The sequence below is a fragment of the Sphingomonas sp. HF-S4 genome (genome assembly GCF_032911445.1).
In the GTDB taxonomy this organism is placed as follows: domain Bacteria; phylum Pseudomonadota; class Alphaproteobacteria; order Sphingomonadales; family Sphingomonadaceae; genus Sphingomonas; species Sphingomonas agrestis.
The window spans coordinates 1-442,697 of record NZ_JAWJEJ010000002.1 but is presented as its reverse complement, the minus strand read 5'-3'; the positions used below and the strand labels follow the sequence as shown (position 1 = coordinate 442,697).

Annotated in this window: 462 protein-coding genes, 3 tRNA genes, 1 other RNA gene, 1 pseudogene and 1 riboswitch (1 of these 468 running past the window's edge); of the genes and pseudogenes, 261 read left to right on the top strand and 206 right to left on the bottom strand. The window is 67.6% G+C overall.

Features of this window, described 5'->3' with window-relative positions; translation table 11 throughout:
* The 5 genes from RZN05_RS18125 to RZN05_RS18105 form a co-directional block, all read right to left on the bottom strand.
* A protein-coding gene (locus tag RZN05_RS18125) for a TonB-dependent receptor (protein WP_317228086.1) crosses the window boundary here: on the bottom strand, positions 1–3,004 show its 5' portion. The gene continues 143 nt to the left of window position 1, outside the view; the window shows 3,004 of its 3,147 coding nt (coding positions 1–3,004); it begins with the start codon at positions 3,002–3,004; its stop codon lies beyond the left edge, outside the window.
* 243 nt (positions 3,005–3,247) lie between these two features.
* Positions 3,248–4,483, bottom strand: coding sequence for a cytochrome P450 (locus RZN05_RS18120; protein WP_317228085.1), 1,236 nt, complete (start codon positions 4,481–4,483; stop codon positions 3,248–3,250).
* Entirely contained in the window at positions 4,480–6,081 is a 1,602-nt protein-coding gene (locus RZN05_RS18115) for a Dyp-type peroxidase (protein ID WP_317228084.1), read from the bottom strand. The genes RZN05_RS18120 and RZN05_RS18115 overlap by 4 nt, the downstream gene beginning before the upstream one ends.
* Positions 6,078–7,703 carry a hypothetical protein gene (locus RZN05_RS18110; RefSeq protein ID WP_317228083.1) on the bottom strand — a complete coding sequence of 542 codons (1,626 nt, stop codon included), beginning with the start codon at positions 7,701–7,703 and terminating at the stop codon, positions 6,078–6,080. Before RZN05_RS18110 ends, RZN05_RS18115 begins: the two co-directional genes overlap by 4 nt.
* Before the next feature lie 336 nt (positions 7,704–8,039).
* Positions 8,040–8,828, bottom strand: coding sequence for a ZIP family metal transporter (locus RZN05_RS18105; protein ID WP_317228082.1), 789 nt, complete (start codon positions 8,826–8,828; stop codon positions 8,040–8,042).
* Between the two features lie 442 nt (positions 8,829–9,270).
* On the opposite strand from RZN05_RS18105, the gene RZN05_RS18100 reads away from it, so the two are divergent.
* From RZN05_RS18100 to RZN05_RS18090, 3 genes are all read left to right on the top strand, one after another.
* Complete coding sequence (locus tag RZN05_RS18100) at positions 9,271–10,827, top strand: MFS transporter (protein ID WP_317228081.1); 1,557 nt, start codon at positions 9,271–9,273, stop codon at positions 10,825–10,827.
* Positions 10,824–11,840 (top strand): serine hydrolase domain-containing protein, encoded by a 1,017-nt coding sequence (locus RZN05_RS18095; RefSeq protein ID WP_317228080.1) that lies wholly within the window; start codon positions 10,824–10,826, stop codon positions 11,838–11,840. The genes RZN05_RS18100 and RZN05_RS18095 overlap by 4 nt, the downstream gene beginning before the upstream one ends.
* Before the next feature lie 69 nt (positions 11,841–11,909).
* On the top strand, positions 11,910–12,059 hold the full coding sequence (locus tag RZN05_RS18090) for a hypothetical protein (RefSeq protein ID WP_317228079.1): 150 nt from the start codon (positions 11,910–11,912) through the stop codon (positions 12,057–12,059).
* On the opposite strand, the gene dacB is transcribed toward RZN05_RS18090, so the two are convergent.
* Complete coding sequence (dacB, locus tag RZN05_RS18085; protein ID WP_317228078.1) at positions 12,056–13,489, bottom strand: D-alanyl-D-alanine carboxypeptidase/D-alanyl-D-alanine endopeptidase; 1,434 nt, start codon at positions 13,487–13,489, stop codon at positions 12,056–12,058. The genes RZN05_RS18090 and dacB overlap by 4 nt on opposite strands.
* A 113-nt stretch (positions 13,490–13,602) precedes the next feature.
* Here dacB and RZN05_RS18080 point away from each other — a divergent pair, with 113 nt between their 5' ends.
* Positions 13,603–15,189, top strand: coding sequence for a class I SAM-dependent methyltransferase (locus tag RZN05_RS18080; RefSeq protein ID WP_317228077.1), 1,587 nt, complete (start codon positions 13,603–13,605; stop codon positions 15,187–15,189).
* Positions 15,190–15,320: 131 nt separating this feature from the next.
* Here the strand turns inward: RZN05_RS18080 and RZN05_RS18075 are convergent, their stop codons facing one another.
* From RZN05_RS18075 to RZN05_RS18055, 5 genes are all read right to left on the bottom strand, one after another.
* Entirely contained in the window at positions 15,321–16,574 is a 1,254-nt protein-coding gene (locus tag RZN05_RS18075; RefSeq protein ID WP_317228076.1) for a dicarboxylate/amino acid:cation symporter, read from the bottom strand.
* Between the two features lie 22 nt (positions 16,575–16,596).
* On the bottom strand, positions 16,597–18,156 hold the full coding sequence (locus RZN05_RS18070; RefSeq protein ID WP_317228075.1) for an N-acyl-D-amino-acid deacylase family protein: 1,560 nt from the start codon (positions 18,154–18,156) through the stop codon (positions 16,597–16,599).
* Positions 18,153–19,142, bottom strand: a complete 990-nt coding sequence (gene dgcA, locus RZN05_RS18065; protein WP_317228074.1) for an N-acetyl-D-Glu racemase DgcA — start codon at positions 19,140–19,142, stop codon at positions 18,153–18,155. Before dgcA ends, RZN05_RS18070 begins: the two co-directional genes overlap by 4 nt.
* Positions 19,100–20,134, bottom strand: coding sequence for an N-acetyltransferase DgcN (gene dgcN, locus RZN05_RS18060; protein ID WP_317228564.1), 1,035 nt, complete (start codon positions 20,132–20,134; stop codon positions 19,100–19,102). Before dgcN ends, dgcA begins: the two co-directional genes overlap by 43 nt.
* Positions 20,135–21,119: 985 nt before the next feature.
* Positions 21,120–21,548: a cupin domain-containing protein gene (locus RZN05_RS18055; protein WP_317228073.1), complete on the bottom strand. Its 429-nt coding sequence runs from the start codon at positions 21,546–21,548 to the stop codon at positions 21,120–21,122.
* 117 nt (positions 21,549–21,665) lie between these two features.
* Between RZN05_RS18055 and RZN05_RS18050 the strand changes: the two genes are divergently transcribed.
* From RZN05_RS18050 to RZN05_RS18035, 4 genes are all read left to right on the top strand, one after another.
* Positions 21,666–22,010: a glycine zipper 2TM domain-containing protein gene (locus tag RZN05_RS18050; protein ID WP_317228072.1), complete on the top strand. Its 345-nt coding sequence runs from the start codon at positions 21,666–21,668 to the stop codon at positions 22,008–22,010.
* 50 nt (positions 22,011–22,060) lie between these two features.
* Positions 22,061–23,278 (top strand): glycosyltransferase, encoded by a 1,218-nt coding sequence (locus RZN05_RS18045; RefSeq protein WP_317228071.1) that lies wholly within the window; start codon positions 22,061–22,063, stop codon positions 23,276–23,278.
* A gap of 30 nt (positions 23,279–23,308) precedes the next feature.
* Positions 23,309–23,509: a hypothetical protein gene (locus tag RZN05_RS18040; protein WP_317228070.1), complete on the top strand. Its 201-nt coding sequence runs from the start codon at positions 23,309–23,311 to the stop codon at positions 23,507–23,509.
* A gap of 87 nt (positions 23,510–23,596) precedes the next feature.
* Positions 23,597–24,154, top strand: a complete 558-nt coding sequence (locus tag RZN05_RS18035) for a hypothetical protein (RefSeq protein WP_317228069.1) — start codon at positions 23,597–23,599, stop codon at positions 24,152–24,154.
* A gap of 66 nt (positions 24,155–24,220) precedes the next feature.
* On the opposite strand, the gene RZN05_RS18030 is transcribed toward RZN05_RS18035, so the two are convergent.
* On the bottom strand, positions 24,221–25,000 hold the full coding sequence (locus RZN05_RS18030; protein WP_317228068.1) for a SapC family protein: 780 nt from the start codon (positions 24,998–25,000) through the stop codon (positions 24,221–24,223).
* A gap of 46 nt (positions 25,001–25,046) precedes the next feature.
* A complete protein-coding gene (locus tag RZN05_RS18025; RefSeq protein WP_317228067.1) occupies positions 25,047–26,495 on the bottom strand; it encodes an FAD-binding oxidoreductase in 1,449 nt (482 codons plus the stop codon).
* 74 nt (positions 26,496–26,569) lie between these two features.
* On the opposite strand from RZN05_RS18025, the gene RZN05_RS18020 reads away from it, so the two are divergent.
* Entirely contained in the window at positions 26,570–27,028 is a 459-nt protein-coding gene (locus tag RZN05_RS18020; RefSeq protein WP_317228066.1) for a hypothetical protein, read from the top strand.
* 93 nt (positions 27,029–27,121) lie between these two features.
* Positions 27,122–28,537, top strand: a complete 1,416-nt coding sequence (locus tag RZN05_RS18015; RefSeq protein WP_317228065.1) for a DEAD/DEAH box helicase — start codon at positions 27,122–27,124, stop codon at positions 28,535–28,537.
* A gap of 69 nt (positions 28,538–28,606) precedes the next feature.
* Here RZN05_RS18015 and RZN05_RS18010 read toward each other — a convergent pair whose 3' ends face one another.
* Both RZN05_RS18010 and hrpB read right to left on the bottom strand, forming a co-directional pair.
* Positions 28,607–28,888, bottom strand: a complete 282-nt coding sequence (locus tag RZN05_RS18010; protein WP_317228064.1) for an ETC complex I subunit — start codon at positions 28,886–28,888, stop codon at positions 28,607–28,609.
* Between the two features lie 25 nt (positions 28,889–28,913).
* Complete coding sequence (gene hrpB, locus RZN05_RS18005; RefSeq protein WP_317228063.1) at positions 28,914–31,397, bottom strand: ATP-dependent helicase HrpB; 2,484 nt, start codon at positions 31,395–31,397, stop codon at positions 28,914–28,916.
* 61 nt (positions 31,398–31,458) lie between these two features.
* Between hrpB and RZN05_RS18000 the strand changes: the two genes are divergently transcribed.
* A complete protein-coding gene (locus tag RZN05_RS18000) occupies positions 31,459–31,677 on the top strand; it encodes a hypothetical protein (RefSeq protein WP_317228062.1) in 219 nt (72 codons plus the stop codon).
* A gap of 16 nt (positions 31,678–31,693) precedes the next feature.
* Here the strand turns inward: RZN05_RS18000 and RZN05_RS17995 are convergent, their stop codons facing one another.
* Positions 31,694–32,707, bottom strand: coding sequence for a polyprenyl synthetase family protein (locus tag RZN05_RS17995; protein WP_317228061.1), 1,014 nt, complete (start codon positions 32,705–32,707; stop codon positions 31,694–31,696).
* A 73-nt stretch (positions 32,708–32,780) separates the two neighbouring features.
* Between RZN05_RS17995 and RZN05_RS17990 the strand changes: the two genes are divergently transcribed.
* From RZN05_RS17990 to RZN05_RS17970, 5 genes are all read left to right on the top strand, one after another.
* Positions 32,781–33,065, top strand: coding sequence for a chorismate mutase (locus RZN05_RS17990; protein ID WP_317228060.1), 285 nt, complete (start codon positions 32,781–32,783; stop codon positions 33,063–33,065).
* Entirely contained in the window at positions 33,062–33,775 is a 714-nt protein-coding gene (locus RZN05_RS17985) for a hypothetical protein (protein ID WP_317228059.1), read from the top strand. Before RZN05_RS17990 ends, RZN05_RS17985 begins: the two co-directional genes overlap by 4 nt.
* Before the next feature lie 15 nt (positions 33,776–33,790).
* Positions 33,791–34,912, top strand: a complete 1,122-nt coding sequence (locus tag RZN05_RS17980; protein WP_317228058.1) for a glycoside hydrolase family 130 protein — start codon at positions 33,791–33,793, stop codon at positions 34,910–34,912.
* A gap of 145 nt (positions 34,913–35,057) precedes the next feature.
* A complete protein-coding gene (locus RZN05_RS17975; protein WP_317228057.1) occupies positions 35,058–36,626 on the top strand; it encodes an alpha-amylase family glycosyl hydrolase in 1,569 nt (522 codons plus the stop codon).
* Positions 36,623–37,624, top strand: a complete 1,002-nt coding sequence (locus RZN05_RS17970; protein ID WP_317228056.1) for a glycosyltransferase family 4 protein — start codon at positions 36,623–36,625, stop codon at positions 37,622–37,624. The genes RZN05_RS17975 and RZN05_RS17970 overlap by 4 nt, the downstream gene beginning before the upstream one ends.
* 15 nt (positions 37,625–37,639) lie before the next feature.
* On the opposite strand, the gene RZN05_RS17965 is transcribed toward RZN05_RS17970, so the two are convergent.
* Genes RZN05_RS17965 through RZN05_RS17945 form a run of 5 tightly spaced genes read right to left on the bottom strand, consistent with a single transcriptional unit; the run spans position 37,640 to position 43,635 of the window.
* Positions 37,640–38,191, bottom strand: coding sequence for a YcxB family protein (locus RZN05_RS17965; protein WP_317228055.1), 552 nt, complete (start codon positions 38,189–38,191; stop codon positions 37,640–37,642).
* Positions 38,192–38,193: 2 nt separating this feature from the next.
* The gene (locus RZN05_RS17960; protein WP_317228054.1) at positions 38,194–41,601 is read right to left on the bottom strand and encodes a chromosome segregation SMC family protein; all 3,408 of its coding nucleotides are present in this window, start codon (positions 41,599–41,601) and stop codon (positions 38,194–38,196) included.
* A gap of 23 nt (positions 41,602–41,624) precedes the next feature.
* Positions 41,625–42,359 carry a DsbA family protein gene (locus RZN05_RS17955; protein WP_317228053.1) on the bottom strand — a complete coding sequence of 245 codons (735 nt, stop codon included), beginning with the start codon at positions 42,357–42,359 and terminating at the stop codon, positions 41,625–41,627.
* A 23-nt stretch (positions 42,360–42,382) separates the two neighbouring features.
* The gene (locus RZN05_RS17950) at positions 42,383–43,090 is read right to left on the bottom strand and encodes a thioredoxin domain-containing protein (protein ID WP_317228052.1); all 708 of its coding nucleotides are present in this window, start codon (positions 43,088–43,090) and stop codon (positions 42,383–42,385) included.
* On the bottom strand, positions 43,090–43,635 hold the full coding sequence (locus RZN05_RS17945; protein ID WP_394804835.1) for a DUF721 domain-containing protein: 546 nt from the start codon (positions 43,633–43,635) through the stop codon (positions 43,090–43,092). Before RZN05_RS17945 ends, RZN05_RS17950 begins: the two co-directional genes overlap by 1 nt.
* Before the next feature lie 27 nt (positions 43,636–43,662).
* Between RZN05_RS17945 and RZN05_RS17940 the strand changes: the two genes are divergently transcribed.
* The 3 genes from RZN05_RS17940 to nudC are packed head-to-tail and all read left to right on the top strand — an operon-like array spanning position 43,663 to position 46,877.
* Complete coding sequence (locus RZN05_RS17940) at positions 43,663–44,721, top strand: A/G-specific adenine glycosylase (RefSeq protein ID WP_317228051.1); 1,059 nt, start codon at positions 43,663–43,665, stop codon at positions 44,719–44,721.
* Positions 44,714–45,997, top strand: a complete 1,284-nt coding sequence (locus RZN05_RS17935) for a serine hydrolase domain-containing protein (protein WP_317228050.1) — start codon at positions 44,714–44,716, stop codon at positions 45,995–45,997. Before RZN05_RS17940 ends, RZN05_RS17935 begins: the two co-directional genes overlap by 8 nt.
* A gap of 10 nt (positions 45,998–46,007) precedes the next feature.
* Complete coding sequence (gene nudC, locus RZN05_RS17930) at positions 46,008–46,877, top strand: NAD(+) diphosphatase (RefSeq protein WP_317228049.1); 870 nt, start codon at positions 46,008–46,010, stop codon at positions 46,875–46,877.
* Between the two features lie 28 nt (positions 46,878–46,905).
* On the opposite strand, the gene RZN05_RS17925 is transcribed toward nudC, so the two are convergent.
* Positions 46,906–47,796 (bottom strand): prephenate dehydratase, encoded by an 891-nt coding sequence (locus RZN05_RS17925; RefSeq protein ID WP_317228048.1) that lies wholly within the window; start codon positions 47,794–47,796, stop codon positions 46,906–46,908.
* 100 nt (positions 47,797–47,896) lie between these two features.
* Between RZN05_RS17925 and RZN05_RS17920 the strand changes: the two genes are divergently transcribed.
* Positions 47,897–48,571 carry a c-type cytochrome gene (locus RZN05_RS17920; protein WP_317228047.1) on the top strand — a complete coding sequence of 225 codons (675 nt, stop codon included), beginning with the start codon at positions 47,897–47,899 and terminating at the stop codon, positions 48,569–48,571.
* Between the two features lie 55 nt (positions 48,572–48,626).
* On the opposite strand, the gene RZN05_RS17915 is transcribed toward RZN05_RS17920, so the two are convergent.
* Together RZN05_RS17915 and RZN05_RS17910 are read right to left on the bottom strand one after the other, a co-directional pair.
* The gene (locus RZN05_RS17915; protein ID WP_317228046.1) at positions 48,627–49,502 is read right to left on the bottom strand and encodes an LOG family protein; all 876 of its coding nucleotides are present in this window, start codon (positions 49,500–49,502) and stop codon (positions 48,627–48,629) included.
* 33 nt (positions 49,503–49,535) lie between these two features.
* Positions 49,536–50,201, bottom strand: coding sequence for an extensin family protein (locus RZN05_RS17910; RefSeq protein ID WP_317228045.1), 666 nt, complete (start codon positions 50,199–50,201; stop codon positions 49,536–49,538).
* A 130-nt stretch (positions 50,202–50,331) separates the two neighbouring features.
* Here RZN05_RS17910 and RZN05_RS17905 point away from each other — a divergent pair, with 130 nt between their 5' ends.
* Entirely contained in the window at positions 50,332–51,210 is an 879-nt protein-coding gene (locus RZN05_RS17905) for an alpha/beta hydrolase (RefSeq protein ID WP_317228044.1), read from the top strand.
* Positions 51,211–51,234: 24 nt separating this feature from the next.
* Here RZN05_RS17905 and RZN05_RS17900 read toward each other — a convergent pair whose 3' ends face one another.
* Positions 51,235–51,543: a hypothetical protein gene (locus RZN05_RS17900; RefSeq protein ID WP_317228043.1), complete on the bottom strand. Its 309-nt coding sequence runs from the start codon at positions 51,541–51,543 to the stop codon at positions 51,235–51,237.
* Between RZN05_RS17900 and RZN05_RS17895 the strand changes: the two genes are divergently transcribed.
* A complete protein-coding gene (locus tag RZN05_RS17895) occupies positions 51,542–51,697 on the top strand; it encodes a hypothetical protein (protein WP_317228042.1) in 156 nt (51 codons plus the stop codon). The genes RZN05_RS17900 and RZN05_RS17895 overlap by 2 nt on opposite strands.
* A 7-nt stretch (positions 51,698–51,704) precedes the next feature.
* Here RZN05_RS17895 and RZN05_RS17890 read toward each other — a convergent pair whose 3' ends face one another.
* The gene (locus tag RZN05_RS17890; RefSeq protein ID WP_317228041.1) at positions 51,705–52,529 is read right to left on the bottom strand and encodes a metallophosphoesterase; all 825 of its coding nucleotides are present in this window, start codon (positions 52,527–52,529) and stop codon (positions 51,705–51,707) included.
* A gap of 46 nt (positions 52,530–52,575) precedes the next feature.
* On the opposite strand from RZN05_RS17890, the gene RZN05_RS17885 reads away from it, so the two are divergent.
* The gene (locus RZN05_RS17885; RefSeq protein WP_317228040.1) at positions 52,576–54,159 is read left to right on the top strand and encodes a cisplatin damage response ATP-dependent DNA ligase; all 1,584 of its coding nucleotides are present in this window, start codon (positions 52,576–52,578) and stop codon (positions 54,157–54,159) included.
* A gap of 180 nt (positions 54,160–54,339) precedes the next feature.
* Here the strand turns inward: RZN05_RS17885 and RZN05_RS17880 are convergent, their stop codons facing one another.
* The gene (locus tag RZN05_RS17880; protein ID WP_317228039.1) at positions 54,340–55,644 is read right to left on the bottom strand and encodes a S41 family peptidase; all 1,305 of its coding nucleotides are present in this window, start codon (positions 55,642–55,644) and stop codon (positions 54,340–54,342) included.
* A gap of 123 nt (positions 55,645–55,767) precedes the next feature.
* Here RZN05_RS17880 and RZN05_RS17875 point away from each other — a divergent pair, with 123 nt between their 5' ends.
* Both RZN05_RS17875 and RZN05_RS17870 read left to right on the top strand, forming a co-directional pair.
* Positions 55,768–56,253, top strand: a complete 486-nt coding sequence (locus RZN05_RS17875) for an Lrp/AsnC family transcriptional regulator (RefSeq protein WP_317228038.1) — start codon at positions 55,768–55,770, stop codon at positions 56,251–56,253.
* On the top strand, positions 56,250–57,083 hold the full coding sequence (locus RZN05_RS17870; RefSeq protein ID WP_317228037.1) for a DMT family transporter: 834 nt from the start codon (positions 56,250–56,252) through the stop codon (positions 57,081–57,083). The genes RZN05_RS17875 and RZN05_RS17870 overlap by 4 nt, the downstream gene beginning before the upstream one ends.
* Here RZN05_RS17870 and RZN05_RS17865 read toward each other — a convergent pair.
* Positions 57,004–57,582 (bottom strand): TetR/AcrR family transcriptional regulator, encoded by a 579-nt coding sequence (locus RZN05_RS17865; protein ID WP_317228036.1) that lies wholly within the window; start codon positions 57,580–57,582, stop codon positions 57,004–57,006. The two genes, RZN05_RS17870 and RZN05_RS17865, sit on opposite strands and share 80 nt — an antisense overlap.
* A gap of 142 nt (positions 57,583–57,724) precedes the next feature.
* Here RZN05_RS17865 and RZN05_RS17860 point away from each other — a divergent pair, with 142 nt between their 5' ends.
* Positions 57,725–58,081 carry a VOC family protein gene (locus RZN05_RS17860; RefSeq protein ID WP_317228035.1) on the top strand — a complete coding sequence of 119 codons (357 nt, stop codon included), beginning with the start codon at positions 57,725–57,727 and terminating at the stop codon, positions 58,079–58,081.
* A 150-nt stretch (positions 58,082–58,231) separates the two neighbouring features.
* Here RZN05_RS17860 and RZN05_RS17855 read toward each other — a convergent pair whose 3' ends face one another.
* The gene (locus RZN05_RS17855; protein ID WP_317228034.1) at positions 58,232–59,047 is read right to left on the bottom strand and encodes a cold-shock protein; all 816 of its coding nucleotides are present in this window, start codon (positions 59,045–59,047) and stop codon (positions 58,232–58,234) included.
* A gap of 212 nt (positions 59,048–59,259) precedes the next feature.
* Between RZN05_RS17855 and RZN05_RS17850 the strand changes: the two genes are divergently transcribed.
* The 7 genes from RZN05_RS17850 (at position 59,260) to RZN05_RS17820 (ending at position 64,984) form a co-directional block, all read left to right on the top strand.
* Entirely contained in the window at positions 59,260–60,066 is an 807-nt protein-coding gene (locus tag RZN05_RS17850; RefSeq protein ID WP_317228033.1) for a TerC family protein, read from the top strand.
* Positions 60,067–60,097: 31 nt separating this feature from the next.
* A complete protein-coding gene (locus RZN05_RS17845) occupies positions 60,098–60,718 on the top strand; it encodes a ribonuclease D (protein WP_317228032.1) in 621 nt (206 codons plus the stop codon).
* A 41-nt stretch (positions 60,719–60,759) separates the two neighbouring features.
* A complete protein-coding gene (gene lptC, locus RZN05_RS17840; protein ID WP_317228031.1) occupies positions 60,760–61,404 on the top strand; it encodes an LPS export ABC transporter periplasmic protein LptC in 645 nt (214 codons plus the stop codon).
* 5 nt (positions 61,405–61,409) lie between these two features.
* Positions 61,410–61,958 (top strand): LptA/OstA family protein, encoded by a 549-nt coding sequence (locus RZN05_RS17835; RefSeq protein ID WP_317228562.1) that lies wholly within the window; start codon positions 61,410–61,412, stop codon positions 61,956–61,958.
* Positions 61,959–62,114: 156 nt separating this feature from the next.
* Positions 62,115–62,894: an LPS export ABC transporter ATP-binding protein gene (gene lptB / locus RZN05_RS17830; protein WP_317228030.1), complete on the top strand. Its 780-nt coding sequence runs from the start codon at positions 62,115–62,117 to the stop codon at positions 62,892–62,894.
* 113 nt (positions 62,895–63,007) lie between these two features.
* Positions 63,008–64,516, top strand: coding sequence for an RNA polymerase factor sigma-54 (gene rpoN, locus RZN05_RS17825; protein ID WP_317228029.1), 1,509 nt, complete (start codon positions 63,008–63,010; stop codon positions 64,514–64,516).
* Positions 64,517–64,582: 66 nt separating this feature from the next.
* The gene (locus RZN05_RS17820; RefSeq protein WP_317228028.1) at positions 64,583–64,984 is read left to right on the top strand and encodes a SpoIIAA family protein; all 402 of its coding nucleotides are present in this window, start codon (positions 64,583–64,585) and stop codon (positions 64,982–64,984) included.
* Positions 64,985–65,003: 19 nt separating this feature from the next.
* Here the strand turns inward: RZN05_RS17820 and RZN05_RS17815 are convergent, their stop codons facing one another.
* Both RZN05_RS17815 and RZN05_RS17810 read right to left on the bottom strand, forming a co-directional pair.
* A complete protein-coding gene (locus tag RZN05_RS17815) occupies positions 65,004–65,444 on the bottom strand; it encodes a hypothetical protein (protein ID WP_317228027.1) in 441 nt (146 codons plus the stop codon).
* A 68-nt stretch (positions 65,445–65,512) separates the two neighbouring features.
* Positions 65,513–66,511: a ligase-associated DNA damage response exonuclease gene (locus tag RZN05_RS17810; RefSeq protein ID WP_317228026.1), complete on the bottom strand. Its 999-nt coding sequence runs from the start codon at positions 66,509–66,511 to the stop codon at positions 65,513–65,515.
* Between the two features lie 47 nt (positions 66,512–66,558).
* Here RZN05_RS17810 and RZN05_RS17805 point away from each other — a divergent pair, with 47 nt between their 5' ends.
* Genes RZN05_RS17805 through RZN05_RS17795 form a run of 3 tightly spaced genes read left to right on the top strand, consistent with a single transcriptional unit; the run spans position 66,559 to position 71,487 of the window.
* A complete protein-coding gene (locus tag RZN05_RS17805) occupies positions 66,559–68,967 on the top strand; it encodes a ligase-associated DNA damage response DEXH box helicase (protein ID WP_317228025.1) in 2,409 nt (802 codons plus the stop codon).
* A gap of 41 nt (positions 68,968–69,008) precedes the next feature.
* Positions 69,009–70,010, top strand: a complete 1,002-nt coding sequence (locus RZN05_RS17800) for a retroviral-like aspartic protease family protein (protein ID WP_317228024.1) — start codon at positions 69,009–69,011, stop codon at positions 70,008–70,010.
* A 43-nt stretch (positions 70,011–70,053) separates the two neighbouring features.
* Positions 70,054–71,487, top strand: coding sequence for a mannitol dehydrogenase family protein (locus tag RZN05_RS17795; RefSeq protein WP_317228023.1), 1,434 nt, complete (start codon positions 70,054–70,056; stop codon positions 71,485–71,487).
* 89 nt (positions 71,488–71,576) lie between these two features.
* On the opposite strand, the gene RZN05_RS17790 is transcribed toward RZN05_RS17795, so the two are convergent.
* From RZN05_RS17790 to RZN05_RS17770, 5 genes are all read right to left on the bottom strand, one after another.
* The gene (locus RZN05_RS17790; protein ID WP_317228022.1) at positions 71,577–72,671 is read right to left on the bottom strand and encodes an ATP phosphoribosyltransferase regulatory subunit; all 1,095 of its coding nucleotides are present in this window, start codon (positions 72,669–72,671) and stop codon (positions 71,577–71,579) included.
* Between the two features lie 115 nt (positions 72,672–72,786).
* A complete protein-coding gene (gene serA, locus RZN05_RS17785) occupies positions 72,787–74,364 on the bottom strand; it encodes a phosphoglycerate dehydrogenase (RefSeq protein WP_317228021.1) in 1,578 nt (525 codons plus the stop codon).
* Positions 74,365–74,508: 144 nt separating this feature from the next.
* The gene (locus tag RZN05_RS17780) at positions 74,509–75,666 is read right to left on the bottom strand and encodes a phosphoserine transaminase (RefSeq protein WP_317228020.1); all 1,158 of its coding nucleotides are present in this window, start codon (positions 75,664–75,666) and stop codon (positions 74,509–74,511) included.
* Positions 75,667–75,855: 189 nt separating this feature from the next.
* On the bottom strand, positions 75,856–76,353 hold the full coding sequence (locus RZN05_RS17775) for a Dps family protein (RefSeq protein WP_317228019.1): 498 nt from the start codon (positions 76,351–76,353) through the stop codon (positions 75,856–75,858).
* A gap of 104 nt (positions 76,354–76,457) precedes the next feature.
* On the bottom strand, positions 76,458–77,024 hold the full coding sequence (locus RZN05_RS17770) for a TMEM165/GDT1 family protein (protein ID WP_317228018.1): 567 nt from the start codon (positions 77,022–77,024) through the stop codon (positions 76,458–76,460).
* A 65-nt stretch (positions 77,025–77,089) separates the two neighbouring features.
* Here RZN05_RS17770 and RZN05_RS17765 point away from each other — a divergent pair, with 65 nt between their 5' ends.
* The 5 genes from RZN05_RS17765 to RZN05_RS17745 all read left to right on the top strand — a co-directional run bounded on the left by RZN05_RS17765 (position 77,090) and on the right by RZN05_RS17745 (position 81,186).
* Positions 77,090–77,665, top strand: a complete 576-nt coding sequence (locus tag RZN05_RS17765) for a DUF2059 domain-containing protein (RefSeq protein ID WP_317228017.1) — start codon at positions 77,090–77,092, stop codon at positions 77,663–77,665.
* A 118-nt stretch (positions 77,666–77,783) separates the two neighbouring features.
* On the top strand, positions 77,784–77,951 hold the full coding sequence (rpmG, locus tag RZN05_RS17760) for a 50S ribosomal protein L33 (RefSeq protein WP_025560997.1): 168 nt from the start codon (positions 77,784–77,786) through the stop codon (positions 77,949–77,951).
* A 100-nt stretch (positions 77,952–78,051) separates the two neighbouring features.
* The gene (locus tag RZN05_RS17755) at positions 78,052–78,342 is read left to right on the top strand and encodes a hypothetical protein (RefSeq protein WP_317228016.1); all 291 of its coding nucleotides are present in this window, start codon (positions 78,052–78,054) and stop codon (positions 78,340–78,342) included.
* Between the two features lie 88 nt (positions 78,343–78,430).
* Positions 78,431–78,521: riboswitch (TPP riboswitch) on the top strand.
* A 46-nt stretch (positions 78,522–78,567) separates the two neighbouring features.
* Positions 78,568–80,463: a phosphomethylpyrimidine synthase ThiC gene (gene thiC, locus RZN05_RS17750; RefSeq protein WP_317228015.1), complete on the top strand. Its 1,896-nt coding sequence runs from the start codon at positions 78,568–78,570 to the stop codon at positions 80,461–80,463.
* 261 nt (positions 80,464–80,724) lie between these two features.
* A complete protein-coding gene (locus RZN05_RS17745; RefSeq protein WP_317228014.1) occupies positions 80,725–81,186 on the top strand; it encodes a hypothetical protein in 462 nt (153 codons plus the stop codon).
* A 392-nt stretch (positions 81,187–81,578) separates the two neighbouring features.
* Here the strand turns inward: RZN05_RS17745 and RZN05_RS17740 are convergent, their stop codons facing one another.
* The 9 genes from RZN05_RS17740 to RZN05_RS17700 all read right to left on the bottom strand — a co-directional run bounded on the left by RZN05_RS17740 (position 81,579) and on the right by RZN05_RS17700 (position 86,000).
* Complete coding sequence (locus tag RZN05_RS17740) at positions 81,579–81,746, bottom strand: hypothetical protein (RefSeq protein ID WP_317228013.1); 168 nt, start codon at positions 81,744–81,746, stop codon at positions 81,579–81,581.
* 451 nt (positions 81,747–82,197) lie between these two features.
* The gene (locus tag RZN05_RS17735; protein WP_317228012.1) at positions 82,198–82,488 is read right to left on the bottom strand and encodes a type II toxin-antitoxin system RelE/ParE family toxin; all 291 of its coding nucleotides are present in this window, start codon (positions 82,486–82,488) and stop codon (positions 82,198–82,200) included.
* Positions 82,485–82,841, bottom strand: a complete 357-nt coding sequence (gene relB, locus RZN05_RS17730) for a type II toxin-antitoxin system RelB family antitoxin (protein ID WP_317228011.1) — start codon at positions 82,839–82,841, stop codon at positions 82,485–82,487. Before relB ends, RZN05_RS17735 begins: the two co-directional genes overlap by 4 nt.
* Positions 82,842–83,121: 280 nt before the next feature.
* Positions 83,122–83,250, bottom strand: a complete 129-nt coding sequence (locus RZN05_RS17725) for a hypothetical protein (RefSeq protein ID WP_317228010.1) — start codon at positions 83,248–83,250, stop codon at positions 83,122–83,124.
* Positions 83,251–83,336: 86 nt separating this feature from the next.
* Complete coding sequence (locus RZN05_RS17720) at positions 83,337–83,645, bottom strand: alkylphosphonate utilization protein (RefSeq protein WP_317228009.1); 309 nt, start codon at positions 83,643–83,645, stop codon at positions 83,337–83,339.
* 42 nt (positions 83,646–83,687) lie between these two features.
* Entirely contained in the window at positions 83,688–84,065 is a 378-nt protein-coding gene (locus RZN05_RS17715) for a DUF2141 domain-containing protein (protein WP_317228008.1), read from the bottom strand.
* Positions 84,043–84,819 carry a sterol desaturase family protein gene (locus tag RZN05_RS17710; RefSeq protein ID WP_317228007.1) on the bottom strand — a complete coding sequence of 259 codons (777 nt, stop codon included), beginning with the start codon at positions 84,817–84,819 and terminating at the stop codon, positions 84,043–84,045. Before RZN05_RS17710 ends, RZN05_RS17715 begins: the two co-directional genes overlap by 23 nt.
* Before the next feature lie 15 nt (positions 84,820–84,834).
* Positions 84,835–85,404: a DUF2585 domain-containing protein gene (locus tag RZN05_RS17705; RefSeq protein ID WP_394804847.1), complete on the bottom strand. Its 570-nt coding sequence runs from the start codon at positions 85,402–85,404 to the stop codon at positions 84,835–84,837.
* A 5-nt stretch (positions 85,405–85,409) separates the two neighbouring features.
* Positions 85,410–86,000: a TetR/AcrR family transcriptional regulator gene (locus tag RZN05_RS17700; protein ID WP_317228005.1), complete on the bottom strand. Its 591-nt coding sequence runs from the start codon at positions 85,998–86,000 to the stop codon at positions 85,410–85,412.
* A 77-nt stretch (positions 86,001–86,077) separates the two neighbouring features.
* On the opposite strand from RZN05_RS17700, the gene RZN05_RS17695 reads away from it, so the two are divergent.
* The 5 genes from RZN05_RS17695 to RZN05_RS17675 all read left to right on the top strand — a co-directional run bounded on the left by RZN05_RS17695 (position 86,078) and on the right by RZN05_RS17675 (position 90,962).
* Positions 86,078–86,692, top strand: coding sequence for a glutathione binding-like protein (locus RZN05_RS17695; RefSeq protein WP_317228004.1), 615 nt, complete (start codon positions 86,078–86,080; stop codon positions 86,690–86,692).
* Between the two features lie 106 nt (positions 86,693–86,798).
* The gene (gene crtY, locus RZN05_RS17690; protein ID WP_317228003.1) at positions 86,799–87,959 is read left to right on the top strand and encodes a lycopene beta-cyclase CrtY; all 1,161 of its coding nucleotides are present in this window, start codon (positions 86,799–86,801) and stop codon (positions 87,957–87,959) included.
* Positions 87,956–89,434 (top strand): phytoene desaturase, encoded by a 1,479-nt coding sequence (locus tag RZN05_RS17685; protein WP_317228002.1) that lies wholly within the window; start codon positions 87,956–87,958, stop codon positions 89,432–89,434. The genes crtY and RZN05_RS17685 overlap by 4 nt, the downstream gene beginning before the upstream one ends.
* Entirely contained in the window at positions 89,431–90,012 is a 582-nt protein-coding gene (locus RZN05_RS17680) for an LOG family protein (RefSeq protein ID WP_317228001.1), read from the top strand. Before RZN05_RS17685 ends, RZN05_RS17680 begins: the two co-directional genes overlap by 4 nt.
* Positions 90,009–90,962, top strand: a complete 954-nt coding sequence (locus RZN05_RS17675) for a phytoene/squalene synthase family protein (protein WP_317228561.1) — start codon at positions 90,009–90,011, stop codon at positions 90,960–90,962. Before RZN05_RS17680 ends, RZN05_RS17675 begins: the two co-directional genes overlap by 4 nt.
* 47 nt (positions 90,963–91,009) lie before the next feature.
* On the opposite strand, the gene RZN05_RS17670 is transcribed toward RZN05_RS17675, so the two are convergent.
* Positions 91,010–91,249, bottom strand: coding sequence for a hypothetical protein (locus RZN05_RS17670; protein ID WP_317228000.1), 240 nt, complete (start codon positions 91,247–91,249; stop codon positions 91,010–91,012).
* A gap of 92 nt (positions 91,250–91,341) precedes the next feature.
* Here RZN05_RS17670 and RZN05_RS17665 point away from each other — a divergent pair, with 92 nt between their 5' ends.
* Positions 91,342–93,162 carry an ABCB family ABC transporter ATP-binding protein/permease gene (locus RZN05_RS17665; RefSeq protein WP_317227999.1) on the top strand — a complete coding sequence of 607 codons (1,821 nt, stop codon included), beginning with the start codon at positions 91,342–91,344 and terminating at the stop codon, positions 93,160–93,162.
* A 1-nt stretch (position 93,163) separates the two neighbouring features.
* Here RZN05_RS17665 and RZN05_RS17660 read toward each other — a convergent pair whose 3' ends face one another.
* Positions 93,164–93,436, bottom strand: a complete 273-nt coding sequence (locus RZN05_RS17660) for a GNAT family N-acetyltransferase (RefSeq protein WP_317227998.1) — start codon at positions 93,434–93,436, stop codon at positions 93,164–93,166.
* A gap of 38 nt (positions 93,437–93,474) precedes the next feature.
* On the opposite strand from RZN05_RS17660, the gene RZN05_RS17655 reads away from it, so the two are divergent.
* Positions 93,475–94,404 (top strand): alpha/beta fold hydrolase, encoded by a 930-nt coding sequence (locus RZN05_RS17655; RefSeq protein WP_317227997.1) that lies wholly within the window; start codon positions 93,475–93,477, stop codon positions 94,402–94,404.
* Here RZN05_RS17655 and RZN05_RS17650 read toward each other — a convergent pair.
* Positions 94,401–95,855: an ATP-binding protein gene (locus RZN05_RS17650; RefSeq protein WP_317227996.1), complete on the bottom strand. Its 1,455-nt coding sequence runs from the start codon at positions 95,853–95,855 to the stop codon at positions 94,401–94,403. The two genes, RZN05_RS17655 and RZN05_RS17650, sit on opposite strands and share 4 nt — an antisense overlap.
* 136 nt (positions 95,856–95,991) lie before the next feature.
* Here RZN05_RS17650 and recQ point away from each other — a divergent pair, with 136 nt between their 5' ends.
* The 5 genes from recQ to RZN05_RS17625 are packed head-to-tail and all read left to right on the top strand — an operon-like array spanning position 95,992 to position 101,050.
* Complete coding sequence (gene recQ, locus RZN05_RS17645) at positions 95,992–97,764, top strand: DNA helicase RecQ (RefSeq protein WP_317227995.1); 1,773 nt, start codon at positions 95,992–95,994, stop codon at positions 97,762–97,764.
* Complete coding sequence (locus tag RZN05_RS17640; RefSeq protein ID WP_317227994.1) at positions 97,761–98,189, top strand: TIGR01244 family sulfur transferase; 429 nt, start codon at positions 97,761–97,763, stop codon at positions 98,187–98,189. The genes recQ and RZN05_RS17640 overlap by 4 nt, the downstream gene beginning before the upstream one ends.
* Entirely contained in the window at positions 98,186–98,575 is a 390-nt protein-coding gene (locus RZN05_RS17635; RefSeq protein ID WP_317227993.1) for a hypothetical protein, read from the top strand. The genes RZN05_RS17640 and RZN05_RS17635 overlap by 4 nt, the downstream gene beginning before the upstream one ends.
* Before the next feature lie 10 nt (positions 98,576–98,585).
* The gene (locus tag RZN05_RS17630; protein ID WP_317227992.1) at positions 98,586–99,545 is read left to right on the top strand and encodes a sterol desaturase family protein; all 960 of its coding nucleotides are present in this window, start codon (positions 98,586–98,588) and stop codon (positions 99,543–99,545) included.
* The gene (locus RZN05_RS17625) at positions 99,479–101,050 is read left to right on the top strand and encodes a GMC family oxidoreductase (protein ID WP_317227991.1); all 1,572 of its coding nucleotides are present in this window, start codon (positions 99,479–99,481) and stop codon (positions 101,048–101,050) included. The genes RZN05_RS17630 and RZN05_RS17625 overlap by 67 nt, the downstream gene beginning before the upstream one ends.
* Before the next feature lie 114 nt (positions 101,051–101,164).
* Here RZN05_RS17625 and RZN05_RS17620 read toward each other — a convergent pair whose 3' ends face one another.
* From RZN05_RS17620 to RZN05_RS17600, 5 genes are all read right to left on the bottom strand, one after another.
* Complete coding sequence (locus RZN05_RS17620; protein WP_317227990.1) at positions 101,165–102,586, bottom strand: ammonium transporter; 1,422 nt, start codon at positions 102,584–102,586, stop codon at positions 101,165–101,167.
* A 14-nt stretch (positions 102,587–102,600) separates the two neighbouring features.
* Positions 102,601–102,939 (bottom strand): P-II family nitrogen regulator, encoded by a 339-nt coding sequence (locus RZN05_RS17615; protein WP_100283106.1) that lies wholly within the window; start codon positions 102,937–102,939, stop codon positions 102,601–102,603.
* A gap of 162 nt (positions 102,940–103,101) precedes the next feature.
* Positions 103,102–104,019 (bottom strand): aldo/keto reductase, encoded by a 918-nt coding sequence (locus RZN05_RS17610; protein WP_317227989.1) that lies wholly within the window; start codon positions 104,017–104,019, stop codon positions 103,102–103,104.
* Positions 104,019–104,756: a hypothetical protein gene (locus RZN05_RS17605; RefSeq protein ID WP_317227988.1), complete on the bottom strand. Its 738-nt coding sequence runs from the start codon at positions 104,754–104,756 to the stop codon at positions 104,019–104,021. Before RZN05_RS17605 ends, RZN05_RS17610 begins: the two co-directional genes overlap by 1 nt.
* A 17-nt stretch (positions 104,757–104,773) precedes the next feature.
* The gene (locus RZN05_RS17600) at positions 104,774–108,490 is read right to left on the bottom strand and encodes a TonB-dependent receptor (RefSeq protein WP_317227987.1); all 3,717 of its coding nucleotides are present in this window, start codon (positions 108,488–108,490) and stop codon (positions 104,774–104,776) included.
* 423 nt (positions 108,491–108,913) lie between these two features.
* Between RZN05_RS17600 and RZN05_RS17595 the strand changes: the two genes are divergently transcribed.
* A complete protein-coding gene (locus tag RZN05_RS17595) occupies positions 108,914–111,973 on the top strand; it encodes a glycoside hydrolase family 2 protein (RefSeq protein WP_317227986.1) in 3,060 nt (1,019 codons plus the stop codon).
* Between the two features lie 246 nt (positions 111,974–112,219).
* Here RZN05_RS17595 and RZN05_RS17590 read toward each other — a convergent pair.
* Positions 112,220–112,417: pseudogene (locus tag RZN05_RS17590) on the bottom strand (putative signal transducing protein).
* A 104-nt stretch (positions 112,418–112,521) separates the two neighbouring features.
* On the opposite strand from RZN05_RS17590, the gene RZN05_RS17585 reads away from it, so the two are divergent.
* The 6 genes from RZN05_RS17585 to RZN05_RS17560 all read left to right on the top strand — a co-directional run bounded on the left by RZN05_RS17585 (position 112,522) and on the right by RZN05_RS17560 (position 119,495).
* Positions 112,522–115,515, top strand: coding sequence for a VIT domain-containing protein (locus RZN05_RS17585; protein WP_317227985.1), 2,994 nt, complete (start codon positions 112,522–112,524; stop codon positions 115,513–115,515).
* Between the two features lie 75 nt (positions 115,516–115,590).
* Complete coding sequence (locus RZN05_RS17580; RefSeq protein WP_317227984.1) at positions 115,591–115,989, top strand: group III truncated hemoglobin; 399 nt, start codon at positions 115,591–115,593, stop codon at positions 115,987–115,989.
* 257 nt (positions 115,990–116,246) lie between these two features.
* Positions 116,247–117,011 carry a FadR/GntR family transcriptional regulator gene (locus RZN05_RS17575; RefSeq protein WP_317227983.1) on the top strand — a complete coding sequence of 255 codons (765 nt, stop codon included), beginning with the start codon at positions 116,247–116,249 and terminating at the stop codon, positions 117,009–117,011.
* Positions 117,012–117,101: 90 nt separating this feature from the next.
* Positions 117,102–118,673: an aldehyde dehydrogenase (NADP(+)) gene (locus tag RZN05_RS17570; protein WP_317227982.1), complete on the top strand. Its 1,572-nt coding sequence runs from the start codon at positions 117,102–117,104 to the stop codon at positions 118,671–118,673.
* A 96-nt stretch (positions 118,674–118,769) separates the two neighbouring features.
* Positions 118,770–119,189, top strand: a complete 420-nt coding sequence (locus tag RZN05_RS17565) for a nuclear transport factor 2 family protein (RefSeq protein ID WP_317227981.1) — start codon at positions 118,770–118,772, stop codon at positions 119,187–119,189.
* A gap of 66 nt (positions 119,190–119,255) precedes the next feature.
* On the top strand, positions 119,256–119,495 hold the full coding sequence (locus tag RZN05_RS17560; RefSeq protein ID WP_317227980.1) for a hypothetical protein: 240 nt from the start codon (positions 119,256–119,258) through the stop codon (positions 119,493–119,495).
* A 38-nt stretch (positions 119,496–119,533) separates the two neighbouring features.
* Here the strand turns inward: RZN05_RS17560 and RZN05_RS17555 are convergent, their stop codons facing one another.
* The 4 genes from RZN05_RS17555 to RZN05_RS17540 form a co-directional block, all read right to left on the bottom strand.
* Complete coding sequence (locus tag RZN05_RS17555) at positions 119,534–120,565, bottom strand: aldose epimerase family protein (protein ID WP_317227979.1); 1,032 nt, start codon at positions 120,563–120,565, stop codon at positions 119,534–119,536.
* Positions 120,562–123,036, bottom strand: a complete 2,475-nt coding sequence (locus RZN05_RS17550) for a glycoside hydrolase family 3 protein (protein WP_317227978.1) — start codon at positions 123,034–123,036, stop codon at positions 120,562–120,564. Before RZN05_RS17550 ends, RZN05_RS17555 begins: the two co-directional genes overlap by 4 nt.
* Before the next feature lie 42 nt (positions 123,037–123,078).
* The gene (locus tag RZN05_RS17545; protein WP_317227977.1) at positions 123,079–124,602 is read right to left on the bottom strand and encodes an ABC transporter permease/substrate-binding protein; all 1,524 of its coding nucleotides are present in this window, start codon (positions 124,600–124,602) and stop codon (positions 123,079–123,081) included.
* Between the two features lie 145 nt (positions 124,603–124,747).
* Entirely contained in the window at positions 124,748–125,515 is a 768-nt protein-coding gene (locus RZN05_RS17540) for an ATP-binding cassette domain-containing protein (RefSeq protein WP_317227976.1), read from the bottom strand.
* A 55-nt stretch (positions 125,516–125,570) separates the two neighbouring features.
* Here RZN05_RS17540 and RZN05_RS17535 point away from each other — a divergent pair, with 55 nt between their 5' ends.
* Positions 125,571–126,362, top strand: coding sequence for an SDR family oxidoreductase (locus tag RZN05_RS17535; protein WP_317227975.1), 792 nt, complete (start codon positions 125,571–125,573; stop codon positions 126,360–126,362).
* Here the strand turns inward: RZN05_RS17535 and RZN05_RS17530 are convergent.
* Positions 126,359–126,646: a 4a-hydroxytetrahydrobiopterin dehydratase gene (locus RZN05_RS17530; RefSeq protein ID WP_317227974.1), complete on the bottom strand. Its 288-nt coding sequence runs from the start codon at positions 126,644–126,646 to the stop codon at positions 126,359–126,361. The genes RZN05_RS17535 and RZN05_RS17530 overlap by 4 nt on opposite strands.
* A 49-nt stretch (positions 126,647–126,695) precedes the next feature.
* On the opposite strand from RZN05_RS17530, the gene RZN05_RS17525 reads away from it, so the two are divergent.
* The 3 genes from RZN05_RS17525 to RZN05_RS17515 are packed head-to-tail and all read left to right on the top strand — an operon-like array spanning position 126,696 to position 128,307.
* Positions 126,696–127,100, top strand: a complete 405-nt coding sequence (locus RZN05_RS17525; protein WP_317227973.1) for a metallopeptidase family protein — start codon at positions 126,696–126,698, stop codon at positions 127,098–127,100.
* A complete protein-coding gene (gene ccmA / locus RZN05_RS17520) occupies positions 127,097–127,666 on the top strand; it encodes a heme ABC exporter ATP-binding protein CcmA (RefSeq protein WP_317227972.1) in 570 nt (189 codons plus the stop codon). Before RZN05_RS17525 ends, ccmA begins: the two co-directional genes overlap by 4 nt.
* Positions 127,663–128,307, top strand: a complete 645-nt coding sequence (locus RZN05_RS17515) for a heme exporter protein CcmB (protein WP_317227971.1) — start codon at positions 127,663–127,665, stop codon at positions 128,305–128,307. Before ccmA ends, RZN05_RS17515 begins: the two co-directional genes overlap by 4 nt.
* Here RZN05_RS17515 and RZN05_RS17510 read toward each other — a convergent pair.
* The 9 genes from RZN05_RS17510 to RZN05_RS17470 all read right to left on the bottom strand — a co-directional run bounded on the left by RZN05_RS17510 (position 128,304) and on the right by RZN05_RS17470 (position 134,592).
* Positions 128,304–128,600, bottom strand: a complete 297-nt coding sequence (locus tag RZN05_RS17510) for a hypothetical protein (protein WP_317227970.1) — start codon at positions 128,598–128,600, stop codon at positions 128,304–128,306. The two genes, RZN05_RS17515 and RZN05_RS17510, sit on opposite strands and share 4 nt — an antisense overlap.
* Positions 128,600–129,472 (bottom strand): class I SAM-dependent methyltransferase, encoded by an 873-nt coding sequence (locus RZN05_RS17505; protein ID WP_317227969.1) that lies wholly within the window; start codon positions 129,470–129,472, stop codon positions 128,600–128,602. The genes RZN05_RS17510 and RZN05_RS17505 overlap by 1 nt, the downstream gene beginning before the upstream one ends.
* 96 nt (positions 129,473–129,568) lie before the next feature.
* Positions 129,569–130,960 carry a threonine synthase gene (thrC, locus tag RZN05_RS17500; protein WP_317227968.1) on the bottom strand — a complete coding sequence of 464 codons (1,392 nt, stop codon included), beginning with the start codon at positions 130,958–130,960 and terminating at the stop codon, positions 129,569–129,571.
* 118 nt (positions 130,961–131,078) lie between these two features.
* A complete protein-coding gene (locus tag RZN05_RS17495; protein WP_317227967.1) occupies positions 131,079–131,759 on the bottom strand; it encodes an SURF1 family protein in 681 nt (226 codons plus the stop codon).
* Positions 131,756–132,091: a DUF983 domain-containing protein gene (locus RZN05_RS17490; protein WP_317227966.1), complete on the bottom strand. Its 336-nt coding sequence runs from the start codon at positions 132,089–132,091 to the stop codon at positions 131,756–131,758. Before RZN05_RS17490 ends, RZN05_RS17495 begins: the two co-directional genes overlap by 4 nt.
* A 68-nt stretch (positions 132,092–132,159) precedes the next feature.
* Positions 132,160–132,990 (bottom strand): cytochrome c oxidase subunit 3, encoded by an 831-nt coding sequence (locus RZN05_RS17485; RefSeq protein ID WP_317227965.1) that lies wholly within the window; start codon positions 132,988–132,990, stop codon positions 132,160–132,162.
* A gap of 32 nt (positions 132,991–133,022) precedes the next feature.
* Complete coding sequence (locus tag RZN05_RS17480) at positions 133,023–133,556, bottom strand: cytochrome c oxidase assembly protein (RefSeq protein ID WP_317227964.1); 534 nt, start codon at positions 133,554–133,556, stop codon at positions 133,023–133,025.
* Positions 133,553–133,693 (bottom strand): hypothetical protein, encoded by a 141-nt coding sequence (locus RZN05_RS17475; RefSeq protein ID WP_317227963.1) that lies wholly within the window; start codon positions 133,691–133,693, stop codon positions 133,553–133,555. The genes RZN05_RS17480 and RZN05_RS17475 overlap by 4 nt, the downstream gene beginning before the upstream one ends.
* Complete coding sequence (locus RZN05_RS17470; RefSeq protein WP_317227962.1) at positions 133,690–134,592, bottom strand: heme o synthase; 903 nt, start codon at positions 134,590–134,592, stop codon at positions 133,690–133,692. Before RZN05_RS17470 ends, RZN05_RS17475 begins: the two co-directional genes overlap by 4 nt.
* An 86-nt stretch (positions 134,593–134,678) precedes the next feature.
* Between RZN05_RS17470 and RZN05_RS17465 the strand changes: the two genes are divergently transcribed.
* The gene (locus RZN05_RS17465) at positions 134,679–135,092 is read left to right on the top strand and encodes a response regulator transcription factor (RefSeq protein WP_317227961.1); all 414 of its coding nucleotides are present in this window, start codon (positions 134,679–134,681) and stop codon (positions 135,090–135,092) included.
* A gap of 105 nt (positions 135,093–135,197) precedes the next feature.
* Complete coding sequence (locus tag RZN05_RS17460; protein ID WP_317227960.1) at positions 135,198–135,746, top strand: DUF4199 domain-containing protein; 549 nt, start codon at positions 135,198–135,200, stop codon at positions 135,744–135,746.
* A 25-nt stretch (positions 135,747–135,771) separates the two neighbouring features.
* Here the strand turns inward: RZN05_RS17460 and RZN05_RS17455 are convergent, their stop codons facing one another.
* From RZN05_RS17455 to coxB, 3 genes are all read right to left on the bottom strand, one after another.
* Positions 135,772–136,059, bottom strand: coding sequence for a hypothetical protein (locus RZN05_RS17455; RefSeq protein WP_317227959.1), 288 nt, complete (start codon positions 136,057–136,059; stop codon positions 135,772–135,774).
* 136 nt (positions 136,060–136,195) lie between these two features.
* Positions 136,196–137,875, bottom strand: coding sequence for a cytochrome c oxidase subunit I (ctaD, locus tag RZN05_RS17450; RefSeq protein ID WP_317227958.1), 1,680 nt, complete (start codon positions 137,873–137,875; stop codon positions 136,196–136,198).
* 4 nt (positions 137,876–137,879) lie between these two features.
* The gene (gene coxB, locus RZN05_RS17445; protein WP_394804834.1) at positions 137,880–139,004 is read right to left on the bottom strand and encodes a cytochrome c oxidase subunit II; all 1,125 of its coding nucleotides are present in this window, start codon (positions 139,002–139,004) and stop codon (positions 137,880–137,882) included.
* A 173-nt stretch (positions 139,005–139,177) separates the two neighbouring features.
* Here coxB and pyrE point away from each other — a divergent pair, with 173 nt between their 5' ends.
* The 7 genes from pyrE to RZN05_RS17410 all read left to right on the top strand — a co-directional run bounded on the left by pyrE (position 139,178) and on the right by RZN05_RS17410 (position 146,007).
* Positions 139,178–139,762, top strand: a complete 585-nt coding sequence (gene pyrE / locus RZN05_RS17440) for an orotate phosphoribosyltransferase (RefSeq protein ID WP_317227956.1) — start codon at positions 139,178–139,180, stop codon at positions 139,760–139,762.
* 97 nt (positions 139,763–139,859) lie between these two features.
* Complete coding sequence (locus RZN05_RS17435) at positions 139,860–140,588, top strand: pyridoxine 5'-phosphate synthase (RefSeq protein WP_317227955.1); 729 nt, start codon at positions 139,860–139,862, stop codon at positions 140,586–140,588.
* 148 nt (positions 140,589–140,736) lie between these two features.
* Positions 140,737–141,150, top strand: coding sequence for a holo-ACP synthase (gene acpS, locus RZN05_RS17430; protein WP_317227954.1), 414 nt, complete (start codon positions 140,737–140,739; stop codon positions 141,148–141,150).
* A gap of 5 nt (positions 141,151–141,155) precedes the next feature.
* Positions 141,156–142,031 carry a signal peptidase I gene (gene lepB, locus RZN05_RS17425; protein ID WP_317228560.1) on the top strand — a complete coding sequence of 292 codons (876 nt, stop codon included), beginning with the start codon at positions 141,156–141,158 and terminating at the stop codon, positions 142,029–142,031.
* Entirely contained in the window at positions 142,028–143,185 is a 1,158-nt protein-coding gene (locus RZN05_RS17420; RefSeq protein WP_317227953.1) for an AI-2E family transporter, read from the top strand. The genes lepB and RZN05_RS17420 overlap by 4 nt, the downstream gene beginning before the upstream one ends.
* 3 nt (positions 143,186–143,188) lie before the next feature.
* Complete coding sequence (maiA, locus tag RZN05_RS17415; RefSeq protein WP_317227952.1) at positions 143,189–143,809, top strand: maleylacetoacetate isomerase; 621 nt, start codon at positions 143,189–143,191, stop codon at positions 143,807–143,809.
* Between the two features lie 185 nt (positions 143,810–143,994).
* Positions 143,995–146,007, top strand: a complete 2,013-nt coding sequence (locus tag RZN05_RS17410) for a TonB-dependent receptor (protein ID WP_317227951.1) — start codon at positions 143,995–143,997, stop codon at positions 146,005–146,007.
* Between the two features lie 42 nt (positions 146,008–146,049).
* Here the strand turns inward: RZN05_RS17410 and RZN05_RS17405 are convergent, their stop codons facing one another.
* On the bottom strand, positions 146,050–147,138 hold the full coding sequence (locus RZN05_RS17405; protein WP_317227950.1) for a glycosyltransferase: 1,089 nt from the start codon (positions 147,136–147,138) through the stop codon (positions 146,050–146,052).
* Positions 147,139–147,328: 190 nt separating this feature from the next.
* On the opposite strand from RZN05_RS17405, the gene RZN05_RS17400 reads away from it, so the two are divergent.
* From RZN05_RS17400 to RZN05_RS17390, 3 genes are read left to right on the top strand one after another with little or no spacing between them, the layout of a single operon-like run.
* On the top strand, positions 147,329–148,258 hold the full coding sequence (locus tag RZN05_RS17400; RefSeq protein WP_317227949.1) for a hypothetical protein: 930 nt from the start codon (positions 147,329–147,331) through the stop codon (positions 148,256–148,258).
* Positions 148,255–148,764 carry a DUF2141 domain-containing protein gene (locus RZN05_RS17395; RefSeq protein ID WP_317227948.1) on the top strand — a complete coding sequence of 170 codons (510 nt, stop codon included), beginning with the start codon at positions 148,255–148,257 and terminating at the stop codon, positions 148,762–148,764. The genes RZN05_RS17400 and RZN05_RS17395 overlap by 4 nt, the downstream gene beginning before the upstream one ends.
* Positions 148,765–148,775: 11 nt before the next feature.
* On the top strand, positions 148,776–149,951 hold the full coding sequence (locus RZN05_RS17390) for a glycosyltransferase (RefSeq protein ID WP_317227947.1): 1,176 nt from the start codon (positions 148,776–148,778) through the stop codon (positions 149,949–149,951).
* On the opposite strand, the gene RZN05_RS17385 is transcribed toward RZN05_RS17390, so the two are convergent.
* Both RZN05_RS17385 and pepN read right to left on the bottom strand, forming a co-directional pair.
* On the bottom strand, positions 149,912–151,462 hold the full coding sequence (locus RZN05_RS17385) for a glycosyltransferase family 39 protein (RefSeq protein ID WP_317227946.1): 1,551 nt from the start codon (positions 151,460–151,462) through the stop codon (positions 149,912–149,914). The two genes, RZN05_RS17390 and RZN05_RS17385, sit on opposite strands and share 40 nt — an antisense overlap.
* A 110-nt stretch (positions 151,463–151,572) precedes the next feature.
* Positions 151,573–154,161, bottom strand: coding sequence for an aminopeptidase N (gene pepN, locus RZN05_RS17380; protein ID WP_317227945.1), 2,589 nt, complete (start codon positions 154,159–154,161; stop codon positions 151,573–151,575).
* A 110-nt stretch (positions 154,162–154,271) separates the two neighbouring features.
* On the opposite strand from pepN, the gene RZN05_RS17375 reads away from it, so the two are divergent.
* The 3 genes from RZN05_RS17375 (at position 154,272) to RZN05_RS17365 (ending at position 158,682) form a co-directional block, all read left to right on the top strand.
* Positions 154,272–155,939: a M20/M25/M40 family metallo-hydrolase gene (locus tag RZN05_RS17375; RefSeq protein ID WP_317227944.1), complete on the top strand. Its 1,668-nt coding sequence runs from the start codon at positions 154,272–154,274 to the stop codon at positions 155,937–155,939.
* Positions 155,940–156,102: 163 nt separating this feature from the next.
* The gene (locus tag RZN05_RS17370; protein WP_317227943.1) at positions 156,103–157,707 is read left to right on the top strand and encodes a M20/M25/M40 family metallo-hydrolase; all 1,605 of its coding nucleotides are present in this window, start codon (positions 156,103–156,105) and stop codon (positions 157,705–157,707) included.
* Between the two features lie 135 nt (positions 157,708–157,842).
* A complete protein-coding gene (locus RZN05_RS17365; protein WP_317227942.1) occupies positions 157,843–158,682 on the top strand; it encodes an SDR family oxidoreductase in 840 nt (279 codons plus the stop codon).
* Here RZN05_RS17365 and RZN05_RS17360 read toward each other — a convergent pair.
* From RZN05_RS17360 to RZN05_RS17340, 5 genes are all read right to left on the bottom strand, one after another.
* Entirely contained in the window at positions 158,592–159,551 is a 960-nt protein-coding gene (locus tag RZN05_RS17360) for a DMT family transporter (protein WP_317227941.1), read from the bottom strand. The genes RZN05_RS17365 and RZN05_RS17360 overlap by 91 nt on opposite strands.
* On the bottom strand, positions 159,548–160,549 hold the full coding sequence (locus tag RZN05_RS17355; protein ID WP_317227940.1) for a threonine aldolase family protein: 1,002 nt from the start codon (positions 160,547–160,549) through the stop codon (positions 159,548–159,550). Before RZN05_RS17355 ends, RZN05_RS17360 begins: the two co-directional genes overlap by 4 nt.
* A gap of 32 nt (positions 160,550–160,581) precedes the next feature.
* Positions 160,582–162,771 carry a transglycosylase domain-containing protein gene (locus tag RZN05_RS17350; RefSeq protein ID WP_317227939.1) on the bottom strand — a complete coding sequence of 730 codons (2,190 nt, stop codon included), beginning with the start codon at positions 162,769–162,771 and terminating at the stop codon, positions 160,582–160,584.
* 82 nt (positions 162,772–162,853) lie between these two features.
* A complete protein-coding gene (locus RZN05_RS17345) occupies positions 162,854–163,231 on the bottom strand; it encodes a hypothetical protein (RefSeq protein WP_317227938.1) in 378 nt (125 codons plus the stop codon).
* A gap of 56 nt (positions 163,232–163,287) precedes the next feature.
* Complete coding sequence (locus RZN05_RS17340) at positions 163,288–163,854, bottom strand: HNH endonuclease (RefSeq protein ID WP_317227937.1); 567 nt, start codon at positions 163,852–163,854, stop codon at positions 163,288–163,290.
* Positions 163,855–163,953: 99 nt separating this feature from the next.
* On the opposite strand from RZN05_RS17340, the gene RZN05_RS17335 reads away from it, so the two are divergent.
* Positions 163,954–164,907: a glutamyl-Q tRNA(Asp) synthetase gene (locus tag RZN05_RS17335; RefSeq protein WP_317227936.1), complete on the top strand. Its 954-nt coding sequence runs from the start codon at positions 163,954–163,956 to the stop codon at positions 164,905–164,907.
* A 9-nt stretch (positions 164,908–164,916) separates the two neighbouring features.
* Positions 164,917–165,147 carry a twin transmembrane helix small protein gene (locus tag RZN05_RS17330; protein WP_317227935.1) on the top strand — a complete coding sequence of 77 codons (231 nt, stop codon included), beginning with the start codon at positions 164,917–164,919 and terminating at the stop codon, positions 165,145–165,147.
* Between the two features lie 110 nt (positions 165,148–165,257).
* Here the strand turns inward: RZN05_RS17330 and RZN05_RS17325 are convergent, their stop codons facing one another.
* A complete protein-coding gene (locus RZN05_RS17325) occupies positions 165,258–165,593 on the bottom strand; it encodes a PilZ domain-containing protein (protein ID WP_317227934.1) in 336 nt (111 codons plus the stop codon).
* Positions 165,594–165,724: 131 nt separating this feature from the next.
* On the opposite strand from RZN05_RS17325, the gene RZN05_RS17320 reads away from it, so the two are divergent.
* From RZN05_RS17320 to egtD, 3 genes are read left to right on the top strand one after another with little or no spacing between them, the layout of a single operon-like run.
* Positions 165,725–166,282 (top strand): cob(I)yrinic acid a,c-diamide adenosyltransferase, encoded by a 558-nt coding sequence (locus RZN05_RS17320; protein ID WP_317227933.1) that lies wholly within the window; start codon positions 165,725–165,727, stop codon positions 166,280–166,282.
* 52 nt (positions 166,283–166,334) lie between these two features.
* Positions 166,335–167,639, top strand: a complete 1,305-nt coding sequence (egtB, locus tag RZN05_RS17315) for an ergothioneine biosynthesis protein EgtB (protein WP_317227932.1) — start codon at positions 166,335–166,337, stop codon at positions 167,637–167,639.
* A 1-nt stretch (position 167,640) separates the two neighbouring features.
* Positions 167,641–168,618 carry an L-histidine N(alpha)-methyltransferase gene (gene egtD, locus RZN05_RS17310; protein ID WP_317227931.1) on the top strand — a complete coding sequence of 326 codons (978 nt, stop codon included), beginning with the start codon at positions 167,641–167,643 and terminating at the stop codon, positions 168,616–168,618.
* An 80-nt stretch (positions 168,619–168,698) separates the two neighbouring features.
* Here egtD and RZN05_RS17305 read toward each other — a convergent pair whose 3' ends face one another.
* A complete protein-coding gene (locus tag RZN05_RS17305; protein WP_317227930.1) occupies positions 168,699–169,685 on the bottom strand; it encodes a DUF1176 domain-containing protein in 987 nt (328 codons plus the stop codon).
* Between the two features lie 68 nt (positions 169,686–169,753).
* Here RZN05_RS17305 and RZN05_RS17300 point away from each other — a divergent pair, with 68 nt between their 5' ends.
* Positions 169,754–170,623: a 3-hydroxyacyl-CoA dehydrogenase NAD-binding domain-containing protein gene (locus RZN05_RS17300; protein ID WP_317227929.1), complete on the top strand. Its 870-nt coding sequence runs from the start codon at positions 169,754–169,756 to the stop codon at positions 170,621–170,623.
* On the opposite strand, the gene RZN05_RS17295 is transcribed toward RZN05_RS17300, so the two are convergent.
* Both RZN05_RS17295 and RZN05_RS17290 read right to left on the bottom strand, forming a co-directional pair.
* Positions 170,590–171,321, bottom strand: a complete 732-nt coding sequence (locus RZN05_RS17295; protein ID WP_317227928.1) for a PilZ domain-containing protein — start codon at positions 171,319–171,321, stop codon at positions 170,590–170,592. The two genes, RZN05_RS17300 and RZN05_RS17295, sit on opposite strands and share 34 nt — an antisense overlap.
* Positions 171,322–171,503: 182 nt before the next feature.
* Positions 171,504–172,805 (bottom strand): NupC/NupG family nucleoside CNT transporter, encoded by a 1,302-nt coding sequence (locus tag RZN05_RS17290; protein ID WP_317227927.1) that lies wholly within the window; start codon positions 172,803–172,805, stop codon positions 171,504–171,506.
* 131 nt (positions 172,806–172,936) lie between these two features.
* On the opposite strand from RZN05_RS17290, the gene RZN05_RS17285 reads away from it, so the two are divergent.
* Both RZN05_RS17285 and RZN05_RS17280 read left to right on the top strand, forming a co-directional pair.
* Positions 172,937–173,614 carry a queuosine precursor transporter gene (locus RZN05_RS17285; RefSeq protein ID WP_317227926.1) on the top strand — a complete coding sequence of 226 codons (678 nt, stop codon included), beginning with the start codon at positions 172,937–172,939 and terminating at the stop codon, positions 173,612–173,614.
* A 79-nt stretch (positions 173,615–173,693) separates the two neighbouring features.
* A complete protein-coding gene (locus RZN05_RS17280) occupies positions 173,694–174,719 on the top strand; it encodes a glycosyltransferase family 2 protein (protein WP_317227925.1) in 1,026 nt (341 codons plus the stop codon).
* A gap of 129 nt (positions 174,720–174,848) precedes the next feature.
* Here the strand turns inward: RZN05_RS17280 and RZN05_RS17275 are convergent, their stop codons facing one another.
* Positions 174,849–175,577, bottom strand: coding sequence for a class I SAM-dependent methyltransferase (locus RZN05_RS17275; protein ID WP_317227924.1), 729 nt, complete (start codon positions 175,575–175,577; stop codon positions 174,849–174,851).
* A 1-nt stretch (position 175,578) separates the two neighbouring features.
* Positions 175,579–175,977, bottom strand: a complete 399-nt coding sequence (locus RZN05_RS17270; RefSeq protein WP_317227923.1) for a GtrA family protein — start codon at positions 175,975–175,977, stop codon at positions 175,579–175,581.
* Between the two features lie 154 nt (positions 175,978–176,131).
* Between RZN05_RS17270 and RZN05_RS17265 the strand changes: the two genes are divergently transcribed.
* The gene (locus RZN05_RS17265) at positions 176,132–177,913 is read left to right on the top strand and encodes an AcrB/AcrD/AcrF family protein (protein ID WP_317228559.1); all 1,782 of its coding nucleotides are present in this window, start codon (positions 176,132–176,134) and stop codon (positions 177,911–177,913) included.
* On the opposite strand, the gene RZN05_RS17260 is transcribed toward RZN05_RS17265, so the two are convergent.
* From RZN05_RS17260 to RZN05_RS17220, 9 genes are all read right to left on the bottom strand, one after another.
* Complete coding sequence (locus tag RZN05_RS17260) at positions 177,882–178,523, bottom strand: MarC family protein (protein ID WP_317227922.1); 642 nt, start codon at positions 178,521–178,523, stop codon at positions 177,882–177,884. The two genes, RZN05_RS17265 and RZN05_RS17260, sit on opposite strands and share 32 nt — an antisense overlap.
* The gene (locus RZN05_RS17255) at positions 178,520–179,119 is read right to left on the bottom strand and encodes a hypothetical protein (RefSeq protein WP_317227921.1); all 600 of its coding nucleotides are present in this window, start codon (positions 179,117–179,119) and stop codon (positions 178,520–178,522) included. The genes RZN05_RS17260 and RZN05_RS17255 overlap by 4 nt, the downstream gene beginning before the upstream one ends.
* Positions 179,119–179,994 carry a bifunctional methylenetetrahydrofolate dehydrogenase/methenyltetrahydrofolate cyclohydrolase FolD gene (gene folD / locus RZN05_RS17250; protein WP_317227920.1) on the bottom strand — a complete coding sequence of 292 codons (876 nt, stop codon included), beginning with the start codon at positions 179,992–179,994 and terminating at the stop codon, positions 179,119–179,121. The genes RZN05_RS17255 and folD overlap by 1 nt, the downstream gene beginning before the upstream one ends.
* The gene (locus RZN05_RS17245; RefSeq protein WP_394804846.1) at positions 179,991–180,257 is read right to left on the bottom strand and encodes a DUF167 domain-containing protein; all 267 of its coding nucleotides are present in this window, start codon (positions 180,255–180,257) and stop codon (positions 179,991–179,993) included. The genes folD and RZN05_RS17245 overlap by 4 nt, the downstream gene beginning before the upstream one ends.
* A gap of 44 nt (positions 180,258–180,301) precedes the next feature.
* Positions 180,302–180,604 (bottom strand): YggT family protein, encoded by a 303-nt coding sequence (locus RZN05_RS17240; protein ID WP_317227918.1) that lies wholly within the window; start codon positions 180,602–180,604, stop codon positions 180,302–180,304.
* Positions 180,605–180,650: 46 nt separating this feature from the next.
* Entirely contained in the window at positions 180,651–181,550 is a 900-nt protein-coding gene (argB, locus tag RZN05_RS17235; protein WP_317227917.1) for an acetylglutamate kinase, read from the bottom strand.
* A gap of 149 nt (positions 181,551–181,699) precedes the next feature.
* The gene (locus RZN05_RS17230; RefSeq protein WP_317227916.1) at positions 181,700–182,308 is read right to left on the bottom strand and encodes a DUF4240 domain-containing protein; all 609 of its coding nucleotides are present in this window, start codon (positions 182,306–182,308) and stop codon (positions 181,700–181,702) included.
* Positions 182,308–184,395, bottom strand: coding sequence for a RelA/SpoT family protein (locus tag RZN05_RS17225; RefSeq protein WP_317227915.1), 2,088 nt, complete (start codon positions 184,393–184,395; stop codon positions 182,308–182,310). The genes RZN05_RS17230 and RZN05_RS17225 overlap by 1 nt, the downstream gene beginning before the upstream one ends.
* Before the next feature lie 49 nt (positions 184,396–184,444).
* On the bottom strand, positions 184,445–184,756 hold the full coding sequence (locus tag RZN05_RS17220) for a CC_3452 family protein (RefSeq protein WP_317227914.1): 312 nt from the start codon (positions 184,754–184,756) through the stop codon (positions 184,445–184,447).
* Positions 184,757–184,908: 152 nt separating this feature from the next.
* Here RZN05_RS17220 and RZN05_RS17215 point away from each other — a divergent pair, with 152 nt between their 5' ends.
* The 3 genes from RZN05_RS17215 (at position 184,909) to RZN05_RS17205 (ending at position 186,987) form a co-directional block, all read left to right on the top strand.
* Positions 184,909–185,400: a winged helix-turn-helix transcriptional regulator gene (locus RZN05_RS17215; RefSeq protein WP_317227913.1), complete on the top strand. Its 492-nt coding sequence runs from the start codon at positions 184,909–184,911 to the stop codon at positions 185,398–185,400.
* 189 nt (positions 185,401–185,589) lie between these two features.
* Positions 185,590–186,201 carry an outer membrane protein gene (locus RZN05_RS17210; protein ID WP_317227912.1) on the top strand — a complete coding sequence of 204 codons (612 nt, stop codon included), beginning with the start codon at positions 185,590–185,592 and terminating at the stop codon, positions 186,199–186,201.
* Positions 186,202–186,417: 216 nt separating this feature from the next.
* Positions 186,418–186,987 (top strand): DUF4893 domain-containing protein, encoded by a 570-nt coding sequence (locus RZN05_RS17205; protein WP_317227911.1) that lies wholly within the window; start codon positions 186,418–186,420, stop codon positions 186,985–186,987.
* A gap of 4 nt (positions 186,988–186,991) precedes the next feature.
* Here the strand turns inward: RZN05_RS17205 and RZN05_RS17200 are convergent, their stop codons facing one another.
* From RZN05_RS17200 to RZN05_RS17180, 5 genes are all read right to left on the bottom strand, one after another.
* Positions 186,992–187,534, bottom strand: coding sequence for a thermonuclease family protein (locus RZN05_RS17200; RefSeq protein WP_317227910.1), 543 nt, complete (start codon positions 187,532–187,534; stop codon positions 186,992–186,994).
* A gap of 578 nt (positions 187,535–188,112) precedes the next feature.
* On the bottom strand, positions 188,113–188,778 hold the full coding sequence (locus tag RZN05_RS17195) for a hypothetical protein (RefSeq protein ID WP_317227909.1): 666 nt from the start codon (positions 188,776–188,778) through the stop codon (positions 188,113–188,115).
* Between the two features lie 236 nt (positions 188,779–189,014).
* Complete coding sequence (locus RZN05_RS17190) at positions 189,015–191,114, bottom strand: S9 family peptidase (RefSeq protein WP_317227908.1); 2,100 nt, start codon at positions 191,112–191,114, stop codon at positions 189,015–189,017.
* Between the two features lie 41 nt (positions 191,115–191,155).
* On the bottom strand, positions 191,156–192,034 hold the full coding sequence (locus RZN05_RS17185; RefSeq protein ID WP_317227907.1) for a GGDEF domain-containing protein: 879 nt from the start codon (positions 192,032–192,034) through the stop codon (positions 191,156–191,158).
* Positions 192,035–192,123: 89 nt separating this feature from the next.
* Positions 192,124–193,173: a DSD1 family PLP-dependent enzyme gene (locus tag RZN05_RS17180; RefSeq protein ID WP_317227906.1), complete on the bottom strand. Its 1,050-nt coding sequence runs from the start codon at positions 193,171–193,173 to the stop codon at positions 192,124–192,126.
* A gap of 218 nt (positions 193,174–193,391) precedes the next feature.
* On the opposite strand from RZN05_RS17180, the gene RZN05_RS17175 reads away from it, so the two are divergent.
* From RZN05_RS17175 to RZN05_RS17165, 3 genes are all read left to right on the top strand, one after another.
* Positions 193,392–195,188: an aminopeptidase P family protein gene (locus tag RZN05_RS17175; RefSeq protein WP_317227905.1), complete on the top strand. Its 1,797-nt coding sequence runs from the start codon at positions 193,392–193,394 to the stop codon at positions 195,186–195,188.
* The gene (locus RZN05_RS17170; protein ID WP_317228584.1) at positions 195,155–195,304 is read left to right on the top strand and encodes a hypothetical protein; all 150 of its coding nucleotides are present in this window, start codon (positions 195,155–195,157) and stop codon (positions 195,302–195,304) included. The genes RZN05_RS17175 and RZN05_RS17170 overlap by 34 nt, the downstream gene beginning before the upstream one ends.
* Positions 195,305–195,495: 191 nt before the next feature.
* A tRNA-Thr gene (locus tag RZN05_RS17165) sits at positions 195,496–195,570 on the top strand.
* A gap of 130 nt (positions 195,571–195,700) precedes the next feature.
* Here the strand turns inward: RZN05_RS17165 and RZN05_RS17160 are convergent.
* A complete protein-coding gene (locus RZN05_RS17160; protein ID WP_317227904.1) occupies positions 195,701–196,084 on the bottom strand; it encodes a winged helix-turn-helix transcriptional regulator in 384 nt (127 codons plus the stop codon).
* Positions 196,085–196,133: 49 nt separating this feature from the next.
* On the opposite strand from RZN05_RS17160, the gene RZN05_RS17155 reads away from it, so the two are divergent.
* From RZN05_RS17155 to RZN05_RS17120, 8 genes are all read left to right on the top strand, one after another.
* Positions 196,134–197,072 (top strand): alpha/beta fold hydrolase, encoded by a 939-nt coding sequence (locus RZN05_RS17155; protein ID WP_317227903.1) that lies wholly within the window; start codon positions 196,134–196,136, stop codon positions 197,070–197,072.
* A 288-nt stretch (positions 197,073–197,360) separates the two neighbouring features.
* Positions 197,361–198,473, top strand: a complete 1,113-nt coding sequence (locus tag RZN05_RS17150; RefSeq protein ID WP_317227902.1) for an S-(hydroxymethyl)glutathione dehydrogenase/class III alcohol dehydrogenase — start codon at positions 197,361–197,363, stop codon at positions 198,471–198,473.
* Positions 198,474–198,483: 10 nt separating this feature from the next.
* Positions 198,484–198,882 carry a VOC family protein gene (locus RZN05_RS17145; protein ID WP_317227901.1) on the top strand — a complete coding sequence of 133 codons (399 nt, stop codon included), beginning with the start codon at positions 198,484–198,486 and terminating at the stop codon, positions 198,880–198,882.
* Positions 198,879–199,238: a cupin domain-containing protein gene (locus RZN05_RS17140; protein WP_317227900.1), complete on the top strand. Its 360-nt coding sequence runs from the start codon at positions 198,879–198,881 to the stop codon at positions 199,236–199,238. Before RZN05_RS17145 ends, RZN05_RS17140 begins: the two co-directional genes overlap by 4 nt.
* Positions 199,239–199,318: 80 nt before the next feature.
* Entirely contained in the window at positions 199,319–200,152 is an 834-nt protein-coding gene (gene fghA, locus RZN05_RS17135) for an S-formylglutathione hydrolase (protein ID WP_317227899.1), read from the top strand.
* On the top strand, positions 200,149–201,366 hold the full coding sequence (locus tag RZN05_RS17130) for an NAD(P)/FAD-dependent oxidoreductase (RefSeq protein ID WP_317227898.1): 1,218 nt from the start codon (positions 200,149–200,151) through the stop codon (positions 201,364–201,366). Before fghA ends, RZN05_RS17130 begins: the two co-directional genes overlap by 4 nt.
* A 52-nt stretch (positions 201,367–201,418) precedes the next feature.
* Positions 201,419–202,297 carry a TraB/GumN family protein gene (locus tag RZN05_RS17125; protein WP_317227897.1) on the top strand — a complete coding sequence of 293 codons (879 nt, stop codon included), beginning with the start codon at positions 201,419–201,421 and terminating at the stop codon, positions 202,295–202,297.
* An 18-nt stretch (positions 202,298–202,315) separates the two neighbouring features.
* Positions 202,316–202,792, top strand: coding sequence for a DUF1440 domain-containing protein (locus RZN05_RS17120; RefSeq protein ID WP_317227896.1), 477 nt, complete (start codon positions 202,316–202,318; stop codon positions 202,790–202,792).
* A 25-nt stretch (positions 202,793–202,817) separates the two neighbouring features.
* On the opposite strand, the gene RZN05_RS17115 is transcribed toward RZN05_RS17120, so the two are convergent.
* From RZN05_RS17115 to RZN05_RS17105, 3 genes are read right to left on the bottom strand one after another with little or no spacing between them, the layout of a single operon-like run.
* Complete coding sequence (locus tag RZN05_RS17115) at positions 202,818–202,997, bottom strand: Trm112 family protein (RefSeq protein ID WP_317227895.1); 180 nt, start codon at positions 202,995–202,997, stop codon at positions 202,818–202,820.
* Entirely contained in the window at positions 202,994–203,605 is a 612-nt protein-coding gene (locus RZN05_RS17110; RefSeq protein ID WP_317227894.1) for an LON peptidase substrate-binding domain-containing protein, read from the bottom strand. The genes RZN05_RS17115 and RZN05_RS17110 overlap by 4 nt, the downstream gene beginning before the upstream one ends.
* On the bottom strand, positions 203,602–204,489 hold the full coding sequence (locus RZN05_RS17105; RefSeq protein WP_317228558.1) for a tetratricopeptide repeat protein: 888 nt from the start codon (positions 204,487–204,489) through the stop codon (positions 203,602–203,604). Before RZN05_RS17105 ends, RZN05_RS17110 begins: the two co-directional genes overlap by 4 nt.
* 186 nt (positions 204,490–204,675) lie before the next feature.
* On the opposite strand from RZN05_RS17105, the gene RZN05_RS17100 reads away from it, so the two are divergent.
* The 3 genes from RZN05_RS17100 (at position 204,676) to RZN05_RS17090 (ending at position 206,209) form a co-directional block, all read left to right on the top strand.
* Positions 204,676–204,750, top strand: a tRNA-Gly gene (locus RZN05_RS17100).
* 178 nt (positions 204,751–204,928) lie between these two features.
* On the top strand, positions 204,929–205,342 hold the full coding sequence (locus tag RZN05_RS17095) for a DUF2147 domain-containing protein (protein ID WP_317227893.1): 414 nt from the start codon (positions 204,929–204,931) through the stop codon (positions 205,340–205,342).
* Positions 205,343–205,411: 69 nt separating this feature from the next.
* Complete coding sequence (locus tag RZN05_RS17090) at positions 205,412–206,209, top strand: DUF72 domain-containing protein (protein ID WP_317227892.1); 798 nt, start codon at positions 205,412–205,414, stop codon at positions 206,207–206,209.
* On the opposite strand, the gene RZN05_RS17085 is transcribed toward RZN05_RS17090, so the two are convergent.
* The 7 genes from RZN05_RS17085 to hemC are packed head-to-tail and all read right to left on the bottom strand — an operon-like array spanning position 206,201 to position 212,669.
* Positions 206,201–207,361, bottom strand: a complete 1,161-nt coding sequence (locus RZN05_RS17085; RefSeq protein ID WP_394804845.1) for an FAD-dependent oxidoreductase — start codon at positions 207,359–207,361, stop codon at positions 206,201–206,203. The two genes, RZN05_RS17090 and RZN05_RS17085, sit on opposite strands and share 9 nt — an antisense overlap.
* Positions 207,358–208,470 (bottom strand): CaiB/BaiF CoA transferase family protein, encoded by a 1,113-nt coding sequence (locus tag RZN05_RS17080; RefSeq protein ID WP_317227891.1) that lies wholly within the window; start codon positions 208,468–208,470, stop codon positions 207,358–207,360. Before RZN05_RS17080 ends, RZN05_RS17085 begins: the two co-directional genes overlap by 4 nt.
* Entirely contained in the window at positions 208,467–208,991 is a 525-nt protein-coding gene (locus RZN05_RS17075) for a GNAT family N-acetyltransferase (protein WP_317227890.1), read from the bottom strand. The genes RZN05_RS17080 and RZN05_RS17075 overlap by 4 nt, the downstream gene beginning before the upstream one ends.
* Positions 208,992–209,006: 15 nt before the next feature.
* Positions 209,007–210,191, bottom strand: a complete 1,185-nt coding sequence (locus tag RZN05_RS17070; protein ID WP_317227889.1) for an acyl-CoA dehydrogenase — start codon at positions 210,189–210,191, stop codon at positions 209,007–209,009.
* A 10-nt stretch (positions 210,192–210,201) separates the two neighbouring features.
* A complete protein-coding gene (locus RZN05_RS17065; RefSeq protein WP_317227888.1) occupies positions 210,202–211,059 on the bottom strand; it encodes a hypothetical protein in 858 nt (285 codons plus the stop codon).
* A 30-nt stretch (positions 211,060–211,089) separates the two neighbouring features.
* Positions 211,090–211,758 (bottom strand): uroporphyrinogen-III synthase, encoded by a 669-nt coding sequence (locus tag RZN05_RS17060; protein WP_317227887.1) that lies wholly within the window; start codon positions 211,756–211,758, stop codon positions 211,090–211,092.
* Positions 211,755–212,669, bottom strand: coding sequence for a hydroxymethylbilane synthase (gene hemC / locus RZN05_RS17055; RefSeq protein WP_317227886.1), 915 nt, complete (start codon positions 212,667–212,669; stop codon positions 211,755–211,757). Before hemC ends, RZN05_RS17060 begins: the two co-directional genes overlap by 4 nt.
* Before the next feature lie 37 nt (positions 212,670–212,706).
* On the opposite strand from hemC, the gene tsaD reads away from it, so the two are divergent.
* Genes tsaD through RZN05_RS17040 form a run of 3 tightly spaced genes read left to right on the top strand, consistent with a single transcriptional unit; the run spans position 212,707 to position 215,239 of the window.
* Positions 212,707–213,732: a tRNA (adenosine(37)-N6)-threonylcarbamoyltransferase complex transferase subunit TsaD gene (tsaD, locus tag RZN05_RS17050; RefSeq protein WP_317227885.1), complete on the top strand. Its 1,026-nt coding sequence runs from the start codon at positions 212,707–212,709 to the stop codon at positions 213,730–213,732.
* Entirely contained in the window at positions 213,729–214,706 is a 978-nt protein-coding gene (locus RZN05_RS17045; protein ID WP_317227884.1) for an NAD(P)H-dependent glycerol-3-phosphate dehydrogenase, read from the top strand. Before tsaD ends, RZN05_RS17045 begins: the two co-directional genes overlap by 4 nt.
* On the top strand, positions 214,703–215,239 hold the full coding sequence (locus RZN05_RS17040; protein ID WP_317227883.1) for a DUF1697 domain-containing protein: 537 nt from the start codon (positions 214,703–214,705) through the stop codon (positions 215,237–215,239). The genes RZN05_RS17045 and RZN05_RS17040 overlap by 4 nt, the downstream gene beginning before the upstream one ends.
* Here the strand turns inward: RZN05_RS17040 and RZN05_RS17035 are convergent.
* The gene (locus RZN05_RS17035; RefSeq protein WP_317227882.1) at positions 215,236–215,388 is read right to left on the bottom strand and encodes a DUF1674 domain-containing protein; all 153 of its coding nucleotides are present in this window, start codon (positions 215,386–215,388) and stop codon (positions 215,236–215,238) included. The two genes, RZN05_RS17040 and RZN05_RS17035, sit on opposite strands and share 4 nt — an antisense overlap.
* 13 nt (positions 215,389–215,401) lie before the next feature.
* On the opposite strand from RZN05_RS17035, the gene RZN05_RS17030 reads away from it, so the two are divergent.
* The 11 genes from RZN05_RS17030 to RZN05_RS16980 all read left to right on the top strand — a co-directional run bounded on the left by RZN05_RS17030 (position 215,402) and on the right by RZN05_RS16980 (position 226,172).
* The gene (locus RZN05_RS17030) at positions 215,402–216,691 is read left to right on the top strand and encodes an RsmB/NOP family class I SAM-dependent RNA methyltransferase (RefSeq protein WP_317227881.1); all 1,290 of its coding nucleotides are present in this window, start codon (positions 215,402–215,404) and stop codon (positions 216,689–216,691) included.
* A 44-nt stretch (positions 216,692–216,735) separates the two neighbouring features.
* Positions 216,736–216,960, top strand: a complete 225-nt coding sequence (locus RZN05_RS17025; RefSeq protein WP_317227880.1) for a ribbon-helix-helix domain-containing protein — start codon at positions 216,736–216,738, stop codon at positions 216,958–216,960.
* A gap of 2 nt (positions 216,961–216,962) precedes the next feature.
* Positions 216,963–217,256: a type II toxin-antitoxin system RelE/ParE family toxin gene (locus RZN05_RS17020; RefSeq protein WP_317227879.1), complete on the top strand. Its 294-nt coding sequence runs from the start codon at positions 216,963–216,965 to the stop codon at positions 217,254–217,256.
* Between the two features lie 49 nt (positions 217,257–217,305).
* On the top strand, positions 217,306–217,965 hold the full coding sequence (gene rpe, locus RZN05_RS17015) for a ribulose-phosphate 3-epimerase (protein ID WP_317227878.1): 660 nt from the start codon (positions 217,306–217,308) through the stop codon (positions 217,963–217,965).
* A complete protein-coding gene (locus RZN05_RS17010) occupies positions 217,962–219,695 on the top strand; it encodes a heparinase II/III family protein (RefSeq protein ID WP_317227877.1) in 1,734 nt (577 codons plus the stop codon). The genes rpe and RZN05_RS17010 overlap by 4 nt, the downstream gene beginning before the upstream one ends.
* A gap of 39 nt (positions 219,696–219,734) precedes the next feature.
* Entirely contained in the window at positions 219,735–221,306 is a 1,572-nt protein-coding gene (gene purH, locus RZN05_RS17005) for a bifunctional phosphoribosylaminoimidazolecarboxamide formyltransferase/IMP cyclohydrolase (protein WP_317227876.1), read from the top strand.
* 116 nt (positions 221,307–221,422) lie between these two features.
* Positions 221,423–222,688: a 3-methyl-2-oxobutanoate dehydrogenase (2-methylpropanoyl-transferring) subunit alpha gene (locus tag RZN05_RS17000; RefSeq protein WP_317227875.1), complete on the top strand. Its 1,266-nt coding sequence runs from the start codon at positions 221,423–221,425 to the stop codon at positions 222,686–222,688.
* Complete coding sequence (locus tag RZN05_RS16995; RefSeq protein ID WP_317227874.1) at positions 222,685–223,545, top strand: alpha/beta hydrolase family protein; 861 nt, start codon at positions 222,685–222,687, stop codon at positions 223,543–223,545. Before RZN05_RS17000 ends, RZN05_RS16995 begins: the two co-directional genes overlap by 4 nt.
* A gap of 11 nt (positions 223,546–223,556) precedes the next feature.
* Positions 223,557–224,561: an alpha-ketoacid dehydrogenase subunit beta gene (locus RZN05_RS16990; protein WP_317228556.1), complete on the top strand. Its 1,005-nt coding sequence runs from the start codon at positions 223,557–223,559 to the stop codon at positions 224,559–224,561.
* A gap of 5 nt (positions 224,562–224,566) precedes the next feature.
* A complete protein-coding gene (locus RZN05_RS16985; RefSeq protein ID WP_317227873.1) occupies positions 224,567–225,871 on the top strand; it encodes a dihydrolipoamide acetyltransferase family protein in 1,305 nt (434 codons plus the stop codon).
* 1 nt (position 225,872) lies between these two features.
* Entirely contained in the window at positions 225,873–226,172 is a 300-nt protein-coding gene (locus RZN05_RS16980; protein WP_317227872.1) for a YciI-like protein, read from the top strand.
* On the opposite strand, the gene RZN05_RS16975 is transcribed toward RZN05_RS16980, so the two are convergent.
* Complete coding sequence (locus RZN05_RS16975; RefSeq protein ID WP_317227871.1) at positions 226,169–227,119, bottom strand: hypothetical protein; 951 nt, start codon at positions 227,117–227,119, stop codon at positions 226,169–226,171. The two genes, RZN05_RS16980 and RZN05_RS16975, sit on opposite strands and share 4 nt — an antisense overlap.
* 126 nt (positions 227,120–227,245) lie before the next feature.
* On the opposite strand from RZN05_RS16975, the gene rarD reads away from it, so the two are divergent.
* Genes rarD through RZN05_RS16950 form a run of 5 tightly spaced genes read left to right on the top strand, consistent with a single transcriptional unit; the run spans position 227,246 to position 229,850 of the window.
* Positions 227,246–228,148, top strand: coding sequence for an EamA family transporter RarD (rarD, locus tag RZN05_RS16970; protein ID WP_317227870.1), 903 nt, complete (start codon positions 227,246–227,248; stop codon positions 228,146–228,148).
* Between the two features lie 32 nt (positions 228,149–228,180).
* A complete protein-coding gene (locus RZN05_RS16965) occupies positions 228,181–228,504 on the top strand; it encodes an ArsR/SmtB family transcription factor (protein ID WP_317227869.1) in 324 nt (107 codons plus the stop codon).
* Entirely contained in the window at positions 228,501–228,896 is a 396-nt protein-coding gene (locus RZN05_RS16960; RefSeq protein WP_317227868.1) for a VOC family protein, read from the top strand. The genes RZN05_RS16965 and RZN05_RS16960 overlap by 4 nt, the downstream gene beginning before the upstream one ends.
* A gap of 8 nt (positions 228,897–228,904) precedes the next feature.
* Positions 228,905–229,330, top strand: coding sequence for an SRPBCC family protein (locus RZN05_RS16955; RefSeq protein ID WP_317227867.1), 426 nt, complete (start codon positions 228,905–228,907; stop codon positions 229,328–229,330).
* A 1-nt stretch (position 229,331) separates the two neighbouring features.
* Positions 229,332–229,850: an SRPBCC family protein gene (locus RZN05_RS16950; protein WP_317227866.1), complete on the top strand. Its 519-nt coding sequence runs from the start codon at positions 229,332–229,334 to the stop codon at positions 229,848–229,850.
* Here RZN05_RS16950 and RZN05_RS16945 read toward each other — a convergent pair.
* Genes RZN05_RS16945 through RZN05_RS16920 form a run of 6 tightly spaced genes read right to left on the bottom strand, consistent with a single transcriptional unit; the run spans position 229,847 to position 234,571 of the window.
* Positions 229,847–231,040 carry an acetyl-CoA C-acyltransferase gene (locus tag RZN05_RS16945; protein ID WP_317227865.1) on the bottom strand — a complete coding sequence of 398 codons (1,194 nt, stop codon included), beginning with the start codon at positions 231,038–231,040 and terminating at the stop codon, positions 229,847–229,849. The two genes, RZN05_RS16950 and RZN05_RS16945, sit on opposite strands and share 4 nt — an antisense overlap.
* A 52-nt stretch (positions 231,041–231,092) precedes the next feature.
* Complete coding sequence (locus tag RZN05_RS16940; RefSeq protein WP_317227864.1) at positions 231,093–231,872, bottom strand: crotonase/enoyl-CoA hydratase family protein; 780 nt, start codon at positions 231,870–231,872, stop codon at positions 231,093–231,095.
* Positions 231,873–231,897: 25 nt separating this feature from the next.
* Entirely contained in the window at positions 231,898–232,545 is a 648-nt protein-coding gene (locus tag RZN05_RS16935) for a winged helix-turn-helix domain-containing protein (RefSeq protein ID WP_317227863.1), read from the bottom strand.
* Between the two features lie 49 nt (positions 232,546–232,594).
* Positions 232,595–233,485, bottom strand: coding sequence for a transposase (locus RZN05_RS16930; RefSeq protein WP_317227862.1), 891 nt, complete (start codon positions 233,483–233,485; stop codon positions 232,595–232,597).
* On the bottom strand, positions 233,473–234,405 hold the full coding sequence (locus tag RZN05_RS16925; protein ID WP_317227861.1) for a hypothetical protein: 933 nt from the start codon (positions 234,403–234,405) through the stop codon (positions 233,473–233,475). The genes RZN05_RS16930 and RZN05_RS16925 overlap by 13 nt, the downstream gene beginning before the upstream one ends.
* 4 nt (positions 234,406–234,409) lie before the next feature.
* Positions 234,410–234,571 carry a hypothetical protein gene (locus RZN05_RS16920; RefSeq protein ID WP_317227860.1) on the bottom strand — a complete coding sequence of 54 codons (162 nt, stop codon included), beginning with the start codon at positions 234,569–234,571 and terminating at the stop codon, positions 234,410–234,412.
* 129 nt (positions 234,572–234,700) lie between these two features.
* Here RZN05_RS16920 and RZN05_RS16915 point away from each other — a divergent pair, with 129 nt between their 5' ends.
* Complete coding sequence (locus tag RZN05_RS16915; protein ID WP_317227859.1) at positions 234,701–235,135, top strand: PaaI family thioesterase; 435 nt, start codon at positions 234,701–234,703, stop codon at positions 235,133–235,135.
* Positions 235,132–235,503 (top strand): PaaI family thioesterase, encoded by a 372-nt coding sequence (locus tag RZN05_RS16910; RefSeq protein ID WP_317227858.1) that lies wholly within the window; start codon positions 235,132–235,134, stop codon positions 235,501–235,503. The genes RZN05_RS16915 and RZN05_RS16910 overlap by 4 nt, the downstream gene beginning before the upstream one ends.
* A gap of 97 nt (positions 235,504–235,600) precedes the next feature.
* On the opposite strand, the gene RZN05_RS16905 is transcribed toward RZN05_RS16910, so the two are convergent.
* Together RZN05_RS16905 and RZN05_RS16900 are read right to left on the bottom strand one after the other, a co-directional pair.
* Positions 235,601–236,698, bottom strand: coding sequence for a PQQ-dependent sugar dehydrogenase (locus tag RZN05_RS16905; protein WP_317227857.1), 1,098 nt, complete (start codon positions 236,696–236,698; stop codon positions 235,601–235,603).
* Between the two features lie 119 nt (positions 236,699–236,817).
* Positions 236,818–237,948 (bottom strand): PQQ-dependent sugar dehydrogenase, encoded by a 1,131-nt coding sequence (locus RZN05_RS16900; RefSeq protein ID WP_317227856.1) that lies wholly within the window; start codon positions 237,946–237,948, stop codon positions 236,818–236,820.
* Between the two features lie 187 nt (positions 237,949–238,135).
* Between RZN05_RS16900 and RZN05_RS16895 the strand changes: the two genes are divergently transcribed.
* The 14 genes from RZN05_RS16895 (at position 238,136) to RZN05_RS16830 (ending at position 252,648) form a co-directional block, all read left to right on the top strand.
* The gene (locus tag RZN05_RS16895) at positions 238,136–240,025 is read left to right on the top strand and encodes a S9 family peptidase (protein ID WP_317227855.1); all 1,890 of its coding nucleotides are present in this window, start codon (positions 238,136–238,138) and stop codon (positions 240,023–240,025) included.
* Positions 240,026–240,152: 127 nt separating this feature from the next.
* Positions 240,153–240,701, top strand: coding sequence for a ribosome maturation protein RimP (gene rimP / locus RZN05_RS16890; protein WP_317227854.1), 549 nt, complete (start codon positions 240,153–240,155; stop codon positions 240,699–240,701).
* Positions 240,701–242,332 (top strand): transcription termination factor NusA, encoded by a 1,632-nt coding sequence (gene nusA, locus RZN05_RS16885; protein WP_317227853.1) that lies wholly within the window; start codon positions 240,701–240,703, stop codon positions 242,330–242,332. Before rimP ends, nusA begins: the two co-directional genes overlap by 1 nt.
* Positions 242,313–243,086, top strand: coding sequence for a DUF448 domain-containing protein (locus RZN05_RS16880; RefSeq protein WP_394804833.1), 774 nt, complete (start codon positions 242,313–242,315; stop codon positions 243,084–243,086). Before nusA ends, RZN05_RS16880 begins: the two co-directional genes overlap by 20 nt.
* A gap of 8 nt (positions 243,087–243,094) precedes the next feature.
* Positions 243,095–245,812 carry a translation initiation factor IF-2 gene (gene infB / locus RZN05_RS16875; protein ID WP_317227852.1) on the top strand — a complete coding sequence of 906 codons (2,718 nt, stop codon included), beginning with the start codon at positions 243,095–243,097 and terminating at the stop codon, positions 245,810–245,812.
* A gap of 41 nt (positions 245,813–245,853) precedes the next feature.
* Complete coding sequence (gene rbfA, locus RZN05_RS16870; protein ID WP_317227851.1) at positions 245,854–246,246, top strand: 30S ribosome-binding factor RbfA; 393 nt, start codon at positions 245,854–245,856, stop codon at positions 246,244–246,246.
* Between the two features lie 21 nt (positions 246,247–246,267).
* Positions 246,268–246,531: an AbrB/MazE/SpoVT family DNA-binding domain-containing protein gene (locus tag RZN05_RS16865; RefSeq protein WP_317227850.1), complete on the top strand. Its 264-nt coding sequence runs from the start codon at positions 246,268–246,270 to the stop codon at positions 246,529–246,531.
* A gap of 17 nt (positions 246,532–246,548) precedes the next feature.
* Entirely contained in the window at positions 246,549–246,917 is a 369-nt protein-coding gene (locus tag RZN05_RS16860; RefSeq protein WP_317227849.1) for a PIN domain-containing protein, read from the top strand.
* A complete protein-coding gene (locus RZN05_RS16855) occupies positions 246,917–247,495 on the top strand; it encodes a thymidine kinase (RefSeq protein WP_317227848.1) in 579 nt (192 codons plus the stop codon). Before RZN05_RS16860 ends, RZN05_RS16855 begins: the two co-directional genes overlap by 1 nt.
* Entirely contained in the window at positions 247,495–248,403 is a 909-nt protein-coding gene (gene truB, locus RZN05_RS16850; RefSeq protein ID WP_317227847.1) for a tRNA pseudouridine(55) synthase TruB, read from the top strand. The genes RZN05_RS16855 and truB overlap by 1 nt, the downstream gene beginning before the upstream one ends.
* Positions 248,404–248,424: 21 nt before the next feature.
* Positions 248,425–248,694, top strand: a complete 270-nt coding sequence (gene rpsO, locus RZN05_RS16845; RefSeq protein ID WP_317227846.1) for a 30S ribosomal protein S15 — start codon at positions 248,425–248,427, stop codon at positions 248,692–248,694.
* A gap of 198 nt (positions 248,695–248,892) precedes the next feature.
* Positions 248,893–251,253 carry a polyribonucleotide nucleotidyltransferase gene (gene pnp / locus RZN05_RS16840; RefSeq protein ID WP_317227845.1) on the top strand — a complete coding sequence of 787 codons (2,361 nt, stop codon included), beginning with the start codon at positions 248,893–248,895 and terminating at the stop codon, positions 251,251–251,253.
* Between the two features lie 87 nt (positions 251,254–251,340).
* Positions 251,341–252,138: a DUF2971 domain-containing protein gene (locus RZN05_RS16835; protein ID WP_317227844.1), complete on the top strand. Its 798-nt coding sequence runs from the start codon at positions 251,341–251,343 to the stop codon at positions 252,136–252,138.
* An 84-nt stretch (positions 252,139–252,222) separates the two neighbouring features.
* Positions 252,223–252,648: a hemerythrin domain-containing protein gene (locus RZN05_RS16830; protein WP_317227843.1), complete on the top strand. Its 426-nt coding sequence runs from the start codon at positions 252,223–252,225 to the stop codon at positions 252,646–252,648.
* A gap of 45 nt (positions 252,649–252,693) precedes the next feature.
* Here the strand turns inward: RZN05_RS16830 and ssrA are convergent.
* Positions 252,694–253,056: a transfer-messenger RNA gene (gene ssrA / locus RZN05_RS16825) on the bottom strand.
* A gap of 59 nt (positions 253,057–253,115) precedes the next feature.
* Between ssrA and RZN05_RS16820 the strand changes: the two genes are divergently transcribed.
* A complete protein-coding gene (locus RZN05_RS16820) occupies positions 253,116–253,547 on the top strand; it encodes an RrF2 family transcriptional regulator (RefSeq protein WP_317227842.1) in 432 nt (143 codons plus the stop codon).
* Here RZN05_RS16820 and mscL read toward each other — a convergent pair.
* Positions 253,544–254,002, bottom strand: a complete 459-nt coding sequence (gene mscL / locus RZN05_RS16815; protein WP_317227841.1) for a large conductance mechanosensitive channel protein MscL — start codon at positions 254,000–254,002, stop codon at positions 253,544–253,546. The genes RZN05_RS16820 and mscL overlap by 4 nt on opposite strands.
* 119 nt (positions 254,003–254,121) lie before the next feature.
* On the opposite strand from mscL, the gene RZN05_RS16810 reads away from it, so the two are divergent.
* The 4 genes from RZN05_RS16810 to RZN05_RS16795 all read left to right on the top strand — a co-directional run bounded on the left by RZN05_RS16810 (position 254,122) and on the right by RZN05_RS16795 (position 256,844).
* A complete protein-coding gene (locus RZN05_RS16810) occupies positions 254,122–254,703 on the top strand; it encodes a LemA family protein (protein ID WP_317227840.1) in 582 nt (193 codons plus the stop codon).
* A gap of 70 nt (positions 254,704–254,773) precedes the next feature.
* Complete coding sequence (locus tag RZN05_RS16805) at positions 254,774–255,649, top strand: TPM domain-containing protein (RefSeq protein WP_317227839.1); 876 nt, start codon at positions 254,774–254,776, stop codon at positions 255,647–255,649.
* Entirely contained in the window at positions 255,649–256,317 is a 669-nt protein-coding gene (locus RZN05_RS16800) for a TPM domain-containing protein (protein WP_317227838.1), read from the top strand. The genes RZN05_RS16805 and RZN05_RS16800 overlap by 1 nt, the downstream gene beginning before the upstream one ends.
* On the top strand, positions 256,314–256,844 hold the full coding sequence (locus RZN05_RS16795; RefSeq protein WP_317227837.1) for an NUDIX hydrolase: 531 nt from the start codon (positions 256,314–256,316) through the stop codon (positions 256,842–256,844). The genes RZN05_RS16800 and RZN05_RS16795 overlap by 4 nt, the downstream gene beginning before the upstream one ends.
* 153 nt (positions 256,845–256,997) lie before the next feature.
* Here the strand turns inward: RZN05_RS16795 and folK are convergent, their stop codons facing one another.
* The 3 genes from folK to RZN05_RS16780 all read right to left on the bottom strand — a co-directional run bounded on the left by folK (position 256,998) and on the right by RZN05_RS16780 (position 259,461).
* Positions 256,998–257,462, bottom strand: coding sequence for a 2-amino-4-hydroxy-6-hydroxymethyldihydropteridine diphosphokinase (folK, locus tag RZN05_RS16790; RefSeq protein WP_317227836.1), 465 nt, complete (start codon positions 257,460–257,462; stop codon positions 256,998–257,000).
* A 167-nt stretch (positions 257,463–257,629) separates the two neighbouring features.
* The gene (gene aguB, locus RZN05_RS16785) at positions 257,630–258,478 is read right to left on the bottom strand and encodes an N-carbamoylputrescine amidase (protein WP_317227835.1); all 849 of its coding nucleotides are present in this window, start codon (positions 258,476–258,478) and stop codon (positions 257,630–257,632) included.
* 8 nt (positions 258,479–258,486) lie between these two features.
* Positions 258,487–259,461: an agmatine deiminase family protein gene (locus RZN05_RS16780; RefSeq protein WP_317227834.1), complete on the bottom strand. Its 975-nt coding sequence runs from the start codon at positions 259,459–259,461 to the stop codon at positions 258,487–258,489.
* 361 nt (positions 259,462–259,822) lie between these two features.
* On the opposite strand from RZN05_RS16780, the gene RZN05_RS16775 reads away from it, so the two are divergent.
* Genes RZN05_RS16775 through RZN05_RS16760 form a run of 4 tightly spaced genes read left to right on the top strand, consistent with a single transcriptional unit; the run spans position 259,823 to position 261,887 of the window.
* Entirely contained in the window at positions 259,823–260,332 is a 510-nt protein-coding gene (locus RZN05_RS16775) for a phage tail protein (RefSeq protein WP_317227833.1), read from the top strand.
* A 12-nt stretch (positions 260,333–260,344) separates the two neighbouring features.
* Entirely contained in the window at positions 260,345–260,848 is a 504-nt protein-coding gene (locus RZN05_RS16770) for a phage tail protein (protein WP_317227832.1), read from the top strand.
* A gap of 11 nt (positions 260,849–260,859) precedes the next feature.
* A complete protein-coding gene (locus RZN05_RS16765; RefSeq protein ID WP_317227831.1) occupies positions 260,860–261,381 on the top strand; it encodes a phage tail protein in 522 nt (173 codons plus the stop codon).
* Between the two features lie 8 nt (positions 261,382–261,389).
* Positions 261,390–261,887, top strand: a complete 498-nt coding sequence (locus RZN05_RS16760; RefSeq protein WP_317227830.1) for a GNAT family N-acetyltransferase — start codon at positions 261,390–261,392, stop codon at positions 261,885–261,887.
* Here RZN05_RS16760 and RZN05_RS16755 read toward each other — a convergent pair.
* Entirely contained in the window at positions 261,884–262,159 is a 276-nt protein-coding gene (locus RZN05_RS16755; RefSeq protein WP_317227829.1) for a DUF6916 family protein, read from the bottom strand. The genes RZN05_RS16760 and RZN05_RS16755 overlap by 4 nt on opposite strands.
* A 174-nt stretch (positions 262,160–262,333) precedes the next feature.
* Between RZN05_RS16755 and RZN05_RS16750 the strand changes: the two genes are divergently transcribed.
* The gene (locus tag RZN05_RS16750; RefSeq protein WP_317227828.1) at positions 262,334–264,316 is read left to right on the top strand and encodes an alpha/beta hydrolase family protein; all 1,983 of its coding nucleotides are present in this window, start codon (positions 262,334–262,336) and stop codon (positions 264,314–264,316) included.
* A 55-nt stretch (positions 264,317–264,371) separates the two neighbouring features.
* Here the strand turns inward: RZN05_RS16750 and rpsD are convergent, their stop codons facing one another.
* Complete coding sequence (rpsD, locus tag RZN05_RS16745) at positions 264,372–264,986, bottom strand: 30S ribosomal protein S4 (protein WP_317227827.1); 615 nt, start codon at positions 264,984–264,986, stop codon at positions 264,372–264,374.
* A gap of 209 nt (positions 264,987–265,195) precedes the next feature.
* On the opposite strand from rpsD, the gene RZN05_RS16740 reads away from it, so the two are divergent.
* Positions 265,196–265,498 carry a chorismate mutase gene (locus tag RZN05_RS16740; RefSeq protein WP_317227826.1) on the top strand — a complete coding sequence of 101 codons (303 nt, stop codon included), beginning with the start codon at positions 265,196–265,198 and terminating at the stop codon, positions 265,496–265,498.
* Positions 265,499–265,501: 3 nt separating this feature from the next.
* Here RZN05_RS16740 and RZN05_RS16735 read toward each other — a convergent pair whose 3' ends face one another.
* Positions 265,502–266,269: an RNA methyltransferase gene (locus RZN05_RS16735; protein WP_317228554.1), complete on the bottom strand. Its 768-nt coding sequence runs from the start codon at positions 266,267–266,269 to the stop codon at positions 265,502–265,504.
* 227 nt (positions 266,270–266,496) lie between these two features.
* Between RZN05_RS16735 and RZN05_RS16730 the strand changes: the two genes are divergently transcribed.
* Both RZN05_RS16730 and RZN05_RS16725 read left to right on the top strand, forming a co-directional pair.
* On the top strand, positions 266,497–267,057 hold the full coding sequence (locus RZN05_RS16730) for a hypothetical protein (RefSeq protein ID WP_317227825.1): 561 nt from the start codon (positions 266,497–266,499) through the stop codon (positions 267,055–267,057).
* A complete protein-coding gene (locus RZN05_RS16725; RefSeq protein ID WP_317227824.1) occupies positions 267,054–267,458 on the top strand; it encodes a hypothetical protein in 405 nt (134 codons plus the stop codon). Before RZN05_RS16730 ends, RZN05_RS16725 begins: the two co-directional genes overlap by 4 nt.
* Here RZN05_RS16725 and RZN05_RS16720 read toward each other — a convergent pair.
* The 3 genes from RZN05_RS16720 to RZN05_RS16710 all read right to left on the bottom strand — a co-directional run bounded on the left by RZN05_RS16720 (position 267,455) and on the right by RZN05_RS16710 (position 270,000).
* A complete protein-coding gene (locus RZN05_RS16720; protein WP_317227823.1) occupies positions 267,455–268,108 on the bottom strand; it encodes a class I SAM-dependent methyltransferase in 654 nt (217 codons plus the stop codon). The two genes, RZN05_RS16725 and RZN05_RS16720, sit on opposite strands and share 4 nt — an antisense overlap.
* Positions 268,105–269,349, bottom strand: coding sequence for a DUF3419 family protein (locus RZN05_RS16715; protein WP_317227822.1), 1,245 nt, complete (start codon positions 269,347–269,349; stop codon positions 268,105–268,107). The genes RZN05_RS16720 and RZN05_RS16715 overlap by 4 nt, the downstream gene beginning before the upstream one ends.
* An 87-nt stretch (positions 269,350–269,436) precedes the next feature.
* On the bottom strand, positions 269,437–270,000 hold the full coding sequence (locus tag RZN05_RS16710; RefSeq protein ID WP_317227821.1) for a DUF1579 domain-containing protein: 564 nt from the start codon (positions 269,998–270,000) through the stop codon (positions 269,437–269,439).
* 48 nt (positions 270,001–270,048) lie between these two features.
* Between RZN05_RS16710 and RZN05_RS16705 the strand changes: the two genes are divergently transcribed.
* Complete coding sequence (locus RZN05_RS16705; RefSeq protein WP_317227820.1) at positions 270,049–270,879, top strand: LytTR family DNA-binding domain-containing protein; 831 nt, start codon at positions 270,049–270,051, stop codon at positions 270,877–270,879.
* A 3-nt stretch (positions 270,880–270,882) separates the two neighbouring features.
* Here RZN05_RS16705 and RZN05_RS16700 read toward each other — a convergent pair whose 3' ends face one another.
* Positions 270,883–271,341: a hypothetical protein gene (locus tag RZN05_RS16700; protein ID WP_317227818.1), complete on the bottom strand. Its 459-nt coding sequence runs from the start codon at positions 271,339–271,341 to the stop codon at positions 270,883–270,885.
* 70 nt (positions 271,342–271,411) lie between these two features.
* Positions 271,412–271,663, bottom strand: coding sequence for a hypothetical protein (locus RZN05_RS16695; protein ID WP_317227817.1), 252 nt, complete (start codon positions 271,661–271,663; stop codon positions 271,412–271,414).
* 58 nt (positions 271,664–271,721) lie between these two features.
* Between RZN05_RS16695 and rpiB the strand changes: the two genes are divergently transcribed.
* The 4 genes from rpiB (at position 271,722) to RZN05_RS16675 (ending at position 275,464) form a co-directional block, all read left to right on the top strand.
* Positions 271,722–272,168 (top strand): ribose 5-phosphate isomerase B, encoded by a 447-nt coding sequence (gene rpiB / locus RZN05_RS16690; RefSeq protein ID WP_317227816.1) that lies wholly within the window; start codon positions 271,722–271,724, stop codon positions 272,166–272,168.
* A 1-nt stretch (position 272,169) separates the two neighbouring features.
* Positions 272,170–273,480, top strand: a complete 1,311-nt coding sequence (gene glyA / locus RZN05_RS16685; RefSeq protein WP_317227815.1) for a serine hydroxymethyltransferase — start codon at positions 272,170–272,172, stop codon at positions 273,478–273,480.
* The gene (nrdR, locus tag RZN05_RS16680) at positions 273,481–273,942 is read left to right on the top strand and encodes a transcriptional regulator NrdR (RefSeq protein ID WP_317227814.1); all 462 of its coding nucleotides are present in this window, start codon (positions 273,481–273,483) and stop codon (positions 273,940–273,942) included.
* A gap of 67 nt (positions 273,943–274,009) precedes the next feature.
* Positions 274,010–275,464 (top strand): alpha/beta fold hydrolase, encoded by a 1,455-nt coding sequence (locus RZN05_RS16675; RefSeq protein ID WP_317227813.1) that lies wholly within the window; start codon positions 274,010–274,012, stop codon positions 275,462–275,464.
* An 18-nt stretch (positions 275,465–275,482) separates the two neighbouring features.
* Here the strand turns inward: RZN05_RS16675 and RZN05_RS16670 are convergent, their stop codons facing one another.
* Positions 275,483–275,989, bottom strand: coding sequence for an SF0329 family protein (locus RZN05_RS16670; protein WP_317227812.1), 507 nt, complete (start codon positions 275,987–275,989; stop codon positions 275,483–275,485).
* Positions 275,989–277,233: a 5-aminolevulinate synthase gene (gene hemA / locus RZN05_RS16665; protein ID WP_317227811.1), complete on the bottom strand. Its 1,245-nt coding sequence runs from the start codon at positions 277,231–277,233 to the stop codon at positions 275,989–275,991. The genes RZN05_RS16670 and hemA overlap by 1 nt, the downstream gene beginning before the upstream one ends.
* A 249-nt stretch (positions 277,234–277,482) precedes the next feature.
* On the opposite strand from hemA, the gene RZN05_RS16660 reads away from it, so the two are divergent.
* Positions 277,483–277,641: a hypothetical protein gene (locus RZN05_RS16660; protein WP_317227810.1), complete on the top strand. Its 159-nt coding sequence runs from the start codon at positions 277,483–277,485 to the stop codon at positions 277,639–277,641.
* Here the strand turns inward: RZN05_RS16660 and murI are convergent.
* Positions 277,638–278,435, bottom strand: coding sequence for a glutamate racemase (murI, locus tag RZN05_RS16655; RefSeq protein ID WP_317227809.1), 798 nt, complete (start codon positions 278,433–278,435; stop codon positions 277,638–277,640). The genes RZN05_RS16660 and murI overlap by 4 nt on opposite strands.
* A gap of 125 nt (positions 278,436–278,560) precedes the next feature.
* Between murI and plsY the strand changes: the two genes are divergently transcribed.
* From plsY to RZN05_RS16630, 5 genes are all read left to right on the top strand, one after another.
* On the top strand, positions 278,561–279,145 hold the full coding sequence (gene plsY, locus RZN05_RS16650) for a glycerol-3-phosphate 1-O-acyltransferase PlsY (RefSeq protein WP_317228553.1): 585 nt from the start codon (positions 278,561–278,563) through the stop codon (positions 279,143–279,145).
* On the top strand, positions 279,138–280,223 hold the full coding sequence (gene dprA / locus RZN05_RS16645; protein ID WP_317227808.1) for a DNA-processing protein DprA: 1,086 nt from the start codon (positions 279,138–279,140) through the stop codon (positions 280,221–280,223). Before plsY ends, dprA begins: the two co-directional genes overlap by 8 nt.
* Positions 280,224–280,281: 58 nt before the next feature.
* Complete coding sequence (topA, locus tag RZN05_RS16640; RefSeq protein WP_317227807.1) at positions 280,282–282,816, top strand: type I DNA topoisomerase; 2,535 nt, start codon at positions 280,282–280,284, stop codon at positions 282,814–282,816.
* A 96-nt stretch (positions 282,817–282,912) separates the two neighbouring features.
* Positions 282,913–283,362, top strand: coding sequence for a hypothetical protein (locus RZN05_RS16635; protein ID WP_317227806.1), 450 nt, complete (start codon positions 282,913–282,915; stop codon positions 283,360–283,362).
* Position 283,363: 1 nt separating this feature from the next.
* A complete protein-coding gene (locus RZN05_RS16630) occupies positions 283,364–283,684 on the top strand; it encodes a hypothetical protein (protein ID WP_317227805.1) in 321 nt (106 codons plus the stop codon).
* Here the strand turns inward: RZN05_RS16630 and RZN05_RS16625 are convergent.
* A complete protein-coding gene (locus RZN05_RS16625) occupies positions 283,681–283,977 on the bottom strand; it encodes an SEL1-like repeat protein (RefSeq protein ID WP_317227804.1) in 297 nt (98 codons plus the stop codon). The genes RZN05_RS16630 and RZN05_RS16625 overlap by 4 nt on opposite strands.
* A 157-nt stretch (positions 283,978–284,134) precedes the next feature.
* Here RZN05_RS16625 and RZN05_RS16620 point away from each other — a divergent pair, with 157 nt between their 5' ends.
* The gene (locus RZN05_RS16620) at positions 284,135–285,589 is read left to right on the top strand and encodes an eCIS core domain-containing protein (RefSeq protein WP_317227803.1); all 1,455 of its coding nucleotides are present in this window, start codon (positions 284,135–284,137) and stop codon (positions 285,587–285,589) included.
* 25 nt (positions 285,590–285,614) lie between these two features.
* Here RZN05_RS16620 and panC read toward each other — a convergent pair whose 3' ends face one another.
* Positions 285,615–286,463 (bottom strand): pantoate--beta-alanine ligase, encoded by an 849-nt coding sequence (gene panC, locus RZN05_RS16615; RefSeq protein WP_317227802.1) that lies wholly within the window; start codon positions 286,461–286,463, stop codon positions 285,615–285,617.
* 100 nt (positions 286,464–286,563) lie between these two features.
* Here panC and RZN05_RS16610 point away from each other — a divergent pair, with 100 nt between their 5' ends.
* The 5 genes from RZN05_RS16610 (at position 286,564) to RZN05_RS16590 (ending at position 290,177) form a co-directional block, all read left to right on the top strand.
* Positions 286,564–287,337 (top strand): division plane positioning ATPase MipZ, encoded by a 774-nt coding sequence (locus tag RZN05_RS16610; protein ID WP_394804832.1) that lies wholly within the window; start codon positions 286,564–286,566, stop codon positions 287,335–287,337.
* Entirely contained in the window at positions 287,337–287,612 is a 276-nt protein-coding gene (locus RZN05_RS16605; RefSeq protein WP_317227800.1) for a J domain-containing protein, read from the top strand. The genes RZN05_RS16610 and RZN05_RS16605 overlap by 1 nt, the downstream gene beginning before the upstream one ends.
* Before the next feature lie 97 nt (positions 287,613–287,709).
* Entirely contained in the window at positions 287,710–289,107 is a 1,398-nt protein-coding gene (pgmG, locus tag RZN05_RS16600) for a phosphoglucomutase/phosphomannomutase PgmG (protein WP_317227799.1), read from the top strand.
* A gap of 77 nt (positions 289,108–289,184) precedes the next feature.
* Entirely contained in the window at positions 289,185–289,343 is a 159-nt protein-coding gene (locus RZN05_RS16595) for a hypothetical protein (RefSeq protein WP_317227798.1), read from the top strand.
* Between the two features lie 69 nt (positions 289,344–289,412).
* Positions 289,413–290,177 carry an exonuclease domain-containing protein gene (locus RZN05_RS16590; protein ID WP_317227797.1) on the top strand — a complete coding sequence of 255 codons (765 nt, stop codon included), beginning with the start codon at positions 289,413–289,415 and terminating at the stop codon, positions 290,175–290,177.
* A 90-nt stretch (positions 290,178–290,267) separates the two neighbouring features.
* Here RZN05_RS16590 and RZN05_RS16585 read toward each other — a convergent pair whose 3' ends face one another.
* Positions 290,268–291,485, bottom strand: coding sequence for a UbiH/UbiF/VisC/COQ6 family ubiquinone biosynthesis hydroxylase (locus tag RZN05_RS16585; protein WP_317227796.1), 1,218 nt, complete (start codon positions 291,483–291,485; stop codon positions 290,268–290,270).
* Between the two features lie 134 nt (positions 291,486–291,619).
* Between RZN05_RS16585 and RZN05_RS16580 the strand changes: the two genes are divergently transcribed.
* The 4 genes from RZN05_RS16580 (at position 291,620) to ribA (ending at position 296,700) form a co-directional block, all read left to right on the top strand.
* On the top strand, positions 291,620–293,938 hold the full coding sequence (locus RZN05_RS16580; protein ID WP_317227795.1) for an FtsK/SpoIIIE family DNA translocase: 2,319 nt from the start codon (positions 291,620–291,622) through the stop codon (positions 293,936–293,938).
* A 97-nt stretch (positions 293,939–294,035) separates the two neighbouring features.
* A complete protein-coding gene (locus RZN05_RS16575; protein WP_317227794.1) occupies positions 294,036–294,656 on the top strand; it encodes a LolA family protein in 621 nt (206 codons plus the stop codon).
* Positions 294,657–294,862: 206 nt separating this feature from the next.
* On the top strand, positions 294,863–295,645 hold the full coding sequence (locus RZN05_RS16570) for an exodeoxyribonuclease III (RefSeq protein WP_317227793.1): 783 nt from the start codon (positions 294,863–294,865) through the stop codon (positions 295,643–295,645).
* Complete coding sequence (ribA, locus tag RZN05_RS16565; protein WP_317227792.1) at positions 295,642–296,700, top strand: GTP cyclohydrolase II; 1,059 nt, start codon at positions 295,642–295,644, stop codon at positions 296,698–296,700. The genes RZN05_RS16570 and ribA overlap by 4 nt, the downstream gene beginning before the upstream one ends.
* On the opposite strand, the gene RZN05_RS16560 is transcribed toward ribA, so the two are convergent.
* On the bottom strand, positions 296,697–297,359 hold the full coding sequence (locus RZN05_RS16560) for an HAD family hydrolase (RefSeq protein WP_317227791.1): 663 nt from the start codon (positions 297,357–297,359) through the stop codon (positions 296,697–296,699). The genes ribA and RZN05_RS16560 overlap by 4 nt on opposite strands.
* Positions 297,356–298,024 (bottom strand): YggS family pyridoxal phosphate-dependent enzyme, encoded by a 669-nt coding sequence (locus RZN05_RS16555; RefSeq protein ID WP_317227790.1) that lies wholly within the window; start codon positions 298,022–298,024, stop codon positions 297,356–297,358. Before RZN05_RS16555 ends, RZN05_RS16560 begins: the two co-directional genes overlap by 4 nt.
* Positions 298,025–298,082: 58 nt before the next feature.
* Here RZN05_RS16555 and RZN05_RS16550 point away from each other — a divergent pair, with 58 nt between their 5' ends.
* Positions 298,083–298,565: a thiamine phosphate synthase gene (locus RZN05_RS16550; protein ID WP_317227789.1), complete on the top strand. Its 483-nt coding sequence runs from the start codon at positions 298,083–298,085 to the stop codon at positions 298,563–298,565.
* Positions 298,566–298,671: 106 nt separating this feature from the next.
* Here RZN05_RS16550 and RZN05_RS16545 read toward each other — a convergent pair whose 3' ends face one another.
* Positions 298,672–299,397, bottom strand: a complete 726-nt coding sequence (locus RZN05_RS16545; protein WP_317227788.1) for a hypothetical protein — start codon at positions 299,395–299,397, stop codon at positions 298,672–298,674.
* 235 nt (positions 299,398–299,632) lie between these two features.
* Between RZN05_RS16545 and RZN05_RS16540 the strand changes: the two genes are divergently transcribed.
* The 4 genes from RZN05_RS16540 to holA all read left to right on the top strand — a co-directional run bounded on the left by RZN05_RS16540 (position 299,633) and on the right by holA (position 304,254).
* On the top strand, positions 299,633–300,067 hold the full coding sequence (locus RZN05_RS16540; protein WP_317227786.1) for a DUF3576 domain-containing protein: 435 nt from the start codon (positions 299,633–299,635) through the stop codon (positions 300,065–300,067).
* A 130-nt stretch (positions 300,068–300,197) separates the two neighbouring features.
* Positions 300,198–302,702 (top strand): leucine--tRNA ligase, encoded by a 2,505-nt coding sequence (gene leuS, locus RZN05_RS16535; protein WP_317227785.1) that lies wholly within the window; start codon positions 300,198–300,200, stop codon positions 302,700–302,702.
* Positions 302,699–303,241 (top strand): LPS assembly lipoprotein LptE, encoded by a 543-nt coding sequence (lptE, locus tag RZN05_RS16530; protein ID WP_317227784.1) that lies wholly within the window; start codon positions 302,699–302,701, stop codon positions 303,239–303,241. The genes leuS and lptE overlap by 4 nt, the downstream gene beginning before the upstream one ends.
* Complete coding sequence (holA, locus tag RZN05_RS16525; protein ID WP_317227783.1) at positions 303,238–304,254, top strand: DNA polymerase III subunit delta; 1,017 nt, start codon at positions 303,238–303,240, stop codon at positions 304,252–304,254. The genes lptE and holA overlap by 4 nt, the downstream gene beginning before the upstream one ends.
* A 4-nt stretch (positions 304,255–304,258) precedes the next feature.
* Here holA and RZN05_RS16520 read toward each other — a convergent pair whose 3' ends face one another.
* From RZN05_RS16520 to RZN05_RS16495, 6 genes are read right to left on the bottom strand one after another with little or no spacing between them, the layout of a single operon-like run.
* Positions 304,259–305,152 carry a ParB/RepB/Spo0J family partition protein gene (locus tag RZN05_RS16520; protein WP_317227782.1) on the bottom strand — a complete coding sequence of 298 codons (894 nt, stop codon included), beginning with the start codon at positions 305,150–305,152 and terminating at the stop codon, positions 304,259–304,261.
* Complete coding sequence (locus RZN05_RS16515) at positions 305,149–305,934, bottom strand: ParA family protein (protein ID WP_317227781.1); 786 nt, start codon at positions 305,932–305,934, stop codon at positions 305,149–305,151. The genes RZN05_RS16520 and RZN05_RS16515 overlap by 4 nt, the downstream gene beginning before the upstream one ends.
* Positions 305,931–306,554, bottom strand: coding sequence for a 16S rRNA (guanine(527)-N(7))-methyltransferase RsmG (gene rsmG / locus RZN05_RS16510; RefSeq protein ID WP_317227780.1), 624 nt, complete (start codon positions 306,552–306,554; stop codon positions 305,931–305,933). The genes RZN05_RS16515 and rsmG overlap by 4 nt, the downstream gene beginning before the upstream one ends.
* On the bottom strand, positions 306,551–308,380 hold the full coding sequence (gene mnmG / locus RZN05_RS16505) for a tRNA uridine-5-carboxymethylaminomethyl(34) synthesis enzyme MnmG (protein WP_317227779.1): 1,830 nt from the start codon (positions 308,378–308,380) through the stop codon (positions 306,551–306,553). The genes rsmG and mnmG overlap by 4 nt, the downstream gene beginning before the upstream one ends.
* Positions 308,381–308,437: 57 nt before the next feature.
* Positions 308,438–309,724 (bottom strand): tRNA uridine-5-carboxymethylaminomethyl(34) synthesis GTPase MnmE, encoded by a 1,287-nt coding sequence (gene mnmE, locus RZN05_RS16500; protein ID WP_317227778.1) that lies wholly within the window; start codon positions 309,722–309,724, stop codon positions 308,438–308,440.
* A complete protein-coding gene (locus RZN05_RS16495) occupies positions 309,724–309,954 on the bottom strand; it encodes a DUF6489 family protein (protein ID WP_317227777.1) in 231 nt (76 codons plus the stop codon). Before RZN05_RS16495 ends, mnmE begins: the two co-directional genes overlap by 1 nt.
* 49 nt (positions 309,955–310,003) lie before the next feature.
* Here RZN05_RS16495 and RZN05_RS16490 point away from each other — a divergent pair, with 49 nt between their 5' ends.
* Positions 310,004–310,483: a methylated-DNA--[protein]-cysteine S-methyltransferase gene (locus RZN05_RS16490; RefSeq protein WP_317227776.1), complete on the top strand. Its 480-nt coding sequence runs from the start codon at positions 310,004–310,006 to the stop codon at positions 310,481–310,483.
* Positions 310,480–311,172, top strand: coding sequence for a dienelactone hydrolase family protein (locus RZN05_RS16485; RefSeq protein ID WP_317227775.1), 693 nt, complete (start codon positions 310,480–310,482; stop codon positions 311,170–311,172). The genes RZN05_RS16490 and RZN05_RS16485 overlap by 4 nt, the downstream gene beginning before the upstream one ends.
* A gap of 106 nt (positions 311,173–311,278) precedes the next feature.
* On the opposite strand, the gene RZN05_RS16480 is transcribed toward RZN05_RS16485, so the two are convergent.
* The 4 genes from RZN05_RS16480 to hemE all read right to left on the bottom strand — a co-directional run bounded on the left by RZN05_RS16480 (position 311,279) and on the right by hemE (position 315,162).
* On the bottom strand, positions 311,279–312,001 hold the full coding sequence (locus RZN05_RS16480; protein ID WP_317227774.1) for a TerC family protein: 723 nt from the start codon (positions 311,999–312,001) through the stop codon (positions 311,279–311,281).
* Between the two features lie 213 nt (positions 312,002–312,214).
* Positions 312,215–313,471, bottom strand: coding sequence for a transcription termination factor Rho (rho, locus tag RZN05_RS16475; RefSeq protein ID WP_317227773.1), 1,257 nt, complete (start codon positions 313,469–313,471; stop codon positions 312,215–312,217).
* Positions 313,472–313,672: 201 nt separating this feature from the next.
* Positions 313,673–314,125, bottom strand: a complete 453-nt coding sequence (locus tag RZN05_RS16470) for a CopD family protein (protein WP_317227772.1) — start codon at positions 314,123–314,125, stop codon at positions 313,673–313,675.
* The gene (gene hemE, locus RZN05_RS16465; RefSeq protein WP_317227771.1) at positions 314,122–315,162 is read right to left on the bottom strand and encodes a uroporphyrinogen decarboxylase; all 1,041 of its coding nucleotides are present in this window, start codon (positions 315,160–315,162) and stop codon (positions 314,122–314,124) included. The genes RZN05_RS16470 and hemE overlap by 4 nt, the downstream gene beginning before the upstream one ends.
* Before the next feature lie 363 nt (positions 315,163–315,525).
* On the opposite strand from hemE, the gene RZN05_RS16460 reads away from it, so the two are divergent.
* The 11 genes from RZN05_RS16460 to RZN05_RS16410 all read left to right on the top strand — a co-directional run bounded on the left by RZN05_RS16460 (position 315,526) and on the right by RZN05_RS16410 (position 322,409).
* On the top strand, positions 315,526–316,347 hold the full coding sequence (locus tag RZN05_RS16460) for a pyruvate, water dikinase regulatory protein (protein ID WP_317227770.1): 822 nt from the start codon (positions 315,526–315,528) through the stop codon (positions 316,345–316,347).
* Positions 316,344–316,940, top strand: a complete 597-nt coding sequence (locus tag RZN05_RS16455) for a Maf family protein (protein ID WP_317227769.1) — start codon at positions 316,344–316,346, stop codon at positions 316,938–316,940. The genes RZN05_RS16460 and RZN05_RS16455 overlap by 4 nt, the downstream gene beginning before the upstream one ends.
* Positions 316,937–317,758 carry a shikimate dehydrogenase gene (gene aroE, locus RZN05_RS16450; RefSeq protein WP_317227768.1) on the top strand — a complete coding sequence of 274 codons (822 nt, stop codon included), beginning with the start codon at positions 316,937–316,939 and terminating at the stop codon, positions 317,756–317,758. Before RZN05_RS16455 ends, aroE begins: the two co-directional genes overlap by 4 nt.
* Positions 317,755–318,348, top strand: coding sequence for a dephospho-CoA kinase (gene coaE / locus RZN05_RS16445; protein ID WP_317227767.1), 594 nt, complete (start codon positions 317,755–317,757; stop codon positions 318,346–318,348). Before aroE ends, coaE begins: the two co-directional genes overlap by 4 nt.
* Positions 318,349–318,354: 6 nt before the next feature.
* Positions 318,355–319,047 carry a DNA polymerase III subunit epsilon gene (gene dnaQ, locus RZN05_RS16440; protein WP_317227766.1) on the top strand — a complete coding sequence of 231 codons (693 nt, stop codon included), beginning with the start codon at positions 318,355–318,357 and terminating at the stop codon, positions 319,045–319,047.
* A 59-nt stretch (positions 319,048–319,106) separates the two neighbouring features.
* Entirely contained in the window at positions 319,107–319,685 is a 579-nt protein-coding gene (hpf, locus tag RZN05_RS16435) for a ribosome hibernation-promoting factor, HPF/YfiA family (protein ID WP_317227765.1), read from the top strand.
* Positions 319,686–319,809: 124 nt separating this feature from the next.
* The gene (gene ptsN, locus RZN05_RS16430; RefSeq protein WP_317227764.1) at positions 319,810–320,277 is read left to right on the top strand and encodes a PTS IIA-like nitrogen regulatory protein PtsN; all 468 of its coding nucleotides are present in this window, start codon (positions 319,810–319,812) and stop codon (positions 320,275–320,277) included.
* Entirely contained in the window at positions 320,264–320,737 is a 474-nt protein-coding gene (locus tag RZN05_RS16425) for a PaaI family thioesterase (protein WP_317227763.1), read from the top strand. Before ptsN ends, RZN05_RS16425 begins: the two co-directional genes overlap by 14 nt.
* On the top strand, positions 320,734–321,075 hold the full coding sequence (locus tag RZN05_RS16420; protein WP_317227762.1) for a DUF1491 family protein: 342 nt from the start codon (positions 320,734–320,736) through the stop codon (positions 321,073–321,075). Before RZN05_RS16425 ends, RZN05_RS16420 begins: the two co-directional genes overlap by 4 nt.
* A 190-nt stretch (positions 321,076–321,265) precedes the next feature.
* Positions 321,266–321,877 (top strand): cell wall hydrolase, encoded by a 612-nt coding sequence (locus tag RZN05_RS16415; RefSeq protein WP_317227761.1) that lies wholly within the window; start codon positions 321,266–321,268, stop codon positions 321,875–321,877.
* A 49-nt stretch (positions 321,878–321,926) separates the two neighbouring features.
* Positions 321,927–322,409: an MmcB family DNA repair protein gene (locus RZN05_RS16410; RefSeq protein WP_317227760.1), complete on the top strand. Its 483-nt coding sequence runs from the start codon at positions 321,927–321,929 to the stop codon at positions 322,407–322,409.
* A 158-nt stretch (positions 322,410–322,567) separates the two neighbouring features.
* On the opposite strand, the gene RZN05_RS16405 is transcribed toward RZN05_RS16410, so the two are convergent.
* Positions 322,568–323,170, bottom strand: a complete 603-nt coding sequence (locus tag RZN05_RS16405) for an ankyrin repeat domain-containing protein (protein WP_317227759.1) — start codon at positions 323,168–323,170, stop codon at positions 322,568–322,570.
* A 55-nt stretch (positions 323,171–323,225) separates the two neighbouring features.
* Here RZN05_RS16405 and RZN05_RS16400 point away from each other — a divergent pair, with 55 nt between their 5' ends.
* From RZN05_RS16400 to RZN05_RS16390, 3 genes are read left to right on the top strand one after another with little or no spacing between them, the layout of a single operon-like run.
* Positions 323,226–323,822, top strand: a complete 597-nt coding sequence (locus RZN05_RS16400; protein ID WP_317227758.1) for an SCO family protein — start codon at positions 323,226–323,228, stop codon at positions 323,820–323,822.
* Positions 323,819–324,256 carry a YcgN family cysteine cluster protein gene (locus RZN05_RS16395; protein ID WP_317227757.1) on the top strand — a complete coding sequence of 146 codons (438 nt, stop codon included), beginning with the start codon at positions 323,819–323,821 and terminating at the stop codon, positions 324,254–324,256. The genes RZN05_RS16400 and RZN05_RS16395 overlap by 4 nt, the downstream gene beginning before the upstream one ends.
* 44 nt (positions 324,257–324,300) lie before the next feature.
* Positions 324,301–324,936 carry a M48 family metallopeptidase gene (locus RZN05_RS16390; RefSeq protein WP_317228552.1) on the top strand — a complete coding sequence of 212 codons (636 nt, stop codon included), beginning with the start codon at positions 324,301–324,303 and terminating at the stop codon, positions 324,934–324,936.
* 1 nt (position 324,937) lies between these two features.
* On the opposite strand, the gene RZN05_RS16385 is transcribed toward RZN05_RS16390, so the two are convergent.
* The 3 genes from RZN05_RS16385 to RZN05_RS16375 are packed head-to-tail and all read right to left on the bottom strand — an operon-like array spanning position 324,938 to position 328,081.
* On the bottom strand, positions 324,938–327,073 hold the full coding sequence (locus RZN05_RS16385) for a transglycosylase domain-containing protein (RefSeq protein ID WP_317227756.1): 2,136 nt from the start codon (positions 327,071–327,073) through the stop codon (positions 324,938–324,940).
* Between the two features lie 41 nt (positions 327,074–327,114).
* A complete protein-coding gene (gene msrB / locus RZN05_RS16380; protein WP_317227755.1) occupies positions 327,115–327,549 on the bottom strand; it encodes a peptide-methionine (R)-S-oxide reductase MsrB in 435 nt (144 codons plus the stop codon).
* 31 nt (positions 327,550–327,580) lie between these two features.
* Complete coding sequence (locus RZN05_RS16375) at positions 327,581–328,081, bottom strand: sterol desaturase family protein (RefSeq protein ID WP_317228551.1); 501 nt, start codon at positions 328,079–328,081, stop codon at positions 327,581–327,583.
* Between the two features lie 213 nt (positions 328,082–328,294).
* Between RZN05_RS16375 and sucC the strand changes: the two genes are divergently transcribed.
* The 8 genes from sucC (at position 328,295) to RZN05_RS16335 (ending at position 336,291) form a co-directional block, all read left to right on the top strand.
* Positions 328,295–329,494 carry an ADP-forming succinate--CoA ligase subunit beta gene (gene sucC, locus RZN05_RS16370; protein ID WP_317227754.1) on the top strand — a complete coding sequence of 400 codons (1,200 nt, stop codon included), beginning with the start codon at positions 328,295–328,297 and terminating at the stop codon, positions 329,492–329,494.
* Entirely contained in the window at positions 329,491–329,949 is a 459-nt protein-coding gene (locus RZN05_RS16365) for a GFA family protein (protein ID WP_317227753.1), read from the top strand. The genes sucC and RZN05_RS16365 overlap by 4 nt, the downstream gene beginning before the upstream one ends.
* 78 nt (positions 329,950–330,027) lie before the next feature.
* Positions 330,028–330,780: an electron transfer flavoprotein subunit beta/FixA family protein gene (locus RZN05_RS16360; protein ID WP_317227752.1), complete on the top strand. Its 753-nt coding sequence runs from the start codon at positions 330,028–330,030 to the stop codon at positions 330,778–330,780.
* Positions 330,777–331,706 (top strand): electron transfer flavoprotein subunit alpha/FixB family protein, encoded by a 930-nt coding sequence (locus RZN05_RS16355; RefSeq protein WP_317227751.1) that lies wholly within the window; start codon positions 330,777–330,779, stop codon positions 331,704–331,706. The genes RZN05_RS16360 and RZN05_RS16355 overlap by 4 nt, the downstream gene beginning before the upstream one ends.
* Before the next feature lie 7 nt (positions 331,707–331,713).
* Positions 331,714–332,358 (top strand): phytanoyl-CoA dioxygenase family protein, encoded by a 645-nt coding sequence (locus tag RZN05_RS16350; RefSeq protein WP_317227750.1) that lies wholly within the window; start codon positions 331,714–331,716, stop codon positions 332,356–332,358.
* A gap of 113 nt (positions 332,359–332,471) precedes the next feature.
* Positions 332,472–332,870: a cupin gene (locus RZN05_RS16345; RefSeq protein ID WP_317227749.1), complete on the top strand. Its 399-nt coding sequence runs from the start codon at positions 332,472–332,474 to the stop codon at positions 332,868–332,870.
* A 62-nt stretch (positions 332,871–332,932) separates the two neighbouring features.
* Entirely contained in the window at positions 332,933–335,008 is a 2,076-nt protein-coding gene (locus RZN05_RS16340; protein ID WP_317227748.1) for a TonB-dependent siderophore receptor, read from the top strand.
* An 80-nt stretch (positions 335,009–335,088) separates the two neighbouring features.
* Positions 335,089–336,291, top strand: a complete 1,203-nt coding sequence (locus RZN05_RS16335; RefSeq protein WP_317227747.1) for an MFS transporter — start codon at positions 335,089–335,091, stop codon at positions 336,289–336,291.
* Here RZN05_RS16335 and nhaA read toward each other — a convergent pair.
* A complete protein-coding gene (gene nhaA / locus RZN05_RS16330) occupies positions 336,260–337,501 on the bottom strand; it encodes a Na+/H+ antiporter NhaA (RefSeq protein ID WP_394804831.1) in 1,242 nt (413 codons plus the stop codon). The two genes, RZN05_RS16335 and nhaA, sit on opposite strands and share 32 nt — an antisense overlap.
* A 54-nt stretch (positions 337,502–337,555) precedes the next feature.
* On the opposite strand from nhaA, the gene RZN05_RS16325 reads away from it, so the two are divergent.
* The gene (locus tag RZN05_RS16325) at positions 337,556–339,016 is read left to right on the top strand and encodes a DUF389 domain-containing protein (RefSeq protein WP_317227746.1); all 1,461 of its coding nucleotides are present in this window, start codon (positions 337,556–337,558) and stop codon (positions 339,014–339,016) included.
* Between the two features lie 41 nt (positions 339,017–339,057).
* Here RZN05_RS16325 and RZN05_RS16320 read toward each other — a convergent pair whose 3' ends face one another.
* Positions 339,058–340,635, bottom strand: a complete 1,578-nt coding sequence (locus tag RZN05_RS16320; RefSeq protein WP_317227745.1) for a lysine--tRNA ligase — start codon at positions 340,633–340,635, stop codon at positions 339,058–339,060.
* A 99-nt stretch (positions 340,636–340,734) separates the two neighbouring features.
* On the opposite strand from RZN05_RS16320, the gene RZN05_RS16315 reads away from it, so the two are divergent.
* Positions 340,735–342,375: a hypothetical protein gene (locus tag RZN05_RS16315; RefSeq protein WP_317227744.1), complete on the top strand. Its 1,641-nt coding sequence runs from the start codon at positions 340,735–340,737 to the stop codon at positions 342,373–342,375.
* Between the two features lie 38 nt (positions 342,376–342,413).
* Here RZN05_RS16315 and RZN05_RS16310 read toward each other — a convergent pair whose 3' ends face one another.
* Complete coding sequence (locus RZN05_RS16310) at positions 342,414–343,526, bottom strand: cytochrome-c peroxidase (protein ID WP_317227743.1); 1,113 nt, start codon at positions 343,524–343,526, stop codon at positions 342,414–342,416.
* A gap of 221 nt (positions 343,527–343,747) precedes the next feature.
* Here RZN05_RS16310 and RZN05_RS16305 point away from each other — a divergent pair, with 221 nt between their 5' ends.
* Both RZN05_RS16305 and RZN05_RS16300 read left to right on the top strand, forming a co-directional pair.
* Positions 343,748–346,453 (top strand): ATP-dependent DNA helicase, encoded by a 2,706-nt coding sequence (locus RZN05_RS16305; protein WP_317227742.1) that lies wholly within the window; start codon positions 343,748–343,750, stop codon positions 346,451–346,453.
* Between the two features lie 10 nt (positions 346,454–346,463).
* A complete protein-coding gene (locus RZN05_RS16300) occupies positions 346,464–347,000 on the top strand; it encodes a SixA phosphatase family protein (RefSeq protein ID WP_317227741.1) in 537 nt (178 codons plus the stop codon).
* A gap of 51 nt (positions 347,001–347,051) precedes the next feature.
* Here RZN05_RS16300 and RZN05_RS16295 read toward each other — a convergent pair whose 3' ends face one another.
* The 5 genes from RZN05_RS16295 to rpmF form a co-directional block, all read right to left on the bottom strand.
* Positions 347,052–347,393 carry a MerR family transcriptional regulator gene (locus RZN05_RS16295; protein WP_317227740.1) on the bottom strand — a complete coding sequence of 114 codons (342 nt, stop codon included), beginning with the start codon at positions 347,391–347,393 and terminating at the stop codon, positions 347,052–347,054.
* A gap of 7 nt (positions 347,394–347,400) precedes the next feature.
* Positions 347,401–347,700, bottom strand: coding sequence for an integration host factor subunit alpha (locus RZN05_RS16290; protein ID WP_317227739.1), 300 nt, complete (start codon positions 347,698–347,700; stop codon positions 347,401–347,403).
* Positions 347,701–347,814: 114 nt separating this feature from the next.
* Positions 347,815–348,786 (bottom strand): beta-ketoacyl-ACP synthase III, encoded by a 972-nt coding sequence (locus tag RZN05_RS16285; protein ID WP_317227738.1) that lies wholly within the window; start codon positions 348,784–348,786, stop codon positions 347,815–347,817.
* On the bottom strand, positions 348,783–349,814 hold the full coding sequence (plsX, locus tag RZN05_RS16280; RefSeq protein WP_317227737.1) for a phosphate acyltransferase PlsX: 1,032 nt from the start codon (positions 349,812–349,814) through the stop codon (positions 348,783–348,785). The genes RZN05_RS16285 and plsX overlap by 4 nt, the downstream gene beginning before the upstream one ends.
* Positions 349,815–349,843: 29 nt before the next feature.
* Complete coding sequence (gene rpmF / locus RZN05_RS16275; RefSeq protein ID WP_029936896.1) at positions 349,844–350,023, bottom strand: 50S ribosomal protein L32; 180 nt, start codon at positions 350,021–350,023, stop codon at positions 349,844–349,846.
* Between the two features lie 190 nt (positions 350,024–350,213).
* Here rpmF and RZN05_RS16270 point away from each other — a divergent pair, with 190 nt between their 5' ends.
* A complete protein-coding gene (locus RZN05_RS16270; protein WP_317227736.1) occupies positions 350,214–350,615 on the top strand; it encodes an MAPEG family protein in 402 nt (133 codons plus the stop codon).
* A 36-nt stretch (positions 350,616–350,651) separates the two neighbouring features.
* Here the strand turns inward: RZN05_RS16270 and RZN05_RS16265 are convergent, their stop codons facing one another.
* Positions 350,652–351,311: an MBL fold metallo-hydrolase gene (locus tag RZN05_RS16265; protein ID WP_317227735.1), complete on the bottom strand. Its 660-nt coding sequence runs from the start codon at positions 351,309–351,311 to the stop codon at positions 350,652–350,654.
* 77 nt (positions 351,312–351,388) lie between these two features.
* On the opposite strand from RZN05_RS16265, the gene pabB reads away from it, so the two are divergent.
* Genes pabB through msrA form a run of 3 tightly spaced genes read left to right on the top strand, consistent with a single transcriptional unit; the run spans position 351,389 to position 355,076 of the window.
* Entirely contained in the window at positions 351,389–353,158 is a 1,770-nt protein-coding gene (gene pabB, locus RZN05_RS16260; protein WP_317227734.1) for an aminodeoxychorismate synthase component I, read from the top strand.
* A gap of 35 nt (positions 353,159–353,193) precedes the next feature.
* Positions 353,194–354,393: a pyridoxal phosphate-dependent aminotransferase gene (locus tag RZN05_RS16255; RefSeq protein ID WP_317227733.1), complete on the top strand. Its 1,200-nt coding sequence runs from the start codon at positions 353,194–353,196 to the stop codon at positions 354,391–354,393.
* 26 nt (positions 354,394–354,419) lie between these two features.
* Complete coding sequence (msrA, locus tag RZN05_RS16250) at positions 354,420–355,076, top strand: peptide-methionine (S)-S-oxide reductase MsrA (RefSeq protein ID WP_317227732.1); 657 nt, start codon at positions 354,420–354,422, stop codon at positions 355,074–355,076.
* A 42-nt stretch (positions 355,077–355,118) separates the two neighbouring features.
* Here the strand turns inward: msrA and RZN05_RS16245 are convergent, their stop codons facing one another.
* Both RZN05_RS16245 and mgtE read right to left on the bottom strand, forming a co-directional pair.
* A complete protein-coding gene (locus RZN05_RS16245) occupies positions 355,119–355,529 on the bottom strand; it encodes a DUF1489 family protein (RefSeq protein WP_317227731.1) in 411 nt (136 codons plus the stop codon).
* 186 nt (positions 355,530–355,715) lie between these two features.
* A complete protein-coding gene (gene mgtE / locus RZN05_RS16240) occupies positions 355,716–357,122 on the bottom strand; it encodes a magnesium transporter (RefSeq protein WP_317227730.1) in 1,407 nt (468 codons plus the stop codon).
* A gap of 111 nt (positions 357,123–357,233) precedes the next feature.
* Here mgtE and RZN05_RS16235 point away from each other — a divergent pair, with 111 nt between their 5' ends.
* Positions 357,234–357,680 carry a peptidylprolyl isomerase gene (locus RZN05_RS16235; protein WP_317227729.1) on the top strand — a complete coding sequence of 149 codons (447 nt, stop codon included), beginning with the start codon at positions 357,234–357,236 and terminating at the stop codon, positions 357,678–357,680.
* Positions 357,681–357,726: 46 nt separating this feature from the next.
* Here the strand turns inward: RZN05_RS16235 and RZN05_RS16230 are convergent, their stop codons facing one another.
* A complete protein-coding gene (locus tag RZN05_RS16230; protein WP_317227728.1) occupies positions 357,727–358,617 on the bottom strand; it encodes a LysR substrate-binding domain-containing protein in 891 nt (296 codons plus the stop codon).
* A gap of 299 nt (positions 358,618–358,916) precedes the next feature.
* Here RZN05_RS16230 and RZN05_RS16225 point away from each other — a divergent pair, with 299 nt between their 5' ends.
* Complete coding sequence (locus RZN05_RS16225; protein WP_317227727.1) at positions 358,917–361,205, top strand: CDC48 family AAA ATPase; 2,289 nt, start codon at positions 358,917–358,919, stop codon at positions 361,203–361,205.
* On the opposite strand, the gene RZN05_RS16220 is transcribed toward RZN05_RS16225, so the two are convergent.
* Entirely contained in the window at positions 361,156–362,463 is a 1,308-nt protein-coding gene (locus RZN05_RS16220) for an MFS transporter (protein ID WP_317227726.1), read from the bottom strand. The two genes, RZN05_RS16225 and RZN05_RS16220, sit on opposite strands and share 50 nt — an antisense overlap.
* The gene (locus RZN05_RS16215; protein WP_317227725.1) at positions 362,460–362,780 is read right to left on the bottom strand and encodes an antibiotic biosynthesis monooxygenase family protein; all 321 of its coding nucleotides are present in this window, start codon (positions 362,778–362,780) and stop codon (positions 362,460–362,462) included. Before RZN05_RS16215 ends, RZN05_RS16220 begins: the two co-directional genes overlap by 4 nt.
* Positions 362,781–362,851: 71 nt before the next feature.
* Between RZN05_RS16215 and RZN05_RS16210 the strand changes: the two genes are divergently transcribed.
* Positions 362,852–363,601, top strand: coding sequence for a sulfite exporter TauE/SafE family protein (locus RZN05_RS16210; protein ID WP_317227724.1), 750 nt, complete (start codon positions 362,852–362,854; stop codon positions 363,599–363,601).
* Between the two features lie 4 nt (positions 363,602–363,605).
* On the opposite strand, the gene RZN05_RS16205 is transcribed toward RZN05_RS16210, so the two are convergent.
* Complete coding sequence (locus RZN05_RS16205) at positions 363,606–364,541, bottom strand: ribose-phosphate pyrophosphokinase (protein ID WP_317227723.1); 936 nt, start codon at positions 364,539–364,541, stop codon at positions 363,606–363,608.
* Between the two features lie 320 nt (positions 364,542–364,861).
* On the opposite strand from RZN05_RS16205, the gene gltX reads away from it, so the two are divergent.
* From gltX to RZN05_RS16165, 8 genes are all read left to right on the top strand, one after another.
* On the top strand, positions 364,862–366,196 hold the full coding sequence (gene gltX / locus RZN05_RS16200) for a glutamate--tRNA ligase (RefSeq protein WP_317227722.1): 1,335 nt from the start codon (positions 364,862–364,864) through the stop codon (positions 366,194–366,196).
* 204 nt (positions 366,197–366,400) lie between these two features.
* Positions 366,401–367,069, top strand: a complete 669-nt coding sequence (locus RZN05_RS16195; protein ID WP_317227721.1) for an energy transducer TonB — start codon at positions 366,401–366,403, stop codon at positions 367,067–367,069.
* Between the two features lie 64 nt (positions 367,070–367,133).
* Positions 367,134–367,481, top strand: coding sequence for a hypothetical protein (locus tag RZN05_RS16190; RefSeq protein ID WP_317227720.1), 348 nt, complete (start codon positions 367,134–367,136; stop codon positions 367,479–367,481).
* 14 nt (positions 367,482–367,495) lie between these two features.
* Positions 367,496–368,422, top strand: a complete 927-nt coding sequence (ribD, locus tag RZN05_RS16185) for a bifunctional diaminohydroxyphosphoribosylaminopyrimidine deaminase/5-amino-6-(5-phosphoribosylamino)uracil reductase RibD (protein WP_394804844.1) — start codon at positions 367,496–367,498, stop codon at positions 368,420–368,422.
* Positions 368,422–369,030 (top strand): riboflavin synthase, encoded by a 609-nt coding sequence (locus RZN05_RS16180; protein ID WP_317227718.1) that lies wholly within the window; start codon positions 368,422–368,424, stop codon positions 369,028–369,030. The genes ribD and RZN05_RS16180 overlap by 1 nt, the downstream gene beginning before the upstream one ends.
* Positions 369,017–370,165 carry a 3,4-dihydroxy-2-butanone-4-phosphate synthase gene (gene ribB / locus RZN05_RS16175; RefSeq protein ID WP_317227717.1) on the top strand — a complete coding sequence of 383 codons (1,149 nt, stop codon included), beginning with the start codon at positions 369,017–369,019 and terminating at the stop codon, positions 370,163–370,165. Before RZN05_RS16180 ends, ribB begins: the two co-directional genes overlap by 14 nt.
* Positions 370,165–370,584 (top strand): 6,7-dimethyl-8-ribityllumazine synthase, encoded by a 420-nt coding sequence (gene ribH / locus RZN05_RS16170; protein WP_317227716.1) that lies wholly within the window; start codon positions 370,165–370,167, stop codon positions 370,582–370,584. Before ribB ends, ribH begins: the two co-directional genes overlap by 1 nt.
* Positions 370,584–370,985: a hypothetical protein gene (locus tag RZN05_RS16165; RefSeq protein WP_317227715.1), complete on the top strand. Its 402-nt coding sequence runs from the start codon at positions 370,584–370,586 to the stop codon at positions 370,983–370,985. The genes ribH and RZN05_RS16165 overlap by 1 nt, the downstream gene beginning before the upstream one ends.
* 32 nt (positions 370,986–371,017) lie before the next feature.
* On the opposite strand, the gene RZN05_RS16160 is transcribed toward RZN05_RS16165, so the two are convergent.
* The gene (locus tag RZN05_RS16160; protein ID WP_317227714.1) at positions 371,018–372,124 is read right to left on the bottom strand and encodes an alkene reductase; all 1,107 of its coding nucleotides are present in this window, start codon (positions 372,122–372,124) and stop codon (positions 371,018–371,020) included.
* Positions 372,125–372,179: 55 nt separating this feature from the next.
* On the opposite strand from RZN05_RS16160, the gene RZN05_RS16155 reads away from it, so the two are divergent.
* The 4 genes from RZN05_RS16155 to feoB are packed head-to-tail and all read left to right on the top strand — an operon-like array spanning position 372,180 to position 375,953.
* Positions 372,180–373,112, top strand: coding sequence for a DMT family transporter (locus tag RZN05_RS16155; protein ID WP_317227713.1), 933 nt, complete (start codon positions 372,180–372,182; stop codon positions 373,110–373,112).
* Positions 373,112–373,768, top strand: a complete 657-nt coding sequence (locus tag RZN05_RS16150) for a COQ9 family protein (RefSeq protein WP_317228549.1) — start codon at positions 373,112–373,114, stop codon at positions 373,766–373,768. The genes RZN05_RS16155 and RZN05_RS16150 overlap by 1 nt, the downstream gene beginning before the upstream one ends.
* A gap of 44 nt (positions 373,769–373,812) precedes the next feature.
* Positions 373,813–374,100 (top strand): FeoA family protein, encoded by a 288-nt coding sequence (locus tag RZN05_RS16145; RefSeq protein WP_394804830.1) that lies wholly within the window; start codon positions 373,813–373,815, stop codon positions 374,098–374,100.
* The gene (gene feoB / locus RZN05_RS16140) at positions 374,097–375,953 is read left to right on the top strand and encodes a ferrous iron transporter B (protein WP_317227712.1); all 1,857 of its coding nucleotides are present in this window, start codon (positions 374,097–374,099) and stop codon (positions 375,951–375,953) included. Before RZN05_RS16145 ends, feoB begins: the two co-directional genes overlap by 4 nt.
* Here the strand turns inward: feoB and RZN05_RS16135 are convergent.
* The gene (locus RZN05_RS16135) at positions 375,950–376,123 is read right to left on the bottom strand and encodes a DUF4169 family protein (RefSeq protein ID WP_317227711.1); all 174 of its coding nucleotides are present in this window, start codon (positions 376,121–376,123) and stop codon (positions 375,950–375,952) included. The genes feoB and RZN05_RS16135 overlap by 4 nt on opposite strands.
* A 53-nt stretch (positions 376,124–376,176) precedes the next feature.
* Here RZN05_RS16135 and ssb point away from each other — a divergent pair, with 53 nt between their 5' ends.
* Both ssb and RZN05_RS16125 read left to right on the top strand, forming a co-directional pair.
* Positions 376,177–376,722, top strand: coding sequence for a single-stranded DNA-binding protein (ssb, locus tag RZN05_RS16130; RefSeq protein ID WP_317227710.1), 546 nt, complete (start codon positions 376,177–376,179; stop codon positions 376,720–376,722).
* 47 nt (positions 376,723–376,769) lie between these two features.
* Positions 376,770–377,216: a hypothetical protein gene (locus RZN05_RS16125; RefSeq protein WP_317227709.1), complete on the top strand. Its 447-nt coding sequence runs from the start codon at positions 376,770–376,772 to the stop codon at positions 377,214–377,216.
* An 84-nt stretch (positions 377,217–377,300) separates the two neighbouring features.
* Here the strand turns inward: RZN05_RS16125 and RZN05_RS16120 are convergent, their stop codons facing one another.
* From RZN05_RS16120 to RZN05_RS16095, 6 genes are read right to left on the bottom strand one after another with little or no spacing between them, the layout of a single operon-like run.
* Positions 377,301–378,152 (bottom strand): pirin family protein, encoded by an 852-nt coding sequence (locus RZN05_RS16120; protein ID WP_317227708.1) that lies wholly within the window; start codon positions 378,150–378,152, stop codon positions 377,301–377,303.
* Positions 378,152–378,745, bottom strand: coding sequence for a methionine biosynthesis protein MetW (gene metW, locus RZN05_RS16115; protein ID WP_317227707.1), 594 nt, complete (start codon positions 378,743–378,745; stop codon positions 378,152–378,154). The genes RZN05_RS16120 and metW overlap by 1 nt, the downstream gene beginning before the upstream one ends.
* Positions 378,742–379,164, bottom strand: coding sequence for a GNAT family N-acetyltransferase (locus RZN05_RS16110; protein ID WP_317227706.1), 423 nt, complete (start codon positions 379,162–379,164; stop codon positions 378,742–378,744). The genes metW and RZN05_RS16110 overlap by 4 nt, the downstream gene beginning before the upstream one ends.
* Positions 379,161–380,279: a homoserine O-acetyltransferase MetX gene (gene metX, locus RZN05_RS16105; protein WP_317227705.1), complete on the bottom strand. Its 1,119-nt coding sequence runs from the start codon at positions 380,277–380,279 to the stop codon at positions 379,161–379,163. Before metX ends, RZN05_RS16110 begins: the two co-directional genes overlap by 4 nt.
* Positions 380,280–380,320: 41 nt before the next feature.
* Positions 380,321–381,199, bottom strand: a complete 879-nt coding sequence (locus tag RZN05_RS16100; RefSeq protein WP_317227704.1) for an alpha/beta fold hydrolase — start codon at positions 381,197–381,199, stop codon at positions 380,321–380,323.
* A 31-nt stretch (positions 381,200–381,230) separates the two neighbouring features.
* On the bottom strand, positions 381,231–382,790 hold the full coding sequence (locus RZN05_RS16095) for a flavin monoamine oxidase family protein (protein WP_317227703.1): 1,560 nt from the start codon (positions 382,788–382,790) through the stop codon (positions 381,231–381,233).
* Between the two features lie 63 nt (positions 382,791–382,853).
* Here RZN05_RS16095 and hisC point away from each other — a divergent pair, with 63 nt between their 5' ends.
* Together hisC and RZN05_RS16085 are read left to right on the top strand one after the other, a co-directional pair.
* Positions 382,854–383,948 (top strand): histidinol-phosphate transaminase, encoded by a 1,095-nt coding sequence (gene hisC, locus RZN05_RS16090; protein WP_317227702.1) that lies wholly within the window; start codon positions 382,854–382,856, stop codon positions 383,946–383,948.
* Complete coding sequence (locus tag RZN05_RS16085) at positions 383,948–384,856, top strand: prephenate/arogenate dehydrogenase family protein (protein WP_317227701.1); 909 nt, start codon at positions 383,948–383,950, stop codon at positions 384,854–384,856. Before hisC ends, RZN05_RS16085 begins: the two co-directional genes overlap by 1 nt.
* 169 nt (positions 384,857–385,025) lie before the next feature.
* Here RZN05_RS16085 and RZN05_RS16080 read toward each other — a convergent pair whose 3' ends face one another.
* The 4 genes from RZN05_RS16080 to ftsE are packed head-to-tail and all read right to left on the bottom strand — an operon-like array spanning position 385,026 to position 387,842.
* The gene (locus tag RZN05_RS16080; RefSeq protein ID WP_317227700.1) at positions 385,026–385,721 is read right to left on the bottom strand and encodes a lysophospholipid acyltransferase family protein; all 696 of its coding nucleotides are present in this window, start codon (positions 385,719–385,721) and stop codon (positions 385,026–385,028) included.
* The gene (locus RZN05_RS16075; RefSeq protein WP_317227699.1) at positions 385,721–386,263 is read right to left on the bottom strand and encodes a YdcF family protein; all 543 of its coding nucleotides are present in this window, start codon (positions 386,261–386,263) and stop codon (positions 385,721–385,723) included. The genes RZN05_RS16080 and RZN05_RS16075 overlap by 1 nt, the downstream gene beginning before the upstream one ends.
* Positions 386,260–387,144 carry a cell division protein FtsX gene (locus RZN05_RS16070; protein ID WP_317227698.1) on the bottom strand — a complete coding sequence of 295 codons (885 nt, stop codon included), beginning with the start codon at positions 387,142–387,144 and terminating at the stop codon, positions 386,260–386,262. Before RZN05_RS16070 ends, RZN05_RS16075 begins: the two co-directional genes overlap by 4 nt.
* Positions 387,141–387,842 carry a cell division ATP-binding protein FtsE gene (gene ftsE, locus RZN05_RS16065; protein WP_317227697.1) on the bottom strand — a complete coding sequence of 234 codons (702 nt, stop codon included), beginning with the start codon at positions 387,840–387,842 and terminating at the stop codon, positions 387,141–387,143. Before ftsE ends, RZN05_RS16070 begins: the two co-directional genes overlap by 4 nt.
* A 170-nt stretch (positions 387,843–388,012) precedes the next feature.
* Here ftsE and RZN05_RS16060 point away from each other — a divergent pair, with 170 nt between their 5' ends.
* Entirely contained in the window at positions 388,013–388,867 is an 855-nt protein-coding gene (locus tag RZN05_RS16060; protein ID WP_317227696.1) for an MJ0042-type zinc finger domain-containing protein, read from the top strand.
* Here RZN05_RS16060 and RZN05_RS16055 read toward each other — a convergent pair.
* Positions 388,839–390,167 carry an MATE family efflux transporter gene (locus tag RZN05_RS16055; RefSeq protein ID WP_317227695.1) on the bottom strand — a complete coding sequence of 443 codons (1,329 nt, stop codon included), beginning with the start codon at positions 390,165–390,167 and terminating at the stop codon, positions 388,839–388,841. The two genes, RZN05_RS16060 and RZN05_RS16055, sit on opposite strands and share 29 nt — an antisense overlap.
* A 156-nt stretch (positions 390,168–390,323) precedes the next feature.
* On the opposite strand from RZN05_RS16055, the gene RZN05_RS16050 reads away from it, so the two are divergent.
* Positions 390,324–390,410: transfer RNA gene (locus RZN05_RS16050), tRNA-Leu, on the top strand.
* 132 nt (positions 390,411–390,542) lie between these two features.
* Positions 390,543–393,539, top strand: a complete 2,997-nt coding sequence (locus RZN05_RS16045; protein WP_317227694.1) for a TonB-dependent receptor — start codon at positions 390,543–390,545, stop codon at positions 393,537–393,539.
* Positions 393,540–393,699: 160 nt separating this feature from the next.
* On the opposite strand, the gene RZN05_RS16040 is transcribed toward RZN05_RS16045, so the two are convergent.
* The 13 genes from RZN05_RS16040 to flgB all read right to left on the bottom strand — a co-directional run bounded on the left by RZN05_RS16040 (position 393,700) and on the right by flgB (position 404,363).
* Positions 393,700–394,659, bottom strand: a complete 960-nt coding sequence (locus RZN05_RS16040) for a flagellar motor protein MotB (RefSeq protein ID WP_317227693.1) — start codon at positions 394,657–394,659, stop codon at positions 393,700–393,702.
* A gap of 4 nt (positions 394,660–394,663) precedes the next feature.
* Positions 394,664–395,527, bottom strand: coding sequence for a flagellar motor stator protein MotA (gene motA, locus RZN05_RS16035; protein WP_317227692.1), 864 nt, complete (start codon positions 395,525–395,527; stop codon positions 394,664–394,666).
* Positions 395,528–395,629: 102 nt separating this feature from the next.
* The gene (gene flgL, locus RZN05_RS16030) at positions 395,630–396,526 is read right to left on the bottom strand and encodes a flagellar hook-associated protein FlgL (protein WP_317227691.1); all 897 of its coding nucleotides are present in this window, start codon (positions 396,524–396,526) and stop codon (positions 395,630–395,632) included.
* Positions 396,527–396,533: 7 nt separating this feature from the next.
* Complete coding sequence (flgK, locus tag RZN05_RS16025; protein WP_317227690.1) at positions 396,534–397,874, bottom strand: flagellar hook-associated protein FlgK; 1,341 nt, start codon at positions 397,872–397,874, stop codon at positions 396,534–396,536.
* The gene (locus tag RZN05_RS16020) at positions 397,871–398,206 is read right to left on the bottom strand and encodes a rod-binding protein (protein ID WP_317227689.1); all 336 of its coding nucleotides are present in this window, start codon (positions 398,204–398,206) and stop codon (positions 397,871–397,873) included. Before RZN05_RS16020 ends, flgK begins: the two co-directional genes overlap by 4 nt.
* A complete protein-coding gene (locus RZN05_RS16015; RefSeq protein WP_317227688.1) occupies positions 398,203–399,297 on the bottom strand; it encodes a flagellar basal body P-ring protein FlgI in 1,095 nt (364 codons plus the stop codon). Before RZN05_RS16015 ends, RZN05_RS16020 begins: the two co-directional genes overlap by 4 nt.
* Before the next feature lie 14 nt (positions 399,298–399,311).
* Positions 399,312–400,007: a flagellar basal body L-ring protein FlgH gene (locus RZN05_RS16010; protein WP_317227687.1), complete on the bottom strand. Its 696-nt coding sequence runs from the start codon at positions 400,005–400,007 to the stop codon at positions 399,312–399,314.
* A gap of 10 nt (positions 400,008–400,017) precedes the next feature.
* Entirely contained in the window at positions 400,018–400,806 is a 789-nt protein-coding gene (flgG, locus tag RZN05_RS16005; RefSeq protein WP_317227686.1) for a flagellar basal-body rod protein FlgG, read from the bottom strand.
* 16 nt (positions 400,807–400,822) lie between these two features.
* Positions 400,823–401,566 carry a flagellar basal body rod protein FlgF gene (locus RZN05_RS16000; RefSeq protein ID WP_317227685.1) on the bottom strand — a complete coding sequence of 248 codons (744 nt, stop codon included), beginning with the start codon at positions 401,564–401,566 and terminating at the stop codon, positions 400,823–400,825.
* Positions 401,567–401,574: 8 nt separating this feature from the next.
* Positions 401,575–402,879, bottom strand: a complete 1,305-nt coding sequence (locus tag RZN05_RS15995) for a flagellar hook protein FlgE (RefSeq protein ID WP_317227684.1) — start codon at positions 402,877–402,879, stop codon at positions 401,575–401,577.
* A 19-nt stretch (positions 402,880–402,898) separates the two neighbouring features.
* Entirely contained in the window at positions 402,899–403,594 is a 696-nt protein-coding gene (locus tag RZN05_RS15990) for a flagellar hook assembly protein FlgD (protein WP_317227683.1), read from the bottom strand.
* A 2-nt stretch (positions 403,595–403,596) separates the two neighbouring features.
* A complete protein-coding gene (gene flgC, locus RZN05_RS15985; protein WP_317227682.1) occupies positions 403,597–404,007 on the bottom strand; it encodes a flagellar basal body rod protein FlgC in 411 nt (136 codons plus the stop codon).
* A gap of 2 nt (positions 404,008–404,009) precedes the next feature.
* Positions 404,010–404,363 carry a flagellar basal body rod protein FlgB gene (flgB, locus tag RZN05_RS15980; RefSeq protein WP_317227681.1) on the bottom strand — a complete coding sequence of 118 codons (354 nt, stop codon included), beginning with the start codon at positions 404,361–404,363 and terminating at the stop codon, positions 404,010–404,012.
* 276 nt (positions 404,364–404,639) lie between these two features.
* Between flgB and RZN05_RS15975 the strand changes: the two genes are divergently transcribed.
* The 8 genes from RZN05_RS15975 (at position 404,640) to RZN05_RS15940 (ending at position 410,788) form a co-directional block, all read left to right on the top strand.
* Complete coding sequence (locus RZN05_RS15975; protein ID WP_317227680.1) at positions 404,640–405,287, top strand: motility protein A; 648 nt, start codon at positions 404,640–404,642, stop codon at positions 405,285–405,287.
* Positions 405,284–405,778 (top strand): flagellar motor protein MotB, encoded by a 495-nt coding sequence (locus RZN05_RS15970; RefSeq protein ID WP_317227679.1) that lies wholly within the window; start codon positions 405,284–405,286, stop codon positions 405,776–405,778. The genes RZN05_RS15975 and RZN05_RS15970 overlap by 4 nt, the downstream gene beginning before the upstream one ends.
* A 53-nt stretch (positions 405,779–405,831) precedes the next feature.
* Positions 405,832–406,326, top strand: coding sequence for a flagella basal body P-ring formation protein FlgA (locus RZN05_RS15965; RefSeq protein WP_317227678.1), 495 nt, complete (start codon positions 405,832–405,834; stop codon positions 406,324–406,326).
* Positions 406,327–406,410: 84 nt separating this feature from the next.
* On the top strand, positions 406,411–406,704 hold the full coding sequence (flgM, locus tag RZN05_RS15960; RefSeq protein ID WP_317227677.1) for a flagellar biosynthesis anti-sigma factor FlgM: 294 nt from the start codon (positions 406,411–406,413) through the stop codon (positions 406,702–406,704).
* Entirely contained in the window at positions 406,691–407,002 is a 312-nt protein-coding gene (locus RZN05_RS15955) for a flagellar protein FlgN (RefSeq protein ID WP_317227676.1), read from the top strand. Before flgM ends, RZN05_RS15955 begins: the two co-directional genes overlap by 14 nt.
* A gap of 62 nt (positions 407,003–407,064) precedes the next feature.
* Positions 407,065–407,940 (top strand): lytic transglycosylase domain-containing protein, encoded by an 876-nt coding sequence (locus RZN05_RS15950; protein WP_317227675.1) that lies wholly within the window; start codon positions 407,065–407,067, stop codon positions 407,938–407,940.
* A complete protein-coding gene (gene flhA, locus RZN05_RS15945) occupies positions 407,940–410,024 on the top strand; it encodes a flagellar biosynthesis protein FlhA (protein ID WP_317227674.1) in 2,085 nt (694 codons plus the stop codon). Before RZN05_RS15950 ends, flhA begins: the two co-directional genes overlap by 1 nt.
* 29 nt (positions 410,025–410,053) lie before the next feature.
* Entirely contained in the window at positions 410,054–410,788 is a 735-nt protein-coding gene (locus RZN05_RS15940) for a sigma-70 family RNA polymerase sigma factor (RefSeq protein ID WP_317227673.1), read from the top strand.
* A gap of 100 nt (positions 410,789–410,888) precedes the next feature.
* Here the strand turns inward: RZN05_RS15940 and RZN05_RS15935 are convergent, their stop codons facing one another.
* Positions 410,889–413,879, bottom strand: coding sequence for a TonB-dependent receptor domain-containing protein (locus tag RZN05_RS15935; protein ID WP_317227672.1), 2,991 nt, complete (start codon positions 413,877–413,879; stop codon positions 410,889–410,891).
* Between the two features lie 239 nt (positions 413,880–414,118).
* Here RZN05_RS15935 and RZN05_RS15930 point away from each other — a divergent pair, with 239 nt between their 5' ends.
* Positions 414,119–414,469, top strand: a complete 351-nt coding sequence (locus RZN05_RS15930; protein WP_317227671.1) for a YbaN family protein — start codon at positions 414,119–414,121, stop codon at positions 414,467–414,469.
* 117 nt (positions 414,470–414,586) lie between these two features.
* On the opposite strand, the gene RZN05_RS15925 is transcribed toward RZN05_RS15930, so the two are convergent.
* Positions 414,587–415,417 carry a flagellin N-terminal helical domain-containing protein gene (locus RZN05_RS15925; protein WP_317227670.1) on the bottom strand — a complete coding sequence of 277 codons (831 nt, stop codon included), beginning with the start codon at positions 415,415–415,417 and terminating at the stop codon, positions 414,587–414,589.
* Between the two features lie 218 nt (positions 415,418–415,635).
* Here RZN05_RS15925 and RZN05_RS15920 point away from each other — a divergent pair, with 218 nt between their 5' ends.
* The 19 genes from RZN05_RS15920 (at position 415,636) to RZN05_RS15830 (ending at position 432,524) form a co-directional block, all read left to right on the top strand.
* Positions 415,636–416,883, top strand: a complete 1,248-nt coding sequence (locus tag RZN05_RS15920; protein ID WP_317227669.1) for a sigma-54 interaction domain-containing protein — start codon at positions 415,636–415,638, stop codon at positions 416,881–416,883.
* Positions 416,880–417,230: a flagellar hook-basal body complex protein FliE gene (gene fliE, locus RZN05_RS15915; RefSeq protein WP_317227668.1), complete on the top strand. Its 351-nt coding sequence runs from the start codon at positions 416,880–416,882 to the stop codon at positions 417,228–417,230. The genes RZN05_RS15920 and fliE overlap by 4 nt, the downstream gene beginning before the upstream one ends.
* A 4-nt stretch (positions 417,231–417,234) precedes the next feature.
* Entirely contained in the window at positions 417,235–418,893 is a 1,659-nt protein-coding gene (gene fliF / locus RZN05_RS15910) for a flagellar basal-body MS-ring/collar protein FliF (protein WP_317227667.1), read from the top strand.
* The gene (gene fliG, locus RZN05_RS15905; RefSeq protein WP_317227666.1) at positions 418,890–419,900 is read left to right on the top strand and encodes a flagellar motor switch protein FliG; all 1,011 of its coding nucleotides are present in this window, start codon (positions 418,890–418,892) and stop codon (positions 419,898–419,900) included. The genes fliF and fliG overlap by 4 nt, the downstream gene beginning before the upstream one ends.
* Positions 419,887–420,621: a FliH/SctL family protein gene (locus tag RZN05_RS15900; RefSeq protein WP_317227665.1), complete on the top strand. Its 735-nt coding sequence runs from the start codon at positions 419,887–419,889 to the stop codon at positions 420,619–420,621. Before fliG ends, RZN05_RS15900 begins: the two co-directional genes overlap by 14 nt.
* Complete coding sequence (locus RZN05_RS15895) at positions 420,615–421,946, top strand: FliI/YscN family ATPase (RefSeq protein WP_317227664.1); 1,332 nt, start codon at positions 420,615–420,617, stop codon at positions 421,944–421,946. Before RZN05_RS15900 ends, RZN05_RS15895 begins: the two co-directional genes overlap by 7 nt.
* 26 nt (positions 421,947–421,972) lie before the next feature.
* Positions 421,973–422,401, top strand: coding sequence for a hypothetical protein (locus tag RZN05_RS15890; protein WP_317227663.1), 429 nt, complete (start codon positions 421,973–421,975; stop codon positions 422,399–422,401).
* A 33-nt stretch (positions 422,402–422,434) separates the two neighbouring features.
* On the top strand, positions 422,435–423,796 hold the full coding sequence (locus RZN05_RS15885; protein WP_317227662.1) for a flagellar hook-length control protein FliK: 1,362 nt from the start codon (positions 422,435–422,437) through the stop codon (positions 423,794–423,796).
* Positions 423,797–423,813: 17 nt separating this feature from the next.
* Complete coding sequence (locus RZN05_RS15880; RefSeq protein ID WP_317227661.1) at positions 423,814–424,434, top strand: flagellar basal body-associated FliL family protein; 621 nt, start codon at positions 423,814–423,816, stop codon at positions 424,432–424,434.
* A gap of 33 nt (positions 424,435–424,467) precedes the next feature.
* A complete protein-coding gene (locus RZN05_RS15875) occupies positions 424,468–425,388 on the top strand; it encodes a FliM/FliN family flagellar motor switch protein (protein ID WP_317227660.1) in 921 nt (306 codons plus the stop codon).
* Positions 425,385–425,684, top strand: coding sequence for a flagellar motor switch protein FliN (fliN, locus tag RZN05_RS15870; RefSeq protein WP_317227659.1), 300 nt, complete (start codon positions 425,385–425,387; stop codon positions 425,682–425,684). The genes RZN05_RS15875 and fliN overlap by 4 nt, the downstream gene beginning before the upstream one ends.
* A complete protein-coding gene (locus RZN05_RS15865; protein ID WP_077510526.1) occupies positions 425,681–425,935 on the top strand; it encodes a flagellar biosynthetic protein FliO in 255 nt (84 codons plus the stop codon). Before fliN ends, RZN05_RS15865 begins: the two co-directional genes overlap by 4 nt.
* The gene (gene fliP / locus RZN05_RS15860; RefSeq protein WP_317227658.1) at positions 425,935–426,750 is read left to right on the top strand and encodes a flagellar type III secretion system pore protein FliP; all 816 of its coding nucleotides are present in this window, start codon (positions 425,935–425,937) and stop codon (positions 426,748–426,750) included. The genes RZN05_RS15865 and fliP overlap by 1 nt, the downstream gene beginning before the upstream one ends.
* Before the next feature lie 2 nt (positions 426,751–426,752).
* On the top strand, positions 426,753–427,022 hold the full coding sequence (gene fliQ / locus RZN05_RS15855; RefSeq protein ID WP_317227657.1) for a flagellar biosynthesis protein FliQ: 270 nt from the start codon (positions 426,753–426,755) through the stop codon (positions 427,020–427,022).
* A 3-nt stretch (positions 427,023–427,025) separates the two neighbouring features.
* Positions 427,026–427,796 (top strand): flagellar biosynthetic protein FliR, encoded by a 771-nt coding sequence (gene fliR, locus RZN05_RS15850; protein WP_317227656.1) that lies wholly within the window; start codon positions 427,026–427,028, stop codon positions 427,794–427,796.
* Positions 427,796–428,929: a flagellar type III secretion system protein FlhB gene (gene flhB, locus RZN05_RS15845; protein WP_317227655.1), complete on the top strand. Its 1,134-nt coding sequence runs from the start codon at positions 427,796–427,798 to the stop codon at positions 428,927–428,929. The genes fliR and flhB overlap by 1 nt, the downstream gene beginning before the upstream one ends.
* Before the next feature lie 42 nt (positions 428,930–428,971).
* Positions 428,972–430,378 (top strand): flagellar filament capping protein FliD, encoded by a 1,407-nt coding sequence (gene fliD / locus RZN05_RS15840; RefSeq protein ID WP_317227654.1) that lies wholly within the window; start codon positions 428,972–428,974, stop codon positions 430,376–430,378.
* Positions 430,379–430,382: 4 nt separating this feature from the next.
* Positions 430,383–430,781, top strand: coding sequence for a flagellar export chaperone FliS (locus RZN05_RS15835; RefSeq protein WP_317227653.1), 399 nt, complete (start codon positions 430,383–430,385; stop codon positions 430,779–430,781).
* A 69-nt stretch (positions 430,782–430,850) separates the two neighbouring features.
* Positions 430,851–432,524, top strand: coding sequence for an SDR family oxidoreductase (locus RZN05_RS15830; protein ID WP_317227652.1), 1,674 nt, complete (start codon positions 430,851–430,853; stop codon positions 432,522–432,524).
* Here the strand turns inward: RZN05_RS15830 and RZN05_RS15825 are convergent.
* The 7 genes from RZN05_RS15825 to RZN05_RS15795 all read right to left on the bottom strand — a co-directional run bounded on the left by RZN05_RS15825 (position 432,513) and on the right by RZN05_RS15795 (position 442,224).
* Complete coding sequence (locus tag RZN05_RS15825) at positions 432,513–433,184, bottom strand: glutathione S-transferase family protein (RefSeq protein ID WP_317227651.1); 672 nt, start codon at positions 433,182–433,184, stop codon at positions 432,513–432,515. The two genes, RZN05_RS15830 and RZN05_RS15825, sit on opposite strands and share 12 nt — an antisense overlap.
* Before the next feature lie 45 nt (positions 433,185–433,229).
* Positions 433,230–433,640: a hypothetical protein gene (locus tag RZN05_RS15820; protein WP_317227650.1), complete on the bottom strand. Its 411-nt coding sequence runs from the start codon at positions 433,638–433,640 to the stop codon at positions 433,230–433,232.
* Between the two features lie 67 nt (positions 433,641–433,707).
* Entirely contained in the window at positions 433,708–438,216 is a 4,509-nt protein-coding gene (gltB, locus tag RZN05_RS15815; RefSeq protein WP_317227649.1) for a glutamate synthase large subunit, read from the bottom strand.
* Positions 438,216–438,854, bottom strand: a complete 639-nt coding sequence (locus RZN05_RS15810) for a DUF2059 domain-containing protein (protein WP_317227648.1) — start codon at positions 438,852–438,854, stop codon at positions 438,216–438,218. Before RZN05_RS15810 ends, gltB begins: the two co-directional genes overlap by 1 nt.
* The gene (locus RZN05_RS15805; protein ID WP_317227647.1) at positions 438,851–440,293 is read right to left on the bottom strand and encodes an NAD(P)-dependent oxidoreductase; all 1,443 of its coding nucleotides are present in this window, start codon (positions 440,291–440,293) and stop codon (positions 438,851–438,853) included. The genes RZN05_RS15810 and RZN05_RS15805 overlap by 4 nt, the downstream gene beginning before the upstream one ends.
* Positions 440,294–440,415: 122 nt before the next feature.
* Complete coding sequence (locus RZN05_RS15800; RefSeq protein ID WP_317227646.1) at positions 440,416–441,216, bottom strand: undecaprenyl-diphosphate phosphatase; 801 nt, start codon at positions 441,214–441,216, stop codon at positions 440,416–440,418.
* 69 nt (positions 441,217–441,285) lie between these two features.
* Positions 441,286–442,224: a complex I NDUFA9 subunit family protein gene (locus RZN05_RS15795; RefSeq protein WP_317227645.1), complete on the bottom strand. Its 939-nt coding sequence runs from the start codon at positions 442,222–442,224 to the stop codon at positions 441,286–441,288.
* Positions 442,225–442,697: the final 473 nt, after the last annotated feature.

Sequence of the window (442,697 nt, the reverse complement as noted above, 5' to 3'; positions counted from 1 at the left end):
CGTCGAACAGCTCGGCGAAATCGACGCTCGCCGACATGTCGAACTGCTGGTAATCGTCCGAATAGAGCCGCGCCGCGCTGATGCTGTTCTGGTTGGCATCCGACGACACCGAGCCGCGCTGGAAGGTGGTCGACAGCCGCACGCTCAGCCCGTTCTTCTCGTAATAGCCGGTGAGGTTGTAGGTGACCGGCGCCACGCCCACCGCCACCGCCGGCGCCGCGCCAGAGCCAGTCTGGTCGATCAGCGTGAGATTGGCGTTGAAGCCGAAGCCGTTCAACCCAAGATACCGCCCGAGCAGGAAGTCGAGCGGCTGGACCCAGGTCGCCTCGAGCCCATTGACCTTCAGCGTGCCGCTGGCGTTGACTTGCTGCTGGAGCGTGATGTTCGCCGCCGACGCCCCGCCGCGCGCGACGATCGCCGCCTGCTGCGTCGGCGACAGCGTGTCGAAGGTGATGCCGTACGGCGCCAGGAACCCGAACGGCACCGTGCTCGTGCTGTTCACCGTAAAGCCCGTGATCGCCTTGCGGAACGCGGTGAAGCCGACATAGCCCTCCTGCCCGGTATAATATTCGAAGCCGAGGTCGAAATTGGTCGATAGATACGGATCGAGCGCCGGATTGCCGATCGTCGCCGCGTCGGCCGAGGGCGAGCTGAAGCTCAGCCCCGGCAGCATCGTATTGGGGTTGGGCCGCGTCATCGTCCGCGACGCCGAGGCACGGACCACCGCGACGTCGTTGATGTGGAACGCGCCGCTCGCCGAGGGCAGCCAATTGTCGTAGTCGGTCTCGGTGTAGATGAAGTTGACGATGTTGGGATAGCAGGCGCCGTCGCGCGGGTTGCCGGTGCCCGGGCACGCATTGGGCAGCGGCCCGGCGCCGTCGGGATCGACGCCGTTGCGCGGATCGGGCGCAGTGACCCGCCCGCCGATCGTTTGCTTGGTGCGGACGTAGCGCAGCCCCGCATTATACTGGAGCCTGCTGTCGCCGAACGAGGCATTGCCGTTGACCTCGGCATAGAAGCCGAGGGTCTTCTCGCGGACATAGCCGCCGCTGGCGCCGGTATTGGCGCCGCCCGCCTCGGGCGCGCTGTCGTGGAACGCGTCATAGTTCGACGCCGCCTTGAATTTCTCCCAGTCTACCGTGACGAACCCCGCCGATGTCGGCCGCAGGAAGCTCGGCACCTGCGCATTGGAGATCAGCGAGCCGAGATAGCGCACCGGCCCTGTGGCGCCCGCGGTGTAGCCGGTGCCGTAGAGCGGGTAGCTTGGATACCCCGCCGGCGCGGCGCCGGGCTGGACCAGGCCGTTGCACGGCGGCTGGGTGTTGGGGCTCGGCAGGAACACGGTCGGCTGGTTGCCGCACACCGCGTTCTGCCACGCCTGGCTGTTGTCGAACGCGCGGATCGTCCGCGACACGTCGTCATAGGCGGCGCCCGCCTTGATCGCGAAGTCGCTGTCACCCCAGGTCAGGTTGCCGCGCACGCCCTTGGTCTCGGTGCGTCGCCGCTCGTCCTGGATGTTCACGCGCCCGCCCGGCCAACCGAAACTGGCAGGATTGTTGAGATCGATATTGGTGCCGATCACCGGCATGTCGCCGCCATCGTTGCTGTAGTTCACCGTGACCCCCGAGCTGGCCGGTGTAATCACCAGCACGCTCGGCGATTCGCGATGGAAATCGCTCTTCGTGTAATTGCCCTGCACGTCGAACTTGAGCGTGTCGGTGATGTCGAACTCGAGCCCGGGATTGACGCCCCAGAACTTCACCGTCTCCAGGTGCGGGCGATATTCGAGGAAGAACTGCGCATTGGCATAGGTGCCGCCGGTGACGACGCAGCCCGCGGCGCAATCGGTGCGGTCAAAGGTGGTATTGAGCGGGATCGCAGCGCCGTTACGGCCCACCCAGTTCACGTCGACACGTTCGAGCTGGTTGTCTTTCCAGCCGTACATCGCGTCGACATACGCGTGGAAGCGTTCGCCCTTATATTCCAGGCTGGCGATCGCGTTGATCCGGTCCTTGGTTCCCTCCTCGAACATCGGCCGGCCGAGCCGGGGAATGATGCCGTTGTCGATCTGCTGGATCGTGGCGCCGGGATTGCGCGCGAGCAGGAACGCCTGGTCGATCGCCGCGCCTGCGGTGAGCCCGTTGCCGGCATTGGCGGGGACCGTCGCCGGGATCGTCCAGTTGCCGCCGCCGGTGGGGTTGCATCCCGTCGTCGCGCCGCATTGTGCGGCCGACAGGTTGGGATTGGTCCAGCCGATCGTCTCGAAGCCCGTGGAGCGGACCTGGTTGTGCACCCCCGCCACGCCGACCAGCAGCCCGAATTCGCCCATCGTCGTGCTCGCGAGCAGCGAGCCGCGATAGCCCCATTTGTCCGACTGGGTGTTCTTGGTGAGCTGGCCGCCATAGGTCACGTGCGTGCCTTCGCGGTCGAACGGCCGCGCGCTGCGCATGTTGACCGTCCCCGCCGCGCCGCCCTCGATCATGCTCGCCATCCCGCTCTTGGTGACGGTGAGCGACGTGAACAGTTCGGTCGGGAACAGGTCGAGATCGACTTCGCGGTTGGTGTTCTGCGAATCGGTCCGCCCGGTCGAGGCGACCGCGACCGGCGCGCCGTTGAGCAGCACCTTGGTGAAGTTGGTGCCCAGCCCGCGGATCGCGACGCTGAGCCCCTCGCCGGTAACCTCGCGGCTGATCGTCACGCCGGGGATGCGGTTGAAGCTCTCGGCGATGTTGGTGTCGGGGAACTTGCCGATGTCTTCGGCGAAGATCGTGTCGACGAAGCCGGTCGATTCCTTCTTCGCGCGGGTCGAGCTTTCCAGGCTGGCGCGATAGCCGCTGACGACGATCTCGTCTTCGGGGCTGGTCGGCCCTTCGACCGTCGCGGGCGGATCCTGCGGCTCGGGCGCGGTCTGCGCTAGCACGGGCCAGGCGGTACCGGCGAGCAGGATCGCGACGAGCGCACCGGCGCGCCGCGCGGAGAATCCACGTGCAGTTCGAGTGTCCATATCCCCTCCATCGGCCTCTTGCGGGCCATCGCCGCGTCACCGGTCGGCCGATGTTAGCGGTCACATAGGGCTATGCCTGGAGGGCTGGGCTGTCAACTCATACATTTGAACATGGCTGGCAGCATTGCGCGCCGACGGAACACCATCGTGAAACGCGTAGCCGTGCTTCGGTGAAGGCCGGAGCGCTGGCGACACGCCGATCGTTCGAAACCCTCGCCCAGGCCTCCGCCTGAGCGCCGGATGCTAGCCGTACGCGACCACCAGCCGCTCGGCGAACGGGCCGTTCTTGACGAGCTTCCCTGCCTTCCCCGGCGCGCGCCGAAGGTTGGGCTGCGCAAGCAGCGGCTTGAGCATCAGGTGCAGCGTCGCATGGTTGATGTGCCGCCCGAAGCATTCGTGCAGCCCGAAGCCGAAATGCATATAGTCGCTCGCCGGGCGGTTCGGATCGAACACCCGCGGATTGGCGACGCGGCGCGGATCCATCATCGCCGAGGCGAACGCCGCGAGCACTTGCGCACCCGCCGGGATCGTCGATGCGTGCGACGTCCCCGTGCCGAGCGTCCAGTCGGTCAATGCCACTCGCGGCAGCCCGGGCGCGAGCGGGTCGAAGCGCATCGCCTCCATCACATAGGCGCGCAGCCGATCGTCGTCGTCCGCCCGCGCCGCAGCCTGCGCCGCGGCCAGCGCCGGGGGCCGGCGAAGCAACTGCTCCATCGCCTGCGGCACCACCATCGGTGGCTGCGGGGGCCCGCCGACGATGAACCCCATCAGTGAGGTGCGGATGAAATCGTCGCTATACGCCGGATCGCCCGCTTTCTGCAGCGCGAGGCAGCGCGACAGCACGTCGTCCGGGCCCGGATCGGCGCGCCGCCGCTCGATCTCGCTCTGGATATGCGCGCGCAATGCCGGGGCGATCTCGTCGACTTCGGCGCGCAGCGCCGGATCGTTGCCCTGGTCGGCGAACTGAAACTCGAACAGCCGCGTCGCCCAGACCCGCAGGTCGCCGTCCTTCGGCTCGGGCACGCCGAGATACTCGCCCAGCATCGTGAAGGTCACCCGCCGCACCAGCGTGTCGACCACGTCGATCTTGCCGTTGGCGCCCGCGACGATCTCGGCCGCCTGCGCTTGCGTCCGCGCGGCGAGCACCGGCAGGTCGTCGGGCCGCACCACCTTGCGCATCGCATCGGTGTCGTGGCGATATTGCGGCGTGTCGCCCATGCCGAGGAAGAAGGGCTGGCCGCCCATGATGACGTCGAGATGCGGCTTGTAGACCACGCCGAACGCGGGATCGGTGGCGAACACTTCGCGTACATCGTCGTAGCGCGAAGTGAGATAGTTGTTGCCCAGCTTCATCACCGGCTTCCAGCGCCGCAGGAAGGTGAAGAAGCTCGGCATCAGCGCGAACACCAGCCGCTGCACTACCGCCTTGAACCCCTTGGGCCCCGGCCGCAGCACGTCGCGCGAAGTAAGCGCGCTCATAGCGACGCCAGATAGCGGATTGCCGGCATGCTCGGCAGGAAGAAATATTCGCCGCCCGCCATCTGGACGAAGGTGTCGACTTCGATGATCCGCCGCAGAGGCTTTTCGGGGATGGTCAGCATCCCCTTGGGCCCGAGCAGCGGATCGACTTCGTCATAGAGGAAGGCGAAGTTCGGGTTGAGCATCCAGGTCTGCTGGACGAACTCGAACTGGCGGGTGATGTCGGTGTTGAGGCAGATGAACAGCAGCCCGCGATCCTTGCCGTCGTCGACGCGCTTTTCCAGGATATCGGGCCCGTATTTCCGTCCGCGCCGCAGGATGCGGTGATTGTTCGCCGCGTCGAGCAGCGTCTGCTTGTCGCTCGGCTTGGGCGCGAGCCCGTCGCGCGGATTGCCGCGACGGACATGGCTGCCGAGCGGGCAGCCGTGGCCGAGCCGGTCGCGATCGTAGAACAGGAAATCGTTGTCGGGCTGGTCGTACTTATCGACCGGCAGCACGCCGGTCTTGCTGTTCGGGCACAGCAGATTGCCGTCGAGGTCGCGGCCGATCACGCGATTGGCGATCCATTCGGCCGTGATATGCCCCGAATGCTCGGGATCGCGCTGGTTGATCCGCGCCGCGGCGGCGTCCATCGAATTCCAGAACGCCGCGACGTCCTGCTTCAATTCGCGCACCACCATATAGCTGCCGTCGAGCCCGAGATCGAGGAACCCCTCGCCGCGCGGATGCGCCGGCAACCCCGCCTTGCGCCCTGCTTCGCTGTCGGCGACCACCGGCCCCAGCGCGACTTCGTGATGGCCGTTGACGTGCCCCATCAGCACTTCGCCGAGCGGCACGCCGTTCCAGTAATCGTGCGGATAATCCTCGCCGCTCTTGATGATCACCGTGCCCGGCTCGTACGGCGCGGGCTGCGACACGCCGTCGGCGAAGCCGAAATGCTCGCGCGCGATGCCGCGCGGGTCGGGCCGCAGGTCGAGCGGCAGGCCGTAGACGACTTGGACGTCGTGCGGCTTGAGCGCATCGCTCACCGTCGCGCACCAGGCCTCGGCGGTCTCCTCGTCCTTCTCGTAGAGCATCAGCAGCGCGTGGACGGTGATCGGCGTCTCGACCATCGTCTCTCTCACTTGGTCCAGATCGTCGAAGGCGTGCGCGTCGGCCATGCCGCAGCCCTTGTTGTCGACGGGCGTGTTGCCGCTCCATTTCGGCCCGCCCGGGATGACCGGCGACAGCCACTTGCCCTCGCGGCGGTCGCCCAGCCGGCGCAGCCGGTCCTCCTGGAACATGCCTTCCTGGAACGGCCGATCGAACGACGCGAGCGTACTCTTGTCGAGCCCCATCTTCCGGAGCCCCTCCCAGGTCAGGGCGATCGACGCGGCGCGCTCGTCCTTGCCGTCGGCATCGGTGATCGGCGCCACCGCCTGCACCGCGGCGAGCCAGTCGCCGCCGCCTTTCTGGCGAACCCCGTCCCAGCAGAATTGCAGGAACAGCGCGCGGCCGGTGGGCAGCGAGGCGAAGCCGCTGACCACCATCCCCTGGGTCAGCGTGTCGTGCGGCGGGGCGAGCTTCCAGCTCGGCGGGCCCTTCGGAGCGCCGCTCACAGGTCGTTGATCCACAAAACGGCGTCCTTGTCCGAGAGAGTTCGCTTGCGTAAGCCCACCGCGATGCGGAAATTCCGCTCGATCTGCTCGGCGGTGAGGTCCTTATAGGCCGAGTACCAGAAGCGGCTGACCGTCATCGAATGTCGCGCCCATTCCTTGAACTGGCGACCGTGGCTCGCGCCGTCCTTGACCAGGAAGCGAGTCGGCGGGAAGCCGACCCCGCAGCACCAGGCCAGCGTCAACCCGGCATGCGCCTTCTCGATGAAGTCGTCGAGATAGCTCTCCCAGGTCTGGTCGAAATTCGAGAAGAACATCAGCCGGGATCGGTTGTTGACCATCGCCCAGTGCGCGAAATGGATCGTCCGCATCGATCCGAGATAGCCGCTGCGCGCGACGATCCGCAGCACCAGCCCCAGCCCGCGATGCCCCGCGCGGATAAGGATCGCCCGAAGAATGCCCGGCTTGATCAGCACCACCGAGCCCATATGGTTCTGCGGGATCCAGTCCTCGCGCCGCGCCATCTCGCGCAGCATCATGGGATCGACGGGCGGCGCGTCCTGCGATGAATCGCGCCGCTCGATCACGCGCAGCCACAGCACGATCGCCGCGACCACCACCGGCGCGCCGGCGAGCCCCCAGAGCAGCCACTCGATCATCCCGCGCCACGCCGCGTCGAAATTGCGCGCGGTGGCCAGCATCGACAGCGGTGTCCCGATCGCCACTGCGATCACCAGATAGCCCGCGACGAACAGCAGCAGCGGCGGCAATTGCTTGAAGAAGAACTTCAGGAAGCTGAACTTGGTCGCGATTCCCGTCCCCGGCAGCGCGACGCCGATCTTCTTGAGCAGCAGCGCGATCCCCGCGAAGACGAGGACCAGCAGGATCAGGTAGCGGTCCCACGGCATCGCCAGCCTCAGGAACAGCCCGGGCACCGACAGCACGAACACGGTGGCGACGATGAAGCCGATCAGCCGCACCCAGTCGCCGATATTCTGCGCCAGCGTGATCCGCGCCGGCGCCTTCTGGTTGAGCCAGGCGAAGTCGGGCAGCACCGCGGCGCGTAGCTTGGCGTGGATCTGGCGCGGGGTGAGCACGCGATAGGGATTGGGCCCATCGACATTGGCGCAGGCCAGCTCGACGCGCGTCGCCTCGAACAATTTGTGCTCGGCCAGGATACGGTCGCGCGTCATCCCGCGATTGCCTTGGTGGAACACTGTCGGCGTCAGCGAGCGCCGCTCGAGATAGGGCGCGATCGGCGCGCGCGCGTCGGGCGCGGTGATCGAATCGAACAGCGGCCCGGCATTGTCGAGCGGACGCTTGCAGCAGCGCAGCATCGCCCGCAGCTCGGGCCCGATCGCCGATTCGAGCTGCCCCCAGAACGGCCCCTTCTCGCCGTCGAAATTGGCCTCGATGACGAACAGCGGATCATAGTCGAACCCCGGGAACACGCTCAGCGACATGAAGTGCACCGCCGGCACCCGCGTGAGGAAATCCGCGAACGGCCCTTCGCCCCCCGAAGGATCGGGATTGCGCCTGTTGCGCAGCTTGTCGAGCAACGACGACAAATGATCGTAGCTCTCGGGCTTTACCTCGAGCGCCACGGACAAGGTGGTCTGACGCATGCACATCCCCCCGGCACACGCGGCTGCCGCCCCTGGCAAACCGCGAGTCGGCTATCAATGTCCCACAGCAATTCCAACAAAGATAGGACAGAAACGACTTGGAACGGACGAAGTAAGCCGGCACCGGATCGGCGATCAGCTTGAGAATGCATCGTCACGAGAACCCAATCCGCTACCGATCGAGAGCACCGTATCGCCATCGAGGTCGATGCCGAGCAGCAGGCCGCGAGCCAGGTCTATCGGGACGATCGAATCGTCTTGCGCACCGACCGCACTTTCGCCAAGTAACTGGTTCTGAACGATTGCATCACTGTCGAAGCCGCCGGCTACAGGGCGTCAGCCGAACGTCGTGTCGAGGAACATCATCGCCGCGAGCCCGATCATCAGCCCGGTGGTCGCGCGCCCGCCGCCGTTGATCCGCGCATGCGCGTCCGGAATGATGTCCGACGCGACGACGTAGATCATCGCACCCGCCGCGAGCCCCAGCCCCCAAGGCAGGAAGGCGTGGGCAACCGTGACGATGCTCACGCCGATCAGCCCGGCGACCGGCTCGACCAGCCCCGACGCCGCCGCGATCAGCGCCGCGCGGCCGCGGCTATAGCCGATCGACGACAGCGCCACCGCCACCGCCAGCCCCTCGGGAATATTCTGCAGCCCGATCCCGAACGCCGTCACGCGGCCCGCCTCGAAATCGCCGCCGCCGAAGCTGACGCCGACTGCCATGCCTTCGGGGAAATTGTGCAGCGTCACCGCGGCGACGAACAGCCAGATCCGCCGCACCGATGCCGTCGCCGCCGCGATCCCGGGCGGCCCGAGCCCGAGCTTGTCGAGCGGCGGCACCCAGTCGTTCAGCTTGGCGATGATGAACGCGCCGAGCAGCACCGCGGCGACCACGGTGATCGAGGCACCCGCCTGGCTGGCGCCCTGTTCCTTGGCCACGTCAATCGCCGGCAGGATCAGCGAGAAGAAGCTCGCCGCGAGCATCACACCCGCAGCGAAGCCGAGCAGCAAATTCTGCCGCTGGTCGCTGGGCCTGCGCATCACCAGCACCGGAATCGCGCCGAGCCCGGTCGCCATTCCCGCGCACAGGCTGCCCAGCGCACCCGCGGCCACGATCTCGTTCACGATATCTGCATCCCGCGGCTTCGGCTCCTTATGGACACCGCTATATCAGCAACCCGTCGCCGCACCACCGGTTCCTGATTTGCCCTCCCCTTCTGTACTCCGGCCCAGGCCGGAACGCAGCGATTTCGGATCACACGCGCAAGAAAAAAGGCCGCGGCGACACGCGCCGCGGCCCTGTCCTCCCCCCGGAGACGAAATTTCGTCGCCCCCCCGTGGCGCGACAGGCGTGCCGGCCTGCCGCCCGACTCCGACGGGACCCAGACATTAAGTAGAAATATTCTCCCGTCTCACCATAGTTTTCGTTCGACAAGCCATAGCCTGCACGCATGCGTACGACGCCCGCCATTGACTGGCGCGGGGCCGCGGGCGAGCGTGCGGACCGAGCTCAGCCGGGGACGCAACATGACGCAGTATCTGCCGCAGCATAACTCGGCGCATCTTCTTGGCTGAGGCAGTCGAAACCCCCTCGGCGGGCGTACCGCGCGGCTTCGCGCGGATGGCGCTCTACGTCCTTCTCGGCTTCTCGGCCGGGCTGCCCTTCTACATGTTCTCGACCGTGCTCAGCGTCCGGCTCGCCGAGCATGGCGTGGTGCTCGCGGTCATCGGCTTCTTCGCCTGGGTGCAGCTGCTGCCGACCTTCAAGTTCCTCTGGGCGCCGCTGCTCGATCGCTACGACGTCCCCGGCTTCGCACGCTTCTGCGGCAAGCGCCGCGGCTGGATCATGCTGTCGCAGCTCGGCATCTTCACCTCGATGGTGGCGATGGCCGCATTCTCCGACGACGCCAGCCTGCCGCTCACTGCCTTGTTCGCCGTGCTGCTCGCCTTCTGGACCACCACGCTCGAAGTCGCCGCCGACGCCTGGCGCATCGAGCTTGCGCCAACCCCCGAGGAACAGGGCCCGGTCGCGGCGTCGAACCTGTGGGGCTATCGCACCGCGATGGTCGCGGCGGGCAGCGGCGCGCTGCTCTTCGCCGATGTCGCGGGCAGCCTCTCGGCGACGCTCCGCGGCTTCGGGATCGAGCCGGGCTGGACTGCTTCCTATCTCCTCATCGCCGCCGGTGCCGCGCTGCCGCTGCCGATCCTCGCCTTGCTCCCGCGCGCGCCGGGCTGCGGCGGCGGGCGCGGCGCGGCGCTCGCCACCGGCCTGGTCGCCAGCGCCGGCATCCTGCTCGCGCTCGCGGCGGGCGTCGCCGCGATCGGCTGGCTGATCCTCACCGCCGCGTCGGGGATCGGCATCAGCGCCGATACCAACGTGCTGCCCTGGGTACTCGTGATCGCGATGCTGCCATTCATCGTGATGGCGTTCTTCATCCCGAAGATCCGCACCCTCACCCCCGAGGCCCCCGCCCGCGCCTCGGCGGCGATCGGACCCTATGTCGATTTCTTCTGGCGCTACGGCTTCCTCGCGATCGGCCTGCTCGCCTTCGTCTCGATCTACCGGATGGGCGACGTGCTCGCGCTCAACCTGTCCAAGCCGATGATCCTTGGCCTTGGCTATACCAAGACCCAGATCGGCTGGGCCGACGGCCTCGTCGCGCTCGGATCGAGCATCGTCGGGGTGGGGATCGGCGGCTGGATCGTCACGCGCTGGCGCTGGGGGGTGACGCTCAGCATCGGCGCCTTCTTCGCCGCGCTCGGCAATTTCGGCTTCGTCTGGCTCGCCCACCAGCCGCTCGACCAGAACACGCTCTATCTCGCCACCGCCGCCGACCAGTTCGGCAACGGCATGGCGGGCGCGGTGTTCGTCGTGTACCTCTCGATGCTGTGCAATCCGCGCTATCCCGGCGCGCAATATGCCTTCCTGTCGGGCTTCGCCTTCCTGCTCGCGCGGCTGCTCTCGGGCGCGGGCGGCACTGCCGTGACCTGGCTCGACAAGGCCGGCTATAACGGCTTCGACGTCTTCTTCCTCGCCTCGGGCGTGATCAGCCTCGCCGCCTTGCTCTTCCTGCCGCTGCTTGGCCGGGCCACGCCCCGTCCCGATGATCGGGAACCTGCATGAAAGAGGCCTTCACCCCCGCCGCCGCCGCAGTCGCCGACGGCCGCATCCCCGGCGCGACACTCGGCGTGGTCGCCGCCGACGGCCGCCGCTGGGTGCACGTCGCCGGCCATGCCGCGCTGGTCCCGAAGCCCGAGCCGCTCACCGAGGACCATTGGTTCGACCTCGCCTCGGTCTCCAAGGTCATCGCCACCACGACGATGATCCTGCGCCTAGCGGACGAAGGGAGGCTCGATCTCGATGCCCCGCTCACCACCGCGATCCCGGACCTCCGCCAATACGACGTCGCCAACGCCCCCGAGCGCAAGCTCAGCTTCCGCGACTGCCTGGCCCACCGCTCCTTCTTCCCCGCGGTCGAGCCGATCTACACCTATGGCGACGATCCCGCCCGGCTCCGCGCCTTCCTCCTCCAGCGCGAATGGCGCCACGGGCCTCCGGTCTATTCGGACATCAACTTCCTCCTGCTCGGCATCGCGATCGAGCGCATCACCGGCGCGCCGCTCGGCGCCTGGGACCTTGGCCCCGGCCTCGGCTTCGGCCCGCCCCCCGGTCCCGCCGTCGCCACCGAGCACTGCCAATGGCGCGGCCGCGTGCTCCAGGGGGAAGTGCATGACGAAAACGCCGCCGCGATGGGCGGCCAGACCGGCCATGCCGGGCTGTTCGGCACCGTCGCCGGCGTGCTCGATTTCGCCCAGGGCTTGCTCGACGGCAGCGGCGCCTCGCCCGCGATGCTCGAAGCGATCCGCACGCCGCAATTCGACCACCGCACCTGCGGCTGGGAGCGCAAGTTCGCCGGCTGGTCGGGCGGGCAGGCATGCTCGGACGAGACGATCGGCCATACCGGCTTCACCGGCACCGGCCTGTGGCTCGACTTCGATCGCGGCCTCGCCTGGACGCTGCTTACTAACCGCGTCCACCCGACGCGGCACCGCGAGAGCGGCATCTTCCAGCTTCGCCCCGAAACCGGCGATGCCGTCATCGCCGCATGGCAGCGCGAAGCCGTCTCACGACACTAGGTTGTCATCGAGTTCGAACTGGCGAGTGCCGGGGAGGCGTGCGATACTTCATCTGGAAAGGATGCACCTATGGACTCTCTTGTAATCGGCTGGGCGATCCTTGCCGCCATCCTCACGCTAACGATCTACGTTCCGATCGCGCGGTGGCTGCATCCCAGGCTGGAAGCGATCCTCGAAGGCTGGCGGAGCCCGCCAGACTTTTCGCGCAAGCGCCGCTAGTTCCCCTCCGCCACGGCCACCAGCGCCGCGTCCAGATACTTGGTCGCACTCGCGTCCGCAGGCACATCGTTGGCGAAGGTCGAGAAGGTCAGCGTCCTGCCGCTCTTCGCGACCAGATAGCCCGACAGCGCATTGGTCGCGTTGAGTGTCCCCGTCTTCGCGAAGACCTTCCCTTCGAGCAGCGTCCCCTTGAAGCGCCGCGCCAGCGTCCCGTCGACGCCCCCGACCGGCAGCGACGCGCGCCATGCCGGCCCCCAGGGCTGGGCAGCGATCCAGCGCAGCATCGTCGCGGTGCCGCGCGGCGCCGCGCGGTTGTAGCTCGACATCCCCGATCCGTCCGACAGGTCCCAGGCGGTGCGCGGCACCCCCGCCGCCGCGAGCATCGCCTCGACCTCGGCGACCCCATCGGCGATCGAGCCGCTTCCGCGCCGCGCGCCCACCCGCCGCATCAGCAGCTCGGCATGGAGGTTCTGGCTCTCCTTGTTGATCCGCACCACGTCCTCGGCAAGCGGCGGCGGCGTCAGCCGGGCGAGCGCCGCCTGCACCGGCGGGCGCACCGCGGGCGCCCCCTTGCGCGCCTCGGGATCGTCGCCGGGCGTCAGCGCGCGGTGCCGCGCCGAGACCGCGCCGGTCACCTTCACCCCCCGCGCCGCGAGCAATTCCCGGAACCGCCACGCCGCATACTGCGCGGGATCGTCGATCCCGACGCGCAGCGGATCGGGCTTCGCATCCACGCCGATCGTGCCGGTCAGCCGCAGCACGCGGCTGTTGATATCGCGGTCATAGCCGAGCTTCCGCTCCGCCCCCGCCACCGTCACCGCGTGGTTCTGAATCGTGAAATAGTCGATCGGCAGCAGTACTCGCGGCGCCGCACCGAGCGTGCCCGGCGTCACCTCGATCACCAGCTCGTTATCGTCGAGCGTGAGCGCCGAGACGCCGGTGCCATAGCGCCCGGGGATGTTGTTCCAGCTCATCCCCGGGCTCCAGCGCTGGTCGGGAAACGCGGTGTCGTCACCGATTACGTGCCGCACCCGCCGGGTCTTCGCGGCGACCGCATCGGCCAGCGTCGCCAGGCAATCGACCGCGCAATCCTTCGCGCTCGACAGCCGCGCATCGCCATGCCCTTCGAGGATCACGTCGCCGCCCTCGATCCGCACCGCCGCGCCGCCGGTGCCGTCGGGCCGGTCGAGCCCGGAGAGCGACGCATAGGCCGCGGCGGTGGTGAACATCTTGGTGTTCGACGCCGGCATGAACCGCCCGTCGGGATGGATCGCGACGATCTCCTTGCCCTTCTCGTCGAGCACCACCAGCCCGAAGCGCGTCCCCACGGGGGCTTCGGCATACACCGCCTCGACGCGCCGCTCGAGGCTCTGCGCGAACGCGGGTGCCGTGGTGACGAGGAGGAGCGGGAGCAGCAAGGTTCGTTTCATGCCCGAAGCCTATCGCCAAACCGCGCCGGGGCAACCGCCCAGCACGAAACAAGGCATAACCACCGGGCATTGCCCCTCGTCACCCCAGCTGAACCGACCTAGGATGCTCCTCGATGCGCGCCGCTCCCGAGCCCTTCCTCCACGCCCAGCAGCTCGCCCGCGCCGGCCGCCTCGGCGAAGCGCGCGCGGCCTATGCCCATAGCCTGGAGACGCATCCCGACTTCCTCCCCGGCTATCTCGCGCTCGCCGGCCTCGCCGCGCACCAGGGCGACACCGCCGCCGCGCTGGCGGTGCTGCGCGCCGCGCTTGCCCGCGCGCAGGGCAATGCCGCCGCGCGCCACGCGATCCGCCGCCCGCTCGCCGAGCTGCTCGCCCCGCTCCGCCCCACTAGCTGGGACGCGCGCCTCGCCGCGGATATCGGCGCCTGCCTCGCCGACGACCAGCTCGACCCGCAGCCGCTCGCTCGCGTCGCCGCCGCTTTGCTCCTTCACGCCGACGACCGCGAGCCGCTCTGGCCGCTGTTCCTCACCCGTTGCATCAACACCGATCCGGCAATCGAAACCCGCCTGGTCGCGTTACGCGACGCGCTGACCGCTACGGGCGACACGCCCCCGCTGCTCCCCGCGCTCGCGCTCCAGGCCTTCGCCAGCCAATATGTCTGGCCCGCGCCCGACCAGCCGCCCACCGGCCTCGCCGAAGCGCTGGTCCAACCGCCCACCCGCTTCGGCGAAGGCCCGGCCTGGCAGCTTCTCGCCCAGCGCGTCCGCGAGGCCACCGTCGAGCGCGAACTCGCCGCCGCCCTCCCCGGTTTCGCCGCCCCCCAGGGCCTCTCCGCGCAGGTCCAGCGCCAATATGAGGCGCACCCCTATCCGCGTTGGCAGGCGCCGCCCGCCTCGCGCCGCACCGATTTCCGCCCGCTGCTCGAAGCGCTGCCCGGCGTGGATCGCGCCGGGCTGCCCCCGGCCCCGCTTTCGGTGCTGATCGCAGGCTGCGGCACGGGCTATGAAGCGATCGACCTGGCGCGGATGGACCCCAGCCTGTCGGTCACCGCGATCGACTTGAGCCGCGCCAGCCTCGCCTTCGCGCAGCGCAAGGCGCAGGAATTGGGCGTCACCAACCTCCGCTTCTTCCACGGCGACATCTTGGCGCTCGACCGGCTCGACGAGACCTTCGACGTCGCCACCAGCACCGGCGTCCTTCACCATATGGCAAACCCCCATGCGGGCCTCGCCAGCATCGTCCGGACGCTACGCCCCGGCGGGATCGTCCGCCTCGCGCTCTACAGCCGCCGCGCCCGCGCGCCCGTCCGCGCCGCGCACGCACGGATCGCCGAGCGCGGCTGGCAGGCAGACGACGCCGGCATCCGCGCCTTCCGCGCGCACGTGCTGACGCTGCCCGAAGACGACCCGCTCGCGCTGCTGCGCCAGAGCGACGATTTCTACTCGATCAGCGGCTGCCGCGACCTCGCCTTCCACGTCCACGAACACCACTATACCTTCCCGGAGATCGCCGCGCTGGTCGCCGGCGCCGGGCTCAGGCTGGTCGGCTTCGATGCCTCACCCGAGGCACTTGCCCGCTTCCACGAGGCCCATGGCCCAGGCGCCGATCCGCTCGACCTTTCGCTATGGGATGAGGTCGAGGCACACCACCCGTATCTGTTCGCGGGCATGATCCAGTTCTGGTGCCAGCTTGCAATGTAGGATTTCGTCTGATTGTCTAGGACGCCGGTTGCGCGGCCCGCTCTTTGACATCGTCAAACCGATGAATGCGAGCGCAACAAAATAACCTCTTCCCGCAACTTTCGAAAAGAATAAGTGCGCAAAGTGCGAAGTTAAGCCTCCGCCTTCCCCCGATGCACATTCTCGTCGAGCTCGCTTTCCCACCGCGCTACCGTCGTCGCGACGGTCAGGTTGGCGCAAGCGCTTGGCACCGTCCGGGTCATGTCGAGCAGCCGGTCGAACGGCAGCACGAAGCCGACGACCAGCGCCGTCTGCTCGGGCGCCACGCCGACCGCCGACAGCACCGCCGCCAGCATGAACAGCGATGCCGAGGGCACCGGCGCCGTACCGAACGCCGCAAGCGCGCCGGTCAGCAGCACCGTCGCATACACCTGCGGGCTCAGCGGCGTCCCGAACGCCTGCAGCGCGAACATGCTGAGCAGCCCGACATACATCGCCGTGCCGTCCTTGCCGATGCTCGCGCCGAGCGGCAGCACCGTCGAGAATACCGGCCGGCCGACGCCCAGATTCTTCTCCGCCACCCGCATCGCCACCGGCAGCGTCGCCGAGCTCGAAGCGGTCGAGAACGCCACCACCAGTGCATCGACGATCCCGCGGAAGAACGGCAGCACCGGCAGCTTCGCCAGCAGCCTCAGGATCAGGCTGTGCACCACCACGATCTGGATCAGCGACCCCAGCACCACCGCCAGCGCCAGCCAGCCGACATGGACGAACACCGCCGCGCCGTTCGCCGCCACGGCATTGGCGATCAGCGCGAACACCCCGAAAGGCGTCGCCTCCATCACGATCCCGACGACTTTCAGAAGCACCGCCGACGTCGACTGGAGCAGCGCCGCGAACGGCTTGCCCGGCTCGCCCGCCACCACCGTGCCGACCCCGACCAGGATCGCGACGAAGATCAGCGCCAGCATGTCGCCCTTGGCCAGCGCCTCGAAGATGTTGAGCGGGACGATCCCGATCAGTTGCTGGTACGGCGTCACCGGCTCGCCCAGCGCATGCGGCGCCGCCGTTCCCAGCGCTGCGCCGACGCCGGGCTGGACCAAAGTCGCCACCAGCATCCCGACCGAAACCGCGATCGCCGTGGTCAGCGCGAACAGCCCGATCGTCCGCCCGCCCAGCCCGCCGAGCCGCTTGGGATCGGCGAGCGCGGTGATCCCCGCCGCGATCGTCACCAGCACGATCGGCGCGACCAGCATCCGGATCGCCCGGACGAACAGGTCGCCGAGGAACTGGACGTATGGCGTCCCCTGCGGCCAGACGAGAGCGAACACGAGCCCCAGCGCTAGCGCCCCGAGCACCCGCTTCCACAGCGCGATCCCGAACCAGGCGCTCAGCACGGGCGCCACGATGATTGGCGGGAAGCAACCTTCACCGGCACGTCCCGACCGTCGGGGCATGCGCCAGCGCCCGCCCCGCAGCCTTCCCGGTCATCACCCCGCCGTCCACCGCGACCACGCCATTGACCACTACGCTGCGCACGCCCTGCGCCAGCAAGGTCGGCGCCTCATAGGTCGCCCGCGCCGCATACTGCGCCGGATCGAACACCACCAGATCGGCGAACGCCCCGGCGCGGAGATGCCCGCGGCCCTGCAGCCCGAACGTATCCGCGGTCAGCGAAGAACTCCGCTCGATGAACTGGCGCAGCGTGATCACCTTCTCCGCCTTGGTGTATTTCGCGTATTTCCGCGCGAAGCTGCCATAGACACGCGGGTGCCCGCCCGAGGCGTCCGACCCCGTCATCACCCACGGCATCGCCATGAACTTCGCGATATCGGCCTCGCTCTGGTTGAACGAGACCACGCCCGGATCGGCGATGCGGATCACGGTGATCGCCGCGGTCACCGGATCCTGGCCGAGCGCCTTCGCGACATCCGCCAGCGTCCGATTGCCGTATTTCCCTTCGACGATCAGCAACTTGTCAGCCCCGCCGCGCTTTCGAAGATTCTCGGTGATCCCTGCGCGCAATTTCTGCGCCAGCCCAGCATCGTCGAAGCGCTTGAGCAGCGCCGGCCGCCCGCCGTCCTGCGCCCAGAGCGGCATCAGCGACGCGACCAGGCTCGTGCCGCTCGCGCTCCACGGATACTGGTCCGCAGTCACTTTCTGCCCGCGCCGCCGCGCCGCCTCGACCTTGGCGATGATCGCGGGTGCCTGACCCTGCACATCCACGCCGAGCGCCTTGATATGGCTGATATGCGCCGGCAGCCCGCCCCCCTTGCCGATCGCGATCGCCTCGTCGATCGCCGCCGCGAGCCCGACGGTGTAGCTGGATTCGTCGCGTATATGGCTGTCATAGACACCGCCGCGTGTCCCGGCCTCGCGCGCCAACGCCACCACTTCGCCGGTCTTGGCAAAGCTCTGCGGCGCATAGAACAGCCCCGTCGAGAGCCCCAGCGCGCCCTCGCACATCGCCTTCGCGACCAGCGCCTTCATCTGCCCGAGCTCGGCGTCGGTCGGCACGCGATCGGCCTCGCCGACCACCTTTTCGCGCACCGCGCCGAAGCCGACATAGGCGGCATAGTTGATCCCGACGGGCTTGCTCGCCGCGCTGCCCAGCACCGCCGCGACATCCGGGCTGCCGCCGCCGTCATTGCCGATGAACGCCGTGGTCACGCCCTGCATCAGGAAGGCGGGCACCAGCCGCTTGGCCGGATCGTCCGAAGTCAGCTCGCCGCCCATATGCGTGTGCGGATCGATGAACCCGGGCGCGACGATCATCCCCTTGGCGTCGATCACCCGCGTGGCGGTGATATCGGCATGCCGGCTCACCGATACGATCCTGTCGCCGAGAATCGCGACGTCGCCAACGAACGGCTCGGCGCTGCCGGTATAGATCGTGCCGCCACGGATCAGCAGATCGACCTTCCGCGGCGCCGGAGCAGCAGCCCCCAGCGAGAAGGCCGCGATCCCGAGCAACAACGCGACCTTCATATGCTTCCCCAAAATCCCGTCTGCGGGGGCGACAGCCAGCCGGCCTCGTCGCGAACGCCGCCCGGATAATCCTCCCGGAGCCAGATCGGCCCGTCAAGATCGACGAAGTCCGACATCCGCGCAACGTGCAGCGCCGGCGCGATCGACAGCGACGAGCTGATCATGCACCCGGTCATCAGCCCCAGCCCGCGCGCTCGCGCGGCCTGCGCCAACGCCAGTGCCTCGGTCAGCCCGCCCGACTTGTCGAGCTTGACGTTGACCACCTGATACCGCCGCGCGATCACCTCAAGATCCTCGGCGACATGCACCGATTCATCGGCGCAGATCGGCACCTCTGGCGTGAAGCCCTCGAGCCATTCGTCCGCCTCGGCCGGCACCGGCTGCTCGAGCAGGTCGACCTTCAGGCTCACCAGCACCTTCTGCATCGCGCGCACGAGCGTCTCGTCCCAGCTTTCGTTGGGATCGACGATCAGCTTCGCCTTGGGCGCGGCGGCACGCACCGCACGGATCTGCGCGTCGGGGATCGTCGCATCGACCTTGACCTTGATCAGCGGCGCATGGGCAACCCTGCTCGCGGCGACCGCCATCGCTACCGGGGTATCGATCCCGATCGTGAGCGCGCTGACCAGCCGCTCGGGCTCGGGCGCGCCGATCGCCTTGGCAACGCTGCACCCGCTCAGCCGCGCCTCTAGATCCCATAAGGCACAATCCACTGCGTTGCGCGCCGCTCCTGGAGGCAACAGGCCGAGCAGCTGCGCGCGGTCCGCACCGTTCTCGATCGCATCGCGCACGCCTTGGATCGCCGCAAGCGCAGTCTCGATGCTCTCGCTATAGCGGGCATAGGGCACGCCCTCGCCGCGCCCAGTCTCGCCGCCCTGCTCTAGCGCCACCGTGACCACCTCCGCCTGCGTCTTGACGCCGCGGGAGATCCGGAAAGGCGTGCTTAGCGGGAAGCTGTCGTGCTGCGCGCGGAGGATGCGGGACATAGGAGCTCGTCGAGGATCGCATCGACGCCGAAGGCGATAGGGTCGGTGCAGGGCAGGCCGTATCGATCCTCGGTGCGCGCGCAGGTCGCCCGCGCTTCGGCCGGGTCCATCGCCGACGTGTTTAGGCAGATGCCTACCACGCGCACCTCGGGGCTGGTCAGCCGCGCCGTCAGCAGGTTGATCTCGATGCATTCGCCCAGATCGGGCAGCGCCCGGCCCGGAATGCCGCGCATGTGCAGCCTGTTCGGATCGTGGCACATCACCAGCGCCTCGGCCTGCGCGCCGTGGAGCAGCCCGGTCGATACGCCGGCAAAGCTCGGGTGGAACAGCGAACCCTGGCCTTCGATCAGGTCCCAGCCTTCATCGTCGCGCGCCGGCGCAAGCTGCTCGATCCCGCCCGAGATGAAGTCGGCGACCACCGCGTCGATCGGCACGCCGCCGCCCGCGATCAGGATGCCGGTCTGCCCGGTGGCGCGGAAATCGGCCTGGAGCCCGCGCGCCTGCATCGCCTGGGTCAGCGCCAGCGTAGTGTACATCTTGCCCACCGAGCAATCGGTGCCGACGGTGAGCAGCCGGTGCCCGGCGCGCTTGTATCCGTTACCGACCTTGAGGTCTGCGGGCGGATCGCGCACGTCGAACAGCTGGAGGTTCTTTTCCTTGGCAAGCGCCGCCAGCCGTGGCTGGTCGCGCAGCCGCTGGTGGAGGCCGGAGGCGACGTTCATCCCCGCCTCAAGCGCCGCCGCCGCGTCGTCGACCAGGTCGCGTCCCAGCGTGCCGCCCGAATTGGCGATGCCCAGCACCAACGTCTTCGCGCCCGCCGCCGCGCCTTCGGCGATGCTCATCCGCGGCAGGCCCAGCGTCAGCGGGCAATCGTCATAGCGGAATTCGCCGACGCAATCGCCGGGGCGGAACGCGGCGAGCCCGCGCGAAGTCTTGATGCCGACAGAGTCGGTGCTGTGGCCGAGATAGAGCAGATAGGGAGCAGGTATCATCACGTCCCTTCCGTATCGTGCACCTCGAATAGTCTGCGCATAGCGTGTTACGCCCCCGCCATAGCCCGCTGTTATGGCCGGCTATCCCGCACCGTCCGAACGGCAAGCGGGCAATGTCATGCTGTCCGTTATAGCGTGGGGAACGGCGCGTTCGATTGCCGAGCCTTCCTGTGCAGACCTATTCAAGCGGCGCTGCGCGTTCGGCGCGTGCGTGGAGCACCGGCAGGCCCATCACAGCGCCAAAGAAATGTACGCGGCTGCGGCATGCCTCAAACGCAAAAGGGGACCGGCATCGCTGCCAGTCCCCATGTCACCGGACTTCGGCCTTTGGTCCCGAGGGACATGGGGCCTGGTTTCGGCGGCATGCTCCGCTCGCGCCGGCAAGGGCATGCGAGTTTCGCGTCGGTCACCGGGGCCGGTCAGGTCCGTCGGCTTCCGAAGAAGCCGACATTGCATTCCGGCCGTCGGTGGCCCGCTTCATGATTTCACCCGAGGGCGAAACTATGGAGCCTTGCTGGATCCGATTTCCCGAGCGATCCATCGGCTTCGGCATTCCGCTTGCGCAGTCGGCCAATGCCCTGGGTTTCGACTCTTCGGGCCGATCGCTTCCGCCGATCTGCCGCTTGCGCGGGCCCATCGGCTTGGGTCTCGTCCATCAGGCCGATCCTTCGCTTCTACCAGCGCTTGCGCGCTCGTTTCGGCATCCGGTTCCGCCCGGCTTCGGCGTCCCTCGAAATCGCCGCGACGCTTTCGCATCGCCTTGGTCTCGCAACCACCGTCGCTCTCGTCTCCCCGTCTCGTCCAAGGTGGTTTCCCGAAGGCACCTGCACTCGTAGAGCCGTGTAAGTCGTTGATCTTGCTTTGGTTTCCCGCTGCCGAACCGCCTTCCTTACAAGACAGATGCTGTCATCGATCGCGAGTCGCGCAAAGGGGTAAATGCGGCGCCGTGCCTGTGGATAACGTGAATAACGTTGACAGTTTTGTGTCAGTCGCCGCCGGGAGCCCATCCGACCGGAGCGAGTTCGAATCCGGCAAAGTCGAAGCCCGGAACAACGACGCAGCTCACCAGCGCCCAGCCGGCACGCGTCTCGGTCGATTGCCAGCGATTCGCCGGCACCAGGACTTGGGGCGCATATCCCTGGGTCACCTCCCCGCCAAGCCGGACTGTCTCGATCGTGCCATCGTCCTGCTCGACCAGCACGTCCAGCGGCGATCCCGCATGCCACAGCCACAGCTCGGCGGCATCGACGCGGTGCCAGTGCGAGCGCTGCCCCTCTTCGAGCAGGAAATGGATCGCTGTGCCCCCGGCACGTCCGCCCTCCCCGATTTCGGCACGCCACGTCTCGCGGTACCACCCGCCCTCGGGGTGCGGCGCGAGACCGAGCGCGTCGATGATCGTTCGGGGCGTGTCCATTCGTGAAATCCAACCTCAGCTTAGCGGGACGTAGTTTTAGGTTCATGAAACCCCGCGCCGTCACGGGACGTTTCGCTACCGGTTCCTACTAGTGCAAAACGATCATGGGAGTGATTTATGCGTAAGTTCATCTTCGCGCTCAGCGCGATCGCGGTGGCAGTGCCCACCTCCTTCGCCCTTCCGGCGCCCAAGGCCGAAGCGAAATCGTACAGCTATGAATACAAGGCCGATCAGCGCCGCCGCTATCAGTATAAGGAATGGCGCGGGCGTGACGGCCGCCGCTATTGCCGCAAGCCCAACGGCACGACCGGCCTCGTCGTCGGCGGTGTTGCCGGCGCGCTGGTCGGCCGTTCGATCGACACCCGCGGTGATCGCGCCGCCGGCACCCTGCTCGGCGCTGCCGCCGGTGCGCTTGCCGGACGCGAGATCGAGCGGAGCAGCGGCAACCGCCGCTGCCGTTAACGCCTGATACGCACGCGGAGCATTAACCTTGGCACCCTATAAGTGCCTTCATGCTCCGCGTGCTCGTTCTCTCCACGCTCTTCCCGGACGCGACGCGTCCCAATTTCGGCATCTTCGTCGAGCGGCAGACGCTCGCGCTCGCCGAACGTACCGATGCCGAAGTGCGCGTCGTAGCTCCGCTCGGTCTGCCCCCCTTCCCGCTCGACCGGCTGCCCCGCTACCGCCAGCTCGCAGCGCTGCCTCCGCGTGAGAACTGGAAAGGCCTCGACGTCCACCGCCCCCGCTTTCCGAACTACCCCGCCACCAGCGGTCGCTTCCACGCCAGGGCGCTGGCCGATGCGGTCACCCCGCTGCTCCAGGAAATCCGCCGCGACTTCGCCTTCGACGTGATCGACGCCCAGTTCTTCTTTCCGGACGGAGTCGCCGCAGTCGAACTCGGCCGCCGCCTGGGCGTGCCGGTGTCGATCAAGGCTCGAGGCTCCGATATCCATAGCTGGGGCCGCACCCCGGTGGTCGGCGAGCAGATCCGCAGGGCCGGACACGCCGCCGACGGGCTGCTAGCCGTTTCCGAGGCGATGCGCGACGACATGACCGCGCTTGGCCTGCCCGGCAACCGCACCCAATGCATCGTCACCGGGGTGGACCTGGCGCGCTTCGCGCTCGGCGACCGCGCCGAAGCCAAGGCTGCGCTCGGTGTCGATGGCCCGCTTGTGCTTTCGGTCGGTGCGCTGATTCCTATCAAGGGGCACCAGATCGTCATCGACGCCGTCGCCACGCTCCCCGGTGTCAGGCTGTGGATTGCTGGCGAAGGCCCGCACCGCGCCGCACTCGCCGCCCAGATCGCCCGGCTGGGACTCGGCGACCGCGTGCGGCTGCTCGGATCGGTGCCGCATTCCGAACTGCCACGGCTGCTCGCCGCCGCCGACGCGATGGCGCTCGCCTCCGAACGCGAAGGCCTGGCCAATGCCTGGCTCGAAGCGCTGGCAAGCGGCACGCCGATCGTCATCCCCGATGTCGGCGGCGCGCGGCAAGTCGTCCGCGACGATGCCAGCGGGCAGATCGTGGCGCGCACCCCCGAGGCGTTTGCCACGGCGCTCGGCGCGCTGATCGCCGATCCCCTGCCTCCGACTATGGTCCGTGCCACCGCCGCGCCCTTCACCTGGGCCGCCAACAGCGCGCGGCTGCACGAACATCTCGAGCGGTTGGTGGCCGAGCACGCTCCCCGAACCCGTGGCGCAGGTGGAACGACTGGCCCGGCGCGCCGTTGACTTGGCGCGGCTAGGTCCAGGAGATTTCAGATGGCCGACGCAGACGATTGCGGTCCCCGCATCATCGGCCCTGATGCCGACGCGGCCGAGGACACGGCACGGCCTGCTCCGCAGGGCCAGATGAGGTCGAAGCGCGTTGGCAAAGACGTCACCGGCACCGGCGAGGAGGATTGCGACGACGGCCTCGACATCCTCTTCGTACGCGAAGAGGTTGAAGACACACGACATTGAAACGGACGGGAAACGAAATGGCTTTGCGGCGTTGACTCGTCACTCGATGATCCGTGACACTGGCGTCACGAAACGCGGAGAAGCTTGATGGCGGGCAAGAAGAAGAAGGCCGAAAAGAGTGCGGCAGGCGCTGCGGACAAGAACTCGTTCCTGCCCAAGAGCATCGCCGGGGTAAAGCTGCCCAAGAGCGTGCGCGGCAAGCTCACCGATCTCGCCAAGCATCCGATCGTCGCCGACATCCTTGCCGCAGGGCTGGTCGCGATCGCCGCCAAGCTCAAGAACGAGCCCAAGATCGCCGAGACCGCCACTAAGGCGGCCGAAGACGTGGCCGAGAGCGTGACGGCAACGGCAGCCGACGCGGCAGCCGCAGTCACCAAGCCGGTCGCCAAGCGCACCCGCAAGGCGCCCGCCGCCCCAGCCAAGCCCGCCGACGCCGCCAAGCCGGTGACGCGCCGCACCCACAAGCCCACTGCAGCGAGCCCGGCGCCTGCTTCGGCATCGCCGGCCAAGGCATCGGCCGCCGAGGGTGCTGCGAAGCCGCCCGCGCGGCGGACGCGCAAGACGGCCGAGAGCAGCGCCGCGAAGCCGCGTGCGGCCCGCCGTCCGGCACCCAAGAAGCCGACGCCGCCCAAAAAGCCCGAATAGCCGCCAAACGAACGCGGCGACCGCCCGAGGGCGGCCGCCGCGCGACGTTCAGCAAAGGCCGAGGGTTCAGGCCGGCGTAACCAGCTGCGGCTGGGGCATCTTGCCCATGCGGACCTGCCGGCCGAAGATGTCGCGCATCAGCGCGAGCGAAAAGAGGTGCGCGTAGATCAGCGGCAGCATGCCGTTCTGGACGATTTTCCGGAGCTGGTCCCCGCGCAGCTCGTTGAGCTTCGCCTCGTCGACCATCATGAAGCCGCGATAGATGAACGGCTGCTCATTGCCTTCCTGCTGGATGGTGACTTCACCGTCCATCAGCAGACCCATCTCCTTGAGATCCTTCATGAACATCCCGGTGCGTGCACCGGCCTGCTCGAACTGCTCGTTGAACTGCAGGATGTTCTTGGTGGTCTCGGTCGGCTCGCCATTCTCGAACAGCTTGTCGCCTTCGTCGAACTTGCCGATCGTGTCCGACGACGGATCGAAGCACAGCGACAGCTCGTCGGCTTCGGGACGCAGCCGCGCCAGCAGGTACGGATAGCGGCGAATATAGGCCGGGACGTAGAAGTTCGGCTCAAGCAGCGTGCCTTCTTCGTCGAAGAAGGTGTTCACGCCTTCGTTGAGGCCCATCAGCGCGAGCGGGACGGGGTCCTCGCCCACCGAGAAGACGATCGGCAGATAGCGCTGGACCAACGGAAATTCCTCGACGGTGACCGGCACGGCGTGCTGGTTGCCTAGGAAGGGCGCCTTGTCACGGACGCGGATGCGGAAATCGGCGTGCGCTTGGCTCGAAAGCGGTTCGAGCTGGTTGTAGAACAACGGTAGCGACTGTTGTGGCGCGCTGGCCATCCGAAACTCTCCTGAAAAATGCTGAAACTTGAAGGCGTGCGCAGGTCTATGGACTCGTGAGCGCGGGCGCAAGCACCACCAGCTTGCCGGGATTGAGAATCCCTTTCGGGTCCAGCCCGGCCTTGATCGCACGCAATACTGTCATTCGGGAAGGCGCACTCAGTCGCTCGAGTTCGGCACGTTTCATCTGACCGATGCCATGCTCGGCCGAGATTGATCCGCCCGCCGCGACGACCATGTCGTGGACGAAGCGGCTGATCGCCGGCGCCTGCTCGGCATACCAATGCTCGGGATCGGCACCCTCGGGCGCGCGGACGTGAAAATGGACGTTGCCGTCGCCGAGATGGCCATAAGCGACGGTGCTGCTGCCCGGGAAGCGCGCCTCGGTCGCCGCGCCGCCCTCGACCATGAAGCGCGGCATGTCGTCGACGGGCACCGAGATGTCGTGCTGGACTGCGGGTCCGGCCGCGCGCTCGGCCTCCGAAATGGAGTGGCGGATGCGCCAGAAGCTTTCTGCTTGCGCCTCGCTCGCCGCGATCACCGCGTCGCTCGCCAGTCCCGATTCGAGCGCGGGGGCGAGCAGCCGCTCGAGCAACTCGGCGGGGGGCTCTGCGGCAGGATCGGTCGCGACCGCTTCGATCAGCACGTGCCAGGGCTGGTCGGCGCCGAGCGGCGGACGGATGCCGGGGACATGATCGAGCACCAGTCGTACCGTGCGGCCGGGCATGATCTCGAAGCTCTCGACCGCGCTGGTCGTAGCGTCGAGCGAACGCAGCAAAGCCAGCGCATCAGCAGGGTTCTTCAGCCCGACCCACGCGACCGCCCGCGATACGAGGCCCGGCACCAGCCGCAGGGTCGTGGCCGTGACGATGCCGAGCGTGCCCTCGGCGCCGATCAGCAATTGGTTGAGGTCATAGCCGCGATTGTCCTTCTTGAGCGCGGCGATGCCGTTGTGGATCGACCCGTCGGGGAGCACCGCCTCGACTCCCGCGACCAGGCTCCGCATGTTGCCGAAGCGCAGCACTTGGGTGCCCCCGGCATTGGTCGAGACCAGCCCGCCGATCGTCGCGCTGCCGCGCGCGCCAAGATCGAGCGGAAAGCGGCGACCTTCCGCTTCGGCGGCGTCGCGCAGGTCGGCGAGGATCACCCCGGCCTCGGCGACGGCGAGGTTGCTCGTCGCCGACAGCGACCGGATACGGTTCATCCGCCGCAACGACACCAGCAGCGCCGAGCCGTCGGCGGGAGGCGTCGCGCCGCCAACCATCCCGGTATTGCCCCCTTGCGGCACCAGCGCGACGCCGGCTTCGGCGGCGAGCCCGACGATCGCGGCGACCTCCCCGGTGGATCCCGGCGAGAGCAGTGCCGGCGCCGCCCCCTGGTAACGGCCGCGCCAGTCACGCAGCCATGGCGCGATCGCATCGGCATCGGTGGTCACGGCTTTCGGGCCGAACCTTTGCAAGAGGGTCTCGACAAGCTGGCTTTGGGCTGGTGTCATGGCCGGGCCGGACTAGCACGGCGCCTGCCAGTTCATCCACTGTTCAAGACTTAGCCGTAATAGCCCCGCCAGACATGCTCAATCCGCTGATCGCTGCCTCCGGTCTCCTGTTGTTGCTCGCTGCCCCGGCCTCGCCGCCGGAGCCGATCGACTGGGACACGGCCGCGTCGCTGATTCAGCAGCAGCGAATCACCGTGCATGTGCCGCGCATCACCGTCAGCCGCGCGACTTTAACGGTGCGCACTATGCGCTCGGTCGCGATGGTCGAGAAGAAAGCCGAGGACTGCGTCAAGATGGAGGAGCTCGCCGGCTTCTCGGTCAATCGCTTCGACAGTGTCGACCTGATGCTCAAGAACGGATCGCTGCTCCGCGTCAAGCTGGGCAACGACTGCCCTGCGCTGGGCTTCTACAACGGCTTCTACGTCAAGGCGAACAAGGACAAGAAGATGTGCGCCAATCGCGACTCGATCCGATCGCGATCGGGCCGCCAATGCGCGATCCAGTCGTTCGCAGCGCTGGTCCCGGCGCGCTGAACGCCTCACGCGGCTTGACATCCGCGGCCAAATCCGCAAGCGCGTGAAGCCTTTAGAGGTGCGGACGACCGTGCCCGTTTTCCGGAAAACCGCATGAGCTTTGCCGACCTCGGCCTATCTGACGAACTTCTGCGCGCCGTCACCGATTCGGGCTATACCGAACCGACTCCGATCCAGCGCCAGGCGATCCCGTCCGTCCTCATGGGGAAGGACCTGATCGGCATCGCGCAGACGGGCACCGGCAAGACCGCCGCGTTCGTTCTTCCGATGATCGACATTCTCGGCGAGGGACGCACCCGCGCGCTGATGCCGCGCTCGCTCATCCTCGAGCCGACCCGCGAGCTCGCCGCGCAGGTCGCCGAGAACTTCGAGAAATACGGCACCAACCACAAGCTCTCGATGGCGCTGCTCATCGGCGGCGTGCAGATGGGCGACCAGGTCAAGGCGCTCGAAAAGGGCGTCGACGTGCTGATCGCGACGCCAGGCCGGCTGATGGACCTTTTCGGCCGCGGCAAGATCCTGCTCACCGGCTGCAGCCTGCTGGTGATCGACGAAGCCGATCGGATGCTCGACATGGGGTTCATCCCCGATATCGAGGAAATCTGCACCAAGCTTCCCAAGAACCGCCAGACCCTGCTGTTCTCGGCGACGATGCCGCCGGTGATCAAGAAGCTCGCCGACAAGTTCCTCAACGATCCCAAGCGCGTCGAGGTCGCTCGCCCGGCCTCGGCCAACATCAACATCACCCAGCGCATCGTCGAGGTTCCGGGCAGCGCATTCGCCAAGCGCGAGGTGCTGCGCATGCTGCTGACCCAGGACGACGTCCAGACCGGCATCATCTTCTGCAACCGCAAGACGACGGTGCGCGAGCTCAACAAGAGCCTCAAGAAGCACGGCTATCGCTCGGCCGAGATCCATGGCGACATGGACCAGCCGGCGCGCATCGCCGAGCTCGAGCGATTCAAGAAGGGCGACGTCAACATCCTAGTCGCCTCCGACGTCGCGGCGCGCGGCCTCGACATCAAGGGCGTCAGCCACGTCTATAATTTCGACGCGCCGTGGCATCCCGACGACTATGTCCACCGCATCGGCCGCACCGGCCGCGCCGGCGCGACCGGTATCGCCTATACGCTGGTCGCCCCCGACGATGCCGAGAACATCGCCGAAATCGAGAAGCTCACCGGGCACAAGATCGAGCGCGTGAAGGTCGCGGGCGGCGCCGCGCCGCGCGATACCGAATCACCCAAGCGCGAGAGCGGATCGCGCCGCCGCGGCGGCCGCAAGGTCGAGGCCGAGGCCGAAGCGCCCGCCGAACGCGTGATCGAGGCGCCCAAGCGCGAGCCGGCACCGGTCCGCGACGCCGAGCCACGCCGCGAGCGGGGTGGCCGTGGCCGGGATCGCGACGATCAACACGCGCCGCGCCGCCAGTCACGCGCGCCGCAGGACGAGCCCGATGACGGCTGGAACGGCCCGATCCCCGATTTCCTGAACTACACGCTCGGCGCCTGACCGCGCCGAGTCGCAGCGCTGCCCGGCTGGCACTTCTATGCCCCACCCGGCAGCGTAGCTGACCCCGATTTAGCGGAAGTTGTCGGCGTAGGCCTGCAGCTTGAGCTTCTTCGCCGGCGCCGGGACGATATGAAAGGCATAGCCCTCGCGCTCGGCATACGCCTTGGCGGCGTCGAGCGTCGGAAAGGCCAGGCGGATCTGGCCGGTGGTCTCGCTGCCGCCGTTCCAGCCGGTCAGCGGATCGGCTTGCTGCGTAGTCTGCTGCTCGAACTCGAGGATCCACTGGTCGGTGCGCGCACGCCCCGACTGCATCGCGTTCTTCGGGCGCTGATAGATACGGGCGGATTTCACCTTGGCCTCCATGTGTTGCCCGCCCTTAACGCGCCGCGGCGTTCCTTGCATCAGCCTTTTTGGTCCGCAGCGTCGCCGAAGCGCTCGCCGGGTCGTCAGGCCAGGGATGCCGCGGGTAGCGCCCGCGCATTTCCTTGGCCACCGCGGCCCAGCTCCCCTTCCAGAAACCGGGCAAGTCGCGCGTCGTCTGGATCGGCCGCCCCGCGGGCGACGTTAGGCTGAGCACCAACGGCGTGCCGTCACCGAGCAGGGGGTGGACCGCCAGCCCGAACAGCGCCTGGACGCGCACTTCCACCGTAGGCCCACCCTCGGCGCCATAGTCGATCGCATGGCTCGATCCCGCCGGAGTATCCAGTCGTGCCGGCGCCAGCCGGTCGAGCGCCTTCTGCCCCTCCCAGCCGAGCAGATTCTGTAGCGCCTGGGTCAGCCCCTCGCCCCACACCGCGTCGAGCCGCCTTTTGCCGGCGAGCAGCCCCGGCAGCCACTCGTCGAGGCTGTCCAGCAGCGCCGCGTCGGTCAGCAAATCATGCCCGGCGAAAGCGGCACGCTGGCGCAGCGCCAGCGCCGCCTCGGGCCAAGGCAGCAGGTCCAGTCCGTGCGTGCGCACGCCCTCCAGCAACGACGCCTCGATCTCGGCAGGGCTCGCCGCCGAATCGCTTCCGCTCGACAGCCGGATCGCCCCCAGCCGCCGCTCGCGCAACGCCTCGACGCGCCCAGTGGCGGAATCGAACCGCACGCTGCGCCGGGTCTCGATCCGATCGGCGAAAAGGTCCTCCACTGCCTCGGCATCGATCGCCGCCGCCGACAGGATCCGGGCCCCCGCCGCCATCCCCTGCGTCTCGGCCACCGCCAGCCACTCGGCGCGGGCCAGCGGCGACGTACCATCGAGCCGAAACCCGCGCCCGCCCGCCGACGCCCAGGTTTCGCCCGAGGCATCGCGCCGCCTGGCGATCCGGTCGGGAAACGCCAGCGCGATGCAGGTGGCGATCTCTGCTCCCCTTCCGCTTATGGAAGGGGTCGGGGCAGGGGCTGAAGAACTGGTCGAGGACCCCAGCGGCGCCAGCTTGGCCCACCGCTCGGCCAGCCGCCGGCCATTCTCCGCCCGCTGCCCCCGCTCGCCCCGCCAGCGCCGCAGCCGAAGCTCGATATCGGCGTCTCCGCCGCCGAGCCCGCGCTCACCGAGCAACACCGCAACTTCGGCCGCGGTCTTCGCCAGCCCGATCTCCCCGGCGCGCACCAGCATGTGCCCCAGCCGCGGCGGCAGCGGCAGGCGGGCGATCGCCTTGCCGTGCGCCGTCGGCCGCCCGTCTCCGTCGAGCGCCTCGAGCACCTCTAGCCGCCGCCGCGCCTCGCTGACCGCAGCCTCTGGCGGCGGATCGAGCCAACGGAGCTCGCGCGGATCGGCCACGCCCCAAAGCGCGCAATCGAGCATCAGCGCCGAAAGGTCGGCCTCCAGTATCTCGGGCGGGTCGAAGCGCGGCAGCCCCGCAGTCGCCGCCTCTTCCCACAGCCGATACGCCACCCCCGGCCCCTGCCGCGCCGCGCGCCCGGCACGCTGGGTCACCGACGCCTGGCTCGCCCGCTCGGTGACCAGCCGCGTCATCCCCGCCGCCCGATCGTAGCGCGGCCGCCGCGCCAGCCCCGAATCGACCACCACACGGATCCCGTCGAGCGTCAGCGAGGTCTCGGCGATCGACGTTGCCAGCACCAGTTTCCGCCGCCCCTCCGCATCTGGCGTGATCGCGGCGCGTTGGGCACCCGGATCGAGGCTACCGTGCAACTTGTGCAGCACCACACCCTCCAGCCCCGCCAGCCGCTCCGCAGTCCGCTCGATCTCGGCGACGCCAGGCAGGAAGGCGAGCACCCCGCCCTCGGCTTCGCGCAGCGCGGTCCGGATCGCCGCCGCCATCGAATCCTCGATCCGCGCCTCGGCCGCCCGCCCGAGATGGCGCAGCTCGAGCGGCCAGCTCCGCCCTTCGCTCTCGATCACCGAGGCGTCGCCCATCAATCCTGAGAAGCGCGCTCCGTCGAGCGTCGCCGACATCGCCACCAGCCGCAGGTCCGGGCGCAGCGCTGCCTGGGCGTCGAGCGCCAGCGCCAGCCCGAAATCGCTGTCGAGGCTGCGCTCGTGCACTTCGTCGAACAGTACCGCCGATACCCCGGCCAGCTCGGGATCGGCCTGGATGCGATTGACGAAAATTCCCTCGGTCACCACCGTCACCCGCGTTGCCGCCGAGCGCTTGCTGTCCATCCGGGTGGCATAGCCGAAGGTCTTGCCCACGCTTTCTCCCGCCAGTGCCGCCATCCGCTCGCCCGCCGCGCGCGCAGCCAGCCGCCGCGGCGAGAGCAGCAGGATTTCGCCCTCGCACCAGGGCTCGCCGAGCAAGGCTGATGCCACTGCAGTGGTTTTGCCCGCGCCCGGCGGCGCGACCAGCACGGCGTTGCTGCTGGCGCGCAATGCGTCGAGCAGTTCGGGCAATACGGCGTGGATCGGCAAAGAGTCGCTCATCGCGCGCAACCAATTCCCCAAAGCAGGGTTTGGCGCAATCGAAGCCTAAGGAGCACGAGACATGGCACGGACCCTGGCACAGTTCACGATTACCCCGGACAGCGACGGCGATTACACCCTGCACCTCGAGGACGAGGACGGCGAGACGCTCGAATTCACCGCCGGCTACGAACAGCTCGACCTGATCGTCGAGGCGATCGAGGAACAGCTGGACACCGACGAGGAAGATGCCCTCGGCGTCGATGCCGATGACGACGAAGCGGTAGAAGAGGAAGAGTAAGCCGGCGCTCGGGCGCTCAATACGCCCGGGCGACCGCGAACTCGACCGCCTCGACCATCGCATCCTTCGCCGCACCCGGCGCAAACCCGCCCAGCGCGTCGATCGCGCGCTGGCCGTAATGCCGGGCACGCGCGAGCGTGTCGTCGACCGAGCGGCTCGCCTGAACGCGCTCGATCGCCTCGGCGAAATCGGCGTCGGACACCCGGCGGCCGGAGATCGCTTCCTTCCAGAAGCCCCGCGCCGCTTCGTCGCCTCGCGCGTACGCCAGGATCACCGGCAGCGTCATCTTGCCCTCGCGGAAGTCGTCGCCGGCGTCCTTGCCCATCGTCGACGCGTCCGAGACATAGTCGATCGCGTCGTCGACCAGCTGGAAGGCGATGCCGAGATTGCGGCCATAGGCGTCGAGCGCCGATTCCTCGGCTTCGGACCGCTCGGCGACCACCGCCGAGATCCGGCAGGCGGCGGCGAACAATGCGGCCGTCTTCGCGCCGATGATGTCGAGATAGCGCTCTTCCGAAATGTCGAGCCGGCGCACCGCCGTGAGCTGGTTGACTTCGCCCTCGGCGATCACGGCGCTGGCGTTGCTCAGGATCTTGAGCACCTTGAGGCTGCCGTCCTCGACCATCAGCTCGAAGCTGCGGCTGAACAGGAAGTCGCCGACCAGCACGCTAGCCGGATTGCCCCAGATGATGTTGGCGGTGCGCTTGCCCCGGCGCAGGTCCGACGAATCGACGACGTCGTCGTGGAGCAACGTCGCGGTGTGGATGAACTCGACCGCCGCGGCGAGCCGGTGGTGCCGCGTCCCCGAATAGCCAAGCAGCCGCGCGCTCGCGAGCGTCAGCATCGGCCGCATCCTTTTGCCGCCGCCGGCGATCAGGTGCCCGGCGAGCTCGGGAATCAGCGGAATGTCCGACTGCATCCGGTCTAGGATCACGGCGTTGACCAGGTTGAGGTCGTGCGCCACCAGCTGCAGCATCGGTTCCAGCGAAGGCTCGGGGCGCGAGCCCAGGCGGTGGATGGTGGCGCTCATGGCCGCGGCTCTGGCGCGTGGCGGCGGCAAAGGCAAGGCTTGCGTAGCGTCGCCCCCCGCGCAAAAGGGGTGTATGCCCGACGAGACGCTTCTCCGCTTCCGCCAGAGCATCGACAATATCGATGCCGCGCTGATCCACATGCTCGCCGAGCGCTTCAAGGTGACCCAGGCGGTCGGCGCATATAAGGCCGAGCGCAGCCTGCCCCCCGCCGATCCGACGCGCGAGGAGGCGCAGATCGCCCGGTTGCGCGCGCTCGCCAAGCAGGCCGATCTCGACCCCGAATTCTCGGAGAAATTCCTGCGCTTCATCATCGACGAAGTGATCCGTCACCATGAAAAGCTGCAGGGCGCCAAGTGACCCGCGCCCTTGCCCTGGTCGCATTGGTCCTGCTCGCCGGATGCGATGTCACGCCGGAGAAGCCGGCCAAGCCAGCGCCTACCGCTGCCGCCACGCCGGCCAAGCCCGTCGCCGCACCCCTGTCGCCCGCCGTGCGGCTGGCGGCGGCGGTGCGCGCCGTCCCGATCGACAAGAAGAGCCGCTATACCTTCGACGGCGACGACAAGCTGATCGACGCGCCCTTCGGCCCCGTCCTGCTGCGCCATGGCCGTGTCGCCGATGCCGGTCATGCCGAATCCGGCGTCGTCGCGGTCTATTATCTCCGCGAGGAGGGCGAGGGCTTCGCGCTCGCCAAGGCCTATCCCGAGGCAGCGACCGCCGGCAGCTTCGGCGATCTCAGCGGATGGTCGCTGTCGCCCGCCTTCGCCAAGCTGCCGACCCTAGTGGTCGAAGGCGGCGGCACCTGGCAGGGCTGCACCGTTTCCTTCGCCGAGCTGGTCGAGCTGCGTCCCACCGGCCCAGCCAGCGTCGCCTCGATCCCGACGGCGTTCGACGACAGCGGCATGACCGAGGAAGGTGCCCAGAGCCTCGAAGGCGAAATCGCCGACATCGTCCAGGATCGCAGCTTCACCGTCCGCTACAAGGGAACCGGATCGTTCGCCGAACGATACGTTCGCAAGGGCGACCGCTACGAACGCGAAGGCGGCGAGAGCAAGGTTCCCGGTTGCTGAGCTGAAGGGGCGTATATGATTTCGGGCGACGATTATCTGATCTTCCGCCCCGACGATGTCGACCTGGCGCGCTCCCCGCTGCGCGGTTCGATCGACGAGCCGACCTATGTCCTGGGTGCGTTCAATCCCGGATTCACCCGGCTCCCCAACGGCAATCTCCTGCTGATGGTCCGCGTCGCCGAGGCGCTGCGCGAGCCCATCGACGGCGACTGTGCTCGCGCGATCCGGTGGACGCCTGAGGGCTATGTCCTCGATCGACACCCGCTCTCTGGCATCCACATGGACGATCCGCGCCAGTTCGCATTGAAGGACCGCAACCCGCGGCTGCTCGGCCTGACCTCGCTGTCGTGGCTGCTCCCGGTCGAGCTGAGCCGGGACGCGCGCAGCGTCGTCAAGGTCCATTACGACAAGGCGATCGCTCCCTCGGCCAGCTTCCTCGAATATGGCGTCGAGGATGCCCGGATCAGCCTGGTCGGCGGCAGCTGGTGGATGACCGTGTGCGGCGTCTCGGCCGAGCGCCACTGCACCGCGATGTACCGCTCGCTGAACGGCCTCGACTACGACCTGCTCGGCGTCGTGCTCGATCACCAGAACAAGGACATGATCCTGTTCGAGGGCAAGGTCGGCGGAAAGTTCATGGCGCTCACCCGACCGTTGGGCGAAGTCTATTTCGCCTATCCCGAGGATAGCGAATGGCTTGGCGGCCCGTCGATCAACATCGCGCAATCGCCCGACGGGCTCCACTGGAAGCCCCTCGACACCCCGGGCATCCGCGCCCGCAAAGGCACGACGAGCACCCAGCGGATCGGCGGCGGCAGCCAGCCGGTGCTCACGCGCGACGGCTGGATGCTGATCTATCACGGCGTTGAGAAGCGGGACGCGGTCGGCATCTATCGAAGCTTCTGGGCGCTGCTCGACAAGGACGATCCGTCAAAGATCCTCCGGCTGGAGGACCAGGCGCCCCTGCTCGAGGCCAATCCAGCGCTCACTGCCGACATCGCCCACCAGATGTACCTGCCGACTCCGGTGGTGTTCACCACCGGGCTGGCCGACGCGGGCGACCACTATATCGTCGCCGGCGGCGAGGCGGACCTGGCCTGCCGGATCACCCACCTTCCCAAGGATCGGTTCGAGTGACAAGCAGGACCGCAAAATCCCCCTTCCGCTTGCGGGAGGGGTTAGGGGAGGGGCTATACATCGCATCCGCTCACGGCCTGAGGTCATCCCCTCTCCCGACCCCTCTCGCTCCGCGGAAGGGGAGCGCATACGGAAGGGTGCCAGCATGACCGAGCCCCTGTGGTGGCAATCCGGGGCGATCTACCAGATCTATCCCCGCTCGTTCCAGGACTCGAACGGCGACGGCATCGGCGACTTGCGCGGTATCGAATCGCGCCTCGACGATCTCGTCGCGCTCGGCGTCGATGCGATCTGGATCTCGCCGATCTACCCCAGCCCGATGGCTGATTTCGGCTATGACGTTGCCGATTACACCGGCATCGACCCGCGCTTCGGCACGCTCGACGACTTCGATTCACTGTTGAACGCCGCGCACGATCGCGGCCTCAAGCTGCTCCTCGATTTCGTCCCGAATCACAGCTCGGACCAGCACCCCTGGTTCATCGAAAGCCGGTCCTCGCGCGACAATCCCAAGCGCGACTGGTATCTCTGGCGCGACCCCGCCCCGAATGGCGGCCCGCCCAACAACTGGATCAGCGACTTCGGCGGCCCGGCATGGGAGTATGACGAAGGCACCGGTCAATATTACTACCACGCCTTCCTCAAGGAGCAGCCCGACCTCAACTGGCGCAATCCCGATCTGCGCGCGGCGATGCTCGACGTGCTAAGCTTCTGGTTCGATCGCGGCGTCGATGGTTTCCGGATCGACGTGCTGTGGCACATGATCAAGCACCGCGATTTCCCCGACAATCCGGCCAACCCCGCCTACACCCCGGCGATGGGCGAGATGCACCAGATGCTCCAGCTCCATTCGACCGACCAGCCCGAAGTCCATGGCCTCGCCGCCGAGATGCGCCGCGTCGCCGATGCCTATCCCGAACGCGTGCTGATCGGCGAGATCTACCTGCCGGTTGACAAGCTGATGGCCTATTACGGCACTGGCGGGCCGGGGGTGCACCTCCCTTTCAACTTCCAGCTGATCGAGGCGCCGTGGGACGCGCGGTCGCTCGCTACGCTGATCGCCGAGTACGAAGCCGCGCTGCCGCCCGGCGGCTGGCCGAACTGGGTGCTCGGCAACCACGATCGCCCCCGCGCGGCGACGCGCTTCGGCCCCGAACAGGCGCGCGTGGCGGCGATGCTGCTGCTCACGCTGCGCGGCACCCCGACGATCTATTATGGCGACGAGATCGGCATGACTGACGTCATGATCCCGGCGGAGCAGGTATACGATCCGCGCGAGCTGCGCGAGCCCGGCATCGGCCTGGGCCGCGATCCCGTCCGCACCCCGATGGCCTGGGACGCCACGCCCCATGCCGGCTTTTCCACCGCGACGGCCTGGCTCCCGCTCCACTCGGACTGGGGGGCGCGCAATGTCGAAGCCCAACGCGAAGACCCGCGCTCGATGTGGTGCCTCCATCGCGACCTGCTCGCGCTCCGCCGGTCGCGCGCCGCGCTGTCGATCGGCGACTGGCTTCCCGTAGAGACAGCGGGCAACCTGCTCGCCTATGAACGCCGCCACGGCGATGCGCGCTTGCTGGTCGTCCTCAATCTCGGCGACACGCCCGAGAGCTTCGCGATATCCGAATGGGCCGAGGGGTTGTCGGTTCTGCTCACCACCGGGACCGGCGACGATCCCGCGGTGCTGGGCCCGAACGAAGGCTATATCCTGGGATGAAGATCGCAATGCTGGCGCCGATCGCGTGGCGCACGCCCCCGCGGCACTATGGCCCGTGGGAACTGGTGACGAGCCTGCTCACCGAAGCGCTGGTCGCGCGCGGTGTGGACGTCACCTTGTTCGCCACGCAGGATTCGATCACCGCGGGCACGCTCGCCGGGGTGGTGCCGCGCGGCTACGAGGAAGATCCGACGATCGACGCCAAGGTCTGGGAATATGCCCACCAGTCGCACCTCTTCGCCCGCGCCGCCGAGTTCGACCTGATCCACAACCAGGCCGATTTCCCCGCCCATGCCTATGCCCCGCTGATCGACACGCCGATGGTGACCACGATCCATGGCTTCTCGTCGGATCGGATATTGCCGATGTACAAGCCATTCGAGGATCGCGTGCATTATGTCGCGATCAGCGAGGCGGACCGGCACCCGAGCCTGAAATACGCCGCGACGATCCACCACGGCATCCGCCTCGACGAATTCCCCTTCGACGCGCAGGGCAGCGACGACCTTCTCTTCTTCGGCCGCATGCACCCAGACAAGGGGGCCAGGGAGGCGATCCACGTCGCCCAGGCCAGCGGCCGCCACCTTGATCTCTACGGCATCGTCCAGGACCAGGGCTATTTCGAGCGCGAGGTCCAGCCGCACCTCAGCGACCGCATCGTCTATCACGGGCCGGTGGGCGGCGAAGCGCGCCTGAAGGCGCTCGGCGGTGCCACGGCGCTGCTCCACCTGATCAACTTCGACGAACCCTTTGGCCTCTCGGTGATCGAGGCGATGGCGTGTGGGACGCCGGTTATCGCGATCGATCGCGGCAGCATGCCCGAGCTGATCACGCCGGAGACCGGCATGCTGGTCCATTCGGTGGATGAGGCGATCTCCGCTCTCGACAAGATCGACACGATTGATCGCGCCGCCTGCCGCGCGCGCATCGAAGCCCACTTCTCGGTCGAGGCGATGGCGGACCGCTATATCGCGCTGTACGAGCGTATATTGGGCTGAGCGCGATCTGGAAGACTATGCGCGCGGCCCGACCCGCTTCACACCTGCGCCCTCCAGCGCCGCGACGATCTCGCCGCGCTGCTCGGCGCTCAGCGTCGCTTCGGGGATCAGGTTGAAAAGATTGTCGGTCTGATAGAGCAGGATCATTCCGCGCGCCTCGGCCCATTGGACGAAGCGTCCCCATGCCAGCCGAGTCGATCCCGATTCGCCTTCCAGCGTGAACTGGCTGTCGTCCCACGCGATCCGCATCGGATCGCGCAGCGCATGATGCTGCGCATGAACCCGCGTGATCCGGCGCGGCAGCATCCAGCCGTGAACCAACTGCATCAGTCCGCACACGATCGCGCCGACCACCGGCCCGGCAAACAGCGCGCCCACGATCCACCACGGATCGCCCTGTCGGCTGCCCGACAGCATCGCCACCCCGACGAACAGCACCGAATAGACCGCCGACAGGATCAGATAGCCGCGCAACGCCCGCTTGCTGCGCAACTGGACGTGCTGGTGCAGCCGCTGCGCATTCATATGCGTCGCCAGATCTATTTCGAAACTCGCCTGTCGTTCCATGCTCACTCCGCCGCCAGCAAACTCTCGGCCCCGCCCAGATCCACCGACACCAGCCGGCTCACCCCGCGCTCGACCATCGTCACGCCGAACAGCCGATGCATCCGGCTCATCGTCGCGGCATTGTGGGTAACGATCAGATAGCGCGTCGCGGTCTCACGCGTCATCGCCTCGAGCAGGTCGCAGAAGCGCTCGATATTGGCGTCGTCCAACGGCGCATCGACTTCGTCGAGCACGCAGATCGGCGCCGGATTTGTCAGGAACAGCGCAAAGATCAGCGCCACCGCGGTCAGCGCCTGCTCGCCCCCCGAAAGCAGCGTCAGCGACTGGAGCCGCTTGCCCGGCGGCTGCGCCATGATCTCGAGCCCCGCCTCGAGCGGATCGTCCGAATCGACCAGCTCCAGATGCGCCTGCCCGCCGTTGAACAGCGTCGAGAAGAGCCGCCGGAAATGCAAGTCGACCGCCTCGAACGCCGCGAGCAGCCGCTGCCGCCCCTCGCGATTGAGCGTTCCGATCGACCCGCGCAGCCGATTGACTGCCTGGGCCAGCTCGTCGCGCTCGGCGGCATTGCTGGTGAATGCGGCTTCGAGTTCGGCAAGCTCGGTCTCGGCGACCAAATTGACTGGTCCGATTCGCTCGCGGTCGACACTGAGTTTCTCATGGGCGCCCGATTCGTCCTGCGGGCTGCGGACGCTTTCCGCCTCGAACCCGGCCTTCTGGGGCAGCAGCGGCGGCGGGCATTCGAAGCGCTCGCCCGAAAGGCGCCCCATCTCGACGCGCCGCATCTCCTGGTTCTCGGCGCGCGCACTCGCCCCCGCGCGCATCTCGCGCGCCTCGGCCAACGCCTCGTTGGCGGTGCGGACATCGCCCTCGGTGCCACGCAGCGCCGCTTCGGCCTCGCGCTCGGCCGCCTGCGCGCTCGCCGACTCGGCGCGCGCCGCTTCGGTTGCCGCCTCGGCCTCCGCTACCGCGGCATCGAGCTCGGCAGGGCGGCCGGCGATCCGCTCGCGCTCCCCGGCCAGCTCGCCCGCGCGCTTCTCCATCTCGCTTGCCCGCCGCGCCGCCTCGCCCGCGCGCGACTTCCAGCTCTTGCTCTCGGCGGTCGCCGCAGCGAGCCGCTCGCGCGCCTGGCCGATCTCGCGGTCGAGGCTGCCGCGCTCGCCGCGCGCATTGGCGGCTCCCGTCCGCCGCGTCTCGGCCTCCGCCGACAATGCCGCGACCCTGGCGCGCGTCGCCGATCCGTCGGGCAATGCCGCCTTGGCCGCCTCGGCCCGCGCCAGCTCGCCCGCCCCCTCGTCCTGCTCGCCCGCCACCCGCGCCCGCCGCGCTTCGAGATCGGCGCGCTGCGAGTCGAGCCGTTCGAGCTGTGCAGTCGCACGGTCCTCGGCACGCGCAGCCTCGCGCCCGGCATTCTCGGCATGGTCGAGCACCCGGCGGCAGTCGGCCGCCCTGCGCCGCGCCTCGACAATGCTTTCGTCGATCCGGGCAAGCTCGGCATCGGCGGCATCGACCGCGCGCACCGCCGCCGGTCGCGTCTTCTCCAGCGCGGCGAGCCGATTGACGCGCTCGAGCCGCTCAGCCGCCGCCGCGCCGCCCGACTTGGCGACATAGCCGTCCCACCGCCGCAGCACGCCAGCGAGCGTCACCAGCCGCTGTCCCACCGCAAGCGGCTGTCCCGCATCGCGCTCGGCAACGAGCACCTGCGCCAGCCGCCGTGCCAGCGCAGGCGGTGCCTCGACATGCCGCGCCAGCGGCACGGTATCCACCGGCGCGCCTGGATCGCCCGGCTGCGGCCCGGCGCCGGCCCAATAGCGCTCGGCCCCGGCATCGAGCCCCGCCTCGAGGTCATCTCCCAGCGCCGCGGCGAGCGCGCGCTCATAGCCGGCATCGACCTTGAGCCGGTCTAGCAGCCTATCCTTGCCCGAAGGCCGCGTCGCCTTGGCGAGCACCGCCGACTCGCTGTCGAGCTGCGCCAGCTCGGCGTGCGCCGCCGCACGTGCCGACTGCGCCCGATCACGCGAGTCGATCGCGCTGCGCTCGCTCGCATCGGCGCGCGTCAGCCCGGCGCGCGCAGTCTCGGCCTGCGCTACTGCCTGCGCCCGCACCTTTGCCGCTCGCGCCTTCTCGGCCTTGAGCGGCTCGGCGTCGCCCAGCGCCGCGATCTCGGCATCGACTCGCGCCTGGTCGCGCCCGGCCCGCTCGGCCCGCGTTCGCGCAGCAATCAGCGCCGCTTCCGCCACCCGCGCGTCCGCCGCCTCGCTTGCCTGTGCCGCCAATGCCTGGGCCAGCGCCACCTCGGAATCGCGCGCAGCCCGCTCGGCCTCGGCCAGCGCCGCGTCGAGCATCGGCATCCGCGCGCCGGCATCGGCAATGCGCGCCTCGAGCGCCGTGGCCTCGTCGCCAAGTCGCGCCAGCGCCTCGGCCGCGTCGTGCGCCAGCGCGCCCTCGCGCCCGCGATCCTCGGCCAGCCGCACCTCGGCTTCGCGCAGCTCGACGATCCGGCGTTCGACGGTCCCGCGCTCGCTCCGCAGCGTCGCCAGCCGGTGCATCGCATCGGTCGCCCGGTCGCGCACCGCCAGCGCTTCGGCGCGCAGCGTGGCGAGGGCCTCGGCCGCGGCCTGCTGGCGCGCGGCGGCAGCGTCGTGCGCTAGCGCCCGCTCGGCGACCAGCGCCTCGGCCGCCGCCGCTTCCTTCTTGGCGGCATCGGCCGCACTCGCGGCGTCGCGCCACCGCGCATAGATCATCCGCGCCTCCGCGATGCGGATGCGTTCGGAGAGTTCGCGATAGCGTTCGGCCTGGCGCGCCTGCCTCTTCAGCGCGGCGGCGCGCGTTTCCTGGTCGCCGATCAGCTCGTCGAGCCGCGTCAGGTTCGCCTCGGTCGCGCGGAGTTTCTGCTCGGCATCGCGGCGGCGGACATGGAGCCCGGCGATCCCCGCCGCCTCTTCGAGCATCGCGCGGCGCTCGCCCGGCTTTGCCGCGATGATCGCCCCGATCCGCCCCTGGCTGACCAGTGCCGGCGAATGCGCCCCCGTCGCCGAATCGGCGAACACCAAAGCGACATCCTTGGCGCGGACGTCGCGCCCGTTGATTCGATAGGCCGATCCCGCCCCGCGCTCGATCCGGCGGACGACTTCGAGCTCGTCGTCCTCGCCTTGCCTGTCGGCGAGGATCGAGACCTCGGCGAAGTCGCGCGCCGGCCGCGTCGCGGTCCCGGCGAAGATCACGTCTTCCATGCCGGCCCCGCGCATCGACTTCGCGCTGGTCTCACCCATCACCCAGCGCAACGCTTCGAGCAGGTTCGATTTGCCGCACCCGTTGGGGCCGACCACGCCGGTGAGGCCGGGTTCGATCCGCAGGTCGGCCGGGTCGACGAAGCTCTTGAAGCCCGTCAGCCGCAGCCGCTTGATCTGCATCGCCCCGCCCCCCGGCTCGGCCGTTACCGAGCCCCGGCCGCCTTGAGCGCCTTCTCGACATCCGCCCAGAGCGCGGCGTCGATCTTCTCGTCGTTGATGAAGAAGCTCGGCGTGCCGTTCACGCCCTTGTTGGTGCCTTCGGCAAGGCTGTCGGCGATGCGCTTCACCGCGGCCTGGTCGGCGAGGCACTGGCGCGCCTTGGGCTCGGGAATGCCGCGCTGCTTGGCGAATTCGACCATGCCGGTCTGGTCGGCGATCGCCGCCGCGGCCTGGGGCGGCGCCATCGCCTGGAGCTGCTGCTGGAAGCCCTGGGGCAGCTTCTCCATCTTCTCGAAGAACGCCGGCTGATTGGCGAAGATCTGGTCGAGCATCGGGAAGAATGCCTCGGTGCCGGCGCACTGGTTGAGCAAGGCGAGCGCGAGATCGGGTGCGCCATGTAGCGGGAAGTCGCGGAACTCGTAGCTCACCCGGCCCGTCGAGATGTAGTTCGCGCGGAGCGGCTCGGCGGCCTCGACACCGAAGCGGCCGCAGGTCGGGCAGGTGCGCGAGCCATATTCGATGAGCTTGATCGGCGCGTTGGGATTGCCCTGGACATAGCCGTTCTGCGGCGTCACCGCCACGACGTCGGCCCATTGCTTGCCCGCGGGCGGCGCGACATTGGCCACCGGCGCGCTCGACACGGGGCCGGTGCTGTTGCCGTCACCGCCGCCGTCACAGGCAGCGAGCGCGAGAAGCGGAAGAAGGAGGAAGGAACGCATAGGGATCTCCGGAAGGAAAGGGATCAATTGTCCGCGGCGCGCAGCTCGGGCTGGAGCTGGTCCCAGGTATAGGCGCGCACGCGGCGGCCGTTGACGAGGAAGCTCGGCGTGCCCTGGATGCCCGCCCTGACGCCGCCGGCATAGGTATCGGCGATGCCCTTGATCCGCACGGCATTGGTCAGGCAGGCCCGCGCCTGCCCCTCGGGCAGGCCGCGCGCCTTCATGAAGGACAGCATGCCGAGCGCTTCGGCGAACTTGGTCGCGGCCTGGGGCGGCGGGAGCGCCTGCCATGCCTCGACTTGCTTGGGCTGGCTGTCGATCAGCTTGTGCAGCGGCGCGTCGAACGCCTTCTGGTTCGCGAACATCGCGTCGAGCGTGGAGAAGAAGCGCGCGGCCGGCACGCATTGGTTGAGCAAGGCGAGCGAGAGATCGGGCACGCCGTGGATCAGATAGTCGCGGAACTCGTAGCTCAATTTGCCGCTGGCGATCCACTCGCGGCGCAGGGGCTCGACGCCCTCGGCGGCGAACTTGCCGCAGGTCGGGCAGGTGCGCGAGCCATATTCGACCAGCTTGATCGGCGCGTTGGGATTGCCCTGGCGGAAGCCGCCTTCGGGCGTCTTGGCGACGACGGCGACCCAGTTGGTCGCGGGCGCCGTGCGCGCCTGTTGCGCGGTGCTGGCGCCAGCGCCGAGGATCAGCAGCAGCGCCGCGGCGAAGAAGCGCAATGCCATCAGTCGATCCGTCCGAGCTTGAGGTTCTTGTCGTTCGCCGCGACTCCCGCCGCGAGCGATTCGAGCACCGCCTTGAGCTCGGGATCGGCGATGCCGCGCAGGCTGTCGCCCATCGCCTCGGTGAGCGGGGCGAGGCTGGGCGGCGGCGCGGTCTTGGCGACGCGCTTGATCTCGCCCTGGCGGATCGCGATGCGCGCGACCGCGGCGTAACCGAAGAAGCGATTGACCCGCTCGATGATCTCGGGCGCGATGTGCTGCATCATCGGGGCGTGCGCGCCGCCGACGAGCAGGCTCAGCACCCCCTCGGCGCGCTGCCCCTGCGGAAAGCGGATCGATTCGGGCATCGAGACGCGGGCATAGCGCTCGCCGACGATCTCGGCCCAGCGGCTGACGATCGCGTGCTGGACGAAACCGAATTTCCGAAACGCAGCGCGGCCGACATCGGGCAGCAGCTCCGAAACCGGGCGCGCACGGTTCGAGCGTTGCGGTTCCATCTTGGGCTGGCGCGTCGTCGCACGCTTGGGTTTGTCGGGAGCCTTCGTCATTATGATCAACCCATGCCATAGGGCCCTGTGCCCGACAACGTCCCACGCGCAATCGCCGCCCCGCTTCTCTCCTGGTACGATGCCCATGCCCGCGACCTGCCCTGGCGCGCGCGGCCCGGCGCCAACGCGCCCGATCCGTATCGCGTCTGGCTGAGCGAAGTGATGCTCCAGCAGACCCAGGTCGCGACGGTCATTCCCTATTTCGCCAAGTTCACCGCGCGTTGGCCGAGTTTCGAGGCGCTCGCCGCGGCCGAGGATGCCGACCTGATGGCCGCCTGGGCCGGGCTCGGTTACTACGCTCGCGCGCGGAACCTGCTCGCTTGCGCCCGCGAAGTCGCGCGACGCGGCGCGCTCCCCGAGACCGAAGCCGAATTGCTCGGACTGCCCGGCGTGGGCGGCTATACCGCCGCCGCGATCGCGGCGATCGCCTTCGGGCAGCGCGCGGTGGTGGTCGATGCCAATGTCGAGCGCGTGGTGACGCGGCTGTTCGCGGTACCCGACCCCCTGCCCGGCGCCCGCCCGAAGATCCGCGCACTCACCGACACCATTACACCCGACGCCCGCGCCGGCGACTTCGCCCAGGCGATGATGGACCTAGGCTCGGGCATCTGCACCGCGCGCGCGCCGCGCTGCCTGCTCTGCCCGTTGCGCGACCAGTGCGACGGCTTCGCCACCGGCGCGGCCGAGACCTTCCCGGTCAAGGCCGCCAAGCTGCCCAAGCCGCAGCGCTACGGCACGATGTTCTGGCTAACGCGCGGCGGCGAGGTGCTGCTCGTCCGCCGCCCGGACAAGGGACTGCTGGGGGGCATGCGTGCGCTGCCGACCGGGCCGTGGAGCGATACCCCGCCCGGACTCGCCGATGCGCCGATCGCTGCCGACTGGCGCTTGCTCGACGACCAGGTCCGCCACGGCTTCACCCATTTCAACCTCGACGTCGCGCTTGCGGCTGCAACAATCGCGGCGCAAACAGGCGCGGACTTTGGCACGCTTAAGGGCGAATGGTGGCCGATCGCCGAGATCGAATCGGCAGGCCTGCCGACGGTGTTCGCCAAGGCGGCAAGGGTTTTGGGGAGGAAGCATGCGTAGCTTGCGGTTGTTCGGATCGGTTGCACTGCTGGCGCTGGCCAGCCCCGCCTGGCCCCAGGCCAGCGTCCCACTCCCCTCGGCCAACACGCGCAGCCAAACCGCCGCTGCCGATCTGGCGAAGCGCATCGTCGCCGAAGGCAAGGTGCCCGGCGTTGTGATGGTCACCGGCGTGGGCAATGCGCCGATCCAGACGATCGCCGAGGGCCGTATCGCCTATGAGCCCGTAGCCGCGCGCGCCGATGCCGACAGCCTGTGGCGGGTCTATTCGATGACGAAGCCGATCACCGGCATCGCCGCGATGATTCTGGTCGAGGAGGGCAAGCTCAAGCTCGACCAGCCGATCAGCGACTTCATCCCCGCGTTCAAGGACATGAAGGTGCTGGTCGATCCCGCCAAGGACCTGACCAGCCGGCCCGCCGTCCGCCCGATCACGGTCCGCAACCTGCTCACCCACACCGCAGGGCTGGGCTACACCATCATCACCAAGGGGCCTTTGCTCGACGAATATAACCGGCTCGGCATCAACCCGGCGCAGGTCAATGCGCTGATGGAGCCGGGGATGCGCTCGGCGCGCGCTCCGAGCCTCGAGGAATTCGCCAATCGCGTCGCGGGCTTGCCGCTGATCGCCGATCCGGGCGCGAAGTGGAGCTATTCGATTGGGCTCGACGTGCTCGGCCGCGTCATCGAAGTCGCCGGCGGCATGCCGTTCGACCAGTTCGTCAACACCCGCATCTTCACCCCGCTCAAGATGCAGGCGAGCTATTGGACCGTCCCGCAGGACAAAGCAGGCATCTTCGCGACCAACTATATGGCGCCCAAGCTCGCCGCCGACCCCGGCGCGACCTCGGTGTGGCTCCAGCCGCCGAGCTTCCCCTATGGCGGCGCGGGGCTGGTGATGTCGGCGCGCGACTATGACCGCTTCCTCCACATGCTGCTCAACGGCGGCGAGCTCGACGGCGCGCGCATCCTCAAGCCCGAGACGGTCAGACTGGCGATGTCCGACCTGCTGCCCGCCAGCGTGGACCGTTCGACGCTGGCTCAGATGACCGCCGATAGCGGCGCGCCGATGGGCTTCGGCGCCGGCGGATCGGTCTATCTTGCCGACAAGCCCGGCGGCCCGGGCAAGGGCACGTTCGGCTGGGCCGGCGCGGCGGGCTCGATCGGCTGGGTCGATCCGGTGCAGAAGCTTCGCGCGACGGTGATGATCAATTCGTTCGCCGAGCAGGGCTTCAAGCGCGAGGCATCGCAGGCGATCTATACCGATCTCGCCAAGTGAGCCGAATCGCGTGACGGCGCCGGGTTTCACCGGCGGCACGCTCGACCGTGCCGACCGGGTCCGCCACGAACCCGAATTGCTTGCCGCGGCGCGAGCCGATCCGCGCGCGCAACTGCTGGTGCTGCACGGGCTCGATCCCGAACTCGATGCGGACGATCGGCTGGTCTGGACCCCGCTCGACGCCGCGCCGGGCGAGTTGCTGTTCCTCGGCTATGACGAGGGCGTACCGTGCTTCGCGCCCGCGCCGCCGCACGGCCAGCCGCTGCCCAATGTCCGCACACCCGCGCTGTTCGCGATGCTCGATCGCTTTCGCGCCGGCGACGCCGCGCTCTATGCCGCCGCTCGCGCGCTGGTCGACTGGCATGGTCGCCACGGCTATTGCGCGGTCTGCGCCACGCCAACCGCGGTGTTCCGCGCCGGCTGGGGGCGGCAATGCCCCAATTGCAACGCCGAGCATTTCCCCCGCGTCGACCCCGTCGTCATCATGCTCGCGGAACGCGGTGACAAGGTGTTGCTCGGCCGCCAGCCGGCCTGGCCGCCGGGACGCTATTCGGCGCTCGCCGGGTTCCTCGAAATCGGCGAATCGATCGAGGAAGCGGTGCGCCGCGAGACGCTGGAGGAGTCGGGCATCCGCGTCGGCGCGGTGCGCTACGTCGCCAGCCAGCCCTGGCCGTTCCCGTCGTCGCTGATGATCGCGTGCATCGGCGCCGCCGAGAATGACGACATCGCGATCGACGTGCACGAGCTGGAGGACGCCCGCTGGTTCACCCGCGACGACGTCCGCCGCGCGCTGGCCCGCGATCCCGACGCTCCGTTCGGCGCACCGCCTTCCTATGCGATCGCGCACACGCTGCTGAGCGCTTGGGTGGAGGGCTTCTGACTCCCTTCCCTTTCAGGGATGGGAAATTCTAAGGCCGTTCGCGCGCCTGGGGATACGTCCCGAGCACGCGCATCCACTTCGAGTGGAACTTCAGTTCCTCGAGCGCGCGGTCGACTGCCGGGTCGCCCGGCCCACCGACGATGTCGGTGTAGAATTCGGTCGCCGCGAAGCTGCCACCGCGCTGGTAGCTTTCCAGCTTGGTCATGTTGACGCCGTTGGTCGCGAACCCGCCGAGCGCCTTGTAGAGCGCCGCCGACACATTCTTCACTTCGAAAATGAAGGTGGTCATCACCGGGCCTTCCACCGGCAGCGGCAATTCGTCCCGTGCGAGGATGACGAAGCGAGTCATATTGTGCTCGGCATCGGCGAAGTCGCTCTCGAACAATTCGAGCCCGTACAGCGCGGCCGCCCCTGGCGGGGCGAGCGCCGCGACCGACGGATCGGCCATATCGGCGACAACCGCCGCCGCCCCCGCGGTATCGGGATAGGCGACCGGCGAAATCCCGCGCGCCTTGAGCCAGTGCCGGCACTGGCCGAGCGCCTGGGGATGGCTCATCGCCTGGCGGACCTGCTCGACCTGGCCCATACCCATCAGCCCGTAGCGGATCGGCAGGAAATGCTCGCCGGTGATCGCCAGGCCCGATTCGGGCAGCAGGAAGTGGATGTCGGCGACGCGGCCGTGGAGCGAATTCTCGATCGGGATCATCGCGCGGTCGGCGCGGCCTTCCTTCACCGCGTCGATCGCGTCCTCGAACGAGAAGCACGGCAGCGCCAGCCCGTCTGGAAACGCCTCAGCTACCGCGATGTGCGAATTGGCGCCCGGCGCGCCCTGGAACGCGATCGTGCGACCCGGCTCGGCAGAGGCCTTGGCGATCATCTCGGCGACGATCGGACGCGCGGGTGCGGCGAAATTTTCCATGATCGCGCGCGCTAGCCGCCCGCTCCTCGCACGGCAACCCCGGCTTGCGGTCGCCTTAACCCCGTCCTAAAGGGCGAACGACTTGTTTTAGGGGCATGTGATGGACGACCGGTTCAATACGATTGCGGGTTGGGCTCTGGCGGGCGGTATTGCGGCGCTCGGCCTGTCGATCGTGAGCGGCATGGTCTTCCACTCCGAGCGCCCCGAAAAGATGGGCTATGTGATCGAGGGCGTCGAGGCGAGCAGCGAGGGCGGCGCGGCCGCAGTCGCGCCGATCGCGACCCGCCTCGCCGCCGCCGATGTCGCCAAGGGCGAGCAGGTCTTCAAGCAGTGCACCGCCTGCCACACGATCAACGCGGGCGGCGCATCGGGCATCGGCCCGAACCTCTATGCCTCGGTCGGCAAGGCGCATGGCCATGTCCCGGGCTTCGCCTATTCTGACGCGCTCAAGGGCGTGCCCGGCACCTGGACGTTCGATGCGCTCGATGCGTGGCTGACCAGCCCGCGCAAGTACGCGCCGGGCACCAAGATGACCTTCGCCGGCATCGCCAACCCGCAGGACCGCGCGAACGTGATCGCCTATCTGAATTCGCAGGGCTCGAACCTGCCGCTTCCAGCCGCACCCGCCGCGGGCGAGGAGCCGGCTGCCGACAACGCCGCCGCGGAGGCGAATGTCGCCGATCCGGCGAACCTCTCGAACGAGGCGACGCCCGCCGAGGGCAGCCCGGCCAAGGATCCGCAGGCCGCAGTCCAGGCGGAGAAGAAGGGCCACTGAGCCACTTCGCCCGACAGAAAAAAGGCCGCCTCTCGGGGCGGCCTTTTTGTTTGGGTCAGCCCTTGGCCTGCTTGTCGCGCCAGAAGTCCTGGACGATCTGCCAGCCTTCCTCGGCGGTCTCGACGAAGTGGAAGAGATTGAGGTCGCGCGGGCCGATCACGCCTTCCTCGCACAAAGCCTCGAAATTGACGACGCGCTGCCAGAATTCCTTGCCATAGAACAGCACCGGGATCGGATCGATCTTGCCGGTCTGGATCAGCGTCAGCAGCTCGAAGCTTTCGTCAAACGTGCCGAACCCGCCGGGGAACACCGCCACCGCGCGCGCATGCAGCAGGAAGTGCATTTTCCGGAGCGCGAAATAGTGGAACTGCATCGATAGAGACGGGGTAACATAGGGGTTGGGCGCCTGTTCGTGCGGCAGCACGATGTTGAGCGCGACCGTGTCGGCGCCGACGTCGCGCGCGCCGCGATTGGCCGCTTCCATGATCGACGGGCCGCCGCCCGAGCACACCACGAAATGGCGCTTGCCCGCCTCGTCGAGCGGGAAGTTGCTCACCGTGCGCGCCAGTTCGCGGGCGACATCGTAATAGCGCGACTTCTCGATCAGCCGCTCGGCGACTTTCTTCTGCTCGGGCGTATCGGCCAGTTCGAGCAGCGCCTGGGCCTTCTCCGGCTCGGGGATGCGCGCCGAGCCATAGACGACGAAGGTCGACGCGATATTGGCGGCGTCGAGGATCAGCTGGGGCTTGAGCAGCTCGAGCTGGAAGCGCACCGGCCGGAGATCCTCGCGCAGCAGGAAGTCCATGTCCTGGAAGGCGAGGCGATAGGCCGGATGCTCGGTCTGGGGGGTGCCGCTATTGGTGTTGGCGGTTTCGGCTTCTTCCTGCGCGGGGCGGAAGACGCGGCTCGGGACGCGTGTATCGTTGCTCATTCGGGCCGGCTTACGCCCGTCATGCGCGCTTGCCTAGGCGCAGAAAGGTCCGCGGCCCATGTCGAGGTGCAGGTGGTTATAGTGCGCAGCATTGTAATCGGGGCCGAGCGTGGTGCGGAAGCGCCGGCACGCCGATTTGTGGATCGTCCGGAAGAAGTCGCGCACCGCCGGGTCGCTCGAGTTCCAGCCACCCTCGACACGGATCTTGCGGCCGTCGGCGAGCACGAACCCGCCGATATCGACGGCATTGCCCAGGCCGTGCTGCGAGATCTTGTTCCCCGCGCTCGGGCTGCCGACGATCGCGCGGCACGCATAGGTGCCGAAGCTCTCGACGCGGACGACTTCGCTGCCCAGCATCTGCTTCGCCGCGGGCGCCACCGCGAAGCGTATCCAGCCGATGAAGGTCCGCGCCAGCGGACAGCGCATCGACTTGAGGTTGGTCACCGGCACGCCGATGTCGAGCAATTGCACTGCGCCGGTGACGACGCAGCCGCTGCCGAAATCGCGATCGGGCAGCGGCGAGAAGCGCACCGATTCGCGCGACAGATCGCCGAAGCATTGCTGCGTCTCGCGCGGGGTGGGGTTTGCGATCGTCACCGGGCCCGAGCGGCGCTCGCGGATCGGTCCCGGGCGCTCGTTGCGATCCCCGCCGACACAGCTGGCGAGAAGCAGGACGACGGACAAGGCAGCCAAACGCATCCTGGCTCCATAGCATGGCCAGACGAAACAATCCGCTCCGCCCAACGCACGACAGCCCCGGTTTGACTCTCGACCTGTTACCGCTACCATCATCCGGCGCCGCACAAGACGGCATTGATCGGAGAGGTGCATGCCCAAGCTGCTCGCATTGTTCGCGTGGGCGCTCGCCCTGATCGCCGCGCCGGCTTGGGCGCAGGATCCGCCCGCCAAGCCGCAGCGTATCGCATTGTGGCGCGATGGTGCGCCGGGGTTCGAGAGTCGCAAGAACATCCCCGAACAGGCCGAAAGCTATTGGCTCAAGCCGGTCAACGACCCGAGCATCACCTATTTCCCCGCGCGGCCGGGCCGTGAGACCGGTGCCGCGGTGCTGCTGATGCCCGGCGGCGCGCACGAATTCCTGGTCATCAACAGCGAAGGCAACGATGCCGCCCGCTGGTTCAACGAGCGCGGGATCGCGGCATTCGTGCTGCGCTACCGGCTCTTCCGGGGCAAGGATTCGCCCTACAAGTTCGAACATGCCCGGCAGGATGCCGAGCGCGCGATCCGGACGATCCGGAGCCGTGCGAGCGAATGGAAGCTCGATTCGCACAAAATCGGCGTGGTCGGCTTTTCGGCGGGCGGCGAGCTGGCGCGGGTGACCCTGCTCAGCCCGCCCGTCGCCGCGCCGGGCAAGCGCGACGCGATCGACGCGCTCTCCGCCCGGCCCGATTTCGGCGTGCTCGTCTTTCCCGGCCCGCTCCACGCCGAGGAGAAGATTACGCCGGTTTCGCCGCCGTTGCTGATGGTCGCGACCAACGACGACCAATGCTGCTCGCAGCCGATCCTCGACCTGCTGGCTGCCTATCGCGCCGCCGGGGCCTCGTCCGAGCTGCACATGTACGCGGCGGGCGGCCACGCCTTCAACATGGGCGAGACCACGCCGATGGTGAGCCTCCGCAACTGGCCCGCGCGGATCACCGACTGGATGACCGATCGCGGGCTGCTGGCGAAATGGCCGGTCTCGCCCTGAAGGGATTCGAAGCCCAGGCAGCCTTTATTTGATCGCGGCGAGGTCGGCTTCGACCTTCTTGAGCATGTCCTCGGTGATCTTGCCGTTCGACATCGGCTGGATCGCGCGCAGGCTCATCGCCTTGAACATCTCGTAATGCTCGTGGGTGCTGAGCCCGGGAATGTCGGCGTCGAGCACCGCCTTGGACTTGGGATTGGCGACCAGCGCCTCGATCGGCGTGTCGAGTGTGGGTGCAACGGCAGCGGCGGCTGGAGCGGACGCAGGCGCCGCCTGGGCAAGCGCGGCAACGGGAAGGCAGGCGAGCGCAGCGGCGCAGATCGCGACGAGCTTCATGAAGCGTATCCTCAAAACCGGCGCGGACGCTGCGCCGTCACCCGCTTTACCCGCAGGATACGACAGCCGCGAGAGGGGATGCGACCCTTGGAAGATCGCGTGGAACCCGGTCTGGACGATCGACGCGCAGGGGCATGTCACGTTCGGGGTCTGATGCGCGCTCAAGAACGCGGGCCGAGCGTGACCAGCCACCAGTCGGGCAGCGCGCCATAGCGCAACGGCAGCACGCTGGTGCCGAGTCCCGCGCCGATCACGGTGATCCGGCCGGGCTCGCGGACCACGCCGCAGCGATAGCGATCGCCATAATTGGAGGCGCTGGTGATCGCGCCGATCAGCGGCAGCACGATCTGGCCGCAATGGGTATGGCCGGCAAGGACGAGGCCGAAGCGCGGCGGCAGGCGCGGGATGATGTCGGGGCTGTGCGCGAAGAGCAGGGTCGGGCCCGGCAGTCTCGCCACCGAGCGCACCAGCGCAGGGATGTTTTCGTTCTCGGTATGCGTGTCGCCCGCCCCTGCTAGCGTGAGCGGGCCGATGCGGACTGCGCGATTGTCGAGCACCGGGATGCCGACCGCCTTTAGCGCGCGCCGCATCGCCGGGCCGTCGCGCCAGTGATCGTGATTGCCGAGCACGGCCCAGGTGCCGAGCGGGGCGCGGAAATGGCGCAGCGCGGCGGCGATCTCGGCATCGGAATAGTCGCACGTGCGCAGCGACCGATCGCCGACGAAATCGCCGGCGAGGAGGATCAGGTCGGGCTTCTGCGCGGCGACTTGCGCGGCGATGCGGGCAATCCGCGCAGGCGGCATGTCGGGGCCCTGGAGGTGCGGATCGCTGATCAGCGCGACGCGGATCGGCGGCGCTTGCGCAGGCCAGTCGGCGAAGGCGAAGCTTGCGCGGCGAACGATCGGATCGCGCACGCTGTTGGCATAGCCCCAGGCGAGGAACGCCAGCGCGCCAAGCACGATCACTCCGAATGCGCGCAGCCCCATGCGTGGGGCTGTGGCACAAATCGGCACGCGAAACCATTTAGGGCGGATGCGCGCCTTTGCCGACCTGCTCGATGCCCTGATCTACACGCGGTCGCGCAACGCCAAATTGCGGCTGATCGGCGACTATCTCGCCGCCACCCCCGATCCCGATCGCGGCTGGGCGATGGCGGCGCTGACCGGGAGCCTCGACCTCCCCGCGGTGAAGCCCGCCTTGGTGCGCGCGTTGATCGAGGCGCGCGTCGATCCGGTGCTCTATGCGCTCAGCCGCGATTTCGTCGGCGATTCGGCGGAGACGATCGCGCTGCTCTGGCCCGAGCCTGCGACCCCGCCGGTCGAGAGCGAACCGCTGACGCTGTCGCAGGTGGTGCATGTGCTCGGCACGATCTCCAAGTCCGATGCGCCCGCGGCGCTGGCAGGGATGCTCGACCGGCTCGAGGCGGATGAACGGTTTGCGCTGCTCAAGCTGGCGATGGGGGCGCTGCGGGTGGGCGTGTCGGCGCGGCTGGCCAAGACCGCGCTGGCCAACGCATTCGGGCTCGACGTCGATGCGGTCGAGGAGGTGTGGCACGGGCTGGTGCCGCCCTATGCGCCGCTGTTCGACTGGGCCGAAGGACGGGGGACACAGCCGACGCCCGAGAATGTGCCGGTGTTCCGCCCGTTCATGCTCGCACATCCGCTCGAGGAGGCGCAGGTCAGCCTCGACGACTATGCCGCCGAATGGAAGTGGGACGGGATTCGTGTCCAGATGGTCCATGTCGCGGGCGAGACTCGGCTCTACAGCCGTGCGGGCGACGACATCACGCACAGCTTTCCCGAAGTGGCCAAGGCGTTCGCGACGCCGGGGGTGCTCGACGGCGAACTGCTCGTGAAGGGGACGGCACAGGGCGGTGAGGGCGGCGCGGGGAGCTTCAATGCGCTCCAGCAGCGGCTCGGGCGCAAGGTCGTGCCGGCGAAGATGCTGGCAGACTATCCTGCGTTCGTGCGGCTCTACGACATATTGTTCGATGGCCTGGAGGATCTGCGCGCGCTGCCCTGGATCGAGCGGCGGGCGCGGTTGGAGGCTTTCTCGCCACAACTTGAACCGGATCGGTTCGATGTCTCAGTGGTGATAGAGGCGGCGGATTTTGCGGCGCTGGAGGATATCCGTGCGGGGGCGCGCGACGCGGCGATCGAGGGGGTGATGCTCAAGCGCCGCGATTCGCCGTACGTGGCCGGGCGCCGCGCCGGGCTCTGGTACAAATGGAAGCGCGACCCCCTCACCGCCGACTGCGTGCTGATGTATGCCCAGCGCGGCAGCGGCAAGCGCTCGTCCTTCTATTCGGACTTCACATTCGGCGCATGGACCGAGAGCGGCGAGCTGCTCCCGGTCGGCAAGGCCTATTTCGGCTTCACCGACGAGGAGCTCAAATGGCTCGACCATTATGTGCGCAACCACACGGTCAACCGGTTCGGGCCGGTGCGCGAGGTCGAGAAGGCACTGGTGCTCGAAGTGGCGTTCGATTCGATCCACGAATCGAAGCGGCACAAGTCCGGGCTGGCGATGCGCTTCCCGCGCATCAGCCGAATCCGCACCGACAAGCCCGCGAGCGAGGCGGATACGATCGAGGGTCTTCGGAAGTTGGCGACGTAGCGTTTCAAGGCTCCCCTCCTTGAAAGGGAGGGGCTGGGGGTGGGTGCGCGCGTCTGCGCGCCAAGAGACTCTATCGCCAAGCACCGAAGCGACGGTCGCGGCATCGAGCCTCGCCCGTCGCTGAACCCACCCCTAACCCCTCCCTGCAAGCAGGGAGGGGAAAGGGTTCTGGCAAATGCCCTACCCCCTCTTCGCCTCGACCTTGCTGCCGTCGGCGCGCTCCAGCACGAAGCCGGTGACCGCGCCGTTCGCGGAGACGAAGCGGAGCCGCGCGCGCGGATCGTGTTCGAGCGCGAACAGGTCGCCGCCGAGCGAGATCAGCGCCGTGCGCAGCCCGCCGTCGCGTTGATAGACCAGGCCGGCGCCGTCGGCAGTGACTGTGCGCTCGCCATAGCGCCCGGCATAGGCGCTCGCCGGGAGCGCGGGCCGGGCCTGTGCGGCGCGCGCGGCGTAGCGGGCCGCCGCCCATTCGAGCTCGGTGCGCGCAGGGCCGCTGGCCTTGGGGGCTAAAGTGGCGAGCGCATCCTGCATCGCGCGGTCGAGCGCCAGATCGGGCGCAACCGCGAGCCGGGGGGCGACGCCCTTGGCTTCCCAGTCGCCGCCCGAAGGCAGCTCTGGGCGGCCGACCGAGGCGCTGAGCACGAACCCGCCGGGGATCGCGAAGAAATCGTTGCGATAGGCCGCACCCGCGGTGGTCTCGCCGACCAGGGTGGCGAAGCCGAAGCCGGCGACATGCGACGCGAATTCCTCCGCGGCCGAGGCGGTGCCGCCACTGGTGAGGACATAGACGGGCACCCCGGTGATCCGCCCGCCCGGGATCGACGCCTCGGCATGCGAGACAGCGGGTGCCTCGTCGCGCATGTGGAAAGTGACGAGCTTGGCGCCGGCGGGGACGAAATAGCTGGCGAGGCGGCGCACCGCGTCCGGGCTGCCGCCGCCATTGGTGCGCAGGTCGATGACGATCGCATCGCCGCCGCGCAGGAACGCCATGCCGGCGTCGATCGCCGCCTGGCTCGCCTCGCCGTTCCAGAAGAAGCCGTCATATCGCATCAGCCGGACATTGCCGTCGAGCACGCGAAGCTCGCGCACGCCTTCGTTCTGGCGGCGCGCGAGGTCGCGCCAATAGGCCGATTCGGTGGCGTCGTCGCGCTGGCCGCCGGTGCCGATCTGCGCGGACAGCTCGGGATTGTGGCGCAGGTTGAGATGCTTGTCGTGCGCGACGGCCTCGAGGTCGGCGTTCACGCGCATGGCGAATTCCTGCGGGTCGGCCACGGTATAGCGGCCGCCGGCAAGGCCCTTGGCGAGCGCGGCGTCGAGTGCAGGCCGGCGCTCCTTGACGACGTAGTTCTCGCGCAGCGCCTTGCGGATGCTCTCGATCGCGGCGCGCGAATCGAACTTTGCCGCGCTCTGCGCCGCTACGGGCGTCGCGGCGAGGGCCAGCGGAGCCGCGACGGCGAGTGCCGCGGCCAGAATAACGATACGCATTTCGAACCTCCCATTTGCGCGCCGGCGCCGCCCCGCCCGACGTTCGTGCAGTCTGCGCTGGCGCGGGTGGCGTTGCGGAGGCAATGTTGCGTGCAGGCGTGCACAATTCTGGCACGGAAAGGGATGTTTCTGCACATTATGGGCGCGACGCGCGACACGATGGATTTCCGGATCCTCGACCTGCTCCAGCATAATGCGCTGCTGACCGCGGACCAGCTCGCCGCGCAGCTGCCGCTTTCGGCTTCGGCCATCGCGCGGCGGATCCGGCGGCTGCGCGAGAGCGGCGCGATCGCGGCCGACGTCTCGATCCTGTCCGACGAGGTCGGGCCGTTCCTGTCGGCGGTGGTGCAGGTGCAGATGGACCGGCACGCACTCGCCGCAGTCGAAGCGCTGCTTCGCCGGCTGACCGCGAGCCCGCAGGTCCAGCTGTTCCTCGACGTCTCGGGGACGTTCGACCTGATGCTGCTGGTGACGGTGCGGGACATGGACGCGTTCAATGCGTTCGCCGACGAGATGCTCGCGTCCGACCCGGTGGTGCGGCGCTACGAGACCAGCTTCGTCAAGCGACGGCGCAAGTTCAGCCCGGCATTGCCGCTGGATCTCGCATGACCGCCGTGTGGCTCGCCCCGACGATGATGATCGCGTCGGGATCGATCCATGCGGTGGTCAACGCGATCCTCAAGGGCGGCCGCGACAAGATGGCCGGGCGCGCGGTGATCGATGGATCGAGCGCGGTGCTGCTGCTGCCGGCGACCTTGCTGGTGCCGCTGCCGGAAGGTGCGTGGGGATGGCTCGCGGCGACGGCGTTGCTTCACTGCGCCTATCTCTATGCGCTGGTCCGCGCGTTCGAGGCGAGTGACTTCTCCGCCGCCTATCCGATCCTGCGCGGCACGGCGCCGCTGGTCACCGCGGCGCTGGCGATCGGGCTTTTCGGTGAGCCGGCAAGCGGGCGCGAGCTGGCGGGGATCGGGCTGATCGGCGCGGCGATGTTCGTACTGGTCGGCGGGCGGCATATCAGCCGCGAGGGGCTGGCCTGGGCGCTGTTCACCGGGGTGACGATCGCCGCCTATACCGTTGTCGATGCGAACGGCGTACGCGCCGCGCCAACGCCAATCAGCTTCATCGTATGGATGTTCGTGCTGATGGGCAGCCTGACCGTGGCGATGTTCGCGCTGGTCTCGCGCGGGCGGATCTTCGCCTCGGCGCGGAGCCAGTGGCGGATGGGCGTGGTGGCGGGGGCGCTGTCGATCCTGACCTACGGGCTGGCGCTGAGCGCCTTCGCGCTGGGGCCGACCGCGCCGCTCGCCGCGCTGCGAGAGACGGGGATGGTCACTGCGCTGCTGATCGCCACCTTCGTGCTCAAGGAGCAGGTGACGTGGGGGCGGGCGATCGGGGTGGCAGGGATCCTGAGCGGGGCGATGCTGATCCTGACGCGCTGACCAGCGCCGCGCAGGCGAGCATCCGCAGCGCCAGCTCGGCGGGGGTGCACGGCACGGCGCCGCCGATCCAGAGCCGAAGCATGGCGAGTTGCGCCGCGGCGGCGGCCGTCGCCACCATCGTCGCGTCGGTCCCCGTGTCGAGTCGCTCGGCGATCAGCGCCGCGAGCTGGCGTTGCAGATTCGCACCCGTCCGGCCGTCGAGGAGCATCCTGGCAAAGCCGCGCTGCTCCCACACATGTTCGAGCATCGCGCGGACCTGAGCCTTGCTTGCGCGACCGAGCGCGGCGCTGGCGAGGGTGCGCAGGATCGGCTCGACTGCGGCGAGCAGCACGGCCTCCTTGCTGGGGAAATGCTCGTAGAAGGTCGACCGGCCGATGTCGGCGGCGGCGATGAGATCGGCGGTGCGGAGCGCATCGTAGCGCCGGGTCAGGACGAGCGCCGTGAAGGCGCCGAGGATCGCGTCGCGGGTGCGCCGGGGACGGGGATCGGGGTGGCCCATGCGATTCGCGTGTAGCGCATCCGGGCGGCGACGCGGCGGACATTCGCAGCGCTTCGTCCGGAAGCACGGCGCGAGGCCGGTTTCAAACTCGCGCGCCGCGCGCCGCCGGGGCAGGGTGCCGTACGAATCAACGGAGACACTTATGAGCGAAACGCACCGCGTGGTGGCGATCCTGCCGAGCGACGATCTTGATGCGAGCGAGAGCTTCTATGCGAAGCTGGGGTTCGAAGTGGTCAGCGATCATGGCCATTATCGTATCCTCGCCGATGGGCGCGGCTGGCACCTGCATCTCAACCGGGTGCCGGGATGGCCGGGGGACGTCGAAGCCAACCCGTTCGGGCTGTATCTCTATGTCGAGGATGTCGATGCCGCGGCCGATCGCGTGCGCGCGCTGATCCTCGCGCCGGGCGCGCCGGAGCGCAAGCCGTGGGGCACCTATGAGTTCGCAGTGAGCGATCCGAGCGGGACGCTGGTGCGCGTGGGGCGAGTGCTGGCGTAGCACTACAAGTCGTCATCCCGGCGAAAGCCGGGATCTCGTGCCTCGTGCCGTTCGCCTGCCGCCTGAGACCCCGGCCGTCGCCGGGTGACGGAGGAAACGAAAAAGGCCGGGCGTTGCCGCCCGGCCCCTTCGTGATTGGCGTTGCTGCGATCAGCTGCCCGGGGTGAGGTTCACCGCTGCATACTTGCCGCGGCGATCAACCTCGAGTTCGAACTCGAGCCGGTCGCCTTCGTTGAGCGTCGGCATGCCGGCGCGCTCGACGGCGCTGATGTGAACGAACGCATCGGGCTGTCCGTCGTCGCGCTGGATGAAGCCAAAGCCCTTCATCGCGTTGAAGAACTTGACCGTGCCGGTCGCCTTCTCGCCGGTGAGCTGGCGCTGCGGGCCACCTGCACCGCCGGCGCGCGGGCCGTCGCGATCGCGCGGCGGACCCGAATCGGTCACCGGCATCGGCTCGCCGTCGATCTTGAGATCGGTCGCCGAGATGCGGCCGCCGCGATCGACGAGCGTGAAGCCCATCGGCTGGCCTTCCGCCAAGCCGGTGAGGCCGGCCTGCTCGACTGCCGAGATGTGCACGAACACGTCCTCGCCGCCGTCATCGCGAACGACGAAGCCGAAGCCCTTTTGTGCGTTGAAGAACTTTACGACGCCAGTCGCTTCGCCGACGACCTGGGGAGGCATGCCGCCACCGCCGCCGCCGCGGAAACCACCGCCGCCGCCGCCGAAGCCGCCGCCACCACCGCCGCGATAGCCACCGCCACCGCCACCGCCGCCGCCATAGCCGCCACCACCGCCGCCGCCGAAGCCGCCGCGATCACCGCCGAAACCGCCGCCGCCGAAGCCGCCGCGATCGCCGCCGAAGCTGCTACCGCCGCCGAAACCGCCGCCACCTTCGTCGCCAAAACCGTCGCGCTTGTCTCTGCCGCGCCCGCCGCGATCCCCACGGCGCCCTCGATCAAAACTCATGCCCTGTTCGTCTTCCCGGTTCGCCCATACTGCAATCAAAACCCAAGCGCCGGACGAAAAACGCAGGTGTTCGGGCACAAAAAATAGTGCCACGGAATCGGACATAGCCCAAAAACGTACGGGGCGCGAACGAAAATCGTCCTGATTGCGGCAAATTCATGGAGATGGCGGCGCTTGCACCACAGTTCATCGCAGGGCAGAGGACGTGATTGATGGAATCGATCGCTGAATTGCTCGCCAGCCCCGCCGCCTGGGCCGCGCTCGTCACGCTGATCGTGATGGAGGTGGTCCTCGGCATCGACAACCTCATCTTCATCTCGATCCTGTCGAACAAGCTGCCCGAGGAACAGCGCAAGAAGGCGCGCACGATCGGTATCAGCCTGGCGCTGGTGATGCGGCTGGGGCTGCTGACGATGATCGCGTGGATCGTCGGCCTGGTAACGCCGGTGTTCGATCTCGGCATCGTCGGACCGCTTGGGGCGCATGGCGAGCCCGCGTTCGAGACCGCCTTCTCGTGGCGCGACCTCATCCTGATCGCCGGCGGGCTGTTCCTGGTGTGGAAGGCGACCAAGGAGATCCACCATTCGGTCGACACCAGCGAGAGCGAGGACCTGCTCGACAAGAAGAAGGTCGTGTCGATCAACTTCACCTCGGCGATCGTCCAGATCCTGTTGCTCGACATCGTCTTCTCGATCGATTCGATCCTGACCGCGGTGGGCATGACCGAGCATGTCGAGATCATGTACGTCGCGGTCGTGGTCGCGGTGGCGGTGATGCTGCTCGCGGCGAATCCGCTCGCCAATTTCATCAACGGCAACCCGACGGTGGTGATGCTCGCGCTGGGCTTCCTGCTGATGATCGGCACCGTGCTGATCGCCGAGGGCTTCGGCGCGCATATTCCCAAGGGCTATATCTATACCGCGATGGCCTTCTCCGCGGGCGTCGAGATGCTCAACATCTGGTCGCGGCGAGCGCGGGAGAAGAAGGCGGGTATTGCGAAGCCTCCTGCAAAGCATTGAGGTAAACTGCCAACCCGCCTATGCGCGCGGGATGACCGTGCATTTCCATGAAGAAGACTTGCCCGAAGGCGTGTTCGCTCCGGGCGCGTCGATCGCCGTTGACACCGAAACGATGGGGCTGATCACGCCGCGCGACCGGCTGTGCGTCGTCCAGCTTTCCGACGGCAGCGGCGACGAGCATCTCGTCCGGTTCGGCCCGCATTCATCCTATGACGCGCCCAATCTGCGCGCCGTGCTTGCCGATCCCGAACGCCTCAAGCTCTACCATTTCGCGCGCTTCGATCTCGCGGCGATCCGCTTCTATCTCGGTGTCACCGCCGCGCCGGTCTATTGCACCAAGATCGCGTCGCGGCTGGTGCGGACCTACACCGACCGGCACGGGCTCAAGGACCTCGTTCGCGAGCTGGTCGGCCAGGAAATCTCGAAGCAGCAGCAGTCGTCGGACTGGGGCGGGCCCGAGCTTTCGGACGCGCAGCGCGAATATGCCGCGTCCGACGTTCGCTTTCTTCATGCGATGAAAGTGGAACTAGACAAGCGTCTCGAGCGTGAAGGACGCATGCCGCTCGCCCAAGCCGCCTTCGACTTCCTGCCCTGGCGGGCGGAGCTGGATCTCGCCGGCTGGCCCGAGGTCGATATCTTTGCGCATATCTAGCGCCCGGCCGCTTCCGCACTATCTGCCGGACATGGCCTTCCATGTCTGACGTCGCCGCGCGACTCCGCTCGCAGAAGCGCGGCTGGGCCCATCCGGGCAGCAGCCACGATCGCATCGTGCGCACCGGGCTGGTCGTACTGCCGCTGGGCATCGCGGTGCTCGGCGCGTTTCTCGTCGTCGCGCCGCTGCTGATGGGGGGCGACGTGAGCTTCGTGCTCGACAAGAACAAGGTCGATATCTCGCCCGAACGGCTGCGCATCGACACCGCTGAATATCGCGGCTCGGACGGCAAGGGCCGGCCATTCCATCTCCACGCCGGTTCGGCGATCCAGCGCAGCTCGGCCGAGCCGATCGTCCGGCTGAACGATCTCGCCGCCGAGATCCGGCTCGACGACGGGCCCGCCTCGATTCGCGCCGACACCGGCCATTACAACATGACCTCCGAGCGCGTTGCGATCGACGGGCCGCTCAAGTTCCAGACTTCCGACGGCTATGTTCTCAACACGCAGAACGCGACGGTCGATCTCAAGACGCGGAAGCTCGAAAGCGGCGGCGCGGTCACCGGCAATGCGCCCTCGGGGGTATTCAGTGCCGACAAGCTGACCGCCGACCTCGAACGTCGCACCGTCTCACTCGAAGGAAGAGCCCGCTTGCGCATCCAGCCGCGGCGGGCAAATAGGCAATGATGATGATGCGCTATGTCCCGACCGGCCTCGGGCTGATGCTGATGCTGGCTTCCGCGCCGGCGGTCGCACAGACGCGCCACAATACCGACGCGCCGATCGATGTCGCCTCCGACCGGATCGAGCTGCAGGACCGCGCCAACCGCGCGATCCTGAGCGGCAACGTCAGGATCACCCAGGCCGAGATGACGCTCACCGCGGCGCGGGTGACGGTGAGCTATACCGGCCAGGTCAGCGAAGGCTCGCCGCAGGTCTCGCGGCTCGACGCTGCCGGCGGCGTCACGGTCAACCGGCCCCAGCAGAGCGCGCGCGCGCAATATGCAGTGTACGACCTCAATCGCCGCGTCATCACGATGGTCGGCGGGGTGAGCCTGCGCCAGGCGGGCAACACCGTCTCGGGCGGGCGGCTGTCGATCGATCTGGATACCGGCCGCGCGACGATCGACGGCTCAGGGGTCCGCGGCGGGACCAGTGCAACGCCGGGCCAGCCGGGGACGCAGAGCCAGGGCGGTCGCGTCACCGGTCGCTTCTCGGTGCCCAAGCGTAGCGGGCAATGATGCGCTGAGCGCTCGCGCCGGCCCGCTATGAAGGTGCCAATAAGCGCCCTTTTCCGCCGCACTGCCGCAGTTTCGCTTTTCATTGCGGGCTTTCTCCTGCACGAATCCTGCCAACCGCCTATATGCGGTGCGAGTTAGTCCGCGCAGGAAGCACGAATGAACGACATCGCCGAGATTCTCGAGCAGCCGGTCGCCGATCCGGCACCGCTCCCCGACAAGGGGCTGGCGGTCGTCTCGATCGCCAAATCCTATGACAAGCGCGTGGTGCTCACCGACGTGTCGGTCTCGGTCGGCCGCGGCGAGGTGATCGGGCTGCTCGGGCCCAACGGTGCGGGCAAGACGACCTGCTTCTATTCGGTGATGGGGCTGGTGAAGCCCGATTCGGGCCGCATCATGCTCGACGGCGAGGACATTACCCGGCTGCCGATGTACCGCCGCGCGATCCTGGGGCTCGGCTATCTGCCGCAGGAGACTTCGATCTTCCGCGGGATGACCGTCGAACAGAACATCCTCGCAGTGCTCGAGCTCGCCGAGCCCGACAAGGCGGCGCGCCAGGCACGGCTCGACCAGCTGCTCGACGAGTTCGGGCTGACCCGGCTGCGCACCTCGCCGGCGATGGCGCTGTCGGGCGGCGAGCGGCGCCGCGCCGAGATCGCCCGCGCGCTCGCGGCCGATCCGACGATCATCCTGCTCGACGAGCCGTTCGCGGGGATCGACCCGATCTCGATCTCGGACATTCGCGATCTGGTGATCCAGCTCAAGTCGCGCGGGATCGGCGTGCTGATCACCGACCACAATGTCCGCGAGACGCTCGACATCGTCGATCGCGGCTACATTATCTATGATGGCCGCGTGCTGTTCGCCGGCTCGCCCGAGGATCTCGTCCGCGACGAGAATGTCCGGCGGCTGTACCTGGGCGAGAGCTTCGAGCTCTGAGCGATGCGCACGTTCCTCTCTCCGTTCGTTTCGAGCGAAGTCGAGAAACGGGGCTTGCCGCTCCGTAGCCGTTTCTCGACTTCGCTCGAAACGAACGGTGGGGAGCGCTAGCCATGTCGCTCGCCCCGCGCCTCGACCTGCGCCAGTCGCAATCGCTGGTGATGACGCCGCAGCTCCAGCAGGCGATCAAGCTGCTGGCGCTGTCGAACCTCGAGATCGAGACCTTCATCGCCGAGGAACTCGACAAGAACCCGCTGCTCGAATCGCAGGGCGGCGGCGATGACGCGCCCGAACCCTCCGCGCCCGAACCCGATTTCGAGCCCGTGCGTGACGGCCCCGCCGATGCCGGCGAGCTGATCGCCGGCGGCGGCGAGGCCGCGGGCGAGGCCGCGCTCGACGTCGATTTCACCGCCGAGACCTTCCACCACGACAGCCCGTCGGATTCGATCGGCGGGCTCGACGGTAGCCTGGGTCTGGGCGGCACCGGCGGCGGCGGTTCGGAAGACGGGCCCGATTTCGACAATTTCGGATCGTCCGCGCTGAGCCTCGCCGACCATCTGATGGCGCAGGCCGGGGCAAGCGTCGATGGCGCCGACCTGTTCATCGCCGCGCATTTGATCGACCAGATCGACGAGACCGGATACCTGACCGCTACGCTGCTCGACGTCGCCAGCCGACTCAATGTGCCGCTCGCGCGGGTCGAGGCGGTGCTGGGCACGATCCACACCTTCGATCCCACCGGGGTCGGCGCGCGCAACCTCGCCGAGTGCCTCGCGCTGCAGGCGAAGGAAGCCGATCGCTACGATCCGTGCATGGCGCGGCTGATCGACAATCTCGAGCTGGTCGCGCGCGGCGATCTCGCGCGGTTGAAGCGCATCTGCAACGTCGACGACGAGGATCTCGCGGACATGATCCGCGAGCTGCGCAATTACGATCCCAAGCCGGGCTGCCGCTACGGCGGCGAGCCGACCCTGGCCGTGACCCCCGACATCTTCGTCGCGCGGCGCGGGAGTGGCTGGGCGGTCGAGATCAATTCGGCGACCTTGCCCAAGCTGCTGGTCAACCGCGCTTATTATGCCGAGGTCTCGGCGGGCCCGCAGGACAAAGCGAGCAAGGCATGGATGTCCGACATGCTCGCCAGCGCGAACTGGCTGGTCAAGGCGCTCGACCAGCGCCAGCGCACGATCATCAAGGTCGCGACCGAGATCGTGAAGCAGCAGGAGGCGTTCTTCCTGAAGGGGGTCGCGCACTTGAAGCCGATGACGCTGCGCCAGGTCGCCGACGTGATCGAGATGCACGAATCGACGGTGAGCCGGGTCACCAGCAATAAATATCTGAGCTGCGCGCGCGGGCTGTTCGAGCTGAAATACTTCTTCACTTCGGCGATCCAGTCGTCCGAGGGCGGCGACGCGGTCTCGGCCGAAGCGGTCAAGAGCGCGATCCGCGGCCTGATCCAGGCCGAGGATCCCAAGAAGATCCTGTCCGACGACACGCTGGTCGAGCTGCTCAACGCCAAGGGCTTCGACATCGCCCGGCGCACGGTCGCCAAATATCGCGAGGCGATGGGGATCGGCAGCTCGGTCCAGCGCCGCCGGCAAAAGGCACTCGAAGGCGTGGGCTGAGCAGTCGTTGCCGCAAAGAAACGAGCGACTCAGAATTCGGCAACTCATTTTCTCTATAAAGAGACTATGAGCGCGACTTTCTCCATCCACGCCGAACCCGATCGCGACCTCGTTCGGATCACCATGAGTGGGCTGTTCACCCCGCAGGACATCGCTGATTTCTATAAGGCGCGCGAGACCGCGCATGCCCGGCTCACCTGCGGGCCGAACCAGCATCTGACGATCACCGACCTGCGCGAGATGAAAATCCAGCCGCAGGAAAGCGTCGCGGGATTCCAGCAATTGCTCGGCGCGCCGCAATATCACTCGCGCCGGCTGGCCTTCGTCATCGGCCGCACCCTGGCACGCAGCCAGCTGCAGCGTGCGCTCACCGGCCGCCCCGACACGCGCTGCTTCGATTCCGTCGAAGAGGCGGAGGCCTGGCTGTTCGAAAGCGCCGCAACCGGGACGTTACGCGCTACGGGCTGACCGGCAAGCCGATCGCGAGTCAGTTCTTCGGCTTGGTGCTGCCGGCCACGATCGCATCGAACTTGGCCTTGGGCATGTTGATCAGCAGCCCCTTGTTGTTCTTGGCCAGCGAGGCGAATTCCACTTCGATCTTGCCGCCCGGGCTGGCGATCACTGCGAACGCCATGCCGACGCGCTCGATGGTGCCAATCACGACACCCCTGGAATCCCGCACTTCGCGACCCTGGGTGACATCCTCCGGCGTTACGGGGACCGGACGTGCCGAGCGAGTCGGGCCTGCGACCGGCTTGGAGATATCGTGGCTGAGCCGGTTGAAGTCGGTGACTCGCTCGTCGGGCCCCCGAAACTCGGGCGCAGCGGGTTGGGGTGAGGGGGCAGACGGCGGCGGAGCGGTTTGCGCCAGCGCCGCGCCGGCCAATGTCAGCGCGGCAGCCACTGCCGCAACCTTAAGTATTTGCATCCAACCTCTCCCCTTTTCCGCGATGGTATCGCTAACAAGGGCGTTCGGCAACAATGCTCGGCAACAATTCAGTCGTCCTCGTCTTCGAACCCGGCAAGTTCCAATGCGCGGGCCTTGATCTGGTGCAGTCGGCACCAATGGACCAACGCATCCTCGCGGCCGTGCGTCACCCACACTTCACGCGGGGCGATCTCGCGGATCGTGGCAGTCAGCTCGTCCCAATCGGCATGGTCGGAGAGGATCAGCGGCAGCTCGACATTGCGTTGGCGCGCGCGCTGGCGGACGCGCATCCAGCCCGATGCCATCGCGGTGATCGGATCGGGCAGCCGGCGCGACCAGCGATCGTTGAGCGCGCCGGGCGGAGCGAGGATGATCCGGCCCTGAAGCTCGGCCTTTGCCACGCCGGTGGCGGGGCGCAGCTCGCCCAGATCCACGCCTTGCTCGGCATAGAGGTCGCATAGCCGCTGGAGCGCGCCATGAATGTAGATCGGATCGTCGAACCCCATCACGCGCAATTCCTTGATCACGCGTTGCGCCTTGCCGAGCGCATAGGCGCCGACCAGCACGCAGCGCGTCGGGTTGGCGCGCTGCGCGGCGAGCAGCTTGTCGATCTCGTCATGCGTTTCGGGGTGGCGGAACACCGGTAGCCCGAACGTCGCTTCGGTGACGAAGATGTCGCACGGCACCGGCTCGAAGCGTGCGCAGGTCGGGTCTTCGCGGCGCTTGTAGTCGCCCGAGACGACGATGCGCTCGCCGGCATGATCGAGCACGATCTGCGCTGAGCCGAGAACATGCCCGGCGGGAACGAAGCCCACCTCCACGTCGCCCATCCGCAGCGATTCGCCATAAGCGACGGGATTGCCGTTCTGCGGCCCGTAGCGCGCGGCCATGATCGCCAGCGTCTCGGGTGTCGCCCAGACCTGGGCATGCCCACCGCGGGCGTGGTCGGCATGCCCATGCGTGATGAGCGCGCGCGGCACCGGCTGCGAGGGATCGACCCACGCATCGGCGGCGGGGATGTAGATGCCAGTGGGGTGCGGTTCGATCCAGTCGCCGAGCTTGGCCATCGTGACTATATGGTTTGGATGCCCACCGGTTCCCATACGCGCAAGAAGTGACGGATCTTCCCCACCCCCTCACCGACTGGTTCGCGTCGCGCGGCTGGGCGCCGCGGCGGCACCAGCTCGATATGCTCGCGGCCGGGCGCCGGGGCGAACATGCGCTGCTGGTTGCCTCGACCGGCGCGGGCAAGACGCTCGCCGGGTTCCTGCCGACGCTCGCCGAGCTGATCGAAGCGCCGGGCCAGGGGCTGCACACGCTCTATATCTCGCCCTTGAAGGCGCTCGCGGTCGACGTGCAGCGCAACCTGCTCACCCCGATCGAAGAGATGGGGGTATCGATCCGCGTCGAGACCCGCACCGGCGACACCCCGCACGAGAAGAAGGTCCGCCAGCGCGCGCGGCCGCCCGAGATCCTGCTCACCACCCCCGAATCGCTGAGCCTGCTCCTTTCCTATGAGGACAGCCTGACGATGTTCGCGGGGCTGAAGACCGTGATCATCGACGAAGTCCACGCCTTCGCCACCGGCAAGCGCGGCGACCTGCTCGCGCTGGCGATGGCGCGGCTCCAGCGGCTGGCCCCGGAAATGCGTCGCGTCGCGCTGTCGGCGACGGTCGCCGATGCCGACGGCTATCGCGCCTGGCTCGCGCCCGATGGCGATATCGACGCAGTGACTTTAGTGCAGGGCGAGAAGGGCGCCGACCCCGACATCGCGATCCTGCTGCCCGAGGGCCGGGTGCCCTGGGCGGGGCATTCGGGGGTGTACGCGATCCCCCAGGTGATGGCCGAGATCGAGACGCACCGCACGACGATCGTGTTCTGCAACACCCGCGGGCTGGCCGAGCTCGTCTTCCAGAATTTGTGGAAGGTAAACGAGCTCAAGCTGCCGATCGCGGTGCATCATGGCAGCCTGAGCCTGGAGGCGCGGCGCAAGGCCGAGCTGGCGATGGCGGATGGCAAGCTGCGTGCGCTGGTCGCGACCGCGAGCCTCGATCTCGGGGTCGATTGGGGCGATGTCGATTGCGTGATCCAGATGGGCGCGCCCAAGGGCTCGTCGCGGCTGCTCCAGCGGATCGGGCGCGCCAACCACCGGCTCGATGAGTCCAGCGAGGCGGTGCTCGTGCCGGGCAACCGCTTCGAATATCTCGAAGCCCGCGCGGCGCTCGACGCGGTCGAGCAAGGCGAGCTTGACCCCGATGTCTTCCGCCCCGGCGCGCTCGACGTGCTCGCGCAGCATGTCATGGCCTGTGCCTGCGCCGCGCCGTTTGATGCCACGGAAATGCTGCAGGAAGTGCGTGCAGCATTGCCATATTCGGCGCTCGAGCAGGACGTGTTCGATCGCGTCCTGCACTTCATCGCCGATGGCGGCTATTCGCTCCGCGCCTACGACAAGTTCAAGCGGCTGACCAAAAGCGCGGACGGGCTGTGGCGGGTGACCAAGCCCGCCTTCGTCGCCCAGCACCGCCTCAATGCCGGGATCATCGTAGAGGCGCCGATGCTCGACGTGCGCTTCAAAAACGGCCGGCGCCTCGGCAAGGTCGAGGAATATTTCGGCTCGACCTTGGCGCCGGGCGACACCTTCTTCTTCGCCGGGCTCAGCCTCGAGGTCGAACGGATCGAGCAGACCGACCTGATCGTCCGCGCGAGCAGCAAGCAGGCGCGCTACGTCTCCTACATGGGCGCGCGGCTGGCGATCACCTCGACGCTGGCCGATCGGGTGCGCGCGTTCCTCGCCGATCGCGGCCAATGGGCGCGCTTTCCCGACGATGTCCGCGAATGGCTCGAAGTGCAGGCGCGGCGCTCGGCGCTGCCTTCGCCAACGCAGTTGCTCGTCGAGACCTTCCCGCACGAGGGCAAGCACCACATGGTCGCCTACAGCTTCGAAGGCTGGAACGCGCACCAGTCGCTCGGCATGCTGATCACGCGGCGGATGGAGGCGATGGGATTGAAGCCGCTCGGCTTCGTCGCAAACGATTACGCGCTGGCGGTATATGGGCTCGAGAAGATCACCGATCCGGCCGCGCTGTTTTCGCCCGATATCCTCGAGCACGAGTTCGTCGATTGGGTACAGCAATCGGCGCTGCTCAAGCGGGCGTTCCGCGAAGTCGCGATCATCGGCGGGCTGGTCGAGCGCCAGCATCCGGGCAAGAAGAAGAGCGGGCGGCAAGTCACCTTCTCGACCGACCTGATCTACGACGTGCTGCGCAAATACGAGCCCGATCACCTGCTGCTCAAGGCGGCCTGGGCCGATGCGCGCGCGCGGATGACCGATGTCGGGCGGCTCGCCCACCTGCTCGATACCGCGGCGGACACGATGCTGCACATCGACCTCGATCGCGTGAGCCCGATGGCGGTGCCGGTGCTGATCATGATCGGCCGCGAGCGCGTGCCCGAAGGCACTGCCGAGGACGCGCTGTTGATCGAGGCCGAAGGTATCGCGGCGGAGGCGATGCGGCTCGATTGAATTCGTTTGCTGCGCAATATGTGCAGGTATATCGTCACGCCATGTCTGGAGTCGTCTATCCGCTCCTGCTTCTGACCTTGCCGATCGAGGCCCCCGCCGGCGCGCCCGCAAATACCCCTCAGGATCCCGAGCTGATCAGCCCCGAGTCGGTCATGGAAACGACTTTGCTGATGCTCGGCGAAGTCGACCAGCGCCTGACGGTCCCCGTCGCGGTCAATGCCAAGGGACCGTACAACTTCATCATCGATACCGGCGCCGAGCGTACCGTGGTGTCGCGCGAGCTTGCGAACACGCTGCGGCTCAGTTCGGGCGCACCGGTGACGCTGCTGTCGATGACGGGCCGCAGCCAGGTCGATACCGTGCTGGTGCCAGACCTGATGATCAAGTCGATCGGCGTGCAGCATAGCGTGATCGCCCCCAAGCTCGAGGCGCGCAACCTCGGCGCGATCGGCCTGCTGGGGATCGACACGCTGCGCGACCACCAGGTTACGATCGATTTCGACAATGGCACGATGGAAGTCCGCCCCAGCCAGAAAAGTACCAAGCGCCGGCGCAACGCGCCGGACGAGATCGTCGTGACGGCCAAGAGCCAGTTCGGCCAGCTGATCGTCACCGACGCCTATTACGGCTCCACGCGCATCCAGGTCGTGCTCGACACGGGTAGTCAGGTGAGCATGGGCAACAGCGCGCTGCGCAAGCGCGTCGGCCGCAGTCGCAGGGCCCAGGCGATCGAATTGACCGACGTTACCGGCGAAAAGGCGACGGCCGGCTATACGACGGTGCCGAACATCAAGGTGGGCGATGTGATGTTCGGATCGATGCCGGTGGCGTTCGCCGACGTTGCGCCGTTCGAGCGGTTCGGGCTGACCAAGCGTCCGGCATTGCTGCTCGGCATGGATGCGCTGCGCAGCTTCCGCCGTGTCGATATCGACTTTCCCAACCGGCAGGTCCGCTTCCGCATGCCCAAGGGGAGCGAGCGGCGGCTGGGCTTTGGTACCGGATCGCTGCTCGGTGGCGGGTCTTCGCCCGGCAAATCCTACTAACCCGGATTGACTTGCTGCAGTAGTCGCTGCTTGGAAGATTGGCATGACCAATCTGTCCCGCACGTCGCTCGCCGCTTTGCCTGACACGATCGCGCGTCCGCGCCATGCTTCTGACGCCATCCGCACCGGCATCGTCCATTTCGGCCCCGGCGCGTTCCACCGCGCGCACCAGGCGGCCATTGTCGATCGCCTGCTCGATCATGATCCGCGCTGGGGGATCGCCGCAGTGTCGCTGCGCAGCGGCGGCACCACCGACGCGCTCAAGGCGCAGGACGGGCTCTACACGTTGGCGGTGATCGACCGCGAGCCTTCGATGCGCGTGATCGCGGCGCATTCGGACGCGATCGGGCCGGGCGAAGGCGTGCGGCTGCGGGCGCTGCTCGCCTCGCCCGACGTGCGGATCGCGACGAGTACGGTGACCGAGAAGGGCTATTGCCTCGCCGGCGACGGGAGCCTCGATTTCGCGCATCCCGATATCGCCCACGACCTGAAGCGCCCTGCCGAGCCGGCGAGCGTGATCGGGTGGATCGTCGCCGGACTGGGGGATCGCCGCGCCGCCGGGCTGCCCCCCTTCGCGATGCTGTGCTGCGACAACATGACCGGCAACGGCGCCAAGCTCCGCGCGGCATGCGTCGCGCTCGCCCGCGCGCAGGATGCCGGGCTCGCCGACTGGATCGCGGGCGAAGTGGCGTTCCCCGATTCGATGGTCGATTCGATCACCCCCGCGAGCGACGCGGCGTTCCTCGCCAAGGTCGCGACCGAACTCGGCGTCGAGGACAAGGCGGCGGTCCAGCGCGAGCGCTTTACTCAATGGGTGCTCCAGCGCTTCGACATGGCCGACGGGCCCGACCTCGCTTCGGCGGGGGTGACGCTGACCAGCGACGTCCGCGGCTATGAGCAGGCCAAGCTGCGCATCCTCAACGGCGCGCATTCGAGCCTTGCCTATATCGGCCTCGCACGCGGCCACGAGACGGTGTTCGACGCGATGTCCGACGCGGCGCTCGAAGGCTTCGTCACGCGGCTGGTCCATCAGGACATCGCCGCGTCGCTGGGCGCAGTCGAGGGGCTCGATATCGCGGCCTATGCCGATGCGGTGCTCGACCGTTTCCGCAATCCCGAGATCCGGCATCTGCTGGCACAGATCGCTTGGGACGGCTCGCAAAAGCTACCCTATCGCCTGCTCGATACGACGCGCGAGGCGCTCGATGCCGGGCGCAGCGTCGATCGGCTGGCGGTGCCGGTCGCGGCGTGGATCGCCTTCCTGCGGCGGAAAGCTGAGGCGGGCGAGAAGATCACCGATCCGCTGGCGGAGACGCTGGCGGCCGCAGCTACCAGCGGCGATCCGGTCACGGCCTTGCTGGCGGTGGAGCCGGTGTTCGGCGCGCGGCTTGCCGGCGACGAGCGCTTCCGTGGCGCCGTGCGCGAGGCGTTCCAGCATTTCGCTCATGGCGATGTCGCGCCGCTGCTCGGGCGCTAGCCATCCCTGAGCTCCGGCGAAGGCCGGAGCGTTGGCGGCATACGATATGCGCCGTCTCCAGGGCTCCGGCGTTCGCCGGAGCACGGGTGTCAGATTGCCTGCGGCCCCGCCTCGCCCAGCACATGCGTGCACAGCTGCGCCTCGGGCGTATCGTCCGCCTCGAGCGCGGCGACGGTGACCCAGCCCTCGCTCCGCAGGTTCGCGCCGACCTCCGCAGACGTGCCAAGCGGGAGGAACAGCCTTCGCCGCTCGCTCGTGCCGAGCCCGGCATTGAGGATCGGATCGGCGAACAGCGAGAAACCGACCGCGGGCTCCTCGCGACCGTCGCCGTGGAGGATCGTGTAGGTGCCGCCGCGGCCGATCTCGCCGCGAACGCCGCGCGCGAAGATCGAGAAGCCGAGCCAGCTCTGATATTCGAAGCCATGGCGCTCGGTCGGATCGAGCGTCAGCGTTGCCTGGCCGTTGACGCTCGCGGCGATCCGCGCAAGCCCATCGAGCCGGCTCGCCAGCGCATTGCCGGCGTCGATCGCGCGCAGCCGTTGCATCGCGCCGTCGAACGGCCCCGCCGCCTCGATCAGCGGCAGCCAGCGCGCGTCGATCGCCGCGACACCGCCGGCATCCTTGGCGTCGAGCCGGTCGCGCAGCGTGCCCAGAACCGCAGGATCGAGATCCGCGGCGAGCGTATCGACAAGGTCGGGCAAGGTGAAATCGATGCCGATCCCGGTAACGCCCGCGGCCTGGAGCGCCTCGATCGCGACGCGAACGATCTCGATCGCCGCCGCGACGGTATCGAGCCCGATCAGCTCGGCACCGATCTGGCGCATCGCGCGGTGCGGGTTGAGCTCGGACGCGCTGAGCTTGACCACCGCGCCGGCATAGGAAAGCCGCACCGGGCGCGGGTGATGCCCCATCCGGGTCGCGGCGATACGCCCGACCTGCGCGGTCAGGTCGGGCCGGATCGCCAGCGTGCGCTGCGACACGGGATCGACGAAGCGCACCGCGTCGCGCACCCCGCCGGCCTTGAGCCGCGAGGCGAGCTCGTCGGCGAATTCGGCAAGCGGCGGATCGACCTGCTCATAGCCATACGCCCGGGCCACCCCGAGCACGCGCGTCTCCAGCCCGGTCGCCGCATCGGCGGCGGGGGGGAGGCGATCGTGGAATCCTTCTGGGAGCAGGCCGGTCATAAGCGTGGAAGTCCTTTCGCCTGCCCCATATCCGTTCGGGCTGAGCCTGTCGAAGCCCCGTTCTTTTCTTCCGAAAGAAGGACGGCCCTTCGACAAGCTCAGGGCGAACGGTGGTTCAGAACTTGAGCGCCATCGCCGTCTTCACGCCGGGAAGTGCGCGGACGGTTGCGATAAGCTCAGGCGTGACTTCGTCATCGATCGAGAGCAGCAGCACCGCTTCGCCGCCGGTGTCGCGGCGGCCGAGGTGGAAGGTGCCGATGTTGACGCCCGCCTCACCCAAGGTGGTGCCGAGCCGGCCGATGAAGCCCGGGGCGTCCTCGTTGACGACATAAAGCATGTTGCCGACCAGATCGGCCTCGACCTTGATCCCGAACAGCTCGACCAGTCGCGGCTGCGTATTTGAGAACAAGGTGCCCGCGACCGAACGCTCGCCGTCCGCGGTCTTGACCGAGACGCGGAGCAAGGTGTGGTAGTCGCCTTCCTTCTCGTTGCGGACTTCGCGGACTTCCATGCCGCGCTCCTTGGCGAGGAACGGTGCGTTGACCATGTTGACCGTGTCCGAATGGACGCGGAGGAACCCGGCGAGCACCGCGCTGACGATCGGCTTCTGGTTGAGTTCGGCGGCGGCACCCTCGCTGTGGATCGAGACGCGGGCGATCTCGCCATGTGCGAGCTGGCCGATCAGGCTGCCGAGCTTTTCGGCAAGCGCCATGTACGGCTTGAGCCGGGGCGCTTCCTCGGCCGAGAGCGACGGCACGTTGAGCGCGTTGGTGACGCCGCCCGAGACGAGGAAGTCGGCCATCTGCTCGGCGACCTGGATCGCGACGTTGACCTGCGCCTCGTTGGTCGACGCGCCGAGATGCGGGGTCGAGATGAAGTTGGGCGTGTTGAACAATGGCGATTCCTTCGCCGGCTCCTGCACGAACACGTCGAGCGCCGCGCCGCCGATATGCCCCGAATCGAGCCCGGCCTTGAGCGCCGCCTCGTCGATCAGCCCACCGCGCGCGCAGTTGATGATGCGGACGCCCTTCTTGGTCTTGGCCAGGTTCTCGGCCGACAGGATGTTGCGCGTCTGGTCGGTCAGCGGCGTGTGCAGCGTGATGAAGTCGGCACGCAGCAGCAGGTCGTCGAGCGTCATCTTCTCGACGCCCATTTCGAGCGCGCGCTCGGGCGTGAGGAAGGGATCGTAGGCGATCACCTTCATCTTGAGGCCCAGCGCGCGATCGGCGACGATCGAGCCGATATTGCCCGCGCCGATCAGCCCGAGCGTCTTGCCGGTGACTTCGACGCCCATGAAGCGGTTCTTCTCCCACTTGCCGGCCTGGGTCGACTTGTCCGCCTCGGGCAGGTCGCGGGCGAGCGCGAACATCAGCGCGATCGCGTGCTCGGCGGTGGTGATCGAATTGCCGAACGGAGTGTTCATCACGACGACGCCCTTGGCCGAGGCCGAGGGGATGTCGACATTGTCGACGCCGATGCCTGCGCGGCCGACGACCTTGAGGTTGGTCGCCGCGTCGAGGATTTCCTTGGTCACCTTGGTCGAGCTGCGGATCGCGAGGCCGTCATACTGGCCGATCATCGCCTTCAATTCGTCGGGGGTCTTGCCGGTGATCTCATCGACCTCGACGCCGCGCTCGCGGAAGATCTGCGCGGCCTTGGGATCCATTTTGTCGCTGATAAGGACTTTGGGCATTGGGATTTCCTTCTTCGCTCCCTCTCCCCTCCGGGGAGAGGGCTGGGGAGAGGGGCAATGTGTCTTGATGCGGAAGCGGAAGGGAGCGACGCAGGCGTCCTGCCCCTCTCCCAACCCTCTTCCCGAAGGGGAGAGGGCCTTAGGTCAGCCGGCCTTGGCTTCGGAATAGGCCCAGTCGAGCCACGGCCCGAGCGCCTCGATATCGGCGGTCTCGACCGTTGCGCCGCACCAGATGCGCAAGCCCGCAGGGGCGTCGCGATAGCCGGCGACATCATACGCCGCGCCTTCCTTCTCGAGGAGCGAGGCGAACTTTTTGATGAACGCCTCGTCGGCGCCCTCGACGGTCAGGCACACGCTGGTGGTCGAGCGGATCGCTTCGTCCGCAGCAAGGTTGCCCAGCCAGTCGCGCTCGGCGACCAGCTTCTGGAGCGCCGCGGCATTGGCGTCCGAACGTGCGATCAGCCCCTTGGCGCCGCCGACCGACTTGCCCCATTCCAGCGCAAAGATCGCGTCCTCGACCGCAAGCATGCTCGGCGTGTTGATCGTCTCGCCCTTGAACACGCCCTCGGCGAGCTTGCCCTTGGCGATCAGGCGGAAGACCTTCGGCAGCGGCCAGGCCGGGGTGTAGTTTTCGAGCCGCTCAACCGCGCGCGGCCCGAGGATCAACACGCCGTGGCCGCCTTCGCCGCCCAGCACCTTCTGCCACGAGAAGGTCGCGACATCGATCTTGTCCCAGGGCAGGTCATACGCGAACACCGCGCTGGTCGCGTCGGCGAAGCTCAGGCCCTCGCGATCGTCGGCGATCCAGTCGCCATTGGGAACGCGCACGCCCGAAGTCGTCCCGTTCCAGGTGAAGAGAACGTCGTTCGACCAATCGACCTGGCCGAGATCGGGGAGCTGGCCGTAATCGGCGCGGATCACCGTCGGATCGAGCTTCAGCTGCTTGACCGCATCGGTGACCCAACCTTCACCGAAGCTCTCCCAGGCGAGCGTCGTCACGGGCTTGGCGCCCAGCATCGTCCACATCGCCATCTCGAACGCGCCGGTGTCGGAACCGGGGACGATGCCGATGCGGTGCGTATCGGGGAGGTTGAGCAGTTCGCGCATCAGGTCGATGGCATATTGCAGGCGGGTCTTGCCGATCTTCGAGCGATGCGAGCGGCCGAGCGATTCGCTGGCGAGCTTCGACGCATCCCAGCCCGGAGGCTTGGCGCAGGGACCGGAGGAAAAATAGGGGCGAGCCGGCAGGAAAGCGGGCTTGGCGGACGCACGGGTGGCGTCGGTAACGGCAGAATCACTCATGTCAGTCTCTCCTTACAGAGAGCACGCGCGGCGTTGGGACCGCGTGGCCCGCCGACGGCCCTAGCGGCGGCGGACGCAAAGTCAATCCAGAGCGGACCGCCGCCCCGGGGAGGCGCGCCATCGCCGCGATCGAATGAAAAAGGGCCGGGGGATCGCCCCGGCCCTTTGCTTTTCCTTACCCGAAACTGCTCAGCCCTTGCGGCTGGCCTCGAACAGGAACCAGGCGCGCTCCTCGGCCTGGTCGGTCCATTCGTCGACGATTCCCGAGGTGGCGTTGTCACCGGCATCCTCGGCCGCCTGCTTCACGGCGCGGAAGCTCTCGACCAGCTTGAGATTGTCGTCGCGCAGCTCGGCGAGCATGTCGCCCGGCGCGACGAAATCCTGGTCGTTGTCCTTGAGCGTCTGACGCCGCGCGATGTCGCCGATCGAGCGGAGCGTCACGTTGCCGGTTTTGCGGACGCGCTCGGCGATCGCGTCGGTGATGCCATAGATCTGCGCCGCCTGGTCGTCGAGCAGCAGGTGATAGTCGCGGAAATGCGGGCCCGAGACGTGCCAGTGGAAATTCTTGGTCTTGAAGTAGAGCGCGAAACAATCGGCGAGCGCACTGTTGAGCGCCTCGGCGACGCTCTTGGTGTCGTTGCGATTGAGGTCGGTGGGGGTCGCCAGCGCCGCCTTGGTGTCTGCCATTCTCTGCCTCCGAAAAACGATACGTGAGCCCAACGAAGCCGATATAGGGTTGGTGCCGCGCGCTGCCACCGGCTAATTTCGATGACGGCGATCAGCCCGCTCGATCAGCCGGTCAGCCGCAACGCGCCGAGCCCGATGACGATCCCCGCGACCAGGAAGATCGCGGCGGCGCCGAGCCGCAGCGCGCGCAACGGCACGCGCGCCCACCCCGCCTCGCCGAGCATCGCCGCCGCGACCGCCACCGCGAGCGCGCCCAGCGTCGCCCCCGCCGCGGCGAACCAGGCCTCGCCCGATGCCGCCAGCGCAAACGCGAAGAACTGCGTCTGCTCGCCCAGCGCGAGCACGAACACCGCCAGCAAGGGTGTGCCGAACGATCCGAAGCGCCAGCGTTCGTATCGGTTCGCCGGCGCCGGCCGCCACAATCCGGTCACTCCACCCGCGACCAGCGCGACCGCGAGCAGCAGCGATTGCGCCTCGGGCGTCAGCAACGGCGCGACCGCGGCCCCGCCCAAAGCCGCGAGCACGCTGCCCATACCGTGCGCCAGCCCTGCCGCGAGCGCCACCGTCAGCCGTCGCTCGAACCGGTCGGCCAGCACCGCGGTCAGCAGCGCCGGCCGGTCGCCGAGCTGGGCGAGCGCCGCGAGCAGAAAGGCGGGGACGAGTACCTCCATGCCTGTCATATCGTCACATTCCGCCGGCACGGGCAATGCGCGCGCCACCGCCAAAGAGGATCCAGATGCTTCGATTCGCCGCCGCCGCCCTTCTCGCCGCCCTGCCGGTCGCGCCGGCCTGCGCCCAGGCCGTGGCCCCCGCGGTCGCCGCGCCCGATCCGGCCCGCCTCGCCGCGGCGCAGGCGCTGCTTGCCCGCTTCCTCCCGCCCGAGCGCCGCGACGCGATGGTCGATCAGATGATCCGCCCGATGATCGAAAATATGCGCGGCGCCATGACCAGCGACGCAAGCTTCGCGGCGCTGCGCTCCGAGGATGCCGCATTCGGCGAGGCATTCGACCAGTTCATCCATGGCGAGCTCGAGCATTCGCTCGCCGCGACCAAGGCGGCGATGCCCGCGCTGATCGACGCGATGGCGCGTGCCTACGCGCGGCGCTTCACGCTCGAGCAGCTCGCCGCAATCACGGCCTTCTTCGAGACCCCGGCCGGACGCGCCTTTGCCGAGCAGTCGCCGACCATCCTCTCCGATCCCGACATCCTCGCGGTCCAGCGCAAGATGATGACCGAAGCCATGGCCGGCATGCAGAAGCGCATCGAGGCCTTTGCCGCCAAGGCGGCCGCGCAGTCCAAGAAGCCCGACTAGCTCCACGCCGCCCAAGCTTCTTGACTTTTGCGCGGGACTCGCGCATCCGCCGCGGCCTGACAGCGGTGCGCCCGTGCGCGCCGCTATTTCTTTTCGAACGATTCAAGGGTTTCGGGTCATGGCCAAGCCGACCACTGTCAAGATCAAGCTCGTCAGCACGGCGGATACCGGTTTCTTCTACGTCACCAAGAAGAACCCCCGCACCCAGACCGAGAAGTTCTCCTTCCGCAAGTACGATCCCGTCGTGCGCAAGCATGTCGAGTTCAAGGAAGCCAAGATCAAGTAAGCCGAGGGCCACCCCGGCCCTCCCTCCGGAACCTCGCGGGGTTTCGGCGATTGGTGCGCGAGTCCGGCGCCTGCCGGCCGCGAACCACAAGGGGAACTCCATGAAGATTCTGCTCAAGGCGACCGTCGCTGCCGCCGGCCTGCTCGCGCTCGCCGCATGCGGCAAGAATGCCGACGACCAGGCCGCTTCGAACATCGAGGCGATGGCCGAGAATCAGGCCGACGCGCTCGAGAACCAGGCCGATGCCGCCCAGGCCGCCGGCAACGACCAGCTCCACGACGCGCTCGAAGCCGAGGCCGACAATGTCGAGGACCGCGGCGAGGCGATGGCCGACAAGGCCGATGACGATGACGACGCCCGAGTCGAGCAGCAGGCCAAGAACACGCTCTGATCCCGCCGGCAAGGCAGAGGGCGCCCGCCGAAAGGCCGGCGCCCTTTTTCGTTTCCCCTCGCGCCCGCATCGGCCTAAGACCCCTCCATCCCCGGGGGAGCGCTGTTCCGCGCTTGAGAGGAGGGCCGCAGCCCTCGACCCGCTGAACCTGATCCGGTTGACACCGGCGTAGGGAGGGAGGCGGTCACCCCCAATCCGTCTCTCCCCGCTTGAGGAGAAGACACGATGGCCGACATCCCCGCCCGCACCGAAATCGGCGTCACCACCGGACCGATTCGCGGCTCGAAGAAGATCCATGTCGGCCCGCTCGGCGTCGCGATGCGCGAGATCCACCTCGAGCCCGGCAGCGGCGAGGCCCCGGTCCGCGTCTACGACACTTCGGGCCCCTATACCGATCCCAACGCCCGCATCGACATCAAGGCCGGCCTCCCCGCGCTCCGCCGCGACTGGATCCTCGGCCGCGGCGATGTAGAACCCGTCGCCGCCCGCGAAGTCCGCCCCGAGGATAACGGCCAGCTCGGTCCCGATCGCAGCGGCGGCGTCGAGCCCTTCCCCAACGTGGTCAAGCGCCCGCTCCGCGCCAGGCCCGGCGCGAACGTCAGCCAGATGCACTATGCCCGCCGCGGCATCATCACCCCGGAGATGGAATATGTCGCCACCCGCGAGAATCTAGGCCGCGAGCGCCTCGCGCACTACCTCCGCGACGGCGAGAGCTTCGGCGCCGCGATCCCCGACTACGTAACCCCCGAATTCGTCCGCGACGAGATCGCGCGCGGCCGCGCGATCATCCCCAACAACATCAACCACCCCGAAAGCGAGCCGATGGCGATCGGCCGCAACTTCCTGGTCAAGATCAACGCCAATATCGGCAACAGCGCCGTCGCCTCGAACGTCGCCGCCGAAGTCGACAAGATGGTCTGGTCGATCCGCTGGGGCGCGGACACGGTGATGGACCTCTCCACCGGCCGCAACATCCACGACACCCGCGAGTGGATCCTCCGCAACTCGCCCGTCCCGATCGGCACCGTGCCCATCTACCAGGCGCTCGAAAAGGTCGGCGGCGTCGCCGAGGACCTCACCTGGGAGATCTTCCGCGACACGCTGATCGAGCAGGCCGAGCAGGGCGTCGACTATTTCACCATCCACGCCGGCGTCCGCCTTGGCTACATCCCGATGGCCGCCAAGCGCGTCACCGGCATCGTCAGCCGCGGCGGCAGCATCATGGCCAAATGGTGCCTCGCGCATCATCGCGAATCGTTCCTCTACGAGCGCTTCGACGAGATCACCGAGATCATGAAGGCCTATGACATCGCCTACAGCCTCGGCGACGGCCTGCGCCCCGGCAGCATCGCCGATGCAAACGACGAAGCCCAGTTCAGCGAGCTCTACACGCTCGGCGAGCTCACCCACCGCGCCTGGAAGCAGGACGTCCAGGTGATGATCGAAGGCCCCGGCCATGTGCCGATGCACAAGATCAAGGAGAATATGGACAAGCAGCTCGAGGTCTGCGGCGAGGCCCCCTTCTACACGCTCGGGCCGCTCACCACCGACATCGCCCCGGGCTATGACCATATCACCAGCGGCATCGGCGCCGCGATGATCGGCTGGTACGGCACCGCGATGCTCTGCTACGTCACCCCCAAGGAGCATCTCGGCCTCCCCGATCGCGACGACGTCAAGGTCGGCGTGGTGACCTACAAGCTCGCCGCCCACGCCGCCGATCTCGCCAAGGGCCACCCCGCCGCGCAGGTCCGCGACAATGCGCTGTCCAAGGCGCGCTTCGAGTTCCGCTGGCGCGACCAGTTCAACCTGTCGCTCGATCCCGACACCGCCGAGGACTATCACGACCAGACCCTACCGGCCGAAGGCGCCAAGACCGCGCATTTCTGCTCGATGTGCGGCCCGAAATTCTGCTCGATGCAGATCAGCCAGGAAGTTCGGGAATTTGCCACCAAGCAGAACCAGAGCGTCGAGGGCTTCATCGCCACCGGCCCGACGGGCGCGGAGACCGCGGCGGCAAGCAAGGCCGCGGCGCTCAAGGGGATGGAAGAGATGAGCCGGGTGTTCAAGGAAACCGGCAGCGAGCTCTACATGGGCGCCGGTGGACGCGAGCACGACTGAGCCCTGAATCCTCCCCGAGCTTGCCTCGGGGAGGGGGACCATTCGCACATGCGTATGGTGGAGGGGCCGCGCCGCCAGGCGCGGAAGGCCCCACAGAATCACCTCCGAAACGGAGCAACTTCCCGCCATTTTCGATGCGAACGCCGATAGTCTCGGGCGCGGCGTTCGCATCGGAGGGCGGCGGTGGCAATTCGAGGCTATAGGGCAGGAGTGCTCCGCCGGCTCCGCCGGATCGGGGCATCGCTGTACGCGGCGATGGCAATGTTGCTTCCGCCCTCGCCGGCGACCGACGCCCGCACGGCGCAGCAAGTCGTCCTCCCCGCGCCGCCGCTCGCGCCCGATTTCTCCACCGTCACCACCCGCGCAGCAGCGGCCAGGCTGGCGCGCAAACACGTGCTGGTGCGGATCCATTTCTTCCCCACCGAACTGGGCGGCCCGAAGACCAAGATCAACACCGGCTATGTCACGCTCGACGCGGCCGCGTCGCACGCGCGGCTGGTCGAGATGCTGGCCGCCTATGCCGAACGCGACCGCATCGACCGGCTTGAGATCGTGCCCGAATATAAGGGCGCCAGCGTCATCCCGAACCGCATCCGGATGACCGCCACGCACAGCCGCACCGGCGAGCGCTACGAACGCTCGATCGAGATATGGGCCTGCGGCTTCTGCCCCCCGCTTGACCCGTTGCCGGACCCCGATGGCAAGCGCGATGTGATGGCTTGAGGGGGGGAAGTGGGCAAAAGAAGGCGGCTTATTAGTGGTAGCTGGTCAGATCGACAGCAAGTATGGCACAAGCGGAGGAGGCTCTTCATTTTGCGGTAAAGAACCTCTTTGCTTCCGATAATGTGATTTCTACAGATGCCCGACTAGTTCATATACAGCTCATTGATTTGCGAGGAAGTACGACGGATCCTGTTGTGCTATCGGCTGAGCAGAGTGGATTTTGGGAAGCGCGCCGACGCGACGCGCGCTTTTTCCGGGCTGATGATGATGGGCCACTGCCCCCCGACGCTTAGCGGGCTGACGCAATCACTGAACATTATCCGCGAGCACCAGAACGAAAACGGGCAGCGTTTCCGCTGCCCGCCATCGATCCGTCGCTTCGGGATTACTACCTACAGGCCGATCACGGCCATGCGAGCAGCGTCAAGGTTCTGAACTGCATCTTCGCGACGGAAGAAGCACCTCTTCGACATGGCTAACGGCTGTCCGCGGCCGCTGGTCAAAAACCAACGCCACATCCAGCGGTCGTCCATATGAAGGAACCACTGAGGCTGATCCATCTGCCTTCTCCTTGAAGAGAGAGATGGTCCAATGCGCGTTAGGCGACCATTTGCGCGTAGTACGATCTTCGATGAAGCGGCGATCCGTTTCGAGTATCAAGCATGTTTGCCTTACGTGCCCGTACGCGGTGCCATCTTAAACCCGACCGATTAGTCATCCGGTTGCCCATTGCGCTGCGAATTGAGAAGTTGATCAGCGCGCTTGTATAGGCACCTCCATTGGTTTTATCGTTCCCGAAGCGATTCGGATCGACGTGCAACTGTATCGCTTACGTTCACGTAGAACAGAGCCGGGACGATCAACCGTGGCGAAATGCGGTGAATTGAGCGATTAAGCTGGATTACTGATTCAATCGGATACCAAGGCGCCCTGCCCCTCCTCCAACGCCCAACCGCCGCATCCAGCGCCGCATCCAGCGCCGCCGCCATGCGCTCGACCCACCGCAAACCGCTAGCCATCCAGCAACCCCGCAATCGCGCGTGCGCCGTGGATCACGCGGACGATATCGACGCTGTCGCGTCCGATCCGGTAGAGCACGAGGTAATTGCCGATCGTCACACTGTGTGCGCCTGCGCCGATTTCGGGTCGCGCCGGGCCGCTTTCAGGGAAGTCGGCAAGCCGCGCAACGCCTTCCGCGATCCGCTTGATCAGGCGTGTCGCGGCGGCGGGATTGTCAGTGGCGATAGGGAGCCAGATGTCGTCCAGGTCGCGGATCGCCCCGGGGAGGCGGCGGATCCTCAATCGCGGCGGCGCGCGGCGGCCATGCGCTCGCTGCCGCGTCTGGCGATGTCTCCGGCATCGAAATTACCGTCGATCGCCGCGCCGCTCGCCTCGCCCTGCGCCCACAATTTTCGCAGCGAATCGAGCATATCCGCGCGCTCGACCTCGATCCGGGACGGCTGCCCATCGACAAGCGGGAGATCCTCCCGATTGCGAAAGGAGCGCAACCGCTCCTCGGCGAGGTAGAAATCCTCCAGATCGTCGAGATGCGCCACAATCGCCTCGCGCGCATAGAAGGTCTTGGTCCGCCCGGTCCGCGCCGCCAGTGAATCCAGCCGGGCTTCGGTCTCGGCATCCAGACGCACTGCCAACATGATCGCCTCCAATTGCTATACATGTATAGCAACGCACCGTGACTTTCAACGAAAGCGCCATTGGCACCGCCCCGAGGCCGTGGGCTATGCAGCGGAGGCGCAGGAGGAACCCGTCCCATTCGTCCTCGCGATCGATCGGGCTCTCGCACGCGCGGCCGGGCGCGACATGCACGCGGCAGGCGACCGCGCCGCGAAATGACGCGTTCGCCTGACCTTTACTAACCTTTCGCGCCGCCCGGGCGCGCCGGATCCTGCCGGGGGGGCACGATCCGGGGCCGGCTCATCCCTTGATCGTCACCATCGCGACGGGCTTGTCCTTGGTCGATGCGTTGGCGGCGATCGTCTTGACCTTCTCCGCCTTGGGCTTGCGCACTTCGCGGTTCGATTTCTTCTGGCTCTTGGCCATCATCAGGTCCTTCGGGGCGAAAAGCCCCGCGCGACCCTTAGGCCCCTGCGCGCCGCAACCGCGCATCAATTCGTGCGGCCGCGTCCGGCTCAGCGTTTCCGGACGAACTCCGCGCGCAGCACCAGGCCCTTGATGCCTTCGTACTTGCAGTCGATCTCCTGCGCGTCGCCGGTCAGCCGGATCGACTTGATCAGCGTGCCGCGCTTGAGCGTCTGCCCCGCGCCCTTGACGGTCAGGTCCTTGATCAGCGTCACCTGGTCGCCATCGACGAGCAGATTGCCCACCGAATCGCGCACTTCGACCTGGTCGCCCGCCGCCGCCTTGGCGTTCGCCTCGGCCGCGCTGATCCACTCGCCGCTCGCCTCGTCATAGACGAAGCTGTCTTCTTGTTCTGCCATGCCGCCGCCCTTAGCTGCCGTGGTCGCGCACGGCCAGCCCGCTCACAGCATGTAGCGCATGCGGATCTGCTGGACCGTGCCGCTCCCGCCCACGCTGAATTCGGCGGCGGCGAAGCGCGGCGGGCCGAAGCGGATCGCCGGGTTGCGCGAAAAGCCGAAGCCCTCCTTGGGGATGCCCAGCATCGTGTCGAGCTTGGCGTTGCCATTGGCGTCGTGGATCACCGCCACGGCGTAGCTGCCCTGGGGCAGCCCCTCGAAGCGGATGCTGGGTGCGGCGGCGGAGATGGTGCGCTGGATGCCGCTGGCGCCCTTGCGGCAATCGGGGAAATCGCCGGCGTGTCGCGCCACGCAGAACTGGAGCACCCCCTTGGCCGATCGAAGACCGGTGACCTGGATCTCAAGGCTGCCGACCGGGGTCATCCCCGGCAGCCCCACCAGGCACAGAGCGGCGCCGGCGATCCGCGAAGTCGCCCAGTCCCTTGTCGGTGCCGCAGAGCCGGTCCCAGAAGCGGAAATAAAGGCCATAATTACATCCGTAGAGCTGGTGGTGGCGCTGGTGGTGGCTCGCCGTGATCAGCCATCCGCCCAACGGCCCGCTGTGGAGGAAGCGGGGAAAGATCTCCCAGCCCATGTGGTTGGTCACTCCCATAACCGTCATGGTCGCCAGCACCACCCCCAGCGCGCCGACATGGATCGGAACGACGAAGACGAGCAGCGGAATGACGAAGGCCCCGGTCAGCGCTTCGACGGGATGGAAGCTCATCGCCGCCCAGGCGGTCGGCGGGCGGCTGGCGTGATGCACGGCATGCGCGATGCGGAACCAGCGCGGCCGGTGCATCAGCCGGTGGCTCCAATAGAACCAGGCATCGTGCGCGACGAGATAGAGCAGCACCGAGACGGGCAGATACCAGAGCGGCCAGTCGGCGAGGTCGGTGTAGATTCGCGTCCAGCCGCGTTCCTGCCAGCCCCAGGCGACCACCCCCGCAGGCACGCCATAGATCGCCGCCGAGGCGAGGCTCCAGCCGATCTCCTTGCGGATCTGCTTGTCGAGCCCGGCATAAAGCGCCGGATGCCGCAGCCGCGTCGCCAGCGCGAACGCCCCCGAGGTGAGCAGATAGCGCACCCCGACGATCAGCGTCATCGCCAGCGCGGACAGGAGGATCGCGACGATCATGCGCGCCGCTCTACACTAGCCGCCTTGCCATGTCCTGACTGCATCGATCGGCCAGGCCAGCATCAGCACATTGAGCGTCAGATTGTCGCGGATCAGCGCCAGCGTGCCCAGTTCGAACGCCAGTGCGAGCGCGATCGTCGCCCAGGCGGGCAGCCGCGAGGCAAGCACGAAGCCCAGCGCCATCCAGCCGATATCGGCCATGGAATTGACGATGCTGTCGCCCGAATAGCCGAGCGCGATCGTCGCCTCGCGATAGCGGTTGATGATGATCGGCGAGTTTTCGAGGATCTCCCAGAACCCCTCGACCGCCACCGCAAGCGGAAGCGCCCAGCCCCGCGCCCGCGCGCGCAACGCGAAATGTGCCGCGGCGTAGAACAGGAAGCCGTGGATCACATGGCTGAACGTGTACCAGTCGGAAAGATGCTGGCTGTTCTCGCTCGAATGAACGTCGCCATGCCACAGCTTGATCGTGCCGCATTGGCAGATCGGCGGCCGGTCCATCGCCACCAGGATCGCGGCAACGGCCAGCGCGACGAGCAGCGCGGCGATCGCGGCGGCGCGCGGGATCCGCAACGACGGACGCAGCGCGCTCAATTTCCGGCTCCGAAGATCAGGTCGATGCAATCGTGCGCGACGCGTTCCAGTTCCTCACGCGACGCCCCGCCCCGCGCCCGCACGCTGAGCGAGTGGAGCACCGAAGCGACCAGCCGCCCCTGCGCCTCTGGCGCGGCGCTGCCCGCCGCGGCGAGCAGTTCGGCGATGCGGCCGTCCTCGACGGCGAGGAAAGTGCCAACCTTCGCGCGTACCTGCGGGTCGGACGCTGCCTGGGTCGCCGCGGTATTGATGATCAGGCAGCCTTCGGGGCCCTCGCTGCCGGTCAGGTACAGCGCGATCCCGCCGAGCAGGATACGCTCGACCAGCTCGCGCGGCGCGAGTGCCATCTCGCCGAGCCGCTGCAGCTGGCGATCGATCCGCATGGTCAGTCGATCGATCGCGGCAAGGTACATTGCGCGCTTGTCGCCGAACGCCGCGGCGAGGCTCGGCCGCTTGAGCCCGGTCGCTTCGGACAGGTCGTCGAGCGACGTGCCCGCATAGCCCTGCGTCCGGAACCGCTCGGTGGCGCGGCCCAGCGCCTCGTCGGGATCGAAGCTGCGCGGACGGCCGCGCCCCTTGCTCGGCATTTTTATGCAATCCCGCAAATAATTCTTGACCTCTCAATTTCTATGCGAGATCGTATAGAAATCAAGGGAGGCCCGCCATGAAGCTCTATTTCCGCCCCTTCGCCTGCTCGCTCGCCGCGCGGATCGCGTTGATCGAGGCGGAACTCGATGCCGAACTCGTCGCCGTCCCCGCCGATGGCCGGCTCCCCGACGGGCGCGATTTCCGTGAGATCAGCCCGATGGGCTATGTCCCGGCGCTGGAGACCGGCAATGGCTTCGTGCTTACCGAAGGCCCCGCGGTGCTCACCTATATCGCCGAGCTGGCGCCAGAAGGCGCGCTGAGCTTCACCGGATTCTCCAACGCGCATTACCGGATGCTCGCTTGGCTCAACTTCACCGGCACCGAGCTGCACAAGAGCGTGTTCACCCCGCTGCTCGGCAAGACGGCAGGCCCCGAGGAGCGCGCCGCCGCGCGCGCCCGGGTGGCCAAGCCGTTCGGCGTGCTCGCAGCGCATCTGGAGGGTCGCGACTTCCTCGAAGATCGCTTCACCGTCGCCGACGCCTATCTGCTGACGGTGCTCAACTGGTGCGAGACCGCCGGGGTGGCGATCGCCGACTGGCCGGTGCTGCTCGCCTATCGCACCCGGCTGCGCGCTCGTCCCACAGTGGCGCGCGCGATGGCCGAGGAGTGGCCGCTGCTCAAGGCCGCCTGATCTCTCGGGAGCGCATTGCTCTGCTCCCACCACCCCTGCCCTCCCCGGCATCGCCCCGGGGAGGGTTTTTGTTGGAACGCCTGCCCCGCTGGGCTAGGCGGGATCGATGTCGGCCACGATCAGCTGTGACCTCGCCATTATCGGCGGCGGTCTTGCCGGAGGGCTGATCGCACGTGCCGTCCACGCCCGGCATCCCGAGGCCAGGCTGAAGCTGATCGAAGCCGGCGCGCATCTCGGCGGAAACCATCTCTGGTCTTTCTTCTCCAGCGACATCGCCCCAACGAACCGCTGGCTGGTGACGCCGATGATCGGCCATCGCTGGACTCGCTACGACGTCGCCTTCCCCGGGCACGCGCGGACGCTCAAATCGCCCTACCATTCGATCGAGTCGCGCGATTTCGAACGCGTGCTGCTCGCCGGCTTGCCCGAAGGTACTGCGATGCTCGGGCGCAAGGTGCAGGCGCTGAGCAGCACCGCTGTCGAGCTTGTCGGCGGCGACCGGATCGAGGCGAAAGGCGTGATCGACTGCCGCGGCGCGGGCGACCTCTCGGCGCTCGAATTGGGCTGGCAGAAATTCCTCGGCCGCGAGCTGATGCTGGCAGCGCCGCACGCGCTTGAACGCCCGGTGGTAATGGACGCAGCGGTCGAGCAGCTCGATGGCTATCGCTTCGTCTATTGCCTGCCCTTCGCGTCCGATCGGGTCTTCGTCGAGGACACCTACTACAGCGACACGTCCGACCTCGACGCTGCGGCGCTGGGCGAGCGGATCCAGGCCTATGCGGACCAGAAAGGCTGGCAGGTACGCGATGTCGCGCGCGAGGAAAGCGGCGTGCTTCCGGTGGCGATCGGTGGTGATTTCGAGGCCTATTGGCGGTCGAGCGGCGAGGGTGTCGGCAAGGCCGGAGTGCGTGCCGGCCTGTTCCACCCGCTGACCAGCTATTCGCTGCCGGATGCGGTGCGCACCGCCGCGCTCGTTGCCGAGGCTGGCCTATTCGACGGCAAGGCGCTGCACGACCTGCTGCAGGGCCATGCCCGCCGCCTATGGAAAGGCCGCAAATTCTATCGGCTGCTCGCCGCGATGCTGTTCCGCGCCGCCGAGCCTGGGGAACGTTACCGCGTCCTCGAACGCTTCTACCGGCTGGACGAGGGGCTGATCGGGCGCTTCTATGCAGCCAATTCAAGCCTGGGCGACAAGATCCGGGTGATGACGGGCAAGCCGCCGGTGCCGATCGGCCGGGCGGTACGCGCGATAACGGGGGTCAAATGAAGAAAGCGGTAGTGATCGGTGCGGGATTTGGCGGGCTCGCGCTCGCCATCCGCCTGCAATCGGCCGGAGTCGATACGACGATCGTCGAGGCGCGCGACAAGCCGGGCGGGCGCGCCTATTATTGGGAGCGCGACGGCTTCACCTTCGATGCCGGGCCCACCGTGATCACCGCCCCCGACGCCCTGCGCGAGCTTTGGCGACTCTCCGGGCGCGACATCGCCGAGGACGTCCAGCTACGTCCGGTATCGCCCTTCTACCGGCTGTCCTGGCCCGACGGCACTGCGTTCGACTATTCGAACGACGATCCCCAACTCCGCGCCGAGATCGCCCGGCTCAATCCCGAGGACGTCGCAGGCTATCGCCGCTTCCTCAAATATTCGGCGGGAGTGTATCGCGAGGGCTATGAGAAGCTCGGCCATGTCGCGTTCCTCGATTTCGGCTCGATGGTCCGCGCGGCGCCGGCGCTGATGAAATACCAGGCGTGGCGATCGGTCTATTCGATCGTGTCGCGGTTCGTGAAGAACGAGAAGCTCCGCCAGGCGCTGAGCTTCCACACGCTGCTGGTCGGCGGCAACCCGATGACGACGAGCGCGATCTACGCGCTGATCCACAAGCTCGAGCGCGACGGCGGCGTCTGGTATGCCGAGGGCGGCACCAACCGGCTCGTCGCCGGGATGGTCCGCCATTTCGAGCGGCTGGGCGGCGTGGTGCGGCTCGGCGACGCCGTCGCCAAGATCCATACGCTAGGCGACCGGGTCACCGGACTGCGTACCGAGAGCGGGTTCGAGCTGGAGGCCGACGCGATCGCCAGCAATGCCGACATCGTCCATAGCTATCGCGATCTGCTCGGCGACTCGCGCAGCGCCCAGCGCACGGCGGCGAGCCTGGAGAAAAAGCGCTTCTCGCCCTCGCTGTTCCTCGTCCATTTCGGCGTGCGCGGAAGCTTCCCGGAGATTCCGCACCATTCGATCCTGTTCGGCCCGCGCTATCAGGGCCTCCTTGCCGACATCTATGATCATGGCGTGTTGAGCGAGGATTTCTCGCTCTATCTCCATCATCCCAGCGCGAGCGACCCAAGCGTCGCCCCGGAAGGACATTCGACCTTCTACGCGCTTGCGCCGGTGCCGCATCTGGGCAAGTTCCCCGCCGATTGGCGCGACATCGGTCCCGTGCTCGAAGAGCGCATCCTCGCCGAAGTCTCACGCCGGCTGATCCCAGACCTCAAGGACCGTCTCGTGACCAAATTCTCTTATGCGCCGCCCGATTTCGCCACCGATCTCAAGGCGCATCTCGGCTCGGCGTTCAGCCTCGAGCCGATCCTCACCCAGAGCGCGTTTTTCCGGGCGCACAACCGCGACGATTCGATCTCGAACCTTTATTTCGTCGGCGCGGGCACGCATCCGGGCGCGGGCATCCCCGGCGTGGTCGGCAGCGCCAAGGCCACCGCCGCGCTGATGCTGGGGGACGGCCGGTGAAGCGGCTCGCAGTCTATTGCGGCTCGGCCACCCCCGCCGATCCGGTCTATATCGAGGCGGCGCGTGCGGTCGGCCGCGGGCTCGCCGAGCGCGGCATCGGCGTGGTCTATGGCGGTGGCCGGCTGGGGCTGATGGGCGCGGTCGCCGATTCGTGCCTCGAAGCTGGGGGCGAAGTGATCGGGGTGATCCCGACTGCGCTGGTCAATGCCGAAGTCGCGCATCGCGGGCTGACCGAACTCCACGTCGTCGACACGATGCACGAGCGCAAGGCGCGCTTCACCGAACTCGCCGACGGCTTCGTCAACCTGCCCGGCGGCACCGGGACGATGGACGAATTGTGGGAAGCGCTGAGCTGGGCGCAGCTCGGCTATCACGCCGATCCGATCGGGCTGCTCAACATCGCGGGCTATTACGACAAGCTGATCGACTTCTGGCAGCATATGGGCACGGTCGGCTTCCTGCGGCCGCAGCACCAGGGGCTGCTGCTGATCGACGACACGCTCGACGGGCTGCTCGACAGGATGACTGCGTTCATCCCGACGATCCCGATCATCAACATGAAGCGCGAAGACCTCTGAGCGGCGCGCTGCCAACGCGTGACGCGATCGTTGCAACGGCTGGCGAGTCGATCGGTCGCGGCTCGAAGAGCTTCGCCGCGGCGAGCCGGCTGTTCGACAGGCGTACCCGCGAGCGCGCCTGGCTGCTCTACGCCTGGTGCCGCGCGTGCGACGATCTTGCCGACGGGCAGGATGCCGGCCATCACCATCATGTCGTCAGCGATGCCGAGGCCGAGGCGCGGCTCGAGGTGATCCGCGTGCGCACCGCGGCGGCGCTCGAGGGCCGCTGGATCGGCGATCCGGCGTTCGACGCGCTGCGCATCGTCGTCGCAGAGACCGGCATGCCGCACCGGCTGGTGTGGGATGTGGTCGAAGGCTTCGCGCTAGACGCGGCGGGCTGGCGCCCCCGCACCGAAGCCGATTTGTTCAAATACAGCTATCACGTCGCCGGCGCCGTCGGCTGCATGATGGCGGTGGTGATGGGGGTGCCGCCCAACGACAACGCGGTGCTCGACCGTGCCTGCGACCTCGGCCTCGCCTTCCAGCTCGCCAACATCGCCCGCGACATCGAGGCCGACGACCGGATCGGGCGCTGCTACCTGCCCGAGGAATGGCTGGTCGAGATGGACATGCCCCCGGGCCAGCACATGAAGCCGCCGTTCCGCCCGCGGCTCAGCGTGCTCGCCAAGCGGCTGGCGAAATGCGCGGCCTGCTATGAGGAGAGCGCGCGGGGCGGCACCCCGGCACTTTCGTTCCGATCGGCCTGGGCGGTGCTGGCCGCGGCGGGCATCTACGGCGCGATCGCCCGGAAAGTCGCGGCGATCGGCGATCATGCCTGGGACCACCGCGTCAAGGTCGGCAAGCTCGAGAAACTGGGCTGGATCGCGCGCGCCTGGTGGCAAGCGCGCAACCGCAAACGGCGCTATTCGGGCACGCCGCGTCCCGACACGCTGTGGCAAAGGCCCCGCTAGCAACAGTCCTACTGTGTTCCGGCGAAGGCCGGAGCACAGTTGGGGTTCTAGCTGCCCGAGCGTTCGCTGCGCGCCGGACGGGAATCAACCATCTGCGGCGTCAGGCGCTGGCAGGCGGCGCTGATCACCGGAAAATCCAAATCGGTGTTGCGCTGGAGCGCGCCGGCCGCCGCCGCCTGGCATGCCTGAACCGAGGTGTAGCGCGCGGGCTCCAGCCGGGCCTGCTGGCACTGCATCGAATCGTCGCCGCAGCCCATGATCGCAAGCACATAGAGGACCTGATCCATCGTCCTTCCCTTCGCCGATAAAACGAAGCGGAGCCGCGCCCGTTCCGGCAAGACGTTGCATCGCGGCGCCCGGCGCACCAGATCGGGGCTTGATGCCTCCCCTGAATTCTGAATCCGCACCCGAGCGGCCGTTGCTTGCAACGATGCGGCGCTTCCTGCCCTATCTGTGGCCAAAGGATTCGCCGGGGCTGCGCGCGCGCATCGTGATCGCGCTGGCGCTGGTGGTGATCTCCAAGCTGATCCAGGTCTACGGCGCGCCGTTCGCGCTGCAGGGCGCGATCGATCGGATGGCGAGCGGCTCGCGCGACGCGGTCTGGCTGGTGACCGCGCTGGTGGTGGGCTACGCCGCCGCGCGGCTGGGCGGCGTGCTGTTCGACAATCTGCGCAACGCGGTGTTCGAGAAGGTCGGGCAGGACGCGACGCGCCGGCTGGCGTCGGACGTGTTCGCGCACCTCCACCGGCTGAGTCTGCGCTTCCATCTGGAGCGGCGCACCGGCGCGATCACCAAGGTGGTCGAGCGCGGCACCAAGAGCATCGACACGATGCTCTATTTCCTGCTGTTCAACATCGCCCCGACGATCCTCGAACTCGGGCTCGTGCTCGGCATCTTCTGGACGCGCTTCGGCGGCTGGCTGGTGACCGGCACGCTGGTGATGGTCGTCGTCTATATCTCCTTCACACGCTGGGTGACCGACTGGCGTTCCAAGCTGCGCGAGCAGATGAACGACTTGGACACCGGCGCGGTGGCGCATGCCGTCGATTCGCTGCTCAACTTCGAAACGGTGAAGTATTTCAACGCCGAGGCGCGCGAGGCGGCGCGCTACGACAAGGCGATGAGCTCGTACATGAAGGCCGCGGTCACCAGCGAGAATTCGCTCGCCTGGCTCAACATCGGCCAGGCGCTGATCACCAATACCATGCTCGGCGCCGGCATGGCGCTGATCGTGTGGGGGTGGAGCTCGGGGCGGTTCACGGCGGGCGACGTCGTGCTGGTCTCGACGCTGCTCAGCCAGCTGTTCCGCCCGCTCGACATGCTCGGCTGGGTTTATCGGACGATCCGGCAGGGGGTGATCGACATGGGCAGCATGTTCGATCTGATCGACACCCAGGAAGAAATCGCCGACTCGCCGGGTGCCAGGCCGCTCGACGTTGCGCACGGGCACGTCCGCTTCGAGAATGTGGAGTTCAGCTATGATCCCGACCGGCAGATATTGAAGGGCATCGATCTCGACATCCCCGCGGGTGCGACCGTGGCGGTGGTCGGCCCCTCGGGCGCCGGCAAATCGACTCTCGCGCGGCTGATGTATCGCTTCTACGATATCACCGGCGGCCGGATCACGATCGACGGGCAGGATATCCGCACCGTCACCCAGGCGAGCCTGCGCGCGGCGATCGGGATCGTCCCGCAGGATACGGTGCTGTTCAACGACACGATCGGCTACAACATCGCTTATGGCCGCGAAGGTGCGGGCCCCGAAGAGATCGCCGATGCCGCGCGCGGCGCCGCGATCGCCGGGTTCATCCAGTCGCTCCCCGACGGCTTCGACACGCGCGTCGGCGAGCGCGGATTGAAGCTTTCGGGCGGCGAGAAACAGCGCGTCGCGATCGCGCGTACCCTGGTCAAGAACCCGCCGATCCTGATCCTCGACGAGGCGACCAGCGCGCTCGACAGCCGCACCGAGGCCGATATCCAGGCCACGCTGGAGGCGATCGAGCGCGGCCGCACCACGATCGTCATCGCGCACCGGCTTTCCACGGTGGTCCATGCCGATCGAATCGTGGTGCTCGAGGCCGGCCGCGTCGCCGAGCAGGGGACGCACGCCGAATTGCTGCGGCTGGGCGGCGTCTATGCCGAGATGTGGACGCGCCAGGCGCAGGAACGCGAAGCCGGCGAAGAACTCGCAGCGGAATAGATCAGACCCGCAGATCCTGCCATTCGGGATGCTTGGCGATATAGGCGGCGACGAAGGTGCAATCGGGCCGCACCTTGAGCCCGCGGCTCCGCGCCTCGCCGAGCGCACCGGCGATCAGCTTGCTGCCGACCCCCATGCCCTGGAGTGCGGGCGGCACCACCGTATGGGTGAATGTGATGACATCGCCGTCGATCGCGTAGGCGGCGAAGGCCGTGTGGCCCTCTGCTTCCAATTCGAAGCGGCTGCGTTCTTCGTTGTTGCGGACGTCGGACATGCGTAGCTTCTAGCCGCGCGGGCGGAGAGAGGGAAGCGATGCTGATACCATTGGGGCTGGCGGGCGTGTTCTTCCTCGGGCTCGCCGGCTGGTCGGCCTATGTCGGGCGCAAGGCCGAGGAGATGGTGCCCGCCGAGGGCCAGTTCGCCGAGGTCGAGGGCGCGTGCCTCCATTATGTCGACATCAACCCCGAGGCGCAGGGCCCGGCGATCGTGATGATCCATGGGCTGATGGGGCAGCTTCGCAACTTCTCGCACTCGCTCGCCGCCCGGATCGCTGCCGATCACCGCGTGATCCTGGTCGATCGCCCGGGCTGGGGGCATTCGTCGCTCAGCGGCCCGCGGCCGGGGATCGCGGCGCAGGCGCGGATGATCGCGGCGCTGATCGAGCGGCTCGAGCTCGATAAACCCTTGCTCGTCGGCCATTCGCTGGGCGGCGCGGTGAGCCTCTCGCTCGGGCTCGATCGGCCCGAGCTGGTGCTCGGGCTCGCGCTGATCGCGCCGCTGACCCAGGCGATCGATACCGTGCCGCCGGTGTTCAAGGGACTGCTTGCACCGGCAGCGCTGCGCCCGGTGCTGGCCTGGACGCTGGTGGTGCCGATGGGGCTGCGCAACGGCCCCGCGACCGCCGCGGCGATCTTCGCGCCCGATCCGGTGCCAGGCGACTTCGCGCTGGCGGGCGGCGGCGCGCTGGCGGTGCGGCCCAAAAGCTACCTGGCCGGATCGTTCGAGGTCCGCGCCGCGCCGGGCGAGATGGCGGCGCTGGTCGCGCGCTACGGCGAGATGCGCGTGCCGGTCGCCATCCTCTATGGCCGCGGCGACGCCGTGCTCGATCCGGGGGTCAACGGGGAGAAGACCGCGGCGGAAATCCCCGGCGCGACGATCGAACTGATCGAGGGCGGCCATATGCTGCCGGTGACCAAGCCCGCCGAGACCGAGGCGTGGCTGCGGCGCGTGCTGGCGGGCTAGCCGATCTCGGCCGGCTGGGTGGTCCAGCCCAGCCGCGGGATGGTGATCGAGCGCTTGCCGGCAAGATCGACGCGCGTGACGAACAGCTCCTTGCTCTCGATATAGGTGAGCAGCCGGCGGACGCGGCCGAGCGAGCTGGTGCCATAGGTCGCGGCGAGCTCGGTGTCGCTCGGGCACGGCAGTCCCTCGCGCGCGGCGCGGGCGACGAGCAGGAAAGGGCCGAGCATGTCGTCGGGAAGCGCGCGCGCTGCGTCGAGCGCCTGCGCCCAATCGGCATCGGGATCGCCGTGAATGCCGGCGCGCGCCGCCGAGAGCCGGCGGACGAATCCCGACAGGTCGAGCGGCGGCCGTGCGAGCCCGACCATCCGGCAGCGCACCAGGAAATCCTGATAGAGCACCGACGGCGAGCGATAGGTCGATTCGGGATCGGCGACGATGTCGCGCAGCACTTCGGCGATGCGTTCGGCGGCTTCCTCGGGATCGACGTCGGGCACCGACTCCATCGGCGCGGGGGTCGAGCGGGCGAGCGCCTCGATCAGCCGCTCCGAGGGCATTTGGGTCGGCACCGGCGTCGGCACGGGCGGCGTCCATTCGGGCTCGACCGGGGCAAGCAGCAGGTCCTTCATGTCCTCGGCGGGCGCCTGCGGCAGCGGCGTGAGCTTGGGGGACGAGCTGCGCGCGCTGGTCTCGACTGCGCCGATCTCGATCGACACCGGCCGCCGCGCCACTGCCGGGCCAAGCGCGAGGAAATGGCCGCGCGCCAGGTCGCGGATCGCTTCGGCCTGGCGACGCTCCATGCCGAGCAGGTCGGCGGCGCGCGCCATGTCGATGTCGAGGAAGGTGCGGCCCATCAGGAAGTTCGACGCTTCGGCGGCGACGTTCTTGGCGAGCTTGGCGAGGCGCTGGGTGGCAATCACCCCGGCGAGCCCGCGCTTGCGCCCGCGGCACATCAGGTTGGTCATCGCGCTCAGCGACGCGCGGCGCACGTCCTCGGCAACTTCGCCCCCCCCCGAGGGCGCAAACAGCTGCGCCTCGTCGACCACCACCAACGCGGGATACCAATGGTCGCGCGGGGCATCGAACATCCCGTTGAGGAAGGCGGCGGCGCACTTCATCTGCCCTTCGGCTTCGAGCCCCTCGAGGCTGAGCACCACCGAGGCGCGATGCTCGCGGATCCGCGCGGCGAAGCGGGCGACGTCGCGCTCGCTATGCTCCGACGCCTCGATCGCGATATGGCCGTAGCGGTCCCCGAGGGTGACGAAATCGCCCTCGGGATCGATCACCACCTGCTGGACCTGGCCTGCCGACTGTTCGAGCAGGCGGCGCAGCAAATGCGACTTGCCCGACCCCGAATTGCCCTGGACGAGCAAACGCGTGGCGAGGAGCTCCTCGAGATCCATCGATACCGGCGCGCCGCCGATATCCTTGCCCATTTCCACGCGAACCGTCATTCGCCTCCTGCTTTGGCCGATCGGGGCCGCGGCGCAAGTAGCGCGTGTCCGTGTGCGCCGAAAGCCTGTGGATGGAACGCCTCCGTTCCCCGCCTGCCCCTCGACACCGCACCCGCACCCGCCCTAACGAAGCGCGGTGACCGATCCGCTCGACATTCTCCGGAAAACCTTCGGCTTTCCCGACTTCCGCGGCGTGCAGCGGCAGGTGGTCGATCGGGTTCTCGGCGGGCAGAACACGCTGGCAGTGATGCCCACCGGCGCGGGCAAGTCGCTGTGCTACCAGGTGCCGAGCCTGGCGCTCGATGGCACCTGCGTCGTGGTGTCGCCGCTGATCGCGCTGATGCACGACCAGCTTCGCGCGGCCGAAGCCGTCGGCATCCGCGCGGCGACGCTGACCTCGGTCGACGAGAATCGCGCCGAGACGATCGATCGGTTCCGCGCCGGCGACCTCGACCTGCTCTATATCGCCCCCGAGCGCGCCTCGGGCGAGGGCTTCCGCAACCTGCTGAGCCAGGCGAAGATCGGGCTGTTCGCGATCGACGAGGCGCATTGCGTCTCGGAATGGGGGCATGACTTCCGCCCCGATTACCGCCTGCTGCGCCCTTTGCTCGATCGCTTCCCAGGCGTGCCGCGGCTGGCACTTACCGCCACGGCTGACGCGCATACCCGCGACGACATCCTCGAACAGCTCGGCATCCCGCACGAGGGATTGATCGTCGCCGGATTCGACCGGCCCAATATCCGCTACATGATCGCGCCGCGCGAAAACACGACGCGCCAGATCGTCGACCTGATCGCCGAGCAGCCGGGCCCCGGCATCGTCTATGCCCAGACGCGCGCGGGGGTGGAGAAGCTCGCGCAGAAGCTGGCGGAGACCGGACGCAGCGTCCTCCCTTATCATGCCGGGCTCGATCCGCAGGTGCGGCGGCGCAACCAGTCGGCGTTCGTCGCGAGCGAGGACATGGTCGTCGTCGCCACCGTCGCGTTCGGGATGGGGATCGACAAGCCCGACGTCCGCTTCGTCGCGCATGCCGGGCTGCCCAAGTCGATCGAGGCCTATTACCAGGAAACCGGCCGCGCCGGGCGCGACGGCGATCCGGCGGTGGCGCACTTGTTCTGGGGTGCCGACGATTTCGCCCGCGCGCGACAGCGGATCGGCGAAGTCGAGCCGGGGCGGCAGGCAGGCGAGCGGACGCGGCTCAACGCACTCGGCGCGCTGGTCGAGACCGCGGGGTGCCGCCGCCGCATCCTGCTCCGTCATTTCGGTGAGGACGCGCCCGAGCGCTGCGGAAATTGCGACAATTGCCTGAGTCCGCCGGCGGCGATCGACGCCAGCGTCACTGCGCAGAAATTCCTCTCGGCGGTGTTCCGCACCGGCATGATGTTCGGCGTCGGCTATATCGAATCGATCCTGCTCGGCCAGTCGAGCGAGCGCAGCATGACGAACGGGCATGAGCAGCTCTCGGTGTTCGGCATCGTCCACGGCGACGAGGCGGCGCTGCTCAAGCCGGTGGCGCGCGCGCTGCTGCTGCGCGACGCGCTGCGCGCCAACGCGCATGGCGGGCTCGAATTCGGCCCTGCCGCCAAGCCGATCCTAAAGGGCGAGGCCGATTTGAAGCTGGTGCTGCCGCCCAAGCGCGAGCGCCGCTCGAAGCGCGGGCGGACCGGCGATGGCGGGGTCAATCCGATCGGCAACCCGCTGTTCGAAGCGCTGCGCGCCAAGCGCCGCGAGATCGCGATGGAGGCCGGACTGCCGCCCTATGTGATCTTCCACGATTCAGTGCTGCGCGACATGGCGCTGCTCCGCCCCGGGACATTGGACGCGCTCGGCCAGCTCTCGGGCGTTGGCGCACGCAAGCTCGAAGCCTATGGTTCGACATTCTTGGCAGTTATTCGCGAGGCGGCATGATCCGGAAGATCGACGAGCAGATATCGGTGGCGCCGCAGATCGCGCCCGAGAACATCCCGCTGCTCGCCGAGCAGGGCTTCGGTCTGGTGATCAACAACCGCCCGGACGACGAGGAGGCCGGCCAGCCCTCGAGCGCCGAAATCCGCGCCGCGGCCGAGGCGGCCGGGCTCGGCTATATCGCGATCCCGACAGTGATGGGCGGCATGTCTTCGCAACAGGTCGAGGCGATGGCCAAGGCGCTCGAAGGCGCGCAGGGGCCGGTGCTGGCCTATTGTCGCTCGGGCACGCGCTCGTGCAACCTCTGGGCGCTTGCCGAGGCGAGCCGCGGCGGCGATCCCGACGCGCTCACTGCCAAAGCGGCGGGCGCGGGCTATGACATTTCGGGCATCCGCCCGCTGCTCGACGCCCTTTCCGACCGGGCATGAACTGGACCCAGCTCGCCGGATCGGCGGCCGCCGTCGCGGTGCTGGTGTGGATCGCGTGGCTGCTCAAGCTGGGCGAGAGCCGTATCGCCGACGAAGCCACCGCCAAGCGAATGGCCGAGGATGCGCTGAGCGGCTTTACGGCGCGCGAGGCGCTGGTCGGCACCAATGGCGCGGCGGCTTTGGTGCTCGGCACCGACGGCATCGCGGTGGTCAAGCGCCACGGCGCCAGGGTCGCAGTGCGGCGGCTGGGGCGGCCGCTGTGGAAGCGCGCGTCGCCCGAAGGCGTGACGATCGAGACCGGCGAGCGGATGTTCGGTCCGGTGCTGCTGTTCGGCGTGCTGCCTGAGGATGTTACCGGACTGGAAGCGCAACTGACATTGATGTAAGTTCGCCGGCATGTTGCCCGATCCGATCACTCTGGCCGTTCCCGCCTTCGTGGTGCTGGTGCTGGCCGAGATGATCGTCGCGCGGATCAAGGATCGCACGCGCTACGAGCCGCGCGACACGCTGACCTCGCTGGCGCTGGGCACCGGCAGCACGATCGCCGGTTTGCTTTCAGGCGGCCTCATCTTCGCGCTGGCCATGTGGGTGTGGCAGTTCCGGCTCTTCGACATCTCCTATGCCTGGTACTGGTTCGTCCTCGCCTTCGTGCTCGACGACCTCGCCTATTATGCCTTTCACCGCTCGGCGCACCGCGTCCGCTGGTTCTGGGCTAGCCACGTCATCCACCATTCGAGCCAGCATTATAATCTGTCGACCGCGCTGCGGCAGACCTGGACGGGCTTCTTCAGCCTGAACTTCCTGTTCCGGCTGCCGCTGTTCCTGGTTGGATTCCCCCCGGCGATGGTCTTCTTCGTCGCGGGATTGAACCTGGTCTACCAGTTCTGGATCCATACCGAAGTGATCGGGCGAATGCCGCGCTGGTTCGAGGCGGTGATGAACACGCCGTCACACCACCGCGTCCACCATGCGACCAACCCGCGGTATCTCGACACCAATTATGCCGGCGTCTTCATCGTCTGGGATCGCATGTTCGGCACTTTCGAGCCCGAGCGCGACGACGACCGCCCACGCTACGGCATCGTCAAGGATCTGGGCAGCTTCAACATCCTCTGGGCGGCGACGCACGAGTGGATCGGGATCGCCAAGGACGTGTGGGCCGCGCCCACCTGGCGCGCGCGGCTGAACTATATGATCCGCCCGCCCGGCTGGAGCCATGACGGCAGCCGCGACACGTCGGAAACGATAAGGGCGCGTTGGGAAGCGACGCGCCGGGAACGGGGGGACGCATGGAAGAAGCCGACATCGTCGTCATCGGATGCGGATCGGGCGGGAGCGCCGTCGCAGGCCGCCTGAGCGAAGGCGGCAAGTACAAGGTCGCAGTGCTGGAAGCGGGAGGGCGTAATACGGGGCTCGAAACGCTGATGCCCGGCATGATGCCGTTCCAGGGCCGCCAGACCAACTGGCGCTTCGAGACGGTGCCGCAGCCCGGGCTGAACGGGCGGCGGGGATACCAGCCGCGCGGCAGGGGCATGGGCGGATCGAGCGCGATCAACGCGATGCTCTATGTCCGCGGCCACCAGCGCGACTATGACGAATGGCGCGATCTCGGCGCCACCGGCTGGGGCTGGGACGATGTCCTCCCCTGGTTCCGGCGCAGCGAGCGCAACATGCGCGGTGCCGACGCCTTTCACGGCGATGACGGCCCGCTCTGGGTGAGCGACCAGGCCTATGCGCATCCGGGCAGCCGCGCCTTCGTCGAAGCGGCAGCGCGGTTGCAGATCCCGGTCAATCCCGACTTCAACGGCGCGCGGCAGGAAGGCGCCGGGCTCTACCAGGTGACGCAGCGGAACGGCGAGCGCTGGAGCGCATCGCGCGCCTATCTGCCGGGCGGCGGCGTGGAGGTGCTCTGTGAGGCGATGGTCGAGCGCATTCTCTTCGAAGGTGGCCGCGCCTGCGGCGTCGCCTATCGCCGCGGCGGGGAAGCGCGCACGATCCGGGCGCGACGCGTCGTGCTGGCGGCGGGGGCGTTCCAGACGTCGCAGTTGTTGATGCTCTCCGGGATCGGGCCGGGTGCGCACCTTGCCGAGATGGGCGTGCCGGTGCGCGTCGATCGCCCTGCGGTCGGGTCGAACCTCCAGGACCATGTCGATTACGTCGCGGCGTTCGAGACTCCCGGCAGCCTGTTCCTCGGGCGCTCGGCGATGGGGACGCTCAAGTCGCTGGGCGGGCTGATGCGCTGGCTGATGACGCGGAGCGGCGGGATGACGACGCCCTATGCCGAGGCGGGGGCATTCCTGCGCACCGAACGCGCCGGCGAGCGGCCCGACGTCCAGCTCCATTTCCTGATCGCGATCGTCGAGGATCATGGCCGTGCCAAGGTAGCCGGGCATGGTTTCAGCTGCCACGCCTGCGTGCTGCGGCCCGAGAGCCGCGGCAGCGTGCGGCTCCAGTCGCCCCACGCCGATGCCCCACCCCTGATCGACCCCAACTTCCTGAGCGATCCGCGCGATATGGCGGTGCTCAAGGCGGGCACGCGCGCGATGTACCGCATCCTCGAGACCGCGCCGCTCGCCGACTATAAGGGCCGCGACCGGTATCCGGTCGACTTGGCCGACGATGCCGCGCTCGAGGCGCTGATCCGCACGCGCGCCGACACGATCTACCATCCGGTCGGCTCTGCGCGGATGGGATCGGACGACGATGCCGTGGTCGATCCGCGGCTGCGGGTCCGCGGGGTGGAAGGGCTGTACGTCGCCGACGCCTCGGTGATGCCGCGGCTGATCGGCGGCAACACCAATGCGCCGACGATCATGATCGGCGAGCGCGGCGCGGCGTTCATCGCCGAGGATCTGGGGTAGGCGCTCGCCGCGCAAAAAAGAGGGCCGGTGGCTTGCACCACCGGCCCAGTCGTCCGCAGGAGGAACGTCGTTTGGGCGCCGCGCTTTGGCAGGAGTGCGCGGCGCCCGATCTCGTCAGTAGTTGTAGGCGCGCTCGCCATGCTCGTTGATGTCCAGCCCTTCGAGCTCGACCTCGACGCTGGGACGCAGCCCGATCGTGTGCTTGATCGCCAGGAACAGGATCGCCGTGACCCCGCCCGAGAGCACCAGCGTGATGCCCACGGCCTTGGCCTGGGTGAGCAGCTGCGCCCCCATGTCGTAGGTGCCGGCGACCGCGGGGATCACGTTGAAGTCCATGAAGCCCTGGCCGCCCAGCGCCGGATCGGCGACGATCGCGGTGCCGATCGCGCCGACGATGCCGCCGACGCAGTGGACGCCGAACACGTCGAGCGTGTCGTCATACTTCAGCTTGTTCTTCACCGTGGTGACGAAGAAGAAGCACACGCCCGAAGCGACGGCACCCAGGACGATCGCCGTCATCGGATGCGCGAAGCCGGCAGCCGGGGTGATCGCCACCAGGCCGGCGACGACGCCCGAGGCCGCGCCGAGCAGCGACGGCTTCTTGTGGATGATCTGCTCGATGATCGCCCAGACCGCACCCGCGGCGGCGGTTGCCGTCATCGTGTTGACGAAGGCGAGCGCGGCGAACTTGTTGGCTTCGAGGTTCGAGCCGGCATTGAAGCCGAACCAGCCCACCCACAGTAGCGCCGCGCCGATCATGGTCATGGTCAGCGAGTGCGGCGGCATCGGATCGGTTTTGTAGCCAGTGCGCTTGCCGATCACGAGGCAGCCGACCAGGCCGGCGATGCCTGCATTGATGTGGACGACGGTGCCGCCGGCGAAATCGAGCGCGCCGAGACCCCAGAGATAGCCGTGATCGTCGGGCAGGCCGGGCTGGAAGTCAGGACCCGGCCAGTACCAGACCATGTGCGCCATCGGGAAATAGACGAGCGTCAGCCATAGCACGGTGAAGAGGATCAGCGGGGTGAACTTGATGCGCTCGGCGAACGCCCCGACGATCAGCGCCGGGGTGATCATCGCGAAGGTCATCTGGAAGACGACGAACACGGTCTCGGGCAGGTATACCCCGTTCGAGAAGGTCGCCGCGAAGGTGTTCGCGTCGACGCCCTTGAGCAGCACCTTCGAGAAGCCGCCGACGAAGCTGTTGAGCGACCCGCCATTGGTGAACGCCATCGAATAGCCCCAGGCGCACCAGACCAGGCCCGCGACGCAGACGATGGTGAGCACCTGCATCAGCACCGAGAGCATGTTCTTGGTGCGCACCAGGCCGCCATAGAACAGCGCGAGGCCGGGGACCGACATCATCAGCACGAATGCCGCCGAGACGAGCATCCAGGCGACGTCGCCCTTGCTGACCATCGAATCGTCGGGGACGACCGTTGCCGCCACGGCGGGCGCGGCGTCCTGTGCCCAGGCGGGCAAAGCTGCGAACAGGGCGAGACCCGCCCCGGCAGCCAATTTGGTTGCTAGCTTCATCTGATCCCCCTTCATCACAGCGCCGTCTCGTCGGTCTCGCCCGTGCGGATGCGCACCGCCTGGCCGAGATCGAGGACGAAAATCTTGCCGTCGCCGATCGCGCCGGTGCTGGCCGCGGCCTGGATCGCCTCGACGGCGCGGTCGACGATGTCGGTGCCGCAGGCGATCTCGAGCTTGATCTTGGGCACCATGTTGGTGCTGTACTCGGCGCCGCGATAGATCTCGGTCTGGCCCTTCTGGCGACCGAAACCCTTGACCTCGGTTACCGTCATGCCGGCGATCCCCACTTGCGTGAGTGCCTCGCGCACTTCGTCCAGCTTGAACGGTTTTATGATGGCGATGATCAGCTTCATGTCGCCCCCTCTTGGCGTTATCCCCGGGGGCTATTCAGCAAGCACCGTGCCAGCCGCAATTTCACGCATTTCCGCACGATTTGCGCGCAATCAAATGTCACCGGAACGTAAATTTTTGTGCAGATGCGAAAGATTGCTCGAAAAATAGGCAGCTAGCTTCGCTCAGATCAGCCATTTGTGCCGCGACAGCGCAGCGAGATGCTCGGTATCGAGCGGACCCGCCGCGATCGCCTGCAGATTGGCCTCCACCTGCGCGCGGGTCCGCATCCCCACTGCGATCGTGGATAGAGCGGGCACGCCGAGGCAGAAACGCAGCGCCGTGCCTGCCACGGACTGATCGGGAGGAAGGTCGGCTTCGAGCCGGCGGACGCGATCGGCGGTCTCGCGGCGGTGCGCATCGTAGAAATAGGCGTTGCGCCAATCGCCCTTGGCAAAGCCCCCGGCGCCGCCCGTGGCCAGCGCGCCATAATAAAGCGGCGCGCGCACCACCACGCCGATCCCCTGCGCCTGACAGCGCGGAAACAGCGCCGCGCCCGCGGGATCGAAGATATTGTACATCAGCTTGACCGCGTCGATCGCGCCGTCGGCGACGACCTCCACCCCAGCCTCGATATCGTGATCGAACAGCGACACCCCGAAGCCGGCGATCTTGCCCTCGTCGCGCAGGCGCTGGAGCGTTTCGAGCCAGTCGCCTTCCTCGCGCCATTCGGGGCACCAGGCGTGGAGCTGGAGCAGCGCCAGCCGCTCGATGCCCAGCGCGGCGAGCAACCGCTCGGTCTCCGTCCGGAGATGCGCGCCGGGATAGGCATGGTGCACCGGGACATGTGGCGAAGGCAGATCGAAGCGCACCAGCGAGGTCGGGCGGGCGATGACGTGGATATCGCCGCGTCCGGAGAGCGCCGCGCCGAGCAGGTCCAGGCCCGGCGCGTCGGCCGTGTCGATCGTCACGGTATTGATTCCGCGATCGAAGGCGTGTGCGAGCGTGGTCGCGGCTTCGACCGGATCGTCCCCGGCGCCGCACAGCGCGACGGCGAGTTCCGACACACTGATCCCGGTGCGGCCGAGAGCGCGGTAGCGCATCAGCCGGCCGCACCGGTGACGACGATCTGGAGCCCCGGCGCGTGGCGGTTGGCCCAGGCGGAGCGGTGGTAGGTGCCGGGCTGCGATGGGGTTTCGACGCAGTGGATGCTCGCCGCGCCGGGGGTGATCTCGTGGACCTGGCCGGGATCGATCAGGAAGGGAAAGCTGCCCGATCGCATCGCCTCGAGCTGGGCGGGACGGTGCGCCCAGAGCGTCTCGACATCGGCGCCGGTGCGGGCGACACGCGTGTCGAGGCGACCCAGCAGCGGGTGCTCACGGTGCATATAGGCACGGAACATCGTCCGGTCGATATTGTCGCGCGATGTGACGCGCATTCCAGCCGGGCGCCCCAGCGGCCACACCAGTCGGAACGCGCGTGCCTCATGGACGCGGTCGACATGCCACACCAGGTCTCCGGGCGCGAAATAGGTGCGCAGCGCCACCGCCGCGCGGGCGCCGACCAATTCGCCCATCAGCGCCGCGAGCGCCGCGATATCCTGCGCCAGAAGCGCGCGCTCGGAGACGAAGGTGCCCGGGCCCAATAGCTGATCACAGACTAGGCCGAGCGCCTCGCCGGGTTCGAGCCGGTTGAAATCGAGCCTGAACCCCTGCCGCGCAACGAGCGCGCGGACCAGATCGCGATAGGGCAAGTCGTCGAGCGGCGGGCGCGGCAACTCGACCGCGCCGAGCTCGGAGCGATCGAGCGCCTGCCCCGCCGCGCGCGCATCCGGGGACACGCGCGCGAGCATTGGGATCAGTTGCCGAACTGGATGCGGACGCCACCCATGACGCGGCGGCCACCATAACGAAGACGCATGACGCGCTTGGTGCCATCCGCAAACGGGATATAGTCGCCAGTCGACTCGCTCTGCGTCTCACGCGTGATATTGCGGCCTTCGAGATAAACCTGAAAGTTGCGGGTGATGTTGTAGGATGCCTTGGCATCGATAAACGCGCTCTCGTCGACGAACCGCGCAACCCCTGGGTTCCACCCAGGCGCAACCAATCGGACATTGGTCCACTGCTCGCCGGGATAATTGACGTCGATATTGTTGCCGCCGCATGGCGTGATGCACGTGAAGTTCTCGCTGCGCTTTTGATACGCAAGGCGCATGTTGAGCTTGCCGTCGTCATACCAGAGCGAGACGTTAGTCGTATATTTGGACTCATTGGGGGGTAGCATCACATCGCCGCTCAGCGGATCCTGCTGACCACTGGTGACGGCAGAGGCGAGGATCGAGAAATTGGCATCAACGCCGGTATGTTTCAGGAACCAAGGCAAAAAGGTGAACGCAGTTTTGGCCTGAAATTCCCAGATGTCGCGCTTGTATCCTGGGCCGTTGTCCCATGTCGGATAACTGAACTGGTAACTAGCCAGCGGCTGGCCGGTAACCGGATCAACTTCAGAGCTGCCGGCGAAAAGATTTTCCGTGCGAGTGACGGCGATCGGATTTCCGATCTTAACGTCAAGCTTGCCGTAAGCCACCGAGAACAATGTGTCGGCGTTTGCATACCATTCGAGGCTGGCATTGTAGCTCCATGCCGTAAATGGCTTGAGCCCGGGATTGCCGATACGGCCGCTGCAACCGAAGATGTCGTCACCCACCTGTTCGAGCGCGATCTCGTTGATCGTACAGGTTCCGCCGACAATCAGGTTGCCCATGCTGGGACGTGCAACCGTCTTGCCGCCGTAGAGCCGCAACGCCAGGGTCTCGTTGAAGCCCCACAAATTGAGGTTGAAGCTGGGCAACCAATCGGTGGTGCTCTTGTTCAGCGTCGAATTAGTGGCGAAGGTTTGCGAAAGCTGACCTGCAGCGGCGTTAGGATCGAGTGGATTGAAGTTCGGGCCAGGCCGAATCGTAACAAGCGTAAGCAGCGACGAACCCGTTACATTGGCGAAAACACCACGCACGCCGACATTGCCGTTGAATAACAGCCCAAGCGGCAAACGCTGCTCAAAATCCGCCATTGCGTAGACGTTTTTGATCGTTTCACGGACCCGCGTGACCGGTTGGGCGTATTCGTTACCATCACTGCCGGTGCAGACCTTTAGGCAGTCGAAATTCATGAATTGGGACGCGCCAAGTGCGCCGAAAAGTTCGTCAGTTTTGATACCCTGCCACGAATCGGGGAGGCTGCCGCGATTAGGCACCCCGCCGAAATATTGTGAGTCCGGTGCCTCGAGCGTCTTTTCGAACAAGGCCCGCAGTTCGTCCGGCGTCAGGGTGTCAACGCCCGAACGAACGTTCGAAGGATTGACGCTGGGAGCGAAGCCGTAATTGCACGAAAGGCCGCCGGCAGCCGCCGAGCCGGCGGTAGGCTGGCACGCGCGCACCGTGCCTCGGACATTGGCGGTCGGCACGAAGACGCCGGGAACATAGCCCGGCTGGCCAAATGTGCCCGTGGCTGTCGACACAGTGTAGCCGCCGCCGCCCCAGCGATCGAGCATGTTCTTACGATACATGCCGCCCACCTTCACACGAGTGATGAACGGAATGATTTCGTCTGTTTTGTACGCGATGTCGAATTTGGCGATCCGCTCTGAGGATTCACCCAGCGAGGGCGAATAGGACACGCCGAAGCTGGGTGTGGTGAGCGGCATCCGCGAAACGAGATATTGCGGCGACGCAACCGTGGTGGCGCTGGCAGCAACCGCGTTCTGACCAACGCAGGTCGCAGGATTGGTGCCGCCGCTTATGCAAGGGGGGGCTGTGAGCTGAACGAAATTAGCTGCGTTGGTCTCGTCGTAGCTGGCTGGCAGGTCGATATCCCAAAGACCATTAGGCTGAAGCGTCAGTGTCGCGTCCCCGTAGGCGTAAGCGCGCGAAGTGCGCATGTCTCCGCGCTTGGACTCGGCTTCGGTAATGGCGGCAAATGCATCGATCTCAAGGCGGTCGCCGCGATATTCGGCACCGACCTGAGCGTATTTGGACTGGCTGTTGATCCGGTTCTCGATTTGATCGATGCTTACTGAATTGTTTGTGGTCGTCATTTTGGTGACGTTGTGCGCGCTATCAACGACGACACTGCCCGGCACCACGTTGAGCACATTGCCAGTCACGGCGTTGGTGACGAGGCTGCTGCCGGAGCCAGTGCTGATCGCGTTATAGCCGTAGAGTGGATCGTACAGATAATAGCCCGCCGGCGCGTTGGGCGAGACGGTCCGCCGACGCGGATAGCCTGCCGTCGTGTCAACGAAGGTGCCCGCCAGATTCTGATTGAACAGCGTAACCGGAGTGCGCGTGCGGAATTGATCATCGACGTCTCGGCCGGTGAGCGTGCCCTTGGCGAAGATCGTGAGGTTGTCGCTTAGGCGATAGTCGAATCGCGCATCGAACGAATAGCGCTCCTCGGTTTGCGTCGCCATCAGGTTGCGGATCAGCGACGGCGTATAGTCGTTCCACTGATTGAGGCAGGTCTGCTGTTCTAGGATGCGTTGCGTATGCTGGGCCGCCAATGTCGCGCCGGTGACCGTGCCACCATTTCCAGTTGGGTTGTCCGGAAAAATCTGAAGGCATTGGGCCTTGCTGGAAGCCCCCGCTGCGAGACTGACCAACTCACGCGGAGTAAGCGTCGTGCCATCCGGCGCAATGCTATTGGCGAAGGCGATATCGGCGGCGTCCGTACCGACCGTCGCCGGATTATAGCTGAAGGTCTTCTCCGGCGAATTGTCGAAATCGAAGAGACGCGCGTAGTTGCGGTTGTTGCTGGTAGTCGTTTCGTAGCTATGCCCGTTGTTCTGAATTTTAGCATAGGTGCCACTGACGATGACGCCGACGCGATCACCGAACAGTTTGGTGGCAGCCACGCCGTTGAAGTCTGGCGTCCAATCCTTGCCCAGCGAATTCTGACCGGCGCCTGCACGCAGCGAGAAATAGGGCTTCTTAAAGTCCAGGCCGGTGCGCGTCTTGATCTGGATAGTGCCACCAAGACCACCCTCGGTCATCTCGGCAGTCGACCCCTTGATCACGTCGATGCTTTTGACCAACTCTGCAGGCAGTTCACGAAGATCCGGGGCGCGGCTCGGGCCTAGCGCGAGGGCAGTGGTGCTCTGGACACCTACGCCGTCGAGTTCGACGCGGGTGAGATCGGGGCCATTGCCGCGCACCGAGACATCGGTGCCTTCGCCAAATTCATTTCGGCTCAGCGCAACGCCTGGAATGCGCGAGATTGCTTCGCCAACGTTGCGATCCGGAAAGGAGCCAATGTCGTCGGCGACGATAGAGTCGGTGGCGGTCCGCGCAGCCTTCTTGCGATTATTGGCCGACTGCTGGCTGGCGCGCGAGCCAACGACGATGATCGCCTCTTGCGAGTCTTCGGGAACGACGTCGTCGGCGGAGGGAGCGGCCTGCTCGGTCGTAGCGGGCGCAGTCTGCGTCATTGCCGGACCGCCCCATGCTAGCGCCAGCCCCAGCGCTGCCCAGGAAGCAGTTGCGCCCATGCGGGCACGCGACGTCGTACGATCAGCCATTTTTCCCCTCTCCCCAACCGGTGTTGTGCACGCACTCATCCGGGGGCGGGCTTCAGGCCTTCCTGATTACCCCTGCGACCGGACACTCAGACCGAGAGACTGCTTGTGCAGTTCTCTCACAATATGAGACACAGATTCAGCTTTTAGAATTATCAGCTTTTCCGTCGGGCGCAACCCATTTGTCATACCAACGAAAAACCGGATGTTTCAGGATAGTTGCGCGAACTTGCGCTGCACTGCAGCGTAACTAAAGCAGGATTGCGCTGGCAGGATCAGGCCGCGAGTCGCGCCAGGGGAGCGAAGACGCCGCCTCACCACCTTATTGGTAAGGCCAATCTTACGTTCGGCCATCTCATGGCTTGACCATTTTAGCCCATATATCGTACTGTCGTGTCAAATCGTGGAACGAATGGGGAGGCCTGGATGCGTGGCTATGTGATCGGATTGGCATCGATGCTGGCCATCGCGCACGCGGCGCCGGCAGCGGCGCACGATGCATCGACCAAGGTCGCGTCGCCCCGCGCCACGTACAACCTCAATCCGGGGTGGAAGACGGCGACCGGCGAGCAGCGCGGCGCCGAGCAGCCCGGTTTCGACGATCGCACCTGGGCCAATACGACGCTGCCCCACGCCTTCAACGAGAAGCAGGCGTTCGCGCGCGACATCAAGCAGCTGTCGACCGGGATCATCTGGTACCGGAAACGCATCACGCTCGCGCGGCAGGATGGCCGGGCGTTCCTCGAATTCGAGGGCGTGCGCCAGGCGGCGGAGATTTGGGTCAACGGCAAGTCGGTTGCGCTGTCCGAGAACGGCGTGTCGGCGTTCGGCGCGGACATCACCGATGCGCTGCGGCCGGGCGAGAACCTGATCGCCGTCCGCGTCGACAATGACTGGAAGTACAAGGAGCGCGCGACCGGCAGCGGCTTCCAGTGGAACAACGACAATTTCAACGTCAATTATGGCGGGATCACGCGGAACGTCCGGCTGCATCTGGCCGGCGCGGTGCACCAGACGCTGCCGCTCTGGGGCTCGCTCGGCACCACCGGGCAATATGTCTGGGCCGATCGCTTCGACCTGGCGCGGCGCAGCGCGACGGTGCATGCCGAGACGCAGGTTCGCAATGCCGCGAGCACGGCGCGGACGATCGGCTATCGGGTCGAAATCCGTGATCGTGCGGGCAAGATCGTTGCGCGGCTGAACGGCGGCAGCGCGACGCTGGCGCCGGGCGAGACGCGCACGCTCGCCGCGGCGGGCAAGGTCGGCGGGCTCCACTGGTGGAGCTGGGGCTATGGCTATCTCTACACGGTGACCACCAGCCTGACCGAGCGGGGCAAGGTGATCGACAGCGTCGATACGCGCTCCGGCTTTCGCCAGACCCGGTTCGGCGAGGGGATGGTCCACCTCAACGGCCGCGCGATCCAGATGCACGGCTATGCCCAGCGCACCTCGAACGAATGGCCCGCGGTCGGCGTGTCGATCCCGCCCTGGCTCAGCGATTTCTCCAACGCGCTGATGGTCGAGAGCGGCGGCAATCTGGTGCGCTGGATGCACATCGCGCCGTCGAAGCAGGACGTGGAGTCCGCCGATCGCGTCGGGCTGATCCAGGCGATGCCCGCGGGCGATGCCGAAAGCGACGTCACCGGGCGGCGCTGGGAGCAGCGCAAGGAGGCGATGGCCGACGCGATCGTCTACAACCGCAACAACCCCTCGATCCTGTTCTACGAGGGCGGCAACGAGAATATCAGCGAAGCCCATATGGCCGAATTGAAGGCGATCCGCGACCGCTTCGATCCGCAGGGCGGCCGCGCGATCGGATCGCGCGAGATGCTCGACAGCAAGACCGCCGAATATGGCGGCGAGATGCTCTATGTGAACAAGAGCGCGAAGCACCCGATGTGGGCGATGGAATATTCGCGCGACGAGGGGGCGCGGGCCTATCAGGACGACCTCACCCCGCCGTTCCACAAGGACTCGCCCGACTATAACCGCAACCAGGACAGCCACGCGATCGAGGACGTCAAGCGCTGGTGGGACTTTTATCGCGTGCGGCCCGGCACGGGGAAGCGCGTGAGCTCGGGCGGGGTGAACATCATCTGGTCGGACTCGAACACCCATTATCGCGGCGACAACAATTATCGGCGCTCGGGCGAAGTCGATGCGATGCGGCTGCCCAAGCAGGGCTTTTATGCCCATCAGGTGATGTGGAGCGACTGGGTCGACAGCGTCACCCCGCGCAGCCACATCATCGGGCATTGGAACTACGCGCCGGGCACGCGGAAGGACGTGACCGTGGTGTCGAACGGGACGCAGGTCGAGCTGTTCCTGGGCGGCCGGTCGCTGGGCAAGGGGACGAAGAGCAGCGGCTTCCTCTTCACCTGGAAGGATGTGCCCTGGGCACCGGGAACGCTGCGCGCGGTGGCGACGCATGCGGGCGGGCACAGGTCCGAGCATGTGCTCGAGACCGTCGGCGCGCCGGTGGCGCTGCGGCTGACTCCGCATGTCTCGCCGCGCGGCTTCGTGATGGACGGAGCGGACGTGGCGCTGGTCGATGTCGAGGTGGTCGATGCGCAGGGGCGGCGGGTGCCGACCGCGAACGACCAGGTCGCCTTCACGCTCGACGGGCCGGCCGAATGGCGCGGCGGGATCGCGCAGGGCGACAGCTCGGGCGCGCCGCGCTCGGCGGTTGCCGAAGGTCCGGCAGCGCCGACCAAGCCTGCGGGCGCCGACCAGACCACGCATTATGCCGGGACCGCGCGCGGCGAGGACAATTACATCCTCTCGCAGAAGCTCCCGGTCGAGGCGGGGGTCAATCGCGTGCTGCTGCGCGCCGGGACGCAGCGCGGGACAGTGCGGGTGACCGCGACGGCGGCGGGCCTCAAGTCCGCGACGCTGACCCTGCCGACGGTGGCGGCGGGCCCGGCAAATAATGGCCTCTCCGGCGACTTTCCCGAAGATCACCAGCCCGGGCTGCTGACCCGCGGGCCGACGCCGAAGGGCCCCGCGTTCGTGCCAAGCCGTATCACGCGCACGCCGGCGAGCGTAGTCGCGGGATCGAACCAGGCCGAAGCCGGCAACAGCACCGACGACAACGAGCTGTCGCGCTGGACCAGCGACGGCCGGCGCGAGACCGCGTGGATCGAATATCGCTTTGCCGGGCCGGTGACGCTCAGTGAGATCGACTTGAAGCTCGTCGGCTGGCGCTCGCGCAGCTATCCGCTGCGGATCACGCTCGATGGGCGGACGATCTGGGAAGGCGAGACCGAACGCCAGCTCGGCTATGCCCATCTCGCCTTCGCACCCGCCAACGGCCAGGTGCTGCGGATCGTCCAGACCGGCCCGGTCGCCGACCGCGACGGCTTCGGCAAGATCGTCGAGCTCGATACCGCGCGCAAGGCGGGCGATACCGGCGCCGACGCCGTGCCCCCGGGCTGGCGGCTAGGCGTGGTCGAGGCCGATTTCCACGGCCCGGTGGGACGCCGCTAGGCTGGTATCGACATTCAGCCTATCTTCCCTCGCCCCCTGCAAGGGGGAGAGGGTTGCGCAGACTTAGTCTCTGCGAAGCAGAGGCTTAGTCGGAGCTGGGTGAGGGGGTGCGGCTTCGAAGAAGCCGCGCGGCGCTTCGCGCCGCTCTACCCCTCTCCAAGCTACGCTAGGCAGCAAGCTGCCAAGCTTCGCTATCCTCTCCCCTATCAAGGGGAGAGGATAGGTGGGGCTGAATGTCGATACAGCCTAGGGTTCGAGCATTCCCTTCGCGGCGGCCAGGTCCTCGTCGTCGACCATGACGCGCACCGGGATCAGCAGGTAGCTGCCGTCAGCGATGCTGGTCCCGGCATCGAACACGAAGCTCATAATGCCTTCGCTCTCTAGCCGGCCCTAGACGATATAGGCTTCCTGCCGATCGAAGCGCCCCAGTTCCACCAATGCCATGCCTGCGCTCCCGATCGTGCCGCACCAAAATGGGCGCGCCGCGCCGCGCGCGCCAGCGGTTTGTCGTTGCGCCGCGGACCGTGCTGGGTCAGTCTCTCCGCCGAATGAGGGGGGAAGCAATGGGGTGGCGCGCGACGATCTCGCTGGCGATCGGGCTTTGGCTGCTGCCCGCCCCGGCAATGGCGCAGACCAACCCGAGCTTGTCCGAGGCGGAGCGCGGCATCCGCACCGATGACGGTGAGGATGTCGCGAAGCACCTGCGGATCGACGAGGTGCTGGTCAGCGCGCACGTCACCGGGCGAACCGCCGATGTCACGCTCGAGCTGCTGCTCAGCGCCGATCCGCAAGAGGACGAGAATTTCGAGGCCAGGCTGGCGCTGGCGTTGCCCGCCGATGCGGTGGTCACCGGCTATGCGCTGAGCGTCGGCGACGCGATGATCCCGGGGCAGCTGCTCGAACAGCCCAAGGCGCGCAACCTCTACGAGGATGAAGTGCGCGCCGGGATCGATCCCGGGCTCGCCGAGGTTTCGGGGAACCGCTTCACCACGCGCATCTATCCGATCGATCGCGCGCATCCACGGCGCTTCCGCGTGACCTTCGCGGCGCCGTTCGATCCGATGCGCGGGATCGTGCTGCCGCTGTCGCGCGAGGGGACGATCGGCAAGGTGTCGCTGACCGTGACGGTCGACGGCTTTGCCGCCGCGCCGAGCGTGCGGTTCGCGGGCGAGACGGTGACGCTCGCGAAGCAAGGCGCGCAGTGGCGCGGCAATGCGGGCGGCGACCGGAAACGGCTGCAGGGCGGGCTCGAGATCGCCGGCGGCACGCTCGCCGCGCCGATGCTCGTCACGCGGCATGCGAGCGGCGAAAGCTTCTTCGCGATCAGCGACACCGCCCCCGCAGGCGCGGCGCGCCCGACCGGCGGACGGCTGCGCATCTATTGGGATCGCTCGCTCTCGCACCGCGACGATCGGCGCGACCTCGAGGCGGAAGTGCTCGCGCGGCTGGCCGATACGACCACGCCCGATGCGATCGACCTGATCACCTTCGCGAGCGACCGGCCGCAGTGGACGATGCATCCCGATGCAGCGGCGCTACGTAAAATGCTCGACGGCGTGACCTATCGCGGCGCGACGTCCTTCGCCGGGCTCGACGCGCTCTCGCTCCCCCCGGCGCGCCGCTGCGTGCTGGTCTCCGACGGGCTCGTGACGATCGACCGTGGCGCCGAATTCGCCGCCGATTGCCCGCTGGCGCTGCTGACCGCCTCGCCCAAGGCCGATGGCGCGCGGCTCGGCCGCATCGCGCGGGGACCGCTGGTACGCGTCTCCGACGGCAAGGTGGCGGAGGCGGTCGCCGCGCTCGCGCAGCCGACAGCGGGCGTGACCGCAATACGCGATTCGGCCGGGCGCCGCATCGCGTTTCGCACGCTTCCCGCCGGCGCGGGCGCATGGCAGATCGTCGGCCCGATGCCCGATCGCGGCGGGGTGCGCGTGCGGCTGAGCGACGGCAGCGAGCGCAGTTATGCGGCGGGCGCGACGGTGTCCGCGGACGCGCCGGGCGCGCTCTGGGCGGCGCAGCAGGTCCAGATCCTCGGCGATGATCCCGCGCGGCACCAGGCGATGGTCGCGTTCGCGCGGCGCTACCAGGTCGCCGGGCCGGCGATGTCGCTGCTCGTGCTCGAACGACCCGACCAGTATCTCCGCGCCGGCATCGCGCCGCCGCCGGGCTTCGACGCCGAGTGGATGGGCCAGTACCGCGAATCGAAGCAGGATGCCGACGAAGCGGCGCTCGACGACAAGCGCGAGCGCTTCGAGCAAGTGCTCGAGCGCTGGGCCGAGCGCAAGGACTGGTGGAAGCGGCGCTTCGTTGCGTCGGCTCGCCCCAAGCCCCGGCCGGAGCCGATGGCGGTGCCCGCGCCAATGGCCATGGCCCCCTCCCCGCCCCCGGTATCCGAGCCCGCGCCGGCGCACAGCCCGAGCGACGAAGACCGCGCGGTCATGGTCACCGGGACGCGCGCCCAAGTGGCGAGCGAGTCGGCAGGGCTCGCGGCCGATGACGTGAGCGAAGCGATCGTGACGGCGGCCCGGCTCCGCGACGTTCCGGTCGCGCGGGCCGAGCGCGCGACCGTCGACACCGCAGTCAAGGTCGATCTTGCCGACCTGATCGCCAAGCGCCCCTATATCCTCGCGCTCAACGCAGCGGCGCCGGCGCAGCGGCTGACGGTGCTCGCCGAGCAGGAACGCGCCTTTGGATCGGTGCCGAGCTTCTATTTCGACGTCGCCGAATGGTTCCGGCGCAAGGGCGACACCGCAACCGGGGAGTCGCTGCTGCTCTCGGCACTCGAACTGCCGCAGGCCGATGACGAGACGCGGCAGATCGTCGCCTTCCGGCTCGAGCGCGACAAGGCGCACGACCGCGCGATCGAGCTCGCCGAGCATATCGCGGCGGCCAATGCCGAGTTCCGCCCGCAGCCCGCGCGCGATCTGGCGCTCGCGCTCGCGGCGCGCGGGCGCAGCCGCGGCGCGGCGGGACGCGCCGATCTGGAGCGCGCCTTCGCCTTGCTCACCGATGCGGCGCTGAACCCGGCATCGGACGATTTCGACGGGTTCGAAGTGATCGCGCTGATGAACGCCAACGCGCTGGTCCCCGATATCGAGGCAGTGGGCGGGCGCTGGACGCTCGACCCGCGGCTCGTCGCGCTGCTCGATACCGATGTGCGGATCGTCATCGAATGGGTCGCCGACGACGCCGATATCGACCTGTGGGTCAACGAGCCGAATGGCGAGCGCGTCTTCTACGGCGATCAGCTGAGCAGCGCAGGCGGACAGATCTCGAACGACATGACCGACGGCTACGGCCCCGAGGAATATGCCATCCGCCGCGCACCGCAGGGTGCATACGAGGTGCGGATCAACGGGTATGACGCCGACCGGATCAACCCCAACGGCGCCGGCCATGTCCTCATCCGGCTGACCCGGAACTTCGGACGGCGCAGCGAGGAAGAGACGTTGGTCGATGTCGACCTCGCCTTCCAGCAGGGGCGAGACCGCGACGAAGAGGCGCGGACCAAGCCGATCGCGACGTTGCGGGTGGGGCGGTAGGGCTGTCCCCGCCCGCCGGGTGCGACAATTTGTCCTCTCGCCCGCCGGCGCACCGCGCCCTAGCTGCAGCGTGCCATGACCCCGCCGCTCAGCGAAGACGATCTCACGCGCCTGGTCGATACCTTCTATGCGCGCGTCCGCGACGACGCGATGCTGGGGCCGATCTTCAACGGTGCGATCCAGGACTGGCCCGTGCACCTCGCCCGGCTCCAGGCCTTCTGGTCGTCGGTGATGCGGACCAGCGGGCGCTACAAGGGCCGGCCGATGCCCGCGCATATCCGCCACGCCGAGACGATCACGCCCGAGACCTTCGTGCGCTGGCTCGCGCTGTGGAAGGAGACGACAGAGGCGTTGTTTCCTCCTGAAACGGCGGCAGCGCTGCAGACCAAGGCCCGCCATATCGGCGAGAGCCTGTCGCTGGGGATCGAATTCTACCGCGACCGGCTGCGCGAAATGGAGGCGGCGGGGGAGTAACCGTCAAACCTCCTTCTCCCCTTGTGGGAGAAGGAAGGGGCCCGCTCGATGAAATCGAGTGGGAAGGATGAGGGGGACGTAGAGGAGACACACTCCCCCTCACCCTTCCGCCGATTTCATCGGCTCCCTCCCTCTCCCACAAGGGGAGAGGGGTTTAAACTTGCTCAACGCCTAAGAAGCGGCATCGGGTTTCCCGACGCCGCAAATCCCGGTAGAGGGGCAGCCCCCAATCCTCCTACTTATCCACCACGGAGCCGATGGCCACCGCCCCACCTGCCGAAGCCAAGCCCAAGCGCGTGCGGCGACGCCCGCCGCGGCCGCGCTCGCTGCGGCTGCACGGAACGGTGGCGCGCGAGCTCGGCACGCGGATCGTCTCGGGTGTGCTCGAGCCCGGCGAGATCCTCGAGGGCGAGATCGCCGCGAGCGTCCAGTTCAACGTCTCGCGCACCGCCTATCGCGAGGCGATCCGCATCCTTGCCGCCAAGGGCCTGGTCCATTCGCGGCCCAAGATCGGCACCCAGGTGTCGCCACGGAAAGAATGGCATCTGCTCGATCCCGACGTACTTGGCTGGATCTTCGCGGGCGAGCCCGACGCGGGGCTGATCGCCAGCCTGTTCGAGCTGCGCCGGATCGTCGAGCCCGATGCCGCGCGCCTCGCCGCCAGCCGCCGTACGCCCGAGCAGCTCGCGCGGATGAAGGCCGGGCTCGACGGCGTCGCGCAGCACGGCTTCGCCACCGAGGCGGGGCGGCGCTGCGACGAGGCGTTCCATTCGGCATTGCTCGAAGCCTCGGCCAACGACTTCATCGTCTCGCTGACCAGCGGAGTCGCCGCGGCGATCGCGATCACCACTGCGTTCAAGCAGCACCGCCTGCCCGCCCCCCACGACGCGCTGCCCATCCATCTCGAGGTGTTCGAGGCGATCGAGGCGCAGGATGCCGAGCGCGCGCACGACGCGATGGCGCGGCTCGTCGAGCGCGGGCTGAGCGACACGATGGAAGCGCGCGGCGGGGCCTGCTGCTGATGCGCAGGATTGAACCGGGGGCCGGGCATGCCTAAGTCGCCCCTGACGCATTGTTACCGCTAACTTCATTATGACATCGGGAGAGTTCGCATGGCGCTGACTGGAGAATTGTTCGTGGCTTCGAAGCGCGTGTCGCGCGACGGCCCGGGCTTCAAGGCCGTTGCCGCGGCGACCGGCACGGAGATCGAGCCGAGCTTCAGCATCGCGACCACCGAGGACGTCGAAACCGCCGCAGCCGCTGCCGAAGCCGCCTTCCCGATCTATTCGGGGCTGCCGCGTGAGGACCGCGCCAAGTTCCTCGAAGCGATCGCCGACGAGATCGAAGCGCTGGGCGACGAACTGGTCGAGCGCGCGATGCAGGAAAGCGGGCTGCCCCAGGCGCGGCTGACCGGCGAGCGTGGCCGCACCGCCGGCCAGCTCCGCCTGTTCGCCAAGGAGCTGCGGCTCGGCGAGTATCTGCGCGCGCGCATCGATCATGCCATTCCCGATCGTGCACCGGCGCCCAAGCCCGATCTGCGGCTCCGCCATGTGCCGCTGGGCCCGGTCACGGTGTTCGGCGCGAGCAACTTCCCGCTCGCATTCTCGGTCGCGGGCGGCGACACCGCCTCGGCGCTCGCCGCAGGCTGCCCGGTGATCGTCAAGGGCCACTCGGCGCATCCGGGCACGTCGGAGCTGGTGGCCGGCGCGATCACCCGCGCCGCCGAGAAGACCGGCATGCCGGCCGGCGTATTCTCGCTGATCAACGGCGCGGGCAACACGGTGGGCCAGGCGCTGGTCACCGATCCGCGGATCAAGGCGGTCGGCTTCACCGGATCGCGCGGCGGCGGCACCGCATTGATGAAATTGGCGCAAAACCGGCCGATTCCGATCCCGGTCTATGCCGAAATGAGCAGCATCAACCCCGTTTTCCTGCTCCCCGGCGCGCTGGCGGCGCGCGCGGAGGCGCTCGGCAAGGGCTATATCGCCTCGCTGACGATGGGCGCGGGGCAGTTCTGCACCAACCCGGGGCTCGTCCTGGCGCTCGAGGGCCCCGATCTCGACACCTTCGTGACGTCGGCCTCCGACGCCATGTGCGGCGCGCCGTCGCAGGTGATGCTCACCCCGGGCATCCACAAGGCCTATGAGAGCGGCGTCGCGCGCTGGGCTTCGGCCCCCGCGCTCAAGCTGGTCGCTAAGGGCCAGGAAGCGTCGGGCCCGACTTCGGGCCGCGGCGCGCTGTTCACGATGACCGGCGCCGACTTCATCGCGGACCCCAGCCATGCCGAGGAAGTGTTCGGCGCCGCCTCGCTGCTGGTGCGCTGCGCCGACATTGCCGAGCTCCAGAAAGTCGTTACGCTCCTGGAAGGACAGCTCACCGCGACGCTGCATCTGGCCGAATCGGATACCGAACTCGCCCGCCAGTTGCTCCCTTCGCTCGAACGCCTCGCCGGCCGCATCCTCGCAAACGGCTGGCCGACCGGCGTCGAGGTGACCGACGCGCAGGTCCATGGCGGCCCCTTCCCCTCGACCTCGGACGGGCGCAGCACCTCGGTCGGCACGCTGGCGATCGATCGCTTCCTGCGTCCGGTGGCGTATCAGGACCTGCCCGAAGCGCTGCTGCCCGCCGAGCTTCGCGAGGATTCGAGCGTCCCCCGCCGCATCGACGGCAAGCCGACGCTCTGACCGTTCGTCCCGCCGGCGCGACATTGGCCCCTGGCCGATGTTGCGCCGGCTACCGGCCACGCTAGGCTGGGCGCCTCAATCGCGAGGAACCAGCCGATGCGCATGTTGCTGCTTGCCGCCCTGATCGTAGCCGCCCCCGCTTATGCCCAGGAGAAGGACGAGGTCGGGGCGCGCGCCGCCGTGAACCATTATCTCGCCGGCCACGCCACCGGCAGCGCCGACGAATTCCGCGCCGCCTTCCATCCCAAGGCGATGCTCTACTGGAACCGCGACGGCGCTTTCACCGAGCGGACCGGCACCGACTATATCGCCGGCGCGCCGGGCAAGCCCGCCGCCGACGAGGCGCAGCGCCGCCGCGCGATCGAGAGCCTCGACATCACCGGCAACGCGGCGATGGCCAAGGTCGTGCTCGATTATCCAGGCGTGAAGTTCACCGATTATTTGTCGCTGGTGAAGGCCGATGGCGAGTGGCGGATCGTCAACAAAATCTTCAACGTCGAGCGCAAGGCGCCATAGCTTCAAATCGGTTCCCGTCGGCAGCGTTTGCTGCGATGCGCAGGGCGTGCATCCAAGGGAAGTTGAATGAAGAAAATAGTCCAGGTTCTGTGCGTCGTTTTGATCAGTGTCGCCGTGATGACGGGGCTGCGCTGGTATCGCTATGTCGCGAGCTCCGATACGCCCTATGATGAAGTCGGCATCACGCTGAACGGCTATATGCCCGGACCGATCCGGAGCTGGGGCTGCCACAAACTGCAGGAACGCTTCCCCCGCGCGCTGCCGCCTTATGGCTGCGCCGGTCCCGATGGGCGGAGCTGGGCCTGAGTCTACAACGGCCGGACAGCGCGATGCGCGTCCGGCCGCTAACCGAAGGCGCCGGCCACGTCCTTCGCCGTCCGGATGCGGAACGCCATGTCGTGGCGGTATTCCTGCCCCGGATCGAGCCGCGCCGAGGGAAAGCCCTGCTTGTTGGGGCTGTCGGGGAATTTCTGGGGCTCGAGGCACAGCCCGCCGCGCGCCGGATAGATGCCGCCACCGGTGCCGGGGGCGCCGCCCGCGAGATGGTTGCCAGTGTAGAATTGCAGGCCCGGCTCGGTCGAATGTAGGTCCATCACCCGACCCGAAGCCGGATCGAACAGCGTCGCGACGCGGCGGATCGCCCCCGTGGGGCCGTCGAGCACATAATTATGGTCGAAGCCCTTGCCCTGGCGGAGCTGGACGTCGTCGGCGGCAATATCGCGGCCAACCGGCTTGGGCGTGCGGAAGTCGAACGGGCCGCCCGCCACGTCGGCCAGCGCCCCGGTGGGAATCAGCGCCGCGTCGGTCGGCGTCGTCCGGCTCGCGGGGATCTGGAGGACATGATCGAGGATCGTCGCGCCGCTGCGCTCGCCGGCCAGGTTGAAATAGGCGTGGTGGGTGAGGTTGAGCACCGTTGCGTGGTCGGTGGTCGCGCGGAAGCCGATCGAGAGCCCGTCCTCCTCGATCGCGTAGCGCGCACGGACATGAAGGTTGCCCGGGAAGCCATTGTGGAGATGCGGGCTCCGCAGCGCGAAGGTCACCGAGTGATCGTCGCGCGCCTCGATCTCCCAATCCTGCAAGTCGAAGCCGTTCGGGCCCGAATGCAGGCTGTTGGCGCCGTCGTTCGCAGCGACCCGATATTCGGTGCCGTCGAGGCTGAAGCGCGCGCCGCCGATGCGGTTGGCATAGCGCCCCGCGACGACACCATAGAAGCGTGGATGCGCGCGATAGTCGCCAAGGTCGCGATATCCGAGCAGGACGTTGGCGAGCCTGCCGTTGCGGTCTGGCACTTCGAGACGACGCAACGCCGCGCCGAGCGGAAGAAGCTCGGCGCGGATGCCGTCACGGGCAATCTCGATCGTCTCGATATCGCTCAAGGCTGGGCGCCAGGGCAGATCGAGGCGTTGGGATCGGAGACGATGCGAACGTCGGCGATGCTCAGCCCGAACGGACCCGTGGCCTGGAGCACGAAGGGCGCGGCGACCTTGCTCAAATCAACGCCGTTCGACTGATAGCATTTGAGAAAGACCTTGGCAGTCCGCCAGGTGCCGGTCGCGCCGGTGAACAGGCTGGTCGCATCGATCGTCCCCTTGTTGGCGCCGCCTTCCATCGACAGCCGGACTTTGCCCGCGGGCGCGCGATCGACGCGGTAGCTGATCTGGAGCGAGAGGTCACCATTGGCCTCGCGGGTCAGGTCGAGCGGGTCGCCGCCGCCGATCCGGAGAGTCGCCGGGCCGCTCGGCCAGGTGAGTTGCTGCGCGCCTTCCTGGGTCTGCGGGCCGTCGACGGTTTTCCGCGCGACCTTGCTGTCGGTGGCAAAGGAGAAGGGCGCGGGAGTCACGCCCTTGGCGAAGAAGGTGCCCGTGTTGCCGAGCGACGGATCGATCCCCGCTTCCTCGCTCAGCACCGGCACCGTGCCGCCCTTGGCATAGGTCAGGCCGTGGCCGAGCGCGAACAGCGGGTCGTAGCCGGGCTTCCCCTTGTTGTTGGCGAACTGGCCCGCGGTCTTGGGCCAGCTGAACGACAGGCGGCCCTTGAAGTCGGCGCGCGGCTTGCCGGCCGCATCGCCGACCAGCACGTCGGCTACGCCGCCGCCCTCGCTGCCCGGCAGCCAGGCTGCGACGAACGCGTCGGAGGCATTGATCTCCGGGTTGGTCCACAAGGGTCGGCCCGAGAGGAACACCGACACTACCGGTACCCCGGCATTCTTGAGCTTCCTGAGCAGCCCGAGCGCCTGCTTGTCGCCCGGCTGGAATTCGAGCGTGCGGATGTCGCCGCGCATCTCGGCATAGGGCTGCTCGCCGAACACGACGATCGCGACGTCGGGTTGGGCAGTGAAGGTGCCGTCCGCCGAGAGCGTCGCGGTGCCGCCCGCGGCTTCGACGGCCTTGCGGATCCCGGCGTAGATCGTCTCGCCATTGGGGAACAGCTCGTTGCCGTTGCCGTCGCCCTGCCAGCTGAGCGTCCAGCCGCCGGTCTGCATCCCCATCGAGTCGGCGCCGGGGCCGGCGACGAGCACTTTGGCGCCCGCCTTTACCGGCAGCACGCCCTCGTTCTTGAGCAGCACGAGCGACTTGGCGACTGCTTCGCGCGCGACGGCGCGATGCGCGGAACTGCCGAGCACGCCGGCTTTGCCTTCGATCGGCCGGGCGGGGTCGAACAGCCCGAGCTTGGCCTTGACCCGAAGAATGCGGCGCACCGCATCGTCGAGCCGCGACATCGGGATCGTGCCGTCCTTGACGTGCTTCAGCGTCGACTCGAACAGCCCCTTCCAGCTGTCCGGCGCCATCGCCATGTCGAGCCCGGCGTTGAAGGTCGCGGCGCAATCGGTGGGGGTGCAGCCCGGAATTTGGCCATGGCCGTTCCAGTCGCCGACGACGAAGCCCTGGAAGCCCATCCGCCCCTTGAGCACATCGGTGAGCAACGACTTGTTGCCATGCATCTTGACCCCGTTCCAGCTATTGTACGACGCCATCACGGTGAGCGTGCCCGCGTCGATCGCGGGCGGATATCCGGCGCCGTGGATCGCGATCAGCTCGGCCTCGCTCACCCGCGTATCGCCCTGGTCGATGCCGTTGAAGGTGCCGCCGTCGCCGAGGAAGTGCTTGGCCGACGCCGCGACCTTGCCCTTCTGGATGCGGCCGGTGGTGGTGGGATCGCCCTGGAGCCCGCGGACCATCGCACCTGCAAAGCTGCGGACGATCGCGGGATCCTCCGAATAGCCCTCGTAGCTGCGGCCCCAGCGATCGTCCTGCGGCACGGCGAGCGTGGGACCGAACGCCCAGTCGGGGCCGGCGGCGGCGGTCTCGACGGCAGTGACTTCGCCGATGCGGCGGATCAGCGCGGGATCGTTGGCGGCGCCGAGCCCGATATTGTGCGGGAAGATCACTGCGCCGATGACGTTGTTGTTGCCGTGGACCGCGTCGACGCCGAAGATCAGCGGGATCGCGACATTGCCGGGGCGCGGCTCCATCGCGACCGCGCGGAAGGCGCGCGCCGTGGCGACCCAATCGGCCTGAGGCGAGCGGTCATTGCCCGAAAGCGGGGGCGAATTGCCCCCGGCGAGAATCGAGCCGAGCGGGTATTTCCGGAGATCCTCGGGCTTCACGCTGGCGATATCGCCCTGGATGAGCTGTCCCACCTTCTGCTCGAGCGACATCTTCGCCATCAGATCGGCGACCATCTTCTCGGTGGCGCGATCGACCAGGGCGGGGCTGGCAGCGCGCGGCCATTTGGCGGGATCGGCGACGGTCGGCCCGCCAGACAACGCTGTCGGCGATTGCTGTGCAAAAGCCGGCGTGGCGTATAAAATCGTGCTCGCAAGCAGCAGCTTGGTCCCCAGGCGCATAACCTCTCCTCCGTTCTTGTTTGTGGTAGCGATATCGCAATTTCAGCGCCCGAGTCCATCGGCCAGCCAGCGCGCCGCCTGGTCGGGGCTCTGCTTGTCGGAATCGCGATCGACGCGGTAATTGGCCTCGCGCATCCTCTCGACCGGAATCGCGCCGATCAGCGGTCGCAATGCCGCCTGGAAGCGGGCATCGTCGGCGCGGCGCGGGGCGAGCAGCAGGATCGCATCATATCCGGGGATCGCGCCCCTGGGATCGCTCAGGATCGCGAGCCTGTCGGCGGCGATGCGGCCGTCGGAAGAGAAGGCGGGGATTACGTCGGCCTCGCCGCTCGCCAGCGCGCGGTACATGAAGGTCGGCTGATAGGGGCGCGCAGACCGGAAGCGCAGGCCATAAGCGCGGCGCACCGCGGCCCATTCGGGGCGTTCGAGGAATTCGATATCGGTGGCGAAATCTAGGCCGCCGGCCTGAAGGGCGAGGTCGCTGAGACTGGCGATGCCGCGGCGCCGGGCGTCGTCGCCGCGCATCGCGAAGGCATAGGCATTCTCGAAACCGAGCGACCCGAGCAAAGTGACGCCGTGCCTGGCCTTGGCCCATTCCCTTACGCCGGCGACGATCGCCTGGCGCGGCGGCACGTCGCTGCGCTGCATCTGGTTGGTCCAGAGCGTCCCCGAATAATCGACATAAACGTCGATATCGCCCGCCGCGAGCGCGCCGAACGCCACCGCCGATCCCAGGCCCTCCTTGTATCGCACGGCGTAGCCCGCATCCTCGAGCCGATGGCCGATCAGCCGCGCGAGGATATATTGCTCGGAGAACCCCTTGGCGCCAATCGTCACGGTCCCGCGCGGCGCGGGCCAAGCGGGCGCTAGCGCGACGGCAGCGGCGACCAGCAAGGCGCCAAGGCTTCCCCAGACCAGCCCGCGCCGGCGCCGGGCGATGCCGAATTCGGCGAGCCCGAGCAGCGCATCGACGCCGAGGGCCAGCGCGGCGGCGGCGATGCAGCCGGCGAGCACCAGCGTCCAATTCTGCGTCTGGAGCCCGGCAAAGATCAGGTCGCCCAGGCTCGGCTGGCCGACGGTGGTCGAGAGCGTCGCCGCGCCGATCGTCCAGACCGCGGCGGTGCGGATGCCGGCCATCAGCACCGGTGCGACCAGCGGCGCATCGACCAGCCGGAGCCTCTGGCTGCGCGTCATCCCCATGCCTTCGGCCGCCTCGATCACCGCGGGATCGAGGTTTGCGAGCCCGGTGACGCCGTTGCGGAGGATCGGCAGCAGCGCATAGAGCGACAAAGCGAGCAGCGAGGGCAGGAAGCCCAGCGCCGGAATGCCGCCGCCGAAGAGCGCCGAGAGCCACAGCAGGATCGGGTAGAAGAGCGCGAGCAGCGCGAGGCCGGGGATCGTCTGGACGAGGCTCGCGAAGCCGAGCGCGATGCGGGCGACGGTGCGGTTGCGCGACGAGAGGACGACGAGCGGCAAGCTGACGACAACGCCCAGCAGCAGCGCGGCGAAGGCGAGCAGCAGATGCTGCGCGAGCAGTTCGGGGACGCGTGCGAAGGCTTGCGTCACCTTGATCCTCCCCCGGAGGGGGAGGTGGCGCCGAAGGCGACGGAGGGGTAGCGAGCCAAAGGCGTCCAAGCTTGTGGAGAGCTACCCCTCCACCGCGTCGCGGTCCCCCTCCCCCTCCGGGGGAGGATTATGGCCACCCCGCCCCTCACCTCGCCAGCTCCGCCAACCGCGCCGCCTGCTCGCGCGGGACCGCGACAAGCGCATCCGCTGCCGCGCCCGCCTGCCCCGCCAGCAATGCGCGCGGCGTCGCATCGGCGACGATCCGACCCTCCTCCATCACCAGCACGCGATCGGCGAGCAGCAGCGCCTCGGCCATGTCGTGGGTGACGAGGATCGTGGTCAGCCCCATCCGCTCGTGGAGCGCACGGATCGCCTTGCCGAGCCCGTCGCGGGTCACCGGGTCGAGCGCGCCGAACGGCTCGTCCATCAGCAGCAGCCCCGGATTGCATGCGAGCGCACGCGCCACCCCCACGCGCTGGCGCTGGCCGCCCGACAGTGCATCGGGCATCCGCGCAGCGAGCTTGGGCGGCAGCTCGACCAGTGCGAGCAATTCCGCGACTCGTGCCGCGGTGTCGCGTTCGCCCGCCAGCCGCAGCCCGATCGCGACATTCTCGCCGACGGTCATATGCGGGAACAGCCCGATATTCTGGAAGACATAGCCGATCCGGCGGCGCAGCAGGTGCGGCGGCTCGGCGGTGACTGGCACGCCGCCGAGCAGCACGTCGCCCATACTCGGCTCGATCAGCCGGTTGACCGTCTTGAGCAAGGTCGACTTGCCCGATCCCGACGCGCCGACCAAGGCGACGAAGCTGCCCGCGGCGATCTCGAGCGACACTCCATCGACCGCGTTCACGCGGCTCGCGTAAACCTTACTGACATTTTTGAAGGTAACGCTGCGCGATTGCTCTGGCATCGCCGCCGGTTGTGCGGGATGACATCGCAAACGTCAAAAGACAAAGGGGAGCAGGATGGCGGGCGAGAAGGCGATCTTCATCACCGGCGGCGGATCGGGGATCGGGCAGGCGGTCGCGAAGCTCTTCGCCGCGCGCGGCTGGCGCGTCGGGCTCGCCGATATCAACGCGGCCGGGCTCGAGGCAACCGCGGCGATGCTGCCCGCGGGGATGGCGACGACGCATGTGATGGACGTGCGGGACCGCGACCAGTGGCGCGAGGCGCTCACTGCCTTCACCCAAGCCAGCGGCGGGCGGCTGGACGTCCTGTTCAACAATGCCGGCATCGCGATCGGCGGAGCGCTTGCCGGCGCCACCGACGACGAGATCGACCGGATCGTCGGGATCAACCTGGTCGGCGTGATCAACGGCGCGCGCGCGGGCCACCCCTTCCTCAAGGCGACGCCGGGATCGAGCCTGGTCAACACCGCGTCGGCGGCAGCGATCTACGGGTCGGGCGGGCTGGCGCTCTATGCCGCGGTCAAGTTCGGGGTGCGCGGGCTTTCCGAGGCACTCGATGCCGAATGGGCGAGCGACGGGATCGCGGTGCGCGTGGTGATGCCGAGCTTCATCGACACGCCGCTGCTCGATTCGACCGTGTCGGGGACCAACCACAGCGCCCGCCAGTCGGTCCAGGCCGCGGGGCTCGAGTTCACCCCCGTGGAGCAGGTCGCGCAGGAGATCTGGGACGGCATCGCGCGCGACAAGGTACATATCGTCATCGGCAAGACCGCGCGCCGCCTCGCCTTCGCCGCGCGCTGGATGCCGGGCGCGCTGCGCAAGCAGATGCGCCGCGGCGGGATGCGCTAGAGCAGCGCGTCGATCGCCTGCGCCATCGCGATGTCGCGCTGCGAGAGGCCGCCGGCATCATGGGTGGTTAGGAGAATGTCGACGCGGTTCCACACGTTCGACCACTCGGGATGATGGTCGGCCTTTTCGGCGAGCAGCGCGACCTGGGTCATGAACCCGAACGCCTCGACGAAGTTCGCGAAGACGACGCGCCGGGTGATCGCATCGCGACCCTCGTCGTAGCCCCAATCGGGTATCGCGGCGAGCGACTCGCGCCGATGCCCCTCGGTCAACCGTGCCACCATCGATCCGCCTCCTTGCTCTGCCTTTGCCCCACCGCCTATGGGTTCGGCGATGCGCGGACAAGCACCTTCCCACGCGCCCGACGCGGCGATGATCGAGACCCTTGCGCGCGAGGCGCTCGCGCGGATCCCCCACCCCTTCGCCGAGCATCTGGCCGACGTCGTGCTGCTCGTCGAGGAATTCGCCGACGACGAGACGCTCGACGCAATGGGGATCGAGGATCCGTTCGAGCTGACCGGACTCTATCATGGGCGACCGGTGGGAGAAAAATCCCTGTTCGATTCGGGCGGCCTGCCCGATCGCATCCACCTCTATCGCCGCGCGATCCTCGACGAATGGTGCGATACCGGCGTGTCGCTGCAGGCGCTGGTCTCGCACATCGTGGTGCATGAGGTCGGCCACCATTTCGGGCTGTCCGACGACGACATGCACGCGCTGGAGGAAGCCGCCGGGTGACCACCGGCCTGTCTTTCGCCGATGTCGCGTGCGTGCGCGGCGGACGATTGCTGTTCGAAGGTGTCAGCTTCGCGCTCGCACCGGGCGAGGCGGCTTTGGTCAGCGGGCCCAACGGCACCGGCAAGTCGAGCCTGATCCGTATCGCCGCCGGCCTGCTGCCGGCTGCCGCGGGACACGTCGAAGGCGAAGGTGCACGCACGCTGCTCGCCGAGACCGCAGCGCTCGATCCCGAACTCGGCGTCGCCGCGGCACTGCGCTTCTGGGCGCGGATCGACGGCCAGGCGGAGGCGGTGGAAGCCGCATTGACCGCAGTCGGGCTCGCCGATCTGAAGCAGGTGCCGGTGCGGCTGCTGTCGACCGGGCAAAGGCGGCGCGCGGCGCTGGCGCGGGTAGTGGCGAGCGGTGCGCCGGTGTGGCTGCTCGACGAACCGGCCAATGGGCTCGATACGGCCTCGGTGCGGGTGCTCGAGGCGCTGATCGCCCGGCACCGCGCCGACGGCGGGATCGCGCTGGTCGCGACCCATTTGCCGATCGCGCTGCCGGATGCCCGTGAGATCGCGCTGTGAGCATCTTCCTCGCCATCGTGTGGCGCGAGCTGCGGCGGGCGTGGAGCAGCGGTGGGCTGGTGATGCCGATCGCCTTCTTCCTGCTCGTCGCGATCCTGTTCCCCTTCGCAGTCGGGCCCGACGGCAAGCTGCTCGCGCGGATTGGCGGCGGGGTGATCTGGGCGGCGGCGTTGCTCGCGGCGCTGCTGCCGGTCGAGCGGCTGGTGACCCCCGATGCCGAGAGCGGGATGCTCGACCAGTTCGCCGCGCGCGGGATTTCCGACAGCTTGGTCGCGGCGGCCAAGATGGTCGGCCACTGGCTCGGCTTCGCACCGGCCTTGCTCGCCGCGACGGTGGTCGCGTCGGCGCTGCTGCATCTGCCGGGCAGCGCGCTGCTACCCCTGCTCGCGGGGCTGGCGATCGGGACGCCCGGCCTCGCCGCGCTCGGCATCGCCACCGCCGCGCTGGTCGCCGGACTGCGCGGCGCGGGGGCACTGGCCGGGCTGGTGATGCTGCCCTTCGCCGTGCCGCTGCTGATCTTCGGCGCCGGCGCGACCGGCGACCAGCCGGGGGCGTTCAAGCTGCTCGGCGCGGTGAGCCTGTTGCTGGTGGCCGGCTGCCCGTTCGTCGCGGGCGCCGCGATCCGGATGGGGCGGAGCTAGGCGTCGGGCGGAAGCTCATCGCCATAGACCACCATCGCCGATCCTTCCTCGATCGCAGTCTTGGCAGCGGCGGCGAGTACCGAATCGACCTGCGGCTGATCCGCATCGATCGGCTTGCCCTTTTCGAGCCGCACCAGCATCCAGCCCGCGCCGATCGCGACACCGGCGGCCTTGGGCTGCGCCGCTTCGAAATCGGCGGCGGTGACATAGATAAGCATCGCATGCCGTGCGCCCGGGCGGCGGCCTTCAACTTCGTCGGCGACGGCGGTCGCGAGGAAGGCGAACAGCGCCATCAGCCGCGGCTCCAGCGCGCGAAGATCGCGGTGGGCAGCTTAAGCCCGCGCGCCTCTTCGCGCACGCTCAGTTCGCCACACTCGACCCTGCCGCCGAGATCGCCGAACGACTGGCGGACCAGTTCGCCGATCGCCAGCGCCGACATCCGCACGGCGTAGACCGTCAGGAACAGGAAGCGCGAGTCGGCGTCGAGCAGTTTCCGGGTGTCGGCGATCAGCCCGGGCAGGCCTTCCTCGAGCTTCCACACTTCGCCGTTCGGGCCCCTGCCCCATTTGGGCGGATCGAGGATTATCCCGTCATAGCGCCGGCCGCGACGCACTTCGCGCGCGACGAACTTGCCGGCATCGTCGATCATCCAACGGACGGGCTTGTCTTCCATTCCCGACAGCGCGGCATTGGCCTTGCCCTCGGCGACCGATTTCTTCGACGCATCGACATGCGTCATTCGCGCGCCCTTCGCCGCCAGCGCGAGCGTGCCGACGCCGGTATAGCCGAACAGGTTCATGCACTCCGCCTCGGGCTTGTCGGCGATCTGGGTGCGCATCCAATGCCAGACCGGCGCCATGTCAGGGAAGAAGCCGAGATGGCGGAACGGCGTGGTCTGCGCAGTGAAGCGGACCTCCTCCCAGGCGAGCGGCCAGCCCTCGGGCGGCGTCGGCTTGTGGAAATGCCAGCGCCCGCCGCCTTCGTCGTCGGGGGCGGGGAGGAACTCGCCATGCGCGTGCCAGTCCTCAGAGGCAGGTGCCCACATCGCCTGGGGCTCGGGGCGGATGAAGCGGTATTTGCCGTAGCGCTCGAGCTTGCGGCCATGGCCGGAGTCGAGCAGGCCGTAATCGGCCCAGGGTTCGCCGGTGAGCGTGATGAGGTCCATCCGCCTCCCTTATGCAACCCGACATCCCGGCGAAAGCCGGGATCTCAGGCAGCAGCACGACACGGCGGGAGATCCCGGCCTTCGCCGGAATGACGATTATTGGCGGGGAGTCGCGCGTTCGGCGATGTAGGCGGTGATGGCCTCGAACGTCGCCGGTAGCACGTCGTAGCGCTCCTGCCGCTCGTGGAGGTCGCCGACACGCGCCGGGACCGGTGGACGCAGCCCGGTGGCACGCTCGACCGCCTCGGCGAACTTGGCCGAGTGCGCAGTGGCGAGCGTCACTACGGGCACGTCCGCCGGCAGATCCGCGCGACGCGCGGCGGCGAGGCCGATCGCGCTATGCGGGTCGAGCACTTCGCCGGCCTGGGTGAAGCCCCAGCGCATCGCCTCGTTCATCGCATCGGCGTCGATCCGGTCGCTGGCGAACAGGGCGGCGGCCCCGTCGCGCTGGGCGTTGGTGAGCTGCATCGCGCGCGCCGCCTCGAACCCGCGCATCTGATCGGCGACGGGTGCGCCCGCCAGATCGGCGAGCAGCCGCTCGAAATTCGAGCTGACCTGGATGTCCATCGAAGGCGCGGCGGTGGGCGTCACCGTGCCGGTCGAATAGTCGCCGGTCGATAGCGCGCGGTGGAGGATGTCGTTGACGTTGGTCGCGACGATCAGCCTGGCGATCGGCAGTCCCATCTTCGCCGCGACATAGCCGGCGAACACGTCGCCGAAATTGCCCGTCGGCACGGCGAAGGCGACCGGCTTGTCCGGCGCGCCCAAGCGGACCGCGGCGTAGAAATAATAGACCACCTGCGCCATCAGCCGCGCCCAGTTGATCGAATTGACCGCGGTGACCTGGAAACGCCCGGCAAAGTCCGCGTCGTTGAACATCGCCTTCACCAGCGCCTGGGCATCGTCGAAGCTGCCCTCGATCGCGATGTTGTGGACGTTGGGCGCGAGCACCGTCGTCATCTGGCGGCGCTGGACCTCGGAGACGCGGCCCTTGGGGTGGAGCATGAAGATGTCGATGCCTGCGCGCCCGGCGACCGCGTCGATCGCGGCGCTGCCCGTATCGCCCGAGGTGGCGCCGACGATCGTCAGGTGATCGCCGCTGCCCGCCAGGAACTTCTCGAACAACAACCCGAGCAGCTGGAGCGCGACGTCCTTGAACGCAAGCGTGGGACCATGGAACAGCTCGAGCAGCCAATGCTGGTGATCGAGCTGGACCAGCGGGGTCACCGCGGCGTGGCTGAACCGGCCATAGGCCTGGGTGCACAGGTCGCGCAGCTCGTCTTCGCTGAGGTCCGGCCCGACGAAGGGCAGCATCACGCGCACCGCGGTCTCGACATAAGACAGGCCAGCGAGATCGGCGATCTGCTCGCGGGTCAGGCTCGGCCAGGATTCGGGGACGTAGAGCCCGCCGTCGCTGGCAAGGCCGGCAAGCGTGACGTCGCGAAAGCCGAGCAGGGGCGCGGCGCCTCGGGTGCTTTGGTAGCGCATGGCGGCGGGGTTAGCTGCAGGAGTCGGCAGCGGCAAGCCAAGCAAAACTCCCCTCCCTAAAAGGGAGGGGCTGGGGGGTGGGTGTGCGGCGCTCGGTGCTCGATGCCCCGTGCGTCGCTTATCCCGCGGCCGACGGAGGCTCGCTGCGCTCGCTACTCTTTCCCGGCCTCTCCCTTTCCGGGAGGGGAGAAGAGGGCTTCTGCAAGCGCCGCAGCGCGAGGACGTAGATCACCGCCGCCACGATCGCGAACAGGAACCATTGCACGCCGTACGCCAGGTGGTTGTTGGGCACCGAGGACAGATCGGGCGTGCCGTTGGGCGCCAGCCCCGGTGCCGGGGTGTCAGCCACCAGCAGCAACCGCTTGGGAGTGCGATCGAACAGCGATCCCAGCATCGAGCGGCTGTCGGGGGCATGGCTGAGGATGCCGCGGACTTCCCCCCCCTTCCAGACCGGCTTGGCGAGCGGATCGCGCGTCGTGCCGAGCTGGACCATCATCCCCGGCCCTTCGGCGCCGCCGGTGCGGCATTCGACGATGAAGCGGAAGCCGGCATTTCCCGCGCCGGTGAGCATGCTCGACACCGGCTCGACGCAGACGCCATGCGCGCGTCGGAAGAGGAGGCGGTCGTCGGGCAGCCGGGGGAAGGCGATCTCGGGCTTGGATGGATTGGCGGCGAGCTGTGCGAGCGCGGCTTCCTTTTGCGGCTTGCGGATCACCAATTGCCACAGCCCCAGGCCGATCATCGTCGCGACGGCGAGGACGACGATCGCCGTCGGAAGGATGGGAATGCGCCTGGTCATTTGTCCTGCACGATCCTGCCTTCGGCGGCCTTGTTCCGATATTCGAGCGCGAGCAGCCAGCCCTTGCCCACGCGCAGCAGCACGACGGTGAGGAAGAGCGTGAGCGGGATCCACAGCAATGCGTGGATCAGCAGCCCGGGCTCGAAGGTGAATTCGACCCACAGCGCCAGCGCGGTGACCAGCGCGCCGATGCCGAGCGTCAGGAAGACGACGGGGCCGTCGCCGACGTTGAACTTGCCGTAATCGAGCCCGCAGTCCGGGCAGCGATCGGCAAAGGCGACGAAGCTCTTGAACAGCGTCCGCGCCCCGCAGCGCGGGCAGCAGCCGTACACCCCGGAATGAATGGGGGGAGGCAGCCCTGGGCCGCCTCCCCCCGAAAGATCAGGTTCTCCGGGCACGCTCAGTGCACCGGTGCGCCCCAGCCGCCCCAAACGTAGATCGAGGCGAAGAGGAACAACCACACCACGTCGACGAAGTGCCAGTACCAAGCGGCAGCTTCGAAGCCGAAATGCTGCCGCGGGGTGAAGTGGCCCTTATAGACGCGCACAAGATTGACGATCAGGAAGATCGTGCCGACCAGCACGTGGAAGCCGTGGAAACCGGTCGCCATGAAGAACGCGCCGCCATAGCTCGAGCCGCCGTCGCTCGCCGCCTTGAACGGGAACGGAGCCTCCATATACTCGATCGCCTGGAGCGACGTGAACAGCAGGCCCAGGATGATCGTCAGCCACAGCCCGGTCTTGAGCGCCTTGCGATCATTGTGGAGCAGCGCGTGGTGGGCCCAAGTGACCGTGGTGCCCGAGCAGAGCAGGATCAGCGTGTTGAGCAGCGGCAGCTTCCACGCATCGAGGACGTGCATGCCCTTGGGTGGCCAGGTGCCGCCGACTGCGTCGACCGTCGAGGGGAAGAGCGAGAAATCGAACCACGCCCAGAACCAGCCGACGAAGAACATCACTTCGGAAGCGATGAACAGGATCATGCCGTAGCGCAGGTGGAGCTGGACGATCGGGGTATGATCGCCGGCATGCGCCTCGCGGATCACGTCGGACCACCAGCCGAAGAAGGTGATCAGGATGCCCGCGACGCCGGCGAAGAACACCAGGTTCGCGCTCGGCATGCTGTGCATCCACATGATGCCGCCCGAGGCGAGCACCAGCGCCGCCATCGAGCCGAACAGCGGCCAGATGCTCGGCGGAAGGATATGGAATTGATGGTTCTTGGCACCCGCCATCGGCTCATCCCTGTTTATGCTTTGCAGCGTCTCTAGCTTGCCGTCTTGCCGGAATCCACCGGGTAAAATGTGTAGGAGAGCGTGATTTCCTGGATGTCCTTCGCATCGGGATCATTCAGGATCGCCGGATCGACGTAGAACAGCACCGGCATGCGCACCGTTTCGCCCGCCTCGAGCGTCTGCTGGGTGAAGCAGAAGCACTGGATCTTGGTGAAATACTTGCCCGCCACCGCGGGGGTGACGTTGAAGGTCGCCGATCCGGTGATCGGTTTGTCCGACAGGTTGGTGGCGGTGTAGAACGCCATGTCGCGCCCGCCGATGTCGATCGTATCGCTGCGCCTTTCCGGCGCAAACTTCCAGGGGAGCTTCGCGGCGACGTTGCTGTCGAAGGCGACGGTGACCTTCTTGCCGGTGGCGCCGGGGGCGAGGTCGCCGCGCTGGGTGGTACCGTTGAGGCCGGTGACCTCGCAGAAGATGCGGTAGAGCGGCACGCTGGCGAACCCCATGCCGGTCATCGTGCAGACGCCGAGCCCGGCGAGCAGCGCGGTGCGCAGGTTGCGGGTCATCCGCCGTGCGCGATCTTCATCTTCACGATCGAGATCGCGAAGACGAGGATGACGAACGCGCCGAGCAGCAGCGCCATCACGCGCGCGCGGCTGCGCTGGCGGGCGCGGATCACTTCGGTCTGGTCGATGTCGTTCATGCAAGCCACCTATCGGCGACCAACGCGCCGAACATCAGGAACAGATAGAGGATCGAATATTTGAACAGCCGCTTCTCGGGGGCCATCGTATCGTCGGGAGCCGAGCTGCGGAAAGTCACCTGCAGCACCAAGGCGGCGAAGATGCCGGTGAGCACCAGCGCCGACACGCCGTAGAGCGCGCCGGTGAGCTGCAGCGGCCAGGGCGCGAGCGCTGCGGCAGCCATCGGGATCGTGTAGAGCCCGATCTGGGTGCGCGTGTTGCGCTCGCCCGCCACCACGGGAAGCATCGGCACCCCGGCATTGGCGTAATCGGTCTTCACGAACAGGGCCAATGCCCAGAAATGCGGCGGGGTCCACAGGAAGATCAGCGCGAAGAGCAAGGCGGGCAGCAGCGCGACGTCGCCCGTCGCCGCGGCCCAGCCGATCAGCGGCGGGAAGGCGCCGGCCGCACCGCCGATGACGATGTTCTGCGGGGTGCGGCGCTTGAGCCAGATCGTATAGACGAACACGTAGAACAGGATCGAGACGGCGAGGATCACCGTCGCCGCGAGGTTTATCGCGAAATACATCAGCGCGAGGCTGAAACAGGCGAGCCCGACGCCGAAGTGCAGCGCCGACTGGCGGTCCATCCGCCCGGCGGGCAGCGGCCGGCCCTGGGTCCGGCGCATCTTCGAATCGAGATCGGCCTCGTACCATTGGTTGAGCGCGCCCGCCGCACCCGCGCCGAGCGCGATGCACAGGATCGCCGTAAAGCCGAGCACCGGATGGATCGGCACCGGCGCAGCGAGCATCCCGCACAATCCGGTGAACACGACGAGCGTCATCACCCGCGGCTTGGTCAGCGCAAGGAAGTCGCGCCATTCGGCGGGAAGCAGGACAGTGGCAGCGGAAGTGCTCATGGCTGGGGCCGCTATAGGCGCCGCGCCGGCAAGGCGAAAGGGCCGGATTGTCTCGCCCGGCACGCGCGGCTACGCCTGTGCCCTGCATGATGCGGCATATTCTCCCTTATGGCGCCTTGCTCGCGGCGGGAATGCTCGCGCTGCAATGGCTCGACTATCAGCGGCTTGCGCGCACCCATTTCGCCGACATGGCGATCTTCCTGGTTGCTGCGGGGTTCCTCGTCCTCGGCGTCGTGCTCGGCGTGCGCGTGTTCGCCCGTCCCGCCGCGCTGCCGTTCGACGGCAATCCGCAGGCGCAGGCGACGCTGGGGATAAGTCCGCGCGAGATGGCGGTGCTCCAAGAGCTTGCCGCCGGCCGATCGAACAAGGAGATCGCCGCGCGGCTCCACGTCTCGCCCAACACGGTCAAGACGCATGTCGCGCGGCTGTTCGAGAAGCTCGACGCCAGCCGCCGCACCGACGCGATCGCTCGGGCGCGCGACCTGGGGCTGCTGCCGTGACGGCGTGGTTTTTCGGGTGAAGCCGCGCAAATCATCCTTTCAGGCGATTGCCGGCGGCGGCCGGAACGCCTCCACTCGGCCGGCAACTTCCGGGAGAGGATTCGCATGCTCCGCTTTATTCTGAACTACGGCACGATCGCCGGGCTGATGATCGGCGCCCCCACCTTCACGCTCTTCGTGATCCTGCGCGAGAACCATCCCGGCGGCGCGGCGGGGATGGCGATCGGCTATTCGATCATGCTGTTCGGGCTGAGCATGGTGTTCCTCGCGATCAAGCGGCGACGCGACGCGCAAGGCGGCGTGATCCGCTTCTGGCCTGCCTTCGGCATGGGGCTGGCGATCAGCCTGGTCGCCAGCGTCTTCTATATCCTTGCCTGGGAGGCGGCGCTGGCAATCACCCAGGTCGACTATATCGGCGCCTATATCAACGCGGCGATCGCCGAGAAGCGCGCCCAGGGTGCCAGCGCCGCCGAACTCGCGCAGTTCGCGGCCGAGATGGCGGCGTTCAAAGCGCAATATGCCGACCCGCTGTTCCGCGTGCCGATGACGCTGACCGAGATCCTGCCGGTCGGGCTGCTCGTCTCTTTGGTCTCGGCTGGGCTGCTGAGCAACGCGCGCTTCCTGCCCGCGCGCCGGGTACCGGAGTTGGCCTAACTCGCCCGATGCAGGCGGTTGGGCCTCAGCCCAGCCGCTTGCGGTTGGCCTTCACTTTCCGGCGATAGTGCTTGAGCACCTTCCGGGTGCCCGCCAGCGGGTCGCTGCCCAGCCCGCCGGTGACCAACGCGGTCTGGAGTTCGAGCGCCGACTGCATCTTCTCCGAGACCATCAGCTGCGCTTCCTCGGCCGCGTCATACCCGCCCGCCGCCATCTTCATCGTGCGCAGGCCGATCACTGCCGACGCCTCCATGCCGAGCGCCCAGGCGTCGAAGCCCGCGCTTGCCCAGCCCTGATATGGCCATTTGTACATTGCCCGACCCTTCACGCACCGGCTGAACCCGACACCGGGCTCAACGAACCCTCTTCGCGCACCTTAGCACCGATCGCCTAACGAAAACGCCCCGGAGTTTCCCCCGGGGCGCTTGTTTCCGCCTTTCGGCAGCGGCTTAGTGGTGGTCGCCGCCGTCGATGACCGGCAGCGTCTCGAACTGGTGGAAGGGCGGCGGGCTCGACAGCGTCCATTCGAGCGTGGTCGCGCCCTCGCCCCACGGATTGGCTTCGGCCTTCTTGCCCGCGATCAGCGACCAGATCACGTTGACGAAGAAGATCATCACGCCGACGAACATGATCATGTAACCCACGCTCGCCACGTAATTCCAATGCGCATATTGCTCGGTATAGTCGGGGATACGGCGCGGCATGCCCTGCAGGCCCAGGAAGTGCATCGGGAAGAACAGCACGTTCACGCCGACGAAGAACACCCAGAAGTGCAGCTGGCCGAGCAGCTCGCTGTACATCTTCCCGAACATCTTCGGGAACCAGTAATAGAAGCCGGCGAACAGCCCGAACACCGCGCCCAGCGAGAGCACGTAGTGGAAGTGTGCCACCACGTAATAGGTATCGTGCATGTAATCGTCGACGCCGCCATTGGCGAGCACGACGCCGGTCACGCCGCCCACGGTGAACATGAAGATGAAGCCCAGCGACCAGACCATCGGGGTCTTGAAGGTCATCGAGCCGCCCCACATCGTCGCGATCCACGAGAAGATCTTCACGCCGGTGGGCACCGCGATCACCATCGTCGCCGCGGTGAAGTACATCTTCACCGTCACCGACAGGCCGGTGGTGAACATGTGGTGCGCCCAGACGACGAAGCCGACCAGGCCGATCGCGACCATCGCATAGGCCATGCCGAGATAGCCGAACACCGGCTTGCGGCTGAACGTCGCGACGATCTGGCTGACGATGCCGAAGCCCGGCAGGATCATGATGTAGACTTCGGGGTGACCGAAGAACCAGAACAGATGCTGGTAGAGCACCGGATCGCCGCCATAGGCAGGATCGTAGAATGCCGTGCCGAAGTTGCGGTCGGTCAGCAGCATGGTGATCGCAGCCGCGAGCACCGGCAGTGCCAGCAGCAGCAGGAAGGCAGTGATCAGCACCGACCACACGAACAGCGGCATTTTATGCAGGGTCATGCCCGGCGCGCGCATGTTGAAGATCGTGGTGATGAAGTTGATCGCGCCGAGGATCGAGCTGGCGCCGGCGATGTGGAGCGACAGGATCGCCATGTCGACCGAAGGCCCGGGCTCGCCATAGGTGGAGAGGGGGGCGTAGACCGTCCAGCCGGTGCCCGCGCCGTTGCCGACGAAGGGCGAGGCGAGAAGCAGCGTGAATGCCGGAATCAGCAGCCAGAAGCTGATGTTGTTCATCCGCGGGAACGCCATGTCGGGCGCGCCGATCATGATCGGCACGAACCAGTTGCCGAAACCGCCGATCATCGCCGGCATGACCATGAAGAACACCATGATCAGGCCGTGTGCGGTAATCAGCACGTTCCAGAAGTGCAGCGCGTCGTCGAGGCTATGCCCGCCGCCGTGCAGCATGCCCAGCCAGGTCGGCAGATACTGGATGCCCGGATGCATCAGCTCGGCGCGCATCAGCCCCGAGATCCCGCCGCCGATGATCCCCGCGACGATCGCGAAGATCAGATAGAGCGTGCCGATGTCCTTGTGGTTGGTGGACATGAACCAGCGCTGGAAGAAGCCGGGCTTGTGATCGCCGTCATGGTGATCATGCGCATGGGCGTGACCGTGGTCATGCGCCTGGAGAGCGGTGTCGGTCATGGTCTCAGTTGCCCGTCTGTCCGAGGCCCGCCGGATTCTGCGTCGCGGGCTGATTGGTAACCGTGGGAGCGGCGGTCGCGTTGACGACCGGGCCGGCTTCCGAGGCATTGCTGACTTCGGCGGAGGCGTCGTTGCCCGCCGCGGTCGCCGATTGCGGCGCAGCGCCTGCGCCCGGCATCGTGCCGCCCTTCGACGCGACCCACTGCGCGAACACTTCGGGGCTCACTGCCTCTACTGCGATCGGCATGTATCCGTGGCGCGCACCGCAGAGCTCCGAGCATTGGCCGAAATAGAGGCCCGGCTTCTCGATGATGAAGCTGGTCTCGTTGAGGCGGCCGGGGACCGCGTCGATCTTGATCCAGAAAGCAGGCATCGCCCAGCTGTGGATCACGTCCTGCGCGGTGGCGACGAGGCGAATCGGCACGCCGACCGGCAGCACCACGCGGGTGTCGGTCGCAAGCAGGCGGGGACCATCGGCATCGGTGCGGTAGCGCTGGCCGGCAGGAACCTCGCTCTGCTCCTTGAGCATGTTCGCGGTCAGCTTGATATCACCGTGATCGGGATATTCGTAGCTCCAGAACCACTGGTTGCCGATCGCCTTCAAGGTCACGGCATTCTCGGGCGCGGGCTTGAACTGCGCGGCGAGCAGCCGGATCGAGGGAACTGCGATCGCGATCAGGATCAGCACCGGCGCGAGCGTCCAGACGATCTCGATCGCCGTATTGTGGCTGGTCCGCGACGGCACCGGATTGGCGGCGCGGCGATAGCGGACGACCACGTAGATCATCAGGATCAGAACGAACACGCATATGATGATGATCAAAGGCAGCAGCACCCAGTTGTGGAACCAGTGTGCATCGCGGCCGTTCGGCGTGACCTGCTCCTGCAGGCCGAAAAGCCGGTCCTGCGGCTGACCGATGGTCGGCGCGGGCTTGAGCAGCGGCTTGCCCTGCGCGTCAAGCGTCGGATCGGCGACGGCCGGAGCCGCGGCAGGCGCCGAAGCGGCTGCAGGGGCTGGCACAGCCGCGGCCTGTGTCGGCGGCGCGGCGGGCGCTGCCTCATTCTGGGCCAGTGCGGGCGCTCCCCACGCCAGCCCTGCAGCCAGGACAATCGAAATCAAACCAGGCATGCGCATCGTTTTTATCACCCTGTTGTGGCTGCGCCGTCGGCAAGAAAGCTACGTAACCGAGTCAGCGGCCTATACGGGAAGGAGGCCCATTCTCAACCCTTTTTGATGAGCCGTTGCGGCGGCGGGGTGCCGACCCTAAGAGAGCACGCACGTGCAGCAGGGAGGTGGATGCGTTGACCCGAGACGAGGTTCTGGCGGAGTTCCGCGCCGCGGACGCGCTGCTCGAAGGCCATTTCATCCTGTCGTCGGGACTGCGCAGCTCGCGCTATCTGCAATGTGCGCGGGTGCTGATGGACCCGCGGCGCGGGAGCCGGCTGGCCGAGGCGCTGGCGGCGCAGATTCCGGATACGATTCGGGGCCGGATCAGCGCGGTGGTGTCGCCGGCGATGGGCGGCGTGATCGCGGGGCACGAGATGGCGCGTGCGCTCGGTGTCGAGGCGATGTTCGTCGAGCGGCCGACCGGAACCTTCGAACTGCGCCGCGGCTTCCGGCTCACGCCGGGCCAGCAGGTGCTGATGATGGAAGACGTCGTCACCACCGGGCTCTCGTCGCGCGAGGCGATCAAGGCGATCGAGGCGGCCGGCGGCGAAGTGATCGCGATGGCGTCGTTGGTCGATCGTTCGGGCGGAGCTGCCGCGTTCGACGTGCCCTTCTTCTCGCTGCTCCAGCTCGACGTGCCGACCTACCAGCCCGACGCGCTGCCGCCCGAACTGGCGGCGCTCCCCGCGATCAAGCCGGGGAGCCGGGCGGAGGCATGAGCCGTACCCGCCCCTTCCCCGTTCGTTTCGAGCGAAGTCGAGAAACGGGGCTCCGGGATGCGTTTCTCGACTTCGCTCGAAACGAACGGAGGGGTCGTTGACGGGTAAATTGCGCCTGGGCGTCAACATCGACCACGTCGCCACGGTGCGCAACGCGCGCGGATCGGGCTATCCCGATCCGGTACGCGCGGCGCTGCTCGCGGTCGGGGCGGGTGCCGACGGGATCACCGCGCACCTCCGCGAGGACCGGCGCCATATCACCGACGACGATATCGCTCGGCTGGTCGACGAGCTGACCGTGCCGCTCAACCTCGAAATGGCGGCGACCGAGGAGATGCTGGCGATCGCGCTGCGCCACAGGCCCCACGCGGTGTGCATCGTGCCGGAGAAGCGCGAGGAGCGGACGACCGAAGGCGGGCTCGACGCGGCGGGGCAGCACAACCATCTCGCGCCGATGGTGGGCAAGCTGCTCGACGCGGGATGCCGCGTGTCGCTGTTCATCGAGCCCGATTCGCGCCAGATCGACGCGGCGCTGCGACTGCGCGCGCCGGTGGTCGAGCTCCATACCGGCCGCTATTGCGAACTGGCCGAATGCGCGCGTGAGGGGGAACTCAAGCGCATCGCCGACGCGGCCGCGCTCGCCGTCAAGGCGGGGCTCGAGCCGCATGCCGGGCACGGCCTCACCTTCGACAATGTCGTGCCGATCGCCGCGATCCCGCAGGTGATGGAGCTCAACATCGGCCATTTCCTGATCGGCGAGGCGATCTTCGACGGATTGGCGCCGGTGGTGCAGCGGATGCGCGCGCTGATGGACGCGGCGCGGTGATGCGGTCCTTCAGATCCTCCCCGGGAGGGGGAGGGGGACCAGCCGCAGGCTGGTGGAGGGGGCTCTCCACCAGCGAATCCATTTGTGGCACACCCCCTCCACCACTCGCTGCGAGAGCGGTCCCCCTCCCCGTTCCGGGGAGGATCAGGTGATCCTCGGCCTCGGCTCGGACCTCTGCAACATCGAGCGCATCCAGAACTCACTCGACCGCTTCGGTGCGCGCTTCGAACAGCGCGCATTCACCGAAACCGAGCTGAAAAAGGCCGCCCGCCGCCCGCACAACTACGCCGCCACGCTCGCCAAGCGCTTCGCCGCCAAGGAAGCCTTTTCCAAGGCGGTCGGAACCGGGTTCAAGCAGGGGGTGTTCCTCAAGGATATCGGTGTCGTCAACGCGCCTTCGGGAGCGCCGACGCTGGCGTTGACCGGGGGCGCCAAGGCAAGGCTTGACGCCATGACCCCGCCCGGCCACGTCGCGAAGGTGCATCTCACCCTGACCGACGATCATCCCTGGGCCTTTGCTTGTGTGATGATCGAGGCGATCGCGGTCGGGAAGGACGATTGATGGCCATGGCCGCGGATGAGTTGGCGTTGACGCACGAACAGGGTTTCCAAGAACCGGTGACACAGACGCGGCGCGGCACCGATTGGTGGGCCGAGCTGCGCGGCGTGGTGTGGCTCGTGCTCGCGGTGCTCGGCTTCCACAGCCTGATCGCCAAGCCCTTCTACATCCCGTCCGAATCGATGATGCCCGGGCTGCTGGTCGGCGACCGGCTGGTCGTCACCAAATATCCCTATGGCTATTCGTTCGTCACGCCGACCTTCCACTTGCTGCCGTTCATGCCCGGCCGGCTGTTCGGCAGCCTGCCCGAGCGCGGCGACGTGGTGATCGTCACGCCGCCGGGGACGAAGACCGACTATATCAAGCGCGTCATCGGCCTGCCGGGCGACCGCATCGCGGTGCGCGACGGGATCGTATGGCTCAACGGCAAGCCGGTGCCGCGGCGCGCGACCGGCACGCGCGACGTGGCCGTCGACGCCAATACCCGCTGCGACGCCGATCATTATCCGGGACTCCTGGTGAGCGGCGCGGGCGGGCAGCATTTCTGCCGGCTGCCAATCTTCCGCGAGACGCTCCCCAATGGCCGCTCCTACGACACGGTCGACAAGGGCTGGAGCCCGGGCGACAATTATCCCGAGATCCGTGTGCCGCAGGGCCGCGTGTTCCTGATGGGCGACAATCGCGACAACAGCGCCGACAGCCGCTTCACCGTCGCGCAGAACGGGCTGGGCGGACCGGTGCCGTGGGAGAATATCGGCGGGCGCGCCGAATTCATCACTTTCTCGCTCGACGGCAGCGCCAGCTGGAACCCGTTGAGCTGGCCCGCGTCTTTCCGTTCGGGCCGCGCGGGCACTTCGCTCCATCCGACACAGGACGCTAAATGACCGATACAGCAGCGAGCGAAGGCGTTCGGGTGGTCCATGAGCCGGGGCCCAATGAGCTGCGCGATCCGGTTGTCCGCGCCGAACTCAAGCGCGCCTCGGTGTGGTTCGGGCTGGCGATCGGCGTGGCGCTGGTCGTGCTACTGATCCAGCCGCTGCTGATCATCTTCGCCGGGCTCGTCTTCGCCTCTTTGCTCGACGGCGGCGCGCGGCTGCTCGGCCGCGTCGCGCCGATCCCGCGGGGGCTGCGCATCCTGATCGTGGTGCTGCTCGCCATCGCGTTCATCGGTGGCGTCTTCTACCTCACCGGCGTGCAGATCGCGATCCAGGCCGAGCAGCTTCGCGCGACGCTCGAAGTGCAGGGCAATCGCGTCGTCCAGTGGATCTCGAGCCTAGGACTGATGCCCGGCCGCGCCGATCTGGCCGGGATGGCGCAGCAGGCGCTCGGATCGGTCGGCCGGCTGACCTCGGCAGTGGGATCGGTGCTCGGTGCGGGTGCCAGCCTGTTGATGATCGTCTCGATCGGGCTGTTCGTGGCGCTCGACCCGCGCGTCTACGAGCGCGGGCTGCAATGGATGGTGCCGACCTCGGCGCGCGATGACTTCGCGATCACGATCGCGCGGATGGCGCGCACGCTCCGCGTGCTGCTCGCCGGCCGCCTGCTCGGCATGGCCGCCGAGGGTGTGTTCACCTGGTTCTTCCTGATGCTCGCCGGCGTGCCGATGGCGCTGCTGCTCGGCATCCTGACGGGCATGCTCGCCTTCATCCCTAATATCGGCGCGTTCGTCAGCGGCGTGCTGATGGTGTCGGTGGGGTTCAGCGCCGGGTTCGACACCGGCGTCTGGGCGATCATCATCTATTTCGGCGTCCAGACCTTCGACGGCTATGTGCTGATCCCGATCGTCGCCAAGCGCACCGTCGACTTGCCCCCGGCGCTGACCCTGGGCGCGCAGATCCTGGCAAGTACCTTGTTCGGCGTGATGGGGCTTGCGCTGGCCGACCCGATCGTCGCGATGATCAAGGTCGCGCTGGAGAGCGAGGCCGAGCGCGCCGCGCGGGTGCGCGACACTGCGCCGCGCGGCTTCCACTGGCGGGTGCGGCACAATGATTCGGTGCCCGGCGGCGCGACGATCGCCGAGCCGCCGGCCCAGCCCTGAGCCATGCTGCTCCACGATTATTTCCGCTCGTCCGCCGCCTATCGCGTCCGCATTGCGCTCAATCTGAAGGGGCTGGCCTACGATCGGCACGACGTGATGCTGCTCGAGAACCAGCAGCGTTCGCCTGAGCATCTCGCGCTGAACCCCCAGGGCTTCGTCCCGGCGCTCGAAGTCGACGGCAAGGTGCTGACCCAGAGCCTGGCGATCATCGACTGGCTCGACGCGCGCTATCCCGAGCCCCGGCTGGTCCCTGCAGATTCCGACGCCCGCGCCGAAGCGCTGGCACAGGCGCTGGTGATTGGCGCCGACGTGCATCCGCTCAACAACCTCCGCGTATTGCGCAAGCTCAAGGCGCTGGGCGTGGACGATGCCGCGCGGGACGACTGGACGCGGCACTGGATCGCCGAAGGGTTCGAGGCGCTGGAGGCAATGGCAGGGAACGGGCCGTTCCTCGGCGGCGAGGCGCCGGGGATCGCCGATGTCTTCCTGGTGCCGCAGATGTTCAATGCACGGCGGTTCGATACGCCGCTGGACGCTTACCCAAAGTTGGTCCGCGCCGATGCCGCAGCGCAGGAAATCGAGGCGTTTGCCGCGGCGCATCCGGACCGTGTGGCGCCGAAGTGACGATCCGAAGACAAAGCCCCTCCCCTTCAGGGGAGGGGTTGGGGGTGGGGCCTGGCCGTCTCACCGAGACCATTCGCCCGTGGATAGGCCCCACCCCAACCCAGCATCGGGTGAAGAGCGCCCCGCGCTCTTCAGATCATGCCGGGGGCATGATCGACCCGATGCTCCTGAAGGGGAGGGGCTTATTGTGTCTTGCCCTTCTCCTGCCCGTCCCCGCCCTCGCCCAGGCCGATCCCGACGAGATCGTCGTCACCGGGCGCGGGCTCGATGCGCCGCCGGGCGAGGCGGCGTACGCAGTGGTGACGATCGACCGCGAGCGGCTGGCCGGCACCGCCAGTGGCCGGCTGGAAGACGCGCTGCGCGACGCCGCCGGGCTCGCCCAGTTCCGCCGTTCCGATTCGCGCTCGGCGCATCCGACCAGCCAGGGCATCACCTTGCGCGGGCTCGGCGGCAACGCGTCGAGCCGCGCGCTGCTGCTGCTCGACGGGGTGCCGCAGGCCGATCCGTTCGGCGGCTGGGTGGCGTTTTCCGCCTACCTGCCCGATCGCCTTGCCGCGGCGCGGATCACCCGCGGCGGCGGCAGCGGCTATGCCGGGCCGGGCGCGCTTGCGGGAACGATCGAGCTGTCGAGCGCCAGCCCCGCCGATCTCGGCCCGCTCCAGCTGCGCGCCAGCTATGGCAGCCGGGATAGTATCGACGCCGTCGCGCTCGCTTCGGCGCAGGCGGGTGGCGGCTTCGTCACGCTGGCAAGCCAAGTTGGCCGCGGCGACGGTTTCACCCCGGTGATCGCGCGGCAGCGCGGGCCGATCGACCGCCCCGCCGCCTATCGCCAGGGCAGCCTGGCGCTGCGCAGCGTGTTCGATGTCGGCGCCGGCACCGAGCTCCAGGCCAATGTCTCGGGCTTCACCGACCGGCGCGACCGCGGCGTCGACTTCACGCCGGTGCGCAGCGACGGGGCCGATGCCAGCCTGCGCCTGGTCCATCGCGGCGACTGGGGCTGGTCGGCGCTCGGCTATGTCCAGATGCGGCAATTCGCGAGCGGCTTTTCGGGCGGGATCGACGCCGGTCGCACCGTGGTCGGCCCCTCGCTCGACCAGTTCAACGTGCCCGCCACTGGAATCGGCGCACGCGTCGAGGTCCAGCCGCCGGTGGGCGGCGGGGTGACGCTCCGCCTCGGCGCCGACGCCCGCCATGTTTCCGGGCGCACCCGCGAGCGCTATTTCTTCACCGGGCTCGTGCCGGGCAACCTGCGCGAGGCCGGCGGCACCAATCTTACCGCCGGCGGCTTCGCCGATGCCAGCTACGAGGCGGGCGCGCTGACGCTGAGCCTGAGCGGACGAGTCGATCGCTGGACGATCCGCGACGGCTTCCTGCGCCAGCAGTCGATCGCCAGCGGCGCGCTGCTCGCCGGCAGCGAAGCCTATGGCGACCGCAGCGGCTGGGAAGCGACCGGGCGGGGCGGGCTCGCGCTGCGCGCCACCGAGGCGGTCAGCCTGCGCGCCGCAGCCTATCGCGGCTGGCGGCTGCCGACGCTCAACGAGCTGTACCGCCCCTTCCGAGTCGGCAACGACACCACCAACGCCAATGCCGCGCTCGCGCCCGAGCGGCTGACCGGCGTCGAGGCGGGGATCGACCTCACCCCCACAACCGCGGTGACCGTGCGTACCACCCTGTTCTGGAACCGGCTGGAGGACGCGATCGGCAACGTCACGCTGTCGAGCACGCCGAGTGCGGCGACGCGCCAGCGCCGCAACCTCGACGCGGTCGAGGCACGGGGAGTCGAGGTCGATGCGCGCTACGCCGCCGGGGCGTTCAGCCTCGCCGCCTCTTATGCCTATACCGACGCGCGGGTCGAGGACGATGCGGGCACCTTCTCGCTCGACTCGCTGCATCCCGCGCAGACCGCGCGGCACCAGGCCTCCGCCACCGCGGCGTGGCGCCGCGGCGATGCCGGCGTCTCGCTCACCGCGCGCTACACCGGCCCACAATATGAGGACGACCAGAACAGCCGCGAACTCGCCGAGGCGCTGACCGTCGACGCAACCGCCGCGCTGCCGCTCGGGCGGAGCCTGGCGGTCGAGGCGCGCGCCGAGAACCTCGCCGATGCGCGGGTGGAAGCGGGGATCAGCGGCCCCGGCGTGATCGAGCGCGCGACGCCGCGGACGCTGTGGCTCGGGCTGCGCTATCGGATTCGGTGATCTCGCTAAACGGTGCTCCGGCCTCCACCGGAGCGCAGTATCCTAGCCGCGGGCGGCAACCAGCCGATCGAACAGCGTGAGATAGTCGGCGATCGGATCGCCGCCCACGATCACCGGCGCCGGCCGTGCCACACCAGGCGCCAGCCAGTGGTTCAGCGCCGCAACCAGGCCCTCGGCATCCTCGCGCGCCACCACCGTTCCCAGCTCCGCCCCGGTGACGATCTCGCGCACCGCGACGCTCGATTCGGTCGACACCACCGGCGTCCCCACCGACAGCGCCTCGCGCAGCACGCCGGGCACGCCCTCATAGTCCGAGGTCAGCACCGCCACCGCAGCGCCGGCGAGCGCGGGTAACGGGTCGCCGGTATGTCCCGGCATCGACACGCGCGCACCCAGGCCCAACGCGGCAACCTGCGCTTCCAGTTCGGCACGCCGGCTGCCTTCGCCGAGAATCAGCAGCTTCACATCCTCGGCGATGCGCGGGAGCGCGGCGATCAGCCGGTCCCAGCGCTTCTGCGGCTCGAGCCGGCCCACGCCGACGATATAGCGCCCGTCGGGTAGCGACACCGGTGCCGCGTCGGGCCGCACCGTCGCGGGCGGATTGGCGATCACGCTGACGCGACCGGCCGGCATCCGCATCTCCGCGATCGCCTCGGCCGCCATCGCCGGCGTCATCGCCACGACATGATCGAGGAAGCGGGGATGGAGCCGCAGCCAGCGCCGATACGCCCAGGCGGCGAACGCGCCTTGCTCGGGCCGGACCAGTGCGTTCGACACCTTCGCGACGATCGGCGGACAGGCGCGGCCGAGCCGCCAGCGCGTATGGGCGGCGACGGCGCTGTAATGATTGCCGGGGCAAAAGATCAGGTCGGGCCCGAGTGCGCGGACATGCTCCTCGAGATCGAACAGCGCGGCATAGCGCGCGTCCTCCAGCCGGATCAGATCGATGCCCTCGGGGATCTCGGCCGCCAGGGGCCCGGCGTCGCTGCCGAGCACCAGGGTCACCCGCCGCCCCGCGCGCAACCAGCCCTGTGCCATGCGCAGCATCGCGCGCTCGACGCCGCCGCCGCGCATCGTCTGGGCGACGGTCAGGAGGTGCCGGGCGGGTTCGGGAGGGGCTGTGTTCGACATATACCTTGCGGATTGCCATGCTTAGGCCCAAATCGCCCCCGCAATAAACCGCATTCTGCTGTCACTCGGCCCGTTCCGCAAAGGCGCGCATCATGGGGCGGCGATGCAAGGCGCGGAAACAAAGCGTAATTTGTTCGGCGTGTCTGCAGCGGAAACCAACCCAGTGAACGAACGAGCAGTGGAGGCTTCGGTGAACACCAGCGCTGTCGAAGCTCCCTTGGCGAGCGCGCCGGACCTGGCGGGGCTCGAACCCGTCGAAAAGATCAAGCGGCGCTGGCCGATGCTGCTCGGCGGCGCGCTGACGCTGCTGATGATCTGCGCGCTCGGCTACGAGCTGTTCGATTCGGGGCTCGGCGCGCTGTCGAACCGCGTGCCGACCAACCCGCTCTTCTACCTTGCCTTCGCGCTATATTATCTCGGGCCGCCGACCTTCGATTATGTGATCTTCAAGCGGCTGTGGGACATTCCGATCGCCGGCATGGCGGCGCTGCACAAGAAGCGCATCTCGAACGAAGTGCTGTTCGGCTATACCGGCGAAGCCTATTTCTACGCCTGGGCACGCCAGCGCACCAAGATGGTCGCCGCCCCGTTCGGCGCGGTCAAGGACGTTACGATCCTTTCCGCGATCGCGGGTAACGGCGTCACCTTCCTGGGCATCACGCTCGCTTTGCCCTTCGGAATCAACCTGCTGACCGCGGTCCAGCAGAAGCTGGTGCTCGGCTCGCTGGGGCTGATCATCGCGACGTCGCTGCCGTTCCTGATCTTCTCGCGGCGGGTATTCTCCTTGCCGCGTCCTACCTTGTGGTGGGTGTTCGGCATCCACTGCACCCGGCTGTTGCTCGGCTCGTTCTTCATCGCGCTCGCCTGGGCCGCGGCGATGCCCGAAGTGCCGCTGACCGTCTGGCTGTTTCTGGCGGCGGCACGGCTGCTCGCCTGGCGCCTGCCGCTGGTGCCCAACAAGGAACTCGTCTTCGCCACCTTCGCGATCATGCTGATCGGCCGGGGCGAGGCGCTGTCGGAGCTGATGGCGCTCATCGCCGCATTGAGCCTGCTGGTTCATGTGGCGCTGATCGCCGCGTTCAGCCTCCATTCGTTGCTTACGAGGAATAAGACCCCATGACCCGCTCGCTCGCATCGGCGGCCGCCGCCGCGCTCGCCTTCACGGCCGTCCCGGCCGCCGCGGACACGACCGACGGCTCGTGCGCGATCGCCGGAGGCCCGCGCGTCATCGTCAACGTGACCGGGCTCAAGGATCGTACCGGGCGGCTCAAGGTGGAACTCTATCCCGCCAACGAAGCCGATTTCCTCAAGGACGATCGCGAGCTGGTGCGCGAGGGCAAGCCGTTCCGCCGCGTCTGGGCGCCGATGCCCGCATCGGGCGCAGTCTCGGTGTGCATCCGCGCGCCTTCCGCCGGCCAATGGGCGCTGCTGTTCACCCATGACCGCGACGGGAAGAACAAGTTCAACTTCTGGCAGGACGGCGCGGGCTTCCCGAGCAACGCGCGGCTGGGCCGCAGCCGGCCCAAGGTCCGCCAGGCGCTGGTCAACGTCGCGCCGGGCGGCGGGCAGATCACCGTGCGCGCGCAGTATCTGAAGGGTCTGGGCGGATTCGGCCCGCTCGACTAAGGTCGCTTTCCATGCGCATCGTCGACGTCAACGAATTCTATTCGCCGACCGGCGGCGGGGTGCGCACCTATATCGACCGCAAGATGGGGATCATGGCCGATATGGGCCATGAGCTGACCATCATCGCGCCCGCGCTCGAAGACGGCGTCGAGGACCGCCCCGGCGGTGGGCGCATCCTGTGGGTGAAGTCGCCGGCGTTGCTGCTCGACCGCAATTACTGCATCTTCGTCAAGGACGAGCCGGTGTGGAAGCTGCTCGACGAACTCCAGCCCGACATCCTCGAATGCAGCTCACCCTGGCTGCCGGCCTGGACGGTGGCCAATTGGAAGGGGCCGTCGCTCAAAGTGTTCTTCGCGCATGGCGACCAGATGGGCGCCTATCCGCAGCGCTGGCTCGATAATATCGCCACGCCGATCCAGGTCGAGCACGCCTTCGCCTGGTACACGCGCTACATGAACCGCTTCCTGAGCCATTACGATGCGCTGGTGACCAACGGCCCGGCGCTCGCCAAGCGCTTCCGCCGGCGCGGTATGACCGTCGATGCGTCGATGCCGCTGGGAATCGAGCGGAGCTGGTTCTCGCCCGACCTCCGCGACGAGAAGCTGCGCGTGGCCCTGCTCGAACAATGCGGCCTGCCGCCCGAGGGGCATCTGCTGCTCGGGCTGGGACGACATCACAAGGAAAAGCGCTGGCCGTTGGTTATCGACGCCGTCGAGTCCGCCGCGACCGATATCCCCGTGGGCCTGATCCTGATCGGCGACGGCCCGCAGCGCCGCCAGCTCGAGGACCGCATCGCCGGCAGCCCGCACATCCGCATTTTCCGCCCGGTCTACGACCGGGTCCGCCTCTCCCGCATCATGGCGAGCTGCGATGCTTTGGTCCACGGATCGGATGCCGAGCCGTTCGGGCTGGTCGCCTCCGAAGCGCTCGCCTCCGGACTGCCGCTGATCGGGCCCGACGAGGGCGGGTTCGCCGAGATCGCCGATCCGCTGTTCGCCGAAACCTATCGCGCGCGCGATGCGCTGTCGGCCGCCGACGCGATCCGCCGGATGGCTGCGCGCGAGCCGGCGATCGTGCGCGCCGCCGCGCGGGTGGCGGCGGCCAAGGTACGCAGCGACCGCGACCATACGGTCGAGCTGATGGCCTATTATGAGGGCTTGCTCGAACGCCGAGCCCGCGCCGCCTGAGGCGGGCCGAGCAGAAGCACCCGCAGCCGCGTGCCGCTCAAGCTGAGCACGCGTACGGGCCGAGCCGAAGCGACGCGCGCCACCAAGGCCTCCAGCGCGCTGTCGCCGCCCGCCCATTGCGACTCGCCGCCGAGCAGCACGACTCGGGGCAGGTCGCCAGCGGCGAGCCGTGCGCCCGACACCAAATGGAAGCGGCCCTCCTCGGCGTGCGACAAAAGCCCATGGCTCCGGAAATAGAAGGGCCCGGTGGCGAAGCGCCGGTCGGGCAGGCGGCCGGTCGCGGGGAGCAGGTGCGGGGCGAGCGTGGCGACGGGGCCGTGCGCGGCCTCGGCATCGAGCAGCGCCTCGACTGCGTCGCCCTCGCGCAGTGCACGTGTCATCGGCAGCCCGTCGGTCACCGCCGCGCCGAAGGCGAGCAAGGTCGGCACCAGTCCGGCGACCGCGAACAATGCGAAGACGGCACGCTGGCGCCGCGCCGGCGCAGATAGCCGCCAGATCCGCGCGAGGCGGAGGAATAGCGGCGGCAGGACCGGCAGCAGATATTGCCGCCAGGTCGGCTCGGGGAGAACGGCTGAAAGCAGCGAGGCGAGGATCAGCAGCTCGAGCAACGTATCGACGCGTTCGCGCGCGTCCCGCAGCCGCCAGACAATCACGACCAGCGCAGGCAGAGTCGCGCCCAGTGCCGAGAATTTGAGCAGGTCGAGCAGGCGGAAGCCGAGCGTCAGCTTATAGGCGCGCGCGCCGCCGGCATAATATTGCTCGGGCGCGTCGGCAGGGAAGACGAACGCGCCGAACCAGAAGGCCTCGGGCGCCTGGTCGGCGAGCGCCAGCACCAGCGCGACGGGCACCGCTGCGCCGAGCGCGACCCAGAACGGACGGTGGCTGCGGTCCCATAAGGTCCACAGCCCATAGGCGGCGGCGGGCAGCGCATAGCTCGCCTTGGCGGCGGCCGCGGCGGCGAGCAGCAGCCCGATCGCAACGGCGGCGGCCGGCGTGCGCCGCTCGCCCCCTGCGACGATCAGCCACAGCGCCCCGGCGAACAGCGCGAGCGGCAGCGCGTCGTTGCGGGCGAGCCCGGTGCCGAACAGCAAGATGTCGGTGCCCGCGAACAGCGCGCTCGCCGCGAACGCCACGCGCACCGGCACCCCGCCCGCCCGCGCGGCGCGATAGACGAAGACGATCGCCAGCGCGCCGAGCAATGCGTTGACCAGCCGCAGCCCGGGATAGGCGAACTCGCTCAGCAGCCGCGCGAGCGGACCGAACAGCAGCGGCTGGAGCGGCGTCTGAAGATAGGCATAGTCGCGATAGGGCAGCAGCCCCTCGCCCGAGAGCACCGCCGCCGCGACATATTGGCTCTCGTCGTGATCGATCGGCCGCATCATCGACAGCGCCGCCAGCACAATGGTCAGCAGCACCGCCCAGGCCCAAAGCGGGCAACGGCGCAGCGCGTCGCCCAGGGTCGATCCGAACTGCCAGCGCATATCCGGCTGGATCGTTGCGACGGTCATCATGTCTTCCTGCGGTCCCGGCACCGCCAAAGCAGAAGATGCGCGCAGGGTCTACCGGTGTTTGCGGGGCGACACCTTTAGCCCCTCCCCTTCAGGGGAGGAGCTTTATGTCCTCAATCCAGCGACTTGCTCGCCTGCTCGAACATGTCCTTGCTCAGCTCCGGCGTCGCGACGATGCGCTCGAGCTCGGCGCGCATCTTGGCGGCGCGGCCTTCGTCGAAGCGCTTCCAGCGGCCGAGCGGCGGGAGCAGCTTGGCGGCGGTCTGCGGATTGAGCTTGTCGAGCGCAATCAACTGGTCGGCAACGAAGCGGTAGCCGCGCCCCGACACATCGTGGAACGCGCGCTGGTTGACGCTGAACGCGCCGATCAGCGAGCGCGCGCGATTGGGATTGGACAAGGTGAAGTCGGGATGCGCCGCGAGCCGCTCGACTCTATCGAGCGTATCCTCACGCGACGACAGCGCCTGGGTCTGGAACCACTTGTCGAGCACCAGACCGTTGCCCTGATAGCGCGTGTAGAACGCCTCGAGCGCCTCCTCGCGCAGCGGCGACGCGCCGTTGACCAGCGTGGTCATCGCGCCCTGGCGGTCTGTCATGTTGTCGGCGCCGCGGAACTGGTCGAACGCGAGGCCGTCGGCATCGGCCGCGCCGCTTGCCGCGATATAGCCGAGCGCCACGGTCTTGAGCCGCCGCGCGCCCTTGGCCGCGGGCGAATATTCGAAGCGGTTGGCAAGGCTGCCTTCATACGCCGCGCGCCATTCGGTCGCGAGCGCCTTGCCGAGATCCTGGCGCAGCGCCTCGCGCGCCCGGAAGATCGCCTCGGGCTCGACCACCGTCATCTGGTCGCCGATGAAGCTGTCCGAGGGCAGCAGCACCGCTTCGGCGATGAAGGCGCGATCGAGATTGGCGTCGGTCAGCGTGTTGCGCACCGCGTCGATCACCGCCTGGTGGTCGCCGGTGCCGTTGGCGACCGAGGTTACCAGGGTGTCGAGCATCAATTGCTGCATCGCCTCGTAGCGCGCGAACGGATCGTCGTCGTGCGCCGAGAGGAAGGCGAGGTCCTTGGCGGTGCGGTTGGTTTCGACCACCACCGGCGCCGAGAAGCCGCGGTTGATCGACAGCACCGGCGTCTCGGGCAAATTCTCGAACAGGATCTCGTGGCTCTCGTCCTTGAGCAGCACGAGCTGCTCGTCGCACAGCGCCCGGCCGGTGACCGCGCCGAACAGCTTGACCTTCAAGGGAAGGACCATCGGCTCCTTGACCGGCTGGCCCGGAGTCGGCGGGACGACCTGGCGCAAGGTAAGCCGTGCGCGACCGCCCTCCTGCGTCAGCGTCGCCGAGACGCGCGGCGTGCCCGCCTGGCTGTACCAGCGGCGGAACTGGGTGAGGTCGACCCCGCCGCCCTGCTCCATCGACTGGACGAAATCCTCGCAGGTCGCGGCAGTGCCGTCGAAGCGATCGAAATAGAGGTCGGTCGCGGCGCGGAACTTCTCGGGGCCGAGGATCGTCGCCATCATCCGGATGACTTCGGCGCCCTTGTTGTAGATCGTCGCGGTGTAGAAGTTGCTGATCTCGATATATTCGTCGGGGCGCACCGGGTGCGCGAGCGGGCCGGCATCCTCGGGGAACTGGCTCGCGCGCAAGCCGCGGACGTCCTCGATCCGCTTGACCGCGGCGCTGCCCTGATCGGCCGAGAAGCTCTGGTCGCGGAAGACGGTGAAGCCTTCCTTCAGCGAGAGCTGGAACCAGTCGCGGCAGGTGATGCGGTTGCCCGACCAGTTGTGGAAATATTCGTGCGCGACCACCGCGGCGATCGCGTCGTAATCGTAATCGGTCGCGGTGTCGGGGTCGGCCAGGATGTAGCGGCTGTTGAAGACGTTGAGCCCCTTATTCTCCATCGCCCCGAAGTTGAAATCATCGACCGCGACGATGTTGAACACGTCGAGATCGTATTCGCGGCCATAGACCTTCTCGTCCCACGCCATCGACAGCTTGAGCGCGTGGAGCGCGTGGTCGGTCTTGGGCAGATCGGGCAAACGCACCCAGATGCCGAGCTGCACCTCGCGCCCCGACATCGTCATGAAGCTGCCGCGATTGGCGACGAGATCGCCCGCGACGATCGCGAACAGATAGCTCGGCTTGGGGAACGGATCGTGCCACTCGGCCCAATGCTTGCCGCCGTCGAGGTCGCCCTGCGCGATCGGATCGCCATTCGCCAGCAACACCGGGAAGCGCGCCTTGTCGGCGGTCATCTTCACCTTGTACTTCGACAGCACGTCGGGGCGATCGGGGAAGAAGGTGATCCGGCGGAAGCCCTCGGCCTCGCATTGCGTGCACAGGATCCCGCCCGAGGCATAGAGCCCCATCAGCTGGGTGTTGCGCTCGGGCGCGATCTCGACTTCGGTCTCGATCGTGTGCGCGGCGCCGCTGAGCGGGACGACCAGGTCGTCGCCGTCCATCGTCCAGTCCTCGGCGACGACGCCGTCGACGCGGACGACCAAGGCAAGCAGCCCGTCCCCGGCAAGCCGCAGCGGCGCGTCATGGCTGCCGTTGCGCTCGACCTGGAGCGTCGCGTGGACGCGGGTGGCGGCGGGATCGAGATCGAAGTCGAGCGCGATCTCCGGCACGCGCCAATCGGGTTCACGGTAATCCTCGCGGCGCGTCACCACGGGCGCCTGGGTTGCGGTCTGAGCGTCTGCCATAGTCTCGCGATATAGGAGGCCGCCCCCTGCCCGCTACTAGAAACTGCCCGCTTGCCTATCGGTTGCACGCTGCTACCGAGTAAGCCATTCCAGACTTTCAGGGATTTCTCATGCTTCGACTGACCGTGCCGCTCGGCCTGATCGCATTTGCCGCCGCCCCGGCGCTCGCGCAGGAAGCCGCGGCCCCGACCGCCGCCCAGACCAATGCGATCCTCAACGCCGAACTGCCTGCAGACCAGGCGGCGCTCAAGGGGCATATTCAGTTTCTCGCTTCGGATGCGCTGCGCGGGCGCGAGGCGGGGAGCGCCGAGTACGACATCGCCGCGCAATATGTCGCGTCGCAATTCTATGCCGCCGGGCTCCGTCCGGCGGGCGACGAGGGATCCTACCTCCAGAAGGTGCCGCTGATCGGCTACAAGCCCGATGGCCATGGCAGCATGACCCTGACGCCCAAGCGCGGCGCGCCGGTCGCGCTCGTCTTCGGCGAGGACTATCTCCCCGCCGCCAGTGCCGCGCTGACCAGCCTGACGCTAGACGCGCCGGTGGTGTTCGTCGGCCAGGGCGTGGTCGGGCTCGGTCGCGACGATTACAAGGGCGTCGACGTGAAGGGCAAGATCGTCGCCTTCTTCGGCGGCGCGCCGAGCGCCTTCCCCGCCGAGGAGCGCGCCCATTTCGGCAGCGCCGCGACCAAGGCAGAGATCGCGCGCAAGAAGGGTGCGGTCGGCTACATCACGCTCGAAACCCCCAAGGGCGGCCGCGGCGCCTATCCGTTCGCGACGATCAAGGCAGCCTGGGACCGCGAGCGCACCACCTGGGGCAAGCCCGATGGCACCGGCTACATCCCGGGTGCCCCCGCGCTCGGCATGCTGAGCCAGGCCGGCGCCGCCAAGCTGTTCGCAGGCGCCAAGCTCTCATGGGAAAAGGTCTCGAAGACCGCCGAGACCGACAACGCGACCTTCAAGGCCATGCCGCTGGCAGCCACGCTCGGCGTCGCGCTGAAGACCGCCAACCGGGCCTACACCAGCTATAACGTCGCCGGCACGCTCCCCGGCAGCGATCCCGCGCTCGCGAAGGAAGTCGTCGTCCTCACCGCGCATCTCGACCATGTCGGCGTCGGCAAGCCCAATGCGAAGGGCGACACGATCTACAACGGCGCGATGGACAATGCCGTCGGCATCGCCTCGCTGATCGAAGAGGCCAAGCGCTTCAAGGCGTTGGGCAAGCCGCCGCGCCGCTCGGTGATGTTCCTCGCGGTCACCGCCGAGGAGAAGGGGCTGGTCGGCTCGGACTATTTCGCCCAGAACCCGACCGTGGCCAAGGCCGACATCGTCGCCAACGTCAATCTCGACATGCCGATCATCACCTACAAGTTCGAGGACGTGACGCCGTTCGGCGCGGCGCACTCGACGCTCGGCGAGACGGTGGCGCGCGCCGCTGCGCAGATCGGCGTCGGCATGGCCGGCGATCCGCGCCCCGACGAGGCGTTCTTCGTCCGCTCGGACCATTACCGCTTCGTCCAGCAGGGCGTGCCCTCGGTGTTCCTGTGGCCGGGCGAAAAGGGTCCGGGCAAGGCCGCGACCGACCATTTCCTCAGCACGCATTATCACCAGCCCTCGGACGATCTCGTCCAGCAGCCGGCGATCGACTGGGAATCGGGCGCGCGCTTCGTCGACGTCAATTATCGCATCGCGCGCGAGATCGCCGATGCGGACGCCAAGCCGATGTGGAAGAAGGGGGACTTCTTCGGCACTGCCTTCGGCGGACCGATGCAGAAGTGACGACACTCCCCTCCCTGCTCGCAGGGAGGGGCCGGGGGTGGGTGCGCGGCGCCAGCCGCGCCCTCCGCTCCCGAAAGCGACCGGCGGGGCATCGAGCCCCGCCCGCCGCAACCCACCCCTAACCCCTCCCTGCAAGCAGGGAGGGGGATGAAGGAGCCGCTTGGTGCGTACGTTCCTGTTCCTACTGCTCCTCCTCGCCGCCCCAGCGTCGGCGCAGCAGCTTCCGTCGGACCAGGCGGCCCTCAAGGCGCATGTCGCCTTCCTCGCTTCGGACGAGCTGCGCGGGCGCGAGGCGGGGACGCGCGACTACGACGTCGCCGCCGAATATGTCGCGGCGCAGATGCAGAGCCTGGGGCTGCGACCGGGCGGCGAGAAGGGCTGGTTCCAGCCGGTGGGGCTCGTCACCTATCGCCCGGCGGAAAAGGCCAAGTGGACGCTGACGCGCGGCGCCACGCCGATCCCGCTCCAGTTCGGCATCGACTTCCTCAACCAGGGCATCCCGACCACCCCCGACTTCACTGCCGAGGGGCAGATCGTCTTCGCCGGCTACGGCCTCGTCTACCCCGAGACCAAGCGCGACGATTATCGCGGGCTCGACGTGCGCGGAAAGATCGTGGCGATCTACGCCGGGGTTCCCGAAGGGCTGCCCGACGATGTCGCCGCGCATCTCGGCGACGACGACCAGAAGGCGCGGATCGCCCAGGCGCGCGGCGCCAAGGCGGTGATCATCGTCGAATCGATCGCGCGCCGCGCCGAATTCCCGCTCGAGGCGATGGCGCCCTTCTACGATTATGCGCGGACGAGCTGGATCGGCCCCGACGGCAAGGCCAACATGATCGCCCCGCGCGCACCGGTGGTCGGCATCGTCGGCCAGACCGGCGCCGAGAAGCTGTTCGCCGGATCGCGGATCAAGTGGCGCGACGTCCTCGCCGCCGAGCGCCGCGGCACCCGGCTCCCCACCGGCGCGCTGGCGGGCACGCTCAAGGTTGCCGCGAGCACGCGCGTCACCACTGCGCAGAGCAGCAACGTGATCGGGCTTATCGAGGGCAGCGATCCAGCGCTTCGGCAAGAATATGTCGTCCTCTCGGCGCATCTCGACCATGTCGGCGTCGGTGAGCCCGAGAAGGGCGACACGATCTACAACGGCGCGATGGACAATGCCGCAGGGATCGCAACCATGCTCGAAGTCGCGCGCGCCTTCCAGGCATCGGGCCAGCGCCCGCGCCGCTCGCTAGTGTTCGTCGCCCTGACCGCCGAGGAGAAGGGGTTGGTCGGATCGGGCTATTTCGCTGCGCATCCCGGGCTGCCTGCGGGCGGCAGGCTGGTCGCCGACATCAATATCGACATGCCGATCCTGACCTATAAGCTGGAAGACCTCGTCATCCTCGGCGGCGAGCGCTCGACCTTGGGCGCGACATTCGCGGCGGCGGCGGCGGCCGAAGGGCTCAAGACCGTCCCCGACCCTTCGCCCGAGGAGCAATTCTTCATCCGATCGGACCATTACAGCTTCGTCCAGGCGGGCATTCCCGCGGTCTCGGTCGATACCGGCCCGGGCGGCCCCGGCCAGGCGGCGCAGGACGATTTCCTTGCCAATCATTACCACAAGCCATCGGACGACCTGTCGCTGCCGGTGAACTGGGCCTCGGCGGCGAAGTTCATGCGCGTCAACTACGCCGCCGCGCGGGCGATCGCCGACGCCGACGCGCGGCCGAGCTGGCACAAGGGCGATTTCTTCGGCGTCGCGTTTGGTGGTCATGGCGCGCGCTAACCAAATCCTCCCCCGGAGGGGGAGGGGGACCAAGCGTAGCTTGGTGGAGGGGTATTCTCCACGAGCCACGTCGCCTGCGGAGAATACCCCTCCGTCGCGCTACGCGCGCCACCTCCCCCTCCGGGGGAGGATCTGATGCGCCTGCTGATCTTTGGCCTGGGCTATACCGGCAGCGCGCTCGCCCGGCATCTTGCTCCCGGCGGCTGGCGGATCGCGGCAGTCACCCGCGACGGGCGCGACGACAGCATCGCCTTCGCCGACACCGACCGCGTCACCTTCGAGATCGCGAACGCCAGCCACATCGTCTCGACCGTCGCGCCGGGCGAGACCGATCCCATCCTCGCTGCCTTCGCACCGCAACTCGGCGAAGCCCGCGCCTGGCTCGGCTACCTCTCCTCGACCGGCGTCTATGGCGACACAAACGGCGCCTGGGTCGACGAGACTGCCCCCATCGGTACGGGCCGCCGAATGGAACGCGCGCAAGCCGACGCGGCATGGCTCGCGCTCGGTGCCCGCGTGTTCCGCCTCCCAGGAATCTACGGCCCTGGCCGCTCGCCGCTCGAACGTGCCGCGCGGGGTGACGCCGCTCGCATCCACATTCCCGGCCAGGTGTTCAGCCGCGTCCATCTCGACGACATCGTCGCCGGGATCACCGCCGGGTTCGATGCGCCGCGTGGCGCCTACAACCTCGCCGACGATCTGCCCGCGCCGCAGAGCGATGTCGTCGCTTATGCCTGTAGCCTGCTCGGCATCGCGCCGCCGCCGCTGGTGCCGCTGGACCAGGCGGACCTCAGCCCGCAGGCGCGTGCCTTCTATTCCGAGAACCGCCGCGTCGCGAACCACAAGGCCAAGCGCGTGCTGCGCTGGCGCCCGCTTTACCCCGATTACCGGTTGGGCCTGCGCGCCTTGAGCGCCAGCACCAGCCCGACCAGCACTAGCACTGCCCCCGCCGCGGCGAGCGCCGACCAGCGATAGCCTTCGTAGAGCGTCGAAAGCAGCATCGCGATCACCGGGATCAGCACGCTGGTATAGGCCGCCTTGGCCGGGCCGATCGTGCGGATGAGCTGGAAATAGATCGTGAAGGCGAGCGCCGAGCCGAGCACGCCGAGATAGAGCGTCCCCGCGATATAGCTCCAGCGCATCTCGATCACCGGCGGGCCGACCGTTGCCCAGGCGAATGCGGCGTCGATCGCCGCGCCGCTGAGCATCGCCCAGCCGAGCGTCGCCGCCATCGGATAGGCCTTGGCTCGGTTGGTCGCCTGCATGACGTTGGCGACCGAGGCCGAGAGCACGCCCAACAGCGCGATGCCGATCCCCAGCATTGCCGCCTCGGGGCCCGCGTCGCTCAGTCGCGCCTCGTGGACGAAGAGCAGCGCCACCCCGGCCATCGCTACCGCGGAGCCGATCAGCAATTGGCGCCCCATCAGCTGACCGAGAAACACGCGGGCGAGCACGGCATTGGGCACGAGCAGCAGCGCATAGACGATCGCCACCACGCCCGAAGTGATGTGCTGCTCGGCGCGATAGACGAAGTTGAAGTTGAGCACGAACTGCGCGAGCCCGAGCAGGACCGCGAACATCCAGCCCCGCACATCGAGCCGCAGCGAATCGCCGCGCATCGCCCCCCAGGCAAGGATCACCACCCCGGCCACGATGAAGCGATAGCTCACCGACCAGCTCGGCGGGACGACCGAGAGCTGGTCGCGGATGACGATCCAGGTCGATCCCCAGATCAGCGTCACCACCAGGAAGGGCAGGATCACGTCGAGCCGCGCCGACCGCGGCGAGACCTTCTCGACCGGCGGCTCGATGATCGGCTTCTTGTAGGAAACGAACCGCCTCACAGCTTCGCGATCGCCTCCGCCAGCGGCGCGATATCCTCCGCGCGCTGGTCCCACGAGGTCACCAGCCGCACTTCGCCCGCGGCCCAGTCGTAGAAGTCGAAGCCCAGGCCGCGCAGCGACGCGGCCTCGTCGGCGCTGACCTTGAGGAATACTTCGTTCGCTTCGACCGGGTGGACCAGCCGCTCGCCCGCCGCCTCGGCGAGCAGCCGCGCGCCTTCATTGGCGGCGCGGGCATTGGCGAGCCACAGATCGCCCTCGAGCATCGCGAGCAGCTGCGCAGCGAGGTAGCGCCCCTTGGAGAGCAGCAACCCGGCGCGCTTGCGGCGATAGAGCGTCGCGTCGGCCAGCTCGGGCTTGAAGAAGACCAAAGCCTCGGCGCTCATCCCGCCATTCTTGACGAAGCCGAAGCTCAGCACGTCGACCCCGGCGCGCCACGTCACGTCGCCCGGCGCACAATCGAGGTGCGCAACGGCATTTGCAAAGCGAGCGCCATCCATATGCAGACCCAGGCCGCGCGGCTTGGCGACCTCGGAAATAGCCGCGACCTGATCGGGCGTGTAGACCAGGCCGTATTCGCTGGCGTTGGTGATCGAGATCGCGTGCGGCTGGACCCAATGCACGCCGTTGGGGATGCGATCGAGCGCCGCCGCGGCGGTCTCGGGGGTCAGCTTGGCGCCCGGCCCGTCGGCCAGCAGCAGCTTGGCGCCATGGGTGTAGAATTCGGGCGCGCCGCATTCGTCGTTCTGGATATGCGCGTCGCGGTGGCAGACCACGCTGCCGTGCGGCGGGCACAAAGCGGCGAGTGCCAAAGCATTGGCCGACGTCCCCGAAGGCACCCACAAAGCGCGGACCTGCGTATCGAACAGGTCGGAGAAGGCCCCGTCGAGCTGCTGCGACCAGCGATCGCCGTCATAGGCAGTGTCGAGGACGTTTACCCGAGCCAGGGCATCGAGCACCTGGCTGCACACGGGAGCGGCATTGTCCGAGAAGAAGCGCATGGCACCCGCAATCGCGGCCTATGCCGCTCAGGTCAATTCCCCTGCTCGCCCCGGCGACCGCCGCCCAGACGCGGCGGCGGCGGGCCTTCCTCGTCTTCCGGCAGCTCCTCGTCGGGCGGGAACGGCCGGTCGCGCGGGCCGAGCACGTCGGTCTCGACGCCCGTCCCCTCGATAAAGTCGCCGACGCTGTTGAGCACGTCGTCGAGCGTGGTCTCGTTGACGATATCCTCTTCCTCGACCGGTGCCGGCGGCAGCGACACGCCGAGCGCGCGCATCATGAAATCGCGCCACACCCGCGCCGGGATGCCCCCGCCGGATGCGCCCGGAATCGGGGTGTTGTCGTCATTGCCGATCCACACCGCCGCGACCAGATCGCCGGCATAGCCGATGAACCAGGCGTCGCGCGCGTCCTGCGTCGTCCCGGTCTTGCCGAAGGCGGGGATCGACAGCGCCGCGCTGCGCCCGGTGCCCGCGCTCACCACGGTGCCGAGCATCGAGCGCAGGTCCTCGAGCTGGCCGCCCGGCAGCCGCGTCGCCGAACCGAGCCGCGCGGCGAGCCAGTCGTCGGCGCTTTCGGTATCGTCAAGCCCGCGCGGGCGCACCGGGTAGCTCCCGTTCGCCACCGCGGCATAGGCCGCGGTCAGCTCGAGCAGCGACACCGTCGAGGTGCCGAGTGCGATCGACGCCTCGTTGGCGATCGGCGTCGAGATGCCCAGGTCGCGCGCCGCGCGGATCACCCGGCCGACGCCGATCTCGTTGGTCAGCCGCGCCGCGACGACGTTGCTCGATTTGGCAAAGGCCTGGCGCAGCGTGATCTTGCCGGCATAGCGGCCGTCGCTGTTGGTCGGCGACCAGTCGCCGATCGTCACCGGCGAATCGTCGACCAGGCTGTCGGGCGTCATCCCCGAGCGCAGTGCGGCGAGATAGACGAACAGCTTGAAGGTCGATCCGGGCTGGCGCCGCGCCTGGGTGGCGCGGTTGAACGGGCTCTCGCGATAGTTCTTGCCGCCGACCATCGCGACGACGCGCCCGTCGGGCCGCATCGCCACCAGCGCGATCTGCGTCTTCCGCAACCCCGCGCTGCGCACCGCGCGCTCGGCATGCTGCTGGAGCTTGGTCTCGAGCGTGGTGCGCACGGTCTGTTCGGTCGCGACCCCGCCGGCGCGGTCGCGCGCCTCGGGCAGGATCCAGTCGGCGAAATAGGTGCCGCTCGGCAGCTCCTTGTCCTTGCTGACCCGGAGCACCGCCGGGCGCACCCGCGCCGCCTCGGCCTCGGTCAGCGCGCCGCTCGCGACCATCGCGCCGATCACCAGCTTCTGCCGCTCGCGCGCGCCCTTGAGGTTGCCCGTAGGCGCGAGCCGGCTCGGCGCCTTGACCAGGCCGGCCAGCAAGGTCGCCTGGCTCAGCGTCAGCCGCTCGGGCTCGACGCTGAAATAATGGTTCGCGGCCGCGCGCAGCCCGTACACATTGTCGCCGAAATAGACGTTGGAAAGATAGCGCGAGAGGATCTCGTCCTTGGTCAGCCACGCCTCGAGCCAGAAGGCGATCGTCACTTCGCGCAGCTTCCGCGTCATCGTCCGGTCGGCGGTGAGGAACGCATTCTTGGCGAGCTGCTGGGTGATCGTGCTGCCGCCCTGCGAGCTGCCGTCGCTGGTGGTGTTGTGGAGGAAGGCGCGCAGGATGCCGCGCGGATCGACGCCGAGATGCGAATAGAAGCGCCGGTCCTCAATCGCAGTGAACGCCTGCGCGACGTGATCGGGCAGCTTGGTGACGTCGACCGGCGCAGCGATATCGGCACCGCGCCGCGCGATCGGCGTGCCCTCGGCAGAGAGCAACGTGATCGAAGGCGGCGCCGGCGGCTGGAGCGACTTGGACAGCGGCGCGGTGAAGGCCAGCCACGCGACCAGCAGCACGAACAACAGGATCAGCCCGGCAAGCGCCCAGCTCACCCAGCGCCAGCGGAACCTGAAGCGGAAGCGCTTGCCGGCCGGAACCTCGTCCGCATCCCCGCCCGGCTCCTCGGGAGGGGGCGGAGGCGGCGGCGGCGGGGCCGCGCGCCAGAAGGGGTCTGGCGCGGGCCTAGGCTGCGGCACTTCGGGCGGGAGCGACAGCGGCGGCGGCGGATCGGTCCGCGCCGGACGCCACGCCCGCACCTCGGGCGACTCTCCCGTCTCGCTCGGGCGCCGAAGCGGAAAGCGCATGTCGCTCGGTTCACGGGCCATCAGCGCCTCTTACCGGCCCGACGGAAAAGGGGAAAGCACAACACCACGGTGTGTTGTTATTATAAGACAGTCCGTCGTGCAATCACTTGCAGCGCGACAGGTCCGTCGGCCGTTCTTCGGGACCATCCAACGGGCCCGCCCCGAGCAGCGACTTGCCGTCGGGCGAGAGGCGCAGCGTGCCGCTGACCTTCTCCTCGCCGTCGTAATTGGAGAGCACCCCCTCATAGCGCACGCTGTTGCCGTCGAGCACGGTCACGCGCTGGATCGCGGTGCTTTCCTCATAATAGCCGATGCTGCGCGCCTTGATCGTCATGCCCTGGGTATTGTCGCCGCCGTGCAACGCGAAATCGGCCTGCCGCACGGCCCATTCGCCCTGGAAGCGCGCAGGCATCGTGCCGTCCGCGGCAATCGCGGGCGAAATGCTGCCGAGCAGCACAACAGCAGAAACCAGGATACGCATGACATCTCCTCAACAAGTCGCGCCGCTATAGCCACGGCGGCGCGCTTGCATAGCGCTCAGGCTTCGAGCTCGATGTCCCAATAGAGCCAGTCGCGCCAGGTCTGGTGGAGATAATTGGGCGGGAAGCGCCGGCCATGTTCCTGGAGCTGCCAGCTCGTCGGGCGGATCGGCTCGATATGGAGCGGCATCGCGGCCTGCTTCGGCGTCCGCCCGCCTTTCCGGAGGTTGCACGGCGCGCACGCCGTCGCGACATTCTCCCAGGTGGTGCGCCCGCCCTGGGCGCGGGGGATGACATGGTCGAAGGTGAGGTCGCGCTGGGTCCCGCAATATTGGCAGGAGAACTTGTCGCGGAGAAACAAGTTGAAGCGCGTGAAGGCGGGAAATTGCGAAGGCTTTACATATTGCTTGAGCGCGATGACCGAAGGAAGCTTCAGCCTCGCGCTGGGACTTCGCACCTCGCGTTCGTAGAAGGACACGACGTCCACCCGGTCGAGGAACAGCGCCTTGATCGCAGTCTGCCACGGCCACACGCTGAGTGGATAATAGCTCAGCGGCGTATAGTCGGCGTTGAGGACAAGCGCCGGGCAACTGTCCGGATGGCGGATCAGATCGGGATGGTACATGCGTTCCCTCACCCGTTTTTGCTCGCCGCATTCCCTGGCGGGGAATGGTGACGGGCGCATGACAGCATATGCCGCGACTCGCGGTCAAGGGCCGGTTTGATGGTTGTCCACACGCGATTCGCACCGAGCCCGACCGGGCGCCTGCACCTTGGCCACGCATATTCGGCGCTCCCGGCGCACGACTTCGCCCGTTCCGCCGGGGGCAACTTCTCCCTGCGCATCGAGGATATCGATGGCACGCGCAGCCGCCCCGAGCATGTCGATGCGATCCTCCGCGATCTCGAATGGCTCGGGCTCGAATGGGACGGCGAAGTCACCTTCCAGTCCCAGCGGCTGCACCTTTATGAGGCCGCGCTCGACCGCCTGCGCGGCATGGGGCTGCTCTACCCCTGCTTCTGCACCCGCGCCGATATCGCCGCGAGCCTGAGCGCGCCGCATGGGGCGGACGGCGCGCTGTATCCGGGGACATGCCGAGGGCTGGCGGCGCCGGACCTGCGCCGTCCGCACAGCTGGCGCCTCGATGTGGCGAAGGCATTGAAGATCCTCCCCGGAACGGGGAGGGGGACCGCGCCCGAAGGGGGTGGTGGAGGGGGCGTGCCGCAAGGGACTCCGCTGGTGGAGAGCGCCCTACACCAGCCTCCCGCTGGTCCCCCCCGTTCCGGGGAGGATTTATACTGGCACGACTTCTCCGCCGGCTGGGTTCGCGCCGATCCGCGCTCGCACGGCGACGTCATCCTCGCCCGAAAGGACGCCCCCGCCTCCTACCACCTCGCGGTCACGGTCGACGACGCCGCACAGGGCATCACCCACGTCGTCCGCGGCAAGGACCTGTTCGAGGCGACTCACGTCCACCGCCTGCTCCAGGCGCTGCTCGGCCTGCCCACGCCCGAATATCGCCACCACGCGCTGCTGACCGGCCCCGACGGCCAGCGGCTCGCCAAGCGTCACGGCGCGCCGACGCTCGAAGCCCTGCGCCTTGCCGGCGAGGACGGCCGCGCGCTTGCCGACCAGCTGCGGCAGGGCACCGTTGGCTTCGGCGCAGCAAAGGCGTAGGAAGCACCCATGACCTTCTTCCTTGCCGCCTTGCTCATTGCCGCGATGCTCGCGGTGGTCTTCGTGCTCATCAAGGGGCTGGTCAACATGGCGCAGACCACCAGCCAGGATCTCGAAGGCGAAGGCCCGAGCGAGCGCTCGCTGCGCTCGCAGAAGCTGATGCAGCAGCGCATCCTGCTCCAGGGCGTGGCGATCGCGATCATCGCGATCCTGCTGATGATGGTCTCGGCGGGAAGCTAGCGGATCAGCATCGCCAGGCACCAGACCAAGGCGAGCAGCAACAGTCCGATCAGCACCACCAGTTCGAGATCGAGCAGCGGCGGGCGGCGCATCGCGACGCCCCTATGCGGTCACAGGAAACCGAGATGCGTCACCAGCGATTGGTGCAGCCGGCCCTTGAACTGGAGCCCGGCAACGCCCTCGCCGGTCCAGGCGACGCGCGCGGGCATGGGCGCCAGATGCGCGATCGCCACCCACACGTCCTCGCCTTCGCGCAGCCCCCAGGTGAAGACCTTGCATCCCTCCACCGAAACATCGGCGACTTCGCCCTTGATCCGCCGCACGTCACCGCTCGCGCGGATCGTCGCGGTGAGCGCAGTCGAGGTACGCGGGTTGGTGCGGCGGTCGGCCACCTCCGCCAATCGCGCGATGAGCGCGTCGTTGCTGTGTCGATCGCCTGGATTCATGCGGGCTCTCCCCTGCATGCTCTATAGAACTCAAGCGTTTACACCCGGTCGAAGGACAGGCTTAGCCGTTCACTAACCACGCCCGGCCGAGCCGGTGGCCAAGCGCGCCTGCCGGGCGTAGGACGGCGGCCATGGTAAAGCTCAACAAGATCTACACGCGCACCGGCGACCAGGGCACTACCGGGCTGGTCGACGGATCGCGCGTTTCCAAAGCCGATCCGCGCATGGCGGCGATCGGCGATGTCGACGAGGCCAACAGCGCGATCGGCGTCGCGCGCGCCGCGCTCGGCCCCGGCAGCTTCAGCGAGATGCTCGCACGGATCCAGAATGACCTGTTCGATCTCGGCGCCGATCTCGCCACCCCGCCGACGATCGAAGGCGCGCTGCGCATCGTCGCGTCGCAGGTCGAATGGCTCGAAGATCGGATCGACCATCTCAACGCCGCGCTCGACCCGTTGACCAGCTTCATCCTCCCCGCCGGCGACCCTGGCGCCGCCGCACTGCACCTCGGCCGCGCGATCGTCCGCCGCGCCGAACGCACCGCCGTCGCCGCGGGGGACGCAACCGAGCTGAACCCGCACGCGCTCGCCTATCTCAATCGCCTGTCCGATCTGCTGTTCGTCGCGGCACGCGCAGTGAACCAAATGGCGGGCGGAGACGTTCTGTGGGTTCCGGGGGCATCGCGCTAATCGCTTGTCATCGCGCTTGACCGTTGCCCCGCGCTTCGAGTATAAGAACAAAATGCGAACAGAAACTGGTCCGGCCCCAGCTTCCTGTCCGCTCGCGACGCGCTTCGGGCGCGTTCGGGCTCTCAGTGTTGCGCTTGTCGCCGACCTCTCCGATGCCGATACGACGATCCAGTCGATGGACGACGCATCGCCGGCCAAATGGCACCTCGCCCATACCACCTGGTTCTTCGAGACTTTCGTGCTGCGCGATCATGTCGCCGGCTATCGGCTGCACGACGAACGCTGGCCGTTCCTGTTCAACAGCTATTACGAGGCCGAAGGCGCGCGTCACGCCCGCCCCAGCCGCGGGATGCTGTCGCGGCCGAGCCTGGCCGAGATTCTGGACTATCGCGCGCATGTCGATGCCGCGTTGAACGACGCGCTACCAGAGCTGGGCGAAGAAGCGCACGATCTGGTTCTCCTCGGCTGCAATCATGAGGAGCAGCACCAGGAGCTGCTGCTCACCGACATCCTTCATCATTTCTCGGTCAATCCGCTCGAGCCGGCGCTGTGGCAAGGGACACCGAAAGTGCCCGTGGCGATGCCCCAACCGATTGGTTGGCTCGACCATCCCGGCGGGATCGTCGCGATCGGGCAAGACGTCGAGTCAACTGGCGCCGAAAAACCGCGATTCGAGTCAACTTCGTCAACCGACTTCGCCTTCGATTGCGAGGGGCCGCGGCACCAGGCGCTGCTGGCGCCGCATGCGATCGCCGACCGAACGGTCACCAATGGCGAATGGGCCGCATTCATCGCCGATGGCGGCTATCGCGACTCGCGGCACTGGCTGGCAGACGGCTGGACCTGGGTGCAGGCCGAGGGCGTAGAGGCGCCGCTCTATTGGCGGCAGGAGGGCGGCGCGTGGACACGCTTCGGGCTAGACGGCCGCCGTCCGATCGATCCCGCCGCGCCGGTCACCCATGTCAGCCTGTTCGAGGCTGACGCCTATGCGAGCTGGGCCGGCGCACGGCTGCCCACCGAATTCGAATGGGAGGCGGCAGCACGCGGCCACGATCCGAAGGGCGGCAACCAGCTGGACGTCGCCGGCCCGGTCGAGCCGCGCCCCTCGCCCGGCGGTCCGGCCTTCTTCGGCGACGTCTGGGAATGGACCGGCAGCGCCTATCGCCCCTATCCCGGCTTCCGCACCGCGCCAGGCGCGGTCGGCGAATATAACGGCAAGTTCATGAGCGGGCAGTTCGTGCTGCGCGGCGGCAGCTGCGCCACCCCGCGCGGGCATGTCCGCGCGAGCTACCGCAACTTCTTCTATCCACACCAGCGCTGGCAGTTCACCGGCGTGCGCCTGGCCAAGGACATCTGACATGCTCAAGCAGGAGCTCGAAGACGGCGAGCACGGGCTCGCCGATCCCAATTTCCGCGCCGATGTGCTGAACGGCCTCGCCGCCAGCCCGCGCGCGATTCCCGCCCGCTGGTTCTACGATCGCCGCGGCTCGGAGCTATTCGAGGCGATCACCGACCTGCCCGAATATTATCCCACCCGCACCGAAACCGCGTTGCTGATGCAGGTCGGCCCGCAGCTCGGCGCACTCGCCGCGCCCAATGCCGCGGTGGTCGAGTTCGGATCGGGCTCCTCGACCAAGACCCCGATCCTCCTCCGCGCGATCCATCCTTCCGCCTATGTGCCGATCGACATCTCCGGCGAATTCCTCCGCCACTCGGCGCGCGAACTTTCGAAAGATTTCCCGGGACTGCCGGTACTCCCGGTCGAGGCCGATTTCCTCCGCCCGGTGCCGCTGCCCGAGGAAGTGTCCGGCCTGCCCAAGCTCGGCTTCTTCCCCGGCTCGACGATCGGCAACATGCAGGCCTTCCACGCGGTCAATTTGCTGCGCGCGATGCGCGACTGGCTCGGCGAAGGCGCGCGGCTGCTGATCGGGATGGACCGGGTCAAGTCACCCGACATCCTCATCCCTGCGTATGACGACGCGCAGGGGGTCACTGCGGCGTTCAACCTCAACCTGCTCGAACGGATCAACCGCGAGCTGGCGGGCACGATCCCCGTCGATGCCTTCCGCCATCGCGCGATCTGGAACCCGGACGCGGCAAGGATCGAAATGCACCTCGAGGCCCAGCGCGACCTAGACTTCACCGTCGAGGGCCGCCCCTTCGCAATGCGGGCGGGCGAGAGCATCCACACCGAGAACAGCCACAAATACGGCCCCAATGGCGCCCGCATGCTGCTGCGCGCGGGCGGCTGGACGCCGATCGCCGAATGGACCGACCCGCAGGACTGGTTCGCGCTGATGCTGTGCGAAGCCCAGCCCCTGCGCATGGCGCCTTAGGCGCGAATATTGTGGGCATATCGTGCTGCGGCGAAGGCGGGAGTACGGTGTGGCTTGAAACGAAGCGGCCTTGCGCGGGTCTAGCGATAGACCGGCTCGGCCGTCCAGGTGCGCAGCCAGTTGATCGAGCCGCGGCACTCGTCCATCCGACGCAGCTCGATCAGGTGAAACGCCTTGCCATCCCAGACATAGCTCGCGCTCTCGCCGCAATCGCCGATCCCGCGGCCCTTGGCGTGGGTGCCGAGCACGCTCGCCTTGGCGTCCCACCAGGCGTTGGTGAGCATCGGCGCCTCGCCGGACCCGTCGCTCGAATAGTCGATATCGGCGACTTCGGCCTTGCCGCCCCGCAGTACGAACGGGACGGTGTTGACGTTGTACGCGCCGCTGCCGCACGGCACGAGCGCCAGCGACGCGCCGCCGCCGAGCGCGAAGGTCTCGATCGCGCCCTCGGCCTTTTCGCCGTCGTCGGTATAGTCCTCGCAGCTCGACAGCTTCTCCAGCTGCTTGCGCATCGCCGCATTTACCGTCGCGGGGGTGCCGCTGGCGCGCAGCGCGGCGACGCGAGGAGTCGCGGGCGGCGCAGGCACCGCGGTCGCGGGCTTGGTCCCTTGGGCCACTGCCGCCGTCACCGTGCCCGCGCGGCCCTGCCCCGCATCGATGAAGCGCAGCGCCGCCGACGACCCTTTGAGCGAGATCTTGACGTTGCCCAGGCTGAGCGCAGTGCCGTTGGCGACCGCCGCGACGATCCGCGCGGCGTCGGCGTCGCGGAAGCGCACAACCTCGTCCTTGGCGATGCCCTGCGCCACCGCCTTGCCGTCGACGGCGAGGGTGAGGCTGCCGGGCGCCTTGCCCGCATCGACGGCGATCTCGAAGCCGCCTTGCGGGCCGGGATCGCGGCTGATCGATGCAGTCAAGGGGCCGTCGTCGGGCAAGTCGCCCTCGTCGCTGACCAGCGACGTCATCTCGCAGACCTTGAGATTGTCGCAGGCCACGGCCCAGTCGCCATAGGTCTGGAAGGCGCCGGTGGCGGGATCGGCGGCGGCGAGCAGGAGCGCGAAGGTCAGCATGGACCGCGGTCTAGCCGAGCCCCGCGCCGGACGGTAGGGGACATGCGAAGCGGAATTGGAGACGGGCGATGCAGACGGTAGGCGTGATCGGCGCGGGACAGATGGGCGCGGGGATCGCGCAGGTTTCGGCGCAGGCGGGCTATGTCGTGCTGCTCTCCGATGTCGACTTGGGCCGCGCCGAAGCGGGCAAGGCCGGAATCGCCAGGCAGCTCGCACGCGCCGTGGAGAAGGAGAAGATCAGCGCCGCCGACGCCGAAGGCGCGCTCGGGCGGATCACCCCGATCAGCGACCTCGCCGCAATGGCGCCGTGCAACCTAGTCATCGAGGCGGCGACCGAGCGCGAGGCGATCAAGCGCCAGATCTTCGACACCGTTGGCAAGGCGCTGGGCGGCCAAACGATCCTCGCCAGCAACACTTCGTCGATCCCGATCACGCGGCTCGCCCAAGCGGCGCCCGATCCGGCGCGGTTCATGGGCGTTCACTTCTTCAACCCGGTGCCCGTCATGGGGCTGATCGAGCTGATCCGCGGCCTCGCCACCAGCGACGCCACCGTCGCCGCGGTCGAGACATTCGGCCAGTCGCTCGGCAAGCGCATCGTCCACGCCAACGACGCGCCGGGGTTCATCGTCAACCGCGTGCTGATGCCGATGCTCAACGAAGCGTGCTTCGCGTTGGGCGAAGGGGTGGCGACGATTCCCGACATCGACGCCGCCTGCCAGCTTGGGCTCAACCATCCGATGGGCCCGTTCACCCTCGCCGACTTCATCGGGCTCGATACGTGCCTGGAGATCACCCGGGTCCTGTTCGAAGGCACCGGGGATCCCAAGTTCCGTCCCGCGCCGCTGCTGGTCAAATATGTCGAGGCCGGCTGGTACGGCCGCAAGACCAAGCGCGGCTTCTACGATTATTCGGGCGCCGAGCCGGTCCCGACGCGCTGATCGGCGGGGCGTTCGACCGCCCAATTGGCGAGCCGGTCGAAAGGAATCGGGCTGAGAAAGGCGATTCCGGCGCGGCCGGCCTGGACCCAGCGCACCGTGCCGCTGCGCGGCTCAAGCCCGACGACGCCCAGGGTCACGTGCTCGCCCTCGCGCAGGCATCCTGCCTCGATCTTGGCGCCCCCTTGCGACAGATCGAGCAGAGTCACGCTCTGGCGGCCGCTCTCGGCGATCAGCGTCGCGGTGCAGCCCGCGCGCAGCCGCGGCATGCGCTGGACCGACGCCTGCGGGGTACGCACCCGGGCGTTGAGCACGGTCGAGACGTCGATCTGCGCATCGAAGCGGATGCCGATCTGCGCGTCGCGCGTCCACACCACGATGCCCGGCACGCATTCGCCCGAGCGCATCTCGACTTCGACGCGGTCACCCTGGCCGGGCCGCGCGACCGAACGGCACATCATCCCGGTGGCCGAGAGATTGCGGATCAGGCAGAGGACCTCGCGGCCGCCCCAGCGCAACGTCGCCGAGCGATAGACCGACATCTTGCTGCGCGCATCGGCGCGGCGCTCGACCCGCGCGGCCGGCTGCGCCACGGCCTTGACCCGCGGGCGAAACCCCGGAAGCGGCGCCTGCCCCACCTGGCGCGCACGCTCCCATTCGAACGCCGAGCGCGGATCCTCGGTCGGATACGCGACCTCCAAGCATTCGTTGAGCCACTCAAACGGTTCCCCCTGGGGGGACGGCAACATCCTCAATTGGTGATCCATCGGCATACGTTCCCATCGCACGCTCGAACCTGGAAGGCCCGAAATCACCCCACCCGCAGATCGCCGCTACCGCCGATTTAGTTGCACAAGCGTAAACATTCGCAGATATGCATGCGCTACGGCATCACCAGCCCGGCGAGCGCTGCCGACATCAGGTTCGCCAGGCTGCCCGCGACCAGCGCGCGGATGCCGAGCCGCGCGATCATCGGCCGCTGGTTGGGCGCGAGGCTGCCGGTCGCCGCCATCTGGATCGCGATCGAGCTGAAATTGGCGAAGCCGCACAATGCGAAGGTGATGATCGCCACGGTGCGCGGGGCGAGATCCTTCATCTGGCCGAGATCGATGAACGCGACGAACTCGTTGAGCACCACTTTGGTGCCGAACAGCCCGCCCGCCGCTACGGCGTCGTGCCACGAGATGCCGAGCAGGTACATCACCGGCGCGAACACCGATCCGATGATCCGCTGGAAGCTCAGATCGGCGAACCAGGCCTGCGCCCAGGACGCGTTTCCGCTGGCATAGACCACCCAATTGCCCGCGCCGGCGAGCAACCCGTTGGCGAGCGCGACCAACGCGACGAACGCGAGCACCATCGCACCCACCGCCACTGCGATCTTGACGCCGGTCGAGGCGCCGGTCGCAGCGGCCATGATCAGATTGGCGGCGCGTTCCTCCTCGATATCGTGCTCGGCGATCTTGATGGCCTCTTCTTCGGGATCGTCGCCGAGCGGCAGCTCGCCGTTCGCGGGGGCGGGATCGTCGGGCATGATGATCTTGGCCATCAGCAGCCCGCCGGGGGCCGCCATGAAGGAAGCGGCGAGCAGATAGGGCAGCGCCTGCGGGCCCAGCAGGCTGGCATAGGCGGCGAGGATCGTCCCCGCGACTCCGGCCATGCCGACGGTCATCACCGCGAAGAGCTGCGAGGGCGTGAGCCGCGCCAGATAGGGACGGATCACCAGCGGCGATTCGCTCTGGCCGACGAAGATGTTCGCCGCCGCGCACAGCGATTCGACCTTGGTGGTGCCCACCACCTTCTCGATGCCGCCCCCGATCCAGCGGATGACGAACTGCATGATCCCGAGATGGTAGAGGATCGAGACGAGCGCGGCGAAGAAGATGATCACCGGGAGCGCGGCGATCGCGAAGCTCTGCCCGCCGAGTTCGGGCCGGGCGAGCGGGCCGAACAGGAAGGTCGTGCCCTCGCCGGCATAGCCGAGCAGCGCCGAGACGCCGTTCGACATTCCGTGCAGCGCTGCGCGGCCCCAATCGGTGCGCAGCACGAGCAACGCGATTCCCGCCTGCAGCGCGAACGCCGCCCCGACGGTGCGCAGGCGGATCCCCCGCCGGTTGCTCGACAGCAGCCACGCGATCGCAAGGATCGCCAGGATGCCGAAAATGCCGATGGGAAACTGAGTCATTCGCCGGTGCGCCCCCGAGGCCGGCCGCGTGCTTTGGCCAGCAAAACCGCGACCATACACGCTGCGCGGCCCGAGGCCAGAGGGCACGCGCCCACCTTTCGCAGCGCCATCTTTCCCGCTAGCGTCGGGCGATGGACATCCGGCCCAACATCACGCGCTCGCTCTTCTTCCTGTCGATCTTCTATGGCGGCATGGTCTGCATCGCCGGGGTGCTCGGCAACAAGCAGGTGTCGCTGGGACCGATCTCCGCGATCGGCACCTGGGTGGGCGTCGGCCCGCTCGCGGTCGAGGCGGGTATCTTCGCCTTCCTGTTGCTCGTCGCGGTGTCGAGCGCGGTCGCCGAGCTCAACGGCCCGGATGTCGCGCGGCGCCTGGTCCTCTGGGGCTTCGTGCCGCTCGTCACGTCGGTGCTGCTCTCGCTCGTCGTCCTCGCGCTGCCGGCCTCGCCGAGCATGGAGCCCGAACGCCTCCACGCCTTCGAGCTGATGATGTCGGGAACGCCGCGGATCTGGCTTGGCGGCATCATCGCCTATGGCATCTCGCAAATCCTCAACGTGACAATCTTCAGCGCATTGAAGCGCGGCGGCGGCAAGATGCTGTGGCTGCGCGCGGCGATCGCGAGCATGCTCAGCCAGATTGCCGACACGCTGATCTTCGTCACCGTCGCCTTCTACGGCGTCTTCCCGATCCGCGAGCTGCTCGTCGGCCAGATGCTCACCAAGGTCGTGCTCAGCCTCGTGCTCGTCCCGCCGCTGATCTATTTCTTCGTCGGCCTCGGCCGTTTTCTCGACCGCCGCCGCTCGCTCTGAGCGGCCCGGCAGGCGCACCCCACGGCGATCATCGACGAGCGCTAGCGCACCGCCCCACACGCCGCTACAGCGGCCGGTCATGAAGAGGCCCAAGCTTTCCGTCGTCATCCCCTGCTACAATGAAGAGGCGTGCCTCGAGGCGCTGCACGGCCGCGTCTCGGCCGCGGCGCAGGCGAGCGTCGGCAACGATTATGAGATCGTGCTGATCAACGACGGCTCGCGCGACCAGAGCTGGAAGGTGATGCAGCGGCTGTGCGAGACCGATCCGCGGCTCGTCGCGATCAACCTCTCGCGCAATCACGGCCACCAGCTCGCGCTCACAGCCGGGCTCGATCTGTGCGCGGGCGAGGAAATACTGATCATCGACGCCGATCTCCAGGATCCCCCCGAGCTGATGACCGACATGCGCGCGGCGATGAAGAGCCAGGGTGCCGACGTCGTCTATGCGGTGCGGCGCAAGCGCGACGGCGAGACGATCTTCAAGAAGATCACTGCCGCCCTCTTCTATCGCATGCTCGATCGGATCACCGACACGCCGATCCCGCTCGATACCGGCGACTTCCGGCTGATGACGCGGCGCGCGCTAGACGCGTTCCTGTCACTCCCCGAACAGGCGCGCTTCATCCGCGGGATGGTCGCCTGGGTCGGGTTCAAGCAGGTTCCCTTCCCCTATGACCGGCACGAGCGGCTGGCCGGCGAGAGCAAATATCCGCTCGCCAAGATGATCCGCTTCGCGCTGGACGCGATCACCGGCTTCTCGACCGCGCCTTTGCGCTTCGCCAGCCATATCGGGTTGCTGCTCACCGGCGCGTCGCTGCTGCTCATCCTCTACATCATCGTCGCCTGGCTGATGGGCAATGCGATCCAGGGCTGGACCTCGACGATGCTCGTCGTCGTGGTGATCGGCGCGGTGCAGATGTTCGTGCTGGGGATGATCGGCGAGTATCTCGGGCGGCTCTACGTCGAGTCCAAGCGGCGGCCGCTCTACCTGGTCGCCGACGTCGCCGGGCCGGTGCGCGGCCATGCCTCGCTCGGCTATCGCTTCGAGGATTCGGGCGAAGTCAGCGTCTCGCCGCAGACCGCGCGGAGCGAAGCGGCGGAGTAAGTTCCCCTTCCGCTTGCGGGAGGGGTTAGGGGAGGGACTGACGGGGAGGTTCCTTTCGACACACGCACGTCGGGCCCTCCCCCGACCCCTCCCGCAAGCGGGAGGGGAGCGCAGTCGGCGTGTCCCAGGTTATTTCTTCGAAGCCAGCGTGATTAGCGACAAGCCCGGCGGCAGCGGAATCCGGCCGACCAGGTGCCGCTCCACCCGGAAGATCCCCTCGAACAGCGTGTTGAGCGGCTTGGGCGGGGGCGAATCGTCGCTGTCGTCCTTGCCCATCAGCTTGCCGGCGAAGCGCGCCGCCACCGCCACCGGGAACAGCAGCGAATTGAAATAGCCGAGCTTGGCGCCACGCAGCCCGGCCTTGTCGAGCAGCGCCGCGAACCCGGCCTTCGAGTAGCGCCGCTTGTGGTGGTTGACCACGTCGTGCGCGCTCCACATCCATTGGTGCGCCGGCACGGTGATCAGGATCTTGCCGCCGGGCTTGAGCGCGGTCGCGATCGCCTTTAGCGCCGCGACATCGTCCTCGACATGCTCGATCACGTCGAGCACCGCGACGAGATCGTAGCTGCCGGGTTCAATGCCGACCAGATCGGGAAGCGGCGAGGTGCCGACGGGCTTGCCCAGGCGTTCGCTGGCCTTGGCGCCGGCGGTCTCGTCGATCTCGATCGCGTCGATCTCGCCGAACTGCGCGAGCATCGGGAGGTTGTGCCCGGTGCCGCAGCCGATCTCGAGGATGCGTGCGTCCTCGGGCAGCCCGCCCCAGCGCGTCAGATACTCGGCGAGGATGTCGCGGCGGGCGCGATACCACCAATGCGTGGTGTCGTGCGCGGCCATGCGCTCGTAAACGATGCGGTCCATTCTATCCGAATACCCATTGGCGGTTGAGCGCGAAAGTCGCGAGTGGCGTGATCAGCACGATCGGCACCAAGGGCAGCCATTGCGGCCCGTGGAACAGCGGCCCGGTGATCACCCAGGTGAACAACGCGTTGAGCAGCAGCCCGAAGCCCTGGACGATCAGGAACTTGAGGTGCTGACGCCCGCTCTGGTCGCGCGTGCCGTGCCCCTTGAAGCTCCAGAAGCTGTGGAGGAAGAAGCCGCAGGTCACCGCGACGAGGAACGCCGGCGGCACCGCGAGCACCGCCAGGTTCTTGGGCAGCACGAAATAGGCGAGCGGCAGGTACACCGCCGAATAGATCACCGTGGAGATCCCCCCGGCGATGCCGAAGCGGATCAGCTGGCCGAGCATGCCGCTCGCCATCAGAGATTCCAGTCGATTCAGGAGTGCCGTCACTAGTCTAGCTTGCCCTCGCGCAGGGCGCCGCCCTAATGCGGAGCGCAGAGCGAGGGAAGACATTTTGAAGCTGAGCGATTTGCGGATCGAACGCGAACTGGACCGGCGCTGGCTGGCGGGCATGCTGGTGTTCTGGCTGGGCGTGGTCGCCTGGTATGTCTGGCAGCGCCAGGGCAACATCTATTGGCTGACGCTCGGCGACACCGACGACAATCTGCGGCTGGCGCAGGTACGCGCCCTGCTCGCCGGGCAGGGCTGGTACGATCTGCGCCAATACCGCCTCGATCCGGCCTTAGGCGGGTTGGACATCCACTGGTCGCGCATCGTCGACTTGCCGATCGCCGGGCTGATCCTGCTGCTCAAGCCCTTGCTCGGCACGGCGCTGGCGGAGAAATGGGCGTGCGGGCTTGCCCCGCTGCTCCCGCTCGGGCTGACGATGACTGGGTTGTGCCTCACCGTCCGCCGGCTGGTCGCGCCCCAGGCCTGGCTGCTCGCGCTGGTCATCCTGATGGGGTGCACCTCGACGATGCTGATGTATGCGCCGTTGCGCATCGATCATCACGGCTGGCAGCTCGCCTGCCTGGCGCTCACCGTCGCTGGGCTCGCCGATCGCGCGCGGGCGCGGGGCGGTGTCACCGTCGGCCTGTCGAGCGCGTTGTCGCTGAGCATAGGGCTCGAGCTGTTGCCCTATTGCGCGATGGCCGGTGCGATCATCGCGCTGCGCTGGGTGTGGGACGCCGGTGATGCGCGGCGGATGCAGGTCTATGGGCTGAGCCTTGCCGGCGGCACCGCGCTCGGCTTCGCGCTGTTCGCGTCGAACGCCAACCAGGCGCTGCGCTGCGACGCGCTGACCCCGGTATGGTTGAGCGTGATGGTCGCGGCGGGGACGCTGCTGTTCGCGCTGTCGCTGCTGCGCCTGGAGAATCGCTGGGTCCGCCTCGCGCTTGCGGCAGTGGCGGGCGGCGCGATCGTCGCCGGCTTCGTCCTGCTCTTCCCGCAATGCCTCGGCCGCCCCGAGCAGGTGTCGGACGAACTCGCGCGGACCTGGCTCAGCCGGGTGCGCGAGGCCAAGCCGATCTACGAGCACAGCTTCAAGACCGGCTTCCCGATCGCGGTGCTGCCGATCATCGGGGTGCTGGGCGCGCTGCTCGCCACCTGGCGCGCGCGGCGCAGCGAGGCGGCGGTGGCCTGGGCCGCGATCGCATTGTTCACGGCATTCGCCGGTGCGATGCTGCTCTGGCAGATCCGCGCAGGCCCCGCGGCGCAGCTGCTCGGCGTGCCAGGCGCGACGGTTCTCGCCTGGCTGGTCGTGCCCTGGTTCCTTGCCCGATCGTCGATGCTGGTCCGGGTGTTCGGGTCGGTGCTGGCGTTCCTGCTCGTCACCGGACTGTTCGCCGGGTTGGTGCTGCCGTTCCTTCCCAGCGACAAGGCGAAAGGCAAACCCGGCCCCGACCGCGTCGGCCAGGCCAATGCCGCCTGCGCGCGGATGACCTCGCTGCGCCCGCTCGACGCGATCCCCAAGGCGGTGATGTTCACCCATGTCGACATGGGCCCGCGGCTGATCGTTGTCACGCATCACGATGCGATCGCCGGGCCCTATCACCGCAACGGCCAGGCGATCCTCGACGTCCACCATGCATTCACCGGCCCGGCGAGCGGCTTCCGCGCGATCGCGGCGCGGCACAAGGCGCAGTATCTGCTGGTCTGCCCCAACCTGTCCGAAACCACGGTCTATCGCGCGCGCAACCCCAACGGCTTCTACGGCCAGCTCCACCGCGGCCAGGTACCCAGTTGGCTCGAGCCGGTGGCGTTGCCTGCGAAGTCGCCGTTCAGGCTGTGGCGGATCCGTTACGACCTTCCGGACGTGCCGGTCAGTGCCCCGAAAGCGCCGCCCCGGCGCTGAAGCTGGCGCGAATCCCGTCGATCACGAACTGCGCGGCGAGCGCGGCGAGCAGCACGCCGAGCAGCCGCGACACCACCGCCTCGATCTTCGCGCCGACGACGCGCATGATCGGCCCTGCGATCAGCAGCGCGCCGAGCGTCAACGCGAGGATCGATGCCATCGCCGCGAGCACCACGGCCGAACGCGCCAGCCCCTGGCTCTGCGACATCAGCAGCATTACCGAGGCGATCGATCCCGGCCCGGCGATCATCGGCATCGCCATCGGGAAGATCGAGATGTCGGCGGGCTCCTCGGCCTTGATCTTCTCGGCGCGGTCCTCGCGGCGCTCGGTGCGCTTTTCGAACACCATTTCGAGCGCGATCAGGAACAGCATGATCCCGCCGGCGATGCGGAACGCATTGAGGCTGATGCCGAGCGCCTTGAGCAGCGCCTCGCCGAACAGCGCGAAGCCGAACAGGATCGCCGAGGCGACGAGAACCGCGCGCACCGCCATCGCCCGGCGATGCACCGCGCTCGCACCGCTGGTCAGCCCCGCGAAGATCGGCGCGCAGCCTGGTGGATCGATCACCACGAAGAAGGTGATGAAGGCGGAGATGTACAGCTCGATCATGTTGGCGCGGCTACCTTGTCCGAGACGACCGATACGAACGTGATGCCGTCCCAGATCCACGCATCGAAGCTGCGCGCACCTTCGGCGGAGACTTCCCAATGCCAGAGCAGCGTCCCGTCGGGCGATTGCCCGTCGCCGCTCTTGCTGCCCAGCATCGCCACGGGCGTGGCGACCGGCTCGGTGATCGGCTCGCACGAGGCTTTCCGCATGGCAACCTTCGCGGGGCGCGCCCGCGGCGTGGCGAGGTCGTCGCCATGGTCGAGCGACCATTTCCAGCCGGCCTCGCGCCTGTGCCAGACCGTGGTGAAATAGCCCTTGGCCTTGGAGCGTACCCAGGGACCGGTGTTCACCGCCGTCGTGCCGTCGCAGGCGACGAAGCTTTCGGCCGCCCACCATTGCACCGCGACCGGCGGGTCCAGCGTCGGCAGCGCCTGTTGGGCTTTCTCGGGCTGCGGCAGGAAGACGATCGCTTCCTGCGTCGCGAATTTCCGGAAGGCGGTCCACTGCCCCTCGGCCTGCGCTGCGCGGCGGAACGCGTTCTCGGCATCGACCGCGCTCGTCTCGGGACCGGCGGCGAGCAGCAGCAGTGCGAGCATCAGACCTCCGCTTCGTCGAGCGCGACTCCCTCGCGGCGATGCGCCGCGACCAGCGTATTGCGCAGCAGCACCGCGATCGTCATCGGCCCGACCCCGCCCGGCACCGGGGTGATTGCCCCCGCCACCGCCGCCGCGCTTTCGAAGTCGACATCGCCGGTCAGCCCGGTCTCGGTGCGGTTGATCCCCACGTCGATCACGGTTGCGCCCGGCTTGAGCCATTCACCCTTGACGAAGTGCGCGATGCCCACCGCCGCGACGACGATATCGGCATGCTTGAGATAATGCGGCAGGTTGCGGGTTCGCGAATGCGTCACCGTCACCGTGCAGCTCTTGGCGGTCAGCAGCGCCGCCATCGGCTTGCCGACGATGTTCGAGCGCCCGATCACCACCGCGTCGAGCCCGGACAGATCGCCGAGCCGATCCTCGAGCAGCATCAGGCAGCCGAGCGGCGTGCACGGCACGAACCCCGGCAGCCCGGTGGCGAGCCGCCCGGCATTGACCGGATGGAAGCCGTCGACATCCTTGTCCGGGCTGATCCGCAACAGCACTTCCTGCTCGTCGAGATGCGTGGGAAGGGGAAGTTGAACCAGAATCCCGTCGACCGCGGGATCGGCGTTGAGCTGGTCGACCAGCGCGAGCAGGGTTGCCTGGTCGGTATCGGCGGGCAGCTTGTGCTCGAAGCTCTCCATCCCCGCCTCGCGCGTCTGCTTGCCCTTCGATCGGACATAGACGGCGGAGGCGGGATCCTCGCCGACCAGCACGACGGCCAGCCCCGGCGCGCGGCCGGTCGCCTCGCGGAATGCCGGAACCTTGTCGGCGATCCGGGCCCGGAGACCCGCCGCGAATGCCTTGCCGTCGATCAGTGCTGCGCTCATGGCTCGGTTCCATAGAGACCGGCGGCGATTTTCGCCAGCGCATCCGGATCGCCCGCGATCGCGAGCCGCTTAAACCGCGCGCTATCCCCCGAAAGCAGCGTCACGGCGCGCTTGGGCACGCCGAACGCCTTGGCGACAAGCGGGATCAGCGCGTCGTTTGCAGCACCATCGACGGGCGGCGCGGCAAGGCGCGCGGCGAAATGCTCAGGCGCCCCCGCCGCGAACGCATCGCGCGACGCCCGCGGCGTCACGCGCACCGCGATCTCGAGTCCTTGGGGGCGCAGCGTCCAGGCCGCGCCGGCGCGGCTCAGAGCGGCGCGCCGACCGCGGCGCGATAGAGCGCGGGCATCACCGCCTGCTGAAGGATCAGCAGGATCACCAGCACCACCATCGGCGACAAATCGAGCCCGCCGAAATCGGGGAGCACGCGCCGGATCGGGCGGTAGATCGGATCGGTCATCGTCTTGAGCGCGCGCCAGATCGCGCCGACATATTCGTTGTGCGTGTTGATCACGTTGAACGCGATCAGCCACGACAGGATCGCCTGGACGATGATGATCCACCAGATGACGGTCAGGATGATCTGGAGGATGTCGAGGATCAGGATCAAGCCCGGTGCTCCGAAAGAGGTGTGTTGCGGTTAGATAGCGCGTCGGTCAGGCGTGTACCAGCGTGCCCGCGCCGCGCCGCGTGAAGATCTCGAGCAGCATCGCGTGCGGCACCCGCCCGTCGAGGATGACTGCGGCATCGACACCGGCGTTCACCGCGGCGACGCAGGTCTCGACCTTGGGGATCATCCCGCCCGAGATCGTACCGTCGGCCTTGAGCGCGGCGATGCCCTCGGGATCGAGATCGGTCATCAGCTCGCCCGACTTGTCGAGCACGCCCGCGACGTCGGTGAGCAGGAAGAAGCGCTTGGCCCCGCATGCCCCGGCGATCGCCCCCGCCATCGTGTCCGCATTGATGTTGTACGTCGCCCCATCGGCCCCGAGCGCGACCGGCGCGACCACCGGGATGAAGCCCTGCGCGGCGAGCGAGCGCAGGATCGCGACATCGACCGCGACCGGCTCGCCGACGAACCCAAGGTCGACATGCCGCTCGATCCCGCTGTCCGGATTAGGGCCGCGCCCCTGGACCTTTTCGGCGGTGACGAGCCCGGCATCCTTGCCCGAGATGCCGACGGCCTTGCCGCCCGCTTGGCCGATCCAGCCGACGATTTCCTTGTTGATCGATCCGGCGAGGACCATCTCGGCGATCCGCGCGGTCTCGGCATCGGTGACGCGCAGCCCGCCGACGAATTGCGATTCGACGCCCAGCCGCTTGAGCATCGCGCCGATCTGCGGCCCGCCGCCATGGACGACGATCGGATTGATCCCGACCGCCTGGAGCAGCACCATGTCTTCGGCGAAGTCACGCTGGAGCTCGGGATCGCCCATCGCGTGGCCGCCATATTTCACGACGAAGGTCGCGCCGGCATAGCGCTGCAGATAGGGCAGCGCCTCGGTGAGGGTCTCGGCCTTGGCGAGCAGCGCGGGATCGGGTGCGTGATCGGTCATCGCGCGCCCTTAGGGCAAAGTTGGCGCTATCCCAAGCCCGCGCAATCGAACGAGCGGAACGCAGGTTGCCCCCACACCCCGCAAATCTAAACGGAAGCGACACCGCCAAGCCCTGATGGACCACGCGACCAGGGCGGCGGGGGGCTGACCTATTCCAGCGGCGCGCTACCGAAGCGCTTCCACAGTTTCGGATAGCGCGCCGCCAATATCTTCGGATCCTCGCTGAGGGGTTTGCCGATCGGTTCGGGGGGCTGCGCGCGGCTGGCCGGCATCGTGGCGGGATCGCGGTCCGTGCGCGCGGCCCAGACCTCGATCACGACGTCGCCGAAGCCTTCGAATGCGACCGCTTCGTTTGCACCCGCAGGAATCGCCGTGACGAGGCTATCCGGATCCGCGAGTGCCGCTTCGAAAACGCGCTGGCCGCGCGAAATCAGCCAGTCGCGGAAATGGTCGAAGCCATCGTCCGAGGCGCCGCCATGGATGGCATGGGCTGCTCCCCAAAGCTCCCAGCTATATGCAGCCGCGCGCTTGGCATCATACGCGGCTCGCCATGTGACGAGATCGGCCAACGACAACGCGGCGAGGATATTTCGTAGACCCGCTTCCTGCTGCGCCTGGTCCCGCGCATTCCGCGCCGATCGTTCGATGATGTCCCAGAAGCGCCGGTCGTCCATCGGCACGACCTCCTGGACGGCCCCATTTGCCTTCACCGGCAAGGAGGCAAGCGGTGCCGCGAGCAGGAGCAACGCGAAGAGCATCACACCCGCTCGGTCGCGTTCACCACATCGGCCGCACGCAGCGCCGCGAGCAACTTCATCAGGTGCCCGGCGTTGCGGACCTCCAAGTCGATCGTGTTGGTGTGGAACGTGGTATCGCGGTTATCCATGCGCAGGCCCAGGATGTTGGCCTTTTGGGCGCCGATCAGCGTCGCAACCGCGCCGAGCGCGCCGGGCTCGTTCTTGAGCGTCACCGCGATCCGCGCGACTCCGCCCTCGGCCTTGTCGCCCCAGGTGAGGTCAACCCAATCCTCCTCGTCGGTGTCGATCAGGCCGGCGCAGTCGATGCGATGGACTTCGATCGGCGCGTCGGGGCGGCGGACCCCGACGATGCGGTCGCCGGGCACCGGGCGGCAATCGTCGGCGAAGGTGAAGGCAACGCCTGGGGTGAGCCCCTTGATGTCGATCGCGCGCGCCTGGCTCGGCATCTCGTGCTCGGCGCCTTCGGTCGATCCGGGCATCACCGCTTCGAGCACCTGGACGTCGGTGAGCTTGCGCCGCGCGATCGCCTCCATCAGCGTCTCGGCATCGGCGAACTTGAGGCGCTTGAGCGCGTCCTTGAGCGCGCCCTCGCCCGGCGGCGTCGGCAGCCGCTGGACGATCTCGTCATAGAGCTTGTGGCCGAGCGCGATCGTTTCGTCGCGCTCCTTGTGGCGGATGTGGCGGCGGATCGCAGCGCGCGCCTTGCCGGTGATCGCGAAGTTGAGCCAGTTCGCCTGCGGCTCCTGCGCCTTGGAGCGCAGGATCGACACCTGGTCGCCCTGCGCGATCTCGGTGCGCAGCGGCACCACCTTGCCGTTGACCTTGGCGCCCACCGCCTGGTCGCCGAGATCGGTGTGGACGGCATAGGCGAAGTCGATCGGCGTCGCGCCCTTGGGCAGCTGGATCAGCTCGCCCTTGGGCGTGAAGGCGAAGATCCGGTCCTGGTACATCGCCATCCGGGTATGTTCGAGCAGCTCCTCGGGGCTCTCGGCATGCTCAAGGATCTCGATCAGGTCGCGGATCCAGCTCACCTGCGTGTCGGGACGCACCGAATCCTGCTTGTACGCCCAATGCGCCGCAAGGCCGAACTCGGCCTGGGCATGCATGTCGTGCGTGCGGATCTGGATCTCCACGCGCGTGTCGCCGGCATGCATGATCGTGGTGTGGAGCGAACGATAACCGTTGCGCTTGGGCGTCGAGATATAATCCTTGAACCGCCCCGGCACCATCGGCCAGCGGCGGTGGATCACGCCCAGGGCGCGGTAACATTCTTCTTCGGTATCGACGATCGCTCGGAACGCCATGATGTCGCTGAGCTGGTCGAGCGACACGTGCCGCTCGGACATCTTTTTCCAAATCGAATAGGGGTGCTTCTCGCGCCCCGAAATCTCGGCCTCGACCCCGCCGCGCGCGAGCAGCAGCTTCAGGCCAGAACCGATCTTCGCGATGCGGTCCTCGCCTTCGATCGACAGGCTGTCGAGCCGCTTGGTGATGCTCTCATACGCCTCGGGCTCGAGCTCGCGGAAGGCGAGCGTCTGCATCTCCTTCATGAACTCGTACATGCCGATCCGCTCGGCGAGCGGGGCATAGATCTCCATCGTCTCGCGGGCGATGCGCTTGCGCTTGTCCGGGTTCTTGATGTGGTGGAGCGTACGCATGTTGTGGAGCCGGTCGGCCAGCTTGACCAGCAGCACGCGGATGTCGTCCGACATCGCCAGCAGGAATTTGCGAAGATTCTCCGCGGCGCGCTCGCTCTCGGTCTGCGCCTCGATCTTGGAGAGCTTGGTCACCCCGTCGACCATCCGCGCGACATTGTCGCCGAACAGTCGCCGGATCTCCTCGGGGGTGGCGACGGTGTCCTCGATCGTATCGTGGAGAATTGCCGTCGCAATCGTCTCGTCGTCGAGGTGCAAGTCGGTCAGGATGCCGGCGACTTCGATCGGGTGGCTGAAATAGGGATCGCCGCTGGCGCGCTTCTGGCTGCCATGCGCGTTGACCGAGAACACATAGGCGCGGTTGAGCAGCGCCTCATCGGCTTCGGGGTCGTAGGAAAGGACCCGGTCTACAAGTTCATACTGACGCAGCACGGGGCCTAGATGGGGCCCCGTGCTGCTGCAATGCAATGACTTTCGCTGTTCAGCGTGCCTTGGCGTTGCACTTGGCGAGTGCGGCCTCGTCGAACGTCGTGCCGTTGGCACGGAACGCCGAGAGCTGGCCGACTTCGCGCGCGACCAGCTCGCAGACGATCGTATCGCGGGCGTTGGCCTTGGCGGCGAGGCAGACGCCTTCGCCGCACTTCCAGATCGTCGAACGCGTAACCAGGCTGGCCTTTTCGGGCGAAGTCACCGGAGTCGCCGAATAATAGCCGCGCGCCTGCGCGAAGCCGGTCGCGGGGACGAGCGCCAGCGTTGCCGCGGCTGCTGCCGCGACGGCATGGAAACGGGTCATATCTTCCTCCTGGGGAGCGTTCCAAAGCAGCTTGCGCTGCCCGTAAAGACCTAATTGACACCAAAGTAAGTTGCAAGCAGAAACTATTGCTGCGCCGCAAGGTGTTAAGCCGTTCTTTCTTGGCCCGGCGATTTCAAGTAGGGTGTGCGCTTATGGGTGGTGCGATCAGAGAGTCCCTGCGGGCACTGGCCAGCGAATGCAGCCTGCCGGCGGCGCTGGAGGCGATGGGCGAACGCTGGGCGTTCCTGATCCTGCGCGGGTCCTTCAACGGGCTGCATCATTTCGAGGAGTTCCAGTCCGAGCTCGGCATTGCCCGCAACATCCTCGCCAACCGGCTCGCCCGGCTGGTCGACAAGGGCATCCTCGAGCGGCGCCCCTGCCCCGAGGATCGCCGCAAGATCGAGTACCGCCTTACGGACAAGGGCTATGCGCTGCTGCCGACGATGATCGCGTTGCGCCAATGGGGCGAACGCTGGGAGACGGGTGTCCCCGCCTATCCGGTGCTGGTCGACGCGCGCGATCGCAAGCCGATCGCATCGATCACCGTGCAGTCGCACGACGGCCGCGTGCTTCAGAAAGGCGATCTCGTCTGGGCGTTGCCCGAGGACGTCGAGGACGCGCCCGAGGCGCGCGCAGCGGAATAGGTTGGTTTATCTGAGGTTCAGGAAGTGTGGCTTTTGAGTCACGGTTTCTGCGCAACTGCGGCATTTTGGCGATTGCGGTGCAACAAACGAGTCGCTCGTTGCTTGTGCCTTTACCGATGCCGCGTGTGCCCAGCGTATCCGGGTTTGCGGCATCGGGAGTTTTCCAGCGTAACGAGGTTCCTCCCCAACATGCGTATCCTTATCGCCGCTGCGGCCATTGCCGCGGCGCTTCCGACCGTTGCCTTCGCACAGGACACCGCCAGCGACGCCAATATCGAAGCTGGCCGCGCGCCGGACGGCTCGTCGGGCTTCGGCATCGAGCCCTATTTCGGCATCATGGGCGGCTATGAGCAGTTCGATGACAATCCCTACAAGCGCACGGCGGGTATTCCCGCTGCACCCGGCCGCCGCGATTTCGACGGCGGGATCGTCCAGGGCGTTGTCGGCGTCAACGTGCCGCTCGGCCCGGTGTTCGTCGGCGTCGAAGGCAACGCCACCAAGGGTTTCAAGGGCGATATCGATTGGGAATATGGCGTCGCCGGCCGCGCGGGCTTCCGCCTGGGCGATAGCGGGCTGATCTACGGCAAGGCCGGCTATCAGTGGGTCAATTTCGACGCGCTGGGCAATGACAGCCGCGACTTCCACGACATCACCGCGGGTCTCGGCATCGAAGTCGGTCCCAAGGATATCGGTCTTGGCGGGATCACCAGCCGCTCGGGGCTGCGCTTCCGCCTCGAGCTCAACAGCTTCGGCGACTTCAACAGCTTCCAGCCGCTCGCGGGCGTGATCGCCCACTTCTGAGCACAGGCGCGGCCGGGATGGAGCCTCGGCCGCGCCCTTGCTGCAATGCAGGAACTTCCGCGCCGTTTACGCTTCGTTAACGCCTGTCGTTCATCTTCCGGTAACGATTCTCGACAATCCCGGACGTTGATCGGAGGGTGGCCAATGTATCGGCGCATCATCACGCTTTCCCTATGTGCCTTGCTCGCTGCTTGCGCGGCGCAAAAGCCGCATATCGTGTCGGTCAGTCCCGTGACCGTAGAGGAACCACCCGCCTGGCGCATGGCGATCCTGCCGGAGGATGTAGCCCGGCTCGATACGCTGCGCAGCCAGTGGGACGGGCTCCACGCCCGGCTGACTCCGCGCGTCCGCACCGCGCAGGGTAAATTGGTCGATCCCGCCGCCGGGCTCGAGCTTCCCGCGGTCACCCCCGGCTCGTATCGCTGCCGCATTCTCCGGCTGCGCACCCCGCAGCGCGGCCCCGCCACCGTCCGAAGCTCGACCAACGACTTCTGCTTCGTCTCCAGCGCGCCCGACGGCCTCGCCTTCGTCAAGCAGACCGGCAGCGATCCTGCCGCGGGCTATTTCTATCCCGATGGGGATCGCTACGTCTTCCTCGGCGCGCGCCAGCGCCGGGCCGGCGACAATTCGCTGGGCTATGGCAACGAGCCCGCGCGCGACATGGTCGGCGTGGTCGAGCGTGTCGGCGGCTTCCGCTGGCGGCTCGCCGTGGCCGGCGCCGATGCGCGCCAACTCGACATCTACGAACTGACCCCAGTCCCCGCCGAGCAGCAGCCCAAGGGCTGAGGCCTCAACACCAAGGCTGGCGGCGCCCGGTCCAGGGCCGCGCCAATCCTTCCGACACGAGCTGGTCGCCGAGCGAGCGTCCGCCGCGGGTGACCATGCGCAGCTTTCGCCCGTAGCGATCGGTGTCGCGGCCCTCGATCTCGAGCACCACCGGCCCCTGGTTGAGCAGTGCGTGCAGCCGCTGCGTCGCCGCCTTGCCCAGCCGAGCCTCCTCGGCGCAGCGCGGCGGATGCGTCTCGGGCGCGTCGATATCGGCGATACGGATGCGCTCGCCGGCAAACCAGAAGGTGTCGCCGTCGACGACGCAATTGGTACCGCCGCCACTAGGGCACAACCCGAAGCGCGCCGAGACGCCAGCGGGAGCGTCGCCGTCGAGGCTGATCCGCCGGGCCGGCGCCTCCCCCGAGGCGCGCATCTCGTCGGGAAGCGGCAGCCGCGCGGGCCATTCGCTGCCCCAGGTTGCGCCGAGCACGCCGCCTAGGCCGATCACGGCGATCAGCACGATCTGGAAGCCCGGGGGACGGCGCCTGCGGCTTGCGCGCCGCACCTGTCGATGGAATTCGGGAGAATGCCGCATCGCGTCAGGCTAGCGCCGCCAGGGTAACCAAAGCGTGTCGAGGCCGCTCCGCCGCGGAGCGATCACGCGGCAATCGCAGCCGCTTCGGAGCAAAGCCAGTCGCATCCATTATGGAGTCACTTGCCTCCGAAGCGGAGCCGAAGCGTGGCACGATGCGCGCGTGGCAGAAGGCAAAACTCCTCGGGTAGAATATGCGTGCGAACGCTGCGGCAGCGTGGCCGTGACGCGCGACGCCTGGGCTGAATGGAACCTGGAACGCCAGGCCTGGGTCTTGAGCGAGATATTCGACTTCGCCTTCTGCCACACCTGCGCCCGCGAAAGCCGGATCGCCGAGCGGGTGGCGGTCGGAGGCGGAGCGGTTGGGCGTCGCTAGGCCGGGGCCACGGCCGGCTGCAGATTTCAAGCAAGGGCCGCTTCAAGCCCTCTCCCCTCCGGGGAGAGGGTTGGGAGAGGGGCATGACTTGGCGCCTTCGCGTAGCGCCCACAGCTGAGGTCACACTGCCCCTCTTCCTTTCTCCCTCCCCCGAAGGGAAGAGGGAAGGCGAACATCACTTGCCCGGGACGTGCATCTCCTCGGCCTTCTGCGCCCAATGCTCGACCGCGCCGTCCATCATCTTGCCGACATTGTGCACGTTATCGAGCGTCTGCTTGTCGGCTCCAAGCGCGTAGGCGGCGCTATAGGCCGGGCCCGAGACCGGGCCGCCGGTAACCTTCTGGGCATGTTCGTCATATTCGGCGAGCGACTTCTCCAGCGCCGCCTGATGCGGGTCGGGCGCCTGCGCGGTCGCCACCGGGGTGCCGCACGCGTCGATCAGCTGGCCCTGTAGATTGAAGCTGTAGGTCGGGTTGACGCTGGTTACGGTGGGCGTGGCAGGCACGTCGACCGGGGTGGCGACCTGATGCGCCAGGCTGGTCTGCGCAGCCGCCACATCGAGCGCGCCTTCGAACCGGGCGGCATCGACTGCCGAGAGCTGCGCCTCGACCGCGGCCGCGACTTCGGCGCCGAACGCCGGATCGGCGGCCTGGATACCGGCGACCGCCGCGCCCAATGCCTCGGTATCGACCCCGGCAGGGCTGGTCGCGGCATCGGTCAGCGAGTCGGCCACGCCCTGTGCGCTGGGGCCCGTCGACGCGTCCGAGGCATTGGCGCCACTCGCGCCGCTGCTGCTGCCCGCGCCGCCGACACCGCCGACGCCGCCGCTCGAATCACTCATGTCGATCTCCTTCGTAACCGGTTACGGACCTCTTTTATGGGGATCGCGGCGGCCGGTTTCGCTAGTCGTTGCGATTAGATCCGCTCCTCTCCCTGCAAGGGAGGGGCTGGGGGTGGGTGCGAGCGAAGCGAGCCCAACGCGCTGCGTCGTTGAAAAGGAAAGGCCGGGCATCGAGCCCGACCTTTCCTAAACCCACCCCTGACCCCCTCCCTTGCAGGGAGGGGAATCATGTGAGCCTACTCCGTCACCCCGAGCTGCCACAGCACGAACGCCATTTCGTCGGCCGACTCCTTGAGGCTCTCCCAGCGGCCCGACTTGCCGCCATGCCCGGCGCCCATATTGGTCTTGAGCACCAGCACATTGTCGTCGGTCTTGGTCGCGCGCAGCTTGGCGGCCCATTTGGCGGGCTCCCAATAGGTCACGCGCGGATCGTTGAGCCCGCCCGATATGAACAGCGGCGGATAGGCCTGCGCCACGACATTGTCGTAGGGGCTGTACGAACGGATCAGCTCGAACGCGGCCTTGTCCTCAATCGGATTGCCCCATTCGGGCCATTCGCCGGGGGTGAGCGGCAGGCTTTCGTCGAGCATCGTGTTGAGCACGTCGACGAACGGCACGTCGGCGACCACCGCGCCCCACAGATCGGGATCCGAATTGACCACCGCGCCCATCAGTTCGCCGCCCGCCGAGCGCCCCGCGATGGCGATCCCGCCCTTATGGGTGAAGCCGTGGTCTATCAGGCCCTTCGCGACATCGACGAAGTCGGTGAAGGTGTTGGTGCGCTTGGCGAGCTTGCCGTCGTGATACCATTGCTGGCCGAGATCGTCACCGCCGCGGATATGTGCGATCGCGAAGGCCATGCCGCGATCGAGGAACGACATCCGGCTGGTCGAGAAGCCCGGCGGGATCGCATAGCCGTACGCGCCATAGGCATAGAGATAGAGCTTGCCGCTGCCGTCGCGCGGGAAGCCCTTTGGATAGACGATCGAGACGGGCACTTGCGTGCCGTCGCGCGCGGCGATCTTCAAGCGCTCGGTGGCGTATTTCGACGCGTCATAGCCGCTCGGGATTTCCTGGACCTTTAGCGTCTCGATCGCCCCGGTGGCGACGTCGTAATCCTGCACCGTCCCCGGCGTGACCATCGATTCATAGCTCAGCCGCAGCCTGTCGACGGCATATTCGGGATTGTCGGCCAGGCCCGCGACATAGCTCGCCTCGGGAAAGTTCAGCCGCACCGGGGCGATGGTCGGGTCGTAGCGGTGGAGCTCGACCTGATCGAGCCCATCCTCGCGCCCCTCGACGATGAAGAAGTCGGCGAAGCAGGCGACGCCGGTCATGTAGAAATGCGGCGAGGGCGCGATCCGCTCGGCCCATTCGCCCGGGTTCGTCAGGCTGGCGGTAGCGAGGCGGAACTGCGGGTCGGTGTCGTTGGTGTGGATGAACAAGGTGTCGCCGTGGAGATCGACATCATATTCGCGGCCGGTCTTGCGCGGGCTGACGATGATCGGCTCGGCAAGCGGATCGTTGGCGGGATAGAGCCGGATCTCGCTGGTCTCGTGGTCGCTGGTGGTGAGCAGGATCCACTTGCGGTCGCTGCTCAGCTCGACGCCGACCGAGAAGCCGAGTTCCTCCTCGAAATATACGACGATGTCGTCAGCGGGCGCGGTCCCCAAGCGGTGCAGCTTGATCGTGCGCGTGCGCCAATTCTCGTCGGTGATGCCATAGAGGATCGCGTCGCCGCTGCTGGTGAAGACGATGTTCCCGATCGTGCCTTCGATCGAGACCTCGCCCCATTTGCCCGCGGCGCCCTCGATCCGCTCGCCGATCGCTGCGCCGTGTTCCAAGTCCTTGAAGCGGATCGTGTAGCGCTCCGACCCGTCGTCGTCGGTCGAATAGGCCATCAGCGACCCATCCTCGCTGATCGTGATCGCGCCGACGCGGAAATAGTCCTTGCCCGCGGCGAGCGCCGGCTCGTCGAGGATCAGTTCGTCGGCGCCGCCCGCAACCGGCTTGCGCCACCAGCGCGGATATTCGCCGCCGGTCTCGTAGTCGGTCCAGTAGAGCCAATCGCCGTCCTTTTGCGGCACGGTCGATTCGTCTTCCTTGATCCGCCCCCGCATCTCCTGGAACAGCGTCTCGCTGAGCGGCTTCAACGGCGCGATCACCGCCTCGAAATAGGCGTTCTCCTCCGCGAGGTAGGCGAGCACGTCCTTGTCGGTGACTTCAGGGTAGCCGGGATCGCGCAGCCAGGACCAGGGATCCTCGATCGTGACGCCATGCGTCGTGAAGCTGTGCGGGCGCGTGGCGGCGACGGGGGGCTTGGTAAGATCGGTCATATGCAGCCCTTATCGCAGCCGCGCGCCGTGTCGAAGCCCGATCAGTCGAGCGGAAGCGCCCGCTGGCCGCCGCGATTCGCGCGGACGATCCGGTTTCGCCCGGTTTCCTTTGCCTCATAGAGCGCTTCGTCGGCGCAATTGATCGCTTCCTCGAGCGACTCGTCGGTGGCGAAGCGGCAGACGCCTGCGGAAAAGGTCATCGCCTGGCCATCGACGACGATCAGCGGCTTGGCGATCAGCCGCTCGCTGACGCGCGCGAGCACGCGGCCAGCCTCCTCCTCGGTGGCGCCGCGAAATAGCGCGGCGAACTCCTCACCGCCCCAGCGCGCGACCAGGTCCCCGCGGCGCAGCTCGGACGAAAGCCGCGCGGCGAAATCGCGCAGCACGCGGTCGCCTTCGTCGTGGCCGAAGCGATCGTTGACGGCCTTGAACTGGTCGAGGTCTAGCAATGCGATCGTCCCACGGCGCTCGGCGGGGAGCATCTCCGCGACATCGGCAAGGAAGCCGCGCCGGTTGCGGACCCCGGTGAGCATATCCTCCTTCGCAGCGAGGTCCAGCGCGCGCATCCGCGAATCCGCGGCGTCGGCCGCGCGGTTGACGCTGCCCAGCAGGCTGCCGATCACGTCGTCGCTGCCCTGCGGCAGCGGTTCGACGTTCCCACCTTCTTCCAGCGTTGCCAATGCTTCCTGCGCGACATGGATCGGTGCCAGCAGCGCGCCGATCCCGAACAGCGCAATGCCCATGCCGACCACCGTCGCAAGCAGGAGAGTGAGAAACTCGGGCAGCGCTAGCCGCCCGGTCGCCGCGCCCCAACCCACATAGCCTAGCAGCGGCACATGCGTCGCGACGAAGCAGATCGCGAACACCCGCAGCCGGAAGCTGCGCGGAAATAGGAAAGAACTGGCGAGATAGAAACGCATTGTGTCTCATATGGATGGGGGCGATTGTTAAGCGTCGCTACGTCTCAGCGAATCCGCGTCGGTAAAGCTAAATGCGACGGACCCACCGGTCAGGTCGATCGCCCGCGCGCAGTGACCGGCCATGTACCGGTGACGCTATCGCCTTCGAGGACGTAGTAGCGATCGTAGAGATTGACCGTCGGGTCGCAGTGCGGCGGCATCAGCGTCACCCGCGCGCCGAGCCCGGGCAGCCCCGCGCCGTTCAGCGCGCCATGCTCGTCGCCGGTAAAGGCGTAGCGACTGTCCAGCGGCGCACCGTCGAGCACCGCCGGCACGCCGGCATCAGTGGCGAAGGCCTTCAATCCCGCATCGATCGTGACCATGCCCGGCGTGTTGGCGCTGACCACGGTCGCATCGACGAACAGCGCGGGCTCGAAACGCGGTCCGGCGAGCTCGCAATCGCGATATTCGCGGTCGAGGAAGATGTAGGAGCCGACCTGCAGCTCGGTGAACACGCCGAGCGCGGCGTCGATCGCAAAGGTGCCGGTGCCGCCGCCGGTGACGATCGGGATAAGGAACCCAGCGCTGCGAAGCGCGTCGAGCACGGTGCGCAGATAGTCGGTGCGCTCCTCGATCGCCGCGCGGCGCTCGGCGAGGCCCGCGATATGCTGGTGCGAGCCGCAATAATATTGGACGCCGCCGAGCCGTAGCGAGCCGGTCGCCGCGATCGCCTCCGCCAGGTCGACCGCGGCCTCGGGCGAAGTCACGCCGGTGCGGTGGCTGCCCGGATCGACGTCGATGAACACGGTGAGGCCATCGATCGCGCCCAGCGCGCGCGCATTGCCCGGATGATCGACGACGACCGACAGCGCGATCCGCGCATGGAGCGCCGCGAGCCGGGCGATCGCCCCCGGCGCCACCACCGGCGAGGTCAGGTGGATATCGGCCACGCCACCTTCGGCTAGCGCCTCGGCCTCGCCCAGCTTGGCGCAGCAAATCCCCACCGCACCCGCGTCGATCTGGCGCCGGGCGATTTCAGCGGACTTGTGCGTCTTGGCGTGCGGGCGCAGCTCGACGCCCTGCGCCTCGGCGAACGCGGCCATCGCGGCGATGTTGCGGTCCAGCGCGGCGCGATCGAGCAACAGGGCGGGCGTCGGCACCGCGTGGCGAGGCAAAGGAAAAGCGTCCATGCGCCCCCAATAGCGCGACTTAGTGCTTCCAATGTAGGTTTTCGTCTGCAATCCCGAACCCATGTTGGCTCGTGCCTTCCGCACCCGCATGACGCTGGCGGCGAGCCGCCTCTCCTTGCGCGATGGCACTGGTAAACTGAGTCAACTTCGTCAACTTCGTCGCCCGGATCGGGCAGGGATTTTCTGATATGTCCAGCTATGCCGATCGCCTCTCCGCCCTTCGCGAACAATTGAAGCGCGACCGCCTCGACGGGTTCGTCGTGCCGCTCACCGACGAGCACATGTCCGAATATGTCGGCGCCTATGCCCAGCGGCTCGGCTGGCTGACCGGGTTCCAGGGCAGCGCCGGCAGCGCGGTGGTGCTGTCGAGCGAAGCGGCGATCTTCACCGACGGGCGCTACACGCTCCAGGTCCGCCAGCAGGTCTCGGCCGATCACTGGCAATATGTTCCGGTGCCGCAGGTGAGCATCGCCAGCTGGCTCGGCGAGCACGCCCCCGAGGGCGGCCGCATCGGCTACGATCCCTGGCTGCACACCCGCGCCTGGGTCGAGGACGCGCGGAAGGCGCTCGCCGAGAAGGGCGCCGAGCTCGTTGCGGTCGACACCAACCCGGTCGACGCGGTGTGGCCAGACCGACCGGCGCCCTCGGACGCCACGCTGAGCGTGCAGGACGATGCCGCCGCGGGACGCACCTCCGCCGCCAAGCGCGCCGAGATTGCCGAGTGGCTCCAGGCCCGGAAAGCCGACGCAGTCGTGCTGTCGGCGCTGGATTCGATTGCCTGGGCCTTCAACATCCGTGGCAACGACGTCAGCCACACGCCCGTAGCGCTCGCTTATGCGATCGCCCATGCCGACGGCACCGCCGACCTGTTCGTCGCGCCGGAGAAGCTCACCGATGCGGTGCGCCAGCATCTCGGCAACGCGATCCGGCTCCACGACCGCACCGCCTTCGCCCCCGCGCTCAAAGCCCTGGCCGGCAAGCGCGTCGCCGCCGATCCCGAGCGCGCAGTCGCCGCGATCTTCGATTCGCTCGATGCCGGCGGCGCGAAAATCCTCGGCCTGCGCGATCCCGTCGTGCTCGCCAAGGCGCTCAAGAACCCCGCCGAGATCGCAGGGCACAAGGCCGCCCAGGCGCGCGATGGCGCCGCGCTGGTCCGCTTCCTCAAATGGTTCGAGGAGACCGCTCCCCAAGGCGGGCTCACCGAAATGTCGGCCGCGGACAAGCTCCAGGCGTTCCGCGCGGAGACCGGACTGCTCAAGGACCTGAGCTTCGACACGATCTCCGCCACCGGCCCCAACGGCGCGATCCCGCACTACAAGGTCACCGAGCAATCGAGCCTGCCGATCGAGCCGGGCCAGCTCTACCTCGTCGATTCGGGCGGCCAATATGCCGACGGCACCACCGACGTGACCCGCGTCATCCCCGTCGGCAAGCCCAGCGCGGAGATGAAGGACCGCTTCACCCGCGTGCTCAAGGGCCATATCGGCATCGCCACCGCGGTATTCCCCGATGGCACTACCGGTGCCCAGCTCGACAGCTTCGCGCGCGCGCCGCTCTGGGAAGTAGGACTCGATTTCGGCCACGGCACCGGCCACGGCGTCGGCGCCTATCTCTCGGTCCACGAGGGGCCGCAGCGAATCGCCCAGCCCTTCTATCCCGGCGGCCAGAGCCTCGAGCCCCTGCGCGCCGGCATGTTCCTCTCGAACGAGCCGGGCTACTACAAGGCCGGCGAATTCGGCATCCGCATCGAGAACCTGGTGCTGATCGTCGAGGCGGCGATCCCCGGCGCCGAGCAGGCAATGCTCGGCTTCGAGACGCTCACCTTCGCGCCGATCGAGCGCGACCTGATCGAGCCCGCACTGTTAACCCCAAAGGAACTTCAGTGGCTTAATGCGTATCACGCGCGGGTTCTCGAGGTGGTGGGCCCGCAACTGGCTGAGGAAGAACGACAATGGTTGGAAGCGAAGATCGCCCCAATCGCATGATGTGGTTCATGGCGGGGGCCGTGACGATGGCGATGTACATGATGGGGCCGCACGCCATCCTCGCCAAAGGCTATGACTTGGCCGAATCAGCCGCGCTCTGGGTGCATCCGCGCTGAGGCGCGTCCTCGGCGCGTTGCGCGCGCGCCTGTGCCTTGCGCTTGCGCAGATTCTCGCGGAGCGCCTCGGCGAGCCGGGCCTTCTTTTCATCGTCGTGCATCGATAGTCTCGATAAACCGTCCTGCTTCGGGTTGACAATCACTCGCCCCCAAGCACATAGGCCCCTCCCGCCCGGTCCCGACCGGCGAGTGCTGCCGTAGCTCAGTGGTAGAGCGCATCCTTGGTAAGGCTGAGGTCGTGAGTTCAATCCTCACCGGCAGCACCATTTTCAACACCTTGACCGTTGCGACGGCGCAAGGCCCCTCATGCTCCGCATAGGGCATGCGCAGCGGACATTTCACCGCTGCACCGTTCCTGAGAAACGGCCGGCGGACCTCATGTGAGGCGCTTCCGACTCACATCTCCCCCGCAGTCGATGCGGCCGCCCCTGGCAACATGTCTAAGGCATTCTCTTCCACCCATCGGTCGAGCGTGGACACGATGGGGCTGAGCGACGCACCTCGCTTGGTGAGCGCGTATTCGACCTTGGGCGGTACTTCACGGTAGTCCCGACGCTCGATCAGCCCGAGTGCTTCGAGCCTGCGTAACGTCTGGATCAGCATCTTCTCCGAGATCCCGCCAATCCGGCGTCGAAGCTCGCTCGTACGCCTGGGGCCTTCGCCCAGTGCATCGATGATGAGCAAAGCCCACCTCTCCGCCAGGACGGTGAGCACCGATCGCGCACGGCAATCCGCGCGCATCACATCCAGCCTGGGGGACCCGCCGGGCAAAAAATCCATACTTACTCCTGGGTGTGTACTTGAGCTACAGTTCGTATGCGATCAAGTCTTGGCACGCAACCGATCCCGGGCCAGCGTCGCACGCTCGCTGGCGGACGGCTCTCTGATCATGCGAGGAATCATCATGACTACCGTTCACTTCCGCACCCAGCAGGTCGGCGACGTCGAGATGTTCTATCGGGAGGCGGGTCCGGCGGACGGGCCGGTGCTGCTGCTTCTCCATGGCTTTCCGTCGGCCAGCCACATGTTCCGGGATCTTATCCCACTGTTGGCCGATCGCTATCGCCTGATCGCGCCCGACCTTCCCGGCTTCGGACAGACCAAGGCGCCCCCACGCGGCGCCTTCGCCTACAGCTTCGACTCGCTGGCTCACGTGGTCGAGGGCTTCGTCGACGCGATCGGACTGGACCGCTTCGCACTCTACATCTTCGACTATGGCGCCCCGACGGGCTTGCGGCTCGCGATGAAAAACCCCGAGCGTATCACCGCGATCATTTCGCAGAATGGCAACGCGTACGAGGACGGCTTTAGCGACGCGTGGGAGCCGTGGCAGGCGTATTGGCGTGATCCCAGCCCTGAGAACCGCGAAGCGTGCCGGGCGTCGCTAGCGCCTGAAACGATCCGCAACTGGCAATACGGGACCGGCACCGACCCGGACCTGCTGTCGCCGGACGGATACGAACTCGACATCGCCTATATGGCGCGGCCTGGCGCCGAGGATATCCAGCTCGACCTGATCCTCGACTATCGCAGCAACGTTGCGCTCTATCCCGCCTTCCAGGCGTATCTGCGCGAACGCCGCCCGCCGTTCCTGGCGCCCTGGGGGCGCAATGACCCCGCGTTCCTGCCGGCGGGCGCGCTGGCCTATATCCGCGACCTTCCGAATGCCGAGGTCCACTTGCTGGACACCGGACATTTCGCGCTGGAAACCCATCATCGCGAGATCGCTGCGCTGGTCCGCACGTTCATGGGCAGGCACGTCGGCTAGCCGGGGTATGCGGGGATCGGTCGATCAAAAGAATCTCGTTCCGGGAGGCGGCGCTTGCGCGGAGAGGCCTCGGCGCGCGCCTCCGTCGCGTCTGCCGCCCGCTTGATATCTTTGCCGGCGACCACCCCCCATTCGATTGATACTTCGGGAACCCCGGGGCGATAACAAGACCGGTATCAGGAACAGGTTGAGCGGAGGCCGTCCTACCCCTTCCCCGGAAACGCCGATTTTCCTTTCTTGCAACCGCAGGTCGGTTCCCCGATCAGACGCGTAAGCAAGGAGATACCCATGAAGACCAGAGCCGCCGTCGCATTCGAGGCGAAGAAGCCGCTCGAGATCGTCGAGCTCGACCTCGAAGGGCCCAAGGCGGGCGAGGTGCTCGTCGAGATCATGGCGACCGGCATCTGCCATACCGACGCCTATACGCTCGACGGATTCGATTCGGAGGGGATCTTCCCGTCGGTCCTCGGCCATGAGGGCGCCGGCATCGTCCGCGAAGTCGGCCCGGGAGTCACCAGCGTGAAGCCGGGCGACCATGTCATCCCGCTCTACACCCCCGAATGCCGCCAGTGTAAGTCGTGCCTCTCGGGCAAGACCAATTTGTGCACCGCGATCCGCGCCACCCAGGGCAAGGGGCTGATGCCCGACGGCACCACGCGGTTCAGCCATAAGGGCCAGCCGATCTACCATTATATGGGCTGCTCGACCTTCTCGAACTTTACCGTGCTGCCCGAGATCGCCGTCGCGAAGATCCGCGAGGACGCGCCGTTCCAGACGAGCTGCTATATCGGCTGCGGCGTCACCACCGGGGTCGGCGCAGTGGTCAACACCGCCAAGGTCCAGGTGGGCGACAATATCGTCGTATTCGGGCTGGGCGGGATCGGGCTCAACGTGCTCCAGGGTGCCAGGATGGCCGGGGCGAGCAAGATCATCGGCGTCGACATCAATCCCGATCGCGAGGAATGGGGCCGCCGCTTCGGCATGACCGACTATGTCGACGGCCGCGGCAAGTCGCGCGACGAGACGATCGCCGCGATTCTGGCACTCACCGACGGCGGCGCCGACTTCACCTTCGATTGCACCGGCAACACCGAAGTGATGCGCACGGCATTGGAGGCATGCCATCGCGGCTGGGGCACCAGCATCGTCATCGGCGTGGCCGAGGCGGGCAAGGAGATCGCCACGCGCCCGTTCCAGCTCGTCACCGGACGCAACTGGCGCGGCACCGCGTTCGGCGGCGCCAAGGGACGCACCGACGTGCCCAAGATCGTCGACTGGTACATGAACGGCAAGATCGAGATCGACCCGATGATCACCCATGTGCTGAGCCTCGAGGAGATCAACAAGGGCTTCGACCTGATGCACGCCGGCGAGAGCATCCGCAGCGTCGTGGTCTATTGAGGGAACACCCATGTTCAATCACATCGTGATCGGTTCGAACGACATCGAACGTTCGAGGCAATTCTACACCGCCGTGCTCGGCACGCTCGGCTTTGCCGGCGAACCGCTGCGCAACACGGCCGGCAGTGGGCATATCCGGCTGTTCTACCGCCACGCCGGCGGCACCCTGTGCATCTCCCAGCCGATCAACGACGAGCCCGCGACCTGCGCCAACGGAGGCACGATCGGGTTCAAGTGCAGCTCGCCGGAGCAGGTGCAGCAGTTTCACGACGTTGCGGTCGCGCATGGCGGACGCTCGATCGAGGATCCGCCCGGCGAACGCGACGGCGGTGCGCTGGGCACGATGCACTTGAGCTATGTCCGCGATCCCGACGGCAACAAGCTCTGCGCGATATACCGCCAGGCATGAACGAGGCGGTCAACCTCGCGGAGAAATTCGCCGCCTTCAGCGATTATTGGGCGCCGCGCCTGGTCGCCAGCTATAACGGCAACGACATCCGCATCGTGAAAGTGCAAGGCGAGTTCGTCTGGCACACGCATGACGACACCGACGACTTCTTCCTGGTGATCGACGGCATTCTCGACATCGAGTTGCGCGACCGCACGATCAGGCTGCGCCCAGGCGAGCTCTACGTCGTGCCGCGCGGGGTCGAGCATCGCCCCGTCGCGCGGCACGGCGAAGTGCGGCTGATCAATATCGAGCCGGGCGGCACCCACAATCTCGGCGAGGGATCGCCGCAGCAACCGGTCATCGAGGCCCGATGAATCCCGCGCCACCTCCCGGAGGCGGCATTTCGATACGCGCGACAGCCCAGCCGATTTGGCCAGCCGATTTGGAGAGTTCGATGGAAACGCTGAGCCAGAACCAGGCGCATAATGGCGTGCAGGGCGTCTACCGCCACGCCTCGCTCGCCACGGGCACCGACATGACTTTCTCGGTTTATGTCCCCGAGCATGTGCGGGGCACGCGATTGCCGGTGCTCTGGTATCTCTCCGGGCTGACCTGCACCCACGCCAACGTCACCGACAAGGGCGAGTATCGCCGCGCCTGCGCCGAGCATGGCGTCATCCTGGTGGCGCCCGACACCAGCCCGCGCGGCGAGGGCGTGCCCGATGACGAGGCCTATGATTTCGGCCAGGGCGCGGGCTTCTATGTCGACGCGACACAGGCGCCGTGGGCCTCGCACTTCCACATGCGGGCCTATGTCGAGGACGAGCTGCCCGCGCTGATCGCCGCCGAATTCCCCGCCGACATGGCGCGGCAGGGCATCACCGGCCACTCGATGGGCGGGCACGGTGCGCTGACCGTCGCGCTGCGCAACCCGACGCGCTTCCGCAGCGTCTCGGCGTTCGCGCCGATCGTCGCGCCCAGCGTGGTACCGTGGGGCGAGAAGGCGCTGGGCGGCTATCTGGGCGAGGATCGCGACGGCTGGCGGCCCTATGATGCCTGCGCGCTGATCCTCGACGGTGCGCGCGTGCCCGAGCTGCTCGTCGATGTCGGCGATGCCGACCAGTTCCTCCACGAACAGCTTCGTCCCGAGCTGCTGCGCGCCGCGTGCGACGCCGCGGGGATCGACCTGACGCTGCGGATTCAACCAGGCTACGACCACAGCTATTATTTCATCTCGACCTTCCTTGCCGAGCATGTCGCCTGGCACGCGCAGCGGCTCGAGGCATGACGCGCTTCGACATCCTGATCGTCGGGGCGGGGCATGCCGGAGCGCAGGCGGCGATCGCGCTGCGACAGGGCAAGTTCGAGGGGACAATCGGCCTGCTCGGCGACGAGCCCGAGCTTCCGTATGAGCGCCCGCCGCTCTCCAAGGAGTATCTGGCGGGCGACAAGCCGTTCGAGCGGCTGCTGATCCGCAACGCCGCCTTTTGGGAGGAGCGCGACGTGACGCTGCTGCCGGGGCGTAGCGTCGTGCAAGTCGATCCGGTCGCGCATCGTGTCGCCACCGAAAGTGAGATGATCGGCTATGGCGCACTGGTCTGGGCGACCGGGGGCAAGCCGCGGCGGCTGGCATGCGCAGGCGGCGACCTGGCCGGAGTCCATAGCGTCCGCACCCGCGCCGATGTCGACGCGATGATCGCCGAGCTGCCCGGGGTCCGGCGCGTCGCGGTGATCGGCGGGGGCTATATCGGGCTCGAAGCGGCGGCGGTGCTGACCAAGCTCGGCCGCGAGGTGGTGGTGCTCGAGGCGCAGGGTCGCGTGCTTGCGCGCGTCGCCGGCGAACCGCTGTCGCGCTTCTTCGAGGACGAACATCGATCGCACGGCGTCGAAATCCGGCTCGGCGTTTCGGTCGAGGCGATCGAGGGCGACACGCGCGTAACCGGCGTGCGGCTGGCGAGCGGCGAGGTCGTGCAGGCCGAAATGGCGATCGTCGGGATCGGCATCGCGCCCGCGGTGGCACCGTTGCTCGATGCCGGCGCGGCCGGGGGCAACGGCGTGCTGGTCGATGCGCAATGCCGTACGTCGCTGCCCGACATCTTCGCGGTCGGGGACTGCGCGCTCCACGCCAATCGCTTCGCCGACGACCGCTGCATCCGGCTCGAATCGGTCCAGAACGCCAACGACCAGGCGACCGTCGCGGCCAAGACGATCCTCGGAGCCGACGCGGCGTATGATGCCGTCCCCTGGTTCTGGTCGAACCAGTACGACCTCAAGCTCCAGACCGTAGGGATCTCGGACGGACACGATGCCAGCGTGCTGCGCGGCGACCCGGCGAGCCGGAGCTTCTCGCTGGTCTATCTGCGCGCGGGCCGGGTGATCGCGCTCGACTGCGTCAACGCGACGCGCGACTATGTCCAGGGTCGGAAACTGGTGATCGAGGGCGCGGCAGTCGATCCGGCACGGCTCGCCGACGCCGCCGTCCCGCTCAAGGAACTCGCCTGAACCCCGCCGAGCCGCTAGGTCTCGATCCGATCTGCCAAGAATGAGGTGCCCGATGCGTTTCCGTTCCCTGCTGGCCGGCCTTGCGCTGGCGTTCGCGCTGCCCGCGCACGCCCAGGCGACCAAGGACGCAGATCCGGCTTTGTGGGTGGTCAAGGACGACGACACCACCATCTATCTGTTCGGTACCGTCCATGTGCTCAAGCCCGGGCTGAGCTGGTTCGACGAGGCGGTGGCGAAGGCATTCGAGGGCAGCGACGAGCTGGTGCTCGAGATGGTCGAGCCCGACCAGGCGGCGATGGGCACGCTGGTGATGAACCTCGCGGTCAATCCGACCGGCCCGTCGCTGACCGACAAGCTGCCCGAGGACAAGCGCGCGGCCTATGCCAAGGCACTTGCCGATCTCGGCATGCCCGCGGCGGCACTCGATCGCTTCGATCCCTGGTTCGCCGCAGTGACGCTGAGCGTCGCCGGGCTGCCCAAGCTCGGCTATGACCCTGCACAGGGCGCCGAGGCCGTGCTCACCGCCGCGGCCAAGGCGGCGAACAAGAAGATCGCCGGTCTCGAGACCCCCGAGCAGCAGCTCGGCTTCTTCGATTCGCTGGCAGAGCCGCTCCAGGTGAAGTTCCTCGTCTCGACGATCGACGACTTCCCCAAGATGGGCAGCGAGCTCGACGCGATGGTGACGAGCTGGGCTGCGGGCGATCCCGAGACGCTCGCCGCCAAGATCAACGAAGGCATGCGCGAAACCCCCGAGATCGCCAAGGTGCTGCTATCGGATCGCAACGCGCGCTGGGCCGAGTGGATCGAAAAGCGCATGGCGCAGCCGGGAAATGTGTTCGTCGCGGTCGGCGCGGGGCACCTTGCGGGCAAGGACAGCGTTCAGGCGTGGCTGGCGAAGCGGAAGCTGACCGCCAAGCGCATCCACTACTGACCGCGCAGGGAGAATCGCATGTCCAAGGGTCCGCGTCCGTTCGTCGGGCTGTTCGTCGGAATCGCCGCGGGGCTGGTCGCCTCGGCGGCGATGGCGGCGTTCCAGGTGCAGGCGCAGAAGCTGCTGCCCGAGGACGATGGCGATCCCGCGACGCTCAAGGCCGCCGACGCGGCGAGCGAAGCCGTGATCGGCGATCCGGTACCCGAGCCCTATCGCGAGCCCGCGGGGCAGGCGGTCCATTATATCGCCGGCGCGGTGATCGGCGGAATCTATGGCGTGCTGACCGAGTATAAGCCCGAGGCGAGCGCCGGGTTCGGCAGCGCCTATGGCGTCGCGACGGCGGCGTTGTTCGACGAGGCGGCGGTGCCCGCGCTGGGGCTGGGCTCCGCGCCGAGCGAGACGCCGCTCGCTACCCACGCTTATGGGGCAGCTTCGCACCTGGTGTATGGCTGGGTGCTCGAAGGCGTTCGAGCGCTGGTCGCCGGGCGGCGATAGACCGCGCTCCCGATCGATAGCGCGACTAGGCCCCGATCCGCCGCGCTTCCTCGATCAGCAGCACCGCCACGCCGTCGCGGATCGGATAGGCAATGCCCGCCGCATCGGACACCAGCGCCTGCGCCTCCTCGTCATACCGCAACGGCGTGCGCGTCGCCGGGCACACCAGCCTTTCGAGCAGCCACGGATCGATCGAATCGCTCATTGCAGCGTCACTCCGCCTTCCTCGCCATGCCGGCCGAAGAACTGCATCAGCTGGACGATCAGCTCGGCCCGCGCCGATAGCCCATCGGCTTCGAGCAAAGCCTGCTTCGACGCGGTGTCGAACGGTGCGATCTGGGCGATGCCGTTGACCAGCGACTCATCGTCGAGCCGCGTCACCGCCTCCCAATCGACCGCATAGCCGAGCCCGTCGGCGAATCGCCGCGACTCCATCTCCAGCGACGCGCGCTCGGCGAGTGCCAGCGCTTCCTCTTCGCTTGCCGCTTCCAGTTCGGCTTCGACCTGGCGGAACGGCGTCGTGACGTCGAGCTCGCGCAGCACCGTGAAGCGTGCCAGCCCTTCGAGGACGATGTCGTAGCGCCCGTCGGGCAGCGCCTCGACATCGGCGATCCGGCCGACGCAGCCGATATCGAACAGCGTCGGCGGGTCGCTCGCGTCCCGTGGCTGGATCATCCCGATCCGCCGGTCGCGGGCGAGCGCGTCGGAGACCATCGCGCGATAGCGCGGCTCGAAGATGTGCAGCGGCAGGTGCATCCGCGGAAACAGCAGCGCGCCGGCAAGCGGAAACACCGAGAGCCGCGTCGCGGTCATCCGAACAGGATCGCCGAGAGCTTCCGCCGCTGCGCCGACACCCAGGGATCCTCGAGCCCCACCGCTTCGAACAGCGTGAGCAGCCGCGCGCGGGCGGCGCCTTCGTTCCAGTCGCGATCCTCGGCGATCATCGCGAGCAAGGTCGCGGCGGCGGCATCGCGATCGCTCGCCATCCGGGCGCCGGCGAGTTCGTAGCGCGCTTCCATGTCGCCGGTCGCGGCCTTGGCTTCGAGCTCGGACAGATCCTCGACCGGCGTCGCTTCGCGCGCCAGCGCCAGCGCGGCACGCGCGCGTTCGATCTCCGGACCCTTGGCCGCTTCTTCGGGGAGCGCCGCAAGCACCGCCTCGGCCTCGTCGGCACGGCCCAGCCCGATCAGCGCGCGGGCGCGGCCCGCGGCAACCTGGGGATGCTCGGGCGCCATCTCGGCGATCTGCTCGAACACCGAGAGCGCGCGTTCATGATCGCCCTCGGCCAGGATCTGCTCGCCCATCGCGATCAGCGGCTCGAGCTCGGCCTCGGCAGCGGAGTCTTCGCTCTGCACCGGGAGCTGCCGGAGAATCTGGTCGAGCATCGTGCGCAGCTGCGATTCGGTCCGCGCGCTGGTCAGGTCGGCGACGAGCTGGCCCTGGAACATCGCATAGACGGTCGGGATCGATCGCACCTGGAACTGCGCGGCGATGAACTGATTCGCATCGACGTCGACCTTGGCGAGCATGACGCCCTTCGACGTATAATCGGCGGTCACCTTTTCGAGCACCGGGGTCAGCGCCTTGCAGGGCCCGCACCATTCGGCCCAGAAATCGATGACGACGAGGCTGGTCATCGACGGCTCGACGACGTCACGGCGGAAGGCGTCGACGGCTTCCTTCTCTTGCGGGGACAGTCCTAGCGTGGCCAAAGCTATGCTCCTGGGCGAGTGAACGCGGTTGCGGGCTATGTGGGCGTTCGCGCTTCTCGCGCCAAGCCTTTTCCAAAATCGGTCGAAGGGGGTTGCGCTGCCAGAAACCCGCTGCTAGTGGCCGCGCCTCACCCGCCCCGAAGCGCTTGCAGCACGGGGCAGAACGCCAGAGCGGGCGTAGCTCAGGGGTAGAGCACGACCTTGCCAAGGTCGGGGTCGAGGGTTCGAATCCCTTCGCCCGCTCCAGCGCTGCCGCGCGGGATTTAGGAACTAAATCCCGCTTTTGATCGGCAGCGCGGCCGGCACGGCGCTTGCCGTGTCCGACGACGCGGCTTTGCCGCGGCGCGCATCGCTAAAAGCCCGTTGCACCCGCCGCCCTGGCCGTTCAGCATAGGGCCATCGCCGGTGTTCGAGAAAGGCCGCAATGACCGCCAACCTGCTTGCCCTCGCGCTCGCCGCGCTGCCCCTCACTGCGATCCCCGCTTCTGCCGACGAAATGGCCCCGCCGATCGGCACGCAATGGCACAACCCGTCGAACAGCGTGCACGTCCAGATCGACGAATGCGGCGCCAAGCTGTGCGCGACGGTGACCTGGGCGAGCGACAAGGCCAAGGGAGATGCGCGCCGCGGCGGCACCGAGAACCTCGTCGGCACCAAGTTGTTCCGCGATCTCGCTCCCGCCGGCAGCGGCCGCTGGCGCGGCAAGGTGTTCGTGCCGGATATGCGCAAGACCTTCTCCGGCACGATCAGCTTCGCGGGCACGGACAAGATGATCGGCAAGGGCTGCGTGCTGTTCGGCGTAATCTGCAAGTCGCAGACCTGGACGCGGATCCGCTGATTCGCAGTGGTCGATTTAGGGCGCAGCTTCCGGACTGACCGCCCGGCAAAACTCGGCTAGACCGGCGTCATGGCAAGCGCACCCATTCGAATCGGCATCGGCGGCTGGACCTTCGAACCCTGGCGCGGGACCTTTTATCCCGAGGGGCTCGCCCAGAAGAAGGAACTCGAATACGCGTCGCGCCAGCTGACCGCGATCGAAGTCAACGGCACCTATTATTCCACCTTCAAGCCGGCGACGTTCGAGGGCTGGGCGAGGACCGCGCCCGACGGCTTCGTGTTCACGCTCAAGGGCTCGCGCTTCTGCACCAACCGGAAAGTGCTCGCCGAGGCGGGCGATTCGGTGCGGCGCTTCGTCGGCCAGGGGCTGGTCGAGCTCGGCGACAAGCTCGGCCCGATCTTCTGGCAGTTCATGGCGACCAAGAAGTTCGAGCCCGAGGATTTCCGTGCCTTCCTGGCGCTGCTGCCCCTTGAAGAGGCCGGCGTGCCGCTGCGCCACGCGATCCAGGTTCGGCACGATAGCTTCGCAGTGCCCGAATTCGTCGCGATGTGCCGCGAAGCCGGCGTGGCGATCGTCTATGCCGATTCGCCGACCTATCCGGCGATCGCCGACATCACCGGCGACTTCGTCTATGCGCGGCTGGAAGCGGGCGAAGACGATAACCCGCTCTGCTATCCCGAGGGCGACTTCCCGCGCTGGATCGAGGCGGCAACGACCTGGGCGTCGGGCGGACGGCCCGACGGCCTGCCCTATGTCGAGGACAAGGCGCCGCCCCGGCAACCGCGCGAAACCTTCATTTTCTTTATCCACGGCGGCAAGGTCCGCGCGCCCGCCGCGGCGCAGGAGCTGATCCGGCGGCTAGCCTAGCCCGAGCGGACGCAGCGGATTGCCCACCAACCCGCTGACCATCGCCGCCTGGAGCGTCATCACCGGCCGCAGCCGCGAGATCGGCCCGACCAGCCGGTCGCGCACCAGTGGCACCAGCCGTCCGTCGGACTGGTAGACCGGCGTCAGCACCCGGCTCATCGCCTGGTACAGCCGCACATGCCGCCGCCGCAGCGCCACCGCGTGCGCCAGCGCCTCGGACAGCGACTCCCCCTCGCGCAGCGCCTTGGCGAGCGCGAACGCATCGAGCAGCGCCATGTTGGCGCCCTGGCCGAGCTGCGGGCTGGTCGAATGCCAGGCATCGCCGATATGGATCAGCCTGGGCGCAGCCGGCGCGGCGAGCGTGCGGTGGGCATAACGCGCGAAGGTGAGCTGGTCGGGATCGACGATCGCGTCGAGCAGAGGCTGGGTCGCAGGCCACAACGCCGCCACTTCGGCCTTCCACGCATCGAGACCCGCCGCGCGCCATGCCTCCAGCCGGTCGGCGCGCAGCGACCAGAAGAACGCGGCCTGCCCCTGCCCCGTCGGGAGCACCCCGGCCATCACGCTCGCCCGCCGATAGCGCTGCTGGAGCGCCGCCGGGTCGAACCCCGCCTGCCAGGGCAAGGTTGCCCATAAGGCGCCATATGCCAGCCCGCGCCCTCCCGCCGCCAGCGGACTGCGCGCGCCGAGCGCGTCGATCACCAGGTCGCCTGCCGACGAATCGCCGCCCGCGGTCCGCAGCCGAATCGCGTCGTCACCCCGAATCACATCGCGAACCTCGCACCCTGTGCGGATCGGGATTCCCGCCGCGATCACGGCTTCGTGGAGCATTTCGAACAGCGAGGCGCGGTGGATACCCAGCCCGAAGCGTTCGCCCCTCAGCGCGGCATAGTGGACGTCGAGCACGGTACGGCCATCGGCCTCGCCGGTCAGCCGCGCAATCCGCGCGCCCCGTGCTACCAGCGCATCCTCCAGCCCGAGGTGGCGCAGCACCGCGAGCCCGGTCGGCTGGAGCATCAGCCCCGATCCGATCGGCCGCGGCGCCTCGAAGCGCTCGAACAACGTGACGCGGTGCCCGTCGCGGTGGAGCAGCAGCGCCGCGGCGAGACCCGCCGGCCCGCAGCCGGCGATCGCGATGTCGAGCGGCCTCAGCCCGGCCGCCGCGGGCTCGACCGGTCCGAGACCATCCGCTCGCCGTCGATCACGATCGGGCTCGCCAGCCCTGGCACGCCGTCGCGTTCGATCGCCATCCCCCGCGCGCGCACCTGCGGATCGGCGAAAACCTCGTCCACCGCATTGATCGGCCCCGCCGGCACGCCCGCCGCGTCGAGCGCCTCGTAGAGATCGGCCTTGGCCCAGCCGCGGATCGCCACGTCGATCTGCGGAAGCAGCGTCGCCCGGTTGGTCACTCGCGCCGGATTGGTCGCGAAGCGTTCGTCGTCGGCGAGATCGAGCCCGAGCACGCCGCAGAGTTTCGCAAACTGCGAATCGTTGCCCACCGCGACGATCAGCGCGCCGTCCCTTGTCTCGAACCCCTGATAGGGGACGAGGTTGGCGTGGCCATTGCCCATCCGGTGCGGCACCTTTGCGGGGTTGGCCATCCAGTTGAGCGCCTGGTTGGCGAGCACGCCGACCTGGGTGTCGAGCAGCGCCATGTCGATATGCGCGCCCTCGCCGGTGACGTCACGACGTCGCAGCGCCGCGAGGATCGCTGTCGACGAATAGATCCCGGTAAAAAGGTCGGCATAGGCGACCCCGGCCTTTTGCGGGGCGCCACCGGGCTCGCCGGTCAGCGACATGATCCCGCCCATCCCCTGGATGATGAAGTCGTAGCCGGCGCGGTGCGCATATGGCCCGTCCTGCCCGAACCCCGTGATCGAGCATATCACCAGCCGCGGGTGCGCCGTGCGAAGGCTGGCGGCATCGAGCCCGTATTTGACCAGCCCGCCGACCTTGTAGTTCTCGATCACCACATCGGCCTCGGCGATCAGCGCGCGGACCTCGGCCTGGCCCTCGGGCGTCGCGATGTCGATCGCGCGGCTTTCCTTGCCGCGATTGGTCGCGTGGAAATAGGCGGCGTCGAGGTCGGCGCCGTCCGGGCCGTGCATGAAGGGCGGCCCCCAATGCCGCGTGTCGTCGCCTTCGCCCGGCCGCTCGACCTTGATCACTTCGGCACCGAGATCGGCGAGCAACTGGCCGCACCACGGCCCGGCGAGGATCCGCGCCAACTCGACGACCTTGATGCCCTCCAGCGGCTTCACGGTCTGCTGATCTCGTAGATCACATGCGACTTCATCTCGCCCGCCATGAATCGCATCTCGGGCGGCCCGCTGCGCAGCACCCCGCCGATCTTCTCCATCGCCTTTCGCGAGCGGATATTGCCCTCGCCGACGGTGAACACCGCTGTCGCTACGAAGCGGTGGATATGATCGAGCATCAGGCGCTTGATCTCGCGATTATAGCTGCCGCCCCAATAGTCGCGCTTGAGATAGGTCCAGCCGATCTCGATCTGGTCGGTCTCGGGCTTCCAATTATCGAAGCGCGAGGAGCCGATGACGGCGCCGGTGGCCTTGTCGAATATGGTCAGCGCGCCGCCGCTGGCGATCCCGGCGTCGAAATAGGCGCGGAACACGCTTTCCTGCCAGCGATCGTGCGCGGGATGGACTTCCCAGATCAGCGGATCGGACGCGACGGCGAAGAGCGCGTCCCAATCGTCCGGCGTGCTGGGTCTCAGGATCACACGCTCGCCGGTGAGGGTCGGTTGCCGATCGGGTTCGGTCACATTTCCTCCTGGCAGTTAAAACGCCGCAATCCCCGTGATCGCGCGGCCGAGGATCAGCCCGTGGACGTCGTGCGTCCCCTCATAGGTGTTGACCGTCTCGAGGTTGATCGCGTGGCGCATCACGTGAAACTCGGCCGAGATGCCGTTGCCGCCGTGCATGTCGCGGGCGACGCGCGCGATATCGAGCGCCTTGCCGCAATTGTTGCGCTTGATGATGCTGATCGCCTCGGGGCTGAGCGTCCCCTCGTCGAACATCCGTCCCGCGCGCAGTGCCGCCTGGAGGCCGAGCGCAATCTCGGTCTCCATATTGGCGAGCTTCAACTGCACGAGCTGGTTCGCCGCGAGCGGCTTGCCGAACTGGGCACGGTCGAGCGTGTATTGCCGCGCGGCGTGCATGCACGCCTCGGCGGCGCCCATCGTGCCCCAGGCGATGCCGTAGCGCGCACGGTTGAGGCAGCCGAACGGACCCCGAAGCCCCTGGACCTCGGGCAGCAGCGCGTCCTCGCTTACTTCGACGCCGTCCATCACGATCTCGCCGGTCACCGAGGCACGGAGCGAGAGCTTGCCTTCGATCTTGGGCGCCGAAAGCCCCTTCATCCCGCGCTCGAGCACGAAGCCCTTGATCCCGCCGCCATGCGCGTCGCTCTTCGCCCACACGACGAACACATCGGCGATCGGCGAATTGGTGATCCACATCTTGGTGCCGGTGAGGCGGTATCCCCCGTCGATCTGCTCGGCGCGGGTGCGCATGCCGCCGGGATCGGAGCCGGCATCGGGTTCGGTAAGCCCGAAACAGCCGATCCACTCGCCGGTCGCGAGCTTGGGCAGGTATTTCCGCTTCTGCGCCTCGGTCCCGTAGGCGAAGATCGGGTGCATCACGAGGCTGCTCTGCACCGACATCGCCGAACGATAGCCCGAATCGACACGCTCGACTTCGCGCGCGACCAGGCCATAGGCGACATAGCCGAGCCCGGCGCCGCCATAGCTTTCGGGGATCGTCGGGCCGAGCAACCCGAGCGCGCCCATTTCGGACATGATCGCGCGGTCGAACCGCTCCTCGAGGAACGCGCTGGTGACGCGCGGCAGCAGCTCGCCCTGCGCGTAGTCGCGCGCGGCACCCTGCACCATCCGTTCCTCGTCGGTGAGCTGAGCATCAAGCGCGAACGGATCCTGCCAGTCGAACCGGCCCATCTCTGCCATTGGTCTTCTCTCAGTTGGCTGCCGGGCGCGCAGGTGCTGCGGCCGGCGGCGTGGCGGGCGGCGCGGCAAGCGCGGCCCGTTCGATCTCTAGCAATCCCTGGCGCGCGGCGATGTAGCGGCGCGCGGCGGCGATCCAGCTTTCGGCGCTGGCGACCCCGGGCATATGGACGACTTCGGCTAGCGCCGCCTCGACATCGCCCGATTCGAGCGCGAGCCGGGCGCGGCGCAGCCGGTCCGACGTGCGCGGGCTCGGCGATTCGGCCTGGCGGACGACCACCAGGTCGCCGAGCAGCCGGCGGACGCCCATCCACATGCTGTCGTCGGCACCGCTCGCGAGCCGCGGTGCGATCGTCTCGAGCGCGAGGCGGAGATCGCCCAGCGTCACCGGCTCGGCGGAGGCGCGTAGAATCATCGCGACTGCCTCGCCATGCACTTCGGCGAAGCGCTGGCGCAGTTGCGCGTCGAGCGGTCCGAGCGGCTGGCCGCGGTCGAGCGCGCGGCGAACCCCAGCGGCGATCAGCAACTGCTCGGCGCGGCTGGCATGGTTCGCGGCGTTGCGCGCGCTGCCGTCCACATCGCGCAGTCGCAGCGAGAGCTGGTCGAGCCGCCCGGCGAGCTCCTGCTCACGCGCATTGAGCGTCGCGAGATCGGTGCCCGTGGGGAGCGGCGGCGCCGGAGTCGGCGCGGGCGTCGAAGCCTCGGTCGGTGCCGGTGTGGGGGCAGTGCGCGGCGATCCGATTCCGCCCGCAAGCTGGAATGCCGCCGCAGTCACGGCGATCCCGCCGACAAAGGCAAGGCCGCCAATGAGATAGTGGGTCCGCGTTTCGGGGCCGCGGGGCGGCTCCAGCGCGAGGGGCTCGTCGCTCATGCCCCCTTATTCGCGCTGGCGCCCGCGCGGTCAATCGGCGAGCGCGATTGCCGCTTCGATCAGTGCCTCGCTGGTGGCCGCGGCGGGCACCCGCACACGCTCCCAGCCGGGACCGGCAGCCGTCGCAGCCGCGGCGCTGATTGCAACCAGCGCGATCGCGGATCGATCGAGCCCCGCCTCGCCGACGAGCTTGGCAAGCGCGCCACCGGCACGCGCTGACTGGACCAACGCGATGCAGCCTGCCAGCCGCTCGACCTGTTCGGGATCGCGCGTTTCGCTGGCATAGACGGTACGCACATCGGCTACGATTCCGCCGGCCTCCAGCGTGCGTTCGCGCCCCGCCAGGTGCAGTGCATGGCGCACCCCGGCCGCTTCCGCGTGCGCCACCAGCATCGCGGCGCCTTCCGTGCCGATGCCTGCGACATCGAATCCGGCGCGCGCTGCCGCATCGGCGGTCGCCTTGCCAACCGCGTAGACCGGCAGGCGTCGAAGCGCCGAAAGACCCGCCCCGCCATGCCGCACGGCATTGGCGCTGGTCAGTATCAACGCGTCGAAGCGCTCGACCTCGGGAACGCCCCACATTACCGGCCGCACCTCGAACAGCGGCATGCGAATCGCGCTGCGGCCGTGCGCCTCGATCGCCGCCGCGGTGACGCGGTTGCCCGGCTCGGGCCGCAACACCGCGATCGCGCGGCTCATCCGCCGAACAGCCGGCGAATTTCCGGCGGCGCCCCGACCAGGAGGTCGCGCGCGACGGCGATCGATAGCACCGGGTCGGTCGGCGCCCCCGCCTCCTGGGCATAGACATGGACGCTGCCGTCTTCCGACAGCAGCTCGGCGCGCAGCGTCATGATCGCGCCTTCGATCGTCGCCAGTGCCGCGACCGGGGAGTGGCAATCGGCCTTGAGCGCGGCGAGCAGCGCGCGCTCGGCGAGCACGCAGGCATGCGTCTGCGGGTCGTCGATCTTGGCGAGCATTCCGCGAGCGCGGTCGTCATCGGTGCGGCATTCGATCCCCACGGCCCCCTGCGCCGGCGCGGGCAGCATCACGTTGATCGGGATCGCGGTGCCGACGTCATGACGTCCCAGTCGCTCTAGCCCCGCCGCGGCCAGCAGGGTGGCATCGACTTCGCCCGCTGCGAGCTTCGCCAGTCGGGTATCGACATTGCCGCGGAAGACGATCGTCTCCAAATCGGGGCGAAGGTGGCGCATCTGCGCCGCGCGCCGCGGCGAGCTGGTCCCGATCACCGCTCCCTGGCGCAGTGCGTCGATCGACTCGGCCCCGACCAGCCGGTCGCGAACGTCCGCCCGCGGCAACATCGCAACGATCGAGATCGCCTCGGGCCGCACCGTCTCGACATCCTTCATAGAATGCACCGCGGCGTCGATCTCGCCGGCAAGCAGCGCGCGATCGAGCTCCTTGGTCCACAGCGCCTTGCCGCCGATCTCGGCGAGCGCGCGATCCTGCACCTTGTCGCCGGTGGTGCGGATCGGGACGATCTCGATGGCGTCGGCGGCAAGCGCGTGCGCGGCGACCAGCGCGTCGCGGACCATATGGGCCTGGGTGAGGGCGAGCGGCGAGCCGCGGGTGCCGAGGCGGAAGATAGGCATGGCTTGTGCTAATGCCCTCAGCGCTTAGATGGATGCAATGGCACTCATTCTGGGTCTCGAATCGAGCTGCGACGAAACCGCCGCCGCGCTGGTGACCAGCGACCGCCGTATCCTCGCGCATACGCTAGCCGGGCAGGAGGCCGCGCACCGTCCCTATGGCGGCGTCGTGCCCGAGATTGCGGCGCGCGCGCATGTCGAAGTGATGGCACCGCTGGTCGAGGCGGCGCTGGCCGAGGCTGGGGTGACGCTGGCCGAGGTCGATGCCATTGCCGCAACGGCCGGGCCCGGGCTGATCGGCGGGGTCATGGTCGGCCTCGTCACCGGCAAGGCGCTGGCGCTGGCGAGCGGCAAGCCCCTGGTCGCGGTCAACCATCTCGAAGGGCATGGCCTGTCGCCGCGGCTGAGCGATCCCGACCTTGCCTTCCCCTATCTGCTGCTGCTCGTCTCGGGCGGGCATTGCCAGCTGCTGCTGGTCGAAGGAGTCGGACGCTATCGCCGGCTTGCCACCACGATCGACGATGCCGCGGGCGAAGCGTTCGACAAGACCGCCAAGCTGCTCGGGCTCGGCTTCCCCGGCGGCCCCGCGGTCGAAAAGGCGGCGATGGCCGGCGACCCGCATGCAGTGCCGCTGCCGCGTCCGCTGGTCGGATCGGGCGAGCCGCATTTCTCGTTCGCGGGTCTAAAAAGCGACGTCGCGCGCAAGGCGGGCAAGTTCCCCGTCGCCGATCTCGCCGCATCGTTCCAGCAGGCGGTGGTCGATTGCCTGGTCGACCGCACTCGCATTGCCCTGCGCAGCGTCCGGCCGACCGCCTTGGTCGTCGCCGGCGGCGTCGCGGCGAACAAGGCGGTGCGCGGCGCGCTCGAATCGCTCGCCGCAGAGCATGGACTGCGCTTCGTCGCGCCGCCGCTCTGGCTGTGCACCGACAATGCCGCGATGATCGCCTGGGCCGGTGCCGAACGCTTCGCTGCGGGGCTGACCGATCCGCTCGACGTTCCCGCGCGACCGCGCTGGCCACTCGATCCGGATGCCGAGAAGGTGCGTGGCGCAGGGGTGAAGGCATGAGAATTGGCGTCATCGGCGGCGGCGCCTGGGGCACTGCGTTGGCGCAGGTCGCTGCGCGCGGTGGCCAGCCCGTCACGCTTTGGGCGCGCGAGCCCGACGTAGTCGAGAGCGTCAATGCGGCCCATGAGAACCGCCAGTTTCTCGCCGGGGTGCCGCTGTCCGAATCGATCCGCGCCACCGGCGACCTTGCCGAACTGGCGAATCACGATGCCTTGCTCGTCGTCGCGCCCGCCCAGCATGTGCGGGCGGTGCTAGCCGCGGCGCCCGTCGGCAGTACGCCCCTCGTTCTCTGCGCGAAGGGCATCGAGGCCGGCACGCGGCTGCTCGTCGGCGAAGTCGCGCACCAGGCCGCGCCCGATGCGCCGATCGCAGTCCTGTCCGGTCCGACTTTCGCGCACGAAGTCGCCAGGGGGCTGCCGACCGCGGTCACGCTGGCCTGCGAGGACGAGGCGCTGCGCACCGCGCTCGCCGAGCGGCTCGCCGGCCCCGCCTTCCGCACCTATGCCTCGGCCGACGTGATCGGCGCCGAGATCGGCGGCGCGGTCAAGAACGTCCTCGCGATCGCGTGCGGCGTGGTCGAGGGCGCCGGGCTCGGGCTCAACGCGCGCGCCGCGCTGATCGCGCGCGGCTTTGCCGAGATGACGCGCTTCGGCCTCGCGCGTGGCGGGCAGGCCGAGACGCTCACCGGGCTGTCGGGGCTTGGCGATCTCGTCCTCACCTGCAGCTCGACCAATTCGCGCAACTTCTCGCTCGGCGTCGGGCTCGGCCAGGGCCGCAGCGCCGCCGCGCTGCTGGCCGACCGCAAGACCGTTGCCGAAGGCGCGCATACCGCCCCCGTCCTCCGTGAGGCCGCAGCCGAGGCAGGCGTCGACATGCCCGTGACCGCGGCGGTCAACGCGCTGCTCGAAGGCGCGGCGGTGCGCGAGGTGATCGAGGCCTTGCTCAGCCGCCCGCTGCGCGAGGAACTGGCGTGAAGCGCTGGGCTGGGCTCCTGAAAGGCGTCAATGTCGGGGGCAACCGCAAGTTGCCGATGGCCGAGTTGCGAGTGCTCGTCGAAGGCCTTGGCTATGATAACGTCAAAACGCTGCTCGCTTCGGGCAATGTCGTGTTCGACGCGCCGGGCGCCGCCGCAGACATCGTCGCGAAACTTGAGGCTGCGCTGGCCGAGCACGGCTGCAAGACCGACGTGCTGCTCCGCGACCTGGCCGAGATTGACGCCGTGATCGACGCCAACCCCTTTGCCTACGCCGCCGAGGACCATCCCAGCCACTTGCTCGTGGTGTTCCACCGCGATCCCTTCCCCGGCGGGCTGATCGACAAGGTGGCGGAAATCTACACCGGCCCCGAGCATCTCCATGCGGAGGGTCGCGAGCTGTTCGTCGATTATCCTGAAAATATCGGCGAATCGAAGCTCGACCGCGCGATGGCCAAGCTCAAATTTCCGGCGCTCGCCACTGCGCGCAACTGGAATACGGTGCAGAAGCTCCGCGCGTTGCTCGACGCCTAGAAGTCGATCGCGACGCCCTTGCGCTCCCAATCGCCGTAGCGCGTCGGGTCGAGCGGGTCCTTCGCCGGCGCTGCGGCCTCGGGCTTGGGCACCGGCGGGCTCTTCGAAAGATAGCTGGGGGGCTTCACATGGCTCGGGCGCTGGCCCATTGCGCTGGCTCCAATGAACAAGCCTCCCCATCGTCGCCGTCGCCCGGACGGTCAAGAGCCCGATGCCCCCGGCGTCCCCGCGCGCCGCGCCGCGCTCAAGCTGCTCGACGCGGTACTCCGCCGCGGCCTCGCGCTCGAACAGGCGCTCGATTCGGCGGCCCACGGCCTCGCGCCCAACGACCGCGGGCTCGCCCACGCGATCGCCGCCGAGGCGCTGCGCCGACTCCCTGATCTCGACGCGCTGATCGATTCGGCGACCCAGCGCCCGCTCCCCGACGACGCCAAGCCCCGATTCGCGCTGCGCATCGCGCTGGTCCAGGCGCTGGCGCTGGGCACGCCGGGGCATGCCGCGATCTCCACCGTGCTGCCGCTGGTAGATGGCGGCCCGCGAAAGCTCGTCCACGGCGTGTTCGGCACGCTGGTCCGCCAGGGCGCGACGCTGCCCGAGCCGCCGACGCTCCCCGATCCCGTCGCGCTGCGCTGGCATGCCGCCTGGGGCGACCAGATGATCGAGGATGCCGAAAAGGCGATCGCGGTCCCGCCGCCGCTCGACCTGACGTTGCGCGACTCGGCCCGTGTGCCCGACCTTGCCGGCGCCAGCCTGCTCCCCGGCCATCTCCGGCTCGACGAAAAGGCGGCGATCCCTACGCTCGAAGGCTATGCCGAGGGCGACTGGTGGGTGCAGGATCTCGCTGCCTCGCTCCCTGCCCGGCTGATCGGCAAGGGGGCTGGCACCGCGCTCGACCTGTGCGCCGCGCCGGGCGGCAAGACGCTCCAGCTAGCCGCGGCGGGATGGGACGTGACTGCGGTCGACGTCTCCGAAAGTCGTCTGGCGCGACTTCACGAGAATCTTGAGCGCACCGGGCTTTCGGCAAAGGTGATCGCCGCCGATCTGCTGCAATGGCAACCCGAAGCGCCCGCCGATGCGGTGCTGCTCGACGCGCCGTGCAGCGCCACCGGCATCTTCCGCCGCCACCCCGACGTGCTCCACCGCGTCCGCCCCTCGCTGATTGCCGAGATGGCGGCGCTCCAGGCCAAGCTGCTCGCTCGGGCGGTGCAATGGGTGAAGCCGGGCGGCACGCTGGTCTTTTCGACCTGTTCGCTCGAGCCCCAGGAAGGCGAGGCGCAGCTCGAACGTTTCCTGGCTGAACATTCCGACTTCGCGATCCAGCCGGTCACCCCGGACGAGCTTCCCGCCGGGATAGCCCCGCGCGACAACGGCAGCCTCCGCCTCCTCCCCGGCGCGCTCGCCGAGGCGGGCGGTCTCGACGGCTTCTTCATCGTCCGGCTGCGGCGCAGCTAGTTGGCAGGCTTGGCGCGAAACTCTATATTCGTGACATGGCAGAGATGAACCCGCGCCTTCCCGAGGATCTCGAAGCCTGGGCCGAGACGCGCGTTTCGGAAGGTGCATATGCCAGCACCCATGAGTATATCGGCGATCTGGTTCGCCGCGATCGCGAAGCTGAGGAAGCCCGCCGCCGCCTGAAGGCTGCGATCGAGATCGGCAGGGCATCGGGTATCAGCAACCGTACGATCGACGACATCATTCAGGCGTCTCGCGAGCAAGACTGAACGTGCGGGTAACGCTCAGCGAGGCCGCCGACGCCGACATCGCTGAGATACTTTCCTATAGCATCGCCAGCCACGGCCGAGCCGCCGCCGAAATCTACGTGGGCGGAATCAAGCGAGCGTCCGAGCTGTTGATTGATCACCCGGCCGCCGGCGTGGCCCATCCGGATATCGATCCGTTGGTCCGGTCACTCCCCTATCGCGCGCATCGGCTGTACTACCAGATCGAGCCCGAGCGAATTCTCGTCCTCCGCGTGCTCCACCGCTCGATGGACGCGGCAAGATGGCTCAACGAATAGCCCGCAACCGCTGTTGCGCCCGAGTCGCGCCATGCCTAAGGATTCGTGCATGTCCGCCGTCCGCATCGCGCCTTCGATCCTTTCCGCCGATTTCGCCCGCCTGGGCGAGGAGATCCGTGCGATCGACGCGGCGGGGGCCGACTGGATCCATGTCGATGTGATGGACGGCCACTTCGTGCCCAACATCACGATCGGGCCCGCCGTCATCAAGGCGCTGCGCCCGCACACCGCCAAGCCGTTCGACGTCCATCTGATGATCGCGCCGGTCGATCCGCTGCTCGCGGCCTTCGCCGATGCCGGTGCGGACACGATTTCGGTCCATCCCGAGGCGAGCCCGCACCTCCATCGCACGCTCCAGACGATCAAGGCGCTCGGCAAGCGCGCCGGGGTGGTGCTGAACCCGGCGACCCCGGTGGACGTTGTCGACCACGTCATGGACATGGTCGATCTGATCCTGGTGATGAGCGTCAATCCCGGCTTTGGCGGGCAGAAGTTCATCGAGAGCCAGCTGCCCAAGATCACCGAGCTGCGCCGGCGGATCGACGCGTCGGGCCGCGCGATCGACCTCGAAGTGGATGGCGGGGTCGATCGCGACACCGCACCGCGCGTGATCGCCGCGGGCGCCGATGCGCTTGTCGCGGGCACCGCCACCTTTACCGGCGGCCCCGATCGCTACGCCGCCAATATCGCCGCGTTAAGGGGCGGATGAAGGACGCCCCGCCCGAGTCCGGTGCCGACGGAGTCGAGGAAGGCAAGCGGCTGATCCGCACCGGCGGCGATCGCGGCCTGAGCCTCGCCGAACGTATCTCCGAGCGTTTCCAGCGGCTGACCTGGGGCACCCCGCTCCATGCGATGCGCCTGAAGGGGCGGCACCCGCTCAAGCTGATCGCGATCCCCGACGATCCGTTCTTCGGCGATGTCCAGCGCGGCAGTGCGCTGCTCGACGGCAAGGTCCGCTTCCGCGGTGAAGAGCGTGCGATCCAGGCGCTCGATTTCGCTGCTCCCGATTGGTCGCCCGATTTCGGCGACTATCTCCAGAGCTTCGCCTGGCTGCGCGACCTTTCCAGCGTCACGACGCGCGCCCAGGGCGTGCCGATCGCCGAGGAGATCATGCGGCGCTGGCTCGCGGTGCATGGCGAGAAGGTGTCCGAGCCCGCCTGGCGCGCCGATCTCTGGGGCCGCCGCATCCTGTTCTGGACCGCGCATGCGCCGCTGATCCTCTCGTCGACCGACCTGATCTATCGCTCGAGCGTGCTCCACGCGCTCGCCCGCGGCGCGCGCCACCTCGATCGCGGCGCCGATCGCCTCCAGCCCGGCGCGGGGCGGCTCGCGGCCTGGGCGGGGGTGCTGGTCGCCGGCCTGTCGATGCCCGGCGGCGATCCGCGCCGCGCGTTCGGCGAAAGCGGGATGCGTCGCGCGCTCGACCAGTCGGTGTTCGAGGATGGCGGCAGCGTCACGCGCTCGCCCGCCGCGCAGGTCGAATCGATCCAGATCCTGACCATCCTAGGCGAGGCCTATGCCGCGCGCCGGATCGGCGTGCCCGACTTCATTGACGCCGCACGCGCCCGCATGGTCACCGCGCTGCTCGGACTCAGCCACGGCGACAAGGGGCTGTCGAGCTGGCAGGGTTCAGGCCCGATCGCCGGCGACACGATCGAGCAGTTGGCCGAGGCAACGGGCGTGCGCACCCGTCCGCTCAAACAGGCCAAGGAATGGGGCTATCAGCGGCTGTCGCAGGGGCAGAGCGTGCTTATCCTCGATGCCGCGCCGCCGCCGCTTGCGCGGCTGGTCGAGGGCGGCTGCGCCTCGACGCTGGCGTTCGAGCTTTCGGACGGCGCCGACCGGCTCGTCGTCAATTGCGGCGGCGCGCGGGCTGCCGGCGCCCAGCTCCCGGCAGCGCTTGCTGAGGGCCTGCGTACCACCGCGGCGCATTCGACCCTGGTGCTGAGCAACAGCAATTCGACGGCGATCCATGCCGACGGCACGCTCGGCCGCGGCGTGGTCGAAGTCGAGCTCGCGCGGCACGAGACCGATACCGCCAGCCGGATCGAGGCGAGCCATGATGGCTATGTCCGCCGGTTCGGCTTCCTCCATCGCCGCGTCGTCGCGATGTCGCCCGACGGCAAGGATGTCCGCGGCGAGGACATGCTGCTTCCGGCCGATCGGCGGAAGCACAAGGCGCCGGCGGTGTTCGCGATCCGCTTTCATTTGCATCCGCGGATCCAGGTCACGCCCACTGCCGACGGGCTTGCCGCGATCCTGCGCACAGCCTCGGGGCATCTCTGGCAGTTCCGCTGCAAGGGCGGCAGCCTGGAGGTCGAGGACAGCCTGTGGGTCGACGGGCGCGGCCGGGCGCTCTCCAGCCAGCAACTCGTCGTCACCGGGGCGAGCCCGGCAGGCGGCGCCAATGTCAGCTGGCTGTTCCACCGCGCCAAATAGGGGTTGCGGGGCGAGGCGCGATCCTTAGGAGGGCGGGCCATGGATCAGGTCAGCATCAAGCGCGCGCTTCTCTCGGTCTCGGACAAGACCGGCATCGTCGAACTCGGCCAGGCGCTCGCCGCGCAGGGCGTCGATCTCGTCTCGACCGGCGGCACCGCCAAGGCGCTGCGCGACGCGGGCCTTCCGGTCCGCGACATCTCGGACCTCACCGGTTTTCCCGAGATGATGGACGGCCGCGTCAAGACGCTGCACCCCAAGGTGCATGGCGGGCTGCTCGCGGTGCGCGACAATCCCGAGCATGTCGCTTCGATGGACGAACACGAAATCGGCGCGATCGATCTCGTGGTGGTGAACCTCTATCCCTTCGCGCAGACCGTGGCGCGCGGCGCGGCGCGCGACGAGATCATCGAGAATATCGATATCGGCGGCCCGTCGATGGTCCGCTCCGCCGCGAAGAACCACGACTCGGTCGCGATCCTCACCGATCCGGCCGACTATCCGCTGGTCTATGGCGGCAGCACCAATTTCGAGCAGCGCAAGAAGTTCGCCGCGAAAGCCTATGCCGCGACCGCTGCCTATGATTCGGCAATCGCCGGCTGGTTCGCGCATGTCGATCAGGGAGAACGCTTCCCTGAAAGCGTCGCGGTGCCGATGATCAAGCAGGCCGAGCTCCGCTATGGCGAGAACCCGCACCAGATCGCCGCGCTCTACACCCAGTCCGCCGGCGGCGTGAACGGGGTCGCCCAGGCGCGGCAGATCCAGGGCAAGGAGCTTTCGTACAACAACTATAACGACGCCGACGCCGCGCTCGAACTGGTCAGCGAATTCCGCGACGGCCCGCCGACCGTGGTGATCGTCAAGCACGCCAATCCTTGCGGCGTCGCCACCGGCGAGACGCTGGTCGAGGCCTATGAAGCGGCGTTCGCCTGCGACACCGTCTCGGCATTCGGCGGGATCATCGCCGTCAATCGCCCGCTCGACGGCCCGACTGCCGAGGCGATCTCCGGCATCTTCACCGAAGTCGTCGCTGCGCCCGATGCCGACGAAGCGGCGCGCGCGGTGTTCGCCCGGAAAAAGAATCTCCGCCTCCTGCTGACCGGCGACCTGCCCGATCCGGCGCGCCGCGGCCGCGTGATGAAGTCGATCGCCGGGGGATTCCTCATCCAGTCGCGCGACAGCGGCATCGTCACCGATGCCGACTTGAAGGTCGTCACCAAGCGCGCGCCGAGCGAGCAGGAACTCGCCGACTGCCGTTTCGCCTGGACCGTCGCCAAGCACGTCAAGTCGAACGCGATCGTCTATGCCAAGGGTGGCAGCACTGCCGGCGTCGGCGCCGGGCAGATGAACCGCCTCGAATCGGCGCGCATCGCCGCGTGGAAGGCCAAGGATGCGGCGGAGAAAGCGGGCTGGGCGCAGCCGCGCACGATCGGCAGCGCCGTAGCCTCGGACGCCTTCTTCCCCTTCGCCGATGGCCTGCTCGCCGCAGTCGAGGCGGGCGCCACTGCGGTAATCCAGCCGGGCGGTTCGATCCGCGACGACGAAGTCATCGCCGCCGCCGACGAAGCCGGGCTCGCGATGGTGTTCACCGGGATGCGCCATTTCCGGCACTGACTTTAAGGTCAGGCTTGCTGACCTACTCGACAAGGCTTTTGAAATTTTATAACAAGCGTCCGGAAACCGGGCCCGTGCGTTGCTAGCAGCGACACGGTCCGCAATTCGGAGAGATCATGGACGCTCCGCGCGCCAATTTGCCGCCGCTCTCGCTGCACGTGCCGGAACCCCGGTTCCGCCCCGGCGACGAGGCCGATTTCAGCGCCGTCGAGGTGCCCCCGGCGGGCTCGGCGCGACGGCCCGATACCGCCGCCCCGGCCGACAGCTTCCACGAACTCGCCTACACGCTGGTGCGCGTGCTCGACGATTCGGGCCAGGCGGTCGGCCCGTGGAACCCGCGGCTCGATCCGGAGGCGCTGCGCAAGATGCTCCGCGCGATGGCGTTGGTCCGCGCGTTCGACGAGCGCATGTTCCGCGCCCAGCGCCAGGGCAAGACCAGCTTCTACATGAAGTCGACCGGCGAAGAGGCCGTCTCGGTCGCCGCCGCGATGGCGCTCGCCAGCGACGACATGTGCTTCCCCTCCTATCGCCAGCAGGGCATCCTGATCACGCGCGGCTATCCGCTGGTCACGATGATGAACCAGATCTATTCCAACGCCGCCGATCCGCTCCAGGGCCGCCAGCTGCCGATCATGTATTCGTCGAAGGAATACGGCTTCTTCTCGATCTCGGGCAATTTGACGACGCAATATCCCCAGGCGGTCGGCTGGGCGATGGCCAGCGCGGCCAAGGGCGATACGCGCATCGCCGCGACCTGGTGCGGCGAGGGCTCGACCGCGGAGGGCGACTTCCACTCGGCAATGATCTTCGCGACGGTCTACCGGGCACCGGTGATCATGAACGTGGTCAACAACCAATGGGCGATCAGCTCGTTCTCGGGCTTCGCCGGCGCCGAGGCGACGACCTTTGCGGCGCGCGCGATCGGCTATGGCATCGCCGGGCTGCGCGTCGACGGCAACGATGCGCTCGCGGTGTACGCCGCCACGCAGTGGGCGGCCGAGCGCGCGCGGACCAACCAGGGCCCGACGCTGATCGAGCACTTCACCTATCGCGCCGAGGGCCATTCGACCTCCGACGACCCCACCGCCTATCGCAGCGCCGGCGAGCCCAATGCCTGGCCGCTCGGCGATCCGATCCGCCGGCTCAAGGATCACTTGATCGCGCTCGGCGAATGGGACGAGGAGCGCCAGACCGCGCAGGATCGCGAGCTCGCCGAGATCGTCAAGGCCGCGCAGAAGGAAGCCGAGAAGAACGGCATCCTCGGCCACGGCATGCACCAGCCCTTCGATTCGATGTTCGAGGGGGTGTTCGAGACGATCCCCTGGCACCTCAAGGAACAGCAGCAGCAGATGCTCGACGAACAAAAGGCGGCCGGACTGTGAACCTGCTCCTCGACCGCCGCGCGCTGCTCAAGGGTGCCGCCGCACTGGGTGGCCTCGCGCTGCTCCCCTCCGGGCTGCTCGCCGCCCCCGCCGCGCCCGAGACGATCGACCTCACCGTCGGCGCGCGCACCACCAAGCTGACGATCTGGCGCCCCGCCGCCGCGCCGCGGGGCGTAGTGCTGTTCTCGACGGGGTTCGGCGGCTGGCCCGAGCGCTATGAGGCGATCGTCGGCGCGGTCGTCGCCGACGGCTATGCCGTACTTGCCCCGCTGCATGTCGATTCGGTCCGCTATCCAGGCAACGAAAAGTTCGACGGCCGCGCCCGCTTCTTCGAGCGCGTCGCCGATATGAGGGCGACCAGCGCGCACGCCGCCAAGACTTTCCCCGGCATCCCCGTCGCGGTGATGGGGCACAGCTTCGGCACGCTGATCGGCCTCGGCATGGGTGGCGCCTATGCGAACCTCATGCCGATGCGCGATCCCAGCGTCACGGCGGTGCTCGGCTTCTCGTCGCCCGGTGCGGTCCCCGGGCTGGTCCGTCCCGGCGCCTATGCGTCGCTTGGCGTCCCGACGATACTGGTCACCGGCACCAAGGATCTGGTCCAGGGCTTCGTCACCGATCCCGCCGATCACCTCCAGCCGATCGAGCAGAGCCCGGCGGGCGACAAATATGCGCTGGTCATCCAGGACGGCAGTCACGGGCTGATCGGCGATGCGGGCACCGGGCCCTTCACCCGCGCCCAGCTTGCCGCGCGCCGCTTCCTCGCCGCCTATCTTCCGCCCAACGCCGCCGCCAAGACCGCATTGGCCCAGATGACCGTCGCCCCCGGCGACCGCTACATCGTGCGGGAGGGCTGACCGTGGCGCAGATGAACATGATCCAGGCGATCAATTCGGCCATGGACGTGATGATGGAGCGCGATCCCAACGTCGTCGTGATGGGCGAGGATGTCGGCTATTTCGGCGGCGTGTTCCGCGCCACGGCCGGGCTCCAGGCGAAATACGGCAAGACCCGCGCCTTCGACACCCCGATCACCGAGATCGGCATCATCGGCGTCGCGATCGGCATGGGCGCGTACGGCCTTCGCCCGGTCCCCGAGATCCAGTTCGCCGATTACATCTATCCCGCGCTCGACCAGCTCGTCTCCGAAGCCGCGCGGCTGCGCTATCGCTCGGCGGCGGACTTCACTGCGCCGATCACCGTGCGCTCGCCTTATGGCGGCGGTATCTTCGGGGGCCAGACGCACAGCCAGTCGCCCGAGGGCATCTTCACCCACGTCTCGGGGATCAAGACGGTGATCCCGTCCACCCCCTATGATGCCAAGGGGCTGCTGATCGCCGCGATCGAGGACAACGATCCCGTCCTCTTCCTCGAGCCCAAGCGCATCTATAACGGCCCGTTCCACGGCCATTACGACCGCCCGGCCAAGACCTGGGCGGGGCATCCGGCATCCGAAGTTCCCGAAGGGCATTACCGCGTCGAGCTCGGCAAGGCCGCGACCGTCCGCGAGGGCGAGGCGGTGACGATCCTCGCCTACGGCACGATGGTCCATGTCGTCGCCAACACGGTGGAGGAACTCGGCGTCGATGCCGAGATCATCGACCTGCGCACCCTCGTCCCGCTCGACATCGAGGCGATCGAGGCGTCGGTCAAGAAGACCGGCCGGTGCATGATCGTCCACGAAGCCACCCGCACCGGCGGCTTCGGTGCCGAACTCTCCGCGCTCGTCCAGGAGCGCTGCTTCTACCATCTCGAAGCCCCGATCGAGCGCGTCACCGGCTTCGACACGCCGTACCCCCACAGCCTCGAATGGGCGTATTTCCCCGGCCCGGTGCGCATCGGAACGGCGCTCCAGAAACTCCTGAAGGACTGATCCGCATGGCCCGCTTCACTTTCCGCCTGCCGGACATCGGCGAAGGCATCGCCGAGGCCGAGATCGTCGCCTGGCACGTCAAGGTTGGCGAGCGCGTCGAGGAAGACCAGCAGGTCGCCGACATGATGACCGACAAGGCCACCGTCGAGATGGAATCGCCGGTGTCGGGCGTGGTTCTCGAACTCGCCGGCGACGTCGGCGACCAGGTTGCGATCGGCTCGGCGCTGATGGTGGTCGAGACCGACGACGCAGGCGAAGCGCCGGTTTCGGAGGAAGTCGAGGAACAGGTCGAAGCCGAGAATCCAGGGGTGGAGGAGGTGGTTGAACCCTCCCCAATCGCTCCCCTTCCGCTTGCGGGAGGGGCTGGGGGAGGGCCTGTTACGACCGCTACCTCCGAAGAGACATCCCCTCCCCCGACCCCTCCCGCAAGCGGAAGGGGAGAAGAGAAGCACGTCCTCGCCTCGCCCGCAGTCCGCGCCCGCGCCAAGGATCTCGGCATCGACCTCGCCAGCGTGAAGCCCGCCGAGGGCGACCGCCTCCGCCACGCCGACCTCGACGCGTATCTCCGCTACGGCCAGGGGCAGGGCTATCACGCGCCGCACGCCAGCCGCGCCCGCGTGGACGAGCCGGTGAAAGTGATCGGCATGCGCCGCCGCATCGCCGAGAACATGGCTGCGTCGAAGCGCGCGATCCCGCATTTCACCTATGTCGACGAGATCGACGTCACCGCGCTCGAAGCGATGCGGGCCGACTTGAACACCAATCGCGGCAACCGCCCCAAGCTGACGATGCTGCCCTTCCTGATCGTCGCGATCTGCCGGGCGATCCCCGACTTCCCGATGCTCAACGCGCGCTACGATGACGAGGCCGGCGTGGTCACCCGCCACGGCAGCGTGCATCTCGGCATGGCAGCGCAGACCGACGCGGGGCTGATGGTCCCGGTGATCCGCGACGCGCAGGATCGCAACGTCTGGCAGCTCGCCACCGAGATCACGCGCCTCGCCGAGGCGGCGCGCACCGGCAAGGCGAAGAGCGAGGAGCTCAGTGGCTCGACCCTTACCGTCACCTCGCTCGGGCCACTCGGCGGGATCGCGACGACGCCGGTGATCAACCGCCCCGAAGTCGCGATCATCGGCCCAAACAAGATCGTCGAGCGCCCGGTGTTCCACGGCGACGATATCGTCCGCGCCAAGCTGATGAACCTGTCGATCAGCTGCGACCACCGCGTCGTCGATGGCCATGACGCGGCGAGCTTCGTCCAGGCGGTGCGCAAGCTGCTCGAGACCCCGGTGCTGCTGTTCGCCGATTGAGGTGGCGCATCACCTGCTCTTCTATGAACTCGCCTCCGACTATCTCGAGCGCCGCCCCGGCTTTCGCGACGCGCATCTCGCGCTAGCCTGGGCGGCCTCCGAGCGCGGCGAATTGCTGCTCGGCGGCGCGGTCGGCGATCCGGTCGAATCGGCGCTGCTGCTGTTCACCCATGCCGATGCCGCACGCGCTTTCGCCGAGGCCGATCCCTATGTGATTGAAGGGCTGGTCGCGCATTGGCACGTCCAGCCCTGGAACACTGTTGTCGGCGCGGAAGCGGCGAACCCGGTGCGGCCGGGCTAGCTCCCCGCGAAGATCGATTTGCTCAACACGTCGCGGACCATGTCGCGGCCCTGCGCCATGCGCTCCTGGGAGCCGCGCTCGATCGCCTCGACCTGCCCGGTCAGCTCCATCCGCGCCTTGGAGAGCGCCCGGAAGCGCGTCTCGTCGGCACCGCTGCGAAAGCCGAAATAGCCGCCATTGTTGAACCAGCCGCGCCCGGCGAGCAGCCCGCACAGGTCGGCGGTCGCGCGCACCATCGCGAGCTGGTTGTCGAGCCGCGGGTCGGGCGCGCCGGCTGGCGGCCCCGCCATGATCGTGATTCCTTCCTTGGCCTTTGCCGGCAGGTTCGCCTTGGCAAGCGCTTCGGTCATCGCCCGGGTCCGCTGCGCCCGCGCCGCCGCCTGCGACTGTGCGAGCGTCGCCAACGCCTTGACCGCATCGCATTGCGCCAGGGCCTTGGGATCCTGTTCGAGCAGATAGGGGCTGGTCAGGTTGGCGACGCCGAGACGGCCGAACGCGGTGCCGAAATCGCGCTGCGCCTGCGCGTCGGCGGTCACGGCCTCGGCGAAGCGCTTCGACAGCGGTCCGCGCCCCGCGGCGCCCGCGGGCAGTTTGACCCCGCCGCCGGGGCCGAACTCGACCTCGGCAAAGGTGCTCGCATCGGCGCGCGATAGGGTCTCGAACTGGCCGTGTGCGATCAGTGCGGCGCCAGCGCCCGTCGCCAGCAGCACCGCGAGCGAACCCAGCTTCCACGGCAATGTCGAGTAGCGCGTCGTCACGACGAAGCCGATCACCCACAGCACCAGTCCCCCGCCGACGCCGATGCCGATCAGCGTCCCCAGCGGCTGCTGCGGCACGAAGCGCGGCGCGAGCAGCGCGGCGATCACCAGGATCGCTGCGCCCGCCAAGGTCGCAATCACCGGATGGTCGTACGGAGTCTGCCGACCCCCTTCTTCGATTTCGTCCATGCTATCCCCCCCTGTTCGCCGCGGAAGCTAGCGGGCGCGGCGTGGCTGGCAAGGGGCGTAGTGCGGCTATCGCGCGACAAAGCAGCCGCGGCTTGCCGATCGCGGCGCGCCGGGCAAAGGGGGCATATGCGCAGTTCGTCCCAGCCCGGTGCCGCGGGTCTCGTCTTCGGCATCGGTTCCTACACGATCTGGGGCCTGCTGCCGCTCTACATCCATCTGCTCAAGGGCGTGCCGGCGCTCCAGGTGCTCGCGCACCGCGTGCTGTGGTCGCTGCTGCTGGTCGCGGTGCTCATCCTAGTCCTCCGGCGCGCGAAGGGGATCGTCGCCGCCGCGCGGGGCCGCACGCTGCTGCTCCTCATGGCGAGCGCACTGACGATCGGCGTCAACTGGATCGTCTATATCTGGGCGGTCCAGAACGGCCATGTGCTCGAGGCGAGCCTGGGCTATTTCATCACCCCGCTGGTGAATGTCGCGTTGGGCTTCGGCTTTCTCGGCGAGCGTCTGCGGCGGCTGCAGAGCGTAGCGATCGCGATTGCGGCGGCGGGCGTGGTGGTGCTCGCCGTGAGCGGCGGCGGCGCGCTGTGGATCTCGTTGCTGCTCGCGCTGAGCTTCGGGCTGTACGGCCTGATCCGCAAGGTCGCGGCGATCGACGCGCTTGGCGGGTTGAGCGTCGAGACGCTGCTGCTTGCGCCGTTCAGCATCGCCCTGCTGCTCTATGCCAGCCAGACGGGCACCAACGCGTTCGGCCAGTCGGCGCGTCTGGATTGGCTGCTCGTCTTCGCCGGCGTGGTGACCGCGCTGCCGCTGCTGCTGTTCGCCGCGGCCGCGCGCCGCCTGCCCCTCGCGACCCTGGGGCTGCTCCAATATATCGCCCCTACGCTCCAGTTCGCCGAGGCCGTTTTGGTGTTCGGCGAACCGGTCCGTGCCGTTCACATCATTACCTTCACGCTGATCTGGACCGGCTGCGCGCTCTACGCTTTCGACAGCATCCGCACGGCGCGGGCGCCGAAAGTTCAACCAACTGGTTGACTAAGGGTCGAGCATCTGCCAAGTTCAACCATATGGTTGAACAACGACTCGACACGACCTTCCACGCTCTCGCCGATCCCACGCGGCGCGGCATGCTCGCCACGCTCGCGCTCGGCGAGAAGTCGATCGGCGAGCTGGCCGAGCCCTTTGCGATGAGCTTCGCCGGCGCCGCCAAACATGTGAAGGTGCTCGAAGGCGCCGGCCTCGTCGCGCGGCGGAAAGTCGGGCGCAACCAGCTCTGCCGGCTCAACGCCGGCCCGCTCGCCGAAGCGGACAAGTGGCTGCGCCAATGGGAGCAGTTCTGGAATTTCCGGCTCGATCGGCTCGCGTCGCTCATCGAGGAGCAGAAACCGTGACAAAAGCGACTCCTTTCCTGATGTTCCAGCACGGCAAGGCGCAGGCGGCGCTCGATTTCTACGTCGCCACCGTCCCCGGCAGCCGCATCGTCTCGATCGAGCGCTTCGGCCCCGAAGGCCCGGGCCCCGAAGGCAGTGTGCTGCGTGCCACTGTCGAGATCGCCGGCCAATCGGTCATGGCGCATGACAGCTTCCTCGACCACAGCTTCGATTTCACACCTTCCTGGTCCTTATTTCTCGAATGCGATGGGGAATCGGAAGCCGAACAACTGTTCGCCGCGCTCGGCGAAGGTGGCCAGATTTTGATGCCGCTCGACAATTACGGCTGGAGCCGACGCTTCGGCTGGGTTTCGGACAAGTTCGGCGTCTCGTGGCAGATCAACCTGCAATGAGCGGCCCGGTGACCCTCAAGGTGAAACGCGATTTCGCCGCCCCGGCAGCCCGCGTGTTCGACGCCTGGTTCGATCCCGCCGATGCCGCGCGCTTCCTGTTCGCCACGCCCGACGGCGAAATGATCCGCTGCGAGATCGATCCGCGTGTCGGCGGCGGCTTCACGCTCACCGAGCGGCGCCCCGCCGGTGATGCCGAGCATCGCGGGCGCTATCTCGAGATCGATCGACCGCACCGCCTCGTCTTTCTGTTCGCCGCCGGTCCTGCGGAGGAAGAGGAATGGACGCGCGTGACGATCGAGATCGTCGATACGGCCGAGGGCTGCATGCTCACCCTCACGCACGAAATGGACCCGCAATGGGCGGCGTACGAGGCGCGGACCCGCAAGGGCTGGACGACGATCCTCGAGAGCCTCGCGCGCATCCTGGAGAACTGACATGGCCGATACGATCACTGCCGACACGCTGCGCTTCGAACGCGAGCTCGCCGCCCCGATCGAGACCGTCTGGCAATATCTCGTCGATCCCGAACTGCGCGCGCGCTGGTTCATGGGCGGCCCGACCGAGGCGCGCGCGGGCGGCGCGATCGGCATGACGATGCGCCACGGCAATCTCGCCGACGGTCCCGATCCAATGCCCGAGCGCTACGCGCCCTTTGACGGCAAGGCGTGGTCGGAGACGATCACCCGGATCGAGCCGCCGCATCTGCTCGCCTTCACCTGGGATGGCGGGGCCGCCGGCGAAGTGACGATCGAGCTCGCACAGGCGGGCGAGGGTCGCACCCGGCTGATGCTCACGCATGCCGGGATCCGCGGGATTCCGGACGCGAAGAATTTCGGCGGCGGCTGGGGCGCGCACCTCGCGGTGCTCGAGAAGCGGCTGGCTGGCGAGCATGTCGCCAGCTTCTGGGCGCTCCATGCCGAAGCCGAGCAACGCGCCACAACTGCGCTGGGCTAGGGAATCTCGAACAGTCCGGCGGCGCCCATGCCGCCGGCGGTGCACATCGAGACGACCACGAAGCGCACCCCGCGCTTGCGCCCCTCGATCAGCGCATGGCCGACGAGCCGCGATCCGGTCATCCCGAACGGATGGCCGATCGCGATCGCGCCGCCATTGACGTTGAGCTTGTCGGGATCGATGCCAAGCGTGTCGCGGCAATAGAGGCACTGGCTGGCGAACGCCTCGTTGATCTCCCACAGCCCGATATCGTCGACCGTCAGTCCGGCCCGTGCGAGCAGCTTGGGGACGGCGAAGACCGGGCCGATTCCCATCTCGTCGGGTTCGCATCCAGCGACCTGGAAGCCGCGATAGATGCCGAGCACGTCCCTGCCCTCGGCCTCGGCGGTGCTGCGGTCCATCAGGATCTGCGCGGCGGCGCCATCGGAGAGCTGGCTGGCGTTGCCGGCGGTAACGTTGCGCCCCTCCTGCACGAACGCGCCGTCCTTCCACACGGTCTTGAGGTCGGCGAGCGCTTCGACGGTGGTGCCCGGGCGGATGCCCTCGTCCTGCGCCACCGTCACGGTCTCGTTGCCAATGCGATTGCCCTGCTTGTCGAACAGCGCCTTCTGAACCGTGATCGGCGCGATTTCCTCCGCGAACGCGCCGTTCTCGAGCCCCGCCGCGGCACGCTGCTGGCTGGTCGCGGCGAATGCGTCCTGCGCCGCGCGGCTGATCCCGTAACGCTCGGCGACGATCTCGGCGGTCTCGATCATCGGGATGTACGCCGCGGGCACGCGCTCGACCACCGACCGGTTCACCACGCGCGGCGCATTCTGCATCGTCAGGCTGATCGACTCCATGCCCCCCGCGAGCGCGACGTCGATCTCGTCGGTCATGATCGACCGGGCTGCGAGCGCAATCGCGGTCAGCCCCGAGCCGCATTTCCGGTCGAGACTGAACGCCGGGACGCTGTGCGGAACCCCCGCGGCGAACAGTGCGAGCCGCGCCATGTTGCCGCCCTGCGTGCCCCATTGATTGCCCATGCCGTAGAAGACGTCGTCGATCCGCGCAGGGTCAACCCCTGCACGCTCGACGGCCGCGTTGATCACGTGTGCGGCGAGAACCGGCGCTTCGGTATCGTTGAAATAGCCGCGCCCGGCCTTGCCCACGCCGGTTCGTGCAGTCGAAACAATGGCAGCCTCTCGCATCCTGGGACTCGCTTTTCGAGTTTCGGGTATGCTCAGGTCTAGCGGCGCCAACTCAGTCGGTAAAGCTGGGCGCGCGCTTCTGCATATTGGCCATCACCGCCTCGATCTGGTTGGGCGAGCGCAGCAGCGCCGCCTGCTCCTCGCTCTCGGCGACGAGAATTGCGGCAGCATCACCTTCGAAATTGGCGAGCCGCTTGGCCGCGCGCACTGCATTCGGATTGCGCCCCGCAATCGCCCGGGCGAGGGCCAGCGCCTCGGCATGCGGATCGGCGGCAATGCGTGTGACGAAGCCCAGGGACTGCGCCTCGGCGGCGCCGAACTCGCGCGCGGTATAGGCGACCTCGCGCAACACATCGTCACGGACAGTGCCGCGCCATAGCGCGAAGCCCGCCATGTCGGGGACGATACCCCATTTCATCTCCATCGCCGACAGTCGCGTTTCGGGGGCCGCGATCCGCACATCGGCGCCGCTGGCGATCTGCAGCCCACCGCCGAACGCGACGCCGTGGATCGCTGCGATCACCGGCACGCGGAGCGTGCGCCAACCCCAGGCGACTTGCTGGAAATCGTTGGCGAGGCCATGCGTCCGCACCGCGAGGTCGATTCCCGAGCCGGCGCTGGCCATGCTCGCCATGTCGAGCCCCGCGCAGAATCCGCGCCCCTCCCCCGACAACACCACTGCGCGCAGCCCAAGCGTCGTCTCGAGCTGCGCGATCGCGTCTATCAGCGCAGCGAACATCGCGGGGTCGAGCGCGTTGAGCTTGTCGGGCCTGGCCAGCCGGACATCGGCAACATGCTGGTCGAAATCGATCGTGACGCGCTGCTCGGACATGGAATTCCCTCCTGACCCGCGCATGCTAGCCGAGCGCCTGGCCGGGGTCGATCAATCGGTATCCGCGTCCGCGCTCTGTCACCAGCATCGGCGCTGCGAAACCGCGGTCGAGCTTGGCGCGCAGCCGCGAGACATGGACCTCGACGACATTGGTGCCCGGATCGAAGCGCAGCCCCCATATCGCGGCGAGCAGTTCGGCCCGCCCGACGCAGCGGCCTTGAGCGCTAGCGAGGTAGTGCAGCAGCGCATATTCGCGCGGCAGCAGCGCCATCGCGCGACCGTCGCGCTCGACGTGCCGCGCTACGGGGTAGATACGCAACGGTCCCAGCAGTATCGCCGACCCCTGGCCACGAAGCCGTGCAGCCAGGCGGGCGGCGATCTCGCCGGGGCAGGCAGGCAGCGCCACCGCATCGTCGGCGCCGGCGTCGAGCGCGCCCGCAACGCTGGCACCATCGCCCTGCGGGAGCGCGAGCATCAGCGTGCCATACCACCCTTGCGCGCGGACCATCGCCACGCACGCGGCAGGATCACGGCCTTCGAGCCCGACGATCGCGGCCTGCGCCCCGCTTTGCGCCAGCGCGGCAATAGCGACGGGGACGAGCTTGAGCCCTCGCGCGCCAGCCGCCTCGCGCAGTCTCGGGATATGGAGCGCGCAAGCGACAATTCCGGCCACTGGCCCAGCCTAGCGCGGCACCGATCCACTTCGGATTAAAACCTGTCCATTATGGAGTGGTCCGCGCCGTTAGCCGCAACCGTGCATGTTCCGCGACATAGCGACTCGTGGCGTCCGCTGCGCGTTCGAGGGTCGCCATCCGTCCAGGCACCCGCGCCGAAGCGAGCGCATCGATCGCGGTCACGCGCATCCGCTCGCACGGATGCGCCAGCGCAAAGTGCGTCGCTAGATCCGCGCCGTTGGCGATATGCACGGCAAGCGCGAGCAAGGCCTCGGCACCGGTACAGGTCAGGCCCTCGGCGATCACGCCGCGGCGGATGTCGAAGCGATACTGGTCGAGCCAAGGCTGGGCCGGATCGGCGCCGAGGATGTTGAGCGAGACCGAAAAGGCGTCCGGCGGGAGCTGGACGTGGATGTCGCGCCGCATCCGATAGAGCATCAGCCGCCCAGGCTCGAGCCGCGAACGTTCGACGAAGCGCAGCACGGCATCCTCGCCCGGTACCCCGGCCAGCGCGTCGACGTCATAGTCGAAATAGTCGCTCCAATAGCCCGGCCCCAGATAGCCATAGGTGAGGAACGGGAAATTATGGTCGTGCGGCAGGCCGTAATAGAAGGCTTGCGCGCCGCTCGCGCGCACCACCGGATCGTCCGCAGCCGGCCAGAAATTGGCGCGAAGTACATAGCGGCCGTTGGGTGGGCGTAGCAGGAGGACCTGCGCGCCATAGCCGTTGCCGCGATGCTGGGTTTCGCAGCGCCCCTTCAATTCGTCGATCGCAAGCTCGGCGAGGAAATCCGGGTTGCGCCCCAGCCGCGCGAGCATCGGGCCCAGCGCGGCGAAGCTGTCCTCGTCGCGGGCATCGAAGGCGGTCGTGTCGAGCGCCTCGACCAGGTCGTCGAGCCCGATCGCCCCGCCCTCGCCCGGCGCGATCAGCCGGGGCATCGCTGCTCCAGCCGATTCGTCACCACTGAAAGCATGCAGGCGGCGGCGGCGCGGACTTCGCGGTTCGAATCGCGCAACGCCATTTCGGTCAGCCGCGGCAGCGCGCCTGCCGCGTCGAGCGCGAGCCATTCGCGCATCGCCGCCCAACGCAGATGGAAACCCTCCGCGCGGGTCGCTTCTGCAAAGCATGCGCCTGCATCGGCGCGTCCGGCGACCCGCAGGAAGCGCAGCAGCATCGCAGTGCGCGACGGCCGGTCGTCGGCGTCGGCGACGCGCAGCAGCGCGCCGGTCGCGATGTCGTACTCGCGCATTAGCGACGCCGCACCGGTGCGGATCGTCGCGGTCAGCGTCACCACGTCGCTTGCGGCGTCGCAGACCAGTTGCGCCTCGGTTCGTCCATCGGTGCGATGCACTACGCCGTCGCATAGTGGCACAGCGCCCGCCGGCCTGCAGCGCCCCGCGTCCGCCGCCACGAAATCGGGGCCCATCGGCTCGGCCAGCCAGCGCCGCAAGCTTGCGCCGCCGGTGCGGATCGTGCGCGTCACGGCGATCCTTCCGGTAAAGACGATGGTCGCCGGGGGCGGCGCCGGGCGCGTCACGCTCGCCGCGATCGACGCCGCCGGGCAGTCGAACACCACGGCACCGATGCGCATCGAATCGCGATGGAATTTGAGCGCCGGCTCGAACAGCGGATCCGCCGCCAGCGCGACCAGCAGCGGCGCGAGCAACGCCGCGGCCCAGTCGCCATCCTCGAGCAGCCTCTCGGCGCAGTCGGCCGCGCGCCCGGGCGAATCGCCGCAACCGGCGAAGGCTGCGACGCCCGCCGCGAACGCCGCCCCCTCGCGCCAGGCCTGCATCGTCGCCCGGGCGCGCGATCCCGCCGCTATCAGCGCATCGCGCGTCGCCCCGTCGATCTGCACCGGCTCAGCCGCCCGGGGCCAGCTCGTAGATCAGCACCGCGATGCCGACGAGAAGCTCGAAGAGGTCGTCTGCTGCGGCGACCTCGGTGGCGCGGACCGCGCCATGCATCGCCACTTGCGTATCGAGTTCGACGATTTCCGAGGGATCTATCTGTACCAGCTTCATTTGCCGCTCCTCCAGTTCGACCCGGCTTCGAGGCTAGCGTGGGCAGGCACCGACGCACGTTACAATTTCTGTAATGTTGCGCCCCGCGCCGGTTTGCGCGCCACCGGCCGCCGCGCTAGGGCCTCGCCGATGACCGACAGCCCGCGCTTCGATCCCCGGAAATGGTTCGGCGGCCGCTTCGGCGGGCATGGCGGGCGGCTCGGGATGGCCTTCCAGGATTGCGGCGCCGACTGGTCCGAGCTCGCGCTGCCCTATGCCGAGGCGCTGGTCGGCGATCCGGCTTCGGGGGTGATCGCCTCGGGCCCGATCCTCGCGCTGATGGACGTGGCCGCCAGCATCGCGGTGTGGAGCAAGCTCGAGGCGTTCAAGGCGCATGCCACGCTCGACCTGCGGATCGACTATCTCCGCCCGGCGCGTCCCGGCCAGACCGTGATCGGCCGCGCCGAATGCTATCGGATCACGCGCTCGATCGCATTCGTCCGCGGCCAGGCGCATGATGGCGATCCCGACGATCCGATCGCGCATGTCGCGGGCACCTTCATGGCCGTGGAGGGCTATCGATGATCCCCTATGGCGAATTGCTCGGGCTCGAGATCGAGCCGGGTGAGACCGCGCCGACCCTGGTCATGCCGTTCGCTACGGACGTGATCGGGCGACCCGGCTTCCTCCATGGCGGCGCCATCGGCGGGCTGCTCGAAGTCGCGGCGATCGGTGCGCTCAAACAGGCGCTGGAGGCCGAGGGCGGCGGGCGGATCAAGCCGATCAACCTGACCGTCGATTACATGCGCGGCGGCCGCGACAAGGTGACGCGCGCGCGCGGCACCGTCACCCGGCTCGGCAGCCGCGTCGCCAATGTCGAAGCGATCGCCTGGCAGGACGAACCCGACCGCCCGATTGCCGCGGCGCGGATGAACTATCTGATCGTGCGCTGACGACGCAGGCCGCTCCTATTCCGTTCGCGTCGAGGGAAATCGAGACACCGTCCCCAGACCCCGTTTCTCGACTACGTTCGAAACGAACGGGTGCGGGTCAACCCGGCGTCAGCTTGAGCAGCCGGCCGTTCGCCGTGTCCTCGAGCGCCCAGATCGCGCCGTCCGGACCCTGCTCGACTTCGCGGATGCGCTGGCCGAGTGCGATGCGCTGGACCTCGGCGGCGCTGGTCGCGGTGAAGCGCACGCGCACCAGTCCCTGGCTGACCAGCCCGGCGATGATCGCGTCGCCCTGCCAGTCGCGGAACAGCGTGCCCGAATAGAGGATCATGCCGCCCGGGGCGATCACCGGAGTCCACCAGGCCAGCGGCGCGACATAGCCGTCGCCAGGGGTGTGATTGGGGATGTTGCCGCCGCCATAATCCTGGCCGTTCGAGGCGTTGGGCCAGCCATAATTGCCGCCACGCGCGACTAGGTTGAACTCGTCGCCGCCCTCTGGCCCCATCTCGTTCTCCCACAGCCGCCCGGCAGGATCGAAGAACAGCCCATAGGGATTGCGATGGCCGTACGACCAGATCTCGGTCCGCGCGCCGGCGGTGCCGACGAACGGATTGTCGGCGGGGATCGTCCCGTCGGCGTTCAATCGGACGATCTTGCCGAGCGTCTTGCTCAGGTCCTGCGCGGGCGAGCCCTGCTGGCGCTCGCCCGCGGTGACGAACAAATGCCCGGTCGGGCCGAACGCCATGCGCCCGCCGAAATGCCCCGAGCCGCCGACCTTGGGCGCCTGCTGCCAGATCACCACAGTGCCGGTAAGCCGCGCGCCGCCGGTATCCTCGGTGAGCGTCCCACGCGCCACCGCGAGTCCCGCGCCGCCGGTGCCGGGCTCGGCATAGCTCAGATAGACGAGGCGGTTGGTCGCGAAATCGGGGTGCAGCGCGACGTCGAGCAGGCCGCCCTGGCCGCTGGCCGCCACCGCCGGCACTCCGCCCAACGCCGCCGACTTGGCGCCGGCCTGGGTGACGATGCGTAGCGTCCCGCCTTTCTCGGTGACGAGCAGCCTACCGTCGGGAAGGAATACCATCGCCCACGGCGACGCCATCGTCGCCACCGGAGTCGCGGTCACCGAGGCGATCGGCGTCGCGGTGGGCGTCGGCGAAGGGGATAGGCTCGGGCTCGGACTGGGCGTGGGTGTCACCACTGCTCCACCGTCTCCGCCACCGCCGCATCCTGCAAGCGCAAGCAGCGCCGCGCCCGTCAGCCAAGCCACTCCACGCATACGCCTACTCCGTGTTGGAGCAGATCAAGCGCGCCCGCGCTTCATTCGTTCCGAGTCAGCTTGAGCAGCCGGCCCTGCGAGGGGGCGTCGCCATCCTCGAGCAGCCACAATGCGCCGTCCGGGCCCTGCTCGACGTCGCGGATGCGCGCGCCCATCGGCCATTGGTCGCCCTTCGTGGCACTGGTGCCGTTGACGTCGACGCGGACCAGCGACTGGCTCGAGAGCCCGCCGATGAACAGATCGCCCTGCCATTGCGGGAACATCGCCCCCGAATACGCGAGCAGCCCGCCCGGGCTGATCACCGGGTTCCACCAGACCTTGGGCGCCTCGAAGCCGTCGCCCGGCGCATGATCGGGAATGTCGCGGCCGTCATAATGGCTGCCGTTCGAGACCTTGGGATAGCCATAGTTGCGCCCGGGCAGGACGAGATTGACTTCGTCGCCGCCCTTGGGACCCATTTCCTGCTCCCAGAGATTGCCCTTCGCGTCGAATGCGATGCCGAGCAGGTTACGGTGGCCATAGGACCAGACCGCGGGATGGAAGCCCTTCGCGGTCAGCCCGGGATCGCCCGCGGGCTTGCCGTCGGGGGTCAGGCGCAGCACCTTGCCCAGGGTCGCCTTGGGATCCTGCGCAGGATCGAACTTCTGGCGCTCGCCATTGGTGAAGAACAGATACTTGCCGTCTGGCGAGAAGGCGATGCGGCCCGAATAATGACCGTTGCCCGAGACGAACGGCGTCGCGCGGAAGAGCTCGGTGATGCCGGTCAGCGCCCGGGTGCCGAGCACGCCGCGCACCAGCACGACGCCCTTGCCGCCATCGCCGGCCGCCGAATAGCTCAGATAGACATGCTTGCTCGTGGCGAAATCGGGCGCGAGCACGACGTCCATCAGCCCACCTTGTCCGGCCGAATCGACCGGGAAGCTTGCCAAATTCTGCTTCTGCTTGCCGTCGGCCGAGAGGTGAACCAGCGCTCCTGCCTTCTCGGTGACCAGCATCGATCCGTCCGGCAGGAATGCGATCGCCCAGGGCGCGTCGAAATCGGCGACTGGGGTAACCTTGAACGGCAACGCGCCGGCGGGCGCGGCGGCCTGCTCCTGTGCGACGGCGTCGGTCTGGGGATTGCACGCGGCGAGCAGCGCGGCGGCGGGGAGCATCAGGCGGACGAGGCGCATTGGGTCACCTTGTTTCAAGGATTGTTTCGGATGCAACGCTCATCGCGCATTTGCGCTCCACCGTCCATTTATCTCCTTTCGCCGTCGTTGCGGGAGCGCATCGATTTATTGCGTGATTTCACGGTATTGCGCAATTTTCTTGCCGCAATATGCTGGGCGTCGGACAAAAGGCTTGGGGGCAAGTCGAATGATCGGACGATTTCTGCGTGGCGCCGCGCTGGCGTGCGCGCTCATTCAGGGCGGACCGGCGATGGCCGGGACCGACGCGCCGGGTAGCGCCGCGGATTATTTCGCGCCGCCGGCGATCGAGGATGCGGCGCTGTCACCCGACGGGCGCCATGTCGCGGCGCGCGCGCTCGTCAATGGGCGCCCCCGGCTTGCGCTGTTCGATATCGGCGGAAGCGTCTCTGCTCCGCGCGCCGTCGCGCTTCCCGAGGCCGAGCGACTCGAATGGCATCGCTGGCTGGGTGCCGACCGGCTGCTCGTCAGCCTGCTGCGCCAGGGCAAGGCGCCGACCACGCACCTCGTCACGATCGACCTTGCCTCGGGCGCGCTCAGCCAGATCGGCAAGCCGCGCTCGGCCGAATCGAGCGGCGACGTCATCCATGTCGCCCCAGACGGTTCGTTTCTGCTGCTCAGCGCCGACGTACCGGGCAGCACTACCCCGGGGGTCTATCGAATCGACCTCACCACGGGCCGCACCACGCTCGCAGTGACGCCGCAGGACCATGTCTGGGACTGGTACGCCGATTCGGCGGGGGTGATCCGCGCCGGTATGGCGCAGGACGGCAAGCGCTCATGGCTGCTCTATCGCAAGGACGAGCATGCCCGCTTTGCCCGCTCGGCGCGCGGCGCGGGCGACATGCGCTCGGGCATCGAGCGATTCGTCCCCGTGCGAGGCACCGATCGCGGCTATGCGCTCGCCCAGACGCCCGAGGGTCGCCTGGGGCTCTACGCCTATGATTTCGCTGCGGGCAAGCTCGGCACGCTGCTCCACGAAAACCCCCAGGTCGATCTCGAAGGCTTCCAGACCGATGCCGATGGCCGGCTGACCGGAGTCGAATATTCCGCCGAGCGCCCGGTCTCGCGTTGGTTCGATGCAAAGATGGCCGAGCGCCAGGCCGCGATCGATGCTGCGCTGCCGGGCCGCGCCAATCGCATCCTCTCGTCGAGCATAGACGGATCGCGCACCCTGGTGTTCAGCGAATCGGCGGGCGATCCCGGGGCTTTCCACGTCTATGCCGATGGTCGTGCCGCGTTGGTCGCGGCGGTCAGCCCGGCGCGCCTCGGCAAGCCGGAGACCGAGATGAAGGCGGTACGCTACCGCGCCCGTGACGGGCTCGAGATCGGCGGCTTCCTCACGCTCCCTGCCGGACGCGATCCGCGCGGGCTACCGCTGATCGTCATGCCGCATGGCGGCCCCTTCGCGCGCGACAGCTGGGGCTATGATCCCTGGGTCCAGTATCTCGCCGATCGCGGCTATGCCGTGCTCCAGCCCAATTATCGTGGCTCGACCGGATTCGGCCGCGCGTTTCGCGAAAAGGGCGACGGCCAATGGGGCCGCGGCATGCAGGACGATGTCGATGACGGCGTCGACTGGCTCGCCGCGCAGGGGATCGCCGATTCGAAGCGCGTCTGCATCATGGGCGCGTCTTATGGGGGATACGCCGCGATGTGGGCGGCGGCGCAGGCCTCGCCCCGCTATCGCTGCGCCGTGAGCTTTGCCGGCATCTCGGATGTCGATGCGCAGCTTGCCTTCGATCGGAAGACCTTCGAGGAGCACGACTTCCGTGCATGGAAGGCGCGAATCCAGGGCTCGGCCCCATCGCTCGCCGCGCTCTCGCCGATCACGCGGGTAGCCAGGCTGACCATGCCGATCCTGATCGCGCATGGCGCCGCCGACACTACCGTTCCCGCCGATCAGTCCGAGCGGCTCCATTTGGCGCTAAAACGGCTTGGCCGTGCGCACGACTATGTCGTGTACGCGGGGCAGGGGCACACGCTCGAAGGCCCGGCGGACAATGCCGATTTCCTCGATCGTGTGGGTGCGTTTCTAGCGGCGCACAATCCCGCCTAGCACCCCTTGCTTGGCGCGTAGTGAGCGCGTATATCGCACTTGCTTTCTCGACATCGTTACACATGCCGAGGTCGGGGCCCAGCAGGGCTCCGGCGCCGAAGCTGCTTATCTGATTGCCGGAGATCCAATGGCGGACATCGCCGCACTGACCAGCCTGATCGAACCCGAAGCCAAGGCTTTGGGGTTGGCGCTCGTGCGCGTGAAAATGTTCGGCGGCCAGTCGGATCCGACGCTCCAGGTGATGGCCGAGCGACCCGACACGCGCCAGCTGACGATCGAGGATTGCGCCGATCTGTCGCGCCGCATCTCGGACCGGCTCGACGCGCTCGAGGCCGAGGGTCGCGACCCGATCGACCATGCCTATCGGCTCGAAGTCAGCTCGCCCGGCATCGATCGCCCGCTCACGCGTCTCCAGGACTTCGAGGACTGGAAGAGCCACGAGGCACGGCTCAACCTCGTCGAGCCGACCGCGGACGGGCGGAAACAGTTCACCGGGGTACTGCTCGGCATCGAGGGCGAACAGGTCAGCATCGACGTCCAAAAGTACAAGCAGGTCATCGTGCCGTTCGCGCAGATCGCCGACGCCAAGTTGCTGATGACCGACGCACTCATTGCCGCAACCGCCCCGCTTTCCGCCGAGGGCGCCGACGAATTCGAAGCAGAGGAACAAGACTGATGGCCACTGCCATTACCGCCAACCGGGCCGAGCTGATCGCGATCGCCGATTCGGTTGCGAAGGAAAAGCTGATCGACAAGGCCATCGTCATCGAGGCGATGGAGGATGCGATCCAGCGCGCCGCGAAGAACCGCTATGGCAGTGAGAACGACATCCGCGCCAAGCTCGATCCCAACACCGGCGATCTCCGCCTGTGGCGCGTCGTCGAAGTGGTCGAGGCGGTCGACGATTATTTCAAGCAGGTCGACCTCAAGGGCGCGCAGAAGCTCCAGAAGGATGCCAGCATCGGCGACTTCATCGTCGATCCGCTGCCCCCGATCGAGTTCGGCCGCATCCAGGCCCAGGCATCGAAGCAGATCATCTTCCAGAAGGTCCGCGACGCCGAGCGCGAGCGCCAGCACGAGGAATTCAAGGACCGCATGGGTGAGATCATCACCGGCGTGGTCAAGCGCGTCGAGTTCGGCCACGTCGTCGTCGATCTGGGCCGCGCCGAGGGCGTGATCCGCCGCGACCAGCAGATCCCGCGCGAAGTCGTCCGTGTCGGCGATCGCGTCCGCTCGATCATCCTCAACGTCCGCCGCGAGAATCGCGGGCCGCAGATCTTCCTCAGCCGCGCGCATCCGGACTTCATGAAGAAGCTGTTCGCGCAGGAAGTCCCCGAAATCTACGATGGCATCATCGAGATCAAGGCGGCCGCCCGCGACCCGGGATCGCGCGCCAAGATCGGCGTCATCTCGCACGACAGCTCGATCGATCCGGTCGGCGCCTGCGTCGGCATGAAGGGCAGCCGCGTCCAGGCCGTCGTGCAGGAAATGCAGGGCGAGAAGATCGACATCATCCCCTGGTCGCCCGACACCGCGACGTTCGTCGTCAATGCGCTTCAGCCGGCCAATGTCAGCCGCGTGGTGATCGACGAAGAGGATGACCGCATCGAAGTCGTCGTCCCCGACGATCAGCTCAGCCTCGCGATCGGCCGCCGCGGCCAGAACGTTCGCCTCGCCTCGCAGCTCACCGCCAAGGCGATCGACATCCTCACCGAGCAGGATGCCAGCGAGAAGCGCCAGAAGGAGTTCGTCCAGAATTCCGAGATGTTCCAGAACGAGCTCGATGTCGACGAGACGCTCGCCCAGCTGCTCGTCGCCGAGGGCTTCGGGTCGCTCGAAGAGGTCGCTTATGTCGAGCTCTCCGAAATCGCGGACATTGAAGGATTCGACGAAGATCTCGGCGCCGAGCTGCAGAGCCGCGCGCAGGAAGCGCTCGAGCGCCGCGAGGAAGCCAATCGCCAGTTGCGCCGCGAGCTCGGCGTCGAGGACGATCTGGCGACGATGCCGTACATGACGGAAGCGATGCTGGTCACGCTCGGCCGCGCGGGGATCAAGACCCTCGACGACCTCGCCGACCTGGCGACCGACGAACTGGTCCAGAAGAAGCGCCAGGAGCCGCGCCGCCGCGCCGAGAACGCCAAGACGTCCGAGCGCGCCGAGGACAAGGGCGGGATCCTCGCCGAATACGGCCTCAGCGACGAGCAGGGCAACGAGATCATCATGGCCGCCCGCGCACACTGGTTCGCGGACGAAGAAGAGCCGGCGGCTGCCGGTGCGGAGGACGCTGTTGCGGACTCCGAGCAATGATACCGCTGGCGTAACTGCCAAGGCTGACTCCTCTCCTGCCTCAGGGCAGGGGAGCGAGCCGCTGCGTACCTGCATCCTGTCGCGCGAGGAATCCCCGCGCGAGGGGCTGGTCCGACTCGCGCTCTCGCCCGATGGCGAGGTGCTGCCCGATGTGCGCGCCAAGGCGCCGGGCCGCGGCGCCTGGATCGGCGTCGACCGCGCCGCGCTCGACGCCGCACAGGCCAAGGGCAAGCTGCGCGGCGCGTTGTCGCGTGCGTTCAAGACCCAGGATCTGCGTATCCCCGACGATCTCGGCGCGCGGATCGCTGCCCAGCTCGAGCGCAACCTGCTCGATCGCATGGGACTCGAATCCAAGGCGGGTCATGTCACGATCGGCGGCGAGAAGCTCGACAAGGCGGCGCGCTCGGGGAAGCTGCACCTGCTGCTCCACGCCTCGGACGCAGGCCAGGATGGGGCGGGCAAGCTCGCCCAGGCCTGGCGCGTCGGCTCGGATATGGAAGGAAGCGGACGCAAGGGGGTTACATTGCCCTTGCCGCGTACCATATTGTCCTTGGCGCTCGGCCGCGAAAATGTGGTACACGCCGGCATTACCGACGCCAAAGCGGCCAAGCGGGTGAGCGAAGCGCTCGACCGGTGGCTGCACTTTATCGGACCCGACCCCGCTCCCCGCCCTTGCGAAACAGGCCCGCAAGGCGCATCGGCGTTCCCGCCGGACGGGTCGCCGAATATGACGAACTCGACTGAAGGACTTTGAGCACGCGCATGAGCGATACTGAGAACGAAAAGCCGAAACTGGGCATGCGCGCGCCGCTGGGGCTCAAGCGCACGGTCGAGACGGGCAAGGTGAAGCAGAGCTTCAGCCATGGCCGTTCGAACACCGTGGTGGTCGAGGTCAAGCGTCGCCGCGTGCTCGGCCCGCAGGGCGCGCCGCAGGAAGATGCCACGCCGCAGGCCGCGCCCGAGCCCGTCGCCGCTCCCCCCGTGCAGCAGGCGCCCGCGCCGGCGCCGCGGGTCTCGAACGAGACCGCGCAGGAGCGCCAGTCGCGCCTGCTCCGCGAGGCCGACGAGCAGCGCATGCAGGCGCTCGAAGACGCCCGCCGCCGCGAGGAGCGCGCGCGTGCCGAGGCTGCCGAGGCCGAGGTCCGCCGCGTCGAAGAGCGTGCCCGCGCCGAGGCCGAAGCCGCTGCCGCGCCCAAGGTCGAGGAACCCGCACCTGCGCCGGCGCCCGAGAAGGCACCCGAGCCCAAACCTGCGCCAGCACCGGCCGCAGCGCCGGCTCCCACGCCTGCACCTGCACCCGCACCCGCGCCCGTGGCGCGGCCGCAGCCGGTCGCGCTCCAGCTCGACACCAGCCGCCCCGCGCCGCGCCTGTTCACGCCGGTGCAGCGTCCGGAGATCCCCAAGCCGCAGCCCAAGCCCGAGCCGGCGCCCCAGGCGCGTCCAGCAGCGGCTGCGCCCGCGCCGTCCGCGGGCTCGCCCGCGCCGCGTCCCGCGCCCTCGGGTGGCACCGGCCTCGCGCCGCGCCGTCCCGCCGAGCCGCCGCGTCCGCAGCAGCGGGATCGCAAGGCCGACGATCGTCGCCAGTCGGGCAAGCTCACCGTCAACCGTGCGCTCGGCGACAATGACGGCGCCCGTGCTCGCTCGCTCGCCGCGCTCAAGCGCGCCCGCGAAAAGGAGCATCGCCGCTCCTATGGCGGCGGCTCGCGCGAGCCGCAGGCCAAGCAGGTCCGCGACGTCGTGGTGCCGGAGGCGATCACCGTCCAGGAACTCGCCAACCGCATGGCCGAGAAGGGGGCCGATCTCGTCAAGACGCTGTTCAAGATGGGCTCGCCCGTCACGATGACACAGACGATCGACCAGGACACCGCCGAGCTGCTGGTCACCGAATTCGGCCACAACATCGTCCGCGTCTCCGACGCCGATATCGACCTCGCGACCGACACCGTCGAGGATGCCGAGGATACGCTCCAGCCGCGTGCCCCCGTCGTCACGATCATGGGTCACGTCGATCACGGCAAGACCTCGCTGCTCGACGCGCTGCGCGGTACCGACGTGGTCAAGGGCGAGGCTGGCGGCATCACCCAGCATATCGGCGCCTATCAGGTTACGCTGAAGGACAAGTCGAAGGTCACCTTCCTCGACACGCCGGGCCACGAAGCGTTCAGCGAAATGCGCGCGCGCGGCGCCAACGTCACCGACATCGTCGTGCTGGTGGTGGCCGCGAACGACGGGCTGATGCCGCAGACGATCGAGGCGATCAATCACACCAAGGCGGCCGGCGTGCCGATGATCGTGGCGATCAACAAGGTCGACCTCGACAGCGCCAACCCGCAGCGCGTGCGCGAGCGTCTGCTCGAGCACGAAGTGATGGTCGAGGAAATGGGCGGCGAGGTCCAGGACGTCGAAGTCTCGGCGCTCAAGAAGACCGGGCTCGACCAGCTCATCGAGAAGATCCAGCTCCAGGCCGAGTTGCTCGAGCTGCGCGCCAACCCGAACCGCGAGGCCGAAGGCACCGTGATCGAGGCCAAGCTCGACAAGGGCCGTGGTCCGGTCGCGACGATCCTCGTCAATCGCGGCACGCTCAAGGTCGGCGACGTTTTCGTCGTCGGCGCCGAGAGCGGCAAGATCCGCGCCTTGGTCGACGACAAGGGCCGCCAGCTCAAGGAAGCTGGGCCGGCGATGCCGGTCGAGATCCTCGGTCTGTCGGGCGTGCCGATGGCGGGCGATCCGCTCCAGGTCGTCGAGAACGAAGCGCGCGCCCGCGAAGTCGCGGAATATCGCGCCGGCGTGATCCAGACCAAGCGGACCACCAACGCGCCTGCCAGCCTCGAGAGCATGTTCTCGGCACTCAAGGATAAGCAGGCGCAGGAATATCCGCTGGTCGTCAAGGCGGATACTCAGGGCACCGTCGAGGCGATCGTCGCGGCGATCAACAAGATCTCGACCGATCTGATCCGCGCGCGCGTGCTGCATTCGGGCGTCGGTGGCATCACCGAGAGCGATGTGACGCTCGCGGGGGCCTCGGGCGCGCCGATCATCGGCTTCAACGTCCGCCCGAACGCCAAGGCGCGCGAGATCGCCGATCGCAATAAGGTCGCGTTCAAATATTACGACGTGATCTACGAGCTCACCGACGAGATCCGCGCCGGCATGGCGGGGCAGCTCGGTCCGGAAGCGTTCGAAACGGTCGTCGGCCGCGCCGAGATCAAGGAAGTGTTCAGCGCGGGCAAGCACGGCAAGGCGGCGGGTCTGCTCGTCACCGAAGGGGTCATCCGCAAGGCGCTCAAGGCACGCATCACCCGGGACGATGTCATCATCTACCAGGGCGAGATCGCGTCGCTGCGGCGCTTCAAGGACGACGTGGCGGAAGTCCGCGCGGGCCTGGAGTGCGGTGTCACGTTCAGCCAGAACTTCACCGACATCAAGTCCGGCGACTATCTCGAAACCTTCGAAGTCGAGATGCGCGAACGCACGCTGTAAGGAACTAGCCCTCTCCTCTCCGGGGGAGAGGGCACATCGCTATGAAGCACGCCGAAACCACCGAGAACCGCTCCGTCCGCCTGCTCAAGGTGGGCGAGCAGGTGCGCCATGTGCTGAGCGAGATCCTCCAGCGCGGCGACGTGCATGACGAGGTGCTGGCCAGCCACATGGTGTCGATCACCGAAGTCCGCATGTCGCCCGATCTGCGACACGCCACGGTGTTCGTGAAGCCGCTGCTTGGCAAGGACGAGGAAGCGGTGCTCAAGGCGCTGCGCACCAACACCGCCTATCTCCAGCGTGAAGTGGCTCATCGCGTGAAGATGAAATACGCCGCCAAGCTCAAGTTCCTCGCCGACGAGAGCTTCGACGAGGGCAGCCATATCGACCAGCTGCTCCGCGATCCCAAAGTGGCGCAGGATCTTGACGGGGAGTAGAGTAAGACGCATCTTACTCCGATGAACGCGCACACCAGAATGTCGGACAAGGGGCAGGTCGTCGTTCCCAAATCCGTCCGGGATCGGCTTGGCTGGACGGCGGGCGCCGACCTGGAAGTGATCGAAACTACGAGCGGCATTTACCTTACGCGCCGGCAGACCCGGCAGGCGATGTTGACGGTTGATCAGGCTGTCGAGAAGCTTAGGACCATATATCGGCACTCTGGGCCGCCGATCGCCGTTCAGGACCTCAACTGGTCGCCTGACGTGCCGGACGAGCTGTGAGGTCAGTCGATACGAATGTGCTGGCACGGTTCGTCCTCGCCGATGATCTCGCGCAACATGATGTCGCGCGATCGATCCTCTTGGAGCCGGTTTGGGTAACCCCGACCGTGTGGCTCGAACTTGGCTGGCTGCTCGGCAAGAAGCTGAAGCTGCGTCGCGATGCCGTTGCCGATGCGATTACCATCCTGCTGTCGATCGAAACCGTGCAGACGCTGGTTCCCGACCGCCTGCGCTGGGCAGTGGAGCAATACCGGTCGGGCGCCGACTGGGGAGACACGATGCATTTGGTCATGTCCGAAGATGCGGCTGACCGGTTTGCCACCTTCGACAAAGGGGTGGCCAAGATTGGCAATGTGACGCGTTTATCGATCGAGACTCTCGCCTGATGGCTAAGCTCTATTTCTACTACGCCTCGATGAATGCCGGCAAATCGACCACGCTGCTGCAGGCCGATTTCAACTATCGCGAGCGCGGGATGCGGACGCTGCTGTTCACAGCAGGGGTGCATGATCGCGGCGGCAAGGGCGTGATCGATTCGCGGCTCGGGATCAGCGCCACGGCGATACCGTTCGATGCCGATACCGATCTCCAGCAGATCGCGCAGGACGCGCATTTCGAAGCGCCGCTCGCCTGTGTGCTGGTCGACGAGGCGCAGTTCCTCTCGGCCAAGCAGGTCCGCCAACTCGCCGCTTTGTGCGACGAGGACGACATCCCCGTGCTCGCCTACGGGCTGCGCACCGATTTCCAGGGCAAGCTGTTCCCCGGCTCGTCCGAACTGCTCGCGCTCGCCGACTCGCTCGTCGAGATCAAGTCGGTCTGCGAATGCGGGCGCAAGGCGACGATGAACCTCCGGGTCGACGAATCGGGCGCGGCGATCCGCGAGGGGGCGCAAAAGGAGATCGGCGGAAACGAACGCTATGTCGCGCTGTGCCGCCGCCATTTCATGCAGCGCGTATGCGGTTGATGCACGGCTGGATCATCCTCGACAAGCCGCTCGGGCTCGGCTCGACCCAGGGCGTGAGCGCGGTCAAGCGCGCGCTGCGCGACGGCGGGTACGGCCCAAAGAAAAAGGACATGCCCAAGGTCGGGCATGGTGGCACGCTGGATCCGCTTGCGACCGGGGTGCTGCCGATCGCGCTCGGCGAAGCGACCAAGCTTGCGGGGCGGATGCTCGACAGCGACAAGGTCTATGACTTCACGTGTCGGTTCGGGGTGCAGACCGACACGCTCGACCTCGAGGGCAAGCCGATCGCCGAATCCGATGTTCGCCCGGCGCTGGACGCAGTCGAGGCGGTGCTGCCACGCTTCACCGGGCCGATTGCGCAGGTGCCCCCGGCTTATTCTGCGCTCAAGGTCGACGGAGAACGCGCCTATGATCTGGCGCGGGCGGGGGAAGAGGTCGTCCTGCCGAGCCGCGACGTGACGATCCACGCGCTGACTCTGACTTCGCCTGCGGCCGGGGACGCACTGGAGGAGGTCACGCTTACTGCCCACGTCTCCAAGGGCACCTATATCCGCAGCCTCGCACGCGATATCGCGCTGGCGCTCGGCACCGTCGGCCACGTCACCATGCTCCGCCGCACCAAGGCCGGCCCGTTCACGCTCGATTCCGCGATTTCGCTGGACAAACTGGCCGATGCCGCTAAGCACCGCGCCCTTGAACAATGCCTCCTGCCATTGAGGGCGGGGCTGGACGACATCCCGGCTCTACTCCTCACCCCCGACCAGGCAGGGCTGCTCCGACAGGGGCAGGTTCTGGCCGGGATCGCCGCCGATGATGGCCAATATTTCGCGCTGCTGGGGGAAATTCCGGTCGCGCTGGTGGAGGCTCAATCCGGACTCGTCCGGGTCGTCCGCGGCTTCAACCTGTAAGCAGATGTCGTAGGAAAACGCATGTCGATCACGCAGGAGCGCAAGGACGCGCTCGTCAAGGAACATGGCCGCGAGAGCGGCGACACCGGCAGCCCCGAAGTCCAGGTTGCGATCCTCACCGAGCGGATCACCAACCTGACCGAGCACTTCAAGACCCACGCGAAGGACAATCACTCGCGCCGCGGTCTGCTGCTGATGGTCAACAAGCGCCGCAGCCTTCTCGACTATCTTCGCAAGAAGGACGAGGGCCGCTACACCAGCCTCATCGCGAAGCTCGGGCTTCGCAAGTAACCGGAAGGGCGCCCTCGCGGCGCCCTTTTGTCATCCCGGCGTAACCGCCGGGCTCCAGCATCACCGAAGCGCAAGGCGCTTCCCCAGCCGCTGGACTGGACAGGATCGGAGACCGGCAATCCGGCCGATCTCCGCGGACCAACCCGGTCCGACTCATAGGCCCCCGCCGCATCGGGCAGCGGGAGTGAAGGAAAACCAATGTTCGACAAGAAGACTGTATCGATCGAGTGGGGCGGCAAGACGCTGACTCTCGAAACGGGCAAGGTTGCCCGCCAGGCCGACGGCGCGGTGATCGCGACGCTCGGCGAGACCGTGGTGCTCTGCGCAGTGACCGCGGCCAAGAGCGTGAAGGAAGGCCAGGACTTCTTCCCGCTGACGGTTCACTATCAGGAGAAGTTCTCGGCCGCGGGCCGCATCCCCGGCGGCTTCTTCAAGCGCGAGCGCGGCGCGACCGAGAAGGAGACCCTGGTCTCGCGTCTCATCGACCGCCCGATCCGCCCGCTGTTCCCGGAAGGGTTCTACAACGAGATCAACGCGATCGCCCAGGTTCTCAGCTATGACGGCGAGAACGAGCCCGACATCCTCGCGATGGTCGCGGCATCGGCTGCGCTGACCATCTCGGGCGTGCCGTTCATGGGCCCGATCGGCGCCGCGCGCGTCGGCTATGTCGATGGCGAGTACATCCTCAACCCGACCGACGAGCAGGTTGCGCAGGGCGAGCTCGACCTCGTCGTCGCCGCCACCTACGACGCGGTGATGATGGTCGAGTCCGAAGCCAAGGAGCTTTCGGAAGAGATCATGCTCGGCGCCGTGCTGTTCGCGCACGACGCATGCCGTGAGATCGTCAAGGCGATCGTCAAGCTCGCCGAGCAGGCCGCCAAGGATCCGTGGGAGCTCGCCCCGGTCGACGACAAGGCCGCGACGCTCAAGAAGCTCGACAAGGCGATCGGCAAGGACATCGCCGCCGCCTACAAGCTCACCGACAAGCAGCAGCGCCAGAACGCGCTCAACGAGGCTCGCACCAAGGCGCGCGACGCGTTCGCCGACCTCAAGGAAAGCGATCCGGCGCAGTATCTCGGCACGCTCAAGCTGGTGAAGAAGCTCGAGGCGAACATCGTCCGCCAGGCCATCCTCAAGGACGGCAAGCGCATCGACGGCCGCACCACCACCCAGATCCGTCCGATCGAAGCGGAAACCCACTTCCTGCCGCGCGCGCACGGCTCGGCGCTGTTCACGCGTGGCGAGACCCAGACGATCGCCACCGCGACGCTGGGCACCCGCGACGCGGAGCAGATGATCGACGGTCTCGGCGGTCTCTCGTACCAGCACTTCATGCTGCACTATAACTTCCCGCCGTACTCGGTCGGTGAAGTCGGCCGCTTCGGCGCGCCTGGCCGTCGCGAAGTCGGTCACGGCAAGCTGGCATGGCGCGCGCTGCACCCGGTGCTGCCGACCAAGGAAGAGTTCCCCTACACGATCCGCCTGACCAGCGACATTACCGAGTCGAACGGCTCGTCGTCGATGGCGTCGGTGTGCGGCGGGTCGCTCGCGATGATGGACGCCGGCGTGCCGATCAAGCGCCCGGTCTCGGGCATCGCGATGGGCCTGATCCTCGAGGGCAAGGATTTCGCGATCCTGTCGGACATCCTGGGTGACGAAGATCACCTCGGCGACATGGACTTCAAGGTGGCGGGCACGTCCGAAGGCATCACGACGATGCAGATGGACATCAAGATCGCCGGCATCACCAAGGAGATCTTCGAAGCCGCGCTCCATCAGGCCAAGGAAGGCCGCGCGCACATCCTGGGCGAGATGAACAAGGCGCTGGGCGAAGCCCGCACTGAGCTCTCGGCACATGCGCCGCGCATCGAGACCTTCACGATCGACAAGTCGAAGATCCGCGAAGTGATCGGCACCGGCGGCAAGGTGATCCGCGAGATCGTCGCCACCACCGGCGCCAAGGTCGACATCGACGACGAGGGCGTGATCAAGGTGTCGTCGTCCGACACGTCGCAGATCGAAGCCGCGATCAAGTGGATCAAGGGCCTGGTCGAAGAGGCCGAGGTCGGCAAGATCTACAACGGCAAGGTCGTCAACCTCGTCGATTTCGGTGCGTTCGTGAACTTCATGGGCGGCAAGGACGGCCTCGTCCACGTCTCGGAGATCAAGAACGAGCGCGTCGAGAAGGTCTCGGACGCCCTGAGCGAAGGCCAGGAAGTCAAGGTCAAGGTCCTCGAGATCGACCAGCGCGGCAAGGTCCGCCTGTCGATGCGCGTCGTCGACCAGGAGACCGGCGAAGAGCTGGAGGACACGCGTCCGGCACGCGAGCCCCGCGAAGGCGGCGATCGTGGCCCGCGCGGTGACCGCGGCGATCGCGGTGACCGTCAGCGCGGCGGTGGCCGTGGTGGTGACCGCGACCGCGGTCCGCGTCGCGAAGGCGGCGGCGACCGTGGTCCTCGCGGCGACCGTGGTGACCGCGGCCCGCGTCGCGAAGGCGGCGAGGACAAGGGCGGTGACGATATCGGCCTTCCCGCCTTCCTCACCGGCGACAAGGATTGATCCAGCGATAGCTCGGATCGAATGCGGAGGGGCTCGCGGCGACGCGGGCCCCTTCTTTCGTTGAGGCTTCGCGCACAAGCTCCCGCAATGTCCGAGACGACTCCTCCGAAGCTTCCCGGGTGGCTCAGCCATTACACCGACCTGCCCGGGCTGATCGGGATCGTCGACCAGGGCGTGATCCGCGCGTCGAACGTCGCCTATCTCAACGATCGCGAGGAACTGCTCCACGGGGTCCGCTGCGCCCGAAAGGCGCTCGATCGTATCGTCGGTAGTTCCCGGCTCGCCGGCTGGGCCGAGCCTATCGAGACCGTCGTCGCACAGATCGAATCGGGGCGGATGCCTGACACCTATGCCGCCTGCTTCTGCGAGAAGGCGGATTTGCTAAGCCAGTGGCGCGGCTATGGAGGCGGCGAGCAGGGGGTCGCGATCCAGTTCAGCCGCGCTGGGCTCGAAGAACTAGCCGGCGCGAAGGGGCGTTATCTCGCGCCGGTCGAATATGGCGTGGTCACTGCCCGGAGCCGGATCAACGCCGAACTCAAGGTGCGGCTCGCCGAGCTCTCGGACGAGGCGCCGGAAGGCGAGGTCTATCACTTGCTCAGCGCGCTCATCCCGCGATTCAAACATATCGGGTTCAAGGGTGAACTCGAATGGCGACTCGTCGCGCAGCACGAGACGCTGCACGAGGCCGTGAAATTCCGCGCTCGGCGCAACGTCATCCTGCCGTATCTCGAGATCGGGGGGCAGGACGGGCGGCTGCCGATCAGGGCAGTCAAGATCGGACCCGGACCCGATGTCGAACTCACCCGCAAGAGCGTGAAGCAATATCTCGAACGCAAGGGCTACGAGGTGCGGATCGATATCTCCAATGTGCCCTTCCGGACCTGACACCGTTTCGCCGCAAGCCACTGCAATTGTACGGAGAAGGCGCGCCCTTCGCGGAACGTTATGCGCCGGGCCGGGGGTTTCATCATGTCCAAGCCGAATGCCGCCGATCTGTTGCGCGATCACGCCGCGATCGAATCCTTATCGGCGCGCCTTGCCGCGCTGATCGACCGCGATGCCGGCGCAAGCGAACTGGCGATGACGCTCGATCATCTCGTCGAGACGGTCGCTGATCACCTGTCGATCGAAGATTCGATGATCTATACGCTGGCGCTGCAGGCGCGTTCGGGCAGCGATGCCGCTGGCATCGAGCGGATGCGCACCACGTTCGAGCAGCTCAAGGCCGATTGGGGCGCCTATCTCACGCTGTGGAGCCCCGAGGCGATCGCCGCGAACCACGCCGAGTTCGTCTGCGCAACGCGCGCGATGCTGCCGCGGCTGCGCGCCCGGGTCGGCCTGGAAAACGAGCTGCTTTTCCACGCCACGCTGGGCGAGAGCCGGAAGGCGGGTTGAGGGGAAAGTGGGGAGCTTCTGTTGCCCGGTGCTCCCCGTACCGCTGGAATCCCCTTCTGTTGCCCGGTGGGGTCCGACCGCGCATTTTAGTCTAACCTTGGGCCGTTAAGCCGTTGGGTTAGGCCGCAATAGCGAGTGCTTCGTTATCGTTGGCACTTGTGTTTCAGACCGTCACAGTGGCCCACGCTGAGAGATGGATGGCGCTTTTCAACACACGTCGATCCTGGTTCGGCCCCGTCAGAAACGGTGTCCAGATACACCACCGGTTATGGTGGAGCCGCCGGGTACTGCCCCCGGGTCCGCTGCGCCTATTGCACGCCTTCGTTTATCCCCATAGCCGGCCGAAGCCGGCAGCCGGGCAAGCCCGACAGCACCCATATAGGCGCGCGATCGCTTAATGAAAAGGTCAGGTTGGGGCCGTTAAGGGCCTTTCCACCGATCCAATCACTTGGCATGGAGAGTGCATCATGTTGACGCAGCGGTCTCGCTACGCGCTTCGCGCGATGCTCTTCCTTACCCAGCAACAGGCTGCGACCGGCCCGGTGCCGATGAACCGCATCGCCGCCGAGGCCAATGTGCCCCGGAAATTCCTCGAGCTGATTCTCGCCGATCTGCGCGAGGCGCAGTTCCTGGTTTCCACGCGCGGCAAGATGGGCGGCTATCGCCTCGCCCGTGCGCCGCACCTGATCTCGCTGGGCGAGATCATCCGCGTGATCGAGGGGCCGCTCGCTTTAGTCCCCTGCGTCAGCCGCACCGCGTATCGCCCCTGCAACGACTGCAAGGACGAAGCGAGCTGCGCGATCCGCCACGCAATGGCGCGCGTACGCGACGAAACTGCGCGCATCCTCGACGGCACCAGCCTCGCCGATGCCGTCGCGGAGGAACTTGCCGCAGCCTAGCTCGCGGCGTTCTTGCGCTTCAGTTCGTCGCGGATCTCGCGCAGCAGCACGACATCGGCCGGATCGGCTGCCGGCGGCGCGTCGCCTTCGGCCTTTTCGCGCTCGGCCGCGGCGATGATCTTGTTCACGCTGCGCACCAGCAGGAAGACGATGAAGGCGAGGATCAGGAAGTTGATCACCACCGTCACGAACTCGCCATAGCCGAACAGCGGGACGCCAGCGGCCTTGAGCGCGGCGTAATTGTCGGGCGATCCGGTATAGGTCGCCGGGATCGGCGCCAGCCGGATGAAATAGCTCGAGAAATCGAACCCGCCGAACAGCCAGCCGATCACCGGCATGATGATGTCGTCGGTGAGCGACTTGGTGATCGTGCCGAACGACGCGCCGATGATCACGCCGACGGCGAGATCCAGCACGTTTCCGCGCGCGATGAAGGTACGGAATTCCTTCAGCATGTGGCCCTTGCTCCTCTTCAAACCCGTTGCGCGCATAACCATGTCCGATTTCGCTATCGGGCTCCAGTGTTGCCGCCGTATAAGACACTCCTCGACAGATCCGGAGGATCAACCACGTGATGAAGTTTCGTGCCGTTCTCGCGCTCGCCGGCGCCGCCCTGCTCTCCGCTTGCGGAATCAACAGCGTCCCCACTGCCGAGGAGACCGCCAAGGCGCGCTGGGCCGACGTCCAGACCAACTACCAGCGCCGCGCCGATCTGGTGCCCAACCTGGTCAACACGGTGAAGGGTGCCGCTGCGTCCGAGGGCAAGATCCTCAATGACGTGACCAGCGCCCGCGCCCGCGCGACGCAGATCCAGCTGAGCGGCGACGACTTGACCGATCCGAGCAAGGTCTCGGCGTTCAACCAGGCCCAGAACGGCTTGTCGCTTTCGCTCCAGCGCCTCCAGGAAGCCTATCCCCAGCTCCAGAGCCAGGGCAATTTCAAGACGCTGATGGACCAGCTCGAAGGCACCGAGAACCGCATTGCCATCTCGATCCGCGACTACAACACCGCGGTGCAGGACTATAACACCCGCATCCGCACCTTCCCCGACGCGGTCGGCGCCAAGATCTTCTACGGTTCGAAGCCGATGACCCCGTTCCAGGCCCAGGCCGGCGCGGACAAGGCCCCGACGGTCGATTTCGGGAACACCAACTGATCCCGCACCCGTTCCTTGCTGGCGGGGCTGGCGGCATCGCCGCGGACCCCGCAGCCAATCGCGAGATCCTGTGATGCGTATCCTGCGGCTTCTGCTCGCTTTGCTGCTGTTCGCGCCGCTTGCGGTGCATGCGCAGACCTTTCCCAAGCGCGACCGCGAGCCCGTGGTCGATGCCGCCAATCTGCTCGATGCGGCGCAGAAAGCGCAGATCACGGCGCTTGCCGAGGAGATCAACACGGCGACGACGCGCCAGTTCGTCGTCGCGACGATACCCGATCTGCAGGGCTATGATATCGCCGACTATGGTTATCGGCTCGGCCGGGCTTGGGGGATCGGGCAGAAAGACGCCAATAACGGCATCCTGCTGATCGTCGCGCCCAACGAACGCAAGGTCCGGATCGAAGTAGGCTATGGGCTCGAGCCGATCATGACCGATGCGATGTCGAGCAGCATCATCCAGGATACGATCCTGCCGCGCTTCCGCGCCAACGACATGCCCGGCGGCATCGTCGCCGGGGCGCAGGCGATCGGCGAGCAGATGAAGCTACCGCTCGAAGCCGCGGAGGCGCGCGCCAAGGCGCAGGCCGACAAGGCGACCACTGCGACCCGGCAGAACCGCCGGTCGAGTGGCGGCGGCTTCCCCTGGGGGCTCGTCTTCTGGGGAATTATCCTCGTCTTCGTGATCATCCCGATGTTCGCGCGCGGGCGCGGGCGGAAATATCGCCGCGGGCCGTGGGGCGACCGGCGCTATAGCCGCGGCGGCGATGGCGGCGCACTGCCGATCATCCTGTGGTCGATCGCCAACGAGATCAGCCGCGGCTCGCATGGCGGCGGTTCGTCCGGATGGGGCGGAGGCGGCGGCGGTTGGGGAGGCGGCGGCGGTGGCGGCGGCTTCTCGGGCGGCGGCGGATCGTTCGGGGGCGGCGGCGCCTCGGGGAGTTGGTGATGCATCTTAGCGAAGCCGATCATGCGCGGGTCACTGCCGCGGTCTCGCAAGCCGAGCGCACGACCGATGGCGAGATCGTCACGGTCGTCGCCGGGCGTTCGGACGCCTATCACGACGTCGCGCTGCACTGGACGGTGTTGGCGATGCTCTTTGTCCTCGCGCTGCTCGCCTGGATACCCACGCCGGTCGAATGGCTCCATGCGGCGCTGATCGACGCCTGGTCGGATACGCCGCCACGCTGGTATCTCACCTTTGCGCTGGTGCTGATGGCGGTCACGTTCCTCGTCGCGCGCGTGCTGCTCGCGCTCGATGCGCTGCGCCTTGCGCTGACCCCGGGCAGGACCAAGACGCGGCGCACCCATGCCCGCGCGCTGGCGCTGTTCCGCACCGCCGTCGAGCTGCGGACCCATGGCGCGACCGGCGTCCTCCTCTATCTCAGCCTCGCCGAGCATCGCGCCGAGATTATCGCCGACGAGGCGATCCATTCGAGGGTCTCGGCGGATGTCTGGGGCGAAGCGATGGCGGTGCTGATCGCAGAGGTGAAGCAAGGGCGGCCCGGCGAAGGCATGGCACAGGCCGTCGCGCAGATCGGCAAGGTGCTTGCCGAGCATTTCCCGCGCAGCCAGGGCGACACCAACGAATTGCCGGACCGCCTGATCGAACTATGAGCATTCCCAAAGAGCCCGTCGAAACCGTCTGGCAGGGCAAATGGATCACCGCCAAGCGGCAGGGCAAATGGGAGTTCGTCGCGCGCGCCCGCTGCATCGGGGCGGCGGTGATCGTCGCGATCGATGACGACGACCATGTCCTGCTCGTCGAGCAATATCGCGTGCCGCTCGGCCGGCGCTGCCTCGAACTCCCGGCCGGGCTGATCGGCGACACGCAGGACGGCGACACCCCGCTCGACGCCGCGCGGCGCGAGCTGGTCGAGGAAACCGGCTATGATTGCGCCGCGGTGGAGGATCTGGGCTATTTCCATTCCTCGCCGGGCATGGTCAGCGAGGGCTTCACCCTGGTCCGCGCCACCGGGCTGACCAGGGTCGGCGAAGGCGGCGGCGTCGATGGCGAAGACATCCTCGTCCACCGCGTCGCGCGCGCCGACATCGCGCGCTTCGTCGCGGCGAAGCGCGCCGAAGGACTGGCGATCGACGTCAAGCTGCTGTTGTTGCTCGCGGATACGATCCTGGCAAACTAACTCCCCTCCCTGCTTGCCGGGAGGGGCTGGGGTAGGTGCGCGCGCCTGCGCGCTCAAAAGACTCTCTCGGCATCTCGCAGAACAGCGACGGACAAGGCATCGAGCCTCGCCTGCCGCTAAACCTACCCCAGACCCTCCCTTTCAGGGAGGGGATTACCGCCGCGCCAGCCGCGCCGCGAGGTGGCGCACGGTCAGCCCACTCACCGGATCACGCCAGCCGGGCGCCACCGACAGCAACGGCCGCAGCACGAAATCGCGCGTCCGGAACGCCGCATGCGGCACGGTCAGCCCGCGCTCGCCCCACGCGCCTTGTGACCACAGGATGATGTCGAGATCCATCACCCGCGCATCCCATCGCCGCCCGCGACGCCGGCCGAAATCGCGCTCGATCGCCTTCAGTCGCGCGAGCAGCGCCGGAGGGGTCTCGTCGCTCGCAACGAGCGCGACGGCATTGGCGAAGCGCCGCTTCGACGGCCCCAGCGGGGACGTGCGCAGCACCGGGGACACCGCGACGAGCCCGCCCAGCGCAGCAAGCGCAGCGGCGATCTCGGCCTCGGGACGGCCATGGCGTCCGGGGCGGTTGGAGCCCAGCGCGATCGCGTACACAGGAGTGATCACGCCCGCCGCCTACCATTCGGAGGCGGCCTTTCAATGTAGGAAATACTGTGCTGCACTTCGTCCGGCTCTTTGAACCGTCCACATGCATGCCGGCGCTGACGCAACAAGATTTCCTACTCGCGCAACTTCTGGAATGAAACAGTGCGAAAAGTGCGAAGTTAAGCGGATCAGATGTCCTGGACGAGTCGCCCGTACAGCTCGGGCCGGCGATCGCGGAAGAAGCCGAACGCCGCGCGGTGGCGCTTGACGCGGTCGAGATCGAGCTTGGCGGTAATCACCCCGGTCTCCTCCCGATCGAGCTCGGCGAGGATGTCGCCGCGCTCGTCGGTGATGAAGCTGGTGCCGTAGAAGGTCTGCCCATGCTCGACGCCGACGCGGTTGGCAGCGACGACGGGGACGACGTTCGACACGGCATGCCCCACCATCGCCCGGCGCCACAGCCGCGCGGTGTCGAGGCTGTCGTCATGCGGCTCGCTGCCGATCGCGGTCGGATAGAACAGCACTTCGGCGCCCATCAGCATCAGCGCGCGTGCGGTCTCGGGATACCATTGGTCCCAGCACACCCCTACGCCGATCCGCGCGCCGGGGCCGTTCCACACCTTGAACCCGGTATTGCCCGGCCGGAAATAGAATTTCTCCTCATAGCCCGGGCCGTCGGGGATGTGGCTCTTGCGATAGACGCCCTCGACGCGTCCGTCGGGGCCGATCATCGCCAGGCTGTTGTAATGATGCGGGCCATCGGCTTCGAAGAAGCTGGTCGGGATGTGGATGCCCAGATCCGCAGCAAGGTGCTGCATCGCCAGCACCGCCTTGTGCTCGTTGACCGGCTTGGCGTTCGAGAACAGCCCCTCGTCCTCGACGCGGCAGAAATACTCGCCCTCGAACAGTTCGGGCGGCAGCACGACCTGTGCGCCCTTGCCCGCCGCCTCGCGGACGAGCTCGGACACCGCCTTGATGTTGGCGTCGATATCGTTGGTGAAGGCGAGCTGGAGCGCGCCGACGGTGATCTCGGTCATGGGGTTCCTCAGAGCCGGGGGAGCTGCTGGCTGATGCAGTGGAAGCTGCCGCCGCCGGTCAAGATATGGTCGGCACGCTGGCCGACAACCTCTCGCCCGGGGAAAAGCGCCGCAAGCGCGTCGATCGCCGCCTGGTCGTTCTCCTGGCCATAGACGGGAACGATCACCGCGGCATTGCCGATATAGAAGTTCATGTAGCTCGCCGGGATGATCTCTTCCTCGGGGCTCAGCACGCGGCCGGGCGAGGGGAAGCGGACGACTTCGACGCCGAAGCGCTCGGCGCGTTGCGCGGCATCCTGGTAGATGCGCCAGTTGGGATCGTTGTCGGTCGCTTGCGGGATCAGCAGCCGGTTCTGAGCCACGAATCGCGCGAGATTGTCGACATGGCCGTCGGTATGGTCGTTGAGCAGTCCGTCGCCGAGCCACAGCACCCGGGTATAGCCGAGGTCGCCGGCGAGCAGCGCCTCGACATCGGCCTTGGTGAAATTGGGGTTGCGGTTGGGATTGAGCAGGCATTGCTCTGTGGTGACGACGAGCCCGGTGCCGTCGCCGTCGATCGCGCCGCCTTCGAGGATCCAGCGGCGCTCGTCGACGGTGAGCCCCTCGCGACGCGCGAGCCGGAGGCCGACATCCGAATCGCCTTCAAGGTCATACTTTCCGCCCCAGCCATTGAAGCGGAAATCGTGCGCGCGGCCGGCACCGTCGACGATCGGGCCGGTATCGCGCAGCCAGATGTCGCCGAACGGCTCGATCACCACGCGCGCGCTGTCGCCGACATGCCCGCGCGCCGCCGCCGCCGCTTCCTCGTCGGCGGCGACCAGGATCACGGTCTCGCCGCGCCCGCCGGCATGGACCGCGCGGGCGAAGGCGGCGACTTCGCCGCGCGCGGGCTCGAGATCCTCGAGCCACAATTCGGGATGGCTGGGAAAGCCGATCCAGACGGCTTCGTGCGGGGCCCATTCGGGAGGCGGGGGGAGAATCATTCCCGCGCTATTACTGTCCCGCGCGGCGCTTGTCTCGGATCGCGGGGAATTGAGGGTCATTGCCTGGCGATCCCTTATCCGCGCCGTTCGGGAGAATGCTCAACCTAAGGCCCGGTATTGGCGCCGATTTTCACAAATCTCGACGCAGTCGGCTACAAGTCGGACCGACCTCCCGAAAATATCATGCCGAATCCCAAGACGTAGGCGATGGGCCGTAGTAGATCACGCGCATGCGGGCATATTCCCGCCATTACCATTCACTTAGGTCAGGAGATTCCGAGCAAGATCAGCACGGTTACGAATAGGGCTTGCCGAAGTTCGTTTCGCCGGTACATTGCAAATCATCGGGGGGGATTCAGGCATGGCTGAGCCGTTTTTGTCGGAGCTTAGGCTTTTTTCCTTTGTCTTCGCGCCGAAAGGCTGGGCGTTGTGCAACGGTCAGCTTTTGCCGATCAACCAGAACCAGGCGCTGTTCTCGCTGCTGGGCACTGCCTATGGCGGCAACGGCCAAACGAACTTCGCGCTGCCGGACCTGCGGGGGCGCGTGCCGATGCATGTCGGCAACGGCCATCTCGCCGGCGAACGCGGCGGCGAGCAGGCGCACACGCTCACGATCCCCGAGATGCCGGGGCATATGCATTCGATGATCGCGTCGAGCGCGACCACGGGAAACACCAACGTCCCAGCCAACACCCTGCTGCTCGGAAGCTCGGCCCCGAACGATTTCTATGCCGGGCTGGCGGCACCGAGTACGCCGATCGGCGGCACGATCACCAATGCCGGCGGGAGCCAGGCGCACCCGAACATGCAGCCCTATCTGACCCTGTCCTGGTGCATCGCGCTCCAGGGCATCTTCCCCTCGCAGAACTGAGGAGGCCGACCGATGGCGCAACCCTATATCGGCGAGATCCGGATGTTCGCGGGGAATTTCCCGCCTGCGGGCTGGAGCTTCTGCGAAGGCCAGCTGCTGCCGATCTCGGAGAACGAGACGCTCTTCCAGCTGATCGGAACGACCTATGGCGGCGACGGGCAGGACACCTTCGCGCTGCCCGACCTGCGCGGTCGCGTGCCGCTCCACCAGGGCAACGGCTTCAATCTCGCGCAGCCCGGCGGAGTCGAGACGGTGACGCTGACGGGCCAGCAGATTCCCGTCCATACCCACCCGATGGTCACCTCGACCAACACCGCCGCCTCGCCGACGCCGACCAATGCGGTGATCGGCAAGTCGACCCAGGTCGACGCCTTCATCAATTCGCAGCCCGGCGACCAGTTGAGCAGCTCGGCGATCAGCTTCGCGGGCGGCAATCAGCCCCACGAAAACATGCAGCCGTATCTCTGCGTCGACTTCATCATCTCGCTGTTCGGGATCTTCCCGAGCCCAACCTGAGGAGCCGTCCCTTGGCCGATCCGTTCGTCGCCGAAATCCGGGTCTTCCCGTTTACCTTTGCGCCCAAGGGATGGGCGTGGTGCGATGGCCAGTTGCTGCCGCTTTCGCAGAACACCGCGTTGTTCTCGCTGCTGGGCACCACCTATGGCGGCAACGGCAAGAGCAATTTCGCGCTGCCCAACATCCAGGGCTCGGTCCCGATGCATCCGGGACAGGGGCCGGGGCTCGGCGTGTACGATCTGGGTCAGACCGGCGGCTCCGAGACGGTGACGTTGCTCGAATCCGAGATGCCGGCGCACAACCACCTGCTGATGGTCGCGAGCGGTGATGAGGCCGAGACCAACATATCGACCAACAACGCGCTGACGCGGTCCAAGGGCGGCAACATCTATGCGCCGGCCACGCCGACCACCCAGATGTCGAGCGGGCTGCTGCCGGTGATCGGTGGCAGCCTGCCGCACAACAACATGATGCCGTATCTTACGCTCTATTTCTGCATCGCGTTGCAGGGCGTGTTCCCGCCGCGGGGCTGACGAACGCCATGCCCTTGCCCCTTGTCGAGGCGGCAGCGCTGGGAGTTGCACTGCGCCCGATGTGCGACGCCGACCTGGCGTTCACCACTGCGCTCTATGCCTCGACGCGCGCGCAGGAACTTGCGCCGGTGCCCTGGCCGGAGGAAGCCAAGCAGGCGTTCCTCGCCCAGCAGCATGCCGCGCAGCACGCGCATTACCAGCAGCACTATAAGGGCATGGACGCGGCGATCGTCGAGCGCGGCGGAACGGCGATCGGCCGGCTCTATCTCTACGACATGCCCGGCGAGGTCCGCATCGTCGATATCTCACTGATGCCCGAGGCGCGGGGCCTGGGCCTGGGCGGCGCGATGCTGCGCGACGTTCTCGCGGCCGCGGCGGGTCGCAGCGTCACGATCCATGTCGAGAAGAACAATCCGGCGCGCACGCTCTATGCCCGGCTCGGCTTCACGATCCTCGACGACGATCGCGGCGCCTACCACCTGTGGGAATGGCGGGCGGCACCCTAATAGAATATCGCTTCGTAGCGGATGCCACGCGTGTCCCGCGCGGTCGGCACTATGAAGATCTCATGCCCCACGTCGCCGCTGCCGAATCGATACATGGCCTGCGGCAGAACCGGTTCGCTCGGGCCGAGGAACTCCAGCCGAAACGATCCACCCTCGCGTCCCGAATCCGGAAGCGCCTGCGCGCTGGCGAGCGTCAGGGGAAGCGTCGTATCCGCCGCGACGACGTCATACACCGTCCCTGTCGCGAAATCGGAGAGCCGTATCGGAGTCATGATGCGTGAACTTGGACGAAACGAAGCGTGACGGCGGCGGCAAAGCGCATGATCGATCCCAGTACGAACCAAGAATTAGGTGTACCAAGCTTGGCAGGGCCATTCCCGGTTCGCAAGCACGCTTGAACCTCGATCATTCGAAGGTACCATGTCTAAACAGACAAGGGGGAAATCGTGATCAGAAGTCTTGCGGCACTGGGCCTGCCCCTGTGCCTCGGTACGCCCGTGGCGGCGCAGAGCATCCAGGCAAAGCAGTTCGGCGCGCGCGAGATGATCCGCGACGTCAGCGTCTCGCCGGACGGGCAGCGCGTAGCGCTGGTCGTCGCCACGGGAACGCGGGGGACGGGGCTTGTGGTGTCCACGCCCGACGGGCAGCTCAAGTCGATCCTCAATTATACGGGCGACGCGCAAATCCGCTTGAGCGATTGCGCATGGTCGACATCGACGCGTCTGGTCTGCACGCAGTTCGGCATCGTCGCGAGCGGTGACGGCCCCGCGGGCATGAGCCGAATGATCGCAATCGACGCCGATGGTTCCAACGCCAAGGAACTTAGCGCCCGGCAGCGCTGGGGCCAACTCTACCGAGGCTATTATGGCGGGGACATCCTCGATTGGTTGCCCGACGGGGCGGGGAGCAACGTGCTGATGCTGCGCCATTTCGTCCCCGAGCAGAACACGGGCACGCTGGTGGGGCAATCCCGCGAAGGGCTGGGCGTGGAACGCGTCGATACCGTCTCGCTCAAACGCACGACGGTCGAATCGCCGCGCGCGAGCGCCGCCGACTACATCACCGATGGCCATGGGATGACGCGCGTCCTGGCAACCCGGGCACGGCTTGCGAGTGGATATTCCGGCGACGAGCTGGTTTACAAATATCGTCGCCCCGCCAGCAAGGAATGGGAAGCGCTCAGTACGGTCAAGTTGACCGGTTATCTGAGCGAAGGGTTCTGGCCCTATGCGGTCGATCGCGATCTCAACCTGGCCTATGGTTTCGACAATGCCGATGGACGCAAAGCGCTCTACAAGGTCGCGCTCGACGGCAGCCTCAAGCGTGAACTGGTCTTTGCGCGGCCCGATGTCGATGTGGACGGGTTGGTTCGGATCGGCCGCCAGCAACGCGTCGTGGGGGCGAGTTATGCCACGGACCGGCGCCATGTGAGCTATTTCGATCCCAAGATCAGCGCACTGGTTGCGTCGCTCAGCAAGGCGGTTTCGGGATCGCCCAGCATCGCGGTTACCGATGCGAGCCTCGATGAGAAGAAGCTCGTCGTGTTCGCCGGCAGCGACATCAATCCGGGCAACTATTACCTGTTCGACCAGGCGACGCGGAAAATGGCCGAGATCGCACCGGTCCGGCCGGACCTTGCTGGGGTCAAGCTCGCGACCGTCAAGCCGATCACCTACCGGGCCTCGGACGGCACGATGGTGCCTGCCTATCTGACGCTCCCGCCCGGCAGCGACGGCAAGAACCTCCCTGCGATCGTGATGCCGCATGGCGGTCCGTCGGCGCGTGACGAATGGGGCTTCGACTGGCTCTCGCAATATTTCGCGAGCCGCGGCTATGCAGTGCTTCAGCCCAATTATCGCGGATCCAGCGGCTATGGTACGCGCTGGCTCAGCGATAACGGCTTTCGTTCGTGGAAGCTGGCGATGGGCGACATACGCGATGCGGGGCGCTGGCTGACGGCGCAAGGCATCACTTCCGCAGAAAAGCTCGCGATCGTAGGCTGGTCCTATGGCGGCTATGCGGCATTGCAGACCAGCATGCTCGACGCCGGCCTGTTCAAGGCGATCGCCGCAATCGCCCCGGTTACCGATCTCGAGCGCCTGCAAGGCGAGCTCAAGGATTATTCGAGCGACGAGCAAGTAAAGAACATCCTCGGCGACCGCGCGCTTTGGAGCGAAGCCTCACCGGCGCAGAATGCCGCGCAAATCAAGGCGCCGGTCCTGCTCTTCCATGGCGATCAGGATCTCAACGTCGCGATCGGACAGTCGCGGCTGATGGCGTCGAAGCTGCGCGCCGCCGGGGCCAAGGTGGAGCTGGTCGAATATAAGGGTCTCGACCACCAGCTCGACGACAGTGCGGTTCGCGAATCGATGCTCGATCGGATCGACCTCTTCCTGCGTGAGACGCTGCGGCTTCCCCCAGTCTCCTAACGAAAAGGGGCGGCCCGCAAGGACCGCCCCTTCCGTTTTCTGGCTGGGATGCCGATCAGCGCGAGTAGAACTCGACGACCAGGTTCGGCTCCATGCGAACCGGATAAGGCACTTCGTCGAGCGTGGGCACGCGCGTGAAGGTGATCTTCGAGGCGCCTTCAGGCACGACATAGTCGGGGATGTCACGCTCGGAGAGGCTCTGCGCCTCCATCACCAGGGCCATTTCCTGCGCCTTGGTCGAGAGCGAGACGGTCTGGCCCGGCTTGATGCGGCGCGAGCCGATGTTGCACTTGTCGCCATCGACGCGGACATGGCCGTGGTTGACCAGCTGGCGCGCGGCGAAGATCGTCGGCGCGAACTTGGCGCGATAGACGATCATGTCGAGGCGCATCTCGAGCAGGCCGATCAGGTTCTGACCGGTGTCGCCCTTCATCTTCGAAGCGTCCTCGTACGAGCGCTTGAACTGCTTCTCGGTGATGTCGCCGTAATAGCCCTTGAGCTTCTGCTTGGCGCGCAGCTGGATGCCGAAGTCCGACATCTTGCCCTTGCGGCGCTGGCCGTGCTGGCCGGGACCGTACTCGCGCTTGTTGACCGGGCTCTTCGGGCGACCCCAGATGTTCTCGCCCATCCGGCGGTCGAGCTTGTGCTTGGCGCTGGAGCGCTTCGACATATTGAATCCTTTGCAATTACAGAACGACGTAGTCCGCTCTCCCGTTCGGGAACGCGGGGTTGTTCCCGGTATCCGCCTGCTGGTTCCTTGTGGGAGGGCAGGGCCACCGCTTCACCGGGGTGCGGGGCCATTGCGAAGGCGCGCGGTTAGCCGCCGGGGACGCCCAAGTCAAGCTGGACAGCGGCGCAGGCACTCGCCACAGGCGGGCCATGCAAGACATTCTCGATCCCGAAGCCTGCACGACGATGGCCGAGGTCCGCGCCGGCGTCGACGCGGTGGACCGCGCGCTGGTCGCGCTGCTCGCGCGCCGCTTCGGCTATATGGACGCGGCCGCGCGCATCAAGCCCGAGCGCGGCCAGGTGCGCGACGAGGCGCGCAAGGCGGAGGTCATCGCCAACGCACGCATCCACGCCCGCGCGGCCGGCCTCCCCGAGGCGCCGATCGGCGCGCTGTGGGAACAGCTGGTCGAGGCCTCGATCGCCTATGAGCTCGAGACGTTCGATCGGCGCTGAAGGTCAGTCGGCGCGGTGGCGCTTCCTGCCGTCGAGCGCCGAAAGCACTCCGCGCAGCGTACGCAGTTCCTGCGACGACCAGCCTGGCTTGGTGAGCAAGGTACGCAGCGTCCGCCGCGTTGCGGGGACGCGGTTCGGCGGGAAATAATAGCCCGAATCGGCGAGCATCCTATCGAGCTGGCCGATCATCCCGTCGAGTTCGTCCTGCGGCGCCGGAGGATCCAGCTCGGTCGTCGGCGGGCTGGCAAGGCCTGCCCCCTTCGACCATTCATAGGCGACGAGGATCACTGCCTGGGCAAGGTTCAACGAGCCGAATTCGGGGTTGATCGGCACGGTGAGGATCGTCCGGGCCAGGGTGACGTCCTCGGTCTCGAGCCCCGAGCGCTCGGGGCCGAACAGGATCGCCGAGCGCTCCGCGCCGGCCGCGCGGATCTCGCGCGCGGCCTGCTCGGGCGTGACTACCGGCTTGGTGACGCCGCGCTTGCGCACCGTGGTGGCATAGATATGGGTACAATCGGCGACGGCCTCGGCGACGCTTTCAAAGAGCTGCGCCCTTTCGAGCACCACGTCTGCGCCGCTTGCCGCGGGACCAGCCGAGGGATTGGGCCAGCCGTCGCGCGGGCTGACGAGGCGCATCTCGGTCAGCCCGAAATTGAGCATCGCACGCGCCGCCTTGCCGATATTCTCGCCGAGCTGCGGACGAACGAGGACGATGACCGGCCGGGGCGACTTCGGGGTTTCCTGGGCTAGCGGGGCGTCTTTCGGGGCGATGTCTGCCACTTTCGTTCACTTGACCTTTCATGATAGCGATACGGCATTCTCGCGGAATGGGGGCCGCCGTGATACGCTATCTTCGCTGCTTTACGCTTGTGTCGGCGCTGGTGGTGGCTGCGTGCGCCCCGCTGGGACGCTACGCGGCGCCACCGCCCCTGCCCATCGGAACACCCACGCCAGCCTTTCCGCGGTTTGCCTTACCGGCACCCCGGCCGTCGGCAAAGATGGTTTTGGCATTCACGCGGCTGGGCCCGTCGATCGCCACGGCCGGGCAAGCCGAAGCGGCGTTGCGCGTCCAATTGTCCCGCGCCGGCTATGACCGGCGCAGCTATTTCGCGGTGCCTGGCGGGTTCGCCCTGGTCACCCAGCCTGAGCGGTTCGATGCGGACGGGCGCTCTGCGGCCGAGCCCAAGCGCTGGGTGCTCGAACCCTCCGCGCTGATCGACTGGAGCCAGTTGGCAAACCCCCGATCCTGGCTGAGCGCGTTCCGCAATGCCGATCCCGGCCGGTATCGCGTAATCGTCTTCCTGGTGAGCACCGCGTCCTCGACCTCGGGATCGGAGCAGGTATCCCTGCCCGAGGCGCAGCAATGGCTCGATCGGGGTGCAGACGTGCTTCCGCCTTCGATCGCCGGCGTGCCGATCGGCCCCGCGCACCATTTCAGCGTGCTGGTCTATGAGTTCGCGCGGCCCTCGGTGCGCAGCGAACCCGCCTTCGTGACCACCAGCGCGCTCGGCGCACGCAAGCATCTGCGCGGCGCGCGGCTGGCGGGGGAAGGACAATGAAGTCCACATCGATCCTCACGCTGGTCTGGTGGATATGGGGCGTGCTGCTGATCCTGCTCCTCGTGCTGATGTCGAACCTGCCGCTGTTCGGTGCCGACGTCCGCGCCGCCTGGGAATGGTTCACGCCGAACCTGTTCCCGATCATGGCACTGGTCGGCGGGATCCAATACCAGACCAAGAAGAAGGAAGGCGCTGAGGGCGGCGGCGCGGCGCCGCGCAAGCCGAGCTGGCCGGTCGCGCTGGTCCTCAGCGTGCTGTACCTGCTGCTGCTCACGATCGCGCTGCTGAGCGCGCTCACTTCCGCCCATCCGCTCGATACGCTGCGGACTTCGAACCTGTGGCTGGGCCCCTTGCTGGCGCTCAACACCGCCGCGCTCGGCGTTCTGTTTGCACAGGATTAGCGCCGGAGAACCGCGCTCCAGGCATAGCCGCGATAGAGGGGGGTGAATTCGAGGCCCAGCCCGTGCGCCTGCGCAACGCGCCGGAGCACGGCGGGAAGCTCGCGCCGCGGCGTGACGTGAAAGTCGTTGAGCGACTTGAAGTGGAGCCGCTTCACCAGCCCGGGCAGCCGCTCATACTGGCCGAAATCCACGATGTGCAGTCCACCGGCCGGCGCCAGGCTCTCCGCGCTGCGTTCGATCGCTTCCTGCCAAGGCGGGATCATCGAGAGCGTGTAGCTCATGAAGATGCGATCGACCTTCTCCAGGCCGAACAGCGACGTGGCGTCGAACGTGCCGGCATCGCCCTGGGCGAGGATGATCCGGTCCGACAGGCCATGCTTCGCCACCGATTTCCGCGCGGTCTCGAGCATCGCCGCGCTGATGTCGAAGCCGTGGAAGCGCGCGTCGGGCCACGCCTTGGCTGCGACGATGAGGTTGCGCGCGGTGCCGCAGCCGACTTCGACCACGCTTCCGCCCGGCGGCGGCGCGAGGTTGCGGATCAGCCGGTCGCGGCCGAGCAGATAGAGCTTCCGCGTGAGGTCGTAGAAATGGCGATGGAGCGAGTAGACGTCGTCCATCAGCGCCTGCTGGCCCGCCGCGATCGTGCTCATGCGTGCGGCTTCAACGTCCAGAGGTGCGTCGCGCCATAGACCGAGGAGCGGTCGCGGCGGGTCCAGTCGTCGCGCTGTTCCTGCGACGCATAGTCCCATTGGCCGAGGATCGCGGCGGGCACATGCCCCTGCACCACGTCGGGCGCTGCGGCGGTGCGGTAGAGAACGCGCGCGCCGGGCCTGGCCGTCCGGGTGATCTCGCTCCAGATCCGAGTGAGTTGGGCGTCGGTCATCCAGTCCTGCGCGTCGAGCAGGATATAGCGGTCGAGCGACTGCGCCGGCATGCCCTCGAGATAATCGGCATAGTTGGTGTGGCGGATCTCGACACGGTCGGCGCGGTCGCGAATCTCCGCATAATTGCTCGCCTGGAGATAGGGCGGCAGCGGCGCGTCGTCGTGCTTGCCGTATCCGCGGCCGAACGCCTGCCAGGCGTAGAAATTGTCCTTGATGTCGAAGTCGCAGGCGAGCTTCCGCAGCCGGCTCTCGAGCGCACCAGTGATGCCGCGCGTGTCGTCGACCTTGAGCAGATCGTATTGCGCCGGCGGGATGCCAAAGCCGAACAAGGCAGCGGGCTGGTCGACCAGCCAGCGCAGGAACTTCTTCTCGAAGAAAGGCGCGAGCCGTGCCTCGTAGATCGCGCGCTGCTCCTCGATCGACTGCGCCGCGAGGATCTCGCGCGGATCGATGCGATAGAAGCGCCCAAGGAAGTGGACGAAGCCGATCAGCCGGCCGAGCAGCCCCTGGCGGTAGAATCCGGTAGCGAAGCCCGAGATGCGGCGACGGCCGTTATACGCGCGGCCTTCCCAATAGCCGCGGGTCGCCGAGTCGAGATGCGGGCAGAGATGACGCTCGTACAGCGCGACATTCTCGGGCCGGTCGGCGTCGCCGAAAAAGCCGCGGAAGCTGGCATGATCGGGCAGATGCAGCGCCGCGGCCTGCTTGAGTTTGTTGAGCGCGATGTGCGCGGGGTTTAGATCGACCGCGGTGATCGCGCGCGGGTTCGCGGTCAGATAGGAGAAGGCGTTGCACCCGCCCGAGGCGATCGTCACGACATGGCTATCGGGCGTGATCTCCAGCGCCTCCATGTCGACCACCGGATCTTCCCAGATCTGGGGATAGACAAGGCCGCGGAACGCGAAGGTGAAGGCGCGCTCGAGCAGGCCTTCCTTGCTGAGATGGTCATGGCGATGCACCGCACCGCGAACCGCGCCGTTCTTCGGCGCCTTGGCAAGAGTTCCCATGGCCGGACTCCAGATGCGCGCCGCCCAGCCCGCGGGCGGCGTCGCATCCTGCTAGCCGGGGCTTGTGACACCCGGCTGTCAGTCAGGTCACGGTTTCGTGACGTTCCCGCCGGCGGGCCAGTCGGTGTCGCCGGTGCGAGTCAGCGTCATCGTGAAGAAGCGGACGGGCGCCTGCCCCGCCGTGATATAGTCGCCCACTTCGGTCCAGACGCCGCTGGCCAAGGTGGCCGTGTAGCGGATCGTCTGGGGTCCGGCCGGGATTTCCCAGACATAGCCGGTGTCGGTAAGCCGAAACGGGAACTTGCCGCCGTGCCCCAGCGCCCAGCTGGTCAGCCAATAGGATTTGGCCTGGGCATCATAGGATACCACGCCCAGCGCGTTGAAGCCGACGCTGCCATCGGGGTTGAAGCCCTTGCCCTCCATCATGGTGAGCGTGCCGTCGAGAAAGCCGCCGATCCGCTCGGTCTGCGTCACGCGGTGCTCGCCCTGCGGCGACTGGCTGACCGCCGGGCCACGCCAGGTGCCGTGCATCCAGTTGAGCTTGGCCATCGCCTCGCGCTGCGCGGCGATCGCGGCGGTATCGGTCGGCTGCGCCTGTACCGCCACCGGAAACGCCAGCGCCAGCAAGCCTGCTACTATTATCGTCTTCATGACCGTCCCCGATTGCCCTGCCGGGTGCGCGATGGCAGCCTCTCCGCCATGCCTGCCGCCCGGACCGCCCGCCAAAGCCGCGCCGACCCCGCGCCGGGCAAGCCGCGTTTCGCGAACCGCGTCCTTGGCTTCGCGAAACGCACATGGCGCGATCCGCCGCCGGGATTTCCCCTGCTGTGGATCGGCTCGCTGGGTGCGGCCGGACTGATGGTGGTGACTGGGGGGTTCGGCACCGGCCGACTAATGCTGGGGCATCGCATCGGCTTCTGGTTGCTGCTGATGGGGGTGAACGCGCTCAAATGGCAACTCTGGTTTGCCTGGCGCGTGCGCAAGCCCGGCGATTGGCCGCGCGCCTCGCTGCTCGGCACGCCGCTGCTCAACCTGACGCTGCCGGTCGAGATCGCGCTGTGCGGCGCCGCGGTCGGCCAGCCCTTCGCGCTCAACCTGTTCGAGACATGGGGGCATGCGCTGGCGATTTCGGCGATGATCATCGCCGTCGCCGCGATGGCCGCGTGGGTGGTGCTTCATCGTCCCCAGCCGGCAGCCGCGCCGATCCCGGACGGCGGACTGCTCGGCCGCGCCCGCGTGACGCCCGACGCGCTTGCCGCCGTAGAGGCCGAGGACCATTATTGCCGCGTCCACAGCCGCGACGGGCGGAGCACGCTGATCCACTATCGCTTCGGCGATGCCCTCGTCGAGCTGGCCGGAATAGACGGCGCGCAGGTGCATCGCGGCGCCTGGGTCGCGGGCGAGGCGGTTCAGGGTGTCGAACGCGACGGACGGCGTTGGCTGTTGCAACTTGCAGGCGGCGCGGCAGTGCCGGTCAGCGCGACCTACGCGGCCGAAGCGCGGCGGCGCGGTTGGTTGCGCCGCCGCTGAGCCTCAGTCGCGGCAATAGCCTTCGCCGGTCTTGACGGTGAGGCAGTCCTTCTTGCCCGCCAGATATTTGAGCCCGGTCGCGTCGCCATCGGTGGCGCGCAGCACCTGCGATCCATCGGGACGGCGGAAGGCGATGCCGGTATCGGTGCCGGTGCCTTCGAAGCTGCCCTTGTCGTCGAGCGTGTATTGCATGTCTAGCTTGTAGCGGCCCGGGCCGTCGCCCTTGGCGATCGTGAGCATCGTGCCCTCGACGCCGGTCCATTTGCCGACCCAGGCGTCGCGATCGGTGGGTGCGGCGACGTTGGTCACCGCTTCGCTGACCGAATTGGCACCCTCTTCGACGGCGTTGGCGACTGCCGATCCCGTGCTTTCGACGGCGTTACCCGTGTCCTGGGCGGCCTGATCGGCGGTGTTGCAGGCCGCGAGGCCGAAGACGAGCGGGGCGAGGATCACGAAACGCATGGCATTCTCTCCTGAATCGAACCGCCCGCGCGTCGGGGCGCGGGCGGGCATGTGGTCTTTACGGACGGGATCAGCGCGTCGCGTTATCGATCGCGTTGCCGACGCCCTCGGCACGCTGGCCGACATCGTCGGCGAAATTGTCGAGCTCGCGACCGGTATCGTCGGCGGCATTGGCGATCGTGTCGCCCGCGTCGTTGGCGGCATTCTCGAGCGAGGCGCCGGTGCGGTCGAGCGTTGCGCTCAGATTGTCCTGCGCGCTTTCGGAGCAGGCGGCCAGGCCGAGCGCAAGCGCTGGAACCAGGGCCAATAGTGTCTTTCGCATGTCGGTCTCCGAATAGTCGGTCTAGCCAGCGCGGCCCGTGCGGCGTAGGGGAGCGCGCATGTCGCACCGCATCGCCATCGCCTCGGACCACGCCGCCTTCGCCATGAAGTCCGAAGTCGCCGAATGGTTGCGTGAGCGAGGTCACGACGTGCTCGATTTGGGCACCAACGGGCCCGAAAGCGTCGACTATCCCGATTACGGATTCCGCCTGGGCCGCGCGATCGAAGCGGGCGAGGCGGCGTTCGGCGTCGCGATCTGCGGATCGGGGATCGGCATCTCGATCGCAGTCAACCGCATCGCCGCCGCGCGCTGTGCGCTGGTTTCAGAGCCGCTTTCCGCCAGCCTTGCCCGCCAGCACAACGACGCCAATGTCATCGCGCTCGGCGCCCGCCTGATCGGCATCGAGATGGCCAAGGCGTGCATCACCGCTTTCCTAGAGACCGAGTTCCTCGGCGACCGGCACCAGCGCCGCGTCGAGAAGCTCAGCAACCCGCAAGGAGCCTGAGATGAGCACCAACCCGCAAAATGCAGGGCTCCAGCCCGACGGTTTCTTCACCCAGGACCTCGCCGCCGCCGATCCGGCGGTGTTCGCCGGCGTTCGCCACGAACTCGAGCGCGAGCAGCACCAGATCGAGCTGATCGCCAGCGAGAACATCGTCTCCAAGGCAGTGCTCGAAGCGCAGGGCAGCGTGTTCACCAACAAATATGCCGAGGGCTATCCCGGCAAGCGCTATTACCAGGGCTGCCATCCTTCCGACGAGGTCGAGCAGCTCGCGATCGATCGGGCGAAGCAATTGTTCGGCTGCGACTTCGCCAACGTCCAGCCGCATTCTGGCGCGCAGGCCAATGGCGCGGTGATGCTGGCGCTGACCAAGCCCGGCGACACGATCATGGGCCTCAGCCTCGATTCGGGCGGGCATCTGACGCACGGCGCGCGCGCGGCGATGAGCGGCAAGTGGTTCAACGCGATCCAGTACGGCGTCGACCCGACGACGCACCTCATCGACTTCGACGAAGTGCTGGCAAAGGCCAAGGAGCATCAGCCCAAGCTGATCATCGCCGGCGGTTCGGCCTATCCGCGGATCATCGACTTCGCCAAGTTCCGCGCCATCGCCGATGAAGTCGGCGCGATCTTCATGGTCGACATGGCGCATTTCGCCGGTCTCGTCGCCGGCGGCGTCCACCCGACCCCGTTCGGCCACGCGCATGTCGTGACGACCACCACGCACAAGACGCTGCGCGGGCCACGCGGCGGCGCAGTGTTCACCAATGACGAAGCGATCGCCAAGAAGATCAATTCGGCGGTGTTCCCAGGGCTCCAGGGCGGCCCGCTAATGCACGTCATCGCCGCCAAGGCGGTGGCGTTCGGCGAGGCGCTGCGCCCCGACTTCAAGAGCTATGCCGCGGCGATCGTCGAGAACGCCAAGGTGCTTGCCGCGACACTCAACGAGCGCGGCGCCAACCTCGTCTCGGGCGGCACCGATACGCACCTCGCGCTGGTCGACCTCACCCCGCTCGGCGTGACCGGCAAGGACGCCGACGAGGCGCTCGAGCGCGCCGCGATCACCTGCAACAAGAACGGCATCCCCAACGATCCGCTGCCTCCGGTCAAGACCAGCGGCATCCGCGTCGGCTCGCCCGCCGGCACCACCCGCGGCTTCGGCCCTGCCGAGTTCCGCGAGATCGGCAACATGGTCGCCGACGTGCTCGACGGGCTGCGCAAGAATGGCGAGCAAGGCGACGCCCAGATCGAAGCCAATGTCCGGACACGCGTCCGTGCGCTATGCGAGCGCTTCCCTATCTATCCGGAGCTGTAATTGCGCTGCCCCTTCTGTGGAAATGAAGACAGTCAGGTAAAGGACAGCCGCCCCACCGAAGACGGGGCGGCGATCCGGCGGCGGCGCCAGTGTGAGGCGTGCGCCGCGCGCTTCACGACGTTCGAACGCATCCAGCTGCGCGACCTGACCGTGGTGAAGAGCGGCGAGCGCCGCGAACCGTTCGAGCGCGACAAGCTGGTCCGCTCGGTCTCGACCGCAGCGCGCAAGCGGCCGATCACCCCGGCGCAGATCGAGCGCCTCGTCTCGGGCATCCAGCGTCAGCTCGAGACGCTGGGCGACACCGAGATCCCCTCGCAGCGGATCGGCCAGCTGGTGATGGAAGGGCTCAAGGGCCTCGATTCGGTGGCCTATATCCGGTTCGCCAGCGTCTATAAGGACTTCCGAGAGGCGAAGGACTTCGAGGAATTCGCCGGCAATGTCAGCGAGGCCGGCAAAGGCTAAGGTTGGTCAGTCACATTCCATTCATTGCGAAAGCGTGATGATATCTGCTTCGCGGGGGAGGATGTGCATGCAATCGATAGGTTTGGCGCTTTTCGTTGCGATCGCGCTGGTGCCGGTGGCGCGTGCGCAGGCGCCGCGCGAAACGATCCGGCTCGAACCCGGCAGCGTCGCGGCTTCGGACGGCAGTATCGTTCGCTACGAGGTCGGCACGCTGCGGGTACCCGAGAACCGCGCCAATGCCGCGAGCCGAACTATCGGCGTCGGGGTGATCCGGATCGCCGCGCAGAAGCCGAGCGGCGCGCCGCCGGTGTTCCTGCTCGTCGGCGGGCCCGGGATCACGATGATCGAGACGCTCGACGACCCCAGTCCCGCCGCCAAGCGGCGGCTGCGGATGTGGCTCGATTATGCCGCAGCCAACGATCTCGTCATCGTCGAGCAGCGCGGCTATTCGCTTCGCGGCGACATGCTCGAACTCGCCAACCCGGCGATGCCGCTCGACAAGCCCTTCACCGTCGAGACCGATCTGGCGATCACGCTCGCCCAGGCCAAGGCGGTTGCCGGCGAGCATCCGGGCAAGGATCTGTCGGGCTACACGATCGCCGAATGCGCCGACGACGTCGATTCGGTGCGCCGCCTGCTCGGCTATCCGAAGCTCATCCTGTTTGGCGCCAGCTTCGGCTCGCAATGGAGCTTCGCGGTGATGCAGCGGCATCCCGAGACCGTTGCCCGCGCGCTGCTCGCCTCGGTCGAGCCGCTCGACAATGGCTATGACATGCCGAGCCACGTCTTCGCGGCCATGCAGCGGATCGCCTACGAGGCCGAATGCGATACCGAACTCAAGCCGCATATACCCCAGGGCGGGTTGATCGCCGCCATCCGTACGATCCACGACCGGCTCGCCGCTGCGCCGGTGGTTGTCGACACGCCGGGTGGCAGGATCACGCTCGGCGTCGGCGATTTCGAGCTGGCGTTGCGCGCGCGCTCGACAGACGCGGCGACCTGGCCGGCCTTCGTGATCGATCTCTACAATGGGCGCTATCATGCCTGGGCAGAAGGGGTGGCCGAACAGCGAAAGGCCGCCAGCATCCCGTTGATCAGTCCGCTGATCGACACTGCCACCGGAGTCACCTCCGCGCGCAAGCATCAGCTGTTCACCGATCCCGCGACCGCGCTGCTCGGCACCTGGAATTTCGCCGGCTATATCGGCTCGACCGGCGCCTGGCCGACCCTAGACATGGGCGATGTCCTGCGCCTGCCGGTACCGAACCCGGTCCCCGTGCTGTTCGTCCAGGGGGACTGGGACACCAACACGCCCATGGAGAACCTAACCGGCATCCTGCCCTGGTTCCCCAATGCGCACGCGCTGCTGATCCATCGCGGCCAGCACACCGGCCCGCTGCCACTGCTGCGCGACCGGCCCGATCTCGCTGCCAAGGTGCTGCGCTTCCTGGTAGATGGCTCGCTGGAGGAATTGCCGGTCGAAGCCGAGCTGGCGACGATACGATTCGCGCTCCCGAAATAACATCGCACGCCGCGACGGCTAGGCGGCGATGTCCGTCGCCCGCGCTCTCAGCTTCGCATAGCCCGACGGAGAAAGGCCGCCCCCTTGGCTGGTGCGCAGCATCAACAGGTACGCGCTCAAGGGGTAAAGCAAGTCGGAATCCAGCGTGGCGAGCCGCCGCTTGCCGACACGCGCATCCGCGACGGCCAGCGCCTGGGTCAGCATATCGTCGCTCGCGAGCGCCTGTTCGATCGAAAGCGCATGGATAAAATCCCAGAGCGTGCGGTAAACATCCTGCCGGCTAAGCGCACCGAACTCCGCCAGCTGCCCTTTATACATCGGATTGGGTGCGGAGCCCGAGGTTTCCCAGCCCTGCGCGATAGAATGGGCGCGCGTGCAGAAATTGGCGATGACCTCGCCGTCGAGCGTCAGCCAGGCATGGCCACACCTGCAATTGCCGTACGCCGCGCTATGGATGTCGAGCCGCGCTTGCAACGGCGGCGCCAAGCGCTCGATCACCAAGGATCGGAGCTTGCTCCAGCGCATCAGGCTGCCTTGCGCAGCTCCAGCCGGCCCCAGATCTCACTCAATGCATCGACGAGCTCGCGCATCATGCCCTCGTCATGCGCGGGGCCAGGGGTGAAGCGCAGGCGCTCGGTGCCGCGCGGCACCGTGGGGTAATTGATCGGCTGGACGTACACGCCATATTCGGCGAGCAGGATGTCGCTGATCTTCTTGGCCTTGACCGGATCGCCGACCATCAGCGGGACGATGTGCGTCGTCGAATTCATCACCGGCAGCCCGGCCTCGGCCATGATCGCCTTCAGCTTGGTGGCGGCGGCCTGCTGGCCTTCGCGTTCGGCAGTCGAGCCCTTGAGGTGGCGGACGCTCGCCAGCGCGCCCGCGACGAGCACGGGCGAGAGCGAGGTCGTGAAGATGAATCCTGGCGCGTAGCTGCGGATAACGTCGATGATCGTCTGGTCGGCAGTGATGTAGCCGCCCATCACCCCGAACGCCTTGCCCAGCGTGCCCTCGATGATCGTCAGCCGCTCGGCAATGCCGTCACGCTCGGAAATCCCGCCGCCGCGCGCGCCGTACATGCCTACGGCATGGACTTCGTCGAGATAGGTGAGCGCGTTATACTTGTCGGCCAGGTCGCAGATCTCCGCGATCGGCGCGATATCGGCGTCCATCGAATAGACGCTCTCGAACGCGATCAGCTTGGGGCTCGCCGGGTCGTCGGCCGCCAGCAGTTCCTCGAGATGCGCGAGGTCGTTGTGCCGGAACACGCGCTTGTCGCAGCCCGAATTGCGAATCCCCGCGATCATCGAGGCGTGGTTGAGTTCGTCCGAGTAGATGATGCAGCCCGGCAGGATCTTACCCAGCGTCGCCAAGGTCGCCTCGTTCGAGACATAGCCCGACGTGAATATCAGCGCGCCCTGCTTGCCGTGCAAGTCGGCGAGCTCGAGCTCGAGCTCGATATGATAGTGCGTGTTGCCGCCGATGTTGCGCGTGCCGCCCGAGCCTGCCCCCACGTCGTGGAGCGCCTCCTCCATCGCCGCGATCACCTTCGGATGCTGGCCCATCGCGAGATAGTCGTTCGAGCACCACACCGTGATCGGCTTGGGGCCGTTATGCCCGGCGAAACAGCGCGCATTGGGATAGGCGCCCTTGTTGCGCAGGATGTCGATGAACACACGATAGCGGCCCTCGGCGTGGAGCCGGTCGATCGCCTGATTGAAGACCCGCGAATAATCGACTGCGGGCGAAGGGCTGTCCTCGATGCGCATATCGCACCCACTATCCTCAAAAACCAAGAATTGCCACCCGCGCTTACATGCCTTCGTCCCGCGCGGCGCGCATTGTTCTAGCGCAAACAGTTGGCGGCCACGCTGTGGCATTTTGTCCAAGCTGATACGGATCAGCCCATCGGCGCGGTAAAGATGATATGGAGTGAATCATCGCGGGCGACTCGGTGGTCAAGCGAGCCCGCGGCTGAGAGACATCGGGCTCCCGCTTGTGCTGACGGAGCGTGACGGATGAGCGACAATCTCGATTACTATCGAATGCGCGAGCGGCAAGAGCGCGAACGGGCCGAGCGGGCCGAAGACACCACGGCGAAGTGCGTCCATCTCGAACTGGCCGAGCGCTATTCGGCGCTGGTGCAGGATCTCGGCGCGGGGGCGGTCGCCGCCTAGAGCGATTCGACCGCTTCCAGGCCCAGGCGCGCCAGCGCGGGCGCCAAGCGTGCGGTGCGCGCATTCGCCGCGGTGAACACCGCGCGACCCGGCAGCGGCACTTCGGGCCATTGCTGCCCCTCCGTCAAATGCGCGACGCGACGCGCGATCCCCGGTCCGCCATCGACGAAGCGCACCAGCGCGCCGGTCGCGGCAGCAAGCTCCTCTTCCAGCAGCGGAAAATGGGTGCAGGCATTGACGATCACGTCGATCGCGTCGCCGCCCGGCTGCGTGGTCAATCCCGCCAGCGCTTCGCGGACAGCCGCCACCGAAGGCCGTTCGCCCGCCAGCGCCGCCTCCGCCATATCGACCAGCTTGGCCGAGCCGTGGCGCAGCACCGTGCAATCCGCGGCGAAGCGCGCGGCGAGATCATCGACATAGGGCTGGCGGACCGTCGCCTGCGTGCCGAGCACGCCGATGACGCGCGTCCGGCTGATCTCCGCGGCGGGCTTGATCGCAGGCACGGTGCCGACGATCGGCACGTCGAGCGCGGCGCGGACATGCTGGAGCGCGATCGTCGAGGCGGTATTGCACGCGATCACGATCAGCCGCGGATCGTAGCGCTCGGCGAGCCGCCCGAGCAGCGCGGGTACGCGCGCGGCGATCTCCGTCTCGCTGCGCGTCCCATAGGGAAAGCCCGCCGAATCGGCGACATAGACCAAAGGTGCCCGGGGCAGCAGCGCCGCGGTGGGCGCGAGGACGGACAGGCCGCCCATGCCGGAATCGAAGAATAGGATCGGGCGGCGATCGGCCATCCGGCGCGCATGGCTTCGTGCCCGCGCTGCGTCAACATCGGGAGACGGGGTGGTTGCGCCGCGCGGGGGGCAACGCCTATGTTCGGCCGTATCAGGGGGAAGCATTGCCGACCGAAATCATCTGGATGCCTGCCGCCGCCGCGATCCTGCTCGGCTATCTGCTGGGCTCGATCCCGTTCGGGGTGCTGCTCACGCGGATGGGCGGTGCGGGCGACCTGCGCCAGATCGGCTCGGGCAATATCGGCGCCACCAACGTGCTGCGCACCGGGCGCAAGGGCCTCGCAGCGGCAACGCTGCTGCTCGATCTCGCCAAGGGAGCCGCCGCAGTGCTGCTCGCCGGTTGGCTGCTGCCCGGCACCGCGATCCTTGCCGGCGTCGCGGCGTTCTTCGGCCATTGCTACCCGGTCTGGCTGCGGTTCCGCGGCGGAAAGGGGGTGGCTACGCTGATGGGCATCGTTGTCGCGCTGCACTGGCCCTCAGGCCTCGTCTATGCGGCCGTGTGGCTTGGGCTGCTAGGGGCGTTGCGTATCTCTTCGCTCGCCGGAATGACGGCGGCGATCAGCGCGCCGGTCGCCACTGCCTTTTGGGGACGAATCGATCTCGTCCTCCCGCTGCTCGCGCTCGCGCTGATCGTGTTGTGGAAACACCGCGACAATATCGATCGCCTGCTCAGTGGCACCGAGCCGCGCATCGGCAAGAAGAATGGCTGACGCTCGCGAGCCGCAGCTCCGGCTGCTGCGCTCGGCGAAGATCGGCCCGATCACCTGGCGCCAGTTGGTCGCGCGCTTCGGCACTGCCGAAGCGGCGCTCGACGCGCTGCCGATGCTCGCTGCGCGCGGTGGCGGGCGAGCGCCGGCGATCGCCGATATCGGCATGGTCCGCCGCGAGATCGCGCGCGTCGAGAAGCTCGGCGCGCGCTACCTGTTCCTGGGGGATGCCGACTATCCGCCGCTGCTTGCCGAGCTGGAAAGCGCGCCACCCGCGCTGATCGTCCGCGGCAGCATCGCGCTCGCGCATCGCAACTGCATCGCGATGGTCGGTGCGCGCAACGCTTCGGCCGCGGCCTGCCGCTTCGCCCGGCACCTCGCGCTGGGGCTGGCCGACCGCGGCATCACGATTGTGTCGGGCCTCGCACGCGGCATCGACACCGCCGCACATGGCGGATCGCTCGCCGGCGGGACGATCGGCGTGATCGCCAGCGGCATCGACGTCGCCTTCCCACCGGAGAATGCCGAGCTCCAGGAGCGCGTCGCGCGCGAGGGCCTGCTCGTCGCCGAGCAGCCGCCGGGCACCGAGCCGCTCGCGCGCTTCTTCCCGTCGCGCAACCGGATCATCGCCGGGCTCGCGCTCGGCACGGTGGTGGTGGAGGCGGCGCCGCGCTCGGGCAGCCTGATCACTGCGCGAATCGCCGCCGAGGCGGGGCGTGAGGTGATGGCAGTCCCCGGCTCGCCGCTCGATCCCCGCGCGCAGGGGTGCAATCTGCTGATCCGCGAGGGCGCCACGCTGGTCCAGTCGGTCGACGACATCCTCGAAGCGGTACGCCCGATCGATGCCCGTGCCGTCCGCGCGCCCGCCGGCGGCTTCGCAGGCCCGCCGCCGCAGGACGCCAGCGATGCCGAGCGCCGCACGCTGGTCGAGCTGCTCGGTCCGGTGCCCGTCGCGATCGACGAACTGATCCGCCAGAGCTGCTTTGCGCCCGCCGTGGTGCAGACCGTTCTGCTCGAACTCGAACTCGCCGGCCGCCTCGAACGCCATGCCGGCGGCCGGGTGAGTCTCGGCATGGCTTGACGCCTGCCATCGAGCCTCCCCACCTTACACGCGTACACGTGAGGACCGACTAACTCCCATGCAGCTTGTCATCGTCGAATCGCCCGCCAAGGCGAAGACCATCGAAAAATATCTCGGCAAGGATTACCGCGTCCTCGCTTCCTACGGCCATGTCCGCGACCTGCCGGCGAAGGACGGCTCGGTGAACCCGGACGACGGGTTCGCGATGGATTGGGAAACTTACGCCGACAAATCGAAGCAGCTTAAGGCGATCACCGACGAGGCCAAGAAGGCCGATCGACTGATCCTCGCGACCGACCCCGATCGCGAAGGCGAGGCGATCAGCTGGCACGTACAGGAAGTGCTGCGGCTCAAGAAGGCGCTCCCCAAGGAGGTCGAGCGCGTCACCTTCAATGCGATCACCAAGCCGGCGATCCTCGAGGCGATGAAGGCTCCGCGCGAGCTCGATACCGATCTGATCGACGCCTATCGCGCCCGCCGCGCGCTCGACTATCTGGTCGGCTTCACGCTCTCGCCGGTGCTGTGGCGCAAGCTGCCCGGTGCCAAGTCGGCGGGCCGCGTCCAGTCGGTCGCGCTGCGCATCATCGTCGATCGCGAGCGCGAGATCGAAGGCTTCAAGCCGCAGGAATATTGGTCGGTCACTGCCGACATGGAGCAGGACGGCACGCCGTTCGTCACCCGGCTGGTCAAGTATAAGGGCGACAAGCTCGATCGCCTGTCGATCGGTGATGAGGGCACCGCACTCGCCGCCAAGAAGGCGGTCGAGGAAGGCCGCTTCTCGGTCTCCAGCGTCGAGACCAAGCCGGCAATGCGCAACCCGCCGCCGCCCTTCACCACCTCGACCCTCCAGCAGGAGGCGGCGCGGAAACTCGGCTTCTCGGCCAGCCACACGATGCGCATCGCCCAGGGCCTCTACGAGGACGGCGCGATCACCTACATGCGTACCGACGGCGTCCAGATGGACGGTGGTGCGATCCAGGAGGCCCGGAAAGCGGTGGCGACGCGCTATGACGGCTCGTACGTGCCGGACAAACCGCGCCAGTACCAGACCAAGGCCAAGAACGCCCAGGAAGCCCACGAGGCGATCCGCCCGACCGACTTCTCCAAGGACAAGGCCGGCAGCGGCGACCACGGCCGGTTGTACGAGCTGATCTGGAAGCGCGCGCTCGCCAGCCAGATGGCCAGCGCCCGGATGGAGCGCACCACGATCGACCTTGAGGACGGCAGCGGCCAGCACGGGCTGCGCGCCACCGGCCAGGTCGTGCTCTTCCCCGGCTATCTCGCGCTCTACGAAGAGGGACGTGATGACGAGGGCGACGAGGATTCGCGGCGCCTGCCGCGCATGTCCGCCGGCGACGCCCCCGCCAAAAAGGCAGTGAATGCCGAGCAGCACTTCACCCAGCCGCCGCCGCGCTTTTCGGAGGCCTCGTTGGTCAAGCGGCTCGAAGAACTCGGCATCGGCCGCCCGTCGACCTATGCCTCGATCATCCAGACGCTCAAGGACCGCTCCTACGTCCGCGTCGAAAAGAACCGCTTCTTCGCCGAGGAATCGGGCCGGCTGGTGACGGCGTTCCTCGAACGCTTCTTCCAGAAATATGTCGGCTATGATTTCACCGCCGAGCTCGAGGAAGAGCTCGACGACGTTTCGGGCGGCCGTGCCGAATGGCAGGCAGTACTCGCCGAGTTCTGGAAGGACTTCAAGCCACGCACCACCGAGGTGATGGAGCAGAAGCCGAGCGAGGTCACCGCCGCGCTCGATCTGTTCCTCGAACCCTATCTCTTCCCGGCCAAGGCCGACGGCAGCGATCCGCGGCTATGCCCCAATTGCGGCACCGGCCAGCTCGCGCTGCGCGGCGGCAAGTTCGGCGCGTTCGTGGCGTGCTCGAACTATCCCGAGTGCAAGTTCACCCGGCGCTTCGGCCAGCCCGGCGGCGACGGCGCCGAGGATACCGGCCCCGAAGTGCTCGGCCAGGATCCCGAGTCAGGGCTCAATGTCGAGCGCAAGTCGGGCCGCTTCGGTCCGTACATCCAGCTCGGCGAGGGCAAGGAGGCGGCGCGCGCGTCGATCCCCAAGGATATCGATCTCGATCTCGAATGGGCCTTGAAGCTGCTCAAGCTGCCGCGCACCGTCGGCACCCATCCCGAGAGCGGCGAGCCGATCACCGCCTCGATCGGGCGCTACGGGCCGTATCTGGCGCATGCCGGCAAATACGCCCGGCTCCAGTCGACCGCCGAAGTGTTCGAGACCGGGATGAACGCCGCGGTGGTCAAGCTCGCCGAGGCTGCCGCCAACGGGGGCAGGCCGGCGCGCGGCGCTGCGCGCGAGCCGCTCAAGGTGCTGGGGAAACATCCGCGCACCGAGGCCGATATCAAGCTGATGGAGGGCCGCTACGGCGCCTATGTCACCGATGGCGAGACCAACGCGACGCTGCCCAAGTCGATCGACAAGGATGCGCTCACCCTTGAGGAAGCCGCCCAGCTGATCGACGCCCGCGCCGCGGCGGGTCCGACCAAGGGCAAGAAGAAGCCGGCCGCCAAAAAGGCCCCGGCCAAGAAAGCGGCGCCGAAGAAAGCGGCGGCGAAGAAGGCGTAATCCGTCCTCTCGGCAAAAGCCGGGATGACGGCGGATGGCGCCGTGGGAACCGACTCCGGTCTGGCGCGCTTGTCGCGCGAAACCGGAGAATCGCGCATGATCCGATCCGTGCTCGCCGCCGCCGCGCTTGCGACTGCGCTCCCCGCCGCCGCCCAGCAATCGGGCAGCCTGTGGAGTCGCGGTTTCAACCAGGGCATCACCGAATATCGTACCGGTCAATGGGACGCCCCCACCGGCGGCGCGCTCGCCCTCTCCTGCCTGCCCAGCGGGCAAGCGTCGATCGCGGCGCAGATCAAGGGCCGGGCGCCGCCCGCCGGGTCCGCGCTGCGGCTGCGCGTCTCGTCGCGCGCCGGATCGCGCGAATGGCGCTTCGCGACCGATGGGCAAGGAAGCGTGAAGCTCGCGGCGAGCAGCGCCGATTTTCGCGGGCTCTGGGCCGCGCTGCGCAGCCGCGACACGGTGACGATCCGCTATTCCGACGGACGCTTCAGCGTCCAGTCGCTGGCCGGCGCGGGCAAGACGCTTCCCGCCACGCCCTGCGGCTGAGATGGGGTTCCTGATCGGTTCGGCGCTGGCCGCTATGCTGGTGACGCTGGCGGCGGCGCGCTGGGTAGTCGGGCATTGGCCCACGGCTTCGTTTGGAAGCCAGGTGTTTCGCGCCGCGGCGGCCTTTCCGCTGCTCGCGGTGGCGCTGTTCGCCGTGGCGACCGCCGTAACTCTAGCGGGTGCTGCAAGATCGGGGCGGCCGGATCTCGATCCGGGCATGCCGATCTTCGCGGCGGTTTTCTTCCTGTTCTATGCGCTGTTCGTAGGCGGCGTGGTCGGCTTGCCGACCGCATTCGTCGCCGTGCGCCTGTTCCGCGGTTAGGCGGCGCGCACCTCGAGGCCGCGCAGCCAGGCGCGGGCGGCCTTCTGCGCGTCGATGATCTCGCGCGCGGTCATGTCCTCGGAAATCTCGGCGCGGCACTCGGCGGCGCGTTCGCTGCCCGAAACGGCCGCGATGTTGAACCATTTGTGCGCCTCGACCAGATCGACATCGACGCCCTCGGCGCCGCTCGAATAGACGATGCCCAGATCGAAGCATGCCTTGGCGTCGCCGCGTGCTGCGTCGCGCAGACGGCTCTCGACGAGGAAACGCGCACTCTTGAGACTGTTGCCCATTGTCGCTCAACCCACTTGCTGATCCAATGTGCATGGATTGGCAGGTTAGCGGCAAACAAAAGGTTAATGAGGTTAACTGTATTTATTCAGGGGGGCCTCCGGGATTATACTGCGCGAATCTCGCGCTATGCTTGGCGGGCGGAAAGGATTGCCACGCATGGCAAGGGCAGCGTTTGAGAAGGGCCACGACACGGCCGGGACGCCGGCGCGGCGGTCGGCGCGCGCTAACGTCGGACGTGCCTATCCGGCGCAATGCAAGGCGGGCGCGGATCCCGGCCGCCTCTCTTATCCCGCGCGTCCCAACCGCACCGGGCTTCCCGACTCGCTCAAGGCGGGGGTCGAGACACTGTCGGGGATCCGTCTCGACGACGTTGCCGTCCATTACGGCTCGGGCCGCCCGGCGCAGTTGGGCGCACATGCGTTCGCAATGGGCTGCGACATCCATGTCGCCCCGGGCCAGGAGCGCCACCTCGCGCACGAGGCCTGGCACATCGTCCAGCAGAAGCAGGGCCGCGTTCCGGCGACTGCACAAGCCGCGGGACAGGCGATCAACGACGACGGTGCACTCGAGCGCGAGGCCGATGTCATGGGCAGTCGTGCGCTCGCCATGGGCCATCGGGGCGATGCCGATGCATCCGAGGCCCAGGCCCCATCGCAGCGGGCCACACCGGCGGCTCCCGTGATCCAGCGAGAACCCACCGACGCCGAGAAGCAAAAGCTCGCGGCAAAGGTCGGCCTGGCCTATCCCAATTTCCAGTTCCGTACGGTCGATGGCGTCGAATATGCCGCCAGCCCGAAAGAGGAATACCGACTGATCCGGTTCCAGAACGGTACGATCCATTGGCGCACGGTTCCGCGAAAACATATCGGCGGCAAATCTTTCTACGGCAGGCTGGGCGACAACCCGCTCACCATGTCCGACGTCGGCGCGCGCACCGTCGAGAGACAGATGTGGGAGGATGCCCCCTATACGGGCGCGCCTGCCAAGACGTTCGTCCCGCAATCCTCGATTGGGGATCGCGACAACAACAATAAGGTGATGGGCGACTATTTCCTCGACGGCCTCGCGCCCATGCCGGCTTCGATCTATGCGCGGACCCCCAATTACGAATGGCTGCACATGCAGGGTCATGGCCTTGGGGGCGGGGAGACCGAGGACAATCTCTATGCCGGCAGCCACGCCGCAAATTCGCACATGGCGGCGATAGAGACTGCGGCGCAGAAGCTGGCGGTCTCGGTCCGGCCGTCGGTACGCTTGACGTGCACGCCGATCGTCGACGAGCACTACCACAGTGACGAGCTGTGCACCCAGATCGCCAACGACCTCGGCAAATCCCCCGATCAGGTCATCGCGCTAATGCAGGGGGCCACCAGCCGCAAGCTTCGACATTTGTTCTTCGCCATCTCGCTGGATGGAAAGGAAGTATGGAAAGAGAGCATCGACGCGACACAGAGCGGCGCGTTCGATGCGAAATGGTTCGAACAGCTTCAGAAAAGCACGAGCCTAGTGATGAGCGGCCAGCCGCGCATCATGTCCTTCGTTCCGGCGAGCGACGCCGTCGCCACGACCCAGGGAGGGAGCAGCGGCGACAAGATGGAGGAGGAGGACTGAGCGGCGACCTGCTGCTCCGCCCGTATCAGTCCAAAGCCGCCGGGTTGACTGCCAGATTGTCGATCAGCCGCGTGCCGCCGATCCGCGCCGCGGCGAGCAGCCGCATCGGCCGGCCTTCGATCGGATCGCCCAGCGTCTCGGCATCAGCAAGCGCGACATAATCGATTGCGAACCCGGCTGCGGTCAACGTCTCGCGCGCCTGGGCCAGCGCCGCTTCGGGATCGGTGCCCTTGGCGATCGCGCGCTCGGCAAGCCCCAGCGCGCGCGGCAGCGCGACGGCCTGGGCGCGTTCCTCGGGGATCAGGTACGCGTTGCGCGAGGAGAGCGCGAGGCCGTCGTCTTCGCGCTGGGTCGGCACGCCCTGGATCTCGATATCCAGGTCGAGATCGGCGACCAGCCGGCGGATCACCGCAAGCTGCTGCCAGTCCTTCTCGCCGAACAGGGCGACATCCGGCTTCACCTGGTTGAACAGCTTGGCCACCACCGTCGCGACGCCGTCGAAATGCCCCGGCCGGTGCGCGCCGTCGAGCACTTCGCTCACGCCGCTGACCGACACGTTGGTCGCGAAACCCTCGGGATACATCACCTCGACCGGGGGCAGCCACAGCAGGTCGACGCCGGCGTTCGACAGCATCCGCGAATCCGCCAGCTCTTTGCGGGGATATTTGGCGAGATCCTCACCCGGGCCGAACTGCTTGGGATTGACGAAGATGGACACCACCACGCGCTGCGCGGCGCGCTTCGCTGCCTCGACCAGCGCCATATGCCCGTCGTGGAGCGCGCCCATCGTCGGCACCAGCGCGACGCGCTCGCCCGCGGCGCGCCAGGCGGCGACCGCGGCGCGGAGGGCATCGGGCTGACGGACGGTTTGCACGCTTGGACACTTTCGATACAACAGAAGCGCGGCCTTCTATGGGCCGCGGGGCGCGGGATCAACAAAGGAAGTTATAGGCTTGACCGACGGAGCTAAGCGCTTGCACGTGCTTGTTTTTGCCAATGAGAAGGGCGGCACCGGCAAGTCGACCACCGCGGTCCACGCGGCGATCGCGCTTGCGTCCAAGGGCGCGCGCGTCGCCTGTTTCGACCTCGATCACCGCCAGCGTACGATGGGGCGGTATCTCGACAACCGCCTCGCCACGGTGAAGCGGATGGGCCGCGAACTGCCCACGCCGGTTTATGAGACGCATGACGGCGAGAGCATGGATTTCTTCGGCGAGACGCTCGAGCGCCTCGGCGCCGATGCTGATTTCCTGGTCATCGACACGCCGGGCCGCGACGACAAGTTCGCGCGCATCGCGGTCACCAACGCCGACACGCTGGTCACGCCGATGAACGACAGCTTTGTCGATTTCGACCTGATCGGCCATGTCGATCCCGATACCTACAAGGTCACTCGCCCCAGCTTCTATTCCGAGCTGATCTGGGAATCCCGAAAACGCCGCGCCAAGGCCGATGGCGAGACGATCGACTGGGTCGTGCTGCGCAACCGAATGCAGCATATCGAGGCGCGCAACATGCGCCGCGTCTCCGAGGCGATCGACCAGCTTTCCAAACGTGTCGGCTTTCGGGTGATTTCGGGTCTCAGCGAGCGGGTGATCTATCGCGAGCTGTTCCCGCAGGGACTGACCATGCTCGACAGCCGCGAATTCGGCGAAATGGGCCTCAGCCACGTCGCGGCGCGCCAGGAATTGCGTGAGATGATGGCGGGCCTGGCGTTGCCCGAAGTCGCCATGCCGCTGTTCGCCTGATGACCAAGGCGATCCTCGCGGCGCTGATCCTAAGCGCGATCTATTATCTGTTCTTCAAGCCGCGGCCCAAGCCGCAGGTCAGGCATCGCGCGCCGCGCATGCCGGAGGACGAGGCGCGCGCGATCCTCGGCATCGGCACCGATGCCGACGAGGAAGCGATCCGCAGCGCGCACCGCCGGCTGGTCACCGCAGTCCATCCCGACAAGGGCGGATCCGAAGAACTGACGCGGCGGATCAATGCCGCGCGCGACACGTTGCTTCGCCGTAGCGCATAGGCGCCACGGACCGCCGCTTCGGTCTTGTTGCACCTGCGTAATTGAACTTTCGCGGCGCTGACGATTTAGGCCGGCAACACCCTTTCCCGGAGGCATCATGACGCACCGTTTCGACCCCACTTCGCTGCGCGAATACGACATTCGCGGAATCGTGGGGGAAGCGCTTGGACCCGACGACGCGCGCGCCATCGGCCGCGGCTTCGCCACGCTGCTCCGCCGCGCCGGCGGCACCCGCATCGCGGTCGGCCGCGACGGCCGTATCTCTTCGCCCGAGCTCGAGGCGGCGCTGATCGAGGGGCTTACCACCTCGGGCTGCGACGTCGTCCGCGTCGGCATGGGGCCGACGCCAATGCTATATTATGCCGAGGCAACGCTGGAGGTGGATGGCGGCATCCAGATAACCGGCAGCCATAATCCCGGCAATTACAACGGCTTCAAGATGGTGTTCCAACATCGCCCGTTCTTCGGCGAGGACATCCAGACGCTCGGCAAGATGGCGGCCGAGGGCGATTGGGAAGAGGCCGAGACGGCGGGAACGATCACCGACTACGACATCGTCGATGACTATGTCGGTCGCCTGGTCGCGGGCTATGCCGGCGGCGCCTATCGCGTCGGATGGGATACGGGCAACGGCGCCGCCGGTCCGGTGATCGAGAAGCTGGTTCAGCAACTGCCGGGTGAGCATTTTACGCTCTTCACCGAAGTGGACGGCAATTTCCCCAACCATCATCCCGATCCTACCGAGGAAAAGAACCTCGCTGACCTGAAGGCGCTTGTCGCCGAGAAGCAGCTCGATTTCGGACTGGCCTTTGACGGCGACGGCGACCGGATCGGCGCAGTCGACGGGCAGGGCCGCGTGGTCTGGGGCGATCAGATTCTATCCATATTGGCTGAGCCTCTGCTCAAGGCCGAACCCGGCGCGACGGTGATCGCCGACGTCAAGGCGAGCCAGGCGCTCTACGACCGAGTCGCCGAGCTGGGCGGCAAGCCGGTGATGTGGAAGACCGGCCACAGCCTGATCAAGACCAAAATGAAGGAAACCGGCGCGCCGCTCGCGGGCGAGATGAGCGGCCATATCTTTTTCGCCGACACCTTCTATGGCTATTACGGCTATGACGACGCGCAGTTCGCCGCGGTCCAGCTGATCCGCGCAGTGCATTCGACCGGCAAGTCGCTGACCGAGCTCAAGGACGCGATGCCGCCGATGATCAACACCCCCGAGATGCGCTTCCAGGTTTCCGATACGCGGAAATTCGCTGTGATCGACGAAGTGCTCGCGCGGCTCGAGGCCGAGGGCGCCGATGTCGATCGCACCGACGGCGCGCGCGTCAACACGCCCGATGGCTGGTGGCTGCTCCGCGCTTCGAACACCCAGGACGTGCTCGTCGCGCGCGCCGAGGCGAAGAGCCGGGACGGGCTGGACCGGCTGATGGCGATGATCGATGCGCAGCTTGCCGCAAGCGGTCTGGAGCGCGGTCCGCAAGCCGGGCATTAACCACGACCAGCCGCTCGGGCGGGTGGAACCCTGATCTGGATCAAGGGTTTATCCGTCCGAGTGGGGACCGGGCCGTGATGGAAAAGGGCTATACCGATATTTCGGAAATCGAGGACTCGCAGGCGGCGCTGCGGAGGAGCATCGAAGCGACCAAGCAACTCGCCGAGCGGACCGACGATCTGCTCCAGCAACACAAGGCGCGCGTCGAACAAGATGGGGCCGATCGCGAGTCCTAGGGGGCGGCCCGGGCCGCCCGGCGCAAGTTTCGGCTGGCATTTCATGGCGTCACGCCCCACCTAGCCCGAATGGCCTCCCGCGCCCCTTCAATCATCCGCGTCATCGATCTCGAGACCACCGGCCAGGCGCCGCCGACCCATGGCGTATGCGAGATCGGTTGGCAGGACGTCGCGCTTCAGTCCAACGGCCGCTGGGAAATCCATGGCGAGGGGGGGAATCGGATGGTCAATCCGGGCCGCCCGATCCCGCCGCTGACGATGGCGGTCCATCATATCCGCGACGAGGATGTCGCCGACGCGCCGTGGTGGCATGACGTCGCCCGCCCCGTGCTGGATCCCTGGCCGCGCCGCGTCGCGCTCGCCGCGCATCGCGCCGATTTCGAGCAGCAATATTGCACCGCGTCGCTCACTCGCGGCGCCAACTGGATCTGCACCTGGAAGTGCGCGATGCGGCTTTGGCCGGGCTCGCCAGGCTTTTCGAACCAGATGCTGCGCTATTGGCGCAAGCCCGAAGGGCTTGAGCACGAGCGCGGTCTCCCCGCGCACCGTGCGTTCCCCGACGCCTATGTCACGGCCTTCCACCTGCGCGACATGCTCAACGAGGCTAGCGTCGCGCAGTTGATCGCCTGGTCGAACGAGCCCGGCTTGCTGCCGCGCGTCCGCTACGGCCCTGATCGCGGCAAGGAATGGAGCGAGATCGACGACGAATCGCTCGCCGGCTTCCTCGAGGACCGCGACGTCGACGTTCGCCACACCGCCGAGCAGGAGTATCTCCGGCGCAGCGGCGGCGGATCGGTCGGGCGAAAATCGGCGACGCAGGATTTGCTGCTCTAGGCTCGGCCCGCACCTGTATCGGGTGCGGGAGATAGCGACGGTCGTCGGTGCGCCCAGGGATCCCGCCGCAATCCTCGATGTCGATCCGCCTTAAACTGTCAGCCCCTGCAGCAGCTTCGGCACGTCGCCGCTTTCGCCGCGCGCCTCGGCCATGAACCAGTCCTTGAGCGGGGGGAGCTTGTCGACCGCCGAAAGCCCGAAGCGGCGGACCGCGCTCGCGGTCTTGCCGGGGATGCCGAATAGCCGAGTGAGGCCATCGGTGGCGGCGGCGACCATGAAGGTGTCGAGTCCGCGCCAGCGCTGATAGCGCGCAAGGAGCTGCGGGTCGCCGAGGTCCATCCCCAGCCGCTTCCCCTCGACCAGCACCTCGACCAGCGTCGCAACATCACGAAAGCCGACATTGACGCCTTGGCCCGCGATCGGATGGATGCCGTGCGCGGCGTCGCCGACCAAGGCGAGGCGATCCGACGTGATCCAGGCGGCGTGGTGGAAGCCGAGCGGGTGGCTGAAGCGCCCCGACAGCGGCCCCAGCTTGCCGAGGAACCCGCCCATGCGCTTCTCGGCCTCCGCGAGATAGGCGCGATCGGAAATCTTGCTCATCCCCGCCGCGTCGGCCGCATCGACCGTCCAGACGATCGCCGAGCGATGGCCGTTCGCATCGTCGAGCAGCGGCAGGATCGCGAAGGGCCCCTCGGGATAGAAGATCTCGAAGGCGATGTTCTCATGGCTGTGCTCATGGCCGAACGTGGCGACCATCGCGGCGTGATCGTAGCTCCAGCGCGCGGTCTTGAGCCCGGCTGCGTCGCGCGTGGGCGAGTTGCGGCCCTCGGCGGCGATCAGCAGCGGGGCGCGGACGACGGCACCCGAATCGAGCGTGGCGGTGACGCCGAACTCGCCGCGATCGACCGAGACCGCACGAGTCCGCATCCGCAGATCGACGCCGGGCGCGGCCTGCGCGGCCTCGAACAGCGCGGTGCGAAGGATGCGGTTCTCGAACATGTGGCCGAGTGCGCCGCCATCGGCGTCCGGAGCGAAATCGAGCTTGCCCGGCGCGAGGCCGTCGGTGACGCGGATGCCTTCGATCGGGCACCCCTTGCCCGTCAGCCGCGGTGCGACGCCGATCGCCTCGAACATCCGCATCGGCGCGCTGGCGATCGCCGAGGCACGACCGTCGAACCCGGCGGCGAGAATCGTCGCGGGATCGGCCGGATCGACGACGATCGCAGTGAGGCCATGCGCATCGAGCGCGGTGGCGAGCGCGCTGCCGACCAGCCCGCCGCCGAGGATGAGTACGTCTGCGCTATCCATGCTTCTTGCCCTAAGAGGTTTTGAAGGATGGGACCAGCCCGTGTCGGCGGGTACAAAACAAGTCCATCTTGACGTCAGAGTCGCGGTGCGCGATGATTCCGCTCGCACCCCCTGACATTTGCGGAGACTGGGCAATGGCGTCCCGGGCACAACCGTCGCTGCTGCGCGACACGATGAAGGCCGGCGTGCGCCGCAGCGGCGCATTGATCGGCGGGACCTTGCTGTTCCTCGCGACGATCGGCGTCGTGCTGGCGCTGCTGACCTATCATTCGCAGGATCCGTCGATGAACACCGCCTCGGGCGGGCCGGCGCGCAACCTGCTGGGTTTGCCGGGGGCGTGGATCGCCGACGCTCTGCTCGCGACGCTCGGCCTGCCGGTGGCGCTGATCGCGCCCGCCGGGCTGATCCTGACCAACCGGCTGTGGCTCGATCGCCCGCTGGGCGATTGGAAGACGATGCTCCGCGGGGTGGTGATCGGAGTGGTGCTGATCGCGACGGCGCTGACCTTCTTCTCGAGCGATTCGGTGCTGTCGCTGGTCGGCGGTTGGGGCGGCGTGGTCGGGCTGACGATCGCCGGGCTGTTCAACTGGATGATCGGCTTCATTGGCGATCCGGTGATCATCTTCTGGATGGCGCGCGGCCTGGGCCTCGTGTTCGGGCTCGCCGGGCTGTGGATATGGTGGCGCAGCCTCGACTTCACCTTGCCCGAGCGAGTCCATATCGGGATGCCGCGGCTATTCGGTCCCACACGGACGCCGCTGCTGCGTGGTCCCGAGCCGCAGCAGGACTATCGCGAGCCGCCCGAGCCACGCGAAGTCCGCGAGCCGCGAAAGCTGGTGGTGCCCGACAACCGCCCCGGCCCGGTGATCGTCGAGCCGAGCCTGGCACCCTCCCCTGCCAAGCCCAAGCCGCCGGTGCAGAGCAGCCTCGACTTCAAGGACAGCTATTCGCTGCCGCCGCTCGACCTGCTCAAGGCAGCGCCGCCCAGCCAGAATGTCGGGGTCGACAAGCTCGCGCTCGAACGCAACGCGCGGCTGCTCGAGAGCGTTCTCGACGATTTCAACGTCAAGGGGCAGATCGTCGAAGTGAAGCCGGGCCCGGTGGTGACGATGTACGAGCTTGAGCCGGCGCCGGGGATCAAGGCGAGCCGGGTGATCCAGCTCGCCGACGATATCGCGCGCAATATGTCGGCGATCTCGGCGCGTGTCGCGACGATCCCGGGGCGCACCGTGATCGGGATCGAGCTGCCCAACGCCAAGCGCGAGGCGGTCAACCTGCACGAGCTGATCGGCAGCGAGGCGTTCGAGGCGCAGGGTGCGACGCTGCCGCTGGTGCTTGGCAAGAACATCGCCGGCGATCCCGTGATCGGCGATCTCGCACCGATGCCGCATCTGCTCGTCGCGGGCACCACCGGGTCAGGCAAGTCGGTCGGCTTGAACTCGATGATCCTATCGCTGCTCTACCGGCTGACCCCGGACCAGTGCCGGATGATCATGATCGATCCCAAGATGCTCGAGCTGAGCATCTACAAGGATATCCCGCATCTGCTCGCCGACGTGGTGACCGATCCCCCCAAGGCGGTGCGCGCGCTCAAATGGGCAGTCGAGCAGATGGAGGACCGCTATCGGATGATGGCGAGCGTCAACGTCCGCAGCCTTGCCAGCTTCAACGACAAGGTCCGCGCCGCCAAGGCCAAGGGGCAGAAGCTCGGGCGGAAGGTCCAGGTCGGCTACGATCCCGATACCGGGCGGCCGATCTACGAGGAGGAGACGCTCGATCTGGTGGCGCTACCGCAGATCGTGGTGATAGTCGACGAGCTCGCCGACCTGATGATGACAGCCGGCAAGGAAGTCGAATTCCTGATCCAGCGGCTCGCGCAGAAGGCGCGTGCGGCGGGCATCCACCTGATCATGGCGACGCAGCGCCCCTCGGTCGACGTCATCACCGGCGTCATCAAGGCCAATCTGCCGACGCGGATCAGCTTCCACGTCACCAGCAAGATCGATTCGCGCACCATCCTGGGCGAGCAGGGCGCCGAGCAGCTGCTCGGCAAGGGCGACATGCTATACATGCCCGGCGGTAAGCAATTGGTGCGCGTCCACGGGCCGTTCGTCAGCGACGACGAAGTCCAGGCGGTCGCCGATTTCTGGCGCGCACAGGGGGCGCCCGATTACATCACCGCAGTGACCGAGGAGCCCGAGGATGGCGGGTTCGCACTCGAGGGTAGCCCGGATGGCGACGACAGCCCAGAGGACCAGCTCTATCGCCGCGCCACGCAGCTGGTGGCCGAGAGCCAGAAAGCATCGACGTCATGGCTGCAACGCCAGCTCCGCGTCGGCTACAACAGTGCGGCGCGGCTGGTCGAGCGGATGGAAAAGGACGGGCTGGTCTCGCGCCCCGACCATGTCGGCCGCCGCGAAGTGCTGATGGACACCGACGGGCGGCCGCTCTGAGGCCCAGTGCGAGGATCGTTTCGGCGGCATAGGGGTTCAGGGGGCATTCAAGCCGGCCCCCCTAGCCGCTCAGCCCAAGCTTTCGGAGAATCCAGACGTGTCTGCACGCACCTTCGCCTTCCTGTTCGCCGCGCCCGCGCTGGTCGCGGCAGCGCCCGTCCAAGCGCCGGTCGGCGATCTCGCGCAGGTCCAGCAGCATCTCCAGTCGGTGAGCAGCATGACCGCCGGCTTCAGCCAGACCGACCGCAACAATCGTGTGCTCACCGGCACGATGACGCTGAAGCGCCCGGGCAAGATACGCTTCCAGTATCAGAAGGGGGTGCCGCAGCTAATCGTCGCCGACGGCTCGAGCCTTTATTTTATCGATTATCAGGTGCGTCAGGTCGATCGCTGGCCGATTGGCAATTCGCCGCTCGCCGTGCTGCTCAACCCCAAGCGCGACATCGCCAAATACGCCAAGCTCAATCCAACCAGCGATCCGCGCGTCGTCTCGATCGAGGTGCACGATCCTGCCCATCCCGAATATGGCCGGATCACGATGATCTTCCAGAAGAATGCCAGCGCGCCGGCAGGGCTAATGCTCCAGGGCTGGGTCGCGCTCGATTCGCAGAACAACCGCACGACGATCAAGCTGTCGAACCAGCAACTCAACGGCAACGTGTCCGACGGAGTGTTCCGCTGGAACGATCCACGGAGGCAAGGCCCTCGGAATCGCTGAGTTTTTAGTCGATCGTTCATGTTGCCGACAGGTTACGGTCCCTAGAAACGATCTTGCGGATGTGGGGCGGTACTCGGGATTTTCCCCCTGTTGCTCGAGGTCGAACCACTTCCCGCCTGCGTGACGAACGCTAGGTCGGCCCTCGCTCCATTGCCCCCGGAGCGGGGGCCTTTCCGTTTCCAAGGGTTCCGCTTACATCGCACCCGATGAAGATCGCCTCCTGGAATATCAATTCCGTCCGCTTCCGCATCGAGATCGTCGAGCAGTTCCTCCGCGAGGAATCGCCCGATATTCTCTGCCTGCAGGAAACCAAGGTGGTCGACGGCGACTTCCCCGAGGCGCCGTTCCAGGCGCTCGGCTATGACCATGTCACCAAGCACGGCCAGCGGATGCACCACGGCGTGGCGATCATCAGCCGTGTGCCCGTGATCGAGGACGACCGGTTCGACTGGCAAGCGAACATGGAAGCGCGACACCTCGGCGTGCGGCTGCCCAACGGCGTACGACTCGAGAATGTCTATGTCCCGGCAGGCGGCGATATTCCCGATCGAACGGTCAATCCCAAGTTCGGCCAGAAGCTCGATTTCGTCGAGCGGATGACCGCCTGGTCCGCAGCGCTCGACAAGCCGACGATCCTCACCGGCGACTTCAACATCGCGCCGCTCGAATGCGACGTGTGGAGCCACAAGCAATTGCTCGGCGTGGTCAGCCATACGCCGATCGAAGTCGAGGCGCTGGGCCGGCTCCAGGCGGCGCACGACTGGGTCGATCTCGGCCGAAAGTTCATCCCGGCGCCGGGACGCTGCTTCACTTGGTGGAGCTATCGCTCGAAGGACTGGACCGCCAACGATCGCGGGCGGCGGCTCGACCATATGTGGGCGAGCCGCGAAGTCGCCGACAAGGCGACCAGCCACAAGGTCTGCGAGCCGTGTCGTTCGTGGCTCAAGCCATCGGACCATGTGCCAATCATCACCGAGTTCGACTTTTGAGCGACCCGCGCGCCGTAGCCCGTACCGTCGACGCGCTGCGCCGCGGCTGGCCGGTGGCGATTTGCGGGAAGGACGGCACGCTCAAGCTGCTCGCGATCGAAACCGCCGATGCCGAGCGCCTCAAGACATTCGATCCTGACGGCGCGGCGCCGGTGCTGCTCTCGGCGGGACGCGCGGCGACGCTCAAGCTGGCCAATCAGCGCGATGCGGCGACGCCCGACGGGCCGGTGCTGGTCGAGCGGGTGCCGTGGCTCGACTTCGACATCGCGACGGCGCTCGCCGATCCGCAGCTCGATTTGGCGACCCCGCTCAAGGGTCCGTTCCGCGCAATCGAGATCGATGCCGGCGACGCCGCCAGCGCGGCGCTGCGGCTGGCGCGCGTGGCCGGGCTGCTCCCCGCCTTCTTCGCGATTGCCGGCAACGCCGACGAGGCGATCACCCCCGCCGATATCGACGCGCACGAGGATGCCGACCGGCTGCGCATCGTCGGCCGTGCGCGGCTTCCCGTCGCGGGCGCCGAGGACAGCGAGATCGTCGCCTTCCGCACCGACGAGATGCCTGGCGAGCATGTCGCGCTGCTGATCGGCCAGCCCGACGGCAATCCGCCACTCGTCCGGCTGCACAGCGAATGCCTGACCGGCGACGTGCTCGGCAGCCTCAAATGCGATTGCGGGCCGCAGCTCCAGGCGGCGATCAAGGCTATCGAGGCCAGCGGCTGGGGCGTGTTGCTCTATCTGCGTCAGGAAGGCCGCGGGATCGGGCTAATCAACAAGCTGCGCGCCTACGCACTGCAGGATCAGGGCTTCGACACGGTCGACGCCAATACCCGGTTGGGTTTCGCGGTAGACGCGCGCAACTTTGCGGTGGCAGGCCGGATGCTGGCGCTATTAGGGCAAAAGACGGTACGGCTGCTGACCAACAATCCCGACAAGGTGGCCGCGCTCGAAGCCTCGGGTATCGCGGTTGTCGAGCGCGTGGCCCACAAGCTGCCGCCCAACCCGCACAATGCGCGCTACCTCGACACCAAGCGCGACCGCACCGGACACCAGCTCTAGGCGATCAGCCGGGCGACCTCGTCGAAATCATGCGCGATCGACTGGACGCCGAGCGCGCGGAGGCGATCGGCATGATCGGGCGCGCAATGGGTACCGGCGCATAGCCCGATGACGTACGCGCCCGACGCGACCGCGCCAGTGACGCCGACGGGCGAATCCTCGAGGATCACAGTGCGGCCGATATCGACGCCGAGCGCGCGCGCGGCGTGGAGATAGATGTCGGGCGCGGGCTTGCCGCGGGTGACGTGCTCGCGGCCGCTGAAGATCTTGTCGCCGAACGCATCGCGGACGCCGAGATGCTCGAGATGGCGGGTGATCCAGTCGCTGCGGCTCGACGAGGCGATCGCGCGGGGAAGTGTGGGCGGCAGGCCCGAGAGGAAGCGGATCGCCCCGGCGACCGCAGGCAAGCCCTCTTCGAGCGCGCGGCGATCCTCTTGCGCGCGAGCGGTATGGAAATCCTCGGGAATTGCTCGGCCGATCCAGCCTTCGATCGCGCCGAGGAAGTCGGCGCCTGCGAGCCCCATGAAATTGGCCATCGAATCTTCCGGCGTCGTCGGATGGCCGACGCTGGTCAGATAGTCGGCGATCTGACGGTTGCCGGCATACTCGCTTTCGAGCAGCACCCCATCGAAATCGAAGATCATCGCATCGAACTTCACGCACGCTCTCCGAACAATGCAGTGCCGACACGGACATGGGTGGCGCCGATCGTGACCGCGGTCTCGTAATCCCCAGACATGCCCATGCTCAGTTCAGACAGGCCCGACTCGCGCGCGTGCTTGGCGAGCAGCGCGAAAAAGGGCGCCGCCTCGGCATCGAAGGGGGGGACGCACATGAGGCCAGCGACCGGCAGATCGGCGGAGCGCGCCGCGGCGAGCAAAGCGGGCAGCTCGGCGACCCGGCAGCCGCCCTTCTGGGCCTCGTCGCCGATATTGACCTGGACGAAGCAAAGCGGGCGCTTGCCGAGCTTTTCCATCGCCTTGGCCAGCGCTTCGACCAGCGAGGGGCGATCGACCGAGTGGATCGCGTCGAACAGGGCGACGGCTTCCTCGGCCTTGTTCGATTGGAGCTGGCCGACGAGGTGGAGCTCGAGACCCGAGGTCTCGGCGCGCAGCTCGGGCCATTTGGCCTGGGCTTCCTGGACGCGGTTCTCGCCGAACACGCGCTGACCGGCGGCGATCAGCGGGCGGATCGCGTCGGCGTCGTAAGTCTTGGAGATGGCGATGAGCGTGACGTCATCGGGTTCGCGGCCGGCAATGCGCGCCGCGCGGGCGATCTTCTCGCGCACGTCCGCGAGCCGGGTCTGGGCGTCGTCTAAGGGCATGGCGCGCGCTATAGGCGGGGCGATGCGACCCCGCCACCCTCTCCCGCAGCTCTGGCTGATGACAGACGAACGCATGGGGGACGCGCTATGGACAGCGCTCGAGCGGCTGCCGCGGGGGAGCGGCGTGGTGTTCCGGCATTATGGGCTGGACTTGGCGGAGCGGCGGGCGCTGTTTGCGAAGGTGGCGAAAGTTGCACGGCGGCGGGGGTTGCGGCTGGTCCGCGCGGGAGCCGAGCGACTGGGCCGCGAGGATGGCGTGCATGCGCGGCGCGGCCCTGGGCTGCGGACCTGGCCGGTGCATTCGCGGCGCGAGGCGGTCGCGGGGGTGCGGGCGGGGGCGGACCTGTTGTTCGTGTCCCCCATGTTCGCGACGCGATCGCATATTGGGACGCGAGGGCTGGGGCGGGTGCGGCTCGGACTGATGATCCGGGGTTTGAAGGTGCCGGTGATCGCGCTGGGCGGGATGGATGCGAAGCGCGCGGCGGGGGGGCATGCGCTGGGGGTGTATGGCTGGGCGGCGATCGATGCGTGGACCACCTAGGCTCTAAATCTTCCATGCTCCGGCGAAAGCCGGAGCGGTGGAGAGGTTGTGCGCTGGTAGCCGGCGCTCCGGCCTCCGCCGGAGCACAGGACATTAATTCAAGTGCTTAGAAGCGGAAGGCGGTGCCCACATAGACCGCCTGGCTGTCGCGGCGGTTGTCGGTCAGTTTCGGCAGGCGCTCCTGCTCGTTGCGGTAGCGCACGCCTGCGGTGACATCGAGGTTGCGGGTCAGCGAATAGCTGCCGCCGACGTCGATTGAGTAGCTCGGCTTGTCGCCGATCAGCACCGGCGTGTTGGCCAGTGGCCGCTCGGCAGTCGCCTGAACGCGGCCGGTGACCTTGTCGTCCGAATAGCTGACGCCGAGATTGGCGCGCTCGGTGCTGCCCGGCTGGGTGGGAAGCTCGATCCGGGTCACGTCGCCGGCGACGGCGAAGCGCTTCCAGCCGACCGAGACACCGAGATTGTACGCGATCGGCGCGAGGCTGACCGGCGCGGCGGCGATCACGTCGTTGCGGTTGGCGACCGCGGTGCGTGTCGAGCGTGCGCGGACCGCGACGGTGACTGCACGGCTGGCGCCGCGACGCGATTCGGACGGGGTGAAGCGAAAGCCGCTCTCGGGCATGCCACTGCGCGCCAGGATCGCGGCGAGCTTGGGATCGGCGGCCGCCGGCGTGAAGGTGCCGAGGCCGCTGCGCACAGGCGGCGCGAGCCGCTTGGCATAGCTGCGCTCGACCGCGCGGCCTTCCTGCGCCTGGAGGGCCGGCGCGACGAAAGCAGCGGCGGCGCAGATCGCCCCCAGCCCCGTCATCGTCGTCCAACGTCCCAAACGCATTTTCATCCCCTTTATATGGAGGTCCGTACCATGATTCGAAAGCAAGGTTCCACCACCAGTACGTTTCCTGCTCAAATTTCGCGCCACTGTTGCCCGATGCCCACAGATTCGGCAGCGAATCGATTCGTTTGCGGGCGATTCCTGCCGGATCGCCCTCCACGCTGCCGCCTTGCTCCCGCCACACGAGCCCCTATAGATGCTGTGGTTTGCTCCTTTCGACTTTAGGAATGTGTCGATGAACCGCCTGTTGCGCACTGCGATCCTCGGGTCGCTCGCTCTCTCGATCACTGCGTGCGGCGGCGGCAAGCGCCCCGAGGCGGACCTTGCCGCGTCGAAGGTGACCACGATCGGCGTGAATTCCTATCTGTGGCGCGCAACGCTCGACACGCTGAGCTTCATGCCGCTGCTCCAGACCGATTCGAACGGCGGTGTCATCGTCACCGACTGGTATGTGAACCCCAATACGCCGACCGAGCGGATGAAGGTCACCGTGACCGTGCTTGACCAGGACCTCCGGGCCGATGCGCTGCGCGTCGCCGCGCTGCGCGAAGTCAATCGCACCGGCCAGTGGGTCGCCGCGCCGGTCCAGGCGGCGACCGTACAGAAACTCGAGGACATCATCCTTACCCGCGCCCGCGACCTTCGCCGCGCGGCGATCGCCAACGACTGAAGACCCTCGTCCCGGCCTTCGCTGGGATGACGGATTGGCCGATCTGGATCACTGCGGTCATCCCCGCCAGGGTTGATCGCCTGCACGCGGCTGCCTAGTGCCCAAGGCTGCAGAAATTGAAGGAATTCCGGTGTCCCGCTTCGATGCGCTGAAGTCCGATTCGCACTGGCAGAAGGTCTGGGACGAGCGCCGCACCTTCGCCGCGCGCGACGACAGCCCCAAGCCCAAGAGCTTCGTCCTAGAGATGTTCCCCTATCCTTCGGGGCGCATCCATATGGGCCATGTCCGCAACTATACGATGGGCGACGTGCTCGCGCGCTTCCGGCGGATGAAGGGCATGGAAGTGCTCCACCCGATGGGCTGGGACGCATTCGGCATGCCTGCCGAGAATGCCGCGATGGAAAAGAAAGTCCATCCGGGCAACTGGACCCGCCAGAACATCGCGACGATGAAGGCGCAGCTCAAGCGGCTCGGCTTCGCGCTCGACTGGACGCGCGAACTGGCGACCTGCGAACCCGATTATTACGGTCACGAGCAGGCGATCTTCCTCGACTTCTTCGAGAATGGCCTCGTTTACCGCAAGGAGAGCGCGGTGAACTGGGATCCGGTCGACATGACCGTGCTCGCCAACGAGCAGGTGATCGACGGGCGCGGCTGGCGCTCGGGCGCACTGGTCGAGCGCAAGAAGCTCAGTCAGTGGTTCCTGAAAATCACCCAGTTCGCCGACGAGCTGCTGCGCGGTGTTCAGGGGCTCGAGCATTGGCCCGACAAGGTCAAGCTGATGCAGGAGAACTGGATCGGCAAGAGCGAGGGGCTGCAGTTCAAGTTTGCGCTGTCCGCTGGCGGCGAGGTCGAGGTGTTCACCACCCGCCCCGACACGATTTTCGGGTCGAGCTTCGTCGCGATCGCGGCCGATCATCCGATCGCGCAGGCGCTGGCGAAGGACTCGCCCGAGATCGCCGCGTTCATCGAGCGCTGCAAGCAAGGCGGGACGACCGCAGCCGAGCTCGAGACGCAGGAGAAGCTGGGCTTCGACACCGGCATCCGTGCGACCCATCCCTTTGACCTGGCTTGGGAATTGCCGGTTTACATCGCCAATTTCGTGCTGATGGATTATGGCACCGGCGCGGTGTTCGGCGTGCCCGCGCATGACCAGCGCGATTTCGACTTCGCGACCAAATACGCGCTGTCGATCCGCCGCGTTGTCTCCGAGGGCGACAAGACGGCATCCGAATTCGACGACGGCGAAGCCTATACCGGGCCGGGCACGCTGGTAAACTCGCACTTCCTCGACGGGATGGACGTGGCCGATGCCAAGCGCGCGGTGATCCAGCGCGCCGAAGATGGCGGCTGGGGCAAGGGCCAAACCGTATGGCGGCTGCGCGACTGGGGCGTCAGCCGCCAGCGCTATTGGGGCACCCCGATCCCGATCATCCATTGCGAGAGCTGCGGCCCGGTCGGCGTACCGCGCGACCAACTGCCGGTGGTGCTGCCCGAGGATGTGAGCTTCGACGTTCCCGGCAACCCGCTCGACCGCCATTCGACCTGGAAGCATGTCGATTGTCCCAAATGCGGCAGCGCGGCGCGGCGCGAGACCGACACGCTCGACACCTTCGTGGACTCATCCTGGTACTTCATCCGCTTCGCCAGCCAGCCGGGCGATAAGCCGTTCGACAAAGCCGTGGCGGAGCAGTGGCTGCCGGTCGGCCAGTATATCGGCGGAGTCGAGCATGCGATCCTGCATTTGCTCTACGCGCGCTTCTTCACTCGGGCGCTCCAGCATATCGGCAAGCTGGATGTCGCCGAACCGTTCGCGGGGCTGTTTACCCAGGGGATGGTGACACACGAGACCTACAAGGCGCTGGATGGGCGCTGGCTCTCGCCCGACGAAGTCCGCAAGGACAGCGCCGGGGCGGTCGAGATCGCCTCGGGTGACGTCGCCGAAGTCGGCCGCATTGAGAAGATGTCGAAGTCGAAGAAGAACACGGTCGATCCCGAGCCGATCGTCGATAAATACGGCGCCGACGCAGTCCGCTGGTTCATGCTGTCGGACTCGCCGCCCGAACGCGACCTCGAATGGAGCGAGAACGGCATCGAGGGCGCGTGGCGCTTCGTGCAGCGGCTGTGGAAGCTGTTCGATGGCCTAGAAGAGGCGACTGGCGAGGACAAGGATCTCGACAAGCGCCTGCACCGTACGATAGCGGGCGTCGCCGAGGATATCGAGGCACTGACCTTTAACAAGTCGGTCGCCAAGCTCTACGAATTGGTCGGCGCGATCGAGAAGGCCAAGCTCTCGGCCTCGCGCACTAACGCGATCCGCACCCTCGTCCGCATCGTCGCGCCGATGGTGCCGCATATCGCAGAGCAAGCCTGGGCCGAAATGGGCCGGGACGGACTGATCGCCGACGCCGAATGGCCCAAAGTCGATCCCGCGCTGCTCGTCGATGACGAAGTGACGATCGCCGTGCAGGTCAATGGCAAGCTGCGCGATACGCTGGTATTGCCCAAGGGCGCACCGAAGGAGCAGGTCGAGGCCGCGGCACTTGCAGCGGAGAAGATCGTTCGTGCACTCGAAGGCAAGCCGCCAAGGAAGGTGATCGTCGTGCCCGACCGTCTGGTGAACATCGTCGCATGAGGTTGGCCCTGCTCCTCGCCGCCGGCGCGCTGGCGCTTTCAGGCTGCGGTCTGCGGCCGCTGTACGGCGGCGGCGCGGCCGGGCCGGTGCAGGCGACGCTCGCCGCGATCCAGGTCGCCCCGATCGAGGGGCAATCGGGCTGGCTGGTGAGCAACGCGCTGCGCGACCGGCTCGACGCCGGGGCCGACGCGGCGCCGCGCTACCGGCTTGAGGTCAAGCTCGACGATACGATCGCCGGGCTCGGCGTACGCAGCGACGACAGTGTCGCGCGCGAGCGGCGGACGCTTCGCGCGCGCTACCAGCTCGTCGACCTGGCGAGCGGCCAGGTGGTGCTCGACGCGACTGCGGGATCCGACGCGGGCATCGACGTGGTCGGCTCCGAATATGCCACGATCGCGGCGGAGAAGAGCGCGCTCGAGCGGCTTTCGGGGATCGTCGCCGACCAGATCGTCGCGCGCGTCGCCCGCTTCGCCCAGTCAGGCAGCGCCGCGGTGCCCGCCAATGTGCCGGCGCTACCCGCCCCCACCGGCGGCCAATGAAGGCGAGCGCGACGCAAATCCGCGGCGCCGTCGACAAGCCCAATCCGGCGACGCGGCTCTATCTTTTCCACGGCCCCGACGAGGCCGGTGCCGCCGAGCTCGCCGAACGCCTCGCGCGCGCGCTGGGCCCCGATGTCGAGCGCATCGACCTCGACATGAAGGCGCTTCGCGAGCAGCCTGGACGGCTCGCCGACGAGGCGGCGTCGATGTCTCTGTTCGGCGGCGTGCGCTTCGTACGGATCCTGGGGATTGAAGAAGGCGCCGGCGAATCGGTGTCGCTGCTGCTCGCGGCCGAGCGCGCGGGTAATCCCGTGGTCGCAATCGGGCCGGGGCTCAAGGCGAGCGGCAAGCTGGTTAAGGCAGCGATCGCCTCTCCCGCCGCGCTGACCTTTGCCTGCTACGTCCCCGAGGGGATCGACGCGGCGCGGCTGGCGACGACCGTGGGGCGCGAGCACGGCTTGCGGCTTACCGGTGACGTGCCGCAGCGGCTCGCCTCGGCGACCGGCGGCGACCGCGCGATTCTAGCGCGCGAGGTCGAAAAGCTGGCGCTTTTCCTCGACGCGGCGCCCGACCGCCCCAAGGACGCCGATGGCGCGGCGCTCGACGCGATCGGCGCCGATCTGGGCGACACTGAGCTGTTCGAGGCGATCGACGCGGTGCTAGACGGGCGGGTGGCCGAGGTCGGCACCGAGCTTGCCCGATTGGGCGACGGCACGGCGATCCCGCTGCTTCGCCAGCTTGCGCGCCGACTGATGACGCTAGCCGAGCTGCGCGGTGACATGGATCGGGGCGCGAGTGTAGACGAAGTACTTGAAAAGCATCGTGTTTTCTTCCGGGAGAAAGCCGCGACTGGCCGGGCGCTGCGTCGCTGGAACGCCGCCCAGATCGCCCGCGCGATCGATCGCGTCCGCCAAACCGAACGTGCCATGATGCACTCGGGAAGCGCCGGCGAGGTCCTCGCCGAAGCCGAATGCGCCGCGATCGCGAGGGCTGCAGCTAGGGCGCGGGGATAGACCCTTAGATCCGCTCGCCGGTCAGGCGCTGACACACCATGTCGAGCTGGTCGAGCGTCGAATAGTTCAGGGTGAGCGTGCCGCCCTTCGTTCCGTGGACGATCTTGACGTTCAGGCCGAGCACGTCGCCGAGTTGGCGCTCGAGTGCCTGGATGTCGGCGTTGCGATCCCCCGCCCCACCGCTCCCCTCGCGGCGCTGGCTGCCGGGCTTGGCCTCGCGCGCGAGCTTCTCTGTCTCGCGAACCGACAGGCCCTTCTCGGCGACGGTGCGCGCGAGCCGCTCGGCGTCGGGGGCGCCGATCAGCGCGCGGGCATGCCCCATCTCGATCGCGCCCTCGACCACCATCTGGCGAACCGGCTGGGGAAGATCGAGCAATCGCAACAGGTTGGCGACATGGCTGCGCGACTTGTGGACGAGCCGGGCGAGCGCCTCCTGGGTGTGGCCAAACTCGCCGATCAACCGCGCATAGGCCTCGGCTTCTTCGATCGCGTTGAGATCCTGGCGCTGGATGTTCTCTACCAGCGCGATTTCCATCGTCTCGGCGTCACTGAGTTCGCGAACGATTACCGGGACTTCGTGAAGCCGCGCACGCTGCGCGGCGCGCCAGCGACGCTCGCCGGCGACGATCTGGTAGCTGTGGCCATGCGGGCGGACGACGATCGGCTGGATTAGCCCGCGCGACGCGATCGATTCGGCTAGGTCGTCGAGCGCGGCGTCGTCGAAATGGCGGCGCGGCTGACCGGGATGCGGCGCCATCGCGCTGACCGGCAAGGTGCGCAGACCGGCATTGCCACCGCCCTCCGCGCCGCTCGAGATTGGTGCCTCGGCCACACTGTCGCCGAGCAGCGCGCTAAGGCCGCGGCCAAGGCCGTGCTTGCGGGGAGCGGGTTCGTTCATGCGGCCTTCTTCAGTTTGGGCAGGCGTTCGATCACTTCGCGAGCGAGCGCGATATATGCTTCCGACCCGGCGCAGCGATAATCATAGATCAGCGCCGGCATGCCGTGGCTCGGGGCCTCGGACAAGCGAACGTTACGCGGGATCACCGTGTCGAACACGACTTTGCCGAGCACCGCGCGAACGTCGTCGGCCACCTGATCGGTCAGTCGATTGCGCCGATCGTACATCGTCAGCGCGACTCCGAGGATCGATAGCCCAGGGTTGAACCGACTGCGGATGCGATCAATCGTACTGAGTAGCTGACTGAGCCCTTCCAATGCGAAAAATTCGCACTGCAGCGGGACCAAGAGCGCATGTGCCGCGACCATTGCGTTGATCGTCAACAGCCCGAGCGAGGGCGGACAATCGATCAACACGACATCCCAGCGTGCTGCCGCTTGGGTGGCGAGCGCAGAGTCGAGGCGATGGGTGCGCGCCTCGAACTCGATCAGCTCGATTTCCGCACCCGACAGATCTTGCGTCGCGGGAACGATATCCAACCGCGGCACCTTGGTAGAAATCGCGACCTGATCAAGCTGAGCATTGCCGACGAGCAGGTCATAGGTCGAATGGCCGTCGCGTTCGGCTCTGCCGACACCGAGCCCGGTCGACGCGTTGCCCTGCGGATCAAGATCGAGCAGCAGCACGCGCTTGCCGGTCGCCGCCAGCGCGGTGCCGACATTGATAGCGGTGGTGGTCTTGCCCACACCACCCTTCTGGTTGGCGATCGCGATACAGATCATGTACGCCGTACCCCTTGGGCTACCACGACACCTGAGTCGTCTTGCGTCAGGCTGGGTTCCACGTGAAACACACCCTGCCACGTGCGCTGCGCCGCGGCCACCTCCAATTGCGCATTGCGGCCCTTTGGTAGCACCCAGATTGTGGAGGAATCGGTGGAGTGAATCGCGGATGCGATAAGTTGGGATAGCTCCGCCACCGCGCGGGCGGAGACAATAGCAACGGGTTGTTCGGGCAGAAAGCTCTCAACCTTGCCATGATGTACGGTCACGCGATCCGCGAGCTGCAACGCCTCGGTGACTGCGCGCAGAAATGCAACGCGACGCGCACGCGGCTCCGCAAGAACGACTGGCCGGTGGGTTAGAATCGCCGCCACGATTCCCGGGAGGCCCGCGCCGCTGCCAACATCTAGCCACGTTCCAAGTGGAGCGTTCTCAGCTAGCGGAACGAGTTGAGCCGAGTCGACGACATGGCGCGCCCAGACCTCATCAAATGTAGAACGGGCAATAAGGTTCTGGTTAGCAGATTCGGCTACCAGCATCTCGGCGTAGCGCGCGAGCAGAGTTTCACGTGAAACACCGAAGCGTTCCCGAACCCAGAGTCGCGCCTGGTCCTGGTTCATGCCGCCCTGCGCGCATGCAGGAGGATCGCCGACAGCGCTGCAGGTGTAATACCCCGAATGCGCGACGCGGCACCCAACGTTTCTGGTCGGCTCGCGGTGAGCTTCTCGACCATCTCGTTAGACAAGCCCGGAACCGCGGCGAAATCGAGCTCTAGGCTGAGCCGAACCGCGTCATTCGCGTGCAATGCAGCGACCTCAGCGTCTTGGCGCTCGATATAAGGCGCGTAGCGCGCGTCCTCGATAAACTCCGCGAGCAGATGCGGGTCTGAATCAATTCCCTTCGAAACGTGGGCTAGTTCGACGCCGGGAAACCTCAGCCATTCCTTTCCAGAACGTCGCGCGCCATCCAGACCGATGGGGGCGCCCCGCACGTGGACCGCCGTGGCAGTTAGTGGTGTGGCGAAGTGCGCCTCGAGCTCGGCGCGAGCAACGGCGCGCTGACGATAGCGGGCGGCACGCGCTGCGCCGAGAAGGCCCAGTTGCCCTGCCGCCTCGGCCAATCGCGTTTCGGCGTTGTCGGCGCGGAGACGCAAGCGAAACTCCGCACGGGCAGTGAGCATTCGATAAGGTTCGGTGACACCCTGAAGGATCAGGTCATCGACCATAACGCCCAGATAGGAGGTGGCGCGTTCGAGCAGCAGTGGCTCGATGCCGCGCGCAAAGGCCGCAGCATTGGCGCCGGCAACCAGCCCCTGCCCCGCCGCTTCTTCATAGCCGGTAGTGCCGTTGATCTGGCCGGCGCAATAGAGGCCCGGAATCTGCGGAAGTCCCAGCGTCGCGTCGAGCGCGCGGGGATCGACATAGTCATATTCGACCGCATAGCCCGGCGTAACGATCGCGCAGCGCTCAAGCCCCGGCACAGACGAGATCATGGCCTGTTGGACGTCGACCGGCAATGACGTCGACATGCCGTTTGGGTAGATCAGCGGCGTGCCCAGCCCCTCGGGCTCGAGGAAAATCTGGTGACCATCGCGGTCGCCGAAGCGGTGGATCTTATCCTCAATCGAAGGACAATAGCGCGGTCCCTGCGCGTCGATCGCACCACTGAACAAAGGCGAGCGATCGAGCGCGGCACGGATCGCGTCGTGCGTAGCAGGGGTCGTGCGCGTCACTCCGCAATGAAGCTGTGGCAGGGTTCGGTGCGGCGTCATCGGCGACATCGTCCACCGGTCCGCGTCCGACGGCTGTTCGGCGATACGCGACCAGTCGATCGTACGCCCGTCTAGACGTGGCGGCGTACCCGTCTTGAGCCGCGCCATCGGCAATGTGAGCGCGCGGAGTTGCGCGGCCAGTCGTGTTGCCGCTGCCTCGCCCACCCGGCCCCCGAGCTCCCGCTCTTCGCCGCGGAAAATACGACCACCTAGAAACGTGCCCGTAGCAAGTATGATCGCTTTGGCTTCGAGAACGGTGCCATCAGCCAGCTGAACGCCGGCAATCCGACCGCCGGCCTGCACCAGGGCGCTCGCCTCACCTTCGACCAACGTCAAATCCGGTTGCGCGCGCAGCATCGTCTGGATCGCGGCGGCGTAGCGCGTACGATCCGCCTGGACACGCGGTCCCTGGACTGCGGTGCCCTTGCTCCGGTTGAGCATCCGATAATGAATGCCGGCCACATCGGCAGCGCGGCCGATGAGACCGTCGAACGCATCGACCTCGCGGACAAGGTGGCCCTTTCCGAGACCGCCGATTGCCGGGTTGCACGACATCGCGCCCAGTTTGGTCAGGTCGTAGCTCAGCAGTGCCGTCCGCGCACCGCGACGCGCGGCCGCAGCAGCGGCCTCGGTGCCGGCATGGCCCCCGCCGATCACGATTACGTCGAACTGCATGCACCCGCGCTACCGGTTCAAGCGCTCCACGTCAAAACCGTTCCACGTGGAACATCGCTATTTGCCGATACAAAAGCGCGAGAAGAGCGCGTCGAGCATTGACTCGACACCGACCCGGCCCGTGATCGCGTCGAAGCTGCGGCGGGCGCTCCGCAGTTCCTCGGCGTAGAGCAACAAGTCATGTTGCATCGCAGCACGCCCCAGCGCGTCTCCCGCTGCCTCAGCTAAATCACGCTGGCGGCGGTTCAGCGCAAGCATGTCTGACTGTGGGAGAAGCGCGGAGGCGAGCCGGTCCAGCGCAGCCCAGAGCGCATCGATCCCCGCGCCCGTCGCCCCCGACACCACCAGCCGCTCGCCGCTCGCCGACTCGCGGCCGACCATATCGGCACGCGGGAGAAGCCAGAGCAGCGCCGGATGGGGCGGCGGTGCATCGTCGCCGAGCCACAGCACGATATCGGCCTCGTCGAGTGCGGCGCGGGCGCGCGTGATACCGATCGCCTCGATCGGATCGGCGGTCGTCTCGGCGAGCCCCGCAGTGTCGATCAGCAGCCAAGCAGTGCCACCACGCGTGACCGGCGCCTCGATCCGGTCGCGCGTCGTCCCCGCGATCGGCGAGACGATCGCCGCCTCGCGCTCAACCATCGCATTGAGCAGCGTCGACTTGCCGGCATTGGGTGGCCCGGCAAGCACGACGCGAAGCCCGTCACGCAGCCGCTCGACCGGCGGGCGGGAAGCGACATCGGCGATGTCGCGCGCCAACGCCGCTGCGGCGGCATGGAGCGCGGCAAGCGAGTCGGCGCCGTCGGCAACATCGTCCTCGTCGCTGTGATCGAGCTGGGCCTCGACCTGCGCGGCGAGCCCAAGCAGCCGCTGCGCCCAGGCTTCGACCTGGCGCCGCACCCCGCCCTCCGCGGCACGCACCGCGATGCGGCGCTGCGCCTCGGTTTCGGCAATCAACAGGTCGCCGAGCCCCTCCGCCTCGCTGAGATCCATCCGACCGTTGAGCAGCGCCCGCCGCGTGAACTCTCCCGCTTCGGCCGGGCGCAACCCCTCTATCGCTCCGAGTGCGGCCTGCACTGCCCGCACGACCGCGCGACCGCCATGCAAATGCAGCTCGACCAGGTCTTCCCCACTCGCACTATCGGGCCCCGGAAAGGTCAGGACCAGCGCGCGATCGAGCAGTTCTCCGCTCGAATCGCGAAGCGCCCGTAGCCCGGCGCGGCGCGGCTGGGGCAGCGTCCCGGCAAGCGCCTCGGCAGCCTCGAACGCCTGGGGCCCGCTCAGTCGCAGCACCGCGATCGCGGCGGGCGGAGCGCCGCTCGAAACTGCAAAGATCGTGTCCATCAGCCGCTCTTGTTGCCGCTTTCGAACATCGTCCGCCAGAAGCTCATCGCGCCCTCGCCCATCGGTCCCCAGTTTCGGACCATGTCGGCGAACCCTTCGGGCGTACCCTGCTTCTCGATCGCGTCGACCATCATCTGGACATAGCGATCGTGCACCGGCGAGAGATCGGGCAGCCCCATCGCGCGACGCGCTTCCTCGGGCGTGCACTCGACTTCGACATTGATCTTCATGGCCGGTCTCCGTTGCGCGGGCCGCGGAGCGGCTGCTAGTTCTTGGTCCATGTATGCGCGCGACCATGCCGGAATCGCAACGCCCATCGGTCCTATCCGAATCGAGGGCGACGAGACCGCCCTGACGTCGATCCGCATCGGCAATGCCGGCACCATGTCCAAAGGCAGCGCCGCGGCGGTTCGCGCCGCCGCCGAGCAGCTTGAACAATGGTTCGCCAAGGAGCGCGAGGATTTCGACCTGCCGCTCGTACCCACAGGCACGCCGCGCGGCGACGCCCTGCGCGCCGGGCTGATCGCCGTCGGCTATGGCGAGACGCTGAGCTATGGCGCGCTGGCGCAGTTGCTCGGATCCAGCCCGCGCGCGATCGGCCAGCTCTGCGCGCGCAACCCCTACCCGATCGTCGTCCCCTGCCATCGCGTGCTCGGCAGCGGCGGCGCGCTTGGGCAGTATTCGGGCGGCGACGGGCCCAAGACCAAATCCTGGCTGCTCGAGCACGAGCGGCGACTTCCGGAAGGGACTTTATTATGACGATCCATATCGATGCGAGCGATGGCAGCGGCAGCTTCAACGCCTATGTCGCCGAACCCCAGGGCACGCCGCGCGGCGCGATTGTGGTGATCCAGGAAATCTTCGGCGTGAACACGGGGATCCGCAAGAAGTGCGACGATTGGGCAGCAGCCGGCTATCTCGCGTTCGCGCCCGACTTGTTTTGGCGGCTCGAGCCGGGAATCGAGCTCGATCCCGACGTGCCCGACGAGTTGCAGCAGGCATTCGGCTGGATGAACAAGTTCGACCAGCAACTGGGCGTCGCCGACATCGAAGCGACGATCAAGGCGGCACGCGCCAGGCTCGGCGGCGGCAAGGTCGGTGTGGTCGGCTACTGTCTCGGCGGCCGCCTCGCCTTCATGGCCGCCACGCGCACCGATTCGGACGCGAGCGTCGGCTATTACGGCGTCGGCATCGACAATCTGCTCGGCGAGAAGAACGCGATTGCACGACCGGTGCTGCTCCATATTCCGCAGGCCGATCATTTCGTCTCGCCGGAAGCCCAGGCGAAGATGCACGAGGGACTCGACGATCATCCCAAGGTGACGCTGTTCGACTATCCCGGCGAGGACCACGGCTTCGCGGCCGAAATGGGCAAGCGGCGGTCGGAAACGGCGGCACAGCTAGCAGATGAGCGGACAGCGGCGTTCTTCGCCGAGCATATCGGCTAGCAGACCGGTCGCCCTGAGCCTGTCGAAGGGCCGTTCTTCCTGAACCTCGGTCTAAGAAGAACAGTGCTTCGACAAGCTCAGCACAAACGGATTAGTTGGTCCCGACCTACCCGAAGAAGCTGATGATCCCGGGGGTGCCGTGGCTGCCGACCCAGCCTTCGTAGATCATCTTGCCGGCGACGAAGACGATCACGGCCAGGCCGATATAGGCTATCCAGCGATAGCGATCGATCAGCTGGGCGATGAAGTTGGCGGCGAGACCCATCAGCGCGACCGAAAGCAGCAGCCCGACAACGAGGATGCCGGGATGCTCGCGCGCCGCGCCGGCGACGGCGAGGACATTGTCGAGGCTCATCGAAACGTCGGCCACTGCCACCGCCCAGGCGGCACCGGCGAAGCTCTTGGCCGATTTGACGCCGGAACGCTCGTCGCCATGAATTTCTTCGGAGCCCGGGCTGTGGCTGCCCTCGCGTATCTCGCGCCAGAATTTCCAGCTCACCCAGAGCAGCAGCAGACCGCCCGCAAAGATCAGGCCGACGATTCCCATCAGCCAGCTGACGATCAGCGCGAACAGGATGCGCAGCACCAGCGCCGCGCCGATGCCGATCAGGATGACTTTCTTGCGCTGGTCCGCGGGGAGCCCCGCGGCAAGCGCGCCGACGACGATCGCATTGTCGCCCGCCAGCACCAGATCGATCATCAGCACCGATCCGAACGCGGCAAGCGCCGCAGGCTCGGTGATGTTGGAGAAGTCGGCGACGATGTGGTGCCAGATGTCGGCGGGGGAGCCGAGGCCAGCCGTCGCGGCGCTGAGGATCAGGTCGAGCATGCAATAGCCCTAGCGCAGGTATTGGCGCGCGCAAGATCGCGCGAGATAAGGCTGGGAGAAAATGGGCGTGGGCTTAGCCCACACCATCGGCCGGGAGTGTCGGGTGGGTCAGGCCCTGGCATGACCAAAACGGCGTGGGTGCCGCTTTCCCGGCACTGTCCGCCGACTGTCCTTGCGCGAGGCCTGCGGCATGCCGCAGGCAGCCCCTGCGGACTACTGGTTCATCGAGTCGAAGAAGTCTTCGTTGGTCTTCGAGTCCTTCATCTTGTCGAGCAGGAACTCCATCGCGTCGATCGTGCCCATCTGCATGAGGATGCGGCGCAGCACCCACATCTTGGAGAGCTTGTTCTTGTCGACGAGCAGCTCTTCCTTGCGCGTGCCCGACTTGCCGACGTCGAGCGCCGGGAAGATGCGCTTGTCGGCCACCTTGCGGTCGAGGACGATTTCGGAATTTCCGGTGCCCTTGAACTCTTCGAAGATGACTTCGTCCATGCGGCTGCCAGTGTCGATCAGGGCCGTGGCGATGATCGAGAGCGACCCGCCCTCCTCGATATTGCGCGCGGCACCGAAGAAGCGCTTCGGCCGCTGGAGCGCGTTGGCGTCGACACCGCCGGTGAGCACCTTGCCGGAGCTCGGCACCACGGTGTTGTAGGCTCGGCCCAGACGCGTGATCGAGTCGAGTAGGATCACCACGTCCTTCTTGTGCTCGACCAGGCGCTTGGCCTTTTCGATCACCATTTCAGAAACTTGCACGTGACGCTGCGCCGGCTCGTCGAAGGTCGAGGAGATGACCTCGCCTTTCACGCTGCGCTGCATGTCAGTGACTTCCTCGGGGCGCTCGTCGATGAGCAGCACGATCAGGAACACCTCGGGGTGGTTCTCGGTGATCGCGCGCGCGATGTTCTGGAGAAGGACGGTCTTACCCACGCGCGGCGGCGCGACGATCAGCGCGCGCTGGCCCTTGCCCTGTGGCGCGACGATGTCGATCACGCGCGCCGACTTGTCCTTGATCGTCGGATCGAGCGTGTCGAGCGTCAGCTTCTGCTCGGGATAGAGCGGGGTGAGGTTGTCGAAATTGACGCGATGGCGAACCGCGTCGGGATCGTCGAAATTGACCGAAACGAGTCGCGTCAGCGCGAAGTAGCGCTCGCCGTCCTTGGGCCCGCGAATCTCGCCTTCGACGGTGTCGCCGGTGCGCAGGCCGAACTTCCGGACCTGGTTGGGGCTGACATAGATGTCGTCGGGGCCGGCAAGATAATTGGCCTGCGGGCTGCGCAGGAAGCCGAAGCCATCGGGAAGCACTTCGATCGTGCCCTCGCCCATGATCTGCTCGCCATTCTCGGCCTGGGCCTTGAGGATCGCGAACAGCAGGTCCTGTTTCCGAAGCGTCGAGGCGCTTTCGACGCCCAGTTCCTCGGCCATGCTGACCAGTTCGGCGGGCGGGGTCTTCTTGAGTTCCTTGAGGTGCATGGGGAGTCCGGGTGCTGGAAAGCTATGGGGAGAGCGTCGGTCGGCGGATACGCGCGAGGTGCGATGCTGAAAGGAAGGAACCGCCGCCCGGATGAGCGTTCGGTCTGTTTTGCGAATTAGGTGCCGCCCTCTCCCAAGTCAACGGGGTTCACAGCGATTCGCGCGCAGGAAAATTGCGGCAAAGCCGGCTCCGCCGCAAAATTAGAACGGCTTGACCACGGCGAGGATGACGATGAGCACCACTGCAAACGCCGGCACTTCGCCGATCAGCCGCAAGCGCCGCGGCGCGATGCTGCCCTGCCCCTTCGCGAGCTTCTTCGAATAGCCGACCGCCCAGCCGTGATAGCCGCTGAGCAGAAGGACGAGCAGCAGCTTGGCATGAAGCCAGCCGAGCCCCGGCTGGCCGTCAGTCAGCCCGACGTTCAGCGCCAGCGCGATCCCGAGCAGCCAGACGACGATCATCGAGGGACTGAGGATCATCCGGCGGAGCAGTGCCTCGCGCTTCTCCCAGGCCAGCGCCTCGGGCGTGCCGAGCGCTTCCTGGTGGTGGACCAGATAGCGCGGGAACAGGAAAAGGCCCGCCATCCAGAAGATCACGAAGATGATGTGGAACGCCTTGACCCACAGATAGGCCATTCCGAGCCAACCGGTCATTGTCCGCCTCCCCGTACCCGTGCGAGGAGCCGCTCGACATGCGCGATCGGCGTGTCGGGCAGGATGCCGTGGCCGAGATTAAACACGTGTGGCCGCGCTGAAAAGGCCGAAAGGATCCGATCGACGGCGCTATCTAGGATCGTGCCACCGGCGATCAGCGCGAGCGGATCGAGATTGCCCTGCACCGGCAGGTCGGCGGGCAGCGACGCATGCGCCCAGGCCGGATCCACGGTCTCGTCGACGCCGATCACATCAACACCGGTCTCGCGGGCATAGGCAGGCAATTTACCGCCGGCGCCCTTGGGGAATCCGATCACTGGCGTGCCCGGCGCCCGCGCATGCAGCGCCGCGACGATCCGCGCGGTCGGCGCGATCACCCATTGCTCGAACTGGGCCGGGCTCAAGCTGCCCGACCAGCTGTCGAACAGCTGCACTGCCTCGACGCCCGCGTCGATCTGGCCGAGCAGATAGTCGATCGTGCACTCGGCAATGCGATCGACCAGCGCCTGCATCAGGTCGGGGTCGCGATAGGCCAGCCGGCGCGCCTCGGCCTGTTCGCGGCTGCCCTGCCCGGCGATCATATAGGTCGCGACGGTCCAGGGACTGCCCGCAAAGCCCAGGAAAGTGGTTTCCAGGGGCAATCGCGCCGCGACGCGACGCACGGTGCCATAGACCGGTTCGAGCTTCCCAGGCGCCGCCTGAAGGGCTTCCAGCAGGTCGCGTGCCTGGACTTTCGGGGCGAGCCGAGGACCTTCGCCGGTCTCGAACCACAGATCCTGGCCCAGTGCCATCGGCACGATCAGGATGTCGGAGAACAGGATCGCGCCGTCCATCCCGAAGCGGCGAATCGGCTGGAGCGTGATCTCGGCCGCGGCATCGCTGTCCATCGCCAGCGCGAGGAAGCCGCCCTTTTCTTCCCGCAGCGCGCGATATTCGGGGAGATAGCGCCCGGCCTGGCGCATCAGCCAGATCGGCGGGATCGGCTGGCGCGCTCCCTTGAGGGTCGCGAGCAGGGGCTTGGGGCTGGCGGAATGCATGGGACCCCTCTGCACGCTCGCCGCGGACTCCGTCCAGCGGCTTCTCGCCTGCCCGATTCAGCCGAACCCAATATCTATAAGACTTAGAATCTAAGGGTTGTTGGAGTCAGTAGGGGCGTGGAAGCCGGGAACTGTGAAATCGCCCGCATGCTTTCCACAGTTTGACTCTACGCGTCGCGCCAAAGCCCTTCGATTCGGAAACAATCTCCCCGCTTTCCACAGGTTGTGGATCGGAACCGGGGCCTGGGGACGGGGTTGTGGAAAGGTCACGAGCCGAACCCCGTTTTCGGCGCGCTTGGCCGCTGCGCGTGGTTGCGCTAGCGGCTGTCAGCCATGTTTTCCACAGAGTCCCCCACGGCCTGAATGCGGCTCCATCTCCACCTCCTCTCGGACTCCACCGGCGAGACGCTGGAGAACATCGCCAAGGCTGCGCTTGCGCAGTTCGACGATGTCGAGACGCTGCGCCATTTCTGGCCGATGGTGCGCAGCGAGGCCCACCTCGAGCGCATCCTCCAGGAGATCGCGCAGAATCCGGGTCTGGTGATCTTCACTCTGGTCAACAACGATGTCCGCCGCACGCTCGAAAGCCGTTGCCGCGCGCTCGGCCTTCCGGCGATCGCGCCGCTGGATTCGGTGAGCCATGCGCTGTCGAACCTGCTCGGACAGGAGGCAAAGGCTCGTCCTGGCCGCCAGCACACGCTCGACGCCGCCTATTTTGCACGCGTCGATGCGATCCAGTTCACCATGGCGCATGACGACGGGATCGGCGCCGAGGATTGGGAAGAGTGCGATATCGTCCTCGCCGGCGTCTCGCGCTCGTCCAAGACGCCGACGTCGATCTACCTCGCGAATCGCGGCTTCAAGACCGCGAACATCCCGATCGTCGTCGAATCGCCGCCGCCGCCTGAGCTCTACACGCTCAAGCATCCACTCGTGGTCGGGCTCACCACCAGCGCCGATCGACTGGTGGCGATCCGTCGCAACCGGCTGCTGTCGCTCAACCAGGCGACCGAGACGAGCTATGTCGACCAGGATTCGGTCCAGCGCGAGATCGCCTTTGCCCGGCGCATGTTCGCCGACAATGGCTGGCCGGTGATCGACGTCACCCGCCGCTCGATCGAAGAGACCGCCGCCGCGATCATCCAGCTCTGCAACGAGCGCGCACTCCAGGCGAGAAACGCATGAATCTCATATTGGCATCCCAAAGCGCCTCGCGCCGGGTGATGCTCGACGCCGCGCAGGTGCCCTATGAGGCCGTCACCGCGCAGGTCGACGAAGCCTCGGCCAAGGAATCGCTGATCGCTGGCGGGATTTCCGCACGCGACCTTTCCGATGCGCTCGCCGAGCTCAAGGCGCTCAAGGTTTCCCGAATGGTGCCCGGCGCGCTGGTGCTCGGCGGCGATTCGATCGTCGCGCTCGACGACGGCACGCTGCTCGACAAGCCGGTGAGCCGCGACGATGCCGCCGAGCATCTGCGGGCGATGTCGGGCCGGCAACACGACATCTATTCGGCCGCAGTGGTCGCCGAGGGCGGCCGTGCGGTGTGGCGACACGTCGATCGCGCGCGGTTGTTCGTCCGGCCGCTCTCGGAGGAGTTCATCGCGCGCTACCTCGACTGGGAATGGCCGGCGATCGCAGGCTGCGTCGGCTGCTTTCGCATCGAGGGGCCCGGGGTCCAGCTGTTCAGCCGGATCGAGGGAAGCCAGTTTACCATCCTTGGCATGCCGCTGCTACCGATCCTCGACTACCTTCGCGTACGAGGCGTTCTGACGTCATGAGACCTGATGCACGCGCCTATGCCGAAGTCATCGGCGATCCGATCGCCCACTCCAAGTCGCCGCTGATCCACGGCTTTTGGTTGAACGCGCTCGGCATCGATGCCGAGTATCGCGCGACCCATGTCACGCCCGACCAGCTTGCGCGCTATTTCGAGGCCAAGCGCGGCGATGCGGCGTGGCGCGGCACCAACATCACCATCCCGCACAAGCAGGCGGCGCTCGATCTGGTCGAGGATCGCGGCGACGTCCGCGGCTCGATCGGCGCGATCAACACCGTCATCCGGGCCGAGGACGGCGCGCTTATCGGCACCAACACCGATGTCGGCGGCTTCTACGCCCCGATCGCGGGGGTCGACCTCGACGGCCGCCACGCCGTGGTGGTCGGCGCCGGCGGGGCCGCCCGCGCGATCCTGTTCGCGTTGTCCAAGGTCGGGATCGGACGAGTGACGATCCTCAATCGCAATGTGCTCAAGGCCGCGGCGCTGCTGGCAAGCTTGGGAATCAAGGGCGACGCCATCCCGCTCGGCAGCCCGCTGCCGCCCGCCGACCTGCTGGTCAATGCCAGCGCGCTCGGCATGGCCGGCCAGCCACCCCTCGACCTCGATCTGGCGCCGCTCCCCGAGGACGCATTGGTCTACGACATCGTCTATGCCCCGCTCGAGACGCCGCTGCTCGCCCAGGCGCGCGCGCGCGAACTGGATACGGTGGACGGGCTCGACATGCTGATGGGCCAAGCCGCGCTCGCCTTCGAACTCTTCTTCGGCGCCGAGCCCCCGCGCGATCGCGACGACGAACTCCGCGACTTGCTGGCAAAATGATTACGGTCGGCCTCACCGGGTCGATCGGAATGGGCAAGTCGACCGTCGCCCAGATGTTCGTTGACGAAGGCGTGCCGGTGTTCGACGCGGATGAGACCGTTCATCAGCTCCAGGGCCCAGGCGGTGCCTTGGTCGAGGCGATCGAGGCGGCTTTTCCCGATACGACCGGCGCGCAGGGCGTGAACCGCACCGCGCTGCGCGAAGCGGTGTTCGGCGACGATGCCGCCTTCTGCCGGCTCGAAGCGATTGTCCACCCCGCCGTTGCCGCCGAGCGCGATGCGTTTCTCGCCGCCCATGCGCGTGCGCCGGTGGTGGTGCTCGACGTGCCCTTGCTGTTCGAAGCCGGCGGCTGGGCGGGCGTCGACAAGGTCGTCGTCGTCTCGGCCCCACCTGATGTCCAGCGCGCGCGCGTGCTCGGGCGTCCGGGAATGAGCGTCGAGCGATTTGAGGCGATCCTCGTGCGCCAGCTCCCCGATGCCGAAAAGCGCGCCCGCGCCGATTTCGTGATCGCCACCGATACCCTGCTCGAGGAGACGCGGCGACAGGTGCGCGCGGTCCTCACTTGCCTAGTCGATCCGGCAGGAGGATAAGGCGGCATGCGCGAAATCGTGTTCGATACCGAAACGACGGGGCTCAGCTTCGCGGGCGGAGACCGGCTGGTCGAGATCGGCTGTATCGAGCTGGTCAATCGCGTGCCTACGGGCCGCAACCTTCACCATTATATCAACCCGCAGCGCGACATGCCGGCCGAGGCCGAACGCGTCCACGGGCTGAGCGCGCGCTTCCTTTCCGACAAGCCGCTTTTCCACGACGTGGTCGAGGATATCATCGAGTTTCTCGGCGATTGCCCGCTCGTCGCGCACAATGCCGGGTTCGATTTCTCGTTCCTCAACGGCGAGCTCGGCCGCTGCGGCCGGCCGGCGATCTGCACCACGCGGATGGTCGACACGCTCGCCATCGCACGCGTGAAGCATCCCGGCGCCAAGCACACGCTCGACGCGCTGTGCAGCCGCTACGGTATCGATCTCAGCGCGCGCACGCTCCATGGCGCGTTGCTCGACGCGCAGCTGCTGGCCCAGGTCTATGTCGAGCTGACCGGCGGACGCCAGATCACGCTCGGGCTCGCGGTCGATGCGCCGGTGATGCGCGAGACCCCGGCCGAGGCGCCGACTCGGGTCCATGTGCGGCCCGCGCGGCATTTTGCGGCATCGGCCGTGGAACTTGAGCGCCACGCAGCCTTTGTCCAAGGGTTGGAGGATCCGCTCTGGACCCTGGCCGCATCCGGATGAAGGGATGCGACCCTAGGGCCCGCGACGGAGCGACCTCATTTTGAAGCGGAGGTAAAGTCATGGATATCCGAGTCTCTGGCCATCAGGTCGAAACCGGCGACGCGCTGAAGATGCTCGTCACCGAACGGCTCCAGGGTATCGCCGACAAATATTTCTCGCGCTCGATCTCGGCGCAGACCACCTTCGGCAAGGGGCCGCACGATAACGGCTTCACCTGCGACATCGTGATGCACGTGATGCAGGGGCTGGTGCTCAAGGCATCCAACACCGGCATGGAGGCGAACGGTGCGTTCGACGGTGCCGCCGATCGTATCGACAAGCAGCTTCGCCGCTACACCAGCCGGCTGAAGGACCGCCAGAACGGCGCCGTGATCGCGCTTGCCGAGAACGGTGCGTACGATGCCGGCTACACGCTGTTCCAGGAGAGCGCAGAAGAGGAAGAGCCTGCCGAGGCGCCGCTGATCATTGCAGAGACGCGCGTCGATGTGCCCGAGGCGACGGTGTCCGACGCGGTGATGATGCTCGACTTGCGGCACACCAATGCGCTGCTGTTCCGCAACACTGCCACCGGCACGCACAACATGGTCTATCGCCGCGGTGACGGCACGATCGGCTGGGTCGAGCCCAACCGCACCTGACGCGGCCATTCGTACGAACCGAGGCGGCGCGCGGGCCTGGCCGGCGCGCCGCTTCGTCGTTGCGGACGGGAAGCGCGAAGCCTAAAGGGAGCGCGTCGGCGGGGGCTGACTATTTGGACGATCGATGACCGAACTCAGCGATTTGCTGACGCCCGAGGCGGTGCTCGCCGGGATGGCTGCGGCAAACAAGAAGACCCTGTTCCAGCAGCTCGGTGCCGCAGCGGCGAACGCCTATGACCTCGATGCAAAGCTGGTCACCGAATGCCTGGCCGCACGCGAGAAGCTCGGCTCTACCGGGTTCGGCTCGGGGATCGCGATCCCGCACGCCAAGCTCGATGGGCTGCGCCATGTCGTCGGCGTGTTCGTCCGGCTCGCCCAGCCGGTCGATTTCGCCGCGGTCGATGATCTGCCGGTCGATCTGGTGTTCATGCTGCTCTCGCCCACCGGCGCAGGGGCCGAGCATCTCAAGGCGCTCGCCTGCGTGTCGCGGAAACTGCGCGACCGCAATTTCGCCGCCAAGCTGCGCGGCGCGGGTTCGACCGACGCATTGTTCGCGCTGCTCGCCGGCGTGGAGACGCGTGACGCCGCCTGAGGCTCCCGGCGCGCCGCGCGGTGCCGAGGCGCATTTCCGCGCGCTCGAATCGCTCTATGCCGCCGCGCCGATCAACCGGCTGTTCGAATCCACGCTCGAGATCGCCGAGGGCGGCGTCGCGCGGATCCGCTTCCATGTCGACTCGCGCTACTTCCACGCCGCCGGCGCGGTCCACGGGACGAGCTATTTCAAGATGCTCGACGATGCCGCCTTCTACGCCGCCAACAGCCTGGTCACCGATCGATTCCTGCTGACGACGGCGTTCAACCTGCTGTTCACCAAGCCCTTGGGCGAGGGCCCGGTGATCGCCGAGGGACGCTGGGTGAACGGCCAGCGCCGGGTGTTTGTCGCCGAGGCGCGGCTGATCGACGCGAGCGGCGAGGAAGCAGCGCGCGGCACTGGCACGTTCATGCGCTCGCGCATCCCGCTCGCCTCGCTTCCGGGCTATGCCCCCGAATGACGCCGCGGCTGACCAGCGCGGTGCTGGTGAGTGCCTTGGTGCGCCGGGTGAACCAGGCCGGCGGATCGGCGATGGTGCTCGCCAAGGGCGACGCAACGGCGGGCGGAATCCTGGTCCTGACGTATCACAAAGGCACCAACCCCCGCTTCTTCGAGCGCGGCCTGGGGCCCGAAGGCGTCCCGGCGCTGATCGCTTCGGGTCCGCAAGATATGGGGGATGAGGCGGCGGTCAGCGCCTATTGGCAGCGTCGCCGCGGGTTTGACGCGGATCTGTGGGTCGTCGAGCTGGATATCGCAGACGCCGAACGCTTCACCGCTGAAACATTCAACCTTTGTTGACTTTACCCGCGCGTAAGGGGCATGGGCGGCACACGTTCAATAGCGTTGTGCCGGTCGGGGTGTGAAGCCGTCGGTTACGCAGTCGGGGGGACGTCCGGCAGCTCCACAGGTATCCCGGGGCTGGCTGCACACCACCGCATAGTATCGAAGTTTGATGAAGTTCATGCCACGCGCCGCGACTTTCGCGGCTGTGACTTTTTGCGCTGGCGCACTAGCGAATGCTGCCACGCTCGATATCGACCTGACCGCGCAGGACGCGCCGGTTCAGGCAATCAACACCCAGGAACACCATGTGGTTCCCGCGCCTGCGATTACGGCGCAGCCGGTCCTCAAGCAGGATGGCGAGATCGTTCAGCCGCTGCCCCAGGCGGCGCTCCAGGAAGACCAGGATTTCGCGACGCTCTCTGCTGCGGTAGCCGCGCATGAGGGTGGCGCCGATACCGATGCCGAGCTCAACTGCCTCGCGGTCGGCGTCTATTACGAGTCGAAGAGCGAGCCGCTTGCCGGCCAGCTCGCCGTCGCCGACGTCATCATCAATCGCACCCAGTCGGGCCGCTTCCCCAAGTCGATCTGCTCGGTGATCACCCAGCGCGGCCAGTTCTCGTTCGTCCGCGGCGGCAAGCTCCCCAGTCCGCCGGCCAACGCGCAATGGCGCAAGGCGCTCGCCGTGGCCAAGGTCGCGCAGAAGGACCTGTGGGAAAGTCCGGCCGACGACGCGCTCTATTTCCATGCGCGCTACGTGAAGCCCAGCTGGAACCGTCCGCGCGTCGCCACGGTCGGCAACCACGTCTTCTATCGCTGATACGCAACGGGGGCTTTCCCCTGTTCGTCAAATGTTCTAACAGCCGGGGATGACTTCCCCGGCCGTTTTGCCATCCGACGCACCGATCGTGGCGAGCGAAGTCGCGCGCGGCGTGACGCGGATGCTGCTCCGCCACGATATCGCGGCGATCGCCGAAGTGCCGCTCGAGGGCGGCCGCCGCGCCGACCTGATGGGGCTTGATGCGCGCGGCAACATCGTCATCGTCGAGATCAAGGTGTCGCGTGCGGATCTGCTCGGCGACGGCAAATGGACCGACTATCTCGCGCATTGCGACCGCTTCTTCTGGGCAGTCCCCCAGGGATTCGATTGCCGGCCGTTCGAGCAGGAGGGCTTCCTGCCTGTCCGTGCCGGACTGATCGTTGCCGATCGCTATGACGCCGCTGTGATCCGCGAAGCGGCGACGGTACCGCTCGCGAGCGCGACGCGGAAGAAATGCACTTTGGCCTTTGCCAGGCGCGCGGCGCGGCGCGTGACCCACCTGCTCGATCCCGAGGCCGAGCAGATGTTTTGATGCTCTATTCCCCTCCCTGAAAGGGAGGGGTTAGGGGTGGGTTTAGCGGCGAGCAGGGCTCGATGCCCTGCGAGGCGCTCTGGTGCTTGCGATGATTCCTTTGGAGCGCGCAGACGCGCGCACCCACCCCCGCCCCCTCCCTTTCAGGGAGGGGAGACTTACGGCCCGACAGCGCCGGCCTTCTTGCCGCCCTTGGGGGTGTCCGCGATCAGCTTGGCGATCGCCGGCCAGCGGCGGCCTTCCTCGGCATAGTCGCGCGCCGACTTGCCGCTGCCATAATCGGCGCGGTCCGGATCGGCCTTGGCGTCGAGCAACTGGCGGACGATGTCGACATTGTGCATCTGCACCGCGCGGATCAGCGGAGTCTCGCCGCCGTTATTGGCGAGGTTCACATTGGCGCGATACTTGATCAGGATCTTGACGCCCTCGCTCCAATTCTGCTCGATCGCGACGATCAGCGCGGTGTTGCCGCGATTGTCCTGCAGATTGGGATTGATGTCATCGGCCTGGAGCAGCGCGCGCAGATACAGCGCGTCGGAACGCTGCGTGACGATGTGCAGCGCGCCCTCACCGGTGCCGCGATCCTTCGAATTGACGATGCGCAGCGACCGGTCGAGCAGGAACTTGTTGAGCTTGGCGCCGTCCGACCCGCGCACGGCTTTGAGAAACTCATAACTGTCCGAGAATTGCTGCGCGGCGGCGGGCGTGGTGGTGAGCGCCATTGCGGCGATGGTGGCGACGCGGAAAACACGAAAACCCATGATGCGGCAAACCTTTGGACTGAACCCGTTCTTGCAACGCTTCGCCTAACAGATCATGGCTGAGCGCGCCATGTACAGGTTGTTTCCAGCCCTCGCTTTGCTCCTCCCGCTCGCGGCCTGCGGTACCGGTACGACCGGCGAGCCGCCGCTTGCCGGCGCGCGGATCGGCGGGACGTTCGCGCTCACCGACCAGAACGGCAAGACCGTGCGCGACACCGATTTCGCTGGCAAGTACCGGATCGTCTATTTCGGTTACACCTATTGTCCCGATGTCTGCCCCACCGACATGGCGAAGATCGCCCAGGCGATGCGTCAGCTCGACAAGGAGGCGCCGCGCACCGCGGCCAAGGTCGTGCCGATCTTCATCACCGTCGATCCCGAGCGCGACACGCCGGCGGCGATCCGACAGTTCGTCGCGAACTTTTATCCGCGCACGGTCGGGCTCACCGGCAGCCCCAAGGCGATTGCCGACGTCGCCAAGAGCTATGCGGTCTATTACAAGAAGCAGCCGCCCGGTCCCGGAGGCGGCTATATGGTCGATCACCTCGCCGTCGCCTTTCTGATGGGCCCCAAGGGCGAGCCGATCGCGTCGCTGCCGATCGACCAGGAAGGCGCGGCGATCGCCGAGCAAGTACGGCATTGGGTGCGATGAGCAGCGGCCGCTTCTGGGAGGATACCCCGCTCGCCAAGCTCGACCGCGCGCAATGGGAGGCGCTGTGCGACGGCTGCGGCAAATGCTGCGTGCATAAACTCGAGGACGAGGAGACAGGCGAGCTCCACGCGACCAACGTCGCGTGCCGGCTGCTCGATCGGCGGATGGGCCGGTGCAGCGACTATCGCCATCGCCACGCCTATGTCAGCGAATGCGTCCGGCTGAATGCCAACAATGTCGCCGGAATCGAATGGTTGCCCTCGACCTGCGCCTATCGGCTGCGCGCCGAGGACAAGCCGCTGCCCGACTGGCATTATCTGGTGAGCGGCGATCCCGAATCGGTCCACGCGGCGGGGCAATCGACGCGGGGTTGGACGATCTCGGAGGACGATGCCGGCGATTTCGAGAACCATATGGTGGACCGCGAGCTTTGAGCGGCGCGGCGATCGAAGTCGTCCGCAACCCCCGTGCACGCCGGATGCGCCTCGCCGTCGATCCTCGTAACGGCCAAGTGCGGCTGACCCTGCCGCCTCGAGCCTCGCTCAAGAAAGGTCTCGCCTGGGCGCAGGAGCACCAGGGCTGGATCGCCAACCAGCAGGCGCGCCTTCCCGAGACCCAGCCGCTCGCGCCCGGCGCGCACATTCCTTTTGCCGGGCGGGAGATCGAGATCGTCAGCGTGCCGGGTGCCCCCCGCACCCCGCGGCTGGACGGCGACCAGCTCCTATGCGGCGGCCCGGACGAGGGGCTCGAACGCCGGGTCGAGCGCTGGCTGCGCGGCGAGGCGCTGCGCGTGCTGAGCGCTGAGACTGCCGAATATGCGGGCCGGGCCGGGGTGAGCGTCACGCGCGTGTCGATCGGCGATCCCAAGGGCCGCTGGGGAAGCTGCGCCGCGTCGGGCGCGATCCGCTATAGCTGGCGATTGATCCTCGCCCCGGATTTCGTCCGTCGCGCCACCGTCGCGCACGAAGTCGCGCACCGCATCCACATGAACCACTCACCCGCGTTCCACCGGCTGGTCGAGACGCTGTTCGAAGCCGATCCCACCCCCGCACGCGCATGGCTGCGCCGCAACGGCGCGGCGCTGCATTGGGTGGGTCGGGGGGCAACCGTCTAGTCTAGAAACCTTCTGGAGCTTCTCGCCCCCGCTCCTGCTGGGGCTGCGGACGGGGCGTCTGCGGCTGGCGCGGACCCTCGCGAAGCGGCGGGGTGCGCCCCGTTTCGGGCTGCGGCGCCGGCGGCCGGTTGCCGGTCATCCGCTCGATCCAGTCCTCGTCGAGCTGCTCCTCCTGCCCCTGGGCGCCATCGCTGCGCGGCTGGCGCTCCTCGGGCAGCGGATTGCCGTCGGCATCGACGAACATCCCGTTGTCGGGCTCGGCATAATAAGCGTTGTCCTCGGGCTCGAGCTGCCATTCGGGCAGCGTCACCTGCGTCTCGAACTGCTCGACCGGGCGATTGGCCACCGCCTTGCCCATGAACGCGGCGAACGCACGCGCCGGCGCGGTGCCGCCCTGCAGCCCGGGCACCACCTTGGCGTCGTCGCGGCCCATCCACACGCCGGTGGTGAGCCCGCTCGAGAAGCCGACGAACCAGCCATCCTTGTTCGCCGTGGTCGTCCCCGTCTTGCCCGCCACCGGGCGGCCGATCTGCGCCGCCTTGCCGCTGCCGGTGGCGACCGCGGTCTGGAGCAGGTCGGTCATCTGCGCCGCGACATAGGGCGCGACCAGCACATGGCTGGTATCGACTTCGTGCTGGTAGATGACGTTGCCGTTCGCGGTGACGCGGGTGATGCCATAGGGCGTGACCGCCACGCCCTTCTGCCCCACCGAAGCGAAGGCGCGGGTCATGTCGATCAGCCGCACGTTCGAGGTGCCGAGCACCATCGCCGGCTGGGTGTTGATCGGCGTGGTGATGCCGAAGCGCCGCGCCATGCTCGCCACCGTGCCGAACCCGACTTCCTGGCCCAGCTTCGCCGCGATCGTGTTGAGCGAATAGGCAAAGGCGGTGCGCAGCGAGACATTGCCCGAATTGCGCCCCGAATTGTTGCGCGGCGTCCAGCCGTTGATCGTCACCGGCTCGTCGACCACGGTGTCGTCGAGCTTATGCCCGGCCTCGAGCGCGGCGAGATAGACGAACAGCTTGAACGCCGATCCCGGCTGGCGCGTCGCCTGGGTGGCGCGGTTGTAGATGGAAGCGACATAATCCTTGCCGCCGACCATTGCGCGCACCGCGCCGTCGCGGTCGAGGCTGATCAGCGCGCCCTGCGCGTTGCCCGGCGCATTCTTGCGTATCGCTTCGTCGGCGGCACGCTGCATGCCCAGGTCGAGCGTGGTCCACACTTCCAGCGGCGCCTCGCTCTCGTCGATCAGCATCTCGAGCTGGGGCAGCGCCCAGTCGGTGAAATAGCGAACGCTGTTCTGCTTGGGCTCGGGGGCGAGCTTGACGCTGCGCGGATCGGTCGCCGCCGCGGTGGCGCGGCTGATCTTGCCGGTCTCGGCCATCAGGTCGATCACCACGCTGGCGCGGCTCACCGCGGCCTCGGCGTCGGCCGTGGGCGAATAATGCGACGGCGCCTTGACCAGCCCGGCGATGACCGCCGACTCGGCAAGGGTCAGGCTGGTCGCCGGATGGCCGAAGAACTTCCGGCTCGCCGCGTCGATCCCATACGCGCCGCCGCCGAAATAGACCTTGTTGAGATAGAGCTCGAGGATCTGCTCCTTCGAGAATTTGCGCTCGAGCGCGAGCGCAAGCACGCCCTCGCGGACTTTGCGCCCGACATCGTATTTGTTCGACAGGAAGATCGTCCGCGCGACCTGCTGGGTGATCGTCGACGCGCCCTGGAGGCGGCGCCCCTGGTCGTGGAGCTCCTTCGCGCGCCACAGCATGCGCGCGATGCCCACCGGATCGACGCCCCAATGCGATTCGAACCGCCGATCCTCGACAGCGATGATCGCGTCCTTCATCGCCTGCGGGATCTGGTCGTACTTGATCCACTCGCCATAGCTCGGCCCGAGCGAGACCAGCACGGTGCCGTCGGCGGCATGGACGCGGATCATCTGCCCGTTGGGCGAGGATTTGAGTTCGTCGTAACTCGGCAGCGATGACCGCGTCGAATACACCGCGATGAGCAGCGCGATCACCGCGAGCAATCCCACCGTGACGCCGCTGATCAGCGTCCACAGCGCGATCTTCTTCCACGCCCGGCCGGTGCGCCACCAGGATTTGCGAGCGGATTGCGGTTTCTTCGAAGCCATCGGAAGCGGTGGTTAAGCCCTAAAGCCGCGGCTCACAAGAATCAGCCGCCGGAAGGAGCGGCGCTAGCGCCATTTGCGTTGCCGGTGCGTGAACGGAAGTCGAGGCTCACCGAGTTCATGCAGTATCGCTGCCCATTGGGGGGCGGCCCGTCGGGAAAGACATGGCCGAGATGCCCGTCGCAGCGCGCGCAGCGCACTTCGACGCGGCGCATGCCGTGGCTGACATCGGCATGCTCGACGACATGATCGGGCGCGATCGGCCGGGTGAAGCTCGGCCAGCCCGATCCCGAATCATATTTGTCGGCGCTGTCGAACAGCTCGAGCTTGCACGCCGCGCAGGCATAGACGCCGTCGGCCTTGTTGTCGTTGTATCGCCCCGAAAAGGCGCGCTCTGTACCCGCTTCGCGCAGCACATGATATTGTTCGGGGGACAGGCGCCTGCGCCACTCGGACTCGGACAGGTTGAGCTGCTCCATGACGTAAATGTGTGCCTGGGGCGCGAGCGCGTCAATCCGGGTCGGTACTAACCCGGATCAGTCCGCCGCGCGATTTGAGCTGGCGCTTGAGCGTGTCGGCGGGCGGCGCCCAGAGGAAGCCGAAGCTCACCGTGCCGTGCTTCGATACGACTGCGTGGTGCAGCCGGTGCGCCTGGACGATCCGCTTCATATAGCGCGAGCGGGCGACATAGCGATGCGGCAGCCGCTTGTGCACGATGACGTCGTGAAACCCGAAATAGATCGCGCCATAGGCGGCGATCCCTGCGCCGATCCAGGCAAATCCCGGCCACCAGCCGAGCTGGACCCCGCCGAGCAGCAGCACGAAGGAAGGGACCGCGAAGATCACGGCATAGAGGTCGTTGAGCTCGAACGCCCCGCTGCGCGCCCGATGATGGCTCTCGTGGAGGAACCAGCCTGGGCCATGCATCACCCAGCGATGCGCGGCATAGGCGAACAGCTCCATTCCGGCGACGGTGACGAGAAACAGCAGGGTGCCGAACCAGGGACTCATAGCGTGCATATAGCCCGCCATACCGGCCTAGATAAGTTGCGCGCGATCAATTGCTCCGCGGTTTGGGAAGAAATGCACCAACATACCCCAGCCTCTACAAATTATTGCAATTACCTCGCAATCGCATTTGAACCGAAAAGATTTGGATTCCCCGCCGCACCGTGCTTAAGGCCTCCGCAAACTCGATCCCGCCAGCCAGATGAGGGCGCGTCCATGAACATCCACGAATATCAGGCCAAGGAATTGCTCGCCAAGTTCGGCGCGCCGATCGCCGCGGGCCACGCCGCCTTCACCGTCGAAGAGGCCGTCGCCGCCGCGAAGCAGCTCCCCGGGCCGCTCTATGTCGTCAAGTCGCAGATCCATGCCGGCGGCCGCGGCAAGGGCAAGTTCAAGGAGCTCGGCCCCGATGCCAAGGGCGGCGTTCGCCTCGCCTTCAGCCTCGACGAAGTCGAAGCGCACGCCAAGGACATGCTCGGCAACACGCTGGTGACGATCCAGACCGGCGACGCCGGCAAGCAGGTCAACCGCCTGTACATCACCGACGGCGCCGACATCGCCAAGGAATTTTACCTCGCGCTGCTCGTCGATCGCGCCACCGGCCGCGTCGCCTTCGTCGTCTCGACCGAGGGCGGCATGGACATCGAGGAAGTCGCGCATTCGACGCCCGAGAAGATCCACACCTTCGCCGTCGATCCCGCGACCGGTTTCCAGCCGCACCACGGCCGCGCCGTCGCCAATGCGCTCGGGCTCAAGGGCGATCAGGCTAAGCAGGCCGCCAAGGTCGCGTCGTCGCTCTACGCCGCCTTCCTCGGCACCGATGCCGAGCAGATCGAAGTCAATCCGCTGGCGCTGACCGAGCAGGGCAACCTCCTCGTCCTCGACGCCAAGGTCGGCTTCGACGGCAATGCGATGTTCCGCCACAAGGATCTCGCCGAGCTGCGCGACGAGTCGGAGGAAGATCCCGCCGAGCTCGAAGCGTCGAAGTACGACCTCGCCTATATCAAGCTCGACGGCGACATCGGCTGCATGGTCAATGGCGCCGGCCTCGCCATGGCGACGATGGACATCATCAAGCTCAATGGCATGTTCCCCGCGAACTTCCTCGACGTCGGCGGCGGCGCCAACAAGGAGAAGGTCACCGCGGCGTTCAAGATCATCCTCAAGGATCCGAACGTTAAGGGCATCCTCGTCAACATCTTCGGCGGCATCATGCGCTGCGACATCATCGCCGAGGGCATTGTCGCCGCGGCGAAGGAAGTGAACCTCCAGGTGCCGCTCGTCGTCCGCCTCGAAGGCACCAATGTCGAGCAGGGCAAGGAAATCCTCGCCAATTCGGGTCTCGCCATCGTTCCGGCGAACGATCTGGGCGACGCGGCGAAGAAGATCGTCGCGGAGGTCCAGAAGGCGGCGTGACCCTTTCGACCGACAGCGCGGAAGGGGGCTGCCGTTGCGGGCAGGTCCGCTTCCGCGTGATCGGTGCGCCGATCTTCACCAGCGCGTGCCATTGCCGCGGCTGCCAGCGGATGACCGCGAGCGCCTATTCGGTGAGCGGCGCCTGGCCCACCGAGCAGTTTGAAGTGATCAAGGGCGAGCCGGTAATCGGCGGCCTCCACGGCGCGACGCGGCACGCTTTCTGCGGCCATTGCCTGAGCTGGATGTTCACTCGGCCTGAAGGCGTGGACTTCTTCGTAAACGTCCGCACCACGCTGCTCGACGAGCCGCCGGCCGAGCCGCCTTTCCTCGAGACGTTTGCGTCCGAGGCGCTGCCCTGGGCCCGGACCGGCGCGCCGCACCGCTTCGAGACTTTTCCGCCCTCCGAAGCATTCCAGCCATTGATAAAGGAATTCGCCCGTTTGCGCGTCGGTTGACGTTCGCGTAAACGTAAGTCAGTTAGTTCTTTAGCCAGGTTCCTTCCTCCCCGGGAAAGGAGCCAAGGGAGAGAAGCAATGAAGGTGCTGGTGCCGGTCAAGCGGGTGCTTGACTATAACGTGAAGCCCCGCGTGAAGGCGGACGGGACGGGGGTCGACCTCGCCAACGTCAAGATGAGCATGAACCCGTTCGACGAGATCGCGATCGAGGAAGCGGTCCGCTTGAAGGAAAAGGGCACCGCCACCGAAGTCGTCGTCGTGACGATCGGCGTGCCCAAGGCCGAGACCGATGTGCTGCTCACCGCGCGCGCGATGGGCGCCGATCGCGGCATCCTGATCACCACCGAGGATGAAGTCGAGCCGCTCGGCGTCGCCAAGCTGCTCGCCAAGGTCGTCGAAGAAGAGAGCCCCTCGCTCGTCATCCTCGGCAAGCAGGCGATCGACGACGATTCGAACCAGACCGGCCAGATGCTCGCGGCATTGCTCGGCTGGGCGCAGGGCACCTTCGCGTCGAAGGTCGAGCTCGATGGCGAGCGCGTCAAGGTCACCCGCGAAGTCGATGGCGGGCTCGAGACGGTCGATCTCAAGCTTCCCGCGATCGTCACCACCGATCTGCGCCTCAACGAGCCGCGCTACGCCACCTTGCCCAACATCATGAAGGCCAAGACCAAGCCGATCGCGAAGAAGACGATCGCCGATTATGGCGTCGATGCCGCGCCGCGGCTCAAGACCCTCAAGGTCGTCGAGCCCGGCAAGCGCCAGGCGGGGATCAAGGTCGGCTCGGTCGACGAACTGGTCGAAAAGCTCAAGGGTATGGGAGTCGCGAAATGAAGACTCTGGTTTGGGTCGAACACGACAACAGCGCCGTCAAGGATGCGACGCTCGCCGCCGTCACCGCCGCGTCGAAGCTCGGCGAGGTCCATCTCCTCGTCGCGGGCAAGGGCGCCCAGGGCGTGGCCGACGAAGCCGCCAAGATCGCCGGCGTCGGCAAGGTCCATCTCGCCGATGACGCAGCATACGAACATGCGCTCGCCGAAAATGTCGCGCCGCTGATCGTCTCGCTGATGGAATCGCACGATGCCGTGCTCTTCCCGGCGACCACGACCGGCAAGAACATTGCGCCCCGCGTCGCGGCGCTGATCGACGTGATGCAGATCTCGGACATCCTCTCGGTCGAGGGGCCCGACACCTTCACGCGCCCGATCTATGCCGGCAATGCGATCGCCACGGTGCAGACCAGCGACAAGAAGCTGGTGATCACCGTGCGCGGCACCGCCTTCGAAAAGGCCGCGACCAGCGGCGGCACCGGCACGGTCGAAGCGGTGTCGGGTGCGGGCGACACGGGTCTCTCGACCTTCGTGGGCGCCGAGATCGCCGAATCGACGCGTCCCGAGTTGACCAGCGCCAAGGTGATCGTCTCGGGCGGTCGCGCGCTCGGCTCGGAAGAGCAGTTCCACGCGCTGATCGATCCGCTCGCCGACAAGCTCGGTGCCGCGGTCGGCGCGTCGCGCGCCGCCGTCGACGCCGGCTACGCCCCCAACGACTATCAGGTCGGCCAGACCGGCAAGATCGTCGCCCCCGAAGTCTATGTCGCGGTCGGCATCTCGGGCGCGATCCAGCATCTGGCGGGCATGAAGGATTCGAAGACGATCATCGCGATCAACAAGGATGAGGACGCCCCGATCTTCCAGGTCGCCGACATCGGCCTGGTCGGCGACCTGTTCAAGCTCGTCCCGGAGCTGACCGAAAAGCTCTGAGGCTCGCTTGAACCTCGACGAACATGGGGCGGCGCACCTTCCCGGTGCGGCCGCCCCTTTTCTTGATGCGCTGGAGCGGGTCGCCGCAGCCGTCCCGGCGGATCGCGCGGGGGTGCGGCTGCACGGCGTGCCCGGGCTGGCCCAGTTGCTCGCGGCCGACGCGCTGGGTACGCTCGCCGGACCGGCAATGCGCCCGGTCCGCACGATCCTGTTCGACAAGAGCGCCGCGGCGAACTGGGCGCTGGGCTGGCACCAGGACCGCACGATCGCCGTGCAGGCACGCGCCGAAGCGCGGGGCTTCGGCGCCTGGTCGATCAAGCAGGGCATGCCGCATGTCGAGCCGCCCTTCAGCCTCATCGAACGCATGCGGACGCTGCGCATCCATCTCGATCCCGTCCCCGAAGACAATGCCCCGCTGCTGATCGCGCCCGGCTCGCATCGGCTGGGCCGCATCGCCGAGCCCGACCTGGCCGGCGTGGTCGAGCGCTGCGGCGTGGCTATATGCCTGGCCGAAGCGGGCGACGTCTGGCTCTACGCGACGCCGATCGTCCACGCCTCCGCCGCCGCCTCGGGCGCGCGGCACCGCCGCGTGCTCCAGGTCGATTATTCGGCCGATGCCTTGCCCCCGCCGCTCGCGTGGCTGGGTATCTAGGCGGCGACCGGCGCGGCGAGGTTGACCCGCCTCGCGATGCACGGCAGCTATCCTGCGGGCAGATCGTATTTCCCCGGGAGATACCCATCGCCCGATCGAATGCCTGGAGCGCCATGATGCCCCAACTCGCCACTCACCCGATCCATCTCGGCCGCGGCGCCACCGCGCTGGTCGAGCCGCCGCTCACCGGCCCGGACTGGTTCGAGGACTATGCCGCGCGCCACGCCGCCGACGGCACCGAGGGCCGGCTGGTCACGCGCTATGCCTTCGACGCCAGCTGGACGAGCTGGGAGATGCACCCCGCCGGCGCCGAAGTGGTGCTCTGCGTCGTCGGTCGCACCACGCTGATCCAGCAATTCCCGGACGGTCGCATCGAACATGTCGAGATCGGCCCCGGCGACTACGCGATCAACCCGCCCGGCGTCTGGCACACCGCCGATGTCGCGCCCGGCGACCAAGCCGACTGCATCTTCATCACGACTGGCGAGGGCACCGAGCACCGCCCACGCTGACATCGCCACAGGGTTGACAGCGAATACCGCACCGCACAAGAGGAAATGATACATCATCACATATGAGCACCCTCTTGTTCGATCGACTGACCGCGGCGGCACTGTTTCCTCTCCTGATCGGCGCGCTCCCGGCCATCGCCGATCCAAGCGATCACCCCGAATCCGATACCGAACAGGAGATCGTAGTCCTCGGTACGCGCGAGACTGCCGGCGATCCCACTTTGTCCTCGGGGCCGGTTACCGAGCGGATGTCGCAATCGAGCCGCTCAATCGAGCGCGACCTGCTCATTGCGGCGGGCGCCTATCGACTCGGCGATGCGCTCGAACTGGTCAGCGGGGTGAGCAGCCAGAACAATCGCGGCGGCATGCTCGACAATTTCGCGATCCGCGGCTTTCTCGGCACCCCCGACGGCGGCGCCGAATATTATGTCGACGGCTTCCTCGCCAATCGCGGCATGGCGCCGCCGCGCGATCCCGCCACGGTCGAGCGGATCGAGCTGCTCAAGGGGCCCGCCGGCGCGCTGTTCGGCGATGTCGATCCGGGCGGACGCGTCAACATCGTCTCGAAGACGCCCAAGTTCGACCCCGCCGCCAGCGCCACCTTCACCTACGGCTCGTTCGATACCAGGCGCGTCGAACTCGACGCCACTGCCCCGCTATCCTCCACCCTTGCCGCACGCCTGGTGGTCGCCGCCGAAGACAGCGACGGCTGGCGCGACACCGTCTCACTCAAGCGCCGCACCGTCGCGCCCTCGCTCACCTGGGAGCCGCACGCCGGGCTGCGCTTCACCTATATCGGCGAGATCACCCGCTTCGATGCACCCTTCGATCGCGGCGTCCCCGCGCTGAACGGCGATGCCAATGCCGTGCCGCGCAGCAATTTCTATGGCGAACCCGGCGACGGGATCACCCGCTTCCGCAACCAGCGCCACCAGCTCACCGCGCTCGCCGACGTCGGCGGCGACTGGTCGCTGAACGGCGGCGTCGCCTGGCGTACCGGCTCGCTTAGGGGCTTTTCCTCGGATCAGTCGCGCCTCGTCGGCAATGCGCTGTGGCGCCAGCGCCGCTCGCGCGATTTCGTCGTCGACGATCTTTCCGCGCGAATCGAACTGGCCGGCCGGATCGGCGCGCATCGCGTCAGCATCGGCGCCAAGGGCTATCTGCTCGATTATGCCGAGCGCTGGATGCGCGTGAATCCCAGCGCCGCGAACTCCTATGCGATCGACGTACTCAATCCCGTCTACGGCGCGGTCCCGCCGGTACTCCGCCCCTTCACCGACAATCACGAGAAGCGCTGGTCGGGCACGCTCTACGCGCAGGACATGTGGGAGGCGACCGACCGGCTGACGCTCACCGGCGGCGTTCGCTACGACGCCTATCGCCAGCAGATCCGCAACAACCGAACCGGCGCGATCGGGCGGACGATCGACGATCCGGTCCAGTTCCGCCTCGCCGGCCGCTACAAGGTCGCAGACGCCATTGCGCTCCACGCGGCCTGGGGCGAGAGCTTCGTGCTCAATTCGGGCACCGATCGCTTCGGCACCGGCTTCGCGCCCGAGACTGCCAAGGGCTATGAGCTCGGCGCCAGCGGCGCGTGGCGCGGAATCGATGTCGCCGTCACCTGGTTCGACATCCGCAAGCGGGGCATCCTCACCAACGACCCAACCGATTCGAACTTCCTTGCTCCGATCGGCAGCCTGCGCGCACACGGCATCGAATTCGATGGCTCGCTCAAGCTCGATTCGCGCTGGCAGCTCGTCGCCAACTATGCCTGGACGCATGCCCGCGCCGACGACGACGCCTTCGCCACCGATCGCGTACTCAACGTGCCGCACCATTCGGGCTCGATCTTCGCGCTCGGCCGCTTCCTCGATGCCGATGCCCGCGGTTTCTCGCTCAGCGCCGGGCTGGCCTATATGGGCGACCGCGCCGGGGCGATCGACGGCAGCGGGCTGGTGCTGCCTGCCTATGTGAAGGCCAAGGCGGCGGTCGAATATGCCCTGTCGCGCCAGGTCAGCCTGCGCGCCGAGGCCGACAATCTGTTCGACGCGCACTATGCGCAAAGCTCGTACAGCCCGATGTGGATCTTCCCCGGAGCGCCCCGCACGCTGCGCTTCAGCCTGCGCATCACGTCCTGACGACCAACTTGCACCGGCTGCATTCGTATGTGCAGCCGCGCATGGTTGACGCTGCGGTGCAGCATAGCCACTTGGCGGGAATGCAAGCCGCCGCCCCTCGCACCACGCCCGTCGCGCTCGTCCATTTCGCGTTGGCGATGGGCGGCTTCGCGATCGGCACCACCGAATTCGCGACGATGAGCCTGGTGCCCTATTTCGCCAAGGGCCTTGGCATCGACGAGCCGACGGCGGGCCACGTCATCAGTGCCTATGCGCTCGGCGTGGTGGTCGGCGCGCCGTTGCTCGCGGTGCTCGGGGCAAAGATCGCGCGGCGGACGCTGCTGATCGTGCTGATGGCGGCATTCGGGCTGTTCAACGGCCTGAGCGCGCTCGCGCCGACCTACGAATGGATGCTCGCCTTCCGCTTCCTCTCCGGCCTGCCGCATGGCGCCTATTTCGGCGTCGCCGCGCTCGTCGCTGCGTCGCTGGTGCCCGACAACAAGCGCTCGCAGGCCGTAGGCCGCGTGCTGCTCGGGCTGACCATCGCCACCGTGATCGGCGTGCCGCTCGCCAACTGGATGGGGCAGGCGATCGGCTGGCGCTGGGGGTTCGGCGTGGTCGCGGCGCTTGCGGCGCTGACGATGGCGCTGGTCTGGTGGTTTGCCCCGCGCGATCGTCCCGCGCACGACGCGAGCCCGCTGCGCGAACTCGGCGCGCTCGCCAACGGCCAGGTCTGGCTGACGCTCGGGATCAGCGCTATCGGCTTTGGCGGGCTGTTCTGCGTCTATACCTATGTCGCCTCGACTCTGCTCGAAGTGACGCGCGTGCCCGATACGATGATCCCGGTCGCGCTCGCGATCTTCGGCGCGGGGATGACCGCGGGCAACCTCATCGTCCCGAAGTTCGCCGATCGCGCACTGATGCCGAGCGCCGCGGTGCTACTGCTGTTCAGCGCCGCGTCGCTCGCGATCTACCCGTTCGCCGCCGGGCAGTTCTGGTCGATCTGCCTTGCGATCTTCGCGATCGGATTTTCGGGCGCGCTGGGTGCGATCCTCCAGACCCGGCTGATGGACGTCGCCGGTGACGCGCAGATGCTCGCGGCTGCGCTCAACCATTCGGCGTTCAACACCGCCAATGCGCTCGGCCCGTGGCTCGGCGGGATGGCGATCGCGGCTGGCTGGGGCTGGACCTCCACCGGCACTGTCGGCGCGGGGCTCGCGCTGGGCGGCTTCCTCGTCTGGTGTGTCGCGATGCTCGTCGAGCGCCGCGGCCTCAGCGCGCCTGCCGCTCTGCGATCAGCCTGACCGCCAGCACCCGGCGCGGCGGGGCGAAGCGCAGCACCAGATAGCCCGCCACCGCCGACAGCACCGATCCGGCGAGCACTCCGACCTTGACTTCGTCGGCGAGCAGCGCGTCGCCGGGAAAGGCGAGCCCGCCGATGAACAGGCTCATCGTGAAGCCGATCCCGGCGAGCAGCGCCACGCCATAGACCTGCAGCCAGCTAGCCCAGCCCGGCCGCTTGGCGAAGCCGGTCCGGTCGGCGATCCACACGCAGGCGAAGATACCGATCTGCTTGCCGAGGAAGAGGCCGAGCGCGATCCCGAGCGGCAGCGGCTTGAGCAGGATCGCGGGGGTCATCCCGGCCAGCGACACGCCCGCATTGGCGAAGCCGAACAGCGGCACGATCACGAAGGCCGACCAAGGATGCAGCCCATGCTCGAGCCGGTGCAGCGGCGATTGCGCGTCGTCCGGAGCGGCGGGCGAGCGCGTGATCGGGATGGTCAGCGCGGTCAGCACGCCGGCAACGGTGGCGTGGACCCCCGATCGGAACACGAATATCCACAGCAGGCAGGCGAGCAGCAGGAACGGCGTGAGCTTCTTGACCCCCGCCCGGTTGAGCGCGACCATCGCCGCCAGCACCGCTGCGGCACCGGCGAGCGCAGTGAGGTCGAGCTTGGCTGTGTAGAACAAGGCGATGATCACCACCGCGCCGAGATCGTCGACGATCGCCACGGTAGTGAGGAAGAGCTTCAACGAGGTCGGCGCACGCTTGCCTAGGATCGCTAGCACGCCGATCGCAAAGGCGATGTCGGTCGCCGCGGGGATCGCCCAGCCATTGGCGATTCCCGGCTGCCCGCCCGCTGCCAGCAGGAAGATCGCGGCGGGCACTGCCATCCCCGCTGCCGCCGCCACTACCGGCAGCCGACGCCGATCCCAGCTCGCCAGCCGCCCGTCGACGAACTCGCGCTTGATCTCGAGCCCGACGAGCAGGAAGAACAGCGCCATCGCCGCATCGTTGATCCACAGATGCAGCGTCATCGGCCCGTATTTGCGGCTGATCACCGGCCCAGTCACGGCATGGAGCGCGTGGAAATAGCTCTCCGCGACGCCCGGCAGGTTGGCGACCAGCATCGCCGCCGCCGCCGCGATCATCAGGATGATTCCGCCCGCCGCCTCGCTGTGCAGGAATTGGCGTAGCGTCGATCGGGCGCGCCGCTGGAGCATCTGGACCATCGCGCCGTCCTACCGGCTGGCGCCCCGCAGTCAAACTGCCTAGAGGCCTCGGCAATGGAAGCCACGCCGCGCCGCTGGGCCGCCCGCAATCCCGTCATCGCCTGGTGGCTCCGGGCGATCAGCGATGTCGATCACGAAGCCGTCCACCGCCGCGTCGTCGCCGAGGCGGGCTGGAGCCTGCGCTATGCGCTGATGATCGTCCTGTCGGTGTTCATCTCGATCCTGGGGCTGCTGATGCCATCCTCGGCGGTGCTGATCGGCGCGATGCTGATCTCGCCGCTGATGATGCCGATCATCGGGCTGGGCTTCGGCATCGCCACCTTCGATTCGGACGAGATCCGCCGTGCCGCCCTTGCGCTTGCCGCGGGCGCGGTGATCGCGGTGCTGCTGTCGGCGGCGTTCGTCGCGGTCTCCCCGGTCCAGACGATCACCAGCGAGATCGCCGGCCGCACCAAGCCAAACCTGTTCGACCTGCTGGTCGCTTTGCTCTCGGCAGTCGCCGGCGGCTATGCGCTGATCCGCGGGCGCGGCGAGACCGTGGTCGGCGTCGCGATCGCGATCGCGCTGATGCCGCCGCTCGCAGTGGTCGGCTTCGGCATCGCCACGGCCAACAGCACCGTGGCGGGCGGCGCACTGCTGCTGTTCTTCACCAATTTGATCACCATCGCGCTCACCGCCGCGCTGGTCGCACGGCTCTATGGCTTCGGTTCACACCTCTCGCCCAGCCAGACGCGGCTGCAGGGCTTCCTGATCCTGGTCGGGCTCGCCGCGCTGGCGGTGCCGCTTGGCCTCGCGCTCAAGAAGATCGCCTGGGAGACCGTGGCGCAGCGCCAGGTTCGTGACGCGGTACGCGCGCCCTTCCCGCATGGCGCGCGGATCAGCCAGCTCGATGTGGATTTCGCCCGGCATCCCGCGATTGTCCGGGCGGTGGTGTTCACCCCGGGGCTCCAGGCCGGCGCCGACGCCCAAGTGCGCAGTGCGGTCGAGACCGCGCTCGGCGTGCCGGTCGACCTCCATATCGATCAGGTTCGCGTCAGCGAGGAGCTCGGCGCCGGCGAGGCCGCGCAGATCGCCGCCGCGCAGACCGACGAGCCGCGCCGCCGCGCCGATGCGAGCGTCAAGGAACGCCTCGCATTGCTCGCCGGCATTGCGCCCGAGGCGGTGATGGCCGACACGCAGTCGCGCCGTGCCCAGGTCGTCGCCGCGCCGCTGCCGGGCGCGAGCCTCGCCACCTATCGCGCGCTCGAAGCCCGCGCCGCCGCGACGATCCAGGGCTGGCAGATCGTGCTCCAGCCGCCGCTGCTGGCGCTCCCCGCGATCACATTCGACGGCGACACCCCCGATGCTGACGCGCTGGCGACCGCGATCTGGGCGGCGCAGCGGCTCAACCAGCCGATCACCGCCTCGGGCCGGCGCGCCGACGAAGTCGTCGACCTGCTCGCCAAGGCTGGAGTCAGCGCCGAGCGGGAGCCGGGCAGTGGCGCTGAGGTTACGCTACGCTGGGCCCAGCCTTAGGGTATTGACGTTGCGGCGGGATCCCGCCCCGTCGATACCGTTTACGCCTTGCCCAGCGCCTCGGCGATCAGCTTGCGCGAATTTTCCACCCCATACAGCGCGATGAAGCTCCCCATCCGCGGCCCTTGCTCCGATCCGAGCAGCGTCTCGTACAGCGCCTTGAACCAGTCGCGCAGGTTCTCGAACCCGCCGGTCTTGCCGATTTCGTAGACGATGTTCTGGATATCCTCGGCCGATGCATCGGGAGCTAGCCCCGCCAGCTCGGCGTCGAGCCGCTCCAGCGCAGCCACCTCGATACCCTCCGGCGCGCGCCGCACCGGCTTCTCGGCGACGTCGCGGACGAAAGCGATGGCGTACGGCACCAGTGCGTCGAGCGCGGGAAAGTCGCCGCCGCCCTCGGGCAGATACCGCGCCAGATAGCCGCGCACCTGCTCGGCGGTCGCACCGCTACCCAGCACCCCCACCAGGTTGAGCAGCAGCGAGAAGCTCACCGGCGGCGTCTGGTCGGGCACCTTGCCGTTGTGGATGTGGTGCGCCGGATTGCCGAGCTGCTGTGCGATCGGCTGGCCCGGATAGTCGGCCACCGCCTTCCAATAGTCGTCGATCGCGCGCGGGATCACGCCATAATGCAGCGCCTTGGCCTTTTTGGGCTCGCGATAGGCATAGAAGGCCAGGCTCTCGTCGGGGCCATAGGTCAGCCACTGCTCGAGGCTCAGCCCGTTGCCCTTCGACTTGGAGATCTTCTCGCCCTTCTCGTCGAGGAACATTTCGTAGTTGAACCCCTCGGGCGGCCTTCCGCCCAGCACGCGTGCGATCTTGGACGACTGGATCGTCGAATCGATCAGGTCCTTGCCCGACATCTCGTAATCGACGCCCAGCGCCATCCAGCGCATCGCCCAGTCGACCTTCCACTGGAGCTTGGCCTGGCCGCCCAGGATCGACTGCTCGATGCGTTCGCCTTCATCCTCGAACGCGATCAGTCCCGCTTCGGCGTCGATCACTTCGATCGGCACCTGGAGGACTATGCCGCTCTTGGGGCTGACGGGCAGCACCGGCGAATAGGTTGCCTGGCGCTCCTTCCGAAGCGTCGGCAGCATCACGTCCATGATGCCCTGATAGTGCCGCAGCACGCCCTTCAGCGCCTCGTCGAACGTGCCGTCGGCATAATAATCGGTCGACGAGACGAATTCGTAGTCGAACCCGAAGCGATCGAGGAATTCGCGCAGCATCGCGTTGTTGTGGTGCGCGAAGCTCTCATACTTGCCGAACGGGTCGGGAATCCGGGTCAGCGGCTTGCCGAGATGCGCTGCCAGCATCTCCTTGTTCGGAACGTTGTCCGGCACTTTCCGAAGCCCGTCCATATCGTCGCTGAATGCGATCAGCCGGGTCGGCGTGTCCGACAGCGCCTCGTACGCGCGCCGCACCATCGTCGTGCGGAGCACTTCGTTGAATGTCCCGATATGCGGCAACCCCGAGGGGCCGTATCCCGTCTCGAACAGCACATGCCCCTTGGCCGGCGCGCCATCGGGGTAGCGCTTGAGCAGTTTCCGCGCCTCTTCATAGGGCCAGGCCTTGGAGTCGAGCGCGGCGGCGCGCAGGTCGGGAACGATGTCGGTCATGCCGAGCCTCTGCCCCGTGCCGCGCCGAATCGCAAATATCGCGTCGACCATGCGTGCGCCCGGCGTGCGGCAATGGGTGCATTCCATTGCAGAAAGAGTATGTTGGCCACCATGAGCCACGCCAACGTTCCCGTCGTTCTCTCCGCGTTTTCGCGCCGAACCGCGCTCGCAATCCTGTCCACCTCGGTGGTCGCCGCGTGCAGCAGCGGCGGCGGATCGCCCACCCCACCGCCGGCTACACCGACTCCGACACCAGGTCCGTCCCCGACGACGACCCCCACCCCGGTCTCGGGGCCTGCCTGGTTCGGCTATGGCCGCGACCCGCAACATACCGGCGTGAGCGTGATCGCATCGCAGGATCTCGGGCGTGTTGCCTGGACGTCGCCGGTCGATCTCGCCCCGCAATATACGCCATCGGGCGCGCTGCTCACCCATTACGGCTCGCCGGTCGTGACGACGACCAACACCGTGGTGATCCCGGTCAAGACCATTTCGACCGGCGGCTACCGAGTCGAAGCCCGGATCGGCGAGACAGGCGCTTTATTGTGGTCGTCCGCCACCGACTATCTCATGCCGCCGCGCAACTGGCTGCCGCCGTACAATTTGCTGCTCACCCCGCAGGGTCGCCTCTATGCGCCCGGCGCCGGCGGCAAGCTGCTGGTGCGCGCCGATCCGAACGCCGCGGCCGGCAGCTTCGCGGCGCAATGGTTCTACGGCGCGGCCGCGTACAACGCCAATCCCGCCGCTTTCGATTCGACCGTGTTCATCAACACCCCGCTTACCGCGGACGCCAACGGCAACATCTTCTTCGGCTTCCACGTCACCGGCACGAACCCTGCGGGCCTGGTCAGCGGCATCGCGCGGGTCTCGCCCGACGGCACCGGCATCTGGGTCGGCGTCGCTGCGGCGTCGAGCGACGGCTCGGTGCAGAAGCCCGCGATGAACTGCGCGCCGGCGCTCTCGATCGATGGCGGCACGGTCTATATCGCGGTCAATCGCGGCGCGACCACCGCCACCCAGACCGGATATCTGCTCGCGCTCGACAGCACCACGCTCGCCACTCGCGCGCGCGTCGCGCTGACCGACCCCAATACGCTGACCCCCGCGCGGATCAGCGACGACGGTACCGCCTCGCCGGTGGTCGGCCCCGACGGCCGGGTGTTCTACGGCGTGCTCGAAACCACCTTCCCCAGCCACAATGCGCGCGGCTGGCTGCTCCAGTTCGATGCGCTGCTCAATCCGGCAGGCGTGCCGGGGAGCTTCGGCTGGGACGTATCGCCCAGCGTGATCCCGGCCTCGATGGTGCCGTCCTACACCGGCACCTCGACCTATCTGCTCGCGCAGAAGTACAATAATTACGTCGGGGTGGGCACCGGCGACGGCCTCAACCGGATGGCGGTGCTCGATCCCAAGTCGAGCCAAGCCGATTCGATCGTCCCCGGTGTCCAGGTGATGCGCGAGGTGCTTACGATCCTCGGGCCCACGCTCGACGGCAGTTCGCCGACCTCGCGGCGCGAATGGTGTATCAACACCATGGCGGCCGATCCGGCGCGCCGCTCGATCCTCGCCAATAACGAGGATGGCATCCTCTATCGCTGGGATCTCTCGACCAACACGCTGTCGCAGAGCGTTCGGCTCAATACCGGGCTGGGCCAGGCCTATACCCCGACCTTGATAGGCGCCGACGGCGGTGTCTACGCGATCAGCAACGCCACGCTCTACGCGATCCGCGGTGTCTAGGGACGGATATCCGGTGCGATATCGATCCGTCGGGCTGCTTATCGGCGAAACGGATCGCTGAACCGCGGATCAGTGATGAGGACGCTGTCGTTCAACGTCATCACGAACGCCACGAGCGCCGCCCGGTCCGCGTCGCCAAGCCGTAGCCGCTGCGGCCTGCCGCCCTGCCGCAGCCGTGCGTCGAGCGCCGGGCCCTCCTGGATGCCATGGTCGTAGAAATCGACGACTTCGGCCAGCGTCGCGAAGCGGCCGTCGTGCATGTACGGCCCGGTCAGGCCCGCATTGCGCAGCGACGGGGCCTTGAACAGCCGCGTCTCGCCAGCGTCCAGACCGTTGCTGCGCGCGTCCGCCGCCAGCGCGAAGGTCGGCGGCAAATGGCAGGCCGAGCAGCCGGCGCCGCCCTTGCCGGTCGAAGTCATGAACAGCTGGCGCCCGCGATTCTCCTGCGGCGTGAAGTTGGCTAGATCCCTGTCCAACGCGCGATCCGGGGCGGTGCTCGAAAAGACCCGCGCATAGCCTGCGTCCCACCGGCTTGAATGCGCGACCATTGCGCGGACGAACACGGCAAGTGCCTGCTGGATGCGTGGCTCTGTGATCGTGGCACTGCCGAACGCCCAGGCGAACAGCTCGGGATAATAGGCCGTGGCGCGCATCTTGGCGATCAGCGCGTCGAAACCGCCTGCGGCGCCGCCCCACCCCAGTTCGACCAGGCTGTGGAACGGGTGGCTCGCCTGCGCCTCGACGCTCGCGGCGCGCCGATCCCAAAAGGTCGTGCCGGGCTTCCAATAGCGCAAATTGCCGAGCCGCATCGCGTGGAAGTCGGTGGTCGCGGCGGTGCTGATCCCGTTGCTGAAGCGCATCGAGTCGGTGAAGCCCAGCGCCTGCTGGTGGCACGCCGCGCAAGACGCGCGATCGTTGGTGCTCAGCCGCAGGTCGTAGAACAGCACCCGGCCCAGCGTCGCGACGCGGTTGTCGATGGCGGAGGCGGCCGGGCTGTGGTCGAGCGACGTGACCGTATCATCGAAATAAGGCGGCAGGTCCTTGGCGGAATAGTCGGCGACGTGCTCGAAATCGATCGTGGTGAACTTGGTGACACCGGGAGGCGTAGCAGAGCGCGAACCGTCGCATGCCGTCAGTGCCAGGAGGCTCACGGCCAACCAGAAGATCGTCGTCGCACGCATTGCGAGGCACCGTAGCGCCGTTTCGAGCGGACAAAAGCGGCGCGAGCAAATCCGCTGGAAACCAGCCTCTCGTTCTGCTTATGTTCGAGCATGCCGGCGCAGATGACCCTTCGGTGCCATGGAGATGTTTCCTGGCGGAGGCAGTTGGCACTGGCCATGCCGCGTCGCGCGCGTACAGGGTGGTTGGCCCGATGACTCCGAACCTTCCCTATCCCGCGCTCTACGCTAGCCATGGCGGCATCTGGGTTGCCACGGCCGAAGAAACGCGCGCGGTCAGCCGCGGCGAGGCGATCCGGCTTGCTGCCGACACGCCGGTGATCCTGCTCAATGCCTCATTGATCGGGCAGAGGCTCGGCCATCCCGAGCTCAATGGGCTCGACCTGCTCGAATTGTTCGCGTTCCTGCGCCCCGCGCGCTTCATGGTGCCGACGCCCAAGGGCCTCGCGCGTGCCACCGGACTCCCCATTCCGGAGAGCGATGCCGATGTCGCGGGCTTCCTGCGCGATGCCGCCGCGGCGCTGCTTGCGATTCCCGGCGGCGACTGGCCCGAGCGCGAAGGCGCGTGGAATGCGCTCCAGTCGTTGTTCCGGCTGCGCTGGCCCTGGGCGCCGGCGCTGAGCCCGCAGGTTGCCAAGCCGGGCCAGGCCGAGCGCTGGCTGTTCGCGAAGCTGCCCGAATGGGAGGAGCGCCCCCCGCGCCCCGCGCCGCGCACGATCACCCTGCCCGATACTGACGTCGCCGAGCGGCTCTCCCGGCTCACCGGCAGCGGCGCCGAGCGCCGCCAGGGCCAGCGCGACTATGCCGCCGCAGCGGCGGGCGCCTTCGCCCCGCGTGCGGTGCGCGATTCGCCCAATCTCATCCTCGCCGAAGCCGGCACCGGGATCGGCAAGACGCTCGGCTATCTCGCCCCCGCCTCGCTCTGGGCCGAGCGCGCCGAAGGTCCGGTCTGGGTGTCGACCTTCACCAAGGCATTGCAGCGTCAGCTCGCCGCTGAGGGCGAACGGCTGTTCCCCGACCCCGCACAACGCAAGGCGAAGATCGTCACGCGGAAGGGCCGCGAGAATTATCTCTGCCTGCTCAATCTCGAGGATGCGCTCCAGGGCGGGTTCGCCGGCCGTGCCGCAATCCTCGCCCAGCTGGTGGCGCGCTGGGCCGCCTATAGCGCCGATGGCGACATGATCGGCGGCGACTTGCCCGGCTGGCTGCCCACCTTGTTCCGCCGCAACGGCTCGACCGCGCTGACCGACCGGCGTGGCGAGTGCATCTATGCCGGCTGCCCGCACTACCGGAAGTGTTTCATCGAGCGCGCCGCGCGCGCCTCGGCCGAGGCCGACATCGTCATCGCCAATCACGCCCTGGTGATGGTCAACGCGGCGCGCGGCCGCGAATCGGCGACGCGCCCCACCCGCTACGTGTTCGACGAAGGGCATCACCTGTTCGATGCCGCCGATGCGATGTTCTCGGCGGCGCTCACGGGCCAGGAGGCGATCGAAATCCGCCGCTGGGTCACCGGACCCGAATCGGGATCGCGCGGACGGCGGCGCGGCCTCGCCGCGCGGCTCTCCGACGTCGCCAGCTACGACGAAGAAGGCGGGCTGGCGATCGCCGAGGCCGTCGATGCCGCGCGCGCATTGCCGAGCGACGGCTGGCTCCAGCGATTGAACGAAGGCGAGCCGTTCGGCCCGGTCGAGGCGCTGCTCGCCGCGGTCCGCGGGCTGGTCTATGCCCGCGACACCAATGGCAGCGCGGACGCGGGCTATGGCCTCGAGACCGAGCTCGCCGAGCCCGACGGCGCGCTGGTCGAGGCTGCCGGACCTGCGGGTGCCGCGCTCGACGCATTGGTGCGGCCGCTGGTAAAGCTCGGCCGCCGCCTCGAAGCGGTGCTAGCGGACGCGCCCGACTGGATGGATGGGCCGGCCCGCGCGCGGATCGAAGGCGCGATCGCCTCGCTCGGCTGGCGCACCGAGACCGTCGGCGCGTGGCTCGCGCTGATCGCGCGGATCGGCGGGCCGGCGGATCCCGAATATGTCGATTGGCTCGCGGTCGATCGGGTCGAGGGGCGCGAGTACGATGTCGGGCTCCACCGCCACTGGCTCGATCCCTCCAAACCCTTCGCCAGGACCGTGCTCGAACCCGCGCACGGCGCGGTAATCACGTCGGCGACGCTGCGTGCCGGCGGCGACTGGGATGTGGCGCAGGCGCGTTCGGGCGCGGTCCACCTGCTCCGCCCCGCACAGCTTTTCTCGGCGGCGAGCCCGTTCGATTATCCGGGGCAAGCCGAGGTACTGATCGTCACCGACGTCAAGCGCGGCGACTTGCCTGCGCTCGCCAATGCCTATGCCCGGCTGGTGGTCGCGGCGGAGGGGGGCACCCTCGGGCTCTTCACTGCGATTCGCCGCCTCCGCGCGGTCCATGCCCGTATTGCCGACCGCCTCGCGCGAGAAGGACTTCCCTTGCTCGCCCAGCATGTCGATCCGATAGACACCGGGACGCTGGTCGACATATTCCGCGACGACCCGCGCACCTCGCTGCTCGGCACCGACGCGCTCCGCGACGGCGTCGACGTCCCCGGCCATTCGCTGCGGCTGGTGGTGATGGAGGGGGTGCCCTGGCCCAAGCCGAGCGTGCTCCACGCGGCGCGACGGCTTGCGGGCGGCGGCACCGCTTATGACGACCGCATCGTCCGCGCGCGGCTGGCGCAGGCGTTTGGCCGACTGATCCGCCGGGCCGACGATCGCGGCGCCTTCGTGCTGCTTTCCTCGGCGACACCGTCGCGGCTGCTCGACGCCTTCCCGCCGGGCACGCCGGTGCGGCGCGTCGCGCTCGACGAGGCAGTCGATCGCGTCCGGCTTTCCCTGGCCGGCCGATTGCGGCATGAGGCGCCCGCGAACGCCTGACGGGGACCCGATGAAGACGCTCACGCTGCTGCGCCACGCCAAGTCCGGCTGGGACGATCCGGTCGCCCGCGACTTCGATCGGCCGCTAAATCCGAAAGGCCAGCGCGCCGCGGCGATGGTCGGCCGCCATATCAAGTCGCTCGGCCTCGCCTTCGATCACGTCGTCGCCTCGCCGGCGGTGCGCGTGGTCGAGACGCTCGATCATGTCGGCCAGGGCTATGGCAGCGATCTCGCTCCCGCCTGGGACCAGCGCATCTATCTCGCTTCGACGGCGACGCTGCTCGATGTCGTCCACGAACTCCCCGCCGGCGCCGACGCGGTGCTGCTCGCGGGGCACAATCCCGGGCTCGAGGAACTGGTCCTGCTGCTGGTGCCCGAGGGCGAATCGCTACGCGATCAGGTCGAGATCAAATTCCCCACCGCGACGCTCGCGCAGATCGATTTCCAGGTCACCGGCTGGAGCGACATCCGCACTGGCGGCGGCACGCTCACGCGCTTCGTCCGGCCCCGCGATCTCGATCCCTCGCTAGGGCCCGACGCCCCCTGAGCCGCGAGCGAGCTACCTCCGGATAATGGCCTTTTCTGGCTGGCGGAATGATTACCGCCCCTCATCCTCCTCGAGCGCCTGCACCAGCGCATCGCGGATCGCGCGGAATTCTTCGGCGCTGGTCTTGGGTTTGGCCTTGCTCGCCTTCTCCTCGGCGAGCAGCTTCTGCACCCCGCGGATGGTATAGCCTTCGTCGCTGAGGAGCGCGTGGATGCGCTTGACCAGCGCGACATCGTCGGGCCGGTAGTAGCGACGATTGCCCGCGCGCGTCAGCGGCCGCAGCTGCGGGAAGCGCGTCTCCCAGTATCTTAATATATGTTGGGGTCTGCCGATTTCCTGCGCAAGTTCCCCTATGGTGCGGAGGGCGCCAGCCGCCTTCTCCGCCGGGGGCATCGCGCGCTCAGCTGCCTGCCACGATGCGATCGCGCATCATCTGGCTGGCTCTGAAGGTTAGCACGCGGCGCGGTGCGATCGGCACTTCGACGCCGGTCTTGGGGTTGCGGCCCACGCGCTCGCCCTTGTCGCGCAGGATGAAGCTGCCGAAGCCCGAAATCTTGACGTTCTCGCCCTTCGAAAGCGCCTCGCACATGTGCGAAAGCACCTGCTCGACCAGCCGCGACGCGTCCGCGCGCGACAGCCCGACTTCGCGATGCAGCGATTCTGCCAAATCCGCCCTGGTCAGCGTGCCCGCAGCCGACATCTCCGCAAGTCCCCCGGTTGATCCATGTTGAAACCGCAGCGTATCAGATTGTCTTCGCGCCGCAAACCTCAACATTCCGTAACTGAAACGATTCGGAACTCATTCTGACACATATCAGAAACGTACGACCGCTGCACCCCATGTAAATCCGCCGCCCATCGCTTCGAGCACGATCAGGTCGCCTTGTTTGATTCGCCCGTCGCGCACCGCGGTGTCGAGCGCCAGCGGCACCGAGGCGGCGGAGGTATTGGCATGCTGGTCGACGGTGACGACCACCTTCTCCGGGGCCAGCCCCAGTTTCCGGGCGGTCGCGTCGAGGATGCGGGCATTGGCCTGGTGCGGCACCACCCAGTCGACGTCCGAAGACGCGAGCCCGGCCGCGCCGAGCGATTCCTCCATCACCGCGGCGAGATTGACCACCGCGTGGCGGAACACCTCGCGCCCCTTCATCCGCAGCTTGCCGACGGTGCCCGTGGTCGAGGGGCCGCCATCGACATAGAGCAGGTCGTTGTGCCGCCCGTCGGCGTGGAGCCGCGTGGCGAGGATGCCGCGGCCGCTCGTCTCGTCGCTTTCCTGGCCCTCGAGCACGATCGCGCCGGCGCCGTCGCCGAACAGCACGCAGGTCGCGCGGTCTTCCCAGTCGAGGATCCGGCTGAACGTCTCGGCGCCGATCACCAGCGCCCGCCGCGCCGCCCCGGCGCGGATCATCGAATCGGCGACCTGCAGCGCGTAGAGGAAGCCCGAGCACACCGCAGCGACGTCGAACGCGACGCAATCGTTGATGCCCAGCGCAGTCTGCACGCGCGTGGCGCTGGCGGGAAAGGTCTGGTCGGGGGTGGCGGTGGCCAGCACGATCAGGTCGATCTCGGTCGCCGCGATCCCCGCCGATTCGAGTGCGCGGCGCGCGGCGCCTGTCGCCAGCGTGCTCGTGGTCTCGTCATCCCCGGCGATGTGGCGGAAGCGGATGCCGGTGCGCTCGACGATCCATTCGTCGGACGTTTCGACGCGCTCTGCCAGCTCGGCATTGGAAACGCGCTTCTCCGGCAGGAACGCGCCGGTACCCAGAATCACCGAACGAATGGTCACGCAGCCTTTGCCTCGAAATTCCCGAGATCCTCGGCGATCCGCCGATTGAGGTCGTCGCGCAGCATCTTCGCTGCGAAGCCGATGGCGGTGTCTACGCCCACTTCGTTCGCGCTGCCATGGCTCTTCACGACAATCCCGTTCAACCCCAGGAAAACCGCGCCATTGTGATTGTTGGGGTCGAGATGCGTGCGCAGCAACTCGGTTGCGGGGCGCGAGATCAGGAAGCCGATCTTCGAGCGCGTCGAGCTGGAGAAGGCGCGCTTGAGCAGGTCGGCGACGAAGCGCGCGGTGCCCTCGATCGTCTTCAACGCGATATTGCCGGCGAATCCGTCGCAGACGATCACGTCGACTTCGCCGCGCGACAGCTTGTTGCCTTCGATGAAACCCTGGAAGTCGAGCCGCAGATGCTTGGCCGCGCGCAACTCGGCGGCCGCCGCGCGGATATTGTCGGTCCCCTTCATCTCCTCGGTGCCGATGTTGAGCAGGGCGACGCGGGGTTTTTCGAGGTCGAGCGCGATTCGCGCATAGGCGGCGCCCATCACGGCGAACTGGACGAGGTTGCGCGAATCGACTTCGGTATTGGCACCGAGATCGAGCATCACCGTGTCGTTCTCGCCAAGCGTCGGCAGCAGCGCGGCGAGCGCGGGGCGGTCGATACCCTGCATCGTGCGCAGCGACAGCTTGGCCATCGCCATCAGCGCGCCGGTATTGCCCGAAGACACCGCGGCGCCGGCGCGACCCTGCTTGACCAGGTCGATGGCGATTCCCATCGACGTGGTCTTGGCGCGCCGGATCGCCGCGCTCGGCTTGGCGTCCGACGCGACGACATCGGCCGCGTGGACGATCTCCGACGCAGCCGTGAGGTTCGGGTGGCTTTCCAGGCCGGCGCGAATCTGCGCCTCGTCACCGACGAGGATGAATTCCATCCCCTCGAAACGACGGCGCGCACGCGCAACGCCCGCGAGCATGACCGCGATCCCCTCGTCGCCGCCCATGGCGTCGACGGCGATTCGCATTGGGGAGGTCATGCCGGCCGGCCCTGGATTGCGTGCGTGGCTCAGCCCTCGACGGAGACGACTTCGCGGCCGTTATAATGGCCGCACGCCGTGCACAGATTGTGCGGGCGCTTGAGTTCGCCGCAGTTCGAGCATTCCTGGAACGCATCGACCGTAAGCGCGTCGTGCGCCCGGCGCATGCCACGCCGCGACGGCGAGGTCTTTCTCTTGGGAACGGCCATTTAGGCACCTTTATTCGAAAACATTTGAACGAGTCGCGATACGCCCGCGTCAATGTCCGGGCAAGCGACCGTTGTAGCCGGTGGCCCGCAGGACCAACAGGGCAGGTCACGAAGCGAGGTCGCGCCTATACCGATTCTTGCCCGAGTTGCAAGGGCGTGGCACGGAGATGCGATTCAATCGGGGGTGTTTATGTTTTTCCTGCCAGTCGCGCTCGTCACCGCGGGGGCCGCCGCATTGCTCAACTTCTGGCTCGGGCTGCGGATCAGCCAGATGCGCATCGCCGAGAAAATCCTGGTCGGCGATGGCGGCAATCTCCGCCTGATCGCGCGGATGCGTGCACATTTGAACTTCGCCGAATATGCGCCGCTGGTGCTGATCCTAATCGCGTTGGTCGAGCTCGCGCGCGGCACTCAGGCCTGGCTGTGGGGCGTCGCCTTCGTCTTCATCGTCGGTCGCGTGCTCCACGCTTTCGGCATGGACGGCTGGCGGCTCGGCCGGATGCTCGGCATTGCTGCCACGATGCTGACGATGCTCGGCCTCGCCGGCTATGCGGTGTATCTCGGCTATACCGGCCTCAATCCGCTGCGCTGACGTACACCCCCCTCCCTGAAAGGGAGGGGAATATGTTCACCGCCCCAACGCCGCATCGCTCACGAACGCATTGGTCCGCCGCTCGTGCGCGAAATTGCTCGGCTGGCCGTGGCCGGGGACGAACACGGTGTCGCCGCCCAGCGGCCACAGCTTGGTGACGATCGAATCGATCAGGTCCTGGTGGTTGCCGCGCGGAAAGTCGGTGCGGCCGATCGATCCCTGGAACAGCACGTCGCCGACCAGTGCGAGCTTCGATTCGGGATGGTGGAAGACGACATGCCCCGGCGTGTGCCCCGGGCAATGATAGACGTCGAGCACCAGTTCGCCGACAGTGACCCGGTCGCCCTCGACCAGCCAGCGGTCGGGCTCGAACGGCACGCCGCGCACGCCGTATTTGCGGCCATCCTCCTCCAGCCGCTCGATCCAGAAGCGGTCGGCCTGCTCGGGTCCCTCGATCGGCACGCCCAGCTCGGCGGCAAACTCGCCGGCCAGCCCGCAATGGTCGATATGGCCGTGGGTCACGAGGATTTTCTCGATCGTTACATTGTGCTGCGCCATCGCCGCGCGCAGCCGGTCGAGGTCGCCGCCGGGATCGACGAACGCGCCACGCATGGTCGTGGTGCACCAGATCAGGCTGCAATTCTGCTGGAGCGGCGTGACCGGCACGATCGCCACGCGCATCGGGGGATTCGTCATGCCCGGCAGATAGAAGCGGAGGCCCCCGGCGGCAACACGGGCTTGCCGTGGCGCGGCGGGGACGGCATCGGCGGGCGATGGCGCTGCCCGACACTCCTTTCGTCCTGCTCGACGACGCCCGGCCCGGCGGCGGTGCCCGGCTGTTCCACGCGCCGCAGGGCGTGGTGCGGGCAGACACGCCGGAAGACGTGCAGCGCGCCTTTGCGCAGATGCGATTATGGTTCGACCATGGCTTCCACCTCGCCGGCTTCTGTTCCTATGAGGCCGCGCCCGGGATCGAGCCCCACGCCGCCGCCCGGCGCGGCGAAGGCCCCTGCATGTGGTTCGGGATCTTCCCGCGGGTCGAGCGCGTCGATGTCGAGTCGCTGCTCCCCGATCCGGCGGGCGCCTGGGCCGGGACGCCGGCGCCGCGCATCACTGCAGCAGCCTATCGCAGCCAATTCGAGCGCGTCGCCGAGTATATCGCTGCTGGCGACATCTATCAGGCCAACCTGACCTTCCGCGCCGATGTGCCCTTCGCCGGCCATCCCGCGGCGCTCTATGCGCTGATCCGCCGCCGCGCCGCCGCCGGGCACAGCGCCTTGGTCTTCACCGGCAGCCAATGGGTGCTGTCCTTCTCACCCGAGCTGTTCTTCGACTACAACGAGGATAAGGACGGGATTACCGTGCGCCCGATGAAGGGCACGGCACCGCGTGGCGCGACGCCGGGCGAGGACGATGCGATCGCCGCCGCGCTGGCCGCCGATCCCAAGCAGCGCGCCGAAAACCTGATGATCGTCGATCTGATGCGCAACGATCTCGCGCGCCTCGCCCGCCCCGGAACCGTGAAGGTGCCGGCGCTGTTCGAGGTCGAGCGCTATCCGACCGTCCACCAGATGGTCTCCACCGTCACGGCCTATCCGGGCGGCGAGTCGGGGCCGATCGACGTGCTGGAAGGGCTGTTCACCTGCGGCTCGGTCACCGGCGCGCCGAAGCTGCGCGCGATGCAGGTGATCGCCGAGATCGAGCACGGCCCACGCGGCGTCTATACCGGGGCGATCGGTGCGATCGGTGCGGACGGCGACGCGCATTTCAACGTCGCGATCCGCACCCTGACGATCGATCAGGGGGCGACAAGCGCGGTGCTGGGGTTAGGATCGGGCGTGGTTGCCGATTCGGACCCCGAGCAGGAATGGCAGGAGTGCCTGGCCAAGGGCGCCTTCGTGGCCGCGGGCGAGCGCCCGTTCGACCTGATCGAGACGATGCGTTTCGATTCCGTAGAGGGCATGCCGCTGCTCGAGCGCCACTTGTCGCGAATGAAGGACAGCGCCAGTGCGCTGGGCTTCGCCTTCGATCGCCATTCGGTGCGCAACGAGCTCCAGGCCGCCACCTTCCGGCTGCGCGCCGCCTCGAAGGTGCGGCTATTGCTCGGGCCGTCCGGGGCGATCGCGATCGGGATCAGCCCGCTGCCCGCTGCGCCCGAGGCGCCGGTGCACGTCGCAATCCGCCCGCTCGAAGTCGCGCCGGACGACTTTCGCCTCGCGCACAAGACCAGCCGCCGGAGCTTCTATGATCGTCCGCGCGCCGCCTCGGGCGCGTGGGAAGTCGTGTTCACCGATTCGGGCGGCTTCCTCACCGAGGGCAGTTTCACGTCGATCTTCGTCGAACGCGGCGGCAAGTTGCTCACCCCGCCGCGCGCCCGCGGACTCCTTCCCGGCGTGCTCCGCGCAGAGCTGATCGACAGCGGCCAGGCCGTCGAGCACGACTTGCGTCCCGACGACCTTGCCGGCGGCTTCCTGCTCGGCAATGCGCTGCGCGGACTGGTTGCAGCCGTTACAGTTGCGGAACGCGCCGACGCCGCCCTATAGGCGCCGCCATTCCCTCTCCGGAAAGGCGTCGTTCCATGCAGACTTCCGCCGCGCTCCAGCGCATCCAGCCCTCCGCGACGCTCGCGATGACGAGCCGCGTGTTCGAGCTGAAGCGGCAGGGAATCGACGTGATCGGTCTCGGCGCCGGCGAACCCGATTTCGACACGCCGGACTTCGTCAAGGAAGCCGCGATCGAAGCGATCCGCGCGGGCAAGACCAAGTACACCAATGTCGACGGCACTCCGGAGCTCAAGCAGGCGATCGTCGCCAAGTTCGCCCGCGACAACGGCCTGACCTATGCCGAGAATCAGATCAGCGTGAACTCGGGCGGCAAGCACACCCTCTTCAACGCCTTCTGCGCGACGATCGACGCGGGCGACGAAGTCATCATCCCGGCGCCCTATTGGGTCAGCTATCCCGACGTGGTCGAATTCGCCGGCGGCAAGCCGGTATTCGTCTCGGCCGGCGCCGACCAGAACTATAAGATCAAGCCCGAGCAGCTCGAAGCCGCGATCACCGCCAAGACCAAGTGGGTCGTACTCAACTCGCCGTCGAACCCGACCGGCGCCGCCTATACCGCGGCCGAATTGAAGGCGCTTGGCGAGGTGCTGGTGCGCCATCCGCACGTCCTGATCTACGCCGACGACATGTACGAGCACATCCTCTACGACGGCTTCGAATTCGCGACGATCGCGCAGGTCGTGCCGCAGCTCTACGATCGCACGCTTACGGCCAATGGGGTGTCCAAGGCGTATGCGATGACCGGCTGGCGCATCGGCTATGCCGGCGGCCCGGCCTGGCTGATCAAGGCGATCGGCAAGCTCCAGTCGCAGTCGACTTCGAACCCGTGCAGCATCTCCCAGGCTGCCTCGGTCGCCGCGCTGAACGGCGACCAGAGCTTCCTCAAGGAGCGCGTCGCTGCCTTCCAGGGCCGCCGCGATCTCGTCGTTTCGATGCTCAACCAGATCGACGGCATGACCTGCCCCAAGCCCGAGGGCGCGTTCTACGTCTATCCCGAATTTTCGGGGCTGATCGGCAAGACCACGCCCAAGGGCCTCAGGATCGAGACCGACGAGCAGATGGTCGGCTATCTGCTCGACGAGGCCAAGGTGGCGGCGGTGCACGGCGCGGCGTTCGGCTTCTCGCCCGCGCTTCGCATCAGCTACGCCACGTCGGACGCATTGCTGACCGAGGCATGCACCCGCATCCAGACCGCCTGCGCGGCCTTGCGCTGAACCGTTCGGCGCACGATCTTGTGCCCATGCTGAAATGGGCTCTCCCCGCTGGCCTCGCCGGAGCGGCACTGCTGCTTCCGGCGATCGCCGCGCCCGCCGCCGAGCGCGCGGTACCGATCCCGGTGCCCGCGCAGGACGTCACCGGCGGCAAGGGCCAGCATGTCGCGGTGCTCGCCGGCGGCTGCTTCTGGGGCATGGAGGCGGTGTTCCAGTCGGTGAAGGGTGTCCATTCGGTGACCAGCGGCTATGCCGGCGGCACCAGGGCGACGGCGAATTACGGCAACGTCTCCAGCGAGCGCACCGGCCATGCCGAGGCGGTCCGGATCGTCTATGATCCGCGGAAGGTCAGCTACGGCACCTTGCTGCGCATCTATTTCTCGGTCGCGCACGATCCGACTCAATTGAACCGCCAGGGCCCCGATGTTGGCCCGAGTTACCGCTCGGCGATCTTCCCGCAGGACGATGCCCAGCGCCGCGTCGCGACGGCGTATATCGCCCAGCTCGGCGCGGCGAAGGCATGGAAGAAGCCGATCGTCACGCGGATCGAGAGCGGCGCCTTCTATCCTGCCGAGTCGCAGCACCAGGACTTCTTCTGGCGCAACCCGACCCACCCCTACATTGTCCGCTGGGACAAGCCCAAGGTGGCGGCGTTCCGCAACGCCTACCCGCTGCTGGCGAACTAACACCAGAAAACGCCCCTCTCTGAAAGGGAGGGGATGTTTCGACTATATCAACCCCATCGCCGCCAGCTCGCCGACCATCCCCGGCGGCATCTCGGCCACCCCCGATCCCGCCTCGCCCAGATCCACCGGCGCATCGCCGCCCTCCAGATACCGCCAGCCCTGGTGCGCGCGCTTGGGCCGCGCCTGCACCAGCACGAGCTTGGGTTCGAGATAGATCGCCACGCGCCCGCCCTCGGCCTCGCCGAACCCCAGGATCGGCGAGCGCCCGATCAACTGGTGCTTGATGATCCAGAACAGCGATCCGCCCGCAATCTCCTCGTGCCTTTTGGGCAGGTATCGCGTCGTCAGGAACGCAGGCGCGTGCGCTGCCTTCAACGCCAGCCGTTCCTGGAGAAATTCGATGCTGTCGCAGCCATAGGCGACCTTGGTCAGATGTAGCGGCACACCGCCCATCTGGGGTGCAGCTCCGGGCGGAGCAAGATGGCTTCCAATGTTGGATTTGCCGTGCGAGCCTCTCTCCGGCTCTTTGCACGCGTGGACGAGACGATTTTCAGTAGCTGGAATATTGTTGCTCGGCCGCGCAACAATCGGAACGATTCAATGCGCAAAGTGCGAAGTTAGGCCCGCCAAATCCTACAATCAGTTGCCGACCAGCCCCGCCGCGGTGGCCAGACCCAGGAATGCCAGGAAGCCCATCGAGTCGGTCACCATCGTCACGAACACCGACGACGCCACTGCCGGATCCTGTTCGAACCGCTCGAGCGTCACCGGCACCAGCACCCCCGCCAGCCCCGCGATCACGATATTGGCCAGCATCGCGCAGGCGATGACGATGCCCAGCTCGTGGTCCCAGAATACCGTCCCGATCGCCAGCCCGATCACTGCGGCGATGGTCAGCCCGTTGAGCACCGCGATCGCGATTTCGCGCCGGATCGCGCGCAGGGTGTTGGATTGGGTCAGCTGGTTGGTCGCCAGCGCGCGCACCGTCACCGCCAGCGTCTGCGTCCCCGCATTGCCGCCGACACCCGCGACGATCGGCATCAGCGCGGCAAGCACCGCCATCTGCGCGATCGTCGCCTCGAAGAAGAACACGATCGTCGCCGGGATCAGCGCGGTGGCGAGGTTGGTGACCAGCCAGCGCACCCGCACCTTGTAGCTGTCGAGCACCGGCTCGTTGATGTCGCCCTCGCCCGCGCCGGACAGATGCAGAATGTCCTCGCCGGCTTCCTCGGAGATGATGTGGACCACGTCGTCCACCGTGATCATCCCGACCAGCCGGCCATTGGCGTCGACCACCGCGGCGGAGATCAGCGCATATTTCTGGAAGCGCAGCGCGACTTCCTCCTGGTCCATGTCGGCCGGGATCAGCGTCTGCTCGCGCGCCATGACGTCGCTCACCGAGACGTTGCGCGGGGTGCGCAGGATCCAGGAGAGCGCGCAGGTGCCCACCGGATGGTGCGCCGGATCGACGACGAAGATTTCCCAGAAGTCGGTCGCCAGCTCGTCGTGCCCGCGCAGGTAATCGAGCACGTCGCCGACGGTCCAATGCTCGGGCACCGCGATCAGCTCGCGCTGCATCAGGCGCCCGGCGGTCTCCTCGGGATAGCTGAGCGCTTCCTCGATCGCGGCGCGATCGTCGGGATCGAGCGCGCGGAGCACCTCGCGCTGGTCCTCGGGCTCCATGTCCTCGATGATCGCGACGGCGTCGTCGGTATCGAGCTCGGCGGCGATGTCCGCCACCTGGTGCGGCTCGAGCGCGTCGACCAGTGCCTCGCGCACCCAGTCGTTCATCTCGGCGAGCACGTCGCCGTCGATCAGGTCGCTGATCGCCGCGGCCAGCGCCGGACGCAGCTCGGCCGGAGTCAGCTCGACCAAGTCGGCGATGTCGGCGGGATGGAGCGGTGCGACGCGGGCATGCGCGGTCTCGGAATCGCCCGCCGCGACCGCTTCGAGCACCGCGCTGACGAATTCGGGCTTGAGCCGGTCGTCCTCGTCCAGCTCGCTCTCGGGCTGGGCCTGCGGCTCGTGAAGTTCGGTCTCGCTCATCGTCCGACCTCCCTGTCGCGCTCGGGCCCCACCTGCCAGCGCCGCGCGCCGGTTGCAAGCCGCTGCCAACCTGCTTAGTGCCGCAGGAAATCAGCCTTACGGAGTGACTCCATGTCCACGCTCGTCCTCACCCTCGATACCGGCGATGTCCGCATCAAGCTGCGCCCCGATCTCGCGCCCAACCATGTCGAGCGCATCACCAAGCTCGCCAGCGAAGGCTTCTACGACGGCGTCGTCTTCCACCGCGTGATCGACGGCTTCATGGCGCAGGGCGGCGATCCCTCGGGCACCGGCATGGGCGGCTCGAAGGAGCCCAACCTCAAGCAGGAATTCAACGCCGAGCCGCACGTCCGCGGCGTGTGCTCGATGGCGCGGACCAACGATCCGAACACCGCCAATTCGCAGTTCTTCATCTGCCTCGACGACGCACGCTTCCTCGACAAGCAGTACACCGTCTGGGGCGAAGTCGTCGAAGGCATGGAGAATGTCGACGCCCTCCCCAAGGGCGAGCCGCCCCGCGAGCCCGGCAAGATCGTCAAGGCGACCGTCGAGGAATAAGTCCTTCAAAGCCCCTCCCGTCAAACGGAGGGGCTTTTGCTATCCGCTAGACCCCGTCGGCCCCCAGCGACTCGATCAGCCAGTCGTGGAAAATCCGCACCGGCCGTTGCCCCAGCGCACGCGGCCGGCAGACGAACCAATAGCTGTATTGGCTCTCCACCGTCAGGTCGAAGAGCCGCACGAGGCGATCGTCGCGCGCCGCCTCGAAATGGGCTTCGAGCATGAACGCGACGCCCAGGCCCTGCGCCGCCGCCTCGAGCATCAAATTGCCCGAGTCGAAATGGTCGATCGCCAGCGGCTCGAGATCGGGGAAGCCCGCTGCCGCACGCCACGCCGTAAAGGTCTCGGGCATGTCGCGATGGACCAAGGCGGTCAGCTTCGAGAGCTGTTCGGGTCGCGTGACGGGATCGGGGCCTTCGACCAGCGCCTTCGCGCCGATGACGTGCACCCGGTTGCGGTCGAGTCGCTTCGAATAGAAACCCGGATCGATATCGCGCGCGATGACGATCGCCGCGTCGAGCCCGTCGCCCAGCCGAGTCATGCCATAGCCGGCGGTATCGACGTCGAGGTGCAGCTCGGGGTGGCGGCGCTTGAGCTCGGGCAGGCGTGGCAGCAGCTGCTGCGTCGCATAGAGCGGCAGCACGCCGAGCCGCAGGCGCAGCAGTTCGCCGCCGCTGGTCATCGCCTCGACGGCGTCGGTCATCGCGTCGAGCGCGGGCGCGATCAGCCCCAACAGCCGGTCGCCATCGTCGTTGAGCTTGAGCGCCTGGTGGCGGCGCTCGAACAGCGGCTTGCCGATGAAGCGCTCGAGCGACTGCACGCGCCGGCTCAGCGCGGGCGAGGACAGCGCGAGCTCCTCGGCGGCGGCCTTGATCGAGCCGAGACGTGCGACCTGGACGAACGCCTCGATGGCGGTGAGGGGCGGTAGCCTACGCATGGTCTTTCTTTTGTGCACTGCACCACAAGCTACGCTCAGGGCTTACACGCTTGCAAGCCCTCACCGCGCCTGAGCCGCTAGTATGAGTATATGCAATTACGATTGCAACCTTTGCAATTCGGCTAGGTATATTTCGCACTTGCACAATAAGTCGCCGCACTGCACATAGGGGGTGCCTTTCAGGCATCCTCTCCTAAAACTTTCCAAGGCGGGCCTCACGGTCCGCCATTTTTTTTGCCCCCTCGCGGCACGGAAGCCGCGTTCCTATGTTCCCGCTTCATGCCGGAAGAGGAGCAATCGTGGCGGACGACGAAAGCAGGGGAAGCAAGCTCCAGGTAGCCAATGCCCGCCCCGAAGACAGCGGCCGGGGTCTTGCGCATATCCCGCGCGCGATGATGGCGGTGCTTGGAATCACCGAAGGCGATGTCATCGAGATCGTCGGCAAGCGCGCCACGCCGGCACGCGCCGTTCTACCCTACGCGGAAGACGAGGGACTCGAACTTCTTCGCATCGATGGCCTCCAGCGCGCCAATGCCGGCGTCGGCTCGGGCGATTTCGTCGAGGTGCGCAAAGCGGTGTCGAAGCCGGCGACTCGCGTCGTGTTCGCTCCCGCCCAGGCCAATCTGCGGCTCCAGGGCTCGGCGACGGCGCTCCAGCGCACCTTCTTCGGCCGCCCGCTTGCGCAGGGCGATACCGTGGCCACCGCGGGGCATCACCGCGTCGTTGATCCCAACGTCCAGCGCTGGGTCAACGCGCCGGCCTATGCGCTTCAGGAGATCCGCCTCGCGGTGGTCTCGGCGACGCCCAAGGGCATCGTCCATATCGACGAGAATACCGAGGTCGAGCTACGCCCCGAATATGAGGAGGCGTCCGAAGCCCGCCGCGCCGACGTCACCTATGACGATATCGGCGGGATGGCCGCGACGATCGACCAGCTCCGCGAGATGGTCGAGCTGCCCTTGCGTTATCCCGAGCTGTTCCAGCGCCTCGGCGTCGATCCGCCCAAGGGCGTGCTGCTCCACGGCCCGCCCGGCACCGGCAAGACCCGGCTCGCGCGCGCGGTGGCGAACGAGAGCGACGCGACCTTCCATCTGATCAACGGGCCCGAGATCATGGGCTCGGCCTATGGCGAGTCCGAGTCGCGGCTGCGCCAGGTGTTCGAGGAGGCGGCCAAGTCGGCACCCTCGATCGTGTTCATCGACGAGATCGACTCGATCGCGCCCAAGCGGGGGCAAGTCTCGGGCGAGGCCGAGAAGCGCCTCGTCGCGCAATTGCTCACCCTGATGGACGGGCTTGAGGCGCGCGCCAACATCGTCGTCATCGCCGCGACCAACCGTCCCGAGGCGATCGACGAGGCGCTGCGGCGTCCCGGCCGGTTCGATCGCGAGATCGTCGTCGGCGTCCCCGACGAGCGCGGCCGCCGCGAGATCCTCGGCATCCATACCCGCGGCATGCCCTTGGGCGACCGAGTCGATCTCGGCGAGCTGGCGCGCACCACCTACGGGTTTGTCGGCGCCGATCTTGCCGCGCTCACCCGCGAGGCGGCGATCGAGGCGATTCGCCGGCTGATGCCCAAGCTCAACCTCGAGGACCACACCATCCCGCCCGAAGTGCTCGATGCGCTCTCGGTCACTCGCGAGGATTTCCTCGAAGCCTTGAAGCGCGTCCAGCCGAGCGCGATGCGCGAGGTGATGGTCGAGGCGCCGCGCGTCCGCTGGGACGATGTCGGCGGGCTCGACGATGCGCAGATGCGCCTCAAGGAAGGTGTCGAACTGCCCTTGAAGGATCCCGACGCGTTCCGCCGGCTCGGCATCCGCCCGGCCAAAGGCTTCCTGCTCTATGGCCCGCCGGGCACCGGCAAGACGCTGCTCGCCAAGGCCGTCGCGCGCGAGGCTGAGGCCAACTTCATCGCCACCAAGTCGAGCGACCTGCTCAGCAAATGGTATGGTGAATCGGAGCAGCAGATCGCGCGCCTCTTCGCCCGCGCACGCCAGGTCGCGCCGTGCGTGATCTTCATCGATGAGCTCGATTCGCTGGTTCCCGCCCGCGGCGGTGGGCTCGGCGAGCCGCAGGCGACCGAGCGCGTGGTCAACACCATCCTCTCGGAGATGGACGGGCTCGAGGAACTCCAGTCGGTGGTGGTGATCGGCGCGACCAACCGGCCGAACCTGATCGACCCGGCGCTGCTGCGTCCGGGCAGGTTCGACGAGCTCGTCTATGTCGGCGTCCCCGACAAGGCCGGGCGCGAGCGCATCCTCCGCATCCAGACCGAGAAGATGCCGCTGGCCAGCGACGTCGATCTCGGATCGGTCGCCGAGCAGACCCAGCGCTACACCGGCGCCGATCTCGATGACGTGGTGCGTCGCGCCGGCCTCTTCGCGCTGCGCGAATCGCTCCAGACGAAGCAGGTGACGATGGCGCATTTCGAAGCGGCGCTCGCCGATTCGCGCGCGACGGTAACGCCCGAGATGGAAGACGAGTACGCTCGGATGCAGGGCCAGCTCAAGCAGCAGGCCTCCGCAATCCAGCCGCTCGGCTTCATTGCGCCGGGGACGCTCCGTGGCCGGGGACCGAAGGGCGCAGACTGACCCAGGCATAGGCGACCAGAACTGCCAACGCGGCGGCCGCTGTCAGATAAGGCAGCGGCCGCCACACTTCGTACAGCCCCACCCCGATCGACGGTCCGAGCACGAACGCCGCGCCGTTGACCGACGTCACCTTGCCCGCCACCGATCCCTGCGACTCGGTGCCTACCGCGAGCGACGATCCCGCAGTGAATCCCGGCCGCGCGAGCCCCATGCCGAGCGAGGTCAGCGCATAGCCGAGCGCGATTCCGTAGAGCGAGGTCGCGCTGCCCACCGCGACGCAGCCGACCGTGCCGAGCATCGCGCCGGCGAGCACCAGCGCGCGCGGCTTGAGGTCGAGCAGCGGGATCAGTCCCCATTGCGCGAGCAAAGCCGATCCCGCGCCCATCATCAGCACCAGCCCCGTCGGCTGGAGCGCCTCGATCGGCGCCACCGCCAGCCGGTCGATGATCAGGAAGCCGATCGCCTGGCCGGTCATCGCCTGGGCATGGCCGATCACCAGTCCGCTGATCATCCAGCCGCGCACCCGCTTGTCGAAAGTGCCGATCTTCTCGCTTGCGGGTGCCGTCGCCGCGGTCACCGTCGCGCCGGTGCCCTGCCCGCCGATCGAGGGATAGCTCGACGCGGTGCCGTGCTCGAAGCCCTCGTCGTGCGGGAGCAGCCGCGCCACCGCGATCCATAGTACCGCGCCGATCGCCGCCGCGACGAACGCCGGGCCCGCCAGCCCGATCTCGGGCCCGCTCTGCCATAACGCTCCCATCACCAGATACGGCGAGATCGCCGGTCCCAGGATCGTCCCCAGTCCGAAGGCCGAAGCGAGCAGGGTCAGCGCCTTGGTCCGCTCCTCGCGCGTCGTCCGTCCCGCGACGATCGCCTGCACCGCTGGCGGCGCCGCCGATCCGAACAGGCCGTAGATTACGCGCCCGATGATGAACGCGACGAAGGTCGCCACCGGCCCGAGCACGCCGTTGATCCCCAGCATCAGGAACACGCCGCACAGCAGCAGCGAGACAGTGAACCCGGCCACGCCGAGCAGCACCATCGCGCGCCGCCCGTGGCGGTCCGATCGATTGGCCCAGAACGGCGCGGCGATCACCCAGAGCAACGCCGAGACCGAGAACACCGCCGCCACGGCGCTGTCCGCCGCGCCGAGCGAGCGGCCGAGCGCGGGAAGCACCGATTGCAGCGCGGTGTTCCCCGCCGCGATCACCAGCATCACCCCGAACAGGAGTCCGAACGTCCGGTCGCCGCGCACCTTCATCCGCGGTCCCAACCATAGCTGCGGCCGATCTCGGCGACATGGAGCCGATACCATTTGTACCAGCGCCCGCGCCCCGCCTCGCGCGTCTCGGCATGCTCGGGATGGTTGCGCCACGCGACGGCAGCGGCCTCGTCGGCCCAATAGCTAAGCGTGATGCCGACCCCGCCCGAAGAGACGCTGTCGATCCCTCGATAGCCGGGCTGACGTGCGGCGAGCGCGTCCATCGCCTGCGCCGCGATGGCATAGCCCTCGGCATCTTCGCCGGTCCGCTCGGAAATGAACGCCACCACGATTTGTCCCGTCCGATCCGCAGCCATGCGCGCCCTCCCTAGCTCGTCCATCCGATAGGCACTTTGGCCTCCTGGGCAAACCCGCTACCGCCGCGCGAATGATCCTCGACTGGCAATTCTATGCGCTCGCCATTCCCGCCGTCATCCTGCTCGGGCTCGCCAAGGGCGGGTTTGCGGGGATGGGCGCGCTGTCGCTGCCGATGCTGACCTTCGCGGTCGATCCGGTGCGCGCCGCGGCGATCCTGTTGCCGATCCTGATCGCGCAGGACCTGGTCGGGGTCTGGGCGTTCCGCCGCACCGTGGATTGGCGCGTGCTCGGCTGGATGATGCCCGGTGCGATCCTCGGCATCTGGCTCGGCTATGCCTTTGCCGCAAGCGTGTCGCCGCTTGGCGTCATGGCGGCGGTCGGCGCCACGTCGATGCTGTTTGGCGCCTACCGCCTCTGGGCAGCGCGCCGCGCCGTGCCGCGCGAGACGGCGCGCTGGCCCGAATGGGTCGGGTCGCTGTTCGGCGTGGCCTCGGGCTTCACCAGCCAGATAGCGCATGCCGGCCAGCCACCGTTCCAGCTCTGGGTGCTGCCGCGCAACCTGGGCCGCGACATGCTGATCGGCACGACGGCGATCTTCTTCGCCGCGATCAACTGGATCAAGGTGCCGGCCTATGCCGCGCTCGGCCAGTTCACGCGCGCCAACCTGCTCACCGCCGCGGCGTTGCTCCCGTTGGCGCTGGCCTCGACGGTCGCGGGTGTCTGGCTGGTCCGCCGCATCGCGCCCGAGCGCTTCTACACGGCGATCTACGTGCTGATGATCGCCGTGGGGGCGGGGCTGATTTGGGAAGCGCTGGCCTAACCGTTCAATCGAACAGCGACGAGACTGAGCTTTCGTCGGCGATCCGCTTGATCGCCTCGGCGAGCAGCGGCGCGATCGTCAGGTGGCGGACCTTCTCGCTTTCCGAGATCACCGAATGGTTGCCGATCGAATCGGTGATCACCAGCTCGCGCAGGGCCGATCCGTCGACTCGCGCCACCGCGCCGCCCGAGAGCACGCCGTGGGTACAATAGGCCACCACATCCTCGGCTCCTGCCGCGCGCAGCGCCGCCGCGGCGTTGCACAGCGTGCCGGCCGAATCGACGATGTCGTCGATCAGGATGCAGAAGCGCCCCTCGACCTGGCCGATGATGTTCATCACTTCGGATTCGCCGGCCCGTTCGCGGCGCTTGTCGACGATCGCCAGCGGCGCGTTGTCGAGCCTTTTGGCCAGTGCCCGCGCACGCACCACGCCGCCGACGTCGGGCGAGACGACCATCCATTGCTTGTCGGGGAAGCGCGTATGGATATCGGCCGACATCACCGGGGCGGCGAAGAGGTTGTCGGTCGGGATGTCGAAAAAGCCCTGGATCTGCCCGGCGTGCAGATCGACCGAGAGCACCCGGTTGGCGCCCGCCGTGGTGATGAGGTTGGCGACGAGCTTGGCCGAGATCGGCGTGCGCGGCCCCGGCTTCCGGTCCTGGCGGGCATAGCCGAAATAGGGAAGGACGGCGGTGATGCGCTTGGCCGATGCGCGGCGCAGCGCATCGATCATGATCAGCAATTCCATGAGGTTGTCGTTGGCCGGATAGCTGGTCGACTGGAGCACGAACACGTCTTCGCCGCGGACATTCTCGAGAATCTCGACGAAGATTTCTTCGTCGGCGAAGCGGCGCACATTGGCCTGGGTCAGCGGAATCTCGAGATAATCCGCGATCGCGCTGGCAAGCGGCATGTTCGAATTGCCGGCCATCAGTTTCATTTTTTGTCTCCGCTACCCCGTTGCGGCCTCCTTAGTCAGCCGATGCGCCGGGGGGAAGACCGGAAGGGGAGGGAGGCCTGGCGTGGGTTGCCGCAGCGGAGACCGGGCGACGCGCGGAAGCCCGCCACCCGGTCAGAGCACCGCAAAGCGTCCCCTCGGAACCCCGGATTAATGTACCCCAAGGCCGGTCGGTCAACAATATCGGGCGACTGGAACGGATTTCCCACGGATTTGAAGATTTGACCCAGCGACCATCGCCTCGGCGGTGCTGCTTCAGCGTGCAGGTGGCGTCGAAGCTGCGGCGGGGGTAAGGGCGGCGCATGACGGTAACCACCCGCTTCGCGCCCAGCCCCACCGGCACGCTTCACGTCGGCAATATCCGGACCGCACTTCACAACTGGATGTTCGCCAAGGCCAATGGCGGGCGCTTCCTGCTGCGTATCGACGATACCGATCGCGCGCGTTCGGAGGAGCGCCATGTCGAATCGATCCGTGCCGATCTCGCCTGGCTCGGCCTGGCGCCCGAGGGCGAGGAACGCCAGTCGGCGCGCTTCGATCGCTACGACGCGGTGTTCGCCGATCTGGTCGCGCGGCAGTGGATCTACCCCGCGTACGATACCCCCGAAGAACTCGAGCTGCGCCGGAAAGTGCTGCTCGGCCGCGGGCTGCCGCCGATCTACGAGCGCACCGCGCTGGCGCTGAGCGATGCCGACCGTGCGGCGCTGGAGGCCGAGGGGCGTCGCCCGCACTGGCGCTTTCATCTCGATCACGTACCGATCGCGTGGGATGACATGATCCGTGGGCCCCAGCGCTTCGACGCCGCGACGATGAGCGATCCGGTGGTGCGCCGCGCGGACGGGTCGTGGCTGTACCTGCTGCCGAGCGTGATCGATGATGTCGACATGGGCGTGACGCATGTCGTGCGCGGCGAGGACCATGTCTCGAACACCGCGCTCCAGCTCCAGATGTTCCAGGCGATGGGGGCCGCGCCGCCCGCCTTTGCGCACGAGGCGCTGCTCACCGGCGCCGAGGGCAAGCTCTCCAAGCGGCTCGGCTCGCTCGGCGTCGAGCATTTCCGCGGGGCGGGGATCGAGCCCCAGGCGCTGGTGGCGCTGCTCGCGCGGATCGGCACCAGCGATCCCGTTGAGCCGTTCGCCGACTCCGCGCCGCTGATCGCCAGCTTCGACTTCGCCCGCTTCGGCCGCGCACCCGCGCGGTTCGACGAGGCCGAGCTCGCCCAGCTCAACGCGCGCATCGTCCACCAGCTTGCCCATGAAGCGGTGGCGGGCCGGCTGCCCGAAGGCATGACGTCAGCGGCCTGGGATGCGATCCGGCCCAACCTCTCGACCGTCGCCGAGGCGGCCGACTGGTGGCGCGTGGTCAAGGGGCCGATCGCCCCGGCCGATCTGTTGCCGGAGGACCGCGCCTATTGCGCCCAGGCGGCCGAAGCGGCGGCAGCGATCGACTGGTCCGCCGATCCTTGGCCCGCGCTCACCGGTGCGCTCAAGGAAGCCACCGGCCGCAAGGGCAAGCCGCTGTTCCTGCCGCTCCGCCTCGCGCTGACCGGTCGCGAGCACGGCCCCGACATGGCGGCGTTGCTCCCGCTGATCGGCCGCGAGCGTGCACTTGATCGGTTGGATGCCGCGGCCGCCTAGGCGACAGTGCTCTCTCCCGTTCGCGCTGAGCTTGTCGAAGCATCGTCTTCCTTCTCGACCGGCGAACGAAGAACGGCCTTTCGACAGGCTCAGGGCGAACGGAGTGCGAATCAAACGTGTGGGAAACCCATTTACGGCGCGTCTGATACGTTGTATCATCACTAAAGCCGGCACCAGACCGGCATCTCGGATGGAGAGCAACGCATGTATGCCGAACATCGCTATGCACCGCAGCAGTCCCGCGCCGTCAGCTTCGGGGCTGCCTTCGCCATCAACGGCGCGCTAATCGCCGGGCTGATCTTCGCCGCGCCGGAGATCATGCCCAAGGATCCGCCGACTATCCTTACGACCAAGAACATTCCGATCACGCCGCCTCCCGAACCGCTCGACGAGCCCAAGCCGCGGCCCCTCGACAAGCGCGTGACCCCGACAACGCCGCTGCCCACCGTCCCTGATCCGATCATTCCGACGCGCAGCGACAATGTCATCGCGACGACCAATGTCGAATATCCGCCGCTCCCACCGCTGCCGCCGGCCCCGACTGGCGAGACTCGGATAGCCGAGCCCCCGGCCTCGCTGCCGCCGCTGATCGGTGCCGAGCAGGACGGGCGCTACGCCCGCGATTTCCAGCCGGGCTATCCCTCGATCGAGCTCCGCGCCCAGCGCGACGGCGTGGTCAAGATCCGCGTGCTAATCGGCACCGACGGCCGCGTAAAGGCGGCCGAATCGGTCAGCGCGACCAGCGATGCATTCTTCGACGCGACGCGGCGCCAGGCGCTGTCCAAATGGCGGTTCAAGCCGGCGACGCGCGGCGGGGTTCCGCAAGAGAGCTGGAAGACGCTGACCGTCCGTTTCGAGCTCGAGAACCAATAGCCGCATGGCGGCTGGCGCGCGGGGGTTTGCCCTGGAGCCCCCGCGCCCTTATCTTTGCGGTCAGATGACGTTTCTCAAGAGATTCTCGCCCGTCGTGGCCTATCGCGACCTGCGTTTCTTCCTCGCGACGCGAAAGCGCCACGAGCTCGGCTTCCTCGCGCTGTCGCTCGCGCTGACCTTGCTCGTGCTCTGGGCATTCGTGAAGGATTCGAGCTTCGAGAAGCCGTACGAACGCACCGTCATCTATGTCGAGCAATGGCCGATCACGCGCACCGACGAGCAGATCAAGGCGCAGCAGGTGATCGACCAGGCCAAGCGCAATATCGAGAAGGCTGAGCTTGAAAAGCGGCGCAAGGCCAAGCAGGCCGAGTTCAAGCGGCTCGACGACAAGCTCGAAGCATGGGGCTTCTGAACGACGCGCGCTGGATGGGCGCCGCGCTTGCCCTGTCCGAGCGTAGCCGTGGCCGCACTGCCCCCAATCCCAATGTCGGTTGCGTGGCCGTGCGTGACGGCGTGGTAGTGGGGCGCGGCTGGACCCAGCCGGGCGGCCGCCCGCATGCCGAGGCGATGGCGCTGGCACAGGCCGGCGCAAAGTCGCGCGGCGCGACTATTTACGCCACGCTCGAACCCTGCGCGCATGTTTCTCCGCGCGGCCCGGCCTGCGCCGATCTTCTGGTAGAGGCCGGCGTCGCGCGCGTGGTGATGGCGCTCGGCGATCCCGATCCGCGCACCAATGGCAAGGGCGCCGCCAGGCTGCGCGATGCGGGGGTCGACGTCGTCGAAGGCGTTGCCGAGGTTCCGGCGCGAGCGGCGATGGCAGGATTCCTCACGCGGCAGGCCAGGGGCCGCCCCTTCGTCACACTCAAGCTCGCCACCTCGCTCGACGGCCGTATCGCGCTCCCCTCGGGCGAGAGCCGCTGGATCACCGGCCCCGAGTCGCGCGCGCACGCCCATCTCGAACGCGCCCGGCACGAAGCGATCCTCGTCGGCCGCCGCACTGCCGAGATCGACCAGCCCAGGCTCGACGTGCGCCTTCCCGGCCTCGAAGCGCGCTCGCCGCGACGCCTCGTCCTTTCCACCAGTGGCGATCTTAGGCGGCCGGGCGACATCGCTGCCCTCGAAGGCGTCGATCACCTCCTCGTCGAAGGTGGCGCCGAAACTGCCGCCGCGTTTCTCCGCGAGAAGCTGGTCGATCGCCTGCTGCTCTACCGCGCCCCCATCCTGATCGGCGCCGGCAAGGCTGCGCTCGGCGATCTCGGCCTCGCCGAACTTGGCGCCGCGCATGGCCGCTGGCGGCTCACCGACACGCGGATGCTTGGCAGCGACCGGCTCGAAGTCTACGCGGCTAGCTAATGTTCACTGGAATCGTCACCGACATCGGCACCATCGCCGCCGCGACCCAGCAGGGCGACCTGCGCGTCGACGTCACCACCGCCTACGATGTCGATACGATCGACCTCGGCGCCTCGATTGCGTGCTCGGGCGTATGCCTGACCGTGGTCGACAAGGCCCCCGGCCGCGTCGGGTTCGACGTCTCGGCCGAGACCGTGTCGCGCACCGCTGCCGACATGTGGCGCGAAGGCCGCCGGCTCAACCTCGAACGCGCGCTTCGGCTGGGCGACGAACTCGGCGGGCACATCGTCACCGGCCATGTCGACGGCATCGGCACGGTCGCGGAATGGCGCGAGGAAGGCGGCTCGCACCGGCTGGTCATCGCCGCCGGCAAGGAGCTTGCGCCGTACGTAGCCGCCAAGGGCTCGATCACCGTCGACGGCGTCTCGCTTACCGTCAATTCGCTCGAGGACACGCCCGATGGTGTGAATCTTCACCTCAACATCATTCCCCACACCGCCGCCGTCACTACATTCGGGGACATCCAGTCCGGGCAGGCGGTCAACCTCGAGATTGACGTGCTTGCCCGTTATCTCCAGCGCATGGAGGCGCTCCGTGGCAAAGCCTGAACTCGTCAATGAACTTGGGCGCCTGAAGCACGGCTTCCTCTCCACCCCCGAGGAACTGATCGACGAGGCCCGCAACGGCCGGATGTTCATCCTGGTCGACGACGAGGACCGCGAGAACGAAGGCGACCTCGTCATCCCCGCCCAGATGGCGACGCCCGACGCGATCAACTTCATGGCCAAGTTCGGCCGCGGGCTGATCTGCCTCGCGCTCACCAAGGATCGCGTCGACCAGCTCGGGCTCGACCTGATGAGCCGCAACAACGGCACGCGCCACGAGACCGCCTTCACCATCTCGATCGAGGCCAGGGAAGGCGTCACCACCGGTATCTCGGCGGCAGATCGCGCGCGCACCATCTCGGTCGCGATCGATGCGTCGAAGGACCGGCACGCGATCGTCTCGCCCGGCCATGTCTTTCCGCTCGTCGCGCGCGACGGCGGCGTGCTCGTCCGCACCGGCCATACCGAGGCCGCGGTCGACGTCGCGCGCCTCGCCGGGCTCAATCCCTCGGGCGTGATCTGCGAGATCATGAAGGACGACGGGACGATGGCGCGCCTCGACGACCTCGTCTCGTTCGCGCAGTTCCACAATCTGAAGCTCGGCACGATCCGCGACCTGATCGCCTATCGCCGCCGCCACGACCACCTCGTCGAGAAGCGCGCCGAAACGCGCTTCACCAGCGAATGGGGCGGCGACTGGACCGCGCTCACTTTCTGGAACAAGGCGACCGAGAGCGAACAGGTCGCGCTGGTCAAGGGCAAGATCGATCCGGCCAAGCCCACGCTCGTCCGCATGCACGCGCTGTCGCCGTTCAGCGACATGTTCGGCGAGGGCGGCGCGCGCGGCGGGCTGCTCCGTCGTTCGATGGAGATCATCGGCGAAGAGGGCGCCGGCGTCGTCGTCGTGATCAACAAGCCGCGGCCCGATCAGTTCAGCGTCGCGCTCCAGGCGCGCGCCGGCACGCTCGAGCCCAAGGACATGGACGAGCTGCGCGATTACGGCGTCGGCGCGACGATCCTCACCGAACTCGGCGTGCAGGACATGATCCTGCTCACCAATACTCACCACACCCTGGTCGGGCTCGACGGCTATGGCCTGTCGATCGTCGGCGAGCGTGCAATCGACATGGAAATCTGATGGCCCGCGTTTTGATCGTCGAAGCCCGCTTCTACGCCCATTTGAACGACATGCTCCTCGATGGCGCGCGCACCGCGCTTCAGGAGGCCGGGCATGATTATGAGATCGTCACCGTCCCCGGCGCGCTTGAAATCCCGGGCGCGGTCGCGCTCGCGGTCGAGAGCGGCGAGTATGACGCGTTCGTCGCCTTGGGCGTGGTGATCCGCGGCGAGACCTATCATTTCGAGATCGTCGCGGGCGAAAGCGCGCGCGGGCTGATGGCGCTGGCGCTCGACGGTATCCCCATCGGCAACGGCATCCTGACGGTCGAGAACGAGGATCAGGCGCTGGTCCGCGCCGATCGCGAGCAGAAGAACAAGGGCGGCGAGGCGGCCCAGGCCGCGCTGGCGATGCTGGCGCTCAAGGCCAAGTTCGGCTGATGGCGATGCAGCCGCCGCCCTCCCGCTACAAGGTAGTGGAGCGCGGCCGGCGGCTGGAAGTGATAGACACCAGGACGGGCAAGCCGGCGTCGTCCGCAGTGCGCGTGCCCGAGCGCGAACGCAGCGGAAAGGCGGGCGCCGGCATCGACACCGATGTCTTCGTCACCAAGCGCTGGTACGACGACAAGGCGCCGCGGCGTATCCGGCTGAACTTCGTCAATCGCCAGCGCCTGCTCAGCCTGCGCTGGGGGATCGCGATCGGGGTGGCGATCCTGGTCGTGCTGAGCTTCCTGTTCTGGCCGCTCGCGGTGTTGCTGGTCTTCGCGCTCGCCGCGGGCCCGAAGCTGCGCGCGCAGCTCCGGACCGCCAGCACCCGCTGGCTCGACGCGCTGGACCAATAACCTTCATCCCAACCTCCGCCGGGATGAGGAGGTTACGCCGCCCGCTCGTCCCAGCGCGGATAGTCGGTATAGCCTTCCGCTCCACCCACGTAGAACAGTTCCTCGCGCTGCTCGTTGAGCGGCAGCTTCTCGGCGATCCGGCGCGGCAGGTCGGGGTTCGCGAGGAAGGTCCGGCCGAACGCGATCGCATCGGCTTCGCCGGCGTCGAGCGCCGCCTGGGCATCCTCGCCATGATAGTCCGAATTTAGGATCAGCGGGCCCTTATACGCCTTCCGGATCACCGGGTGGACCGGCGGATGGTCGGGCGTGCCGCGCGTGCCGGTCGGCCGCGGCTCGCGCAACGCGAGGAACGCTACGCCGATCTCGTCGAGCCGCGCCGCAGCCGCTTCGAACAGCGGCGCCGGGTTGCTGTCGTTGACCCCCTGGACCTCGCCATTGGGAGACAGATGCACGCCCACCCGATCACCGCCGACCGTGTCGACCACGCGCCGAGTCACCTGGTCGAGCAGCCGGATGCGGTTCTCGATTCGTCCGCCATAGTCGTCGTCGCGGAAGTTCGCATTGTCGCGGAGAAAGCTGTCGATCAGATAGCCGTTGGCGGCATGGATATGCACCCCGTCGAAGCCGGCGCGGATCGCGTTGTTCGACGCGCGCGCATAATCGTCGAGCAGTCCCGGAATCTCGTCGGTACGCAGCGGCCGCGCCGGCTGGTACGGGCGCTTGATCTCGCCGCTGTCCTCGGCCGGATAGGTGCGCACGCTGCCCGGCGCGGTGTTCGCCGACGCCGCCACCGGCGCCTCGCCCCCCAGGAAATCGGGATGGACCAGCCGGCCCATATGCCAGAGCTGCGCGACGATCTTGCCGCCGGCTTCATGGACCTGTTCGAGGATCGGCTTCCAGGCGTCGACCTGCTCGTCGGTCCACAGCCCGGGCGCATAGGCCCAGCCCAGCCCCTGCTGGCTGATCCCGGTCGCCTCGGAGATGATCAGCCCCGCGCTCGCGCGCTGGGCGTAATAGTCTCCCATGATCGGCTGGGGCACATGGCCGCGCGTCGAGCGGCCGCGGGTCAGCGGCGACATCAGGATGCGGTTCTTGGCGGAGATCGCGCCGAGCTGGATGGGATCGAACAGGCTGGGCATTGGAACGGGAAGACCTTTGTTGTGGTCGTAGCCAGATAGGGCGCTAGAGGGCGCTATGCAGGACGCCCAGGCCCCAAGGAAAACTATTCCGCCGCGAAGCCATGCCGCGACGGCGCTCGCCGCGTTGGTGATCGCCAATATCGCGCTCGCCTTCGGGCCGTTGTTCGTCCGCATCTCCGATGTCGGGCCCGTCGCCGCCGGGTTCTGGCGCATCGCACTGGCGACGCCGGTGCTGCTCGCTGCTTCGACGATGATGGGCGACCGTCCGTTCACTGCCTCGCGCGGACTCTGGGGCCTGCTCGCGCTCGCCGGGCTCGCCTTCGCCGCGGATCTGGCGAGCTGGCATATCGGCATCGGCTACACCACGCTCGCCAACTCCACTTTGTTCGGCAATTCGGCGACGCTGATCTTTCCGATCTACGGGTTCGTCGTCGCGCGGATGTGGCCGACGCGCACCCAGGGGCTCGCTTTGCTGTTCGCGGCGGTGGGCGCGGGCCTGCTGATGGGGCGTTCGGCCAGCCTGTCGCGCGAGCATCTGATCGGCGACCTGTTCTGCCTGCTCGCCGGGGCGCTCTACGCCGTCTATTTCGTGCTGATGGCGCGCGCGCGCGAACGGCTCGCGCCGATCCCCGCGCTGGCGCTGTCGTCGCTCGCCTCGGTCCCGCCGCTGCTGCTGCTCGCACTGGCGATGGGCGAGCAGATCCTCCCGACCAACTGGTGGCCGCTGCTCGCATTGGCGGTGGTCAGCCAGCTGATCGGGCAGGGCTGCATGATCTACGCGCTGGGTCACCTTACCCCGCTGGTCGTCGGGATCGGGCTGTTGATCCAGCCGGTCGTCGCCGCGGCGCTCGGCTGGGTGGTGTTCGACGAACGGCTCGCCGCCGCCGATGGCATTGGCGCAGTGCTCGTCGCCCTCGCGCTGGTGCTGGTGCGCCAAGGCAGCAAGCCTGCGCTTGCACCCGACGCGCAGGCGCCTAAATCGGCATGATGGACCTGGCAGACGCAACGCTCGACGAACTCCGCGAGGCGCTCGCCCCCGCGGTCGCCACCAATGCCGCGTTCGACGGCTGGAATGCCGCGGCGCTCGATGCCGCCGCCGGCGCGCACGGCGTCGATCGCGACGTCGCCCGGCTCGCCTTCAAGGGCGGCGCGGTGGCGATGATCGACGCCTGGTTCGCCAGCATCGACCAGGCGATGACCGCGCGCTTCACGCCGGAAGCGCTTGCCGCGATGAAGATCCGCGCCCGGATCACCGCGTTGGTCGAGGCTCGGCTCGACATCGTCGCCCCCAATCGCGAGGCGCTGCGCCGCGCCGCCGCGATCCTGGCGATGCCGCAGAATGTGACGCGCGCCGCGAGGCTCGGCTGGCGCTCGGCCGACGTCATGTGGCGTCTCGCGGGCGACACCGCGACCGATTACAACCATTATACCAAGCGCACCCTGCTCGGCGGGATCTATGCCGCGACGATCGCCGTGTTCCTCCAGGACGACAGCGAAGGCCATGCCGACACCCGCGCCTTCCTCGGCCGGCGGATCGAGGACATCATGAAGTTCGAAAAGGCCAAGGCCGGCTTCCTCGCCCGCACCACGCACCGCCCCAGCCTGTCTCGGTTCATCGGTCGCCTGCGCTACCCGGTCGTCTGAGTTTTCCGGAACAACCTACTAGCGCATTCAACAGGTTATTGATAATGACTCGCAGCATGAATGTCGCCGCTGCGATGCAGCCTATCCCGCTCGCCCAATTGCCCCGCCTCGAACCCGGAACCGTCGCCCAGGTCGAATGGGGTTCGATGTCCGAGCCCGAAGGACGCCGGCTCCGCGAGCTCGGCCTCGATGAAGGCGTCGAAGTCGAATTGCTCCATCGCTCGGGCCTGCTCGGCCGCGGCCCCGTGGCCTGCCGCATCGGCCGGATGACGGTGGCGCTGCGCCGCCACATCGCCGCTGCAATCCACGTCTCGCCGAAACCCGCATCATGAACCAGGCACCGCTGGTCGCGCTGGTCGGCAATCCCAATGCCGGCAAGAGCGCGCTGTTCAATGCGCTGACCGGCGCGCGGCAGAAGGTCGGCAATTACCCCGGCGTCACCGTCGAGCGGCATGCCGGCCGCATGGCGCTGCCCGATGGCCGCCCCGTCGAGCTGCTCGATCTTCCTGGCGCCTACAGCCTCGATCCCTCCTCGCCCGACGAGCAGGTGACCCGCGACGTGCTGGTCGGCCGACAGAGCGGCGAGCGGCTGCCCGACGCGATCGTCACCGTGATCGACGCGTCAAATCTCGACAACCATCTCCGCTTCACGCTCCAGCTGATCGCGCTGGGCCTGCCGATCGTCGTCGCGCTCAACATGGTCGATCTGGCCGAGCGCGACGGCCTGACGCTCGACGCCGAGGCCCTCGAGCGCGAGCTCGGCGTGCCGGTGGTGCCCACCGTCGCGGTGCGCAAGCGCGGACTCGAAGCGTTGAAGGCGCGGCTCGGCGAAGTCGTCCGCACGGTGCATGCCGTGCGTCCCGGCGCGGGCGTCCAGCACGATATCGTCGTCCTCCAGCGCCGCGCCCGCCAGATCGCCACCGCGGTCACCGTCTCTGAAACCGCCGCACGCCGCTGGACCCACCGGGCCGACGCCGTCGCGCTCCACCCCGTTGCGGGGCCGATCCTGCTGCTCGGCCTGATGTTCGTCATGTTCCAGGCGGTGTTCGCCTGGTCCGAGGCGCCGATCGGCTGGATCGAGGGCGGCATGGCATGGCTTGCCGAGCAAGCGAGCGCGGTGCTTCCGGCCGGCTTCCTCGAATCGCTGATCGTCGACGGCGTGATCGCCGGCGTCGGCGCGGTCGTCGTGTTCCTGCCGCAGATCCTGATCCTCTTCGCCTTCATCCTCGTGCTCGAAGCCTCGGGCTATATGGTCCGCGCCGCCTTCCTGATGGATCGGGTGATGGCCAGTGTCGGGCTGTCGGGTCGCGCCTTCATTCCCTTGCTGTCCAGCTTCGCCTGCGCGGTGCCCGGCATCATGGCGACGCGCACCATCTCGGACGAGAAGGACCGCCTCACCACGATCCTGATCGCCCCGCTGATGACGTGCTCCGCGCGCCTGCCGGTCTATGCGATCATCATCGGCGCGCTGATTCCGGATCGCACGGTGCTGCCCGGCATCGGGCTGCAGGGGCTGGTGCTGTTCTCGCTCTACCTATTCGGGATCCTCGGCGCGTTCGTCGTTGCGCTGGTGCTCCGCCGCACCGTCACCAAGGGCGCGACCTCGGGCTTCATGATGGAGATGCCCAAATACCAGCTACCCCGGCTGCGCGATCTCGGTCTCGGGCTGTGGCAGCGCGCGGAGATTTTCCTCAAGCGCGCCGGGACGATCATCCTGTTTACCACGGTCGTGCTGTGGGCGCTGCTCAGCTTCCCCAAGCCGCCCGAGGGTTCGAACGTCTCGCAGGTCGATTATTCGATCGCCGGGCGCATCGGTCACGGGCTCGAGACCGTCGTCGCGCCGATCGGTTTCAACCGCGATATCGCGCTCGCGCTGATCCCGGCAATGGCCGCCCGCGAAGTCGCCGTCGCCGCGATCGGCACGGTCTACGCGGTCGACAATCCCGAGGATGCCGCAGGCGAGGCGACGATCCGCGAGAACCTCCGGAAGAACTGGACGCTGCCCACCGCGCTCGCCTTCCTGATGTGGTTCGTGTTCGCGCCGCAGTGCATCTCGACGATCGCGGTGACCCGGCGCGAGACCAATGGCTGGAAATGGCCGGCGTTCATGGTCGGCTACCTTTTCGTGCTCGCCTACATCGCGGCCGGCATCACCTATTGGAGCGCGGTGGCGCTGGGGCTCTAGTCGCGCTTCGACTCGTCGAGCAGCCGCGTCACTTTCGCGCTCTCGGCGGCGTCGGCCTGCTTCTGCGCCTTGGTCCGGCCGAAGCGCGCACGGTTCTCCCCGGCGCGGGCGGACTTATCCACGCGTGCTTTCGCCTTGCGCGCCTTGTTCAGGTTGATGATCTCGGCCATCGATAGTACCCTGTTCGTTCACCTACACGTACAGATCACATAGCGGAGTTTCCATGGCCGGCAGCGTCAACAAGGTCATCCTGGTCGGCAATCTCGGGCGCGACCCCGAATCGCGTTCGTTTCAGAACGGCGGCAAGGTTGTCGAGCTCCGCATCGCCACGTCGGAGAGCTGGAAGGACCGCAATTCGGGCGAGCGCAAGGAAAAGACCGAGTGGCACACGGTCAAGATTTTCAACGAAGGCCTCGCCAACGTCGCCGAGAAATATCTCCGCAAGGGCAGCAAGGTCTATGTCGAAGGCGCGCTGACCACGCGGAAGTGGCAGGACCAGCAGGGCAATGATCGCTATTCGACCGAAGTGACGCTCCAGGGCTTCAACTCGGTGCTGACCATGCTCGACGGCGCGCCCGGCCAGGGCGGCGGCGCGGGCCGCAGCAGCGGGCCGAGCGACGATTGGGGCGGCGGCGACGAATTCTCGGGCCAGTCGTCGAGCCGCGGCGGCAGCAGCGGGGGCGGCAATTTCAACGGCGGCGGCCAGAAGAGCGGCGGCAGTTTCGGCGGCGGCTTCCCCGACGATCTCGACGACGACGTGCCGTTCTGAGCAACTTGCGCAGGGGCGCATCGTCGGAGTGCCGAAGGGGAGCGACGATGCGACATCTGATTCTGGGAACGACGCTGTTGCTCGCCGCGTGCGGCAACAAGGTCTCCACCGAAACTACCGACGATCCGACCGGTCAGAATGTCGCCGCGGCTGCGGCTGCGGGCAAGCCCGCGGCGGTGACCGCGGCGATCGATTGCTCGAACAAGCCCGATTTCGTGCCGCTCTATGCCGATGCGCAGGTCACCACCTGCGTCTCGGGGCCGGACGGCACGCCGCGCCATGTCAGCGGCACGATCGTCTATCTGGTCCAGGCCCAGCCCGCCGAAGTGCTCGGCTGGTCGCGCGCGCAGGCCAATGCCTCTGGGCTCGCCCAGCGGCTGTCGACCGCCGACAAATATTCCGCGGGCGAGGATACCAAGCGCAGCCTGCTGATCGTCGTCGAGCCGATGAACGGGGGAACGCGCGCCACGGTCAACTGGGGCAGCGAGATCTAGTCGCCCCCCCCGTGCTCCGGCGAAGGCCGGAGCGCTGGAAGCTAGCCTCACGACGCCAACGCTCCGGCCTTCGCCGGAGCACGCTCAGCCCTCGACGATCTCCGCCACGCCGAACGTGCCCGCCTGGTAATCGGCGAACGCCTGGCGAATCTCCTCGACGGTGTTCATCACGAACGGGCCGTGCGCGACGATTGGCTCGTCGATCGGCTCGGCATGGCCAAACAGAAACAGGGCCGGTTCCGATGCGCTGACCGTCACGCTGTCGCCCGCGCTCAGCTGGGCGAGGTGGAATTGCGGCACCTGCCTTCCGCCGACCTCGATCGTGCCGCGCGCCGCGTAGAGAAACACATCACGCCCCTCCAACCCATCGAACGTAACCTCGCCTTCGCGCAGTTCGACCCAGCCGAGCATCGTCCCGGTCAGCGACTCGACCGGCCCGGTCTCGCCCTGAAACGCGCCCGCGATCAGATGCACGATCGCGCCCTCGGCTTCGATCGCCGGGATCCCTTCGGCCTGCAGCCCGATATAGCGCGGCGCCGTCATCTTGAGCCGCGCCGGCAAATTGAGCCAGAGCTGGAGGATTTCCATAGCCCCGCCGTCGCGCTTGAACCCCGCGGGCGAGACCTCGGCATGGACGATCCCGCGCCCCGCGGTCATCCACTGCATGCCGCCGGCGCGGATCACGCTCTCGTGCCCGGCCGAATCGGTATGCGCCAATTCGCCTTCGAGGATGAAGGTCACCGTCTCGAACCCGCGGTGCGGATGCGGCCCGAAGGGCAGCCCGCGATTGTTCGGCGGATAGGCCTGCGGCCCGTGATGGTTGAGGAACAGGAACGCCCCGACATTCTCCACGCCCGGCCCCGGCAGCGGCCGCCGCGTCACCAGGTCGCCGATATCGTTGCGATACGCCGGATGCACCGATACGACCGTGCGCATCACCGGTCCTTCCGCAGCAGGAACACGGCGTGCTCGGCGAACAGATTGGCGAAGCCCGATCCGGTGCGCTGGTCGCCCGAGAGGAACCAGCATTCCTCGACGATGATCCCGCGCTTCTTCACCAGCGCGCGGAAATCGTCGACCGTGACATGGTGGATGTTGGGCGTCGCATACCAGGCGATCGGCAGCAGCCGGGTCACCGGCATCCGCCCGCCGAACAGCAGCGACGCGCGCACGCGCCAATGCGCGAAATTGGGGAAGGAAACGAACGCCCGCCGCCCGATCCGCAGCAACTCGTCGAGCACCCGGTCGGGCCGCCGCGTCGTCTGGAGCGTCTGGCTGAGGATCGCGTAATCGAAGCTGTCGTCGGGATAGTCGGCTAGGTCGCTGTCGGCATCGCCCTGCACCACCGAGAGCCCGCGCGCCATCGCCGCGGCGACGTCGGCCGGATCGAGCTCGAGCCCGCGCGCGTCCACCCCGCTTTGGTCGCGCAGCGCCGCCATCAGCGCGCCGTCGCCACAGCCGACATCGAGCACGCGCGTCACCGGCTGGACGTTGGCGGCGATGATCGCGAGATCCGGACGCAAACTCATCGCGTGTAGATATCCGGGGTGTCGCGCACCATCAGCCGGTCGGGATGCGGATAGGCTTCCCAGCCGAGCTTGGCATAAAGCGGCTGCATGTCGCGAGTGAACAATACCCAGCGCCGCAGCCCCTGCAACGCGGGATGGTCTTCCAGCGCCTCGAGCATCTGCTGGGCCAGCCCGCGTCCACGATGCCCCTCCAGCACGAACACGTCGGCGAGATAGGCAAAGGTGGCGCGGTCGGTGACGACGCGGGCAAAGCCGACCTGCGCCTCGTCGTCATAGGCGCCGACGCAGAGCGAGTTCGCCACCGCGCGCGCCACGGTCTCGCGCGGAATTCCCTCGGCCCAGTATGAGCGCGTCAGATACCCATGGATCACATCGAGCTGCTGGTCCTCCGGATCGAACGAAATCCGATAGTGCATCATGCCTCTCCCGCGCGCAGGAAGCCGGTCATCACCCGGTCGAGTTCGGGGCTTTCGAGCAGGAACGCGTCGTGCCCGAACGGCGACGACAGCTCGACGAAGCTCACCGGCGCGCCCGCGGCGTTGAGCGCGTGGACGATCGTCCGCGATTCGCTGGTCGGGTACAGCCAGTCGGTGTCGAAGCTAACCAAGCAGAAGCGCGTATCGCCGGTGAACGCATTGGCAAGCGTGCCATTATGCTCTTCGGCCAGGTCGAAATAGTCGAGCGCCCGGGTGATATAGAGGTACGAATTGGCATCGAACCGGTCGACGAAGCTCAGCCCCTGGTGGCGCAGATAGCTCTCGACCTGGAAATCGGCGTCGAACCCGAACGTCTTGGCGTCACGACTCTGCAGCTTCCGCCCGAACTTGGCGGTGAGCCCCGCCTCGGACAGATAGGTGATGTGCGCCGCCATCCGCGCCACCGCCAGTCCCGATGCGGGGGGATCGTTGTCGGCATAATAATCGCCGCCGCGCCAGCGATGGTCGGCCATGATCGCCTGCCGCCCGACTTCGTGGAAGGCGATGTTCTGCGCCGAATGCCGCGCCGCGCTGGCGATCACCACCGCCGCGGCAACCCGCTCGGGGAAGGTTGCCGCCCAGCTCAGCGCCTGCATTCCCCCCATCGATCCGCCGACGACGGCGAACAGTTTCTCCACGCCGAGATGGTCGAGCAGCATCGCCTGCGCGCGCACCATGTCGCGGATCGTGATGACCGGGAACGCCATCGCCCAGGGCTTGCCGGTCGCCGGATTGACGCTCGCCGGCCCCGACGAGCCGAGGCACGAGCCGAGCACGTTGGCGCAGACGACGAAATAGCGGTCGGTATCGATCGGCTTCCCCGGCCCCACCATCCGCGTCCACCAGCCCGGCTTGCCGGTGACCGGGTGGTTCGAGGCGAGGTGATGGTCGCCGGTCAGCGCGTGGCAGACGAGGATCGCGTTGCCCGCATCGGGCGCCAGCGTGCCATAGGTCTCATAGGCGATGTCGACCGGCGACAGCAGCACGCCCCCGTCGAGCCGCAACGGCCCGGGCAGCGTCGCGGTGCGGCTCAGGCCAAAGCGCGGATCGTCGGACATGGGGGACCGGTTAGGGGGTGATCGCCCTAGAGGCAATCCGCCTAGGGCCTCGCGCTCCGGGCGAGCGCGACGGCTTCCAGGATGTTGTCGACCACGAAACCGGGCGCCTCGTGGGGCAGGCCGTGCCCAGCGGTCGGCGCGATATTCTGCCGCGCGTTAGAGGACAGCGACAGGAACTGCTTCTGCATCTTCTGGGTCGCGGTCTCGAGCTTGATTGCCATCGGTTCGGAGAGGCCGGGGACCATGCGAAAGCGCGGGCTGTGCGTTGCGACGATCACAGGCTTGCTGCCGAGTGTTTTCAGCCCCCGCGCCTGGGCCGCACTCGCCGGGAAGTCGAGCTTCTCCTCGTTCTTCGTGGGATCGGAGAGCATCGTCGTCAGGAAGGCGCGGCCTTCGGTAATCGCCTTCTCCTCGTCCGGCGCGGCGGGCGGCAGCAGCGACAGCCATGTCGTCATCTGGTCGGCATGCGTCGACGAGATCAGCACCAGCCCGGCGATGTCGGTCGGATAGCGGGCGGCGAACACCTGCGCATGCAACCCGCCGATCGAATGGCCGGCGAGCAGATAGGGGCCTGGGACGCCCGCTTTCTTCAGCACGGCATGCAGGTCGGCGGCGGCATCCGCGCTCGTCCGCGGCGTGCCGGGCGCCGGATCGCTGCTGCCGAGCCCTGCCCGGTCGTGGAGGCAGACGCGCGTTACCCGCGCGATCTTCGCGGCGATGCCCTGCCAAGCCGGATCCTCGACTGGCGCGGTGCCCATGCCGGCATCCACGACGACCGTCGGGCTGCCTGCGCCGGTGCAGACCAACCGGATCGATCGCCCGCCAATGTCGAAGCGCCCGTCGATCGGGGCCGCATCACCCTTCGAAGGCGTATCGGACGCATTGCCCACCGACAGGAGTGCCAGGGCAGGAAGCAGCACGCTGTACATCCTATCTCCACATGGTCGCCGCTCAGGCGGCCTTTCGCACGGCCCGTCGCCCGCTGATTGCCTCCGCCGCCACGCGCCCGGTCTGCGCGCCGCCGTTCATATATCCCGGATAGGCTTCCGACAGATGCTCGCCGGCGAAGTGGATCCGCCCCGCCGCCGGCACATGCCGCTCGGCCGGATCGTCCGACTCGACGCAGAGCAGCCGCGCAAACCGGGTGATCTGGCCGGGCCGGAAATTGACGTACGCGCCCAGCGTCATCGCCTGGGCATGCCAGTTGGTCCGCGCGAACGGGCCGGTTGCCGCCGCGCCGAGCCCGGGGATCGCGGTCTCCGCGCTGGCTGCGAACCCCGCCGAGAGCGCCGAGGGCGCTTCCTCGGTGCGCGCCTCGTCGCCGCCGAGGAACCAGGTCCACACCGGCGCGACGCCGTCGGCGCGGTGGACGCTGCCGTCCCAGCCGAGCGCCCAGCCGGCCTGGGCACTGGTCTGCCACAGCTCGCCGCCCACGCCCATCGGCGCGCGCCACGGCGTCGCGCCGGTCGCGGCCTGGACCTTCTCGTTATACCCCAATTCCATCTCGGCGATGAAGTCGCGCCACACCGGCGGCAACGGCACGCGCCAGTCGATCTGGCGGAGCAGCGGCGCCGGCACCGCGACGATCACCGTCTCGGCCTCGGCACTCGATCCGTCGAGAAAGCCGAGCCGCACCCCGCCGCGCGCCGATTCCACGCGCAGCAGCCGCTTTCCCATCGTGATCCGATCGGCATAATGCGCCGACATCGCCTCGATCAGGCTCGAGCTGCCCCCCTGCATCACATAGCGCTCGTCCGAACCGCCGAGCACCTCGACGCGCGTGCCGTCGACCGTCGGCAGGGCGAACACCAGCTCGACTGCCGAGGCATGGCTGGGCTCGACGCCATATTCGGTGCGGCTGGTCGCTTCGAGCAGTTCGCGCACCCAGGGCTTGCCGATCAGCGCGCGATGCTTGTCGAGATAGCCCGCGATCGACATCCGATCGAGCTCGGCCGCGACGCGTGCGAAATCCTTGTCGAGCCGCGCCGAGTCCTTGTCGATCTGCGCCGCGATCGGCCGCAGCGCCTCGGCAAGCTCGGCCTCGCCGAGTAGCCGCCCGTCGCCGAGGATCAGTGTCCGGTGCGGCTCGGCCTTGCGATCGACCAGCTTGATTCCGAAGCGTTCGCACAGCTTCTGCATGTCGTCGTGGTCGGTGTTGACCAGCTGGCCGCCGACTTCGAACCACGGTCCGCTCGCCGGGCGATGCGTGAACATCCGCCCGCCGGTGCGCGCGCGGCCCTCATAGACCTGCGCGTCCACGCCCGCCTCGCGCAGGTGATGCAGCGCGCTCAGCCCGGCGATTCCGCCACCGATGATCGCCACGCGCCCGCCGGCAAAGGCGCGGGCAGGGCGGGGCAGCGCCGCGGCCAGACCCGCCGCCGCGATGCCCTGGATCAGCGTGCGCCGCGTCACGCCCGGCGCCCGCGGCACTGGCGGCGCGTCCCCCGCCTCGGCCACATTCCGCGCCCGCGCCGTCGCCAGCGCCTGCCATACAAAGCTGCTTCCCCGCATCGCCCCCTCCTCTGCCCAAGCCGAGCTTGCCATTGCCGGGCCATTCCGCCAAGCCGCGCGACCATGACAGCACCCGTTCCCAACCGCTGGGTCATGGAGATCGCCCCCTATGTGCCGGGGCGCTCGACTACCGATTCCGGCACCAAGGCCGTAAAGCTCTCGTCGAACGAAAACCCGTTCGGCACGCCCCAGGCCGCGCGCGCGGCCTTTGCCGCCGCCGCGTCGCAGCTCGAGCGCTATCCCGATGCCAGCGCCGCCGAGCTGCGCGAGGCGATCGGCGCGCATTACGATCTCGAGTCCGAACGGATCATCTACGGCACCGGATCGGACGAGGTTCTGCACCTGGCGGCGGGTGCCTATGCCGGGGTCGGCGACGAGGTGATCTACGTCCGCTACGGCTTCGCCGTGTACGACATCGCCGCGCGCCGCGTCGGCGCGACGCCGGTGATCGCCCCCGACAAGGACTATGCCACTGATGTCGACGCGATCCTGGCGTGCGTCACCGATCGCACCAAGGTGATCTTCGTCGCCAATCCGAACAACCCGACCGGCACGTATACGTCGCGCGCCGAAATCGCCCGGCTCCATGCCGCGCTGCCGCCGTCCGTGCTGCTGGTGATCGACCAGGCCTATACCGAATATCTCGATCCCGAGGATGATGATGGCGCGCTCGATCTGGCGCGTACCACCGACAACGTGCTCGTCACGCGGACCTTCTCGAAGATCTTCGGCCTGGCCTCGGAGCGGGTCGGCTGGGGCTATGGCGCGCCCGCGATGATCGATGCGATGCACCGCATCCGCGCGCCGTTCAACTTCAGCACCGCCGCGCAAAAGGCCGCGATCGCCGCGCTCGGCGACCATGCCTTTGTCGAGCGCAGCTACAGCCACAACCGGCAGTGGCGCACCTGGTTCGCCGACCAGATCGACTCGATGGGCAACAAGGGGCTGCGCGCGGTTCCTTCCAAGGCGAACTTCCAGCTCGTGCTGTTCGAGGGCGAAGTGAATGCCGAACACGCGTATAAAGCCCTGATGGAGCGCGGCTATATCGTCCGCTGGCTGCCGGGGCAGGGGCTGCCGCATGGCCTTCGCATCACGATCGGCACCGAGGAGGACATCCAGGGCCTCGCCGCGGCGATCCGCGAGATCGTCGGCGCCTGATGCTCCCCTTCGCGCGCGTCACCGTCATCGGCCTGGGCCTGATCGGCTCGTCGATCGCGCGCGCCGTGCGCCAGCACATGCCGAGCGTCCGCGTCACCGGCTATGACGCCGACCCCGCGGTGCGCGAGACCGCGCTGCGGATCGACTTGTGCGACGACGTGGCGGACACTGCCGGCACCGCGGTGATCGATGCCGATCTGGTCGTGCTCTGCGTCCCCGTCGGCGCGATGGGGACCGCCGCAGCCGAGTTTGCCGCCGATCTCCCCGCCGACGCGATCGTCAGCGATGTCGGCTCGTGCAAGGAAAGCGTGATCGAGGCGGTCCGCGCCGCGCTGCCCGACGCCGTCTTCGTCCCCGCGCATCCGGTGGCGGGCACCGAGAATAGCGGGCCCGAGGCCGGGTTCGCCTCGCTGTTCCAGCATCGCTGGTGCATCGTCACCCCGCCCGAAGGGACGCCCGGGATCGCGATCGAGCGCGTGCTCGAATTCTGGCGGCGTCTCGGTGCCGAGGTCGAGACGATGGAGCCTGCGCACCACGATCGTGTGCTCGCGGTGACCAGCCACCTGCCGCACTTGATCGCCTATACGATCGTCGGCACCGCGTCGGACATGGAGGAAGTCACCAGCTCCGAAGTGATCAAATATTCGGCCGGCGGCTTCCGCGACTTTACCCGCATCGCCGCCTCGGACCCGACGATGTGGCGCGACGTGTTCCTCGCCAATCGCGAGGCGGTGCTCGACATGCTCCAGCGCTTTTCGGAGGACCTGTCGGCGCTCCAGCGCGCGATCCGCTGGGGCAAGGGCGACGAATTGTTCGATCTGTTCAGCCGCACCCGCGCCGTCCGCCGCTCGATCATCGACCAGGGCCAGGACGATGCCCGCCCCGATTTCGGCCGCTCGCACGACTAGGTTGCAATGTAGGATTTCGCCTGCTGCACTGGCGCCTTGGCGCCTCAGCAAGGCCAGTCGCTCTTTGAACCGTCAGTAAGATCATCGGGCCAAACGCAAGACCGTTTCAACCCCTCGCAATTTTCGGAAAGAATAAATGCGCAAAGTGCGAAGTTAAGCCGCCGATTTCCTACGCGCCACGCGCTGGATTCAGCGCATTGATCTCGCGGTGCACCTGCGACTCGATCTCCTCGCGCTTCAATCCTGCCGGAATCGTTTCGCCGAAGCGTAAGGTCACCACGCCCGGCCGCATCGGCCCGTGCTTGGGCCAGACGCGGGCGCTGTCGAGCGCCACCGGTACCACCGGCAGCCCCACTGCGCGGTACAGCCCGGTGAGCCCCGCCAGCACCGGCGGCGCCTCGCCCATTGCCGAGCGTGTGCCTTCGGGGAACAGGATCACCGATCGCCCTTCGGCGCCCGCGGCCTTGGCCTCGCGCATCATCTGGCGCAGCGTCGATGCCGATCCGCTGCGATCGATGATGATGATGCCATAGCGCCGCGCCGCCCAGCCCCATACCGGGATGCGCGCATATTCCTGGCGCATCACCACCGCCGGTGCATCGAGCAGCCGTACCAGTTCGAAGGTCTCGAAGAACGACTGGTGCTTGGAGACATAGAGCGCCGGCTCCGTGCGCGGCGTGCCTTCGATCCGCAATCGGATCCCGGCGATGTGGCGCGAGCACCAGCTATGATATTGCGTCCAGAAGATCACCCAGCGCCGAAACGCCCGCTGGCCGAACAGCGCGGTCAGCGGGGCGAGCAGCACGATCACCACCGAGCCGCCAAAGAAAGCGAGCTTGAACAACGCACTGCGTAGGCGGTCCATCAGCCCGCTCCCGTCCACAAGGCGATCCGCCGGACCAGGAACTTGTGATATTCGCGCAGTAGGATGCGCCAGCCCGGGCTGTTCGGTCCGCTGCGCACCCCGTCGCCGATCACGTCGACATCGCCGCCGATCGCGCTCGCCAACTCCATCCGCGCGCGCGGCATGTGCCAGTCGGTGGTCACCAGCCGCACCGACTTGAAGCCGTGGCGCTGCACCCATTGTGCGGTCTCGTCGGCATTCGATCGCGTGTCGACTGCCTGCCAGCCCAGGTCGATGCAGCACGCCATCAGCTTGCGGTCGATCTTGAACTGCACCGCCAGCTCGACCGGGCGAACGTCGGGATCGACGCCGCTGACCAGCATCCTTTTGGCGTCGCCCGCGCGCAGCACCGCCAGCCCGCGGTCGATCCGCCCGCCGCCGCCGGTCAGCACCACGATCGCGTCGGTCTTCCGCGCGTCGAGCGGCTTGCCGAGCGAGAACAGGAAGAAGACGAAGCCGAGCGCCCAGGCGAGCACCAGCAGCAAGGCGGTGCGCCAGATCATAGCCGCGTCCCCAGCGCGCGCAGCACGGCGATCCGCGCCGCCACCGTGGCAAGCAGCGCGAAGCCCAGCGGCAGCAGGACGAGCAGGAACCAGTCGCGCTGCTGGAGCGCGACGCCGCCGAGCATTTCGGAGCCGACCGCGCTAAGCCGCGCCTCGAGCAGCCACACCAAGGCGAGCCCCGCCACCGTCCCGGCAAGCCCGCCGGTCAAGGTGTCGAAGGCGATCCGCCGCTGGAACAGGCGGGCGATCTGGATGTCGGTCGAACCCAGCATATGCAGCACTTCGATCGTGTCGCGGTGCGTGTCCAGCCCCGCGCGCGCCGAAAGCAGCACCACCGCCGCGGTCGCGCCCGCAATCAGCAGCATCAGGCCGACCGCAAGCCAGCTCATCGTCGAAAGGAAGCTGCGCACCGGCGACAGCCATTGCGCATGGCGATCGACGCGCGCGCTCGGCGCGATGCGTCGCGCGGCCCGCTCGATTGCCGCAAAGTCGCCGCCGCGCGCCTCGACGTCGATCATCGCGGGCATCGGCAGATCGGGATCGAGCCCGGCATCGCCGAGCCAGGGGCGCATCAGCTCGGCCAGATGCGCACGATCGACTTCGCGGACCGTCGCGACCCCCGGCAGCCGGGCGAGTTCGCGCACCATTGCGGCCGCCTGGGCGTCGCGCAGGCTCGCCACCGGTTCGACGATCTGGACGGTCAAGCGCCCCGAAAGCTGGCGGTCGAGCTGGCTGGTCGCCGCGAACATGCCGAGCCCCAGCGCGCCGGCGAGCACGGTGAGGAACAGCATGATCGCCATGATCCAGCTCATCGCGCGCGTGCGCCGGCCCTCGTCGAGTAGCCTCTTGTCGGGTCCGTTGGGGTTGAGCCCGGGAATCATGGCTGCCCCGGCGGGTTGCGCAGCGCGCCGGTGGGGTCGCTCAGCCGGCCATGCTCGATCCGCATCATCTGCGCGGTCGGGATGCGCTGGAGCAAGTGCAGGTCGTGCGTCGCCATCACTACAGTGGTGCCCAGACGATTGAGCGATTCGAACAGATAGAGCAGCCGCTCGGCCATTTCGGGATCGACGTTGCCGGTCGGTTCGTCGGCGACGAGCAGCTCGGGGCGGCCGATCACTGCGCGCGCGATCGCGATGCGCTGCTGCTCGCCACCCGACAGCGTCGGCGGCGTCGCGCGCCCGCGATCGCTGAGCCCGACCCAGGCGAGCATCTCGCGCACCGGCGCCTCGACATCGTTCTCCTGCACCCCCGCGACGCGCAGCGGCAGCGCGATATTGTCATAGGCCGAGAGATGCGGAACGAGGCGGAAGTCCTGGAACACCACGCCGATGCGCCGCCGGAACCCGGGCAGCCGCTGGCGGGGAAGTGCGCCGGCATCCTCGCCGAACAGCCGGATCACCCCGCGCGTCGGCCGCTGGGCAAGGTAGAGCAGCTTGAGCAGCGAGGTCTTGCCCGCGCCGGACGGGCCGGTCAGGAAATAGAAGGAACCGCTCTTGAGCGTGAAGCTGACGTCCGAGAGCGTCTCGGTTCCCGTCCCATAGCGCAAGCCGACATTCTCGAACTGGACGATATTGGCCATTCGCCGGCGCCGGCCGCTCCTTGCCTTGGGGACGGCGCACGGCATTGCACAGCGCGCGGCGCGGCTCAAGCGATGGCGGCATGGCTGCGCGAGACTCTTGTAGGGCCGATTCGTTACAGCTAGAATCACCCTACCTGGCCAGTGGGCAGCCGGGCGGGTGAGACGCTTAGATGATCCTCGAATGCAGCCAGTGCCGGACGCGGTACCTCGTTCCCGACAGCGCCATCGGTGCCGAGGGCCGAACGGTGCGGTGTGCCAGCTGCAAGCACAGCTGGTATCAGGCACCCGCCGTGGCCGATCGCACCACGCGGCCTGCCGCGGTCGCGGAGAGCCGCGCCGCTGCCGCGCCGGCCCAGGCGGCCGTCGCGGTTGCCGAACGCCCAAGGCCCCAGGCGTCGCTCCAGCCGCAGGGCTTCACCGTCAAAGTGGCGCGCGCGACGGTCGCCGAAGCGCCGGCGCCCGCCGCCGCGCGGCCGGCACCCGAGCCGCGCCCGGAACCCGAGGCGCCGCGCGTCTATGAGGATCCGATCGCCAACGCCCCACCCGAATACGATCCCTTCGCGCCGCCGCCCTCGCGCCAGGCCCGCCCGCGCCGCAATCCGGCCAAGCGCTGGACCGCCGCGGCGGTGGTCGCCGGCGTGTCGATGCTGCTCGGCGCCGGCGCGATCCTCTATTCTGGCGCGCCGGGGTTCGCCGCGCAGTTCGGCCTCGGTCTCGGCGGCGAGGCCGAAACCCCGTTGCGCTTCACCGACAAAAGCGTCGAGCTGCGCCCGATGCCCAATGGCAGCGAGGCGTTCGTCGTCTCGGGCAAGGTGGTCAACCCCACCGGCGGCCCGCAGCGCGTGCCCGACATCCGCGTCGAACTGCGCGACGGCGCCGACCAGCTCGTCTATAGCTGGCGGATCACCCCAGAGAACCGCTCGCTCGGCGCCAATACCGCGCTCGACTTCACCGGCGCCAAGCTCGACGTGCCACGCAGCGCCAAGGTGGTCGAACTCAGCTTCGCGTCCGAAATCGGCCGCTGACCCAGGCCAGCCGCGCGCCGTGCAGCAGCGCGGCGGCGACCATCCCCAGCCCCGAGGCAAGGACGAGGCCGTTCGGCCCGTAGCCGCCGTGCATCAGCACCACGCCCAGCCCGCCGGTGATGACGAAGAAGGCCAGGATGCCGTTGACCCCGGCCACTACCTGGTCGCCGAGCGAGCGCAGCGCATAGACGAACACGATCTGGACCCCGTCGAACAGGACGAACGGCGCCCATAGCACCAGCATCGACGCGGCGAGCGCATGGACCTCGCCGGTCGCCGGGAAGATCGCCACCACCGGCAGCGCCAGCACGATCAGCAGCAGCGACAGCGCGCCGGTGGCCAGCGCCGCGAGCAGCGCCGCGATCATCGTGCGTCGCCCCGCATCCTCGGGCACGCCTTCGCCCACCGCATTGCCGACGCGCACGCCGGCCGCCGATCCCAGCCCCAGCGCCACCGCGAACGTGACGTTGTGGATCGAGAAGACGATCTGGAAGGCGTGGGCGGTTGTCGTGCCGAGCTGCGTCGAGAGCGCGATCAGGATCGCGAAGCCGACCAGCTCGAGCCCCGATGCGATCGCCGGCACCAGCCCGAACTTGGCGAGCTGGAGCGCGCCGGCCCAGGACGCGCGGCTGCCGAGGTCGCTCAGGTCGTGGACGCCGCGTTGGCCGGCGCGTGGCAGCGTCCAGGCCGCGCCGACCATCCCGATCGCGCCGATCGCCGACGCCGCGGCAGTCGCCGCCGCCGCGCCGACCGCGCCCATCACCGGCAGCCCGAACTGCCCCGTGGCGAGCACCCAGGCGAGGACGGCGTTGAGCGGCAGGATCGACAAATTGACCACGGTCACGCGCCGCGGCCGGCTCACGCCTTCGAGGAAGAAGCTCGCCGCGACGATGACCAGCTGGAACGGATATGCCAGCGCCATCACCCGGACGACGTCGGCCGCAGCGGGCGCGGTGCCGGGGGCGACGCCAAGCCCGAGCAGCATCGGCTCTGGCCACAGGAACAGCGCGAGCCCGCTGATCAGCCCCAGGATCAGCGCGAGCAGCAGCCCCTGGTGAAACACGCGGCCAGTCTCGCGCAGGTCGCCCGCCCCGTCTGCGCGCGAGACGAAGACGAGGATACCGGTCAGCCAGCCGAGCCCGACGACGATCCCCGGGAAGGTCAGCGATCGGCTCGCCCCCAGCGCCGCCGCTTCCTCCGTGCTTACCAGGCCGACCACCGCGACGTCGGTGACGTAGAGGATCGTCCAGTTGAGGCTGGTCAGCACCACCGGCCAGGCCAGTGCGAGGATGCGGCGCATCTCTGCGGAAAGGGCGGGGGAGAGCAGCACGGGCCGCCGCGTGTAGAGTTTTCCGACAAATAGAGAAAGCGCGCTTGAGTGGCTTGCGTGGCTCGAAAGCCTTTGCTAGGGGCCGCGGCTCACCAGTCACCGGGGACCTCCCGGTGTGTTTCACGTGCGGTCGTGGCGGAACTGGTAGACGCGCAACGTTGAGGTCGTTGTGGCCGAAAGGCCGTGGAAGTTCGAGTCTTCTCGACCGCACCAGAAACCCCCGGGCGCCCAGCGGGCGCCCGAAATATCCCCAGCCTTGGCACAATTTTGCGACAAGTCGCGATTAGCCAGCCCCGGTACATGCAGGCCGATGAACTAGTGCCTGGATCGTTGGGAGTGTTGGTGATGACGAAGTGGGGATGCGCGATCGGTGCGCTGATGGTCGGCGCACTGCCGATGACCGCGGCGGCGCAGGACGCGGCGGTGCCCGCGCCGCAGCCGGCGCCCGCGTTGACCGACAGCGCCGCACCGGCGCAGCAGACGCCCCCGCCCGCCGAACCCGAGGCCGAGGAGACCCTCGGCGACGAGATCGTCGTCACTGGCCAGCTGCGCGGTGCGGTGCCCGGCGACGTCAAGCCCGAGGTCCAGCTCAGCCCCGCCGATATCCGCTCTTATGGCGCATCGAACGTCACCGAGCTGATGAACGCGCTCTCGGCGCAACTCGGCAGCGGCTCGGGTCGCGGAAGCGAGCAGCCGGTGATCCTGCTCAGCGGACGGCGTTCGAGCTTCGCCGAAATCCGCAACATCCCGACCGAGGCGATCGAGCGGATGGACATCCTGCCCGAGGAGGCCGCGCTCCAGTTCGGCTATGGCGCCAACCAGAAGGTGGTCAATTTCGTCCTGCGCCGCCGCTTCCAGGCAGTCACTACCGTGCTCGAAGGCGCAATGCCCTGGGCCGGCGGCAATTCGGGGCAGGGCTTCAACGCCAATCTGCAGAGCATCCGGCGCGACGAGCGGATCGAGCTCGACGTGAAGTACGGCCAGAATTCGGGGCTGCTCGAAAGCGAACGCGGCGTCACCCGCGCGCCGACGACCTTGTTCGATACGTTCGGCAACATCACTGGCCTTAACGGCGGCGAGATCGATCCGGTGCTGAGCGCGCTCGCGGGGGGCATGGTCACCGAGGCGGGCGTACCTTTGGGTGCGAACGGCACCGCGCCGACGCTCGCCGGCTTCGCCGGCACCGCGGGCGTCCGCAACGTCAGCGATCTCACGCCCTACCGCACGCTGACCGGCGGGGCGGGCGCGCGCCAGTTCGGCGACAACACCGCGCCGCTCAGCGGCACTCCGCAGCGCAATTTCGAGATTACTGGCACGTATCGCCCGGCGATCTCGCAAACGGTCAGCGCAGTCGCGACCGTCGGCTTCACCACGCGGCACACCGATACGCTGCTCGGCCTGCCCAGCGCGGCGCTGGTACTGCCCGCGAGCAACCCCTTCTCACCCTTTTCGCGGGACGTGGAGCTCTATCGCTATTACGACAATCTGCCTGCGCTCGCGCGGTCGAACGACAGCCGGGCGATCAACGGCAATGTGACGATCAACGGCACCACCTCGCCCTGGCTGGCGAGCTGGGGCTGGTCGCTCCAGGGCGAATATCAATATAACGAGAACAAGTCGGTTACCGCGACCGGCATCGACGTGACCGGCGCGCAGGCGCTGCTCGACGCGGGCGATCCGCGCTTCAATCCGTTCGGGCCGATCGCCGCCTCGCTCTACGCGCTCCAGCCCGATCAGATCGCCAAGTCGCAGAGCAACCGCGCCACGCTCGATTTCTCGACCTTCGGCTCGCTGTTCAAGCTCCCTGCCGGCGATGTCCGCGCGAGCGTCCGCGTGCTCGGGCGAACCCAGCGCCAGGACAGCCAGTCCTGGATCGCCGGCCAGTATCGCGCCGGCGATATCGCCCGCGATTCGGCGAGCATCCGCGGCAACATCACGCTGCCGATCACCAGCCGGCGGATGGCGGTGCTCGACGCGATCGGCGACCTGTCGCTCACCGGCAATGTCGAAGTCGAGCAGCTTTCCGATTTTGGCCGGCTCACCAGCACGACCTATGGCCTGAACTGGTCGCCGATCCCGCAGTTGCGCGCCAACATCAGCGTCAGCGACGATCGCAATGCGCCCGATCCGGGCCAGCTTGGCGATCCGGTGCTGGTGACGCCCAACCGGCGCATCTACGATTTCGTCCGTAACGAGAGCGTCGACGTCACGGCGATCACCGGCGGCAATCCGCTGCTGCCGGCCGACAACCGCCATGTGTTCAACGCGCGCCTGAGCATCCGACCGTTCAGTGAGACCAATTTCGGGATCAATGCCAGCTTCAGCGACTCGCGCACGCGCGCCGGCATCCTGGCCTTCCCCGGCGCCACCGCCGAGATCGAGGCCGCGTTCCCCGATCGCTTCGTGCGCGACCCCGACGGCAGGCTGCTCAGCGTCGATTATCGTCCGATCACCGTCGACCGGCAGGACCGGACGCAGCTGCGCTGGGGAATCGATTTCTCGATCCCGATCTCCTCGCCCCAGGGTCGGCAGATGCAGTCTCGGATGACTGCCTATCGCGAGGCCGTCGTCGAATCGCGCCGCACCGGCCAGCCACTGCCGCCTGAGTTCACCGCGCAGCAGGAGCAGTTCCGCCGCCTCGGCCAGCAGCAGAGTCTGTTCGGCGGCAACCAGCGCCGTCCGGGGCAGGGCGAGGCCCAGCGGCAGGGGCAGGGCCAGGGCCAGCAACAGGCTCAAGGCCAGCCCGGCGCCGAGCAGGGCCGCGAGCGTGGCGAGGGGCCAAGGCAGGGTCCGGGCGCGGGCGGCTTCCGTGGCGGGCCGGGCGGCGGCGGGGGACGCGGCTTTGGCGGCGGCGGCAATCGCGGCAACCAGATCCGCTTCACGCTCAACCATAGCTGGCTGCTCAAGGACGAGATCGTCATCCGTCCCGGCCTGCCCGTGATCGACCGGCTCGACGGATCGAGCGCCCAGGGCGTCGCGGCGCATCAGATCGACGGGCTGATCGCGGTCAAGCGCGATGCGTGGCTGGTCCAGGCCACTGGCCAGTGGCAGAGCGGCTGGCAGCGCACCACCGGCGCGCTCGGCAGCCAGACGCAGCTCGATTTCGGCAGCCTGGCCAAGATCGGACTGATGGCCGAGTATAATCCGGGGCAGGACTTCGATGCCCTGCTCAAGCACCCCTGGCTGCGCGGCTCGCGCGTCCAGCTCCGGCTCGACAATGTATTCAACGCCCGGCAGCGGGTTACCGACGCCAATGGCGAGGTGCCCGCGGCCTATGTGCCCAACCTGGTCGATCCGTTCGGGCGCGTGGTACGGCTGACCTTCCGAAAGCAGTTCTTCTAAAACGCCCCTCCCTGCTTGCAGGGAGGGGTAGGGGGTCGGCGCGCGCGTCTGCGCGCCCAAAAGACTCTGTCGCCCGGCACCTAAGCGCCGAGCAGGGCATCGACCCCTGCCCGCCGCTAAACCCACCCCTAGCCTTCCCTTTCAGGAAGGGGAATTCGGGTCACCGCGCCGCTAGCACCGGCTGCTTGGTCCCGCGCCCGAAGCCGCGTCCCTTGTCCTGGTCCATGATCCGCCGATAGAGCAGGGTGATCGACACCCGCCGGTTGCGCGGGTCGGTAGGGGCCTCGATGATCAGCGGCTCGCGGTCGGCGACGCCTTCGATCCGCTCGAAGCGCATCTCGGGCACCGCACCCGCGGCGAGCCGGCGCCTTGTCGCCTCGGCGCGGCCGCTCGAGAGCATCCAGTTGTTCATGTTGCGCGGGTCGCCATAGCCCAGGCTGTCGGTGTGGCCGCGGATCATGATCGGGTTCTCCATCCCGGAAATACTCTCGGCGATCGTCCCGATCAGTGCGCTCGCGTCGGTGACCAAGGCGGTCGTGCCGAGGTCGAACATCGAGTAATTGGCGTCGTCGAGCAGGTCGATCCGCATCCCGTCGCGCGTCGCAACGAAGCGGATATGCTTGGCGAGCTTGGCGAGTTGGGGCCGCGCGCGCATCTTGGCCTGGATCGCCGTGGCGGTGCGGTCGAAATTCTTCTGGTCCTGCGCCTCGATCGCGCGCTGGTCCTTGAGCGTGCCCTTCTGCCCGGTGCCGACATCCTTGCCGCCGGTGCCGCCGACGGGGACGGTCATCGAACGCGTGCCGGTCTGGCCGGCGCGGTTGGGATAATTGTCCTGCGCGTTGATCGCGTCGCCGCCGAACAGCCCGTTCGAGCCGGCACTGTTCTGCTTGAACTCGACCAGGGTGGGCGCGAAATAATCGGCGAGTGCCTTGCGCTGCTTCTCGGTGGTCGCGCCGAGCAGCCACATCAGCAGGAAGAACGCCATCATCGCGGTCACGAAATCGGCATAGGCGACCTTCCACGCGCCGCCGTGATGGCCGCCATGCCCCGCGTCGATGATCTTCTTGACGATGATGATCTTGGGAGGCTGGTTGTTCCCGTGCGGGGCTCTGGCTGCCATGACGTCAGCGCCCGCGCAGCCCGTCGAAGACCTCGCCGAAGCCGGGCTGGTTGTGGTGCGCGATGCCCGAGCGTGCGGCCTCGATCACCAGCGGTTGCGGGTGGCCGTGGAGCGACGCGATGATGATCTGCTTGACCGTGTGATAGATCGCCGCATCGGCGTCGATCACCTGCTGGAGCCGCGTCGCGAGCGGCCCGACGATCCCATAGGCGAGCAGCACGCCCAGGAACGTGCCGACCAGCGCCGATCCGATCATCCCACCCAGGATGCTCGGCGGCTTGTCGATCGATCCCATCGTCTTGACCACGCCGAGCACCGCCGCGACGATGCCCAATGCGGGCAGCGCATCGGCCAGGCTCTGCAGCGTTCCCTGCGGTCCCTGGACCTCATGGTGGTGGGTCTTGATCGAGTTATCCATCACTTCCTCGACCGCATGCACGTCGAGCGTGCCCGACGAGACGACGACGAGGCGCAGCGTATCGGTGATCAGGTTGATCAGCGTGTGATCGGCGAGCAGCCGCGGATATTCGGCGAAGATCGCGCTCGACTTGGGATCCTCGACATGCGGCTCCAGCGCGATCGGCCCTTCGGTGCGCAGCATCTTCATCAGCTTGGAGACGAGGAAGATCGTGTCGAGATAGTCCTGCTTCTTGTATTTCGGGCCCTTGATCACGCGCATGAAGCCGCCGCCCAGCGCCTTGATTTCCTTCATCGAGTTGCCGATGATCAGCGCGCCGACCGCGGCGCCGCCGATGATCAGCATCTCATGCGGAAGCGCATGCATCACTGGGCCGAGCGCGCCGCCGGTGAAGGCGAACCCGCCGAACACCATCGCGATCAGGACGACAAAGCCGATCAGCACGAACATGCGACTATACTTCCCCCTGCGCCGTGGACCGGCCCCTCGCTGTGGTAAACGACCGCTTCGCCCTAAGTTTGAGCGGAAAATCGCGCAGTTGGCGCGATTGCCTCAGAGATAATCGAACAGCGACAGGCTCGAGAGCTTGGAGAAGCTCGCCTGCGTCGCCTGGAGGATCGTCAGCGTCTTCTGCAGCTCGGTGACCGCCGTGGTGACGTCGGTATCCTCCAGCGCCGAGCGCACATCCTCGCGCGCCTCGCCCGCGGCGGTCAGCCGCTCGGTATCGAGTTCAAGCCGCGCCGAGCGCGCACCCGCCGAGGCACGGGCCAGCGTAACGCTCTCCAGCCCGCTCTTGAGCCCGCCGAGCGCCGTATCGGCTGCCGCCTTGGCGTCACCGCCATTGCCCAGCGCCGCCGCGAAATTGGCGAGCACCGCGAACACGTCGCTGCCGCCGCTGGCGAAGGCGCGCGTGCCGGTGACAGTGCCCTGGATGGTCACGCCCTCTCCGATCGGGATCGGCGAAGGCTCGTTGGGGCCCCCCGCAAAGCCGATCGAGCCATCGGCGTTGCGGACATAGGCGACATCGCCGGTCGCGCCGCCGAACAGCGGCTGGCCGCGCACGTCCTTTGTGTTGGCCAGCGCGAACAGCGTGTCGCGAATCGATTCGAGCTCCTTGCCGATCGCCGCGCGATTGGTGTCGGACATCGTGCCGTTGGCCGCCTGCGTGGCGAGCTCGAGCGCGCGGGTGATCTGCGCCTCGACGCTCTCCAGTGTGGTGTCGGTCTGGGCGAGCAGGCCCTGCGCCATGCCGATATTGGCGGCGTAGGCGCCGTCGTTGGCGTTCTGCCGGCTGATGCCCTGGAGCCGCAGATATGCGCCGGCATCGTCCGACGGCGCGAGCAGCTTGGTGCCGGTCGCGATCTGGGTCTGGATCCGATCGGCGTCGGCGGTCAGCCGCGTCATCAGTGACGCCGGACGGTTATAGAGCTGCGAAGTTGCGACGCGCATGGCTGCCTCAGCGGATCTCGAGGATGGAATTGAGCGTCTCGCGCGCGATCTGGATCACGCGGCTCGACGCCTGGTACGCCTGCTGGAAACGGATAAGGTCGACGGCTTCCTCGTCGACATTGACGCCGGTGGCGGCGGTGCGCTCGGCGATCGCGGAGTCGCGCATCGCGGTCTGCGCCCCGGCGACCGATTTCCGGGCCGAAAGCGCCGCGGCGTTGGCGGAGGTGACGCTGGCGATCGTGTCTTCGAAGCGGCCGCTGCTGCGCAGCGCTTCCAGCCCGGCGAGGTTGGCATTGTCGCGGATCCCCGCGCCGGTCGCTGCCGCGGCGATCCCGCGCGGATCATTGAGCACCAGCTTGAGCTTGTAGGCCGGATCTCCCGCTTCGAACATCGGCGCGCCCGGATTGCCGTTCAGGTCGTCGCCCGCGGCCTGGACCGCGTTGATGCCCTCGGCGAAGGCGGTGGCGAGCGTGCTGACTTCGGCGAGCGCCGCGGAAAGCCGCTCGGCGCCCTCGGCGAAACCCGCCAATGCGCCGCCGCTCGGAAACACCGGCGTGCCCTCGCCCTGAAACTGCAGCGTGTAGGCGACGAGCCCCTCGTCGCTGCGCTTGTAGGTGATCGCGCCGGCATTCTCGCCCTGGACGAGCACCGGCCCGGCAACCCCGCCCACGCGTACCACGGCGCGCCCCGCGGGATCGGTCATCACCGAGACGTCGGCGATCGCGCTCATCGATTCGAGCAGCCGGTCGCGCTCGTCGAGCAACGCCGCCTGGCCGCTGGTTCCGTTCTGCTGGCGCCCGAGCCCGGCATTGACTCTGCCGAGCGCCTTGGCGAGCGCGTTGAGCTGGCCCGTGCCCGCCTCGGCGCTCTTGTCGAGATCGGCGAGGGCGCCGTCCAACGCGGTGCCGGTCGCGGCGAAGGCGGAGGCGATGCTCGACGCGGCTTCGATCATCGCGGCGCGCGGCGCCATCGACGCGGGATCCGCCGCGACGGCCTTGGCCGAATTGAAGAAGGTGGTCAGCTGGCTGCCCAGCTTGTTGCCGGTCAGCGATTCCTCGACGCGCTGGAGCCAGGTCGCCCCGGCCTCGGTCTTGGCGAGGTCGGCGGTGGCGATGCGTACCGCGGCGGTCTTGTACACGTCGGCGGCGCGCGTCAGCCCGCTCGCGACCACGCCCATGCCCTGCGCGGTGCCGGTGGTGATCCCGGCGGGCGCGACGACTTCGCGAATGTCTGTCGTCCTGCGCGAATAGCCGGCAGTGCCGGCGCTCGCGATGTTCTCGGAGACGGTGGTCAGCGCGGTCTGATACGCCTTGAGGCTCGACAGACCGATCGAGAGCATGTCGCTCATGGCGTCGTCCCTTCGGCCGGCGTCGCGGGATCCAGCGCGGCGGATTTGGCGAGGAATTCGGTCATCGCCTTGCCGATCCCCATCGGCGCGTGGCTGGCCATCGCGCTGGCGAGCTGCTGGTCCTGCATGTCGCGGAACTGCTGCGTCGCCTTGCTGTCGAACAGCCCGTCGCCGAGCTTTGCCGAACGCATCGACTTGAGCATCATGCCGGTGAAGATCGCCTCGAAGCGCTTGCCCGCGGCATCGAGATTGTCCTTCGACGCCAGCCGCGACGTGTCGGTCGACACGCCGCCGCCGGCACCGGCGCCCGCGATGGTCGGCTGTATGCTCACAGGACGACCAGCTCGGCCTTGAGCGCGCCGGCTTCCTTCAATGCCTCGAGGATCGCGACGAGGTCTGCCGGCGACGCGCCGATCGCGTTGACGGCCTTGACGACGTCGGCGAGCTTGGGTCCGGGCTCGATCAGGAACATCGGCTTCTTCTCCTCCTGGACGTCGAGGGTGCTGTTCTGTTCCATCACGGTCTCGCCCTTGCTGAACGGGAGCGGCTGGCTCGCTTGCTGTTGTTCATCAATACGAACGGTCAGTTTACCATGCGTTACCGCGGCGGGGCTGACGCGCACCGCCGAATTGATCACCACGGTCCCCGTGCGTGCGTTGACGATGACGCGCGCGCGCGCCTCGGCGGCCTCGACGGTGAGGTTCTCGATCTCGGACATGAGTTCGGCACGGACATCGGCGCCCGCGGGGGCCTGCACCGCGATCGAAACGCCGTCGATCGCCCGGGCCCGGCCGGTGCCGAAGCGGATGTTGATCGCGTCCTGCACACGCTGCGCGGTGGTGAAGTCGGCGCGGGCGAGGTTGAAGGTCAGGAACGGCGCGCGGTCGAAGCCGGTATCCACCGTTCGCTCGACGGTCGCGCCTTCGGGGATGCGCCCGGACGAGGGCGTGTTGACCACGATCTGCGATCCGTCCTTGCCTTCGGCACCGAGCCCGCCGACCGCAAGGTTGCCCTGCGCCATCGCATAGATCTGCCCGTCGGCGCCCTGGAGCGGAGTGAGGATCAGCGTGCCCCCGCGCAGCGACTTGGACTTGCCCATCGACGATACGGTGATGTCGAGCTTCTGCCCCGGCTTGGCGAAGGGCGGCAGCTCGGCGGTGATCATCACCACCGCGGCGTTCTTGAGCGCGGGGCTCACGCCCGGCGGCAGCTGGAGGCCGAAACGCGAGGCGACGCCCTTCATCGACTGGACGGTATATTCGAGATTGTCGTCGCCGGTGCCGGGCAGGCCGACAACCATGCCGTATCCGGTGAGCTGGTTGGTGCGGATCCCCTGGAACCCGCCCAGATCCTTGACGCGCTGCGCCTGCGCGGGCGCGATGGCCAGCGTGGCGGCGGCAAGCGTGAGGAGGAATCGGATCATGAAACGGGCTCCGCTCAGAAGGGGCTGAGGATCTGGAAGAACCGGCTCAGCCAGCCCTGGCGGCTGGCGCGGGCGACGTCGCCCTTGCCGGTATAGGCGATGCGGGCATCGGCCACGCGCGTGCTGGCGACGCGGTTGTTCGCGTCGATATCGGCAGTGCGCACGATCCCCTTGATCTGGATGAACTCGTCGCCGCGGTTGAGCGTGACGCGCTTCTGGCCCTGCACCAGCATCGTGCCGTTGGGATAGACCGCGGCCACGGTGACGCTGACTTCGCCGGACAGCGCATTGGCCTGGTCGGCGCTGCCGGTTCCGGTGAAGTTGCGCTTGCCGCTGACGCTGGCGTCGCTCTGGTTGAACAGGTTGAGCGCGCCGGTGGTCGGCGGCGTGAGCGAGAAGCCGCCGCCGCTGTCGAGCTTGGTGCCCGCCGACTTGGACGCGCTGGTCCGCTCGACCAGCACGATCGTCAGCGGATCGCCGACGCGGCGGGCGCGCAGTCCCTCGTAGAGCGCGGCATAGCCGTCGTTCGTCTGGAAGATGCTGCCGTTCGCCGGCGCCGCGGCGGGCACGGGCGCGGAAAGCGTGGCGGAGAAATCCTCCTTCGCCTTCTTCTTGCCGATACCCAGGAACTGCGCCTTTGCGGGCTGCGCGGAGAAAGCGAGCGCGGCGACGGCGAGCGCGCCGGTGGCAAGGCCGGTGAGGAACTTCATCGCAGCCGCCTCAGATGTTCTGGTTGACATATTTGAGCATCTCGTCGGTCGCCGAGATCATCTTCGAATTGACCTCGTACGCGCGCTGCGTCTCGATCATGTCGACCAGCTCCTCGACGACATTGACGTTCGAAGCCTCGAGCGCGCCCTGGCGGATCTTCGCCCGGCCCGCCTCGTTGGGCGCGCCCAGGCTCGCCGCGCCGCTCGCGGTGGTCTCGATCAGGAAATTGTCGCCGGTCGCCTGCAGCCCGCCCGCATTGGGGAAGGTCGCGACCTGGATCTGGCCGAGCTGTGCGCTTTCGGTCTGGCCGGCGATCTGCGCCGAAACGGTGCCGTCGGCGCCGATCGTGATCCCGGTGGTGCCCTCGGGGATCGTGATCCCGGGCATCACCTGATAGCCGTCGCTCGTCACCATCATGCCCTCGGCCGAGCGCGAGAAATTGCCCGCCCGGGTATAGCCGAGCTGGCCGCCGGGCAGCTGCACCTGGAAATAGCCCTCGCCTTCCAGCGCGAGATCGAGCGACCCGCCGGTGTTCTGGAAGCTGCCCTGCGTCTCGATCCGCGCGGTGCCCTGGATGCGCACGCCGGTGCCCAGATTGAGCCCGGTCGCGTACTTGGTCTCCGCGGTGCTCTGCGCGCCCGGCGCGGTCACCGTCTGGTAGGCGAGCGTCTGGAACGAGGCGCGGTCGCGCTTGAACGCCGTCGTGTTGACGTTGGCGAGGTTGTTCGAGATGACCCGCATGCGCATGTCCTGGGCGTCGAGCCCGGTCCGCGCGATGTGCATTGCCGATGAACCCATCGTCTAAATCCTTTCGTCAGGCCGGGAGGCGCATCAGCGATGCGGCGCTCTCGTCCATGGTCTTGGCTTCCTTGAGCAGGCCCGCCTGCACTTCGTAGCTGCGCTGGTTGTCGATCATGTCGACCAGCGCCTGGGTAAGGTTGACGTTCGATTGCTCGAGCGCGCCGGCGCGCAGCTTGGCGTCGAGATCCTCGGGCAGCACGCCGCCGCCCTTCACATGAAGCAGATTGTCGAGGCCCTTGACCGTCTGGCTGCCTTCCGGGCTCGCCAGCCGGATCTTGTCGATCACCTGCGGCTGGGTCGGATCGCCGCCCAGCGGTACGATCGAGACCGTGCCGTCGTCGGCGATCGCGATCGACTGGTGGGGCGGCACGGTGATGGGGCCCCCCGACCCCATCACCGGGAAACCGTCGCCGGTTTCCAGCACGCCCGAGGGCGCGACGGACAAATCGCCGCGCCTCGTATAGGCCTCGCTGCCGTCCGCGGCCTGCACCGCGATCCAGGAGTCGGTCGTCATCGCCACGTCGAGCGGCCGCGCGGTCTGGACGATCGTGCCGGCACGCCGGTCGAAGTCGCTGACTTCCTCCGCGGCGAACTGGCGCGTCTGGAGCCCCTCGCCCTGCAGCACGAGCCGGTCGAAGCTGATCCGCTCGGCGCGGAAGCCGGTCGTGGATGCGTTCGCGATGTTGTTCGCGATCGTCGCCTGCGCCGCCATCTGGCTGCGCAATCCCGACATGGCTGTGTAGACGAGACGGTCCATGGTCTAGCTCAGCTGCGGATGTTGAAGATGGTTTGCGAGATCTGGCTCGCGGTATCGAGCGCCTTGGCGTTCGCCTGGAAGTTGCGCTGCGCCGCGATCAGCCCGACCAGTTCCTCGGTGATGTCGACGTTCGAGCGCTCGACCGCGCCGGCCATCAGCCCGCCGAAACCGTTCGAGCCCGGCTCGCCGAGCCGCGGCTCGCCCGAGAGACCCGATGCCGACCAGGTGCTGCTGCCCAGCTGGCGCAGCCCGGTCGGGTTGGAGAAGCTGGCGAGCACCACCTTGCCCAGCGCCTGGCTGTCGCCGTTCGAGAAGCTGGCGCGCACCGTGCCGTCGTCGCCGATCGTCACGCCTTCCAGCTGGCCGACGGGCGATCCGTCCTGCGTGCTCGCGTCGATGCTGAACGGCGAATAGACCTGGGTGGTGGCGTTGCCGAAATCGAGCGTGATCATCTGCTCGGAGGTCGCACCGGGCGCGAGGAAGCCCTGGAACGTCGTCGGACCGCTCGGCGCGGTGAGCTTGCCGGTCGCATCGAAGGTCATCGAGATCGGCTGAATCTCCTCGGGATCGCTGCCCGAATTGAGCTGCTTGTCGCCGACGAACGAATAGGCGGTCCAGTTGCTGTTCGGCTCGGCGGTGGTCGGCGTCGTCTCGCGGACGAAATAGGTGGTCAGCGTCAGCGCATTGCCGTTGGCATCGTAGATCGTGGTCTGCGCCGAATGGTTGTAGGTCTGGGGATCGAACCGGTCGAACGCGTAGGGCACGTCGTTCCAGCGGTCATTCTCCGACGGGATCACCGAATTGGCGTTGAGGTTGAGCGACAGGCTGACATTCTCGGTTGCCTCGGGCTTGCCGCTGATCTGCGGCAGACGCAGGCTTACGGTCGAGGCGATGCCGGTCGCGACCACCGCGCCCGAGCCGTCGACCGGATAGACCTGCAGCTTGTTGCCCTGCGCATCGACGACATAGCGATCCGAATCGACCAGGAAGCTGCCGTTGCGCGTGAACGACACGTTGTTGGCCGCGTCGCTGCCCTTGACGATGAAGAAGCCTTCGCCCGAAATCGCGACGTCGAGCGCCGAGGAAGACTGGGTGAAGCCGCCCTGGCTGAACTGCTGGCGTACCGATTTCACCACCGTGCCCGAACCGACCATCTGGGTCGGGTTCGAGTTGGAAGTCGATGCGATCACGTCGGCGAACTGCGTGGTCGAGCGCTTGAAGCCGTTGGTCGAGACGTTCGCAAGGTTGTGCGAGATCGTCGACATTTCGGTCTGGGCAGCCTGGAGCCCGCTCAAAGAAGTGAAGAAGGACATGTACGATACTCCTTGGGGGTCAGCCGACTTGCCAGACGGCGTCGAGGGGGATCTGGCCGATGCCAGGAAGGGTGAGGGCGGGCTTGCCGTCGGCGCCCAGCGAAACGGTGGTGACCGGCGCCCAGACGAGCGGTGCGGCGTCGATCCTGGCGCCGCCGTTGAGCGCGGCGACCTTGACGGTGAAGGGACCCTTGCCGGCATCCTCGCCGCTCTCGGTCTTGCCGTCCCAGTCGAATGCGACCGCGCCCGCGGCCTGCTTGCCGAGCGCGATCGTCTTCAAGGGCTTGCCGTCGGCGTCGCTGATCGTGACGTTGACGTCGGTGGCGTCCTTGGCGATCGCCACCGCGCCGGCGATCCCGCCACTCTCGCGCGGATAGGCAGTCGAGCCTTCGGTCAGCACGGTCTTGCCGACATAGCCGAGCGCGTCGCCCAATGAGGTGTTGCCCAGCTTGGCGGCGATCGCCTTCAGCGTCGTGCTCATCTCGGTGATGCCCGAGAGCGACGAGAATTGGGCCATCTGCGCGACCATCTGGGTGTTGTCGACCGGCTCGAACGGATCCTGGTTCTTGAGCTGCGCCGTCATCAGCTCGAGAAAGTCCGACTGGTCCATCTCGGTCTTGCCGAGGTTCGACGTGTCGGTCTTGGTGCCCGACGCCGCGCTCGAACTGCCGTAGCGGTTGACGCCCAGCGTCTGGAGTGTGCTGTCGAAATCCATGCTCAGCGGCCCAGCTTGAGGGTGTCGACGATCAGCTGCTTGGCAGTCTGCAGAACCTCGACATTGTTCTGATAGGTGCGCGACGATTCGAGCATGTCGACGAGCTCGCGGCTCTCATCGACTGCGCTCTCCCAGATATTGCCGTCGGCGTCGGCCATCGGGTTGCCGGGATCGTAGCGCTTGGTCGGCTCCGAACCGGCGGTGACGATCTGCTCGACATCGACGGTCGACATGCCCGAAGCCTCGTCGAAGGCGGTGCGAAACACCGGCTTGATCGTGCGGTATGCGGCTTCGGCACTCGACGCGACGGTGCCGGCATTCGCCAGGTTCGATGCGGTGGTGTTCATCCGCAGCAGCTGCGCAGACATCGCGCGGCCGGAGACCTGGAAGATCGAGAGCGGCTGGTTGCCCATGGTTATTCTCCCTTCAGCGCGCGCGTGATCGTGCCGATGCGGCCGTTCAGGAACGACAGCGTCGTCTGATAGGCGACGGCATTCTCGGCGAAGGCGGTCTGTTCGGTGGCGAGCTCGACGGTGTTGCCGTCCTGGCTCGGCTGGAGCGGCACGCGGTAGAGCGTGGCGGCGTCCATTGCGGCATCGATCGATCCGCCGGGCGCCTCGATCGAAGCGAGCGCGGCCTGGAAGTCCACGTCCCGCGCCTTGTAGCCCGGAGTCGAGGCGTTGGCGATGTTCGACGCGAGCACGCCCATGCGCTGCGAGCGCACGGTAAGCGCTGCGCCGTGTACGCCGAAGAGGCTGTCGTTGGGCATTGCACGTCTCCCGCACAAAAGTTCGGGCGTGTCGATGCAATGGCCGTGCCAATTTGCGCGAGAAGGTGCGAGAGCGCCGATTTCGTTCTACGCGCGGAACAGGCGGCAACATCTTGCCGGTCGGGCGGCAACCGGCTGCCGTATGCGTTCCACCACGTCATCCCGGCGAGCCCGGGAACGCATGTGGCTATTTCCATGCTCCCTCGCATGAGACCCGGCTTCCCCCAGGATGACGGCAATGCGCTGAATTGGCCCAACGCTTGCAGATATGAGCGCATGAACTTTGCGCCCTTCCTCGATCCCATTGCGCTAGCCATCGTGCTGGGCGGCACGCTGGTCGCCGTGGTGCTCCGGACGCCGCTCGGCGATCTCGGCCGTGCAGTGGCCGCGTTGCGCACGTTAGGCCGCCGCCGCTTCGCGGTCGAACCCCTCCTCGATCAGGTCGGCGCCTTTGGCCGGATCGCGAAGCGCCACGGGATGATCGCGCTTGATCGCTCGGTGATCGCCGACCCCGATCTTGCCGCAGCGGTCGCCGCCATCGTCGACGGCGCCGCCCCCGAGCAGGTTTCGGCACTGATCGACCAGCGTCGGCTCGCGCGCTTCGAACGCCACCGCGCCGCCGCCGAGATGTGGACCGGCATCGCCGATATCGCCCCGGCGATGGGGATGATCGGCACGCTGATCGGCCTCGTCCAGATGTTCACTGCGATGCGCGATCCCAAGACGATCGGCGCGGCGATGGCGGTGGCGCTGCTCACTACGCTCTACGGCGCGATCGTCGCGTGCCTGGTCGCCACCCCGGTCGCCGCACGGCTCAAGCGCAACGCGCGGCACGAGGCGCAGGAGCGCGCCCGGCTCGCCGCGCCACTCGCCGAACTCGCCATCTTCCAGCCGCGCCTCGGCGCGCGCGAGCTTGCCGCATGACGCTCGACGAGGATCTTCCGACGCGGCCGATCTGGCTGACCACGCTCGCCGATCTAGCGCTGCTGCTGGTCGGCTTCTTCGTGCTGCTGCAGGCCAACCAGGTCGATCCCGATACGCTCGCCGCGGGCTTCCGCGCCGGCTTCGGCGTGCAGGAGAACGCCCCGGCGATGCCGGTCGATCTCGCCGCGGTCGGCGGCTTCGCGCCCGGGTCTGCGCAACTCCCCGATACCGCTGCCGCGCTCGGCTGGGCGCGCACCGCCGCTACCGATCCGCGCACGCGCCTGCGCATCATCGGCGAAGTCGACGGCAGCGCCGCCGATGTCGATCCGATCACCGGCAGCGGCCCGATCCTCGCCGCCGACCGCGCCCGCGCGGTCGCCGCCGCACTCGTCAGCGCCGGCGCAATCGCGCCTGGGCGCGTCACCATCGCCACTGCCCGCGGCCAGCGCCGCGCGGTGCTTTCACTCGGGTACGACGGCGGCCGGCAATGACTTGCCGCCCGGCAACGCGGCCTTGCCGCCCGCCTGTTTCAAGGAGACTCTAGATGCTGCTGTCTTTGGCCCTCGCCGCCGCGGCGCCCGAATTCCAGTCGACCGCGATACTCGACGCGATCGTCACGCAGTTCACCGGCAAGGCGCTGGGCGAGCAGGGCGGCGCGCGTGCGCCGGTCGATAAGCGCCTCAAGCTCCAGGCCTGCGCCGCCCCCCAGCTCGAATGGCGCAGCGAGACCAAGGATGCGGTGGTCGTCCGCTGCATGGCGCCCGCGTGGCGCATCTTCGTTCCGGTCGACGCCGTGCCCCAGCCCAAGCCCGCGCCGGTCGCCGCACAGGCGCCGGCCGTGTCGGTGAAGGCGCTGCCGGTGATCCGCCGCGGCGATCCGATCACCGTCGCGGCGGGTGCCGCCGGCTTCTCGATCACCCGCGAAGGCATCGCGATGGGCGATGCCGTCGCCGGCGCACGGCTGCTGGTGAAGGTCGACGAGAAGAAGGCGCCGATCCAGGCGGTGGCCGTCGAATCCGGCCTTGCGCGGCTGCCCTGAAATAAAGGCGCAATTATTTTCTAAAGCGCGTCGACGCGCGGTCGTTCCTATCGCTGCAGGATTAGTTTCCTAGAGGAAGCAGCAATGGTGGATCCCATCGGCAACAAGGCAGGCGCGGTCGCGGACCGTCGCATTGCGCCTGTCGCTCCCGCCGCACCGGTAGAAGTGGCCAAACCCGTCGCGAGCACCGTGCAGGCGGTCCAGTCGGGAGCGACTGCGCTGACCGGCGAGATGGCCGCCAAGCCACCGGTCGATGCCGAGCGCGTCGCCAAGATCCGCAAGGCGATCGAGGACGGCCGCTTTCCGATCTACCCTTCGACGATCGCCGACCGGCTGCTCGCGCTCAAGCTCGAATGGAGCCCCAATGACCCGGCGTGACGCGCTGATCTCCGTTATCGAATCGCTTCACGCCGAAATCGCGGCGCTGAAGGCCAACGACGTGTCGGCGCTCGAGGCGGCGACCCAGGCCAAGCTATCGGGAATCGACACCGTCGCGCTCTACGACGGCGAGGCTCCCTCGCCCGAGATCAAGGAACTCGCCGCCGAAGCGCATCGCCTCAACGAGACCTGCCGGATCTACGTCAATTTGATGGCGGCAAATGTTCGCCGCCGCCTGCAACTTCTTTCCGGCGATGCGGCCCCGGCCTACCGCCCCGGAGGCTATGCCCTCGCCTGAGGGCTGACTGGCACGCTCCTTGCTGATCCCGCACTCACCTAGGGCAATCGGATCAACGCTCGATGAGCATCGTATCGGTCAATTCAAAAGCAGGCATCCAGACGGCGATCGCCGCTGCGAGCCGCAAGACCGGAATCGACTTCAACTATCTGCTCGGGCAAGCGCAGGTCGAAAGCGGCCTGCGCGCCAACGCGCGCGCCACCACGTCGAGCGCCACCGGGCTGTACCAGTTCATCGAGCAGAGCTGGCTCGGGGTGATGAAGGATCACGGCGCCGAGCACGGCCTCGGCTGGGCGGCGGACTCGATTCGGCAGACATCGAGCGGCCGCTATGTCGTCAGCGATCCGGCCACCCGGCGCGCGATCCTCGACATGCGCAGCGATCCCAATACCGCCGCGCTGATGGCGGCCGAGCATGCTTCGGACAACAAGGCTGCGCTAGAGCAGCGGCTCGATCGTCCCGCCACGGGCACCGATCTCTACATGGCGCACTTCCTCGGCCAGGGCGGCGCCGCCAAGTTCCTCGGCGCGATGGAGAGCAATCCCAACCGCACCGGCGCGGCGCTGTTCCCCGCCGCCGCGCGCGCCAATCGCGGCGTCTTCTATGCAAGCAACGGCCAGCCGCGCTCGCTGAGCGAGATCTACGAACGCTTTTCCGGCAAGCTCGACCAGGGTGCGGCGGCAGGCGGTGCCACCGGCCGCGCATCGGACGCGTTCGAGGATCTTTCCACCGGGCTCGACGCGTTCGGCGCCGATCTCGACGGCGGCGAAGTCGTGCTCGGCAACGGCGCCGCGGGCGGCGACCGGCACTGGATCGAGACGACGCTCGCCCAACTCAACGGCCCGCGCGGCGGCGATGCCTTTGCCCGCGCCGCATACCGACCGACGCCCGAGACGGCGAAGCTCGCTTACCTCATGCTCGCGAAGCTGGGGGCCTGATGCTCGTGAACGGTCTGACCCTGCCTGCGGGCTTCGGCCCGGCGATGCGCGGCTTCTCGTTGCCCGGCGCGATCCTGTTGCTCGTCGCGTTGCTGGTCGTGCCGATCCCGGCCTTCCTGCTCGACGTGTTCTTCATCATGAACATCATGATCAGCCTCGCGGTGCTGATGGTGGCGCTCAATGCGCAGAAGCCGCTCGATTTCTCCGCTTTCCCGACGGTGCTGCTGTTCGCCACGCTGTTCCGCCTTGGCCTCAACGTCGCCTCGACGCGCGTCGTGCTGGTCAACGGGCATGAGGGCGGCGCGGCGGCGGGCCATGTCATCGAGGCGTTCGGCACGTTCCTGATCGGCGGCGACTATGTCGTCGGCATTGTCGTGTTCGCGGTGCTGATGATCATCAACATGATCGTCGTCACCAAGGGTGCGGGCCGCGTCTCCGAAGTGTCGGCGCGCTTCACTCTCGATGCCCTTCCCGGCAAGCAGATGGCGATCGACGCCGACTTGAACGCGGGACTGATCACCCCCGACGAAGCGCGTGCGCGCCGCGTCGAAGTATCGACCGAAGCCGATTTCTACGGCTCGATGGACGGCTCGTCCAAGTTCGTGAAGGGCGATGCGGTCGCCGGCCTGCTGATCCTCGCGATCAATATCGTCGGCGGCCTGATCCTCGGCGTGGTCAGCCACCAGATGACCGTGGGCGCCGCCGCCCAGGCCTATATCATGCTCGCGATCGGCGACGCGCTGGTCGCGCAGCTGCCGGCGCTGGTGCTCTCGATCGCCGCCGCCGCGATCGTCACGCGCGTCACGTCGAAGCATGATCTCGCCGGCCAGATCGGCAGCCAGTTCGGCAGCCACAAGACCTGGACGCCGGTCGCAGTAATCCTCGGCCTGCTCGGCGTGATGCCCGGCATGCCGCATCTGGTGATCCTGCCCGCCGCCGCCGGCGCCGGCTTTGCCGCGTGGAAGCTCAGGAAGATCGCCAACCGCCCGCCGCCGCCCGAGCCGATGCCCGAGCCTGTCGATCTCTCGAAGATCGGCTGGGACGAAGTCACCGACAACATGCAGGTGATGCTCGACATCGGCTATGGCCTGGTGCCGCTGGTCGACGAGCGCCGCGGCGGCCCGCTGATGGGGCGGATCACCGGCGTGCGGCGCCAGCTCTCCAAGGATCTCGGCTTCGTCGTGCCGCAAGTCCGCGTCCGCGACGATATCAACCTGGCGCCGTTCACCTATCGCATCGTCATCGGCGGCGTCGTCGTCGGTGAGGACAGTGTCGCGCCCGACGAGATGCTCGCGCTCGACACGGGTCAGGCGGTCGGCAAGCTCCACGGCAAGCCGGTGCGCGACCCGACCTTCGGGCTAGACGCGGTGTGGATCAACGCCGGTGACGCCGACGCCGCGACCGGCGCAGGCTATCTCGTCGTCGATCCGGGCACCGTCGTCGCGACGCACCTCAACCAGGTGCTGATCCAGAACGCCGCCGACCTGCTCGGCCCCGACGAAGTCCAGTCGCTGCTCGACGGATTGAAGGAACGCGCCGCCTCGTTGGTCGCTTCGCTCTGTCCGCAGCCGGTGCCGCTGACGACGCTCACCACCGTGCTGCGCGGGCTGCTGCTCGAGAATGTCCCGCTCAAGGAATTCCGCCGGATCGCCGCCGCCATCGCGGTCGCCGCGCAGAAGACGCTCGATGCCGAGGAGATCCTCGAACTGATCCGCCCCGATCTTGGCCCGCTGATCATCCAGCGGCTATGCGGGGTTCGCGAGCCGCTGCGCGTGATGACATTGGAAGGCCAACTCGAGGCGCTGCTCGGCCAGGCAGTCCGCTCCGACCCGTCGCGCCGCCACACGATCGAGCCCGATCTCGGTCGTCGCATCGCCGACGCGCTCCAGCACGCCGCCGGCCCGCTGATCGCCGAGGCCAAGCCCTTCGCGCTCGTCGTCCAGCCGGCGATCCGCGTCGCGATCCGCAAGCTGGTCAAGTCCATCCTTCCCGACACGCCCGTGATGAGCTTCTTCGAAGTCCCCGAGGACAAGGCCGTCGAAGTCGTCGCGGTGATCGGTGCACCGGAGGCGCTGCCCGCATGAACGCCTATTCTCCCAGGAACCTGAAAGACATGGCATCCTTGGCTCCCAGCCCGCTCACCTATGAGCGGGCGCCTTCCCCGCAACGCGATGCCCAGGCGATGGTCCGAAAGCATCTGCCGCTGGTCCGCCGCATCGCGTGGCACGTCCACGGATCGATGAGCTCGATCGTCGAGGTCGAGGATCTGATCCAGATCGGCATGGTCGCGCTGATCGAGGCGGTGGCAAGCTTCGAGGATCGCGGCCAGGTGACCTTTGAGCAATATCTCGTCACTCGGGTGCGCGGCGCGATGATCGACGAGCTCCGGCGCCAGGCGACGCTCACGCGTGGGGCGATGCGACGGCGGAAGGCCTATCAGGAGACAATATCTTTGCTGGCAACCGAACTCGGCCAAGCGCCGACCGACGCACAAGTCGCCGAGAAGCTGGGCGTCACGATCGACAAGCTCCGCGCCGAATATGCCAGCGCCGAGGCAGTGCGCTTCGATTCGATCGACGACATGTATTCCGACGAGAGCCCGTGGTTCATGTCCGAGGAGCCCAATGCGTTCGACCAGCTGGCCGCAGGGGACCAGCGCGAGGCACTGGTCGCGGCGATCGGCGAACTGCCCGAGCGCGAGGCGCAGGTGATCCAACTTTACTATGTCGAGGAACTCAACCTCGAGGAAATCGGCCAGGTGCTCGGCGTCGGCGCCGCGCGGGTCTGCCAGATCAAGGCTTCTGCGCATGCCCGGCTCAAGCGCGCACTCCAGCGCCGCTTGGGTTAATCTCTACCCCGTTCGAACGGAGGGTGCGACCGACAGCAAAACGGCGGCCTCCCGAGGGAGACCGCCGTCCTGAAGCGCGAGGGATATCGACGCTCAGCTCTTAGAACTTGAACGACGCGCCCGCCTTGAACGACCGCCCGATCAGCCCGGCATAGTGCCAGGTGGTCAGGAAGTTGGGCGAGCTGGCATACGACGCCGGCGCGATCGGTGCGCGGGCGCCCAGCAGGTTGCCGACGTTCATGAAGAACGTGAAGTCGTCGTTGACCTTGATCGTCCCGTTGAGGTCGACCGTGACGAAGTCGTCGACGTAGCAGAACTTGGTAAAGCCCGGGCCGTCGTTCGGCGCCTTGTACAGCGATGCCGAGCAATCGGTCGACAAGTTGCCCTGGTCGGTTGCGACTGCCTTGATCTTGCCGACATAATAGGCGGTGGCGCTCAGCGAGAAGTCGTCGGTCTCGAGCGTCGTCTGCCAATTGCCGCGCCAGCTCGGCGTGCCGTTGCCCGACGAGAGATCATACGGCCCCATCGTACCCGCGAAGCGCTGGACGCCCGACGCGGTATGACGGTTGTACAGCATGACATGGGTCGCCTCGACGCGGCTGGTCAGGCGCACGCCGTCGCTCAGCGGCGCACGAAGCGTCGCCGAGAAGTCCAGACCCGTCGTCAGGTCATTGTTCACGTTCACGAACGGTGCGTTGATGATCAGCAGGCGCGGCAATGCGTTCGGGAACAGCGGATCGACGGCGTCGATCGTGTTGACCGAATAGCCTGGGCCGACCGCTGCCACCGCGGCCGTCGCGGCGGCCAGATTGCTCTGCGTGTAATATGCAGTGATCGCGCGGCCCGCATCGGGTCCATTTGCGATCAGGTTCGACTTCTTCACATTGTAATAGTCGACCGTCAGGCTCAGCCACTTGAACGGCTCGAAGATCGCGCCGGCAGTGAAGCTGCGCGAAGTTTCCGGCTTGAGGTCCGGATTGCCGACGAAGCCGCGGCCGACCGAATAGGCCAGGCTATACGGATTGGTAGTGCCGCCGTGCGCCGCCTGGAAATTGGCAGGCGGGGTGGTCGTCACGAAGCCGGCATATTGCGAGCGGGGACCCGATTCGGCGAAGGTCGGTGCGCGGAAGCCCTGCGAATAGGTGCCGCGGATCGCCAGCTGCTGGATCGGGGTGAACTTCGCGCCGATCTTGGGCGAGAAGCGGCCATAGCCCTCCGAATAATGATCGTAGCGGCCCGACGCATTGACTTCGAGGATGTCGAGCACCGGCGCCTGGAGCTCGAAATAGCCCGCCGCGACGGTGTGCTTGCCGAACGCCGACGACGTGGTCAGGCTGTAGGTGTCCAGCGCGGCGTTCTGGTTGTTGTTCTCCAGCTCCTCGTGGCGCACCTGGCCGCCGATCGCGAACATGAGCGGCCCGCCGGGCAGGTCGAGCAGCTTCTTGGCGATCGACGCATCGAGCGAGTACATTTCGGAGAAGGACGGCGTGATCTTGTCCGGCGCAATGAAGTCGCGCACCGCCTGCGAGTTCGCCGACGGATTGACGAAGTTGTAGGCGCCGGTGTTGATCGCGTTGAGCGTGTTGGCGATGTTGAGATAGCCGCGCTGGACGATCTCCAGATTGTCGCGGGCATAGACGCCGTCGATCTTCCAGCTCCAGTCCTCGCCGAAGCTGCCATGCAGCCCGGTCGCGACGCGATAGACTTCGTTGGTGCGATCGCTGCCCGCCACGATATCGCCGAACGTGTAGTAGATGCGTGCGGCGTTGTTGGCCGGATCGGCACCACCGGCTGCAGTGGCATACGGATTGTTGGGGTTCAGCGTGCGGCCGGGCGTGCCGGGCGTGGCGCAGTTGACGCCCGACGGGCAGATCCACACCGGCAGGACGATGCCCGGGTTGCTCGACGCGAGCGCCGGCGCGCCGCCATAAGGCTGCGTGTTGCGGAGCGCGCGCGGCGCGTTGAGGATGCTGACAAAGCTGTTCGAGTAGCTGCCGGTGACATAGGCCTCGATGTCATCGGACAGGCGGACGCTGATGCGGCCGTTGACCGACCATTTGCGCTGCAGCGGCGCGAGCTGGAAATATTCGTCTTCCAGATTGTGCCGGCAGCCCGTGCCCCGCGCGCCGCCGGTCGTCACGGTGTACGATCCGAAATTGCAGTTCGGGTTCAGCGTCGTGTAGTTGCTGTAGGGGCTGCCATTCGCCTGGAGGCCGCTCGGGAACAGCGTGGCGCCGCCCGACAGCGGATTGTTGAGGTTGCTCTGGGTGGTGCGCACGACGACGGCGTTCGGCGTTGCGGTGGTCAGCGAATTGTCTGCCGCGTTGTTGTCGTTGCCGCCGATCGAAGTGAGGTCGCGGTTGTTGTACGGGAAGCCGCGGCTATGCGCGCTGACGCGGCCGTCGCGCTGATATTCGCCGTTGAGATAGACGTTCCAGCCCTGGGTGTCATAGTCGCCGTAGCCGACGGTCAAATTGGCGCGCTGGCGGCCGGCATCGCCCTTTTCGGAGACGCCACCCTCGACCGTGCCGGCGATGCCGACGAACTGCTTCTTGAGGATCAGGTTGACCACGCCGCCGATCGCATCGGCGCCGTAGGTCGACGACGCGCCGTCCTTGAGGACTTCGACGCGGTCGATCAGGCTGAAGGGGATCGAGTTCAGGTCGACATAGGCGTTGTGGCCGTCGTCGCTGATCGGGAAGTTGGTCGAGCGCAGGCCATCGACGAGCACGAGCGTCGACGAGACGCCGAGGCCGCGTAGCGACACGGCCGAGCCGCCCGCCGAGAAGCCGCTCTGGAAGCCGACGCCGATCGAACCGGCGCTGTCGGCCGAGATCGAGCGCACTGCGTCGGCGACCGTGGAGATACCCGCCTTGGCGAGCGAATCCGAGGTCAGCACGGTGACGGGCGACGGGGTTTCGGTATCGGTGCGGCTGAACAGCGAGCCGGTGACGACGATCGTGTCGTCCTGCCCGGCCTCGGCAGTGGTGGCGTCCTGCGGGGCGGTGGTCTGCGTCTCGGTCTGCGCGAAGGCAGGGGCGGCGAGAAGGCCCAGCGCGAGGGCGAACGGCGCTGCTCCGCGCCGCAGCATGGCTGCGGTCGGAAGATATTGAGATCGCATTGGAAACTGGCTCCCTGAACGTCCGCGCTTTCGGCGGATCGGCTAAGGCACACACGGACCCCCCGCGTGCCAATGTGTCCGCTTAGCTCGCTCAGAAACATTTTGTAAACGACCAGCAATGAAAAATTTCGAGCTGTTGTATCCGAACAACACACGGAGGCCGCGCGATTTTCACGGGCATTGGGCGGGAAGCATGATATGTCGCGCAGGTGCGCCGGACCCTTTATCTCATCGCCGGCTTCGCCTCGCTGGTCCTGGCGGGGTTCGGGGTGGTGCTGCCGCTGCTGCCCACCGTCCCCTTCGTGATCCTTGCCGCTTTCTGCTTCGCACGGAGCAGCCCATCGCTCGAGCGGCGGCTGCTCGAGCATCGCGTCTTCGGCCAGCATATCGTGCGGTGGCGCGAGCGCGGCGCGATCAGCCGCAAGGGCAAGCGTGCCGCGCTGGTCGCCTTCGCCGTGAGCATCGTGCTCGCGCTGGTCTTCTCGCCTTTGCCCTGGTCGCTGATCCCCATCGCCGCAGCCTTGATCGGCGGCACCTGGATCTGGCGCCGGCCCGAATAAGCGAAAACCCCGGTGGTCACATGGACCACCGGGGCTCCCCTTGCGCCCCCTCCGGCAAGGGAGGGGTGACCGGCCGCGGTGCCTGTCAGGGGGGTGACACCCCGACCGGACACGCGCTTAACGGAGCAGCGAAAGAACCGTCTGCTGGCTCTGGTTCGCCTGGGCGAGCATCGCCGTCGAAGCCTGAGACAGAATCTGCGCCTTGGCGAGCGCGGTCGTCTCGGCCGAGAAATCGGCGTCCTCGATGCGGCTGCGGGCGTCGGAAAGGTTGGTGACGTTGGTGGTCAGGTTGTTGACCACCGATTCGAGCCGGCTCTGCGACGCGCCGAGCGTGGCGCGGGCGGTGTTGACCGAGGTCAGCGCGGTGTCGGCGTTGGTCAGCGTGGTGCCGGCATTGGCGACGCTGTCGACCTTGAAGTCGGCGGCTTCATAGCTGGTGCTGTTGAAGAATGCCTTGGTCAGCGCGACGGTGTCGGTGCTGTTGATGCCGACCTGGATGTTGACGTCGTCGCTGGCGGTGTCGGTCGACGCATAGTCGAACACGGCGACGCCGTTGAACTTGGTATCCTTGAGGATCGACTGGATCTGCGTGGTCAGCGCGCCGGCTTCCTTGTCGAGGTTGGCGCGGTCGGTCGAGCTGTAGGTGCCCGAGGCCGACTGGACCGCCAGCTCGCGGATGCGCTGGAGCATGTTGCTCACTTCGTCGAGCGCGCCGTCGGCGGTCTGCGCCAGCGAGATGCCGTCGTTTGCGTTGCGGATCGCCTGGTTCATGCCGCGGATCGACGCGGTCATCGTCGAGGCGATGGCGAGGCCGGCGGCGTCGTCCTTCGCGTTGTTGATGCGCTTGCCGGTCGACAGGCGCTCCATTGCGGTGCCGAGCAGCTTGTTCGCCGAGTTCGACGCATTCGCCGCGCGGAGCGACGCGATGTTGGTTCCGATAACAGTCATGTTAATCTCCATGCTCGTCGGCTTCCCGCGTCCCCCCTGAACCGGGAGCCCGGAGCCGCCAAAGCAGGGAACGGCCGCGCCGCGGCGGGCTTAAGCGAAAAATTTCGGCTTACGTGCGTGCGCGTAGACGCCCGGGGACCGCAGAAGCGGCCGATACCGTAGTTTTACGGTGCGTTAACCACCTTAGCCCCAAACTGTGGATAACAGGGGGTTAGCCAATGCGCTCGATCGTTCCATCGGCAGCAGTTCTTCGGCAGAAATACGCGACGGTCTCGGCGCTGCGCGCGCAGGGTTTCGCGATCGCGTCGTGCGAAGACGGCAAGCCCGGCGCGCAGGATCTGTTCCTGGTCGCCGACGGCGAAGTGCCCCCGGCACCGGCGCGCACGCTGGTCCTGGGCGAAGGCGATCGTGCAGCGATCCCGTTCCGCGACGGCAATCCCGCGCGGCTGACCTATGGCAGCGAAGATTCCGCGATCGGCGCGGGGTTCGCCAGCGCGATGGCGCGCGGTCCCTACGAGCCGGTCGCCGCCGATCCCGAGAGCCTGGCGCTGCTGGCCCTGGCCGAGCGCGTCGCCGCCTCCGACATCACCGTGCTGATCAACGGTCCCACCGGCACCGGCAAGGAAGTACTCGCCAAGGCGATCCACATGGGCTCCACGCGCCGCGACGGGCCTTTCGTGGCGATCAACTGCGCCGCGCTGCCCGAGACGATGCTCGAGGCGATGCTGTTTGGCCACCACAAGGGCAGCTTCACCGGCGCGTCCTCGGGCGGGCAGGGCTTTTTCCGCGCCGCGAACGGCGGCACGCTGCTGCTCGACGAGATCGCCGAGATGCCGCTCGGCCTCCAGGCCAAGCTGCTGCGTGCGCTCCAGGAGCGCGAAGTCGTCCCGATCGGCGGCACGATCCCCGAGAAGATCGACGTCCGCGTCATCGCCTGCGCCAATCGTGACCTGCACGGCGAAGTCCTTGCCGGCCGATTCCGCGCCGATCTCTATTACCGTCTCGCCGTCTTCCCGCTCGCCACCAAGGCGCTCGCCGAGCGACCGGGCGACATTCCCGCGCTGGCCGCGGCGATGGTGCTCCGGCACGCGGGCGCCCGTTCGACCCTGCCGTGGATCATGCCCGAGGCGCTCGAGATCCTCACCGATCACGACTGGCCCGGCAATGTCCGCGAGCTCGAAAACGTCATCCAGCGCGCACTGCTGCTCGCGCCGGGCGACACGATCGAGCCCGCGCACCTGATCTTCGATCGCCGCCCCGAGACGCGCGTCCAGGATCGCCCCGAGACGCTAAGCAACATCGTCCAGATGCACGAGTTTCAGGCGATCCGTGACGTGCTCGCCGAATGCAACGGCAGCCGGATCGAGACGGCGAAGCGCCTCGGCATCTCGGAGCGCACCTTGCGCTATCGCCTCGCCAAGGCACGCGAGCAGGGTGACGACATCGCCCGGGCGATCTCGGCATGAGCGGCGTTACGGGGCCGATGAGCGTAGACCGCGTGATGGCGCTGCGCTCGCAGATCCTCGAGCGCAACGCCGCGCTCGGCCGCGCGCAACAGGCGCCGACGCCGACCGCGCCTGCCGAGGCCAAGCCGGCCAGCTTCACCGATACCTTCCAGGACGCGTTCAAGTCGGTCAACCAGGCCCAGGCCCAGGCCGGCGCGCTGTCCGAGGCATATGAGCGCGGCGAGACCATCGACATCGCCAAGGTGATGCTCGCCCGCCAGCAGGCGTCGGTCGGCTTCGAGGCGACGCTGCAAGTCCGCAACAAACTCTTGTCCGCATACAAGGACATCATGAGCATGCCGGTCTGATCCGATGAGCAACGCACTCGCCTCCATCGACGCCGCCGGAACGCCGGCTCGCGCCCCGCTCAAGCAGGTCACCGATCTGCTCGGCCAGCCCGCGGTCAAGCGCAGCCTGCCGCTCGTCTTCCTCGTCGGGATCGTCCTCGCCGGCTTCCTTGCCTGGTCGATGGTGTCGACCGCGCCGCAGCGTATCCTGTTCGCCAATGTGAGCGATGCCGACAAGGCGGCGATCACCAGCGCGCTCGAAGGCGCCAATATCCCCAACGCCATCGACGGCTCGGGATCGATCACCGTCGCCGAGGACGACTATCACAAGGCGCGGATGCTGCTCGCCAGCCAGGACCTGCCCAAGGCCTCGCCCGGCGGCTATGCGATCCTGGACAATCTGCCGATGGGCGTCAGCCGCGCGGTCGAGGGCGAACGCCTCCGCCAGGCGCGCGAGACCGAGCTCGCCCGCTCGATCCAGGAGATCGACGCCGTCGCCGAAGCGCGTGTCCATCTCGCCACGCCCGAGGCCTCGGCCTTCGTGCGCGATCGCGCCAACCCGACCGCCAGCGTCATCGTCAAGCTCCAGCCGGGGCGCGCGCTCGCCGAGGCCCAGATCCGCGCGATCGTCAATCTGGTCGCCGCCTCGGTGCCGGGGATGCAGCCCGATGCCGTGACGATCGTCGACCAGATGGGCGCGCTGCTTTCGAAGAACGGGGGCAAGGATGCCAGCGCCGGCGACACCCGCATCGATTTCCAGCGCCGTGTCGAGGACAAGTATCGCGAGCAGCTCGCCCAATTGCTGACCCCGTTGGTCGGCGCGGGCAATTTCACGGCCGAGGTGCAGGCCGAGGTCGATCTCGACGAGAGCCAGGCGACGCGCGAAAGCTATGACAAGCAGGGCCAGGTGATGCGCGCCGAGCAGGGCGCCTGGACCGGCACGTCGAAGGATGCGCAGGCGCCCGGCGGCATCCCCGGCACGCTCTCGAACACCCCGCCGCCTGCGAGCCAGCTCGCCGCACCCAATGCGGCCGCCACCCCGGCCGCGCCCGGTGCACCTGCCGCGGCGCCGCAGCCCCAGACCAAGCAGAGCGACAGCTTCACGCGCACCTATGAGACCGGCAAGGAAATCTCGGTCACGCGTGCCATGCCCGGCAATGTCCGCCGCCTGTCGGTCGCGGTGGTGCTGCGCGAGGAAGGCGGCAAGCCGCGCGCGCTAGCCGAGATCAACCAGTTGAACGAACTGGTCCGCGCAGCCGTGGGCTTCAACGCCGCGCGTCAGGACCAGGTCACCGTGATCAGCCGCAAGTTCAGCGCCGCCGCCGATTCCGCCAAGGACGGCCCGGCCTGGTACGAAGCCTCCTGGGTGCCGATGGCCGCGCGCAATGCGACTGCGCTGGTGATTGCGTTGCTCGTGCTGCTGCTCGGCGTGCGCCCGCTCACTAAGGCGCTGCTCAAGAAGCGCGAGGACGCGGCGCCGCGCCCGGGTCTGCCGATCGGCAATCCCAATGCCGCCGCCGCGGGCGACGCCGGCGCGCCGCTCCCCAGCGTGTCGATCGACATGCTAGAGGATCGCGGTAACAGCTATGACGATCGCGTCGGGCTGGTCCGCGGCTTCACGCGCGAGAACCCGGCGCGCGCCGCCTTGGCAGTGCGCGACATGATCAAGGCGGACGCGGCATGAACGCCCTGCGCAGCTTCACCGGCGTCGAGCGCGCCGCCGTGCTGATGATGCTCGTCGGCGAGGAGGAGGCCGCTGCCATCCTCCAGAAGCTCGAACCCGACGAGGTCCGCAATCTCGGCGCGGCGATGTTCACCGTCGCCGATGTCAGCGAGAGCGAGGTCGAGCAGGTGCTCGACGATTTCGTGTTCAAGGCGCGCAACCGATCGAGCGTGGTCTTCGATCCGCGTCCGCAGATCGAGGGAATGATGACCAAGGCGCTGGGCAGCGAGCGCGCCGAAGGCGTGCTTGCCCGGATCCTGCCGCCGGTCGCCGGCGCCGGGCTCGAGCAGCTGCAATGGTTCGAGCCCGAAGAAATCGCGTCGATGATCGCCGAGGAGCACCCGCAGATCGCCGCGGTGCTGCTCGCCCAGCTCGATGCCGAAGTCGCCGCGCAGGTGTTCGATCACTTGCCGCAGGACGTGCAGCCGCAGATCCTGCGCCGCGTCGCCAAGCTCGGCCCGGTGCCGCCCGAGGCGATCGAGACGTTGAAGGCGATGCTCGCGCGCCGCGCCGGGACCACCCGCAAGTCGGTCGGGCTCCAGCTCGGCGGCACGCGTGAGGCTGCCAAGATCCTGTCGGGCGCACGGAAAGTCACCGAGCAGCGCGTGATGCCCAAGCTCGCCAAGATCGACCGTGAGGTCGCCCGCGCGATCGAGGAGGCGATGTTCGTCTTCGACAATCTGCTCGAGCTCGACGACAAGAACCTCTCCACCCTCATCCGCAGCATCGATGCCGATGTGCTCACCAAGTCGCTGAAGGGCGTCGAGGAAGACGTCCGCAACCGCTTCCTCGGCTGCATGTCGAGCCGCGCAGCCGACGGCATCCGCGACGAGATGGAAGCGCGCGGGCCGATGAAGCTCGCCGACGTGCTCGAAGCGCAGAAGGTGATGATCGCCGTCGCGCGCGGGCTGGTGAAGGACGGCACGCTGCAGATGCCGGGCAAGGGCGGTGACGATGACTATGTCTGAATTCGCCCCAGGCTTTGCCGGGCGCATCCAGGCCGCGGCGCATGTGCTGCACCGCGCGTTCGGTGAGGATCACGCCTTCGCCGCCGCCGATGTCGGCAGCATCGGCCGCCGCGGCTTCGCCGATCCGGCGCCGGCCGCGCCGCGTCATTTCTCTCCCGCCGATCCGGGCGTCAACCCGACCGAAGGCTGGGATCCCTTCGCCACCGAGGTGCCGGCGGCGACGCACGATTTCATCGATCCGGTCGCTGCCGCGCGCGAGGCCGGCTATGCCGAGGGCCACGCCGCCGCGCTCGCCGAAATCCACGAGGCGAAGGCGCGCGAGGCTGCGCTGCTCGACCAGGTCTCGACCGCGCTCGCCACCGGCGCGCATTTCGATCGCGAGCGCATGGCGGGACACCTGCGCCAGACCGTGCTCCATCTCGTCCAGCGGATGATCGGCGAGGCCGGCGTCGCGCCCGATGTGCTGGCCGGGCGCGTCCATGCCGCGGTCGAGCTGCTCAGCGATCATGCCGAATCGGCGCTGTTGCGGCTGCATCCCGACGATGTGCCGCTGGTCCAGGGCCGGCTTCCCACGACGGTGTTCCCCGTCGGCGATCCGCATGTCGCGCGCGGCAGCTTCGTCATCGAAAGCGCCTCGACGATCGTCGAGGACGGTCCCGACATCTGGCTCGAGCAACTGGCCCAGGCCATCGATCGCGTGCCGATCCCGCCTCTATGCTGAACCCCAACTTCGCCGAGCAGTATCTCGACGGGCTGGGCTGCGGCGATTTCGCCCCGCATGCCAAGGTCTCGGGCCGGCTGTCTTCCTATGACGGGTTGCTGATGGAGGCTATCGGCCTGTCGCTGCCCGTCGGCACCGTCTGCGCGATCGGCGATGGCGCCAGCCGAGTCGAGGCCGAAGTGATCGGCTTCCGCGCCGGCCGCACGCTGATGATGAACCTCGGCGGCCCCGCGGCGCTGCTTCCCAACGCCCCGGTCCGGCCGATCGGCCCCCCGGGTGAAGCCGAAGTCGGCGCTGCGCTGCTCGGCCGCGTCGTCGATGGCGCGGGCAAGCCGATCGACGGGCTCGGCGCGATCCGTGGCGCGGGCAAATGGCCGCTTGCAGGCAAGCTCCAGTCGCCGCTGGACCGTGGAAGGGTTCTCGAGCCGCTCGATGTCGGCGTGCGCGCGATCAACGGGCTGCTCACCATCGGCCAGGGCCAGCGCGTCGGCATCATGGCGGGCTCGGGCGTCGGCAAGTCGGTGCTGCTCGGGATGATCGTGCGCGCCGCCCAGGCCGACGTCGTCGTGGTCGGGCTGATCGGCGAGCGTAGCCGCGAAGTCGCCGACTTCCTCGAGACCAAGGTTTTCGGGGATGCCCGCGCGCGCTCGGTGGTCGTCGCGGTCCCCGCCAATCATTCGCCGGTGCTCCGCATCCGCGGCGCGCTTCGCGCGACCGCCATTGCCGAAGCCTTCCGCGCCGAGGGCAAGAAGGTCCTTCTGATCATGGATTCGCTGACCCGCGTCGCGCATGCCGGGCGAGAGATCGGCCTCGCGCTTGGCGAACCGGCCAGCGCGCGGGGGTATCCGCCCTCGGCGATCGCGATGCTGCCCAGCCTGATCGAGCGCGCGGGCACTTGCGTCGCCTCGGGTGGGTCGATCACTGCGATCTACACCGTACTCGCCGATGGCGATGATGGCAACGATCCGGTCGTGGACAGCGCCCGCTCGATCCTCGACGGCCATATCGTGCTCAGCCGCGCGCTCGCCGAACGCGGCGTCTACCCTGCGATCGATCTCGGCCCCTCGGTCAGCCGCGTGATGACCGACATCGCCGAGAAACCCCATCTCCACGCCGCGCGCGTGCTGCGTCGCCACCACGCGACCTATGAGGAGAATCGCGATCTCGTGCTGATGGGCGCCTATCGCCCCGGCGCCGATCCCGAGATCGACGCGGCGATCGCCTGTCATCCCGCCGTAATGGAATATATCCGCCAGGGCTCCGACGAAGTCGTGACCTTGCCCGACGCCGTCGCCGAGCTGACCGGGGTGTTCGGCGATGCGTAGGGTTGGGTCGGTGCTGAACCGCCAACATGCCTAGGAGCACGAAGAAGCTCGATCGGCTGCTCCGCGTGCGGACGCTCCAGCTAGACCAGGTCCGCGCCGCAGAGGTCCACGCGCGCGTCAAGCTCAACCAGGAAGAGACGCTGCGCGAGCGCATCCATTCGCTGGCAGCCAATGTTGCTCCTGCGCCTACGCCCACACCGACGTTCGCAACGTCCCTGATCGCTGCCGCGCATTATCGCGACCGGCTCCACCAATCGGCCCATGCCGCCGAGCGCCGCGTCGATGTTGCGCACCAGGGCCTCGCCTCGGCACGCGCGGCGACCCAGGAAGCGCGCCGAGACCAGAGCGCGATCGAGAAGCTGATCGAGCGCGAGGATGCCAGGGCCGCGCTCAAGGCCTTGCGCGATCTCGAAGCGCTGCCGGCCAGCGCTAAAAAACGGCACGATATTTGCTGAACATCCGGCGATGGATTTTCACCGGGGGGTTTCTTGATCCAGCTTTCGTCTCTTCTGCCCGCGATCCCGCACGGGCCGGTCCGCCCGGCCGCGCTCGATCCCGCCGGCGCCAGCAGCTTCGCGCTCGCGATGACCGCACTGGCGGCGCCGCGCGTCGCGCTGCCGCCGCCGCTCGATGGCGATGCCGATCCGCTGCTACCCGCCCGGCAGCCGCTTGCCGAGGGCGGCAAGGATTTGCCGGAGGACCTGGGTGAGGGCGACGCCGAAACCGATTCGCCTGCCGATGACCCGGACCTCGCCGAAGATACGGCGTTTGCCTGGTTCGCAATGCCGTTGCCGGCGGAGACCGCGCCGCCGACCCCGGCCAAACCGTCGATGCCGGTCGAGGGCGCCACAGCAGAGCCGATGGCGATCGCCACTCCACCCGCGGTGCCGGTCCCTGCCATGGCGACACCCTTGGTGCCGATGCCGGGCGACCCCGAGCAGCCCATCGCTGGCGCTGAGCCGGCCGTGACGGCAGCCGCGCTCGTCCCCCCGGCACTGCCCGAAGCCACGGCCGCGACTGCGCTTGGTATCGAAGGCGCGCCGATCGATGTGGCTTCGCTCGAAACCGTCCCCGTCCCAGCCGCCACAGTCGGCGGCGCCGTCCAGGAAGCGCCGCGTGTGCGCGTCGCCGCGCCACGGGCGACAGTGCCGCCTGCCGAAGACGCTCCCGCGGCGCCGCATATCGAGGCGCCGATTCGCGAGGCTCCGGCGCCGCTGCCACCCTCGGCGCCACGGCCTGCCCAATTCCAGCCGGCAACCGCGCCGGTCGCGCCGCCGACCGTGACGCCCCAGCTTGCAGCGGCGATCGAGGCGGCGGCATTGGGCGCGCCTGCGGTCTCCGCCCCGTCGCGCCGCGCGCCGGCGATCGAGGCTGCGGTGATCGCGCTCGCGCCTTCCGCCGATTCGGTGCGTCCGCATGCCGTCGCGGCCGCCGCCGATGTCGAGCAGAGCATGATCGACATGCGGCGCCAGGAATGGATGGGCCAGATGGTCGAGCAGATCGAAGCGCTGCGCGACGCCGCGCCGCTGCGCGAGACGCGGCTCAGCCTCGCGCCCGAGGCGCTGGGCAAGGTCGACATATCGATCCGCCAGGAGGGCGAGCACGTCCATGTCCATTTTGCCACCGAGACCCAGGCGGCACGCCAGCTCATCGCCGACGCCCAGCCGCGGCTGGGCGAGCTCGCCGAAGCGCGGGGGATCAAGCTCGGCCAGACCAGCTTCGAGAGCGGCACCGCCGGGCAGGGGGGCCGCGACGGCCGCGAGGCGTTCGCCCAGCCGCAATCGACGAAGCCGCGCCCCGCACCGTCCGAATCCGCCGTCGGCACGCCCGACGATGACCGCATTGCCTGAGATCAACGGAGACCCGCATGTCCGACAAGACCGATACCCCCGCCGCACCGCCCAAGAAGGGCAAGAGCAAATTGCTGATCCTGCTCGGGCTGCCGATCGTGCTGCTCGGCACCGGCGGCGGTGCCGCGGTGTACGGCATGCAGGCCGGCTGGTTCAGCGTGAAGCCGGAGGAAGCCGAATCGAACGAACCCAGGCTGCTCCCCAAGAGCGAGGAGAAGCGCGCTGCGGCCAAGGCGGAAGGCGGCGAGGGGCATGGTGCGGAAGGCGGCGGCGAGGGCAGCCATGGCAAGCCTACGCCCAAGGGCGAGGGCGGCGACAAATATGCCTCGAGCTATTACCCGCTCGAAAAGGAATTCACTTCGAATCTCCAGGACAGCGTTCACTTCATCCAGGTCGGCATCGCCGTCTCGACGCCCTATGACGGGCGCGTCCTCGAGAACATCAAGACCCACGAGATCGCGATCCGATCGCAGGTGCTGATGGCGCTCGGCGAGACCAGCGAGGACGAGGTGTTCACCGCCGAGGGCAAGCGCCACATCCAGGAGCGCCTCGCCAAGGCGATCAACGGCGTGCTCAAGGAAAAAGAAGGTTTCGGGGGCGTAAGTAACGTCTACTTTACCAATTTCATTGTTCAGTGAACGGGCATGGTTAACGCCCCTTCAGACATCGGCATGACCGAACGGCGGGAACGCCCCCGGACCGGCGCGGAACACGCGCCGGTGCTAGGCAGCGCGAGTCTCAATCCGTTCGGCGACCTCGTCACGCTGCAGCACCTTTGCGCGCGGCTGGCCAAGGCGTTGAAGCCGGTGTTCGATGGGGTCGCCCGCGCCGATCTGCGCAGCTGGGCAGAGCCGCTGTCGGTCCAGCGCTGGTCGGACTATCGTGCCGAGCGTGGCCACGGACTCACCGGCTGGCAGCCGCTGGCAATGGGGGCCGCGCGGGCGCGTGTGCAGCTTGCCTTCGACGCGAAGCACCTGTTCGAATTGCTCGACGCGTTCTTCGGCGGCGACGGCGACGCGCCCGATCCGCTGCCTGTCGAGTTCACGCCGGCCGCCGAAGCGCTCGCGCTGCGCCTTGCCGGGCTGGTCGCCGCGCCGCTCGAGGCCGCTTGGGAGCCACTGACCAAAGTCGGTTTCCGCGCGGTCGAGGCCGGCACGCTCGGCGCGCTTCCCGAATTCGCTGCTGACGAGCCGGTGATCGTCACCCGCTTCGGCCTCGCGCTCGGCGACCGCAAGCCGGCGTTCGTCGACATCCTCTATCCCGTCGCCGCGCTCAAGCCGCACGGCGCCGCGCTGACGGTCAAGGTCCACGGCGTCCCTGCCGAGGTCGAGCCTCAGTGGCGCAGCGGCCTGACCCGCGCCGTGATGGGCGTGCGTTTCCCGATCCGCTCGGTGCTTGCGGAGCCGGTGGTCTCGCTCGGGCGCCTGCTCGAACTGCGCGAGGGCGATGTGATCCCGATCGATTTCGGCCCCGAGGTTCCTGTGATGGTGGCGTCGCGCCGCCTGGGCACCGGTCTCGTCGGCACCGCCAACGGCCGCGCGGCCGTCCGGCTCACCCAGCTTGAAGAGCTTTGCGAAGAGGATTTCCGATGAACGACATGGCCGGGGGTTTCCCCGTCGATACCGCGGTAGCCGCCAATTTCCGGCTGCTCCAGGATGTCGACGTCAAGCTCACCGTCGAGATCGGCTCGACTTCGCTGTCGCTGCGCGAGCTACTCGCGCTCGGCGAGGAAAGCGTTATCGAGCTCGACCGCGACGCCAACGAACTGCTCGACATCTTCGTCAACGGCACGCTGATCGGCCGCGGCGAAGTCGTTACCGTCGGCGAGAAGTTCGGCGTCCGCATGACCGAGCTGGTCAGCCCGGAGAAGCGGACCGCGCGCGCATGATGTGGTCCTACATCCTCAAGCTGGTGATCCTGCTCCCGCTCGTCTGCGGGCTGCTGATCGGCTGCTTGTACGCATGGCGCAAGCTCGAGGCGCGGTTGCCCAAGAACCAGGGCACCCGGATGGTCCAGGTCAAGGAAACGATGATGCTGGCGCCCGGCCTCCGTCTCGCCGTGGTCGAGTTCGAGGGGCAGAAATTGCTCGTCTCGGTCAGCCGCAGCGGCGTCACGCTGGTCGACAAGGCCGCAGGCTGATGTTCGCCAATCTCACTGCACCTCGGGCGATCGGCGGCCGCGCCGTGCTGTTCGTCGGGCTGCTTGCCTTTTTCGTGCTCTTCGCCGCGCCGGCATTCGCCCAGGCGGTGCCCGCGCCGGCACCCGTTCCCGGCGTGGGCGACGCAGTCGATCGCGCGCTCGGTGACCTCGGCGGTGGCGATGCACCACTCAGCCTGTCGCTCCAGGTCCTCATCATCATGGGCCTGCTCACGGTGCTGCCGGGCATCCTGCTGATGATGACCAGCTTCACGCGGATCATCATCGTGCTGTCGGTGCTCCGCCAGGCGCTCGGGCTCCAGCAGACCCCGCCCAACCAGGTGCTGATCGGCCTGTCGCTGTTCCTCAGCTTCTTCGTGATGGCGCCGGTTATCAACCAGGCCAACACCACCGCGATCCAGCCGTACGCCGCCGGCCAGATCAGCGCGACCCAGATGATCGAGGGTACGGGCAAGGCACTCCACGGCTTCATGATCAAGCAGACGCGCAACCGCGACGTGAAGATGTTCGCCGACATGGCCAAGGTCGGGCCGTTCGCCAGCCCCGCCGACGTGCCCTTCTCGGTGCTGCTCCCGGCCTATGTGACGAGCGAACTCAAGACCGCGTTCCAGATCGGCTTCCTGATCTTCCTGCCCTTCATCGTCATCGATCTCGTCGTCGCCACCGTGCTGATGAGTCTCGGCATGATGATGATGTCGCCGACGATCATCTCGCTGCCGTTCAAGCTCCTCCTGTTCGTGCTGGTCGACGGCTGGGCGCTGACGATGGGCAGCCTCGCTGCGAGCTTCGCGACCTAGAAATGGACGCCGATTATTTCCTGACGATCGCGCGCGAGGCGATGTGGGTGGTCGCGCTCGCCGCGGCGCCGATCCTGATCCCGGCTTTGCTCGCCGGCCTGATCCTCGGCATGGTCCAGGCGGCGACGTCGATCCAGGAACAGACGCTGAGCTTCGTCCCCAAGCTGATCGTCGTGGCGGTGAGCCTGGTGATCTTCGGCGGCATGATCCTCGGGCTGCTCGGCGACTTCACCGTGAGCATCTTCGAGCGCATTCCGGATCTGGTGAAATAACCGATGATGGGCTTCGGCCTCTCGATCGAGCCGCAGCTCTGGGCGCTGCTATTCGCGATGGTGCGGATCGGCGCGGCGTTCATCGCCGCACCCGTGTTCAGCGCCGTCGCGATCCCGTTGCCCGCGCGCATCGCGCTCACCGGCGCGATCGGCGTGCTCGTGCTCAACACGACGAACATAACCCCGCCCGCCGAGATCTTCTCGCTCACCACGATGCTCGCCATCGCTGCCGAGGCGTTGATCGGCCTCGCGCTCGGCTTCGTCCTCCAGATCGCCTTTGCAGCACCCATGGTTGCCAGCGAAGTCATCGGCATGTCGATGGGCCTGGGTTTCGCCAACGCGGTCGACCCCAATAGCGGCACCGCCACTCCCGCGCTCGGCCAGTTCCTGTCGCTGCTGCTGACCCTGCTGTTCCTCGCGGTCGACGGCCACCTCGTCCTCGTCGATCTGGTGGTACGCAGCTATGAGGCGATGCCGCCCGGCGCCTGGCTCGCGCCCGAGCGGCTGCTCGGCATCGCGCTGTTCGGCGGCTATGTCTTCCTCGCCGGACTGCTGCTCGCGCTGCCGGTCGGCTTCCTGTTGCTTTGCCTCAACGTCGTCGTCGGGATGCTCAGCCGCGCCGCGCCCGCGCTCAACCTGTTCGCCGTCGGCCTGCCCGCCAGCCTCGCGGTCGGCGTCGTTGCGATCCTGCTCGCGCTTCCCGCGATGAGCGACTACCTCCTTATCATCATCCGCGAGGCGCTCGACGCCGCGCCGCGCCTGGTGCTCGGCTGATGTCGGAGAGCTTCGGCGAAAAGACGGAAGCCCCAACCGCCAAGCGCAAGCGCAAGGCGGTAGAGGAAGGCCAGCTCCTCAAGTCGAAGGATTTCGGCACCGCGCTGGTGGTGCTGATCGGCTGCGTCTGGATGGCGTTCTTCGGCCCCGCGCTGATCGGCGCGTGCCGCGAAGTGATGACCGCGAGCCTCTCGTTCGGCCGCGGCGATGTCGAGCATTTCGAGCCGTGGCGTCCGCTGGCGTCGGCCGGATGGAAGCTCGCCCCGTCGCTGGCCGCCTTGTTCGTCCTCGCAGTCGCCGGCGCGATCCTCAGTCAGGCCGGGCTCGGCTCGATCGGCTGGAACAACAAGATGTTTGCGCCCAAGGGCTCGCGAATCAACCCGGCGTCGGGGCTCAAGCGGATGTTCGGCCCCACCGGCTGGATCGAGCTCGGCAAGTCGCTGCTCAAGGTCACGCTGCTCGGCGTGATGGGCTATTGGATGCTGCGTGCGATCACCCGCCAGTCGCTGGGCCAGGTCGCCGGGGACTTGAACGCCGCGATCGGCACGCTCGGCAGCCAGTTCGTCACCTTGATGTTCGTGATGGCCGCGGGGCTGCTGATCATCGCGGGGATCGACCTGCCGATCCAGATGATCCGTCATTTCCGCCATCTCCGCATGACCAAGCAGGAGGTCAAGGACGAGCACAAGGAAAGCGAAGGCTCGCCCGAGCTCAAGGCGCAGCAGCGGCAACGCCAGCGCGAGATCCTCAAGGGCGGCTATCGCAAGACGGTCGGCACCGCGCATGTCGTGCTCACCAACCCGACGCACTTCGCGGTCGCGCTGCGCTACGACCAGGGCAAGGACCAGGTGCCGGTGGTGGTCGCCAAGGGCCGCGGCCAGACCGCGCTGGCGATCCGCGAGCTCGCCGCGGAATTCGAAGTGCCCGTGCTCGAATACCCCCAGCTCGCCCGCGCGGTCTATTACACCAGCCGCGAGGGGCAGGAGGTTCGCGACGACCTCTATCATGCGATCGCGATCGTCCTCGCCTTCGTGTTCGGGATCAACGCGTCTGGCCGCGCCCAGCCGCCGGTCACCGTCCCGCCCGGCGCGCTGTTCGACGAGAACGGCCAGAAAATCGGCGCGCCCGCCTAAAGATCGCCCACGCGCGGCCGTTGATGGGAAGAGGGGGACTGCATGGCCATCGAATCGATCGCAAAGACGCTGGGCACCGGTTCGGGGGTCGACGTCACCGCGCTGGTCAACGGGCTGGTCGAGGCGAGCTTCGCCAACAAGAATGCCGCGCTCACCGCCAAGACCGAGAAGCTCACTGCGCAGATCTCCAAGGTCAGCGAGCTCAAGAGCACGATCAGCGACTTCGCCTCGGCGCTCGCCGCGCTCACCGCGGGCGGCACGCTCGCTACCCAGCCGACCAGCTCGAAGACCGACATCGTCACCGCGACGCGGCTCGCCGGCGCCGATCTCACCGGGCTCAACGCTTCGGTCGAAGTGCGCCAGCTCGCGCAGGGCCAGGTCGCCAGCACCGATCCCTTCGCCGGCGGCGACACCACCGTGGTCGGCACCGGCACGCTTACCCTGACCTTCGGCACCGCCACCGTCTCGGGCACGTCGATGACGGCGTTCACCGCCGGCCCCGCCGCGCCGATCAGCATCACGATCGATTCGGAGCACAACACGCTCGCCGGCGTCGCCCAGGCGATCAACGCGGCCAATGCCGGCGTCACCGCCTCGATCATGACCGACAGCAGCGGCGCGCGACTGGTGGTCAAGGGCGCCACCGGCGCGTCGCAGGCATTCCAGCTCAAGGGGAGCAGCCAGCTCACCGAGCTCGATATCGGCCGCAACGAGACCGGATCGGACATCAACAGCGTCGCACAGGACGCGATCGTCGCGCTGGACGGCGTCCAGACCCGCTACACCACCAACAGCATCTACGGGCTTGTCGAGGGCGTCCGGCTCGATCTGGTCTCGGCTGCGGTCGGCACCAAGGTCAATATCGGCGCCAGGGCCCCGACCACCGAGATCGCCCAGTCGGTCACCAACTTCGTCGAGACCTTCAACGAGGTCTACAAGATGGTGAAGGCCGCGACCAACCCGGTCGACGGCCCGCTGCGCGGCGATCCCGCCGCCAAGGATCTGCTCCGCCAGTTGAAGGGGCTGACGCTCGCCACGCTGGTTGCCGACGCCGGCGCCGATGCGCCGCGCTCGCTCGCTGATATCGGCGTCGCGACCCAGCGCGACGGCACGCTCAGCGTCGATACCGCGCGGCTCGGCAAGATGATGACCAGCTTCCCCAGCGAGATCGAAGCGATCTTCGCGCAAGGGACCGGGCTCACCAAGGCGCTGTCCGACATCGCCAGCAAGGCGACGCATCGCGAGACCGGGCTCGGCGTCAGCGAAGCCAATTACACCAAGGCGCAGGACAAGGCCGCCGAGGAAAAGGACGACATCCTCGCCGCGACCGAGAAGATGCGCACCCGCATGACCCAGCAATTTGCCGCGATGGATGCCAAGGTGGCGGCGTACAAGTCGACCCAGAGCTTCCTCGAACAGCAGATCAAATCGTGGAACGGCGGCAATTGACGTCATGACGCGCTACGCCACCGCCCTCGCCAATCCCGCCGCCACCTATCGCCAAGTCGATCTGGCCGGCCGCACCACCGGCGCCGATCCGCATCGCCTGGTCGGCCTGCTCTACGAGGAAGGCGTCTCCGCCCTCCGCGCCGCCGCCTGCGCCGCCGAAACCCGCCAGTTCGCGATCAAGAGCGAACGCGTCGCGCGTGCGACGGCTATCCTGTTCGCGCTCGAGGCGGGCCTGGATTTCGAAGCAGGCGGCGACGTCTCGCGCACCCTGGCGAGCTTCTACCACGGCCTGCGCCAGCAGGTGCTCCAGGCGAGCCTGGGGACCGATCCCGCACCGTTCCGCGAGGCGGCGGGGAGTTTGGAGGAGATCGGCGGGGCCTGGGCGAGCGTCCGGGCTTCCTGACGGATCGACCCGGAGCGTCGCATCGCGCTACGACAGCCTAAATCCACGCAAACGGGGCTCGGCAGCGCAGTGAAGATTCTAATCCTCGGCGGTTACGGTGTGTTCGGCGGGAGGCTCGCGGAGCTGCTGTCCGACCTTGCCGGGCTGGAACTTCTGATCGCCGGCCGCAGCGGGTCCAAGGCGGAGGCCTTTTGCGCGCATTATCGCGGTACCGCGCAGGTTCGGCCGCTGCGGCTCGACCGCCTGGATATCGTCGCGGCGCTCGAGGTGCACCAACCCGATCTCGTGGTCGACGCGTCGGGGCCCTTCCAGGAATATGGCAACGATCGTTATAGCGTGATCGTCGCCTGCATTGCCGCCGGGATCGACTATCTCGATTTCGCCGACGCCGCCGATTTCGTGTTCGGCGTGCCGCAGTTCGATGCTCAGGCGAGGGCGGCGGACGTGTTCGTGCTGTCGGGCATCAGCAGCTTTCCGGTGCTGACCGCAGCCGTGCTGCGCGAGATGGCAAAGACAATGGAGGTGGTCGCCGTAGAAGGCGGCATCGCGCCGTCGCCCTATGCAGGGATCGGCCTCAACGTCATGCGTGCGGTGGTCGGCTACGCTGGCGCACCGGTCCGGCTGCGGCGTGGCGGCAGCGACTCGCACGGCGTCGGGCTTGCCGAGAGCAGGCGCTTCACAATTGCGGTGCCGGGCCGGCTGCCGCTTCGGAACCTCCATTTCTCGCTGGTCGATGTTCCCGATCTGCGAGTGATTCCCCCGGAACATCCGACCATGACCGATATCTGGATGGGCGCCGGCCCGGTCCCGGAAGTGCTCCACCGGGCACTCAATCTGCTCGCCAAGGCGCGTGCGCGATTCGGCTTGCCGTCCCTGGTACCACTGTCGCGGCTGTTCTACGCGGTGCTCAACGCGATGCGCTTCGGGGAGCATCGCGGCGGCATGTTCGTCCGCGCGAGGGGAGTCGCCCATGGGGTGGCCGTGCAACGCAGCTGGCACCTGCTCGCCGAGGGAGACGATGGCCCGTTTATTCCATCGATGGCGGTCGAGGCGGTAGTGCGCAAGTTGTTGGCAGGAGATCGACCGGTTGCTGGCGCGCGCTCGGGTGTCGATGCACTCGAGCTTGCCGATTATGACGCATTGTTCGAAGGCAGGGCCATTTTCACCGGCTTTCGCGACGATGATCTTCGCGCGCCGCTCTACCCGGCGATCCTCGGTCCCGCCTTCGCGATGCTACCGCCGCGGGTGCGCGAACTGCATGACAGTGCAACCGCGCGGCGCTGGAGCGGCCGTGCCGAGGTACGGCGAGGTAGTGGCATTATGGCACGGTTGCTGGCTGGGCTTATCGGCTTCCCAGAACCCGCGCCGGAGGTTCCCGTCACGGTCGACTTCGCGCCGGAGGGCGACGCCGAGCGGTGGACACGCGATTTTGGCGGAAGGCGATTCGCTTCGGTACAGGCGCCCGGTATCGGTCGGAACGCGCACCTGCTGATGGAGCGCTTCGGGATCGCGTCGTTCGCGCTCGCGCTCGTCGTGGACGGCGATCGCCTGTTGCTCGTCCCGCGCCGCTGGTCGCTACTGGGTGTGCCGATGCCGCGCTTCCTGCTGCCGCGGGGAATCAGCTTCGAGACCGAGCAGGACGGCGTGTTCCGATTCGATGTCGAGATTTCAGCACCGCTCGTGGGACTGATCGTCGCCTATAAGGGCGCGCTAACCCCCGACGCCAACCCGCTAGAGGTCTAGCTTCTCATAATCCGCAGGCGGTGGGATCCCTTCCATCCGCTCGGCGAGCAGCGGGCGGAAGCTCGGGCGGCTCTTCATGCCGATATACCAGCGCTTGGCCTGGTCGTGGCTCTTCCAGTCGATCCCGCCCAGATAGTCGGCAATCGATATCTGCGCCGCGGCAGCCAGGTCGGCGAGACTCATCGTCGGGCCCGCGAGCCAGGTGCGGTGGTCGAGCAGGTAATCGATGTAATCGAGATGCGCGACCGCGGCCTTCATCGCCTCGCGCAGCGCCTTGGCGTCGGGCGCGACCTTGTGCACCACGCGCTTGATCATCCGCTCGTGGAGCAAAGGCGCGGTGATGTCGCCATAGAAATGATGGTCGAACCAGATCACCAGTCGGCGGATCTCGGCGCGGTCGGTCGCGGTGCCGTTGATCATCGCGTTCTTGCTCACCGTCTCTTCGATGAACTCGCAGATCACCGTCGAATCGATCAGCGTCACCCCGCGCTCGGTATCGACCATCACCGGCACCTGGCCGGTCGGGTTCAGGTCGAGGAACTCGTCGCGTCGCAGCCACGGCGATTCGCGCACCGGCTCATAGCCGACGCCCTTCTCGCCGAGCAGCAGGCGGACTTTCCGCGAGAACGGACAAAGCGGGAATTGGAGGAGCTGCCACATGCAGCCCGTATCTAGTGCAGACGCGCGGCGCGTCCAGCCGATGCGTCAATAATCCTCGCCATAGGCGGCGCTGAGCCCCGACAAGGCATCGCGAAGCCGATCCGCAGTGCGCGCAAGCTCGCCCGACATCGCCATCGCGTCGCCCGCAACCACGCCGACGCCGGCAACCGCGCGGCGGGTCTGCTCGTGCAGCCGCGCCTCGAACGCGGGATCGCGGCGGCGCTGGACGTCGCGCAGCGTGTCGGTCGGGCGGATGCCTTCGCGCGGATCGGCATAATGCGCCAGCGGCCCGACGCGCGTATCGAGCACGATCCCCGCCAGCGCGCTCATCGCCATCGCGACGCCTTCCTGGACCATCGGATCCTGGAGCCGCTGCACGGCGTCGGCCTCGCGCGTCTGCGCGGCGGCGGGCAGGGCGATCGCGCAGAGCGCGGCGGCGATGGGAACCAGACGCATGACATTCTCCCGAGTCGGCAGGAACGCCTTATACATCAATCCCAACGGCTTAGCACGCGATGAACGGCTATTCCGCCGCGACCAGCTCGACTTCGTCGCTCAGCGGATGCGGCAGGCGAGTCAGCATCTCCTTGGGTACGACCTGCCAGAAATGGCCGACCACGCGGTCCCAATCCTCAAGGATACCGCGCGACCATTTGCTGTCGGTCGCCTCGGCATGGGCGCGAATCAGATCGCGAACACGCCCCTCCCAATGCGCCGAGCCCAGTCGCCGCCAGGTGATGTTCTCAGGGTTGGCGCGGCCCTCGAAGCTGCCATCGGCGTCGTAGACGAACGCCATGCCGCCGGTCATCCCCGCGCCGAAGTTCATCCCCACCTTGCCGAGCACTACCGCGACGCCGCCGGTCATGTACTCGCACCCGTTCGCGCCGCAGCCCTCGACCACCACTTCGGCGCCCGAATTGCGCACCGCGAAGCGCTCGCCCGCCTGGCCCGCGGCAAACAGCCGGCCCGACGTCGCGCCGTAGAGCACGGTGTTGCCGATGATCGTGTTGTCCTGCGATGCGAGCGGCGAGCTCACCATCGGGCGGACGACGATGACGCCCCCCGACAACCCCTTGCCGACATAGTCGTTGGCGTCGCCGAACACTTCCAACGTGATGCCCTTGCACAGGAACGCACCGAGCGACTGCCCCGCCGAGCCGCGCAGGCGGACCTGAACGTGGTTGTCGTTAAGCGTCGACATCCCGAACTTCCGCGTGACTTCGCTCGAAAGCCGCGTGCCTACCGCGCGGTGCGTGTTGCGGACGCTGTAGGTCAGCTGCATCTTCTCGCCGCGTGAGAACACCGCCGCCGCGTCGCGGATCATCTGCGCGTCGAGGCTGTCGGGTACTTCATTGCGGAAGGTGCCCAGGCTGAAGCGCCGCTCGCTCTCGTCGGCATCGACCTTGGCGAGGATCGGGTTCAAGTCGAGATCGTCGAGATGCTCGGCGCCGCGGCTGACCTGGCGCAGCAGCTCGGTGCGGCCGACGATCTCGTCGAGGCTCTTATAGCCCAGCTTGGCGAGGATCTCGCGGACTTCCTCGGCGATGAAGGTCATCAGGTTGATGACGCGCTCGGGCGTGCCGACGAACTTCTCGCGCAGCTTCGCGTCCTGGGTGCACACGCCGACGGGGCACGTGTTCGAATGGCACTGGCGGACCATGATGCAGCCCATCGCGACCAGGCTCAGCGTGCCGATGCCGAACTCCTCGGCGCCGAGGATGGCGGCGATGACGATGTCGCGCCCGGTCTTGAGCCCGCCATCGGTGCGCAGCACGACGCGGCCGCGCAGCCCGTTGAGGGTGAGCGTCTGGTTGACTTCGGTCAGCCCCATTTCCCACGGCGTGCCGGCATATTTGACCGACGTCTGCGGGCTCGCGCCGGTGCCGCCGACATGCCCGGCAACGAGGATCACGTCTGCGTGGGCTTTTGCGACACCCGCCGCGACCGTGCCGATGCCGGCGGAGGACACCAACTTGACGCACACCCGCGCCCGCGGATTGATCATCTTCAAGTCGTAGATGAGCTGCGCCAGGTCCTCGATCGAATAGATGTCGTGGTGCGGCGGCGGGCTGATCAGCGTCACGCCGGGCGTCGCATGGCGCAGCTTGGCGATGAATTCGGTGACCTTGAAGCCGGGCAGCTGGCCGCCCTCGCCGGGCTTTGCGCCTTGGGCCACCTTGATCTCGATCTCGTCGCACGCGTTGAGATATTCGGCGGTCACCCCGAAGCGCCCCGACGCGATCTGCTTGATCACCGAATTGGCGTTGTCGCCATTTTCGTACGGCGTGTAGCGGATCTTGTCCTCGCCGCCCTCGCCCGAAACCGCCTTGGCGCCGATGCGGTTCATCGCGATGGCGAGCGTCTCGTGCGCTTCGGGCGACAGCGCGCCCAGCGACATGCCCGGGGTGACGAAGCGCTTGCGGATCTCGGTGATCGCCTCGACCTGCTCGATCGCCACGCCTTCGTTGGGAAAGTTGAACTCGAGCAAGTCGCGCAGATAGACCGGCGGCATGTCGCGCACGCCGCGCGAGAATTGCAGGTAGCTCGAATAGCTGTCGGTCGAGACCGCAGTCTGCAGCAGATGCATCAGCTGCGCCGAATAGGCATGCGTCTCGCCACCGTGGCGCTGGCGATAGAAGCCGCCGATCGGCAGCGTCGCGACGCCGCGGTCATACGCCGCCTCGTGGCGCATCATCGCGCTCAGATGGAGCGAGGCATAGCCTTCTCCCGAGATCTTGGCGGGCATGCCGGGGAACAGGTCGTTGACCAGCGCGCGGCTCAATCCGACCGCTTCGAAGTTATAGCCGCCGCGATACGACGAGATCACCGCGATGCCCATCTTCGACAGGATCTTGAGCAGCCCCTCGTCGATCGCCTTGCGGTGGCGCTTGAGGCAGTCCTTCAGGCTGATGTCGCCGAACAGCCCGCGCGCCTGGCGATCGGCGATCGACGCCTCGGTGAGATAGGCGTTCACCGTGGTCGCGCCGACGCCGATCAGCACTGCATAATAATGCGTGTCGAGGCATTCGGCGCTGCGGACGTTGACCGAGGCGTAGCTGCGCAGGCCGCGGCGAACGAGATGGGTGTGCACCGCGGCTGCGGCGAGCACGCCCGCGATCGCGACCTTGGTCTCGTCGCAATGCTCGTCGGTGAGGAACAGCTCGGTGCAGCCGGCGCGGACCGCCTGTTCGGCCTGGCTGCGGATGCGGGTGATCGCGGCGCGCAATGCATCGGGCCCGCCCTTCGCCTCGAAGGTGCAGTCGATCTCGGCCGATTGCGTGCCGAAATGCGCGCGCAGGCGATGCCAGTCGGCATTGGTCAGCACCGGGCTCTCGAGTACGAGCACGCGGCTCGGCGCGCCTTCGGTGTCGAGGATGTTCGCCAGGTTCCCGAAGCGGGTGCGCAGGGTCATCACCTGGCGCTCGCGCAGCGAGTCGATCGGCGGGTTGGTGACCTGGCTGAAATTCTGGCGGAAGAACTGACTGATCAGCCGCGGCTTGTCCGAGATCACCGCGAGCGGGGTATCGTCGCCCATCGATCCGATCGCTTCCTTCGCGGTCTCGACCATCGGCGCAAGGATCAGCTCCATGTCCTCGAGCGTCTGGCCGGCGGCGACCTGGCGGCGCGTCAGCTCGGCGCGGTCATAGCCGGCCTCATCGGCAATGGCGGGAAGGTCGTCGAGGGTGAGGAATTCGCCGATCATCGCGGCATAATTCGCCTCCCCGGCGATGCGGTCCTTGATCGCGGTATCGTCGAACAGCACGCCGTTATCGAGATCGACCGCGATCATCTGCCCCGGGCCCATCCGGCCCTTGGCGACGACGCTGGTCTCGGCGACCTGGACCATGCCCGTCTCCGATCCGACGATCAGCAACCCGTCGGAGGTCTGGGTATAGCGCAGCGGGCGCAGCGCGTTGCGGTCGACGCCCGCCACGGCCCAGCGCCCGTCGGTCATCGCCAGCGCCGCGGGGCCGTCCCACGGCTCCATCACGCTGGCGAGATACTTGTACATCGCGAGGTGCGATTCGGGGGTGTCGTTGTCGTCCCACGCCTCGGGTACCAGCATCAGCTTGGCGGTCGGCGCGTCGCGCCCCGAACGGCAGATCGCCTCGAACACCGCGTCGAGCGCGGCAGTGTCGGATGCGCCCGCCGGGATCACCGGCTTGATGTCCTCGCTCTGCTCGCCGAAGGCGATGCTCGCCATCTTGATCTCGTGGCTGAGCATCCAGTTCTTGTTGCCGCGGATCGTGTTGATCTCGCCATTGTGCGCAAGGCAGCGGAACGGCTGCGCCAGCCACCATTGCGGGAAGGTGTTGGTCGAATAACGCTGGTGGAAGATCGCCACCCGGCTGGTGAAGCGCTCGTCCTTGAGATCGGGGTAGAACTCGCTGAGGCTCTCGGCGAGGAACAGCCCCTTGTAGATGATCGAACGCGTCGACAGCGAGCAGATGTAGAAACCGCTGATCTGCGCGGCGATCACGCGCTTCTCGATCCGGCGGCGGATCAGATACAGGTTCTTCTCGAACTCGGCCGCATCGACCGCGTCGGGCTCGGGCCCGGCGATCATGATCTGCTCGATCTCGGGGCGCGTCGCCTGCGCCTTCATCCCGATGACCGAGACGTCGACCGGCACCTGGCGCCAGCCATAGATGGTGTAGCCCGCCTCGATGATCTCCGATTCGACGATCGTGCGGCAGTCCTCCTGCGCGCCCAGATCGGTGCGCGGCAGGAAGATCATCCCCACGGCGAGGCGATTGGGCAGCACGCGATGCCCGCCCGCGGCGATCGCATCGTCGAAGAAGCGCACCGGCAGATCGACATGGATGCCCGCGCCGTCGCCGGTCTTGCCGTCGGCGTCGACGGCGCCGCGGTGCCACACCGCCTTCAGCGCATCGATCGCCGACTGGACGACGCGGCGCGACGGCTGGCCGTCGGTCGCCGCGACCATGCCCACGCCGCAGGCATCGCCTTCGAAGTCGGGGCGGTACATGCCCTCGCGGGCAAGGCGGGTACGTTCGCTCTCGATGGTCATCACTCGTCCTCGGCCTCAAGCTCGGGTTCGCTCGGCTTAGGCGCCGGCGGCAGATGCGCGGTTTCCTTTTCGACGCGCTCCATGATCGCCGGCATCGCGCGCATCATCTCGGGCGCCGCGGCCGACATTTCCTGCATCATCTCGGGGTCCATAAAGGTCAGCAGATAGTCCTTCGCGAACGCCGTGCCCGAGGGCGTCGCGAAGAAGCCGTCGAGGTCGTTGAGTTGCTGGAGCGTGAACCGCCGCGCGAACGACTTGCCGAGCGCCGAGCGGACGCGCGGCTCGAGCTTGTCCATCAGCTTGCCCATCTCCTCGCCCATCACGCGGGTCATGATCTTCAGGCGCTCGCGAAACGCGGGGTCCTTCTCGGCGGCGGCCTGCTCGAGCGTCTTGCCCTTGCCTTCGCCGAGCTGGTCGGCAGATATCCCGCTCATCTGCGCGATCATCGCGTCCATCATCTGTGGATAGGCATCGCGCATCATCCGGAGGTACACGCCTTCCGGCACCAGCTTGGCCACCACCTTCTGCGCGACGGCGAGCCGGGCGGGGTCGGGCGCGGCGGTCGTCGTGGTAGGGGTGGGCGCGGCCTGGCCCGGCGTCGCGAGCGTCAGCGCGAGTGCGGAAAGAATTGGGGTCATGCTGCCACCTTCGCGTCGGCCGCCTTGGTTTTGAGATATTTATGCATATGCGCCGCAACGTCGCGGCCATCGCGGATCGCCCAGACCACCAGGCTCGCGCCGCGAACGATGTCGCCCGCCGCGAACACGCCGTCGAGGCTGGTCATCATCGACTTGCCGTCGGTGCGCAGCGTGCCCCAGCGCGTGACGCCGAGGCCTTCGGCGCCGAACAGCTTGGGCAGGTCCTCGGCCTCGAAGCCGAGCGCCTTGATGACCAGGTCGGCGGGCAGCTGGAACGCGCCGCCCGGATCGACTTCGGGTGCGCGGCGGCCCGAGGCGTCGGGCGCGCCGAGCCGCATCTTCGTCGCACGCACGCCGGTGACCTTGTCGCCGCCGTCAAAGGCTTCGGGGCCGGAGAGCCAGACGAACTCGACGCCTTCCTCCTCGGCATTGGCCACCTCGCGCTGCGATCCCGGCATGTTGGCGCGGTCGCGGCGATAGAGGCACTTCACCGAAGCCGCGCCCTGGCGGATCGCGGTGCGGACGCAATCCATCGCGGTGTCGCCGCCGCCGATCACCACGACGTTCTTGCCCTGCGCGTTCAGGCTGCCGTCGTCGAAGGCGGGGACCACGTCGCCGAAGCTCTTGCGGTTCGACGCGGTCAGATAGTCGAGCGCCTCGACGATGCCCCTGGCGCCGACGCCGGGCGCCTTGATCCCGCGGGTCTTGTAGACGCCGGTCGCGATCAGAATGCCGTCATGCTTGGCGCGTAGCTGGTCGAGCGTCGCGTCGCGGCCGACCTCAAAGCTGGTGTGAAAGGTGATGCCCGCCTCGGCGAGCCGCGCGACGCGCCGCATCACCACTTCCTTCTCGAGCTTGAAGCCTGGGATGCCATAAGTGAGCAGGCCGCCGGCGCGATCGTGCCGGTCATAGACATGGACGTCATAGCCCAGCTCGCGCAGATACTCGGCGGCGCTGAGCCCCGCCGGGCCCGCGCCGATGATCCCGATCGACTGGCCGCGCGCCGGGCCGACCTTGACCGGCTCGACCCAGCCTTCTTCCCAGGCCTTGTCGGTGATGAACTTCTCGACCGATCCGATCGTCACGGCACCGTGGCCCGAGAATTCGATCACGCAATTGCCTTCGCACAGCCGGTCCTGCGGGCAGATGCGACCGCAGATCTCGGGCATGGTCGAAGTGCTGTTCGACAGCTCGTACGCCTCGCGCAGCCGGCCCTCGGCGGTGAGGCGGAGCCAGTCGGGAATGTGGTTGTGCAGTGGGCAGTGCACCGAGCAATAGGGCACGCCGCATTGCGAGCAGCGCCCCGCCTGCGCCTCGGCATCGGGCACGGCATAGCGTTCCGCGATCTCGCGAAAGTCCTCCGCACGGAGTTCGGCCGAGCGCTTCTCGGGGTATTGCTGCCCACGCGCCACGAATTTAAGCATCGCATCATCTGCCATGCTGCGGCCCTTATGCCAGCATGATCGGCTAATAAAGCAGTAATGCTGTCCTATTTGGGCAGTTTTCTACGGCGGCAAGACCGGCCGCAAGATTATTGCGCCATTAAGGGTCCGTTTCGGCCTTATCGGAGCGAGAGCCAGATCAGCGCGGCGCCGCCGGCGACGATCCGATACCAGGCAAACGGCGCAAAGCCGTGCTTGGTCACTACCGCCAGGAACGCCTTTACCACTGCCAGCGCAACCACGAAGGAGACTACGAACCCCACCGCGATCAGCCCCATGCTGTCCGCAGTGACCGCATCACGATGCTTGTAGAGCTGGAGCACGGTCGCGCCGGTCAGCGTTGGCAGCGCAAGGAAGAAGCTGAAATCGGCGGCGGTACGGCGGTCGATCCCCAGCGCCATTGCGCCCATGATCGTCGCGCCCGACCGGCTCACGCCCGGGATCATCGCGATGCACTGGACCAGCCCGATCTTGACCGACTGCATCGTCGAGACGCCCGAGATGCCCAGCACGTTGGTCGTCTTGGCGAATCGCTCGACGACGAGGATCGCGACGCCGCCGACGATCAGCGCCCAGGCGACGACCTTGGCATTCTCGAGCAGCGCGTCGATCTGGTCGCCGAAGGCGAGCCCGAGCACCACGGCGGGGATGAAGGCGATGAGCAGGTTGCGGACGAATGCCACCGACGACGCTTCCCAGCGGAGCAGTCCCTTGCTCACGGCGAAGAAGGTGCGCCAATAGAGTACGACGATCGCCAGGATCGCGCCGGGCTGGATCGCGATGTTGAACACCGCCCAATGCGCCGCGTCATATCCCATCAGTTCGCTGGCGAGGATCAAATGCCCGGTCGACGAGACCGGCAGGAATTCGGTGATGCCTTCGACGATGCCAAGCAGGATCGCCACGAGAAGTTCGGACATGTACGCAGGGGCCTCTCGTTCACACGGGCGCCGGCCCGCGGCCGCCGCCCCAATTCGGGGAGTGTCGGTTCAGGCGGCGGCGCCGAGCCGGCCGAACCGGCCGTGGCGCCGGAAGCGGACGAGCCAGGCCGGTGCGACGGTCGCGAGCGGCGTCGGGGTGATCCCGAACGCGGCAAAGCCTTCGCTGCCGGCCGCGGCGACATTGTCGTGCTGGAGCATCAGCCATTGGTCGCGGGTGATCGGGGCGCCGGGCAGCGCGCCGAACGTCGCGATCAGCCCGCCCAATGCATCGGGCAGCGCGACGAATCGGTCGGGTCGGCCGATCGTCGCGGCGATCCAGCGATGGAGCTCGGCCATCGTCACCACATCGGGGCCGCCGAGCTCGTAGAGGTGTCCGCCATAGGTGGCGGGATCCTCGATCGCCTTTACTACCGCCGCCGCGACGTCGGCGACATAAGCAGGCTGGAAGCGCGCTTCGCCGCGAAGCACCGGCACAACCGGTGCTGCGGCGATCAGCCCGGCGAATCGGTTCACGAACGCATCCTCGCGCCCGAACATCACCGAGGGGCGCAGGATGGTGGCATTGGGGAAGGCGCCCAGCACGGCCTGTTCGCCCTGCGCCTTGGAGCGTCCATAGGCCGAATCAGAATCCGAATCGGCGCCGATCGCCGAGATATGGACGAGCGCGGTCGCACCGGCATTCCGAGCCGCCTCGGCGACGTTGCGTGCGCCGTCGACATGGACCTTCTGCATCGCGCTGCCGAAGGTGCCGGCGAGATTGACCACCAGATCCGATCCTTCGATCGCGCGGGCGACGCTGTCGGCGCGGGTGGTGTCGGTCGCGGCGAACTGGGTCTGGCCGAGCCCGCCCTGGGTCTTGAGGAACCAGGCGTCGCGCGGCCGCGTCTGCGCGATGCGGACGCGGGCTCCTGCGCGATAGAGTTCCTGTGCGACATAGCGCCCCAGAAATCCGCCGCCGCCGATCAGCGTTACCAGCCTGTCCTTCATATATGCCTCTTACGTCCTAGCGAGCCGCTCCCATGCCGCGTGGCCACCCAAACGGCAAGTCGCCCGGGAGGCAGGTCGAGGCGCACGCGCGACGTTCGAGTCGGCGGCGGGGCGAGTCGTCCCTGCAGGGAATGCAGCGATCGCGCGTACAAGCGCCTGCGGAAAGGGCTAGAATTACGGCGCCGCCATATATAGAGTGGCGACTGGCGGGTTGGCGCGGGAATGCGTGCGGGAAAACGACATAAAAGTCGCGGATCTGTCACTTTTTTCGATTCTGTGGGTTGACGGTTGCGGGGGACCCTCATAAATGCCCTCTCACCGCAGCGGCGGCCCACACGGGGCGCTGGAGTGGTCACCAAAAACCAGGCGCACGGTTCGCCCCGAGAAAAAGGGGTAGGCTGGGGCGTCGGTGTTTTGCGCTCTTTGACATTGTTGAATTGATGAAGGGACATGTGGGCGGCGGCTCCTGGTCT

Bases quoted from the DNA above. Each gene is read 5' to 3' on its own strand.
- RZN05_RS18120 (WP_317228085.1), bottom strand. From the start codon at position 4,483: ATGAGCGCGCTTACTTCGCGCGACGTGCTGCGGCCGGGGCCCAAGGGG.
- RZN05_RS18110 (WP_317228083.1), bottom strand. From the start codon at position 7,703: ATGCGTCAGACCACCTTGTCCGTGGCGCTCGAGGTAAAGCCCGAGAGC.
- RZN05_RS18095 (WP_317228080.1), top strand. From the start codon at position 10,824: ATGAAAGAGGCCTTCACCCCCGCCGCCGCCGCAGTCGCCGACGGCCGC.
- RZN05_RS18090 (WP_317228079.1), top strand. From the start codon at position 11,910: ATGGACTCTCTTGTAATCGGCTGGGCGATCCTTGCCGCCATCCTCACG.
- dacB (WP_317228078.1), bottom strand. From the start codon at position 13,489: ATGAAACGAACCTTGCTGCTCCCGCTCCTCCTCGTCACCACGGCACCC.
- RZN05_RS18080 (WP_317228077.1), top strand. From the start codon at position 13,603: ATGCGCGCCGCTCCCGAGCCCTTCCTCCACGCCCAGCAGCTCGCCCGC.
- RZN05_RS18070 (WP_317228075.1), bottom strand. From the start codon at position 18,156: ATGAAGGTCGCGTTGTTGCTCGGGATCGCGGCCTTCTCGCTGGGGGCT.
- dgcA (WP_317228074.1), bottom strand. From the start codon at position 19,142: ATGTCCCGCATCCTCCGCGCGCAGCACGACAGCTTCCCGCTAAGCACG.
- dgcN (WP_317228564.1), bottom strand. From the start codon at position 20,134: ATGATACCTGCTCCCTATCTGCTCTATCTCGGCCACAGCACCGACTCT.
- RZN05_RS18055 (WP_317228073.1), bottom strand. From the start codon at position 21,548: ATGGACACGCCCCGAACGATCATCGACGCGCTCGGTCTCGCGCCGCAC.
- RZN05_RS18050 (WP_317228072.1), top strand. From the start codon at position 21,666: ATGCGTAAGTTCATCTTCGCGCTCAGCGCGATCGCGGTGGCAGTGCCC.
- RZN05_RS18045 (WP_317228071.1), top strand. From the start codon at position 22,061: ATGCTCCGCGTGCTCGTTCTCTCCACGCTCTTCCCGGACGCGACGCGT.
- RZN05_RS18040 (WP_317228070.1), top strand. From the start codon at position 23,309: ATGGCCGACGCAGACGATTGCGGTCCCCGCATCATCGGCCCTGATGCC.
- RZN05_RS18035 (WP_317228069.1), top strand. From the start codon at position 23,597: ATGGCGGGCAAGAAGAAGAAGGCCGAAAAGAGTGCGGCAGGCGCTGCG.
- RZN05_RS18030 (WP_317228068.1), bottom strand. From the start codon at position 25,000: ATGGCCAGCGCGCCACAACAGTCGCTACCGTTGTTCTACAACCAGCTC.
- RZN05_RS18025 (WP_317228067.1), bottom strand. From the start codon at position 26,495: ATGACACCAGCCCAAAGCCAGCTTGTCGAGACCCTCTTGCAAAGGTTC.
- RZN05_RS18020 (WP_317228066.1), top strand. From the start codon at position 26,570: ATGCTCAATCCGCTGATCGCTGCCTCCGGTCTCCTGTTGTTGCTCGCT.
- RZN05_RS18015 (WP_317228065.1), top strand. From the start codon at position 27,122: ATGAGCTTTGCCGACCTCGGCCTATCTGACGAACTTCTGCGCGCCGTC.
- hrpB (WP_317228063.1), bottom strand. From the start codon at position 31,397: ATGAGCGACTCTTTGCCGATCCACGCCGTATTGCCCGAACTGCTCGAC.
- RZN05_RS18000 (WP_317228062.1), top strand. From the start codon at position 31,459: ATGGCACGGACCCTGGCACAGTTCACGATTACCCCGGACAGCGACGGC.
- RZN05_RS17995 (WP_317228061.1), bottom strand. From the start codon at position 32,707: ATGAGCGCCACCATCCACCGCCTGGGCTCGCGCCCCGAGCCTTCGCTG.
- RZN05_RS17990 (WP_317228060.1), top strand. From the start codon at position 32,781: ATGCCCGACGAGACGCTTCTCCGCTTCCGCCAGAGCATCGACAATATC.
- RZN05_RS17980 (WP_317228058.1), top strand. From the start codon at position 33,791: ATGATTTCGGGCGACGATTATCTGATCTTCCGCCCCGACGATGTCGAC.
- RZN05_RS17975 (WP_317228057.1), top strand. From the start codon at position 35,058: ATGACCGAGCCCCTGTGGTGGCAATCCGGGGCGATCTACCAGATCTAT.
- RZN05_RS17970 (WP_317228056.1), top strand. From the start codon at position 36,623: ATGAAGATCGCAATGCTGGCGCCGATCGCGTGGCGCACGCCCCCGCGG.
- RZN05_RS17965 (WP_317228055.1), bottom strand. From the start codon at position 38,191: ATGGAACGACAGGCGAGTTTCGAAATAGATCTGGCGACGCATATGAAT.
- RZN05_RS17960 (WP_317228054.1), bottom strand. From the start codon at position 41,601: ATGCAGATCAAGCGGCTGCGGCTGACGGGCTTCAAGAGCTTCGTCGAC.
- RZN05_RS17955 (WP_317228053.1), bottom strand. From the start codon at position 42,359: ATGCGTTCCTTCCTCCTTCTTCCGCTTCTCGCGCTCGCTGCCTGTGAC.
- RZN05_RS17950 (WP_317228052.1), bottom strand. From the start codon at position 43,090: ATGGCATTGCGCTTCTTCGCCGCGGCGCTGCTGCTGATCCTCGGCGCT.
- RZN05_RS17945 (WP_394804835.1), bottom strand. From the start codon at position 43,635: ATGACGAAGGCTCCCGACAAACCCAAGCGTGCGACGACGCGCCAGCCC.
- RZN05_RS17935 (WP_317228050.1), top strand. From the start codon at position 44,714: ATGCGTAGCTTGCGGTTGTTCGGATCGGTTGCACTGCTGGCGCTGGCC.
- RZN05_RS17925 (WP_317228048.1), bottom strand. From the start codon at position 47,796: ATGGAAAATTTCGCCGCACCCGCGCGTCCGATCGTCGCCGAGATGATC.
- RZN05_RS17920 (WP_317228047.1), top strand. From the start codon at position 47,897: ATGGACGACCGGTTCAATACGATTGCGGGTTGGGCTCTGGCGGGCGGT.
- RZN05_RS17915 (WP_317228046.1), bottom strand. From the start codon at position 49,502: ATGAGCAACGATACACGCGTCCCGAGCCGCGTCTTCCGCCCCGCGCAG.
- RZN05_RS17910 (WP_317228045.1), bottom strand. From the start codon at position 50,201: ATGCGTTTGGCTGCCTTGTCCGTCGTCCTGCTTCTCGCCAGCTGTGTC.
- RZN05_RS17905 (WP_317228044.1), top strand. From the start codon at position 50,332: ATGCCCAAGCTGCTCGCATTGTTCGCGTGGGCGCTCGCCCTGATCGCC.
- RZN05_RS17895 (WP_317228042.1), top strand. From the start codon at position 51,542: ATGAAGCGTATCCTCAAAACCGGCGCGGACGCTGCGCCGTCACCCGCT.
- RZN05_RS17900 (WP_317228043.1), bottom strand. From the start codon at position 51,543: ATGAAGCTCGTCGCGATCTGCGCCGCTGCGCTCGCCTGCCTTCCCGTT.
- RZN05_RS17890 (WP_317228041.1), bottom strand. From the start codon at position 52,529: ATGGGGCTGCGCGCATTCGGAGTGATCGTGCTTGGCGCGCTGGCGTTC.
- RZN05_RS17885 (WP_317228040.1), top strand. From the start codon at position 52,576: ATGCGCGCCTTTGCCGACCTGCTCGATGCCCTGATCTACACGCGGTCG.
- RZN05_RS17880 (WP_317228039.1), bottom strand. From the start codon at position 55,644: ATGCGTATCGTTATTCTGGCCGCGGCACTCGCCGTCGCGGCTCCGCTG.
- RZN05_RS17875 (WP_317228038.1), top strand. From the start codon at position 55,768: ATGTTTCTGCACATTATGGGCGCGACGCGCGACACGATGGATTTCCGG.
- RZN05_RS17870 (WP_317228037.1), top strand. From the start codon at position 56,250: ATGACCGCCGTGTGGCTCGCCCCGACGATGATGATCGCGTCGGGATCG.
- RZN05_RS17865 (WP_317228036.1), bottom strand. From the start codon at position 57,582: ATGGGCCACCCCGATCCCCGTCCCCGGCGCACCCGCGACGCGATCCTC.
- RZN05_RS17860 (WP_317228035.1), top strand. From the start codon at position 57,725: ATGAGCGAAACGCACCGCGTGGTGGCGATCCTGCCGAGCGACGATCTT.
- RZN05_RS17855 (WP_317228034.1), bottom strand. From the start codon at position 59,047: ATGAGTTTTGATCGAGGGCGCCGTGGGGATCGCGGCGGGCGCGGCAGA.
- RZN05_RS17850 (WP_317228033.1), top strand. From the start codon at position 59,260: ATGGAATCGATCGCTGAATTGCTCGCCAGCCCCGCCGCCTGGGCCGCG.
- RZN05_RS17845 (WP_317228032.1), top strand. From the start codon at position 60,098: ATGACCGTGCATTTCCATGAAGAAGACTTGCCCGAAGGCGTGTTCGCT.
- lptC (WP_317228031.1), top strand. From the start codon at position 60,760: ATGTCTGACGTCGCCGCGCGACTCCGCTCGCAGAAGCGCGGCTGGGCC.
- RZN05_RS17835 (WP_317228562.1), top strand. From the start codon at position 61,410: ATGCGCTATGTCCCGACCGGCCTCGGGCTGATGCTGATGCTGGCTTCC.
- lptB (WP_317228030.1), top strand. From the start codon at position 62,115: ATGAACGACATCGCCGAGATTCTCGAGCAGCCGGTCGCCGATCCGGCA.
- rpoN (WP_317228029.1), top strand. From the start codon at position 63,008: ATGTCGCTCGCCCCGCGCCTCGACCTGCGCCAGTCGCAATCGCTGGTG.
- RZN05_RS17820 (WP_317228028.1), top strand. From the start codon at position 64,583: ATGAGCGCGACTTTCTCCATCCACGCCGAACCCGATCGCGACCTCGTT.
- RZN05_RS17815 (WP_317228027.1), bottom strand. From the start codon at position 65,444: ATGCAAATACTTAAGGTTGCGGCAGTGGCTGCCGCGCTGACATTGGCC.
- RZN05_RS17810 (WP_317228026.1), bottom strand. From the start codon at position 66,511: ATGGCCAAGCTCGGCGACTGGATCGAACCGCACCCCACTGGCATCTAC.
- RZN05_RS17800 (WP_317228024.1), top strand. From the start codon at position 69,009: ATGTCTGGAGTCGTCTATCCGCTCCTGCTTCTGACCTTGCCGATCGAG.
- RZN05_RS17795 (WP_317228023.1), top strand. From the start codon at position 70,054: ATGACCAATCTGTCCCGCACGTCGCTCGCCGCTTTGCCTGACACGATC.
- RZN05_RS17790 (WP_317228022.1), bottom strand. From the start codon at position 72,671: ATGACCGGCCTGCTCCCAGAAGGATTCCACGATCGCCTCCCCCCCGCC.
- serA (WP_317228021.1), bottom strand. From the start codon at position 74,364: ATGCCCAAAGTCCTTATCAGCGACAAAATGGATCCCAAGGCCGCGCAG.
- RZN05_RS17780 (WP_317228020.1), bottom strand. From the start codon at position 75,666: ATGAGTGATTCTGCCGTTACCGACGCCACCCGTGCGTCCGCCAAGCCC.
- RZN05_RS17775 (WP_317228019.1), bottom strand. From the start codon at position 76,353: ATGGCAGACACCAAGGCGGCGCTGGCGACCCCCACCGACCTCAATCGC.
- RZN05_RS17770 (WP_317228018.1), bottom strand. From the start codon at position 77,024: ATGGAGGTACTCGTCCCCGCCTTTCTGCTCGCGGCGCTCGCCCAGCTC.
- RZN05_RS17765 (WP_317228017.1), top strand. From the start codon at position 77,090: ATGCTTCGATTCGCCGCCGCCGCCCTTCTCGCCGCCCTGCCGGTCGCG.
- rpmG (WP_025560997.1), top strand. From the start codon at position 77,784: ATGGCCAAGCCGACCACTGTCAAGATCAAGCTCGTCAGCACGGCGGAT.
- RZN05_RS17755 (WP_317228016.1), top strand. From the start codon at position 78,052: ATGAAGATTCTGCTCAAGGCGACCGTCGCTGCCGCCGGCCTGCTCGCG.
- thiC (WP_317228015.1), top strand. From the start codon at position 78,568: ATGGCCGACATCCCCGCCCGCACCGAAATCGGCGTCACCACCGGACCG.
- RZN05_RS17745 (WP_317228014.1), top strand. From the start codon at position 80,725: ATGTTGCTTCCGCCCTCGCCGGCGACCGACGCCCGCACGGCGCAGCAA.
- RZN05_RS17740 (WP_317228013.1), bottom strand. From the start codon at position 81,746: ATGGATCAGCCTCAGTGGTTCCTTCATATGGACGACCGCTGGATGTGG.
- relB (WP_317228011.1), bottom strand. From the start codon at position 82,841: ATGTTGGCAGTGCGTCTGGATGCCGAGACCGAAGCCCGGCTGGATTCA.
- RZN05_RS17725 (WP_317228010.1), bottom strand. From the start codon at position 83,250: ATGATGGCCAAGAGCCAGAAGAAATCGAACCGCGAAGTGCGCAAGCCC.
- RZN05_RS17720 (WP_317228009.1), bottom strand. From the start codon at position 83,645: ATGGCAGAACAAGAAGACAGCTTCGTCTATGACGAGGCGAGCGGCGAG.
- RZN05_RS17715 (WP_317228008.1), bottom strand. From the start codon at position 84,065: ATGACCCCGGTCGGCAGCCTTGAGATCCAGGTCACCGGTCTTCGATCG.
- RZN05_RS17710 (WP_317228007.1), bottom strand. From the start codon at position 84,819: ATGATCGTCGCGATCCTCCTGTCCGCGCTGGCGATGACGCTGATCGTC.
- RZN05_RS17700 (WP_317228005.1), bottom strand. From the start codon at position 86,000: ATGCCGAGCAAGGGGCGCGGCCGTCCGCGCAGCTTCGATCCCGACGAG.
- RZN05_RS17695 (WP_317228004.1), top strand. From the start codon at position 86,078: ATGAAGCTCTATTTCCGCCCCTTCGCCTGCTCGCTCGCCGCGCGGATC.
- crtY (WP_317228003.1), top strand. From the start codon at position 86,799: ATGTCGGCCACGATCAGCTGTGACCTCGCCATTATCGGCGGCGGTCTT.
- RZN05_RS17685 (WP_317228002.1), top strand. From the start codon at position 87,956: ATGAAGAAAGCGGTAGTGATCGGTGCGGGATTTGGCGGGCTCGCGCTC.
- RZN05_RS17670 (WP_317228000.1), bottom strand. From the start codon at position 91,249: ATGGATCAGGTCCTCTATGTGCTTGCGATCATGGGCTGCGGCGACGAT.
- RZN05_RS17665 (WP_317227999.1), top strand. From the start codon at position 91,342: ATGCCTCCCCTGAATTCTGAATCCGCACCCGAGCGGCCGTTGCTTGCA.
- RZN05_RS17660 (WP_317227998.1), bottom strand. From the start codon at position 93,436: ATGTCCGACGTCCGCAACAACGAAGAACGCAGCCGCTTCGAATTGGAA.
- RZN05_RS17655 (WP_317227997.1), top strand. From the start codon at position 93,475: ATGCTGATACCATTGGGGCTGGCGGGCGTGTTCTTCCTCGGGCTCGCC.
- RZN05_RS17650 (WP_317227996.1), bottom strand. From the start codon at position 95,855: ATGACGGTTCGCGTGGAAATGGGCAAGGATATCGGCGGCGCGCCGGTA.
- RZN05_RS17640 (WP_317227994.1), top strand. From the start codon at position 97,761: ATGATCCGGAAGATCGACGAGCAGATATCGGTGGCGCCGCAGATCGCG.
- RZN05_RS17635 (WP_317227993.1), top strand. From the start codon at position 98,186: ATGAACTGGACCCAGCTCGCCGGATCGGCGGCCGCCGTCGCGGTGCTG.
- RZN05_RS17630 (WP_317227992.1), top strand. From the start codon at position 98,586: ATGTTGCCCGATCCGATCACTCTGGCCGTTCCCGCCTTCGTGGTGCTG.
- RZN05_RS17625 (WP_317227991.1), top strand. From the start codon at position 99,479: ATGGAAGAAGCCGACATCGTCGTCATCGGATGCGGATCGGGCGGGAGC.
- RZN05_RS17620 (WP_317227990.1), bottom strand. From the start codon at position 102,586: ATGAAGCTAGCAACCAAATTGGCTGCCGGGGCGGGTCTCGCCCTGTTC.
- RZN05_RS17615 (WP_100283106.1), bottom strand. From the start codon at position 102,939: ATGAAGCTGATCATCGCCATCATAAAACCGTTCAAGCTGGACGAAGTG.
- RZN05_RS17610 (WP_317227989.1), bottom strand. From the start codon at position 104,019: ATGCGCTACCGCGCTCTCGGCCGCACCGGGATCAGTGTGTCGGAACTC.
- RZN05_RS17600 (WP_317227987.1), bottom strand. From the start codon at position 108,490: ATGGCTGATCGTACGACGTCGCGTGCCCGCATGGGCGCAACTGCTTCC.
- RZN05_RS17595 (WP_317227986.1), top strand. From the start codon at position 108,914: ATGCGTGGCTATGTGATCGGATTGGCATCGATGCTGGCCATCGCGCAC.
- RZN05_RS17585 (WP_317227985.1), top strand. From the start codon at position 112,522: ATGAGGGGGGAAGCAATGGGGTGGCGCGCGACGATCTCGCTGGCGATC.
- RZN05_RS17580 (WP_317227984.1), top strand. From the start codon at position 115,591: ATGACCCCGCCGCTCAGCGAAGACGATCTCACGCGCCTGGTCGATACC.
- RZN05_RS17575 (WP_317227983.1), top strand. From the start codon at position 116,247: ATGGCCACCGCCCCACCTGCCGAAGCCAAGCCCAAGCGCGTGCGGCGA.
- RZN05_RS17570 (WP_317227982.1), top strand. From the start codon at position 117,102: ATGGCGCTGACTGGAGAATTGTTCGTGGCTTCGAAGCGCGTGTCGCGC.
- RZN05_RS17565 (WP_317227981.1), top strand. From the start codon at position 118,770: ATGCGCATGTTGCTGCTTGCCGCCCTGATCGTAGCCGCCCCCGCTTAT.
- RZN05_RS17560 (WP_317227980.1), top strand. From the start codon at position 119,256: ATGAAGAAAATAGTCCAGGTTCTGTGCGTCGTTTTGATCAGTGTCGCC.
- RZN05_RS17550 (WP_317227978.1), bottom strand. From the start codon at position 123,036: ATGCGCCTGGGGACCAAGCTGCTGCTTGCGAGCACGATTTTATACGCC.
- RZN05_RS17540 (WP_317227976.1), bottom strand. From the start codon at position 125,515: ATGCCAGAGCAATCGCGCAGCGTTACCTTCAAAAATGTCAGTAAGGTT.
- RZN05_RS17535 (WP_317227975.1), top strand. From the start codon at position 125,571: ATGGCGGGCGAGAAGGCGATCTTCATCACCGGCGGCGGATCGGGGATC.
- RZN05_RS17530 (WP_317227974.1), bottom strand. From the start codon at position 126,646: ATGGTGGCACGGTTGACCGAGGGGCATCGGCGCGAGTCGCTCGCCGCG.
- RZN05_RS17525 (WP_317227973.1), top strand. From the start codon at position 126,696: ATGCGCGGACAAGCACCTTCCCACGCGCCCGACGCGGCGATGATCGAG.
- RZN05_RS17510 (WP_317227970.1), bottom strand. From the start codon at position 128,600: ATGGCGCTGTTCGCCTTCCTCGCGACCGCCGTCGCCGACGAAGTTGAA.
- RZN05_RS17505 (WP_317227969.1), bottom strand. From the start codon at position 129,472: ATGGACCTCATCACGCTCACCGGCGAACCCTGGGCCGATTACGGCCTG.
- thrC (WP_317227968.1), bottom strand. From the start codon at position 130,960: ATGCGCTACCAAAGCACCCGAGGCGCCGCGCCCCTGCTCGGCTTTCGC.
- RZN05_RS17495 (WP_317227967.1), bottom strand. From the start codon at position 131,759: ATGACCAGGCGCATTCCCATCCTTCCGACGGCGATCGTCGTCCTCGCC.
- RZN05_RS17485 (WP_317227965.1), bottom strand. From the start codon at position 132,990: ATGGCGGGTGCCAAGAACCATCAATTCCATATCCTTCCGCCGAGCATC.
- RZN05_RS17480 (WP_317227964.1), bottom strand. From the start codon at position 133,556: ATGACCCGCAACCTGCGCACCGCGCTGCTCGCCGGGCTCGGCGTCTGC.
- RZN05_RS17475 (WP_317227963.1), bottom strand. From the start codon at position 133,693: ATGAACGACATCGACCAGACCGAAGTGATCCGCGCCCGCCAGCGCAGC.
- RZN05_RS17470 (WP_317227962.1), bottom strand. From the start codon at position 134,592: ATGAGCACTTCCGCTGCCACTGTCCTGCTTCCCGCCGAATGGCGCGAC.
- RZN05_RS17465 (WP_317227961.1), top strand. From the start codon at position 134,679: ATGATGCGGCATATTCTCCCTTATGGCGCCTTGCTCGCGGCGGGAATG.
- RZN05_RS17460 (WP_317227960.1), top strand. From the start codon at position 135,198: ATGCTCCGCTTTATTCTGAACTACGGCACGATCGCCGGGCTGATGATC.
- RZN05_RS17455 (WP_317227959.1), bottom strand. From the start codon at position 136,059: ATGTACAAATGGCCATATCAGGGCTGGGCAAGCGCGGGCTTCGACGCC.
- ctaD (WP_317227958.1), bottom strand. From the start codon at position 137,875: ATGACCGACACCGCTCTCCAGGCGCATGACCACGGTCACGCCCATGCG.
- coxB (WP_394804834.1), bottom strand. From the start codon at position 139,004: ATGCCTGGTTTGATTTCGATTGTCCTGGCTGCAGGGCTGGCGTGGGGA.
- lepB (WP_317228560.1), top strand. From the start codon at position 141,156: ATGGCCGCGGATGAGTTGGCGTTGACGCACGAACAGGGTTTCCAAGAA.
- RZN05_RS17420 (WP_317227953.1), top strand. From the start codon at position 142,028: ATGACCGATACAGCAGCGAGCGAAGGCGTTCGGGTGGTCCATGAGCCG.
- maiA (WP_317227952.1), top strand. From the start codon at position 143,189: ATGCTGCTCCACGATTATTTCCGCTCGTCCGCCGCCTATCGCGTCCGC.
- RZN05_RS17405 (WP_317227950.1), bottom strand. From the start codon at position 147,138: ATGTCGAACACAGCCCCTCCCGAACCCGCCCGGCACCTCCTGACCGTC.
- RZN05_RS17395 (WP_317227948.1), top strand. From the start codon at position 148,255: ATGACCCGCTCGCTCGCATCGGCGGCCGCCGCCGCGCTCGCCTTCACG.
- RZN05_RS17390 (WP_317227947.1), top strand. From the start codon at position 148,776: ATGCGCATCGTCGACGTCAACGAATTCTATTCGCCGACCGGCGGCGGG.
- RZN05_RS17385 (WP_317227946.1), bottom strand. From the start codon at position 151,462: ATGATGACCGTCGCAACGATCCAGCCGGATATGCGCTGGCAGTTCGGA.
- pepN (WP_317227945.1), bottom strand. From the start codon at position 154,161: ATGGCAGACGCTCAGACCGCAACCCAGGCGCCCGTGGTGACGCGCCGC.
- RZN05_RS17375 (WP_317227944.1), top strand. From the start codon at position 154,272: ATGCTTCGACTGACCGTGCCGCTCGGCCTGATCGCATTTGCCGCCGCC.
- RZN05_RS17365 (WP_317227942.1), top strand. From the start codon at position 157,843: ATGCGCCTGCTGATCTTTGGCCTGGGCTATACCGGCAGCGCGCTCGCC.
- RZN05_RS17355 (WP_317227940.1), bottom strand. From the start codon at position 160,549: ATGCGCTTCTTCTCGGACAATGCCGCTCCCGTGTGCAGCCAGGTGCTC.
- RZN05_RS17350 (WP_317227939.1), bottom strand. From the start codon at position 162,771: ATGGCCCGTGAACCGAGCGACATGCGCTTTCCGCTTCGGCGCCCGAGC.
- RZN05_RS17345 (WP_317227938.1), bottom strand. From the start codon at position 163,231: ATGCGTATCCTGGTTTCTGCTGTTGTGCTGCTCGGCAGCATTTCGCCC.
- RZN05_RS17340 (WP_317227937.1), bottom strand. From the start codon at position 163,854: ATGTACCATCCCGATCTGATCCGCCATCCGGACAGTTGCCCGGCGCTT.
- RZN05_RS17335 (WP_317227936.1), top strand. From the start codon at position 163,954: ATGGTTGTCCACACGCGATTCGCACCGAGCCCGACCGGGCGCCTGCAC.
- RZN05_RS17330 (WP_317227935.1), top strand. From the start codon at position 164,917: ATGACCTTCTTCCTTGCCGCCTTGCTCATTGCCGCGATGCTCGCGGTG.
- RZN05_RS17325 (WP_317227934.1), bottom strand. From the start codon at position 165,593: ATGAATCCAGGCGATCGACACAGCAACGACGCGCTCATCGCGCGATTG.
- RZN05_RS17320 (WP_317227933.1), top strand. From the start codon at position 165,725: ATGGTAAAGCTCAACAAGATCTACACGCGCACCGGCGACCAGGGCACT.
- egtB (WP_317227932.1), top strand. From the start codon at position 166,335: ATGCGAACAGAAACTGGTCCGGCCCCAGCTTCCTGTCCGCTCGCGACG.
- egtD (WP_317227931.1), top strand. From the start codon at position 167,641: ATGCTCAAGCAGGAGCTCGAAGACGGCGAGCACGGGCTCGCCGATCCC.
- RZN05_RS17305 (WP_317227930.1), bottom strand. From the start codon at position 169,685: ATGCTGACCTTCGCGCTCCTGCTCGCCGCCGCCGATCCCGCCACCGGC.
- RZN05_RS17300 (WP_317227929.1), top strand. From the start codon at position 169,754: ATGCAGACGGTAGGCGTGATCGGCGCGGGACAGATGGGCGCGGGGATC.
- RZN05_RS17290 (WP_317227927.1), bottom strand. From the start codon at position 172,805: ATGACTCAGTTTCCCATCGGCATTTTCGGCATCCTGGCGATCCTTGCG.
- RZN05_RS17285 (WP_317227926.1), top strand. From the start codon at position 172,937: ATGGACATCCGGCCCAACATCACGCGCTCGCTCTTCTTCCTGTCGATC.
- RZN05_RS17280 (WP_317227925.1), top strand. From the start codon at position 173,694: ATGAAGAGGCCCAAGCTTTCCGTCGTCATCCCCTGCTACAATGAAGAG.
- RZN05_RS17275 (WP_317227924.1), bottom strand. From the start codon at position 175,577: ATGGACCGCATCGTTTACGAGCGCATGGCCGCGCACGACACCACGCAT.
- RZN05_RS17270 (WP_317227923.1), bottom strand. From the start codon at position 175,977: ATGGCGAGCGGCATGCTCGGCCAGCTGATCCGCTTCGGCATCGCCGGG.
- RZN05_RS17265 (WP_317228559.1), top strand. From the start codon at position 176,132: ATGCTGGTGTTCTGGCTGGGCGTGGTCGCCTGGTATGTCTGGCAGCGC.
- RZN05_RS17260 (WP_317227922.1), bottom strand. From the start codon at position 178,523: ATGATCGAGCTGTACATCTCCGCCTTCATCACCTTCTTCGTGGTGATC.
- RZN05_RS17255 (WP_317227921.1), bottom strand. From the start codon at position 179,119: ATGCTCGCACTGCTGCTGCTCGCCGCCGGTCCCGAGACGAGCGCGGTC.
- folD (WP_317227920.1), bottom strand. From the start codon at position 179,994: ATGAGCGCAGCACTGATCGACGGCAAGGCATTCGCGGCGGGTCTCCGG.
- argB (WP_317227917.1), bottom strand. From the start codon at position 181,550: ATGACCGATCACGCACCCGATCCCGCGCTGCTCGCCAAGGCCGAGACC.
- RZN05_RS17230 (WP_317227916.1), bottom strand. From the start codon at position 182,308: ATGCTCTTCGCGTTGCTCCTGCTCGCGGCACCGCTTGCCTCCTTGCCG.
- RZN05_RS17220 (WP_317227914.1), bottom strand. From the start codon at position 184,756: ATGACCCGTTTCCATGCCGTCGCGGCAGCAGCCGCGGCAACGCTGGCG.
- RZN05_RS17215 (WP_317227913.1), top strand. From the start codon at position 184,909: ATGGGTGGTGCGATCAGAGAGTCCCTGCGGGCACTGGCCAGCGAATGC.
- RZN05_RS17210 (WP_317227912.1), top strand. From the start codon at position 185,590: ATGCGTATCCTTATCGCCGCTGCGGCCATTGCCGCGGCGCTTCCGACC.
- RZN05_RS17195 (WP_317227909.1), bottom strand. From the start codon at position 188,778: ATGAGTGATTCGAGCGGCGGCGTCGGCGGTGTCGGCGGCGCGGGCAGC.
- RZN05_RS17190 (WP_317227908.1), bottom strand. From the start codon at position 191,114: ATGACCGATCTTACCAAGCCCCCCGTCGCCGCCACGCGCCCGCACAGC.
- RZN05_RS17185 (WP_317227907.1), bottom strand. From the start codon at position 192,034: ATGCGTTTCTATCTCGCCAGTTCTTTCCTATTTCCGCGCAGCTTCCGG.
- RZN05_RS17175 (WP_317227905.1), top strand. From the start codon at position 193,392: ATGTCCAGCTATGCCGATCGCCTCTCCGCCCTTCGCGAACAATTGAAG.
- RZN05_RS17170 (WP_317228584.1), top strand. From the start codon at position 195,155: ATGGTTGGAAGCGAAGATCGCCCCAATCGCATGATGTGGTTCATGGCG.
- RZN05_RS17160 (WP_317227904.1), bottom strand. From the start codon at position 196,084: ATGGATTTTTTGCCCGGCGGGTCCCCCAGGCTGGATGTGATGCGCGCG.
- RZN05_RS17150 (WP_317227902.1), top strand. From the start codon at position 197,361: ATGAAGACCAGAGCCGCCGTCGCATTCGAGGCGAAGAAGCCGCTCGAG.
- RZN05_RS17145 (WP_317227901.1), top strand. From the start codon at position 198,484: ATGTTCAATCACATCGTGATCGGTTCGAACGACATCGAACGTTCGAGG.
- RZN05_RS17140 (WP_317227900.1), top strand. From the start codon at position 198,879: ATGAACGAGGCGGTCAACCTCGCGGAGAAATTCGCCGCCTTCAGCGAT.
- fghA (WP_317227899.1), top strand. From the start codon at position 199,319: ATGGAAACGCTGAGCCAGAACCAGGCGCATAATGGCGTGCAGGGCGTC.
- RZN05_RS17130 (WP_317227898.1), top strand. From the start codon at position 200,149: ATGACGCGCTTCGACATCCTGATCGTCGGGGCGGGGCATGCCGGAGCG.
- RZN05_RS17125 (WP_317227897.1), top strand. From the start codon at position 201,419: ATGCGTTTCCGTTCCCTGCTGGCCGGCCTTGCGCTGGCGTTCGCGCTG.
- RZN05_RS17120 (WP_317227896.1), top strand. From the start codon at position 202,316: ATGTCCAAGGGTCCGCGTCCGTTCGTCGGGCTGTTCGTCGGAATCGCC.
- RZN05_RS17115 (WP_317227895.1), bottom strand. From the start codon at position 202,997: ATGAGCGATTCGATCGATCCGTGGCTGCTCGAAAGGCTGGTGTGCCCG.
- RZN05_RS17110 (WP_317227894.1), bottom strand. From the start codon at position 203,605: ATGACCGCGACGCGGCTCTCGGTGTTTCCGCTTGCCGGCGCGCTGCTG.
- RZN05_RS17095 (WP_317227893.1), top strand. From the start codon at position 204,929: ATGACCGCCAACCTGCTTGCCCTCGCGCTCGCCGCGCTGCCCCTCACT.
- RZN05_RS17090 (WP_317227892.1), top strand. From the start codon at position 205,412: ATGGCAAGCGCACCCATTCGAATCGGCATCGGCGGCTGGACCTTCGAA.
- RZN05_RS17070 (WP_317227889.1), bottom strand. From the start codon at position 210,191: ATGGCAGAGATGGGCCGGTTCGACTGGCAGGATCCGTTCGCGCTTGAT.
- RZN05_RS17065 (WP_317227888.1), bottom strand. From the start codon at position 211,059: ATGAGCGACGAGCCCCTCGCGCTGGAGCCGCCCCGCGGCCCCGAAACG.
- RZN05_RS17060 (WP_317227887.1), bottom strand. From the start codon at position 211,758: ATGAGCCGCGCGATCGCGGTGTTGCGGCCCGAGCCGGGCAACCGCGTC.
- hemC (WP_317227886.1), bottom strand. From the start codon at position 212,669: ATGCCTATCTTCCGCCTCGGCACCCGCGGCTCGCCGCTCGCCCTCACC.
- tsaD (WP_317227885.1), top strand. From the start codon at position 212,707: ATGGCACTCATTCTGGGTCTCGAATCGAGCTGCGACGAAACCGCCGCC.
- RZN05_RS17045 (WP_317227884.1), top strand. From the start codon at position 213,729: ATGAGAATTGGCGTCATCGGCGGCGGCGCCTGGGGCACTGCGTTGGCG.
- RZN05_RS17035 (WP_317227882.1), bottom strand. From the start codon at position 215,388: ATGGGCCAGCGCCCGAGCCATGTGAAGCCCCCCAGCTATCTTTCGAAG.
- RZN05_RS17030 (WP_317227881.1), top strand. From the start codon at position 215,402: ATGAACAAGCCTCCCCATCGTCGCCGTCGCCCGGACGGTCAAGAGCCC.
- RZN05_RS17025 (WP_317227880.1), top strand. From the start codon at position 216,736: ATGAACCCGCGCCTTCCCGAGGATCTCGAAGCCTGGGCCGAGACGCGC.
- rpe (WP_317227878.1), top strand. From the start codon at position 217,306: ATGTCCGCCGTCCGCATCGCGCCTTCGATCCTTTCCGCCGATTTCGCC.
- RZN05_RS17010 (WP_317227877.1), top strand. From the start codon at position 217,962: ATGAAGGACGCCCCGCCCGAGTCCGGTGCCGACGGAGTCGAGGAAGGC.
- purH (WP_317227876.1), top strand. From the start codon at position 219,735: ATGGATCAGGTCAGCATCAAGCGCGCGCTTCTCTCGGTCTCGGACAAG.
- RZN05_RS17000 (WP_317227875.1), top strand. From the start codon at position 221,423: ATGGACGCTCCGCGCGCCAATTTGCCGCCGCTCTCGCTGCACGTGCCG.
- RZN05_RS16990 (WP_317228556.1), top strand. From the start codon at position 223,557: ATGAACATGATCCAGGCGATCAATTCGGCCATGGACGTGATGATGGAG.
- RZN05_RS16985 (WP_317227873.1), top strand. From the start codon at position 224,567: ATGGCCCGCTTCACTTTCCGCCTGCCGGACATCGGCGAAGGCATCGCC.
- RZN05_RS16975 (WP_317227871.1), bottom strand. From the start codon at position 227,119: ATGGACGAAATCGAAGAAGGGGGTCGGCAGACTCCGTACGACCATCCG.
- rarD (WP_317227870.1), top strand. From the start codon at position 227,246: ATGCGCAGTTCGTCCCAGCCCGGTGCCGCGGGTCTCGTCTTCGGCATC.
- RZN05_RS16965 (WP_317227869.1), top strand. From the start codon at position 228,181: ATGGTTGAACAACGACTCGACACGACCTTCCACGCTCTCGCCGATCCC.
- RZN05_RS16950 (WP_317227866.1), top strand. From the start codon at position 229,332: ATGGCCGATACGATCACTGCCGACACGCTGCGCTTCGAACGCGAGCTC.
- RZN05_RS16945 (WP_317227865.1), bottom strand. From the start codon at position 231,040: ATGCGAGAGGCTGCCATTGTTTCGACTGCACGAACCGGCGTGGGCAAG.
- RZN05_RS16940 (WP_317227864.1), bottom strand. From the start codon at position 231,872: ATGTCCGAGCAGCGCGTCACGATCGATTTCGACCAGCATGTTGCCGAT.
- RZN05_RS16930 (WP_317227862.1), bottom strand. From the start codon at position 233,485: ATGCCCCGGCTGATCGCGCCGGGCGAGGGCGGGGCGATCGGGCTCGAC.
- RZN05_RS16920 (WP_317227860.1), bottom strand. From the start codon at position 234,571: ATGAAGCTGGTACAGATAGATCCCTCGGAAATCGTCGAACTCGATACG.
- RZN05_RS16915 (WP_317227859.1), top strand. From the start codon at position 234,701: ATGACCGACAGCCCGCGCTTCGATCCCCGGAAATGGTTCGGCGGCCGC.
- RZN05_RS16910 (WP_317227858.1), top strand. From the start codon at position 235,132: ATGATCCCCTATGGCGAATTGCTCGGGCTCGAGATCGAGCCGGGTGAG.
- RZN05_RS16900 (WP_317227856.1), bottom strand. From the start codon at position 237,948: ATGCGCCTCGTCCGCCTGATGCTCCCCGCCGCCGCGCTGCTCGCCGCG.
- RZN05_RS16895 (WP_317227855.1), top strand. From the start codon at position 238,136: ATGATCGGACGATTTCTGCGTGGCGCCGCGCTGGCGTGCGCGCTCATT.
- rimP (WP_317227854.1), top strand. From the start codon at position 240,153: ATGGCGGACATCGCCGCACTGACCAGCCTGATCGAACCCGAAGCCAAG.
- nusA (WP_317227853.1), top strand. From the start codon at position 240,701: ATGGCCACTGCCATTACCGCCAACCGGGCCGAGCTGATCGCGATCGCC.
- infB (WP_317227852.1), top strand. From the start codon at position 243,095: ATGAGCGATACTGAGAACGAAAAGCCGAAACTGGGCATGCGCGCGCCG.
- rbfA (WP_317227851.1), top strand. From the start codon at position 245,854: ATGAAGCACGCCGAAACCACCGAGAACCGCTCCGTCCGCCTGCTCAAG.
- RZN05_RS16865 (WP_317227850.1), top strand. From the start codon at position 246,268: ATGAACGCGCACACCAGAATGTCGGACAAGGGGCAGGTCGTCGTTCCC.
- RZN05_RS16855 (WP_317227848.1), top strand. From the start codon at position 246,917: ATGGCTAAGCTCTATTTCTACTACGCCTCGATGAATGCCGGCAAATCG.
- truB (WP_317227847.1), top strand. From the start codon at position 247,495: ATGCACGGCTGGATCATCCTCGACAAGCCGCTCGGGCTCGGCTCGACC.
- rpsO (WP_317227846.1), top strand. From the start codon at position 248,425: ATGTCGATCACGCAGGAGCGCAAGGACGCGCTCGTCAAGGAACATGGC.
- pnp (WP_317227845.1), top strand. From the start codon at position 248,893: ATGTTCGACAAGAAGACTGTATCGATCGAGTGGGGCGGCAAGACGCTG.
- RZN05_RS16835 (WP_317227844.1), top strand. From the start codon at position 251,341: ATGTCCGAGACGACTCCTCCGAAGCTTCCCGGGTGGCTCAGCCATTAC.
- RZN05_RS16830 (WP_317227843.1), top strand. From the start codon at position 252,223: ATGTCCAAGCCGAATGCCGCCGATCTGTTGCGCGATCACGCCGCGATC.
- RZN05_RS16820 (WP_317227842.1), top strand. From the start codon at position 253,116: ATGTTGACGCAGCGGTCTCGCTACGCGCTTCGCGCGATGCTCTTCCTT.
- mscL (WP_317227841.1), bottom strand. From the start codon at position 254,002: ATGCTGAAGGAATTCCGTACCTTCATCGCGCGCGGAAACGTGCTGGAT.
- RZN05_RS16810 (WP_317227840.1), top strand. From the start codon at position 254,122: ATGAAGTTTCGTGCCGTTCTCGCGCTCGCCGGCGCCGCCCTGCTCTCC.
- RZN05_RS16800 (WP_317227838.1), top strand. From the start codon at position 255,649: ATGCATCTTAGCGAAGCCGATCATGCGCGGGTCACTGCCGCGGTCTCG.
- RZN05_RS16795 (WP_317227837.1), top strand. From the start codon at position 256,314: ATGAGCATTCCCAAAGAGCCCGTCGAAACCGTCTGGCAGGGCAAATGG.
- aguB (WP_317227835.1), bottom strand. From the start codon at position 258,478: ATGACCGAGATCACCGTCGGCGCGCTCCAGCTCGCCTTCACCAACGAT.
- RZN05_RS16780 (WP_317227834.1), bottom strand. From the start codon at position 259,461: ATGATTCTCCCCCCGCCTCCCGAATGGGCCCCGCACGAAGCCGTCTGG.
- RZN05_RS16775 (WP_317227833.1), top strand. From the start codon at position 259,823: ATGGCTGAGCCGTTTTTGTCGGAGCTTAGGCTTTTTTCCTTTGTCTTC.
- RZN05_RS16770 (WP_317227832.1), top strand. From the start codon at position 260,345: ATGGCGCAACCCTATATCGGCGAGATCCGGATGTTCGCGGGGAATTTC.
- RZN05_RS16760 (WP_317227830.1), top strand. From the start codon at position 261,390: ATGCCCTTGCCCCTTGTCGAGGCGGCAGCGCTGGGAGTTGCACTGCGC.
- RZN05_RS16755 (WP_317227829.1), bottom strand. From the start codon at position 262,159: ATGACTCCGATACGGCTCTCCGATTTCGCGACAGGGACGGTGTATGAC.
- rpsD (WP_317227827.1), bottom strand. From the start codon at position 264,986: ATGTCGAAGCGCTCCAGCGCCAAGCACAAGCTCGACCGCCGGATGGGC.
- RZN05_RS16740 (WP_317227826.1), top strand. From the start codon at position 265,196: ATGCAAGACATTCTCGATCCCGAAGCCTGCACGACGATGGCCGAGGTC.
- RZN05_RS16730 (WP_317227825.1), top strand. From the start codon at position 266,497: ATGGTTTTGGCATTCACGCGGCTGGGCCCGTCGATCGCCACGGCCGGG.
- RZN05_RS16725 (WP_317227824.1), top strand. From the start codon at position 267,054: ATGAAGTCCACATCGATCCTCACGCTGGTCTGGTGGATATGGGGCGTG.
- RZN05_RS16720 (WP_317227823.1), bottom strand. From the start codon at position 268,108: ATGAGCACGATCGCGGCGGGCCAGCAGGCGCTGATGGACGACGTCTAC.
- RZN05_RS16715 (WP_317227822.1), bottom strand. From the start codon at position 269,349: ATGGGAACTCTTGCCAAGGCGCCGAAGAACGGCGCGGTTCGCGGTGCG.
- RZN05_RS16710 (WP_317227821.1), bottom strand. From the start codon at position 270,000: ATGAAGACGATAATAGTAGCAGGCTTGCTGGCGCTGGCGTTTCCGGTG.
- RZN05_RS16705 (WP_317227820.1), top strand. From the start codon at position 270,049: ATGCCTGCCGCCCGGACCGCCCGCCAAAGCCGCGCCGACCCCGCGCCG.
- RZN05_RS16700 (WP_317227818.1), bottom strand. From the start codon at position 271,341: ATGCGTTTCGTGATCCTCGCCCCGCTCGTCTTCGGCCTCGCGGCCTGC.
- RZN05_RS16695 (WP_317227817.1), bottom strand. From the start codon at position 271,663: ATGCGAAAGACACTATTGGCCCTGGTTCCAGCGCTTGCGCTCGGCCTG.
- rpiB (WP_317227816.1), top strand. From the start codon at position 271,722: ATGTCGCACCGCATCGCCATCGCCTCGGACCACGCCGCCTTCGCCATG.
- glyA (WP_317227815.1), top strand. From the start codon at position 272,170: ATGAGCACCAACCCGCAAAATGCAGGGCTCCAGCCCGACGGTTTCTTC.
- RZN05_RS16675 (WP_317227813.1), top strand. From the start codon at position 274,010: ATGCAATCGATAGGTTTGGCGCTTTTCGTTGCGATCGCGCTGGTGCCG.
- RZN05_RS16670 (WP_317227812.1), bottom strand. From the start codon at position 275,989: ATGCGCTGGAGCAAGCTCCGATCCTTGGTGATCGAGCGCTTGGCGCCG.
- hemA (WP_317227811.1), bottom strand. From the start codon at position 277,233: ATGCGCATCGAGGACAGCCCTTCGCCCGCAGTCGATTATTCGCGGGTC.
- RZN05_RS16660 (WP_317227810.1), top strand. From the start codon at position 277,483: ATGAGCGACAATCTCGATTACTATCGAATGCGCGAGCGGCAAGAGCGC.
- murI (WP_317227809.1), bottom strand. From the start codon at position 278,435: ATGGCCGATCGCCGCCCGATCCTATTCTTCGATTCCGGCATGGGCGGC.
- plsY (WP_317228553.1), top strand. From the start codon at position 278,561: ATGCCTGCCGCCGCCGCGATCCTGCTCGGCTATCTGCTGGGCTCGATC.
- dprA (WP_317227808.1), top strand. From the start codon at position 279,138: ATGGCTGACGCTCGCGAGCCGCAGCTCCGGCTGCTGCGCTCGGCGAAG.
- topA (WP_317227807.1), top strand. From the start codon at position 280,282: ATGCAGCTTGTCATCGTCGAATCGCCCGCCAAGGCGAAGACCATCGAA.
- RZN05_RS16635 (WP_317227806.1), top strand. From the start codon at position 282,913: ATGATCCGATCCGTGCTCGCCGCCGCCGCGCTTGCGACTGCGCTCCCC.
- RZN05_RS16630 (WP_317227805.1), top strand. From the start codon at position 283,364: ATGGGGTTCCTGATCGGTTCGGCGCTGGCCGCTATGCTGGTGACGCTG.
- RZN05_RS16625 (WP_317227804.1), bottom strand. From the start codon at position 283,977: ATGGGCAACAGTCTCAAGAGTGCGCGTTTCCTCGTCGAGAGCCGTCTG.
- RZN05_RS16620 (WP_317227803.1), top strand. From the start codon at position 284,135: ATGGCAAGGGCAGCGTTTGAGAAGGGCCACGACACGGCCGGGACGCCG.
- RZN05_RS16605 (WP_317227800.1), top strand. From the start codon at position 287,337: ATGACCAAGGCGATCCTCGCGGCGCTGATCCTAAGCGCGATCTATTAT.
- pgmG (WP_317227799.1), top strand. From the start codon at position 287,710: ATGACGCACCGTTTCGACCCCACTTCGCTGCGCGAATACGACATTCGC.
- RZN05_RS16595 (WP_317227798.1), top strand. From the start codon at position 289,185: ATGGAAAAGGGCTATACCGATATTTCGGAAATCGAGGACTCGCAGGCG.
- RZN05_RS16590 (WP_317227797.1), top strand. From the start codon at position 289,413: ATGGCCTCCCGCGCCCCTTCAATCATCCGCGTCATCGATCTCGAGACC.
- RZN05_RS16585 (WP_317227796.1), bottom strand. From the start codon at position 291,485: ATGGATAGCGCAGACGTACTCATCCTCGGCGGCGGGCTGGTCGGCAGC.
- RZN05_RS16580 (WP_317227795.1), top strand. From the start codon at position 291,620: ATGGCGTCCCGGGCACAACCGTCGCTGCTGCGCGACACGATGAAGGCC.
- RZN05_RS16570 (WP_317227793.1), top strand. From the start codon at position 294,863: ATGAAGATCGCCTCCTGGAATATCAATTCCGTCCGCTTCCGCATCGAG.
- RZN05_RS16555 (WP_317227790.1), bottom strand. From the start codon at position 298,024: ATGCCCTTAGACGACGCCCAGACCCGGCTCGCGGACGTGCGCGAGAAG.
- RZN05_RS16550 (WP_317227789.1), top strand. From the start codon at position 298,083: ATGACAGACGAACGCATGGGGGACGCGCTATGGACAGCGCTCGAGCGG.
- RZN05_RS16545 (WP_317227788.1), bottom strand. From the start codon at position 299,397: ATGCGTTTGGGACGTTGGACGACGATGACGGGGCTGGGGGCGATCTGC.
- RZN05_RS16540 (WP_317227786.1), top strand. From the start codon at position 299,633: ATGAACCGCCTGTTGCGCACTGCGATCCTCGGGTCGCTCGCTCTCTCG.
- lptE (WP_317227784.1), top strand. From the start codon at position 302,699: ATGAGGTTGGCCCTGCTCCTCGCCGCCGGCGCGCTGGCGCTTTCAGGC.
- holA (WP_317227783.1), top strand. From the start codon at position 303,238: ATGAAGGCGAGCGCGACGCAAATCCGCGGCGCCGTCGACAAGCCCAAT.
- RZN05_RS16520 (WP_317227782.1), bottom strand. From the start codon at position 305,152: ATGAACGAACCCGCTCCCCGCAAGCACGGCCTTGGCCGCGGCCTTAGC.
- RZN05_RS16515 (WP_317227781.1), bottom strand. From the start codon at position 305,934: ATGATCTGTATCGCGATCGCCAACCAGAAGGGTGGTGTGGGCAAGACC.
- rsmG (WP_317227780.1), bottom strand. From the start codon at position 306,554: ATGAACCAGGACCAGGCGCGACTCTGGGTTCGGGAACGCTTCGGTGTT.
- mnmG (WP_317227779.1), bottom strand. From the start codon at position 308,380: ATGCAGTTCGACGTAATCGTGATCGGCGGGGGCCATGCCGGCACCGAG.
- mnmE (WP_317227778.1), bottom strand. From the start codon at position 309,724: ATGGACACGATCTTTGCAGTTTCGAGCGGCGCTCCGCCCGCCGCGATC.
- RZN05_RS16495 (WP_317227777.1), bottom strand. From the start codon at position 309,954: ATGAAGATCAATGTCGAAGTCGAGTGCACGCCCGAGGAAGCGCGTCGC.
- RZN05_RS16490 (WP_317227776.1), top strand. From the start codon at position 310,004: ATGTATGCGCGCGACCATGCCGGAATCGCAACGCCCATCGGTCCTATC.
- RZN05_RS16485 (WP_317227775.1), top strand. From the start codon at position 310,480: ATGACGATCCATATCGATGCGAGCGATGGCAGCGGCAGCTTCAACGCC.
- RZN05_RS16480 (WP_317227774.1), bottom strand. From the start codon at position 312,001: ATGCTCGACCTGATCCTCAGCGCCGCGACGGCTGGCCTCGGCTCCCCC.
- rho (WP_317227773.1), bottom strand. From the start codon at position 313,471: ATGCACCTCAAGGAACTCAAGAAGACCCCGCCCGCCGAACTGGTCAGC.
- RZN05_RS16470 (WP_317227772.1), bottom strand. From the start codon at position 314,125: ATGACCGGTTGGCTCGGAATGGCCTATCTGTGGGTCAAGGCGTTCCAC.
- hemE (WP_317227771.1), bottom strand. From the start codon at position 315,162: ATGCATTCCGCCAGCCCCAAGCCCCTGCTCGCGACCCTCAAGGGAGCG.
- RZN05_RS16460 (WP_317227770.1), top strand. From the start codon at position 315,526: ATGCGGCTCCATCTCCACCTCCTCTCGGACTCCACCGGCGAGACGCTG.
- RZN05_RS16455 (WP_317227769.1), top strand. From the start codon at position 316,344: ATGAATCTCATATTGGCATCCCAAAGCGCCTCGCGCCGGGTGATGCTC.
- aroE (WP_317227768.1), top strand. From the start codon at position 316,937: ATGAGACCTGATGCACGCGCCTATGCCGAAGTCATCGGCGATCCGATC.
- coaE (WP_317227767.1), top strand. From the start codon at position 317,755: ATGATTACGGTCGGCCTCACCGGGTCGATCGGAATGGGCAAGTCGACC.
- dnaQ (WP_317227766.1), top strand. From the start codon at position 318,355: ATGCGCGAAATCGTGTTCGATACCGAAACGACGGGGCTCAGCTTCGCG.
- hpf (WP_317227765.1), top strand. From the start codon at position 319,107: ATGGATATCCGAGTCTCTGGCCATCAGGTCGAAACCGGCGACGCGCTG.
- ptsN (WP_317227764.1), top strand. From the start codon at position 319,810: ATGACCGAACTCAGCGATTTGCTGACGCCCGAGGCGGTGCTCGCCGGG.
- RZN05_RS16420 (WP_317227762.1), top strand. From the start codon at position 320,734: ATGACGCCGCGGCTGACCAGCGCGGTGCTGGTGAGTGCCTTGGTGCGC.
- RZN05_RS16410 (WP_317227760.1), top strand. From the start codon at position 321,927: ATGACTTCCCCGGCCGTTTTGCCATCCGACGCACCGATCGTGGCGAGC.
- RZN05_RS16405 (WP_317227759.1), bottom strand. From the start codon at position 323,170: ATGGGTTTTCGTGTTTTCCGCGTCGCCACCATCGCCGCAATGGCGCTC.
- RZN05_RS16400 (WP_317227758.1), top strand. From the start codon at position 323,226: ATGGCTGAGCGCGCCATGTACAGGTTGTTTCCAGCCCTCGCTTTGCTC.
- RZN05_RS16395 (WP_317227757.1), top strand. From the start codon at position 323,819: ATGAGCAGCGGCCGCTTCTGGGAGGATACCCCGCTCGCCAAGCTCGAC.
- RZN05_RS16390 (WP_317228552.1), top strand. From the start codon at position 324,301: ATGCGCCTCGCCGTCGATCCTCGTAACGGCCAAGTGCGGCTGACCCTG.
- RZN05_RS16385 (WP_317227756.1), bottom strand. From the start codon at position 327,073: ATGGCTTCGAAGAAACCGCAATCCGCTCGCAAATCCTGGTGGCGCACC.
- msrB (WP_317227755.1), bottom strand. From the start codon at position 327,549: ATGGAGCAGCTCAACCTGTCCGAGTCCGAGTGGCGCAGGCGCCTGTCC.
- RZN05_RS16375 (WP_317228551.1), bottom strand. From the start codon at position 328,081: ATGAGTCCCTGGTTCGGCACCCTGCTGTTTCTCGTCACCGTCGCCGGA.
- sucC (WP_317227754.1), top strand. From the start codon at position 328,295: ATGAACATCCACGAATATCAGGCCAAGGAATTGCTCGCCAAGTTCGGC.
- RZN05_RS16360 (WP_317227752.1), top strand. From the start codon at position 330,028: ATGAAGGTGCTGGTGCCGGTCAAGCGGGTGCTTGACTATAACGTGAAG.
- RZN05_RS16355 (WP_317227751.1), top strand. From the start codon at position 330,777: ATGAAGACTCTGGTTTGGGTCGAACACGACAACAGCGCCGTCAAGGAT.
- RZN05_RS16345 (WP_317227749.1), top strand. From the start codon at position 332,472: ATGATGCCCCAACTCGCCACTCACCCGATCCATCTCGGCCGCGGCGCC.
- RZN05_RS16340 (WP_317227748.1), top strand. From the start codon at position 332,933: ATGAGCACCCTCTTGTTCGATCGACTGACCGCGGCGGCACTGTTTCCT.
- RZN05_RS16335 (WP_317227747.1), top strand. From the start codon at position 335,089: ATGCAAGCCGCCGCCCCTCGCACCACGCCCGTCGCGCTCGTCCATTTC.
- nhaA (WP_394804831.1), bottom strand. From the start codon at position 337,501: ATGGTCCAGATGCTCCAGCGGCGCGCCCGATCGACGCTACGCCAATTC.
- RZN05_RS16325 (WP_317227746.1), top strand. From the start codon at position 337,556: ATGGAAGCCACGCCGCGCCGCTGGGCCGCCCGCAATCCCGTCATCGCC.
- RZN05_RS16320 (WP_317227745.1), bottom strand. From the start codon at position 340,635: ATGACCGACATCGTTCCCGACCTGCGCGCCGCCGCGCTCGACTCCAAG.
- RZN05_RS16315 (WP_317227744.1), top strand. From the start codon at position 340,735: ATGTTGGCCACCATGAGCCACGCCAACGTTCCCGTCGTTCTCTCCGCG.
- RZN05_RS16305 (WP_317227742.1), top strand. From the start codon at position 343,748: ATGACTCCGAACCTTCCCTATCCCGCGCTCTACGCTAGCCATGGCGGC.
- RZN05_RS16300 (WP_317227741.1), top strand. From the start codon at position 346,464: ATGAAGACGCTCACGCTGCTGCGCCACGCCAAGTCCGGCTGGGACGAT.
- RZN05_RS16295 (WP_317227740.1), bottom strand. From the start codon at position 347,393: ATGCCCCCGGCGGAGAAGGCGGCTGGCGCCCTCCGCACCATAGGGGAA.
- RZN05_RS16290 (WP_317227739.1), bottom strand. From the start codon at position 347,700: ATGTCGGCTGCGGGCACGCTGACCAGGGCGGATTTGGCAGAATCGCTG.
- plsX (WP_317227737.1), bottom strand. From the start codon at position 349,814: ATGACCTCCCCAATGCGAATCGCCGTCGACGCCATGGGCGGCGACGAG.
- rpmF (WP_029936896.1), bottom strand. From the start codon at position 350,023: ATGGCCGTTCCCAAGAGAAAGACCTCGCCGTCGCGGCGTGGCATGCGC.
- RZN05_RS16270 (WP_317227736.1), top strand. From the start codon at position 350,214: ATGTTTTTCCTGCCAGTCGCGCTCGTCACCGCGGGGGCCGCCGCATTG.
- RZN05_RS16265 (WP_317227735.1), bottom strand. From the start codon at position 351,311: ATGACGAATCCCCCGATGCGCGTGGCGATCGTGCCGGTCACGCCGCTC.
- pabB (WP_317227734.1), top strand. From the start codon at position 351,389: ATGGCGCTGCCCGACACTCCTTTCGTCCTGCTCGACGACGCCCGGCCC.
- RZN05_RS16255 (WP_317227733.1), top strand. From the start codon at position 353,194: ATGCAGACTTCCGCCGCGCTCCAGCGCATCCAGCCCTCCGCGACGCTC.
- msrA (WP_317227732.1), top strand. From the start codon at position 354,420: ATGCTGAAATGGGCTCTCCCCGCTGGCCTCGCCGGAGCGGCACTGCTG.
- RZN05_RS16245 (WP_317227731.1), bottom strand. From the start codon at position 355,529: ATGGGCGGTGTGCCGCTACATCTGACCAAGGTCGCCTATGGCTGCGAC.
- mgtE (WP_317227730.1), bottom strand. From the start codon at position 357,122: ATGAGCGAGACCGAACTTCACGAGCCGCAGGCCCAGCCCGAGAGCGAG.
- RZN05_RS16235 (WP_317227729.1), top strand. From the start codon at position 357,234: ATGTCCACGCTCGTCCTCACCCTCGATACCGGCGATGTCCGCATCAAG.
- RZN05_RS16230 (WP_317227728.1), bottom strand. From the start codon at position 358,617: ATGCGTAGGCTACCGCCCCTCACCGCCATCGAGGCGTTCGTCCAGGTC.
- RZN05_RS16220 (WP_317227726.1), bottom strand. From the start codon at position 362,463: ATGAAGGTGCGCGGCGACCGGACGTTCGGACTCCTGTTCGGGGTGATG.
- RZN05_RS16215 (WP_317227725.1), bottom strand. From the start codon at position 362,780: ATGGCTGCGGATCGGACGGGACAAATCGTGGTGGCGTTCATTTCCGAG.
- RZN05_RS16210 (WP_317227724.1), top strand. From the start codon at position 362,852: ATGATCCTCGACTGGCAATTCTATGCGCTCGCCATTCCCGCCGTCATC.
- RZN05_RS16205 (WP_317227723.1), bottom strand. From the start codon at position 364,541: ATGAAACTGATGGCCGGCAATTCGAACATGCCGCTTGCCAGCGCGATC.
- gltX (WP_317227722.1), top strand. From the start codon at position 364,862: ATGACGGTAACCACCCGCTTCGCGCCCAGCCCCACCGGCACGCTTCAC.
- RZN05_RS16195 (WP_317227721.1), top strand. From the start codon at position 366,401: ATGTATGCCGAACATCGCTATGCACCGCAGCAGTCCCGCGCCGTCAGC.
- RZN05_RS16190 (WP_317227720.1), top strand. From the start codon at position 367,134: ATGACGTTTCTCAAGAGATTCTCGCCCGTCGTGGCCTATCGCGACCTG.
- ribD (WP_394804844.1), top strand. From the start codon at position 367,496: ATGGGCGCCGCGCTTGCCCTGTCCGAGCGTAGCCGTGGCCGCACTGCC.
- RZN05_RS16180 (WP_317227718.1), top strand. From the start codon at position 368,422: ATGTTCACTGGAATCGTCACCGACATCGGCACCATCGCCGCCGCGACC.
- ribH (WP_317227716.1), top strand. From the start codon at position 370,165: ATGGCCCGCGTTTTGATCGTCGAAGCCCGCTTCTACGCCCATTTGAAC.
- RZN05_RS16165 (WP_317227715.1), top strand. From the start codon at position 370,584: ATGGCGATGCAGCCGCCGCCCTCCCGCTACAAGGTAGTGGAGCGCGGC.
- RZN05_RS16160 (WP_317227714.1), bottom strand. From the start codon at position 372,124: ATGCCCAGCCTGTTCGATCCCATCCAGCTCGGCGCGATCTCCGCCAAG.
- RZN05_RS16155 (WP_317227713.1), top strand. From the start codon at position 372,180: ATGCAGGACGCCCAGGCCCCAAGGAAAACTATTCCGCCGCGAAGCCAT.
- RZN05_RS16150 (WP_317228549.1), top strand. From the start codon at position 373,112: ATGGACCTGGCAGACGCAACGCTCGACGAACTCCGCGAGGCGCTCGCC.
- RZN05_RS16145 (WP_394804830.1), top strand. From the start codon at position 373,813: ATGACTCGCAGCATGAATGTCGCCGCTGCGATGCAGCCTATCCCGCTC.
- feoB (WP_317227712.1), top strand. From the start codon at position 374,097: ATGAACCAGGCACCGCTGGTCGCGCTGGTCGGCAATCCCAATGCCGGC.
- RZN05_RS16135 (WP_317227711.1), bottom strand. From the start codon at position 376,123: ATGGCCGAGATCATCAACCTGAACAAGGCGCGCAAGGCGAAAGCACGC.
- ssb (WP_317227710.1), top strand. From the start codon at position 376,177: ATGGCCGGCAGCGTCAACAAGGTCATCCTGGTCGGCAATCTCGGGCGC.
- RZN05_RS16125 (WP_317227709.1), top strand. From the start codon at position 376,770: ATGCGACATCTGATTCTGGGAACGACGCTGTTGCTCGCCGCGTGCGGC.
- RZN05_RS16120 (WP_317227708.1), bottom strand. From the start codon at position 378,152: ATGCGCACGGTCGTATCGGTGCATCCGGCGTATCGCAACGATATCGGC.
- metW (WP_317227707.1), bottom strand. From the start codon at position 378,745: ATGAGTTTGCGTCCGGATCTCGCGATCATCGCCGCCAACGTCCAGCCG.
- RZN05_RS16110 (WP_317227706.1), bottom strand. From the start codon at position 379,164: ATGATGCACTATCGGATTTCGTTCGATCCGGAGGACCAGCAGCTCGAT.
- metX (WP_317227705.1), bottom strand. From the start codon at position 380,279: ATGTCCGACGATCCGCGCTTTGGCCTGAGCCGCACCGCGACGCTGCCC.
- RZN05_RS16095 (WP_317227703.1), bottom strand. From the start codon at position 382,790: ATGCGGGGAAGCAGCTTTGTATGGCAGGCGCTGGCGACGGCGCGGGCG.
- hisC (WP_317227702.1), top strand. From the start codon at position 382,854: ATGACAGCACCCGTTCCCAACCGCTGGGTCATGGAGATCGCCCCCTAT.
- RZN05_RS16085 (WP_317227701.1), top strand. From the start codon at position 383,948: ATGCTCCCCTTCGCGCGCGTCACCGTCATCGGCCTGGGCCTGATCGGC.
- RZN05_RS16080 (WP_317227700.1), bottom strand. From the start codon at position 385,721: ATGGACCGCCTACGCAGTGCGTTGTTCAAGCTCGCTTTCTTTGGCGGC.
- RZN05_RS16075 (WP_317227699.1), bottom strand. From the start codon at position 386,263: ATGATCTGGCGCACCGCCTTGCTGCTGGTGCTCGCCTGGGCGCTCGGC.
- RZN05_RS16070 (WP_317227698.1), bottom strand. From the start codon at position 387,144: ATGATTCCCGGGCTCAACCCCAACGGACCCGACAAGAGGCTACTCGAC.
- ftsE (WP_317227697.1), bottom strand. From the start codon at position 387,842: ATGGCCAATATCGTCCAGTTCGAGAATGTCGGCTTGCGCTATGGGACG.
- RZN05_RS16060 (WP_317227696.1), top strand. From the start codon at position 388,013: ATGATCCTCGAATGCAGCCAGTGCCGGACGCGGTACCTCGTTCCCGAC.
- RZN05_RS16055 (WP_317227695.1), bottom strand. From the start codon at position 390,167: ATGCGCCGCATCCTCGCACTGGCCTGGCCGGTGGTGCTGACCAGCCTC.
- RZN05_RS16045 (WP_317227694.1), top strand. From the start codon at position 390,543: ATGACGAAGTGGGGATGCGCGATCGGTGCGCTGATGGTCGGCGCACTG.
- RZN05_RS16040 (WP_317227693.1), bottom strand. From the start codon at position 394,659: ATGGCAGCCAGAGCCCCGCACGGGAACAACCAGCCTCCCAAGATCATC.
- motA (WP_317227692.1), bottom strand. From the start codon at position 395,527: ATGTTCGTGCTGATCGGCTTTGTCGTCCTGATCGCGATGGTGTTCGGC.
- flgL (WP_317227691.1), bottom strand. From the start codon at position 396,526: ATGCGCGTCGCAACTTCGCAGCTCTATAACCGTCCGGCGTCACTGATG.
- flgK (WP_317227690.1), bottom strand. From the start codon at position 397,874: ATGAGCGACATGCTCTCGATCGGTCTGTCGAGCCTCAAGGCGTATCAG.
- RZN05_RS16015 (WP_317227688.1), bottom strand. From the start codon at position 399,297: ATGATCCGATTCCTCCTCACGCTTGCCGCCGCCACGCTGGCCATCGCG.
- RZN05_RS16010 (WP_317227687.1), bottom strand. From the start codon at position 400,007: ATGAAGTTCCTCACCGGCCTTGCCACCGGCGCGCTCGCCGTCGCCGCG.
- flgG (WP_317227686.1), bottom strand. From the start codon at position 400,806: ATGGGTTCATCGGCAATGCACATCGCGCGGACCGGGCTCGACGCCCAG.
- RZN05_RS16000 (WP_317227685.1), bottom strand. From the start codon at position 401,566: ATGGACCGTCTCGTCTACACAGCCATGTCGGGATTGCGCAGCCAGATG.
- RZN05_RS15995 (WP_317227684.1), bottom strand. From the start codon at position 402,879: ATGTCCTTCTTCACTTCTTTGAGCGGGCTCCAGGCTGCCCAGACCGAA.
- RZN05_RS15990 (WP_317227683.1), bottom strand. From the start codon at position 403,594: ATGGATTTCGACAGCACACTCCAGACGCTGGGCGTCAACCGCTACGGC.
- flgC (WP_317227682.1), bottom strand. From the start codon at position 404,007: ATGGGCAACCAGCCGCTCTCGATCTTCCAGGTCTCCGGCCGCGCGATG.
- flgB (WP_317227681.1), bottom strand. From the start codon at position 404,363: ATGCCCAACGACAGCCTCTTCGGCGTACACGGCGCAGCGCTTACCGTG.
- RZN05_RS15975 (WP_317227680.1), top strand. From the start codon at position 404,640: ATGAACTTTGCGCCCTTCCTCGATCCCATTGCGCTAGCCATCGTGCTG.
- RZN05_RS15970 (WP_317227679.1), top strand. From the start codon at position 405,284: ATGACGCTCGACGAGGATCTTCCGACGCGGCCGATCTGGCTGACCACG.
- RZN05_RS15965 (WP_317227678.1), top strand. From the start codon at position 405,832: ATGCTGCTGTCTTTGGCCCTCGCCGCCGCGGCGCCCGAATTCCAGTCG.
- flgM (WP_317227677.1), top strand. From the start codon at position 406,411: ATGGTGGATCCCATCGGCAACAAGGCAGGCGCGGTCGCGGACCGTCGC.
- RZN05_RS15955 (WP_317227676.1), top strand. From the start codon at position 406,691: ATGACCCGGCGTGACGCGCTGATCTCCGTTATCGAATCGCTTCACGCC.
- RZN05_RS15950 (WP_317227675.1), top strand. From the start codon at position 407,065: ATGAGCATCGTATCGGTCAATTCAAAAGCAGGCATCCAGACGGCGATC.
- flhA (WP_317227674.1), top strand. From the start codon at position 407,940: ATGCTCGTGAACGGTCTGACCCTGCCTGCGGGCTTCGGCCCGGCGATG.
- RZN05_RS15940 (WP_317227673.1), top strand. From the start codon at position 410,054: ATGGCATCCTTGGCTCCCAGCCCGCTCACCTATGAGCGGGCGCCTTCC.
- RZN05_RS15935 (WP_317227672.1), bottom strand. From the start codon at position 413,879: ATGCTGCGGCGCGGAGCAGCGCCGTTCGCCCTCGCGCTGGGCCTTCTC.
- RZN05_RS15925 (WP_317227670.1), bottom strand. From the start codon at position 415,417: ATGACTGTTATCGGAACCAACATCGCGTCGCTCCGCGCGGCGAATGCG.
- RZN05_RS15920 (WP_317227669.1), top strand. From the start codon at position 415,636: ATGCGCTCGATCGTTCCATCGGCAGCAGTTCTTCGGCAGAAATACGCG.
- fliE (WP_317227668.1), top strand. From the start codon at position 416,880: ATGAGCGGCGTTACGGGGCCGATGAGCGTAGACCGCGTGATGGCGCTG.
- fliF (WP_317227667.1), top strand. From the start codon at position 417,235: ATGAGCAACGCACTCGCCTCCATCGACGCCGCCGGAACGCCGGCTCGC.
- fliG (WP_317227666.1), top strand. From the start codon at position 418,890: ATGAACGCCCTGCGCAGCTTCACCGGCGTCGAGCGCGCCGCCGTGCTG.
- RZN05_RS15900 (WP_317227665.1), top strand. From the start codon at position 419,887: ATGACTATGTCTGAATTCGCCCCAGGCTTTGCCGGGCGCATCCAGGCC.
- RZN05_RS15895 (WP_317227664.1), top strand. From the start codon at position 420,615: ATGCTGAACCCCAACTTCGCCGAGCAGTATCTCGACGGGCTGGGCTGC.
- RZN05_RS15890 (WP_317227663.1), top strand. From the start codon at position 421,973: ATGCCTAGGAGCACGAAGAAGCTCGATCGGCTGCTCCGCGTGCGGACG.
- RZN05_RS15880 (WP_317227661.1), top strand. From the start codon at position 423,814: ATGTCCGACAAGACCGATACCCCCGCCGCACCGCCCAAGAAGGGCAAG.
- RZN05_RS15875 (WP_317227660.1), top strand. From the start codon at position 424,468: ATGACCGAACGGCGGGAACGCCCCCGGACCGGCGCGGAACACGCGCCG.
- fliN (WP_317227659.1), top strand. From the start codon at position 425,385: ATGAACGACATGGCCGGGGGTTTCCCCGTCGATACCGCGGTAGCCGCC.
- RZN05_RS15865 (WP_077510526.1), top strand. From the start codon at position 425,681: ATGATGTGGTCCTACATCCTCAAGCTGGTGATCCTGCTCCCGCTCGTC.
- fliP (WP_317227658.1), top strand. From the start codon at position 425,935: ATGTTCGCCAATCTCACTGCACCTCGGGCGATCGGCGGCCGCGCCGTG.
- fliQ (WP_317227657.1), top strand. From the start codon at position 426,753: ATGGACGCCGATTATTTCCTGACGATCGCGCGCGAGGCGATGTGGGTG.
- fliR (WP_317227656.1), top strand. From the start codon at position 427,026: ATGATGGGCTTCGGCCTCTCGATCGAGCCGCAGCTCTGGGCGCTGCTA.
- flhB (WP_317227655.1), top strand. From the start codon at position 427,796: ATGTCGGAGAGCTTCGGCGAAAAGACGGAAGCCCCAACCGCCAAGCGC.
- fliD (WP_317227654.1), top strand. From the start codon at position 428,972: ATGGCCATCGAATCGATCGCAAAGACGCTGGGCACCGGTTCGGGGGTC.
- RZN05_RS15835 (WP_317227653.1), top strand. From the start codon at position 430,383: ATGACGCGCTACGCCACCGCCCTCGCCAATCCCGCCGCCACCTATCGC.
- RZN05_RS15825 (WP_317227651.1), bottom strand. From the start codon at position 433,184: ATGTGGCAGCTCCTCCAATTCCCGCTTTGTCCGTTCTCGCGGAAAGTC.
- RZN05_RS15820 (WP_317227650.1), bottom strand. From the start codon at position 433,640: ATGCGTCTGGTTCCCATCGCCGCCGCGCTCTGCGCGATCGCCCTGCCC.
- gltB (WP_317227649.1), bottom strand. From the start codon at position 438,216: ATGACCATCGAGAGCGAACGTACCCGCCTTGCCCGCGAGGGCATGTAC.
- RZN05_RS15810 (WP_317227648.1), bottom strand. From the start codon at position 438,854: ATGACCCCAATTCTTTCCGCACTCGCGCTGACGCTCGCGACGCCGGGC.
- RZN05_RS15805 (WP_317227647.1), bottom strand. From the start codon at position 440,293: ATGGCAGATGATGCGATGCTTAAATTCGTGGCGCGTGGGCAGCAATAC.
- RZN05_RS15800 (WP_317227646.1), bottom strand. From the start codon at position 441,216: ATGTCCGAACTTCTCGTGGCGATCCTGCTTGGCATCGTCGAAGGCATC.
- RZN05_RS15795 (WP_317227645.1), bottom strand. From the start codon at position 442,224: ATGAAGGACAGGCTGGTAACGCTGATCGGCGGCGGCGGATTTCTGGGG.